The sequence below is a fragment of the Exiguobacterium sp. H66 genome (genome assembly GCF_018618705.1).
GTDB lineage: Bacteria > Bacillota > Bacilli > Exiguobacteriales > Exiguobacteriaceae > Exiguobacterium_A > Exiguobacterium_A oxidotolerans.
This window is the reverse complement of sequence record NZ_JACSMQ010000002.1, coordinates 1-461,373: the sequence shown is the minus strand read 5'-3', so window position 1 is coordinate 461,373 and position 461,373 is coordinate 1. Positions and strand designations below refer to the sequence as shown.

At 45.6% G+C, this 461,373-nt stretch carries 444 protein-coding genes, 1 tRNA gene, 1 other RNA gene, 8 pseudogenes, 5 riboswitches and 3 other annotated features (1 of these 462 only partly in view); of the genes and pseudogenes, 293 read left to right on the top strand and 161 right to left on the bottom strand.

All coding sequences use genetic code 11. The annotated features are described in order from the left end of the window. The 7 genes in view from KNP88_RS05605 to KNP88_RS05575 are tightly spaced (at most 28 nt apart) and all read left to right on the top strand, a layout consistent with a single transcriptional unit that may run on beyond the window. On the top strand, window positions 1-95 hold the 3' portion of the coding sequence (locus tag KNP88_RS05605) for a nucleotide sugar dehydrogenase (protein WP_251137133.1). It extends 1,249 nt beyond the left edge of the window; only the last 95 of its 1,344 coding nucleotides appear in the window; its start codon lies beyond the left edge, outside the window; its stop codon occupies window positions 93-95. Further along, a complete protein-coding gene (locus KNP88_RS05600) occupies window positions 83-1,192 on the top strand; it encodes a glycosyltransferase family 4 protein (protein WP_214892725.1) in 1,110 nt (369 codons plus the stop codon). The genes KNP88_RS05605 and KNP88_RS05600 overlap by 13 nt, the downstream gene beginning before the upstream one ends. 15 nt (window positions 1,193-1,207) lie before the next feature. Beyond that, window positions 1,208-1,828, top strand: coding sequence for a sugar transferase (locus KNP88_RS05595; RefSeq protein WP_214892723.1), 621 nt, complete (start codon window positions 1,208-1,210; stop codon window positions 1,826-1,828). Continuing rightward, complete coding sequence (locus tag KNP88_RS05590; RefSeq protein ID WP_214892721.1) at window positions 1,809-2,876, top strand: lipid II:glycine glycyltransferase FemX; 1,068 nt, start codon at window positions 1,809-1,811, stop codon at window positions 2,874-2,876. Before KNP88_RS05595 ends, KNP88_RS05590 begins: the two co-directional genes overlap by 20 nt. Further along, complete coding sequence (locus KNP88_RS05585; protein ID WP_251137132.1) at window positions 2,873-4,027, top strand: aminotransferase class I/II-fold pyridoxal phosphate-dependent enzyme; 1,155 nt, start codon at window positions 2,873-2,875, stop codon at window positions 4,025-4,027. Before KNP88_RS05590 ends, KNP88_RS05585 begins: the two co-directional genes overlap by 4 nt. A 23-nt stretch (window positions 4,028-4,050) precedes the next feature. Continuing rightward, entirely contained in the window at window positions 4,051-4,794 is a 744-nt protein-coding gene (locus KNP88_RS05580) for a hypothetical protein (RefSeq protein WP_214892847.1), read from the top strand. 28 nt (window positions 4,795-4,822) lie between these two features. Then, entirely contained in the window at window positions 4,823-5,713 is an 891-nt protein-coding gene (locus KNP88_RS05575) for an LCP family glycopolymer transferase (protein ID WP_214892719.1), read from the top strand. A 1,570-nt stretch (window positions 5,714-7,283) separates the two neighbouring features. On the opposite strand, the gene KNP88_RS05570 is transcribed toward KNP88_RS05575, so the two are convergent. Beyond that, window positions 7,284-7,895, bottom strand: a complete 612-nt coding sequence (locus KNP88_RS05570) for an AmiS/UreI family transporter (protein ID WP_251132058.1) — start codon at window positions 7,893-7,895, stop codon at window positions 7,284-7,286. Between the two features lie 143 nt (window positions 7,896-8,038). Then, on the bottom strand, window positions 8,039-9,289 hold the full coding sequence (locus KNP88_RS05565) for an SH3 domain-containing protein (protein WP_088837874.1): 1,251 nt from the start codon (window positions 9,287-9,289) through the stop codon (window positions 8,039-8,041). Between the two features lie 159 nt (window positions 9,290-9,448). On the opposite strand from KNP88_RS05565, the gene KNP88_RS05560 reads away from it, so the two are divergent. Beyond that, on the top strand, window positions 9,449-10,348 hold the full coding sequence (locus KNP88_RS05560; RefSeq protein ID WP_214892716.1) for a Gfo/Idh/MocA family protein: 900 nt from the start codon (window positions 9,449-9,451) through the stop codon (window positions 10,346-10,348). A 92-nt stretch (window positions 10,349-10,440) separates the two neighbouring features. On the opposite strand, the gene KNP88_RS05555 is transcribed toward KNP88_RS05560, so the two are convergent. Beyond that, entirely contained in the window at window positions 10,441-11,079 is a 639-nt protein-coding gene (locus tag KNP88_RS05555) for a hypothetical protein (protein WP_088837872.1), read from the bottom strand. Continuing rightward, on the bottom strand, window positions 11,076-11,777 hold the full coding sequence (locus KNP88_RS05550; RefSeq protein WP_088837871.1) for a zinc ribbon domain-containing protein: 702 nt from the start codon (window positions 11,775-11,777) through the stop codon (window positions 11,076-11,078). Before KNP88_RS05550 ends, KNP88_RS05555 begins: the two co-directional genes overlap by 4 nt. A 136-nt stretch (window positions 11,778-11,913) precedes the next feature. Between KNP88_RS05550 and KNP88_RS05545 the strand changes: the two genes are divergently transcribed. Then, on the top strand, window positions 11,914-12,978 hold the full coding sequence (locus tag KNP88_RS05545; RefSeq protein WP_214892714.1) for a glycerate kinase: 1,065 nt from the start codon (window positions 11,914-11,916) through the stop codon (window positions 12,976-12,978). A gap of 102 nt (window positions 12,979-13,080) precedes the next feature. Next, window positions 13,081-13,650 carry a hypothetical protein gene (locus KNP88_RS05540; RefSeq protein WP_214804271.1) on the top strand — a complete coding sequence of 190 codons (570 nt, stop codon included), beginning with the start codon at window positions 13,081-13,083 and terminating at the stop codon, window positions 13,648-13,650. A gap of 57 nt (window positions 13,651-13,707) precedes the next feature. On the opposite strand, the gene KNP88_RS05535 is transcribed toward KNP88_RS05540, so the two are convergent. Then, window positions 13,708-14,187 carry a glutathione peroxidase gene (locus KNP88_RS05535; protein WP_214892712.1) on the bottom strand — a complete coding sequence of 160 codons (480 nt, stop codon included), beginning with the start codon at window positions 14,185-14,187 and terminating at the stop codon, window positions 13,708-13,710. Between the two features lie 184 nt (window positions 14,188-14,371). Between KNP88_RS05535 and KNP88_RS05530 the strand changes: the two genes are divergently transcribed. Next, on the top strand, window positions 14,372-14,566 hold the full coding sequence (locus tag KNP88_RS05530) for a hypothetical protein (protein WP_088837867.1): 195 nt from the start codon (window positions 14,372-14,374) through the stop codon (window positions 14,564-14,566). Window positions 14,567-14,640: 74 nt separating this feature from the next. Here the strand turns inward: KNP88_RS05530 and KNP88_RS05525 are convergent, their stop codons facing one another. After that, a complete protein-coding gene (locus tag KNP88_RS05525) occupies window positions 14,641-18,222 on the bottom strand; it encodes an SH3 domain-containing protein (protein ID WP_214892710.1) in 3,582 nt (1,193 codons plus the stop codon). A 200-nt stretch (window positions 18,223-18,422) separates the two neighbouring features. Further along, the gene (locus tag KNP88_RS05520) at window positions 18,423-20,456 is read right to left on the bottom strand and encodes a thioredoxin domain-containing protein (protein ID WP_214892707.1); all 2,034 of its coding nucleotides are present in this window, start codon (window positions 20,454-20,456) and stop codon (window positions 18,423-18,425) included. Between the two features lie 764 nt (window positions 20,457-21,220). Here KNP88_RS05520 and KNP88_RS05515 point away from each other — a divergent pair. Then, entirely contained in the window at window positions 21,221-23,968 is a 2,748-nt protein-coding gene (locus KNP88_RS05515) for a chitobiase/beta-hexosaminidase C-terminal domain-containing protein (RefSeq protein WP_214892705.1), read from the top strand. Window positions 23,969-23,990: 22 nt separating this feature from the next. On the opposite strand, the gene KNP88_RS05510 is transcribed toward KNP88_RS05515, so the two are convergent. After that, complete coding sequence (locus KNP88_RS05510) at window positions 23,991-24,347, bottom strand: hypothetical protein (protein ID WP_159173107.1); 357 nt, start codon at window positions 24,345-24,347, stop codon at window positions 23,991-23,993. Between the two features lie 359 nt (window positions 24,348-24,706). Between KNP88_RS05510 and KNP88_RS05505 the strand changes: the two genes are divergently transcribed. Then, on the top strand, window positions 24,707-25,585 hold the full coding sequence (locus KNP88_RS05505) for a CAP domain-containing protein (protein WP_214892703.1): 879 nt from the start codon (window positions 24,707-24,709) through the stop codon (window positions 25,583-25,585). Between the two features lie 486 nt (window positions 25,586-26,071). On the opposite strand, the gene KNP88_RS05500 is transcribed toward KNP88_RS05505, so the two are convergent. The 4 genes from KNP88_RS05500 to KNP88_RS05485 form a co-directional block, all read right to left on the bottom strand. Next, a complete protein-coding gene (locus KNP88_RS05500; RefSeq protein ID WP_214892701.1) occupies window positions 26,072-26,887 on the bottom strand; it encodes a MetQ/NlpA family ABC transporter substrate-binding protein in 816 nt (271 codons plus the stop codon). Between the two features lie 33 nt (window positions 26,888-26,920). Continuing rightward, the gene (locus tag KNP88_RS05495) at window positions 26,921-27,586 is read right to left on the bottom strand and encodes a methionine ABC transporter permease (protein ID WP_214767083.1); all 666 of its coding nucleotides are present in this window, start codon (window positions 27,584-27,586) and stop codon (window positions 26,921-26,923) included. Then, the gene (locus KNP88_RS05490) at window positions 27,576-28,589 is read right to left on the bottom strand and encodes a methionine ABC transporter ATP-binding protein (RefSeq protein WP_214892698.1); all 1,014 of its coding nucleotides are present in this window, start codon (window positions 28,587-28,589) and stop codon (window positions 27,576-27,578) included. Before KNP88_RS05490 ends, KNP88_RS05495 begins: the two co-directional genes overlap by 11 nt. An 83-nt stretch (window positions 28,590-28,672) precedes the next feature. After that, a riboswitch (SAM riboswitch) is annotated at window positions 28,673-28,779 on the bottom strand. Between the two features lie 62 nt (window positions 28,780-28,841). Then, window positions 28,842-30,029 carry an aminotransferase class I/II-fold pyridoxal phosphate-dependent enzyme gene (locus KNP88_RS05485; protein WP_214892695.1) on the bottom strand — a complete coding sequence of 396 codons (1,188 nt, stop codon included), beginning with the start codon at window positions 30,027-30,029 and terminating at the stop codon, window positions 28,842-28,844. A 166-nt stretch (window positions 30,030-30,195) separates the two neighbouring features. On the opposite strand from KNP88_RS05485, the gene KNP88_RS05480 reads away from it, so the two are divergent. Continuing rightward, window positions 30,196-31,803: an alpha-glucosidase gene (locus tag KNP88_RS05480; RefSeq protein ID WP_214892692.1), complete on the top strand. Its 1,608-nt coding sequence runs from the start codon at window positions 30,196-30,198 to the stop codon at window positions 31,801-31,803. Window positions 31,804-32,553: 750 nt separating this feature from the next. On the opposite strand, the gene KNP88_RS05475 is transcribed toward KNP88_RS05480, so the two are convergent. From KNP88_RS05475 to KNP88_RS05465, 3 genes are all read right to left on the bottom strand, one after another. Next, on the bottom strand, window positions 32,554-33,261 hold the full coding sequence (locus tag KNP88_RS05475; RefSeq protein WP_214892689.1) for an MBL fold metallo-hydrolase: 708 nt from the start codon (window positions 33,259-33,261) through the stop codon (window positions 32,554-32,556). A gap of 107 nt (window positions 33,262-33,368) precedes the next feature. Continuing rightward, on the bottom strand, window positions 33,369-34,172 hold the full coding sequence (locus KNP88_RS05470) for an SMP-30/gluconolactonase/LRE family protein (RefSeq protein ID WP_214767090.1): 804 nt from the start codon (window positions 34,170-34,172) through the stop codon (window positions 33,369-33,371). Between the two features lie 239 nt (window positions 34,173-34,411). Then, window positions 34,412-34,675 (bottom strand): metal-sensitive transcriptional regulator, encoded by a 264-nt coding sequence (locus KNP88_RS05465; RefSeq protein WP_088837854.1) that lies wholly within the window; start codon window positions 34,673-34,675, stop codon window positions 34,412-34,414. A 229-nt stretch (window positions 34,676-34,904) separates the two neighbouring features. Here KNP88_RS05465 and KNP88_RS05460 point away from each other — a divergent pair, with 229 nt between their 5' ends. After that, the gene (locus tag KNP88_RS05460) at window positions 34,905-35,450 is read left to right on the top strand and encodes an RNA polymerase sigma factor (protein WP_088837853.1); all 546 of its coding nucleotides are present in this window, start codon (window positions 34,905-34,907) and stop codon (window positions 35,448-35,450) included. Continuing rightward, window positions 35,450-36,208 (top strand): anti-sigma factor, encoded by a 759-nt coding sequence (locus KNP88_RS05455; protein ID WP_214892686.1) that lies wholly within the window; start codon window positions 35,450-35,452, stop codon window positions 36,206-36,208. The genes KNP88_RS05460 and KNP88_RS05455 overlap by 1 nt, the downstream gene beginning before the upstream one ends. Window positions 36,209-36,367: 159 nt before the next feature. Here KNP88_RS05455 and KNP88_RS15620 read toward each other — a convergent pair. Together KNP88_RS15620 and KNP88_RS15615 are read right to left on the bottom strand one after the other, a co-directional pair. Continuing rightward, a pseudogene (locus tag KNP88_RS15620) lies at window positions 36,368-36,580 on the bottom strand (zinc ribbon domain-containing protein); the annotation flags it as partial. A 2-nt stretch (window positions 36,581-36,582) separates the two neighbouring features. Further along, window positions 36,583-36,759, bottom strand: a pseudogene (locus tag KNP88_RS15615) (helix-turn-helix domain-containing protein); the annotation flags it as partial. Between the two features lie 201 nt (window positions 36,760-36,960). Between KNP88_RS15615 and KNP88_RS05445 the strand changes: the two are divergent. Beyond that, on the top strand, window positions 36,961-39,003 hold the full coding sequence (locus tag KNP88_RS05445) for a putative bifunctional diguanylate cyclase/phosphodiesterase (protein WP_214892683.1): 2,043 nt from the start codon (window positions 36,961-36,963) through the stop codon (window positions 39,001-39,003). 263 nt (window positions 39,004-39,266) lie between these two features. Here KNP88_RS05445 and KNP88_RS05440 read toward each other — a convergent pair whose 3' ends face one another. The 3 genes from KNP88_RS05440 to KNP88_RS05430 are packed head-to-tail and all read right to left on the bottom strand — an operon-like array spanning window position 39,267 to window position 41,299. Continuing rightward, on the bottom strand, window positions 39,267-39,614 hold the full coding sequence (locus tag KNP88_RS05440; protein ID WP_214892680.1) for an iron-sulfur cluster biosynthesis family protein: 348 nt from the start codon (window positions 39,612-39,614) through the stop codon (window positions 39,267-39,269). Between the two features lie 51 nt (window positions 39,615-39,665). Next, window positions 39,666-40,394, bottom strand: coding sequence for a tryptophan-rich sensory protein (locus KNP88_RS05435; protein WP_214768903.1), 729 nt, complete (start codon window positions 40,392-40,394; stop codon window positions 39,666-39,668). A gap of 59 nt (window positions 40,395-40,453) precedes the next feature. Continuing rightward, the gene (locus tag KNP88_RS05430; protein WP_214807155.1) at window positions 40,454-41,299 is read right to left on the bottom strand and encodes a DegV family protein; all 846 of its coding nucleotides are present in this window, start codon (window positions 41,297-41,299) and stop codon (window positions 40,454-40,456) included. Window positions 41,300-41,491: 192 nt separating this feature from the next. Here KNP88_RS05430 and KNP88_RS05425 point away from each other — a divergent pair, with 192 nt between their 5' ends. From KNP88_RS05425 to KNP88_RS05400, 6 genes are all read left to right on the top strand, one after another. Continuing rightward, window positions 41,492-42,037 carry a helix-turn-helix domain-containing protein gene (locus tag KNP88_RS05425; RefSeq protein ID WP_214892678.1) on the top strand — a complete coding sequence of 182 codons (546 nt, stop codon included), beginning with the start codon at window positions 41,492-41,494 and terminating at the stop codon, window positions 42,035-42,037. A gap of 12 nt (window positions 42,038-42,049) precedes the next feature. Further along, window positions 42,050-43,144, top strand: coding sequence for an ABC transporter ATP-binding protein (locus tag KNP88_RS05420; protein ID WP_214892676.1), 1,095 nt, complete (start codon window positions 42,050-42,052; stop codon window positions 43,142-43,144). Further along, entirely contained in the window at window positions 43,141-43,950 is an 810-nt protein-coding gene (locus KNP88_RS05415; RefSeq protein ID WP_214892674.1) for an ABC transporter permease, read from the top strand. The genes KNP88_RS05420 and KNP88_RS05415 overlap by 4 nt, the downstream gene beginning before the upstream one ends. Beyond that, entirely contained in the window at window positions 43,947-44,750 is an 804-nt protein-coding gene (locus tag KNP88_RS05410; protein ID WP_088837844.1) for an ABC transporter permease, read from the top strand. Before KNP88_RS05415 ends, KNP88_RS05410 begins: the two co-directional genes overlap by 4 nt. 15 nt (window positions 44,751-44,765) lie before the next feature. Next, a complete protein-coding gene (locus KNP88_RS05405; protein ID WP_371816049.1) occupies window positions 44,766-45,827 on the top strand; it encodes an ABC transporter substrate-binding protein in 1,062 nt (353 codons plus the stop codon). Between the two features lie 129 nt (window positions 45,828-45,956). Continuing rightward, the gene (locus KNP88_RS05400) at window positions 45,957-46,466 is read left to right on the top strand and encodes a hypothetical protein (protein WP_029331533.1); all 510 of its coding nucleotides are present in this window, start codon (window positions 45,957-45,959) and stop codon (window positions 46,464-46,466) included. A 33-nt stretch (window positions 46,467-46,499) separates the two neighbouring features. Here KNP88_RS05400 and KNP88_RS05395 read toward each other — a convergent pair whose 3' ends face one another. Then, complete coding sequence (locus KNP88_RS05395) at window positions 46,500-47,108, bottom strand: YktB family protein (protein WP_214768895.1); 609 nt, start codon at window positions 47,106-47,108, stop codon at window positions 46,500-46,502. Between the two features lie 123 nt (window positions 47,109-47,231). Here KNP88_RS05395 and KNP88_RS15810 point away from each other — a divergent pair, with 123 nt between their 5' ends. Further along, entirely contained in the window at window positions 47,232-48,926 is a 1,695-nt protein-coding gene (locus tag KNP88_RS15810; RefSeq protein WP_214892672.1) for a GGDEF domain-containing protein, read from the top strand. A gap of 207 nt (window positions 48,927-49,133) precedes the next feature. Here the strand turns inward: KNP88_RS15810 and KNP88_RS05385 are convergent, their stop codons facing one another. From KNP88_RS05385 to KNP88_RS05370, 4 genes are all read right to left on the bottom strand, one after another. Further along, window positions 49,134-49,784: a homing endonuclease associated repeat-containing protein gene (locus KNP88_RS05385; protein WP_214892670.1), complete on the bottom strand. Its 651-nt coding sequence runs from the start codon at window positions 49,782-49,784 to the stop codon at window positions 49,134-49,136. A gap of 278 nt (window positions 49,785-50,062) precedes the next feature. After that, window positions 50,063-51,712, bottom strand: a complete 1,650-nt coding sequence (locus tag KNP88_RS05380; protein WP_214892668.1) for a peptide ABC transporter substrate-binding protein — start codon at window positions 51,710-51,712, stop codon at window positions 50,063-50,065. A gap of 652 nt (window positions 51,713-52,364) precedes the next feature. Further along, entirely contained in the window at window positions 52,365-52,814 is a 450-nt protein-coding gene (gene bcp / locus KNP88_RS05375; RefSeq protein ID WP_088837838.1) for a thioredoxin-dependent thiol peroxidase, read from the bottom strand. 14 nt (window positions 52,815-52,828) lie between these two features. Next, window positions 52,829-53,671 carry a hypothetical protein gene (locus KNP88_RS05370; protein WP_214892666.1) on the bottom strand — a complete coding sequence of 281 codons (843 nt, stop codon included), beginning with the start codon at window positions 53,669-53,671 and terminating at the stop codon, window positions 52,829-52,831. A gap of 126 nt (window positions 53,672-53,797) precedes the next feature. Here KNP88_RS05370 and KNP88_RS05365 point away from each other — a divergent pair, with 126 nt between their 5' ends. The 10 genes from KNP88_RS05365 (at window position 53,798) to KNP88_RS05320 (ending at window position 65,472) form a co-directional block, all read left to right on the top strand. Then, the gene (locus KNP88_RS05365; protein WP_088837836.1) at window positions 53,798-54,085 is read left to right on the top strand and encodes a HesB/YadR/YfhF family protein; all 288 of its coding nucleotides are present in this window, start codon (window positions 53,798-53,800) and stop codon (window positions 54,083-54,085) included. A 130-nt stretch (window positions 54,086-54,215) separates the two neighbouring features. Next, window positions 54,216-55,760 (top strand): L-glutamate gamma-semialdehyde dehydrogenase, encoded by a 1,545-nt coding sequence (gene pruA, locus KNP88_RS05360; RefSeq protein WP_214892663.1) that lies wholly within the window; start codon window positions 54,216-54,218, stop codon window positions 55,758-55,760. 79 nt (window positions 55,761-55,839) lie between these two features. Beyond that, complete coding sequence (gene putP, locus KNP88_RS05355; RefSeq protein ID WP_285801703.1) at window positions 55,840-57,351, top strand: sodium/proline symporter PutP; 1,512 nt, start codon at window positions 55,840-55,842, stop codon at window positions 57,349-57,351. Window positions 57,352-57,798: 447 nt separating this feature from the next. After that, the gene (locus KNP88_RS05350) at window positions 57,799-59,019 is read left to right on the top strand and encodes an Nramp family divalent metal transporter (protein ID WP_214892660.1); all 1,221 of its coding nucleotides are present in this window, start codon (window positions 57,799-57,801) and stop codon (window positions 59,017-59,019) included. Window positions 59,020-59,220: 201 nt separating this feature from the next. Next, window positions 59,221-59,511, top strand: a complete 291-nt coding sequence (gene gatC, locus KNP88_RS05345; RefSeq protein WP_088837833.1) for an Asp-tRNA(Asn)/Glu-tRNA(Gln) amidotransferase subunit GatC — start codon at window positions 59,221-59,223, stop codon at window positions 59,509-59,511. A 16-nt stretch (window positions 59,512-59,527) separates the two neighbouring features. Then, the gene (gatA, locus tag KNP88_RS05340) at window positions 59,528-60,970 is read left to right on the top strand and encodes an Asp-tRNA(Asn)/Glu-tRNA(Gln) amidotransferase subunit GatA (RefSeq protein ID WP_214892658.1); all 1,443 of its coding nucleotides are present in this window, start codon (window positions 59,528-59,530) and stop codon (window positions 60,968-60,970) included. A gap of 12 nt (window positions 60,971-60,982) precedes the next feature. After that, complete coding sequence (gene gatB, locus KNP88_RS05335) at window positions 60,983-62,416, top strand: Asp-tRNA(Asn)/Glu-tRNA(Gln) amidotransferase subunit GatB (RefSeq protein WP_088837831.1); 1,434 nt, start codon at window positions 60,983-60,985, stop codon at window positions 62,414-62,416. A 156-nt stretch (window positions 62,417-62,572) separates the two neighbouring features. Next, window positions 62,573-63,535, top strand: coding sequence for a diacylglycerol kinase (locus KNP88_RS05330; protein ID WP_029331519.1), 963 nt, complete (start codon window positions 62,573-62,575; stop codon window positions 63,533-63,535). 30 nt (window positions 63,536-63,565) lie between these two features. Further along, the gene (rlmD, locus tag KNP88_RS05325) at window positions 63,566-64,924 is read left to right on the top strand and encodes a 23S rRNA (uracil(1939)-C(5))-methyltransferase RlmD (RefSeq protein ID WP_029331518.1); all 1,359 of its coding nucleotides are present in this window, start codon (window positions 63,566-63,568) and stop codon (window positions 64,922-64,924) included. Window positions 64,925-64,962: 38 nt separating this feature from the next. Further along, window positions 64,963-65,472, top strand: coding sequence for a DUF6933 domain-containing protein (locus tag KNP88_RS05320; RefSeq protein WP_214892656.1), 510 nt, complete (start codon window positions 64,963-64,965; stop codon window positions 65,470-65,472). A gap of 89 nt (window positions 65,473-65,561) precedes the next feature. Here the strand turns inward: KNP88_RS05320 and KNP88_RS05315 are convergent, their stop codons facing one another. Together KNP88_RS05315 and KNP88_RS05310 are read right to left on the bottom strand one after the other, a co-directional pair. After that, the gene (locus KNP88_RS05315; RefSeq protein ID WP_088837829.1) at window positions 65,562-66,719 is read right to left on the bottom strand and encodes a helix-turn-helix domain-containing protein; all 1,158 of its coding nucleotides are present in this window, start codon (window positions 66,717-66,719) and stop codon (window positions 65,562-65,564) included. A 120-nt stretch (window positions 66,720-66,839) separates the two neighbouring features. Next, window positions 66,840-69,089: a methyl-accepting chemotaxis protein gene (locus KNP88_RS05310; RefSeq protein ID WP_214768880.1), complete on the bottom strand. Its 2,250-nt coding sequence runs from the start codon at window positions 69,087-69,089 to the stop codon at window positions 66,840-66,842. Window positions 69,090-69,263: 174 nt separating this feature from the next. On the opposite strand from KNP88_RS05310, the gene KNP88_RS05305 reads away from it, so the two are divergent. Beyond that, window positions 69,264-69,686, top strand: a complete 423-nt coding sequence (locus KNP88_RS05305; RefSeq protein WP_029331512.1) for a CBS domain-containing protein — start codon at window positions 69,264-69,266, stop codon at window positions 69,684-69,686. A gap of 128 nt (window positions 69,687-69,814) precedes the next feature. Next, window positions 69,815-72,613, top strand: coding sequence for a putative bifunctional diguanylate cyclase/phosphodiesterase (locus KNP88_RS05300; RefSeq protein WP_214892654.1), 2,799 nt, complete (start codon window positions 69,815-69,817; stop codon window positions 72,611-72,613). A 184-nt stretch (window positions 72,614-72,797) separates the two neighbouring features. Here the strand turns inward: KNP88_RS05300 and KNP88_RS05295 are convergent, their stop codons facing one another. After that, entirely contained in the window at window positions 72,798-74,504 is a 1,707-nt protein-coding gene (locus KNP88_RS05295) for a M3 family oligoendopeptidase (RefSeq protein WP_214892652.1), read from the bottom strand. A gap of 176 nt (window positions 74,505-74,680) precedes the next feature. On the opposite strand from KNP88_RS05295, the gene KNP88_RS05290 reads away from it, so the two are divergent. The 8 genes from KNP88_RS05290 (at window position 74,681) to KNP88_RS05255 (ending at window position 83,555) form a co-directional block, all read left to right on the top strand. Further along, window positions 74,681-75,184 carry a PTS sugar transporter subunit IIA gene (locus tag KNP88_RS05290; RefSeq protein WP_088837825.1) on the top strand — a complete coding sequence of 168 codons (504 nt, stop codon included), beginning with the start codon at window positions 74,681-74,683 and terminating at the stop codon, window positions 75,182-75,184. A gap of 640 nt (window positions 75,185-75,824) precedes the next feature. Beyond that, the gene (locus KNP88_RS05285; RefSeq protein WP_159173079.1) at window positions 75,825-76,586 is read left to right on the top strand and encodes an ABC transporter ATP-binding protein; all 762 of its coding nucleotides are present in this window, start codon (window positions 75,825-75,827) and stop codon (window positions 76,584-76,586) included. Beyond that, window positions 76,573-78,489, top strand: coding sequence for an ABC transporter permease (locus KNP88_RS05280; protein ID WP_214892650.1), 1,917 nt, complete (start codon window positions 76,573-76,575; stop codon window positions 78,487-78,489). The genes KNP88_RS05285 and KNP88_RS05280 overlap by 14 nt, the downstream gene beginning before the upstream one ends. Before the next feature lie 81 nt (window positions 78,490-78,570). After that, a complete protein-coding gene (locus KNP88_RS05275; RefSeq protein ID WP_088837822.1) occupies window positions 78,571-79,257 on the top strand; it encodes a response regulator transcription factor in 687 nt (228 codons plus the stop codon). Next, window positions 79,254-80,246, top strand: coding sequence for a sensor histidine kinase (locus tag KNP88_RS05270; RefSeq protein WP_214892647.1), 993 nt, complete (start codon window positions 79,254-79,256; stop codon window positions 80,244-80,246). Before KNP88_RS05275 ends, KNP88_RS05270 begins: the two co-directional genes overlap by 4 nt. Then, complete coding sequence (locus KNP88_RS05265; protein WP_088837820.1) at window positions 80,239-81,003, top strand: ABC transporter ATP-binding protein; 765 nt, start codon at window positions 80,239-80,241, stop codon at window positions 81,001-81,003. The genes KNP88_RS05270 and KNP88_RS05265 overlap by 8 nt, the downstream gene beginning before the upstream one ends. Window positions 81,004-81,022: 19 nt before the next feature. Then, complete coding sequence (locus KNP88_RS05260; protein ID WP_251137129.1) at window positions 81,023-82,900, top strand: ABC transporter permease; 1,878 nt, start codon at window positions 81,023-81,025, stop codon at window positions 82,898-82,900. A gap of 25 nt (window positions 82,901-82,925) precedes the next feature. Further along, window positions 82,926-83,555 carry a helix-turn-helix domain-containing protein gene (locus tag KNP88_RS05255; RefSeq protein WP_214892644.1) on the top strand — a complete coding sequence of 210 codons (630 nt, stop codon included), beginning with the start codon at window positions 82,926-82,928 and terminating at the stop codon, window positions 83,553-83,555. A 57-nt stretch (window positions 83,556-83,612) separates the two neighbouring features. Here KNP88_RS05255 and KNP88_RS05250 read toward each other — a convergent pair whose 3' ends face one another. The 3 genes from KNP88_RS05250 to KNP88_RS05240 all read right to left on the bottom strand — a co-directional run bounded on the left by KNP88_RS05250 (window position 83,613) and on the right by KNP88_RS05240 (window position 86,197). After that, window positions 83,613-84,047 (bottom strand): hypothetical protein, encoded by a 435-nt coding sequence (locus KNP88_RS05250; protein WP_088837818.1) that lies wholly within the window; start codon window positions 84,045-84,047, stop codon window positions 83,613-83,615. 64 nt (window positions 84,048-84,111) lie between these two features. Next, complete coding sequence (locus tag KNP88_RS05245; RefSeq protein WP_214892641.1) at window positions 84,112-85,314, bottom strand: ABC transporter permease; 1,203 nt, start codon at window positions 85,312-85,314, stop codon at window positions 84,112-84,114. Beyond that, window positions 85,304-86,197 (bottom strand): ABC transporter ATP-binding protein, encoded by an 894-nt coding sequence (locus tag KNP88_RS05240; protein ID WP_214892638.1) that lies wholly within the window; start codon window positions 86,195-86,197, stop codon window positions 85,304-85,306. Before KNP88_RS05240 ends, KNP88_RS05245 begins: the two co-directional genes overlap by 11 nt. A 259-nt stretch (window positions 86,198-86,456) precedes the next feature. On the opposite strand from KNP88_RS05240, the gene KNP88_RS05235 reads away from it, so the two are divergent. Beyond that, window positions 86,457-87,065, top strand: coding sequence for an alpha/beta hydrolase (locus KNP88_RS05235; RefSeq protein WP_214892635.1), 609 nt, complete (start codon window positions 86,457-86,459; stop codon window positions 87,063-87,065). 52 nt (window positions 87,066-87,117) lie between these two features. On the opposite strand, the gene KNP88_RS05230 is transcribed toward KNP88_RS05235, so the two are convergent. Both KNP88_RS05230 and KNP88_RS05225 read right to left on the bottom strand, forming a co-directional pair. After that, on the bottom strand, window positions 87,118-87,585 hold the full coding sequence (locus KNP88_RS05230; protein WP_088837814.1) for a hypothetical protein: 468 nt from the start codon (window positions 87,583-87,585) through the stop codon (window positions 87,118-87,120). A 425-nt stretch (window positions 87,586-88,010) separates the two neighbouring features. Next, window positions 88,011-88,751 carry an SGNH/GDSL hydrolase family protein gene (locus tag KNP88_RS05225; protein WP_029331492.1) on the bottom strand — a complete coding sequence of 247 codons (741 nt, stop codon included), beginning with the start codon at window positions 88,749-88,751 and terminating at the stop codon, window positions 88,011-88,013. 43 nt (window positions 88,752-88,794) lie between these two features. Here KNP88_RS05225 and KNP88_RS05220 point away from each other — a divergent pair, with 43 nt between their 5' ends. Together KNP88_RS05220 and KNP88_RS05215 are read left to right on the top strand one after the other, a co-directional pair. Further along, window positions 88,795-89,862: an acyltransferase family protein gene (locus tag KNP88_RS05220; protein WP_214892632.1), complete on the top strand. Its 1,068-nt coding sequence runs from the start codon at window positions 88,795-88,797 to the stop codon at window positions 89,860-89,862. Between the two features lie 51 nt (window positions 89,863-89,913). Then, on the top strand, window positions 89,914-90,246 hold the full coding sequence (locus KNP88_RS05215) for an Asp23/Gls24 family envelope stress response protein (protein WP_235195173.1): 333 nt from the start codon (window positions 89,914-89,916) through the stop codon (window positions 90,244-90,246). 47 nt (window positions 90,247-90,293) lie between these two features. On the opposite strand, the gene KNP88_RS05210 is transcribed toward KNP88_RS05215, so the two are convergent. Together KNP88_RS05210 and secA (KNP88_RS05205) are read right to left on the bottom strand one after the other, a co-directional pair. Beyond that, window positions 90,294-91,052: an SLAP domain-containing protein gene (locus KNP88_RS05210; protein WP_214892629.1), complete on the bottom strand. Its 759-nt coding sequence runs from the start codon at window positions 91,050-91,052 to the stop codon at window positions 90,294-90,296. Next, the gene (gene secA / locus KNP88_RS05205; RefSeq protein WP_214892626.1) at window positions 91,036-93,396 is read right to left on the bottom strand and encodes a preprotein translocase subunit SecA; all 2,361 of its coding nucleotides are present in this window, start codon (window positions 93,394-93,396) and stop codon (window positions 91,036-91,038) included. Before secA (KNP88_RS05205) ends, KNP88_RS05210 begins: the two co-directional genes overlap by 17 nt. A gap of 296 nt (window positions 93,397-93,692) precedes the next feature. On the opposite strand from secA (KNP88_RS05205), the gene pgmB reads away from it, so the two are divergent. Then, window positions 93,693-94,355 (top strand): beta-phosphoglucomutase, encoded by a 663-nt coding sequence (pgmB, locus tag KNP88_RS05200; RefSeq protein ID WP_214810550.1) that lies wholly within the window; start codon window positions 93,693-93,695, stop codon window positions 94,353-94,355. Window positions 94,356-95,005: 650 nt separating this feature from the next. Here the strand turns inward: pgmB and KNP88_RS05195 are convergent. Beyond that, a complete protein-coding gene (locus KNP88_RS05195; protein WP_214892623.1) occupies window positions 95,006-96,499 on the bottom strand; it encodes an N-acetylmuramoyl-L-alanine amidase in 1,494 nt (497 codons plus the stop codon). A gap of 291 nt (window positions 96,500-96,790) precedes the next feature. Between KNP88_RS05195 and KNP88_RS05190 the strand changes: the two genes are divergently transcribed. Genes KNP88_RS05190 through chrA form a run of 4 tightly spaced genes read left to right on the top strand, consistent with a single transcriptional unit; the run spans window position 96,791 to window position 100,695 of the window. Next, the gene (locus KNP88_RS05190) at window positions 96,791-97,192 is read left to right on the top strand and encodes a Rok-like winged helix domain-containing protein (protein WP_214892620.1); all 402 of its coding nucleotides are present in this window, start codon (window positions 96,791-96,793) and stop codon (window positions 97,190-97,192) included. Window positions 97,193-97,249: 57 nt separating this feature from the next. Beyond that, complete coding sequence (locus KNP88_RS05185; RefSeq protein ID WP_029331483.1) at window positions 97,250-98,293, top strand: glycosyltransferase family 4 protein; 1,044 nt, start codon at window positions 97,250-97,252, stop codon at window positions 98,291-98,293. A 59-nt stretch (window positions 98,294-98,352) separates the two neighbouring features. Continuing rightward, window positions 98,353-99,474 carry a DUF418 domain-containing protein gene (locus KNP88_RS05180; protein WP_214892617.1) on the top strand — a complete coding sequence of 374 codons (1,122 nt, stop codon included), beginning with the start codon at window positions 98,353-98,355 and terminating at the stop codon, window positions 99,472-99,474. A gap of 54 nt (window positions 99,475-99,528) precedes the next feature. Beyond that, the gene (chrA, locus tag KNP88_RS05175) at window positions 99,529-100,695 is read left to right on the top strand and encodes a chromate efflux transporter (RefSeq protein WP_214892615.1); all 1,167 of its coding nucleotides are present in this window, start codon (window positions 99,529-99,531) and stop codon (window positions 100,693-100,695) included. A 202-nt stretch (window positions 100,696-100,897) separates the two neighbouring features. Here the strand turns inward: chrA and KNP88_RS05170 are convergent, their stop codons facing one another. The 3 genes from KNP88_RS05170 to KNP88_RS05160 form a co-directional block, all read right to left on the bottom strand. Further along, complete coding sequence (locus tag KNP88_RS05170) at window positions 100,898-101,338, bottom strand: GNAT family N-acetyltransferase (RefSeq protein ID WP_214892612.1); 441 nt, start codon at window positions 101,336-101,338, stop codon at window positions 100,898-100,900. Next, the gene (locus KNP88_RS05165) at window positions 101,313-102,350 is read right to left on the bottom strand and encodes an LCP family protein (RefSeq protein ID WP_214892610.1); all 1,038 of its coding nucleotides are present in this window, start codon (window positions 102,348-102,350) and stop codon (window positions 101,313-101,315) included. The genes KNP88_RS05170 and KNP88_RS05165 overlap by 26 nt, the downstream gene beginning before the upstream one ends. Before the next feature lie 86 nt (window positions 102,351-102,436). Further along, window positions 102,437-103,075, bottom strand: a complete 639-nt coding sequence (locus tag KNP88_RS05160; RefSeq protein WP_214892608.1) for a YigZ family protein — start codon at window positions 103,073-103,075, stop codon at window positions 102,437-102,439. Window positions 103,076-103,163: 88 nt separating this feature from the next. Here KNP88_RS05160 and KNP88_RS05155 point away from each other — a divergent pair, with 88 nt between their 5' ends. The 14 genes from KNP88_RS05155 to KNP88_RS05090 all read left to right on the top strand — a co-directional run bounded on the left by KNP88_RS05155 (window position 103,164) and on the right by KNP88_RS05090 (window position 113,933). After that, the gene (locus KNP88_RS05155; RefSeq protein ID WP_088837799.1) at window positions 103,164-104,336 is read left to right on the top strand and encodes a sensor histidine kinase; all 1,173 of its coding nucleotides are present in this window, start codon (window positions 103,164-103,166) and stop codon (window positions 104,334-104,336) included. After that, the gene (locus tag KNP88_RS05150; RefSeq protein ID WP_088837798.1) at window positions 104,333-105,028 is read left to right on the top strand and encodes a response regulator; all 696 of its coding nucleotides are present in this window, start codon (window positions 104,333-104,335) and stop codon (window positions 105,026-105,028) included. Before KNP88_RS05155 ends, KNP88_RS05150 begins: the two co-directional genes overlap by 4 nt. Window positions 105,029-105,162: 134 nt before the next feature. Then, window positions 105,163-106,008, top strand: a complete 846-nt coding sequence (locus tag KNP88_RS05145) for a DegV family protein (protein ID WP_214892606.1) — start codon at window positions 105,163-105,165, stop codon at window positions 106,006-106,008. A gap of 140 nt (window positions 106,009-106,148) precedes the next feature. Further along, the gene (locus tag KNP88_RS05140) at window positions 106,149-107,363 is read left to right on the top strand and encodes a helicase-related protein (protein ID WP_214892603.1); all 1,215 of its coding nucleotides are present in this window, start codon (window positions 106,149-106,151) and stop codon (window positions 107,361-107,363) included. Window positions 107,364-107,635: 272 nt separating this feature from the next. Next, window positions 107,636-107,998: a ComF family protein gene (locus KNP88_RS15605; protein ID WP_235195245.1), complete on the top strand. Its 363-nt coding sequence runs from the start codon at window positions 107,636-107,638 to the stop codon at window positions 107,996-107,998. A 261-nt stretch (window positions 107,999-108,259) separates the two neighbouring features. Beyond that, window positions 108,260-108,421 carry a hypothetical protein gene (locus KNP88_RS05130; protein ID WP_159173375.1) on the top strand — a complete coding sequence of 54 codons (162 nt, stop codon included), beginning with the start codon at window positions 108,260-108,262 and terminating at the stop codon, window positions 108,419-108,421. Window positions 108,422-108,457: 36 nt separating this feature from the next. Further along, entirely contained in the window at window positions 108,458-108,706 is a 249-nt protein-coding gene (gene flgM, locus KNP88_RS05125) for a flagellar biosynthesis anti-sigma factor FlgM (RefSeq protein WP_088837793.1), read from the top strand. An 89-nt stretch (window positions 108,707-108,795) separates the two neighbouring features. Continuing rightward, the gene (locus KNP88_RS05120; protein WP_088837792.1) at window positions 108,796-109,203 is read left to right on the top strand and encodes a flagellar protein FlgN; all 408 of its coding nucleotides are present in this window, start codon (window positions 108,796-108,798) and stop codon (window positions 109,201-109,203) included. Window positions 109,204-109,215: 12 nt separating this feature from the next. Beyond that, window positions 109,216-110,742 carry a flagellar hook-associated protein FlgK gene (flgK, locus tag KNP88_RS05115; protein ID WP_214892599.1) on the top strand — a complete coding sequence of 509 codons (1,527 nt, stop codon included), beginning with the start codon at window positions 109,216-109,218 and terminating at the stop codon, window positions 110,740-110,742. A 7-nt stretch (window positions 110,743-110,749) separates the two neighbouring features. Next, window positions 110,750-111,709: a flagellar hook-associated protein FlgL gene (gene flgL, locus KNP88_RS05110; protein ID WP_029331458.1), complete on the top strand. Its 960-nt coding sequence runs from the start codon at window positions 110,750-110,752 to the stop codon at window positions 111,707-111,709. 14 nt (window positions 111,710-111,723) lie between these two features. Beyond that, window positions 111,724-112,302 carry a DUF6470 family protein gene (locus KNP88_RS05105; RefSeq protein WP_214892597.1) on the top strand — a complete coding sequence of 193 codons (579 nt, stop codon included), beginning with the start codon at window positions 111,724-111,726 and terminating at the stop codon, window positions 112,300-112,302. 4 nt (window positions 112,303-112,306) lie between these two features. After that, on the top strand, window positions 112,307-112,747 hold the full coding sequence (fliW, locus tag KNP88_RS05100; protein WP_239456754.1) for a flagellar assembly protein FliW: 441 nt from the start codon (window positions 112,307-112,309) through the stop codon (window positions 112,745-112,747). Beyond that, window positions 112,747-112,971 (top strand): carbon storage regulator CsrA, encoded by a 225-nt coding sequence (csrA, locus tag KNP88_RS05095; protein ID WP_029331452.1) that lies wholly within the window; start codon window positions 112,747-112,749, stop codon window positions 112,969-112,971. The genes fliW and csrA overlap by 1 nt, the downstream gene beginning before the upstream one ends. Window positions 112,972-113,108: 137 nt before the next feature. Then, complete coding sequence (locus tag KNP88_RS05090; RefSeq protein ID WP_214892595.1) at window positions 113,109-113,933, top strand: squalene/phytoene synthase family protein; 825 nt, start codon at window positions 113,109-113,111, stop codon at window positions 113,931-113,933. A 768-nt stretch (window positions 113,934-114,701) separates the two neighbouring features. Here the strand turns inward: KNP88_RS05090 and KNP88_RS05085 are convergent. The 4 genes from KNP88_RS05085 to KNP88_RS05070 form a co-directional block, all read right to left on the bottom strand. Beyond that, a complete protein-coding gene (locus KNP88_RS05085; RefSeq protein WP_214892592.1) occupies window positions 114,702-115,598 on the bottom strand; it encodes an alpha/beta hydrolase in 897 nt (298 codons plus the stop codon). A 32-nt stretch (window positions 115,599-115,630) separates the two neighbouring features. Next, complete coding sequence (locus tag KNP88_RS05080) at window positions 115,631-116,512, bottom strand: YitT family protein (RefSeq protein WP_214892589.1); 882 nt, start codon at window positions 116,510-116,512, stop codon at window positions 115,631-115,633. An 86-nt stretch (window positions 116,513-116,598) separates the two neighbouring features. After that, window positions 116,599-119,424 (bottom strand): sensor domain-containing protein, encoded by a 2,826-nt coding sequence (locus tag KNP88_RS05075; protein ID WP_214892586.1) that lies wholly within the window; start codon window positions 119,422-119,424, stop codon window positions 116,599-116,601. Between the two features lie 192 nt (window positions 119,425-119,616). Continuing rightward, window positions 119,617-120,756, bottom strand: a complete 1,140-nt coding sequence (locus KNP88_RS05070) for a hypothetical protein (protein ID WP_214892583.1) — start codon at window positions 120,754-120,756, stop codon at window positions 119,617-119,619. A 131-nt stretch (window positions 120,757-120,887) separates the two neighbouring features. Between KNP88_RS05070 and KNP88_RS05065 the strand changes: the two genes are divergently transcribed. Both KNP88_RS05065 and KNP88_RS05060 read left to right on the top strand, forming a co-directional pair. After that, window positions 120,888-121,550 carry a response regulator transcription factor gene (locus tag KNP88_RS05065; RefSeq protein ID WP_214892580.1) on the top strand — a complete coding sequence of 221 codons (663 nt, stop codon included), beginning with the start codon at window positions 120,888-120,890 and terminating at the stop codon, window positions 121,548-121,550. Continuing rightward, on the top strand, window positions 121,547-122,809 hold the full coding sequence (locus KNP88_RS05060) for a HAMP domain-containing sensor histidine kinase (protein WP_214892577.1): 1,263 nt from the start codon (window positions 121,547-121,549) through the stop codon (window positions 122,807-122,809). Before KNP88_RS05065 ends, KNP88_RS05060 begins: the two co-directional genes overlap by 4 nt. A 47-nt stretch (window positions 122,810-122,856) precedes the next feature. On the opposite strand, the gene KNP88_RS05055 is transcribed toward KNP88_RS05060, so the two are convergent. After that, the gene (locus KNP88_RS05055) at window positions 122,857-123,360 is read right to left on the bottom strand and encodes a hypothetical protein (RefSeq protein ID WP_029331436.1); all 504 of its coding nucleotides are present in this window, start codon (window positions 123,358-123,360) and stop codon (window positions 122,857-122,859) included. 138 nt (window positions 123,361-123,498) lie between these two features. Between KNP88_RS05055 and KNP88_RS05050 the strand changes: the two genes are divergently transcribed. The 7 genes from KNP88_RS05050 (at window position 123,499) to KNP88_RS05020 (ending at window position 131,896) form a co-directional block, all read left to right on the top strand. Continuing rightward, entirely contained in the window at window positions 123,499-123,981 is a 483-nt protein-coding gene (locus KNP88_RS05050; RefSeq protein WP_214892574.1) for a hypothetical protein, read from the top strand. A 63-nt stretch (window positions 123,982-124,044) separates the two neighbouring features. After that, window positions 124,045-124,875, top strand: coding sequence for a GNAT family N-acetyltransferase (locus tag KNP88_RS05045; RefSeq protein WP_214892571.1), 831 nt, complete (start codon window positions 124,045-124,047; stop codon window positions 124,873-124,875). A 618-nt stretch (window positions 124,876-125,493) separates the two neighbouring features. Further along, the gene (locus KNP88_RS05040; RefSeq protein ID WP_214892569.1) at window positions 125,494-125,886 is read left to right on the top strand and encodes a hypothetical protein; all 393 of its coding nucleotides are present in this window, start codon (window positions 125,494-125,496) and stop codon (window positions 125,884-125,886) included. A 62-nt stretch (window positions 125,887-125,948) separates the two neighbouring features. Continuing rightward, window positions 125,949-126,184, top strand: a binding site (T-box leader). Window positions 126,185-126,278: 94 nt separating this feature from the next. Beyond that, window positions 126,279-127,793, top strand: coding sequence for a peptide ABC transporter substrate-binding protein (locus KNP88_RS05035; protein ID WP_214892567.1), 1,515 nt, complete (start codon window positions 126,279-126,281; stop codon window positions 127,791-127,793). A gap of 207 nt (window positions 127,794-128,000) precedes the next feature. Further along, window positions 128,001-129,284 (top strand): methyl-accepting chemotaxis protein, encoded by a 1,284-nt coding sequence (locus KNP88_RS05030; protein WP_214892565.1) that lies wholly within the window; start codon window positions 128,001-128,003, stop codon window positions 129,282-129,284. A gap of 90 nt (window positions 129,285-129,374) precedes the next feature. Next, on the top strand, window positions 129,375-130,304 hold the full coding sequence (locus KNP88_RS05025) for a hypothetical protein (RefSeq protein WP_214892563.1): 930 nt from the start codon (window positions 129,375-129,377) through the stop codon (window positions 130,302-130,304). A gap of 227 nt (window positions 130,305-130,531) precedes the next feature. Further along, window positions 130,532-131,896 carry a flagellin N-terminal helical domain-containing protein gene (locus KNP88_RS05020; protein ID WP_214892561.1) on the top strand — a complete coding sequence of 455 codons (1,365 nt, stop codon included), beginning with the start codon at window positions 130,532-130,534 and terminating at the stop codon, window positions 131,894-131,896. A gap of 380 nt (window positions 131,897-132,276) precedes the next feature. Here the strand turns inward: KNP88_RS05020 and KNP88_RS05015 are convergent, their stop codons facing one another. Beyond that, window positions 132,277-133,125 carry an endonuclease gene (locus KNP88_RS05015; protein ID WP_214892559.1) on the bottom strand — a complete coding sequence of 283 codons (849 nt, stop codon included), beginning with the start codon at window positions 133,123-133,125 and terminating at the stop codon, window positions 132,277-132,279. Window positions 133,126-133,257: 132 nt separating this feature from the next. On the opposite strand from KNP88_RS05015, the gene KNP88_RS05010 reads away from it, so the two are divergent. The 5 genes from KNP88_RS05010 to KNP88_RS04990 are packed head-to-tail and all read left to right on the top strand — an operon-like array spanning window position 133,258 to window position 136,124. Next, entirely contained in the window at window positions 133,258-133,614 is a 357-nt protein-coding gene (locus tag KNP88_RS05010; RefSeq protein WP_214892556.1) for a flagellar protein FlaG, read from the top strand. Between the two features lie 18 nt (window positions 133,615-133,632). Beyond that, entirely contained in the window at window positions 133,633-135,186 is a 1,554-nt protein-coding gene (gene fliD, locus KNP88_RS05005) for a flagellar filament capping protein FliD (RefSeq protein WP_214892553.1), read from the top strand. 15 nt (window positions 135,187-135,201) lie between these two features. Further along, window positions 135,202-135,570 carry a flagellar export chaperone FliS gene (gene fliS / locus KNP88_RS05000; RefSeq protein ID WP_214845260.1) on the top strand — a complete coding sequence of 123 codons (369 nt, stop codon included), beginning with the start codon at window positions 135,202-135,204 and terminating at the stop codon, window positions 135,568-135,570. Next, a complete protein-coding gene (locus KNP88_RS04995) occupies window positions 135,567-135,920 on the top strand; it encodes a hypothetical protein (RefSeq protein ID WP_214845259.1) in 354 nt (117 codons plus the stop codon). Before fliS ends, KNP88_RS04995 begins: the two co-directional genes overlap by 4 nt. Window positions 135,921-135,947: 27 nt before the next feature. Then, complete coding sequence (locus KNP88_RS04990; protein ID WP_204251403.1) at window positions 135,948-136,124, top strand: hypothetical protein; 177 nt, start codon at window positions 135,948-135,950, stop codon at window positions 136,122-136,124. A gap of 42 nt (window positions 136,125-136,166) precedes the next feature. On the opposite strand, the gene KNP88_RS04985 is transcribed toward KNP88_RS04990, so the two are convergent. The 7 genes from KNP88_RS04985 to KNP88_RS04955 all read right to left on the bottom strand — a co-directional run bounded on the left by KNP88_RS04985 (window position 136,167) and on the right by KNP88_RS04955 (window position 141,348). Next, entirely contained in the window at window positions 136,167-136,835 is a 669-nt protein-coding gene (locus tag KNP88_RS04985) for a DUF2225 domain-containing protein (RefSeq protein WP_214892550.1), read from the bottom strand. Between the two features lie 27 nt (window positions 136,836-136,862). After that, window positions 136,863-137,303: a YaaR family protein gene (locus tag KNP88_RS04980; protein ID WP_214892547.1), complete on the bottom strand. Its 441-nt coding sequence runs from the start codon at window positions 137,301-137,303 to the stop codon at window positions 136,863-136,865. Window positions 137,304-137,321: 18 nt separating this feature from the next. Further along, window positions 137,322-138,215, bottom strand: a complete 894-nt coding sequence (locus tag KNP88_RS04975; protein ID WP_214892544.1) for a flagellin N-terminal helical domain-containing protein — start codon at window positions 138,213-138,215, stop codon at window positions 137,322-137,324. Further along, window positions 138,215-138,607, bottom strand: coding sequence for a flagellar export chaperone FliS (locus KNP88_RS04970; protein WP_214847077.1), 393 nt, complete (start codon window positions 138,605-138,607; stop codon window positions 138,215-138,217). Before KNP88_RS04970 ends, KNP88_RS04975 begins: the two co-directional genes overlap by 1 nt. Beyond that, a complete protein-coding gene (locus KNP88_RS04965; protein WP_214892540.1) occupies window positions 138,607-138,894 on the bottom strand; it encodes an EscU/YscU/HrcU family type III secretion system export apparatus switch protein in 288 nt (95 codons plus the stop codon). The genes KNP88_RS04970 and KNP88_RS04965 overlap by 1 nt, the downstream gene beginning before the upstream one ends. 9 nt (window positions 138,895-138,903) lie before the next feature. Beyond that, window positions 138,904-140,748 (bottom strand): hypothetical protein, encoded by a 1,845-nt coding sequence (locus tag KNP88_RS04960; RefSeq protein WP_214892537.1) that lies wholly within the window; start codon window positions 140,746-140,748, stop codon window positions 138,904-138,906. 93 nt (window positions 140,749-140,841) lie between these two features. Continuing rightward, on the bottom strand, window positions 140,842-141,348 hold the full coding sequence (locus KNP88_RS04955; RefSeq protein WP_214892534.1) for a competence protein ComK: 507 nt from the start codon (window positions 141,346-141,348) through the stop codon (window positions 140,842-140,844). A 250-nt stretch (window positions 141,349-141,598) separates the two neighbouring features. Between KNP88_RS04955 and KNP88_RS04950 the strand changes: the two genes are divergently transcribed. The 15 genes from KNP88_RS04950 (at window position 141,599) to KNP88_RS04880 (ending at window position 160,667) form a co-directional block, all read left to right on the top strand. Next, window positions 141,599-141,799 (top strand): cold shock domain-containing protein, encoded by a 201-nt coding sequence (locus tag KNP88_RS04950; protein ID WP_088837765.1) that lies wholly within the window; start codon window positions 141,599-141,601, stop codon window positions 141,797-141,799. A 281-nt stretch (window positions 141,800-142,080) separates the two neighbouring features. Then, the gene (hpf, locus tag KNP88_RS04945; RefSeq protein ID WP_026827559.1) at window positions 142,081-142,644 is read left to right on the top strand and encodes a ribosome hibernation-promoting factor, HPF/YfiA family; all 564 of its coding nucleotides are present in this window, start codon (window positions 142,081-142,083) and stop codon (window positions 142,642-142,644) included. A 218-nt stretch (window positions 142,645-142,862) separates the two neighbouring features. Then, window positions 142,863-145,382, top strand: coding sequence for a preprotein translocase subunit SecA (secA, locus tag KNP88_RS04940; protein WP_088837764.1), 2,520 nt, complete (start codon window positions 142,863-142,865; stop codon window positions 145,380-145,382). 67 nt (window positions 145,383-145,449) lie between these two features. Continuing rightward, on the top strand, window positions 145,450-146,550 hold the full coding sequence (prfB, locus tag KNP88_RS04935) for a peptide chain release factor 2 (RefSeq protein ID WP_034800913.1): 1,101 nt from the start codon (window positions 145,450-145,452) through the stop codon (window positions 146,548-146,550). Between the two features lie 57 nt (window positions 146,551-146,607). Then, the gene (locus tag KNP88_RS04930) at window positions 146,608-147,111 is read left to right on the top strand and encodes a GNAT family N-acetyltransferase (RefSeq protein WP_214892531.1); all 504 of its coding nucleotides are present in this window, start codon (window positions 146,608-146,610) and stop codon (window positions 147,109-147,111) included. Between the two features lie 103 nt (window positions 147,112-147,214). Then, entirely contained in the window at window positions 147,215-148,084 is an 870-nt protein-coding gene (locus KNP88_RS04925; protein WP_029331387.1) for a YitT family protein, read from the top strand. 110 nt (window positions 148,085-148,194) lie between these two features. Beyond that, window positions 148,195-148,575: a cytochrome c551 gene (gene cccB, locus KNP88_RS04920; RefSeq protein ID WP_214892528.1), complete on the top strand. Its 381-nt coding sequence runs from the start codon at window positions 148,195-148,197 to the stop codon at window positions 148,573-148,575. A 200-nt stretch (window positions 148,576-148,775) separates the two neighbouring features. Beyond that, window positions 148,776-149,462, top strand: a complete 687-nt coding sequence (gene ftsE, locus KNP88_RS04915; RefSeq protein ID WP_088837760.1) for a cell division ATP-binding protein FtsE — start codon at window positions 148,776-148,778, stop codon at window positions 149,460-149,462. After that, window positions 149,452-150,351: a permease-like cell division protein FtsX gene (gene ftsX / locus KNP88_RS04910; protein ID WP_029331384.1), complete on the top strand. Its 900-nt coding sequence runs from the start codon at window positions 149,452-149,454 to the stop codon at window positions 150,349-150,351. Before ftsE ends, ftsX begins: the two co-directional genes overlap by 11 nt. 38 nt (window positions 150,352-150,389) lie before the next feature. Further along, the gene (locus KNP88_RS04905) at window positions 150,390-151,724 is read left to right on the top strand and encodes a murein hydrolase activator EnvC family protein (RefSeq protein WP_214892526.1); all 1,335 of its coding nucleotides are present in this window, start codon (window positions 150,390-150,392) and stop codon (window positions 151,722-151,724) included. 97 nt (window positions 151,725-151,821) lie between these two features. Continuing rightward, window positions 151,822-153,240 (top strand): S41 family peptidase, encoded by a 1,419-nt coding sequence (locus tag KNP88_RS04900; RefSeq protein ID WP_214892524.1) that lies wholly within the window; start codon window positions 151,822-151,824, stop codon window positions 153,238-153,240. Between the two features lie 19 nt (window positions 153,241-153,259). After that, window positions 153,260-154,423: a PDZ domain-containing protein gene (locus KNP88_RS04895; RefSeq protein WP_214892522.1), complete on the top strand. Its 1,164-nt coding sequence runs from the start codon at window positions 153,260-153,262 to the stop codon at window positions 154,421-154,423. A gap of 204 nt (window positions 154,424-154,627) precedes the next feature. Beyond that, window positions 154,628-156,595 carry an excinuclease ABC subunit UvrB gene (gene uvrB, locus KNP88_RS04890; RefSeq protein ID WP_159173403.1) on the top strand — a complete coding sequence of 656 codons (1,968 nt, stop codon included), beginning with the start codon at window positions 154,628-154,630 and terminating at the stop codon, window positions 156,593-156,595. 1 nt (window position 156,596) lies between these two features. Next, window positions 156,597-159,452, top strand: a complete 2,856-nt coding sequence (gene uvrA, locus KNP88_RS04885; protein WP_214892520.1) for an excinuclease ABC subunit UvrA — start codon at window positions 156,597-156,599, stop codon at window positions 159,450-159,452. Between the two features lie 108 nt (window positions 159,453-159,560). After that, entirely contained in the window at window positions 159,561-160,667 is a 1,107-nt protein-coding gene (locus KNP88_RS04880) for a DUF4097 family beta strand repeat-containing protein (protein WP_029331375.1), read from the top strand. Between the two features lie 160 nt (window positions 160,668-160,827). Here KNP88_RS04880 and KNP88_RS04875 read toward each other — a convergent pair whose 3' ends face one another. Next, window positions 160,828-161,220: a hypothetical protein gene (locus tag KNP88_RS04875; RefSeq protein WP_214892518.1), complete on the bottom strand. Its 393-nt coding sequence runs from the start codon at window positions 161,218-161,220 to the stop codon at window positions 160,828-160,830. A 126-nt stretch (window positions 161,221-161,346) separates the two neighbouring features. On the opposite strand from KNP88_RS04875, the gene hprK reads away from it, so the two are divergent. From hprK to KNP88_RS04820, 11 genes are all read left to right on the top strand, one after another. Then, window positions 161,347-162,282: an HPr(Ser) kinase/phosphatase gene (hprK, locus tag KNP88_RS04870; protein WP_029331373.1), complete on the top strand. Its 936-nt coding sequence runs from the start codon at window positions 161,347-161,349 to the stop codon at window positions 162,280-162,282. Beyond that, on the top strand, window positions 162,282-163,115 hold the full coding sequence (lgt, locus tag KNP88_RS04865; RefSeq protein WP_088837753.1) for a prolipoprotein diacylglyceryl transferase: 834 nt from the start codon (window positions 162,282-162,284) through the stop codon (window positions 163,113-163,115). Before hprK ends, lgt begins: the two co-directional genes overlap by 1 nt. 4 nt (window positions 163,116-163,119) lie before the next feature. Beyond that, window positions 163,120-163,776 (top strand): pyrophosphatase PpaX, encoded by a 657-nt coding sequence (gene ppaX / locus KNP88_RS04860; protein ID WP_214892516.1) that lies wholly within the window; start codon window positions 163,120-163,122, stop codon window positions 163,774-163,776. Further along, window positions 163,760-164,242 carry an acyltransferase gene (locus tag KNP88_RS04855; RefSeq protein WP_088837751.1) on the top strand — a complete coding sequence of 161 codons (483 nt, stop codon included), beginning with the start codon at window positions 163,760-163,762 and terminating at the stop codon, window positions 164,240-164,242. Before ppaX ends, KNP88_RS04855 begins: the two co-directional genes overlap by 17 nt. 29 nt (window positions 164,243-164,271) lie before the next feature. Then, on the top strand, window positions 164,272-164,652 hold the full coding sequence (gene kapB / locus KNP88_RS04850; RefSeq protein ID WP_088837750.1) for a sporulation phosphorelay system protein KapB: 381 nt from the start codon (window positions 164,272-164,274) through the stop codon (window positions 164,650-164,652). 98 nt (window positions 164,653-164,750) lie between these two features. Continuing rightward, complete coding sequence (locus tag KNP88_RS04845) at window positions 164,751-166,232, top strand: tetratricopeptide repeat protein (RefSeq protein WP_159173409.1); 1,482 nt, start codon at window positions 164,751-164,753, stop codon at window positions 166,230-166,232. Between the two features lie 60 nt (window positions 166,233-166,292). Beyond that, window positions 166,293-167,255, top strand: coding sequence for a thioredoxin-disulfide reductase (gene trxB, locus KNP88_RS04840; protein ID WP_029331364.1), 963 nt, complete (start codon window positions 166,293-166,295; stop codon window positions 167,253-167,255). A gap of 112 nt (window positions 167,256-167,367) precedes the next feature. Further along, window positions 167,368-168,237, top strand: a complete 870-nt coding sequence (rapZ, locus tag KNP88_RS04835; protein ID WP_029331363.1) for an RNase adapter RapZ — start codon at window positions 167,368-167,370, stop codon at window positions 168,235-168,237. Further along, complete coding sequence (locus KNP88_RS04830) at window positions 168,237-169,235, top strand: gluconeogenesis factor YvcK family protein (RefSeq protein WP_029331362.1); 999 nt, start codon at window positions 168,237-168,239, stop codon at window positions 169,233-169,235. Before rapZ ends, KNP88_RS04830 begins: the two co-directional genes overlap by 1 nt. Beyond that, entirely contained in the window at window positions 169,232-170,188 is a 957-nt protein-coding gene (gene whiA, locus KNP88_RS04825) for a DNA-binding protein WhiA (RefSeq protein ID WP_088837747.1), read from the top strand. The genes KNP88_RS04830 and whiA overlap by 4 nt, the downstream gene beginning before the upstream one ends. A gap of 82 nt (window positions 170,189-170,270) precedes the next feature. Continuing rightward, the gene (locus tag KNP88_RS04820) at window positions 170,271-170,507 is read left to right on the top strand and encodes a hypothetical protein (RefSeq protein ID WP_029331360.1); all 237 of its coding nucleotides are present in this window, start codon (window positions 170,271-170,273) and stop codon (window positions 170,505-170,507) included. Between the two features lie 140 nt (window positions 170,508-170,647). On the opposite strand, the pseudogene clpP reads toward KNP88_RS04820, so the two are convergent. Next, window positions 170,648-171,232: pseudogene (gene clpP, locus KNP88_RS04815) on the bottom strand (ATP-dependent Clp endopeptidase proteolytic subunit ClpP); the annotation flags it as partial. A 179-nt stretch (window positions 171,233-171,411) separates the two neighbouring features. Next, a tRNA-Arg gene (locus tag KNP88_RS04810) sits at window positions 171,412-171,487 on the bottom strand. A 169-nt stretch (window positions 171,488-171,656) separates the two neighbouring features. Between KNP88_RS04810 and KNP88_RS04805 the strand changes: the two genes are divergently transcribed. From KNP88_RS04805 to eno, 8 genes are all read left to right on the top strand, one after another. Continuing rightward, window positions 171,657-172,823 (top strand): RNA polymerase factor sigma-54, encoded by a 1,167-nt coding sequence (locus KNP88_RS04805; protein WP_251137127.1) that lies wholly within the window; start codon window positions 171,657-171,659, stop codon window positions 172,821-172,823. Then, window positions 172,820-173,083 carry a glutaredoxin family protein gene (locus tag KNP88_RS04800; protein WP_214892514.1) on the top strand — a complete coding sequence of 88 codons (264 nt, stop codon included), beginning with the start codon at window positions 172,820-172,822 and terminating at the stop codon, window positions 173,081-173,083. The genes KNP88_RS04805 and KNP88_RS04800 overlap by 4 nt, the downstream gene beginning before the upstream one ends. A gap of 118 nt (window positions 173,084-173,201) precedes the next feature. Next, window positions 173,202-174,224, top strand: coding sequence for a sugar-binding transcriptional regulator (locus tag KNP88_RS04795; protein ID WP_029331355.1), 1,023 nt, complete (start codon window positions 173,202-173,204; stop codon window positions 174,222-174,224). Between the two features lie 53 nt (window positions 174,225-174,277). Further along, window positions 174,278-175,288, top strand: coding sequence for a type I glyceraldehyde-3-phosphate dehydrogenase (gap, locus tag KNP88_RS04790; RefSeq protein WP_088837744.1), 1,011 nt, complete (start codon window positions 174,278-174,280; stop codon window positions 175,286-175,288). A gap of 122 nt (window positions 175,289-175,410) precedes the next feature. Beyond that, window positions 175,411-176,595, top strand: a complete 1,185-nt coding sequence (locus KNP88_RS04785) for a phosphoglycerate kinase (RefSeq protein ID WP_088837743.1) — start codon at window positions 175,411-175,413, stop codon at window positions 176,593-176,595. Window positions 176,596-176,624: 29 nt separating this feature from the next. After that, window positions 176,625-177,377 carry a triose-phosphate isomerase gene (gene tpiA, locus KNP88_RS04780; protein ID WP_088837742.1) on the top strand — a complete coding sequence of 251 codons (753 nt, stop codon included), beginning with the start codon at window positions 176,625-176,627 and terminating at the stop codon, window positions 177,375-177,377. Next, window positions 177,378-178,925 (top strand): 2,3-bisphosphoglycerate-independent phosphoglycerate mutase, encoded by a 1,548-nt coding sequence (gpmI, locus tag KNP88_RS04775; RefSeq protein WP_214766849.1) that lies wholly within the window; start codon window positions 177,378-177,380, stop codon window positions 178,923-178,925. Between the two features lie 70 nt (window positions 178,926-178,995). Beyond that, on the top strand, window positions 178,996-180,288 hold the full coding sequence (gene eno / locus KNP88_RS04770; protein WP_023469213.1) for a phosphopyruvate hydratase: 1,293 nt from the start codon (window positions 178,996-178,998) through the stop codon (window positions 180,286-180,288). A 532-nt stretch (window positions 180,289-180,820) separates the two neighbouring features. On the opposite strand, the gene KNP88_RS04765 is transcribed toward eno, so the two are convergent. After that, window positions 180,821-181,141: a hypothetical protein gene (locus KNP88_RS04765; protein WP_088837740.1), complete on the bottom strand. Its 321-nt coding sequence runs from the start codon at window positions 181,139-181,141 to the stop codon at window positions 180,821-180,823. A gap of 152 nt (window positions 181,142-181,293) precedes the next feature. On the opposite strand from KNP88_RS04765, the gene KNP88_RS04760 reads away from it, so the two are divergent. From KNP88_RS04760 to KNP88_RS04695, 14 genes are all read left to right on the top strand, one after another. Beyond that, on the top strand, window positions 181,294-181,626 hold the full coding sequence (locus KNP88_RS04760) for a hypothetical protein (RefSeq protein ID WP_214892511.1): 333 nt from the start codon (window positions 181,294-181,296) through the stop codon (window positions 181,624-181,626). Between the two features lie 180 nt (window positions 181,627-181,806). Further along, on the top strand, window positions 181,807-182,787 hold the full coding sequence (locus tag KNP88_RS04755; protein WP_088837739.1) for a LacI family DNA-binding transcriptional regulator: 981 nt from the start codon (window positions 181,807-181,809) through the stop codon (window positions 182,785-182,787). Continuing rightward, window positions 182,784-183,662, top strand: coding sequence for a ribokinase (rbsK, locus tag KNP88_RS04750; protein WP_214892509.1), 879 nt, complete (start codon window positions 182,784-182,786; stop codon window positions 183,660-183,662). Before KNP88_RS04755 ends, rbsK begins: the two co-directional genes overlap by 4 nt. Next, window positions 183,659-184,048 carry a D-ribose pyranase gene (gene rbsD / locus KNP88_RS04745; RefSeq protein WP_214892507.1) on the top strand — a complete coding sequence of 130 codons (390 nt, stop codon included), beginning with the start codon at window positions 183,659-183,661 and terminating at the stop codon, window positions 184,046-184,048. The genes rbsK and rbsD overlap by 4 nt, the downstream gene beginning before the upstream one ends. Before the next feature lie 12 nt (window positions 184,049-184,060). Then, window positions 184,061-185,539 carry a sugar ABC transporter ATP-binding protein gene (locus KNP88_RS04740; RefSeq protein ID WP_214892504.1) on the top strand — a complete coding sequence of 493 codons (1,479 nt, stop codon included), beginning with the start codon at window positions 184,061-184,063 and terminating at the stop codon, window positions 185,537-185,539. Window positions 185,540-185,549: 10 nt separating this feature from the next. Then, window positions 185,550-186,509, top strand: coding sequence for a ribose ABC transporter permease (gene rbsC / locus KNP88_RS04735; protein ID WP_029331338.1), 960 nt, complete (start codon window positions 185,550-185,552; stop codon window positions 186,507-186,509). 30 nt (window positions 186,510-186,539) lie between these two features. Then, complete coding sequence (gene rbsB, locus KNP88_RS04730; RefSeq protein WP_214892500.1) at window positions 186,540-187,454, top strand: ribose ABC transporter substrate-binding protein RbsB; 915 nt, start codon at window positions 186,540-186,542, stop codon at window positions 187,452-187,454. A 146-nt stretch (window positions 187,455-187,600) separates the two neighbouring features. After that, window positions 187,601-187,834 (top strand): preprotein translocase subunit SecG, encoded by a 234-nt coding sequence (secG, locus tag KNP88_RS04725; RefSeq protein ID WP_029331335.1) that lies wholly within the window; start codon window positions 187,601-187,603, stop codon window positions 187,832-187,834. A gap of 101 nt (window positions 187,835-187,935) precedes the next feature. After that, window positions 187,936-188,676, top strand: a complete 741-nt coding sequence (locus KNP88_RS04720; RefSeq protein WP_214892497.1) for an alpha/beta hydrolase — start codon at window positions 187,936-187,938, stop codon at window positions 188,674-188,676. Between the two features lie 14 nt (window positions 188,677-188,690). After that, window positions 188,691-191,048, top strand: a complete 2,358-nt coding sequence (gene rnr, locus KNP88_RS04715) for a ribonuclease R (protein WP_214892494.1) — start codon at window positions 188,691-188,693, stop codon at window positions 191,046-191,048. A gap of 32 nt (window positions 191,049-191,080) precedes the next feature. Beyond that, window positions 191,081-191,551: an SsrA-binding protein SmpB gene (gene smpB, locus KNP88_RS04710; protein WP_088837732.1), complete on the top strand. Its 471-nt coding sequence runs from the start codon at window positions 191,081-191,083 to the stop codon at window positions 191,549-191,551. Between the two features lie 58 nt (window positions 191,552-191,609). Continuing rightward, window positions 191,610-191,968: a transfer-messenger RNA gene (gene ssrA, locus KNP88_RS04705) on the top strand. Window positions 191,969-192,442: 474 nt separating this feature from the next. Continuing rightward, entirely contained in the window at window positions 192,443-193,054 is a 612-nt protein-coding gene (locus tag KNP88_RS04700; protein ID WP_214892491.1) for a hypothetical protein, read from the top strand. 189 nt (window positions 193,055-193,243) lie between these two features. Next, window positions 193,244-193,753 (top strand): GNAT family N-acetyltransferase, encoded by a 510-nt coding sequence (locus KNP88_RS04695; RefSeq protein WP_214845243.1) that lies wholly within the window; start codon window positions 193,244-193,246, stop codon window positions 193,751-193,753. 56 nt (window positions 193,754-193,809) lie between these two features. On the opposite strand, the gene KNP88_RS04690 is transcribed toward KNP88_RS04695, so the two are convergent. Further along, on the bottom strand, window positions 193,810-194,175 hold the full coding sequence (locus KNP88_RS04690; RefSeq protein WP_012371239.1) for a winged helix-turn-helix transcriptional regulator: 366 nt from the start codon (window positions 194,173-194,175) through the stop codon (window positions 193,810-193,812). 204 nt (window positions 194,176-194,379) lie between these two features. On the opposite strand from KNP88_RS04690, the gene hxlA reads away from it, so the two are divergent. Next, a complete protein-coding gene (gene hxlA, locus KNP88_RS04685; protein ID WP_026827605.1) occupies window positions 194,380-195,015 on the top strand; it encodes a 3-hexulose-6-phosphate synthase in 636 nt (211 codons plus the stop codon). Next, window positions 195,016-195,564 carry a 6-phospho-3-hexuloisomerase gene (gene hxlB / locus KNP88_RS04680; protein WP_214892485.1) on the top strand — a complete coding sequence of 183 codons (549 nt, stop codon included), beginning with the start codon at window positions 195,016-195,018 and terminating at the stop codon, window positions 195,562-195,564. Between the two features lie 248 nt (window positions 195,565-195,812). Here hxlB and istB (KNP88_RS04675) read toward each other — a convergent pair whose 3' ends face one another. From istB (KNP88_RS04675) to KNP88_RS04665, 3 genes are all read right to left on the bottom strand, one after another. Next, window positions 195,813-196,514, bottom strand: a complete 702-nt coding sequence (gene istB, locus KNP88_RS04675; RefSeq protein WP_214892828.1) for an IS21-like element helper ATPase IstB — start codon at window positions 196,512-196,514, stop codon at window positions 195,813-195,815. Window positions 196,515-196,525: 11 nt separating this feature from the next. Continuing rightward, on the bottom strand, window positions 196,526-197,962 hold the full coding sequence (istA, locus tag KNP88_RS04670; RefSeq protein ID WP_214892370.1) for an IS21 family transposase: 1,437 nt from the start codon (window positions 197,960-197,962) through the stop codon (window positions 196,526-196,528). Window positions 197,963-198,153: 191 nt separating this feature from the next. Continuing rightward, the gene (locus tag KNP88_RS04665; RefSeq protein ID WP_055966269.1) at window positions 198,154-199,032 is read right to left on the bottom strand and encodes a S8 family peptidase; all 879 of its coding nucleotides are present in this window, start codon (window positions 199,030-199,032) and stop codon (window positions 198,154-198,156) included. Between the two features lie 1,769 nt (window positions 199,033-200,801). On the opposite strand from KNP88_RS04665, the gene KNP88_RS04660 reads away from it, so the two are divergent. Further along, window positions 200,802-201,041, top strand: coding sequence for a hypothetical protein (locus KNP88_RS04660; RefSeq protein ID WP_055966271.1), 240 nt, complete (start codon window positions 200,802-200,804; stop codon window positions 201,039-201,041). A gap of 99 nt (window positions 201,042-201,140) precedes the next feature. Here the strand turns inward: KNP88_RS04660 and KNP88_RS04655 are convergent, their stop codons facing one another. Further along, on the bottom strand, window positions 201,141-201,467 hold the full coding sequence (locus KNP88_RS04655; RefSeq protein WP_055966274.1) for a hypothetical protein: 327 nt from the start codon (window positions 201,465-201,467) through the stop codon (window positions 201,141-201,143). Window positions 201,468-201,494: 27 nt separating this feature from the next. Then, window positions 201,495-202,244, bottom strand: a complete 750-nt coding sequence (locus KNP88_RS04650) for a phospholipase A2 family protein (RefSeq protein ID WP_055966276.1) — start codon at window positions 202,242-202,244, stop codon at window positions 201,495-201,497. Between the two features lie 322 nt (window positions 202,245-202,566). Between KNP88_RS04650 and KNP88_RS04645 the strand changes: the two are divergent. Next, window positions 202,567-203,890 (top strand): annotated as a pseudogene (locus KNP88_RS04645) (IS3 family transposase). Between the two features lie 693 nt (window positions 203,891-204,583). Here the strand turns inward: KNP88_RS04645 and KNP88_RS04640 are convergent. The 5 genes from KNP88_RS04640 to KNP88_RS15875 all read right to left on the bottom strand — a co-directional run bounded on the left by KNP88_RS04640 (window position 204,584) and on the right by KNP88_RS15875 (window position 209,866). Continuing rightward, complete coding sequence (locus KNP88_RS04640) at window positions 204,584-205,486, bottom strand: ATP-binding cassette domain-containing protein (protein ID WP_055966285.1); 903 nt, start codon at window positions 205,484-205,486, stop codon at window positions 204,584-204,586. After that, window positions 205,483-207,375 (bottom strand): hypothetical protein, encoded by a 1,893-nt coding sequence (locus tag KNP88_RS04635; protein WP_156357168.1) that lies wholly within the window; start codon window positions 207,373-207,375, stop codon window positions 205,483-205,485. Before KNP88_RS04635 ends, KNP88_RS04640 begins: the two co-directional genes overlap by 4 nt. A gap of 252 nt (window positions 207,376-207,627) precedes the next feature. Further along, on the bottom strand, window positions 207,628-208,020 hold the full coding sequence (locus tag KNP88_RS04630; RefSeq protein WP_055966292.1) for a hypothetical protein: 393 nt from the start codon (window positions 208,018-208,020) through the stop codon (window positions 207,628-207,630). Between the two features lie 117 nt (window positions 208,021-208,137). After that, window positions 208,138-208,869, bottom strand: coding sequence for a hypothetical protein (locus KNP88_RS04625; protein ID WP_055966296.1), 732 nt, complete (start codon window positions 208,867-208,869; stop codon window positions 208,138-208,140). A 784-nt stretch (window positions 208,870-209,653) separates the two neighbouring features. Continuing rightward, window positions 209,654-209,866: a DUF6198 family protein gene (locus KNP88_RS15875; RefSeq protein WP_479723700.1), complete on the bottom strand. Its 213-nt coding sequence runs from the start codon at window positions 209,864-209,866 to the stop codon at window positions 209,654-209,656. A gap of 321 nt (window positions 209,867-210,187) precedes the next feature. Between KNP88_RS15875 and KNP88_RS04620 the strand changes: the two genes are divergently transcribed. Continuing rightward, entirely contained in the window at window positions 210,188-210,415 is a 228-nt protein-coding gene (locus KNP88_RS04620) for a hypothetical protein (protein WP_158024773.1), read from the top strand. 234 nt (window positions 210,416-210,649) lie between these two features. After that, entirely contained in the window at window positions 210,650-210,889 is a 240-nt protein-coding gene (locus KNP88_RS04615; RefSeq protein WP_055966300.1) for a DUF1883 domain-containing protein, read from the top strand. 65 nt (window positions 210,890-210,954) lie between these two features. On the opposite strand, the gene KNP88_RS04610 is transcribed toward KNP88_RS04615, so the two are convergent. The 4 genes from KNP88_RS04610 to KNP88_RS04595 all read right to left on the bottom strand — a co-directional run bounded on the left by KNP88_RS04610 (window position 210,955) and on the right by KNP88_RS04595 (window position 215,570). After that, entirely contained in the window at window positions 210,955-212,058 is a 1,104-nt protein-coding gene (locus KNP88_RS04610; protein WP_055966303.1) for an Abi family protein, read from the bottom strand. Between the two features lie 674 nt (window positions 212,059-212,732). Next, window positions 212,733-213,401 (bottom strand): DUF1643 domain-containing protein, encoded by a 669-nt coding sequence (locus KNP88_RS04605; RefSeq protein ID WP_055966306.1) that lies wholly within the window; start codon window positions 213,399-213,401, stop codon window positions 212,733-212,735. 87 nt (window positions 213,402-213,488) lie between these two features. Next, window positions 213,489-214,709, bottom strand: a complete 1,221-nt coding sequence (locus tag KNP88_RS04600; protein WP_055966311.1) for an HNH endonuclease — start codon at window positions 214,707-214,709, stop codon at window positions 213,489-213,491. Between the two features lie 87 nt (window positions 214,710-214,796). Then, window positions 214,797-215,570 carry a hypothetical protein gene (locus KNP88_RS04595; RefSeq protein ID WP_055966315.1) on the bottom strand — a complete coding sequence of 258 codons (774 nt, stop codon included), beginning with the start codon at window positions 215,568-215,570 and terminating at the stop codon, window positions 214,797-214,799. Between the two features lie 451 nt (window positions 215,571-216,021). On the opposite strand from KNP88_RS04595, the gene KNP88_RS04590 reads away from it, so the two are divergent. Beyond that, a complete protein-coding gene (locus tag KNP88_RS04590; RefSeq protein WP_055966318.1) occupies window positions 216,022-216,777 on the top strand; it encodes a coiled-coil domain-containing protein in 756 nt (251 codons plus the stop codon). Window positions 216,778-216,841: 64 nt separating this feature from the next. Here KNP88_RS04590 and KNP88_RS04585 read toward each other — a convergent pair whose 3' ends face one another. From KNP88_RS04585 to KNP88_RS04555, 7 genes are all read right to left on the bottom strand, one after another. Continuing rightward, window positions 216,842-217,645 (bottom strand): hypothetical protein, encoded by an 804-nt coding sequence (locus KNP88_RS04585; protein ID WP_055966320.1) that lies wholly within the window; start codon window positions 217,643-217,645, stop codon window positions 216,842-216,844. Next, complete coding sequence (locus tag KNP88_RS04580; protein ID WP_214892484.1) at window positions 217,642-218,421, bottom strand: ParA family protein; 780 nt, start codon at window positions 218,419-218,421, stop codon at window positions 217,642-217,644. Before KNP88_RS04580 ends, KNP88_RS04585 begins: the two co-directional genes overlap by 4 nt. Next, the gene (locus tag KNP88_RS04575; RefSeq protein WP_214892483.1) at window positions 218,418-219,104 is read right to left on the bottom strand and encodes a DUF3102 domain-containing protein; all 687 of its coding nucleotides are present in this window, start codon (window positions 219,102-219,104) and stop codon (window positions 218,418-218,420) included. The genes KNP88_RS04580 and KNP88_RS04575 overlap by 4 nt, the downstream gene beginning before the upstream one ends. Beyond that, the gene (locus KNP88_RS04570) at window positions 219,088-219,876 is read right to left on the bottom strand and encodes a ParA family protein (RefSeq protein WP_214892482.1); all 789 of its coding nucleotides are present in this window, start codon (window positions 219,874-219,876) and stop codon (window positions 219,088-219,090) included. The genes KNP88_RS04575 and KNP88_RS04570 overlap by 17 nt, the downstream gene beginning before the upstream one ends. Before the next feature lie 642 nt (window positions 219,877-220,518). Then, window positions 220,519-221,595, bottom strand: a complete 1,077-nt coding sequence (locus KNP88_RS04565; RefSeq protein ID WP_214892481.1) for a hypothetical protein — start codon at window positions 221,593-221,595, stop codon at window positions 220,519-220,521. A 1,125-nt stretch (window positions 221,596-222,720) separates the two neighbouring features. Next, complete coding sequence (locus KNP88_RS04560) at window positions 222,721-224,154, bottom strand: hypothetical protein (protein WP_214892480.1); 1,434 nt, start codon at window positions 224,152-224,154, stop codon at window positions 222,721-222,723. A 136-nt stretch (window positions 224,155-224,290) separates the two neighbouring features. Continuing rightward, the gene (locus tag KNP88_RS04555) at window positions 224,291-225,031 is read right to left on the bottom strand and encodes an SDR family NAD(P)-dependent oxidoreductase (RefSeq protein ID WP_214892477.1); all 741 of its coding nucleotides are present in this window, start codon (window positions 225,029-225,031) and stop codon (window positions 224,291-224,293) included. A gap of 138 nt (window positions 225,032-225,169) precedes the next feature. Here KNP88_RS04555 and KNP88_RS04550 point away from each other — a divergent pair, with 138 nt between their 5' ends. After that, complete coding sequence (locus KNP88_RS04550; protein WP_214892474.1) at window positions 225,170-226,006, top strand: LysR family transcriptional regulator; 837 nt, start codon at window positions 225,170-225,172, stop codon at window positions 226,004-226,006. 751 nt (window positions 226,007-226,757) lie between these two features. On the opposite strand, the gene KNP88_RS04545 is transcribed toward KNP88_RS04550, so the two are convergent. Next, window positions 226,758-227,522, bottom strand: a complete 765-nt coding sequence (locus tag KNP88_RS04545) for a hypothetical protein (RefSeq protein ID WP_214892472.1) — start codon at window positions 227,520-227,522, stop codon at window positions 226,758-226,760. An 811-nt stretch (window positions 227,523-228,333) separates the two neighbouring features. Continuing rightward, a riboswitch (TPP riboswitch) is annotated at window positions 228,334-228,434 on the top strand. 134 nt (window positions 228,435-228,568) lie between these two features. On the opposite strand from KNP88_RS04545, the gene KNP88_RS04540 reads away from it, so the two are divergent. From KNP88_RS04540 to KNP88_RS04530, 3 genes are all read left to right on the top strand, one after another. Next, window positions 228,569-229,321: a 3-oxoacyl-ACP reductase gene (locus KNP88_RS04540; protein ID WP_214892469.1), complete on the top strand. Its 753-nt coding sequence runs from the start codon at window positions 228,569-228,571 to the stop codon at window positions 229,319-229,321. A gap of 55 nt (window positions 229,322-229,376) precedes the next feature. Further along, complete coding sequence (locus KNP88_RS04535) at window positions 229,377-230,681, top strand: LLM class flavin-dependent oxidoreductase (RefSeq protein WP_214892466.1); 1,305 nt, start codon at window positions 229,377-229,379, stop codon at window positions 230,679-230,681. Between the two features lie 330 nt (window positions 230,682-231,011). Continuing rightward, the gene (locus KNP88_RS04530) at window positions 231,012-231,308 is read left to right on the top strand and encodes a hypothetical protein (protein WP_055966374.1); all 297 of its coding nucleotides are present in this window, start codon (window positions 231,012-231,014) and stop codon (window positions 231,306-231,308) included. 9 nt (window positions 231,309-231,317) lie between these two features. On the opposite strand, the pseudogene KNP88_RS15600 reads toward KNP88_RS04530, so the two are convergent. The 5 genes and pseudogenes from KNP88_RS15600 to KNP88_RS04500 all read right to left on the bottom strand — a co-directional run bounded on the left by KNP88_RS15600 (window position 231,318) and on the right by KNP88_RS04500 (window position 235,049). Then, window positions 231,318-231,836: pseudogene (locus KNP88_RS15600) on the bottom strand (transposase). Further along, window positions 231,808-232,146: pseudogene (locus KNP88_RS04515) on the bottom strand (IS30 family transposase); the annotation flags it as partial. The pseudogenes KNP88_RS15600 and KNP88_RS04515, both read right to left, overlap by 29 nt. A 390-nt stretch (window positions 232,147-232,536) precedes the next feature. Beyond that, window positions 232,537-233,556: a tyrosine-type recombinase/integrase gene (locus KNP88_RS04510; protein WP_214892461.1), complete on the bottom strand. Its 1,020-nt coding sequence runs from the start codon at window positions 233,554-233,556 to the stop codon at window positions 232,537-232,539. Window positions 233,557-234,085: 529 nt separating this feature from the next. Beyond that, the gene (locus KNP88_RS04505) at window positions 234,086-234,316 is read right to left on the bottom strand and encodes a hypothetical protein (RefSeq protein ID WP_214892458.1); all 231 of its coding nucleotides are present in this window, start codon (window positions 234,314-234,316) and stop codon (window positions 234,086-234,088) included. Between the two features lie 13 nt (window positions 234,317-234,329). Beyond that, on the bottom strand, window positions 234,330-235,049 hold the full coding sequence (locus tag KNP88_RS04500) for a hypothetical protein (RefSeq protein ID WP_214892455.1): 720 nt from the start codon (window positions 235,047-235,049) through the stop codon (window positions 234,330-234,332). Between the two features lie 365 nt (window positions 235,050-235,414). On the opposite strand from KNP88_RS04500, the pseudogene KNP88_RS15870 reads away from it, so the two are divergent. Beyond that, window positions 235,415-236,036: pseudogene (locus KNP88_RS15870) on the top strand (BglII/BstYI family type II restriction endonuclease). Window positions 236,037-236,112: 76 nt separating this feature from the next. Here the strand turns inward: KNP88_RS15870 and KNP88_RS04485 are convergent. Next, window positions 236,113-236,730, bottom strand: a complete 618-nt coding sequence (locus tag KNP88_RS04485; RefSeq protein WP_214892449.1) for a hypothetical protein — start codon at window positions 236,728-236,730, stop codon at window positions 236,113-236,115. Window positions 236,731-236,946: 216 nt separating this feature from the next. Beyond that, window positions 236,947-238,110: a hypothetical protein gene (locus KNP88_RS04480; protein ID WP_214892447.1), complete on the bottom strand. Its 1,164-nt coding sequence runs from the start codon at window positions 238,108-238,110 to the stop codon at window positions 236,947-236,949. A 428-nt stretch (window positions 238,111-238,538) separates the two neighbouring features. Between KNP88_RS04480 and KNP88_RS04475 the strand changes: the two genes are divergently transcribed. The 13 genes from KNP88_RS04475 to KNP88_RS04415 all read left to right on the top strand — a co-directional run bounded on the left by KNP88_RS04475 (window position 238,539) and on the right by KNP88_RS04415 (window position 251,457). Then, a complete protein-coding gene (locus KNP88_RS04475; protein ID WP_214892444.1) occupies window positions 238,539-239,027 on the top strand; it encodes a helix-turn-helix domain-containing protein in 489 nt (162 codons plus the stop codon). A gap of 372 nt (window positions 239,028-239,399) precedes the next feature. Then, the gene (locus tag KNP88_RS04470; RefSeq protein WP_214892442.1) at window positions 239,400-239,588 is read left to right on the top strand and encodes a hypothetical protein; all 189 of its coding nucleotides are present in this window, start codon (window positions 239,400-239,402) and stop codon (window positions 239,586-239,588) included. A gap of 14 nt (window positions 239,589-239,602) precedes the next feature. Then, entirely contained in the window at window positions 239,603-239,827 is a 225-nt protein-coding gene (locus tag KNP88_RS04465) for a hypothetical protein (protein WP_050678812.1), read from the top strand. Window positions 239,828-239,919: 92 nt separating this feature from the next. Beyond that, window positions 239,920-243,402, top strand: coding sequence for a VirD4-like conjugal transfer protein, CD1115 family (locus KNP88_RS04460; RefSeq protein ID WP_214892441.1), 3,483 nt, complete (start codon window positions 239,920-239,922; stop codon window positions 243,400-243,402). Between the two features lie 12 nt (window positions 243,403-243,414). Beyond that, window positions 243,415-243,669, top strand: a complete 255-nt coding sequence (locus KNP88_RS04455) for a hypothetical protein (protein WP_214892439.1) — start codon at window positions 243,415-243,417, stop codon at window positions 243,667-243,669. A gap of 16 nt (window positions 243,670-243,685) precedes the next feature. After that, window positions 243,686-244,102, top strand: a complete 417-nt coding sequence (locus tag KNP88_RS04450; RefSeq protein WP_050678815.1) for a hypothetical protein — start codon at window positions 243,686-243,688, stop codon at window positions 244,100-244,102. A gap of 26 nt (window positions 244,103-244,128) precedes the next feature. Next, on the top strand, window positions 244,129-246,033 hold the full coding sequence (locus KNP88_RS04445) for a pLS20_p028 family conjugation system transmembrane protein (protein WP_214892438.1): 1,905 nt from the start codon (window positions 244,129-244,131) through the stop codon (window positions 246,031-246,033). A gap of 4 nt (window positions 246,034-246,037) precedes the next feature. After that, window positions 246,038-246,349, top strand: a complete 312-nt coding sequence (locus tag KNP88_RS04440) for a DUF5592 family protein (RefSeq protein ID WP_214892436.1) — start codon at window positions 246,038-246,040, stop codon at window positions 246,347-246,349. A 4-nt stretch (window positions 246,350-246,353) separates the two neighbouring features. Further along, window positions 246,354-246,989 (top strand): hypothetical protein, encoded by a 636-nt coding sequence (locus KNP88_RS04435; RefSeq protein WP_214892435.1) that lies wholly within the window; start codon window positions 246,354-246,356, stop codon window positions 246,987-246,989. Between the two features lie 7 nt (window positions 246,990-246,996). Further along, window positions 246,997-248,940 carry a VirB4 family type IV secretion system protein gene (locus tag KNP88_RS04430; RefSeq protein ID WP_214892433.1) on the top strand — a complete coding sequence of 648 codons (1,944 nt, stop codon included), beginning with the start codon at window positions 246,997-246,999 and terminating at the stop codon, window positions 248,938-248,940. Beyond that, on the top strand, window positions 248,940-250,046 hold the full coding sequence (locus tag KNP88_RS04425; protein WP_251137124.1) for a lysozyme family protein: 1,107 nt from the start codon (window positions 248,940-248,942) through the stop codon (window positions 250,044-250,046). The genes KNP88_RS04430 and KNP88_RS04425 overlap by 1 nt, the downstream gene beginning before the upstream one ends. Before the next feature lie 13 nt (window positions 250,047-250,059). Continuing rightward, window positions 250,060-250,617, top strand: a complete 558-nt coding sequence (locus KNP88_RS04420) for a hypothetical protein (RefSeq protein WP_214892431.1) — start codon at window positions 250,060-250,062, stop codon at window positions 250,615-250,617. Beyond that, window positions 250,618-251,457: a hypothetical protein gene (locus KNP88_RS04415; RefSeq protein ID WP_214892430.1), complete on the top strand. Its 840-nt coding sequence runs from the start codon at window positions 250,618-250,620 to the stop codon at window positions 251,455-251,457. 220 nt (window positions 251,458-251,677) lie between these two features. Here the strand turns inward: KNP88_RS04415 and KNP88_RS04410 are convergent, their stop codons facing one another. After that, entirely contained in the window at window positions 251,678-251,824 is a 147-nt protein-coding gene (locus KNP88_RS04410; protein WP_214892429.1) for a hypothetical protein, read from the bottom strand. A gap of 138 nt (window positions 251,825-251,962) precedes the next feature. Here KNP88_RS04410 and KNP88_RS04405 point away from each other — a divergent pair, with 138 nt between their 5' ends. The 6 genes from KNP88_RS04405 to KNP88_RS04380 all read left to right on the top strand — a co-directional run bounded on the left by KNP88_RS04405 (window position 251,963) and on the right by KNP88_RS04380 (window position 255,824). Continuing rightward, a complete protein-coding gene (locus KNP88_RS04405) occupies window positions 251,963-252,214 on the top strand; it encodes a hypothetical protein (protein ID WP_214892428.1) in 252 nt (83 codons plus the stop codon). Next, the gene (gene mobP2, locus KNP88_RS04400) at window positions 252,207-253,367 is read left to right on the top strand and encodes a MobP2 family relaxase (protein ID WP_214892427.1); all 1,161 of its coding nucleotides are present in this window, start codon (window positions 252,207-252,209) and stop codon (window positions 253,365-253,367) included. Before KNP88_RS04405 ends, mobP2 begins: the two co-directional genes overlap by 8 nt. 11 nt (window positions 253,368-253,378) lie before the next feature. Continuing rightward, entirely contained in the window at window positions 253,379-253,834 is a 456-nt protein-coding gene (locus KNP88_RS04395) for a hypothetical protein (protein WP_214892426.1), read from the top strand. Then, window positions 253,831-254,109 carry a hypothetical protein gene (locus KNP88_RS04390; RefSeq protein ID WP_214892425.1) on the top strand — a complete coding sequence of 93 codons (279 nt, stop codon included), beginning with the start codon at window positions 253,831-253,833 and terminating at the stop codon, window positions 254,107-254,109. Before KNP88_RS04395 ends, KNP88_RS04390 begins: the two co-directional genes overlap by 4 nt. A 5-nt stretch (window positions 254,110-254,114) precedes the next feature. Then, complete coding sequence (locus tag KNP88_RS04385) at window positions 254,115-255,578, top strand: ArdC-like ssDNA-binding domain-containing protein (protein ID WP_214892424.1); 1,464 nt, start codon at window positions 254,115-254,117, stop codon at window positions 255,576-255,578. Between the two features lie 84 nt (window positions 255,579-255,662). Beyond that, a complete protein-coding gene (locus KNP88_RS04380) occupies window positions 255,663-255,824 on the top strand; it encodes a hypothetical protein (protein ID WP_160315907.1) in 162 nt (53 codons plus the stop codon). A gap of 89 nt (window positions 255,825-255,913) precedes the next feature. Here KNP88_RS04380 and KNP88_RS04375 read toward each other — a convergent pair whose 3' ends face one another. From KNP88_RS04375 to KNP88_RS04350, 6 genes are all read right to left on the bottom strand, one after another. Then, a complete protein-coding gene (locus KNP88_RS04375; protein WP_214892423.1) occupies window positions 255,914-256,132 on the bottom strand; it encodes a hypothetical protein in 219 nt (72 codons plus the stop codon). Between the two features lie 47 nt (window positions 256,133-256,179). Beyond that, the gene (locus KNP88_RS04370) at window positions 256,180-256,740 is read right to left on the bottom strand and encodes a DUF5067 domain-containing protein (RefSeq protein ID WP_214892422.1); all 561 of its coding nucleotides are present in this window, start codon (window positions 256,738-256,740) and stop codon (window positions 256,180-256,182) included. A gap of 21 nt (window positions 256,741-256,761) precedes the next feature. Beyond that, on the bottom strand, window positions 256,762-256,986 hold the full coding sequence (locus KNP88_RS04365) for a DUF3006 domain-containing protein (RefSeq protein WP_214892421.1): 225 nt from the start codon (window positions 256,984-256,986) through the stop codon (window positions 256,762-256,764). After that, window positions 256,983-257,828: a ComEC/Rec2 family competence protein gene (locus tag KNP88_RS04360; protein ID WP_214892835.1), complete on the bottom strand. Its 846-nt coding sequence runs from the start codon at window positions 257,826-257,828 to the stop codon at window positions 256,983-256,985. The genes KNP88_RS04365 and KNP88_RS04360 overlap by 4 nt, the downstream gene beginning before the upstream one ends. Before the next feature lie 137 nt (window positions 257,829-257,965). After that, window positions 257,966-258,166, bottom strand: coding sequence for a hypothetical protein (locus tag KNP88_RS04355; RefSeq protein ID WP_214892420.1), 201 nt, complete (start codon window positions 258,164-258,166; stop codon window positions 257,966-257,968). Between the two features lie 232 nt (window positions 258,167-258,398). Further along, window positions 258,399-259,325 carry a hypothetical protein gene (locus tag KNP88_RS04350; RefSeq protein WP_214892419.1) on the bottom strand — a complete coding sequence of 309 codons (927 nt, stop codon included), beginning with the start codon at window positions 259,323-259,325 and terminating at the stop codon, window positions 258,399-258,401. Window positions 259,326-259,650: 325 nt separating this feature from the next. On the opposite strand from KNP88_RS04350, the gene KNP88_RS04345 reads away from it, so the two are divergent. Together KNP88_RS04345 and KNP88_RS04340 are read left to right on the top strand one after the other, a co-directional pair. After that, window positions 259,651-260,646, top strand: coding sequence for an Abi family protein (locus KNP88_RS04345; RefSeq protein ID WP_214805957.1), 996 nt, complete (start codon window positions 259,651-259,653; stop codon window positions 260,644-260,646). A 64-nt stretch (window positions 260,647-260,710) separates the two neighbouring features. After that, complete coding sequence (locus KNP88_RS04340; protein ID WP_214805959.1) at window positions 260,711-261,088, top strand: hypothetical protein; 378 nt, start codon at window positions 260,711-260,713, stop codon at window positions 261,086-261,088. A gap of 518 nt (window positions 261,089-261,606) precedes the next feature. On the opposite strand, the gene KNP88_RS04335 is transcribed toward KNP88_RS04340, so the two are convergent. Continuing rightward, window positions 261,607-262,059 (bottom strand): JAB domain-containing protein, encoded by a 453-nt coding sequence (locus KNP88_RS04335; protein WP_353048694.1) that lies wholly within the window; start codon window positions 262,057-262,059, stop codon window positions 261,607-261,609. A 426-nt stretch (window positions 262,060-262,485) separates the two neighbouring features. Between KNP88_RS04335 and KNP88_RS04330 the strand changes: the two genes are divergently transcribed. The 4 genes from KNP88_RS04330 (at window position 262,486) to KNP88_RS04315 (ending at window position 265,082) form a co-directional block, all read left to right on the top strand. Next, window positions 262,486-263,448, top strand: a complete 963-nt coding sequence (locus tag KNP88_RS04330) for a DNA/RNA non-specific endonuclease (protein WP_214805961.1) — start codon at window positions 262,486-262,488, stop codon at window positions 263,446-263,448. A gap of 138 nt (window positions 263,449-263,586) precedes the next feature. Beyond that, window positions 263,587-264,072, top strand: a complete 486-nt coding sequence (locus KNP88_RS04325) for a hypothetical protein (RefSeq protein ID WP_214805964.1) — start codon at window positions 263,587-263,589, stop codon at window positions 264,070-264,072. 13 nt (window positions 264,073-264,085) lie between these two features. Further along, window positions 264,086-264,550 carry a tellurite resistance TerB family protein gene (locus KNP88_RS04320; RefSeq protein WP_214805967.1) on the top strand — a complete coding sequence of 155 codons (465 nt, stop codon included), beginning with the start codon at window positions 264,086-264,088 and terminating at the stop codon, window positions 264,548-264,550. Window positions 264,551-264,746: 196 nt separating this feature from the next. Then, on the top strand, window positions 264,747-265,082 hold the full coding sequence (locus KNP88_RS04315; RefSeq protein WP_214805969.1) for a YolD-like family protein: 336 nt from the start codon (window positions 264,747-264,749) through the stop codon (window positions 265,080-265,082). Between the two features lie 259 nt (window positions 265,083-265,341). On the opposite strand, the gene KNP88_RS04310 is transcribed toward KNP88_RS04315, so the two are convergent. The 3 genes from KNP88_RS04310 to KNP88_RS04300 form a co-directional block, all read right to left on the bottom strand. Beyond that, window positions 265,342-265,668, bottom strand: coding sequence for a YnfA family protein (locus tag KNP88_RS04310; RefSeq protein ID WP_214805972.1), 327 nt, complete (start codon window positions 265,666-265,668; stop codon window positions 265,342-265,344). Between the two features lie 911 nt (window positions 265,669-266,579). Continuing rightward, entirely contained in the window at window positions 266,580-268,973 is a 2,394-nt protein-coding gene (locus tag KNP88_RS04305) for a heavy metal translocating P-type ATPase (protein WP_285801702.1), read from the bottom strand. 230 nt (window positions 268,974-269,203) lie between these two features. Continuing rightward, the gene (locus KNP88_RS04300) at window positions 269,204-269,539 is read right to left on the bottom strand and encodes an ArsR/SmtB family transcription factor (RefSeq protein WP_251132535.1); all 336 of its coding nucleotides are present in this window, start codon (window positions 269,537-269,539) and stop codon (window positions 269,204-269,206) included. A 149-nt stretch (window positions 269,540-269,688) separates the two neighbouring features. On the opposite strand from KNP88_RS04300, the gene KNP88_RS04295 reads away from it, so the two are divergent. Together KNP88_RS04295 and KNP88_RS04290 are read left to right on the top strand one after the other, a co-directional pair. Next, on the top strand, window positions 269,689-270,234 hold the full coding sequence (locus KNP88_RS04295) for a copper resistance CopC family protein (RefSeq protein WP_214806029.1): 546 nt from the start codon (window positions 269,689-269,691) through the stop codon (window positions 270,232-270,234). After that, on the top strand, window positions 270,231-271,328 hold the full coding sequence (locus KNP88_RS04290; RefSeq protein ID WP_214806026.1) for a copper resistance D family protein: 1,098 nt from the start codon (window positions 270,231-270,233) through the stop codon (window positions 271,326-271,328). The genes KNP88_RS04295 and KNP88_RS04290 overlap by 4 nt, the downstream gene beginning before the upstream one ends. Before the next feature lie 273 nt (window positions 271,329-271,601). Here KNP88_RS04290 and KNP88_RS04285 read toward each other — a convergent pair whose 3' ends face one another. From KNP88_RS04285 to KNP88_RS04270, 4 genes are all read right to left on the bottom strand, one after another. Beyond that, entirely contained in the window at window positions 271,602-272,027 is a 426-nt protein-coding gene (locus KNP88_RS04285; RefSeq protein WP_214892415.1) for a disulfide oxidoreductase, read from the bottom strand. Then, window positions 272,020-272,700: a DsbA family protein gene (locus tag KNP88_RS04280; protein ID WP_214892413.1), complete on the bottom strand. Its 681-nt coding sequence runs from the start codon at window positions 272,698-272,700 to the stop codon at window positions 272,020-272,022. Before KNP88_RS04280 ends, KNP88_RS04285 begins: the two co-directional genes overlap by 8 nt. Window positions 272,701-272,797: 97 nt before the next feature. After that, window positions 272,798-273,715 carry a cation diffusion facilitator family transporter gene (locus tag KNP88_RS04275; protein ID WP_214892412.1) on the bottom strand — a complete coding sequence of 306 codons (918 nt, stop codon included), beginning with the start codon at window positions 273,713-273,715 and terminating at the stop codon, window positions 272,798-272,800. 567 nt (window positions 273,716-274,282) lie between these two features. Next, window positions 274,283-276,289, bottom strand: a complete 2,007-nt coding sequence (locus KNP88_RS04270) for a heavy metal translocating P-type ATPase (RefSeq protein WP_214892411.1) — start codon at window positions 276,287-276,289, stop codon at window positions 274,283-274,285. Window positions 276,290-276,591: 302 nt separating this feature from the next. Here KNP88_RS04270 and KNP88_RS04265 point away from each other — a divergent pair, with 302 nt between their 5' ends. Further along, window positions 276,592-277,095, top strand: coding sequence for a PCYCGC domain-containing protein (locus KNP88_RS04265; RefSeq protein WP_214892410.1), 504 nt, complete (start codon window positions 276,592-276,594; stop codon window positions 277,093-277,095). Between the two features lie 58 nt (window positions 277,096-277,153). Here KNP88_RS04265 and KNP88_RS04260 read toward each other — a convergent pair whose 3' ends face one another. The 3 genes from KNP88_RS04260 to KNP88_RS04250 all read right to left on the bottom strand — a co-directional run bounded on the left by KNP88_RS04260 (window position 277,154) and on the right by KNP88_RS04250 (window position 280,090). After that, window positions 277,154-277,834 (bottom strand): response regulator transcription factor, encoded by a 681-nt coding sequence (locus tag KNP88_RS04260; protein ID WP_214892409.1) that lies wholly within the window; start codon window positions 277,832-277,834, stop codon window positions 277,154-277,156. A gap of 319 nt (window positions 277,835-278,153) precedes the next feature. Beyond that, the gene (locus tag KNP88_RS04255; RefSeq protein ID WP_214892408.1) at window positions 278,154-278,480 is read right to left on the bottom strand and encodes a four-helix bundle copper-binding protein; all 327 of its coding nucleotides are present in this window, start codon (window positions 278,478-278,480) and stop codon (window positions 278,154-278,156) included. 95 nt (window positions 278,481-278,575) lie between these two features. Then, on the bottom strand, window positions 278,576-280,090 hold the full coding sequence (locus KNP88_RS04250; protein WP_214892406.1) for a multicopper oxidase family protein: 1,515 nt from the start codon (window positions 280,088-280,090) through the stop codon (window positions 278,576-278,578). Between the two features lie 189 nt (window positions 280,091-280,279). Between KNP88_RS04250 and KNP88_RS04245 the strand changes: the two genes are divergently transcribed. Next, a complete protein-coding gene (locus KNP88_RS04245; RefSeq protein ID WP_214892404.1) occupies window positions 280,280-280,852 on the top strand; it encodes a YdhK family protein in 573 nt (190 codons plus the stop codon). A 60-nt stretch (window positions 280,853-280,912) separates the two neighbouring features. Here KNP88_RS04245 and KNP88_RS04240 read toward each other — a convergent pair whose 3' ends face one another. Genes KNP88_RS04240 through KNP88_RS04225 form a run of 4 tightly spaced genes read right to left on the bottom strand, consistent with a single transcriptional unit; the run spans window position 280,913 to window position 284,492 of the window. Beyond that, window positions 280,913-281,584, bottom strand: coding sequence for a response regulator transcription factor (locus KNP88_RS04240; protein ID WP_214892402.1), 672 nt, complete (start codon window positions 281,582-281,584; stop codon window positions 280,913-280,915). Further along, complete coding sequence (locus tag KNP88_RS04235; protein WP_214892400.1) at window positions 281,581-282,897, bottom strand: sensor histidine kinase; 1,317 nt, start codon at window positions 282,895-282,897, stop codon at window positions 281,581-281,583. Before KNP88_RS04235 ends, KNP88_RS04240 begins: the two co-directional genes overlap by 4 nt. A 52-nt stretch (window positions 282,898-282,949) precedes the next feature. Continuing rightward, complete coding sequence (locus tag KNP88_RS04230; protein ID WP_214892398.1) at window positions 282,950-283,756, bottom strand: hypothetical protein; 807 nt, start codon at window positions 283,754-283,756, stop codon at window positions 282,950-282,952. 37 nt (window positions 283,757-283,793) lie between these two features. Continuing rightward, the gene (locus KNP88_RS04225) at window positions 283,794-284,492 is read right to left on the bottom strand and encodes a cytochrome c biogenesis CcdA family protein (protein ID WP_285801701.1); all 699 of its coding nucleotides are present in this window, start codon (window positions 284,490-284,492) and stop codon (window positions 283,794-283,796) included. A gap of 230 nt (window positions 284,493-284,722) precedes the next feature. Here KNP88_RS04225 and KNP88_RS04220 point away from each other — a divergent pair, with 230 nt between their 5' ends. Continuing rightward, on the top strand, window positions 284,723-285,442 hold the full coding sequence (locus tag KNP88_RS04220) for a peptidoglycan DD-metalloendopeptidase family protein (protein WP_214892394.1): 720 nt from the start codon (window positions 284,723-284,725) through the stop codon (window positions 285,440-285,442). Window positions 285,443-285,496: 54 nt separating this feature from the next. On the opposite strand, the gene KNP88_RS15730 is transcribed toward KNP88_RS04220, so the two are convergent. After that, the gene (locus tag KNP88_RS15730) at window positions 285,497-287,137 is read right to left on the bottom strand and encodes a cytochrome C assembly family protein (protein ID WP_285801700.1); all 1,641 of its coding nucleotides are present in this window, start codon (window positions 287,135-287,137) and stop codon (window positions 285,497-285,499) included. Further along, a complete protein-coding gene (locus KNP88_RS04210; protein ID WP_214892392.1) occupies window positions 287,134-288,774 on the bottom strand; it encodes a cytochrome c biogenesis ResB family protein in 1,641 nt (546 codons plus the stop codon). The genes KNP88_RS15730 and KNP88_RS04210 overlap by 4 nt, the downstream gene beginning before the upstream one ends. 540 nt (window positions 288,775-289,314) lie before the next feature. Here KNP88_RS04210 and KNP88_RS04205 point away from each other — a divergent pair. From KNP88_RS04205 to lspA, 6 genes are all read left to right on the top strand, one after another. Beyond that, window positions 289,315-289,680 (top strand): ArsR/SmtB family transcription factor, encoded by a 366-nt coding sequence (locus tag KNP88_RS04205; RefSeq protein WP_214892832.1) that lies wholly within the window; start codon window positions 289,315-289,317, stop codon window positions 289,678-289,680. Beyond that, window positions 289,673-292,093, top strand: a complete 2,421-nt coding sequence (locus KNP88_RS04200) for a heavy metal translocating P-type ATPase (RefSeq protein ID WP_214892389.1) — start codon at window positions 289,673-289,675, stop codon at window positions 292,091-292,093. Before KNP88_RS04205 ends, KNP88_RS04200 begins: the two co-directional genes overlap by 8 nt. A gap of 230 nt (window positions 292,094-292,323) precedes the next feature. Then, a complete protein-coding gene (gene lpdA / locus KNP88_RS04195; RefSeq protein ID WP_214892387.1) occupies window positions 292,324-293,742 on the top strand; it encodes a dihydrolipoyl dehydrogenase in 1,419 nt (472 codons plus the stop codon). 246 nt (window positions 293,743-293,988) lie between these two features. Then, a complete protein-coding gene (locus KNP88_RS04190; protein ID WP_214824045.1) occupies window positions 293,989-294,639 on the top strand; it encodes a CadD family cadmium resistance transporter in 651 nt (216 codons plus the stop codon). 333 nt (window positions 294,640-294,972) lie between these two features. After that, window positions 294,973-295,635: a class I SAM-dependent methyltransferase gene (locus KNP88_RS04185; protein WP_214892385.1), complete on the top strand. Its 663-nt coding sequence runs from the start codon at window positions 294,973-294,975 to the stop codon at window positions 295,633-295,635. Between the two features lie 134 nt (window positions 295,636-295,769). Beyond that, a complete protein-coding gene (gene lspA, locus KNP88_RS04180) occupies window positions 295,770-296,246 on the top strand; it encodes a signal peptidase II (RefSeq protein ID WP_214824029.1) in 477 nt (158 codons plus the stop codon). 414 nt (window positions 296,247-296,660) lie between these two features. Here lspA and KNP88_RS15590 read toward each other — a convergent pair whose 3' ends face one another. The 3 genes from KNP88_RS15590 to KNP88_RS04165 all read right to left on the bottom strand — a co-directional run bounded on the left by KNP88_RS15590 (window position 296,661) and on the right by KNP88_RS04165 (window position 298,648). Next, window positions 296,661-297,602, bottom strand: coding sequence for a DUF4871 domain-containing protein (locus tag KNP88_RS15590; protein WP_251132685.1), 942 nt, complete (start codon window positions 297,600-297,602; stop codon window positions 296,661-296,663). Then, on the bottom strand, window positions 297,583-298,086 hold the full coding sequence (locus KNP88_RS04170) for an RNA polymerase sigma factor (protein ID WP_214861720.1): 504 nt from the start codon (window positions 298,084-298,086) through the stop codon (window positions 297,583-297,585). Before KNP88_RS04170 ends, KNP88_RS15590 begins: the two co-directional genes overlap by 20 nt. Window positions 298,087-298,453: 367 nt before the next feature. Further along, a complete protein-coding gene (locus KNP88_RS04165; protein ID WP_101803054.1) occupies window positions 298,454-298,648 on the bottom strand; it encodes a hypothetical protein in 195 nt (64 codons plus the stop codon). A 117-nt stretch (window positions 298,649-298,765) separates the two neighbouring features. Here KNP88_RS04165 and KNP88_RS04160 point away from each other — a divergent pair, with 117 nt between their 5' ends. Then, a complete protein-coding gene (locus KNP88_RS04160; protein WP_225218477.1) occupies window positions 298,766-299,014 on the top strand; it encodes a hypothetical protein in 249 nt (82 codons plus the stop codon). Window positions 299,015-299,177: 163 nt separating this feature from the next. Here the strand turns inward: KNP88_RS04160 and KNP88_RS04155 are convergent, their stop codons facing one another. Next, window positions 299,178-300,608 carry an N-acetylmuramoyl-L-alanine amidase gene (locus tag KNP88_RS04155; protein ID WP_214861718.1) on the bottom strand — a complete coding sequence of 477 codons (1,431 nt, stop codon included), beginning with the start codon at window positions 300,606-300,608 and terminating at the stop codon, window positions 299,178-299,180. Between the two features lie 348 nt (window positions 300,609-300,956). Here KNP88_RS04155 and KNP88_RS04150 point away from each other — a divergent pair, with 348 nt between their 5' ends. Next, complete coding sequence (locus tag KNP88_RS04150) at window positions 300,957-301,283, top strand: ArsR/SmtB family transcription factor (protein WP_101803175.1); 327 nt, start codon at window positions 300,957-300,959, stop codon at window positions 301,281-301,283. A 675-nt stretch (window positions 301,284-301,958) separates the two neighbouring features. Beyond that, window positions 301,959-303,872, top strand: a complete 1,914-nt coding sequence (locus tag KNP88_RS04145) for a heavy metal translocating P-type ATPase (RefSeq protein ID WP_214861715.1) — start codon at window positions 301,959-301,961, stop codon at window positions 303,870-303,872. Between the two features lie 190 nt (window positions 303,873-304,062). Here the strand turns inward: KNP88_RS04145 and KNP88_RS04140 are convergent, their stop codons facing one another. After that, window positions 304,063-304,911 carry a cation diffusion facilitator family transporter gene (locus tag KNP88_RS04140; RefSeq protein ID WP_251132684.1) on the bottom strand — a complete coding sequence of 283 codons (849 nt, stop codon included), beginning with the start codon at window positions 304,909-304,911 and terminating at the stop codon, window positions 304,063-304,065. Between the two features lie 421 nt (window positions 304,912-305,332). Here KNP88_RS04140 and KNP88_RS04135 point away from each other — a divergent pair, with 421 nt between their 5' ends. After that, window positions 305,333-305,959, top strand: coding sequence for a recombinase family protein (locus tag KNP88_RS04135; RefSeq protein ID WP_058266027.1), 627 nt, complete (start codon window positions 305,333-305,335; stop codon window positions 305,957-305,959). A 301-nt stretch (window positions 305,960-306,260) separates the two neighbouring features. Here the strand turns inward: KNP88_RS04135 and KNP88_RS04130 are convergent, their stop codons facing one another. From KNP88_RS04130 to KNP88_RS04115, 4 genes are all read right to left on the bottom strand, one after another. After that, a complete protein-coding gene (locus KNP88_RS04130; protein ID WP_053451888.1) occupies window positions 306,261-306,554 on the bottom strand; it encodes a type II toxin-antitoxin system RelE family toxin in 294 nt (97 codons plus the stop codon). A 3-nt stretch (window positions 306,555-306,557) separates the two neighbouring features. Continuing rightward, window positions 306,558-306,878 (bottom strand): hypothetical protein, encoded by a 321-nt coding sequence (locus KNP88_RS04125; RefSeq protein WP_214892383.1) that lies wholly within the window; start codon window positions 306,876-306,878, stop codon window positions 306,558-306,560. 323 nt (window positions 306,879-307,201) lie between these two features. Then, window positions 307,202-307,750 carry a hypothetical protein gene (locus KNP88_RS04120; RefSeq protein WP_214892381.1) on the bottom strand — a complete coding sequence of 183 codons (549 nt, stop codon included), beginning with the start codon at window positions 307,748-307,750 and terminating at the stop codon, window positions 307,202-307,204. A gap of 678 nt (window positions 307,751-308,428) precedes the next feature. Next, window positions 308,429-308,881: a JAB domain-containing protein gene (locus tag KNP88_RS04115; RefSeq protein WP_353048770.1), complete on the bottom strand. Its 453-nt coding sequence runs from the start codon at window positions 308,879-308,881 to the stop codon at window positions 308,429-308,431. Window positions 308,882-309,309: 428 nt separating this feature from the next. Here KNP88_RS04115 and KNP88_RS04110 point away from each other — a divergent pair, with 428 nt between their 5' ends. The 7 genes from KNP88_RS04110 to KNP88_RS04080 all read left to right on the top strand — a co-directional run bounded on the left by KNP88_RS04110 (window position 309,310) and on the right by KNP88_RS04080 (window position 315,405). Beyond that, the gene (locus KNP88_RS04110; RefSeq protein WP_214892379.1) at window positions 309,310-310,302 is read left to right on the top strand and encodes a DNA/RNA non-specific endonuclease; all 993 of its coding nucleotides are present in this window, start codon (window positions 309,310-309,312) and stop codon (window positions 310,300-310,302) included. Window positions 310,303-310,480: 178 nt separating this feature from the next. Next, entirely contained in the window at window positions 310,481-310,816 is a 336-nt protein-coding gene (locus KNP88_RS04105) for a YolD-like family protein (protein ID WP_214892377.1), read from the top strand. Between the two features lie 219 nt (window positions 310,817-311,035). Further along, window positions 311,036-311,260, top strand: a complete 225-nt coding sequence (gene relB, locus KNP88_RS04100) for a type II toxin-antitoxin system RelB family antitoxin (RefSeq protein WP_069940640.1) — start codon at window positions 311,036-311,038, stop codon at window positions 311,258-311,260. Next, entirely contained in the window at window positions 311,257-311,526 is a 270-nt protein-coding gene (locus tag KNP88_RS04095) for a type II toxin-antitoxin system RelE family toxin (RefSeq protein ID WP_058266059.1), read from the top strand. Before relB ends, KNP88_RS04095 begins: the two co-directional genes overlap by 4 nt. A 96-nt stretch (window positions 311,527-311,622) precedes the next feature. Beyond that, window positions 311,623-312,246, top strand: a complete 624-nt coding sequence (locus tag KNP88_RS04090; RefSeq protein WP_251132675.1) for an HNH endonuclease family protein — start codon at window positions 311,623-311,625, stop codon at window positions 312,244-312,246. A 498-nt stretch (window positions 312,247-312,744) separates the two neighbouring features. Beyond that, complete coding sequence (locus KNP88_RS04085) at window positions 312,745-312,954, top strand: hypothetical protein (protein WP_055966256.1); 210 nt, start codon at window positions 312,745-312,747, stop codon at window positions 312,952-312,954. 708 nt (window positions 312,955-313,662) lie between these two features. After that, window positions 313,663-315,405 (top strand): methyl-accepting chemotaxis protein, encoded by a 1,743-nt coding sequence (locus KNP88_RS04080; RefSeq protein WP_055966258.1) that lies wholly within the window; start codon window positions 313,663-313,665, stop codon window positions 315,403-315,405. Window positions 315,406-316,404: 999 nt separating this feature from the next. Here KNP88_RS04080 and KNP88_RS04075 read toward each other — a convergent pair. The 6 genes from KNP88_RS04075 to istA (KNP88_RS04050) form a co-directional block, all read right to left on the bottom strand. Then, window positions 316,405-316,659, bottom strand: a complete 255-nt coding sequence (locus tag KNP88_RS04075) for a glutaredoxin family protein (protein ID WP_055966260.1) — start codon at window positions 316,657-316,659, stop codon at window positions 316,405-316,407. A 21-nt stretch (window positions 316,660-316,680) separates the two neighbouring features. Further along, window positions 316,681-316,917, bottom strand: coding sequence for a helix-turn-helix domain-containing protein (locus KNP88_RS04070; protein WP_214892375.1), 237 nt, complete (start codon window positions 316,915-316,917; stop codon window positions 316,681-316,683). 5 nt (window positions 316,918-316,922) lie between these two features. Further along, on the bottom strand, window positions 316,923-317,087 hold the full coding sequence (locus KNP88_RS04065) for a YvrJ family protein (protein WP_214892373.1): 165 nt from the start codon (window positions 317,085-317,087) through the stop codon (window positions 316,923-316,925). Then, window positions 317,084-317,704: a sigma-70 family RNA polymerase sigma factor gene (locus tag KNP88_RS04060; RefSeq protein WP_055966266.1), complete on the bottom strand. Its 621-nt coding sequence runs from the start codon at window positions 317,702-317,704 to the stop codon at window positions 317,084-317,086. The genes KNP88_RS04065 and KNP88_RS04060 overlap by 4 nt, the downstream gene beginning before the upstream one ends. A 277-nt stretch (window positions 317,705-317,981) precedes the next feature. Then, window positions 317,982-318,683 carry an IS21-like element helper ATPase IstB gene (gene istB / locus KNP88_RS04055; RefSeq protein WP_214892828.1) on the bottom strand — a complete coding sequence of 234 codons (702 nt, stop codon included), beginning with the start codon at window positions 318,681-318,683 and terminating at the stop codon, window positions 317,982-317,984. A gap of 11 nt (window positions 318,684-318,694) precedes the next feature. Further along, window positions 318,695-320,131: an IS21 family transposase gene (gene istA / locus KNP88_RS04050; protein WP_214892370.1), complete on the bottom strand. Its 1,437-nt coding sequence runs from the start codon at window positions 320,129-320,131 to the stop codon at window positions 318,695-318,697. A gap of 531 nt (window positions 320,132-320,662) precedes the next feature. Between istA (KNP88_RS04050) and KNP88_RS04045 the strand changes: the two genes are divergently transcribed. Continuing rightward, window positions 320,663-322,516 (top strand): hypothetical protein, encoded by a 1,854-nt coding sequence (locus tag KNP88_RS04045; protein WP_214892368.1) that lies wholly within the window; start codon window positions 320,663-320,665, stop codon window positions 322,514-322,516. Window positions 322,517-322,637: 121 nt separating this feature from the next. Here KNP88_RS04045 and hisJ read toward each other — a convergent pair whose 3' ends face one another. Continuing rightward, entirely contained in the window at window positions 322,638-323,432 is a 795-nt protein-coding gene (gene hisJ, locus KNP88_RS04040) for a histidinol-phosphatase HisJ (RefSeq protein WP_214892366.1), read from the bottom strand. A gap of 131 nt (window positions 323,433-323,563) precedes the next feature. Here hisJ and KNP88_RS04035 point away from each other — a divergent pair, with 131 nt between their 5' ends. The 12 genes and pseudogenes from KNP88_RS04035 (at window position 323,564) to KNP88_RS03980 (ending at window position 332,910) form a co-directional block, all read left to right on the top strand. Then, window positions 323,564-324,385 carry an ATP phosphoribosyltransferase regulatory subunit gene (locus KNP88_RS04035; RefSeq protein ID WP_214892364.1) on the top strand — a complete coding sequence of 274 codons (822 nt, stop codon included), beginning with the start codon at window positions 323,564-323,566 and terminating at the stop codon, window positions 324,383-324,385. Further along, entirely contained in the window at window positions 324,386-324,994 is a 609-nt protein-coding gene (hisG, locus tag KNP88_RS04030; RefSeq protein ID WP_029331313.1) for an ATP phosphoribosyltransferase, read from the top strand. Next, window positions 324,994-326,211: a histidinol dehydrogenase gene (gene hisD, locus KNP88_RS04025; RefSeq protein ID WP_214810578.1), complete on the top strand. Its 1,218-nt coding sequence runs from the start codon at window positions 324,994-324,996 to the stop codon at window positions 326,209-326,211. Before hisG ends, hisD begins: the two co-directional genes overlap by 1 nt. Beyond that, window positions 326,211-327,182: a pyridoxal phosphate-dependent aminotransferase gene (locus KNP88_RS04020; protein WP_214892362.1), complete on the top strand. Its 972-nt coding sequence runs from the start codon at window positions 326,211-326,213 to the stop codon at window positions 327,180-327,182. The genes hisD and KNP88_RS04020 overlap by 1 nt, the downstream gene beginning before the upstream one ends. After that, window positions 327,155-327,736: an imidazoleglycerol-phosphate dehydratase HisB gene (gene hisB, locus KNP88_RS04015; protein ID WP_088837717.1), complete on the top strand. Its 582-nt coding sequence runs from the start codon at window positions 327,155-327,157 to the stop codon at window positions 327,734-327,736. Before KNP88_RS04020 ends, hisB begins: the two co-directional genes overlap by 28 nt. After that, on the top strand, window positions 327,733-328,320 hold the full coding sequence (gene hisH / locus KNP88_RS04010; protein ID WP_029331309.1) for an imidazole glycerol phosphate synthase subunit HisH: 588 nt from the start codon (window positions 327,733-327,735) through the stop codon (window positions 328,318-328,320). Before hisB ends, hisH begins: the two co-directional genes overlap by 4 nt. Beyond that, a complete protein-coding gene (gene hisA, locus KNP88_RS04005; RefSeq protein ID WP_029331308.1) occupies window positions 328,293-328,997 on the top strand; it encodes a 1-(5-phosphoribosyl)-5-[(5-phosphoribosylamino)methylideneamino]imidazole-4-carboxamide isomerase in 705 nt (234 codons plus the stop codon). Before hisH ends, hisA begins: the two co-directional genes overlap by 28 nt. Next, complete coding sequence (hisF, locus tag KNP88_RS04000; RefSeq protein ID WP_029331307.1) at window positions 328,991-329,740, top strand: imidazole glycerol phosphate synthase subunit HisF; 750 nt, start codon at window positions 328,991-328,993, stop codon at window positions 329,738-329,740. The genes hisA and hisF overlap by 7 nt, the downstream gene beginning before the upstream one ends. Further along, window positions 329,737-330,352, top strand: a pseudogene (gene hisIE / locus KNP88_RS15865) (bifunctional phosphoribosyl-AMP cyclohydrolase/phosphoribosyl-ATP diphosphatase HisIE). Before hisF ends, hisIE begins: the two are co-directional and overlap by 4 nt. Before the next feature lie 201 nt (window positions 330,353-330,553). Continuing rightward, window positions 330,554-331,237: a PAQR family membrane homeostasis protein TrhA gene (gene trhA / locus KNP88_RS03990; RefSeq protein WP_214892826.1), complete on the top strand. Its 684-nt coding sequence runs from the start codon at window positions 330,554-330,556 to the stop codon at window positions 331,235-331,237. Continuing rightward, on the top strand, window positions 331,234-331,908 hold the full coding sequence (locus KNP88_RS03985) for a TVP38/TMEM64 family protein (protein ID WP_088837713.1): 675 nt from the start codon (window positions 331,234-331,236) through the stop codon (window positions 331,906-331,908). The genes trhA and KNP88_RS03985 overlap by 4 nt, the downstream gene beginning before the upstream one ends. Window positions 331,909-331,992: 84 nt before the next feature. Next, on the top strand, window positions 331,993-332,910 hold the full coding sequence (locus KNP88_RS03980; protein WP_029331301.1) for a proline dehydrogenase family protein: 918 nt from the start codon (window positions 331,993-331,995) through the stop codon (window positions 332,908-332,910). 453 nt (window positions 332,911-333,363) lie between these two features. On the opposite strand, the gene KNP88_RS03975 is transcribed toward KNP88_RS03980, so the two are convergent. After that, window positions 333,364-333,999, bottom strand: a complete 636-nt coding sequence (locus KNP88_RS03975) for a class I SAM-dependent methyltransferase (protein ID WP_214892360.1) — start codon at window positions 333,997-333,999, stop codon at window positions 333,364-333,366. Window positions 334,000-334,185: 186 nt separating this feature from the next. On the opposite strand from KNP88_RS03975, the gene KNP88_RS03970 reads away from it, so the two are divergent. From KNP88_RS03970 to KNP88_RS03845, 26 genes are all read left to right on the top strand, one after another. After that, complete coding sequence (locus KNP88_RS03970; RefSeq protein WP_214892358.1) at window positions 334,186-336,603, top strand: 3-hydroxyacyl-CoA dehydrogenase/enoyl-CoA hydratase family protein; 2,418 nt, start codon at window positions 334,186-334,188, stop codon at window positions 336,601-336,603. Between the two features lie 14 nt (window positions 336,604-336,617). Continuing rightward, a complete protein-coding gene (locus KNP88_RS03965) occupies window positions 336,618-337,808 on the top strand; it encodes an acetyl-CoA C-acetyltransferase (protein WP_088837710.1) in 1,191 nt (396 codons plus the stop codon). After that, complete coding sequence (locus KNP88_RS03960; protein WP_088837709.1) at window positions 337,805-339,589, top strand: acyl-CoA dehydrogenase family protein; 1,785 nt, start codon at window positions 337,805-337,807, stop codon at window positions 339,587-339,589. Before KNP88_RS03965 ends, KNP88_RS03960 begins: the two co-directional genes overlap by 4 nt. 71 nt (window positions 339,590-339,660) lie before the next feature. Continuing rightward, window positions 339,661-340,116, top strand: coding sequence for a DinB family protein (locus KNP88_RS03955; RefSeq protein ID WP_214804317.1), 456 nt, complete (start codon window positions 339,661-339,663; stop codon window positions 340,114-340,116). Window positions 340,117-340,151: 35 nt separating this feature from the next. After that, the gene (locus tag KNP88_RS03950) at window positions 340,152-340,505 is read left to right on the top strand and encodes an arsenate reductase family protein (protein WP_088837707.1); all 354 of its coding nucleotides are present in this window, start codon (window positions 340,152-340,154) and stop codon (window positions 340,503-340,505) included. A gap of 64 nt (window positions 340,506-340,569) precedes the next feature. Further along, window positions 340,570-340,953 carry a glycine cleavage system protein GcvH gene (gene gcvH / locus KNP88_RS03945; protein ID WP_214892356.1) on the top strand — a complete coding sequence of 128 codons (384 nt, stop codon included), beginning with the start codon at window positions 340,570-340,572 and terminating at the stop codon, window positions 340,951-340,953. Between the two features lie 101 nt (window positions 340,954-341,054). Continuing rightward, window positions 341,055-341,333 (top strand): thioredoxin family protein, encoded by a 279-nt coding sequence (locus tag KNP88_RS03940; protein ID WP_029331290.1) that lies wholly within the window; start codon window positions 341,055-341,057, stop codon window positions 341,331-341,333. Window positions 341,334-341,882: 549 nt separating this feature from the next. After that, window positions 341,883-342,521, top strand: a complete 639-nt coding sequence (locus tag KNP88_RS03935; RefSeq protein ID WP_214892354.1) for a class I SAM-dependent methyltransferase — start codon at window positions 341,883-341,885, stop codon at window positions 342,519-342,521. Between the two features lie 3 nt (window positions 342,522-342,524). Continuing rightward, window positions 342,525-342,989: an S-ribosylhomocysteine lyase gene (locus tag KNP88_RS03930; protein WP_029331287.1), complete on the top strand. Its 465-nt coding sequence runs from the start codon at window positions 342,525-342,527 to the stop codon at window positions 342,987-342,989. Beyond that, complete coding sequence (locus KNP88_RS03925) at window positions 342,986-343,909, top strand: PLP-dependent cysteine synthase family protein (protein ID WP_214810671.1); 924 nt, start codon at window positions 342,986-342,988, stop codon at window positions 343,907-343,909. Before KNP88_RS03930 ends, KNP88_RS03925 begins: the two co-directional genes overlap by 4 nt. After that, window positions 343,902-345,068, top strand: a complete 1,167-nt coding sequence (locus KNP88_RS03920) for a bifunctional cystathionine gamma-lyase/homocysteine desulfhydrase (RefSeq protein WP_214892352.1) — start codon at window positions 343,902-343,904, stop codon at window positions 345,066-345,068. Before KNP88_RS03925 ends, KNP88_RS03920 begins: the two co-directional genes overlap by 8 nt. 59 nt (window positions 345,069-345,127) lie before the next feature. Further along, window positions 345,128-345,234, top strand: a riboswitch (SAM riboswitch). Window positions 345,235-345,312: 78 nt separating this feature from the next. After that, complete coding sequence (locus tag KNP88_RS03915) at window positions 345,313-346,335, top strand: methionine ABC transporter ATP-binding protein (protein WP_214892350.1); 1,023 nt, start codon at window positions 345,313-345,315, stop codon at window positions 346,333-346,335. Then, window positions 346,332-346,997, top strand: a complete 666-nt coding sequence (locus KNP88_RS03910; protein ID WP_088837701.1) for a methionine ABC transporter permease — start codon at window positions 346,332-346,334, stop codon at window positions 346,995-346,997. The genes KNP88_RS03915 and KNP88_RS03910 overlap by 4 nt, the downstream gene beginning before the upstream one ends. A gap of 32 nt (window positions 346,998-347,029) precedes the next feature. Beyond that, window positions 347,030-347,857, top strand: coding sequence for a MetQ/NlpA family ABC transporter substrate-binding protein (locus KNP88_RS03905; protein ID WP_088837700.1), 828 nt, complete (start codon window positions 347,030-347,032; stop codon window positions 347,855-347,857). A 72-nt stretch (window positions 347,858-347,929) separates the two neighbouring features. Then, the gene (locus KNP88_RS03900; protein WP_088837699.1) at window positions 347,930-349,156 is read left to right on the top strand and encodes an MDR family MFS transporter; all 1,227 of its coding nucleotides are present in this window, start codon (window positions 347,930-347,932) and stop codon (window positions 349,154-349,156) included. A gap of 156 nt (window positions 349,157-349,312) precedes the next feature. Beyond that, a complete protein-coding gene (gene sufC / locus KNP88_RS03895) occupies window positions 349,313-350,098 on the top strand; it encodes a Fe-S cluster assembly ATPase SufC (RefSeq protein WP_012371204.1) in 786 nt (261 codons plus the stop codon). A gap of 18 nt (window positions 350,099-350,116) precedes the next feature. Continuing rightward, entirely contained in the window at window positions 350,117-351,394 is a 1,278-nt protein-coding gene (sufD, locus tag KNP88_RS03890) for a Fe-S cluster assembly protein SufD (RefSeq protein ID WP_088837698.1), read from the top strand. 1 nt (window position 351,395) lies between these two features. Beyond that, complete coding sequence (locus KNP88_RS03885; protein ID WP_029331277.1) at window positions 351,396-352,619, top strand: cysteine desulfurase; 1,224 nt, start codon at window positions 351,396-351,398, stop codon at window positions 352,617-352,619. After that, window positions 352,609-353,043 carry a Fe-S cluster assembly sulfur transfer protein SufU gene (gene sufU, locus KNP88_RS03880; protein ID WP_029331275.1) on the top strand — a complete coding sequence of 145 codons (435 nt, stop codon included), beginning with the start codon at window positions 352,609-352,611 and terminating at the stop codon, window positions 353,041-353,043. Before KNP88_RS03885 ends, sufU begins: the two co-directional genes overlap by 11 nt. Before the next feature lie 32 nt (window positions 353,044-353,075). Next, window positions 353,076-354,473: a Fe-S cluster assembly protein SufB gene (gene sufB, locus KNP88_RS03875; RefSeq protein WP_028105809.1), complete on the top strand. Its 1,398-nt coding sequence runs from the start codon at window positions 353,076-353,078 to the stop codon at window positions 354,471-354,473. A gap of 297 nt (window positions 354,474-354,770) precedes the next feature. Further along, window positions 354,771-355,331 carry a dihydrofolate reductase family protein gene (locus KNP88_RS03870; RefSeq protein ID WP_214892349.1) on the top strand — a complete coding sequence of 187 codons (561 nt, stop codon included), beginning with the start codon at window positions 354,771-354,773 and terminating at the stop codon, window positions 355,329-355,331. Between the two features lie 120 nt (window positions 355,332-355,451). Beyond that, on the top strand, window positions 355,452-356,294 hold the full coding sequence (locus KNP88_RS03865) for a DUF72 domain-containing protein (protein ID WP_214892347.1): 843 nt from the start codon (window positions 355,452-355,454) through the stop codon (window positions 356,292-356,294). 20 nt (window positions 356,295-356,314) lie between these two features. After that, entirely contained in the window at window positions 356,315-357,619 is a 1,305-nt protein-coding gene (locus tag KNP88_RS03860) for a bifunctional metallophosphatase/5'-nucleotidase (protein ID WP_214892345.1), read from the top strand. Window positions 357,620-357,683: 64 nt separating this feature from the next. Next, complete coding sequence (lipA, locus tag KNP88_RS03855; protein WP_088837694.1) at window positions 357,684-358,583, top strand: lipoyl synthase; 900 nt, start codon at window positions 357,684-357,686, stop codon at window positions 358,581-358,583. Between the two features lie 105 nt (window positions 358,584-358,688). Beyond that, window positions 358,689-359,054 (top strand): YutD family protein, encoded by a 366-nt coding sequence (locus KNP88_RS03850; protein ID WP_088837693.1) that lies wholly within the window; start codon window positions 358,689-358,691, stop codon window positions 359,052-359,054. An 88-nt stretch (window positions 359,055-359,142) separates the two neighbouring features. Then, window positions 359,143-359,595, top strand: coding sequence for a general stress protein (locus KNP88_RS03845; RefSeq protein WP_088837692.1), 453 nt, complete (start codon window positions 359,143-359,145; stop codon window positions 359,593-359,595). A 47-nt stretch (window positions 359,596-359,642) separates the two neighbouring features. Here the strand turns inward: KNP88_RS03845 and KNP88_RS03840 are convergent, their stop codons facing one another. Together KNP88_RS03840 and glpX are read right to left on the bottom strand one after the other, a co-directional pair. Beyond that, complete coding sequence (locus KNP88_RS03840; protein ID WP_088837691.1) at window positions 359,643-359,921, bottom strand: DUF3055 domain-containing protein; 279 nt, start codon at window positions 359,919-359,921, stop codon at window positions 359,643-359,645. A gap of 38 nt (window positions 359,922-359,959) precedes the next feature. Then, the gene (gene glpX, locus KNP88_RS03835) at window positions 359,960-360,940 is read right to left on the bottom strand and encodes a class II fructose-bisphosphatase (protein ID WP_088837690.1); all 981 of its coding nucleotides are present in this window, start codon (window positions 360,938-360,940) and stop codon (window positions 359,960-359,962) included. 155 nt (window positions 360,941-361,095) lie between these two features. Between glpX and KNP88_RS03830 the strand changes: the two genes are divergently transcribed. Both KNP88_RS03830 and KNP88_RS03825 read left to right on the top strand, forming a co-directional pair. Continuing rightward, on the top strand, window positions 361,096-361,539 hold the full coding sequence (locus KNP88_RS03830) for a DUF86 domain-containing protein (RefSeq protein ID WP_214892343.1): 444 nt from the start codon (window positions 361,096-361,098) through the stop codon (window positions 361,537-361,539). A gap of 6 nt (window positions 361,540-361,545) precedes the next feature. Then, on the top strand, window positions 361,546-362,310 hold the full coding sequence (locus tag KNP88_RS03825) for a TIGR01457 family HAD-type hydrolase (protein ID WP_088837688.1): 765 nt from the start codon (window positions 361,546-361,548) through the stop codon (window positions 362,308-362,310). Between the two features lie 46 nt (window positions 362,311-362,356). Here the strand turns inward: KNP88_RS03825 and KNP88_RS03820 are convergent, their stop codons facing one another. After that, a complete protein-coding gene (locus KNP88_RS03820) occupies window positions 362,357-362,584 on the bottom strand; it encodes a NifU family protein (protein WP_012371190.1) in 228 nt (75 codons plus the stop codon). A gap of 109 nt (window positions 362,585-362,693) precedes the next feature. On the opposite strand from KNP88_RS03820, the gene KNP88_RS03815 reads away from it, so the two are divergent. Continuing rightward, window positions 362,694-362,996 carry a DUF1462 family protein gene (locus KNP88_RS03815; RefSeq protein WP_214892341.1) on the top strand — a complete coding sequence of 101 codons (303 nt, stop codon included), beginning with the start codon at window positions 362,694-362,696 and terminating at the stop codon, window positions 362,994-362,996. Between the two features lie 356 nt (window positions 362,997-363,352). Here the strand turns inward: KNP88_RS03815 and KNP88_RS03810 are convergent, their stop codons facing one another. After that, window positions 363,353-364,405: an NAD(P)/FAD-dependent oxidoreductase gene (locus KNP88_RS03810; protein ID WP_214892339.1), complete on the bottom strand. Its 1,053-nt coding sequence runs from the start codon at window positions 364,403-364,405 to the stop codon at window positions 363,353-363,355. A gap of 92 nt (window positions 364,406-364,497) precedes the next feature. On the opposite strand from KNP88_RS03810, the gene KNP88_RS03805 reads away from it, so the two are divergent. Next, window positions 364,498-364,731 carry a YuzB family protein gene (locus KNP88_RS03805; RefSeq protein WP_088837684.1) on the top strand — a complete coding sequence of 78 codons (234 nt, stop codon included), beginning with the start codon at window positions 364,498-364,500 and terminating at the stop codon, window positions 364,729-364,731. A 60-nt stretch (window positions 364,732-364,791) separates the two neighbouring features. Here KNP88_RS03805 and KNP88_RS03800 read toward each other — a convergent pair whose 3' ends face one another. Continuing rightward, window positions 364,792-365,358: an ECF transporter S component gene (locus KNP88_RS03800; RefSeq protein ID WP_088837683.1), complete on the bottom strand. Its 567-nt coding sequence runs from the start codon at window positions 365,356-365,358 to the stop codon at window positions 364,792-364,794. Between the two features lie 157 nt (window positions 365,359-365,515). Next, window positions 365,516-365,655: riboswitch (FMN riboswitch) on the bottom strand. 116 nt (window positions 365,656-365,771) lie between these two features. Here KNP88_RS03800 and KNP88_RS03795 point away from each other — a divergent pair. The 4 genes from KNP88_RS03795 to KNP88_RS03780 all read left to right on the top strand — a co-directional run bounded on the left by KNP88_RS03795 (window position 365,772) and on the right by KNP88_RS03780 (window position 368,176). After that, entirely contained in the window at window positions 365,772-366,122 is a 351-nt protein-coding gene (locus KNP88_RS03795; protein WP_029331252.1) for a HesB/IscA family protein, read from the top strand. A gap of 124 nt (window positions 366,123-366,246) precedes the next feature. Next, window positions 366,247-367,113, top strand: a complete 867-nt coding sequence (locus KNP88_RS03790; protein ID WP_214892337.1) for an NAD-dependent epimerase/dehydratase family protein — start codon at window positions 366,247-366,249, stop codon at window positions 367,111-367,113. Continuing rightward, window positions 367,110-367,619, top strand: coding sequence for a GNAT family N-acetyltransferase (locus KNP88_RS03785; RefSeq protein WP_214892335.1), 510 nt, complete (start codon window positions 367,110-367,112; stop codon window positions 367,617-367,619). Before KNP88_RS03790 ends, KNP88_RS03785 begins: the two co-directional genes overlap by 4 nt. 215 nt (window positions 367,620-367,834) lie before the next feature. Then, window positions 367,835-368,176: a GNAT family N-acetyltransferase gene (locus KNP88_RS03780; protein ID WP_214892334.1), complete on the top strand. Its 342-nt coding sequence runs from the start codon at window positions 367,835-367,837 to the stop codon at window positions 368,174-368,176. Between the two features lie 81 nt (window positions 368,177-368,257). Here the strand turns inward: KNP88_RS03780 and KNP88_RS03775 are convergent, their stop codons facing one another. Continuing rightward, window positions 368,258-369,253 (bottom strand): NAD(P)/FAD-dependent oxidoreductase, encoded by a 996-nt coding sequence (locus tag KNP88_RS03775; RefSeq protein WP_088837679.1) that lies wholly within the window; start codon window positions 369,251-369,253, stop codon window positions 368,258-368,260. A gap of 243 nt (window positions 369,254-369,496) precedes the next feature. On the opposite strand from KNP88_RS03775, the gene KNP88_RS03770 reads away from it, so the two are divergent. The 6 genes from KNP88_RS03770 to KNP88_RS03745 all read left to right on the top strand — a co-directional run bounded on the left by KNP88_RS03770 (window position 369,497) and on the right by KNP88_RS03745 (window position 377,736). Next, window positions 369,497-370,708, top strand: a complete 1,212-nt coding sequence (locus KNP88_RS03770; protein ID WP_088837678.1) for an NAD(P)/FAD-dependent oxidoreductase — start codon at window positions 369,497-369,499, stop codon at window positions 370,706-370,708. An 84-nt stretch (window positions 370,709-370,792) separates the two neighbouring features. Beyond that, window positions 370,793-371,110, top strand: coding sequence for a YuiB family protein (locus KNP88_RS03765; protein WP_029331243.1), 318 nt, complete (start codon window positions 370,793-370,795; stop codon window positions 371,108-371,110). Window positions 371,111-371,210: 100 nt separating this feature from the next. Then, complete coding sequence (gene glcT, locus KNP88_RS03760; RefSeq protein WP_029331241.1) at window positions 371,211-372,068, top strand: glucose PTS transporter transcription antiterminator GlcT; 858 nt, start codon at window positions 371,211-371,213, stop codon at window positions 372,066-372,068. Between the two features lie 223 nt (window positions 372,069-372,291). Further along, entirely contained in the window at window positions 372,292-373,815 is a 1,524-nt protein-coding gene (gene ptsG, locus KNP88_RS03755) for a glucose-specific PTS transporter subunit IIBC (RefSeq protein ID WP_088837677.1), read from the top strand. A 139-nt stretch (window positions 373,816-373,954) separates the two neighbouring features. After that, window positions 373,955-376,048 carry a glucose-specific PTS transporter subunit IIBC gene (gene ptsG, locus KNP88_RS03750; RefSeq protein ID WP_029331239.1) on the top strand — a complete coding sequence of 698 codons (2,094 nt, stop codon included), beginning with the start codon at window positions 373,955-373,957 and terminating at the stop codon, window positions 376,046-376,048. A 164-nt stretch (window positions 376,049-376,212) separates the two neighbouring features. Beyond that, on the top strand, window positions 376,213-377,736 hold the full coding sequence (locus KNP88_RS03745; protein WP_214768786.1) for an MDR family MFS transporter: 1,524 nt from the start codon (window positions 376,213-376,215) through the stop codon (window positions 377,734-377,736). Between the two features lie 690 nt (window positions 377,737-378,426). Here the strand turns inward: KNP88_RS03745 and ptsP are convergent. Continuing rightward, window positions 378,427-380,151, bottom strand: coding sequence for a phosphoenolpyruvate--protein phosphotransferase (gene ptsP / locus KNP88_RS03740; protein ID WP_214892333.1), 1,725 nt, complete (start codon window positions 380,149-380,151; stop codon window positions 378,427-378,429). 355 nt (window positions 380,152-380,506) lie between these two features. On the opposite strand from ptsP, the gene KNP88_RS03735 reads away from it, so the two are divergent. From KNP88_RS03735 to KNP88_RS03725, 3 genes are read left to right on the top strand one after another with little or no spacing between them, the layout of a single operon-like run. Then, window positions 380,507-381,940, top strand: coding sequence for a leucyl aminopeptidase (locus tag KNP88_RS03735; protein WP_214892332.1), 1,434 nt, complete (start codon window positions 380,507-380,509; stop codon window positions 381,938-381,940). Beyond that, complete coding sequence (locus tag KNP88_RS03730) at window positions 381,937-382,107, top strand: hypothetical protein (protein ID WP_157898492.1); 171 nt, start codon at window positions 381,937-381,939, stop codon at window positions 382,105-382,107. Before KNP88_RS03735 ends, KNP88_RS03730 begins: the two co-directional genes overlap by 4 nt. After that, window positions 382,088-382,759, top strand: coding sequence for a DUF429 domain-containing protein (locus tag KNP88_RS03725; RefSeq protein ID WP_214892331.1), 672 nt, complete (start codon window positions 382,088-382,090; stop codon window positions 382,757-382,759). The genes KNP88_RS03730 and KNP88_RS03725 overlap by 20 nt, the downstream gene beginning before the upstream one ends. Here the strand turns inward: KNP88_RS03725 and ytvI are convergent. After that, window positions 382,739-383,863, bottom strand: a complete 1,125-nt coding sequence (ytvI, locus tag KNP88_RS03720; protein ID WP_159173454.1) for a sporulation integral membrane protein YtvI — start codon at window positions 383,861-383,863, stop codon at window positions 382,739-382,741. The two genes, KNP88_RS03725 and ytvI, sit on opposite strands and share 21 nt — an antisense overlap. 85 nt (window positions 383,864-383,948) lie before the next feature. Here ytvI and KNP88_RS03715 point away from each other — a divergent pair, with 85 nt between their 5' ends. Both KNP88_RS03715 and KNP88_RS03710 read left to right on the top strand, forming a co-directional pair. Further along, a complete protein-coding gene (locus tag KNP88_RS03715) occupies window positions 383,949-384,137 on the top strand; it encodes a hypothetical protein (RefSeq protein ID WP_159173455.1) in 189 nt (62 codons plus the stop codon). Continuing rightward, window positions 384,100-384,990 (top strand): MazG nucleotide pyrophosphohydrolase domain-containing protein, encoded by an 891-nt coding sequence (locus KNP88_RS03710; protein WP_251137122.1) that lies wholly within the window; start codon window positions 384,100-384,102, stop codon window positions 384,988-384,990. Before KNP88_RS03715 ends, KNP88_RS03710 begins: the two co-directional genes overlap by 38 nt. A 79-nt stretch (window positions 384,991-385,069) precedes the next feature. On the opposite strand, the gene KNP88_RS03705 is transcribed toward KNP88_RS03710, so the two are convergent. The 5 genes from KNP88_RS03705 to KNP88_RS03685 are packed head-to-tail and all read right to left on the bottom strand — an operon-like array spanning window position 385,070 to window position 388,101. Beyond that, entirely contained in the window at window positions 385,070-386,257 is a 1,188-nt protein-coding gene (locus tag KNP88_RS03705; protein WP_214892330.1) for an aminotransferase, read from the bottom strand. Next, on the bottom strand, window positions 386,254-386,751 hold the full coding sequence (locus KNP88_RS03700; protein WP_051667304.1) for an Lrp/AsnC family transcriptional regulator: 498 nt from the start codon (window positions 386,749-386,751) through the stop codon (window positions 386,254-386,256). The genes KNP88_RS03705 and KNP88_RS03700 overlap by 4 nt, the downstream gene beginning before the upstream one ends. A 5-nt stretch (window positions 386,752-386,756) precedes the next feature. Then, window positions 386,757-387,551, bottom strand: coding sequence for a glycosyltransferase family 2 protein (locus KNP88_RS03695; RefSeq protein WP_029331229.1), 795 nt, complete (start codon window positions 387,549-387,551; stop codon window positions 386,757-386,759). A gap of 57 nt (window positions 387,552-387,608) precedes the next feature. Beyond that, window positions 387,609-387,848, bottom strand: a complete 240-nt coding sequence (locus tag KNP88_RS03690) for a NifU N-terminal domain-containing protein (RefSeq protein ID WP_088837669.1) — start codon at window positions 387,846-387,848, stop codon at window positions 387,609-387,611. Between the two features lie 13 nt (window positions 387,849-387,861). Continuing rightward, window positions 387,862-388,101 carry a DUF1871 family protein gene (locus KNP88_RS03685; RefSeq protein WP_088837668.1) on the bottom strand — a complete coding sequence of 80 codons (240 nt, stop codon included), beginning with the start codon at window positions 388,099-388,101 and terminating at the stop codon, window positions 387,862-387,864. Window positions 388,102-388,596: 495 nt separating this feature from the next. On the opposite strand from KNP88_RS03685, the gene KNP88_RS03680 reads away from it, so the two are divergent. From KNP88_RS03680 to KNP88_RS03640, 9 genes are all read left to right on the top strand, one after another. Beyond that, the gene (locus tag KNP88_RS03680) at window positions 388,597-390,822 is read left to right on the top strand and encodes a ribonucleoside-diphosphate reductase subunit alpha (protein WP_251137141.1); all 2,226 of its coding nucleotides are present in this window, start codon (window positions 388,597-388,599) and stop codon (window positions 390,820-390,822) included. Window positions 390,823-390,838: 16 nt separating this feature from the next. Continuing rightward, on the top strand, window positions 390,839-391,327 hold the full coding sequence (locus KNP88_RS03675; RefSeq protein ID WP_029331225.1) for a flavodoxin domain-containing protein: 489 nt from the start codon (window positions 390,839-390,841) through the stop codon (window positions 391,325-391,327). Beyond that, entirely contained in the window at window positions 391,296-392,339 is a 1,044-nt protein-coding gene (locus tag KNP88_RS03670) for a ribonucleotide-diphosphate reductase subunit beta (RefSeq protein WP_029331224.1), read from the top strand. The genes KNP88_RS03675 and KNP88_RS03670 overlap by 32 nt, the downstream gene beginning before the upstream one ends. Window positions 392,340-392,717: 378 nt before the next feature. Next, complete coding sequence (yugI, locus tag KNP88_RS03665; RefSeq protein WP_012371159.1) at window positions 392,718-393,110, top strand: S1 domain-containing post-transcriptional regulator GSP13; 393 nt, start codon at window positions 392,718-392,720, stop codon at window positions 393,108-393,110. 135 nt (window positions 393,111-393,245) lie between these two features. Beyond that, window positions 393,246-394,412, top strand: a complete 1,167-nt coding sequence (locus tag KNP88_RS03660; protein ID WP_214892328.1) for an iron-containing alcohol dehydrogenase — start codon at window positions 393,246-393,248, stop codon at window positions 394,410-394,412. A 113-nt stretch (window positions 394,413-394,525) separates the two neighbouring features. Further along, complete coding sequence (locus KNP88_RS03655) at window positions 394,526-395,875, top strand: glucose-6-phosphate isomerase (protein ID WP_214892327.1); 1,350 nt, start codon at window positions 394,526-394,528, stop codon at window positions 395,873-395,875. A gap of 133 nt (window positions 395,876-396,008) precedes the next feature. Next, on the top strand, window positions 396,009-396,482 hold the full coding sequence (gene ytkD / locus KNP88_RS03650) for an RNA deprotection pyrophosphohydrolase (RefSeq protein WP_029331221.1): 474 nt from the start codon (window positions 396,009-396,011) through the stop codon (window positions 396,480-396,482). Beyond that, window positions 396,454-397,194 carry an alpha/beta hydrolase family protein gene (locus tag KNP88_RS03645; protein WP_353048769.1) on the top strand — a complete coding sequence of 247 codons (741 nt, stop codon included), beginning with the start codon at window positions 396,454-396,456 and terminating at the stop codon, window positions 397,192-397,194. Before ytkD ends, KNP88_RS03645 begins: the two co-directional genes overlap by 29 nt. Before the next feature lie 162 nt (window positions 397,195-397,356). Further along, window positions 397,357-398,613: an EAL and HDOD domain-containing protein gene (locus tag KNP88_RS03640; protein ID WP_088837664.1), complete on the top strand. Its 1,257-nt coding sequence runs from the start codon at window positions 397,357-397,359 to the stop codon at window positions 398,611-398,613. A 67-nt stretch (window positions 398,614-398,680) separates the two neighbouring features. Here KNP88_RS03640 and pckA read toward each other — a convergent pair whose 3' ends face one another. After that, window positions 398,681-400,249 carry a phosphoenolpyruvate carboxykinase (ATP) gene (gene pckA, locus KNP88_RS03635; RefSeq protein WP_159173460.1) on the bottom strand — a complete coding sequence of 523 codons (1,569 nt, stop codon included), beginning with the start codon at window positions 400,247-400,249 and terminating at the stop codon, window positions 398,681-398,683. A gap of 232 nt (window positions 400,250-400,481) precedes the next feature. Further along, window positions 400,482-400,608: riboswitch (SAM riboswitch) on the top strand. A gap of 128 nt (window positions 400,609-400,736) precedes the next feature. On the opposite strand from pckA, the gene metK reads away from it, so the two are divergent. The 3 genes from metK (at window position 400,737) to KNP88_RS03620 (ending at window position 403,358) form a co-directional block, all read left to right on the top strand. Continuing rightward, window positions 400,737-401,945 carry a methionine adenosyltransferase gene (gene metK, locus KNP88_RS03630; protein WP_159173461.1) on the top strand — a complete coding sequence of 403 codons (1,209 nt, stop codon included), beginning with the start codon at window positions 400,737-400,739 and terminating at the stop codon, window positions 401,943-401,945. Window positions 401,946-402,086: 141 nt separating this feature from the next. Then, window positions 402,087-402,575 carry a GNAT family N-acetyltransferase gene (locus tag KNP88_RS03625; RefSeq protein ID WP_214892325.1) on the top strand — a complete coding sequence of 163 codons (489 nt, stop codon included), beginning with the start codon at window positions 402,087-402,089 and terminating at the stop codon, window positions 402,573-402,575. 78 nt (window positions 402,576-402,653) lie between these two features. Then, window positions 402,654-403,358 (top strand): alpha/beta fold hydrolase, encoded by a 705-nt coding sequence (locus KNP88_RS03620; RefSeq protein ID WP_088837660.1) that lies wholly within the window; start codon window positions 402,654-402,656, stop codon window positions 403,356-403,358. A 38-nt stretch (window positions 403,359-403,396) separates the two neighbouring features. Here KNP88_RS03620 and mnmM read toward each other — a convergent pair whose 3' ends face one another. Continuing rightward, window positions 403,397-403,987 carry a tRNA 5-(aminomethyl)-2-thiouridylate-methyltransferase MnmM gene (gene mnmM, locus KNP88_RS03615; protein WP_088837659.1) on the bottom strand — a complete coding sequence of 197 codons (591 nt, stop codon included), beginning with the start codon at window positions 403,985-403,987 and terminating at the stop codon, window positions 403,397-403,399. A 171-nt stretch (window positions 403,988-404,158) separates the two neighbouring features. Here mnmM and KNP88_RS03610 point away from each other — a divergent pair, with 171 nt between their 5' ends. The 5 genes from KNP88_RS03610 (at window position 404,159) to KNP88_RS03590 (ending at window position 411,074) form a co-directional block, all read left to right on the top strand. Beyond that, the gene (locus KNP88_RS03610; RefSeq protein ID WP_214804331.1) at window positions 404,159-405,334 is read left to right on the top strand and encodes an MDR family MFS transporter; all 1,176 of its coding nucleotides are present in this window, start codon (window positions 404,159-404,161) and stop codon (window positions 405,332-405,334) included. A 175-nt stretch (window positions 405,335-405,509) separates the two neighbouring features. Further along, entirely contained in the window at window positions 405,510-406,541 is a 1,032-nt protein-coding gene (locus KNP88_RS03605) for a peptidoglycan bridge formation glycyltransferase FemA/FemB family protein (protein WP_214892323.1), read from the top strand. Window positions 406,542-406,601: 60 nt separating this feature from the next. Further along, window positions 406,602-407,246 carry an HAD family hydrolase gene (locus KNP88_RS03600; RefSeq protein WP_214892321.1) on the top strand — a complete coding sequence of 215 codons (645 nt, stop codon included), beginning with the start codon at window positions 406,602-406,604 and terminating at the stop codon, window positions 407,244-407,246. Window positions 407,247-407,285: 39 nt separating this feature from the next. Further along, window positions 407,286-407,508, top strand: a binding site (T-box leader). 47 nt (window positions 407,509-407,555) lie between these two features. Beyond that, on the top strand, window positions 407,556-409,961 hold the full coding sequence (leuS, locus tag KNP88_RS03595) for a leucine--tRNA ligase (protein ID WP_214892319.1): 2,406 nt from the start codon (window positions 407,556-407,558) through the stop codon (window positions 409,959-409,961). Between the two features lie 132 nt (window positions 409,962-410,093). Continuing rightward, complete coding sequence (locus KNP88_RS03590; protein WP_214892317.1) at window positions 410,094-411,074, top strand: hypothetical protein; 981 nt, start codon at window positions 410,094-410,096, stop codon at window positions 411,072-411,074. A 61-nt stretch (window positions 411,075-411,135) separates the two neighbouring features. Here the strand turns inward: KNP88_RS03590 and KNP88_RS03585 are convergent, their stop codons facing one another. Beyond that, entirely contained in the window at window positions 411,136-412,401 is a 1,266-nt protein-coding gene (locus KNP88_RS03585) for a BaiN/RdsA family NAD(P)/FAD-dependent oxidoreductase (protein WP_214892315.1), read from the bottom strand. 379 nt (window positions 412,402-412,780) lie between these two features. Here KNP88_RS03585 and KNP88_RS03580 point away from each other — a divergent pair, with 379 nt between their 5' ends. Both KNP88_RS03580 and KNP88_RS03575 read left to right on the top strand, forming a co-directional pair. After that, complete coding sequence (locus tag KNP88_RS03580; RefSeq protein ID WP_214892313.1) at window positions 412,781-414,445, top strand: putative polysaccharide biosynthesis protein; 1,665 nt, start codon at window positions 412,781-412,783, stop codon at window positions 414,443-414,445. Continuing rightward, complete coding sequence (locus KNP88_RS03575; protein ID WP_029331204.1) at window positions 414,432-415,151, top strand: pseudouridine synthase; 720 nt, start codon at window positions 414,432-414,434, stop codon at window positions 415,149-415,151. Before KNP88_RS03580 ends, KNP88_RS03575 begins: the two co-directional genes overlap by 14 nt. A gap of 74 nt (window positions 415,152-415,225) precedes the next feature. On the opposite strand, the gene KNP88_RS03570 is transcribed toward KNP88_RS03575, so the two are convergent. Together KNP88_RS03570 and KNP88_RS03565 are read right to left on the bottom strand one after the other, a co-directional pair. Further along, window positions 415,226-415,858 carry an SDR family oxidoreductase gene (locus KNP88_RS03570; RefSeq protein WP_088837650.1) on the bottom strand — a complete coding sequence of 211 codons (633 nt, stop codon included), beginning with the start codon at window positions 415,856-415,858 and terminating at the stop codon, window positions 415,226-415,228. Between the two features lie 110 nt (window positions 415,859-415,968). Next, window positions 415,969-416,187, bottom strand: coding sequence for a DeoR family transcriptional regulator (locus KNP88_RS03565; protein WP_029331202.1), 219 nt, complete (start codon window positions 416,185-416,187; stop codon window positions 415,969-415,971). 307 nt (window positions 416,188-416,494) lie between these two features. Between KNP88_RS03565 and pepV the strand changes: the two genes are divergently transcribed. The 6 genes from pepV (at window position 416,495) to KNP88_RS03535 (ending at window position 423,558) form a co-directional block, all read left to right on the top strand. Further along, entirely contained in the window at window positions 416,495-417,892 is a 1,398-nt protein-coding gene (gene pepV / locus KNP88_RS03560) for a dipeptidase PepV (protein WP_088837649.1), read from the top strand. Between the two features lie 64 nt (window positions 417,893-417,956). After that, window positions 417,957-419,102 (top strand): MFS transporter, encoded by a 1,146-nt coding sequence (locus KNP88_RS03555; RefSeq protein ID WP_214892311.1) that lies wholly within the window; start codon window positions 417,957-417,959, stop codon window positions 419,100-419,102. 5 nt (window positions 419,103-419,107) lie between these two features. Then, the gene (thpR, locus tag KNP88_RS03550; RefSeq protein ID WP_214892309.1) at window positions 419,108-419,623 is read left to right on the top strand and encodes an RNA 2',3'-cyclic phosphodiesterase; all 516 of its coding nucleotides are present in this window, start codon (window positions 419,108-419,110) and stop codon (window positions 419,621-419,623) included. A 9-nt stretch (window positions 419,624-419,632) separates the two neighbouring features. Continuing rightward, a complete protein-coding gene (locus KNP88_RS03545; protein WP_214802052.1) occupies window positions 419,633-420,499 on the top strand; it encodes a hypothetical protein in 867 nt (288 codons plus the stop codon). A gap of 38 nt (window positions 420,500-420,537) precedes the next feature. After that, window positions 420,538-422,706, top strand: a complete 2,169-nt coding sequence (gene pulA / locus KNP88_RS03540; RefSeq protein ID WP_251137121.1) for a type I pullulanase — start codon at window positions 420,538-420,540, stop codon at window positions 422,704-422,706. A 51-nt stretch (window positions 422,707-422,757) separates the two neighbouring features. Continuing rightward, entirely contained in the window at window positions 422,758-423,558 is an 801-nt protein-coding gene (locus tag KNP88_RS03535) for a phosphotransferase family protein (protein WP_214892818.1), read from the top strand. Window positions 423,559-423,762: 204 nt separating this feature from the next. Here the strand turns inward: KNP88_RS03535 and budA are convergent, their stop codons facing one another. The 3 genes from budA to cydS all read right to left on the bottom strand — a co-directional run bounded on the left by budA (window position 423,763) and on the right by cydS (window position 426,452). Then, window positions 423,763-424,476, bottom strand: coding sequence for an acetolactate decarboxylase (budA, locus tag KNP88_RS03530; protein ID WP_214892307.1), 714 nt, complete (start codon window positions 424,474-424,476; stop codon window positions 423,763-423,765). 15 nt (window positions 424,477-424,491) lie between these two features. Next, window positions 424,492-426,186, bottom strand: coding sequence for an acetolactate synthase AlsS (alsS, locus tag KNP88_RS03525; protein ID WP_214892305.1), 1,695 nt, complete (start codon window positions 426,184-426,186; stop codon window positions 424,492-424,494). A 164-nt stretch (window positions 426,187-426,350) separates the two neighbouring features. Continuing rightward, complete coding sequence (gene cydS, locus KNP88_RS15860) at window positions 426,351-426,452, bottom strand: cytochrome bd oxidase small subunit CydS family protein (protein ID WP_371816015.1); 102 nt, start codon at window positions 426,450-426,452, stop codon at window positions 426,351-426,353. A gap of 175 nt (window positions 426,453-426,627) precedes the next feature. On the opposite strand from cydS, the gene trmB reads away from it, so the two are divergent. Further along, a complete protein-coding gene (gene trmB / locus KNP88_RS03520) occupies window positions 426,628-427,269 on the top strand; it encodes a tRNA (guanosine(46)-N7)-methyltransferase TrmB (protein ID WP_214892303.1) in 642 nt (213 codons plus the stop codon). 116 nt (window positions 427,270-427,385) lie between these two features. Next, window positions 427,386-427,901, top strand: coding sequence for a hypothetical protein (locus tag KNP88_RS03515; RefSeq protein WP_029331192.1), 516 nt, complete (start codon window positions 427,386-427,388; stop codon window positions 427,899-427,901). 71 nt (window positions 427,902-427,972) lie between these two features. Here KNP88_RS03515 and KNP88_RS03510 read toward each other — a convergent pair whose 3' ends face one another. Together KNP88_RS03510 and KNP88_RS03505 are read right to left on the bottom strand one after the other, a co-directional pair. Then, on the bottom strand, window positions 427,973-428,329 hold the full coding sequence (locus KNP88_RS03510; RefSeq protein ID WP_029331191.1) for a DUF1304 domain-containing protein: 357 nt from the start codon (window positions 428,327-428,329) through the stop codon (window positions 427,973-427,975). Between the two features lie 57 nt (window positions 428,330-428,386). Next, window positions 428,387-428,689 (bottom strand): PepSY domain-containing protein, encoded by a 303-nt coding sequence (locus tag KNP88_RS03505; protein WP_029331190.1) that lies wholly within the window; start codon window positions 428,687-428,689, stop codon window positions 428,387-428,389. Window positions 428,690-428,812: 123 nt separating this feature from the next. Here KNP88_RS03505 and KNP88_RS03500 point away from each other — a divergent pair, with 123 nt between their 5' ends. Then, entirely contained in the window at window positions 428,813-429,883 is a 1,071-nt protein-coding gene (locus tag KNP88_RS03500) for a M42 family metallopeptidase (RefSeq protein WP_088837642.1), read from the top strand. A gap of 147 nt (window positions 429,884-430,030) precedes the next feature. Continuing rightward, on the top strand, window positions 430,031-431,044 hold the full coding sequence (locus tag KNP88_RS03495) for a PTS sugar transporter subunit IIC (protein ID WP_214804333.1): 1,014 nt from the start codon (window positions 430,031-430,033) through the stop codon (window positions 431,042-431,044). A 163-nt stretch (window positions 431,045-431,207) separates the two neighbouring features. Here KNP88_RS03495 and KNP88_RS03490 read toward each other — a convergent pair whose 3' ends face one another. After that, window positions 431,208-431,498 carry a hypothetical protein gene (locus KNP88_RS03490; RefSeq protein WP_029331187.1) on the bottom strand — a complete coding sequence of 97 codons (291 nt, stop codon included), beginning with the start codon at window positions 431,496-431,498 and terminating at the stop codon, window positions 431,208-431,210. A gap of 126 nt (window positions 431,499-431,624) precedes the next feature. Here KNP88_RS03490 and KNP88_RS03485 point away from each other — a divergent pair, with 126 nt between their 5' ends. The 7 genes from KNP88_RS03485 to KNP88_RS03455 all read left to right on the top strand — a co-directional run bounded on the left by KNP88_RS03485 (window position 431,625) and on the right by KNP88_RS03455 (window position 436,887). Continuing rightward, complete coding sequence (locus KNP88_RS03485) at window positions 431,625-431,933, top strand: thioredoxin family protein (protein WP_029331186.1); 309 nt, start codon at window positions 431,625-431,627, stop codon at window positions 431,931-431,933. Between the two features lie 55 nt (window positions 431,934-431,988). Then, window positions 431,989-432,786 carry a DUF1444 domain-containing protein gene (locus tag KNP88_RS03480; RefSeq protein WP_214892300.1) on the top strand — a complete coding sequence of 266 codons (798 nt, stop codon included), beginning with the start codon at window positions 431,989-431,991 and terminating at the stop codon, window positions 432,784-432,786. Window positions 432,787-432,839: 53 nt separating this feature from the next. Continuing rightward, complete coding sequence (ytpR, locus tag KNP88_RS03475; RefSeq protein ID WP_214892298.1) at window positions 432,840-433,448, top strand: YtpR family tRNA-binding protein; 609 nt, start codon at window positions 432,840-432,842, stop codon at window positions 433,446-433,448. 37 nt (window positions 433,449-433,485) lie between these two features. Then, the gene (locus KNP88_RS03470; protein ID WP_214892296.1) at window positions 433,486-434,277 is read left to right on the top strand and encodes a hypothetical protein; all 792 of its coding nucleotides are present in this window, start codon (window positions 433,486-433,488) and stop codon (window positions 434,275-434,277) included. A 78-nt stretch (window positions 434,278-434,355) separates the two neighbouring features. Continuing rightward, on the top strand, window positions 434,356-435,651 hold the full coding sequence (gene murC / locus KNP88_RS03465; protein WP_214892293.1) for a UDP-N-acetylmuramate--L-alanine ligase: 1,296 nt from the start codon (window positions 434,356-434,358) through the stop codon (window positions 435,649-435,651). A 165-nt stretch (window positions 435,652-435,816) separates the two neighbouring features. Then, window positions 435,817-436,332: a DUF5698 domain-containing protein gene (locus KNP88_RS03460; RefSeq protein ID WP_088837636.1), complete on the top strand. Its 516-nt coding sequence runs from the start codon at window positions 435,817-435,819 to the stop codon at window positions 436,330-436,332. Window positions 436,333-436,446: 114 nt separating this feature from the next. Continuing rightward, a complete protein-coding gene (locus KNP88_RS03455) occupies window positions 436,447-436,887 on the top strand; it encodes a Dps family protein (protein ID WP_214892290.1) in 441 nt (146 codons plus the stop codon). 54 nt (window positions 436,888-436,941) lie between these two features. Here the strand turns inward: KNP88_RS03455 and KNP88_RS03450 are convergent, their stop codons facing one another. Further along, on the bottom strand, window positions 436,942-438,054 hold the full coding sequence (locus KNP88_RS03450; protein ID WP_214892288.1) for an aminopeptidase: 1,113 nt from the start codon (window positions 438,052-438,054) through the stop codon (window positions 436,942-436,944). A 140-nt stretch (window positions 438,055-438,194) separates the two neighbouring features. Between KNP88_RS03450 and KNP88_RS03445 the strand changes: the two genes are divergently transcribed. The 4 genes from KNP88_RS03445 to ccpA all read left to right on the top strand — a co-directional run bounded on the left by KNP88_RS03445 (window position 438,195) and on the right by ccpA (window position 441,764). After that, window positions 438,195-438,767: a DUF948 domain-containing protein gene (locus KNP88_RS03445; RefSeq protein WP_029331178.1), complete on the top strand. Its 573-nt coding sequence runs from the start codon at window positions 438,195-438,197 to the stop codon at window positions 438,765-438,767. Next, a complete protein-coding gene (locus KNP88_RS03440; protein WP_214892286.1) occupies window positions 438,764-439,327 on the top strand; it encodes a YtxH domain-containing protein in 564 nt (187 codons plus the stop codon). Before KNP88_RS03445 ends, KNP88_RS03440 begins: the two co-directional genes overlap by 4 nt. Before the next feature lie 184 nt (window positions 439,328-439,511). Further along, window positions 439,512-440,597, top strand: a complete 1,086-nt coding sequence (locus tag KNP88_RS03435) for a bifunctional 3-deoxy-7-phosphoheptulonate synthase/chorismate mutase (RefSeq protein ID WP_088837633.1) — start codon at window positions 439,512-439,514, stop codon at window positions 440,595-440,597. Between the two features lie 156 nt (window positions 440,598-440,753). Next, window positions 440,754-441,764, top strand: a complete 1,011-nt coding sequence (gene ccpA, locus KNP88_RS03430) for a catabolite control protein A (RefSeq protein WP_088837632.1) — start codon at window positions 440,754-440,756, stop codon at window positions 441,762-441,764. Window positions 441,765-441,838: 74 nt separating this feature from the next. Here ccpA and KNP88_RS03425 read toward each other — a convergent pair whose 3' ends face one another. From KNP88_RS03425 to KNP88_RS03410, 4 genes are all read right to left on the bottom strand, one after another. Beyond that, window positions 441,839-442,594 (bottom strand): FixH family protein, encoded by a 756-nt coding sequence (locus KNP88_RS03425; protein ID WP_214892284.1) that lies wholly within the window; start codon window positions 442,592-442,594, stop codon window positions 441,839-441,841. 110 nt (window positions 442,595-442,704) lie between these two features. Further along, window positions 442,705-443,898 carry an acetoin utilization protein AcuC gene (locus tag KNP88_RS03420; RefSeq protein WP_214892282.1) on the bottom strand — a complete coding sequence of 398 codons (1,194 nt, stop codon included), beginning with the start codon at window positions 443,896-443,898 and terminating at the stop codon, window positions 442,705-442,707. After that, on the bottom strand, window positions 443,895-444,527 hold the full coding sequence (locus KNP88_RS03415; RefSeq protein ID WP_029331172.1) for an acetoin utilization AcuB family protein: 633 nt from the start codon (window positions 444,525-444,527) through the stop codon (window positions 443,895-443,897). The genes KNP88_RS03420 and KNP88_RS03415 overlap by 4 nt, the downstream gene beginning before the upstream one ends. 12 nt (window positions 444,528-444,539) lie before the next feature. Beyond that, window positions 444,540-445,172 carry a GNAT family N-acetyltransferase gene (locus KNP88_RS03410; RefSeq protein ID WP_214892280.1) on the bottom strand — a complete coding sequence of 211 codons (633 nt, stop codon included), beginning with the start codon at window positions 445,170-445,172 and terminating at the stop codon, window positions 444,540-444,542. Between the two features lie 145 nt (window positions 445,173-445,317). Here KNP88_RS03410 and acsA point away from each other — a divergent pair, with 145 nt between their 5' ends. Continuing rightward, window positions 445,318-447,021 (top strand): acetate--CoA ligase, encoded by a 1,704-nt coding sequence (gene acsA / locus KNP88_RS03405; RefSeq protein ID WP_214892277.1) that lies wholly within the window; start codon window positions 445,318-445,320, stop codon window positions 447,019-447,021. Window positions 447,022-447,153: 132 nt separating this feature from the next. On the opposite strand, the gene KNP88_RS03400 is transcribed toward acsA, so the two are convergent. After that, a complete protein-coding gene (locus KNP88_RS03400; RefSeq protein ID WP_214766582.1) occupies window positions 447,154-449,676 on the bottom strand; it encodes a transglycosylase domain-containing protein in 2,523 nt (840 codons plus the stop codon). Between the two features lie 151 nt (window positions 449,677-449,827). After that, window positions 449,828-450,029: a binding site (T-box leader), on the top strand. A gap of 50 nt (window positions 450,030-450,079) precedes the next feature. Here KNP88_RS03400 and tyrS point away from each other — a divergent pair. Further along, complete coding sequence (gene tyrS / locus KNP88_RS03395; protein WP_214766580.1) at window positions 450,080-451,327, top strand: tyrosine--tRNA ligase; 1,248 nt, start codon at window positions 450,080-450,082, stop codon at window positions 451,325-451,327. 51 nt (window positions 451,328-451,378) lie between these two features. Here the strand turns inward: tyrS and KNP88_RS03390 are convergent, their stop codons facing one another. The 3 genes from KNP88_RS03390 to KNP88_RS03380 form a co-directional block, all read right to left on the bottom strand. Next, the gene (locus KNP88_RS03390; RefSeq protein WP_088837624.1) at window positions 451,379-451,906 is read right to left on the bottom strand and encodes a biotin transporter BioY; all 528 of its coding nucleotides are present in this window, start codon (window positions 451,904-451,906) and stop codon (window positions 451,379-451,381) included. Between the two features lie 146 nt (window positions 451,907-452,052). After that, window positions 452,053-452,652, bottom strand: coding sequence for a 30S ribosomal protein S4 (gene rpsD, locus KNP88_RS03385; protein WP_012371102.1), 600 nt, complete (start codon window positions 452,650-452,652; stop codon window positions 452,053-452,055). Between the two features lie 225 nt (window positions 452,653-452,877). Next, window positions 452,878-453,363 (bottom strand): GAF domain-containing protein, encoded by a 486-nt coding sequence (locus tag KNP88_RS03380; RefSeq protein ID WP_088838511.1) that lies wholly within the window; start codon window positions 453,361-453,363, stop codon window positions 452,878-452,880. A gap of 224 nt (window positions 453,364-453,587) precedes the next feature. Here KNP88_RS03380 and ezrA point away from each other — a divergent pair, with 224 nt between their 5' ends. Together ezrA and KNP88_RS03370 are read left to right on the top strand one after the other, a co-directional pair. Then, complete coding sequence (ezrA, locus tag KNP88_RS03375; protein WP_088837623.1) at window positions 453,588-455,294, top strand: septation ring formation regulator EzrA; 1,707 nt, start codon at window positions 453,588-453,590, stop codon at window positions 455,292-455,294. Window positions 455,295-455,360: 66 nt separating this feature from the next. Next, complete coding sequence (locus KNP88_RS03370) at window positions 455,361-456,926, top strand: amidohydrolase (RefSeq protein WP_214804337.1); 1,566 nt, start codon at window positions 455,361-455,363, stop codon at window positions 456,924-456,926. A gap of 246 nt (window positions 456,927-457,172) precedes the next feature. Here KNP88_RS03370 and KNP88_RS03365 read toward each other — a convergent pair whose 3' ends face one another. Next, on the bottom strand, window positions 457,173-457,988 hold the full coding sequence (locus tag KNP88_RS03365; RefSeq protein ID WP_029331162.1) for an NAD kinase: 816 nt from the start codon (window positions 457,986-457,988) through the stop codon (window positions 457,173-457,175). 167 nt (window positions 457,989-458,155) lie between these two features. Between KNP88_RS03365 and tpx the strand changes: the two genes are divergently transcribed. The 4 genes from tpx to KNP88_RS15790 all read left to right on the top strand — a co-directional run. Further along, window positions 458,156-458,653, top strand: coding sequence for a thiol peroxidase (gene tpx, locus KNP88_RS03360; RefSeq protein WP_157898524.1), 498 nt, complete (start codon window positions 458,156-458,158; stop codon window positions 458,651-458,653). Window positions 458,654-458,756: 103 nt separating this feature from the next. Beyond that, window positions 458,757-459,665 (top strand): class I SAM-dependent methyltransferase, encoded by a 909-nt coding sequence (locus KNP88_RS03355; protein WP_088837620.1) that lies wholly within the window; start codon window positions 458,757-458,759, stop codon window positions 459,663-459,665. 122 nt (window positions 459,666-459,787) lie between these two features. Next, complete coding sequence (locus KNP88_RS03350) at window positions 459,788-460,999, top strand: acetate kinase (protein WP_088837619.1); 1,212 nt, start codon at window positions 459,788-459,790, stop codon at window positions 460,997-460,999. A 235-nt stretch (window positions 461,000-461,234) separates the two neighbouring features. Continuing rightward, window positions 461,235-461,373: helix-turn-helix domain-containing protein (locus KNP88_RS15790; RefSeq protein WP_214892816.1), on the top strand; the 139-nt coding region annotated here is incomplete at its 3' end.

Sequence of the window (461,373 nt, the reverse complement as noted above, 5' to 3'; positions counted from 1 at the left end):
ACTTACTCAAAGTGGGGCGTGGTGTCGTCGTCGACATCAAAGGGATGCTCGCACCAGCTGAAAAACCGGAAGGGGTGCACTTATGGCGTCTTTAAGAATTCTCCAAGTTTGCGCGCTTGATACGACAGCTGAAACGATGCTGCAACCGTTACTGCTCGCGCTGCGCGACGCAGGGCACGATGTCGGGATTGCTTGTGCCGACACGGGAGCCTCCGACAAGCTGGCAGCACAAGGTTTTACGATGCATGACATTCCGATTGAACGGAAAATTGACTGGACGAGTAATTGGAAAACAATCCGCTCGATCGTTCACATTTTGAAGGCGGGTCGCTATGACGCCGTCCATGTCCACACTCCTGTCGCGGCAGCGCTCGGACGGGTCGCGGCGAAACGAGCGGGGACGAAGCATATCGTCTATACGGCACACGGCTTTTACTTTCATGAAAAGATGGGACGGGTGACGTATCAATTGACCTATTCCGTCGAAAAATGGCTCGCCCGTTTCGCGACGGACTACCTCCTGCTCCAAAGCGGGGAAGACTATGAACTGGCAAACCGAAAACGTTTTAAGGCGACGAAACGATTGATGCATTTAGGGAACGGCATCGATTTGACCCGATTCTATCCACAGGCGCGGCAAGGAAACGAAGCTTTCACCTTCCTGTTCATCGGACGGATCGTCGAGGAAAAAGGTGTGCTCGAACTCCTGAATGCTTTTGAAAACGTCGTGTCGCAAGACCCGGCTGTCCGCTTGATCATCGCCGGTGAAATGATGGAGAGCGAACGGGATCAAACGACGAAACATCGTTTCCTCGAACGTCTACGCGAGATTCCGAATATCGAGTATCTAGGGTTCGTTGAAGATGTGCCACGACTTTTACAACAAGTCGATGCCTTCGTCCTGCCATCGCACCGAGAAGGGGTCCCGCGCTCAATCATCGAGGCGATGGCGACGGCGAAACCCGTCATCGCAACGAACATCCGAGGATGTCGGGAAGAAGTCATCGACGGGACGACCGGTTATTTGGTCGACGTCCATGATGAAACGCAGTTGGCAGCAAGAATGACCGATCTTGTCAAACACCCGCAACAGGCGTCAGAGATGGGCCGGGCCGGATTCGAACGGGCAATGAAACATTTTAACGAAGCTGATGTCATTAAACGACAACTCGATCTCTTTTCGACTATGTAAAAGGAGGAAGTCATCATGAAACGGACATTCGATTTCACAATCAGCCTAGTCGCGATTCTCATCTTACTCCCCGTTTACCTGTTCGTCGCCTTGTTCATTTACACGAAGCTCGGTCGACCGATTTTCTTCAATCAAGTTCGTCCTGGTTATCACGGACAGTTATTTAAAATTTATAAATTCCGGACGATGTCGAACGAGACGGATGCGGATGGCCTCTTACTCCCAGACGAACAACGGATCCCGCACGCGATGGAATGGATTCGGCGGCTCAGCCTGGATGAAATCCCACAATTCTTCAATATCGTCCGCGGTCAGATGAGTTTCGTCGGACCGCGTCCGCTCCTCGTCAGTTACTTGAACCACTATTCGAAAGAGCAGATGACGCGGCATGATGTGTTGCCTGGACTAACCGGTTGGGCACAAATTCATGGACGGAACGCGACGACGTGGCAAGAACGGCTCGAACAAGACCAATGGTATGCGGCGCATCAGACGTTTCGTCTCGATCTCTATATTCTTTTGAAGACAGTAAAAATCGTCGTCTCCTCAGAAGGGAACTCGACGGAACATCAGACGGGGATGGGCGAGTTCAAAGGACTTGACGGAGGTGTTCCCCATGATGTCGTTAAGCGATGAACGACTCATCCATGATCCGACCGAATGGGACGCACTCGTCAGTCAGTATCACCTCGATTGTTATTACGAACATGCCTACTTCGCACTTGAAGAAGTAGGCACCCCGGAGATGTTCTTCTATCCGACGGAATTCGGGACATTGATTTATCCTTACTTGAAACGACCAATCGATGGAACGTCATATCACGACATCACGACACCCTACGGATACGGGGGACCGATTTTCGTTGGGCTTTGGTCACTCGATCAAATCCGCGAAGTCCGTCAACATTTTCTCGACTATTGTCGTGCGGAACAGATCATCACCGAAACGATTCGGTTCCATCCGCTCTTGCAAAACGTCGAAATGGGAAAGCATTGGTGCCGTTCGACGCAGCGACTCCAATCGACCGTGACGGTGGAGCTGACGGATTCATATGAAGCGATTCTCGGTGGCTTTTCAAAAATGACACGGCGCAATGTACGAAAAGCAATCCGGGAAGGCGTCACGATCCGTGTCGCCGCACCGGCCGAGTACGAGAAATTCAAACACCTCTATCGCCTGACGATGGATAAGCACGAGGCAGCACCACGGTATTACTTTACGGATGAATACTTTAAACAGCTGTTATCAGGAACACTCGACGCTGAAGTATTGGTTGCAGAATTAAATGGTCACATCATCGCCGGGTGCATCGTCTTATATGGAAGTCGTTTCGCCCATTATCACCTCGGGGCGTCCGATCCGAGCCAGTTAAAGGTTCGACCGAATCAGTTGTTATTCGCAGAGATGATGCGACGTGCAAAGGAGAAAGGTATGGTTGCGATGCATCTTGGGGGCGGCACTTCACAAGATGCATCAGACAGCCTTTTATTATATAAACGTTCCTTTAGTGGAGGAGCGCATACGTTCTTTTCGATCGGGACGTCGATTCTTGACGAAGTGGCGTATGAACAATTGAACCGAGCGTTTTTAACGCAGTACCCGTCAGTGAATGATTGTAAGTGGTTTCCCGTCTATCGCACACCGATCCGTCACTTGTCATCAAGAGGGGAGGAAACATCATGAAGCAAATCCCACTATCGATCCCACATCTCAGTGGCCAAGAAGCACGCTATGTCACGGAAGCACTCGAAACGAACTGGGTTGCACCACTCGGACCGAACGTTGAAGCCTTTGAAGCGGGGATGCGCGCATATACCAAAACAGAGGCAGCCCTCGCGACAAGTAGTGGAACGGCAGCGATTCACCTCGCCTTGGCGACACTCGGTGTGACGACGGGCGACGATGTTTTCTGTCAGTCGTTGACGTTCGTTGCTTCCGTCAATCCGATTCGTTACGTCGGTGCCCGTCCTGTCCTGATTGATTCGGAAGAGGAGACGTGGAACATGTCACCCGCGGCACTCCGGCGAGCCATGATTCAAGCCGCGACACGCGGACGCCTGCCAAAAGCCGTCATCGTCGTCCATTTATACGGGGTCGTCGCAAAGATTGAAGAGTTGAGTGCGATTTGCGCCGAGTATGACGTTCCGTTGATTGAGGATGCAGCTGAATCACTCGGTTCGACGATCAACGGTCGAATGACTGGGACATTCGGGTCGTTCGGAATTTATTCATTCAACGGTAACAAAATCATCACGACATCAAGTGGCGGAATGCTTGTCGCAAACGATCCGCATTTGATTGAACGGGCGTTTTATCTCTCGACGCAAGCTAGGCAACCGGTCCTTCATTATGAACATACAGAAGTCGGGTTTAATTACCGGATGAGTAATGTCTCAGCCGGCATCGGACGCGGACAACTCGAAGTCATCGAAGACCGCGTCGCGGCACGCCGGAAAATCTTTCAGCGATATACGCGGGCTTTCGACATGCTCGACGCCACACAGTACCAAGCAGAGATTGAAGGGAGTCGCGCCAATCGCTGGTTGACGGCTCTGACATTACCGGGAGGAATGGAACAACGGGATCAATTGATCATCCGCTTACAACAGGATCACATCGAGTCACGACCAGTCTGGAAACCGATGCACTTGCAACCGGTCTACCGGGATGTCCCGTTCATTACAAGTGACGGGATTGATGTCAGCGGTCGCTTGTTTGCTGAAGGACTTTGTCTGCCGTCCGCCTCACAGATGACGTTTACGGAACAAGCACTCGTCATTCGCTCCGTTCGTCAAGGTATTGTTGAGGATGTTCGACGCAACGTTCGGCTATGAATGTGTGGGAGGGAGACATCGTGATGAGCGATATGGAGGAAGCGATCGAAGCACTCCGTCTCGCTGCGAACGGGAAGAATGAACTGACGGCAAATACCTATTTTCGTTGGCAACTGAATACCCAGTATCCGACCGTCGCGGAAATCCTGATGTTATTTGGGTCTTGGCAAATCGCGCTAGAACGCGCTGAAATCGGGCAAATCCGAGTGGTTTATACAAAATCCGACATCATCGAGGCATTACGAGCGGCGAAAGCGGAACTCGAACCATTCACGAGTGCGACATATCGTGAGTGGGCGCAACGGCATCAGGCGCCGAGCTTGACCGATATCGTCCATCAATTCAACTCGTGGCAGCAGGCATTATCAGAAGCAGACATTTTGAAGGAACGGGTCCAGGAGATGGAGCGTCGGATCATCGAATCCTTACTGGAAGCGCAGGAAGCATTACCTACATTAACGAGTCAAGCCTATACGAAATGGGCGGTTGGAAAAAATCGGCCGACGGTAGCGACAATCGCACGACGGTACGGTTCATGGACGAATGCGCTAGAAATCATCGGCATCGAACTTCCGCGAAAACGGTGGACGGAAGAGGAAGTATTGCTCGTGCTAGGGCGAGCCAGACATGAGACGGAGCATTTGACGATTGCGAGCTACCAACGTTTTAGCGAAGGACAGGACGTACCGAGTATTGGTGTCATCACATCCCTGTTCGGGAGTTGGAGCAATGCAATCATGGTGCTTATGAACCAACAAGATTCGTAAATCGACTTGATTCGAAGGGGATGGAGATATGAAAAAATGGAAGTGGATTGTCTTGACGGTCATTGGCATCGGACTGCTCGTTCTCTTCGGATCAGGTGGGTATGTCTACCATCAAGCGAGTCAGACGCTCGAAGACGTCCAGTTGCCGGTCGAGGCAAGTGTCGAAGCGATTGAAGCGGTCGAACAAGAACGAACGATTTCCTTTCTCTTGCTCGGGGTCGACCAGCATGGAGATGAGGCGGGACGGAGCGATACGATCATCGTCGCAACGATTGATCCTGCGAGTGGGGAAAGTAAGATGCTCAGCATACCTCGTGACTTGAAAACAGAAATCATCGGAAATGGCTCACACGATAAAATCAATCATGCCTATGCTTTCGGGGGGCCTGAAATGGCAATCGATACGGTCGAGAACCTACTCGATATCCGAATCGATTACTTTGCTGAAATCAATCTCGAGGGTTTTACGGATCTTGTTGACGCAGTTGACGGTGTCCGTGTTACGAATGACATCGATTTTTCGTATTACGAGATGCAGTTTCCGGTAGGGCAGCTCGACTTGAACGGAAAAGAAGCGTTGGCCTATGCACGGATGCGCTACGACGATCCTCGAGGAGACTTCGGTCGTCAAATCCGTCAACGTCAAGTCGTTCAGGCTGTCGCAGACAAATTGACGGCAGATTTTTCGCTCAGTCGCTTTAACGACGTACTCAGCGTGCTCGGTGAAAACGTCAAGACGAACGTCCCGTTTCCGGTCGTCCGGAAAATTGCGTTAGACTACCGTGATGCTTTGAAGAACGTCGAGACGTTATCACTCGAGGGAAGTGGTGGAATCGAGTCGGATCAGATTTATTACTGGCATCCGACGGCGGAGTCACTGAAAGAGGTGCAAACGAGTTTGCAACAATCGTTGAGATAGAGCGGGGTTTTAAAGTGAACGGTGTCTGGGTTTTTGCTTGGGATCAAGACATCTTCCGAATCGGAAAGTGGTGTTAAGTGGCGGGAAAGATCGTAGTAGATCGATGCAAGTGGTACAAAAGATTCTTGCTTCCCGTGCTTTCCTCGGGTGAGGCGCAAGCCGTTGCCCCTTTCCCTTACAGGTCAAGGTGCAGGGTCTCGCCTGCCTCTGACAGCACAAGTCACCTTGTGCTTTTTCCCGTAAGAGTCACGATGAAGCGAATCTTTTTAGCTTTTCTGATAGAAGGAAACCCAAGGATTGAGTGATGCGAAATGGGATGTCTTATACATCAAAAACGTAGTTGATCGATGTAAGTGGTGCGAAAGATTCTTGCTTCCCGTGCTTTCCTCGGGCGAGGCGCAAGCCGTTGCCCCTTTCCCTTACAGGTCAAGGGGCAGGGTCTCGCCTGCCTCTGACAGCACAAGTCACCTTGTGCTTTTTCCCGTAGGAGTCACGATGAAGCAAATCTTTTTAGCTTTTCTGATAGAAGGAAACACAAGGATTGAGTGATGCGAAACGGGATGTCTTATGCATCAAAAACGTAGCTGATCAATGTAAGTGGTACGAAAGATTCCTGTACTTCCCGTGCTTTCCTCGGGCGAGGCGCAAGCCGTTGCCCCTTTCCCTTACAGGTCAAGGTGCAGGGTCTCGCCTGCCTCTGACAGCACAAGTCACCTTGTGCTTTTTCCCGTAAGAGTCACGATGAAGCGAATCTTTTTAGCTTTTCTGATAGAAGGAAACCCAAGGATTGAGTGATGCGAAATGGGATGTCTTATACATCAAAAACGTAGTTGATCGATGTAAGTGGTGCGAAAGATTCTTGCTTCCCGTGCTTTCCTCGGGCGAGGCGCAAGCCGTTGCCCCTTTCCCTTACAGGTCAAGGGGCAGGGTCTCGCCTGCCTCTGACAGCACAAGTCACCTTGTGCTTTTTCCCGTAGGAGTCACGATGAAGCAAATCTTTTTAGCTTTTCTGATAGAAGGAAACACAAGGATTGAGTGATGCGAAACGGGATGTCTTATGCATCAAAAACGTAGCTGATCAATGTAAGTGGTACGAAAGATTCCTGTACTTCCCGTGCTTTCCTCGGGCGAGGCGCAAGCCGTTGCTCCTTTCCCTTACAGGTCAAGGTGCAGGGTCTCGCCTGCCTCTGACAGCACAAGTCACCTTGCGCTTTTTCCCGTAGGAGTCACGATGAAGCAAATCTTTTTAGCTTTTCTGATAGAAGGAAACACTAGAAAGCCTGTGATGCGTCGCGTTTCCTGACACGAATCGCTTTCGAGCGAAAGAGCAAGAAGGAGCGACCCTGCAGTGAAACGAAGCGGCGCGAAAGCTTGCCGCTCGGAGACGATTCGGGAAGAGAATGCGCGACGAAAAACGCGAATACCTTACGAACCAAAAAGCTTGCCGCTCGGAGATGATTCGGGAAGAGAACGCGCGACGAGAAACGCGGATATCTTACGAACCAAAAAACGCGCTATTCCCTGTAAGCGTCAAGGGAACAGTGCGTTTTGTAGTATCATGTGTCGGACATCATGATTGGACGGGTCGGCGAAGCGGCGACAATTTCAAGGCCGAGTAAACGAAGTAGAGAACGGTCACGATGGCAGCTGCGCTCCATAACAGTTGGTAGCTGCTTCCTGCCGTACCGAAACGAAGTCCGACGAGTGCAGGTACGATCAACGTCAACCAGCTGAGGACGAGTGCGACGCGCGCCGTCAATGCATCGACATTGCGGTTCAGTCCCATTCCGATGAAGAACATCGACCATAAGAGTGTCCAGAACAACCACGTCGTTCCGCTCATCCAGTCGCCTGCGCTAAAGCTGACGCCGGCATAGAAAAATGCGGCGATGGCGACGAACAGGGAAAACCAGCCGACGCCGCTCCCGTCGAGTCCGAAGATGAACGTGATGCCGACATACAGATACGTAAAGGCAAACAAATAAATGCTCGCATAGCCGAACGTCAAGATCGGATCACCTGCTGCACCGATGACGAGCAACGTCGCAACGAACGTTTGTAGTAATCCTGTCAACAAACTGAAGACACCGGCACTCTTTAAATCAACTTTTCCAAACAAGGACAAACTATTTAAAAAGAGCGCAACGCCCCCAAATAATAAACTTACATTTCCCACGGTCATACCTCCATTGAGACGTCAGACGTCTGATTGTGCTTTAACCATATGATGAATTCGCTTCCAATGCAAGTGAAATTTTAAAGGGAATCGGAACAAAAAAATCCCCTAGAAGCGTTTCCGAAGAAAGTCTCCTAGGGGACGGGCGATTAACGGTTTAAAACAGCGCGTAATGTCGTTTCAGTTTGTGGAAGTGTTCCTTTCAACGTAACGAGGCCGTAGCGCGTCGAACCTTTTTTAATGAAGAAGACACGCGTATAGGCAGATTCTGGTGTATACCCCGTCTTACTCGCATAGACACGCGATTCGTTTGGAAGCGACGTGTTCGTATGGTACCACGTCAACGTCCGGGCGTATGGTCCTTTGACGGTCGTTTTGTATGATTTTCGGCCACTGACGGTCATCAAGTAACTGTATTCAGCATACGTGTTAGCGAGTTTTTGCATGTCTGCTGCTGTCGTATAGTGACTCGCATGATAGAAGCCGTGCGGATTCATGAAGTGACTTGACGCCATACCGATTGTTTTGGCACGACTGTTCATCAACGAGACGAACTTCGATTCAGAACCTGCCGTACGGATGGCGATGGCTTTTGCAGCGTCGTTGCCGGAGCGAATCAACATCCCGTTCAAAAGTTGACGGAGTGTGACTTTGTCACCCGAACGGAATCCAGCCGTACTGCTTCCGGCAGGAACGGCGAGCATAGAGTAGGTCAAAGTGAACGTTTGATCGAGCGTTCCTTTTTTGGCAGCGGCGTCATAAGCGACGAGGGCCGTCAACAGTTTTGTCGTGCTTGCCGGATAACGGCGCGTCGTACTGGCTTTTGACAGTTCATAGCTTGAGGAGCCGAGTTTGAAATAACGCATCGAGGCGACGGGATAACTACTTGAAGTCGCAGGTGCACTTGTCGAGATTTTTTTCGCGACCTGACTCGAGACGTAATAATAGTTCACTTTCCCTTTTACTTTGTACCAACCATTCGAATAGGAAACGGCATTAAACTTCGAGTTGTATGTAGCGAGCCGTTTAATATTTTTAGAGGACGCGGTGCTTGGTGACGTACGGACGTTCGCACCATACTTCGAGTAGACGATGATTTTATACGTTTTCGTCGAACTTGCCGTGACTTTTTTCGCGACTTGATTCGAAAGGTAACGGTACGCACTACCATCTTTGATTTTGTACCAACCGTTTGAGTACGAGACTGCTGTGAACTTCGCTTTGTACGGAGCGCGACGCGTGATGGTCGCTGATGAACTCGTGCTCGGCTTCGTTCGGACGTTCGCCCCGATCGTCGAAGTGACGACGACCTGGTAACTGGCAGCTTGTGCGGGTAATGCCGGAAGACATAGGGCGACGAGCAGTAACAGTGTCAGTCCAATTCTGAGCGATACTTTCATAAAAATCTCATTCCCTCCTTGTTCAAATATGTCTCTAGCATAAAACAAAAAAAGGAAATTCTCTTTTTTTTCAAAAAACTAGAATTTTCTACACGCCAGGTATGAAACTACGTATCATAGGGAATGAGTAGAACAGAAAGAACTGAGGGGGATTTATTCATGAAAATTGCAGTCATTGGTCTTGGGGATATTGCACAAAAAGCGTACTTACCGGTCTACGCGGAGCGGTCCGACTTAGACATTTATCTTGTCTCGGAAAATCAAGACAAGGCGAAGCAACTGTGTGCTGCGTATCGTTTTGCCGGGACACTGACATCGATTGATCAGTTAACGGAAGCAGGCATTGGCGTGGCGATGATTCATTCGGCGACGAAAGTGCACGCGATGCAAGCGAAACAACTGCTCGAAGCAGGCATCCATGTCTACATCGATAAGCCCGTTTCGATGGAAATCGAGGAAATTCGTGAGCTGACACGATTAGCAGGGGAGAAAGGCTTACACTTCATCACAGGATTCAATCGACGTTTCGCGTCGGCACACCGGACGTTATTAGAAGTCGAACAACCGAATCTAATCGTCATGCAAAAAAATCGGATTTCGTTCATTGAAGATGCGAAACCATTCATTTTTGACGACTTTGTCCATGTCGTCGATACGTTACGTTTTTTGACAGGGTGCGGTAAAATCGAAAACTTGAGTGTCCGCGGGAAAAAGGTCGACGACTTACTGCATCACGTGACGATCCAGTTCGAAGCGAACGGGATCACGGCAATCGGAATCATGAACCGGAATAATGGTGTGACAGAAGAACGTGTCGAAGTCATGGGACCACATGAAAAACGGATTGCGACGGACGTGACGTCGGTCGATCAATTAACGAAAGCAGGCACGCTCCGTCGTCCGCTTGACAACTGGGAAGCGACACTCAAGCGGCGCGGATTCGTCGAGATGGTCGATGCATTTATTGCGAGCGTTAATGGTGAACCGTCATCGTCCGTTACAGCGGAAGACAGCTTGGCGACCCATGAATTGTGTGCGGAAATCGTCGCCAAGTTATAAAAAATCACACGACATTTCTTGTTCGCGTTATATTGGCAGACGAATGGGACTATTCCAGCTATCGGAATAGTCCCATTTTGTCATCTGTCTGTTTACGCATCATCTTTTAGTTGCTTCAAGTAATAAATCCGTTTTCCGCCGGGGCCTTCATATGTGATTTTTAAGGTCGTGCGGATGAAGCGGTAAGAGATGACACCTTCTGATAAAGGGACGCGGGCCGTCAAATCTGGTTCAAAACGGATTTCATCTGTTCCTTGCCGGGGTGCTTCTTTCATGCCGAAGTCATCATAGAGGAAGGTCGCAATCAGGGAGTGTTCGTCATCGAATCGAATTTCGATGTCGCCTTGTCCGTCAAATTTTTCTTCGGACACTCCTGTATCCAACAGACTGCGATCGACTCGGTAGGTCGCTTCGAGGCGCGACAGGTCCTGTAACAACGCATCGACACCGAGACGGATTGAGACGGCCCGTTCACGAACGGTATGGTCATCCGGAAGATTAAGCTGTTCAATTTTTTTTGAGATGGTTACGACATCCTGCAAACGATAGCTGGCTAATGCCTGTTCGAGCTGCACCATCAAACGGGCGGGCTCGTTCATCTCGTCTTGATCGGTTGATAAATCGACCGCTTTTGTATATTGATTGTTGTCCAGCTCATCTTGAATCTGTGTTGTTGGATCTGATGTACAGCCGATCAAAAAGAAGGGCACCAATAAGAGCAATCGTTTCATGTGTTGACCTCCTTTCGCGTGATGGTCGTGATTTGAAGGTGGTCGGTATGCAGACGAACCGTATAGTGAACGTCATACGTCACGAACTGATTTTCCGGAACGGTAGCGATCTTATACGTTTCTGTCGTCTCGACTTCGAATGTCGTCCCTTTTGAATGGAACTGATTGAAATCAATCGTATGCGGGAGTGGCGTGATTGGATGATCGCTTACGGCGACGATTGCGCGAAGGGCATCGAACTCTGACTGGAATGCCTCAAGCGTTGTGAACTGAATCGCAGCAAACGTTTCAAGCGAATCATTTGCTGCGGAGTACGTCACGAGCTCCGGAATTGTTTGCGTATATTGGCGAACGAATTTTAGGACTTCATATGAAGTCGGTGGATTCTCTTTTGAATACGTTTGATTATAAGCACTGTCCTCATCTGTCCATTCAGATAAGGCGATTGGTTGGACGTTCGACGGATTGTCGATCTTCGTTGCCGTCGTCGGACCGAACCAAGACCAGGCACCGAAAGAGATGACGAAAACCGTCATGACAGCAATCGTCCAAAGCAGAGGATGTCGTTTCTTTGATACGTGTGACGATGAAGTGGATGACATATGTAATCGTTTTTTTTCAGTCACAGGATGCTGGCAATGGGAGCAAGCTGTATCCTGTGATTTTAAAGGTGTTCCACAAAGCGAACAGCGTTCCATGCGACAGACCTCCTGTAAGAAAATAATTTCTTCAAACAAATAAATATTATGAAAATTAAGTCCATAATAACATTAACTGGAAGCGGAATCAAAAAACGATGTCCGATTGAATCAAAAACGTCAGGAGGGATAACGGATGCATCATTTCATCATCAGCGATAGTTTCAAAGGCAGTTTGACATCGGAGGAAGTAGCGTTGGCCGTCCAAAACGGGATTTTACAAGGGGATCGAGAGGCGACGATTGACTGGAGCCCGGGAGCAGATGGAGGAGAAGGAACACTTGAGATGCTGTTTGCAAACGGCTTTGTTCAAGCAGAAGCAGAAACAATCGATTTAGCAGGTCGTCCGATTCGGGCACAATATACCAGGAAAAATGAACAAGCCATCATCGAGGTGGCGAGAGTTTGTGGTCTTGGACAGGTCAGAGCAACCGATTTGCCGATCACTCTTCATACGAGAGGCGTCGGGCGACTCGTGCTCCGCGCGATGGATGCAGGGGCAACAGAAATTTTTTTGGCACTCGGTGGGACAGGGACGACGGATGGAGGGCTTGGGTTTTTGTATGAACTCGGTGCAGTGTTGCTTGACGGACGAAGTCAACCGATTACTTGGACGGACAACCCTTTACTCGAGACGGAACAAATCATCTTGCCAAAGCTTGCCGTTAAACTTCACGTGTTGGCAGATGTAACAGCTGCTTATGCCGGAAAGCATGGGGCAGCGAAAGTATTCGGACCACAAAAGGGATTGACGGCGCGAGAGATTGATGTGCTCGATGTTCATCTCGAACGAATCGGTAACATACTCGGTGTCAACGAAGTCGCAGGTGCTGGTGCTGCAGGCGGGTTAGGTGGAGCTGCTGCGGCATTAGGGGCGGATATCTTGTCCGGAGCACTCTTTTTGTTGAATCAGATTAAGTTTGATCAACGGCTCGAAGCGGCAGATTACGTCTGGACAGGGGAAGGGAAAGTGGATGCGCAAACGGCACTAGGGAAGTTACCCGCAATCGTCGCCGAGCGGGCGAACGAAGCTTTAGTACCATGCGTGATACTTGCTGGTCATGTCGAACGTCCATACGCGCCAGCTTTAATCTGTGAATCGATTCATGATGCTGACGAATGCGTCACGTTAGACAGCGAATTATCCCGTTTGCGTCTCGCTCGTCGTGCTGAGCAAATCACGCGTCGATTAAATACGTGAATTCGAAATCTTAGCACGATTTTCAAAGAATAGGAATGAAGCCTGTCTAAGCTGGGTAAAAGACTATATATTACCATATCATTTGGAAGGCAGGTCACATTCATGATCAATCAATCGATTCAACTGTCATTTCGTCAAGTGCGGGCACTCGTCGAACATACACTATTATTATTTAAAGAGCTGGACCAGCAGTTGGCGAATCGAGGGTACGAACCGATTCTTCCTGATCTTGTACAGACCGAGCATGGCTTAAGCATCCATCAGACAAAAGATAGTGCCGAGTCACTTGTCCCACATTTTTTGACGCGGTCGTACATCCGACAAAATGACAAGCACGTCCAACATGCGCTCGTCGTGTCCGTCCAATATACGCACCCGCTCCATGAGCGATTTGACCCCGTCGTACTGGTCGGCGACGTCGCGTTCAAACAACCGAAGCAGGTCGTGAAGTTGTTGACGGACAAACCGTGGTTATTAAAGTATGCCGCGTTTGAGTCGACGATCGCCAGTTCATTTGAACCGACGGGCGAACGCTTCAGCACGCAGCCGATTGAAGAAATTGAACGACTTGACGTCTGGGGACATTCGTTTACAGAAATGCGTGATATCGAGGACGTGACACGTCTCGCGGAAGAGATGATTAAAGGACACCTTGAACCGGGCACACCTTAAATAGAAAAGACCACTGGTCAGATTCACTGAAGAATCCAGCCGGTGGTCTTTTCGTGTTCAGACACGAACGAGTAAGCGTTCGATGGCTGCTGTCAAATCAGTTGGGTTCGTCTTCGGTGAGAAGCGTGTCACTTCACCATCTCGCGTGACGAGGAACTTCGTGAAGTTCCATTCGACGTCGTCCACACCGTCTGCGTTTGGTGCGGCTGCTTTTAGTTCGGCGAATAAGGGATGGGTCTGCGCGCCGTTGACTTCGACTTTTGAGAAGACCGGGAACGTGACACCGTAGTTGATTTGGCAAAATTCCTGGATTTCTTCATCCGTGCCCGGATCCTGCCCGGCAAATTGATTACACGGGAAACCGAGAACGACGAGACCCTGATCGCGATACGTTTGATGCAACTGTTCGAGTCCTTCGAATTGTGGCGTCAAGCCGCATTTACTGGCGGTATTGACGATCAGCCAAGCTTGTCCTTTGTAGTCGTCTAACGTTGCTGTCGTACCGTCGACGCGTGTGAATGAGTGTTCGTGTAACAAAAAAATTCCCCCTTAACTTGTCTTACCTAACAGTGTACCAAATGAATGTCTGAAGCGCCGAAAACGTAAACTTTCAGATGACAGTTCCGTCACAAAGCGTCGTCAATCCCGTGTCACTGCCCCACAAGCGGCCTGATCTTTGTTAGAATGGTAAGCGAGTATGGAAGGAAAGGAGAGATGCCACATGAGAAAAATGTTGAAACAATCGCGTCATGTCATGATCGCGACGCTCTGTCTCGTACTGGTCGCAAGTTGTATTACGTTGTTGACCCTTGGATTCGAACGCGATATTGTGATTCTTGTTTCTGGAGTGGTTGCCCTGTGGGTGACGATGCTAGCTCCTTTGACGGTCCAAGCTAAAATGAATGAGCAATCATAATCATCGGTCAAAGAAAAAACGCTGTTCCCGTCATTGCGGGAACAGCGTTTTTTTGTTGCGAAGCAAAGTCGTGCTTATCGTGCAAAAACTGGAATATCGAAGACGGCCGTATAACTGTCCATCTGTTGATAAAGGTTATAGAGTTGGTACGTCTGTTTTACAGCCCAGCCCATGTCTGTTGCATATTGATGGGAACCAGGGCGCGTCGGACTCCAGCGCATTTTGTAAAGCGTGTTTTGGTCGTAGGCATTATGGATGTACTTCGTGCTAATGAACTCCGCACCACCAATGATCGCTGCTTCCGGTGTGAACCAGCCTTGGCTGTATGCGTAAGCTGCGCCAGTGTTGATCGCATCATAGTCATATGCACCGATTCCGTACATGTTGTAGACTTTACGTCCGTTCCATGTCACACCCATCGCGAGTGTCGACGTGCCGTTGCCTGTCTCAAGCATCGCATGCGAGATGAGGTATGCTTCATTGACTGCATATTTTGCACCTGCGTCGATGAAAGCTTGTCCGCAACTTCCTGTCGTACATTTTGCAAAGATGCCTTTTGAACCGATGACTTTATCGAGCGTCGCGGCAGAAGCACCCGTCGACTTCGATAAATCAAGGAATTGATAGAATGATTGTGAGTTACGGTCGACCTTCAATGGATCAGCGATATCACGGACGTCTGACTCGAGTGCATTTAACCACTGGATTGTCGAGTAGTTCGAAGATGAACTGTAGACGCGTGGATACGTCGTATAGAAACCGCTGACGTTTTGGTAGACCTTAATTAAATTGTTTGGTTTGAACTGACCATAGATGTGACTCGCTGTCGTCGCGCCTGAGCGGATGTTGAGCGGTGTCGTCGCTGTGACGCTTGCAAGCGTTCCGTAAACGGGATCGAGTCCACCACCGAGTCGGACGTAACCAGCACTGACATACATGATCTTATTTTTGTACAGATCTGTTTGTGGTGATGGATACAATTTCATTTGTGCACTGATGAAACTGTCGAACGTGTACGGTGTCGCAACTGAATTGTAGACGTTCAATTTCGATGATGTCGTGACGAGTGTGCCATTATACGCATAGCCTGTTTTACCATCGTAGCTGACTTTATACCAGTTTCCGATTTGACCAGTGACGGTCAGGACGATGTTTGCAGGAATCGTCGTTAAGACGTTGTAAGAATCACCGACGTACGAGCGAAGTGACGTAGGCGCAGTTGCTCTTACATACAGCTTGTCTTTTGCCGTGTAGCTGATTGGTGACGTCGCTTGACCGAGTTTGACGTACCCTGTTTTCCCATCGACCGTGATTTTATGCCACTGGCTGTTCGTGAATGTCGTGACGAGTGTCGTCGTGTAGTAAACATTTCCGAAACCTAACGTCGTGACAGTTGTTGCCGTATCATCCGGAGATGATTTGACGGCAATGGCACTGTTCAGCAAGAAGCGTGAACCTGTGATTTTTTTGGTTTCGAGATGCTCTTTCAGTGTAGCGCTCGAAGCATAACCCGTTTTGCCATTGTAAGTTACTTTGACCCATTCACCAATCTGTCCGCTTAGCGTCACGACTGTGTCAGTCGGAATCGTCGTGAGTGTTGCGTATGATGATCCAGCGTACGAGCGAATTGGTGTTGCAGCTGTCGCTTCATACTGGTGTGAAGGTAAGCTGTTATATAAGATCGGTGTTCCTTGATTGATCTTGACATAACCTGTTTGTCCGTCGATTGACATACGGTGCCACTTCTCATCGCGTCCATTCGTGACGAGCTGCGTCGTATAGTAGACGTTTCCAGCCGATAGTGTCTTGATCGTATCAGCAGTCGAATGATGACTTGCTTTGATTTCGACGGATTTCGATAAGATGAAGCGTGAAGAAGACAAGGATTGCTTCGTAATTAATTCCGTCATTGTAGCAGAGTCGGCATAACCCGTTTTTCCATCGAACGAGAGTTTGTACCACTCGTTGATTTTGCCTTTGATCGTTAAGATCGTTCCTGCCGGGATTGCTTTAATGACGTCGTAAGATCCGGCGTAAGAGCGGAGTGACGTCGTTGCAGTCGTCTTGACGTTCAAGTCTTCTGACGCATAAGAGACGGGCGTCCCTTGGTTGACAGGGATGTAACCTGTCTTACCGTCTTTTGTGACACGGTGCCATTTAGCTGAGCCGTTTGTGACGACTTGAGTCGTATAATAAATGTCATCCTTGCTGAACGTCGCGACTGTCGTTGCTGACGATTTTGGTGAAGCTTTGATGGCGACGTCAGTTGAAAGTTTGAAACGGACACCTGATATTTTTTCAGTCGTGACATGATCGGCAAACGTTGAAGCTGCTGCATAACCTGATTTGCCATCATACGTGATTTTGTACCAGCTGCCGATTTGACCTTTAATTGCGATGACCATACCCGTCGGAATCGTTTTGACGGTCGCATATGAAGGACCGGCATAGGAACGAAGTGCCGTCGGAGCAGTCGTTTTTAAGGAGAGATCCGTCAGTGCTTTATAAGCGATCGACGTTCCTTGATTGATTTTGACATACCCAGTCTGACCATCTTTTGATACTTTGTGCCATTGTTCGCCAATCGCGTTCGTCACCAAGTATTTTGTATAGTAGACATCACCTGAGTGGAATGTCGCTTTTGTAGAGCTCGTACTGGATGGGGTCGCTTTAATTTCAAGCGACTTCGTCATCATGAAACGAGAAGAAGCGATTTTAGCAGTCGACGTATACTCAGTGAGTGCCGTCGTTAACACAAAGCCCGTTTTCCCGTTGTATGTAACACGGTGATAGAGACCTGATTTGGCGGTCGATTTGACGAGAGTACCGCTTGGGATCGTCAAAAGCGATTTTTTACTTAAGTCCGTCGCATCATAAAGCGACGTCGTGAGCTTTAATTTGAACGTTGTTTCTTGGATTGTCGTGACGTTTTGTTTAGAGGCGCCAAGGAATGCCTCTTTGTACATATAACCGGATTTTCCGGCATAGGATACTTTGAACCAATCCCCAATGCGACCTGTCGTCTTTAAGGACGTCCCGCTCGGAACGACGAGTTCACGCGGGAAGCCTGTTCCTGCGTATTGACGAAGGCTGTACGCATCGGTCGTCTCATACGTCGTATCCGTCAAACGTTGATAGCTGATCGGATTTGCGTTGAGCGCTTGAATGTAGCTTGTCTTTCCGTCGTACATGACGCGATACCACACTTCACCGTAAGGATTGATGACCTTTTGAGAAGTGTAGTAGACATCGTTTGCATCGAGTGTCGCGATTGTTTTCGCGGTCGTCATCGCAGATTGATGGAGCGTCATCGGTTTTGAAATGGCGAAGCGTTGCCCACTGATCGATTGTTTTTGATAGTAGGGTGTTAAATATTTTGACGCGACGTATCCCGTTTTTCCGCCGTACGTTACTCTTCTGAAATAGCCAGAAGTAGATTCATACGTGGATGAAACGATTGTTCCGGTCTTGATCGTCAACAAGCGTTTCCGGGAAGATGTCGTCCGGTCATACAGATAACTATCTGTAGACAGGCGATAAGTCGTCGCTTTCGTCGTGGCGGCCTCAGGTGCTTTAGTATACGTAAACATTACGCCGAGGACCATGATGAAGCTGACGAGCATCTTCAAGGTTTTCGTGAATAGTGTCGTGTTCAAAGAGCATTTCCTCCTAGTTAGAATTCGTCCGGGGACGTTTCAGGCTCTAGGGTGTCGATTCTAAGGTGTAAGATAAGTGTTCCTATCTCTACTATCGACAATAAAACATTTATCTAAAGTAAAATTAGAATTTTTTTGAAAATAGGGGTTTAGATTTTTGAAAAACCCTTCTGTTTGTAGAAAACAGAAGGGAATGATTGTTAGAGGTCCAATTGAGCGAGGAGTTCGTCGAGGTTTGTCGTCGGTTGATCGCACGTAAAGTCGTGGCACAGATAGGCTGTCGGTTGACCCGCGATCAACTGGTAGTCTTCGATAAATGGAGCGATTTCCAGTAGTTCTGCTTTTCGGCCGACGAGAAGGGATAACTCCGGGTGACGGCGTTTGAAGAGGCGCCGGAGATACGGTTCGACCTTCGTCATGTCGTCTGCTAACACAATCAATTCTTGAGGTTTCATCATGATACGGCAATAGACGCTCATTAATGAAGCATAACCGGTCGGTTGTTGCTTGATCTCTTCCGCGACCGATTGAAGGATACGGTGCGCTGTCTCGAGGTAACGCGAGTCTCCCGTCAGTTGGGAGAGGCGGAATAAGTTCAAGGTCGCCGTGCTATTACCAGCCGGTGTCACACCGTCATAGACTTCCTTCGGTCGAATCAACAAGTGTTCTGCTTCTGACGCCGTGAAGAAGAAGCTGCCGGACGGATCGCCGAACGCTGGAAGCATGACATCCGTCAGGTGACGAGCCTGTTTAAGGTACGATACTTCTTGCGTCGTAAGATGAAGCTCGAGATAAGCTTCCGTGAGGAAACTGTAGTCGTCGAGAAATCCTCTGCCTTGAGCGCGTCCTTCTCGATAGCTGACGCGTAATCCACTACCATCGAATAAGTGGTGCTCGATGAAGGTGAGCGCGCGTTTGGCAACGGTCGTATAATGCGGGTTTCCTAAAATCCGCCCTGCTTTTGCAAAAGCGGAAATCATTAACGCGTTCCATGACGTCAAAATCTTATCATCCCGAAACGGTCGAGTTCGATGCGCGCGGTGTGAAAAGAGTTGTTGCCGTTCGTGTTCAAGTTGGCGCACGACATCTGCGACGGGGCGTGCTACTTCAGCAGCGAATGCGTGGAGATCTTGATTTGAACGATGAAACACATTCCGTCCTTCGAAGTTCCCGTTTGGTGTTGCACCGTAATACCGCGGGAAGAAGGCTTCTTCACCTAGCAGTTGTGTCAGCTCATCATAGGAGAAACTATAAAAAAGTCCTTCGTGACCGTCACTATCCGCATCTTCTGCCGAGTAGAAAGCACCTTCGTTCGATAACAGGTCACGTTCGACATACGTGAAGATTTCTTCCGCGTACTGTTTGAAGCGGTCATTCCCGGAAGCTTGATACGTCTCGAGGCAAAGGGTCGCGAACAAGGCATTATCGTAGAGCATCTTTTCAAAATGGGGAATCATCCAAGCGGCATCCACGGTATAACGATAGAGGCCGAAGCCGACTTGATCGGTGATGCCGCCGTCACGCATCGCAGTCAGCGTCCGCATGACCATCTGGAGTGCCGTCTCGTCTTCCGCGTACTGGTAATAATCGAGCAGGAACGTCAACAGGGACGGAGACGGAAATTTCGGTGCACCGCCAAATCCGCCATGCGTGACATCGAATTGACGCATCGCTTGATCAAATGTTGTGTGTAACAGTTCCTCATCCAGCGTGCCGTGCTGCTTGACCGTGCTGACATCGAGCAACGCCTGTTCGATTTGTGTACCGACCCGATTAATTTTTTGTGGATCCGTTTGATAGTGTTCGCTCAGCTGAAGCAGGACTTGTCGGAAACTCGGACGGTTGAACTGGGGTGTCTTCGGAAAATACGTCCCAATATAAAACGGAACTTGTTCCGGCGACATGAAGACGCTGAGCGGCCACCCTCCTTGACCGGTCATGATTTGGGCTGCCGTCATGTAGATTTGGTCGATATCCGGCCGTTCCTCCCGGTCGACTTTAATCGAGATGAAACGATTGTTGAGCATCGTCGCCGTTTCGTCATCCTCGAAACTTTCGTGGGCAAGGACGTGGCACCAGTGACAGGTCGAATACCCAATCGATAAAAAAATCGGTTTATTTGCTGTCCGGGCGGCAGTGAAGGCTTCTTCTCCCCACGGATACCAATCAACCGGATTGGAAGCATGTTGTTGCAGGTAAGGGCTTGTTTCGTGAATCAACCGGTTTGTCGGCATAATGTGTACCTCGTTTCTTCTATATTATTTGTATCTTTACGATAGCGATTTCTAAGGTCTGTATCAACTTGATTTAGTCAAAGAGATCTAGAAATGAAAAAAAGATTGACTTTGTAAAATATTTTGTGTTATATTAAGAAATGTCATGAATCGGGGATGATCACTCATGTGAGAATCTTTAACCCACAATACACAATTTAATAATCAGGTCAGGATTTTTAGACCTTAACTGACAATAGAGTCAGACATAAGTCATCGCTTTTATTTTGTCCTTCTTCTTTAGGGAAGAAGTTGACCCAGCAAGATAAACCTTCCATTCGATACTTTTCAGCTCATCCGAGCGAAACTCTAAAAATCCCAGTAAATGCGTAACCTAATACGCAACTTGATTCTTGCTAAAACGCTTGATTCAGCTGGCGCGGCCAAGGAGCCGTAACAACGAAAGAGAGGTAGGGCTTTCGTCGTTTCAGGTGTTTTGATCACCTGTGTCCTCGATTCCACTGACAACTAATGTAAAAGAAACCAACACGCTGAGAAGGCGTTTTTTTTATGCCCTTTTTTAACCTGCTAACGGTGGGAAGACATCCATTGACGAGAATGACTCCAAAAGATAATTATAAAAAACGAACGATAAAAATTTGTAAGCGATACCATTATTATCATTTACGAAGGATAACATGTTTTTTTACGAAAAATATACACCTTTACAAATTATTTCTGATATTATAAAGAAGTGTCAGAAAATTAAATAGGGGGTCAACATCATGAAATACGGAAGTACGTTTGGTAAGTGGGCATTGGTCGGAGCATTAACAGCAGGTATTCTTCCGCAGGCAGGCATCATCGTAGGGGCAGAGGGCGAAGGCGTCATCCTGTCAGAGTACATAGAAGGATCGAGCAATAACAAAGCGATCGAGATTTACAATGGTTCGGGGCAAATCATCAATCTCGCTGACTACACACTCGTACAGTATACGAATGGTGGACCGTCTGAATCAAAAATCACGCTTTCCGGAACGATTGACCCGGGGAAAACATTCGTCATTGCAAACTCAAGTGCAAATGCTGACATTAAAGCAAAAGCACAACAAACGACAGGATCACTGAACTTCAACGGTAACGATCCCGTTGCCCTGAAAAAAGGAGATGTCGTCCTCGACATCATCGGACCAGTCGGTTCAAGTGCGGATTTCGCGAAAGATACGACGCTCGTCCGTAACGCAAACGTGACGACCGGTTCAAAAACATATGAACCGTCACAATGGACAAGCTTCCCGGTCGATACATTAACAGATTTAGGATCACATAAAGCAGAAGCAGGCGATATTCTCGTTGCACCAACGGCTGACCCGGTCGGTGAAGTCGAGCGTGGTGATAAAGTAACACTTACAGGAGAAGGGACGATTCACTATACAGTCGATGGATCAACACCGACAGTTGAAAGTCCGGTTTACTCAGAGCCGATCACAATTAATGAGGAAATGACGATTCAAGCAGTCGTCGTCAAGAATGGTAAAACGTCAGCCGTTTCGACGTTCAAATATTACATCGCACCACCCATCACGAAAATCAGCAGTATCCAAGGAATTGCACATTTGTCTCCATACGCCGATCAACTCGTCCGGACGACAGGTGTCGTCACGTATGTCGTGGATGCAAATAACTTCTACATGCAGGATCCGAATCCGGATAATAACAGTAAAACGTCTGAAGGTATCTTAGTGTATTCGAAAAACCACGGAGCAGCAGTCGGACAAAAGGTCGCGACGACGGGTTACGTCAAAGAATGGATTTTAGGCGGGTACAGCGATAAGTTCGATACCGATCTGCCCGTAACGGAAATCAGTGCCGTTAACCTCGTCAAAGGAGCGCTTAACGAAGGGCTACCTGCAAGCATCGTCCTCGGTGGGGACGGCGTCTTGATTCCGACGGATGTGGTCGATAACGATGCGTTCGCGAACTTTGATCCGGAAGAAGATGCAATCGACCTGTATGAAAGTGTCGAAGGGATGCGTGTCGCACTTCCGAATGCCATCGTCACAGGTCCGCAAGCAAACCGGACGATTCCGGTCCGGACGCAAACAGCAGACAAAGTCTACACGAAACGCGGTACACCAATCTTGACGGCAGACAACGTCAACCCGGAACGTCTCTTCGTCGAGATGGGCAGTTCGTCATACCGTGCGAAATCAGGTGACCGTTTTGAAGGAACGATTGAAGGGGTCATGAGCTACAACTATTCTGCTTATAAAGTCTTGTCAAAAGCAGCTGATCTTCCGAAACTCGTCACGAGTGAAATTGATCGTCAACCGACGAACATCGAAACAGGAGAGTCACGTTTGACGGTCGCATCGTATAACGTCGAAAACTTTGCTTCGACAGCAGACGCCGGGAAAGTTGATCGTGTCTCGGAAGGGATCGCGACGTTCCTTAAAACACCGGACATCGTTGGTTTGACAGAAATGCAAGATAACGATGGTGCAGTTGATAGTGGAACCGTCGATGCATCCAAATCATTTGAAACATTGATTGCCGCAATTGAAGCGAAAACAGGTGTTAAATATGCGTATACAGACATCGCACCAGAAGATAAAAAAGATGGCGGGCAGCCAGGCGGAAACATCCGTGTCGGCTTCTTGTACAACCCGGAGCGCGTTTCACTTGCCCCAGGTAAAAAAGGTACGGCGACGGAAGCGGTCTCGGTCGAAAACGGCAAGTTGACGAGTAACCCGGGACGGATTCAACCGCTAGACCCGAACTTCGCAAGTTCACGGAAGCCACTCGTCGGGGAATTCCTCTTTAAAGGAGAGTCGTACCATGTCATCGTCAACCACTTTAACTCTAAAGGTGGCGACGGAGCAGACTTCGGTAAAAATCAACCGGTCGTACGTAAGAGCGAAGTACAGCGTCATGCGATTGCGACAATCGTCCAAGATTTCGTCAATGAACTCGAAACAGAAGTCAAAGACTCGAATGTCGTTGTTCTTGGTGACTTGAATGACTTCCAGTTCTCGAAAACACTCGATATTCTCAAAGGGAAAAATCTTTGGAACACGGTCGATGATCTTCCGAAATCAGAACGTTACTCGTACGTCTATAATGGTAACGCACAAGTACTCGATCACATCTTAATCTCGAAAAACTTAAAATCGTATACGTCTTCTGACATCGTCAACATCAACTCAGATTACATGGAAGCAGACGGAAGCGCGAGCGACCACGATCCGGCAATCATTTCGATTCAGGGGATGGAAAGCGCAAAAGCAGTTAATGGTAAAGCAGAAATTGGGAAATGGCGTGCTGTTCAAAAAGGAAAACATATCTTCATCGAGCGTAAACTTGCAGGAAACTGGGATAAAGCAAGTGAGACACACGCTGATCAGCAAGGTGAACTTCTTGAGCTACGTGTTTCTAAAGACCGTCCTTACATCAAGGTGAAAACGAAAAAAGGAAATACGGTTTGGTTAGAATTATCGAATGGGTATAAATTGAAAGAAACAGATAAGTATTAAGTAAAGAGGCTTAAAAGCGGACTTAGCGGTCCGCTTTTTTTTGCGTTCGGATAAAAAGAGATAGGAAGGAAAGGGTACTGATTGAAAAGGTGAGGAGCAAGGCGGTTTCAAGAGGAAGGATCCGGAACATGTACATGAAGTGGATGATGATTAAGGTAATAATCGTGGCAAGACCGACGATAAAGTTCTTCCGTAATAAGTTTCCGACACCGGGGACGAGCAGTTCGAATCCGAAACGTTGGCTATAGTGAACTTCGTCATGTGCGTTCGCGAGACTAAAGGAGACCGTCAACACAACGAGAATCATCCAACCTGAAAACAAGTACTGCTGAATCGCGAGAAACGTAATCGATTCATAGATAAAGTAGAGAAGAATCATGGCATACTCCTTTTGATGGATATTATATGGGCAAACTCGTATTTTTTTTCCTTACGATTCCTAATATTAGCTAGGTGATGGAAGAACGGCAATAAGATTTGCAAAGAATGAAAATAAAAGAATGTTCACACATTTCAACAAGAGGGAAAAATAGTTCATTTTCTGTACGATAATGAAATGAGAATGGCTTCAGACTAAGTTGTCAGACCTTTAGAGGCGATGTTGCTAAAATGTGTCTGTATTGTGAACGAGTCGAATGAATCATGTGATTTTCTTAGAATGGATACTCTGACTGTTCGAACGGTTCAATTTCTTTTAAAATAAGGGTAATGCAAGAAAGAAGGGGGCGGACCAGCAGGATGAAAAAAGTATTAGTCCTCGGGGTAATAGCATTTGCTTTCTTTGGTTGCGAAAGCGTTCCAATCGAACAAGCGGAGGCGGAGTACCCGAAAAGTGGGGGAAAGCTGATTGACGCATATACAAGTGAGTACCCGGGATACAAGTGGGAAGTCAGACGGACAGCGACAGAAGAGTTTGTCGCACTGACGAAAGACGGGAAAGATTACGGGAAGTATCGTTTCCGGGATGGCGTGACGACGCAAGGCGCGACGTTAAATAAAGATACGGAAGCGACGCTTGCGAAAAAAGGTTGGAAGGTCGTCAAGTCCTATCGAAAGGGAAATACGAACTACATGTTGAACCTTGATCACGCAGCCGTCTATGAAAAGAATGATAACTACGTGACGTATTTCTTTGATCAATATGATAAAAATCGCGTCAAAGCAACACTGGCGATTCCGAAGGACGTCGAAGCGAAAAAAGAAGGGTTCTACGGTGCTGCTTCAAAAGCGTTGCGGACGACGGATGAGAAGTTGATGTTACGCTTGATGAACTGGGAACGTGCCGAGTACAAGAAACCAGCATTGTCACCGTATACAGCATTAAAACCGGTCACGCGCGGACACAGTGAAAACATGGCGGAGAATAACTTTTTCTCGCATACGGATCCTGAAGGCCGTGACCCGTTCGACCGGATGAAGGCAGAAGGCATTCGCTTCTCGATGGCGGGTGAAAACTTATCGATGGGGTATCCGAATGTCTTCGCTGCCCACTGGGGATTGATGAACTCAAAAGGGCATCGTGAGAATATCATGCAAAGTGGTTTCAAACAAGCGGATGTCGGAGTGGCGTTTAGAAAAGATGCACCGTACTTTACGATTAACTTTAGAACACCGTGAAAATAGCACAAACTAAAGTAAAGCCTAGGTTCTCGTCAATGGGAACCTAGGCTTTTTGGTTTGTCTTGAGTCCCGGGAAACGTGATATCTTACGAATCAAAAAACGTAGGTGGTTGATATAAGTGGTACGAAAGATTCTTACTTCCCGTGCTTTCCTCGGGCGAGGCGCAAGCCGTTGCCTCTTTCCCTTACAGGTCAAGATGCAGGGTCTCGCCTGCCTCTGACAGCGCAAGCGAGCCTTGCGCTTTTTCCCGTAGGAGTCACGTGGAAGCAAATCTTTTTAGGCTTTCTAATGGAAGAAGACCTGAGAAAGGCTGCGATTCGGGAAGGCGGAGCGACGAGTAACAGAGATACTATCGAAAAAACGGACGGCCCACCCCTGTTGTTAAAAGGAGATGGAGCCGTCCGGTTCTTTTTTATATCATTTATCTTCGGGGGGTAGGCAAGACAAAGGTCTTTCTGTAAAAGTGACACAGACACTGTCACTCAATTCGCCCAGTCCGGTTTGCTGAATCCTTTGAATGATTTTTCAATTACATCATTAAAAGCATCCGATTGGACGACGGCCGTCAAGTCTTTTGCAAGTTGTTTATCTTGATCACTTGTTTTGACGGCGACCAGATTACGGTACTGCTCGTCCATCGTCTCGAGTGCGAGTGCATCGAGTAAGTCAAATTTCGCAGCGAGGGCAAAATTTCCCGGGACGGCTGAAATATCCACACTTTCGACAGCGCGTGGGAGCTGCGCTGCTTCAAGCGGTTTGATGACGAGTTTTTTCGGGTTTTTGACGATATCTTTTTCGGAAACAGTCAGTGGATCGGCGTCTGCTTTTAGTTCGATCCACCCTTGGTCGGCGAGCAGGTTCAAAGCACGTGCCTGGTTCGTCGGGTCATTGGGTGTTGCGACTTCAGCACCTTCTTTGACATCGTCCAACGTCTTATAGGACTTGCTGTATAATCCCATCGGTGCGGTTGGGACAGTGATCAGCCCTGTGAGATCGAGATTTTTTTCTTTCGCAAACGTTTTTAAATAAATCGAGTGCTGGAACAGGTTGGCATCGATATCACCGCTCCCGAGGGCAAGGTTCGGTTGAATGTAATCACTGAATTCGACGATTTCGACGTTGTAGCCTTTCTTTTCGAGTCCCGGTTGAATCGCTTCTTTGACCATATCGCTATACGGACCACTCGTCGCCCCGATTTTGATGGACTTCGTTTCTTCATTTGCACTGCTGTCACCGCATCCAGCTAAGATGCTTGCTCCTAATAATCCTGTTGCTAAAAAGACATAGCGTTTTTTCATCGTAATCTCTCCCTTGCGTTCTCTATTTGTAAGTTATCGTTTATCGGCGACACGTGCGAACCGGTTTCCGAGTGCCTGAATGACTTGAATGATGACGACGAGCACGACGATCGTCATGATCATGACGACGTTATCGTACCGGTAATAACCGAACCGGATCGCGAGGTCACCAATTCCGCCGCCACCGACGATCCCTGCCATCGCTGAGAATCCGATCAGGCTGATCAAGGTCAACGTCAAGCCTTGAATGATTCCGGGCAATGCTTCCGGAAGGAGAACACTGATAATGATGCGAAGCGGTTTCGCCCCGCACGCTTCTGCTGCTTCAATCAAACCGGGCGGAATCTCACGGAGTGAGGTTTCGACGAGTCGGGCGAGAAACGGAATCGCGGCGACGCTCAAGCTGACCGAGGCGGCAGCAGGACCGATCGTCGTCTTCGTGATGAGTTGCGTCAATGGAATCAAAGCAACGAGTAGGATGATGAATGGTAACGAGCGGACGATGTTGATGGCGAAGTCCAACGTCGTTCGAATGAAGACGTTTTGGAAAAAGAGTCCGCGGTCGGTGATGAATAATAAAATCCCGAGTGGAATTCCGATGATAATGGCGAAGGCGAGTGAAATGCCAACCATGAAGGCCGTCTCTCCGAGTGCTTTCGTTAAGTCGGGAAGCATTGTCGTAAACCGGTCAAGCGACATCTTGAATCACCTCGATTGCGTGCAACTGTCCCTCGAGCCAGGTTAAGGCACGATTCACGTGCAGTGTCGGTCCCGTCAAACTGACGATTAAGACGCCAAACGCGACGTCCTGAATGTAGTCGACCTTCCCATGTAGGATGCTGACTGCGATATCGAATTGTTTGATGGCTTCAGATAAGGTACTCTCACCTGTTTTTTCACCCATGAACTGAAGTCGAATGACTTTGCCGGGTGTCGTCCGTAAAATCCGTTCCGGTAACTCGATTTGGAGTGCCGTATCGACGTAATGTTTTGTGACCGGATGTTCGGCTTGACTAAATATGGCGTAAGTCGAAGCGACTTCGACGACTTCACCGTGCGCCATGACGGCAACGCGGTGACAAATTTGTTTGACGACGTCGATTTCGTGGGTGATGAGGATGATCGTCAAACCGAGCCGGGCGTTCAAATCTTTCAGTAAATCGAGAATCTGGAGCGTCGTCACGGGATCGAGCGCTGATGTCGCTTCGTCACAGAGTAAGATGTTTGGATTGTTGGCGAGCGCTCGTGCGATGCCGACGCGTTGTTTTTGTCCACCACTGAGTTGGCTCGGATAGTTCGTCTCGAATCCTTCGAGTCCGACGAGTGCCGTTAATTCTTGAATCCGTTTCGGGAACTCACGCCGTTTGACACCGGCAGCCTTTAAGGCGAACGCGATATTGTCGGCAACGGTGCGGGACTGAATCAGTTGAAAGTGTTGAAAGATCATACCGACCCGGAGACGGAGTTTGCGGAGAGACGTTTTGGAGACACGTGATAGATTGGCTCCGTCTACTATGACCGTACCGCTCGTCGGTGTCTCGAGTCCGTTAATCAACCGTAAGAGTGTACTTTTTCCGGCGCCGGATTCACCGATGATGCCGAAGATTTCCCCTTGTTCAATCGTTAAGTTGACATCGTTTAATGCAAAAATCGGTGTGCGGTCACGGACAAATTGTTTTGTGATGTGTGCGAACTCAATCATGATGTTTCCCTCCCGATACAAAAAAATCGCTTTTTTCCAGTTAGAGAGCAACCAGAAAAAAGCGACGAAGTGTAGAATTTCGTAACTTATCTCTCAGAACAAAAGAAGTTCTGTAGGATGTGGCACCGTTCCATTACTGGTGGTTGCCGGACGTCGTTGGGCCTAATCCCTCGGTCGCTCTCGATAAGTAGCTATGCTGTTGGGATTTACTTTAACGGAAATGATTCCCATCTGTCAAACGTTTTTTCAGAATTATTCGGCAACGGCGGTTTGGAACAACTGAAGGGTCCCGATTCGTTTGACGGCCTCGACGAGCCGGTCGACATCGGCAATCAGACTGATTCGGACGTAGCCTTCACCATACGTACCGAAGAAGTGACCCGGTGTCACGGCGACGTGCGCTTCGTCGAGCAGATGATCGGTGAAGCTTTGGGACGTGAAGCCGGACGGAACAGGGAGCCAGACGAAGAACGAACCACCCGGAACCGGTCCTGCCCAGCCGATTTCGTTTAAGGCACCGAACAACGCATCACGTCGCGTCTCATACAAGGCACTCAGTTCACGAACACATGTCTGATCGCTTGAAAGTGCGACCGTCGCTGCATGCTGGATCGGTGTGAAGGCACTGACGTAAAGGTGTTCCTGGTATGTTTCGATGCTCGCGATGACGGACGGATTACCGATTGCAAAGGCAATCCGGAAGCCGGACATGTTGAACCGTTTAGAGAGTGAAAACAACTCAATCCCGACATTCTTAGCGCCTTCCGTCTGGAGGAAACTCCGCGTCGGACCATCGAAACTGATCCCGCCGTACGCTAAGTCATGGACGACGCAAATGTCATGTGCATCAGCGAACGCGACCGTCTGTTCAAAAGCCGCTGCCGTCGCTGTCGCACCGGTCGGATTACTCGGATAGTTGAGGAACAACATCCGGGCTCGTTCGACGTCAAGCGAATCGAGGAGATCATAGTCAGGCAAAAAGCTATTTTCAGCGAGAAGCGGAAGCGTGATCGGATACGCACCGGCAAGTGCTGCGCCCGATAAGTAATCCGGGTAACCAGGGTCCGGGACGATGACCCCTTCACCGGGATTGACGATCGTCTGCGGAAGGGCGACGATGCCGGCCTTACTTCCGAGTAAAATCGCGACTTCTGTCGCCGGATCAACCGACACGCCAAATTCTGATTCATAAAAATTAGCGACGGCCTGTTTTAAGAAATCATGTCCGCGAAACGGGGGGTACTGGAGATTACTTGCATCATCGATGGCTTGTTTTAAAGCATCGAGAATATGTACGGGTGTCGTTTGGTCCGGCGTTCCTTGACCAAGGGTGATGACGTCGTGTCCTGCGGCTTTGACGGAACCGATCCGTTGGGCAAGTTCTGCGAAGACGGGATCGGGCAAGCGATCGATGGCGATCGATGGGGCGAAATGTTTCATCTCTGTTCCTCCTTCAGGTATTGTCGTCAAGAATAGCGAATTTTCAGTCAAAATGAAAGAGGTTTTTTAAAATTCCTTAAAAATTAGAAGAACATTCCAATTTCAGACGATGTTCTTGATACACTAGACAAGTAATCGATCGACTACTAGACGGGAGATGGAAAAGATGAATCGGACCTGGTGGAAAGAAGCCGTCGTTTATCAAGTGTACTGGCGGAGTTTTAACGACTCGAATGGAGACGGGATGGGGGACTTGCGGGGCGTGATCGAAAAGCTCGACTACATCGCCTCACTCGGGGTGGATGTCATTTGGCTTAACCCCTGTTATACATCACCTGATATCGACAACGGTTACGACATCGCTGACTATTACGGCATCATGGAGAAAGCCGGCACGATGGCAGATTTGGACCAGCTGATTGAATCGGCGCATGCGCGCGGCTTAAAAATCATTCTCGATCTTGTCGTCAATCACACAAGTAATCAACATCACTGGTTTGAGGAGTCGCGCCGTGATCAAACGAATGATAAGTCAGATTGGTACATTTGGCATGACGGGGAAAAAGAAACACCACCAAACAATTGGCGGTCGTATTTTGCGCCGAGTCCATGGACATGGGATGAAGGACGGCAACAGTACTATTTTCATTCGTTTGCTTCAGAACAACCTGATTTGAACTGGGAACAGCCTGCCGTCCGTCAAGCTGTCTACGCGATGATGCGATGGTGGATCGACCGAGGCATCGATGGTTTCCGGATGGATGTCATTAACTTGATTAAAAAACGAGCGGCGTTTGACGATGTGGAGGATCCGTTTGACTTGTCCTACTTAGGCAATCAACCGGGAGTCCATGAATTTTTACAGGAGATGCATCAGGAAGTTCTTGCGGGGAAAGACTTGTTTACGGTCGGGGAGATTCCGTTTGTCGGTCCCGATGACGGGCTGTTATATGTCAGTGAAGAACGTCAGGAGTTACAGACGTTGTTTCATTTCGAAGTCGCCGATGACATGGAAGAAATGGACCTACTGCGGTACAAACAGATTCAAAAACGGTGGTATGATGCGCTGTACCCGAAAGGCGTCGCTTCACAATTTTTGAATAATCACGATCATACAAGACAAGTCACGCGCTTCGGTAGCGAGCGCTATCGTGTCGAGAGCGCCAAATTACTCGGCTTGATGTTACACACGTTACCGGGTATCCCATATGTCTATCAAGGAGAAGAAATCGGGATGACGGGTATTCGTTTCTCGGATGCTTCTCTGTACCAAGACGTCGCCTTCCGTAATCGTTACGAGGAGCGCGTCGCAGCGGGAGAGCCGAGTGGCACTGTCTTGTCATCGATGCAGCTACGGGCGCGGGATAATTCGCGGACACCGATGCAATGGGATGATAGCCGGACAGGCGGATTTACGACAGGGACACCATGGATGACGGTCAATCCGAACTATAAAACAATCAACGTGCAGGCAGCTGAACAGGATCCGCAATCGGTTCTCGCTTTTTACCGGGAGTTGATTCAATTACGAAAAGAACATCCTGTCATGGTGTATGGCGTGTATCGTGATTTGGCGATTCAGGATCCTTATCTTTACGTATATGAACGGGAATTCGCAGGCGTGACGTGGCGAATCGTCTTGAACGTCCATGATGAACAGGTCGAAACGACATTCGCCTTACCGAATGAACAGTTACTTCTCTCGAACTATGAAGAGAGTGCAAGTGAGATTTTACAGCCCTATGAGGCACGTCTGTACCAAACGAGTCGGTGAAATAGTGAAGGGTCTCATCTTAGGAAAATACAAGAAAGTGACACGCTAGAAAAAGTGCCGTGGTTTTGAGGAACATTCTGATTAATGGTCATGACAAGGGTTAGGTCCCGCTGATTTCGAACGGACTGATGAAAAAAGAAGGAGCTGACTCAAGAGTCGCTCCAATATCAATCAGAGTGACAGACGGTTTTGTTATCCTCACCGCGAATCGCGCTACCTTTTCCCACAGGGGTCGAGGATGAACATTCCCGTCCTCCATTAAGCAAATGGCCGATGACCCACTTTTGACGGGATCATCGGCCATATCTATACAAATGTTTATTGTTTCAGATAGTTGAGTGTTTGACTGAGATACGTATGGAAAAGTCCTGATTCCTTTTAATCGAGAGTGGTTCCCGCTTTTGAATCAGACCCTTTGAGCATGTAGAAAAACTTGTGTGAGAAGTGAATACGCTATGTCTAGATGCGATCAGTTCCTCGTCTCGTCTTCAAAGCGACAGGGGCGCGACCGATTGCTTTTTTCGGTTTAATGCGATTCAAGGCGGATTGCGCTCTAAATCGGCTGCATGACTTGTCTATACTTGCGCTACGGTCTAAAAAAGCGTCACGTTTCGTTGACTCCTACGGGGAAAGTGCGTTTTTAACGCACTTTCAGAGGTCGCCCGAGGAAAGCAACGAAAAAAGACGCTTTGATCTCCCGCACTTCCTGCTTTTTAAGCGAGACAAAGGGTTCGGTAGATTGTTGTGGGATCAGCGTTTTAACCATTGTTCAAACCGATCGACAGCTTCACGCATTTCATAGCTCGGTGCGAGAACGAGAGGACCATGTCCAGTCGCAAGGATGTCGGGCGTCAGTTCCGTCAATTGATGGGCGGACTTCAAGGCGACGTCTTTATCCCAAGTCGCGAGAGCAGGGAACGGGAACTGCCAGCGCGTATCGCCGGAAACAGCGATTCCACCTTGTGTTTGGAAGGCATCTCCGGCAATCAACGTCCGACTGCCTTCATGCCATAAGGAAATCGAGCCCGGGGTGTGCCCGGGAGACGTAATGACGCTCAGGCTTCCGACTTGTTGGCCGCTTTCAAGCAGACGGTCTGGTCGTGTCTTGATGTTTTTCGGGATGCCCCCTTTTAAGGGTGTCGTCTCTCCTTCACGAAGCGATTCGTCACCGCTAAGAAGCGCTGCGTCGCGGTAACTGATTGCCACTTCGGCGAGTGGAAAGGCATTCGCTAAGAAGTCGAGTGAACCGACATGATCAGCGTGGGCATGCGTCAAGATGATGGAACGTAACGGTTTGTGATGGGACTTGATGACGCGATGGATTGCTTTGGCATTCAGTGAAATCCCGGTATCAATCAAGGTCAAGCTATCGGCTTCTTCAAAAAGGTAACAGTTGACCGGAAAAAAAGATGGTGTCGTCTGTAATTGATGGAGTCGTTCAATCGTTGAGATTCGCATAGCGTTTCACTCCCTCGTTAAAATAATCGTCGATACTTTAGTATCACCTGTTTTAGTACAGACGTCTACAAAAAAACTCCTCGACTGGACCGAGGAGTAAACAAAAATTAATACGTGACTTCGAAGACGGCACCAGCATGCGCAGAATCGTCTCCATCTGCCGCTGTCGTGACGAGCAGACGATCTTCATAAGCGATTGGGCACGTCGGATTTGCAACCGGGAAATCGATGTGTGCGAGCTTCTCACCCGTTTCAAGATTCCAACGTGTGATGCAAGAACCGGCATAATGCGCGATGAAGACATGTCCATCCCGGTCTTTCGTCATGCCGTCCGGAAAACCATCTTCTTCTTCTAAATCGATTGCTACGCGACGATTCGTCAAGGGTTGATCGGGTGCATAGTCAAAGGCGTAGACTTTTTTAGTCGGTGTGTCGATATGGTACAGTGTCGTTCCATCCTCTGACCAGACGAGACCATTTGAATTCGTGAGTCCATCATGCAAAACATCGATTGAGCCATCGTGACGCAAACGGTAGAGACTGGCCGTTTCCCCGTCCTCTTCATTGATGCTACCGGCTACATACTGTCCAGATGGATCGAGTTTACCGTCGTTCATCCGATCCGAGTCGGGCATCGTCAACTTCGTTTCGAGTGAGAGATGACCTTCTTTCAGATCGAATGTTCCGAAACCATGTTCTGAAGTCACCCGGAGAAAATCAGGGGCATCGGTTAAAGCGATTGAAGTGATCGCGCTCGGGACTTGGAACGGCTTCAAGGCCTCGGTCGTCAAATCATATGAAAAGAACAGCTTGTTTGGAATGTCAACGAAATAAAAGCGTTTCGTTTTGGCGTCATAGACAGGCGATTCGCCTGTTTTGCATGCTACATCAATAAAAAGTGAGACTGTCATATATGTTCCTCCTACGTGTGGTCTTGCTTGAATCAATCAAGTGAAGATAAATTACCATTGCTATCTTAATGAAGAGAGCGATATGAGTCGTTTGTGTCGTGATCTAAAATGAATCATAGTATCCACAGTAAATGTACCTGTTTTACTTTAATCTAAAACGTCCGCTCGAAAATTCAATCGATTCTATTAAAAAAGGTCTTCAGCTCGGAAGTTTACCGAAATGAAGACCATCCTTTAAATTAACGGCTTTTGACAAGAAGACTGACAGCTTCCTTAACTAAGTCTTCTGTTTGTCCCTCACCACTGGCTTCAGCCTCTTTGACACATTCAATCAAGTTTGAGCTAACGACGACACCAATCGTCCGGTCCATTGCTGACCGTGCAGCGGATAACTGAGTGATGACGTCACGACAATCTTGACCTTCTTCCATCATCCGTAAGATACCGCGCAGTTGTCCTTCAATCCGACTGACCCGATTTTTCATCTTTTGATCGTAATCCATTCGTTTTCCTCCATTCTAAGGTGCAACACGTATTCTCGATACCTTCATGCTATGCCCATCATGGTATTTCTGTCAATTCAATCGATTTTTCAGCTATATTTTTTGATAGAACAGGGAATATGGATGTGGTGGAGAAAAATAATCAAAATAACGAAAGAAAACTAAAACGATTTTGCGTCAGCTTGCGTATACTATATGATAAGGCTGACTAATCACAAGGGGGAGAAGGATGCATACTCAATCCGATGAATCGCTTTATCATCAGATGCGTGGAGGAGATGAACAGGCTCTTGAAACGTTATATGATAAATACGAGAGGCTGTTGTTTTCATTCGCACATCGCTTTACGAACAACGATCGATTATCTGAAGAAGTTATTCAAGAAGTCTGGATGAAGATATGGAATGGACGTGTTGACTTCAATACGGAGAAAGGAAAGTTCTCTTCGTGGGTGTTGACGATTACCCGAAATGCTGCGCTTGATTGTTTGCGGCGTGAAAAGCGACAACCGACAATTGAAATTGAAGAACGAGACGGTGGGTTTGATGAACCGGTCGAACGAACGGTCGTCGAACGGGAAACGGCTTCTGAAGTACGTGAAGCGGTCCAAGCATTGAAACCGGAGCAACAAGAATTAATTGAGCTCGTCTATTTTAAAGGGTTAACGCAACAACAAATCTCAGATCAGCTCGAATTGCCCCTCGGAACGGTGAAGACGAGGATAAGGAGTGCGATTCAAGCGTTACGAAAATTATTGGAAGGGAGGGAACGTTGATGGAAGAACGTTGTCATGATTTAATTGATTACTTTAATGGAACGTTATCTGCAGCCGATCGAGACGCGTTCGAAGCACATCTTGCGACTTGTGACGACTGCAAGCAGGCGCTACAAGAAATGGAAGAATTGATGCTTCCCATCGCGGAATCACTTCCAGAACGACCGGTACCGGCTGGGATGAAATCAAGAATCTTAGGAGAAGTCCTTGCTTCGTCAAACGAGACGGATCTAGAACCTCCTAACATTGTGAAAACAACACAGCCGACACCGGAACATGCCTCGGAACTCGAGACAAAACGTGCGAAAAAGCAAACGAGACGAAAAGTCCCACTCGGTTGGTTAATGAGCATTGCAGCGGTTCTCTTATTATCGCTTGGAGCGAACGCCTATTTCTTAGCGCAAGATGAACCAGAACAAACAGAAGCGTTAGCGCTGGATGAAGTGAATGGCATGGGAAACTTCGAGAGTACGGCTTCGATTCAAGGATCGAGCATGATCTTTACGAAAGACGATAAAGAATACATGCTCGTTCAATTGAAAGACTTGCCACCGCTTAAAGAAGGCGAGTTGTATCAGATGTGGACGATTCAAGGCGATCAAGTGCAGGCGAACGGAGTCATCGAACAAGATGGTCAAGCAGCAGCAGTCTTTGCACTCAAAGGCAGTGGCAAGATTGATGCCGTCGCAATTACGGTCGAACCTGAACCAGATTTAGAACAACCAACCGGAGCAGTCATTGCATCCGCTACACTATAAGAGAAGAAATGTCGAGGGATCCACAAATGTGGGTCTCTTTTTTGTATATTTCGTCCAAAATAGTCGAAAAACACATCAAACTGTTTGAACTACCTCCACCTACTCTTCGCTTAGAGGTGGAGAATTCCTGAGTGATCCGACCTAACGGTCGAAAATTGATCAGGCTAACTCCGTCGTCCCGACGGTTGAAGAAGCTAAGAGGCGTTCAGCTTCTTGTTTGAGGTTCAGTCCTGCGTTCACATCGCGGTCGTGATGGATGCCGCAACTTGGGCATGTCCATTCACGTAAGCCAAGATGTTTCACGTCTTTGTGTTGATGTCCGCAACTGGAACACAGTTGACTAGAGGCGAAGGTCTTGCCGACTTTCACGACGGGAGTTCTTTCGAACAAGACCCGTAGGACAGTCCTTTACCTGTCGCTTTATATGTCTCATCCCACTTCGCTAAAAAGTGGTTGAAGACGAAGCGCGAACAACCGATCGTCTTCGCGATCAGGATTTCCTGCTCTTTTGTCGGGTAGATTCTGAATGTGTAGGCCTTGTGAGTCAACATGATGTTCACCTCCTTACAACGGATATACCCGAAAGAGAGGGGGCGATTCATCTCCCACTTTCACTCGGGCTTCACCCGAATTGTTTAGAATTGGGCGTATTCTCGCCTGATTTTGATAAAAATTCGAAACAGTACTGAAAGAAATGACGAATTAAGACGATACTAATAGGAATGTCAGTCAAAAAGAGAGGCACTTACACAATGAATGAATGGATCATACTACCGAAACACTATGAAGAGGCACTGGTCATCCTATCGGTTATCGTCGCCATTGTCGGATCCTACGCCTCGCTTGAACTCAATCGACGCTTGGCTAAAGCGACATCTTTAAGAAAACGAACACTGCTTCTTTCATCATTGACGATGGGGTTATCGATTTGGGGCATGCACTTTATTGGAATGGGTGCATTCGAATTATCGGTCGCGGTCAATTATGACTGGGTCCTGATGTTACTCTCGGTCGTACCCGCGATCACGGCTGCATGGATTGCCTTTTATTTATTATATTATTCTGCGATTACGCGTAAAAAAGCCGTGCTTGCAGGTTCACTCATCGGGATTGGAATTACAATGATGCATTACCTGGGGATGGCCGCGATGCAGTTTGGGGGAGATATCCGTTATGACACCGGCATCTTCACTCTTTCAGTGTTGATTGCCGTGACGGTTGCCTATGTGGCGCTATTATTGCTTTATATGACGCGCCATGTCGACAAAAAACGCATTTTAATCCCTGTCGCGACATTGATGGGCTTAGCCGTATCAGCGATGCATTACGTAGGCATGCTCGGAACGACATTTTGTATCCCGGCTGATTCCACTACCGTTTTATCAAATGACCCGATCACGTCGAACATCTTGAGTGAAGTGGCGATTCCAATCTTTATTTTAATCATCTTGATTACGGGACTCTACATCCACTTGGAACGACGCGCACTTCAAATGATGGCCTATACGGACCATTTGACGGGACTGCACAATCGGCGCTGGCTTGACCATCACATGATGAAGGTGGATGGACAATACAACCGCTCGAAACAAACGATGGCGATGGCGTTGATTGATTTAGACGGCTATAAGTGGATTAACGACACATTCGGTTTTGATCAAGGGGATACGATCATTCGTCAGTTTGCAGATCGGATTAAAGAAATCCTCGGCGAAGAGGAAGCCTGTATCCGCTACAACGGAACACAATTTTTCTTGATTAAACAAGTCGATACGGAACAACTTGAGGGTTCATTTAATCAGGTGCTCGAGCAAATCCGTCAACCGATGCTCCTTGAAAATCAAGAGATTCATTTAACTGCGACGATTGGTGTCATCTTGCCGAATCCGGAAGAAACGTTAGAGATGCGGATTGGTCAGATGGAGAGTGCCTTACGGGCTGGAAAAAATGAAGGGCGCGATCGGTTTGTTTTATATGATGAATTGATTCACTCGGATCGACGGGAACAGTTGATTGTCGGTTCACTCCGAAAGGCGATGACCGATTACAAAGAATTTAATCTCGTCTATCAGCCGAAGATTGCGTTAGCGACAGGGAAGGTCGAACAAGCAGAGGTCCTGATTCGGTGGAACCATCCGAAACTCGGCTTCATCTCACCGGCCGAGTTCATTCCGATTGCTGAAAAGTACAGTTTGATTCATCGACTGACGGAATGGGTCTTGAAGGAGACGGTTCACCAGATGGAGTTGTGGAAAAAGGAGGATCATTTCATTCGTCAAGTGTCGGTCAACTTATCAGCGATGCACTTCCGGTCGGAGTCTCATAATTCAATGATTAAAGAGATTGTCCATCATTCACTCGAACGCGGGGGAGAGCTTCATCTTCAACTCGAAATTACGGAGACCTCTGTCATGGAAAACTTGGAACGGGCCCTGATGATGCTTGGTGAACTGAAACAGTTGAGTCTGACGATTGCTTTGGATGACTTCGGAACAGGGTTATCTTCACTGACCCACTTGAAGCACTTACCAATCGATATCTTAAAGATTGATAAATCGTTCATCGATGAGGTTCCGCATGACGAGCGGGGCACGGCCATCACGGAAATGATCATTCAATTAGCGAAAAGTCTCGGAATTGAGGTCGTGGCGGAAGGTGTCGAAACACTCGAACAGCACGAATTTTTAAAACGCCTCGGCTGTGATTATGGACAAGGGTATTATTATAGCCGTCCGATGAACGTCAAGGACTTGGATCAGCAGACGATTGAGCGCACAGTACGTGATGTCGGCTAAAAAAATGTTGTTTTTTAAATCCAATCACGGATTGGTTACGTAAGCTAGATAAGCACGCCGGCATGATGCGTGCGAAGATATGGGGGACGAAAAACGTATTGGTAGTAGGTTGATCGGGAGGAAAAACCTACTCGACTCGTGTACGATGCAGACAGAACTCTAGTACATTTTATAGATGACCGTGACTCTGTAATCAACGCAGCCTCTGTCTGTCCAACTATTACAAAAGGCAGCTTCCACAAGGGAGGCTGCCTTTTTTGTACTTACCGATTCGGTGTCAACTGACAGCCGGTATGATCGGTCACAAGAACATTCGTATTGAAGTATTGTCCGTCGCTTTTTAAAATCAGTGATTTTGATTCTTCTTTATAATCGAGTGTCATGTCTTGATCGAGAAAGTGACTCGACCAACGTTTGACGAGGACGGGACCGACATTTGAATCAATCGTCATATCTTCGTCAGTCGCCGACTCGACGAAACGGATACTGAAGATACCGGAGTTTCCACAACCGCATCCTTCTGTGTCGTAATAAAGATGAAGCTGTCCTTTGATGTCACCGCGCAATTGTTCAATCCGGTCAAGTGCGGGACCTGTAAATGTGATGTTCATGACAATCACTCCTTTGTCTCCAGTATACGCGTGTTTCAAACAGAAATAACGTTACTTGCTCACATGGATTTGCCGACGCATCCGGACGAGTAAGAAGACGTATCCTGCAAGAAGGACGACGACGCTACCGAGGACGACCGTATCAACGAGACCGTCATCTGATTTAAAGTTGATTGCGATATAGGCCCAAACGAAGACGAGCGGATAAATCGGATCGCGGTTCGCAAACATAAAGATGAGTGCGACAATGACACCTACCGGAAGCATGATCATCGTCCAACCGGCGTCACCGATGCCGAGCAACTTCGTGATGCCTTGCGTCTGCATGACGATGAAGACGTTAACGATTGTCGCGACCGAGACCCAGCCGATGTAAAGGGAGAACGGGACTTTAAAACGAAGGGCTTTTGTTTCGCGATCGACCTTCGAGTAGATGACCATCAAAGAAGCGAGTAGACCAATCATGACGGCGAGCGTCAATGGGAAAAGTTTGTAAGCGAATGTGACGATCCAAGCGGCATTAAAGAGACAACTAATCAAAAACCAAGGACCGATTTTTTTTGCGATTTCATGTTCTTTGAACTTTGGGATGGTCTGTAAAATCAACCAAACAAGTAAAACACCATAAATGAGTCCCCAAATCGAGAACGCATACCCGGCAGGTTTGAACAACGTCGGAATCGTGTCGGAAATACGACCGGTTTTCCCACCGTCGAGTGCGTTAACTGTTACAGCAAAGATGAAACCAAGCCAGTTCAACCAAATCCATTTATTTTTCAATAGAAAAACCTCCTTTAATCTCTAAAGAAGGTTTACCCTGAATCTTTCAGTTTTAGACATTAGTGTCGGCTTGTCGGATTCAAGAATGACATGCCAATCGCCGGATTCCCGGTGTGTGAGCCGAGGACAGGCGTAAGGTCGTCAATACGAATCGAGACATCGAAGCGCGCCTCGAGTTTTACCTTCCATTCCCGTGCTAAGTCGTACGCTGTGGCATGAAACAGTGAAATATCCGTTACGTCACCACGTTCAAGGATTTCGACGAGATGATCATAAATTTTGGAGTGCGCTTTCTTGAAGGTCCGAACCGTCTGGTAAGGAACGATTTTGCCCTCCTCGAAGTGGAAGAGCGGGCGTAATTGAAGTAAATTACCGACGAAAGCTTTCGTCGATGAAATGCGACCGCCAGCTTGCAACTGTTTTAAGTTTTCGACGGTAAATTCGATGTGATGATCGAACCGTCGTTTTAAAATCATCTGTTCGATTTGTTCAATCGCAACTCCTTGTTCTGCTAACTGGATCGCTTCCGCAAGTAATTGTCCTGCTGGATAGATACCGCAACGGGAATCAATCGCAATCAGACGAAAACCAGCAATTTCTGCTCCTTGAATGGAAGCATTATACGTACCGCTCAGTTCGCTCGATAAATGAACGGCAAATCCGAAGTCATAGTCTGCTTTTAGTTTTTCATAGTGTTCCGTAAAAGTCCCAATCGAAGGTTGACTCGTCGTGACCTTATGACCGGCATCGATCCAGCTATAGACAGTCTCAGCATTGACATCGACACCGTCGATAAAACTTTCACCATCCTTCATGACAAGTAACGGGACGATCGTTAAGTCTTGATGGTCGACGATTGAGTTTGGCACAATCGTCGTACTGTCTGTAATCCAAGCAATGCGCATCGTGAATTCCTCCTCATTTTAGTACCTGATATTAATTGTAGGTGTAAGCGTTACCGGTGTCAAACCTTCCTGAAAAAAGTGAGTAATTTCCCTTGCTAAAAAAAGTCAGTACGCTATAATCGGTACGTGATTAGTAAACTTTCAGTCGTCTTATACTAAACTCAGGAACAGTATGGGAGAGGAGGGCGTAAAGTGCGTACGATTGGCAATAAAATTAAAAACTTGCGTCTTCAAAAAGGATTGACACAAGAAGAGCTCGGGGAAAGAACCGATTTAAGTAAGGGATATATTTCGCAAATCGAGCGAGAGATCAGTTCTCCCTCGATTGAGACATTATTTAGCCTCCTTGAAGTATTAGGCATCTCAGCAAGAGACTTTTTCGATGAGGAGGCGCTGAATCAGAAAGTCGTTTATACACGAGACGATGTCACGAGTTATGCCGATGAGGAACGAGGGTACCACGTCACCTGGTTGATTCCGGAGTCGAATGAAAAAGAAATGGAACCGGTCCTGTTGACGCTTGCTGCGAACAGTTCATTTAAAGCTTATGAACCGTCCGGATCGGAAACATTCGTTTATGTCCTCCAAGGTAACGTGACACTCGCACTCGGTCGACAAATATTCCGGGCGAAACAAGGTGAGACGTTCTACTATAAAGCGTCAGAAATCCATCAACTACGAAACGAGTCAGCGACGGAGGCGAAACTTCTCGTCACAGCAACCGACTCGTATCTTTAAGGAGGAACTAAAGTGACAACGAATACGATCATTCAATTCAAAGAAGTATCAAAACAGTTTGACGACCAAACCGTCCTCGACGGTGTCAGCTTCGAAATCGAGCGGGGGAAGTTCTACACATTGCTCGGCCCATCCGGTTGCGGTAAAACGACAGTCCTGCGCTTAATTGCCGGTTTTACGGAAGCGACAGCGGGTGAAATCATCTTCAACGGAAAACGGATTAACGATGTTCCGGCGAACAAACGTCAAGTCAATACGGTTTTCCAGGATTATGCCTTGTTCCCGCACTTAAACGTCTTCGAGAACATCGCCTTCGGCCTTCGAATCAAAAAGGTCAAAGAAGCAGACATTAAGCAACGTGTCCTTGATGCGTTGAAGTTCGTTAACTTATCAGGCTACGAAAAACGTGAAATCACAGAGATGTCGGGTGGACAACGTCAACGTGTCGCGATTGCCCGGGCAATCGTTAATGAACCGGAAGTGATTTTACTGGACGAACCCTTGTCAGCACTCGATTTGAAGTTGCGGACGGAGATGCAATACGAGCTGCGCGACTTACAGCGTCGTCTTGGGATTACGTTCATCTTCGTCACGCATGATCAAGAAGAAGCGCTGGCGATGTCGGATGAAATTTTTGTCTTAAATCATGGTTCGATCCAACAATCGGGGACACCGACCGACATTTATGATGAACCGATCAACCGCTTCGTCGCCGACTTCATCGGTGAGTCGAACATCATTCCGGGACGGATGTTAAACGATTACCTCGTCTCGTTCGCAGAAAAAGAATTCGAATGTGTCGACCGTGGACTTGAATTGAATGAACCGGTCGAAATCGTCATCCGTCCAGAAGACTTAGAAATCACGCATGTCGCCCAAGGGAAGCTGCGGGTGACGGTCGATTCGCAACTCTTCCGTGGCGTCCATTATGAAATCGCCTGTATCGATGAAGTCGGAAATGAGTGGCTCGTCCACAGTACGAAAAAAGCGACGGTCGGTGAGCATATCGGTCTGACATTTGATCCAGAAGCGATTCACGTCATGCGTCTGAATGAGACGGAAGAAGACTTTGATAAACGGCTTGAATCGTACGATGGGGTGTTATGATGCAAAAAACACGTAACTGGTACCTGATTCCCTATACATTTTGGATTGCCTTATTCGTCATCGCTCCAATCGTACTTGTCGTCTATTATTCGTTCCTTGATTTAGATGGAAACTTCTCGTTCGTCAACTATCAGAATTTCTTTACCTCGACGTATTTGACGATGACGCTCAGTTCATTTTGGTATGCCTTTTTAATCACGTTGTTTTCGCTTGCGATCGGTTATCCGACAGCCTATTTATTGACGAAAACGAAGCATAAACAACTTTGGTTGCTCTTGATCATCTTACCGACCTGGATCAACCTGCTGCTGAAAGCCTATGCCTTCATCGGACTGTTCAGCACGTACGGACTCGCGAACCAAACGCTTGAAGCGATTGGCATCGGACGGAAGCAAATCCTGTTCACGGACTTCAGCTTCGTCTTCGTGTCGGTCTACATCTTCATCCCGTTCATGATTTTGCCGATTTTTAATGCCATCGAAAAGTTAAGTCCGTCGCTCGTCTTTGCGGCACGTGACTTAGGGGCATCGAACTTTACGACATTTCGTCGTGTCGTCTTCCCATTGACGATTGATGGTGTGAAGTCAGGCTGTCAACTTGTCTTCATCCCGGCGTTATCACTCTTCATGATTACCCGCCTGATTGCCGGGAACCGTGTCATCACGCTCGGTACAGCAATTGAACAACAATTTCTTGTCACCCAAAACTGGGGGATGGGTGCGACGATCGCCGTCTTCTTGATCATCGCGATGGCCATCATTCTCGCCTTGACGAGTACAAAACGGAAGAAAGGAGCGACGACATGATGAAACGGTTTAAACTGGCAAACCTATATTTGATTGGTGTCTTCATCGTCTTGTATGCTCCAATCTTCTATCTCGCATTCTATTCGTTCAACAGTGCAGATAACATGACGAACTTTGATTCCTTCACGTGGGATTGGTATAAGGAAGTCTTTCAAGATTCACGCCTCTTGATCATCGTCTTGAATACACTCGTTATCGCCTTGCTCTCAGCAGCGATCTCGACGATTGTCGGCGTGTTCGGTGCAATTGGAATTCAAGCAGTTCGGAAAAAGCGGATTGAAACGTCGCTCCTGACACTTAATAGTATTTTGATTGTCAGTCCGGACGTCATCATCGGAGCATCGTTCTTAATCTTCTTTACGATGCTCGGGATTCAACTTGGCTTTACATCCGTCTTACTGTCGCACATCGCGTTTTCTGTCCCGATCGTCGTCATCCTTGTCTTGCCGAAACTGCAAGAGATGAGCCCGACGCTCGTCGATGCGGCACGTGATTTAGGGGCAAGTCGTTTGGACGTCCTGACGAAAGTCATCTTGCCGTACATCACACCGGGGATCTTTGCCGGATTCTTTACGGCACTGACGTACTCACTCGATGATTTTGCTGTGACATTTTTCGTGACGGGGAATGGGTTTACGACCTTATCCGTTGAAATCTATTCATTGGCACGCCAAGGGATTTCGATGAAAATCAATGCCTTGTCGACCGTCATCTTCTTATTTACGTTCTTACTTGTCATCGGCTACTATTTCTTGAACCAACGTTCTGTAGCGAAGTTGTCACGACCGGAGGTGAAATGACCGTTGAAAAAATTAATCCAATTGTTCGTAACGATTTTTCTAATCTCGGGCGTCATCCTGTTTGCTTTGAACCGCTTAAACGCGACACAAGGCTATTCCGGGGGAAATGTCTTGAATATTTACAACTGGGGGGATTACATCGACCCGGACTTAATCGATCAGTTTGAAGAAGAGTCAGGAATTAAAGTCGTCTATCAGACATTCGACTCGAACGAAGCGATGTTGACGAAGATTGAGCAAGGAGGGACGACGTATGATATCGCCGTTCCTTCAGATTATGCGATTGCGAAGATGATTGAAGAAGATCTCGTCATCCCGATTGATCAATCGAAAATTCCGAATCTCAAGCATATCGATGATCGTTTCCTTGATTTGCCGTTCGACCCGGGCAATCAGTATTCGATCCCGTATTTTTGGGGGACGGTCGGCATCGTCTACAATCAAAAACTGCTTGATGGAAAAGAACCAACGAGTTGGAAAGATTTATGGGACCCTGCCTTTAAAAATCAAATCTTATTAGCGGACGGAGCCCGTGAAGTGATGGGGATGAGTCTAAACAGTCTCGGTTATTCCTTGAACGAAACGGACGAAGACAAGCTCCAGGAAGCAAAAGCGAACTTGATGGACCTGACGCCGAACGTCAAAGCGATCGTTGGAGATGAAATCAAGCTACTGCTCGCAAACGAAGAAGCCGGGATCGGGGTCGTCTGGTCCGGTGATGCCAATGAAATCATGAGTGAAAATGAAGACTTGAACTACGTCATCCCGTCAGAAGGATCGAACGTTTGGTTTGATAATGTCGTCATTCCAAAAACGGCGGAAAACGTCGAAGGGGCACATGCGTTCATCAACTTCATGTTGCGCCCGGACATCGCTGCGAAGAATACGGATTATGTCGGCTACTCGACACCGAACAAAGATGCTTTAAAGCTCCTCGACGCAGAGGTACGGGAAGACGAACGGTTCTATCCGGATAAAGCTGTGACGGATACACTCGAAGTCTACAAAAACTTGGGGAAAAAGATGCTTGCCCATTACAATGAATTATTCTTAGAGTTTAAAATGCATAAAAAATAACAAAGGACTGGTATCCCACGGATACCAGCCTTTTTTAAAATATTTTTCTAAAAAATGTATGGAAGATGAGTATTTTTTGAGAAATGGGGGAATGAGTTATTTAACAAAGCATTTTTAGGAGGTAACACCATGAAACGAATCTTAGGACTTATCTTAACAGCAGCTCTTGCCGTCAGCGTCGTGTCAGGCACTTCATATAATCAATCAGCAGAAGCAACGAAACCAACGGATGTCAATTGGCTTCAACATATTAAGAAGAACGCCGGTTATGCTAAGTCACTCGACAAAAACGTTAAACTTAACCGAACGACACTCGCACAGGTACATAGTGCATATAAAGGTGAAAAAAATTCGAACTGGTGCCAAAGTGGTAACGGGCTTATGACACCCGATCGTTCCGTTCATTATTGTTCGACGTACGGAGTAAAAGACAGTAAAGCAAAAGTTTCAGCAATCGTATATGATCCGAAAATGGTCAAACGCACGATTTCTGTCAAGGAAGTAAAAAAAGCGTATCCAACTGCTAAACTTGATCCAATGTTCAACACGATGACCGTTTCAGCGAAAAAGGTCAACATTTATCTAAATTTAAATTCTGACCGTACACAAGTCATGTCAATTCTAGTAAAATATAACTAATGAGAAAAAGGATGACCTTATAGGCCATCCTTTTTATTTAACCTTTTTATAGACCGGCACGAGATGGTCGTAGGTATTTCGAATCAATTCAAGTAATGCATCATGGGACATTGTGCTGACTTTTTGGGCGGAAACATGCCGTCCGATTAAAAATTCAGCTTTTTTTACATCACGAAAACGAACTAATCCTTGTTCAAGGTTTGCATCAGTCACACGAACTGCTTCTTTTTTCATGTGATCGTAGGAAATGACGAAGTCCTCCGGTAAGTCCTGTAACAAATTTTGTTGCTCGAGAAGTTGTGTCGCGTATTGTTGTTTATTAGGAAGCTCGTAGATATAAGCGAGCCAAATGAACAAATGATCATCAAAGAGTCCGACTTGGAAATGCGGATGTTTTTTATAACCACGTTTGTTTGGAGAAAACGCCATCCACGTATCATTAGGCGGGTTTACCTTGCGTCTTGCATGTTGTGCGATGTGCACATACATATCCTCTGCGAGATTGACTGTCAAATCGGGTGAGACTTCAGCGCCAATCTGCCGGAAAACAGGTTGTATCCGTTCCCGGATCGCTTCCATCCGGTTTTCTAACCCTTCGATTTCAAACGTTTCGAAGGCTTCCTTTGTAAATTGAGTACTCATGTATTCATCACCTCTGTTTACATTGTAACAAATCCGTCTAGGAAAAAGAGCGTTTGAAGATTTTCTTAGGTGCAATGCAGTACACTTAAAAAAATAAAAATTTTTTAGGAAGGGGAACTCAACGTGCGTCGTTTTCAACAATACCTCCTTCGAAGCTGGGTCGTGTTCTTTATCGTCGTGATTGTCATTGATCTTATCGCGAGAGCAGACGGATACAGCCTCAGCATCGATTACTTTACATTCTTTTTGGTAGTAGCGTTATCGACGATTTTCGTCGTCGACCCGGTTCGTCGAAGACATATGAGTTTTACGTTCCACTTTGGTTTTGTCCTGTATACCTTTTTAACATACGGATTGTTATCAGCGATTTGTGTCGGACAATTGACGATGCTGATTTACCAATTGCGTTCATTTCATACGGCAATCGGACGACGGCGTATGCTGCACAATTATCCATTCAACGTCACGCTTGAACTCTTATTGATTTTGCCGGCAGGTTTAGCCTACAATGCGCTCGGTGGAACACACGGTCCGGATTTTTCACTCATCGGGAATATCGTACCGCTCGTGACGATGGTCGTCATCATGTGGGTCGTCCTTTTGTTCCAATATACATTGTCGAACTTCTTACTCGGAGAGAATATCCCGAGCAGCGTCATGATCCCGTTGCTACGTTTTGAAGCAGTCGTCATTACGGCAGAACTGTTATTTGGAGTTTTTAGTACCTTGATGGCCCAAAACAATGGAATCAGTGCATTGGTCATGACGGCATTTGCATTATTCATCATCAAACGTGCGCTCGGCAGCTCAGTTCATGCGAGTGACCGGATTGAACACTGGGAACAGATTGAGCGTCTAAAAGAAGCAGCGTGGCAGGACGGGGATTCCCAGTTCATCATCGAACGCTACTTAAAACAACTCAATCAATTCGTTAAACCTGACATCGCCTGGATAAAGTTTGATTTTGGAGAAGGAAAGACAGTCTATTATTCGCTGAAAGATGGACGGAAATTAAAAGCGGATCACGTCGAAGGAATCATCATCGAAGAATTGATTGAAAAAGAGGAAGTTCTCCTTTACGGCATGCAACAGGAGTGGGACATTCGCCTCTACGATTGTCTTCCTGAAGAAACACAATCGATTTTGTTCATCAAACCGGAAGCGACGGAAACCATCAATTGCTCGTTATTTTTAGCATCGGAAGCAAGTGGTGAATTCACGACAGATTTTGGTTATGAGCTGTATCGTGCATTACGTGTGTTGTCCTGGGCCGTTGAACGGGCCCAAGAACGACAACATCTTTTAATCGATAGCCGGACAGACGCCATGACAAAATTACCGAACTACCGTGCCTTGCAAGAGTGGGGCGATCGACGAATCAAGCAAAAGGATTTGTATCCGTTCTCGGCATTGATGATCGACTTGGATCACTTCAAGCAAATCAATGATACCCATGGTCACGAAATCGGAGATGTTGTATTGTTCGAGGTCGCTAAACTCTTGATGCAGGCGACACGCATCACAGACCTTGTCGCGCGGTACGGTGGGGAAGAGTTCGTCGTGTTATTACCGAATACGGACATCGAATCGGCACGAATCGTTGCAGAGCGCATCCGTGAGACGCTACACGCCAATCCAATCGAAGTATCCGGTCATTCGTTAGAAATCACCGCAAGCATCGGAATCGATACGCTGAAAGAGTTAGGCGATCTTGCGAGCCTGATTCGAAATGCAGACCGTGCGATGTACGTAGGGGCTAAATTCCAGGGGCGTGACCGCGTTGCGTCATACCAAGAGTGGAAAGAAAAAGTAATTTAATATAACGGTGCTGACTCATATGTGTAGCCAAAACAATCTTTTTGACAGACGTTTTCGTTCTACATCAAATCAAATGGCCGATGCTTCCATCTTTTCACGGAAGCATCGGCCACTACTATTAAACATGAAACAGACCAGTCGAGGCGTCGACTGGGCTGTTTAGCGTGTGAACTATAAAATAGGAAGAAAATGAATGCACTAGACTGATTATTGCGCTTGTTGGTTACTCATACGGATTTCACTCTCGATCGCATGAATAGCGGCTGACCATGAACCATAGCGGTGGAGCAATGCTTTTGTAGAGGGTTTGTTGTTTCGCTTCGCCCACTCACGGTAAGCTTCAAAAGACAATGAGAATCCGACTTCTTCAATTGCTTGTCGAAGTGATGCCGCAAGCTCTGCTTTCGAATACGTGACGCTTGCTTCGAGTCCTGCTGCTGTACAGGCATCATGCCAAGAACCAAACATCTTCACGATATGATAGTGGCTCGGTGCATGGTGGACCGATTTCCGCCAAATTTGGTACTTCTTCAAGGTAATCGTCGAACCGACATCTTTCGCGTACCGGTGGAAAGATTTCAGAATTTCATCTTTCGTATATTTCGGTGCCCGCTCCAGCTCTTCCGGTTGCTGATCGATATGCCATTCAAAACCTGCGGCAGATAAAGCTTCCGGCCACGAACCGAATTGGCGGATGATGTTTTCAGGCAATGGCCAACCATGGACAACGGCATAGCGGCGGTAGATCGTCCGGCGTGGCCGGTCTTGAATCAGTTCGCCGACTGCACGGATGGCTTCAATCATCTCGATTTGTTCTTCTGTGAATGTTTGTTGACTCGTCAGTACACGTTGCTTCAAAGATGAGTCCTCCTTCCTAAATAATCGTAGTGTTGAGGCAAAAGTCCTCTATATAGAATGTATCGGCACTTTTTCATTAAATCTGAAGAATTACCGCGAATTATTGTAAAAAAAAGTGAATTTAGTTTCTTCTGCATAAGTATAAATGGAAGTAATACAAATGAAAACAGAATGTTACCACTTTTTAATCAATATCTAAAAAACAGTACATTCGCCTCATATGGAAAAAAAGACCAGACCCGCGTAAAGCGAGGCTGGCCTTTAAAGATCTTGTATCCTTATTTTCCTTCGATGTAAGTCCATTTGAACGAAGTATCCGCTCCGACTTTATGGTTGACGATTCCTTTAACGTAAGGTTTACGTAAGAGGGAAGCTCCACGTTGGTACATGACAGAGATTGCTTGATCGTCTTCGAGTAAGACTTTTTCAGCATCCTTCAGTGACTGCCAGCGTGTTTCGGCATTCGCGTCTTTCATTGCAGATTTGATGAGTGAATCGTACTTGTCGCTTGAGTAACCACCACGGTTATACGGTCCACCAGTCATCCACATGTCGAGGAATGTCATTGGATCCTGATAGTCAGGTCCCCAACCAGCGAATGAAAGTTCGAATTCACCTTTCGATTCAAGTTCTAATTTGTTTTTGAATGGCTGCTGCTTGATTGTTACTTCAAGACCTGGAAGGTTTTTCTCCCATTCACCTTTGAGGTATTCAGAGATTTTTTTCGAGTTGTCATCATCATATGAGAGAAGCTCGAGTTTAACTTTGTCTTTGCCTTCTGCTTTTAGACCTTTCTCAAATGATGCTTTTGCAGATGAAGCATCAAATGAACCGAAGCCTTCGTTGCCGTCGCGGAAGTCTTTTCCGTCTGGACCATTTGCGAATTCTTGCGGGACATAGTAGTATGCCGGGATTGAGCCGTTGTTTAAGAGGACTTTCGCCATCTGTTCTTTGTCATATCCTGAGTCGATCGCTTTACGGATATCTTTATTTTTGAGCAATTCGTTTTTGAAGTTCATTTGGATATAGTACATCGATGCATCGAGACGTGTTTGGAAATCTTCATCATCTTTATATTGATCGACGAATTCGCTTGTCAAACCGACTGTATCGATGTCACCTTTTTCATACAAGTTGACAGCCGTTGAAACTTCTTTAACGACTTTGTAGTTAACTTCTTCAAGTTTAACTGCGTCAGCATCCCAATACTGGTCGTTCTTTTTGTACGACCAACCGACTTCTGTTTTCCAGTCCGTTAGTTGGAATGGACCGTTGTAAAGGAAGTTCTCAGGATCCTTCGCGAAGTCTTTTCCTTTTTCTTCAACGAATTCCTGTTTAAGCGGCATGAATGAACCGAATCCAGTCAAGGCTTTGAAGTAGTCTGCAGGTTGTGTCAACTTAACTTCGAGTGTCTTGTCATCCACTGCTTTGACACCGACATCTTCCGCTTTCCCTTTACCAGTGTTGTAGCCTTCCGCTCCATCGATGACATACATGATATAAGCATATTGCGAACCGCTATCAGGATCGAGGACACGTTTCCAAGCATATTCGAAGTCTTTTGCTGTGACATCGCTGCCGTCAGACCATTTTGAATCGCGTAATTTGAATGTGTATGTAAGTCCATCTTCCGAGACGTCAACACTTTCTGCAACACCTGGTGTTGGCTCTTGGTTTTCATCAAGACGGAAGAGACCTTCTTGAACGTTGTTTAAAACTGTGAAAGAAACAGAGTCTGTCGCGACTGTCGGGCTAAGTGCCGGGATGTCTGATCCGCTTGTTAAATTCAAGACTTGCTTGTCATCTGATTTTGCAGTGTCTTTCGAGCCGGATGTGTCTTTCGAGTCATCTGTTGATGAACAAGCTGCCAAGCTTGATCCTGCGATTGTTAGTGCACCAACGAGTGCGAGTGTTTTTTTCTTCTTCATAATGATAAGTTCCCTCCCAAGAATAAATATATATGATGATAAAATGAGTACCCGATAGTTAGAGCGATCCGGTGTCCTATGAAAAAAATAAGAGGGGTCATCGCCTTTTACTTTTGTTGAAGGAAAGCACCGGATCAACTTGTTTCTAATAATAAATACAATATTCAGAAAAATCAATAGAATATTTTCAGATTATTTCAAAAACATTAAAAATATGAGCAATACCAAGGTTTTTTATGTGAAAAAAATTTTTGAAAGGATAAAATTGGTAGCGATAAAATGATTGTAAAATTAAAAAACACGCTACATCCGTAACGTGGTCAGCGTGTAGACAAAGTGATATCGGAAGATGAAAGCGTCTTTTTTCGTTGCTTTCCTCGGGCGAGGCGCAAGCCGTTGCTCCTTGATCCTAACAGACAAGGAGCAGGGTCTTGCCTGCCTCTGAACGTGCGTTAAAAACGCACTTTTTCCCGTAGGAGGTGACGCTTTTCAGGTAACATCGTGACGGAAAGCCGAGCATGCGGACGGTTTAGAGCGCAATCCGTCTCGAATCGCTTAGAACCGCGAACTTTGACTCTCGTTATAGCATATTCACTCTTCATAAGAGTTTGTCTACATTGAAACAGGCTACATCAGTAGCGTGTTTTTCTTTTTAATCAAGTGATTTTACGTAGTTTAAGGCTTCAGAAACATGATCTTTAACTTTAACGCTCCGCCATTCTTGGATTAATTCACCCGCCTCATCAACTAAAAACGTTGAACGGACGATCCCATAATATTCCTTACCGTAGTTCTTTTTGAGTTGCCAGACCCCATACTGTTCGCAGACCGTATGATCGACATCAGAGAGAAGTTGAAACGGAAGTTCATATTTTGAGATAAAGTTTTGATGCCGTTTTTGACTGTCGGCGGAGATTCCGAGGATGACGGTATTTTCAGCCGCGAAGGCGTCCGTCGCGTCACGGAAGTCACAGGCTTCCGTCGTACAACCCGGTGTCGAGTCTTTCGGATAGAAGTAGAGAATGACTTTCTTACCACGATAATCGGCGAGTGAAATGTCTTCGCCTGTAGCGTTCGGTAACGTAAATGTCGGTGCGTTCATAAAAGAGTCCTCCTTTAACCTAGTTCCATGTTCAGTTGATCAGCGTATTTTCCGAGTTTCTTTTGTAAGCTTTCCTTTAATGGGTCAAGTGCGATTAAATATTTTTCATAGTCTGTTCCGGCCTTCGCAGTTTTGAGTAATAGATCTTGTTCATCGACATACCAGTCCGCGTAATCGGAATAGTAATCGACTAATACTTCGGGATTGCCTTCGTTGCCGAGTGCCATACCGTAAATCATTAAGATGTTACTGTTCATCTCGAGTGCCATATAGTCGGTCTGGGCATTGACGCGTGTGAACACTTTATCCTGTTCATCTTCCGGTGTGTTCCCGACGGCTTCTGCTGCTTTGGCATTGACGCCGTATTCGTCTGCATTAAATGAATCAAACATCTCAGCGAGCGTCGTGAAGACGGCTGGTTCAAAGGTCGTTGGTGCGATGACAGCTTTCCATTCCCCATCTTTTTTCAGGAATAACTTCGACGCACGGTTCGGGAGCGCTGATCCATCCGCATCATTGAACTCGTGGATGATATAGGCGACGTCGCCTTGTTGGAAGCTTTTAACGATCTTGCCAGGCGTGACGTTCAGGTTTTTAGCACCAATCGTTGCTGCGCGTAACGGTTCGGACTCACCCGTGTACTCAATCTTAGCGAGTGCTTTTGCATCAGCTGATCCCGTTTTCCCTAACGTATCTTGATAGGCTTGATAGACATCAAGAACGGCTTGGTCAGCTTGCGCGACTTGTTTCGTTTCCGTCGTCTTCGGGGATTCAGTATCTGTAGAGGAAGTGGAATCGTTCCCACATCCGACTAACAGAATGCTCGTTGATAGTAGAGCTGTGATTAATCGTTTCATATAGGACCTCCTAAATCAGAATCAACAGGAATGATGGAATGAAGTGTTTACTGTCTTCACCATACAGGATATTCGCTTTTTTGAGTAGGAAATAGGTACACTAGTCTAAAGGGGAGTGGATAAAACATGAAAATTCATGTAACGGATGAAGCATTACAATACTTTAAAGATGAGATGGAAGCGAAGGAAGGCGACACGATTCGCTTTTTCGCGAAATACGGCGGATCGACGGATTTGACACAAGGGTTTTCGGTCGGTGTCCATATGGAAGAAGTCGAACGGGCAGCTGTTGAAGAAGTCGTGGACGGGATTCATTTCGTCGTCTCTGATCAAGATGAGTGGTTGTTCCAGGAGCAGGACGTCAAGGTCTCAATCCAAAACGAAGAGATCGTCTTTTCCCAAGCAACTGAATAATTCGAGCGAAACGTGAGCGGGAGAACGCAGCCTGCTCATTTTTTTTGACTAGAATAATTGTAAGCGGCGTCATGCTTCTGTACAATGGAGAATGTAAGCGATTAAAAGTATGTATAAAGGGGGAATAGAGATGATTCCGTACAAACACGAACCATTCACGGACTTCTCACAAGAAGCGAACAAGAAAGCGTTCGAGGAGGCACTTGTACTCGTATCGCAAGAGCTAGGAAAAGATTATCCGCTCGTCATCGGGGGCAAACATGTGACGACGGAAGATAAAATCGTTTCGGTCAATCCGGCAAACAAAGAAGAGATCGTCGGACGTGTCTCAAAAGCGACACAAGCACACGCAGAGGATGCGATGCAGGCAGCTGTCACAGCATTCGAAACGTGGAAATTCGTCAATCCGAGTGTTCGTGCGGACGTCCTGTTCAAAGCAGCGAACATCATCCGGAAACGCAAACATGAATTCTCGGCGTACCTCGTCAAAGAAGCTGGGAAACCATGGAACGAAGCAGATGCGGATACAGCAGAAGCAATCGATTTCCTTGAATATTATGCACGTCAGATGCTCGTCTTAAAAGACGGCAAAAAAGTCGAGAGTCGTCCGGGTGAATACAACCGTTACGATTACATCCCGCTCGGTGTCGGCGTCATCATCTCACCATGGAACTTCCCACTCGCGATCATGGCAGGGACTGCGGTTGCGGCAATCGTCGCCGGAAACCCGATTCTCTTGAAACCGGCATCGACGACACCTGTCGTCGCTGCTAAATTCGTTGAAGTCATGGAGCAGGCAGGTCTTCCGGCTGGCGTCTTGAACTTCATCCCGGGACCAGGGGCAGAAGTCGGGGATTACCTCGTCGACCACCCGAAAACACGTTTCATCAGCTTCACAGGATCACGTGATGTCGGTCTCCGGATTAACGAACGTGCTTCGAAATTAAATGACGGTCAAATCTGGCTCAAACGTGTCATCGCAGAGATGGGCGGAAAAGACACGATGGTCATCGATGAGTCAGCCGATCTTGATTACGCGGCAGACATGATCACAAAAGCAGCATTCGGCTTCTCCGGTCAAAAATGTTCAGCGTGTTCACGTGTCGTCGCACTCGACTCCGTCTACGACGAGTTACTCGAAAAAGTTGTTGCGAATACAGCAAAACTGAGCATCGGGAACCCGGTCGACGTGACGAACAACGTCGGTCCTGTCATCGATGCAGCGGCATTCAAAAAAATCACGTCGTACTTCGATATCGCAAAACAAGAAGGACGGATTGCAGCAGGCGGAACGGCTGACGATTCAACAGGCTTCTTCGTCGCACCAACGGTCGTCGCGGACGTTCAACCGACGGATCGTTTGATGCAAGAAGAAATCTTCGGACCGGTCGTTGCATTCACGAAAGCAAAAGACTTCAAAGAAGCAATCGCGATCGCGAACAACACGGAGTACGGTTTGACAGGGGCAGTCATCACACAAGACCGGACAAACCAAGAGTACGCACGGGCGAACTTCCATGTCGGGAACCTCTATTTCAACCGTGGTTGTACAGGCGCAATCGTCGGGTACCAACCGTTTGGTGGCTTCAACATGTCAGGAACGGATTCAAAAGCCGGTGGACCGGATTATTTAACACTCCACTTGCAAGCAAAAACGACTTCAGAAATGTTCTGAATTAGTGTTTAATAGATGAAACGGGTATGCGACCTGCATATCCGTTTTTTTTATACACCATAGAAAAGGGGGAGCAAGGATGAACGGAATGTGGTTAGCGATTTTACTGTATCTCGGTCTGATGGTGACGCTTGGCGTGATGGCGTATTACCGGACGAAAAACATGAATGATTATATGCTTGGAGGACGTACGATCGGGCCCGTCGTCACTGCACTCTCAGCCGGAGCAAGCGATATGAGCGGGTGGTTGTTGATGGGATTGCCGGGTGCGATGTTTGCAACTGGTCTGTCCAGTGGATGGATCGTGATCGGCCTATTGCTCGGAGCTTATGCAAACTGGTTGCTTGTTGCGCCACGTCTGCGGGCGTATACTGCGCATGCGGGCGACGCAATCACGATTCCCGACTATTTTGAAAAACGATTCCATGACAAAAGTGGTGTGTTGCGTACAGTTTCAGCTGGAGTTATCTTAATATTCTTTATAATGTACGCATCGAGCGGGTTTGTCGCCGGCGGTCGGCTGTTTGAAGCCGTCTTCGGTTTAGAGTACACGACGGGTCTTTGGATTTTAGCAGGCGTCGTCATCGCCTACGTGTTCCTGGGTGGATTCCTCGCCGTCAGTTGGACGGATGTCGTCCAAGGGATGATCATGGTCATCGCGCTCTTGATCGTTCCGGGTGTCGCCCTTTCACTGAGCGGCGGGATCAATGAGACGCTCGAGACGATTCGGGCAACGGATGGTTCAAAACTTGAACTGTTTAAAGGAACGACGATCATCGGGATCATCTCCTTACTCGCCTGGGGACTCGGCTACTTTGGTCAGCCGCACATCATCGTCCGTTTCATGGCGATTCGTAACTTGAGTGAAATGAAGTCGGCCCGCCGGATCGGGATGGTCTGGATGACCTTCTCCATCATCGGCGCGATGGTGACAGGATTATTCGGTTACGCGTACTTTACGCAACAGGCGGTTGAGCTGAACAACCCGGAGAACGTCTTCATTCAGCTTTCGCGTGATCTATTCCCGGGCTTCATTACCGGTCTCTTACTCGCAGCGTTACTCGCTGCCATCATGTCGACGATTTCGACACAGCTACTCGTCTCTTCGAGTGCTGCGACCAATGACTTTTATCAACGCTTCATGAAGCGGACGCCTTCAGACAAAGAGTTGATGCTCGTCGGTCGTATCATGGTGCTGGCGGTTGCCTTACTTGCCATTGCGTTATCGTTCGGCGCACAAAAATCGATTTTGACACTCGTCGGGTACGCGTGGGCAGGATTCGGTTCTGCTTTTGGTCCGGTCGTCTTGTTCAGCTTACTGTGGCGCCGGATGAACAAAGCGGGAGCACTCGCTTCGATGCTGACGGGATCTGTCGTCGTCATCGCCTGGATTTTAGTCAAACTGTACGTGAAGGATTTACCGTTCTATATTTCGGAGATGTACGAAATGATTCCTGCATTCCTCGCGTCGACGATTGCACTCGTTGTCGTCAGTCTGGCGACGGCTGAACCAAGCGAAGCGGTCTACCGTGAGTTTGATGAAGTAAAGGCGCAGTTGAAAGGTGTCGAACCCGAGCGGAAAATCGTGTAAGTGAACAGCAGGTCATGTAAGGACTGAACTCAGACTGTAGACAACGTGCTATCGGGAAATCAAGCGTCTTTTCCCGTAGGAGTCAACGAAACGTGATGCTTTTTAGGTAATACCGTGACGGAAAGCCGGGTATGCAGGCAGTTTAGGGCGCAATTCGTCTTGAATTGCCGTGAAGACGAGTCAAGACGGGGAAGCGCAGTAAGACAGTATGCGAATAGATAAGCTTCAATCTTCATCAGCGTTTGTCTACAATCTGATCGAAGTTCACTTGAATGTGAACTTCGATTTTTTTTTGTGGTTAGAATGCGCGGTCAAAAAGAATGGTAGATGGCTTGATTTCAGGACTGGATGATTCAGTTTACTTTGTTAATAAGTATTTCCATGAAGCATGTATGTTGCCTGAAGGAAAGAAAAGCGTATACTTGCAACTAAAGAGAGGTGTTCAATATGGTCAGTCAACCGGTAGCACCGGTCGAACGATTGAAAAAAAGACAATTTATCGGTCCGGCCTTTGTTGCCGCCGTCGCGTACCTCGACCCGGGGAACTTTGCGACGAACATGACGGCCGGCGCCCAGTACGGATTTTTATTACTTTGGATCATCGTCGCAGCAAATTTGATGGCGGTCGTCATCCAAACGTTGTCAGCAAAACTTGGACTCGTCAGTAATATGAGCTTGGCGGAAGTCATCCGGGACGAGCTATCACCCGTCGCCCGACTGTTTTACTGGGCACAGGCAGAACTCGTCGCCATGGCGACGGATCTCGCGGAATTCGTTGGTGCTGCACTCGGATTTCACCTGTTGTTTAACATCGATATGAAAATCGCTGCGATTTTAACGGCGATTGCTTCGTTCGTCATTCTCGGCTTTGAACGGAAGGGCTTACGGCATTTCGAAGCCGTCATCGCTGGACTGGTCCTCGTGATTGCCGTTGCATTCGCGATCCAAGTCATTCAAGTCGAGCCGAACGTGCGGGACATGGCAGGCGGCTTGATTCCCGGATTCGAGGGAACACCGAGTATCGTCCTTGCTGCCGGGATGTTAGGAGCGACAGTCATGCCGCACGCGATTTATTTGCACTCGGATTTGACGAAACGCCGGATGGGGAAAATTGCGGATAAACGAGGATTGATGAAAATTCAGACACTTGATATTTGGGCAGCGATGTTGATCGCAGGGGCAGTCAATGGGGCGATGCTCGTCATCGCGGCGACAGTCTTCTTCGGAACCGATCAGAAAGCAGCGACACTTGAAAGTATTTTCTCAGGACTCGGGACATCGCTCGGTGGAACAGCACCGTACTTGTTCGGAGTCGCCTTACTTGTCTCCGGTCTCGCATCGTCAAGCGTCGGGACAATGTCTGGTGATGCGATCATGCGTGGGTTCTTAAAAATTGAGATTCCGATTTTCTTGCGTCGAAGCATCACGATGGCACCGGCCATTGTATTGTTGTTATCGGGCTTTGATCCGACACGGGCCTTGATTTTGAGTCAGGTCGCCTTATCGTTCGGGATTCCGTTCGCGTTGATTCCATTGATTCGAGCAACGTCGAGTGGACGAATCATGGGTGACTTCAAGAACGGGGTGAAGATGAAGCTCCTTGCCTGGAGTATCGTGACGATCGTCATTATCTTCAATGTTTATTTACTGGTTGATCTTTTAGTTTGAATATTCTGTTATTTTGTTTTGTAAAACAGTCGCATGGGTAATGAATTACTAGAAGCTTTCCGCCCGAAAGCTTTGCTACCCCTATAAGGACGATGGTGCGGACCTCCCCCCGATGCACCATCGTCTTTTTTGTCTGACTAAAAAGTGCTATGATTAGAAATAGTGTAAAATATACTGCAAAAGTTCCGGAGGTGGAATGACATGGCAAATATTAATGAAGAGCAAGTCCGCCACGTGGCGCATTTGGCACGCCTTGCCGTGACAGATGAAGAAGTACAACAATTTACGGTTCAGCTCGAAAAAATTCTCGGTTTTGCTGAGCAATTGAATGAACTTGATACGACAGGAGTCGAACCAACGACACATGTCCTTGATTTAAAGAACGTCTTACGAAAAGACGAAGTACGCCCATCGCTTCCGCGCACGGAAGTAGAACGACTCGCACCTGATTGGGAAGCCGGACAAGTCCGCGTCCCAGCAGTGTTCGAATAAGGAGGAGACCACAGAAATGTCACTTTTTGAGCATGGTGTCAAAAAACTGCATACACTCGTCAAGGATGGCGAAGTGAAAGTATCGGATCTCGTTCAAGCATCGTTTGATCAAATCGACCGTGTTGACGGGAAGGTCGGTGCCTTTTTATCCTTGAACGAAGACGCATTCGAACAAGCAAAACGGATGGATGAGCTCGCAAAACATGAAGCAAACCCACTGTTCGGCTTACCGATCGGTGTAAAAGATAATATCGTCACGAAGGGAATGACGACGACATGCGGCTCGAAATTCCTCGAGAACTTCGTCCCTGCGCACGACGCGACTGTCGTCGAACGCTTACATGAAGCAGGTGCCATCACAATCGGTAAACTGAACATGGATGAATTCGCGATGGGGTCTTCCAATGAGAACTCAGCATACAAACCGGTCCGTAACCCATGGAACACAAAACACGTTCCAGGTGGATCTTCAGGTGGCTCAGCAGCAGCTGTTGCGGCAGGAGAAGTCTTGTTCAGTCTCGGTTCTGATACAGGGGGTTCGATTCGTCAGCCGGCTGCCTATTGTGGTGTCGTCGGTTTAAAACCAACGTATGGTCTCGTTTCACGTTTCGGTCTCGTCGCATTCGCGTCATCACTCGACCAAATCGGACCATTGACACGGACGGTCGAAGACAACGCCTATTTGCTTAGCGCGATTGCTGGGCATTGTGACATGGATTCGACGTCAGCGAACGTCGACCGGATTGATTATACGAAAGCACTAACAGGTGATATCAAAGGCTTGAAAATCGCCGTTCCAAAAGAATACTTCGGCGAAGGTGTCAGTGAATCTGTGAAAGACAACATTCGTGCAGCCATCAAAAAACTCGAGTCCCTCGGAGCGACGGTCGACGAAGTCTCCCTTCCGAACTCGAAGTACGCGCTTGCGACGTATTACTTACTCGCTTCATCGGAAGCATCATCGAACTTAGCCCGCTTTGACGGGATTCGTTACGGTGTCCGTGCTGAAGCAGATGCGCTCGAAGATGTTTTTAAGTATTCACGTGCCCAAGGATTCGGCGACGAAGTAAAACGCCGCATCATGCTTGGAACGTATGCGTTAAGTTCAGGTTATTACGACGCGTATTATAAAAAAGCGCAACAAGCGCGGACATTGATTAAAAAAGATTTTGATGATGTCCTCGCGAACTATGATGTCATCATCGGACCGACGGCACCTACACCAGCATTCGAACTCGGTGCTCAAAACGATGATCCTGTGACGATGTATGCGAATGATATCTTGACGATTCCAATCAACTTAGCGGGTGTTCCGGCGATTTCGGTCCCGGCAGGTCTCGTCGACGGATTACCAGTCGGTCTACAAATCATCGGAAAACACTTTGACGAGGCGACGATCTATCGTGCGGCGCATGCTTTCGAGCTTGCGACGGGCGGATTCGCGCTTCCGAAGTTATAAGGAGAGTGCGTTATGAACTTTGAAACGGTTATCGGCATCGAGGTCCACGCTGAACTAAATACAAATACAAAAATGTTTTGTGGCTGTGCCCGTGAGTACGGTGCGGAAACAAATACGAAGACCTGTCCGATTTGTCTCGGACACCCGGGTGTCCTTCCGATGGTCAACGAAAAAGCAGTCGAACTCGCGGTCCGTGCGGCAATGGCGCTCAACTGCCACGTCGCCGATCAAACAAAATTCGACCGGAAGAACTACTTCTATCCGGATACGCCGAAAGCCTACCAAATCTCACAATTCGATCAGCCAATCGGGTTTGACGGATTCATCGACGCGGAAGTCGATGGCGAAACAAAACGCTTCCGGATTGAACGGGTCCACTTAGAAGAAGATGCCGGGAAGATGAACCATACCGGTGCCAATCATTCGGTCGTCGACTTTAACCGGACGGGCGCACCTTTGATTGAAATCGTCAGTGAAGCCGACATGCGTTCACCAAAAGAAGCGGTCGCCTACCTCGAACGTTTGAAAGAAGTCCTGCAATACGCAGGCGTCTCGGACGTGAAGATGGAAGAGGGTTCGTTACGGTGCGACTGTAACATCTCGGTCCGTCCATACGGGCAAGAGAAGTTCGGAACAAAAACCGAACTGAAGAACCTCAACTCGTTCGGTAACGTCTTAAAAGGACTCGAATTCGAAGAAGACCGTCACCGTAAACTTTTACTGGCGGGTGGCGTCATGCGTCAAGAAACACTTCGGTTTGACGAAGCGAAAAAACAGACCGTCTTGATGCGTGTGAAAGAAGGCGCGTCCGATTACCGGTACTTCCCAGAACCGGATCTCGTCAAGCTCGTCCTCGACGAAGACTGGAAAGAAGCGATTCGTGCCGCGATTCCGGAACTTCCGGATGCACGTCGTGTCCGCTATCAAGAAACGCTCGGTTTATCCGCGTATGACGCGAAACAATTAACCGTCACACGCGAGATGGCTGAGTACTTCGAAGCGACGATTGCTGCCGGTGCAGAACCGAAAGCGGCAGCGAACTGGACAGTCGGTGAAGTACAAGGACACTTGAACAAGTCGAGTGAAACGTTCGAAACAATCAAACTGACACCGGCACGTCTCGCCGAGATGATCGAATTGATTGCCGGCGGAACGATTTCTTCGAAAATCGCGAAACAAGTTTTCGCGGCGACGATCGAACAGGGTGTCGAACCGCGTCAGTATGTCGAAGAACAAGGACTCGCTCAAATTTCTGACGAGGGTCTCTTACGAGGACTGATTGTCGAGATGTTCGAAGCAAATCCGGCTGTCGTCGAAGAACTCGTGGGTGGACGAGACCGGAAAAAAGGTTTCGTCATCGGTCAAATCATGAAGAAAACGAAAGGGATGGCGAATCCAGCCCTCCTCGATCAACTCTTCCATGAAGAACTCGAAAAATTAAAATAATCTTTTAAATCGTAGTAGATGTCCCCATTTTTCGTCTAATAATCAGGCGGAAAACGGGAACATCTTTTTTTTCGGCTTTGTAATGTAGCAAAACTTCATGTAAAATAAAACAGTTATGTATCAAATGGACCGGTTGATTAAAAAGGAGAAAAACTTATGAGACCTAGAGCGCGAGTGATTTATAACCCGACTTCCGGGAAAGAGATGGTAAAGCGAAATCTGCCGTATATCTTAGACCGGCTTGAAGCAGCGGGTTATGAGACTTCCGTCTATTCGACGAAGGCGGTCGGTGACGCAACACATGAAGCAGCACGAGCCTGTGAAGCTGAATTTGACCTCGTCGTGGCTGCGGGTGGAGATGGAACGTTAAACGAAGTCATCAGTGGCATGGCTGCCTATAAGGTTCGCCCTAAACTGGGTGTCTTGCCTGTCGGGACGACGAATGATTTTGGACGAGCGATGCGGATTCCGTTGACGATTGAAGGCGCGATGGATGTCATCTGCACCGGCTATACGATGCCTGTCGACATTGGGAAGATTGAAGGAACGACGGGTGTTCATTACTTCATCAACATCGCAGGTGGCGGCATCATGACGGAGTTGTCTTACGAGGTTCCGTCAAAACTCAAAACGGCACTCGGACAACTCGCTTATTACGTCAAAGGGATGGAGAAGTTACCACAAATCCGTCCGACGTATGTCGAACTCGAACATGAAAAAGGGACGTTCAAAGGCGAAGTCATGTTGTTTTTGACTTCGAATACGAACTCCGTTGGTGGCTTTGAGAAGCTATCTCCGAATGCGTCACTCAATGATGGACGGTTTGATTTATTCATCTTAAAAAAATGTAATCTTGTCGAACTGATTCGCGTCATGCGTCTCGCCTTAAAAGGGGATCACTTCTCGGATCCTTGTGTCGAGCATGTCACGACTTCATTCGTCCGGATGAAAAATACTTCTGAGATGAGCTTGAACATCGACGGTGAGTTCGGTGGCACCTGTGAAGGGGAGATGACGAATTTACAGTCGCATTTCGATGTCATGACACCGAAGTTCCGGATCGATGAGATGGAACTGATTAATACACAACTACAAGAAACAGAAACAAACCTCGCGTAAGGCGCGGGGTTTTCTAGGAGGAACCCAATTATGATCCCAGTACAAAAAAATGACGAGCACGTCGTCGATATCGTCGATTTGACGCACGACGGTTCAGGTGTCGCACGAATCGATGGTTATACGGTCTTCATTCCAGGAGCTTTACCGACGGAACAAGTCAAAATCAGAATCACGAAAACAACGAAATCATATGGTTTCGGACGAATTATCCGTCAAAAGACGAAGAGTGTTGACCGTGTCGAGCCGCCATGTCCTGTCTACAACCAATGTGGGGGCTGCCAACTGCAACACTTATCATATGATGCAGAACTCGTCTTCAAGCACAACCGTGTCCGTGATGCCTTTGCCCGCCTCGCAGGACTCGAAATTCCGGTCCATGAAACAATCGGTATGGAAGATCCATGGGGCTACCGCAATAAAGCACAAGTCCCGGTCGCTTTCCAGTCGAACAAGTTGATGGCCGGTTTTTACCAAAAACGGAGCCACCGCATCATCGATATGGATTACTGCTTGATTCAAAACAAGGAAAATGATGAAGCGATCCAAGCGGTCCGTAAAGTCCTTGCTGACTTAAAGGTCCCAGCTTACGATGAAAAGAAACAAACGGGTGTCATCCGTCACATCATGGCACGTCACGGGTACCATACGAATGAATTGATGATCGTCCTCGTGACGAAGGTCAAACAATTGCGTGGCATCGATAAAATCGTCGCGGGCATCTTAAAAGCCGTCCCGAACGTGACATCGATTCAACACAACATCAACCCAGAGGATACGAACGTCATCTTAGGGAAAAAGAACATCGTCCTGCACGGACCAGCTGTCATCCGCGATCAAATCGCCGGATTGACGTATGAAATCTCGCCACATTCATTCTTCCAAGTCAATCCGTTGCAAACGGAGAAACTATACGGTAAAGCACTGGAGTATGCACAATTGACAGGTGAAGAAATCGTCGTCGACGCGTATTGCGGTATCGGCTCGATTTCATTATCACTTGCGCAACAAGCGAAACATGTCTACGGGATTGAAATGGTTCCTCAAGCAATCGACGACGCGCGTCGCAACGCAGCTGCGAACGGTATCGACAACGTATCATTCGAGTATGGAACGGCTGAATCCGTCATGCCGGCACTCGTCAAAGCTGGAATCAAACCGGACGTCATCGTCGTTGACCCGCCGCGTAAAGGCTGTGACGAAGAATTCCTGCGTGCTGCGGCTGAAGTGGCACCAAAACGTATCGTCTATGTCTCATGTAACGCTTCGACTCAAGCACGTGACGCGAAGTTGCTTGCTGAACTCGGTTACAAGCTGATGGAAGTCACGCCAGTCGATATGTTCCCACATACGACACACGTCGAGAGTGTAGCTCTTTTCGTAAAAATGTAAGAGCAACTTTCTGATTAAAGGAAAAGTGGGGTCGGAGCATGCTGATCGAATGTACAAAAAAGCTAGCAGATGCGATGAAAATCAATTTAACGCCGTATGAGGCAACTCACGCAGATTCTTTTTATGAATGGCATGCGAATGTGTTCACGTTTGATCGAAGAAAATGTGTTGTCTTGATGAATAACAAAACAAGATATAGTATCGTCTTCTACGGCATGAAAATGAAAGAATTCAAACAATTTGATGTCATTGCCTTGAAGGCAATCAAGGACACATTTTTAGCAGAAGGATTTTCTAATGCGGTCGTGGATCGTTATCTGGAACGGTGCGGTGACGTCCAGTACTCGAAGACACATGATCGAAGTATCATCGGGCAATTGAATGACGCCATCATTAGTATTTCGTGGAAGCTTGAGGACTTTTTACCGACAGAACAAGTGCATATGATGGATTTAAGTATGTGGGCCGGAGAAAATTTATTGTGTGGTCCAATCGGCTATGCAGCGCCGATTGATCTTCTAAAAAAAGAGTTCGACTCGTCCTTTTAACTAAATCAGGCGATTCAAAAAACAGGACCCCTTCGTGTAAACGGAGGGGTCCTGTTGTCGGTTAAAAAAACTAAATCGTCAGCTGCGTTTTACAGGTAGTGCCGTTGTCGATAATGGGTGGGTGTCTCACCAGTCGTCTGTTTAAACGCTTGACTGAAGTGACTTTGGCTCGAAAAATGCAGTTTGTTTGATATCGTCAGCAACGAATCATCAGATGAACGGAGCAAGCGTTTCGCCTCCCGGATTCGCTCCCGGATGACATACCGGGCAAGCGGTAGACCAGTTTCGTCCTTGAACAGGACAGATAGGTAATTGGAGGAGACATGAATCGCATGACTGATTGAAGAGACGGACAACGGATCGTAAAGATGCTGTTGAATGTAACGGATGGCAGCTAAGACGTGTGGCGAGTGTCGTAACTCTTGGATTTGCTTGACGGCTTCTGCGAAACTGACAGTAATCCGGACGTGGCGATTACGAAGTTCGGAGATGCTGTTTGCTGCTTCAATCGAATCAATCATCCGGTCGCTGAGTGAGAAGGCTTCGTCCGGTTCAAGTCCACCGATAATGGCAGCACGTGCGCTGAGCAGGACCGTTCCAAGTAGGAGATTCTTTTCTGCTCGAAGTGGTTGATGGCGTGCGAGCGAGCCGAATTCACCATAGGCAGGTAAAGAATAAGTCGTCGCCAAGCGTTCGCTTTGACCGGAGGAAATCCAGTCGATGATTTGCTGTTCGCGTTGCCAAGCTTTGCGGTAGGCTGTCGTTCCTGTATGGGCAGGTACGTCTGCGACGAGCGGGATTTCTTCTTCGACGATTTCAGACTCTGTCCGGATTGCGCGGGACGGGAGCTGTCGTCCGTTCAATAGCCGATAGACGAGGTGAGCGCAATCGATTAATCGATTTTCAGTCGTCCGAGGTAACGATTTATAAAATTGGTGATAGGACTCATCCTGAATATGCGCGCGAAACAAGGCGGATTGTAACAGGACGGGGCCAATTCGGTATTGCCCTTGATCTGCGACGGCAATGAATAAATACGCCGTTCCATCTTTTAGCGTGTAGAGGAGTGGGACCGCTTCAGCAGTCGGCCACTCGGTTTCAAGCGTCAATTGATCGGGATGGACAGGCGCGGTTGGTCGTACATGAAGTGAATCGTTTTTATGTGATTGGTACGATACAAAAAAACCGGTCGTCCCATAAATACTTTCAGCAATCTGGATTAAATCGTCTGTTTGTAGCGGCTTCATGGGTCTACTCCTCTCGGTAGAAATCATTAAGTCTAGTCTAAGGGGTGTACAAGAAATTGTATAGGGAGGAACGAAAAGAAGGAACCTGCGCGTGGCAGGTTCCTTCTTTAATAGGGCTTATCAACGATTGTCTGATTCCTGCTGATTAGTCGAATCATCGAGCACTTCTTCAGCATCGAGTTCAAACAAGTCGCTATCGCTTGTCTGTTCCAATTCGGTCACGGCTGCTTCGTCCGCAACTTCATCAGACGCATCGGCATGAGGCAGTTCGTCAGCTTCGGTTCTTTCTTCAGGTGGCAGTGTATCGTCTAATTGGAAGTCGAACGTCAATTGATGAAGTTCACTTGCGATATGAGCCAAGTGCGTCGCTGCCGTCGTGACGGCTTCGATTGTCGCATTCGTTTCCTGGATACTTGCGGCACTCGTTTCGATACCGGCTGCGTTCTCTTCTGTCAACGCGAGAATGGTTCCCATCGCGTCAGACACTTCTTCTGTCGCAGTCGTCAGAGCGCTGATATCACCGGTTAGCGATTCAGTCCGTTGTGAGACATGATGGACGGAACCGGCGATCTGTTCGAAGTCGACGCCTGTCGTTTTGACGGACTCAAGGGAAATTTTCAAATCATCCATAACATGGTTCATCGCACTCATCGCAGTGTGCGTCTCTTTTTGAATATTGTCGAGGAGCTGTTTAATTTGTTTTGCAGAATGATCGCTTTCCTCTGCAAGCTTCCGGACTTCACTTGCGACGACGGCAAAACCTCGACCTTGTTCACCGACACGCGCCGCTTCGATGGCGGCATTCAAAGCCAGGAGATTCGTCTGGCTTGAAATTGCTTGAAGCGTCCCGAGAATCTTTCCGATTTCGCCTGAACGTTTACCGAGGAATTCGGACGTGTTCTGAATTTCCTGTTCGAGTGAATCGGAGTGTTGTAGTAAGTCGGTAATCGTTTGTTTCGTCAGTGAGCTACCGCGCGTTGCGGCATCGGCGACGGATGCGACTTCAGACAACGTCGTAGCAGCCGCTTGTTGCATCGCGACGGAGCGTTCCTTGACACCATAAACGGCATGCGAAGATCGTTCCGCCTGTTTCGTTTGCGTTTCACCGGCGGCTGCAATTTCTTCCATCGTTTGACCGATTTGTTGTGACGCATTTTGGACGTGGGTCGCATTTGCTGATAAGTCCTGTGACGCATCACGAACGGTTCCGGCTGATTGTGTCATGGCCGTAATCGTTTGACGCAACTTTTGACGCATCGCATCGAAATTCTCATTGAGGTCAGAAAGTTCATCGCGAATAAAGCGTTTTGGACGTTTTGTCGTCCGTAAATCACCGCTTGCGATCGCGAGGGCTTCCGTCCGAAGTGTCGAGAGGGGACGGTTGATCGAGCGTCCGATTAACCAGGCAATCAATGTCGCTAGCGCAATCGCGACGACAAAGTTGATGAGCGACTGTTCGAGCATGGCATCTTTAGGAGCATACAGAGACGCATAATCCAGTACGACCGCTAGCTTGAAGCCTGTTTTAGAAGAGAGTTGCCAGATGACGACTGATTTTTTCCCCGCAACATCCATGATGGCGGAACCGGATTCTTGATCAATCATCTGTTTCGGTGCACTGAAATAAGACTTTCCTTCTTCACGGAGTTGGTCGAGACTTTTAAAGAAGTAATTTTTATTCGGGTGCGTGACGACTTTCCCGTCTTTTGTATAGCTGAATACGAAACCTTCCTGTCCGATCTCGATTCGCTTCATGTCTTCTGAGAGGCGGTTGATGCTTTTATAGACGGACAGGACACCCTTGATGTTTGCTTGATCATCAAGTGTCGCTTTTGAGAAACTGATGATGGATAGTTTCGTCGCTTCGTCATAATACGGTTCGCTCATGGCGACCGTACTTGAATTTTCAAGCGCTTGTTTATACCAAAGGTCGCTTCGTGGATCATAGCCGGCAGGGACGTCTTGCTTCGGCCAGTTCAAGTAGCCGCCTGACGTATCAGCGTATTGGAGAAAAGAATTTTCGATTTTCGATGAGCCGTATTTTTCGAGGACGCTGTAAATGTCTTTTGCTTTTTGAGACGGTTCGTCCGTCAGATCGGGAAGGTCTTTTGGATCAGTATAGTTCGGCAGTGAGCCACTCGCCCGCGTGAACGGGAGTCCGGCGAGTAAAGACGTATCTTTTTTTGTATCGTCGATGATCCGCGAGAAGGACTGCTCAAGTTGCTTTAATGCCGTTTGAGACGTTGAATCGACAAGATTTTCAACAGTTTGACTTGTCTGGTTGTATGAGAACCAGGTTGAGACACCTAACGTAAGCGCAGGTAATAGAATGAGACCGATGAAAAGACGGCGTGTGATGGGAAGGCGCATATGTAATTCTCCTATCTAAATAATCTATAAAATCTGTCTATTCTGATTATCGGACGGGTAATGTTAAATATGAAGGAATTATGATGAGATTTTCATGATTTGAGAAATGAATCGAACGGAAGTTCATGATAAAATAGGGGAGATGTCACAGAGTGACTAGGGAGGAACTTAGAAATGAATATTGCTTTTTTCTTATTGCCAAAAGATGAAGTGAAATACTTAGATCCTGAGTCGACGGTCAGGCAAGCACTTGAAAAGATGAAACATCATCGGTTCACGTCAGTCCCGCTCGTTGATGATAAAGGAAAATATGCAGGAACACTCACGGAAGGTGATGTGCTTTGGGCACTTGAAAAAAACCTGGAACATGCGGATTATGATCATGTACTTCAAACACGTCTGACAGACATTAAACAACGTGTTCGTTATAAACCCGTTTCGATCACAGCACAAATGGAAGAAATGATTGAGGTCATCACTGATCAAAACTTCGTGCCCGTCATTGATGACGGCAAACACTTCATTGGAATCATTCGTCGACGCGACATCATCGACTATTTCGCTAAAAAGGTAGAGCGAGAGAATGTCCAATATTGAAGAATGGATCAAAAACGCTTTTGTCCCGAAAATAAACGGGCGAAAGCGTTTTTATTGACCTCTTTTCGCTTCACGAATTGCTTCTTTTAGACGATATATAGACATAATGACAATTTAGGGAGGACGATGTGTTGCGACTTTTACCACCAGTCTTCATCGTAGAAGCATTTCGGAAACGCTCCTACTATAAAACGTTCTCATGGATGATTTCGATTATCGGGTTGTTAGCCGTGTTGATTGCGACGCAGCAACTCTTAAAAAATGTAGAAGAAGGTTACAGTTATAAACGTGCGAGCGGCGTGATGGATGTATTTGAACAAGTCAATCAGGCGGAACGCGATCTTACATACTATTATTATTTATCCTTGAGTTCACGGGTCGATGACTCGTTGACGCAACGAATCAAGTGGTCGGAAAAGGTCGATGACGAGCTCGTGGCGCTGAGCAAACGTTTAGAGACAATGCCAACATCAAGTTCTTTGAAAGAGGACGTACTAACCGAAATCGACGAGGTGCGAAAAAACGGTTATGTCGCGAGCAATCGATTTTTTACGGCCGTAGCAAATTATAAAAGTGAAATTTTATTTAATCAGCTATCGCTCAGTCAAGATACCGGGAAATATTATTCCTTGTTTTCTAACCTGTTCTTAATGGAACGGGATTTCGGAAAAGCGGGACAGAGCCTACTTAGTGCAGATCAAGACAAACAATTGGATGCATACGAGTTATCAAGAATACGGCAAATGCGTCAAGATTTGGCAGTGAGAAATGATACGGTGACGAAAACGCTTTCGGCAACGATTGATGCTGAAGACGGAGCGTCGAGACTTGATATTAATACGATGAAAAGTGAGATGGCGGCATATTTTGGTGTGATCGATACGACGTTGAGTGAACCCGCACTTCGCGAATACGAAACGTTAGAACGTATTTCAGATCGCTATCAAGGCAGCATGTACCGTTTGTTTAATCGAGCAATTTCAGACGTACAAATGGAAATGACGGACCGGGGAAATGATGTCATTCGAAATGCGTGGTTGATGTTCGTTGCGACGTGCTTCATCATTTTCGCTTTACTCTTACTGACGCTCTCGCTGTTACGTGCTTTCCGAAAAGATTTAGTCATGTTACAGGAAGAAGCAAACGTATTTGCTGAAGGACAGCAACAATCGTTTTATAAAGTGCCGGAACGCAATGATTTTCAACCTGTCGTCCATGCTTTTCGGACGATGACGGCAATCATCTCAGGACTACTGGATTACAATGACCAAAAAACGCTCGAAATCAAACAGAGAAAAGCAGAAATTGAATCCTTATTTTCACAAAATACAGATCCAATCATTGCCTTAGCAGCAGACTTCAAGTTATTGCATGGGAATGACCAGTTCCAGAAGCTCGTCGAGACGACAGAGTTCGTGACGATTGAAGAACTGATTCACCCAGCTGATTTGAACCGGGTGCGTCGTGCCTTAAATCGGGCAATCGAAGGGCATAGTCAAACGATTCGTTGTAAGATGATTTTCGAAGCGGACATCCGGAATATGTTCGTCAACATCATTTATGTGCCGACGAAAAGCGAGAACGGGATTGCACTTTATTTAACGTGTCACGATGAAACGGATCAATACAGACGAGAAGAGCGGATTACGCAACTGGCGCTGTATGACGTCTTGACAACGCTATTGAATCGAAATGGTTTCGAACAAAAGATGACGGAAGCATTGGCAGGGTTACAGCCCGGCGAACTCGTCACAGTCAGTGTACGCCAGTTTAGACGCATCAATGATGCGTATGGGCATAGCGCGGGTGATTTGATTCTAAAAGAAGTAGCGAACCGTTTACGCCGTCACTTCATCGGGACAGGTTCACCGGCACGAATCGGTGGAGATGAATTTGCTGTCTTGATTTCGCAGCAAGGCATCGTCGATTACCACGAATTAAAACGAGTCATGGAACTTCCGTATTATATCGAAGGTGAAGAAATCCATGTCAGCATCAGTATGAGTATGGTCCGTTATCCGAACGATGCAGTTGCCGTGACCTCGCTCTTGTCATCTGTTGATATCGCGATGCAACATGCGAAACGGGATCAAGCAGGGGAGCCGGTTTGGTTCGAATCATGGATGAGTGAAGAGTACCGTGAATCGGTCGTTCTCGAAGCAGAGTTGCGCGAAGCGATCTTCAAAAATGAGCTTCAGTTATTTTATCAGCCACAAATTAACTTAAAGACAGGACAGGTCGAAGGCTGTGAAGCGTTACTCCGTTGGTTCCATCCTGAACGAGGCATGATTAGCCCGGCCGTCTTCATTCCGATTGCCGAGCGCTCGATGCTGATTGAAGAAGTCGGCATGTGGGTCGTTCAGGAAACGGTCAACCAAATTAGACGCTGGGAACAGACGCCACTTGCGATGCTTGGTGTTTCAGCTAACTTATCAGTGAAAGAACTTGCTTCCGGTCGCATCGTCGACTATTTGGCGGATATCAGAAATGAACATCCGGGAATTGAACGGCGGATGGAGTTAGAAATCACGGAATCGTTTGGTGTCTTTTCCGATAAACGTGTCTTTGATGCCCTCGAGTCGCTACATGCAATGGGTTATCAATTGGCAATCGATGATTTTGGAACCGGCTATTCTTCTTTGTCTTATTTAAGTCGCCTTCCGATCCAACGTCTGAAAATCGACCGCTCCTTCATTAGCGGGGAAGATGCATGTTCGAATGCACCATTGATCGAGACAATCATCAAGCTTGCGCATACGTTGAAGTACGACGTAGTCGCAGAGGGAATTGAACAGTTGGAACAAAGCGAGAGTTTACGAAAGCTCGACTGTGAATATGGACAAGGGTTCTACTATTCCCGTCCGATTCCGGCAGATGAATTTGAAGTTTGGTTCATGCAGCATCAGGAAACATTGAAATCTTCATGAGACAACCGAAGCGGAGAGTGGGTACTTCGTTCGTTTCGGCTGGGATTAACGTAAACTACGCGTACACAAAAAAAGCTCCGTTTTCCTGTCCATTGAACTGACAGGAAAACGGGGCTTATGTTTTTTGCTTGAGGACAGCACGCTTGCGAACGAGTGATTCCTGTTGCTGTCAGGCATGTTTTAGTTAGACACGATCGAGTGCTAAGTCGTCTGCTTGTTCGAGATAGGCTTTGATTGGTGCGACCGCTTCGTCAACTGTTCCGTCAGCGAAAGGTGACTTCAAGCCGGCGCGTTCGACAAGTGCAAGGAAGCTTTCTGATCCACCTGCTTTACAGAGCGCGAGGTACGATTTCCAAGCGGCTTCGCGGTCCTTCTCCATCCACGCATAGAACTGGAAGGCGCAGACTTGAGCGAGTGTGTAATCAATGTAATAGAACGGGCTGCCGAAGACATGGCCTTGCTGATGCCACCAAGCACCTGAATCGAGGTAGTCATTCTCCTCGTAGTTGCGATGCGGGAGGTATTTCTTTTCAATCGTCCGCCACGCTTGACGACGTTCAGCCGGTGTGAGCTCCGGTTTGCTGTAGATGACGTGTTGGAACTCGTCGACTGCGACTCCATATGGTAAGAAGGTAACACCGCCAGCCAAGTGACTGAATTTATACTTCGATGTTTCTTCACCGAAGAATTCTTCCATCCATGGGTACGCGAAGTATTCCATCGACATCGAATGGATTTCGCATGCCTCATATGTCGGGAATCCGTACTCCGGTGTCGTGAAGTGACGGCTCTCATAAACTTGGAAAGCATGACCGACTTCATGCGTCAAGACGTCGATATCTTCCGACGTCCCGTTGAAGTTCGAGAAGATGAACGGCAGTTTTTCGTCAGCGATGTAGGTACAATACCCACCGCCTGCTTTACCTGGCTTCGCCGTCAAATCAAGGGCACCACGCTCGATCATGTAATCGAAGAATTCATTTGTCTCAGGCGACATCTCGCGGTACATTTTCTTTCCGCCTTCGATGATGAAAGCTTCCTCGCCTTGCGGTGTCGCGTTTCCTGATTTGAAAGCGAATCCTTCATCATAGTAGTAGAGTGAATCGACACCAATCCGGCGTTGTTGACGTTCTTTCAGTGACGTCGCGATTGGGACGATTGTGTCAAGGATTTGCTGGCGGTAATCTTCGACCATCGATTGGTTATAGTCGACGCGAAGCATCCGGGCATAACCGAGTTCGACAAATGATGGGAAGCCGAGTGTCGTTGCGATTTCAGTCCGGACATGGACGAGTTTGTCGTAAATCGTATCGATTGCTTCGCCGTGTTCTTTTAAATAACCGTAACGTGCTTCTGAAGCCGCTTTACGAACCGCGCGGTCAGGTGACTGCAAGTAAGGACCGAACTGAGACAAGTTCAACGTTTTGCCATCAAATTCGATTTCTGCTGAAGACATCAACTTCGTATATTCGCTTGAGAGACGATTTTCTTCTTGAAGCTTCGGAATGATTGCTTCTGAAAAAGTTTTTAAGCTGGCTTCTGCTAAGAGGAAGAGTTGTTTTCCCCAAGTCGTTTCGAGCTGTTCACGGAGCGCATGCGCCGTCAACACATGATAGTAACTCGAGACGTAGCCCTGATAGACGGGGCCTGCTTCATCAAAAAAACCTTGTTCCGTTTCGTAAAATGCGTCGCGCGTATCAATCGTATGACGAATCTCGACGATTTGGCTCGCTGTTTCGAATTGGTTTCTAAGGGTATTAATCTCAGTGATGGCTGCGTTTGCCTGTTCGACTTGTGTGGCTTCTTTTAAACGAGAAATTGCGTTTTGCATGGTGGTTTCTAAAACATTCAGATCAGGACGGACATATGTAAGTTCTGAAAATGGTAACATGTAAGCGCCTCCTTTTGATTTCTAACTATTATCACACAAAAATACTTGCAAAACTAGAGGGACAAACGTATGCTTTTTGTGAGAACGTGAGCGAGTCGTTCATAAACACGCTCCTATAAAAAAATCGAATCTTCTTCAATGAAGAAAAACGATCAAGAAAGTAGAGGGATAGTATCATGGGATTCTTTAAAAAATTGTTTGGTGGCAACGAAGCAGGAAACGCAAAAATCACTTCTGCACTTACAGGTAAAATCGTCAGCATCGAGAACGTACCCGATCAAGTCTTCTCACAAAAAATGATGGGAGACGGAGTCGCAATCGAACCGACTGAAGGTAAAGTGGTCGCACCGATTAACGCAACAGTCGAAACGATTTTCCCAACAAAACATGCAATCGGTCTTAAAGGTGAAGATGGTCTCGAACTATTAATTCACGTTGGTTTAGATACAGTTAATCTTAAAGGTGAAGGTTTCACAGCACATGTTCAATCTGGTGATAAAGTCAAAGCGGGCGATGTCCTCGTTGAGTTCGATTTAGATTACATCCGTGCGAACGCACCATCGACGGTTACACCAATCATCGTCACGAACCACGACCAATTCACACTTTCTGCTGTTCCTGCTGAAGGTACTTCAGTAGTGGCAGGCGAAACAGAATTGTTCAAGGCAACACATAAATAATCTGATTACGCGCGAAATTTTGCGCTTCTCCTGAAACTCCCTCATCTTACGAGATGAGGGAGTTTCAGCGTGTAGATAAACGCTTATGAAGCGTGAACATGCGATAACGAGAGGCAATCCGTTCGCGCTTCCCTGTCTCACCTCGTCTTCAAAGCGGCAATCGGTCGCGCCGCTACAGCAAAGTTGCAGGGTCGCGACCGACTGCTTTTCGCGGTTCTAAAGCGATTCGAGACGGATTGCGCTCTAAACCTTCTGTATGCCCGGATTTCCGTCACGGTATTACCTAAAAAGCGTCATGTTTCGTTGACTCCTACGGGAAAAAGTGCGTTTTTAACGCACTTTCAGAGGCAGGCAAGACCCTGCTCGTTGTCCGTAAGGACCAAGGAGCAACGGCTTGCGCCTCGCCCGAGGAAAGCAACGAAAAAAGACGCTTGATCTCCGATAGCACTTTGTCTACAGTCTGAAACTCTCTTATCTTACGAGATGAGGGAGTTTTTAATATGCCGAAAAAGCTTCTCCCTGTTTCATACTCCGACCAAACCTTACTGTTTTGTAAGTGAATTGAAAGTCAACTCCATCCCTTGAAGTACGACTGCTCGGTAGACTGAAGGTAACGAATCGACTTCAGGAGGAATAGAATATGAAAACAATCTTACATGCAGAGAACATCACGAAGGTATACCAAACCAAAATGGCGCGGCATGAAGCACTAAAACCGACATCATTGACGGTACATGAAGCGGAGTTCGTCAGCATCATGGGTCCTTCAGGAGCTGGTAAATCAACACTGTTGAATCTTTTATCGACGATTGATCAACCGAGTGAAGGTATGATTTCGATTAATGGTGAAGATGTCACGAGCATGACTGAAAAACAATTGGCACGGTTTCGTCGGGAACGACTGGGTTTCATCTTCCAAGACTTTAACTTACTCGACACGATGACGGTCGAAGAAAACATTGCCCTTCCGCTTGCGCTGGCACGTGTCGAGAAAGCGATGATTGTGTTGCGTGTTGAACAAGTGGCGCGGCAACTTGGAGTCGAAGATTTGTTGAAGAAACGTCCGGTCGAACTTTCAGGTGGTCAAAAACAACGCGTCGCAGCAGCACGTGCAATCATCCACCAACCATCACTCCTCTTAGCCGATGAGCCAACGGGAGCACTCGATTCAAAGTCAGCGACAGGGTTACTCGAAGCCCTCGAGACGCTGAATGAACAAGGGGCAACGATTTTGATGGTGACCCATGATCCTGTCACGGCGTCATACGCGGAACGCATTGTCTTTGTCAAAGATGGAGAGCTGTTCCGAGAAATCCATCGGTTTGGGACGCAAAAGGAGTTTTTCGAACAAATCATGGAAGTCCAACGCGAACTCGGGGGTGCAGCACGTGAGTTTGTCTAAATTAGCTTTTCGTAATTTAAAGAACATCCGGCACAATATGATGTATCTAGGTGCCGTCACATTCGCAATTTTGATTTATTACACGTTTTTAGCGATTCGTTCGAACGAAGCGATGCTGAACGCAAATGAGATGTACGGTAAGCTCGGGACGGTCTTTACGGGATCGAGTATCATCTTGGCCGTGTTCTCGACGATTTTCATTTGGTATTCGAGTGACTTTTTCTTACGACGTCGTAAACAAGAACTTGGTTTATATGCGTTACTTGGACTCGAGCGAAAACAAATCGCTCAACTGATCTTTATTGAAACGATGGGATATGGAATGGTCGGATTGATCATCGGGACCGCTCTAGGGACGGTTGCTTCAAAATACTTTGTTCAACTGCTTGCGCATGTCATGGCAATCGATATCGAAGCGACGTTTACGATCAGCCTCGCTGCAATGGGTCAGACGATTGCCGTGTTTTTGGTCATTTTTTTATTGATTGCTCTGCGATCGGCACGAACAATTTATCGCTTCACCTTGATTGAACTATTCAAAGCAAACCAACAAGTCGAAGTGATTCCGAAAGTCCATCCGATTCTCGCAGTCCTTTCTCTTCTATTGATTGGATTCGGTTATTACCTGACGGGGCAGCCGCTGCTCGATCACTTTACTGTAGTCGCGCCACTCTTGATAGTTTGTATCATCGTCGGAACATTCGGGACGATGAGTTACTTTACGATTTTCTTGTTGCGTGTTCTCAGTAAGCAGGCACGTCACTTCGAAGGAACGAATTTGATTTTACATGGTCAATTGCTGTCACGCGTCAAGTCGAATGCTGTCATGTTATCAACGATTACTGTCATCACGGCAGTCACACTGACGACGGTCGGAACAGCGACATCGATTTACTATTTCATCGATCGAACGGTCGAGCAACAAATGCCATACAGTTTATCGGTTGCGAGTAAACGACCGGAGGCAGAGCAATTGATTAAGGAATCGAATCAAACCATCGAACAGCGGACGATGGTCAACGTCAAAAATGTCGACCATCAGATGGAAGAGTTACCAAATCCGTTATATTTGACGAAGTACTACCGGACATATGCGATGGACGGTTCAAAAGGACAATTCAGCTACATCAATTATTCAGACTACCGCAGACTAGCGAAGGCGAACGGAAAACGTGTTTTACCTGAGCCGCAACAAGGTGAGGCGATTGTCCTCGAGACATTCAAAGGAAACGACTTGTTGCAGGAACGAGTCAAGTCACCCGTTGGAATCAAGATAAACGACATCCATTCGTCCTTTCGCATCACGGGTGAAACGGATTTACCAATCGCTCAACTCTATGAGAAACAACGATTGGCGTTCGTCGTTTCGGACGATGCCTTTGCGATGATGCCGGAGCGTGCATGGATGCTGACGAATTATCAATTTTCAGATGAACGGACGGATGACGGGTTGATGAAGAAACTCGAGGCACTTTACGGAAAGCAGGCGGAAACGGACATGGCGGCCTATTATCCGGTCTACGCGATAACGACGGCGACGACAGGGCTGCTCGCATTTGCTGCCGGGTTCCTCGGACTCGTCTTCCTGCTCGCGACAGGTTCAATCATCTACTTCAAGATGCTTGCGGAAGCAGAAGAATCAAAGCACCGTTTTGCGATCATTCAAAAGGTTGGGGTGGCGCAAGGCGAACAGGTGAGTATCATTCGTCGCCTCGTCGGATTTGTCTTCTCCCTACCGTACCTCCTTGGACTCATTCACAGCATCTTTGCGATGCAAGTCCTCCAAAAACTACTCAACTACAACATCGTCATGCCGACAGTCCTTGCGATTGGCTGTTATACGGTCGTCTACCTTGTGTATTACTTCATGACTGTCCGAGCGTACCGGCGGATTGTGATGTGACGACGGTGACTGGAAACGAATAATCGTTTCCAGTCCTTTTTTTGTTCGGTATGATAGATAACGAAGGAGATGAATCATTCGATGGAAACAATTTTATTAGTGGAAGATGATCAAAAAATCGCGGAGTTACTTCAAGAGTTGCTCGAACGGTATGATTTCCGTGTCATTCACGAAGATGGATTTGGTGATGTCGCGGCACGTTTTGAAGAGACGAAGCCGGATGTCATCCTGCTTGATGTGAACCTTCCGAAGTTCGACGGCTTTTATTGGTGCCGGCAGCTTCGCTTAAAAACCCGTGCCCCGATTTTGTTCATTTCGGCGCGAGTCGGAGAAATGGATCAAGTCATGGCACTTGAATATGGGGCGGATGACTACATCGTCAAACCGTTCCAAGGAGCCGTTGTTATCGCGAAAATCAAAAGTCAGATTCGGCGGGCGTACGGGACGTTATCAAGTGAGAATGATGAACGGACCGTCGCGAAGGCGGGCATCACGTTGTATTTAGATCGGTATATCGTCGAACATGGTGATCAATCGATCGAACTATCGAAAAAAGAGGGTTTGATTTTAGAAATGTTACTGACGGCTAGCCCGCGGATTGTCAGCCGGGGAGACCTGCTCGAACGAATTTGGGATGATGAAGCCTTCGTCGATGAAAATACATTGAACGTCAATATTACGCGTGTTCGTAAACGTTTGACAGAAATCGGCGTGTCAGGGCTTGAGACGGTCCGGGGAGTCGGGTATCGCCTGGTGCTTGAAAAATGAAACTGTTTTTTCGTTATACGATTCCAGGACTGCTGTTTTTCATCGTTCAACTGGTCGGCTTATTTCTCGTCTTATGGTTATACGATCTTTATCAACCCGCAGCGTTTTTCTATATCATCTTACTTGATACAATCGCGCTCATCATTTATTTAAGCTATCGCTTTTTTAGTATGTTGCCACTGCTTAAACGATTACAAAATCCGATTACCTCGGTTGCAGAACCGATTCGCCCCGGCAGTGAGGAACCGATCGCTGCAGCAGTCGAACAATTTTTAGAACGGCAACAAACGATTTTTCGAAACAGTTTGTTTGCCGAACGGCGGAAAGAAAAAGAACGGCACCGGTACGTCGATCAATGGATTCATCAAATGAAGACGCCGCTCTCGGTCATCGAACTGATTCTTGAACATCCGGGTGAAGATTACCGGACAGATCTGCGGCACGAAGTCGAACGACTACGGACAGGTCTTGATCAAATGTTGTATTCGTCACGCCTCGAAGCAATCGAGACGGATTTGAAGGCGGAGCAACTCAATCTCCGTGTCCTCGTCATGGACATCATCAATCAAGAAAAACGACTGTTTGTCAAAAATAAAGTCTATCCGAAGCTTGAAATCGAACCGTCCTTATACGTGTATACAGATGCTAAATGGTTCCGCTTTTTGTTACTTCAACTGTTGACGAACGCCGTCAAATACACGACGGGACATGGTAAAGAAGTCCTGATTCGGGCGATGGAACGCGACGGACAAGTCGTGCTGACATTGATTGATGATGGAGTCGGCATTCCGAAGCGTGACTTGCCGCGTGTCTTCAACGCCTTCTTCACGGGTGAAAATGGACGGCGTTACGGAGAGTCGACCGGAATGGGACTTTATTTCGTCTGGCAGGTCTGTACGAAACTCGGGCATGAAATTGAACTGGACAGTCTGGAAGGCCAAGGGACGACGTGTCGATTGAAGCTTGTAGGAGGACGAACGGATGATTGAAGTCAAACAGCTTGGGAAAGTATATGCAGGAAAAGTAACGGAACAACCGCTGACGGATTTGAATTTCCGTGTCGAGGAAGGCGAGATGGTCGCGGTGATGGGACCGTCCGGAAGTGGTAAGTCGACACTGATCAACTTACTGGCGACGCTCGATCAACCGAGCTGGGGTTCGATTTTGATGGAGGGCATTGATACATCGACCTTCAAACGAAAAGAAACGACGCGCTTTCGGCGTGAGACACTCGGAATCATTTTTCAAGAGTTCAATCTACTCGATTCGTTGACGCTTGGTGAAAACATGCTCGTTCCGTTGATGCTGTCTGGAAAAAAGACGAAGCTCGCGCGAGAGGAGATGCTCCACCTCGCAAAACGGCTCCAAATCGATGAGCTACTCGACAAACAGGTGGATGAAGTATCCGGTGGACAGCGCCAACGCGCTGCGATTGGGCGTGCTTTAATCCATGCCCCGCGTTTGATGTTGGCTGACGAGCCGACCGGTGCGCTCGATTTCCAAGCGACGAAACATGTAATGGAATTACTTGCTGAGTTAAATGCAGCCGGGATGACGATGGTCATCGTCACCCATGACCCGACGGTCGCCTCGTATTGTAACCACGTCCTGTTTTTAAAGGATGGTAACATTCAAACCGAGTTGTTTCGGGACGAACCCCGTCGTGTCTTCTTTCAACGCGTCATCGAGTCGCTGTCGTTATTAGGAGGGGACGAACATCAATTATCTACAATACGCCCTACGTAACATTAAGCGTTATCAACGCTTGTATTACGGATACGCATTGACGATTATCATTGCGATGACGATTTCGACGAGCTACTGGAACCTGGTGACGAGTGCATCGTTCCAAAATATCGCAAAAGTCTTAAGTCAATTGAATCAAGTCATCGAACTGACGATGATTTTTGTTTTTATCGCGGAACTGATTATTTTGTTTTTCAGTATCCTGTTCATCTATGCGACGACGTATACGATGCTTGAACACCGTAAAAATGATTTACGCGTCATGCGGACGCTCGGGAGCGGATTTTCGCACTTTTTAAAGTACTTCCTCATTGAGGTTCTCCTTGTCGGCGGATTAGCGATTTCGGCGGGGCTGTTGCTTGGAGTCGTCTTGACGAAACTGATGTTGCTGGCAATCGAAAAAGTGATGTTTTTACCACGACTCGATATTGAAATCTCTGCACTGTCGTTTTTAGTACTCATCGCCGGGGCACTCCTTGTTCTCTTAACGGCGACAGTACTCGCCATCTATCGATTCCGTCCGGATCGCCCTATTCGGACACGTTCAACATGGAGACGCCGCTTTCGTATGTCGCTGCGCGTCCTGGCGATTCTTCTGCTGTTCTACGGGTATGTATTAGCATTTGTCCAACAAACCGGATTTGTTTTGTTGTTTCCATTCGTCATTTTTATCGGTTCCTTTTTCATTTGCCGTTATGTGTTACCGACGTTGATGAAACTGTATCGTCCCCGGACGTTGTCGTTACGTAAACTCATCCTTTCTGAAATTGCGACACAGCTCCGGACGAATAGCACCCTCGTTGCCCTTGGGACGATTTTGACGTCATGTGGACTAACGGCAGTCGGGCTCGTCTTCATCTTTCAAGTAGTCGGGTTAGACTTATCTTCGCAAAATCATTTTGGACTCGTCTATTATGAAGAGTCGAAAGAGCAGTCCGAACGCTTGCAAAAGATTGAAGAGACGATGGAAGCGACATTCCCGGAAAAATATCAGCAGGAAGTTCGTCTGAAAAAAAAGGGGACACGTTACGTGTTGCCTTTATCCGACTACAATCAATTATTAAACGAGCTGGGACAGAAACGACGCGAGCTGAACGACCGTGAGGCGCTTCAAATTCCAGCCCGTCCCGTTCAGTTAAAAGAACAGACACCGACGATGGAAAAAGCGCGACAGGCGATGGAACAAGCTGGATACAGATTAGTAACCCCGGCTAAACACCGCCTCTTGTTCGGTTATAACTATCGCATCGAAACGCTGTTTGTCATCAGTGATCAGCGCTTCAACGAACTGGCACAGCCCCTCGCCCGGATTCGTGTCTTTGAAACGCCAGCCTATCGGGATTACGGGACAGGGGCTTGGGATGACTGGATGTCAATCGTCCGGGAAATTCAGTCGAAATCGAAGATGACTAACGAAGCGGCGGCGCCGTATCAATTAATCAATGAAACAGAAGATGAACTCGATGGGATTCGGATTGTCCGTCTCGTCTCATTCGTCGTCATTTTACTGACGGTCTGGCTCTTCGTCATCAACGCGAGTTTCCTCCACGTCTGGATGCAGATGACGGCCGAACAAGAACAAAAACGATTGAAGACGCTGTTTGCCCTCGGTTTCGATCGTCGGAGTGTCCGAACGTTTTTACTTGTGAAATATGGAGCGGTCTTAATGATTCCATACTTGATTTCCGTATTTCATGCCTGGTTGTTGTTCCAAGCCATCATTTCCGAGGCGGGTCTTAAAATGGGTCCCCTGTTCGGTGTTTCCTTGATATGGATTGGAATCGTCACGTTTTGTTATATCGGAAGCATCTTCCCGCTCTGGGTTCGGTACCCACGACACCTGCTTCAAAAATCATGCGAAAGTTCGATGTATCCGATACCGGATTCAAGGGTATGATAAGAGCATAGCGAGGAGGGAGAATATGCTGGATCATTCACCATATCGAGGGTACGGGGACCGGATTCGGATTTTGCGGGAACGCGCCGGAATCTCGATTGATCAGTTAGCAGATAACCTGGGTGTCGCACCTTATTTCATTCGACGAACAGAATTAAGTGAGGTCTACCCGACGAAAGCCTACATCGAGTCATTAGCAGAAGTTTTACAAATCGATTCGAGCTATTTGGCGCGGCATATTTGGACAGGGGAATCGTTGAAGTTCGTCATGCAGGACAGCACACCGCTCGAGGAAATGCGTTTAGCGTACGAGCAGACACTGGGTCAGGATGAGTCCGTCATCGAAGAACAACTCGAAGAACGGATGCGGATGTTTGACTTGATGTATGATGATGACGTGAAGCGAATTGAACAGACGATGAGTACGACGGAACAGCGTATCTTTCACGAGCTGGTCGAGTCGGTCATGGAGGCCGGAGAGCTTCGTCGGGAAGAAGCGCGGGGAACGTTTGAGATGTTCGAGGATAAACTCCCCTCGATGATTCAACTCGACGAGTATTTAGATCGTTTGACTGAGGGAGAAACGACCGAGCGAACGACGTGTTACACCCAGTATAGTAATCAGAATGAACGAATGCGCTATCATCGAAAGTGATGCGAAGTCTTTTCATTAAAAATGCCGCCCCTTCCTGAAGAAGAGGCGGCATTTGTTTTATGATCGTCGTGGAACTTGGTGATGAGAGACTCGGCTTTTTTGACGTGTCCGCCCGATGATGAAGCCGATGATTGCGTTCGCGATGACGAGAACCCATCCGACGTATCCAAAGTTGAGCGTCAAGCTACCAAGCATAGCTTGCCATTTGAAGACCATCATGAAATCTCCACGGATCACAAACCGAGCGATACAAACGAGTAACACCGTCGTGCCGGCGATGAAGATTCCCATCCAACTTCCGAAGAGGCGAGATGATTGAATGCGGATAGCGACGAACGACCAGAAAAATAGACTGACGACAAACGTCATGCCACCATAGGCAAGGACGAGCTTCCACGTCTCGCTCGCTTGTGGAAATTTCGTAAACATGACAAGGGACGAGACGATGGCGGCAGCGGTGAATAAAATAGCTGCCCAAAAACGAGACCGCATAACGTAGTTCCTCCTAAAGTTTTTCTCACTTAACGATAGCGGAAACGCCTCATCTTGTAAACCACTACTGACGACCACTTAAAATACGTCGCAGTTGCTTGAGCGGGTTCGATCCATAGAACAGAACACCGCCTCGATAAAATTTCGTTCCGACGAACAGGGCAAGGGCGATACTCGCACCCATCAAGCCGACCGACAAGACGACTTGCCACATCGGGACGTCTGTCAGCATGACCCGTAAGAACATCAACATCGGGGTGAAGAACGGAATGAATGATAAGACGACGACCGCTTGATTCGTCGGAGCATTCAGACTGAACATCGAAATCGTGAAGGCGATGACGATCAACATGATGACCGGCAACGTCACTTGCTGCGCATCTTCGACCCGACTGACGAGTGACCCTAATGCTGCAAGTAACGTCGCATAGAGGAAATACCCGAGTAAGAAGAACAAGAATAAGTAACTGATTGTTCGGATGCCAAGTGAATCAAGTGCTAAACGATCAAACAGACTACTCTGCTTCCCACTGTAGTAACCGACGAAGATGAGGAGTGAAAGTTGAATCATACTGACCGTTGCAATCGACAGAATTTTAGCAAGCATGTGTTGGATAGGACTGACGGCAGAAATCAAGAGTTCCATGACCCGTGATGATTTTTCATTCGCAATTTCTGAGACGATCATCCCTCCGTAAATCGCAATCGTAAAGTACATCAAAAAGAGTAAAATATAGACGAGGGAAGAAGCAGCGAACAGTTCCTCTTCGCTTTTTCCGCCGGTTGACGTCAGTTCCTGCTTCATCGCGACAGGCTCGGCGATCGAGGCGAGAAGTGTAGGATCGATTTCCGCTTCGGCAATGATACGCTGATCACGCACTTGTTTCAGAGCGGCTGACAGTTGCATCTGAAGTTGCTGTTCCGGGCTTTCACTAATCAATGTGACGGCGTAAGGATCATCGGTCATCAGTGCGACGGCATCATACGTCCCTTTTTTTACGACGTCACGTGCTTCTTTTAAGGTGAAGTCTTTTTTATCGACGTCGGTTTTAATGCCACTTTCCTTTAGAACAGGAATGATGTCTGCATCAAGTGAACTGACAACGGCGATTTTAGGGTCATCTCCTGAAAACCAATCAATGATCCGTTCGATGTTCGTCAGACCGACTAAAAAGACGACAAGTAACACAGTCGAGATGAGAAAACTTTTCGACCGCAATTTTTGTAATAGACTAAAGCGATACAGGGTCATAAATTTACGGTTCATAACGTTTTCCGACCTCCTCGATGAAGATGTCCTGTAGGGAGAGTTGATCCCAGACGAAACGTTCGACGTGGAAACCTTCTGTAATTAAATGGCGAAGTAATCCGTCGGCGGCTTCTTTCGATTCGACTTGGAGCGTGTAGCCGGTGCCTTCCGTCTCGACCTGTAAAATACCAGGCAGTGCATCCCATAACAATGGTGGGGCATCAGTTGCTAACAAAACACGCGTTTTTCCGTAACCTGCCTTGATGTCTGGTAAGTAACCGGCGACAACGGGTTTTCCGTGATCTAAAATCGCGACATGTTCGCATAATTCTTCGACATGATCCATCCGGTGACTTGAGAAGACAATCGTCGTCCCGTCCGTCGTCAGTTTCCGGACCGCTTTTTTAAGTTGTTCGACGTTGACAGGGTCAAGTCCGCTGAACGGTTCATCGAGAATCAACAGATCCGGCTTGTGCAGGACCGCAGAAATCAATTGGATTTTTTGCTGATTCCCTTTAGACAGCTGTTCGACACGCATCTTTTCATACTGAGGAATTTGAAAGTAATCCAACCATGCCAACAGAGACGCTTTAGCCTCTTTACGCCGCATCCCACGAAGCTCGGCTAAAAAGATTAATTGCTCGTCCACCCGAATCTTTGGATAAAGACCGCGTTCTTCTGGTAAATAGCCGATTTGCGAGAGGGGGATGGCTTTCCCTTTCCATGTGATTGATCCGGTCGTCGGTTTCAGGATACCGAGTAGCATCCGGAACGTCGTCGTCTTTCCGGCACCATTCGCGCCAAGTAATCCGAAAATCTGTCCTTCCGGAACTTGAAACGATAGATCATCGACGGCTGTAAACTCGCCGAACTGTTTTGTGATGTTCTGTAGTTCTAGCATGTGAACCTCCTTGGCAGACTAAGTAGTCACTTCTCTTTACATTGTACCCTTACGTTAAAACTGGTTAAAGGTTCCATTTTAAAAGGTATACAATTGAGCATTTTTGTTTACTTTTAGTAATTTAGTTACTATTATCGTGTTAAAGGGAATGAACAAAAAGTGAGGAACAGCTTTATTTCCATGATCGGGGCGAATTCTTCGTAAAATCGCAACGAACGCAACATGCCGCACCAATCACAGTCAAGAAGGGGAGACTCGTATGATACATCTTTTTGAACAACCTAAAAAACAAGGCGCACCGATTTTCTTGCTTCTCCATGGCACGGGTGGATCGGAGCAAGATTTAATCGGACTCGTCCAATTACTTCATCCAGATGCCGGCTATCTCTCCGTTCGTGGAGCAGTCACGGAAAATGGGATGCCGCGTTTCTTTAAACGCTTGGCAGAAGGCGTCTTTGACGAAGCCGACTTAGCCTTACGGACAAAAGAATTGATGGCATTCATCAAGGAAAAAAGTGAGACGTATCAATTTTCCGTTCAGGAATTAATTCCCGTCGGTTACTCGAATGGGGCAAATATCGCAGCGAACATGATGTTCGAAGAAGCCTTGTTTGCACAAGCAATCTTACTCCATCCGATGGTGCCGCGTCGTGGCGTCAAATTACCGGATAGTATGGGGGTCAACGTCTTTATCGGCGCAGGTATGAACGATCCGATTTGTGCCGCGAGTGAGACGGAAGAACTGAAAGAGCTGTTCGAAGGTGCGGGAGCACATGTCGACGTGACATGGTCGAATCATGGACATCAGCTCGTCATGCCGACGATTGAAAGCGCGGCATCCTGGTTAAACAATCAATTGACACAATGAAAAAGCATCGAGAACTCAAGGGGCAGAATCCTGAGTTCTCAATGCTTTTTTCTTAAGCAGGATGGTCACTTTTCGGACGAGAATAAACAATCAAGATTCCTCGCTCAACGAGTTGCATCGCAAGTGTCTCTTTTGCCTCTTCAGAAATTTTCGTCTGCGTGATGTGTTTGTACAGGTGCCGGAGTTCGCGACGCATCGGTTTGCGGACGAGCCACATGCTGTCGATGATCGAACACCACGTCAGGACGGTTTCTTGACCGATATAGAATTGCTTTTGCCGATTGAGATAACGAATCCACCATTCATCGCGAAGCATTTTTAAAGTAACGCCAGTAACAAAGACGATCAGAAATGTCAGTGGAATTGTTTCATACAAAGGAAGACTTGTCAGGACATCACGAAGTCCTGTGACTAAGCTGAGCATCATCCAACCAATGAGCCCGATGACGAGCCAATAACCAAAGTTGAGTGTACTTCGTCGTTGCATCATGAGTTTCGGTTTCAAGAGTGGAGTGGCCATCAGAATCACCTCCTTGTGAAATAATCGAATTTTCTGACAATTTATAGTTGTCCTTTTACTATAGTTACTTTTTCCCTAAACGTCCAGTCATTAGACATGGAAAATGTGTTTCTTTCTTGACGATTTTCGTGTACGCTAAAAAAAGAAAGTGAGCGGTTACATTAAAGGAGGAAAACAGATGGTGGATCAAGTCGTTTGGATCGCGGTTGGTATCGTCGCAATCGCTGTGTTCACAGCTTCAAGCGTTGCTGCGTACATGGGCGTTAAAAATCAAGAAGACTAAGGATTGGTCAGGCATCAGCCTCACCGAATCTTTACAAGCTCAAAGGACGATTCCGCTGTCGGAATCGTCCTTTTTAGATTTCGGAATACAATAAAGGCCGATTCGAATGACAAACGTATCATTCGGATCGACCGGATTTAACTTATTTATTTTCTGTGACGTCTATCTTTTCTGCATACGGTTTTAAGGCATCGCTCCACCGCAAGTAACCGCCACCGACGAGGTGCAACCCATCATACGTCAGCCGATTTTGGAGGTATCCTTGATCGTTCGTCAAGACCGGGCGTAAATCGACGAAGTCGGCATCGACCGATTCTGCGAGCTGCTTCAAATTACGGTTCAACGCTTCGACTTCACGGTTGACCCGGACGGAGTCGGAGTATTTCGGTGCGACGGGGACCGTTGACTGGATGACGACGTCGATGTTATTTTTTCGGAGTGTCGTCACGATCGTCGTCATATTCTCTGTAATCTTAGAGACGGGTGTGAAGTGCCGGATGTCATTGATACCACCCATCACGAAAACTTGTTTTGGTTCTAACTCAAGAATTAAGTCAAGTCGTGTCAAAAATCCTTCCGTCGTATCACCGGGAATCCCGAAATTAACGATCGATGAATCATTCATCAAAATCCGCCAGTCACCAAAATGTGTCATCGAATCACCTAACATGACAGCATTCGGAGATTTTGGGTATTGATAAGTATGGAAGAGACTATTCAATCGGACATAGTTGGAGTTTTTTGTGTATTGGAATGTCGTAACCGGTTTCGAACTCATTGCAGGGAAGACGTCTTCGATTAAATCAAGTGGTTTACGTCCGAACAGTAGTGCAAGGAGAACGATGTTTATGACAACCGAGAGAATCAATAGTGCTTTTTTCATAAAACAATCGTTCCTTTCAGAGGAGTATAAGGGGTAGTGTAACATGAATCGAAATCCATGGTTCGACAATATTAAAGGATTTCTTGTCATTTTCGTTGTCATCGGTCATATGCTGACTGATATTCGGTTCGATTATGATGGCAAGGTACTCGAGACGGTCTATTTAATTATTTATTCGTTCCACATGCCGTTGTTCATCATTTTGAGTGGCTACTTCTTTCGTGAAAACAAGTACTTACGGGTGATTCAATTGTTTGCCGTCTATTGTGTCTGGCAAATTTTAATCGGGTCGTGGGCAACCTTCGGGGAAGGGTTACCCTTATTTTCCGGTCAAAATATCGGGACGCACTTGTTGCGTCCGTACTGGGCGCTTTGGTATTTGTTCGTCATGGTCGTCTGGTACATCGTCACACCATATGTCGTGCACTTGAGAGGATATGTCTGGTTCGGTTTAGCGTTCGCTCTGTTATACGGTTTCGAACTTGAGAATACAGGATTCCTGGCATTACGGAAGTTAATCATGTTCTATCCGTATTTCTTATTAGGGAACTATCTCTCGGAACACGAGTTCATCCGGATTTTCGAAATGCCGAAAAATTTCAAACGTCGGATGAACGTCCGCTTACTGGGCGGACTCGCGTTCACTTCCGTCGTCGGTTTTTTATTGTTTCAAGCCTGGCGGGATACACCGCAAGAAGTCGTCGATCTTGCAAATGCCTTTAAACATCGTTTTCCTTACGTCGAACAATATGATAGCGATGCCTGGGTCGGGGTACTGAAGCATAGCGTCATCTATTTCTTATCAATCATGGCGTCACTCGGGTTCATGATGCTTGTGCCGATGCGCAGGCTTCCACTCGTGACCCGGGCAGGGGAGCTGAGTCTCTACGTTTATCTTTTACACGTCTTCTTCGTCATGGCTTGGCGACAATATGTAACGGGTGCATTTGTAACAGAACCTTGGGTCGCCTTGTTGATCATTTTTGGCGTTGCGATTTTAATCGTCGGAATCATCGTTCACCCGGCAGTTGTTCGGATGTTACGCCCATTGATTGAAATCGACATCCGTCCGATTGTCGAGAAGCGGGAAGACCTTTCAAAAAAAGGTTAAATGCTATACACTTTAAAGTAGATGGATTAATAGATGAAGGGCGTGGAAAGTATGTCATATAACTTAAACAACGCGGATGGTGTCGTAAACGTTTCTCAGCAGGTAATCGAGGTCATCGCCGGAGTTGCCGTCAAGGAAACAGAAGGTATCGCATTTACGCAAGATGATTCGAAACTTCAAGAAAAACAAATGGTTAAACTCGTTAAGGTCGAAGATGTCGGAGGCGAGATTACGGTCAGCCTGGCTGTTCATATCAAGTATGGTATGTCGATCATCAAGACAGCGGGTAAAGTGCAAGAACGGATTGTGCAAGACATGGAAAACATGTTGGCATTCCCACCGAAAGCAGTCGACGTACGCGTCATCGGATTGTTAAAAGGATAAAAAAGGAACGAGGCGCTTCGTCAGTGGACGAGGCGCCTCTTTGTTGATTAGGGGAGGTAGCGGAGGGCGAACGTTTCAGTTGCCTTTGCCGAATAGTCAAACTGGAGGCGAATGGCATATTCGCTCGTTGAAAAAACAGATACAGCGGGGTGCTCGGTCTGCGCAAGCGTCGTTTCTCCAGTCACGAGTTCAAATGCCAACTGATCGAGTGTCAAAAGCTGATTACTTGGATTACGCACTAAGACAATCGCTTCAACGGAAGTCTCTTTTTTTAGAATCGATACCGGAAGGAGCGACCAACCGTCTGTCGGAGGAATCGGGTGAGAAAAAGCGATTTGGCGGATCCGTTGGCGTTCAGTCTCCGAGAAGGACGAATCAATCAGCACATCGGTCAACAATTCGTTCGAAAAGACAAGTTGGACCGGATCAGTAAGTGAATCAAGATCGACAAACACATCTTCTTCCGCAAACTCAAGCCAAAGCGGAATTGTTACCATTGGTAAAAGGACCGGTATCTCCTCGATACTAAGCGTTTTCCGGGCAATCAACTGGTCGCCGGACAGTGCAAGAACGACTAAATCATTCAGCTGGAAAGCTTGGTCAAGTGTATTTTGGAACAAGGCAATCAAGCGCAACGGCTTGTTTTCTAACCGTTGGAAGAGGTGGATTGCCATTTGACCAGGAGCGAGTCCAGGTAGTTGTGCCGCGACGTAGCGGAAGACATACTCATCTTCTTTGACGATTGGCATATCGTCCGTGAAATAGAGCGCAGGTTGAATAACCGGTGAATCAGTCGACGGTTGCATGAAGCATTCCTCCTTCAGTCGTAACACTTTCGAAGCGACAAAGACTAGAGACAATCTGTTTTTCAAAAGTAGAAATCGCATAAGTGAAGTAGTCCATTCCTTCCTGTTCAAAGATACGAACAGGTTGTTCCTGCGCATAACCGCGAAGATGAATCCCTTCCTTCAATGAATTCATCGCCGTTAAGTGACCCGTCCACTGTTCATCGAGTGCGAGCAGCATGAAGCGACGTGCTGTTTCTTCATGTGACGCAAGATGGTCTGCCATCGTGGTCTCGGTCTCTGCAATGAATGGAGTCAATCGTTGTTTCATTTCTTCACGCGATTCGACGCGCTCGAGCAGGACCGGTTGTTGGACGAGCTGTTCAAGTTCCGATGTCAGTAATGCCAGTGGCCATTCCTCTGGAACGAGCGCGTCATGGAGATGCTCATCGACTAAGGCATGAATGACACGAGCAGCAAAGGGCTGGACGAACCCTTCAAGTGACTCGGACTCAACAATTTGATTGCGAAGACGATAGATCGCGAGGCGTTGCTCACTGATGACATCTTCTAGCTGGACGAGTTCATCACGGACGCTCCGGTTGACGGATTCACATGTCTCCTGCGCATAGCTCATCAACTGACGCGCCTCTTTTAACGTGACAGGACCTGCGACATCGGGAAGCTTTTTTTGAACACGGGTGAGGCGGTCTTTTGCGAAGCGGCGGGGAAGCTCGTCTTCGAGTGATAAATAGAAGCGCGTCAATCCTGGATCACCTTGGCGACCGGCCCGGCCGCGAAGTTGATTATCGATGCGGACCGACTCGTGGCGTTCTGTCCCGATGACCAACAATCCACCTTGCTGTTTGGCAGAGGCATCGAGGACGATATCCGTTCCACGACCGGCCATGTTCGTCGCAATCGTAATCCGGCCAGCTTGTCCGGCTGACTCGATGATTCGGATTTCTTGATCAACCGTCTTTGCATTCAAAATCTCATAAGGCAACTGTTCGCGCTCCAGGACGTGAGCGACTTTTAGGGATTGTTCGATCGAAGTCGTCCCGATCAATACGGGTTGTCCTGTTTGATGTGCGAGTCGTGTTGCCTGTGCGATGGCCTGATATTTTTCCTGACGCGTCGAAAAAAGGACATCTGGTTCATCGATTCGGATTTTCGGGCGATTCGGTGGAATAGATACGACATCCATCCGGTAAGTTTTCAGGAACTCATCGCGTGAGGTCGACGCGGTTCCCGTCATACCCGAAACATGATGGTAGAGGCGGAAATAATGTTGAATCGTGATTTGGGCTGTCGTCCGGTTTTCTTCAGTCACGGGAACATTCTCTTTTGCCTCGAGTGCTTGGTGTAGGCCGTCAGATAAACTGCGCCCTTCCATTAAGCGACCTGTGAATAAGTCGACGAGGGCGATTTTATCATCTTTGACGATGTAGTCGATATCGCGTGTCAAGACGACGTGCGCGCGAAGTGCCTGGATGACATAATGAAACAAGACAGCATGTTCTGCCGCAAAGAGTTGATCGACTCCGAACGTTCGCTCAATCGTCTCGATGCCTTGGTCGGTTAAGGCAACCGCTTTAATTTCATCGTCAAACGTATAATCTTCCTCTGGCTGGAACGCTTCGATGACACGACGGACGAGTTGTTGGAGCGCTTCGTGAACGGTGTCACGTTCCGCCATGATGAGGGGGGTTTTAGCTTCATCAATCAAGATGCTATCGACTTCATCGATCAGAGCAAAGCGGAGAGGGCGTTGCAACCGGTCTTCTTTGCGCATGACGAGATGGTCGCGAAGGTAATCAAAACCGAACTCCGTTCCGACTCCGTATGTAATATCGGCAGCGTAGGCGGCTCGCTTCTCGTCAAATGATAAGTCGGAATGATTGATGCCGACCGTCAGTCCTAAAAAGCGATGAATTTGTCCGATTTGTTCCGCGTCACGGCGGGCCAAATATTCATTGACGGTGATGACATGGACGCCTTGCCCGTACAGACTCTGTGTAAAACTGGCGAGCGAAGCGACGAGGGTTTTTCCTTCCCCGGTCGCCATCTCGGCGATATGTCCTTCAAGTAGCGATAGTCCACCAATCAGCTGGACATCGTAATGGCGGAATCCGAGCGTCCGCTTACTCGCTTCCCGCACAAGCGCAAATGCAGTCGCAGTAATCGCTTCGACCGACTCACCCGTCTGAAGACGTTCTTTTAAAGAAGCGGTTAAGCGGCAGAGTTCGTCATCGGTCTTCTGTTGCATTTCCGCTTCCAGACTATTGATCGACAGGACGATTTTTTCATAACGTCGCATCCGGCGGCTCTGTTCGTCGAGCAGTTGTTTGACACGTTGAAACATACTGAGTCACTCCTTCAATTCCGATTCTAAAACTAACCTGATTATACCAGTTAAAAAATGTAAAACGAATAGTAAAAGAGATAAATAGCGAAAACATTTATGTTTATTTGAAAGCGTTATCAATGCAAACTAATTTTTCCTGATAACTTCAAACGGTCTAAATGAAGAAATTTTTGATAACGCTTGCAAAGAGGTTTATGAAGAGGTAAAATATTTCTTGAGGCAAGTGCAATCGTTTGCGCAAATCATTCGATTTCTTGTCTTTCATGTACGATGGATGAAAGGATGGATGTCGGATGGCACCAACGATTGAAGCGGTTATTTTTGACTTAGACGGCGTGATTACCGATACAGCCGAGTATCATTACTTAGCGTGGAAGCAACTCGGAGAGGAGCTTGAGATTCCGTTCGACCGGGATTTCAACGAAACACTTAAAGGTGTAAGTCGGACCGATTCGTTAGAGCGGATCTTGGCGCTCGGTGGAAAGCAGCATGCTTTCACGGAAGCCGAGAAAAACGCGCTTGCGACGAAAAAGAACGAGCACTACGTCGAGTTGATTCAACATATCTCAGAACAAGATCTTCTTCCGGGAATTATTTCGTTCTTGGATGAAATTCGGGCTGCTGGGCTGAAAATCGGTATGGCGTCGGCTTCGAAAAATGCGCTGACGGTCGTTGAGGCACTAAAGGTCCGACACTATTTCGATGATATCGTCGATGCGGCAACAGTTGCTCAGTCTAAACCACACCCTGAAGTGTTTTTACGGGCAGCTGAAGCGCTTGACGTCGACCCGAGTCGCTGTATCGGTGTAGAAGATGCAGCAGCCGGTATTACGGCCATCCACGCGGCAGGCATGTATGCTGTCGGCGTCGGACCGGAAACGACGTTACATGAGGCAGACTATCGTGTCGATTCGACAGATTTGCTTTCCCTTGAGCAAATCTTAGCTAGTCGCTAACAACAACGTTCCATTCCCTGATGGTTCGTTGTTTCATCTGATTGATCTCTTTTCATGTGAGGAAAAGGACCGCTTCCCTGAGCGGTCCTTTTTGCGTATAGACAAATTAAGCGGTTTTTAATCTTAACGGATGGTGAGAAGTTGCTTTCCTGCTTCTTCTCAAAACAAATTTTTTTCGCAAAATTGGGAGATAAAGCGTCTTTTTTCGTTGCTTTCCTCGGGCGAGGCGCAAGCCGTTGCTCCTTGGTCCTCACGGACAACGAGCAGGGTCTTGCCTGCCTCTGAAAGTGCGTTAAAAACGCACTTTCAGAGGCAGGAGTCAACGAAAAGTGACGCTTTTCAAGTAATACCGTGAAGGAAATCCAGGCGTGGAGACGGTTTAGAGCGCGATCCGTCTCGAATCGCTTAGAACCGCGAAAAGCAATCGGTCGCGACCCTGCAGCTTTGCTGTAGCGGCGCGGAAGATTGCCGCTTTGAAGACGAGGCGAGACAGGGAAGCGCGAACGGATTGTATCTCGATACCATATGTTTACGCTTTTTAATAGTTTGTCTACACGCTGAACGCTAAAAGGATTGCGCATCGGTAGATGGCAATCCTTTTTTGTGATCGTATGTCATATTTTTTAGTCGGCTCGAAGTGTTGTGGAAAATTAAAGTGTCGCGAGAATTCCCTCTGCGATCGCTTGTGCGTAACGTGCCTGATAGGCAGCGTTCGTTAACTTCGAACGATCCGTGCTGTTTGAAAGGAATCCGAGTTCTGTCAAAACGGCGGGAGCATTCGTGCCTCGGATGACCGCTAAGTTACCGAAATCCACACCGCGATTTCGCATACCGGCATAACTGACCAGCCGTTGTTGAATCGCATTTGCTAATTGAATGGATGTTGATCCGTTATAGTAATAGTTTTCGGCACCGGAAGCGCTCGTAGCGTTTGAGGCATTGATATGGATGCTGACGAAGCGAGCAGTTGCATGTGAGTTCGCCATGACGCTCCGGTCGGTCAATGTCGGATAATAGTCATTCGTATACCGCGTTAATTGTAAATCGACTTTTCCTTCGAGAAGGCTTGCGACCTGACGCGCGACGGCGAGGACGATATCGCGTTCTGTTAGTCCGACCCGTGTAGCACCGGGATCATAACCGCCATGACCAGGATCAAGGACGATCAATGGTCGATTCGAAGGAGCGGGTTGAAAGAGGGTTAAATACATCGACTCGACATAACCGGAGCGTCCGTCCGCTGTCTTGACCGCGACATAACCACGTGTTTTATGTGTACTGTTTGAGACGACGACCGGCGTACCGCGTCCGAGACGAGCGAGTTGGCTGCTTGAAGAAGACGGACCGGAACGTAATGTGACCGTACTACCTGAGCTGATGAGGACATACATTTTTGAACCGCTGTAATCGACGCTCGCCGTAGAAGAAGAGGCGGGAGAAGAAGTCCCTTTTTTCAAGTAAGTACCGATGACATAACCCGTCGATCCGTTATAGGTCACTTTATGCCACGCGCCACTTGTAGATAGCGACTGAACGACGTGAGTTTTCGGAATCGTCAAGATCAGTTTCCCGGATGCACTCGGTGCGGTACGAAGATTTAACCGTTCGGTTGTTGTATAAGCAGTCGTTTTCGATGTTGTCGAAGCCGTGACTTTTTTTAAGTAAGAGCCGGAGACGTAGCCGGTTTTATTACTGTACGTGACTTTGTACCAGTTTCCGTCTTTATAGCTTGAGCTGATTTTTTTACCTGTTGGAATCGTCAACAGCCGTGTCGAAGAAGTCGTCGCTGCTTTGCGTAAAGAAAGTGCTGCGGTTGTTTGATAAGTTGTCTTCGCGAAAGTAGTCCCCGTGGCGACTTTCTTTAAGTATGTTCCTAGCACGTAACCCGTCTTTCCTTGATAAGACAGTTTGTACCAATTCCCTTTACGATAAGAGGAGCTGACCTGTGTATTTTTCGGAATCGTCGTCAACTTTTTCGACGTGGTCGTATTGGATGTCCGAAGATTTAAAGAATCTGTTGTTTTATAAGTCGTTTTCGTAAAAGAAGTACCGCTAGCTGCCGATACTAAAGAAGACGGAAACGCAACCGTGAGTAGAAGCAAAAGTACTAGTGCAAACGACAATATTTTAGTTAATTTGTCCATTAATTTTCCAGTCTCCTTTTGTGTAAAATCAATAGTTAGAACACCTTTACGAATAAAATAAGTGCTTTTGAGATAGTTTAATTTATAATTTATATGTTCCGTTCTAGCTCCTTTCTGTTAATATGAGGTGTAACCATTGTATCGGGTGTTTAGTGAAAATATTACAGGATAATTAAATATTTAAAAAAATTATATATTATAGAGACAATTTATAGTCTGTAATATTTCAATAAACATACAATTGAAACATATTTGAAATATTTATGTTTAATTTTGGAAGGTAGGGTAAACATGGGAACGAGTGAACACATTTATCGTGAGTTGATGGAGATTGAAGAGGAATACCGCCGTCTTCAACGGCGTGCAGAATACTTGATTGCAGAGTTGAGTCGTGGTGCTGGAGATTATTCAAAAGAAGTCGCCGTAGCACAAGAACGCCCTCTAAAACAACGGCGTGTCAATCAGCGTTATCCGCTTGAAGTGTACGTCCACCAAATCAGTGATTTGATGCGTGAACGTGAATCGATGTCGGCACGTGACATTCAAATGGAACTTGAATTACGTTACCGTCACCAAATCAGTAACATCTATCAATTGATGGCGAAAGTCGAGCAAGCGAACCCGGCAATCAAAAAGGTTGGCCGTGGGATTTATACATATGATCCGTCTGCTGAAGTCCCAATCTTCATGTGAGCCGCTCGTCGGCTCTTTTTTTTTATGATATAATTCGCGCAGGAGCGTGATGTTATTATGTTATGGACTGCGTCCATCGTCTGTTTTATCGCGGCCTTACTGATCACACCCGTCGTAAAACGCTTTGCGATTGCAGTCGGTGCCGTTGACAGTCCGGACGCGCGAAAAGTACATGTGCGAATCATGCCACGTCTAGGTGGGTTGGCGATTTATATCGCGTTCATGATTGGCTATTTTATTTTGCAACCTTCGAGTCCCTATGCGACTCATATTTTAGTCGGAGGATTCGTCATCATTTTGACGGGGGCCTTCGACGACCGATTCCAATTGAATGCCCGTTTGAAACTGATGGGGCAAATTGTTGCTGCCGTCATCGTCTTAAATGGAGGTATTCGAATCGAATTCATCAACTTGCCGTTTGACCAGCAACTGTTTCTCGGTTGGTGGAGTGTGCCGTTGACGTTTCTTTGGGTCATCGGGATTACGAATGCCGTCAACTTGATTGATGGACTGGATGGACTCGCAGCCGGTGTCTCGAGCATCGTGTTGTTGACGTTGATCAGCCTCGCTGTCATCCAAGGAAATGTTTATGTGACGATCGTCGCGATTTTACTCTTGATGAGCACGCTCGGCTTTTTGTTCCACAATTTTTATCCGGCGAAGATTTTCATGGGGGATACAGGGGCCTTGTTCCTTGGATACATGCTCGGTGTCTTATCGTTACTCGGTTTTAAAAACGTGACCTTGTTCTCGCTTGCCGTTCCGGTCATCTTGCTCGGGATTCCGATCTCCGACACGTTGTTTGCAATCGTCCGGCGTGTTCTTCAAGGGAAACCACCGTTCGCACCAGACAAAGCCCACCTTCATCATCGTCTGCTCGATCTTGGATTTACGATGCGCCAAGCTGTGCTCGTGATTTATGGGTTGTGTGCGATTTTCGGCATGACAGCGATTTTATTTTCACAAACGAATTCCATCGGGGCACTCGTTTCGTTAATCATGTTATTGATTGTGCTCGATATCTTAGTCGAATCGCTGGGACTACTTGGCGAACGCTATCGTCCGTTATTGAATTTACTCGAACGACTTACATCAAAATGACCAATCAGCCGCTCAAAATTTGATTTTTGGGCGGCTGATTGACGATTAAGGAGACTATTATGAATCCGATAGCGGAAAAAGAACGGATTATTTATTTGGATGTCCTCCGTGGTTTTGCACTGTGTGGGATTTTGCTCGTCAACATGCCGAGTTTTCTCGGGGAACGGTTCGTGTCCGATATGGGACAAGTCGACCGATTGCTCCGGCTTTTCTTTGATTTGTTCATTCAAACGAAGTTTTATACGTTGTTTAGCGCGTTGTTTGGTGCTGGCTTTATCCTCTTCATCGACCGGCTCCGTCAAAAAAAGCGTTCGCTGTGGATTTTTGTTCGCCGTTTGACGATTTTATTTGCGATTGGTCTCATTCATTTATTGTTTTGGGAAGGTGACATCCTCCAAACGTATGCGTTTTGCGGATTCCTTTTGTTGCTCTTCGTCAAAACACGACCGCTGACCAAACTCTTCATCGGTCTTGCCCTCCAACTGTATACGGTCTCTCTCTATCTTTCAATTTATCTCTTTGCTCAATCAGAAGGCGATCGTTCCATCATTGAACCGGACGGTCGATTGACCGATCTTGTTGCTGGACGTGATCTCGGAGGTTATTTCATTTATCATGCGACCGTCCAATTGCCGGATGCACTCGGAAATACGTTGATGCTTTGGCCGGAAATTTTATCTCTCTTTTTAATTGGCGCCTATTTGATGGAACGCTTTTCAGTGCGGCCACCGACAACACGATTACTCATCGTAGGGTTCCTCGTAAGCTTGATTTTGTCACTCCCTGCACTAACGCAAATTATTCGCGTTCACCAAGGACAGGTCGCAGATGGACTAATCAATTACTTTTTCGTCTGGTTGTCCGGACGGACGCTCGCCATTACTTATGCGACAGCCATCGCCTTGGCCGTTCGGGCCGGCCTGCGAATGGAAGGGTTCCGCTTGCTCGGACGGATGGCGTTGACGAATTATTTGACGCACACACTCGTTTTTACAGTCCTTGTTTTCTTATCCGGGACATACGGCACAATTCCACTGTGGCAAGGGACGTTAGGAGCTCTCATCTTATTAGCCTGCCAAACGTTTTTCTCGCGTTGGTATTTGCGACACCATCACCAAGGACCAATCGAAGCATTGTGGAGAAAAGGAACGTATGGGAAGCAAAGATCGATTAAATTGTAAGCTGTCACAAAAAATTTACAAACGTTCCGTATACTAAACGCTGGAGGTGGAGAAATGAGTAGATGGATAGAAATCTTCATCGTCTCTTTGAAGCTCGGCTTGACATCGTTCGGAGGTCCTGTCGCGCATCTCGGATACTTTTATGAAGAATACGTCAAACGAAGGAAGTGGATTGACGAGAAAGGCTACGCCGATCTTGTGGCACTTTGCCAGTTTCTTCCCGGTCCGGCATCGAGTCAAGTCGGGATGGGAATCGGGTTGATTCGTGGTGGCGTCGTCGGTGCAATCATTTCCTTTATCGGGTTTACATTACCGTCGAGTCTGTTATTGATCATGTTCGCACTGCTTGCGACAACTTACGATTTGACCGATGCGGGATTCATTCACGGTCTGAAACTCGTCGCGGTGGCGATTGTTGCCGATGCTGTACTCGGAATGGGGATGAAGCTTGCTGTTGGACGAAAGCGGTTAGCGCTGATGTTGCTTGCGCTTGCAGGTGTCTTAATCTTCGATCATCCGCTTGCGCAAGTCGGTGTCTTACTACTGGCGGCATTGTTCGGATTACTCTTGTTTAAAGTTGAACCACAATCTGGTCAACCGTTAGCCATTCACGTATCACGCGTGTGGAGCATCAGTGCGCTCATACTCTTTTTCGGTTTGTTAGTCGCGACGCCGATTTTAGCGACGGTGGCGACGGGAAACGTGCAGCTTGCGAGCATCATGTACAATGCCGGTGCACTCGTGTTTGGGGGCGGTCACGTCGTCTTACCGTTTCTCAACCAGGCACTCGTACCAGGATTTATGGACGGAACGAACTTTCTAGCGGGGTATGCCGCGGCCCAGGCCGTTCCCGGTCCACTCTTTACATTTGCGACCTACCTCGGGACGGTCATTTCAGGTGTGTCGGGTGGTCTGCTCGCGACATTGGCGATTTTTTTACCCGGTTTTCTGCTCGTGATTGGCGTCGTCCCGTTTTGGGATCGTGTCCGGATGAACAAACAAGTCGGACGGATGTTGATCGGCGTCAATGCAGCAGTCGTTGGTTTGTTGTTAGCCGCCTTATATGACCCCATCTTTACATCGAGCGTCGAGACGGGTCTCGATTTCTTCGTCGCCTTCGGGCTCTTTTGTTTACTTCGTTTTTATAACCAGTCGCCGTTACGCATTGTTTTACTTGGAGCAGTGATTGGAATGGTGTTAAGCGGAATCGGTCTTACTTAAAAAAGGCAATCTACAGCCGCTTTAGAGCGCGTGATCGCTTTGTACAAAAAGTGCGAGCTTTCACGAGACTTGGATAGGTTTCAAGACGGCATGAGCGAAAAGAACGGAAATAGAAATGGCCGATGATTCCATAAAAGAGAGAATCATCGGCCATTTGATTGTTGTCGGAAACGTACGACATAAGGATTGATTTTACTCTGACTTATGAGTCAGCTCCATTGTTTCCAGTCTTACGCTTGAGGTGGACGAGGACGATGTCTTGCCGGACGGTCGTCGCGTCTTCGATGAAACCGAATTGATGATAAAGCGCAATCGCCGGCGCGTTCATTTTTGCCGTTGAGACGAATCGCAAATCCTCTGCTGCAAGCGCATGGTGCAGTAAACGAGAGGCGACACCTTGCCGGAAAAAAGCGGGTGCGACGAGCAGACGTGTAATCGTCTGATCGGAATACGTCAGGCAACCGATGAGTCCGGATTCGGACGTCAAGACGTAACCGAGCGGAGCTTCTTGCGTCAATTCAGCCGGTGTTTGGCGCAAAGGTGGAAAATCGGTCGTACCGATTAACTCCGCCTCTATTTGATAAGCACGTTTTTGTAATGCGAACAACGCCTCGAAGTCAGTTTGCTTCAGTCGACGTATCATCTGTTGCCCCTGAATCATCAGCCGATACCTCACTTGCCTGGTTCGTCGGCAGAGCGAGTTGTTCTTTTAGCATGTTTTTTGCTTCTTGGAGCGACTCTTCATCCAGCTTGTAGTAATAGCCACCGTTGATTCGGGCATCCGATCCTTCTAAGTCGATCCGGTTGACGGTCGCGAGTGACTTGACGAACGGCTGCAACTGGAATGCTTCCGTTAACGACATGTTCGTTTGGAAGTTATCGCCGGTCGCTTGCATCAATTGATTCAACTTTGTGATTGAACCGAGCGAAGTCGATTCATCGATGATGGCTTGTAAAATTTGTTGTTGGCGTTTTGTACGGCCGATGTCACCTTCGGGATCTTCGTAGCGCATCCGGGCATAGGCGAGTGCTTCTTCACCGGTTAATGTCTGAACGCCGGGATCGAGCTTGACGCCGCTCTGTTGGTCAGATGAATCGAGTGTGTCGATCGGCAACTTGACGTCGACGTCGACTCCGCCAATTGCATCGACAATCGCGACGACACCATTAAAGTTGATTGAGCCATAATAGTCGATTGGGATATCGAGCAAGTTCTCGACCGTCTCAATCGTTGAATCGATTCCTCCGAACGCATACGAGTGATTAATTTTATCTTCGTAGCCGACAGACGGGATCATGACGAGGGAATCCCGGGGGATACTCAACATACTGACTTTCTTTTCCGCTTTGTTGAAGGTGGCGACAATCATCGTGTCTGATCGTGAAGTAGTGTCACCAGGGCGTTCGTCCGTCCCGACGAGCAGGACGGAGAAATGATCTTTCGTCAAATCGACGGCCGCTGGACGTTTTTCTGATTTTTCACCACGGGATAATTTCACTTCTGTTTTGTTGGCTGTTTGAAAGGTTTTATGTGCGACGTAGGCGAACGTAGCGCCACCTGTGACTAAGACGATGAGAAATACGGTGACGAAAATCTTAAACCAAGAGCGTTTTGACTTTCGTTTATTAGAACGAGATCGTGTAGAATCCTCCACTGTTCATTGCCCCTAACTTTACTGAATAATTAAAAAACTTTTAAATTCTTTACAAACAGTATAGCAGGTCGAGACAGAATGTCACGTCAGGTCACATCGTGCTCGATGTAGCGAGAACCATTTTCGTGTATCTTCGCTTGGCCATTCGTCAAGTTCGTCATCCACTCGATGAATGGGGCGACATCGTTTGAATTGACGAGGACGTCGAGTTGAACATGATCGAGGTAATGGATTTGATCGATGAGGTGACGCGTCGCCCGGAGTTCATTTTCTAATTTTCCGAGCCATGTGTAATCGACCGTCACTTCAAGGAGGTCGTGGGAAACGCGTTCAATGACGCCGATTGTATTCAATCCTTCGGAGACACTTGTGCCGTAAGCACGGATTAAACCACCGCCACCGAGCTTGATTCCTCCGAAGTAGCGGGTGACGACGACAACCGTATTCCGGAGATTACGTTTTTTCAACACTTCGAGCATCGGAACGCCGGCCGTTCCACTCGGTTCACCATCATCATTCGCTTTTTGAATGTCATTTCGTTCACCGATGACGTACGCTGAACAATTGTGGTTGGCGTCATGGTGTTGCTTTTTAATCGCCGCGATGAAGCCCTGTGCTTCTTGCTCAGAGGTAGCGCGTGCTAAATATGTAATAAATCGTGACTTTTGTATAATGATTTCATGGAAACCATTTTCTTTTACTGTATAATAATTAAATAATGACATAATCAAAAATGTCCTCCTCGTTAACTAGTTCTTTCTAGCATAACGACGAATCGGGAGAGAGACAACCACGGGGACTGGAGGGAGTAGCATGACGAATGAGATGAGGGAGCGGCTGTCCTTGAATGATATCGTACAGAACATCATTGGTGTCGTAGAAGAAAGTCGGGAAGAAATCGTTCGAATTACAGAAGATTCAAGAGAACAATACGCAGAAATCCAACAGGAGTTACGGGATTTGAAGACGCGTGTTCATGACTATATTAAAGAAGCCGAACGACTGGAACGACTGATCAAGGATTCAAAAGCACGACTCGTCGTCGTCAGCAAGAACTTCGATCATTACTCCGAACAAGACGTCAGAAGCGCCTACGAAACGGCGAATGCCCTTCAACTCGAGTCGTTCATCAACCAACGGGATGAAATGAACTGCCGAAAGCGGCGGGATGAACTCGAGCGTCGCTTAGTCCACCTCGATGAGACGATTGAGCGAGCCGATATGCTGATCAGTCGCGTCTCGGTTGTCCTGAATTTTTTGACGGACGATATGCAGGTCATGAATGAAAAGTATGAAAAGGCGATGCAAAAACAAGAGATGGGCTTAAAAGTATTTCAGTCGGCTGAAAATGAGCGACGGCGCTTATCTCGAGACATGCACGATGGACCAGCACAAACGCTTGCTCACGTTTTGATTCGTGCAGATTTGATTGAAAAGATTCACCAGCACAACGGAGCAGAAGCAGCCTTTGAAGAAATCCATCGGCTCCGGATCTTGATTCGTGACGGGCTCGCGGATATTCGCCGGATCATTTATGATTTACGTCCGATGACACTCGATGATCTTGGATTTGTTCCGACACTCGAGCGTTATCTTCGTCATATGCAGGAAATTTCGAACATTCCGATTCATTTTAATTATCTTGGCGGTGGGGAGCGGATTGAGTCGACGTATGAAGTCGCTGTCTTCCGAATTGTTCAAGAAGCCGTCCAAAATGCAGTTAAGCATTCCAAAGCGAGTGACATTCGTATTATCATAGAACAGTATCAACATTCTGTCCGTATTCATGTTAAGGACAATGGGATCGGGTTTGACTTTGATGAAATTTTCGCTTCGTGCGATGAGTCGTTCGGACTTGTTGGCATGCGTGAGCGAATTGAATTGATTGATGGTTCGTTTGAAATCGAAACAAAACCGGATAAAGGGACGGTCATCAAGGTAGGGATTCCGATCGAAGAATCCGAAGCGAGAGGGGAAACACAGTGAATAACGAGCAAGTAAAAGTAGTCATCATCGACGATCATCAGTTATTCCGGGAAGGCGTCAAACGGATTCTTGATTTTGAAGAAGAATTCATTGTTGTCGCGGAAGGGGCGAGCGGAGCGGAAGTGATTCCGCTCGTCGAAGCCCATCAACCGGATATCGTCTTAATGGATATTAATATGCCGCAAGTCAATGGTGTTGAAGCGACAAAACGTCTCATGGAGGTCCATCCGGATGTCCGCGTCATCATTTTGTCGATTCATGACGATGAGACGTACGTCATGCACGCGTTAGGCGCAGGAGCGGTTGGTTATCTTCTGAAAGAAATGGCGACGGATGAACTCGTGAATGCGATTCGTTCCGTCTATCGCGAAGGGGGATACGTCCACCCGAAAGTCACACCAAACCTTTTGCAAGAGTACCGTCGTTTGATGAAGATGAAACAAACGATGTCTTCCCAACCGATTGAAAAACGTGTCGCGGAAGCGCCGTTACACGTCTTGACGCGTCGTGAGTGCGAAGTACTGCAGTTGCTTGCTGACGGTTTCTCGAACCGGGCGATTAGTGATACGCTCTATATCAGTGAGAAAACAGTCAAAAATCATGTTTCCTCAATTTTGCGGAAAATGAATGTACCCGACCGGACAGGTGCTGTCGTCGAAGCAATTCGACGCGGCTGGGTCGTCGTCGTATAATAAAAAGACGGTTGCCAAAGCGGCGCCGTCTTTGTTTTTGTATCGAAACGAACTATGATACACTTAATAACGATTGTGACGTGTCAGAAAATTACAAGTCACGACGGAACTCTTAAAAGCGAGGAAATTCACGGATGAGCCAGATTGTGATTTTAACGGATAGTACAGCCTATCTGCCAACTACCTATTGTGAAGAAAATAATGTTCATGTCGCACCGCTCAGCGTCATTTTTGATGGTGACGCATACCGGGAAGGGTTCGATATCTCAGTCCCTGAGTTTTATGCGAAGATTCAAACGGGAAGTCTGCCAACGACTTCGCAGCCGAACATCGGTGACATCACGGATGCCTTTGAACGACTACCGGCGGGAACGGATATCATCGGAATTACGTTATCAAGCGGGATTAGTGGAACGTATCAAGCTTTACATACCATTAATATGATGGTGGATCACGTTCAAGTTCACCCGGTCGACTCACGAATTTCATGTATGCCGCAAGCATTCTTAGTGAAGGAGGCCGTCCGGATGCGTGATGCCGGGGCGACGGCAACAGAAATCGTCGCACGTCTTGAAGATCTTAAAGGGATGATTCGTGCGTATTTCGTCGTTGATGATTTAGAGCATTTACAACGGGGCGGACGTCTCAGTATGACGCAAGCCGTCGTTGGTTCTTTCTTAAAGATTAAACCGGTTCTTCATTTCGTCGATGGGAAAATCGTTCCGTTCGAAAAGATTCGGACGTTCAAACGGGCGGTTAAACGGATTGAAGAGATGATGGAAGATACGATTCATAATGAGGGTGCAGGATATGTCATCGGTGTCATCCATGCCGAAGACGATGTCAAAGCACGTGCTGAAATCGAAGTGCTCGAGCAACGGTTCCCGAAAGCGCAAATTGAAATGAGCGTGTTCGGTCCGGTTATCGGGACACACCTTGGTCCTGGTGCGATCGGGATCACGTGGTACAAAGCGGATTAATGAAATAAGTGTTGCACCGAGAAAGAACATCACTTCAATGGGATGTTCTTTCTTTTTTGACTCGTCTTTACACTGCCGGCAGGAAGCGCACGCAAGACTGACGAAAGGAAGGGGAGTCTCATCAAGAAAGGGAGTGAGTCATGGATATTCGAGGACGCCTGATTCCGAGCGATCAAGTAAAGGTTTCGCTTGGTTCGAATGAACGTCGGTACCCTGCTGTGACATGGCGGTGTCAACGATGCGGGGGACTGCCGACACGCGGACCATGTACATGCGGGAAACGCTGTTACTATTGTCGGCACTGCCTCATCTTCGGTAAATTAAGAACGTGTGATACGCTCGTCACGGATGCCCGTCCGCTTGACTCCGTCCTGCCGAGTCGGCACGAGCCGCTCGCATTAACACCCGACCAACAACGGATTGCGACGGCGATTGAACGAACGATTGAGCAACAAGGACGTTTGCTCGTCCACGCTGTCTGCGGTGCAGGAAAAACACCGATGCTGTTTCCCGGCATCGAGACGGCACTGCGTCTGAAGAAACGTGTCCTCATCACGACGCCACGGGCGGATGTCGTCCGAGAATTAACGTTACACGTCAAACGTGCTTTTTTGGACGCGCGAATCGTCTCGTTGTTCGGCGGCTCGGAGGAACGTCTTCAGCTTGGAGATATCACGATCAGTACGACCCATCAATTGATTCATTACCGTGCTTGCTTTGACGTCGTCTTCATCGATGAGGTCGATGCCTTTCCCTATAGTACAGACCGGACGCTACATCGCTACGTCAAACGGGTGATGTGCCGCTCGGCATCGCTCATCCTTCTCAGTGCAACCCCTTCCTTTAGGAACAAACGCCTGCCGACCGTCCGCCTGATGCGGCGGTATCACGGCTTCCCGTTACCCGTTCCGCAACTCCACTTTTCCTATACACCAGCCCATTTGATTGAATGGCTTCACAGTCACGCAGACAAACCACGACTCGTCTTTGTGCCGACCGTTGCCGTACTCGCGTTATGGCAGGAGCGACTCGAACAAGCGGGATTAACGGCTGAAACGGTCCACGCGGCAGATCCTGACCGGATCGTTAAGGTCGAACGCTTTCGGACGACGGCAACGATTTTATTGACGACGACGATTTTAGAACGTGGCGTCACCTTTTCGAACGTCCAAGTCGCGGTCGTAGATGCAGACGTGTCGTTTACGGCAGCGGCATTGATTCAAATCAGTGGACGTGTCGGGCGAGATGTCGATTTCCCGAGTGGGGAAGTCATCTTTTTCGCAAATGATCGATCGAATGCGCTATACGAAGCAATCGCTGATATTCAGCGTGCGAACCGGGAGGGTTTCCGATGAATTGTCTGCTTTGCCAACAATTTTTTTTACCGAGCTGGTCATTGTCGAACGTATGGACTAGGCAAACGGTATGTCGAACCTGTAAAATAAAGTTTGTAAAAAGAGGGGAATGCACGGACTGTGGAAAACCGGGTCTCACCCTTTGCAGCGATTGTCAGCAGTGGCGGCGACTCGGTCATGATTTGAAGACGGACCCATTGTTTTTATATGAGGCAACCGCAAAGGATTTTTTGAAGCGCTATAAGTTTTTAGGGGATACGGCGCTGTTGGACGTGTTTAAAGAAGAGCTGAAGAAGGTAAAAGTGAAACAGGATTTCATTGTGCCGATTCCGCTCAGTCGAGAGCGACTGAGCGAACGGCGTTTCAATCAGGCGGAAGGCATCGCCCGGATGATGCGTGGAAAGGTCGCATTGTGTTTGGCACGTTCAGATGGTCCGGCGCAAAGTCGCAAGGCAAGGCGAGAGCGCCTGTCTCGAGCCAATCCGTATGAAGTGATCACTTCCGTCGAGGGGAAAACGATTTTACTCGTCGATGATGTGTATACGACGGGAACGACCTTGCATCAAGCGGCTTTGCGACTACGTGAAGCAGGTGCAAAAGAAATTTCTGCCGTAACTTTATTTCGAAGTGTTTAAGAATTCTTCATTTCTGCCGATATTCATAATGAGGTGAAGGAAATGGATGTATTAAACTGCAAATCTTGCGGGAAATTATTTGTTCGTCAATCTTCTGACCTGTGCATCGATTGCATTAGGAAAGATCATACTGATTTTGAGAAGGTGCGTGAGTTCCTGCGAGAACGGCGGAAAATCCGAACCTCACCTATTGATGTTGAGCAAGCGGTCGGGGTCAAACGAGAAACAGTCCTCCGGTACATTAGGGATGGGCGTTTACTGATGTCAGAAATCACACAGATGGAAATCACGTGTGAGAGTTGCGGGAAACCTTCCCGTGACGGTACGATCTGTGCCGATTGTCGTGAGAAATTACGACGCGACCTCGCCCAAGCGATGCTAGATTCTTCTGCCCCTTCGAAACCGAGAACGTATCGAACATGAATTAAGAATCTTGTAATCTAGAAAGCAGGTGTTCACATGCGAATTGATTCTACGAAATGGGTGAATATGCCTAAAGCGTACGAAAGAAATCAAGCAGTAGAAGGAACAGAAGCAAAACGTACGAATCGACCGGATGAAGTGACGATCTCGAGTGAAGCGCGTGCGCGTTTCAATGAGACACCAACATCACGGACCGAAAAAATCGAATCCCTTCGTCAAGCCATTCAGGATGGAACCTATAAACCAGACGCGAAAAAAATCGCGGAGCGTTTTTTGAACTTGTAAGAGGGACAACTATGACAGTAGAGGCGACTCGGGGCACGGATGCGCGGGTCGCTTTTTATATGAAGAGCAAACTGTGAGGAGGCAATCGGATGGAAATCCTTGAACAACTCGTAAGTGAGCACGATGCTTTATTGGATCTTGCAAAAGAAAAAAAGACAATCTTGATTCAAAATGATATGAAGCGACTCTCACAAATCGTCAAAGAAGAACCGGTACATCTGAAACGGATTGAACAGCTCGAACAACAACGGCTTGAACGGATGGGACAGGTGACGATGACCGAGTGGTTACAAGATCACCCGGAGGATGTCGCTTCATTACGCCGCTTGTTGCAGACGATCGGTCAACTCAAACGACTGAACGACCTGAACGCTGAATTACTCGAACAATCGCTTCATTATCTCGATTGGCACTTACAATTGCTGATCCCGGAAGCCGATGATTTTACATATGGTCAGTCAGCACTCGACCGCACACACTTCAACCGGAATGCTTAAGGAGGTAGACGAATGGCATCAACTTTTATGGGGCTTGAGACTGGACGTCGGGCACTGACGACGAACCAATGGGCGCTCCAATCCACAGGAAACAACATTGCGAACGCCGGAACGGCTGGTTTTTCACGTCAGCGCTTAATCATGGCGACGACAGAACAACTCTCGATGTCGATCGGAACGGGCAAGATGGGGCAAATCGGCACAGGAGTCAAGGGGGAATTGCTTGAACGGGTGCGTGACGTGATGCTCGATAAACAGTATCGCGATGAAGCGACGAAGACATCGTACTATGGTACGAAAGAAGCGGCATTCGGCCGAATGGAAGACATCATCAATGAACCGTCGGATACCGGTCTATCAAAAGCTTTTGATGGATTTTGGGAGTCGCTTCAAACACTGTCGACGAATCCGCAAGATTCCGGGGCGCGCAGTGTCGTCCGTCAAAAAGCAGAAACCTTGACGCAAACGTTCAATTACATGGCGAAGGCGCTTAATCAAGTGCAAGGCGACCTGAAAAGCGAAATCGACGTCTCGACGAAAAAAGTCAACGATTTGTTCAAAAAAATTCATAATATCAATGCGGAAATCCATACGGTTGAGCCGCTCGGCGTCTTACCGAATGCGCTATATGATGAGCGTGACCGTTACTTTGATGAGCTCGCTGAATATGTCGACTTTGAAAAAGTCTCCGTCGACAGCGATGCGATCCAGCAAGGGCAACTCGGAAATACCGTCAAAACGGCAGAAGGACGAATCGATGTCCGGATTAAACTACCGAACGGCGATAAGTTGCTTGCGGTCGACTCGGATTTACCGAAGGCCGGGACACTCACGTTCACGACCGATGCGAACGGACTCTATACAGGGTTTAAAACAGATTCACAAACGATTTCATTTGACACAGCGGGCGGCTTCTCATCAGGGCGGTTAATCGGTCTGATCGAGATGTATGGTCATGTCGAGAATGGTCAAGCAACGGGCGAATACGTCAACATGCAAGGGCACCTCGATGAGATGGCAGCAACATTTGCCGAAGCCTTCAACACAGCCCACGCAGGTAATCTTAAAAAAGACGGGACGAACGGGACAAACGAATTTTTCGGTTCATCCAACGGTCCGATCACCGCGAAGACGATCGCACTAGGAAGCGAAATTAAGAAGAGTCTCGACAACATCGCGACGTCGACGGATGGAAACATCGGGGACAGCGCCGGTGCCTTGAAGCTCGCCAACATGAAGACGGCAAGCATTCGTTTCGACCAGTCGGATACGACAACGACAATCGGTTCCTTTTATCAAAACGTCATCGGTGACATGGCGGTCGCGACCGACCAAGTCGCGCGACTCGGGCAAAGCTCGGCCGTCTTGATGGAAAGCGCAGAACAGCGCCGTATGTCAGTCTCGGCTGTCTCAATCGATGAAGAGATGACGATGATGATTCAGTACCAACATGCTTACAACGCGGCAGCGCGTAATATCACGACGGTTGATGAGATGCTCGATAAGATCATCAACGGTATGGGAATCGTAGGACGGTGATGACTAAATGAGAGTAACGCAAACGATGCTGACGAAAACGAATATCGGACACTTATCGTCAAGCTACCAAAAATTAAGCACATTACAAGAGCAATTGATCAGCGGTAAAAAAATCCAACGTCCCTCGGAAGACCCGGTCGTCGCGATGCAAGGGATCCGTTACCGGACAGAAGTCCGTGAAGTCGAACAGTTCAAAAAGAACGTCAACGAAGCGACAGGTTGGATGGACTTAACGGATTCGGCACTGAACGAAGTGACGTCGGCGATGAGTCGCGTTCGTGAATTGACGACGCAAGCAGCAACGGATACGTATGACGCGACACAACGAAAAGCAATTCAAAGTGAGGTCGGGCAGCTGATTGAACACATCGGGACACTCGCCAACACGAAATACAATGAAAAAGTCATCTTCAACGGAACGAAGACGGATCAACCGTTCGTTTCGATGGAAGGTCTAAAAGAGTATTTAGCGACGCCTGGTAAGTCTGTCGATACGGTCTTTACGGACGGGAACCCGGCCGGTAAAGACAGCGAAGTAATCCGCTATGAAGTGTCGTCAGGAATCGAAGTCCAGGTCAATGTCTCACCGACGAGCGTGTTTAGCGCAGAGACGTTTACGACACTTAAAAAATTATATGATGCGCTCGGTGGTGTCTCAGACACAGGAGCCGTCGATAGCTCAAACAATGGAGCCGAGTTGTCAGGGATGCTAAAGGATTTAGACACGATGCTGAATCAAACGGTCGAGACACGAGCGGACCTCGGTGCACGCGTCAATCGTCTTGAACTGAATGCATCACGCCTTGAAGATCAAGAAATCATCGCGAAATCCGTCATGTCGGATAACGAGGACATCGAAGCGGAAAAAGTCATCATGGAACTCAAATCGTACGAGACGCTTCACCGGGCCGCACTCAGTGCCGGGGCGCGAATCATTCAACCGACACTACTCGATTTCCTACGTTAAGGAGGTGACGGGAGATGAACCTTCCGCATCTTGAAATGCGTCAAACGTCTGCTAAAATCGGTATCAATACGACACGGGCGACGCTTGAACAACACCAACAACAAGCGTCCTTGTCAATCGAGCAACCGAAAGGCGAGCTGTCGCTCGAAACGGTCGCGGCACGACTCGAAATTGATTCGTCACAGGCCTGGATTGAAATCGGACAAATCCCGGCATTTGAATCCGTTCAACGTTATGCTGATTACGGACGACAAATGGGACAACAAGCAGTCGGGCGGGCAGCAGCTGAAGGGGATCAGTTGATGCGGATCGAGCAACGGGGAGATGCCGTTGCTCGCATCGCGACGTCCCGGCAAGCGCCACCGGCAGAAGTGACGACGCTCGGCTTTACGCCACGCAGTCTCGACCGGGTCAAAATCAATTACACACCGGCAGAGGTGCGTGTCAACTATACGGCGCAAAAACCGCAAATCGATGTTGAGATACATCGACCGGAATTAAACGTCACGCCAGGCACGACAGAAATTTACCTACGGGAACAAAATCAACTGGATATGTGGCCAGTCGGCGGCATATTCGATGGGGAAGGATAATCACATGCATATCGAAACAGATTTTTTTGGAACGGTTCAAATCGAGGAAAGTGAAATCATCACGTTCGCTTCCGAAGTACCCGGTTTTCCAGAGGCACGTCGTTTTATCTTATTACCGTTCGGAGAAGGCATTCCGTTCTGGTCCTTCCAATCGATTGATCAAACGGAATGCGCATTCGTCGTGACGAATCCGTTTTGGATTGATCCGGAGTATGTCTTTGAATTACCAGAATCAGCGAAAGAACAACTCGGTATCCAAGATACGGCACAAGTCGCTGTCTATACGACGGTCACGTTACGTGAACGGTTCGAGGAGTCGACGACGAACTTACGCGCACCGTTCGTAATGGAGACGAAACGTCGGCAAGCGAAACAAGTCATCCTTGATGAAACGTATTCAAACCGGCATGTGATTGGTAGTCTAACGGAAGTAGGTGGTCGCTGATGCTCGTCTTAAAACGTAAAACGGGGGAAGCGATTCAAATCGGGGATGATATCGAGTTGACGGTTCTTGCAATCGAAGGGGACCAAATCAAACTCGGAATCGATGCGCCGCGTCACATCGACATCCATCGGAAAGAAATTTATCTTGCAATCCAAGATGAAAATGCGGAAGCATCTCGAAGTACCGGATTGATGAGTCAGTTGTTAAAACAGCGTTCTGAATAATGAGGTGAACTTCTTTTGTGCGCACGCGACCAAAAGAAGTTTTTTTCATTTCTACGAAAAAAATGCTCATTCCTTTCGAATCGTGTATAGTAATGTAGAGAAAAGAAACCTTTTTAGACAAAGAGGGAGTGTAAGCAATGAATGAGACGAAGCAGCTGAAAAAAGATGCGAATCGTGTACTAAAAGCGACGAGCCGAACCTTTTATATACCAATCAGTCGCCTATCGCAAGAACTGCAAGAGGCAGTCGGGTCTGCCTACCTGTGCATGCGTGCGATTGATGAGATTGAGGACCATGAAGACTTGCCGACAGACGTCAAGACGACGCTCCTTCGGGAGACGGCCCTCCAGATGCGTGGAACGTTTTCGGGAGCTGCTTATCAAGCATTGATTGCGCCGTATGCAAATCAGTTGCCGGAAGTGACCCTTCGTCTTTCAGAATGGATTGCCTACTGCCCGAGTGGTATCCGAGCGAAAGTTCTTGAATCGACGGCAGAGATGGCAGAAGGGATGGCCGTCTGGGCAGAACGTGATTGGACGGTCGAAACGGAAGCGGATCTTGATGAGTACACGTATTATGTTGCGGGACTCGTCGGTGTCATGTTGTCAGATATTTGGTACTGGAAAGCGGGTATCGTCACGGATAAACAACAGGCGATTGGTTTTGGTCGGGGACTCCAAGCAGTTAACATCTTACGGAATCAACAAGAAGATGCAGAACGCGGTGTCGGGTACTTCCCACCCGGTTGGACGACGGAGACGATGTTTACGTACGCGCAGGATAACTTGGCAGAAGCGGATCGGTATCTCGCGTCGATTCCGAAAGAGACGACGATCTATGAGTTTTGTAAGATTCCACTTGCCCTCGCACATGGAACGCTGGATGCGCTCGCTCGGGGAAAAGAGAAGCTCAGTCGACCAGAAGTCTTGAAAATCGTCGGAAGTGCGGTTTTAAAACGATGATGATCTGACTAAAAGAGAAACACTTACACATGACGCTTGGCAGGATGAGGCGTGTGGGTAAGTGTTTTTTGTCGTTAGCAGGAGTCCGGAACTTTAATGTTCTGCCGCGGTTTTTGAACAGTGTAGTAGCTGGGTTTAAACGTGCGGACAACGTGATGTTGGGAGATAAAAGCGTCTTCCTTGTTCGTTGTTCCTTAATTCCGACGGACAATAAACAGGGGCTTGTCTGACTTTGAAAGTGCGTTAAAAACGTACTCAGACTGTAGACAACGTGTAATCGGGAGAGAAAGCGTCTCTTTTTTCGTTGCTTTCCTCGGGCGAGGCGCAAGCCGTTGCTCCTTGGTCCTAACGGACAACGAGCAGGGTCTTGCCTGCCTCTGAAAGTGCGTTAAAAACGCACTTTTTCCCGTAGGAGTCAACGAAACGTGACGCTTTTTAGGTAATACCGTGACAGAAATCCAGACATGCAGGCGGTTTAGAGCGCAATCCGTCTCGAATCGCTTTGAAGACGAGGCGAGACAGGGAAGCGCGAACGGGTCGTATCTAGATATAGTATGTTCACGCTTCATAAGCATTTGTCTAAGGTCTGAGCGTAGTCGCCGTGTTTTTCTCTACTTCGAATCATTTTAGTGAAGTCGTCCCAAACAAAAAAGAGTCTAACCTACTGATACAAGATCAGCTTGGATTGACTCTTTTTTCTGGATTAAGAGATTGAAGGTACAGCGACTGTTCCTTAATTAAAGAGTTGCTGCGATTATTGATGTGAAATCATTTGATGTCTTCTAAATAAGATAGGACCTTGTCTTCATAGGCTTTGCGGTCATGGGCATAAGACTGGACATGTCCGCCGTTTTCCGTCACATAAAGCTCAGAATGTGGCGCCGCTTTTTGAAGGCGCATGCTTTCCGTGACCGGAATCGCATCATCGTCCTTGCCATGAATCATCAGGATGGGAAGATCAATCCGTCGAATCGCTTCAATCGGTTTGACACGTTCCGGGTTCAGCCCTGTCAGTGGAGGCGTCACTTGCAGGATGACGGGTGTGAACGGGAAGTTCGGCAACCCGCTCCAGACGGGGAGGTTCGTTTCTAAATAATTTTCTAAATCACTGAACGGACTATCCGCGATGACACCGGCGACATCTGCTTTTGGAGCCGTGACAAGGGCAGTCGAAGCGCCCATTGAGATACCATAAAGAACAACCGGCTCTGAAGCACGTGATTTGGCATAGCTGACAGCTGTCAGCAAGTCATCTTGTTCTTTTGCCCCGACCGTGACACGTTTTCCTTCCGAGATCCCGGACCCGCGGAAATCAAATGTTAAGACGTTATAGCCGGCATCATGAAATTTTTTGAAGAGCGGGAAGATGGGGACATCCGTCTGTTCCCGGTTTTTCCCATAGCCGTGAGCAAAGACGATTGTCAGTTTCGCGTCCTCACGCGGAATCCACCAGCCGGATAAACGCGTGCGATCTTTTAGCGAGCGGAAGGAGACGTCTTCATAAGCCAGTTTTTCCGCTTTTTTAGGGTTCGTCGTCAATGCTTCCCGTTCCGGTTTCGTTAAGGACGAACCGACATAAGCAGAAATTCCGACGAGAGCAATCAACAAAAGAACGATGACGAGGATCAATCCCCCGATGATTTTCTTGCGATGTTTCTTCAACAACGGCGCGACTCCCTTTCTCGAACAACTGTGAATTAATGAATATCTTTTTTCTTGAAGCGGCCACCGTGGACGTCATGAATGTTGCCGATGGCGATGAAGGCCTGTTCGTCGAAGTCGCGGACGATTTCTTTTAATTTCGTTTCTTCGAGCCGGCTGATGACACAAAAAATGACTTTCTTATCATCCCCGGAAAAAGATCCTTCTCCATTTAAGTACGTCATGCTCCGACCGAGCCGGTCCATGATGGCAAGGCCGATTTCTTCGTAGTTCTCAGAAATGATCCACACACTCTTTGATTGATCGAGTCCGTCAATGACGACATCAATTGTCTTGAAGGCGATGAAATACGTAATCAGCGAGTACATCGCGCGGTCCCAACCGAAGACGAATCCGGCTGCTCCGAGGATGAAGACGTTAAAGAACATCACAATTTCACCGACGGAAAAAGGGGTCGAGCGACTGAAGGAAACAGCAAGAATCTCTGTCCCGTCAAGCGATCCACTGGCCCGGATGACGATACCGACGCCAATTCCGAGAATTAAACCACCGAAGACGGTCGCAAGGAGATCGACGTTCGTCATCGGTCCGATGCCTTCGAGTAATTTCGTCGCGACCGCCATGATGAAAATTGCATAAAGCGTAGACAGGGCAAAGGTCTTACCAATCTGTTTATAACCAAAAAAGATGAACGGGATATTTAAGAAGAAGAGCCATAATGCGAGTGTCGTATCCGTCAATTTTGAACCGATGATGGAAATTCCGACAATCCCGCCATCGATGATATTATTCGGAACGAGGAATCCTTTCAGACCGATCGCGAAGACGATGGCCCCAATCGTCAATAACAAAAGGCGGCGTACAAGTTGCCATTTCGTCGTTCGTCGGTGAGCTTTCGTTTGGGTCGCACCACTCATCGAATTCCTCCTTTTTGAAAAGTGTTTCTGTGTTTACTATAACAAAAAAGCACTAAGGCATGCGAGAGCAACCTTAGTGCGAATGATTAGACGAGCGGGCGAATCGATTGGAAAAAACGTAAGACCAGTTCTGCTTCAGGACTCGAAGTATATTTTCCGATATACTGCCCTTGTTCGAAACCGATGACGGTCAGTGTAAAGCTGACAAGTTGTATCCCTTCGGATAAACGGACTTCGAAGGTCGCGGTATTAAGCGGAAGCGGGACCTCGGTCGAAAAATACAAGTGGCGCGTATCCGTCTGATGCGCATGAATATCCGAGTAGTTAAAATCGAGCTCCGTCTCATGGTGCGTCAGCATTTTAATTTTTCCTTCAACAGAAAAGCTTGGGGTACTGTCGCCGGCGAGCGAACAGGCTTCGATCGGATACAAAATTTCGCGTAACAGGAAGCTTTGCATGACGTCGGTCGGAACAGGACGACTGAACAAGTATCCTTGGATATTCGGACAATTCAATGCACGGAACGTTTCCAGCTGTCGTATCGTTTCAATACCTTCTGCAACAACGGAAAGATTAAAGACGGACGCCATGTAGAGAATACTTTTAACGATGGCTTGTGCTTTCGCATCGTCCGCGATATGCGTCGCGAATTGGCGGTCGATTTTGACGACATCAATCGGATAACGCTGTAAGTAGACCATCGACGAGTAGCCTTTACCGAAATCATCTAAAGCAATCCGGACGCCGAGGTGGCTTAAATGCTCCAGCATCCGGCTTGTGTTCGGATCATCCATGATTAAGGCAGCTTCCGTGATTTCAAGTTCGAGCAAATGTGGAGACAGGCTATACTTCAATAACGCCTGTTCGATTTGACGTTCGAACCCGGGGATTAAAAAACGCTTCGGTGATACATTGACCGAAATCGGAATCAGGTTCGCCCCGGCACGGGCCCACGTCTTCATCGCCTGACAAGCTGTATCGACGACCCAGTCGCCAATCGCCAAATGCAGTGAACTTTCCTCGGCAAGTGGAATGAAGTCGTTTGGCGGAATCCGTCCCCATTCGGGATGTTGCCAACGGATTAAGGCTTCAAGGCCGATGATTTTTCCTGTCCAACTGTCGACTTTCGGTTGATATTCAAGGAACAATTGATCGCGCTCAATCGCATAATGTAAATCTTGTTCGAGACGATAGCGACGATAATAATCGATGTCGAGGCTCGAAGCATAGTGATGCACGGCATTATGATCCTCGCGACGCGAACGTCGTAATGCTGTATACGAGTGTTTTAGCAACTCGACAGCATCGCGACTGTCTTCCGGAAACCGGCTGACACCGGCTGAAATACGGGCGAATAACGCATAGGGCTCGATGAGAATCGGACGAGCCGACAGGTCGAGTAACTTTTCCGCACAAGACGTCACATCGTCCGTATAGCTGGCGGGCACGAGCAGCGTATACTCGTCGCCACCGAGGTGTCCGAGAAAGACGTCGTCCGGTTTCTCGGTCTGCAGCAATTGACTGGTTGCCTGGAGCCACTGATCTCCAGAAGCATGTCCGAACGCATTGTTGATTTCCGTGATGCGATTAAACGAGGCTGACAAAATCGAAAAAGGGCGGTCTGCTTTTATCCAGGCGTTGATTGTATCGGTCAACGCGACACGGTTCGGCAAGCTGGTTACGGTGTCACGGAGTGCCAGTTGTTGCAGGCGTTCCTCGTAGTCTTTTTGAAGCGTGATATCGTGCATGATGCTGTTCGAATAAGCAATCGTCCCATCGAGATGGAAGACAGGCAGTTGCTGATCTTCAATCCATTTTAGCCGACCATCGGAAAAGCGGAGACGATACTGCAGCGTTCCGGCTTTACCGGAGGTCAGTTGCTCAATAAATTGTTGCATCGCAAGGTGATCGCGTTCATCGATACGCTCGAATAACCAATCTTGACTCAAACACAAATCCTCTGGTAGTTCCTCAAAAATTTGCAAGAATCCCCGCGAATGAAATAACAGCCGTCCAGTCGAGAGGTCAATTTGAGAAATCGCAGCATCGAGTGCTTCATAGATTTCACGTGTTTGATCGCGCTCGAACGTTAATTGATGGCGTGCCTCACTGACTTCTGATAAATCATATAGGACAACAGCAATCACTGTGTCGCTTTCCGATCGTCGAAATGCTTTTAATCGCAATAACTGATAGTCGTTCGCGGCGTTTAAAACAGATACCTCTTGTTCGAACATCTCGACCTCACGATCGATGAGTCGCTCCATTTGAAAACGAAGTGGATCGAAATCACGTGGGTGAATCCGGTTGTGTAACTGTTTGCGCGATAATTGCCCTAATGCGTCGGAAGACACACCTAAGTAATTCATTAAGGAGACAGACTGTTCAATCGTCTTTGAAGACGGATCGTAATGAAAGACGACGAGTTCCGGCACTTGTTCCGTTAATTCGAGTTGTGAACGGATTTGAACGACATCCTCTTCAAGCTGTTTCTCCCGTGTGATATCGCGTGCCATCCCGTACACGCCGATGACTTGATTGTCTTGAAAAATCGGCATGTTCGTAATCTTTAACGTCAGTCGATGTTGATCGTGGTGTAATCCTTGCGCCGTATAATGAACGGTTTCCCCAGCAAGGGCACGCTCGAAAAATGAAGTGACCGCATCCACTTGTTCTGGTGGATTAAACACGGCGAAGTGCTCATACAACGTTTCACTCGAATAACCGAGCATCGTAGGTAAGTGTTCATTGAAATAGATGATTTCACCGAGGTGATTAAAGAAGAATATCGCATCCGCATTTTGTTGGAAAAAAAATTCCGCGCTATCCGGATGTGAGAGTTCTAATCCACCAATGAACAGAGGGGATGTAGATGAACGACTTAGTCGTTGCATAGCGTCGAAAAAAGTCATGGTCAAATCTCCTCGCTAGAATGTAATTCATAATAGAACGCGTCTCCTTTCTAGTATCGGGTTAAAGTGAGAACAATTGCAATTAAAGTTCGAAGAATAGACCTATTTTTTCAAAAAAAAAGAAAGGGAATCTAAAAAAACGGATCAACACATGCAAGCACATGTCGATCCGTTGGCGCAGGGAAACTAAAGTTAGATTGCAAGATCGACAGATGTCTCGCTTGCATTCGGGTCCGTTGATTGATCCGTATTCTTTTCGTTCATTCCGTGGTGACGTCCACCTTGTCCACCATCGCGTGGTCCTTGCTTAAGGTCGTCATAACTTGAGACCTGATTCGCACGTTCTTGCATCCGTTCCTTCATCGACGTCGCTTGTTTTTCTGTGATGGAACCGTCTGCTAGTTTCGCATCAATTGCAGCCGTTTGAGCGGTGAGGACCGCTTGCTCGAAGTCGTCGAAGGCGATATCGTTCGCTTCCGCAAATTCAGGAAGTGCTTGATCGGCAGCTTCGAATTTCGCTTCATCGAGTTTGAGACTCGCCAAGACCGTTGCAGTCGTGTCACCGAAGACGTCGCGTGGTCCGCCGTCACGTTTGCCTTGTCCTTGTTTTTCCCGATCCGGCAATTCGTCATAACTCGTCATGTCTGAGAACTCTTCCGTCATCCGTTCTTTAATCGACATCGCTTGTTTTTCCGTCATTTTACCGTCTTTGACGAATTGGTCAAGTTGTTCTGATTGTGAGGCGATGACCGCTTTTTTGTAGTCGGCGAACTGGATTGATTGGGCTTTCGCGAACGCGGCGAGTGATTGGTTCGCAGCATCGAAGTCCTCTTGATTTAAGTTGAGTGCGGCAAGGACGTCTGCGACGAGTTCTTTATTAAAGAAACCGCCCTTGTTACCGTGACGTTGCCCTTTAGGTTGCTGTTCTTTCAATTCGTCATAGCTCGAGACTTTGCTGAAGCGTTCCGTTTGACGTTCTAACATATCAGCGGATTGTGTTTTTGTAAGATCCCCTGAGGCGACAAGACTCGCGAGTTGTTCTTTTGTTGCTGCAAGTTCAGCCGCTTTGTAGTCGGCGAACGAGATGCCTTTTTCTTCTGCAAGCTCAGCGATCGATGTCTTCGCTTCCCGTGCTGTTTGTGCCTCGTCTTCTGTGATGCCGAGTTTATCTAAGAGGATTGTAACGTCCATTTTTTTCATACCTTCGAAGTGATGACGCTCGGATTTCGTTTTCGATGCATCGCTATCATTTGTTGCAGCGAGAGCAGAAGCTCCTCCTACTGTTAATGCGCTGATTGTAAGTGCGGTGATCCATTGTTTTTTGAATTTCATGGTTGATCACTCCTTTCACCTTGTATGTTAGCGTGGATCGAAAACGAAGTTGTGAGGAAGTTGCAAAGAAATTGCCAAGAAAAGCAAATCGGCTGGAAAAGGCGGTACACTAAGCATGTGGAGGGATAACGATGAATATTTTATTGATTGAAGATGAAGTAAAGTTAGCACACGTGACAGAACGTTTTTTACGGCACCACGGATATGAAGTGACACTCGCGATGTCGATTGGACAGGCGAAGGACGCCTTAAGCAAAACGACGTTTGACGCGGTCCTCGTCGATGTTCGACTCCCGGATGGGGACGGCTGGTCGCTTGTTCCGTCGATTAAAGCGGTCGCTACGCCACCCGTCGTCTTCATGATGACGTCGCGTGGTGAAGCGGATGACCGTGTATTCGGACTTGAGCTCGGAGCAGACGATTACCTCGTCAAACCCGTCGTCTTGAAAGAACTGACGATTCGGCTCGAGCGGGCGCTGAACCAGCGTCCGAAAGACACTGCCTTCCGGTTGGGTGATTTAACACTGGATCCGAAAGCGCGTCTCGTCAAAAACGGCGAGCAGTCGCTCAGTCTGGCGAAGATGGAGTTTGAGCTGTTGACATACTTCGTCGAACATATCGGTGAAGCACTCAGTCGCGATCAAATCCTGGATGATGTCTGGGGATATACGTTCGGTGGCGATACCCGGACCGTCGATACGCACGTCAAACAATTGCGTGATAAGTTACCGACGATCAAACAACAGTTAAAGACGGTCCATCGGGTCGGATATCGACTGGAGGCGATGGAATGAGTAAATTGATGCGGAAGTTTTTACTGGCGGTCGTCGCACCGCTCCTCGTCATGGGTAGCTTGAGTTTTGTCTTGACGGCGGTGCTCGTCAATCGGTTTGCGGAAGACGAACGCTACAGTCAACTCGCACGTGAAGCAAATATCATTCAAGAAGCGATCGACGGCAATCAACCGCTTCCCCGTGACATTCAAGGTTTCATCACGATCGACGGACAAACGCAACGCCTCGGTGGACGAGGACCGCAACCGGTCAACTTACCGGCGCTCGAGAAGTTGCAGCAACAAGACGTGATTGATGTCCAAAATCAACGTTTGTTGACCTATCAGCTGAAAGAGGGGGACACGGTCATCACGACGATTCGAAATGCACCGCTCGCGAGTAGTGCGTTGAACGGTGTCTACTTGGCGATTGGTGTCGCGCTCCTCGTGACCTTGTTGCTTGCGACAGGGCTTGCTTATTATATGGGACGACAGTTCACGCGGCCGATCGTCAACTTACGATCCGTCGCCCAGCAAATCGGAGCGGGAAAAAAAAGCGTCCCGCTACCCGAACGACCGAATGATGAAGTCGGTGAGTTAATTGCTGCCGTCGATGAGATGCAGGAACAACTCCTCCAAAAAGAAACGCTGCAAAAGTCATTCATCGCCGGTATCACCCATGATTTGCGGACGCCGCTCGCAATCATCCGCAACGAAACGGAGGCGCTCGCAGCAGGGGTGATTCCGCTAGACGAACTACCGGATGTCACGGACAGCATCATCGAGGAGACGGATCGCCTCGGCCTATTGATTGATGAGACGCTCGTCTACTCGAAGCTTGCCGGAGGGATGATGCCGCTCGAGCGGGTTGAGACGCGACTAGACGACCTGGTGTTCGATACGGTCGGACGGTTGGAGGCGACGTTTGAGAAGGAGGGGGTGGCACTTGTCGCTGAAGCTGTGCCCGTCACGCGTCGTGTTGACAGGCATATGTTCGAACGGGTCCTCGTCAACTTCCTGATGAATGCCCACGCTGCTGCTCCGCCTGATAGCCGGGTCATCATTCGGCTGACGGAGACTGAATTGACGGTCGAGGACGCGGGGCGTGGCGTCCCGGAGTCCGACCGGGCGACGATTTGGGATTTGTACGTCAAACAAGACGGCAGTTCCGGGCACGGGCTCGGGCTTGCGATTAGCCGTTTGATTCTCGACAGCCATGAACTGGTCTATGGCGTCCGAACGAGTCCGCAAGGCGGAGCGTGTTTCTTTATTCGTCTATAATGTAAAAAAGCCCCGTTCCTCGTCGAGAGGAGCGGGGCTGTCGGTGCTTATTTTGATTCGTTTTCGTGGACGAGACTCGGTTTGACGAGTGTATAGAATTCATCACTCATGCCGACGCGGCTGCCCATTTGGCAAGCGAGTTCGAGTGTCTCTTGGTAAAATTTCGCGACGAGGCTGTGGTTTTTGATGTGCATGTCCTTCATCGCTTTTTCGACGCCGAGGACGACTTTCGCGATTTGGTCATCTGCATCATTACGGACAGGGACGACGTTTTCCGGGAGGTCGACTTCTTTATCGTGTCCGTTGAAGCGGAACGAAGCGCCGAATCCAAGATGCTCGAGGAAGAAGTGCGGTAACAATTTGCCGGCGAAAAATTGATGCCATTCCGATTCTTTCATCGCGTCCATATCCCGTTTGAAAGAAGTCGTTGCAAGTGCATAGCGGTCATGTGTATCTTTCATGAACTTCTCGAGGATTGGTACCTGCATCGCGAATGAGTTCTTGAGCAGATTATCGAGCTGTTCTTGTGTTAATTGTTCTTGTTCAGCCATCCTTTTAACCCCATTTCGTTTCGTTACTCTTATCGTAAGAAATTTAGACAATTCCGTCAAATCTTTTTCGAGAATAAGGTTTACCTATTGTACGAAAGGGAATTTTATTATTATCGCATACATAAAGGAGGAATCAGCATGAAACGAATCGTAATGACAGGACTATTAATAGGGGCATGTCTGATTCCGGTGACGGCCTTTGGTGCGACGAACGTCTCTTATCAAAAAGGGATGGTTCAAAACAAACAGCTTGGTTATACCGTCAAGGCGACAGAGACGCTGAAGAAAGCGATCGCGCAAGACAAAGTCGCGCTGATCAAAAACAAGACGGTCAAGACGAAGTACGGTACCGTCACGCGAAGTGGAACGTTTTCGCTCTATTATAAGGTCAAAGGAAAAGATCAGTTGCTCGTCAACTTGAACTACGAACCGAAGAAACTGTCGAAAAAACAGTTCGACCGTCAAGTCGGGTACGGCACGTATCTTGGGACGAAGGGCAATAAAACGTACTATTATGTCCAACCGACGGAAGCCGTTAAAGGTGCGGTCGGGAACAAAACAATCGAACGCTTGATTACATATCACGTTCCGCGGATGATGAAAACATTTAAACTGCAGTAAGCATTAGCTTTTGCTAGTGCTTCTTTTAGTGGTTCGCTATAGTAAAGGTTGAGGTGAAGAGAGATGGAATTTACAGTAACGAAAGTCTTACAAACGACAGATGTCTTGCAACTTGAGAAATGTGTCAACGATCATGATGGAATTGAATTGAAGGTGGCGGCAGATTATGTCGGCGAGAATGATTTTGCTGTCTACGACGGCTCAAAATTGATTGGCTACCTGCAAGCCTTCGCGTATCTACCGACAGAATGGGAAGTCAACGTCTTCGTTGATCCCGATTACCGGCAGCAAGGGATTTTTAAATTGCTCGTCGAAACGGCGGCTGGCGTAGCGCGCGAAACGGGCGCGGAAGCCTTTACGTTCGTCATTGATGATGCAAGTCAATCCGGTAAAGCAGTCTTGGGCAAGCTTGGGGCAGAGTACCGGATGACGGAATACAATATGGTGCTGAAAAAAGCGCAATTGTTCTTAAAAGCAGATCCTGATTTTGAATTATGCGAAGCGACGGCATCGGACCGTCCGTTCATCGTCGAGACGCTCGGACAGTCGTTCGGAAATACAGCGGACGAGGCGGAAGCGATTTATCAAGCGATTGAGACAGAGGATCGCGTCACGTATGTCGGTGTCGCGAACGGTCAGCCGGTCGGTGTCGTCCGTGCATATTTAGCATCCGAGACACAAGCGAGCATCCATGCGTTCGCCGTTCGTCCGGAAGCGCAGGGCAATGGCTACGGGAAGAAGATGTTGAAACTGATGGTCCAAGCGATGTTCCGGACAGGTCGGACGCAGCTTGAACTCGATGTCGAGACGGATAACGCACGGGCACTGGATCTCTATAAAGATGCCGGATTCGTCGTTGGTCGCGGTTATCAGTTCCATGTGCTTGAATTATAAGAAGTTTGAACGAAAGTCCACGAGAGTGGGCTTTTTTGTGAAATCGTATAGCAAGCATAGACCTTAGGTCTTACTACTCTCTAAGAAGATAGAATATCGTTTCCGATCGTCCGCTGGCGCGCTTTCCTCGGGCGGAACGCAAGCCGCGATCGGCTTTTAGCCGACCGGGTCTTGCCTGTTCCTGACGGAAGGGACAAGCCCTTCCTTTTCCCGCAGGAGTCGCGCTCGGATGACGGAAACATAAGCAGCTTAACGGAAAGTCTAATGACTGGGCTTTTTATGAACTCGTATAGTAAGCATAGACCTTAGGTCTTACTACTCTATAAGAAGATAGAATATCGTTTCCGATCGTCCGCTGGCGCGCTTTCCTCGGGCGGAACGCAAGCCGCGATCGACTTGCAGCCGACCGGGTCTTGCCTGTTCCTGACGGAAGGGACGAGCCCTTCCTTTTCCCGCAGGAGTCGCGCCCGGACGACGGAAACTTTTTTGTTAGGAATCCAGTGATAAGGAGAGAAGGAAACCACGTAAAAAAATAAGTTCATAATCTAAAGGAAGTCTGAAACCTCTCCCGTGTTTTGTCGTATACTAGACATATGGAAAAATAGAGGAGGCGACGACATGAATGATCGACAGGAATCATTACGGACGTTGAAGTGGGTGTCAGGTGGTTTAGAGGCCATCCTCGGGATTCCGTTTTTCGGTGGATTGCTTGTTATCGGGTCGGGTTATAACGCTTTATGGTTGATGCTTGCGTTCCACATCGTAGTTGTCGTGTTGACGGCGCGGGCTGGCAATGTCTCAAAAGGAAACATCGTCGGAATCGTCGCATCGACAGTCGGTGTCATTCCGGTCGTCGGGATGTTGTTGCACATCGCAGCAGCCATCACGATTTTACTGGATGCGGCATTTGGTAACCGGATCATCACGCGGACACACGTTGAGCGGGTCGAACCGATTCGTCCTCGTCCGGTCCGGAAAGAACAGGAGAAACAGGAAGATCATCCGTTTTGAGCACTTTTGATTGACAGTGAAATCCGAGCCGTGTAAAGTAAAGACCAAGTTAAGCCATATCAAACAAATCAACGACGCGGAGTAAGTACCGTCAACACTGCCGACAAAGCGAGTCAGGAAAGGTGAGAGCCTGACGCGGTAAGCTGATTAGGGAATGGACCGCTGAGAGCCTGTTGAACGATTGCAGTAGACAGGACGGTTGCTCCCGTTACAAGGCTAGCTGGTTGTTGGACCAGCGACAAGAGGAGACATTTGTCTCAACTAGAGGTGGCACCGCGCGGATACAGGCGTCCTCTATGCAGCAGCTTTTGCTATGCATAGAGGGCGTCTTTTGTTTTACGTCAAGGAACGCCGAATCATCCAACGCACATTATCTTTAGGAGGAATTTTTTATGAAGAAGACATTGATCGCGGCGGCAAGCACGGCGTTCCTACTCGCAGGATGCTCGACGACAGACACAGAACAAGCAGCACCGAACGAAAACGAAAAGAAAGTCCTGCACACGATGGAAAGTTATGATCTCCTGTCGGTCGACCCGGCAGATGCCATCACGTCGAACATCTTCAACCAGATTTATGAAGGATTGTACCGCTTCGATGAAAACAATGAACTCGTCCCGGCAGCTGCTGAGTCACACAGCGTATCGGAAGACGGAAAAGTCTATACGTTCAAGCTTGACCCGACGGCAAAATGGTCTGACGGGAAACCCGTCACGGCAGAAAACTTCCGTTATGCCTATGAGCGCGTCATCGAAACGAGCTCACCGTTCGCGTACTTGCTTGAGCCCGTCAAGGAAACAAAAGTCATCGACGATGAGACATTACAAATCGAACTGAAACGACCGACACCCTACTTCCTCAGCATGACGACGTTCGGGACGTACATGCCGGTCCGTGAAGACATCGTCAAAGCAGAAGGCGATAAGTTCGGGACGGACCCGGAGACGAATGTCTACAACGGACCGTTCACGTTTAAGAAATATCAGGCCGAGCAAGGTTACACGCTTGCGAAAAATGCTGACTATGCCGACCAAAAACAGGTCAAGATTGACGAAGTCGACGTCAAAATCATCAAGGACCCGATGCTTGCGATCAATCTGTTCGAAACAGGCGAACTCGATGTCGCACCGCTCAACTCGGAAAACGTCATCAACTATAAAGATAAAAAAGAGTACAACACGTTCAGCGATTCACGGATGTTCTTCATCCGGATGAATCAAAAAGCGGACGCATTAAAAGACAAGCAGACCCGCCAAGCGATTGACGCTGCATATAATAAAGAAGCGCTGACGAAAACATTACTCGGAAACGGTTCGTTACCGGCCGATTACATCGTCCCGCAAGAGCTTGATCCGCAGTACGATAAAACACGTCAAATCACGTCATCGTTCGATGAAGCACAGGCGAAGAAAGTCCTCGAACCGCAAAATCTGGAGTTGACGATGATCATCGAAGACGATGAAGTCTCGAAAAAAATCGGCGAGTATATCCAGGGCACGCTCAAACGCCAAAACGTCGACGTCAAACTCCTGTCGTTGCCGAAGAAGGAACGCCTTGCCCGTGAAGGACGAGGGGACTATGATTTGTCACTCGCGAGCTGGGCGCCGGACTATCAAGACGCGACGACGTACTTGAACTTGTTCATGACCGGTAACCCGTTCAACATGATGGATTACTCGAACAAAAAGTATGACCGTCTCTTGCAACAGGCAGAACAAGAACTCGATCAGGACAAACGTTTGGAATTGTTAAGCCAAGCTGAATCCCTGTTGCTCGACGATCAAGCGATCTCACCGGTCTACCAGCGCAAAAACGCCTTTTTGCAAAACACGGAAGTCACACACCTCGCCCGTCACAACGTCGGGACGGACATCTCGTATAAATACGTCGAAATTGACCGGAAGTAAAAAGATCAACCGTTCGCCTTGTCATGCTCAGATGACGAAGCGGACGGTTTTTTTCATCAAGCAAGGAGCAGAATGAAAAGAATTGTTATTTTGTGACAAGTAAATCCTATAACCGACTTTGAAATCAGGTCAATCCTATTAAAGCGTTCTCATATCTTGCCGATAAGGAGAATGTTGAGAAAAGAATCAGGAAGGGAAGTTACGGATATGAGTAAGTTACGTAGCAATTTAAAGATTCGGTTATTTGTATGGGTTCTCGTGATTTCAATCATTACAGGCGGAATTTCTGCCCAGCTGACATTATTCCTCTCGCGCGGAGTCGACGTCGCGGAAAATCAGGCAATTTTATTTGGAGCGGGTATCGGATTAGTTTTATCGCTGCTCGGTTCACTGTTGATTCAATTGATTCTCCGTCAGCCGATCAAAGCCATCGAAAAAGCGACACAAACGGCACGTGAAGTCGCGAACGGCAACTTTGATGTGGATTTTGAAGAAGCGAAGCGTGGTGACGAAGTCGATCAATTGATGCATGAACTCGAAGTGATGGTAGTACATATCCGCAAGCAAGCGACACAGATGGGCAGCTCAAGCGATAAGCTGACGGCATCTGCCCAAGAAATCGCGGCAGCCGTCCAAGAAGGCAACGCGTCAGGCGAAAGCATCCGGACTGCGATGGCGGAACTATCGGCGAAGATGAACGAAAATGTTGATCAAGCGTACCTCTCGATGGATGCACTCGGTGCCGTCAAACGGACGATGGATGAAGTCGCCCAGGAAATGAATCAAGCCTTGAAATCGGCGACGGTCATGCAGACAGAAGCCGAGAACGGCAAGACACTCGCGACGGATTCGGTTGAAGCGATGCATATGATTTCTAGTAAGATGGAACAATCCGCGACACTCAATGGGCGTTTGACGGATATGACGGGTGAAATTTCACGGATTACCGATGTCATCAGTGATATCTCAGCACAGACGAATTTACTCAGTTTGAATGCCTCGATTGAAGCAGCACGTGCCGGAGAAGCCGGTCGCGGTTTTGCCGTCGTTGCGGCGGAAGTTAAGAAACTCGCCGAACAAACAGCGACATCAGCAAAAGAAATCACTGATTTGATTTCCGGTGTCAAACGTCTTGTCAATGATACGGCGAATGCGATGACGGACGTCCAAAAAGAAGTCGCGACCGGTGTCGGACTTGTCGAACAGGCAGGATCATCCTTTGAAGAAATTCATCAGTCGACGGAAAATGTCTATTCGCGTGTTCAGTCCGTTGATCAACTTGTCGTGAAGTCGGATAAAGAGATTGACCAAGTCGGTTTGACGACGGCGAACATCCTCGCGATGGTTGAAGAAGCATCGAAACATGCGGAGCAAGTCCTGCAAGCATCGAGCCATCAGGCGGCATCACTCAGTGAAGTCAACGGTGCGATGGAAGAGCTCGTCGCAGTCGCAGAACAATTGCAGGAAGAGACAGGCGCGACGCGTCTTTAAATGAATTGAGTAGAAAAACAGATTCGATGACTAATGAATCTGTTTTTTTTATTTTTATTCTAAAAATTGATTCAACAGGGGGGTTTTTGATTGTTAATGATAGGTTTGTTTTTATTCATTTTGTCGTTTTTTCTTTGGTATATGGGTTCTAACGCAAGAAAATTAAATAAACAAGTATTAAAATATTGTAATTTGAAAAAATATTCTTTTACTAAACGATTTAATATTTTTATTCACTATAAAAAAGAACTTTTAAAATTTAATCGAACATACACTACAGAATTTAATTATATACAAAATAATATTAGTGATATTTTAAAATGCGAATACTTAATGCAGTCACAAATAAGACAAGAACTTATTTTGGATTATGAGAATCATGTAGGCGATTTCCATAATAAAAATATCAATAGAAAAGCGCGTAAACGAATTAAAGAGTCTTTATACACACTGTATGTAATTGAATCAGCTCTTTTATATTTTCAAGAACACCAAAATAAAGCTCATCGAACAATTAAAAGATTTGAACAGGATTCTTTGGATGGATCAGAATATCATAAACTTTATTTAGAATTATTTTCAGAAAGAAAAATAAAATTGACTAAGATTATCATTCAAATAAATAAAATACATGATATTTTATCTAAAGAAAAACATCAAATCGAATCCATAATTTCAGAACTAGAAAAGTGTAAGAATCCTACACTTTGGAACATTGTTGGAAAAGTCATTACAGCACCTGTTCGTCATCCAGCAAATTTTGTTACTGCTGTTTTTAATGGAGATGTTAAAGGCTCTTTTACAAATGGAACGCGAACTGCTCTGATGCTTTTTGGAGTAGGGATTATTGGAGATACATTTGATATATTTGAAGCGGTTTTTGATGGTATTGATATGGAGGGGTTTGATAAGGCACTTCATCATGTTGATAGTCATTGGGTTGAAGGATATACCAGGCAAGATGGAACAGTTGTTGATGGTTATTATAGAGGGGGAGAAGAAGGCTACTTTCGTTCGTAATATTAATTAAAAATAATGAATTCCAGTAAATGACTAAATTTTTATGAAAAAGTACAAAAAAAATAAGCAAATACATTAAACATATTTATAAGGTACCCGATATATAGAGTGGAAGCAGTCATCGACTACAACCACCGCGCTACTCTTGGGCCGGCCAGGGGGCGCATCTCGGAGAAGAAGGATCTTCAAAGAGACAAAAAAATTATTCCTATGGAGGGAAACTTAAAATGATTATCAATCACAACATTACAGCACTTAACACACACAACAAACTTTCTGCAGCTTCTGGTGCACAAAGTAAATCAATGGAGAAATTGGCTTCAGGTCTTCGTATCAACAAAGCGGGCGACGATGCTGCTGGACTTGCGATTTCTGAAAAAATGCGTGGTCAAGTTCGTGGACTTGATCAAGCTTCACGTAACGCACAAGATGGTATCTCATTGATTCAAACGGCTGAAGGTGCTTTAAACGAAACTCATGATATTCTTCAACGGATGCGTGAATTATCTGTTCAATCAGCAAACGATACGTCTACAGATGCAGATCGTACAGAAATTCAAAAAGAATTTTCACAATTAAAGTCAGAAGTAAATCGGATTTCTGACACAACAGAATTCAATACTAAGAAGTTGCTAGATGGAAGTGCTGCAAAAAATGCTAATTCTACTTCTAGTTTTGCAAACTCAAAACTAACAGGAGTTACTGTTACAAACGATTCACTAAAACAAGATACTTATAGTGTAACTGTTTCTGGTACTGCTGAAGTATTTACTGAAGTAGCAGATACTACTGACGTAAGTGGAATTGCAATTACAGCTGCAAGTACCGTGAACATGGGTTCATATACTCTTGAGTCTGTTGAAAACGCAGGAGATACTACTAAACTTGATTATACTTTAAAAGATGCAGATGGTAAGCAGTTAGCTACTTTAACTTCAGATAAATCAGCTACTACAGCTTCTTTAGGCGGATTTGATTTTACAGTGTCTGACTCATCTGCTGGAGTTACTGGGGTAGGTACTTTAAAATTTGATGTTGGTCAAACAGCTACTTTCTCAGTTTCAGATAGTTCTAGTAATGTAGTAGGGACGACTACTATTACAAATGACAAATCTGGAAAAGTTAATGTAGGAGGATTTGAACTTTCGTTAAATTCTTCTTTAGCAAATGGAACAGATGCAGATATTAAAATCAATGATAAATCCCTAGAATTCCAAATCGGTGCTAACGAAAATCAAACAGTGAAATTAGCGATTGGTGATATGGATACTAAAGGATTAAAGATTGATACATCTGATGTATCGACTAAAGAAGGTGCTCAAACTGCAATTACTAAGCTTGATTCTGCAATCCAAAGTGTATCTGCAGAACGCTCTAAACTTGGTGCGAGCCAAAACCGCCTCGAGCACACAATCAACAACCTTAAAACATCTTCTGAAAACCTAACAGCGGCTGAATCACGCGTTCGTGACGTTGACATGGCGAAAGAAATGATGAACCAAACGAAGAACTCGATTCTTGCGCAAGCTGCACAAGCAATGTTGGCTCAATCGAATCAAACACCCCAAGGTGTTTTACAACTCCTACGGTAATTTGATTCCACCGGGCGTCTGATTAGGTAACTGATCAGAGCATAACTGGGTGAATTGCTGGAACTCCTGAGAGCCTTGATGTACGACAACGTGGCTGGAAACGGCGAGCGTGACCGTTCTGAAAAACGTCAAGGATTGGACAATCAGCAGCCAAGCACCTGTAGGGAAACCTTGGTGAAGGTTCAACGACTAGGATAGACGACCTAATGGACATGTCCGATGGTTATGAAATCCGTACTCCGTAAACGGCGGGGGAAGCGCCCAGCTCCTAGTAAAACTAGGATGAAGATATAGTCTTATCATTAGCGAAAGCTAATGCGCGTAGCAAGCGAACCAACAGCCGCAAGGCGTTCTCCAATTACTCCGTTAATCGTAATTGGTCACACTTTTACTTCAAGGTCATGGACTCGTTCCATGGCCTTTTTTAGTTGTCCGAATTTATAAGTGACGGACCAGTATGTTCGATTTAGTTCATCGGCAATCGCTTGTGTCGTCCAGCCTTGTTCTTTTAAATGAAGGATGGTTGAACATTCATCGACTGTATAAGGTCGACTCGGACTTGATGCCACAACTTCATGATCGGGATAGTCTTGCTTAAGTTGTTCAAGACGAATCGGCCAATTCAATTTGTAAGAAAAATACGGTAAAGCTGTTGTATACGGAGCAAGCAGATGTAAGAAATCGAGAGCATCCGTTACACGAGTTGTTTTTAGAAAATAACCACTCCCATTCGGTGTTTTGGATAATTGAAAATTCAGCGAAAATGTCTCATTTAACCATCGACAGAAAAGCGTCAACTGATCTAAAGGGAAGGACTGTAAATAAAGGGCAATCGAAGGGGTGACGAAGAGTTGATTTTTTCGATTCAATCGTTTTGAAATCATTAATGAACCGTCATCTAAATAGAGCGTTAACAAAAATAACGGATGCTGACAACGTGGAAGTAAGGACGTCGGTATCACTTTCAAGTGCTGCGGATAAAATAATGGGTATAGCTCAGTCAAGAGTGGAAGAGATTTTGAAACTAAATAATTTTGACGAATGTAAAGTAAGTCAGGTAATTGTTGCATTTTCCACTCCCGATAGAAGCGTTGTGACTCGCCAAAATGCTCACGGTAACTATTGTTTTTCCGACGTGACTGTGGATAACATTTCGTGATTTCACCATCGGCTAAGATACTCCCCAGTAAGATAGCTTGTTGTGACTTGGTTAGTGCGTTAAGTAACATGAAAACTCCTCCTTTTAAATGAAAAAACATATGTTCCTTTATTCCCGATTTTAAGAACTTTAAAGAAAAACTAATAAAAAGAATCGTCTGGACCGATATACTAGATAGAGAATAAATAAGGAGTGTTTGTCTATGAATTCCATCAATACGGAAATTCGGCTTCACCTGCCTGCAAATGTCTTGCCTTACGAAGCAACGCGGAACGTCTTCGTTGAAGCGAATCAAGAAGAACTGGCGCAAGACGGGATCGTCATCTTACCGACGCCGCAACATTTAACGAAACTTGAGACGGCGATCGATAAAGCAAATTTACAATTAGAAACGCAACGTACTGGTCTAAAGTTCGTCAAACATGAAAAACTGAATGAATTTTACATTCAAGTTGTTGATACGAACAATAATGTCGTTCAAGAAATCCCAAGTAAAAAAGAACTGGATTTTTTTGCAGCATTCATGGAATTTAATCAACTGATCGATAAACGGATTTAACGAGAAAGGACTGATTGGATGGCAGGACTTCGGATAAGTGGTCTCGCAAGCGGGATTGATACAGAAACGATGATTAAACAATTGATGCAGGCGGAACGGGCACCCGTTGATCGCTTAGCGCAAAAGAAACAAACCTTAACGTGGCAACGCGATGCCTATCGCGAGATGAACCGGGGATTACTTGACTTACGGACAGCGGCGAGTGACATGTTGTTATCAAAAAACTATACGTCAAAGACTGTCACGAGTTCAGATTCGTCAAAGGTGTCAGTAACGGCAAGTCCAGCTGCGACTACCGGAAGTGTAACGATTGATCGTGTGAATCAGCTTGCGTCAGCGTCGTCGTTGACGATTTCGAGAAATGCTTCTGCTACCGGAAAAATTACGAGTCAGTCGAAGCTTTCTGACAGTGGGCTCGTCGCCAAAGATGCTTCCGGTAATGTCTCACTTGAGCTAAATACGTACCAAGCAGACGGAAGCATGCTTGCGACACCGGTGACGATGAATTTTGATGGAACGGCAACGATTGGCGATCTCGTCTCAAAAATCAATAGTGATAAATCACTAGGGTTGAATGCCGTCTTCAATGACATCACAGGAAAGTTAGTTGTAACACGGCAAAGCACGGGACAACTTGGAGCATCCAATGAAATTTCTTGGACTGATAAAAATACTCCTGCCTCTGGTGCCGAACCTGTGTTAAACGCTTTGGCGGGACAAAATGCGATTTATACAATCGGTGGAACACAACTCGAACAAACAACCAATACGTTCTCACAAAATGGATTGACCATCACATTAAACAATACATCGACAACGCCAATCACCTTGAATACAAAAGTCGACACGCAAGCGAACTTCGATTCGATTAAAAAGTTTGTCGATAAATATAACGATATGATTGATAAGATGAACAAAAAAGTCAACGAAGAGAAGTATCGTGACTTCCAACCGTTGACAGATGCTCAGCGGAAAGAATTGAGTGAAGACGAAGTCAAGAAGTGGGAAGAAAAAGCGATGAGTGGCGTCTTGAAAAATGATAGTTTCTTGCGTGACGGAATGAATTCATTCCGCAGTGCCATTTCCTCAAAAATTGATACGGGATACACGTATCAATCAGGAACGGACACGATTGCTCTAAACTACATGTCGCAAATCGGAATTACGACGACAAGTGATTTCCGTGATGGGGGAAAGCTCAAAATTGACGAAACGAAACTTAAGAAAATGCTGGAGGAACAACCGGAAGGTGTCTATAAGCTGTTTACAGCGGATGCACCTGATGGAACGTCTACAAGCGGAAGTGGATTAGATGGGTTTGCACGGCAAATTCAAGGATTTGCAACGACGATGCGTGATAAAATCTCGAAGGTTGCGGGACTCGACGGTGCTGTTGCAACGACGTACCGGCTCGGGAAATCACTCGTTGATGTCGATAAGAGTATCCTGTCGTGGGAAGACAAACTAACAAAAAAAGAAAATGCCTATTACCGTCGTTTTGCGGCGATGGAGCAGGCAATGAACCAAGCGAACAGCCAATCGGCGACACTCGCTTCATACTTAGGACAATAAGGAGGACTTCAGACGATGAACCCATATGCAACGTACCAATCGAATTCGGTGACGACAGCACTACCGCAAGACTTGACGTTGATGCTGTACGAAGGACTGATTAAGTTCGCGATGATGGCGAAACGCAACATCGAACAAGGAAACATTCAGGACAAAAATACGTACATTCAAAAAGCACAGGCCATCATCATGGAGCTCCAATTGACACTCAATAAATCAATCAGTTTATCAACCGATTTAAATAACTTATATGATTACATGCAGGGACGCTTGATTGACGCAAACATCAAAAATGATGTGGCAGCAATCGACGAAGTGATTGGTTTCGCGGAAGAATTTCGTGAGACGTGGAAAGAAGCGATGAAGCTCGCGCGTCAACGATGAGTCCGCTTGATCCGCTGCGTCTGAAGACGAAACACTTAATGGACTTGCTTGAGCAGACACCGGAAGAGGAAGTCTATGACGAGTGGCTCAGCAAGATTCAAAACTTGCTGAATGAACGCGAAGCGTTCATTGCCGCTCATTCGAACTTGCTTGCCGGGGCCAACCAGGCGGTCATTCAAGAACTCGTTGCCGAAAGTCGGAAACTGGACTTGAAATTATCTGAAGAAACCGCTAAATTAGGGGTACAAATCAATCAACTCCGACAGACGAAAGTCAGCCGGAAATCGTATATCGACCCGTACGAAGAAGTGGAAGGTAGTTTTTCACCATATTTTGATTCTCGTCAGTAACTTTCTTATGCCAGGGAGGGATCTTGCGTGACTAAACGTGAAGAGAAAAAACGTACCGTGCCAAAACCGTTTTACCGATCGGATGGTTCGTATGATCAATTCATCGAACCGGACGTCGAGTCCGAATCGTGGGAAGAGGCGGAACGCCCGATCTCGGACGGACCTGACGTCTACGAAGAAGAAAAATACCGACGTGAGTCGTAACAAAAAGGGCATCCGTGATGGATGTCCTTTTTGTTATCAAATTTAGATATGATGCCGTTCCCGGTACAGTTCCCAGTGTTCCCGGGCATCTTTTTTGATTCGGTCCGAGACTTTTTTACTTTGAAAAATCACGCTGTACCATTGCTTCGCGTCATCTGTTTTCTCGAGACTCGCATAGAGGTCGGCGATTCGTAACAATAAAACATCATGCGGAATCCCGGTCCGGACAGCGTCGGTATAATCGAGATAAAGCGCCTCGTACTTCTCGACCGCCCGCTCCATCCAAAGCACTTCCTGCTTTTTATTTTCAAGCAAGCGGTTTAACCAGGCGAGTCGGACGCCGAGCATCGCTTGGATGCTGTCTTTTTGTTTCGTCACTTGCGCCGTGTAGAGGCATAGCTTATATAGCTGCAAGGCTTGCTCTGCTGTCCGCTCGGTCGCCGCAAACGGTAGGACGGGCAGTGATGGCAAGATGTCCGTCGTGAGTGTCTCACGCGCGTCCGGACGCAATTTTTCGAATGCTTCATGAAAGATGAACCGGCAGTGTATACATTGGACCGGTTCATAATAATAGACGTTCGGACCCTCATAGTGAATGAAACCATCGAAGTCGGTCTTACCGACACGGATGTGTCGACTTAAGACACGTTTCGTCTCTGTTTCCTTGAGGCAGTACGGGCATTTACACTTTTTTGAATAGATTTCGGCCATGGTGCTGGCTCCTTTAACTGATTGAGTTTAGACGAAGACGTTGACGAGCATCCCTTTGATCTCCCCGACTTGATCGAGGATATCAAGGCGGCGTGATTCGCCGGAGATGACGGTGTTCGTCAGTTCGAGTAACTTCGCGTCGACCTGTTCGACGACTTTATAGATTTTCGTCCGTCCGCGCCGGTTGAACCCGCGTTTTTCCTCGAGTTGCTGCGATTGATCGAGGGCATCTTTTAAGAAGTCCTTGATTTTTTCTTTATAGCTCTCGAGGTTCTCGATTGTCTGGCTCTCGGCGAGCAATTGTCCATGCTCTTCGACGAGCATCAATTTTTGTTGGAGCCGTTCGTAGCCTTTATGTTCGCGTTTGTCTTGCATTAACGCAGAAAACGTCGTCGACGCCTCGACCTCGCGTGGTCCGGTCTTCGGTGTCTGCAGGCGGCTCGTTTCTTGGATGCGCTGGATATCCATGGCTGTCGTCCTCCCTGATTAGTTGAGTAGTTGTAAGACGCCTTGCGGTAAGGCGTTCGCTTGGGCAATCATTGCCATACCGGATTGATTCAAAATATTGTATTTTGCATATTCCATCATCTCACGCGCCATGTCGGTATCACGAATCCGTGACTCCGACGCCGTCAGGTTTTCTTTACTGACACTGAGGACGGATGTCATCGCTTCGAAGCGATTTTGGATGGCGCCGAGTTTTGACCGCTGCTGTGAAATCGTATCGATTGCTTGCGTATAACGGCTGATTGCATCATTCGCGTCCTGCTCGGTCATCACGCTGAGGGCATATTCGGGAGTATCGTCGACGCTCGGGACATCCAATTTGCGGACATCGGTGTTCGGTTGGGTAGTCGAGCTGATGCCGATATTTTGTGCCCGCATGTCGTCAATCGTCAAGGAAATGCCTTCGTTTGCTCCGGCATTCGTCTGGATGAAGATCGCGTTGTCTTCCGTGCTGAAGTTACCCGTCAATAAATCTTTGCCGTTGAACTGGGTCGTTGTAGCAATCCGTGAGACTTCATTCGTCAGCTGGTTGATTTCTTCCTGGATGGCTGTCCGGTCTTCGGCCGCGAGTGTCCCGTTTCCGGCCTGGACGGCAAGCTCGCGCATCCGTTGTAATAAGTTATGGGTTTCGCTCATGCCGCCTTCAAGCGTCTGGACCATCGAGATGCCGTCGAGGACGTTTTGTTCGGCTTTATCAAGTGCTTTGAGACGGTTTCGCATCTTTTCCGAGATGGCGAGACCGGCCGCGTCATCGGCACCGCGGTTGATTTTTTGACCGCTTGACAGCTTATCCATCGTCGTCTTGACGTTCGTCTGATTGGCGCTTAAGTTCCGGTACGCTTTGAGTGCCTGTACGTTATTGGTGATCCGCATTAATAATCCATCCCTTCATACCGTTCATGGTGTGCCGCCCGGACGAGCGGCCGTTCTTTTTTCAGACTGGCGGCTTGCCACGTGACGAGCAGTTCTTCTGCGAGTTGGAGCAGTTCGTCTAACACAAGTGGTGTCCGGTAGGCCTGTAACGTCTGGTCTGCTAAGTAGTGGTAAAGGGCGTCGAGTTGACCGGTGATGATGCCACCGTCGTCATGTAGACCTGCCTGAAGTTTCATTAAGAGTTGATAGGCTTTTTGCAAACGTTCGTTGACTTCGTCGAACCGATTGGCGTCACGGGCGAGTAACGACCGGTCGTATTGCAGGACGAGCCCTTTGAGCATCGTTTCCGTCAGTTGTTGCGGTGTCATTTGATACAGTTCCTGTTCTGTCATCAGTCCCGTCCTTTCGCGTGATCGAGTTCTTCAATCAACAATAATAATTCTGCCATCACATCGTAGAGTTGCGGCGGAATCGCTGTTCCGAGATCGAGGTCAAGTAAGTGTCCGAGCAGCGACGTATCGTGTTCGATTGCGACACCGCTCGCACGGGCTTCCTGTAAAATCCGGTCCGCTGCTTGTCCGGTCGCCCGGGCGATGACGATTGGCGCACTGCCTGCCTGTTCATCATACCGCAGGACGGCTGCAGATTTCCGATGTTTTAAATCGATTTTTTGATACATGGCTCCTCCTTAAATCCGGTAATCATAGCCGGCAGGTGTGTCGGCTGGTTTGACAGGTTCTTCCGTTACGTGTTCTTTCGTGAACGGACTGAAGCGAATCCGGACGTCTTGAAAGCCGGTCGCGGCTAAAGCATCGGTCGTCCGCTCGAGGAACGGCGTCGCCAGCCGTTCGAGAAGCGGCAAATCATTTTCGATCGTGATCTGCATCTTGCGGTTGACCGTTTCGACGCGGACGCCGATGTCGCCGAGCCGCGGTGTCTCGAGCTGGACATAAAGTGTATTGTTCTCCCAGTCGATCACTTCGTCCGGGCGTTTGTTTTGCAGGTGGACGTGTAAGCCGGCCGTCCCTTCGACGAGTTGGACGGGCAGGGCGAGTAACAATTGTTGGAGCTGCTGACTGGCATCCGGTTTATTGACCTGCTGTTGTGTCGTCAGGAACGTTTGCAGTTTTGCTGCTTCCGGGTTCGCGGCTGGCGTCGCGAGCTTCAACTCGGCCGTCTGCAGTTGGAGTGTTTTTTGGACCGTCTCCTGTAAGACGCGCGGGCTGTTTTGGCTTGGTTCATATGGCAGCGGGCGGCTCGATGTTTGTGAGGTCTGTGTTTGTCCGCTGACAGGACGAACCGGTTGATTGAGCTCCGGTAAGTACGCCGTCCGGACGTTCGCTGGTGTGAAGCGGAACGCTTCGAAACCGAGCCTTACTTCCTGGAGAAGTGCTTTTGCTTCTGTTCCGCGACCATTCGCGGCAAGATCCGCACCGCGCTCCAGTTTTGAGAGCCACTGAATCAATTGTTTTTCGTCCCGCATCGATGTATGTAACATCGCATCCGTCTGTTGGAACGTTTGGCGAAGCCGGTTCGCCGTACTCTCGATGACTTGTGCCATCTGTGCCGGACGCCCTTCAACGAGCGGTTCAATCTGTTTGAGTTGCGAGACGATCGTTCGCTGATTACTCCGGAAGTCGTTCGTCATCTCAGCCAGTCGTGGCGTGACTTCGCGGACGACCGTCAACGCCGACCGGGCGGGTTCCGTCGTCTGGCGCGCAGCGGTCAATGCTGTTAACTGCTCGAGCTTCGTCGGTTCCGGTGCTTCGAGCGTGACGGGGAAATGCGGGCGCAGTTGCTCCCGTGCCTGTGTCAACGCACCGCGTTCGATCGTTTCGACAATCGCGCCTTGCTCGTTCAGGGGCAGGTGGTTCACGATTTGCCGAAGTCTTGGCGCATTCGCTTGCTCGATGTCTGCTTGTGTCGGCAAGGTCGTTCGAGCAACGTCGAGCGCGATGGCAGTGCCGAGTGTCGGTTTATCGACGACGGCTTGACGTTCCGGTAACAGGTCGACGAGTGAATCCGTTTCAGTCAGCAGGCTGCTGATCAACGCATCGACGTCCGTCGGCAAGGCACTGTCGGAAGGGCGTGAGACGAGAGCGACGACGAGATCTTTGTACGTTCCCTGAAGAGCGGCGACGAGCCGGGCGACGGTTTCCTTCGTTTGCGGCAATTGTCCTGTCGCAAGCAGTCGGGCGACAGCCTGTTTTAATTCTTGTGGCAATTCGTCGAGCAAGGTCGGATCGATGCCAGTTGCATCGGTCTTGACGGAGCCTGCCGGCGCTGTGTCCGGGGTATCCGTCAACTGTTCAATCAAATAGCCTTCTGCTGTCGCTCCCTTTACCTTAAACTGGAAGTCTCCTGTTGGGACGTCACCTGTGAACGTCATCTCGATTTGGTCGCGTCCGACTTGGACGAGCGCTGTATGTGGACCCGTTTTTTCAAGGACGGTCCCACTATACGTCTTTTTGTCGGACAATGTCGTCGGTGGCGACGGAACGGCCGGACTATTTGGTTGCAACTGGATGTTCATCGAGGCACCTCCTGTTTCATAATTTCTTCATCTTATTATATATCGGCATAAACAAAAAAGGATTGAGCGAAATTATCGCCCAACCCGTTTTTTTTAATGTTTAATTGAATTAAAGCGTTCCTCTAGTCTCATCGCGTTCAATTGTTGATAACGAGCCATCAGCTCGCCAGTTGCTTTCATTTGGTTACGGACGATGTAAGGAGAGGCGTTTACAGGAAGGATCATGCCATTACGAGTTTGAAGTTTCGTTTGTCCGTCTTCCTCGATGACGTCGGACATGTGGCTCCAGGCGTACCACTCGCAATCATCACGTTTTGGTGATTTGGTAGGGAAAAAGACAAGACCGAGCGTCGGTTCGATGACGACTGGAACTTTTCCTTTGACGGAAGCGACACGTTTTGCCGTGACGATCCGTTCCTCGATGGAACTGTTGTACTGCCTGCAAGATAGTTGCAGGAGTTGATACGGACGAAGCGGGGTCATGATCGTTGAGCCATCTTCTAGGACAATGATAGATTGTTTCATCATGTCATAGCACGGCAGGATCGCGACGGTTCGTTTCGTGATTCGGTATTTTTCGTCATTATGGAATGGTCGCATTCGACTACATCCTCCTCAATTAGGACAATGGATAAAATAGGTAATTACTAACGATATAATACAATACTACACCTGTAATGACAATGTAATTTTTTGAAAAGAACAGCAATAGATCGCGCTATTTATTTAAAATCACCAATGAATTCGCATTAATCAGAATTTTCAATTGTCAATAATTCCTTCTTTTGATAGACTAAGCGGTAGAGAGCTTGCTCTCGAACTCTGGTTTGCGAAGGGAACGTGAATTCGAATGGAACAAGGTAAAGTAAAATGGTTTAATGCTGAAAAGGGTTACGGCTTCATTGAGACATCGGACGCAAAAGACATTTTCGTCCACTTCTCAGCAATTCAAGCAGACGGCTATAAGTCACTTGAAGAAGGCGAAGAAGTTGAGTTTGAAGTCGTTGACGGCGATCGTGGCCCACAAGCTGCGAACGTTACAAAACTTTAATCCGAATAGCAGCCGCCACCGTCTTTAGGCATTGTCTAAAGGCGGTTTTTTTGTTTCGATTTAGTTTCGTAAGGGTATATACGCTAATATCACCATACAAAACTATTATAGTACGCTAAAGATTGAGGAGGATGTTCAACAGAATGTCATCGTTTTCATTTCCTTGTATCATTTATCGTGGTATAATAAATACGAACTAAAAGAATTTTGAATCTTCAGAAGGAAACGACTGAAGTTTATCGAATTCATAGGTTCAACCGGTTACTTAAGGAGGAGTTTACATGATCTACAACATTCGCGGTGAAAACTTGGACGTCACAGATGCTCTCAAGGATTACGTCGAGAAAAAGCTTGAAAAGTTAACTCGTTATTTTACAACTCCTACGGAAGCGCAGACGGCTTATGTCAATCTCAAAGTCAACAATGAGAAACAGAAAGTCGAAGTGACGATTCCAATGCCAAATCTCTTGCTTCGTGCAGAGGATGTAAATGGCGACATGTACGCAGCAATCGACCTCGTCGTCGATAAGCTCGAACGTCAAATCCGGAAACATAAAACGAAAATCAACCGGAGAGGACGCGCCAAAGAAGGCGGCATTGGCGAATACTTCAAAACGCTTGAAGGACCGGAGGCAGAAGCACCTGTCTACGAAGAGGATGAAGCGGAACTCGAACTCGTTCGAACAAAACGTTTCACACTCAAGCCGATGGATACGGAAGAAGCGATTCTTCAAATGGACATGCTCGGTCACACGTTCTTCGTCTTCTCAGACGCTGAAACGGGTAACACGAACGTCGTTTACCGTCGAAAAGATGGTCGTTACGGCTTGATTGAACCAGAATAATGAATGTACAAGGGACTCGCTCTTAGGAGTGGGTCCCTTTTTGATATGTTAGAAAACTATATCTTAAATCGATGCGTATGCTACATAGATCGAACAGGACGAGACGTCACGTCGTCCGCTTGTTGAAATTTGACGCTGTATTCGGTACACTGAATAAAGGAAAAATCTCGGAATTCTGTTCATATAAAGAATCGTTCGAAGTAAGGGGACTGTATGGCATGGCTAATTTTCTAAAAGAGTTATTCGCACCGACGAAACGTGTCCTGAAAAAAGCAGAAAAAGTGGCAGACGCCGTCGAAGCATTCGAGGAACAAATGGGTGCTTTATCAGATCAAGAATTAGAAGGTAAAGTGGTGGAGTTCCGGACGCGTCTTGCGGGCGGAGAAGATTTAGATGATATCTTACCGGAAGCATTCGCCGTCTGTCGTGAAGTATCGACGCGTGTCTTAGGCATGCGCCATTATCGTGTCCAATTAATTGGGGGATATGTCCTTCACAACGGTGATATTGCTGAAATGAAGACTGGGGAAGGGAAAACGCTTGTCGCGACGCTTCCTGTCTATTTGAACGCACTCGCCGGCAATGGCGTCCACGTCATCACCGTCAACGAATACTTGGCGAAACGTGACCGTGACATCATGGAGCCGCTCTATGCGGCGCTCGGTCTATCGGTCGGTTTGAACCTGTCAAGCATGTCGCGTCAAGAAAAACAAGCAGCCTATAGCTGTGATATCACGTACGGAACGAACAATGAGTTCGGTTTCGACTACTTGCGTGACAACATGGTCCTGTATAAAGAAGACCGTGTTCAACGTCCGCTTTCTTATGCTGTCGTCGATGAAGTCGACTCGATCCTCGTTGATGAAGCACGGACACCGTTGATCATTTCAGGTTCTGCTGAGAAATCGACGGCCCTCTACTCACAAGCAGATACGTTCGCGAAAATGATGAAGGCAGATGAAGACTATACGGTCGACATCAAAACGAAAAGTGTGCTCTTGACGGAGCAAGGCATCGACCGCGCTGAAAAATACTTTGGCATCGACAACCTGTTTGGTCTCGAGCACGTCGCCCTCAACCATCACTTGAGTCTCGCGCTCCGTGCGAACTCCGTCATGCACCGCGACGTCGACTATATGATTCGGGAAGATGAGGTCATGATCATCGACCAATTCACGGGTCGTGTCATGGAAGGACGTCGTTACTCAGAAGGACTGCACCAAGCGATTGAAGCGAAGGAAGGCGTCGAGATTCAACGTGAATCGATGACACTTGCAACGATCACGTACCAAAACTTCTTCCGGATGTATACGAAGCTTGCCGGTATGACCGGTACGGCGAAGACGGAAGAAGAAGAGTTCCGGAACATCTACAACATGCATGTCGTTCCCGTTCCGACGAATAAGCCCGTCATCCGTAACGATCAGCCTGATTTGATTTTCAAGACGATGAACGGGAAATTCGCTGCTGTTGCAGACGAAATCGAACGTGCCAACCGCGAAGGACAACCGGTCCTCGTCGGTACGGTCGCCGTCGAAACGTCTGAGCTCCTCAGCGGGATTCTCAAGAAACGCGGCATCCGCCACGAAGTCTTGAACGCGAAAAACCATGCACGGGAAGCAGAAATCATCGAGAACGCGGGACAAGCGAACTCGGTCACGATCGCGACGAATATGGCCGGACGCGGTACCGACATCAAGCTCGGTGCAGGTGTCATCGAAAAAGGCGGTCTCTACATTCTCGGGACAGAGCGTCACGAATCACGCCGGATCGATAACCAGTTACGTGGTCGGGCCGGTCGTCAAGGTGACCCGGGGGCATCCCAGTTCTATCTTTCACTCGAAGATGAATTGATGCGCCGTTTCGGTTCCGATTCCCTGCAATCGATGATGGATCGTCTCGGAATGGACGACTCGCAACCGATTGAAAGCCGGATGGTCTCACGTGCCGTCGAGTCCGCTCAAAAACGGGTCGAAGGAAATAACTTCGACGCACGGAAACAAGTCCTCGGTTATGATAACGTCATGGCTGATCAACGGAAAGTCATGTACGCGGACCGGGCAGCGATTCTTGACGCCCAGTCTGTCTCAGACATCGTTCGTCCGATGATGGAACAAACGATTGAATCAGGTGTGCATCAGTACACGCCAATCGAGTTCGTACCGGAAGAGTGGAGCATCGGTGCACTCGCGGATTGGTCGAACCAGACGCTTGCCGTCGAAGAAAAAGTGACGGAACAAGAGTTGTTCGGCAAAGAACGCGAAGAAATCATCGAACTGCTCAAAGAGCGGACGTTCGCACACTACGAACACAAACGGTCGGAAGTACCGGCTGAAGCGTTTGACGAGTTTGAAAAAGTCATCGTCTTACGTGCCGTCGACCAACACTGGATGAACCACATCGATCAGATGGATCAGTTGCGTGAAGGGATTCACCTTCGTGCTTACGGTCAAAATGATCCGCTGCGGGAATACCAGTCGGAAGGTTCAATGATGTTCGATACGATGAACGCGGCGATCGCGGAAGAAGTGACACAATTCGTCCTTCGTGCTGATCTTGACCCGAACTTGAAACGCGAAAAAGTCGTCAAGGATGAAGTCGCCGTCTCAGGCAAAGAGGACAAGGTCGTCAAAAAAGCGCCTGTCCGCAAAAATCCGAACGACCAAATCGGACGCAACGACCCATGTTGGTGCGGATCCGGTAAAAAATATAAGAACTGTCACGGCCGTCAGGCATAAGTGATGAATCGACTGAAAGAGGCGGGAGATTCCTGCCTCTTTTGACGGAAAGAGAAGGTGGAACACAATGGAATTAGCAGAAATACGCAACACCGCCGAGTGGATGGAGAAGAAACTCGGAGAATATAAGGCATCGCTTGATTTAGAAACGAAGATTTCCCGGATCGAAGAGCTCGAAAACGAGATGACGTTCCCGGACTTCTGGAACAATCAAGAAGAAGCCCAAAAAGTCATCGACGAGTCGAACGGTTTGAAGGCGATGGTCGATAAGTACCAACACCTCGCCGATGGACACGAAAACATCGTCTTGACGTATGAATTGATTAAAGAAGAGCCGGACGTCGAGTTGCAAGAAGAACTCGAGTCGGAACTCGGAGACATCAAACAGAAGTTCGACGAGTTTGAATTACAAATCTTGTTGAACGGCGAATATGACGCGAACAACGCAATCCTTGAGCTGCACCCGGGTGCGGGTGGGACCGAGTCGCAAGACTGGGCTTCGATGTTACTCCGGATGTATCAACGTTTTTGCGACAAACAGGGCTGGAAAGTCGAGACGATGGACTACCAACCAGGTGACGAAGCCGGTGTTAAATCGGTCACGCTCCGTATTCAAGGGCACAATGCCTATGGATACTTGAAGGCGGAAAAAGGAATCCACCGCCTCGTCCGGATCTCGCCATTTGATTCGTCAGGCCGCCGTCATACATCGTTCGTTTCATGTGACGTCATGCCGGAGTTCAACGATGACATCGATATCGACATTAGGACGGAAGACCTCCGTGTCGATACGTACCGGGCGTCAGGTGCCGGTGGACAGCACATCAATACGACCGACTCAGCCGTCCGGATCACGCACGTGCCGACGGGCGTCGTCGTCTCGTGTCAACAAGAGCGTTCACAAATCAAGAACCGTGAAGCGGCGATGAAGATGTTGAAAGCGAAACTCTACCAACGTGAAATCGAGGAGAAACAAAAGAAACTCGATGAAATCCGTGGCGAAAAATCGGATATCGCGTGGGGTAGCCAAATTCGTTCATACGTCTTCCATCCATACAGCATGGTCAAGGATCACCGGACGAACTATGAAGTCGGGAATACGCAAGGGGCAATGGATGGAGACATCATGGGCTTCATCGATGCCTACCTTCGTTTACTCAATATGTAAGAAGCACCTACCGTCGACGGTCAAGTCGGCGGTTTTTTTCAAAAGGGAGGACATGAGATGATCATTCGTCAGGAAAAATTTAAGGATGCGTCAGCGATTCGCCGCGTGCATGAAGCGGCGTTCGAACAGGCGGCTGAAGCGGATTTAGTCGACGCTTTGCGGGAAGATGACGAGGCGGCACCACGTTTCAGCCGGGTCGCCGTCGCTGACCGGGGAGAAATCGTCGGGCACGTCTTGCTGAGCCGGATTTACATCGAGGACGTCCCGTCGCTCGCCCTGGCGCCGGTCGGCGTCATGCCGGTTTGGCAACGCAAAGGCATCGGGTCAGAGTTGATCCGCCAAGTCATCGAGGACGTCCGGGAAGCGGGGGAACACCACATCGTCGTGCTCGGTCACGACAGTTATTATCCACAGTTCGGATTCGAACGGGCGATCGATTACGGGATTGAAGCACCATTCCCGGTCCCGGCTGAAGTATTTCTCGTCATGCCGCTCGTCCGAAACGGCTTAACGGGCGTCAAAGGGACGGTCCGTTATCCGAAACCCTTTAGTGCGGTATAAGAGAACCACTGCGAGTTGGTCGGACGGGCTAGTCGTCACTTCCCTTTTTGCGCTAAAATAAAAAACGGGTTCTAGATTTTAAGGTAAGGGGAAATGCAACGCCATGACATCAACGCGTCAGGAAGTCGTTCGCGACTATGTTTATTTATTATTAGGTTCATTATTCGTCGCCAGTGCGTTCAGTCTGTTTCTCGCACCGAATCAACTCGCCTCAGGAGGCGTCAGTGGGCTATCGATTGTCTTGAATGATTTATTCGGGATTTCACCCGGACTGTTCCAGCTCGTTGCGAACGTCCTATTGCTCGCGATCGGCTGGATGATTCTCGGGATGGGGTTCGGCGTCAAGTCACTCGTCGGATCGATTTTTTTGCCCGTCGTCATCTTGATTTATGAACGGTTCGAGGTCCCGGCAGCGACGATGAATCCGATGCTCGCTGCGATTTTTGGCGGGGCCGGCGTCGGAATCGGACTGGGATTGATTTTTAAAGGTCGGGCGTCGACCGGCGGGATGGATTTAATCGCCCAGATTTTACACCGGTTTACGAAGTTACCGATTCATTTGTGCATTGCCTTGCTTGACGGGACAATCGTCATCAGTGCCGCGATTATCTTCTCGCTCGAAATTGGTCTGTATGCGCTCGTCGCTTTGTTCATCACGATTAAGATGATTGATATCGTCCAGCTCGGAATCACGAACGATAAGCTGGCCTACATCATTTCTGATCAACGGGAAGCCCTTGTTAAAGAGATTTTCCAGACACTCGATCGCGGGGCAACGGAAATCGAGGCAGCGGGTGCCTATACACGGAAACGGAAACCGATGCTGATGGTCGTCGTCCGTCAAGGTGAAATCACGACGTTGAAAGAAATCGTCAAACACATTGATCCGGAAGCGTTCCTTGTCGTCAGTGAGGCCCATGAAGTACTCGGACTTGGCTTCACGGATGACAAACGGTATCACAATGTTCCGTAAACACATCGAAAACGTGAAGTTTTTGTGAAATCACGCTTAGAAAACATCAAGAACGGTTATACTCTAATAGGTAAGAACGTTGATTGGTATTTTTTAAGGGGGGTATACGGATGAAGTTAAAAAATCTTTTACTCGCGGCAGGACTTGGCGCGACACTCGTACTCGGCGCTTGCGGCAGTGATGATTCCAGTTCATCGGATACAACGAAAGAAGACACGTCGATGAATGATGATTCGTCAATGAACGATGATTCTTCGAAAACAGAATCAGCGGTCGACGCGGAAAAAATCTTCGCGAATAACTGTGCCTCATGTCACGGGAACAATTTAGAAGGAAATGTTGGACCAAACTTAACAAAAGTCGGTTCAAAGTATTCGTCTGAAGAGATCCAGGACATCATCAAGAACGGTAAAGGGCAAATGCCTGCCGGAATCCTGAAAGAGGACGAAGAAATCGTTGCGGTTGCCGATTGGTTAGCAGAAAAGAAATAAGCATAACTATGTGATAGTATGGGATAAGAGATGACAGACACGACACGTGTTCGTCATTTCTTATCCCTTTTTTTATGAAAATCAGCCGGAATTGACATTTGATTGTAATGTGGTTTTTTTTCATGCCTGTTATAATGGGAATCGGTAGGTTTTAAGACCTAGCTGATCACCCCCAGTAATCAAATAAGGATGTGAAGTAAGTGATCAAGATGCAACAAGTTAGTAAAATATACCCGAACGGAGTCACTGCACTTCGTGAGGTCAATTTGACGATCAATCAAGGTGAGTTCGTCTATATCGTTGGTCCTTCTGGAGCCGGCAAATCAACATTCATGAAGATGATGTACCGCGAAGAGAAACCGACGAGCGGTTCATTTTTGTTTAAAGGAATCGAAGTCGGTAAATTAAAAAACCGTCAAATTCCAGAACTCCGTCGCCAAATCGGCGTCATCTTCCAAGACTTTAAACTCCTCCCGTCATTGACGGTTTATGAAAATGTCGCATTCGCACTCGAAGTTGTCGGAGACGACAAAGCGCAAATCCGTAAAAAAGTAAACGAGGTCCTCGATCTCGTCAAACTCAAACATAAAGCGCGGAACTATCCGGATGAGTTATCGGGTGGGGAACAACAACGGATTTCGATTGCCCGAGCCATCGTCAACCGTCCGTCACTCGTCATCGCTGATGAGCCGACAGGAAACCTTGACCCGGATACGGCATGGGAAATCATGGAGGTCTTCGAAGAGATTTATCGCCGTGGGACAACGGTCGTAATGGCGACACACAATCGAGACATCGTTAACAAAATGCGTCATCGCGTACTGGCGATCGACGGTGGAAAAATCGTCCGTGACGAAGAGAAAGGAATGTACGGCTATGAAGTTTAATGGATTCCGTCATTTACGGGAAGGGTCGAAAGGTCTTGTCCGAAACGGCTGGATGACATTCGCCTCTGTCAGTGCCGTAACCGTGACATTATTACTCGTCGGAATTTTCGCGATGGTCATGTTCAACGTCAACAAGATTTCAGACAACGTCGAAAAAGACGTCGAAATTCAAGTGTTCGTCGAACGCGAGGCCGATCAAGCAAAAATCGACGCCGTTGGTTCAAAATTAGAACAGATGCCGGGTGTCGCGTCTGTCCGGTACAGTTCAAAAGAAGATGAACTGAATCGTTTTAAAGAACAGTTAGGAGAAGGATCGCAGGCGTACCAGTCGGTCGAGAAGGATAACCCGCTTCACGATCGCTACATCGTCAAAGCAACTTCACCAAATGAGACAGAAACTATTGCAAATACAGTCAAAAAAATGGAAAATATAGATAGTGTCGAGTATGGCGAAGATTACGTCGAGAAGATGTTCAACTTCCTTGAAGGGGTACGCGTCGGTGGAATCATCTTAATTGTCGGTCTGACCTTCATGGCGATGTTCCTCATCTCGAATACGATCAAAGTAACGATTTTCTCGCGTCGTCGGGAAATCGAAATCATGCGTCTCGTTGGAGCGAAAAACGGCTTCATCCGTGCACCGTTCTTCGTCGAGGGACTCTTGATGGGTGTACTCGGAGCATTGATTCCAATCGCTGTCGTCTATTTTGGTTATGAAGTGACATACAATGCCCTTCAACCACAACTCGTATCTTTAAATGCATCAATCTTTAATTTGATTCCACCTGGTGAACTATCCGTTCAAGTCGCATTGATTTTACTTGCGCTCGGTGCCTTCATCGGAGTATGGGGATCAACAACGTCACTCGGACGTTTCTTAAAAGTATAAGTTACGCAAAAACAAAATATAGAGGAGAGATGCTTCTCATGAAGGTTCGATTCTGTTCAGCTGTGCTCAGCTTGGCCCTGGTTGGTTCAAGTGTATCCGTTCACGCCGTGTCTAAAGAAGAATTGTTGAAGGAACAACAGGAGGTCGAGTCCCGTCTGCAAGAGACGGAACGATCACAGAATCAGACATCTGAGAAGTTAATCTTGACGAAAAAAGAACGCCGCCTCGCAGAGGAGCGTTTGGATGAAGTCAACAGCCGTTTGGATGATTTAGCGAGTGAAATTGCAGATCAACAAGCGGCTGTTTCTGCATCAAAAGAAGAGTTGCAAGCGATCGAAGAAGCGATTAAACAAACATTGTCCGAGTTACGGGCGCAGGAAGATTTACTTGGGAACCGGCTTCGTGCCGTTCAGCGGGATGGCGACATCAAATACATCGAAGTGTTGCTCGACTCAAAAGATTTCGGCGATTTAATCTCGCGTTTTAGTACTGTCAGTGAAATCATTAAACAAGATGACGGTGTTTTGAATGCCTATAAAGCAAATGTCACGGAATTGACGGAGCAACGCGCAAGTCAAGAACTCATCCTCGGTCAGCTAAAAAAAGACCAACGGAAACTGTTGATTCTGCAGACGCGGATCATCGCGGAATCTGAGTTGAAACGAAAATTGGTCGTCCAATTGAACGATCAGGTCAAACAATTGAAGCAGGAGCAGTTCACGAAGGCGGAAGAAGCCCAAATCTTAGCGGATCAGCAACAATTGATTAGCACGCAACTGACGGAACTCGAAGAAGCAGCACGTGCCGCTGAACAAGCAAAGATAAAGGCGGAAGCAGAACGTCTCGCCCGTATCGAGGCAGCGAAACGTGAGCAAGCGGAAGCGGACGACACGCAGGCAGTGGACCGGACGGCATCGCCAACGACGAAAAAGCAGCCGGTACCATCTGCGACGGATCATGCAAAGCCATTTCAATTACCTGTCTCCGGTTACGTGTCCAGCCCGTTCGGTCCACGGAACAATCCGTTGACCGGCAAGTCAGAGATTCATACGGGCATCGATCTCGTCAATGCTAAAGGAACACCGATTCAGGCAGCGGCAGGTGGTATCGTCCTGCGCGCCGGAAGTGCGACAGGATACGGGAATGTCGTGATGATCACCCATCTGATCGACGGGAAAGTCTGGACGACGGTTTACGGACATCTTGATTCCGTCGCTGTGAAGGCAGGGCAAACGGTCATGCCGGGGACGGTCATCGGAAAGTTAGGTTCGACAGGCTGGTCGACTGGTCCTCATCTTCACTTTGAGATTCATCAAGGGGAGTGGGCGGTCGGACAACCGAACGCGGTCGATCCAGCCCCGTACATCTTTTGATTGATCTATAGCTCTTTAGCGAAAAGATAGGGTAACCTATCTTTTTTTGCTATACTGAAAAAAATAGCAGGTTTACACCGGAAACGAGGAATCAAGCGTGAAAAAATCTACAACGGCAGTCATAGCAGTCAGTACATTCGGACTTGGCCTAGGGGCAGGCGCAGTCGGTATGTTAGCAACAGGTGGTACCGACACGGTGACGACCAGTTCATCGGGCGAATCGGGGGACTGGAAAAAGGTTGATCAAGTCCGCCAGATGATTTCACAGTATTACCTAGAAGATGTCACGGATCAAGAATTGCTTGAAGGAGCACTCAGTGGGATGACGGAAGTGCTTGACGATCCCTACTCGGTCTACATGGATGAATCGGAAACGGCGTCGTTCAACACGAATCTGTCTTCATCGTTTGAAGGAATTGGCGCGACACTGGAGCAAAAGGGTGAGGCAATTGTCATCGTCGCTCCGATTAAAGGGGCACCCGCTGAAAAAGCAGGAATCAAGCCGGGTGACGTCATTGTAGAAATCGATGGCAAGTCGACGAAAGGTCAAAAGACGGATCAAGCTGTCAAAAAGATTCGTGGTGAAAAAGGGACGGAAGTCGTCTTGACGATTCAACGCGGGGGACAAGACCCGATGAAAATCACGATTGAACGCGATACGATTCCGATTGAGACCGTCTATTCGGAAACAGAACAAGTGAACGGGAAAACGATTGGTGTACTCCAAGTGACTCAGTTTTCTGACCCGACTGCAGAAGAGTTCGAAAAGCAACTCGCTGCTCTCGAAGCGAAGAATATTGATGGACTCGTCATTGACGTTCGGGGAAACCCAGGCGGACTGTTGACGGCAGTTTCGAAAATGATTGCGCCATTCATTCCGAAAGATACACCGATTTTCCAGGTCGAAGACAATAAAGGCGACCGGACGCAGGAATTCGGGAAGGCGGACGCGAAGAAACCTTATAACATCGTTGTGTTGGAAGATAACGGTTCCGCGTCAGCGTCAGAAATTTTAGCCGCCGGTCTGAAAGAAGGCGCCGGTGCAGAAGTCGTCGGTACAAAGTCATTCGGTAAAGGGATCGTCCAAAGTGCGTATGACTTAAAAGATGGTAGTGACCTGAAGCTGACAACGAACAAATGGCTGACGCCAGACGGGAACTGGATTCACAAAAAAGGAGTTAAACCGACCGTTGAAGTCAAACAACCTGCGTATTTCAATGTCACGAAAATATTGACGGATGACAAAGCGCTCAATGTCGGGGACTATGGAAAATCTGTCGAGAATGCACATCTCGTGCTCGAAGCGATCGGTTACGATCCGAAAGGGCAGGATGGGTATTATGGCGACACGATGAAACAAGCAGTCGAACAACTTCAAAAAGATGCCAAGCTCGAAGTCACGGGTAAGATTGACCCGGTGACGGCTTCCGAGATGGAGACACGTCTCTTGAAAAAGTTAGAAGACTCGAAAAATGATGTACAACGCATCAAGGCACTTGAAGTTGCCGCTGAATAAATCACGGAAAGAGGTCTGAATGGGCGTGGAATTATTCGATGGAATCGGTTGGACAGTGATTAGTCTTATCGCTAGTCCAATCCTGTGGTTAGCCATTCTAGTCAGTGTTGTAATCGGTATTCGTCGCGTCAGGCGAGAACGGAACTTGTTCCGCTCGAAATCACGCGATCAACGGACCGACATTTTTGAGACATTGCTGCCCGGTCTGCTCGTCGGGATTGTCTTATCTGCAATCAGTTTGAGTTTACAGGTGACCGTCAGCCCGGTCTTCATTGTCGCCTTTACGGCGCTCGCCGCCGTGACATTGGTGATTGGCGTCGTCCGGTTTAACTTGCCGCTTTGGCCGCTCAGCGTTTTGGCACTTATCGGGTGGTTCGTGACGGATGAACGGATGGACGGGATTAAAGAGGTCGACGCGACGACGTTGCTGTTGCTTGCGAGCTTGACGTTGCTGGCAGAATTGACGCTCGTCGCGTGGCGCGGTCAAAAGCAGTTGTCTCCATCACTCGTCTTATCGAAGCGGGGGCGTTTCATCGGTGGGTTGTCCGCGAACAAACTGTGGTTGATTCCGTTGCTCGTCATTGTTCCGGGCAGTAGTCTCGAGGAATGGTTTCCGCGGTTCGCTTTTCCGGAGTACGTCCCGCTCGTGCTCTTTTTCCCGCTCGGCTTCAGTTTTCTGTTCACAGGAAAATTACCGGCTGAGTTGATGCGTCCATTGATTCGGGGTCGCGTCATCACATTGTTACTCGCGGTCTTGTTGACACTGGGTGCGTACGTGACGAACCGGGAAGAGTGGTTATTCGGTCTACCGCTCCTGCTCGTCTTGCACATCATCTTGCACCAACGGGTCAAACGTTTGAATCGTTCAGAGACGCCGATTTTCCTCAATGGTAAACGGGGTGTCGTCATCCTGGGGACGTTCCCTGGATTACCGGCATCAGAAATGGGGCTCGTACCCGGAGAAGCCATCTATAAGGTCAACGGTGATTTTGTTGATTCCGAGACGAGCTTCTATGAAGCGATTCAAAAGCATAAACCGTACTTACGTCTCGAAGTGATGAATCATAATGGAGATGTTCGGTTTGCGCAACGGGCTTTTTATGAACAAGATCATCATGAACTCGGCATCATGTTCGTCAGTGAGCCGGGGAATCGCCGGACGAAAATTCGAACGCTTCAATAATGAGCATCCTCTATCACGTGAGTGGTAGGGGATGTTGTTGTTTCTTGAGTGAACTTTATCTTTTTCAGAGATAATCCGTACTGGGACTTTTTCTTTTTTGGAAAAACGGGTAACTTCCTAGAAGGAGCACTTCATAATCGAATGTTTGTTCGTAAAGTGATACAATAAAGATAGATTTTTTACGGAATGAGGGGGAAGTTAGCGATGGATTTTGAGTTAGTGTCACCATTTGAACCAGGCGGCGATCAGCCGGCTGCCATTAAACAATTGGTCACCGGCGTCAAGAACGGCGAGCGGCATCAAACGTTGCTCGGAGCGACCGGAACCGGTAAGACGTTCACCGTCTCGAACGTCATCAAAGAGATTAAAAAGCCGACGTTAGTCCTGGCGCATAATAAAACACTGGCCGGGCAACTGTACTCAGAGTTCAAAGAATTTTTCCCGAACAACGCGGTCGAGTACTTCGTCAGCTTTTATGATTACTATCAACCGGAAGCGTATGTCCCGTCGACGGACACGTTCATCGAAAAAGACTCGTCCATCAACGATGAGATTGATAAACTCCGTCACTCGGCGACGTCTGCTTTGTTTGAGCGTGATGACGTCTTGATCGTTGCGTCCGTCTCGTGTATCTACGGTCTCGGTAACCCGGAAGAATACAATAATCACGTGTTATCGCTTCGTGTCGGCAACGAGATGGGGCGTAACGAGATGCTCCGTCGTTTGATTGACATTCAATATGAACGAAATGACATCGACTTCCAGCGCGGGCGGTTTCGTGTCCGTGGAGACGTTGTCGAGATTTTCCCGGCGTCACGAGACGAACAATGTGTCCGTGTCGAATTTTTTGGTGACGAAATCGAACGGATTCGCGACATGGATCCGTTGACAGGTGAAATCATCGCCGACCGTGAACATATCTCAATCTTCCCGGCGTCCCACTTCGTGACGGGGGACACACGTCTTCAAAAAGCAATCGCGAACATCGAAGTCGAACTTGAGACGCAACTCGCGAAGATGCGTGAAGACGGGATGTTACTCGAAGCGCAACGTCTTGAGCAACGGACGAACTACGATCTCGAGATGATGCGTGAAATGGGTTACTGCTCAGGAATCGAAAACTATTCCCGTCATTTAAACCTGATGCCGGAAGGATCGACGCCGTATACGCTCATCGATTACTTCCCGAAAGACTTCTTGCTCGTCGCCGATGAGTCGCACGTCACGTTACCGCAAATCCGCGGGATGTATAACGGTGACCAGGCGCGGAAACAAGTCCTCGTCGACCACGGTTTCCGTTTGCCGTCAGCGAAAGATAACCGGCCGCTTCGTTTTGAAGAGTTTGAAGAAAAGGTCAGTCAAGCAATTTATATCTCAGCGACGCCGGGACCTTATGAGCTCGAGCACTCAAAAGAGATGGTCGAACAAATCATTCGTCCGACGGGACTCGTCGATCCGACAATCGAGATTCATCCGATCACGGGGCAAATCGATTACTTGATGGACAACATCCGGGACCGCGTCGCGAAAAATGAACGGGTTCTCGTGACGACATTGACGAAAAAAATGTCGGAAGACTTGACCGATTATTTAAAAGAGAACGGTGTTAAGGTCAACTACATGCACTCGGAAATCAAGACACTCGAACGGATTGAAATCATTCGCGATCTGCGGCTTGGTAAGTATGACGTCCTCGTCGGGATCAACCTGCTTCGTGAAGGACTCGATATTCCGGAAGTGTCGCTCGTGACGATTCTCGATGCAGATAAAGAAGGTTTCTTACGGTCCGAGCGATCATTGATTCAGACGATCGGACGGGCGGCCCGGAACTCGGAAGGGCACGTTGTCCTGTTTGCAGACAAGATTACGGATTCGATGCAACGGGCGATGGATGAGACGGAACGTCGGCGCAACATTCAGCTCGCGTTCAATAAAGAACACGGCATTACGCCGAAAACGATTCAAAAAGATGTTCGCGGTGTCATCAGTACGACGATTGAAAGTGATGATACGGTCGAAAAACTGGAGAAATTCAATAAACTGAAAAAACCGGAGCGCGAAACGCTACTCGAACAGTTGGATCAAGAGATGCGACAAGCAGCGAAAGACATGCAATTCGAGCGCGCAGCAGAGCTTCGAGATCTTATATTAGAATTGAAAGCAGGTGCCTAAGTTGGGAGACAAGAAAAATAAGATTATCATCAAAGGCGCTCGCGTCAATAACCTTCAAAATATCGATGTCGAAATCCCGCGCGATCAGCTCGTCGTCTTGACGGGCTTATCGGGATCCGGGAAGTCATCACTCGCGTTCGATACGATTTATGCGGAAGGGCAACGACGTTATGTCGAAAGCCTCTCCGCTTATGCACGCCAGTTTTTAGGGCAGATGGATAAACCGGATGTCGATGCGATTGAGGGACTTAGTCCGGCAATTTCAATCGATCAAAAGACGACGAGTAAAAACCCCCGCTCGACTGTCGGGACGGTGACGGAGATTTATGATTACCTCCGTCTGCTGTATGCGCGAATCGGCAAACCGATCTGTCCGAACCACGGGATTGAGATCTCGAGTCAAACGATCAGTCAGATGGTCGACCAAGTGATGGAGTTACCTGAGCGGTCACGGTTGCAGATTTTGGCACCGATCGTTTCCGGACGAAAAGGGGCGCATGTCAAAGTCTTTGAAGATTTGAAAAAAGAGGGCTTCGTCCGTGTCCGTGTCAATGGCGATACGATTGATTTAACGGATGACATCGCACTCGAAAAAAATAAGAAACACTCGATTGAAGTCGTCGTCGACCGTGTCGTCGTCCGACCGGACGTCGAATCACGGCTCGCCGACTCACTCGAAACAGCACTCCGCCTCGCGGATGGACGTGTCATCGTCGATACGATGGATGGCAATGAGCTACTTTTCAGTGAGCATCATGCGTGTCCCATTTGTGGTTTCTCAATCGGAGAACTCGAACCACGGATGTTCTCGTTCAATTCGCCATTCGGGGCCTGTGCCTCATGTGACGGACTCGGGACGAAACTTGAAGTCGATGTCGATCTTGTCGTACCGCATGCAGACAAGTCACTCAACGAAGGGGCGATCGTCGCGTGGGAACCAACGAGCTCACAATATTATCCGCAACTGCTCAAAGCAGTCTGTGAGCACTTTAAAATCGACATGGATACGCCGTTCGAACAGTTGTCAGACGAACAACGCGACATCATCTTAAACGGCAGCTCGAAAGAAGAAATTCACTTCCGTTATGAAAATGACTTTGGCATGGTCCGCAACACGGATCTGTTCTTTGAAGGTGTCTTGAATAACTTGCAGCGTCGTTACAAGGAGACGTCGTCGGATTTCATCCGCGAGCAGATGGAAGGATACATGGCGAAAAAAGCATGTCCGACCTGTAAAGGGCATCGTCTGAAACGCGAATCGCTTGCCGTCAAAGTATCCGGTATCCACATCGGAGAAGTGACGAAGATGTCAGTCAAGCAAGCTGTCATTTGGTTCGAAGAGTTGCCGACGAAACTATCGGAAAAAGATCAAACGATTTCACGGATGATTGTCCGCGAGATTCATGAACGGTCGTCGTTCTTAGAAAACGTCGGTCTCGATTATTTGACGATTTCCCGTGCTGCCGGCACATTGTCCGGTGGCGAAGCGCAACGGATTCGTCTCGCGACACAAATCGGCTCCCGTCTGACAGGTGTCCTCTATGTCCTTGATGAACCGTCAATCGGCTTACACCAACGTGATAACGACCGATTGATCAGTACGCTGAAAACGATGCGCGATCTCGGAAATACGTTGATCGTCGTCGAACATGATGAAGACACGATGATGGCAGCGGATTACCTGATTGATATCGGACCCGGTGCCGGTGATCACGGTGGCTTCGTCACAGCGGCCGGTCGACCGGAAGAATTGATGAACGACGCGAATTCACTGACCGGACAATATTTGTCGGGGAAGAAGTTCATTCCTGTGCCGACTGAACGGAAACAACCGGACGGACGGGCGTTACGGATTAAAAAAGCGTCAGAAAATAACTTGAAAAATGTCGACGTCGATATCCCGCTCGGCTTGTTCGTTGCCGTGACCGGAGTATCAGGTTCCGGGAAGTCGACATTGATTAATGAAATTCTCTACAAGACGATTGCACATGAGATGAACCGGGCAAAAGAAAAGCCGGGAGCGCATAAAGGCATCACAGGACTCGACCAAATCGATAAAGTCATCGACATCGACCAATCTCCGATCGGTCGGACACCACGTTCGAACCCGGCGACGTATACCGGTGTCTTTGACGACATTCGTGATGTTTTCGCTTCGACGAACGAAGCGAAGTTACGCGGCTATAAAAAAGGACGCTTCAGTTTCAACATCAAAGGTGGCCGGTGTGAAGCGTGTCGCGGAGACGGGATCATTAAAATCGAGATGCATTTCTTGCCGGACGTCTACGTTCCGTGTGAAGTCTGTCACGGGAAACGGTATAACCGCGAGACGCTCGAAGTAAAATATAAAGGTAAAACGATTTCGGACGTTCTTGAGATGACAGTTGAAGAGGGACTCGAGTTCTTCGAAAAAATTCCGAAAATCAGCCGGAAGCTGCAAACGATTGCTGACGTCGGATTGACGTACATGCGTCTCGGACAGCCGGCGACGGAACTGTCAGGCGGTGAAGCACAACGCGTGAAGCTTGCTTCGGAACTGCATAAGCGGTCGACCGGGAAAACGATTTACATTCTCGACGAACCGACGACGGGACTGCATGTCCATGACATCGCCCGCCTGTTGAAAGTCTTGCAACGCCTCGTCGACAACGGCGATACGGTCCTCGTCATCGAGCATAACCTCGACGTCATTAAGACGGCGGATTACTTGATTGATCTTGGTCCGGAAGGTGGCGATGGTGGAGGTATGATCGTTGCAACCGGAACACCGGAAGACATCGTGCAAGTCAAGGAATCGTATACAGGACATTACTTGGCACCTGTTTTGGAACGGGACGCAGCCCGAATCGAATCATGAAACTTTTTTGATGGAGGATTCGTAAAAGGGAAGTAAGGGAAGTAGAACGAAAGAGTGAATAAGTTTTCCTGCGTCATAGCGTGTTCAGAAAATAGGAGGGGAATGTTCATGAAACAAGATATGCGTCAGTTGATACTTGAACAGGTAAAAGAAGGAAAGTTGACGATCGATGAGGCACTCGATAAGCTCGAACGCCTTGAAGCACTCGATCAACAACAATCGACGACAGCAAGTAATCATAAGTATGTCGATGAACCGGAACAGTACGACCGCGTCGATCATTACACGGTTGATTCACTGACGTCGAAAGTGATGTCTGCTTTTGATGGTCTCGTCAACCGGATTAAAGAGAGTGATCTCTCATTAAATCAGACGTCCGGTCCGAACGTCACGTACGTCAAACAATTCCCATTCAGTGGAGAGACGATTCATTTGGATTTATTTAATGCCAATGCCGTTGTCGAACCAAGTGATTTAGAGGAGTGTGAGTTGACGGTGACGGGGCGTCCGCTTCGCCAAGTCAATGAGGAGCAAGCGCTCGAACAACTTCAAGCGTCGCTTCAACATTCCGTCTCCGCTAACACGCTATCGATTCGCTTGAAAGATAAACGCGTCCGGGCGACGATCCACTTAAAAGTTCCGCGTCGTCACTACGAGGCGTTCGTGTTACAGACGTTGAATGGTGAGATTACGTTGTCGTCGCTTGACGCGACGAGCGTTCAACTGATGACAGCGAACGGACGGATCCATGTCCGCGATCTTTACAGTGAGGATTTGAAAGCTTCGACGGCGAACGGTTCGATTGAAGTCGAAGAGTCAGAAGTCAAAATGTTAAAAGCGAAGACGGCGAATGGTCAAATCATCGCGAACGGGGTTTTTGAACGTTCTGAGCTGAAAACCGCGAACGGCAATGTCCGTTGTGAACTCAAGACAGCCCATGACGCGAAGATTCAAGCGTCGTCACTCGCGGGAAGCATCGCTTTGATGTTGCCGCATGGTGCTGAAGTATATGGTGAGCTGGAAACAAACTTTGGTGGGTTGAATTGTAACCTCGATGAGATGGAAGTGATTCGCGACCAAAAAGATGTCGTGAACCGTAAACTGCATTTCGTCTCCGGTCGTGACCGGACGCCGAAGATTGAAGTCGAAGCCGATACGAAAACGGGAACGATTTCCGTGACGCACGGTGTTCACTTAAGTCCGCAAGCGTTCTAATCAAAAATCCCGCCTGCTTCCTGAAACCGGAGCCGGCGGGATTTTTTAATCGCTTCCTGATGCAAATGTATGATTAAGCATCGTAATCAAAAAATAATGTGTGACTACAGTCAAAAAGGAGGGGATGCCATCTAAATGATGCGCATCCCCTTCTTTTTGATTAGTAGTTATAGTCTTCATCCATCATTGGTTCGTCCCAGTTCATATTGTCGAAGTTGTTCATGTCGTACCCGAATGAAATGAATGTGATGACACCGACGATAGCGAGGATGATTGCGGCAATAATTAAGCCGATTCCCATCCAACTTTTGGTGCGCGCCCGGTTCCAATAAAAGACGATTGCGAGAATGAGTGAAATAAATGGACCACTTAGCACGATTCCGACCAGTGAGATGATGAAAAATAAGAGCGATGTCTGATTTTGATCACGCGAATAGGACTTCCACATATCGATTAACGAGATGATGATGTAGACGAGTCCGAGGATTGCAAGGATCCCGCATAAAATCATAATGATAATCATTCCGATACCACTACCTGACATATTCATCATTATAAAACCCCTCCTTTGATTTGTTTCTAACTGTATTCAATTCCCAAGATGGTCAGCTTCTAATCGAATTCATTGATTTTAGCAAAAATATGGTACAATACTTCAAGTGAAAGGGGCTGATTGAGCGTGCAAGCAAAAGTGCGAACAGCTGAAATCGTAAAGCAATTCAATTTAAAAATTGTCACCGGAGAAGAAGGACTACATCGTCCGATTTTGACGGCTGATCTCTGTCGACCGGGCCTCGTCCTCGCTGGTTATTATGCGTATTATCCGGCAGAACGTTTGCAAGTCCTCGGGAAAACAGAATTGACGTTTTTCAACAACCTGACGTATGAGGAACAGCTCGAACGAGCAAACGTCCTCTGTACAGATGAAACACCAGGGATTTTAGTGACGCGCGGGTTTGAGGTGCCGGAAGCGATCATCAAAGCAGCTGACGAAACGAACGTACCGCTCTTGACGACGAAGGGACATACGACATCGGTCGAATCTCAAATCACGAACTTCCTCGAAGCGGAACTCGCCCCGACGACAGCGATGCACGGCGTCCTCGTCGATATTTACGGGGTCGGCGTCTTCATCAAAGGGGCAAGTGGTGTCGGTAAATCCGAAACGGCACTCGAACTCGTCAAACGGGGACACCGCCTTGTCGCGGACGACTCCGTTGAAATTCGTCAGACGGGTGACGGCATCTTAGTCGGGACAGCGCCGAAATTGATTCAGCATCTCCTTGAGATTCGCGGAATCGGCATCATCGACGTCATGACGTTGTTCGGTGCAGGTGCCGTACGGTCGCATAAAAAAATCAGCCTCGTCTGTAATCTGGAAATTTGGGATCAAACGAAAGTCTATGACCGCGTCGGTCTTGATCAAGAGACGTTACAAATCATCGATACGGAAATTCCGTTTTTGACGATTCCGGTTCGTCCCGGGCGTAACCTTGCCGTCATCATCGAAGTCGCGGCGATGAACTATCGTCTGAAAAATATGGGCATCAACACAGCAGAAGAATTCGCCGGACGTCTCGCGCAAGCGATCGAAGACGGGAATGGTGGTCTATGATGGGGACACTCGCAACGGTACAACCGACATTCGACCGCGTCGCGATTGAACTCGGTCCGATTCCAATCTATTGGTATGGTGTCGTCATCGCCTTGGGCGCAATCGTCGGCTTGATGATCGCGATCTTCGAATCGAAGCGAATCGGTTTCAACGAAGAATACGCGGTCGATGTCGTCATCTGGTCGATTCCGATCAGCATCATCTGTGCCCGGATTTACTATGTGGCTTTCGAGTGGCAGTATTACGGTCAACATCTCGATCAAATCATCAACATCCGCCAAGGCGGAATCGCGATTCACGGTGCCATCATCGGGGCGATTTTGACAGTCATCCTGTATACGCGAAAGAAAAACATTTCGTTTTGGCAAATCGCCGATATCCTGGCACCGTCACTCCTGTTTGGTCAAGCGGTCGGACGTTGGGGTAACTTCTTCAACCAAGAAGCGCACGGGGGAGAGACGACATGGTCGTTCCTGCAAGATACGTTGCACTTGCCGAACTGGATCGTCAATCAGATGTACATCGACGGCGTCTATTACGTGCCGACGTTCCTCTATGAGAGCATTTGGAACATCATCGGCGTCATCTTGTTGATCGTCTGGCGGATGAAGTTCAATCCGCGTCGCGGCTACGTCTTCCTCGGTTATCTCGTCTGGTACTCGATTGGACGTTACTATATTGAAGGGCTCCGGACGGATAGTCTGTTGATGGGGGACGGACTGCGGACGGCACAAATCGTCTCGATTTGTTTAATCGTCTTCGGACTCGTCATGATGGTCATCCGGAAAAATGCTGTCCGCTACTTGGATGGAACGACACGGGAGGCGAAGTGAAACGATGATTAATACGATTCTATTTGATTTAGACGGTACGTTGATTGATACGAACCCGTTGATTCTAAAAAGTTTTGAACATACGCTCAGTTACTACTATCCGGAACGGACGTTTACGGAGGCAGAATTGCTTCCGTTCATCGGTCCGACACTGGAAAAATCATTTTCGGAGCTCAACGCCAAGCAGTGGAAAGAAATGGTCGCCTTTTACCGCAGCTATAACATCGCGATGCATGACGCACTCGTCCTTGAATATCCGGGTGTCCTCGACGGTTTACGCCGCTTGAAGGAACAGGGCTACAAGATGGCGATCGTGACGTCAAAAAGTCGTCGCGTCGCCTTAAAAGGGATTGAGCTGTTCGGACTGACGTCACTGTTTGAGACGATCATCGCAGCAGACGATGTGACGGAAGAAAAACCAGCCGTCGAACCATTTGAAAAAGCGATGGCACTCCTCGGTTCGACAACAGACGAGACAATCATGGTCGGGGATAACGACACGGATATCAACGGCGGGAAAAATGCCGGGTTGAAAACCGTTGCGGTCGGCTGGGCAATTAAAGGTCGTTCGTATCTCGAAGCATTAGAGCCAAGCGTCATCATCGACTCGATGGAACACTTGAGTGACTGGATCGAGGCGCAAAATGGCACGGCGGACTGATCGCTATCACGTCGGGGCGACGAATCCGTTATGGCACATGTACCGGACGGTTTCGTTCTTCAAGGTCATGTGGTGTTTCCTCATCATTACAATCGGGCGCTTTTCGCCGTCGCTCCGCTTTAAGAATGGCTTGTACCGGACGTGTCTCCGGATGAAGATCGGCGACCGGACGGCGCTTGCCTTGATGGTGATGCCGGACACGATGTTCCCGGAACGAATCTCGATTGGCTCGAATACGATCATCGGCTTCAACACGACGATTCTCTGTCATGAGTATTTGACGACCGAGTATCGGGTCGGTAACGTGACGATCGGTAGTGACGTCTTAATCGGCGCGAACGTGACGATTTTACCAGGGGTGACGATCGGGGACGGTGCTGTCATCGGTGCCGGTTCCGTCGTTCACCGGGACATCTTACCGAACGAACGCGTCTCGAGTCAGCCGCTTCGCCGGCATGAAATGTGACGAAACTGTGAGAAGGAGGTCGATCCGCAATGAATTATATTCGCTTCACCTATAAGACAGGAAAGTATTTCGGAAGATTATTCGCAGAACGTCCACAAGGTCTCGTCGTTGAAGTCCTCGCCGTCGAGAAACATCCGACGCAAGGTGATCTGCATCAACCGAACCAAGTTGACGTACCGCTCTTCCATATCCGTACCGCCTTACATCAACACGAAAAAATCACGGTTTCTCCAAGCGTCGTCTATGCATATGACGGAGAGATTCCAGCGTATTCCGACAGCTTACGCCAAGCATTCGAAAAAGATGTTGAGCGTCTGCAAAACAAGAATCCGCAAGAAGATGCTTTTGTACGAAAATGCTTAGAGAACTACAAGGAACTCGAAACCATTTATGCGAAACGCTGGGCGTAAACCCCGGCGTTTTTTTCTGTTGCAACGCTATCCGAGATAGGTTATTCTTGTCTCTGCAACTACGAAACTAGATTTATATTATGGGGGCTTGAATCACTATGGAATTAACGGAATACAAAGCAGACCCCTTTGCGATTACAACGCGCCAAGCGGAACTTTTTTATTTTCGCGGACGGAAGGCGCATCGGGAAGGGAGACTCGAAGAGGCGGTCTATCATCTTGACGAAGCGACGACGCTTCAACCAGAAGATGTCCGTTACCTACTACGTTACGCACGTGTCCTGTTCGAAACGGGAGAAATCAATCATGCGAACGATGTATTGAAACGTGTCCGTGCACTCGATGAGTCAAATACCGAATCACTCTTTTATTTAGCGAACAACTATGCGCACGTTTCTTTATATGAAGAAGCAAAAGAATATGCGCTCGAATATTTAAAACATGCGCCGGCAGGCAAACACGCAGAGGCATCGGCCGCACTCGTGGAATTGATTGATCTTGAGCAAGAGCTTGAGGATGACGATGAAGATGAGTTGATTCGTCTCCATGCACAAGCCCAGCGCCAAATCGATAAAGGGATGTTGTTTGCAGCACAGGACACACTCGAGTCCTTGATCGCGACGTACCCGACATTTTGGCCAGCCTACAATAACTTGGCAATCGTCGAATTTTATCTCGGTGAAAATGACCGGGCTTTCCATTCGCTTGAACGCGTCTTAGAAGGAAATCCGGGAAATCTCCACGCGCTTTGTAATACGCTCGTTCTCTTACATGAGATGGGGCAGGATGAAGAAGCGCACCGTCTGTCACGGAAGCTCGAACACGTTCGTTCCGTCAATCTTGAAACACGTTATAAAGTCGCATCGACTCTTGCGATCATCGGTCGTCATGACTTAGCGTACGAAGAATTGAAATTGCTCGAACGCCGTGGCTACCGAGGCGACCCACTATTCGGTCACTGGTTATCGATTTCTGCATTCAAAACGGGACATATCGAAGAAGCCGCAGCCTTCTTACAATCAAAAGAAGCCGCGAGCTTACGGGAAGAACAAGAGGCATACGACATTCGTCATAACCTTCAGTTTCGTTCAGCCTTGATTCAAGCGTTGAAAACGGAAGATGATGTCTCACGCATTTTCACGGCTTTGTTACTCGGGAAACTAAATGACGAGGAAGCACGGTTGGCCCTTTCGATGATGCCGGAAGTAACGGATCACGAAGATGTCCTGCAGCTGACAGAACAAATTTTGCATGAGATGAATGGACGGAGCGATATCGTCGATGAACGGATTCATCGTGCCTTACAGACGATTCGTCTCGCAGAACATTACGTATCTGACGAAGAGCGGATGAGCCTCGAAGGCGATTTTTATGAACGGTTTGCCCGACTCGTCCTCAGTGGCGAAACGTTCGACTCGGTTGAAGGTTCAGCCGCTGCGTTAATCCATCTGTTTCATGAATTGCGTGAAGGAATGTTGATTGAAGAGTGTGCCGAACTGGTCGATGTCTCCTTTGACGAGGTGGCGATGACGATTCGTGCCTACAAACAACACCTGACACCTGCTCGGGCAAAATGTTAGACGTTTGCCATATTCTCACCTATACTCAAATTACAATGAAACTTAAGATGGGGTGGAAACATGACAGAAACTGCTGAAAAAATTTATGATGTCATCATCATCGGCGCAGGTCCTGCCGGAATGACGGCAGCACTTTACGCATCACGCGCAAACCTTTCAACATTGATGATCGAACGCGGTATTCCAGGCGGTCAAATGGCCAACACGGAAGATATCGAGAACTATCCGGGATACGACAGCATCCTCGGACCGGACCTTTCACAAAAAATGTTCGATCACTCGAAAGCATTCGGCGCAGAATACGCGTACGGTGACGTCCGTAGCATCGAGGATGGACGTGCTTTTAAAACGGTCCATGCACACAACAAAGATTATCATGCGCGTGCGATCATCATCGCATCGGGCGCACAATATAAGAAAATCGGTGTACCGGGCGAAGAAGAGCTCGGCGGTCGTGGTGTCTCGTATTGTGCCGTTTGTGACGGAGCTTTCTTTAAAGAAAAAGAATTGTTCGTCATCGGTGGTGGGGATTCAGCGGTCGAGGAAGGTGTCTACTTGACACGTTTCGCGAAAAAAGTCACAATCGTCCACCGTCGTGAAGAATTACGTGCACAAAAAATTCTTCAAAAACGTGCGTTCGATAACCCGAAAATCGATTTCATCTGGAACCATACCGTCAAACAAATCAACGAACAAGACGGTAAAGTCGGTTCAATCGATTTAATCAATACGAAAACGGCAGATGTGACGACACATCCAATTGATGGTGTCTTCATCTACATCGGAATGAACCCGATCACAGGTTACGTCCAAGATCTTGGTATCTTGAACGATCAAGGATATGTTGTGACGAACGAAGGCATGGAGTCAAACATCAAAGGAATCTTCGCAGCTGGAGACGTCCGTGAGAAAACGCTCCGTCAAGTCGTTACGGCAACGAATGATGGTTCGATTGCTGCTCAAAATGCACAGCATTATATCGAAGCGTTACTCGAGGAATTACAGGAATCATCACAGGTGTAAGACAGGAACCAGCTTTGTTGGAGGGGACTTCAATGAGGCTGGCTCTTTTTTTATGCTATACTGAATTTGGAATAAAAAATACACGCGGAACTGTTGTCTGGAGGGCGAAAAGATGGAAGAGAATCAACCGCAATTGGTCATCATCACGGGAATGAGTGGAGCTGGAAAGAGTGTCGCCATGAATAGCTTTGAGGACTTAGGCTACTTCTGTGTCGACAATCTCCCACCGACGTTACTGCCGCAATTGATTGAAGTGATTGGGCAAGTCCGTCCGAAAATTGCCGTCGCCATCGATACACGTGCTCGTGATTTTATTGATAGTTTCTTTGTCGTTTACGAAGATTTGAAAAAAACGAACCTGCAGATTCGGATGTTGTACTTAGACGCACGCAATGACGTCCTCGTGCGCCGCTATAAAGAGTCGCGGCGTTCGCATCCACTGGCGCCGACTGCGTCACCACTGATCGGTATCGAGCGAGAGCGGACGTTGCTCGAAGGATTCCGTGACAAGGCACAGATGCTGATTGATACGAGTGACATCAAACCGCTTGCACTGAAAGAACGCTTGCTCAAAGAATTTACGGAAGGGGAACGGATTCCCTTTACCGTCAATGTGATGTCATTTGGTTTCAAGCACGGACTGCCGCTCGATGCCGATCTCGTCTTTGACCTTCGTTTTCTGCCGAATCCGTTTTACATTCCGGAGTTACGTCCGAAAACGGGACTCGATCTCGAAGTATCGTCATACGTCATGAAATGGCCGGAAGCGAAATTGTTCTATAAAAAGCTCGTCGACTTGCTCGAGTTCCTGATTCCCCAGTACGAACGGGAAGGAAAATCGCAACTCGTCGTCGCCCTTGGCTGTACAGGTGGTAAACACCGCTCGATTACGTTTGCGGAAGCAATCAGTAAAGAATTTGAAAACCAGTATCACGTCGTCACGAATCACCGGGATTATGTTCACGCGAAGGAGGAAAAGTAATGAAATGGGAACGGAAAGTCGTCGCGATTGGCGGTGGAACGGGCTTGTCGACTCTTTTGCGTGGACTGAAGCATTATCCGCTCGACATCACGGCCATCGTCACGGTCGCAGATGACGGGGGGAGCTCGGGGCGCTTACGGACAGAGTTCAACATGTTGCCGCCGGGTGACATTCGAAACGTCATCGTCTCGCTATCGAAGTCCGAGACATTGATGGACCGGATCATGCAGTACCGTTTTGAAACGGGAGAAGGACTTCACGGTCACTCGCTCGGAAACTTGATGCTGACGGCTGCGACGCAGCTCTGCAACGGCTCGTTCGTCGAGGCGATTGGCGTCATGGGACAACTGTTGAATGCGGAAGGGAAAGTCTATCCGGCGACGGAGCGGACGATTACGTTATGTGCCGAGTTCGAAGACGGGACGATTGTCAAAGGCGAGTCGTTGATTCCGAAAGTCGGAAAGGTCATCGAGCGGATTTATTTGGAAGAAGAAGATGTCCGTCCGGTACCGGAGGCGATTCAAGCAATCCTTGAGGCCGATGTCATCGTCCTCGGACCAGGGAGTCTCTACACGAGTATCATCCCGAACGTCTTGATTGATGAAATCCGGGAAGCGATTAAACAATCGCTTGCACCTGTCGTCTATATTTGTAATGTCATGACGCAACCGGGTGAGACGACGGCCTTCACGGCAAATGATCACTTGACTGCGCTCGAACGTTTTCTTGGTCAAGGTGTCGTCGATACAATCATCGTCAATAACGAATCAATCGATGCAAGCTATTTGCGAAAATACCAAAAAGATCATGCCGATATCGTCACTTACGATGATGAACGTTTCGTCGAGGCGGGAATTGAAGTGCTCGCGGACGATATCGTCGACTATAACCATCATTTCATCCGTCATGACGCGGACGCGGTCGCGAGCCTCGTCATGCGGAAAGTATTATCGATTCGACGGGTGCGTCAACTCGAAGGGAAGGAGGAATTGACGTGAGTTTTGCTTCAGAAGTTAAAAAAGAATTAACACAGATTGCCATCACGGATCACGAGATGAAGGCGGAATTAGCGGCGCTCGCACGGATGAACGGTGCGATTTCGTTCGGACTCGGTCGCGGATTGACACTTGATATTTCGACTGAAAATGCGTCGATCGCGCGACGGATTTATTCATTATTAAAACGGGCATACGGGGTCCATCTGGATCTACTCGTCCGAAAGAAAATGCGCCTCAAAAAAAATAACGTCTACATCGTTCGCGTGAAGCAACAAGCCGATAAGATTCTGCAGGATTTAGGCATCCTCGGCGAAGGATTCACGATGATTCGTTCAATCAGCGATACGATTTTAAAAGATGAACGGCGGGCACGTGCCTATTTACGGGGGGCGTTCTTAGCCGGAGGGTCACTGAACAATCCGGCGACGTCGTCGTACCATTTAGAAATCTTCAGTCTCTATGAGGATCACAATGCGGCGCTTCGGAGTTTGACGAACCAATTCGATTTGAATGCAAAAGCAATCGAGCGTAAGAAAGGGCACATCCTCTACATCAAGGAGAGTGAAAAAATCTCTGATTTTCTCAAGGTAGTCGGAGCGACCCATTCGATGCTTCGTTTTGAAGATGTCCGGATTTTAAAAGATATGCGGAATTCGGTCAATCGTCTCGTCAACTGTGAGACAGCGAACCTCAACAAAACGGTCGGGGCAGCGCTCCGCCAAGTGGAGAACATCAAATTTCTCGAACGGACGGTCGGACTCGATGTCTTACCGGACAAGTTACGGGAAATCGCGATTTTACGCGTGACGCATCAAGACGTGACGCTGCAAGAGCTCGGCGAGATGGTCGAGAGCGGCTCCATCTCAAAATCAGGGATCAATCATCGATTGCGGAAAATTGATCAAATCGCGGATAAACTCCGGAATGGTGAGTCGTTGACAGGTGCGCTCTAAAGGGGAAACTTGCGAGATGAACCATAGTCTACTATAATATATAGTCGATGCAACTAAATGTTCGAATTAAGGAGTTTTTGAAATGGCTAACGAAAAAAAACGTATTTCGCTGACAGTCGATGCGAAATTTGATGAAGTCTTGACGAAAAAAGCAAAATCAATCGGTGTACCGAAAAGTACACTCGTGACATTCGCAACATCACTCTTCCTTAAGCAATTGCAAGCAGAAGAAGAGCTTTCACCACATGCGAACGGGATTTACACATTGATTCGTGAAAACCACGACATCGTGTCTGATATTACAGATCTCATCGACTAACACAAACGATCCTTTTCAGGTTCGGGACGAACTTTCATGATTCAATGAAGTTCATGCCCGGCGTGAAGAGGATTTTTTTTGAAGACAACAAAAAAACGACCGCTGATGTAAAAACATCAACGGTCGGTCGGGTTAACAGATTAAGCACGTTCCATGACGCGGTCGATGAGACCGTAGTCAGCTGCTGCTTGAGCAGACATGAAGTTATCGCGCTCTGTATCGCGTTCGATGACTTCAAGGGGTTGTCCTGTGTTTTCTGCCATGATTTTGTTTAAGTGTTCACGCATTTTGATGATACGTTCTGCATGAATTTTAATGTCTGACGCTTGTCCTTGTGTGCCGCCGAGCGGTTGGTGAATCATGATCTCAGCGTTTGGAAGGGCAAAACGTTTTCCTTTTGCGCCTGCTTGTAAGAGGAACGCACCCATTGAAGCGGCCATTCCGATACAAATTGTTGAAACTTGTGGTTTGATGAAGTTCATCGTATCGTAAATCGCCATACCCGCCGTAATTGATCCACCCGGGCTGTTGATGTAAAGCGAGATTTCTTTATCTGGATCCTCTGCTGCTAAGAAGAGCAACTGGGCAACGACTGAGTTGGCGACGTTATCGTCAATCGCGCTCCCGAGAAGAATGATACGATCCTTGAGCAAACGTGAATAGATATCGTAAGCACGTTCCCCGCGGTTGGTTTGTTCGATGACTGTTGGAATTAACATAGTCTTTGCCTCCTTATGATGGTATGTAGCTCATATTCGACTTATTCCTATCATAATCCTTTGGTCAATATTGGTCAAAAGATACGATGCGACTTTTATGTATTTTTCCTGAATGGCATTGAATTAAACATATCAATATAGAAAAAAGGCAATACCGCGAACGGCATTGCCTGTAGATTCAAAGATGGTACACCCGGAGAGATTTGAACTCCCGACACCTGGTACCGGAAACCAGTGCTCTATCCCCTGAGCTACGGGTGCATGTTTTTTACTGAACAATTAATAGTATACCGACATTTTTTCAGGAAAGCAATACTCGATTGATAAATTCAACATTTTTTTCGGGCGAAAGATGCTTAAGGAGGACTTTCTAGACGGTCGGAAGATTTTTTTCCTCTATACTATATAGAAGAGTTAAAGATGCAATGGAATGAAGGGAGAACCGACGATGGAACAGCGCCAGGAACAGACGCAACGAATGACGTTATCGACGTCCCAATTGTTTCAGTTGACGATTCTTGAAGAATCATTTGCTGAACTCGAAGAACATGTATACCGAATCATACGCCGGACAAGCGCTTATCGGAATAATCTCAGTAAAACAATCGACATTGATTTTGGCCGCGTCGCAGACCGTGTCGCTTCATTTGAAGCGACGCTTCTTCAGCAAATACGTTTAGAATCGGTCAGACAGGAAATAGGATATATGGCGGAACAACTCATGACGTACTTAGATACGGATGGATTATTGCGGACGACGGATGCGCAACTGGCAACATTGTTAGAGGCGGACGTCAGTCTCGTAAAACAAGCACGACACGTTTTACAACGGTGTGAACCGACGGGAATTGCGGCACGTTCCGCGCATGAATGCCGGTTGTTGCACGCGCTCGAACTAGATGACGCGTTATTGATTGATGTCGCGACGGATTTGAATGAAGGAATTGCTGTCAAACAAGTACTTCAAGACATCGATGATGCAACAGACCGGATACGGATCAAAGCGGCGCTCGATCGGTTACCAAAAGCACCGGTCCTTCCGGAGACGACCGTTCTGACGATTCCGGAAGCAGACATCGAATTCCGTGACGGCGAGTTGACGATCAACTGGTCTGATCTCGAAATCGACCGGAGCTGGGCGGACCTCGAGGAAGCAAGACCGTTCTTGAGTGCATATGAACGGAGACGGACGACGCTTCGGGCGATTCTAGACGTCATCATCGAGCGACAGGTCAATTGGTTTAAAGGAAAGCTCGAGCTCGCGCCACTGACGAAAAAAGAAGTGGCGGAAGTGACGGGGCATCATCCGTCGACGGTTGGACGGGCGATTGCGAACAAAACGGTCAAGACGATTCAGGGCACGATGTTACTCGAAGATTTTTTCGTCTCACGGACGACGACCGGGACGTCGAGTTTCTTAGTTAAGGTCCGGATCGCTCAACTGCTCGAAGCCGCACCTGTTCCGATGAGTGATCAACAATTGACGGACCGTCTCGCAGCGGAGGAGATTACGGTCGCGAGACGAACGGTCGCGAAATATCGGGCAGCCCTTGGTTTGACCCAAGCGGACTTCGAGAGACGAGAGGAAAATCCATGATGCAATCAAAAGAAAACATGCACTTAACACTCTATTCACGTCCGGGTTGTACACTATGTGAGGAAGCCGCCATCTTGCTCGATTTTGTATTAGATGAATTTCCCGAATGGACATTCGAAGAAATCAACATTGACAACGATGCGGCGCTCAGTCTGAAGTACCTCTACGAAATACCGGTTCTCGCACATCAAAACGAAATCTTAAGTCATGGAAAATTTGAGACAGAGGTGGTAAGAAATCGTTTACTTGAAAAAAGATGACGGTCGAGACTTGAAACAAAACCAAGGTACTGTTATGATAGCAATGTACCAAGTGGGACAAGATATGACACGCGGGACGTAAAGTGTCCAGCAATTTGAGAGGAGCGGGAGTTACATGATTCGGCAGTTAGTACAGATCCAAAAGCGAATCGTGCCTGATCTGATTGAAGAAATGCAGACACGTTACGACATTCTTCATTATGTACGCCTGATGCAACCGATCGGACGACGAACACTTGCGACGAGCCTTGGCTTGACGGAACGCGTTCTACGTCGGGAAGTCGACTTCTTAAAAGAACAAGACTTACTGGAAGTTGCGACGCAAGGCATGTCCTTGACGGATGAAGGGCGGACGGTATTACGAAGCATGCACAGTGTGATGGCGGAACTCGCCGGGATCTCCGATATGGCGAAAGCCTTAAAAGAGAAGCTTGGTGTAAAAGACGTCGTCATCGTACCGGGTGATTCGGATCAAACCTTCTGGGTGCAACGCGATATGGGACGGGCGACAGTTGCCCGCTTAAAACGTGAACTTTCAAAAGACCACAATACGATTGCAGTTACAGGTGGAACGACGATGGCTTCGGTCGCGGCGATGATGTCGCCCGATAAGGAAAATCGTCCGATGACGTTTGTACCCGCACGAGGCGGTCTTGGCGAAACGCTTGAACTTCAAGCGAATACGGTCTGCTCACGCATGGCTTCACGTGCCCAAAGCGACTATCATCTGCTTCACATTCCAGACATGGTCAGCACCGAGACATTCGTCAAGATGGTCGAGGAGCCGAGCATTAAAAATGTCTTACAGATGATTAAAGATGCTTCAATCGTGGTACATGGAATTGGTGAGGCAAAAACGATGGCAAAACGTCGTCGTGCTTCGACAGCTCTTTTGGAACAGCTCGAAGACGAGCAAGCCGTCGCAGAAGCATTCGGATATTATTTTGATCGGGACGGAAACATCGTCCACCGTGTCAAAACGGTCGGACTACAACTCGACGACTTGAAAAAAGTCGAACACGTCGTGGTTGTCGCCGGTGGTCATTCGAAAGCAGAAGCGATCAATGCCTACGTCAAACAGTCTCCAAACATCATCCTCATCACGGATGAAGGAGCCGCAACAACGATTTTGAAAGGGTAGCCCCCTTTTGAATAATAGATAACTCGCTTTACACTAAAAGGAGGAAAATTATCATGGCAGTAGTAAAAGTTGGTATTAACGGATTTGGACGTATCGGGCGTTTGGCACTTCGTCAAATTCTTCAATTTGAAGGAATCGAAGTAGTCGCAATCAACGACCTCACAGACACTAAAATGCTTGCACACCTTTTAAAATATGATACGACTCAAGGTCGTTTCGACGGAGAAGTTGAAGTACACGACGGATACTTCCTCGTAAACGGTAAAGAAATCAAAACACTTGCTAACCGCAACCCAGAAGAACTTCCATGGGGCGAGCTCGGTGTTGACATCGTTCTCGAATGTACTGGTTTCTTCACAGACAAAGAAAAAGCTGAACTTCACTTGAAAGCTGGAGCTAAAAAAGTTGTTATCTCAGCACCTGCTACTGGCGACATGAAAACTGTCGTTTACAACACGAACCACGAAATTCTTGACGGAACTGAAACAGTTATCTCTGGTGCTTCATGTACTACGAACTGTCTCGCTCCAATGGCGAAAGTTCTTCAAGATCAGTACGGAATCGTTGAAGGTCTTATGACAACTATCCACGCTTACACTGGCGACCAAAACACACTCGACGCTCCACACCCTAAAGGTGACTTCCGTCGTGCACGTGCAGCAGCTGCTAACATCGTTCCTAACTCAACTGGTGCTGCTAAAGCAATCGGCCTCGTTCTTCCAGAACTTCAAGGTAAACTTGACGGATCTGCACAACGTGTACCAGTCGCTACAGGTTCACTCACTGAGCTCACAACAGTTCTTGAGAAAAAAGTTACAGTTGAAGAAGTTAACGCAGCTATGAAAGCAGCAGCGAACGAGTCTTACGGTTACACTGAAGACGAAATCGTTTCTTCTGACATCGTTGGTATCTCTTACGGATCACTCTTCGATGCAACACAAACTAAAGTTGTTACTGTCGGTGACAAACAACTCGTTAAAACAGTTGCTTGGTATGACAACGAAATGTCTTACACTAGCCAACTCGTTCGTACACTCAAACACTTCGCAGAAATCGCTAAGTAATTCGAGCAATTAAATAGCAATTGAATAAGAGCGGAAACTACCAGTCTCCGCTCTTATTGCGAAAAAAAGTCTGGAGGGGCGTCACAGCCCCTCACTATACGTATGAGACGGAGGACGAATGTATGAATAAGAAATCAATTCGCGACATCGATGTACAAGGTCAACGCGTGTTTACACGTGTCGACTTCAACGTACCACTAGAAGACGGTAAAATTACGGACGACACACGGATTCGTGCGGCACTTCCAACAATCAAACATTTGATGGATGGCGGAGCGAAAGTCATTCTCGCAAGCCACATGGGACGTCCTAAAGGCGAAAAAAATCCTGAGTTCTCACTTGCACCAGTCGTAGCACGCCTCAGCGAATTGCTTGGTAAAGACATCAAGCTCGTTGAAGAAGCGTATGGCCCGGTCGCTGAAGAAGCGGTCAGCAAGCTTGAAGCAGGAGACGTTCTCGTTCTTGAAAACGTTCGTTTCTACCCTGGAGAAACAAAAAATGATGCTGAACTCGCTGAAGGATTTGCGAAACTCGCAGATATCTTCGTCAACGATGCATTCGGTGCAGCTCACCGTGCACATGCTTCTACAGAAGGAATCGCGCACCATGTCGATACTGCTGTAGCAGGATTGTTGATTGAAAAAGAACTTCAAGTTCTCGGGAAAGCGATCTCGAACCCGGATCGTCCGTTCACTGCAATCATCGGGGGATCGAAAGTAGCCGACAAAATCGGTGTCATTGATCACTTGCTTGATATCGTCGATACGTTGATCATTGGTGGGGGATTATCTTATACATTCCTCAAAGCTCAAGGTTATGAAGTCGGAACGTCGCTTCTCGAAGTAGACAAAATCGACCAAGCGAAAGAATTCATGAAAAAAGCAGAAGACAAAGGCGTCAAGTTCTTAATGCCGGTCGACTGTGTCATCACGAAGGAATTCGGCGAAGAAACATATGTAGGACCACGCGATATCGACAGTATCCCAGCGGATCACATGTCACTTGATATCGGACCAAAAACAGTCGAACTGTATGCGGAAGCAATCAAGAACTCGAAACTCGTCGTCTGGAATGGACCGATGGGCGTATTCGAACTTGATAAATACGCAAACGGAACGAAAGGTGTCGCTCAAGCACTTGCTGATAGCGACGCATACTCAATCATCGGTGGTGGGGATTCTGCTGCAGCAGCTGAGAAATTCGGTCTTGCAGACAAGATGAGCCATATCTCGACTGGTGGCGGAGCGAGCCTCGAGTTCATGGAAGGTAAAGCCCTTCCTGGTGTCGAAGCGCTTAACGACAAGTAATCCAATAGTTCACAAGGGAGTGTTTCTCAATGCGTAAACCAATCATCGCAGGTAACTGGAAGATGAATCTAACTCTGAAGGATGCAGTCGCATTCGCAGAAGAAGTAAAAGGCAAAGTACCAGCTGCATCGACTGTCGATGCTGCTGTCTGTGCACCAGCTGTATTCCTTGCTCATTTAACGGAAGCAGCAGCTGGAACTGATCTTAAAATCGGTGCTCAAAACATGTACGATCAAGAAAGTGGTGCATTCACAGGCGAAATCAGCCCTGTCATGCTAAAAGAGCTTGACGTGACATACGTCATCCTCGGTCACTCTGAACGTCGTGAGTACTTTGGTGAAACAGATGCATTCATCAACAGCAAAGCGAAAAAAGCGTTCGAGCACGGTCTCGTTCCAATCGTTTGTGTAGGTGAAACACTTGAAGAGCGCGAAGGCGGCAAGTTCGAAGACGTCATTCGTGAACAAACGACAAACAGCCTTAAAGGCTTGACTGTCGACCAAGTGAAAAATCTCGTCGTCGCATATGAGCCTGTCTGGGCAATCGGAACAGGTAAATCAGCGACAGAACAAGATGCACAAGATTCTTGTAAATTCGTTCGCGACGTCGTCGCTGCTGAATTCGGTACAGAAGCTGCAGAAGCAGTTCGTATCCAGTACGGTGGCAGCGTCAAGCCGGAAAACGTCAAAGAATATATGGCTCAACCTGACATCGACGGAGCACTCGTTGGTGGAGCAAGTCTTGAGACAGGATCGTTCCTCAAACTGTTGGAGGCGATTTAAATGAAAAAACGTCCAGTCGCACTTATCATCCTTGATGGTTTCGGTATGCGTGATGAAGAATTCGGGAATGCTGTGACAGCAGCAAACAAACCGAACTTCGATCGTTTTTGGAACAAATATCCGCATACGTTGTTGAATGCGAAAGGGGAATACGTCGGTTTGCCTGAAGGTCAGATGGGGAACTCAGAAGTGGGTCACCTCAACATCGGGGCAGGTCGCGTCGTCTACCAATCGCTATCCCGAATCAACAACGCCGTCAAAGATCGCTCGTTCTTCTCGCGTCAAGCGATGAACGATGCGGCAGGTCACGTGAAGAAACATGATTCAGCACTCCATATCTTTGGTTTAGTATCTGACGGTGGAATCCACAGTCACATCAATCACTTGTATGCTGTTCTTGAATTCGCGAAACTTCACGAAATCGAAAAAGTCTACTTGCATGCCTTCACGGACGGCCGCGATTGTGATCCACAATCGGGTGCTGGTTTCCTTCGTGACGCGCAAGCGAAGATGGATGAGTTACAAGTCGGTCAATTCGCAAGTGTCTCTGGACGCTATTATGCAATGGACCGCGACAACCGTTGGGAGCGCGTCAAGAAAGTCTATGACGTCATCACATACGGTGAAGGCCCGACAACAAAAGACCCAATCGGCATGGTAGAAGAATCATATACGAAGGACGTTACGGACGAGTTCATCGAACCAACCGTCGTCGTGCAGGAAGACGGTACGCCAGTCGCACCGATCCACGACAACGATGCAATCATGTTCTTTAACTACCGCCCTGACCGTGCGATTCAACTGGCGAAGGTCTACAAAGAAAAAGCTGGCTTCACAGGATTCGAACTTCCGGACAATGCACCGAAGAACCTGCTGCTCGTCTCCATGACGAAGTACTCGGATGCGATTGATACGGATATCGTCTTCCCGCCAGAAGATATCAAAAACACGCTTGGAGAAACGCTCTCGAAGCAAGGCTTAAAACAATTACGGATCGCGGAAACTGAAAAGTATCCACACGTCACATTCTTCTTCAACGGACAACGTGAAGAACCGTATGAAGGCGAAGATCGCATCTTAATCCCGTCGCCGAAAGTCGCAACATACGACTTACAACCAGAGATGAGCATTTATGAAGTAACGGATGCGCTTGTTGAAGCAATCGATTCCGACAAACATGATGCCATCATCCTGAACTTCGCGAACCCGGACATGGTCGGTCACTCGGGCATGCTCGAACCGACAATCAAGGCAATCGAAGCAGTTGATGAATGTCTCGGTAAAGTCGTTGACTTGATCATCAGCAAAGGTGGCGCAGCAATCGTGACTGCTGACCACGGAAATGCCGATAAAGTGCTCAATAAAGATGGCAGCAAGATGACGGCCCATACGACAGAACCGGTACCATGTATCGTGACAGTCGAAGACGTCGAGCTTCTCGAGCCACTTACAGGCGCATTAGCGGATTTAGCACCAACATTACTTGATCTACTTGGCGCAGATCAGCCGTCAGAAATGACGGGTAAATCCATCGTATTAAAGAAATAATCCCGTCGATGGAATAAACGTCTAACAAAGCAACACACACTATTTTTTCAACTAAAAGGAGCGAATTTAAATGTCAATGATTACAGAGATTTATGCACGCGAGATTCTTGACTCACGCGGTAACCCAACAGTAGAAGTAGAAGTATATACAGAAGACGGCGGCTTTGGTCGCGCACTCGTCCCATCAGGCGCATCAACTGGTGAGCACGAAGCAGTAGAACTTCGTGACGGCGACAAAGCTCGTTACCTCGGTAAAGGTGTCTTGAAAGCAGTTGACAACGTCAACGAAAAAATCGCACCTGAAATCATCGGTTACGATGTTTTCGACCAAGCTGGAATCGACAAAAAAATGATCGATCTCGACGGAACAAAAAACAAAGGTAACTTCGGCGCTAACGCAATCCTCGGTGTTTCGATGGCTGCTGCTCGTGCTGCTGCAGATGAGCTTGGACTTCCACTTTACACGTACCTCGGTGGATTCAATGCGAAAACACTTCCAACTCCAATGATGAACATCATCAACGGTGGATCACACGCTGACAACAACGTTGACTTCCAAGAGTTCATGATCATGCCTGTTGGAGCTCCAACATTCAAAGAAGCACTTCGTATGGGTGCTGAAATCTTCCACGCGTTGAAATCAGTTCTTAGCGGAATGGGTCTTAACACAGCAGTTGGTGACGAGGGTGGATTCGCTCCAAACTTGAAATCAAACGAAGAAGCAATCACAGTTATCCTTGAAGCAATCGAAAAAGCTGGCTACAAAGCAGGCGAAGATGTTTACCTTGCAATGGACGTCGCTTCTTCTGAGTTCTACGACAAAGCAGCTGGAACATACAACCTCGCTGGCGAAGGCAAAGTCCTTTCTACAGAAGAGCTTGTTGAATTCTACGCACAACTCGTCGACAAATACCCAATCATCTCAATCGAAGATGGCTGTGACGAAAACGACTGGGACGGCCACAAACTTCTCACAGACCGTATCGGACACAAAGTTCAACTCGTTGGGGATGACTTGTTCGTAACAAACACAGAAAAACTTGCTGAAGGTATCGAAAAAGGCATCGCTAACTCGATCCTCATCAAAGTTAACCAAATCGGTACGTTGACTGAAACATTCGACGCAATCGAAATGGCGAAAAAAGCTGGTTACACAGCAGTCGTTTCTCACCGTTCTGGTGAAACAGAAGATTCAACAATCGCTGACATCGCTGTTGCGACAAACGCTGGTCAAATCAAAACGGGTTCACTTTCACGTACAGACCGTATCGCGAAATACAACCAACTTCTCCGCATCGAAGACATGCTTTCAGATGTTGCTGTCTACGACGGAATCAAATCATTCTACAACCTCAAGAAGTAATTTACGGATTGAGTCGACAGTCTCTCGCTTAGCGAGGGGCTGTTTTTTTTGTTGATGATGAGAAGGAAGAATCAAGCTCAAGCATTACTCCGCTCGCTTTTCTAGGGCGGGACGCAAGCCGTGGATATCTTAATCAGATGTCCGGGTCTCACCTGTCCCTGACGGAAGCTAAGCTTCCTTTTCCCTTTAGAAGTCGAGCGGGGTATGCTTTTCGCTTTTGTAGGCATTGATTAACAGAGTTGTACTCTGGCTCACGTAGGACACAATTTGCTAAACTTCTAGCAGGTAGCAGAGGTCTAAGTGTCCTCTATCCTAAAAAGCCGGGCACGGGTCTATTTTGTTGGTATAGACCCTTCTAGAATAAGAAGGAAACTACGACAATTACTTGCTTCATGTGACTCCTACAGGAAAAAGCACATGAATGGCAAGTGAGTGAGACGTAAGTGCTTCCCTAACTTTTTTACGCAGAAAAAACGAGATCCGACTCAATGTCGAATCCCGTAATATTAAAATGAAATTTTATGCGTTGAAATCAATCCTCAATAAACGTAACGAGGTAATGATACGGTGAATACAGTGGTGCTTTCGTGACAAAAAATTCAGGTAAATCTGTGTCGATGTCAAGATTGCGCAAGGTCTCCGGATCCAGGCATTCTTGCACAAGCCGCTTGATATCACTCAGCAATTCATCATGAAGATTGGTTTCAACAGGAAATGATCGTTTTGCTCCATCTTTTAGCAACAAGACGACGGGTGGAAGTCCACGCAGTAAATCGACTTCGAGTGGTTCTTTGTTGTTTTTAAAAAAATCATTTAAACAGCTGACGACTTTCATTGAATATTCTTCTTTCACCGAAACCCCCAACTTTCTCTTATATCCTTGATTTAACCTCTATCCTCTAGTTTAGTTCCCTAAATTAAGCTAGGATATGCAGTCAAGTCGCAGTTGTTGCATTAATCGAATCAATAACCGGGTACAGAAGAAAGAACGGGGAGGGAAGAATCATGTTGTTTCGTTATTTATTTCTAGGAGTGGAGACATCGATTGACGATATTCCGTTACGTATCATCTATTTCACGGAATTGATTCTATTCATCGGACTTTATCAAATCACGAGTCGTTTCTCACGACAAAGTTTAATCATCGGAACCATCCTGGGTGTCGGGGGATTGATTGCCTTACTACCGGGTGCGATTTATATCTTACGGTACAATCCGCAAGATGCCATCATCGATGTTACATTTTTGCTGATCTACTTATTCGAACCGCTCGCGATCCTCGCGTTCGTCATTGCGATCCTTCGAAGAGCTTTCAAAAAACGACACCAACACTCTTGAAAAGTACGGAAAACGTTCGTATGAAACGTTTTTTCGTACTTTTTTGCTATGTATGGAGTTTTAGAAAGTAAGCGGAATAAAATAAATAAAATATATTTTACGGAAAACGGTTGATGTGTAACCGGTTACACAATATGATACATATTGTAAGCGTTATCAAAAGAAAGAGGTGGCGAAATCATGTCGACCATCCGGGAAGTAGCGAAAGTGGCAAATGTATCAGTCGCAACGGTATCACGCGTCATGAATGAAAAAGGATATGTCAGCGAAAAAGCGCGTGTGGCGGTGCTTCAAGCGGTTAAACAGCTTGATTATCGACCGAATCGTGTCGCCCGTTCCTTGTTTCAAAAACGATCAGGATTGATTGGATTGATCGTACCGGACATCACAAACCCTTATTTTCCCCAACTGGCACGTGCCGTCGAGGATATGGCACATAAGCATGGATATCAAGTGATTTTGTGTAACACGGATGAACAGTTTCAGAAAGAACATGAATATATCCAGTCTCTCGAAGCGATGCATGTCGATGGATTGATCATTACGACGAACTACTCGAACAACCCGAACTATGAAACCATCGAAGTGCCGATCGTCGCACTCGACCGGGTGTTACAAGGAGCAATCCCGACCGTCACATCAAACGGGTACGACGGCGGGAAGAAGGCAGCTCAATTTTTACTCGATCACGGAGCGGATGAACTCGTCGTCATCAGTGGGCCGTCAAAGTTACCGACGATCAAAAAACGCCGGGATGGTTTTGAAGAAGTCGCAGGAAAACATCTCGTCGCAAGCATCGAGTCCCCGTTTCATTTTCAAGGCGCACTCGATGCGGCGAACTATTTGTTCGACCACTATACCTGTAACGGAATTTTTGCAGCGAACGATGTCATCGCAGCGGCAACGATTCAAGTCGCGGCAGAACGCGGGATTGCGATTCCTGAGCAACTGCAAGTCATCGGGTATGACGGAATCGAGCTCGGACAAATGATTTCACCGCCACTGACGACGATCGCCCAACCGATTTATCAGATGGGGGAACTGGCGGCGAAGTTGCTGATTCAACGAATTGAAGGAAAAGAAATCGCGGCCGTCCATCATGAGTTGACGGTCGAAGTCATCGAACGGGAAACGACGAAGCGGAAGGATGAACAAATATGAAACAAATCAGTGTAGTAGGGAGTATCTCGATGGACCTGGTCGTCGAAAGCGATCGTCGTCCGTCAGCAGGGGAAACAGTCATCGGCTCAGCGTTTCATACCGTCCCGGGTGGTAAGGGGGCAAATCAAGCAGTTGCCGTCGCCCGGCTCGGCGGGAGCGTCGAGATGATCGGGTGCATCGGTGACGATGCGAGCGGGACAGCGATTCGCCAAAACTTCGAAGCGGAACACGTCGGGACGACACACCTCCGAACGATCGCGAACGAACGGACGGGAACAGCCCACATCACGCTCGCGGAAGGCGACAACTCGATCGTCGTCGTCCAGTCGGCGAACTTAGCCGTCGTCTATGGTGAGAGTCAGCTCGACAGCTTGCTCGGTCAGACGGACATGATTTTATTACAGCTCGAAATTCCACTGGAAACGGTCAAACAGGTGGCGCGTTACGGAAAAGAGCACGGTATTCCCGTTATCTTGAATCCGGCGCCAGCCATCGTCCTGGACGACGAGTTGCTCGAAGACGTGACGTACCTGACACCAAACGAACATGAATGTGGCTTGATTTTCGGACAACAGCAATCTCTTGAACATTGGTTAAGCCAGTATCCGAATAAATTGATTGTAACGGAAGGCAGTCGTGGTGCCCGCTTCTATGACGGCGACGCCATCGTGACGGTGCCGGCGATTAAGACGGACGTCGTCGATACGACGGGTGCCGGCGATACGTTCAACGGGGCACTCGCTGTCGCGTTGACGGAAGGAAAGTCACTGACGGAAGCGATTCGCTTTGCGAACAAGGCAGCCGGTATGTCCGTCCGGGCGCTTGGGGCGCAAGGTGGCATGCCATCACGGGAACAGATGGAGGTCGAAGTATGAAACGACACGGCATTTTGAACAGTCAAATCAGTAAAGTCTTAGCAGATCTCGGTCATACCGATATGATCGTCATCGCTGATTGCGGCTTACCGATTCCGACGGGCGTTGAGCGGATTGATTTAGCGCTCGAACTCGGGACACCGGCGTTTGCCGACGTCTTGCGCGTCGTCGCGGACGACATGGCGGTCGAACGGATGACGCTGGCGTCGGAAATCAAGGATGCGAACGAAGTGGCGCTCACTACGGTCAGTCAATTAAACGTGACGACGGAATACGTCTCGCACGAAGCGTTTAAAGAACTGACGAAGCAGGCGAAAGTCATCATCCGGACAGGTGAAGCGACACCTTACGCCAATGTAATTTTACACGCCGGCGTCATTTTTTAAGGGGGAAGCACGATGCACATTGAGATGACAGGAATCACAAAAGCGTTTGGTCCCGTGCCCGTCTTAAAGGGTGTCGACTTCGAACTCGCGACAGGTGAAATTCATGCCTTGATGGGGGAGAACGGAGCCGGTAAGTCAACGCTGATGAAAATCTTGACCGGTGTCCATAAAGCGGACGAGGGAACGATTCAAGTCGATGGTGTCGAACAACACTATAAAAATCCGAAACTGGCGGAAGAAGCGGGGATTGCCTTCATTCACCAGGAGTTAAACATTCTGCCTGATTTGACGGTGACGGAAAATCTGTTCCTCGGTCGTGAGTTGAAATCGCGCTTCGGTGTGTTGAAACAGGCGGAAATGAAACGGCTCGCGGAACGGGAACTGGCGGAACTGAACGTCTTCATGGATGTCAATCAACTGGCGCGGACGTTATCGGTCGGGCAACAACAGATGATTGAGATCGCAAAAGCACTGATGACGCACGCAAAGGTCATCATCATGGATGAACCGACAGCTGCCTTGACGGAACGTGAGATTCGCGCCCTGTTCAGTGTCGCGACGGCGTTACGCGAGCAAGGCGTCTCAATCGTCTACATTTCGCACCGGATGGAGGAAATCTTCGAACTGTGTGACCGGATCACCGTCTTGCGGGACGGGGTCTCCGTCTCGACCCACCGGATCGCTGAGACATCATTTGAACAGATCGTTCGGGAAATGGTCGGACGCGAGATGGGTGAACGCTACCCGGAACGCAAGGTCACACACGGTGACACGGTCTTAGAAGTGACGGGAGCGACCGGGAAACGGTTTGAAGACGTCTCGTTTTCCGTCCGTGCCGGTGAAATCGTCGGCTTTTCCGGCTTGATGGGGGCGGGACGGACGGAAGTCATGCGTGGTCTGTTCGGTGTCGATCGCTTGAAGGCAGGAACAATCAAGCTGAATGGCAACGTCATCAACATCAAATCACCGCACGATGCAATCAAACAAGGACTTGGTTTCTTGACGGAAGACCGAAAAGGCGAGGGTTTGTTCCTCGACTTCTCACTCCGGGAGAACATCTCCTTACCGACAATCCGGTCGTTAGCGAAGTCGGGTGTCATCTCCGATCAATCGGAGCGCGAGTTCGCGGAAGGATATCTCAAGTCGTTGTCGGTCCGTCACAGTTCGATGGATCAACCGGCAAAGTCACTTTCCGGCGGGAACCAGCAAAAGGTCGTCCTCGCGAAGTGGCTCGGGACGAAACCGGATGTCTTGATCCTCGACGAACCGACACGTGGTGTCGACGTCGGGGCGAAAAAAGAAATTTACCTGATTATGAATGAGCTCGCCGCGTCTGGTGTCGCGATCATCATGATCAGTTCCGACCTCCCGGAGATTCTCGGGATGAGTGACCGCGTCTACGTGATGCGGGAAGGGCAAGTGAGCGGAATGCTCGAACAACAAGAGGCGACGCAAGAAAGTATCATGACACTTGCGACAGGAGGACAATGAGATGGAATTGATGCAAGGGAAACTGACGGAAAAAAAACCGCGTCGGCTCGGAATCGGGCAGAAGCTCGGTCCGCTCGCCGGACTGTTCGCAATCGTGCTCGTCGTATCGATTATGGAACCGGACTTTTTAACACTCAATAACTTATTCAACATTTTACGCCAAGTGTCGATCAACGCCTTGATCGCCTTCGGCATGACGTTCGTCATCTTGACGGGCGGAATTGATTTATCGGTCGGTTCGATTCTCGCCTTATCGTCGGCGTTCGTCGCCGGACTGATGACGGACGGAACGTCAGCCATTATTGCCGTTCTCGCCGGACTAATCGTCGGTGCTATCATGGGTGCGTTAAACGGCATGGTCATCTCACTCGGGAAAGTCGCACCGTTCATCGCGACACTGGCGACGATGACGATCTTCCGTGGTTTAACACTCGTCTATACGGACGGACGACCCATCACGGGACTCGGTCAAGGTGGATGGTTTGAATTATTCGGTCGGGGTTACTTTTGGATCTTCCCTGTACCGGTCGTGACGATGTTAATCGCCTTCGCGGTCCTTTACTTCATCTTGAAGAAAACGACGTTCGGGCGTTACACATATGCCATTGGTGGAAATGAAGAAGCGGCGAAATTGATGGGGATTCAAGTCAACAAAGTCAAAATCATGATTTACTCGCTATCCGGCTTGATGGCAGCACTCGCCGGCATCATCCTGACGTCACGCCTCAACTCGGCGCAACCGACGGCAGGAACATCGTATGAACTCGATGCGATCGCAGCCGTCGTCCTCGGCGGGACAAGTCTATCCGGTGGTCGCGGTTGGATCGTCGGAACATTGATCGGAGCCTTGATTATCGGGACACTCAACAACGGCTTGAACTTACTCGGTGTGTCATCGTTCTTCCAACTTGTCGTCAAAGGACTCGTCATCCTGTTCGCCGTTCTCGCAGACCGGAAACAAACGACGTAATCACACACATTTTGAAGGAGGAAATTACAGATGAAAAAATTACTTGCACTCGTCATGATGGCCTTGATGGTGTTCGCAGCCGCCTGTTCGACAGAGCAGCCAGGCAGCGATACAGAAAAAGAGAAGAAGACAAAGGACTTTAAGATTGGTCTCTCGATTTCGACACTGAACAACCCGTTCTTCGTTTCACTTAAAGACGGTGCTGAAAAAGAAGCAAAAGCACAAGGGGCAACACTGCAAGTCGCAGATGCACAAGATGACGCGGCAAAACAAGCAAGCGACATCGAAGACATGATTCAAAAGAAAGTCGATCTCATCTTGATCAACCCAACGGATTCAGCAGCAGTCGGTGCGGCCGTCCAAACAGCAAACGATGCCGATATTCCAGTCATCACGGTCGACCGGAACGCTGAAGCCGGTGACGTCATCGCCCACATCGCGTCGGATAACGTCGCAGGTGGAAAACAAGCGGGTGAATACATGATCGAACTCGTCGGCGACAAAGCGAAAGTCGTTGAACTTGAAGGAATTCCGGGTGCTTCCGCAACGCGTGACCGCGGCGAAGGCTTCCACGCGGCCGTCGACGGGAAACTGGACGTCGTTGCAAAACAATCAGCCAACTTCGACCGGGCAAAAGGTCTGTCTGTCATGGAAAACATTCTTCAAAACAACAAAGACATCAAAGCAGTCTTCGCCCACAATGACGAAATGGCACTCGGTGCGGTCGAAGCATTGAAAGCAGCCGGCATGGAAGATGTCAAAGTCATCGGATTTGACGCGACAGACGATGCTGTCAAAGCTGTTAAAGATGGCAAGATGGCAGGAACAGTTGCGCAAAAACCGACAGAAATCGGGAAGATGGGCATCGATACAGCGATCAAACACTTGAAAGGCGAGACAGTCGACAAGAACATTCCAGTCGAACTCGATCTCATCAAACAATAAGTCTTCTATCATCAGTCGCACTGGAGCAATCCTTGAGCGACTGATGTTTTTTTGCAGGAACTGGAATCCGATAAATCTATTCCTTGTTCCCGTACCTGTTTTTCTCTATAATGAAAGAAGCGTATATTATTGAAGGAGGATCATCGATGATCATTCATAACGTGGCTCTTGTCGGCCTCATCGTCGTTTCCGTTCTTCTCATCATCGTCGTTCTCTTGATGTCAGGCCGTACGGCTGGACTCGGAGCATTAACTGGTGGGGCAGAACAATTATTTGGTCGCCAAAAAGCTCGTGGCTTGGATGCGGTCCTGAATCGTGTGGCATCTGTTTTAGGAGCTTTATTCTTTATTTTGGCGTTACTCGTCGCTTTTTATAAGTGAGTATTGAAACGACAGCCGTACGTTTGCGCTGTCGTTTTTTCTTGTTTTCTCGATTTCTAAATTTTCATTTTGGGGTATAGAGTTAGAGGGGGAATCATTTTATGAAAATTACATTACCAAAACCATTCTTTTTTGAAGCCGGCAAACGGGCTGTCTTACTGTTACATGGCTTCACGGGATCGAGTGCCGATGTCCGGATCCTCGGTCGTTACCTGCAAAAACAGGGCTATACATCACTCGCCCCACAATATAAAGGGCACGCTGCCCCACCCGAAGAGCTGACGAAGACCGGGCCAGCCGACTGGTGGCAGGACGTCCTCGACGGGTACGAAGATCTCGTCGCGAAAGGGTACGACGAAATCGCCGTCTGCGGGTTATCGCTCGGTGGCGTCATGTCACTGAAACTGTCGATGAACCGTCCCGTCAAAGCGGTCATTCCGATGTGCGCACCCGCTTATATTAAAAGTGAAGACGTCATGTATGCAGGCGTTACCGAGTACGCTATCGAATTTAAGAAACGAGAAGGAAAATCACCGGAACAAATCGAACAGGAAATGGCAGCGTTCGAACCGATGCCGACCTTAAAAGATTTACAAGCGTTGCTGAAAGACACACGCGATTCACTCGAAGATGTCTACGCACCGACACTCGTCGTCCAGGCCCGCAATGATCATATGATCAATACGGACTCGGCCAACATCATTCATGATGGTGTCAGTGCCTTCCAAAAAGAGCTGATCTGGTATGAGAACTCAGGTCATGTCATTACGCTCGACAAAGAAAAAGATAAGCTCCATGCGGACATTCATGACTTTTTAGAATCGTTGAACTGGAGCAATTAACTGGAGGTGTCACGTTGGAATTACGTGAACGAATACTCGAGGTCATCACGGCGGAAGAACGTCCGCTGTCGATCGATCAATTAACGAAAAAACTAGAACTATCGGATACAACAGAATTCAAAGAATTGATCCGGACGTTGAACGCACTCGAAGAAGAGGCACTCGTCGCCCGGACGCGTTCGAACAAATACGGCACGCTCGCGCAAATCGGGCAAGTCGCCGGGAAAATCTCCGTCCATCAACGTGGATTCGGATTCGTTTCACCGGAAGACGGTTCAGCAGGCGATATCTTCCTGCCGGCCCCGGAACTCGGCAACGTCTATAACGGCGACCGTGTCCTCGTCAAAGTGTTTGCCGAATCAAACGGCGGCGACCGCCGTGAAGGCAAGTTACTCAAGATTCTTTCACGCGGACCGGCTGATTTCGTCGGGACGTTCGTCAGTCCTAAAGGGCGGATTGAATCGATTGCCTACATCGAACCGGATGACTCGAAGCTGACGTTCCTGCCGGTCGTCGCGGACGAAGATACGCTCGGTGCCGTCGACGGACATAAAGTCCTCGCCCGGATCACGAAGTACCCGGACGGCCGTTACGCCGGGACCGCAAAAGTCTTACAAATCATCGGTCATAAAAATGACCCGGGTGTCGATATCCTATCGATCGTCCATAAGCACGGCATCAACGTCGACTTCTCGGACGCAGCGATTGCGGAAGCGAACAACATTCCCGATCAAATCGATGAGAAGGACCTCGTCGGTCGGGTTGACTTACGGAACGAAGTCACAGTGACGATTGACGGCGCGGACGCGAAGGACTTGGATGATGCCGTCCACGTCAAGAAACTTGCGAACGGCAACTATGAGCTCGGTGTCCATATCGCTGACGTCTCACACTACGTCAAGGAAGATTCACCGCTTGACGAAGAAGCACGCGAACGCGGGACGAGTGTCTATCTCGTCGACCGGGTCATTCCGATGATTCCGCACCGTCTGTCGAACGGGATTTGTTCACTCAACCCGCACGTCGATCGGTTGACGCTGAGCTGTATTATGGAAATCGACAAGAACGGGGCTGTCGTCAACCAAGAGATTTTACAGAGTGTCATCAAGACGACGGAACGGATGACGTATACCGATGTCCGGAAAATCATCGAACGCGAAGACGAAGAAGTGGTCGCGAAATATCACGATCTCGTCGACAACTTCGATCAGATGGCGGAACTAGCTGCGATCCTCCGCGAACGCCGCTCGCGTCGTGGGGCGATCAACTTCGACTTCCCGGAAGCGAAGGTTCTCGTCAATGAAGAAGGCAAGACAAGCGAAATCATCCTCCGCGAACGGTCCGTCGCTGAGAAGTTGATTGAAGAGTTCATGCTGGCAGCAAACGAAACGGTCGCCGAGCACGTCCAGCACCAAAAGCTGCCGTTCATGTACCGGATTCACGATGAGCCGAAAGCAGAACGTCTCGATACGTTCTTCAAGTTCATCGCCAACTTCGGCATCAACGTTGAACGCAAGGGCGAGTCGGTCGCACCGAAGACGTTGCAATCGATCCTGAACGCCGTCGAAGGCGAGCCGGAAGAAGCCGTCGTCAGTACGGTCATGTTACGGTCGCTCCAACAAGCGAAATATGACGTCGAACCGATCGGTCACTTTGGTCTGTCGACCGATTTCTACACGCACTTCACGTCACCGATCCGCCGGTACCCCGACTTGATGGTCCACCGTCTCCTGCGCGAGTACATCATCTTTAATGATAAATCGCAAAAGACACAAGACCGTTATGCCGAAATGCTGCCGGAAATCGCCGATCACGCCTCAAAACGTGAACGCCGTGCCGTTGACGCCGAACGCGAAACGAATGCCCTGAAGAAAGCCGAGTACATGGAGCAACACATCGGCGAGACGTTTGAAGGGGTTGTCAGTGGCGTGACAAACTTCGGTATGTTCGTTGAGTTACCGAACACGATTGAAGGACTCGTCCACATCCAAGCGATGACGGATGACTTCTACCGCTATGACGAAGCGAACTACCAGTTGATCGGTGAACGGACGAAACAACAGTTCCGGATCGGCGACGTCGTCGAGATTAAAGTCACCGGTGTCAACATCGATGAGAAGACGATTGACTTCGCAGTCGTCGGGATGCCGGAACGCCAACCGAAAAAACGGTTTGAGTCGAAGACGATCCGCTCAAGCGGCGGCCGTCCGGGACAAAAACGCGACGACAAGAAAGACGACCGTCGCGGGAAGTCGAAACGTCCAAGTAAGCCGAAGGACCAGGCGAAAGGCAAAGGCTTCGCCGGGAAAGACAAGAAGGATAAACCGCCGTTCCATAAAGCGGTCTCGAATAAAAAACGGAAGCGCAAATAAGCGCTTCTGTTTAGAAATGTGGTGGAAGAGAGATGCCAAAAGGGACAAGTTCAAAAGTATTAGCCAACAACAAACGGGCGTCGTTTGATTATGCGATTGAAGATACGATCGAAGCGGGTCTCGTCTTGACGGGAACCGAAATCAAATCGGTCCGTAAAGGAAAAATCAGTATCGGTGATGCGTTCGTCCGTTTCGACGGCGGGGAAGCGATTCTCTGGAACTCGAACATCGCCCACTTCGAACAGGGGAACCGGTACAACCACGAACAGCTCCGTCCGCGGAAACTGTTGCTGCACAAAAAACAGATCGCAACCTTGATGGGATCGGTCTCGCGCGACGGCTATACGATCGTGCCGTTGAAGGTCTACATCAAGAACGGCTACGCGAAATGTCTGATCGGACTCGGACGCGGGAAGAAGAAATTCGACAAACGCGACGACCTGAAGAAGAAGGATGCGAAGCGGGATATCGACCGTGCGTTACGCGACAAGCAAAAGTATTGAACCCGTAACACTTTTCTGCTATTATAATAGTATTCGGAAAGCCCCAATTTTATATCTTGGGGACGTTACGGATTCGACGGGGGTAGTTCGGTCTTCTGTGGCGTGTCGAGGGGTCGGCCTCGTTAAAACGCATCAGCCATAACTGGCAAAACTAACACACAACTCGCAGCAGCGTAACAGTTGCTACGGATCCTAGCAGCCGTCGCCTGGTCGGCTGATTTCTAGGGTCTCACTTTAAACAGGCTACGCTTGGACCCTTCCGTCTGGAGGGAAAGAGAAGAGATGGAATCAGACTGGTCGGACGGACGCCTGTCAATTGGCAGCCTGACGACGAGATCCCAATAAATTGACTACACACGTAGAAGCTTAAGTATACGATGCCTTCGGACGTGGGTTCGACTCCCACCGTCTCCATACGACGAAATCAGTGGATTTCAAAAAATGTCAAAACCTTTAAAAATAAGGTTTTGACATTTTTTTATTTTCTATCAAGCTCAATAATTATTTTAAAATGAACTCAAAATTATATGGGAAGGAAGTATTTGGGGAAAGTCTGTTTTTCTTTATATTTGGATAAAAATAGATTAGAATAGAATCTAAATAATATTGGAAAGTCTGAGAAATATGAAAATTCTATTTTCTCTTAATTACCGGAGATATTATAAATTAAAGTGAATTAATAAAAATATAGATAAATTTGAAAAATGATAGTTGCAAAACTTGATAAACTAGAAAACGAAAAAAATATATTATCGAACTACATTGTTCAATCAATTGTAGTTATTTACAAATAAATTATAAAATCAATTTTCTATTTAAAAAGTATCTTTATTTTATTAGTTAGTGAGTTATAAAAATGATAATGGAAATTTAGAAAGAAGGTTTTAAATTGTGTTTAACGGTAGAACGATTGAAGATTTAACTTATAAAGAAACTGTTGATAAAATTGTTGAACTCAATGAGCATATAAAAAGTTTCTGGTCTAGTGCTCACGGATGGGCACCAATCGAAGCAGCTGATTTATTAAGTAAATCTAGGTTAGATTGGTTGGTATCTCTAAGTCATTCATTATACAAATGGGAAACGAATTCTCAAAATGAATCGGAAAATGGGGATTTAATTTTAGCGTGGGCTAATCTTGGTACCTTAGTTGAAGGTAGCATGAAATTTTTTCTTTCAGTTTTCTATAATGATTACAAGAATGATATTAATGCGTTGAAAAGAAGTGGGAAACAAGTTGATCCTGATGGAGCAATGTTTAATGGCTTAAGAACCTTTTTTGAAAAGAGTGTTTGGCTTGGTACAGAGTGTAAAGATAAGAATGACTGGCTAATAAAAATACAAATGAATAGAAATGCAATTCATGCATACAAAGATAGAGATATAGAGGATTTCAAAATCTTTAAATTACAAGTTAATAAATATCTATCATTTTTAATTGACCTGTTGGAAAGAGTTCCCTATCCTGATAATTACTATGGACCAAACCTTTCTATAAGATGAGCAATTAGAAGAAGACTAAGTTATTTTTAGCTAGTCTTTTTCTTTTGAGAAAATGCAACGATTGATCTAAATTAAATTCATTAGGAATCTAAATGTTGTCTAATCGAAAAGAAGAAGATGTATAAATTAATAAAATTTACTGTGCTATAAAATTTAACTGTAATATTGTAAGAAAAGGAGCTGACATCTATGATACGACGTGCCACCTTGATGGACGGAAAGGCATTATCGGACTTGATGCGACGGATTGATCGGGAAACGAAATATATGTTGTATGAACCGGAAGAACGCAGCATGTCGACGGAACAGGCAGAAGCGTTCATCGAACGATTTGGTCAGGCGGCGAACTCGGATATTTTCGTCGTCGATGTCGATGAGCAACTTGTCGGTTATGTGTTGGTCGTCGGTGGCAAACCAAGCCGAATCCGTCACCGGGCGAACCTCGTCATCGGCTTGCTCGACGCCTATACCGGTCAAGGTCTTGGTGCCGGATTACTCGAAGCAGTCGATGCCTTTGCCGTTGAAGCGGGACTCGTCCGGCTGGAACTGACGGTTCGCAAAGATAACCTGCGGGCAATCGAGCTTTATCATAAGTTCGGTTTCAACATCGAAGGCACGCGGATTGCCTCGCTGCTGATTGACGGCGAGTACGTCGATGAACTGGCGATGTCGAAAATATTTACAGCAGAAGAAGTCTAAAAAAAGATGCTCGGATGTCTCCTCTCAGATTGAGACGGGACAGACGAGCATCTTTTTTATTGTGATAATTTTTGTTGTTCGAACTCGACTTCAAGGACATTTTTCGCATAATCCTTACCCCAGTCGTACATCGCATCTAAAATCGGCATCAGGCTGTAGCCGTGTGGCGTCAATGAATACTCGACCTTCGGTGGTACGACCGGATAGACTTCCCGGTGAATGATGTGGTGGTCTTCCAGCTCCCGTAACTGATTGACGAGCATCCGTTGCGTAATGCCGGGCATCAGACTTTTCAGTTCTCCGAAACGTTTTGTACCTTCTTTCCCGAGGTGCCAAAGAATCAGCATCTTCCATTTGCCCCCGATGATCGATAGGGTCAATTCCTTTTCACAGTTAAACTGCCGGTCTTCAAAATGTGGCATCGTCCCACCTCCTTTTTTAGTATAGCCCTCTTGTCATCGACAGTATACTTTTCCGCACTATGTATGAAAAACCGCACTATGTAAATTAAAAGTGCGTACTTCCCAAGTTCGTCTATGAGGATTATATTTAGTCCTGTTCCTTCATGAACGTCAGAAGGAAGTGCCAGGATCCATAAATAGAGAGAAGAATGGGAGAGATTAATTATGAAATTACAACTCGCGATTGATTTAGTCGATACAGCAGGTGCCATCGCTTTAGTCAAAGAAATTGGCGAAGAAAACTTGGATATCGTTGAGATTGGGACACCGGTCGTCATCAACGAAGGGCTTCGCGCCGTTAAAGAAATGAAAGCCGCATTCCCGAACTTAACGGTTCTCGCCGACTTAAAAATCATGGATGCTGCCGGCTATGAAGTCAGCCAAGCCGTCGCACACGGTGCCGACATCGTGACGATTCTTGGAGCAGCCGAAGATATGTCAATCCAAGGTGCCGTGGAAGAAGCGAAAAAATCAGGCAAGAAGATTTTGGTGGATATGATCGCTGTCAAAGATATCGCGACACGTGCGAAAGAACTTGATGAACTCGGTGTTGACTACATCTGTGTCCACACAGGTTACGATCTTCAAGCCGTCGGTCAAAACTCGTTCGAGGATCTCGCGACAATCAAATCCGTTGTTAAAAACGCCAAAACAGCAGTTGCTGGTGGTATCAAAATGGAAACATTACCGGAAGTCATCGCAGCACGCCCAGACCTCATCATCGTCGGTGGCGGAATTACCGGACAAGACGACAAACAAGGAACAGCGTCAACGATGCGTCGGATGCTACAAGAGGCGTAAATGACACATATTCAAACGATTTTACAAGAGCTGACGTCGACGGTCGAAGCGATTGATCAAGCCGAGACGACGCAACTCGCCGAAGCCGTTCTGAAGGCAGACCGGATCTTTCTCGCTGGAGCCGGTCGCTCCGGCTTGATGGGCAAAGCGTTTGTCATGCGTCTGATGCACATGAACTTCGATGCGTATGTCGTCGGTGAGACGGTCACCGCGAACTTGCGTGAAGGAGATTTGTTGATCATCGGATCAGGATCCGGTGAGACAAAAACACTCGTCCCGATCGTCGAGAAAGCGAAACAAATCGGTGGAACTGTCGCGGTCGTCACGATTGAGCCGGCGTCGACACTGGCGAAGTTAGCGGACTTAACCGTCAAGCTACCGGGCGTGCCGAAAGAGCGGACGGCCACGGCGGACGAAACGGTTCAGCCGATGGGATCATTGTTTGAGCAAACGATGTTGCTGTTCTACGACGCATTGATTCTCCACATCATGGCGGCGAAACAACTTGACTCAAAAACGATGTATGGCAAACATGCTAATTTAGAATAGAAAAAATCATAAGACCCGTAGACGTGTGTGACACGTCTACGGGTCTTTTTTTAGTCTGATTTTATAAATGTATTTCCTACTCATAAATCCTTTTTATAAATAGTGAAAAAAATACAATTCAATAAAACTGTAAAAAGATTACTCTCATTTAAAATTGTAATATAATTTTAAATGAGAGGGAGGTGTATTTTGCAATAGGTTTGTGCAGTGAATTGCAGAAAAAAGTACAGAACTTTGCCAGTACATATTTAATTTCTTGATAATGCATGTGTGACACGATAACTGTCGCCCGTGAAGGTCAGAATGTGCGCATGATGAATCACACGATCGACGAGTGCTGACGTCAATCTTGGATCTGCGAAAACACGATTCCATTGACTGAATTCTAGATTCGATGTGATGATGACACTTTTCTTTTCGTACCAGTCTGTAATGAGATGGAACAGGAGTTCTGCGGACTCTTTGGATAATGGAAGATAGCCCATTTCATCCAAGACGATAAGATCCGCAGAATCGAGGCGTGTATGGAAGCTACTCAGCTTCCCATCACGCCATGCTTTGGTGAGTTGCTCTACGAGCTCCGAAACACGAAAGAAACGTACTTCTTTTCCTTTACGACAAGCTTCCCGTCCTAAACCAATCGCAAGATGTGTCTTACCAGTGCCGGGGGCACCCGTGAGCACTACGTTTTGCTGATGATCGATGAAAGAGAGCGACATCAATTCTTCTTTCTTAAGATGACGAGGGAAGTAGATGTTGTCATGCCAGCGATAGTCCTCAAGTGATTTATTATTGATGAATTTTGCTTTTTTTATGAGCCTCTCTGCCTTCGCTTCTTCACGAAGTCTCATCTCCATTTCAAAAAGTGTCAGGAGAAACATCTCGGACGATTCCATCGGAATCGCTTCGTAAATTTCAGCGACGTAAGCGAGCCGAAGGGATTTGCACATCTCTTTTAGATTCACGACTGCACCTCACTCTGCCATGGTCGATTCAAACTGTCATACTTGCTCCAGTCGACATCGTAGGGATGCTCTTCGATGTCAGAATAGGCATCGCTTTGGCTCAGTAGCTCATACAATCGTTCATCGATTTCAGTGATTGAATGCAGGACTAATCTAGAACGTAGCCATCCCAGTCTTTCTCTACGTATCATCAGATTTTGGATGTTCAGATACTCCCGAATTCGTCCAGGGAGGTACTCCGCGTGACGTGAATGACCATAACTACGTGGCTTTTTGTACCATTCGTTGAGAATACTTTCCCAAGGTAACGCCCGTTTCGTCATCATATAAGGTCGTTTTTCTTCGTACAGGATTTCTCCATGACGAGAAATGATTTTCATATCGTCCCATTTTAGGATTGCTCTCACTTGTCCATGTCGGGAACCTGATGGAACGAGAATCTTCGTTTGATCGATGGTCACTTCTCCATATTTGTTCACCTTCAAGAGTTCCTCTCTAAACACCGGAAAGTCTTCTTCCGGCAGTCGAAGGAGATGCTTCTGCTCTTCCACAACGAGATCTTTGATCCGTACTTTTTTTTCGTAATGGATACGTTCCATGTCATCCCTGAGGGATGATGCGAGGCGCCGGTTCAATGACTCGAAGTCATTCATGATGGGCGAAGGAACTAGGAAGTTGTAACGGACATATCCGACCTTGTTTTCGACGCTTCCTTTCTCATTCCCACTGTACGGATTACAGCTTTGAACCTGGAAACCATAGTGCGCCACGAATTGTTGGAAGGCATCCGTATAAATGGCTTCTTCCTTTGTTGTCCGTACTTTAGCGACGGCTGCCGGGAGATTGTCGATCCGTAATTGTTGCGGCACGCCTCCGATTTCTTCGAACAGTCTCTTCAATCCGGTCAGGAAACATTCCTGGTTCTCTGCTGGTAATGCAACCGCAGCTGTTCGATTGCTATATGGCATGGATAGGATCAAGCAATGCACATCGACCGCATGACTGTCCTTTACGACTTCCATGACACCAAAATCTACTTGTGCTTCTCCGGGAGGGTGGGCCAATCGTTCGAATCGACTATCGTTTTCTACATCGCGACCTAGTCGCCATTCTTTTATGAATTGACAGACGGTCCGGTAGGACCCTTCAAATCCATATGTACATAAGGTCTCATATAGTTTTTTATTGGTTCGCCGTTGTTTCTTTTTCATCATCGCATCTTCCTGTAGCCAGTCCTCAATCATTTCGCCCCAACGGGTGCCATACATCATGCCTCGCTTGGAAGAAGGACTTTCTTTTGGTAGAAAAGACTCATCGGCATATTTTTTAGCAGTTCGCCAGTTCAGGTTAAGATCTTTCGCAATCTTATTGATGGAATAGGATTTATGGTTCCTTAAAAATTTGATACAATTGATTTCGGACATTGTTAGCATTCCTTTCATCTCCTTAACGTTCTTGTTTCGCAACTTAAACGTTAGGATGAATTTGTGGGTGCTGGCAAGTCCTTTTCTTTTTCGAAAAAGGAGTGCAGAACTGTGTACGTTTCCGTCGCACAAGTCTGCACTCCTATTCTGCATTACACAATCAATTCACTTGTCTCTTTCACAAAGCCACCTCCAACTTATTACTTTTCTAAATATAAAGATTTAATCATTGTCTTCTCAATAAACTCTATAGTTGTATGATTTATCAAAATTTCGAATACTTCTTTTGTAGAAATAGTTCTAGTAGCTTTTTTCTCATATTCCTCAATTAAAATTGCTAAGGATCCAGCTACAAAAGGAACTGCCATTGAAGTACCACTCATTTCGATAAACTCATTATTCAAGGAGTTTGAATAAATATTTACCCCTGGAGCATATACATCTACGAATTCATTTGAATTTGAAAAATCAGCTATATTTTTAATTGATTCATCAATTGCACCAACTGAAATCACTTCTTTAAAAGAAGCTGGATACCGATATTCCATCGTAGTCAAATCTCCATCACCATCGTTTCCAGCTGCTGCAACAACAGTTATTCCTTTTTTATCAACTTGTTTGATAAGATCATGTAGCTTTTTATCGTACTTTCGAACTCCTAATGATAGAGAAATAATCTTGACACGTTCATTATTATCACCTCGCCAATTCATTGCATATTTTAGTCCTTCAGAAAGAAGTTCAAGTGAACCTTTTCCACTACCATTTAACACCTTTACTATCAGTAAAGATACTTTGGGAGCAATACCTTGAATGCCATAATTATTGTTAGATCCTGCAATTATTCCAGCTACATGTGATCCATGACCATTTGTATCTCCATAATTATTTGTATCTCCATTGAACTCTTCGGTGAAATTATATCCATCAATCACTCTGTCTTTCAGATCTAAGTTCATCACGTCACAACCGGTATCTAAAACTGCAATGACTATTCCTTCTCCGTAGAATCCTTTTTGCCATTTTGTTTCGATTCCTACAGACAACACACTTGGTGACACATAATCTTTTTTAGCCAATTAATAACCTCCATAAATTGCCTTTAATAACCTATAAAGAGGTATTAAGAAGCCTTATAACAACTTTTTATTGGAATTAAATTAAATAATTATGTATTTTTATTTTATTTATGTTTTTTATGATATGAAAATTTTTGTTAATAAATTCTTCGCAGAAATAATCATCTTCTTCAATTTATTATTTAAGCTCTCAAAAAGTAAAAAGTGACACATCAGCTGTAAAGTTAAACTAATCAATGAGCAGTGGCCCCTTGATTAAAACGTTAGTTAAAGTTATCGATATATTGTAGTTACTCAGTTTAAATAGGAGAACTATCCATGAACAGATTTATCATTAATACAGATCAACGCAAACAACTTTCCACATCGCCTTCATATCAGATCGCAAATTTTCAAAGGAGAATTTAAAATTCGAGCGATACTTTCGAATCCAGTTGGTAAGCGCCGATACAATTTGTTCTTTACCCTGTAACATGATTGCTAAGTAAACAACAAACGAAGTAGTGAAAGTATGGTTCACTACAATTTATATATGGATAAAAGAGTTTTAATGATAAATGTGAAAGATTCAACTTTGACGTTAACCGAAAAAGGAAGCTTCCATCGGATGAAGCCTTGGGAAATCTGAAGTACGAACTAAGTACCTTACAGCAAAGAACAAATTTATGGTTTTAAAAGAGAAATGAAGAATTTAAAATAATGACGTGTGATCACTATATGACCATTATATTTTTTACGAAGGCAATCATTTAACCGATTGCCAAGGCTCTGTATATGCTCATTAAGGTCAATCGCAAGAATTATTTGGCACTAGCATATTTCTCCTTGCTTGAAGAATGCGATGAAGATCCGTAGGCAGAGCATTTTGCATAAAATGTCTATAGCGACATATAACACTGAGAGTGGATCAAACGACTCAAACCGTCAGCTCGATCAGAGAAATAGTAAGATATTTGCTATAGACAACACTTATCTTCGTATTGACTTTATCCAAGTAGTTTATCTCTCTTATTTGAAAGATTCCGCACCCTTGAAATGATGGCATATTATGAATCTACAAACTTTTATATGAAACCTGCATCATACAAGGAATATACTCGTAGAATGACTACACGAGAATATATGCTACTCGCAATTCATAATACATTCCAATGAAGTTCAAATACCTATCCTGCTTATTAATCACGCATTCATGAGTTGGAATGTTTATATACATGTCGCATACAGAAAACTGACTGAATAATGTCCTGATCCAAGTATTCTTTGGGTGCTTTAAAGATGTTTCGATTAGTAATTAGTAGCTAATCTCGATGAAGTATAACTATGATTGTTGCATCTATTGATTATTACAGTAACGAACGAAAATAATGGAAACGACAAAAGATGACTCCGGTACAATACCGAAGTCATCTTAATGGCAGCTTAAATCAATTCAAATACTTTTTCTAAACTCTAAAGTTCAGTTTAGTTACTACATTTTAAAAGTGTTTCGAAAAAATCTAAATTTGGGATTTATATAAAATTGTCGTGTTAGTAAATTAAAGGTTTTTTTACTCTACTCATTAATCAAAATTTTTAAAGAAGCACCATTTCACGAAATTCTTTTTTTATGGAATATCGATATTTTAGTCCTATTCATAAGAAATATTAATTAGTTAAAAATAATCATCTTCTTAAATAATTCAAATAGTATAACCTTTATTTTTACACTTATGTGTTACTATATACTAAATACTAAAATTAATTTAGTAATAAAAGGAGGTTTCATCATGACAAAAAATCTTGGGTGGATTTCTATTGGGATAATTATTTTTACTTTAATTACATTTAGCGTACTTCCAGTCAACGGATTTTGGGGAACAAATTATTTAATTGGTGGTATGCTGTTAGCTTTATTAACTGCTATGTTTAGTAAAAAAGGTATCGGAAAAAATCTTGCTTTTATAGCAATGGGTATTCTTTTACTTCTATTTGTATTATCAATTTTAGGATTTTTAGGAATCCTGTAATATTTTATTAAATATAAATCCTAGTACATTAGATGACCACTAATACTAGGATTTATATTTATATTCATTCGATTAATTAATTTGAGAAATTTTTATTTTTTACAGTTTAGTCAATGTAGCATGACCTGTCGCATTTTGACTGTAACTTGTCAATCGAAGATACAAATAATCCTTTTTAACTTTAATATTTGACTGATTTAACGATTGCCCTGGTTGCAAAAACCACTCTTTAACTGGTTCATCGAATCCTGCCACGTCTACAATATGAACACCCATTACTGCATTTGAACTTGTATTCTTAGCAGAGATTCGTGCCAGACCGTTTGTAAAATTCATTTTTGTTCCATTGACCACTCTATCTCCAATAGCGATAGAAATTCCGTTACTTGATACTAAAGCCTCTACATCATTTTTATTCTTTTCCATTTTTTTATCTCCTTCTCCTTTTTTTTATTAGCAAACAAAGCACATTACTGCTTCTACTACAGGTGTATTAAATGTTTTACCTGCTGCTTGAGCACAGTCACATAATCTTTGATCACAGTAACAGTTAGGGTAACTTACACCTCGTTTTGTATAACAGCAATCATGTGTTTTACAGCAATTATCTAGTCCATTAATTCCTTTTTTAGTTGAAGTACAAGCTGACGAACCACCACAAGCTTGACCACACCAAATATAACCTCCAGCTAAACAGCCATCAAAAACACCATTTGCCTCTACATCTCCATTTAACATTCCAGGTACATAATCTTGATAAAAAGGAAACTCACTTTCTTCTTTATCATTTTTTTCTTTATACAAGGCGATTAATTCTTGATCAAAAGTCGATTCTGAAAACTTAATATAATTTTCGCTTCGAGCAGTATAATTATTCAATGTAACTTCATCATTATCTTCGTTATAATATTCACCTACAAAAAAGTCATTTTGAGTCGATAAATCATTATTTCGATATCGAGTAATATAACGAATCTTTACATTGCTGGCCACTTCAAAATAAATCGATTTTGCAGTTACAACATCTTCTTCTTTTTTCGCATCAAACTCAATTGCTTGAATGACTTTTACTTCTTGAGGATTAAATTCAAATTTTTGTTTATGATTCATTTCTTCAATTAGATTTTTTAACTTCTTATTTTCTTTGATGTCATGTAGAATAAATTTAATTTCTTGTTCTTCTAACCGTTTACCGATAAGCATAAATTAACATCTTCCCTTCATTTTATTATCAGCTGATATTATAGAAAGAAGTTTATAGTAGAACATATACAACCTATTACATCTACTTTTTCTTATTTATTAATGTTTAAAGTCTTTCAACAAATGTCAGATCAAGTTTTTGTACTCATATTAAAAATATAGCCAAGCTATTCTCATTCAAAATAAATCAAAAAATGACTTAATCCGATTATGAACTGAACCCCGAATGATAAACACTTATAAAAAAGTGTATCATTCGGGGTTTTTCGTGTGCATACGAATCGCTATAATGAACCTATTCATTCAGACGGGAGAAACAACCATGAGTAAAATCACCTTCACTATGACTCAAATCAACCAGCTCGAAGAAAATCCGAACGTCGCTTCCGTATCAGAACGTTCAATCCAGTACACGGCCGAGTTCAAGGTCAAAGCTGTACGTGAGAATATGGAAGGAAAAGGACCTCAACAAATCTTCACGGAGGCTGGATTCGACCTGACGGTGATCGGGAAACGAAAAGCGCATTCCGCGTTGATTCGCTGGCGCCAAACGTTCCGAAAAGACGGAGAGGAGGGTCTCCGGAACGACAAACGTGGAAAGGCTCTGGGAGGCGGACGCCCGAAGACAGACGAGTCGATGGAGAGACGGTTGGCGAAGGCAGAGGCACGGATCAAATACCTGACGGCAGAGAACGAGCTCTTAAAAAAGCTAGAGCAGTTAGAGGGGCAGGCGAAACGTACGAACTGACACCAGCAGAGAAATATCAGGCCATCAACACCGTCATCCGCATCGCACAGATTAAGAATCTCGTCTGCCCACTATGTGAGATTGCCGGAGTGACCGCAGTGGCTATTACGCTTGGTTGAACCGTGCCGAGGCGGATTCCCTTCGGGAAGAGCATGATTATCTAGATGCGACACTCCTCAAGAAAATCCATGATAGCCACAAAGGCAAAGTCGGTTATCGGAGGCTGTACATGGAGGTGTTCGCTACCCTCGGTTTCCCGATCAACCATAAACGGATTCTTCGGCTGATGCGCAAATATAACACCGTGACCAAAATCCGGAGGATGAACTCTTATCACAAGCTCTCTCGGGCGACGCACGCCGCGTCGTGCCGAACCGATTGAACCGCGAGTTCCCGGCAGAGCGAGCCCGGGAAGGTATTCGTGACCGATATCACCTACCTCCCTATCGCCTCCGGCGAGAACGTCTATCTGTCTTGTGTGAAGGACGTCGCCACACGCGGGATCGTGGCACACCAATTGTCCACGAGTCTTCACATGGACCTCGTCTTTCAGACGATGAAAAAGCTCGAAGAGCATCTCCAAGAGAAGCGACATCCCGAGGCGATGATTCATTCAGACCAAGGCTTTCACTACACCCATCCGAGCTACCAGCGACTCATTGGCGACCTCGGACTGGTTCAGTCCATGTCCCGTCGGGGCAACTGTCTCGACAACGCACCGATCGAATCGTTCTTCGGTCATTTGAAGGACTATGTCACCAACCGTTCGTGCGAATCAATCGAGGAGGTCCGAGAGATAGTCGGGGACTACATCAGCTATTACAACTGCGAGCGCGGTCAATGGAACCTAAAAAAGATGACCCCGAAACAATATCGGAACCATCTGATCGCAGCGTAGAAAACTTGGTCTTTTTATTAAACTGTCCATTTTACGGGGCTCAGTTCATTAAAAAGGACAAGTCATTTTTGATTTATACTTATTTAAATAAATGGAATTCTTCTTTCAATCGTTCTCAAATATTTTATAGAAATCCATGTGCATATACTTAAATAGATCAAAGTAACAAATAAATTTATAATAATTATTTTGATGGTAAATTGAGTATCAAAATAAAAAATATGTGGCCATGGAATTAATTTCCCACCCGTCAACCCCTCTGATCCACAGTACATAATTACTATTAGTAAAGACACCTCAACACTTTTAAAAAGTATACTACTTAAAAATGAAGTAATTGATAGTATCAAGGACTGAGTAAATAATAATAAAAATAAGCTGATAAAAGAAAAACTTTCGCTCTTAATACAAAATATAGTAACTAAAATAATGATCAATAGTGAAAATAGGCTTATAAAATAAGCATTATATTTAGCAATTTTTTGACTTGGTAGTTGAATCATTATTTCTTCTGAATTTTCATGATAGAGACTGTACACTAAAAGTGACGACCATAATGAAATTGACGGAACAAAAATGATCTGAAGAACTAAAAAGAACTGTGCATCAAATTTAGAGTTATAGAAACCTAAAAGATAAATCATTAATGATAAAGCTATAATAATAGGAATATAAAAATTAAAGCCAATACTTTTAATTTGAAATTTCACTAAACTGTTCACCACCTAGCTCTTTAATAATAGATACATAACCATCTACAAAACGAGGATTTACTGCTACCGCGCCTCCTGGATTTTCTGTAGAAATAATTTTCACTTTTATTGTATCTATATTGATCTCATCAACTTCAATAACCATATATTTATTTAATATTTCATTTAAACTATCATGATTTATTTTCATTTCCCAAACTAACCCTTTCGCATAGCTAGCAAGCGCTTGGGGGGTTGATTCAACAAGTAATTTCCCCTCTTTAATGATCCCTACTTTTGTACATAAAAATTCAATATCTTCTACAATATGCGAAGAAATAATTACAGTTTTTTCTCTAGAAAGTTCCTTCAATAAGTTTCTAAAACGTATTCTTTCGTAAATATCTAATCCAGATGTCGGCTCGTCAACTATGATAATTTGAGGATCAGTTAAAAATAATTGTGCAATCCCAAGTCTTTTTCTCATTCCACCAGATAAATTTCCAACTTTTTTAGTTTTTGATTCAAGTAAATTTACTTTTTTTAGTACATAATCAATTCTCTTTGCTCTTTCATCACTATTTTTTAACCCTTTAAGTATTGCAATATGATTTAAACAATCTTGTACAGTTGCTTTCGGGTATAAATTAAAATCTTGTGGAAGATAGCCAATCAGATTCCGAATGTCTTTAATCTTCTTAGGTTTTATACTAAGATCATCTGAATGCTCTAAGTCAATCGTTCCATTATCAACACTAATAATGCCTGCAATAGCTCTCATCAATGTTGTTTTTCCAGCACCGTTTGGTCCAATTAACCCGTATATTCCTTCAATATTTAGTGAAACATCATCTAAAATACTTTTTTTATTTTTGATTTTTGAAATGTTTTTAATATAAATCATTTGTTACCTCCTGATTTAATCAATTGATTTTTTAATTGATACCATGTGAGTTCTTTGTTCATCATTAAATCGTTCCATCTTCTTAATAATCTTGCAGCTTTGTCATCATCACTTGTGCTAATAAAGTTGATTATTTCTTCAATATATTTTTTATTTTTTTTAGATTCATTGTCATATACTTCACTGATCCAAAAATCACCTTCCGAATACTCTTCTTTTGCTATTTTATGCATTTTATTAATGTAATTTGTTGTTAAGACATTAAATATGATTGGAATATTGTCATTTTCGGTATAGTTATTTTGTATTTTCCATGTCATAGCACCTACGAGTTGATATGAAATATCTTTGCTCATGATATCAAAAGTTAATTTATTGTGATGTTCATAAGGACTTACTAAAATAAATAGATTTTTGTTTTTTTGGTACCACATAGTTTCTGTAGGTAAAACATCATTTGCGCCTCTTCCAGGTACAATATAAATATTTTCAGGAAATTTATAAGCTTTTTTATGAAAAACTTGATTTATAAGATTAAATGTCTCTCTTAATTTGTCAATGTATTTAGCTATAGTCTCAATATTATTTTCCCAAGTAATCGGGTACACAACACGATAATTATTAATGGTTTTGTCTTTGAGCTCACCATAAATAATGTTTATCCCGCTATCACTTGTTATTTGATACGTATTATTGTTTTTTTCTCCAAGACTATCCATTAATTGAACGTTGCCATTCAATTTTAAATTGAACTTTATTTTTGATGTATCATACACTGATAATCGCGTATTTGAATTGTAAACACTTTTCATTGCAGGATTTACTGATTTTACAGGGTACCACGAGAAATAAAATGGTAAGTATGCATGTGATGCTTTAGCTTCCATAAACGGAGATGAACTACCTTTATAATTAATAACAATGGACTTTGTCGGTCTATCTAAGTAAATTTTTAAAAAGTCCTTATCTTGCTTAAATCTAACTACTTTTCTCTCCTCATCTTTTATAGAAGATACAGAAAATTGATGATATAAAGAAAAAACTTTTTCACCCTTTTCTTCGTCTTTAAAGTAAATCTTCACTTCGCTTTTTAACTGATTCTCAATGCTCAATTGAATATCGTATTGTTTAATGTCGTAATCAAAGTTCTTTAACGAGTTTACTTTTTCAGGAGTATAGTTGTAATAGTAATCCAACTCGTTGATATTTCTTTTGTTAAATTTTTCAGGTGTAATTTTTTCATTTTTTTGAAAATTTGAAAATCCTACTACTAACACCGGTATAATGAGCGTTAGTGCTAAACTTTTTTGGAATTTAAAAAACGAATACGAATTATTAAATAATTTGATTGCTATTAATAGAAACAGCATTAACGTCCAAACGTATTTATTTGTTAGATCTCCTTGCGGAAATAAAAACCCGCTTAATGCGTTGTAAGACATTTGAGGATTATCAATTCCAAGATGAATAAAGGCAGGGATCTCTTTCACGCCGAGTATATTAAAAAATGGTTCTAAAACATAAACGTTTGTAGGAGAAAGGACCAGCCATATTAAAATTAGTACGGAATAATTAATTTTACTATTTGAAATTTGTCCGATGTAAAATCCAATTAAAGAAATAATTAAATTTGGGAAGAACCAATACAGCATAATAAATTTGATTGAGTTAACGTAGATTTCTGATTCTCTGTATCCTGAAAAATAGAATATCATCAATATTATCAGTGTAGATCCTACTGAGAATAAGATGTTATTTACAAATACAAAGAAATAATTTGAAATACTTTTGACACTTATACTATTAGGTATCGAGCTAAAAAAGTTATTAATATCTTCTTTTGTTTCAGTAATTGCAGCATGATAACCTAAAAAAACAAATACTAGCATGCTCCCCTGTATTAAGAAAGACGACAATTGTAGAAAGTTCCCGGGGTTAGAGATCTCGGTCAACGTGTATGTATAGATCATTATTGATAGATAGATAAAGCCAAAAAGTGAAGATACGATAAATAATGGATTTTTGTAATTAATCTTTGAATAAAATACGAATGAATTTATGATTTTCTTCAAATTATTCACACCTTCTATATGAAATTAGTATAATAAGACCTTTCTAATTATTAGAAAGGTCTTATATCATTAATCTGTAATCTTTACAGTTCCGCGGATATCTTTAGAACTATATTCTGCCCATGCTTCTGCGTAATATGTGGATGGTGCTGGAGAAAATGATGATTTTACCTCTGTAACAGGGCGAGCATAGCTAGTATGAACAGTTGGATCAGGTAAAACTACAATACTTTTTTTAGCGTATCCGATTAATTGGAATGGTCCTCCACCGCTATTAGTTACTGTCATACGTGACGAGCCATCGTGAATATTAATTTTTCCGCCCTCAGCACTTGCTGTATAGTTTAGTGATGCTGTAGATGTTGCTGCTGAAACACTCGTTGTTGCTAGTAAAACTGCCAATGCACCTAGTGCTAACATTTTAGGTGCAGTTTTTTTGTTGCTAACTGCTAAATTAACCATTTGTCTATTTCCTCCTTTTAGTTTTTATAAGAACGTTGTCTTATGTCTTAAAAAGAGGTAATTTATACGATAATAACAACTTGCTGATTAAAATGTCGTTTTTAATTTTTTATTACATTAAACTAATGGATTTGTTTCTTTAGTATCTACTGGTGAAGTTTTAGTCATTGCAGATTCAATTTCAACTGAAAGTTTCTTCTCATTTTTTCTTTCCTCTTGATCTAAAATAGTGACAGTTTCTCTTGAACGATCATTTAGCCACTCGATTTGAATTTCCCTTAAAAAACTAATCAATGTAGCCACACGATCTGCATACAAATTAAAAAATGGCTCACAAATTTTTAAGATAGCATGTATCACTAAGGCGGCAAAAAAATAGATTACAAAATATAAAGCTAATGTTTCATTAGTGACTTGCCCCTTATTGGAAAGAGTCGAAATTAAGGTGACGCCTAGAACGACGAATGGAAAAGCGACACCTAACTGTTTCTGATTTCCATCTCGCTCTTCAGTTAATGTTTTTATAAGTACATCAAGTTGAGCACTGTTAACTATACTTTCTTCATTTAACTGTTTTTTTAATGCTATTTTGTATTCCTCATTCTTATTTACAAAAAAATCTGTTTCTCTTTCTAAATAATTAAAGTAACGATATGTTCCTATCGCAAAACCAGCTGGTAGTATCCATGAGACAAGAAGTACAAAATAATTAGATAATAGTGGGATAAGAAGAATGCTCACTAAAAAACCACATAATAAAAGAATACTAAATAAAAACTCTTTCGTTTTAAATCTCTCTTTAGTCTTTGGATTGTAATTATTTTGATGGAATATAATCAGTTTTCGCATTTAATCAGCTCTCCTTGCACATGTATTTTTAAGTTCACATTTAAGTAGATTGTTTGACGATTAATTAAACCATCTATCATTCTGACTACTTGCACTCCTAATTGATGAATCGGCTGATCGATAGTGGTAATATCGATTGCTTCAGTAATCAATTGATTATCAAATCTGTCACAGCACATTTTTTTGGAATCTTTATCTTTAACAGTCTCGCTTGGTGAATGATTCCTGCTGCCACATAATCGTTTCCGACTAAAATTACTCTAATGGATATACTTATAAAATACATTTTTACGACTTTTTCCAACACTGCTATCTGAATTTCTTAAACAAAGCGCTACGCTTTGATATCTACTCTCCTAAAGGTGATTCATGGCTAGTTCAATTCCATCGGAATGATCAATGTATATTTGAGAATGATCTCCTTCCGACCACTCACATGATACTATCGAACCGAATTTACTGATTTCCGGCAAGGCTGATGCTGAAGTCACTATTGAAGCAACCATTAGCCCATCAATTTGTTTGTATCGTAATTGGTCAAACGAATGGCCTCTAAAACAGCTTCTCTTTTTGCTCTGTTACACAAAGATGATTATTTAGTACGCGTGGTACAGTGGATCGTGATACGATAGTTAATCAATCAATTTTTGTTATTTTTTCCATTAGACCCCTTTCTCGTGTCAATTTTTTGGTATTTTAATCATATCAAAAATGCGAGACACTATATCAATTAAAATATCTAAAAAACAATGGACGAATAACGTTCCGATACCACTTGATCCATTTAAAACGCGATACAAAAGACTGTACACTCTCCGCATGTCTTTTTTATTGCCAGCTTCCAGCTTGTTCGCTTGCTAAGTTTAATCATAAATTCATCATTAAGAACAGCAAGTAAAGAAGAGCATATATACAAAGCAAGTCCACAACTTATTATCAATATCCCAATAAAAAAATAATAATCAGCTAGTAGATCGATTCTCTGAATCAATCTCATTCGTAATATGAATATTTAATCCATCTACTAACAAACAAATAATGAAAATATGTATAAAACTTAACAGATTAGATATACCTTGTTTAATTAGACCATTGGTAAAAATCAGTTCACTCCCTATTGTGAACACTCAAAAACCAATACTCATTCCTATATTTCGCTCTAATGCGATATTCAGTGTATCTCAAGGTGCTATGTATACGTGGAGAGTGGAGAACATCAGAAGGAAAGAAAGTCAGACTACATGAGTTATACGATTCAGAAATCCAAAAATGGTCGCTTGATAATATTTGCGAGAAAGTAAGACAAGTTCCGGGAACGTTGATTAAAGCTGCTGCTGCTGGAGATATCACTATCTGTATGAATTTTGATAGCGAACATGTAGATTTGGAAGTTGTAAGAAAAGTAGGAAAGTTGATTGGCGCTCGTAATATCATTGCGATGATTGATCGAATTGATACGGCTACTATGTGTGGTCAAAATCTGAAGAAAAATGAGGATAATAATTTATGGTATCAAAGCAAAGGTTATATGGCTGCAGGATCCTAATACAATTGATCGCCTCATGCATAACATTCGATCGATTGGTTTCAACGATTCAAAGATTTGGAAGTTGACTTCATTTGTTTCACTTCGTGAAGCGCACTACTTGAAACAATTAAAGTCTCGAGAAATCATACCTTTTAGTTTTGTAAATGAAACTAAAATCAGAACACACTTTAAAGCCTCTAATCCTGAATTAGTATTAACATAAGCTCATTACCATTCAAAGGAGGTGATAATATGGATCGAATTCCTTATGTGGATACAGACTCTACATTAACTGTTAGAGTGGAATTGCAACATGCAGCAGATGTGTTTTTAATAGATAGCATCAACTATCAACATTATAAAAGCGGCCGACGTTTTAAGTACTTTGGCGGTCACCAAACAAAATCTCCAGTAACCATATCTGTACAAGGCGCTGGAAGGTGGTATTTAATCGTCAACGGAAATACAAGGTATAATTATCAGTTCTTTTAACAAATAATCTATAACTACGGTTTTCTCATAGAAGTAGACAGTCGAACGAATAAAACTGCCTACTTCTATGATTTTTCTGGTATTTCATTAATAAGTAATTTCGCTTTCGTTCCATCAACAAATCCGATTTTGGAAAGTAAAACAGAATCACTCTCATTAGACTTTGAATACAATTCTTCGATTTTCTCATTCCATATGGTGTGATCTTCATCAGTCATCACCATAAAAAGTCTTCTCATAAATAATAAGTGAATTATTAATCTCTTATCGTAATGAAATCGTCTTAGTTCTTCTATGTACAGTTTGTCATTCTCATGTTCTTTTGGAATCAAGTTGAAATTAGTACCGTAAATTTTACCTGTATGCGATACTACGTTTCTTAAGTGTCTTAATGAATCAATCCAGCTTGCTAATAAATCGCCTAATAGCCTATTTTCTTTGGCATTCGAAGTCATTTTTCGAGCCACAAGAGTTTTATACTGAGGAATCAATAAGCTATAGAATGTTGAAAGACTACCTAAAGTCATTAAATCAAACAATAACCAGACTGGTGTAGCACCATAATTCTGTTCATGATGTTTAATCGCTTCATGCTTTTGTTTATTAGCTTGGATCGTTTTATAGAAATTTTCATATAATTTATTAACTCTAACTACTCTCTCCTTCTTAGTTCTAGAACGTTTCCCTTTCTCCTCGAAATAAATATCTTCATCTAAATAAAATTGAGCAGGTTGAAAATTATCTGATTGATAATTTTGAGCTAATATATCGATAATGGAAGACCGCAAGAATACTTCTAGTCTAGAAATCAAGTCGTGTAGCCAACTTCTTAAGTAATGATCGTAACTATAAGTTGCTTTCACCGCAGTAAAGCTTTTTTCAATGCCTTTACCAAATAAATCATTTGAATAATATTTGAACGTGTAATAATTTACTTTTCTTAAAAAATCCTTACATTCATTCTCTTCTTCCAATGTGAAAGACATATTATCTCTTTTCAATTTTTCAATCATTTCTTCTATTGAATAAGGAGATTTCATAAGAAGCTTTGTTTTTTGTGGTTGATCAAAATAAAAATTAATTTTGTCAATGTCTCTTACATCGTAAAGCTCATCTGTATAAAATAATTGTTCAACATCTACAAATTTAATTTTTTTGGAATTATCCATCTTTAAAAAACTCCGCCTTGAATTTTGACATAAAAAAAGGCCAACTGTGTTTCGCATTGTTAAGAGGCGTTAGTTGACTGCTGTTACTTTTATTATACTTTTATTCAATCAAAAATCAACTGTTTTATTTGTTAGATACTTTTTACGTTCAAAAAATTGTGTATTTAAAATCACACTATTTCTAAGTACATAAAATTTTAAGCTGTTCATGAGATCATAATAAAATCAGCTATTTTAAACTAACCTTTTATTAGCATACACTATTATTAAACTTCTAGAAAATAAAAAATAGCTTAATTTTTTGACATCGAAATGTATACTTTAATTTATCTTATCATTTTTTGATTAGATATTTGAATTATGCTATTTTATATGCCTTTGTATTCTTTATTAATTTCTGTTTGTATAAATAAATAAGATTCTTATGCACAAAAAATGTACAACCCTTTTCATGAATAGACTATGATACCTATTTATCAGATAAGGGGAATTTTATAATATATATTCACATATAGAAGATAAGTAATTTTGGTCTAGTATCAATAATACATCTACCGATCATTCAAGTAACATTAAAGAAACGGTGCTTGTTTCCTTTATCAAATATATGAAAGACTCACGGTACCCCATATTATCAAAGATAAAAAAATCATTTGAAAAACAGCTCATAATAATTAAAAGATCGCATTTAGATTTACTCTTATTGGTCTATGAATTAGTTGGTAAGGTGGTCGTTGATTTCGATGTTTTGGCTGACCCATTTGACTTTGTGCAAAGCAATATAACTTCTGATGATTTGAATTCAGTAAATTCCTGAATTTATTCCCCATTGCTTCAACGCCATATCTACCTAGATCGCCCCAAGCTAAAAACACAGTATCAGCCCACTCTATCGCTTCTTCGATTGCCTTCTCATTAATAGTATCATTGATAAAGTGATCTTCATTAAGAGCTTGAGAGTCGGGATTGATAATTGGGCTCATATTGACAATTGTAAGACTACCCGCCTTAAAATACTTTTGCGCATATTTTGTCATAAATGTTACTGTTGGATCGCTAAATCTTTCATTAGCATGACTAGGATTCATCATAACTACGCTAACTTTCTGACACTCCTCATTCGTCTTCCACTTAATATGTAAACTATATCTTTTTATCCCGTCTTTACTAAAAATAGCCTTATGTTGCGCATTTTGAATGCTTAACTCCTGATCCTTGCTTTGCAAGTCTATTTCAAATGTACTTCCTTGTTCATGAATCCATTTTTGTAACTCTTCGTAAAATTTAGCTTCTGTCATATTATTAGATAATCGAACAGAACCCTCTAATAGCAGCCGATTCATCATTTTTCTCCTTTGATTACGAACTATCATAATATATTAATATTTCAGTTGCCTTAAGAATTTTTTGATTAAATAATCCCTTTGAGATTACCTATAATACAAAAGAAGCTTTTTTAACGGTATGGAAATTCCGCATTGCTTCATTCTGCCAATTCTTTGATCATATAGTTTTTTTATTATTTCTTTGCTTTGAGTAATGCTTTCGTGATGAATTCGTTTATGACAAACTGGGCAAAGCATTACAATATTAGCAGTTACATCTAAGCTATACTCGAATTCGTCTTGAAACTCCATTGGTATTAGATGATGTGCTTCGACATAATTTTTATTTGTCACTTTAGAAATAAAGTTCTGGTGTAATGCATCGTATTCACAAGTATAGTCGGAAGCAGTTAAAGCCTTTTTGACAATAGATTTACTTCTGACCCACTTTTGATTTGATTTCATATTATTTATTCTGATCCGTTGAACTGGAATATCTTCATCTTCAGGATCACGATGTGGCAGTTCAATACGTTCCATTGCCTCTTGATCCTCTAATTTGCCTAGGGATGTAAATGTGATTTCTTTGGATAAAAGTAAGCACATCATATTGTAAAAATACAAAGTGTTAATTATTCTTTTAGCATTACTAAATTTGTTTAGATGAATGCCAGATTGTTGAACCTCCTGAAGGTTAATAGGAATAAATGTAGCTATTGAAGAAGGGAAAAATCTATAGCTACCCGTATAACCGTTTTGGGTTGGAGAAGAATATTTAATTACTTCTTCTAAAACGGCAGAAGCAATTAAGTGAGAGTTCCACTGAAATAATACAAGCGATCCCCGTTCTATATTCATTCCAGTTTTAAATTGATACAGTTCAGAAGGGAGTGTATGTTGAAACCATATTTGAACTTCTGCAGTAGTTTTATCTCTAAATGTTAAGTCTTTATTAGACATTGGTAATATTCGAATGCTATCGCCTTTTGAATACGGGAAAAGATTTATTAAATAGTATGGATTAATCCTTACTTTTTCTGTTCCATAAACGGTTTTCCAACTTGAGTTATTTCTATTAGCATCGTTAGCTAAACGTGTAAATTCGGAATGCAGGTTTTTATTCTTTAAAATAAAGTAATTCTGACTTTTTTGTCTACTAAATAAGCTAGTCATTGCATAGTTAAAAGAAGCGGTCTTATAACTCCCTCTAGTTAAATCAAAAAGTTTTTCTCCAATTTCTGAAACTAGGTATTCATTTTTCCATAATCGCTTGTCTTCTTTAATACTACTCAAAAACAATTGAAACAGTGTGTCTACATTCGACAATTCTTATTCACCTCAACTTACCGTGTATTTTAATACACTTATAATACCCATATAGATTAAAATAAATTGATAACTTAGACATCTACCTTAGCTTGAATAACCGATGACATGCTTAGACACATCTTCAATCGTTTCCAAGTCAATTAAATCAATATCTAAAATGTACATTGTATTTAGTCTTGGATTAAATATTCCTAATTTGGATAGTCCATCAAAGCGGTCTTTAAGTTTTGAACGACATCCCATTAAGTAATAGATCAATAATTGTAGTGTATGGTCAGTAGTAGGGCTACTTTTTAAAACTTTCATTTCCCATAGAGCATGCGGAGTTAAATAGTCTGCATCCCCATTAGTAATAATATCTGTATAACCACCCTCAAAACTAATTCTTTCTTGGTTCACCGGTCCATACTCTTCAAAAAAATGAAGGCTTCTCGCTACCATTGTTTTGATATTCTGAATCGTTGCATCGTCTGGATTAATCGTTTGGACAGGTACATACGTATGTTTTCCAGCACGTGCTACGCTCTCATACCCACATAATCTACACGCATTAAAAATCGATTCTTCATCTAACCCGTGTATCTCCGATCGTAGTTCTCCTGCGTATTCAAGCTCTTTTATCATCAACGCTCCAGATATAGGGGAAGCAAAGGCTTTATGATCACCTTGACAAAAGCGAGTCAAATAATCTACGACAATGCCAATCAGTGATGGATGGATGTTCTCATTTAAAGACAGCTCAATTCCATCATCAAAACATCTTCTATTAAATGTTTTTGGAGGAATATAACCACCTCTGGGTTGCTTAGCAGAGTTAATTTTTTTTATATCTTTAATGCGTTGTGTGACGGATACCATATATATCACCTCAATTTAAATATAGAGACAATTTATTATTATTTATCTAATTCATCTCTTAATCATTAGTATACCGATTACTATGCAATTTGTATGGATAATCCTTCCACCTCGCCTTTTTTGGCTATAGGCTGTGTTTTATTAATGCTCAGAACACGATGAAAATGTGCTAGAAGTAATTTCTACGATAAACAAAGAAATTACTTCTAAACTGTAGATGCTCCGCATTTAAAATAAATTGATTTGTATACGTTCGATTTCGAAACGCCATTGAACATAACACCTACTAATTACACGAACTTATGTAATCTGCCCTTAGTAATCAAAATGCAGCTACTTATTCTTATAGTCAGTTTTTAGCTCGTTCTTATGATAATTTCTTTTAGGTTAATATGTTGAATTAGCACATGATATACTGTCTATAAACATTTAAGTTGAAAGAGGTATACATATGTCATCCAATGAAATGAAAAATAAATCGTTCCGTCTTTCTGAAGACGTTACTGACAAAATTGGTGAATTAATAAAAGGACGCCAAATTACAACCAATCAGTTATTCGAAGAGTTTATTGTACTCGCTGAACAAAAGAAAATTGATCCAAAGCTCACTGAAGAGGATGCTGTATTAGAAGCATCGCTCAAACAGATTACGCTTCTCTTTCAAGAACGTGCAGCACGTCTTGAAGCGTTCCAACACGAAAATCAACGCATTCAATCTCGTCATCTAGAGACAGTCACTAAGTTAGAGTCAGAAGTACTCCAAGCAAAAGAAAACTTAGAAGCAGAATACGTAGAAAAAGTCTCTAATCATCATCAAGAACTTCAAGACATGAAAACAAAACTGGAACAGACAGAAAATGAATTAGTTCAGGCAAGAGATCAACAAGAAAAAATAGAAGTATCTAAAAAAGAAGAAATCACATCATTAAAACGAGAAGTATTTCACTTAGAAGGTAATCTTACTAAACTCGAAGAAGAACGCGATCAATTGTATCGTCAGAACAAAGCATTAACTGATCGAATTGATGAATTAAAAGCACGTACCGAGCGTTCCGAACAGTTAGAAGAAGAAAACCGAAAACTGTCGTTAGCGCTAACCATTGCGCAACGGGATCAAGAATCATTCGAACGACGCCTTCACGAACAAGTTGAGCTAGCTGTATTACGAGAGCGTACACAATCATCTCTCGATAGTGAAAATGAGTAATCGATTAAGCTGAAATTATCAAAAGACCGTTCTACTGAGATGTAGGACGGTCTTTTTCATCTAATTACGTGCGTAAGTATTGTTCTAAAGCTGCTCGTATGATTTGATCCGGTTTCATGCCTTGATCTTGCGCTCGCTTTTTTAGCGTTTGGTACAATGGATCATTTTTATCGGAGAAATCTACGTGTACGCGTGCTGGTTTTGGCTGTATAGGAGTTGCATCAATCACGCTTTGTTCTTTACGCTCATTCAGCATTTTTTTCACTTCACGTAATTGCTCACGTGTCATTTCATAGACCGTGAACTCCCCATCGTTCGTCGTATACTTTCGTTCTTCTAGTAAGGCGACTTTTGGATCCTCTGGCCATGTTAATAGTTCAGCTAATTTAGAAGCACTAAAGTCCTGTTGAATCGCCTTGTCTAAGATAGTTGGTCCAAATACATTCCAAAATGAAATAAAGCGATTGACTTGAGGATGAGACATTCCGATTCGATTTAAAAATTCTTTCCAACTTCCTTGTTCCTGCTGAAACGCTTCTTTAGTGTCAGCGTCACGGAATACTTCATTCGCATGTGCTAAAATACGACACTTTTCAACAAAACTTGTCGCTTGAATCGTATCAATATGATTGTAGTACTGAATAATACCTTCCATGTCTTCCGGAAGACGTTTTGATAGCACGCGTGATAAGCCGATAGCTGGAAGCGACTGATACGGATTTGACATCGCAGGCGCAGCAAATTTCTTCACCGCTTCGACTTGCTCTTCCCGTAACGCTTCTGTTCCCTGTTCTTGAACCGTTGTTTCAGCTACTGTGCTCTGAAAGCTTTTGAATGTTGCTTGTCCTTTTTTACGTCGACTGCTCATAGGGCAAGTACCTCCTCTGCTAACTGTAAGTAAGCATCTGTCGCTGGACTCTTATGGTCAAGGACAGGACGTGCTTCTCGTTGTAAGGATTGAATTTTTACGATGTATGGGATTGTCGTTAGTACAGGAATTCCAACTTCTTCCCCTAACTCCTTTAACTCGTCCACAGTCGTCATATCTCCTTTAGAGCGCGCATTCACCATTGTTGGAATAAACGCTGAGATATGAATATCTTCCTTGTATCCGTGTCTCATTTCTTCCAATTCTTCTGGAGCTGTGTACACAGCATCCATCGAAAACTTCTGCATCTGTACCGGCATGACGATCCGGTCCTGCGCAACAAGAGCACAACGAGCGTACGGGTTTAAAGCGGATGTTGATCCCGGGCAGTCAATTAAACAAATATCAAATAAGTCCTCCAGTCGCGTTAGTTCTTCAATCAAGCGGTATTCGTACCCCATCTGACTCGTCAGTCCTGTAGGAGAAGCAGAACGGCGCGTGGGTACGAGGTGAATGATACCTAGTTCATATTCACAAGTGACAATGACTTGTTCAATCGGTGCATATGAGGGATCGTGCTCTTCAATCAAACAATCGAGCAATACTTTCCCATCGTAATCATCGGTTAAGCCAAGTCCATTCGTTGTCGAAGCTTGGTCATCCGCATCAATGACCAGAACGCGTAATCCTTGTCGAGCATACGCATGGGCGAGGTTAATCGTGGTCGTTGATTTACCGACGCCACCTTTTCGATTATATAAGGCAATTTTCTTCACTGTTCCTTCTCTCCTTCCACGATTTCACTATGATCCTCTATAATATCCCGCTGAATGGTCTCTTCAATCATTTTTGAAATGTATTCACTAATGCTAAGTCCTTTAGCACGCGCTAGCACATGAATCTGTTCTGATGTTTCTGTCGGGACTCGTGTAGAAAGAACAGTCGAAGTCGCTTCAAGTGAGTGAAATGATTTTACTTTTACTTTCGCTGCCTTTGATCGAGTAGCACGAATTTCTCGTACTGTCGCACTCTCTAAAGACTTTCGACCTTCTTCTACAGGTAAACCATTTAAAACAACGTCTTCTGGATCATCGACATACATCAGTTCGAATACTTTGGAAGCCGGTAACGTTTGGAGTTGTTCTTCAAATGGTTCTAGGGTGTCAAACGCTTTAACATATCGGGAGGCAAGTGAATTTGACATGTTAACGACTTCTAAAAACGTGCGCCATTCTTGTTGATCGTGCATTTCAGATTTAGCAATCGACAAGCGCTTACCAATCTCGAAAACAGAGATCGTTTGAATCTTCGCTAATTCTTTAATCTCGACTGCGAGATTTTCTAAATCGCGGGAAACCGGTAACTTCTGAACGACAGAACTCAGATCAGTCAATCCACTCCGATAAGGATGTTGGTCTTGTGGTCTTACTTTATGAATTTGTTTATTCCGCGCTTTCATGTTTCGGACCTCCTGTCATCAAAAGTGCTAGCTCACGAAACGGCTGTGCCAGTTCCATGCCTTCTTTCGACTTGTACTGTAAAACACTCTTTCCGCTATCTGCTGCCTTCTCAATAAAAGCAGCACGTCGTACAGAAGGCAGCATATGTAATTGTTCTGTTGTTGCCAACTGCTCCATCGCCTCTGCGTATTCGCGATCCCCTTTTAAACCAAGATCGATTGCGACTGGCATAATGCCTGTTAGCTCTAGCGAAGCATTATAATATTTCTTCACTTGTCGAATGGTTCGAACCGTACTTCCTAACTGATCAAAAACGAGCTTTTTCGGCATAAATGGGATAACGACCTCGTCTGCGCATGATAAGACGACTTTAGATAATTCATTGATTGAAGGAACTGAATCAAGAATGATCCAATCAAACTCATGGGCAAGAGGAGATAGTAAATCTTTTAATAGAAAAATCTTATCTTGTTCAGAAATTAAATTGATTAAACGTGCATTTCGTTCATTGGAGGGAAGAAGACTAATGTTGTGTTTTTCATCATCAAATAAGATTTCTTCAATCGCTAATCCTTTTGCTTGGACGTCGTACAGCGTCATGTATTGAATCGTGTCCGACTCTTTCAGCATTAGCTTACTTAATGATCCCTGCGGATCTAAGTCAACGAGAAGCGTCCGATATCCTAGTTCACCAAGCGCATGACCCATATTGAGCGAACAGGTTGTCTTACCGGATCCTCCTTTTGATATGTAAAACGTCATAATATTCATCGTCTCTCCCCTTTCTTCATTAATCATGGCACATGAATATCATAATTTCAATGATTATCGATGATCAAAAGATAATATGAATGCAATCCTATGTATACATTATTAAATAAGCTGTAAACATTTCGACATCGAAATGTTTACAGCTTATTTAAGTTTTCCTACTTAGATGTTTTTATATATGTTTTTAAAATGCTTCTCCCTGTTTTATTCTTCATCATAATAATCCGTGATCTACCATATTATTATCATTCAACACATTGGAAGAGATTAAAAAGATTAATAAAGAATTAATAAGAATTAGAAAAAGACTTCACTACCTCAAGCCTTTAATACCAACAAAAACAAGACATTTTGCAATTTGGGAAACGAACAGCACAATTTGTAGAAATTCAAAGAGTATTGTTTTTTAAGCATTCATTTAATGATTTCGTTCAGAATCTATTGAATAAGCAACTCAACAACCTGTTTTTATAACAATAGAATTTGTTTTTTTTCCTAAATCGTATGGCATATTGATATTGTCCTTGGATGGATCAATACAATGAGTAGCATGACGATGAATTCGATCAAAAAGACTTAAAATGGCGCGGTTTTGTTGTCTTTTCACGACTATTTTCAAAAAAAAGCATGACAAATAGACCATCATGCAATGGCCAATTTTTCCGATACGACTCGGAGTCGTTCATTTAGATAGAGAATTGGTGATTCAAAGAAGAGGCGATAGAGTTCTGCATCTTCAAGACGGTCCCCGTATTGGTAGAAATCGTTTCGAATCGAACGAATGACTGCATCACAGGCAGCAAATCCGTACGTATCACTCAACGACTGCAGCGATGTTTGCGGAACTTCCAGTGCATCAAAATTTACGTAGTCACGAGCGACTTCTCGAAGATCGAACCAACTGATCAACGTACGCGCCCGTTCCGCTTCCCGGATACGCTTACTGTTGATCTGGTCTTCGAGTTTCACGTGAAACATTAAAGGACGTGTTACGGTATGTATGCGCTTTTTAAGCGAGACATTCTCTTTAACAGCAGATAAGAAATCTTTCGTGTTCTCAACCAAATGCACATTAAAGAACTGCGATAGTTGATCGAGCAGCCCTTTTACAGCCAAGCGATGTCCACAGTAACGCGGTAGGAATCCGCGTACTTCATCATAGGTTAAAGTTGCTTTCTCCTGAGACTGGACATTCACGTCCCGCTCTACTTGTACAAGAGCACGTAACGCGACGCGAAGGATATTCACATGCTCAATATCCATCAGTTGGCGCACCATTTCACACCAAAGAGACGTATAACCGGTCTTCGATGTATACGTACCACCTTCTTCAAAAAGATCACGGTAGTTTTCGAGATAATCTACGAGTTCAATGGTGACGACTCCAAAGAAATGAATCGAGTAGCGAATAAGTCCAACTGATTCAAAAAGGCGTAGGTTATTGTGTAACGATCGAACTGACGTACGCGCATAGTGAGCCAATGCTTCACTTTCCATTAATGAGAGAACACCTTGATCATCGCAATGAGATAAAAGCGTCAATAAATGACGAATACGAGATTTTGTCCACTTCAATGCTAAGAAAGGTCCTGGAATGTTATAGTGATGCTGTTCATATAAGAAACTGTCTTGACGTTTTGTCCAACGTGTTAAACCGCTCATCGCGATCAGTAATTTATTAGCGACCAATACATGACGATTTTCATGTTGAAATGACATACCTACACCTCCCCTACTCTGAACTATTATTACTAGTATCCTGTTCAGAAAAGGAACTGTCAAAACGCGGTTTCGGTACGGTCAAAAACGACCAATGTGCTAAAAACGTTGATATAAAGCCGTTTTCAAGTATAAAAAAGATGTCATTTCAGTACGGTCAAAAACGACCAGAATCTCTGAAATCCTTATATGATGCGCTTTCTAGAGGTTTTTCTTGGGTAAATTCATACATGAAGCGATGCAATATGTCATTCTGGTACGGTACATAACGACCAAATGATTAAAAGTGTCATTTCAGTACGGGATAAAGAGACTAAAATGTTCAAAAGTGTCGTTTGAGTACGGTATATGACGACCAAATGGATCAGATAACCGCTTTAAAATAATTTTTAAAAATTCTTCTAAAGTGCAGAAGTGTCATTCTGGTACGGGGAACAACGACCAAAATTACAAAACTGTTGTTTTGGTACGGTGATCGGCGACCTAAATACATAAAGTGTTGTTTCAGTACGGTCAAATCCGACAAAAATGCTAAAAATATAAGAAAAAGTGCTGTTTCAGTACGGTGAATAACCTCTGAATTTGAAAAATGGTCGTTTTACGACACGATTCGACATGTACGATCAATAGATATTCTGGAGAATAAGACATCCAATTAATAAGTGAGTTCTTACAACAAGGAAAAATGTAGAAAAATTAATAAGAACAAATGTTCTTATTTTGTGTTTGCTACTTCATATACTACCATCTATGTTGGTACTACATTACAGATCTTTTGAAATGATCGTTTGTATAAATATATGATTGTGATTGTCGAAGTTTACATGAGCATGGCTGAGTGCTTGATGCTACTTATTTTTGATTAGTGTATTGCTGTTAAAGCGATCATAAAGCGACCATATTTTTCAATGGCAACATGACACGATTGCTAATCTCGATTTAATAGGACAAAGACAATGTAGGCTAGGCATATGAGAAAAAACGCTTATTACTATCATATAGTTTCAAGGAAAATCATAACTAGTATTTAAAAGAGCGTACGAGATTCATGATCTCATACGCTCTTTTATTTGAATTTATGAAGAATGGAAGAAGACTACTTTCTATTGATCTGTTCGATATTCCTTATAGGAGAAGGGCATTGCGGCGATCATCATGTTCCCAGCGTTCCAAGGGATGGAAGTATAAGAAATAGTAGTCACCGGACCGATGCCAATCTTGAATGATAAAATCAAGTTCTTTGATACGATCCAAGTTAGTTTCAAGCTCTTTCAAGTTTTCTGCTTTTCGACTCTTATTAAATCGAATCGAGTGTGTAAACTGGCGCCAATGCCGTTTCGCGGGCATTGCTTCGTTTAACTGATACGAGTTAAGTCGTTCCTTTTGAAGTACAAAGGATAAATGATAAGCGAACGTTCCTTTTAATCGCTCAATCTGTTCTCCATAGATACTGATGATCTGTTGTTTTAACAAATCATCATAGACTTCCTCTGAGACAGTGACAGTAATTTGCGTGTCCCGTTTAACAGAAGAAGCATTACTAATTTTAACAGAGGAGAAGAGACCGAAGATCGAGAGATCCCCTTCCTCATTTCTAACAGCTACGCGATAATAACCGAGTTTTACAAGACGTTGGGTTGTGAGGGTATAGCTTTTTCCGCTATCGTTCCCATAAATCTTTTTAACAAGTTTTGAGATTGGGAAGACGATCTTTCGACTCGTTTGAAACGTCACATCGCGATATGACAGAATCTCGTTAAAGGCCTCAAAATCACGAGCATCAAGATCCGGGACTTTTCCGTCGAGTTCTGCAAGAAACTCGTTACTGACGAGAACCGATAAATTCGCCGGGATACCTTGTTTGTATTTAGGAACGACAGCAGAGAAGTCGTGGAGATCAAGAGATAAGTCCGTCAACATACCTTCTCCTTGATTAAACTTTTCTGTCGTATTTTTCATGCGATCAGCGATTCCAAAGAACGGTACCGTAATCGAGGTAGAAGTGGCAACATGTGCCTTTGGCTGCGCACGTTTCAATTCTTTCGCAACCTCTCCGATGACCATTAGAATATCAGTCCGCATCGTTGTCGTTTGCTGGTTCTTCGTTTTTTGTCTCCAATGTGGATACGTATGAATCAGCAAGTTATTATTTTCAGCCCATTCTTCAAGTTCCTGTATGTGTTCTTGCATCAACTTCTCAACACTATCAGCGGAGAACTTTCTTTGAAAGCCTTCTTTTCCCGCAATGTCCCAATACTCAAGGTACATTTTATGAAGGCCACGTAGTTCTTTCATCGGACCTTTGTTCTCAACATAGTTTTTTACGGCTGCCCGTACCCAGCGCCGTTTTAATTTCTTAAAGGAATAATAACGTAGCTTTTTGTAAACATCTTCTTCATTTTGAAATTCATAAAATTCTTCATAAAGTTGATTGACATAGGATTCGACATCAATGATATCGATGGAAATCAGTTGTTCGGTAACATCGTTCTCGAGCAGTGTCTTTGCTGCTTGAGAGACAACAAGTTGTCTATGTTGGACGGATGAGGTAGAGTCCATAATGCACGCCCCCTTAATTCGATATAGCTAGCATAGCATGTCTGAAGAGGAGTGGGGAAATTAGATAAAAGTGTGCGCCGGCGCACACTTTTTAAAAGTAGACATCGATTTAGATCTATCTTACAGTGTTTAAACTTTAGAGCGTTTGGTCGTTATCCATCACGAAGACTTTTTCCGTTATGAACGATTGTATTAACTGAAATAAGAAAGTATCTGTGATATCCTCCAGTGTAGAAATTCTTTTCAATGGAAGTTGACCCGCTAAACCATGCATCCGTTCCTCATTCCCAGCCCACCAACGCGTGGCGACAGCTCCCGGAGAGATACAATTAACGCGAATGTCAGGTGCAAGTGAGATAGCAAGTGAGCGTGTCATCGTATGAATGGCTGACTTAGTGGCTGCATAAGGAATGGAAGAACCGATACCGTTCACTCCCGCTACGCTCCCAAGGTTGACGATTACACCTGTGGATTGTCTTTTCATATGTGGTACGACTGCTTTCACACAGTGGAACATGCCCTTTACATTAACAGCAAAGAGAGAATCCCATACCTCTCCCGTCACTTCATCCAGTTCATTCATTGGAATCTGTGACGTGATGCTTGCATTGTTCACCAAAAAATCAATCTTTCCAAACACCATGAGGGTATGAGTGACCATATCCTGAACTTCGTGTTCTAATGAGACATCTGCTCGATAAGGAATTGCCACATCACCATCGTTCATAATTTTTTTTACGACCTCTAATGCCCCTTCTTCAGACTGACTGTAATTGACGATAACATTTACTCCTTCGGCGGCTAAACGGAGCGCTGTTGCACGCCCTATACCGGATCCAGCTCCTGTCACTATAGCTACTTTATCTTTCAAATTCATTGACAATCTTCCTCTCATCCTATGTGATTGATATCATTATGCTTCTATTCGAGACGAGAGTATAATTCTTGATAATGAACGGGATATCACTACGAGTGATATCAGAAAGGAATGATGCTATTGAATACCTAGGATTTATTGATTTTCAAGCATGTAGCAGATCTACATTCGATTTCGAAAGCAGCTGAGAAGTTGGGTTATGTTCAATCGAACGTCAGTCAGCGGATAAAGATTCTTGAAGACGAGCTAGGTGCTCGTTTACTGATTCGGAGTAATCGTGGAGTGAAATTAACAGAAGAAGGAACTACGCTGTACAAATATGCTGAGGATATCCTGAAGTTGATGCAGGATGCGAAATCCGCAATCGATAAAAATAAATGGAGAGAATACTTGGTCATAGGTGCAACACAGACTGTATCGGCGGCGTTGCTTCCAAAACTCTTTTTGCTCTTCATGAAAGAGAACAATGACATTGGTATGTCGATGAAGACACAAGATAAGCAACAATTGCAAGAAATGCTCTTCTATGGTGAAATTGACGGCATGTTTGTCAACGGATTATTCGACGAAGAGCGCTTTGAGTCCGTACATAGTTTAACTGAAGATATAGTAATCTTGTCACATCAGGACTTCAAGTTTGAAGAAGATGGATGCCCGACGCGCATCGTCAATAGTGATACTACGTGTACGTACCGGAACAAAACAATTGAAGTCGCGAAGGACAAGGGATATACAGATCCTAGAATAATAGAGTTCGATACACTCGAATCCATTTTAAATGCTGTAGAGTCAGGAATGGGCATGAGTGTCGTACCGAAGCGGATTTTAGATGATCGAAAAACGATACAGGGAATCATCCAATCTGATTTATCTACGCCTGTTCGAATAGAATCTATAGTTAGCCTGGAAAGGAAACGTAGCAAAAGTCTGCAGAAGTTCATTCGCTTTATAAAATCATTATCTCTGAACGTATGAGACTAAGGTATGATCATGTAACATAGAGAACAATTTAAAATTGAAATTCAAAACTAAGCATAAGAAAGGTAAGTCTTCCTCAAAAGTGAAAGTGAAATAACAAAAAGTATGCGCCGGCGCATACTTTTTGTTATTTCACGTACCATATTAAACATAAAAAATTGATTTACCACGAGGAATAGCTGATGTTTAATTTAACCTTCGAAAAGAAACGAATAGTCATTAATATATCATTTATTCTTTAATTGACTGGAGTGAAGAGGTTAAAGATCATCATCACGATGTTCATAAAATATGATGAGAAAAGTTCAAGGACGGTACATATGAATCAAAAACCTTGAATGGATAAAGAGGTTTCACGTGAAACAAGATAATATTAACTCTAATACACATTTTTTAATGAGATGATTTGATCGTTTGAAGAACGAAGTGGATTGATGGAAGGTGAATGAAAGGGTCCTCCGATTAGCTACTTGAGACATAATTCATGAGTCTTTCAGAATTACCATAAATTATGTAATAAAAAAGTGTGCGCCGGCGCACACTTTTTGGAATGAATAAGACAACAAATTGATAGAGATAAAGAGGTAGAGATTTGATCTGAAACCTCTTCAATAGAGAACGTATGATTGATATCTTTTGTGGTTTTATTCATCGTATATCAATTTTAAATTGTGTACATAAATAAAGTTAAATTAGAATAAAAAGGCATTTGTGAAGTTCAAATACGAAGGAGAGTTTGTTACTGACGTCAGTTCCAATCACATGCATTTCCATCGTTATCGCGGTCTAAATCATGGGGATCAACTGCCGGACCACCGGCAGCTAGATAAAAATCTTGAGCGGCTTGGGCGCTGGAAAAATCACCACAGTCGCGATCTGCTCCAGAAGGATCGTATTCAAGATCAGTTGCTACTTCTGTATCTGTTTCATCAACGTATTCCTCATCAGATATACTCTCATCTTCATTTATCATTTCGCTGCTTGCTAAAGAGGCTTCGAGTTCGTCGATTTTCTCTTTTGCAGCACTGTGTTTCGCCTCTTCTTCTTTGAGTTTACTCTCTAAAGCAGTACGTTTGTCTGCTTCTTCCTTGTAGCTTTCAACGGTTTGCAAACGTAATTCTTTTTCTCGTTCTAACTCCTCTTTCAATTTTTTCGTTTCTTGTTGCTGCTCTTTTAGTTTAAGTTGCGTGTCCTTTAAAGATGTTTCTAACTCTTTTGACTCTATTTTTATTGATTCCAACATCTTTGTTTCCTTGGTAGAAGACCCGGCTTCAATTTTTCGTGGTTCATTTATTCGGTCTACCATATAGATAGAAATTGAAAAAGCAATGAATACACCTAGCCAAACGATAAAGGTTGGGTACTTCACTGGATTTCGAAGCCTTGGTTTAAAGTAAAAGTATAGACCAATTGCTGAGATGAATAAGCCAATGAGACTCCAAAAGGTGATAGTGAAGAGTAAAAGATAGACAATAGCAATCACGACGAGCAATAATACTTTTCGGATATTCATAAGTTCAGCTCCTTTAAGAATATTTGTAGTTTTATTGTACATATTTACAAGGGAAAATAGATTAGGAATTTATAGTTCTTTTCTAAAATAAATGCTTGTAAAGCTCGAATACTAACTTGAATAAAGTATAAGCAATTACTGATCAAACATAGTTGATAGCTTTTAAGAGAATAAACTTACATCAATCTAAGTGACTTAAAAGTAATCAGAATAGGCTGTATTTCGCAGTCGATACACAAAGGACTGTCTATCAGGAAATTGTGAATGACTCGGTAGAGGAAAAAATGATTCATAACTTAGATAATGAGAAAGGCATCTAACTTATCAAAGAACTTAACTCTTACGTAATTGTGCAGAACTCCAATGCTTGTATGGGAAAGAAGATGAATCGTTGATTGAATTGGTACGTTTTTATTCAAAAAGTAGTAAAAACGTAAAATAGAGTGCGTATACTTTAAGACGAAAAAAATTAAATATAAACTGAAGAGAGAAGACGACATACTTACTACTTAATGGCCCTCATAAGATGATTACGCAAGATAAGCTTTATACATTGCAAACATAAATGATTCGGACTACTAGATCACGTAATTGATCAGAAATATCGAATCGCTCGTATATTAAGACATCATTAAAGAAAGAAAAAATGATAATTAATATTGCCTAGTATAAGATGTGACCGTAACAAAGTAATCCGAATTAGATAATAATCCTATTTTTACGCTCGATCTTTAAAGAAATACTATTAACGAATCGCTTTCATCATCATTGACAGGTGTTCACAAGACTACTAAAGTGAAGGTAACTTAAATAGAATCACTAGGGGTGTTATTAAACTGAGATGAGTAGCTACTCAAACCCTTTGAACCTGAACTAGGTCGTACTAGCGTAGGAAAGTGTAAACTCTGATGAACAAGCGGAGACGATGATGTCGCTCTTTGCTATGTGGTTATTTAGACGTGCGCAACTTTCCTTTTGGAGAGTTGCGTTTTTTGTTTACTACTTCGCTATTTAAGTTGCAAAAATGGATGAGGGAGTGGACAAGAATGAGCAGAACAGTATTAGTGACAGGAAGTAGCCGAGGACTTGGGGCGACGATTGCAAGGGTGTTAGTGAACAATGGATTTAAAGTGGTGATTAATTACTACAAAAGCAAAGAGGCGGCAGAAAAGCTTGTGAGCGAACTAGGAGCAGAGAATGCACTTGCCTTGTATGCCGATGTTACGAAGCGGGAAGATGTTGAGAGCATGATGCAATCCGCAACAGCACATTACGGTCAAATCGATGTTGTCGTCAATAATGCATTAGTAGATTTTAAATTTGATCCGGTTGCTCAAAAATCGTTCATCGATTTAGAGTGGGAAGATTATCAAAAGCAACTGGATGGAACGCTAAAAGCTGCTTTTCACACCATCCAAAGTGTCCTACCACAATTTATGGAACGAAAGAGCGGTAGTATCATCAGCATTGGAACAAACCTCTATCAAAACCCCGTCGTTCCTTATCATGAATACACAACAGCAAAAGCAGGTTTAATTGGTTTCACACGCAACCTGGCCGCAGAACTAGGTCAATACGGTATAAACGTGAATGTCGTCTCCGGTGGGTTATTGAAAGTCACAGATGCGAGTGCTGTGACATCCGCTGAAGTATTTAATCTTATTGCTCAATCGACACCATTGAAAAAAGTGACGAGCCCAGAAGAAGTGGCTCAACTGGTTGCCTTTTTGGCATCAGAAGCAGCATCTGGGATTACCGGTCAAAACGTAACAGTCGATGGTGGGTTAACGATGAATTAAAGCGAGCGTTTTAAAAAATTCTCAGCTTGTAAGAGAAGGGATTCGTGAATAGAAGATGACGAATAGAAATCAGTTAAATATCGGCGTTTTGTTATATGGTTGTGGTCATCATCAAGCCGCATGGTTAATGCCTGATTCTGCGATTAAAGAGATCGGAGAGAGCCGCTATTATCAGCGTTTGTCTCAAATAGCGGAAGCTGGATGTTTAGATGCAGTATTTTTTGCGGATAATCAATCTTTTCCGGCTAATAATGCAACTGATTTACCTGCCTTTTGGTTGGATCCTTTAATTAATCTAACGGCTATTTCTCAAGTGACGGATCATATCGGATTAGTTTCTACGGTATCGAGCACGTTCTCCAATCCGTATACAGCAGCAAGGCAACTTCTAAGCCTAGATCACGTGACGAAGGGGAGGATAGGCTGGAACTTAGTGACCTCGATGACGGATTGGGAAGCGTTAAACCACGGGATGGATGCACTTCCACCGAGGGAGGAACGGTATAACAAGGCGAACGAATTCGCAGCATTGATGGAGAAGCTATTTTTATCTTGGGATCAAGCGGCTTTTCTTGCGAATCGATCAGATAACCAATTGATTGATCCTGAACGTATACAAGTTATCGATCATTCTGAAGCCTATTTCAGCGTAAAAGGTCCTTTGTCTACGCCGCGTAGTCCCCAAGGAAAGCCAGTAGCGATGCAAGCGGGGGCTTCTGAAGAAGGGATTGCCCTTGCAGCCAAACATGCGGATGCCGTATATTCTGTGTCATGGAATTTTAGACAAGCCCATGCTTTTCGTGAAAAACTCCATAAGAAAATTACACAAACTGAATCACCAGATCGAAAGATTAAGATATACCCAGGCTTAGTAACGTATGTTGGTAAAACAAGAGAAGAGGCACTAGCCAAAAAAGCCGAACTAGATGAAAAATTACCGGTTGAAAATGCGTTGAAACAATTGAGTTTCTTTTTGCAGCAAGATTGCTCCACATGGGATCTCGAAGCAAAGATTCCGACCTTACCATCGATCGAGGAATTTTCCGGACCCATCGGACGCTACCGAACGATTCTAGAGATTATCGATGATACAGATCCGACGCTCAAAGAACTATTAGGCTATTTAGCAGCAGGAGGAGGACACCTGACATTGATTGGTACTCCGGAAGAAATTGTGGATCAGTTGGAATTTTGGTTTAACGAGGGAGTAGCAGATGGCTTCAACTTGATGCCGCCGTCACTACCGTCAAGTTTAGAAGATTTTGTAGACATGATCATTCCTGAATTACAAAAAAGAGGATTGTTTAAAGTGTCCTATCAAAGTACTACATTTAGAGAGCATCTAGGTTTAATCGATTAAATTAGATGAAAAGTTTAGTTAAATTCCGAAAAGATTTCGAAGAAAGCCTTGAAGATCAAATATGAATCGGCGTGACTTAAGATTTACGAACTTTAAGATTTAGATGAAAGGAACGATACAAATCTCAGTGTTGCAAAATCTCAAATGGGAAGCTCAGCATCCAGAGGATATTGAATTATATCGTGAAATCACAGAGGCGCGATTATCGCGCTGTAAAAATATAATCACACTGATTTAAATGTTAAAAAGCGACATTTGTAATATGATAATCACAATTTTTAAAATTAAAATGCTATATTTTTCTTATACTAATTAAAGGGGGAGTTTTGTTTGGCTGGTACTTTTGACTCTTTGAATTCAATTTTTTACTTGTTAGTTTTTCTGGTTTTATTAAATGTAATCTTCTTGGTTATTCCATCTAAAATTTCGTCTTTTGTATACATATCATTTAATACAGTAGTCCTCGCCGTCATTTCAATCATGTTGTTTTTCAAAGCGGGTTCTTTAACTGACGATCTAAATAAAGATGGATCAAGCGTGCCATTTTATTTAACTATTATCATTGGAATTCTTGTTATTATTGCAATTCCATTAGGTCTTAAAAACAAAAAAGTGAAGAACTCTTAAGTTCTTCGCTCAGATTGTAGACAAACCCTCATTTCGTGATCGGAATGAGGGTTTGTTGTATGTACTCCCTATTAAAACGTATTGAAGACATGGATTCCCAAGGGAATCCCAGGACCAATTCGCAAGCTTTTTGAGGTTCAAAGCAATGAAAGTAAGCATCGCTTGAAGCGTCGTTTTTTTCAGCCCTCGATAGCGGCTCCAACGCATGCCATGCTTCTCTTGGGTGTCTGTGAATACACGTTCAATTGTTTCCTAGCGTTTTCGATACAACTCACGATTCACAACTGTATGTCTGAGGTGCTCCACTTCATCCATCGCCTCTTGCCAGAGATGGCGATGGATGACTTTTCTGTGGTCGCGACACTGTGTACATTTGGAGAGAAGAGGACATGTCTCGTATACAAAAGGATTCGAGACATATTCACGGTACCCGTCTCGCGACGTCGTTCGGTAACGGAGAACTTGATTGTTTTCACATAAATAACAGTCATAATGTTCGTCATAGTAAAAGTCTTTTGTTTTTAACATTCCTTTCACCCCTCTGGGGCGCGTATAAATAACTTGTTTGAGAAGATGATGAGCAATCCAAACATTTTCTTAGTCGATTGTTAATTCTAGAAAGTGCGTGATTTAATTCTGTCTTGTTGATCATTCCGAAGTTGCTTCCCTTTGAGAAGGACTCACAGAGAAGACCATTGTCATTCTCGTTGCTGCCACGTTTCCATGAAGAATAGGGATCCGCGAAGTACATCGGGATTCCCAGAAAATCCCGTATCCTTTCATGACAGCTGAACTCCTTACCCCCGTCCGTCGTCATGGTTAAGAACGTCCCCGATGGGAGTTCGATGCAAGTTCCTGTGTTTGTTAAAATACCTAAAGAAATAAATCTAAGACCTAATAGTGATGATGTTGTTCTTACTGATTTATGGAGTTAATTTTGTGGTATGTGCAAATTCTTGATTGAATTACGTATTCGGTAGCAGACTTAGTTTGAACATATGCAAGCATCGAGCGAATTATGAACCTAAAGATAATTTTTTTATAATACATGTTATGAAGGTGTATTCGACTATCAGCTATTACATCTTTGTTCAATTGGTTCTATTAATATCTTTTTTCAATATTTGCTCATACCTATTTTTATCAACAGTGTTTCAAAGAATGCTGATAAAAGAGGACTGGGATTGATTGCATTACCTTAAAATAAATCTGTACAGTTTTCAAAACTTCAATCGTATGGTAATGCTTTAACGTCAGCTTTTTTTAACTGTTGAAGATACGCATTCGTAGTCGTGATAGATTCGTGACCGGAAAGGTTCATGACTTCATATAAAGGAATACCATTCGTTAACAGATTTGTGATAAAAGAACGTCGAAACCAGTGCGGTGAATTTTTTTGTGATGTCAATTGTGTTGAGGATAACTGGGCAATAAGTCTTAATGCTTCGTACGAGATAGAAGAATCTTTAGAACGAATATTAAAACAAATATAAGGATTCATTACTCCTTCAATTTGCATTAATTTCCTTAGCCGGTCGATGAGATGGATTGATTTTTGGGATAACGGGATGCGTCGCCACTTACCACGCTTCCCCTTAAATTCAATGTAGTTATTAGTGGAGTGTTCTTGAACCTGGCTGAATTGCAGTGCTAGTAATTCACTGGCACGCATCCCTGTCGTCAACAACAGATAGCCCATTGTCTCATTCCGCAGCTGCAAAAGCTCGCGATGCTTTTTCTGTTTTACCGTGTGACGGAAGGCGAGAGCGATCGCTTCCATCTCATCGAAATCGATCTCGCGACGGAGCGGCTCCGGCTTCATCTGGTCCTTCACCTGTACTGACAGATCACGCGCGTGATAATCATTAACGTGTAGAAAGCGCAGGAAACGCCGCAACATGGCGTTGCGTCGTTTGACGGTCCGCGGTGCATATTGGTCATGGACGTCTTTTAAGTACTCGTGCAGGTTGAGGATCGTCAGCTGCTTGACGCCCTGTGTCTTCGTCACAAAGAAGCGGAGAATATAATCGAGATCTTGTTTGTAGGCCCGCTTCGTATGCGGGCTTTTTTGACTATAAATCGGAAACAACTCCGTCGCCCAGAACAGTTCGAAGATCTCAAGATCGCTCAGTGCTTCCATATTTAAATGATCGTTCTCAAGCACTGCGAGTAGCTTTTCCCGGCTATCGGCAAATGCCAGTGCTGCTTCTTCTTTAATCACGATTTCGTTCATTTCTTCTTCGTTCATCAACTATCCTCCGATCTCTCTGCTCAACGCTTCCTCTTTTGACACCTTTTTTGTTCATTTGCTAAGTAAAACACCGATTATTTACGTATTACATTCAATTATGACTGATATACATGCGTATTTAAAATGTAATCGAGTAATTAGTAATTGTATTACATTATTTATCCATATTCAGTATAACAAATAACTACTTGTGATAACAGATAATTATCACAAGTAAATTGAAATCAGGAATTTAGTTGACATAACTCAATTATGAGTGTTTTTGCACTGTGGACAGAACGTGGTCGTCTCCCGGCATCCGCGCGCTACCTCGCGGGAGGACGGGTGATTCCCATGTTTTCTTCCTGTCTCACAGTAAGAAATATTCTTTTTTCAATGAGATGAATCGTCCACGCTGACAAGTTCACCGAAGGTGACGAAGGGTGGTAGGACGAGGTGCAGCAGTTCCGGGAGGGATGTAGCGGGTCGGTCCTGACGACGTCTTGCATAGGGAATGAAAAAGACGCCCGTGAAGGGCGTCCTCAAGTCATTCGGCATCCGCCGAGCGAATCGTGATTGTCTTCTCTTCTGCGTCGATGGAGATGACGCAGTCCCACGTCGGCTTCAGCTGGAGAAGGCCTCCCTCGTCAATCCAGAGTACGGCGCTCAGCTCGATGAAGCCGCACATGACGACCATCTTCTTGGCACCCTCGTCGATTACCGCGTTCAATTCCTCGGCTAGGTTAATCTCCCAATCAAAAAATGTTTTCGTCTTCATTCATATCTCCCTCTCACTTATCGATGATGTATCCGTTCTTGTTCAATGAGCCGACCCGCGTGGGATCCCCAATCTTCCAGGCCTTCTTGGTGCCGTCATACCCGAGATGTCCGGTGGTGTCCCTCGTGATGCGCCACTTCCCGTTCGAGAAGGTGCCGCTCGACTTGTTCGCTGGGGTCCTCCCATTCTTGTCCTTGAACTTGGACAGGTCGACCTGCATCCCGGACTTCTTCAGACGCTTCGGGATATCCGCGGCCGCTTTTTCCGCGTCCTTCTTGCTGAGGTAGGCGCTGACCTTGTTGTAGACCCATGAGCCCGCAGCAACGGTTGCGCCTGCGATGATGAGTCCGCCGGTAGCCGTTATGGCGACCTCACCAATTCCCGGGATCAGATATATGCCCGCTGCAGCCGCAGGGATTGCGAAGGCACGTACCTTCCCATCCCCCGATTCTGCCGTTCCTGCGGTATCGTACACCGTCCGGATGGCATCCGGGTGATGTGGGTCCAGGTAGTCGATGGGGATGCGGATTATCTCTTCGTCCGAGTAATATCCTGGGGCCAGGAGCTCTGGTGGAATCGTGTCCACATCCGTAAACTCTGGACCATGCAGGATGTCACGTTTATTCGCGACCGTTAAGTTCATCCCCTGTTCTTCGGCAGACGCGGGGATGACCGTCGTCAGACAGAGAGCCGTGATTGACAGGCTCAAAATGCTCCTCTTCGTTTTTTTCATGCAACCTCTCCTTTTTGCTGTTATCCGGCCCTGTCGAACAGAGCATCACGGACGAGTACCATGGTAGCAACATTCTTCTCACAAAAGAACAGTTTTCGGGTCTGTTTTTCACTATTAATTACCAACTGGATGAAATTCGATTATTAATCCAGATAAATCCTATTATTGCCAACCACAAGGAAGGTGATAGGTTCTCTGATTGTGACATGGATCGGAAGAAATGATGAGTGTCGTCACCTTCAAAAAAGAGTCATGAGTGTATTTTTAGATGTAGAGAGGATTCAGGTGATGGGATGAGAGGTCGTCTCCCACATGTTTTTCATCAGATGATATACTAAGATAAGGAAATTAGAGGAGGTAATCTCATGGAATACTGCATACACTCGCATCGGGATGCATTGACGATATTGGAGAACGACCCGACATTCACCGAATGCTGGCAAGAAATCAGGGGAGCAATCGAGAGCATCAGCGACGACATGATCATCGAGAACTATGAAGGACTCTTCCAAGTGAGGAATAAGAGCCTCTCGACCACGATAAACCATCTCTTGAAGCAGGAGTTCCTCTCGCGAGGCTGGGCGGGCCGAGAGTCCCATCTTCCAAGAAAAGCTCTCCGACATGCGTGAGGGGGATTACTGGCGTCTCGACTTCGCGAAGGGAGACATATCCATCGAGGTGGCGTTCAACCACTCAGGCACCACGGCATGGAACCTTCTCAAGCCGGTGCTCGCTAGCGAACTGAACCATGTCGAGAAGGCAATCCAGACGAGGATTGGCGTCATCATCTGTGCGACGAAGGCCATGAAGTCAGCCGGTAACTTCGACGGTGCCATCGGGACGTATGAGAAGTATGTCACGCACCTGAGACCGCTCATGAACCAACTGAGCGTCCCTTTGCTCATCATCGGACTTGAGGCTCCGGAGTCCTTCAGAGTGACTTCTGCCGCAGGACGTGGTGGGCTCATCGTCCGTAAGACGAATTGATATCTTCCGCCATCGCGAGACATCCCTCGTACCGCTAGGCGGATCGAGGGATGCTTTGAAATCGGGATATCCCCTCTCATGTCTCTTTATGGCCGTGCACCTCATATGCAACTCTCAGTGCGACCTCCATGTGGTCCTCGAGAGTGGGGATTAAATTCTTGATTGATGTTTTTTGGGAAGACCATGGCGGGCCAGTGTCGGCGACTGGATTGATGGAAGTGGTCTGGAGGCTAGCGATGCCTTTCCTGATGTTACGTTCCATGAAGAGGCATTCGAAGGCGGATTCTTCTATCTGAGTGACCAAGTCCGTCATCTTCTTCGACTCGCCGAACAATCTCTCCGACTCGATGTTCCTGTTATAGGACTTGTATTGGCGGTTGATGAAGTATAGGACGGGGTTAGTGTAGGAGATGATGTCGAAATAATCCTGCGTCACCATGCCCGTCTCTGGCTTCTGGAATAGAATCCAATCGAGATTATTCTTCTTGATCGTATAGATCGTCAAGTCGATGAACTTACTCAGAGAGAAGCCGGACTTCTTTAGCTCAAGCTCCGAGAGCGGCACAATCCTATCGCGATACTCTGAGTTCTCTCTCAAGGTCAGGAACTTTTTACGTTCGTACGCTGACATCGCCTCTCTAGTCCTCGATATCTTCTGATAATCGAGAATGAGTCGTCGGATTTCTTCCGTCATCGCACATCCCTGTTCGAGTGCGACCAACAAGTCCTCTCTCCGTAAGGACAGCTCGATGATTGCGCGACAGAGGTGTGCCGAGACGTTTCGATGAGTTTGTATGGACATATCCAGAAGGTCTGTATTTTTCGCAACTTGAACATCCCTTTTTCTATTTCTACAGATAGATTCTACGTAACCTCCTCTTAAGAAGAGCTCGCGATATCCATCTGCTGCTCAAACATTCCCCTCATTTTGTGTCAACCTTTCCTCTCGGATCCGATTTGCTTCTAGCATTTGTTCCTGTGCCCTCTCTTCTTCACGTGGCTGTCCCTGACTTAATGGTAAGTCGTACACCATCTTAACGTCATAAAAGCATGATATTATGAAATTTGTATGAGACTGATATGGAATAGCGGGCTTTTCGATGACTGTGACGGCCTCAGAACAAGTAATTTCAAAGACCTTGACGCGTTTCGATTCTTCATTATCGTTCATCTGTTCTAGGGCTTCTTCAACATAGTCAATGCGAATTCGAAGACGCGGATTTGGAGCTTTTCGATAATCAGATCTCAACTCCATTACTTGTTCCAGGAAGAAATGTTGTGCTAACAAACGATAGTTTTCAGGTATATAGAACTCATGTTCAACGTTACAAATGGTTCCTAGCTTTTTGGATTCTATCAGTTCTCTTGTCTTGTTGTAGTTAGGTAGCTTTCTGGATTGATGCCTTTCAGTTAGTTGTTCAAGATTTAGAGGTACGTAAGTGCCAGTATCATCCCCAGCTTGCACGTTAATTTGTGATATACCACCTGCATTGGATTGTACAATCTTCGAACGAATCCAATATGTAGGAAAGAAATGATCTACTAAATATTGTTGTGAAGGATTTGTAGAGCTCTCAATATCATCAGTACCATAATTATATCTATCAAATTCGTAAGCGTTCTCAAAATCTACTCGGAAATTGATATTTTTTGCAGTTCCTGTTCCTCGGTTGACAAGTGTCATTCGATCATAATTAAGTTCAGGATACGCTTTGTCATTTACATATACTTGATCAAGTGATCCGGGAGCGAATAACGGAATGTACATCTCATCTTTTTGAATAACTAAGAGGGACCCCTTATCGCTACGATATCGTTCCCTTGCTCGTTCTGCTTCTCTTAAAGCTAACTGATATGCTTCGTAAGCAGTATCTGATGATCGCTTTGAGTCACTTCTTGCATCATGCGCTGTCATCGCTGCGAGAACACTAATGATGGTTCCACCGGCTACAAATATTAACGTTGTTATATCCTTAATATCGTCGGAAGCATCGGATACTAAGGACCAAATGCTTCCAAAAAGAAGTACTGAAAACACAATTACAATACAAAAAACTGCAGTATGTTTGGTCATTTTACACCTCTATTTTTGTTTTATTATACCAAAATGTTACTACACAAGATTTGTTATTACCTATATTCATCTCAAGACATCAGAAAGTGTTAAAATAGAGACGTGTCTCATACTAGGTTTCCTTAACAAAGATAGTGCAAATGTTTTTTAGTACCAACCCTAAACTCATCAAACTCATCGTTTTTTAAGATATAGTTTTTGAACAGTAAGAATGTAATGATATTTTTACATTTTGGAGACAAACTAGAATTTATTATTTTAAAAAGGTCTAGAATTGCTTATAAATGAATAGACCGACATAATTCGACACTCGTAACATGTTTGACACATCGAAATATCGATTGAATTGACAGAATAATCTGCTATATTCTAACTATCACCAGGAAATCATTGTCATATAGCGGTTCTCGAAGGAAAGGAGCATGTATATGTACCGATTCGGAGAGTGGTTACGGCGAGAACGTCTCGAACATGGCTGGAGCCAGGTAGAGTTAGCTGAAAAGACATATGGAGAGATTTCACAGGCTGCCATCAGCGCTTATGAGCGGAATCGTTCGATCCCTTCTATCCTCGATGTTCAAATTCTTGCGACAGCCTGTGAGCAGACGCTAGGATCCATCCCTTGGGATGAATTCGACTTAAGGACGGAAAAGAAACGGAATTGGTCGAACCTGAAGCAAGAACGCTTCGATTTGGCTGAACTTCCGCTTGCGGATTCCGTCCGCACGTTTGACGGTAAGATCTATCAGCTGCACGGACGAATTGCGATCGAACAAGAGAGTAAAGAGACGCAAGAAATTTCGCAACTCTATTACCGGATTCGGACCGTCGTCGGAGAGAATCAAGTGATCGCAAAGCGAAAGCACCCAAATGACGAATTGATTCATGTTTCACGCCGTAAACTCGTCCATCAGTGAACCATCTATGAATATGTATCTGCTTATGGAGGAATATGTATCTGCTTATGGAGTAACACGAAACAATGACCGGAAGAAATGATGACTGTAGCAGCATATCGCTAAGGACAGTCCTTCCAAACATATATTGGCGTGTCCCTCACGAGTGACCGGGTGAGCGGGATATACGCAGAAATGGTTTGGCGAGAGTCGCCTAAAACTCGCCCACAGGTCACGCATTCGTTGAGGGTCATCGAAAAACCCTAGACAGACGTCCAGTACCGGATGTCAGAGTTCGTGGGGGAACGCGCTTTAAACCCACCGTCTTGCTCGACTCCGACTGTCCTTAAGGATGTGCTGCTGCGCATCGAACTCAAGGAAGGAGTGTACGCCATGCCGACACGTGAACAGAAGCAAAACAAGACTTTTGCCGAGAAGTTGCTCCGGATTCAAGGGAAAGACTATGAAGAGTGGCTCGACACCCAGCATCAACTCGTTATCCAGGAGAACCAGGAACTGATCTTAGAAGCACTCGACTCGAAACTGAATTTCACATCGCCTTCATCCGCGTCACGGGATTGAGAGGAGGGAAACAGATGGGATTGAATGAGACAGGACTCAGCTTACTCCAGTTCTTTCAAGGACTCGCTGTCATCGCGGCAGCCATCGCCTTCGCAGTTGGTGGCTTCTACTTCATCTTCGGGGGAGATCGTGGACGCTCGAAAGCAGTCGGTTGGCTCGTCGGTGGTGCCGTCGGTCTGATTATCGTCATGGGTGCCTTTACATTGGCGGAGATGGTCAACGACAACATTAAATTCTAATTGAACAAGTGATTGCACAGACCGTCATTCCAAATTGGATGGCTTTTTTTATTACCTTCGTTACGATGTCTTGCTTCAAAGGAGGAGAATATATGCTCTTTGTCCGTTTCACGGATATACCGAAAGAAGCCTTTCCGAACTATGAGCGTCTCCCTTATGAGGAGGCGCTTTTATTATCGACGCAAGTTCATCAAGAAGCCCAACAAGCGAACGAACGCTTCGCGAGCGAGTTCCGGATTTTTGATGATGCTGATCAACTTGTCTACAAAGGGACGTTCCAGTTCGGTGACCCGACCTATCCGAATCTTTATTTGCAGCTGAAGGACCGGATCCCACGCATCCGAATCCGAAAGGAGGATGCGACGAAAAAGATCCTGTTGCTCGAGAACTTGGAACGTTTAACTCCGGAATCCTACAAGACGATGACGACGTCAGCGATTCAGCAACATCCGGATGCGACACACGTCTCTCGCTTACGTCGCGGACAACGTCGTCTCGTCTACGGTGTCAGTGGTGTGAGTCTCTTACTCCTCGGTGCGTTGTCCGTTGTCCAACTCGTGCAGTCGGATCCACCGAGCGGCGTCCAAGCGGAAACGTCAGATTGGCAACCGTTGTATGAAGCAGCGTTGGCGGGAGAGACGGGTCCACTCGTCGAACGACTCGAAAAACAAAAGTCGTTGAACGATGAACAACAGCAATTCCTGATTACGCAGTATGTCGAAGAACAGGACTACGACCAAGCGGTCTCCGTGACGAAGGATCCAATCGATGTCGAGACGATCATCATGCAGTCGAAACGATTCGTGACCAATCGTCAGGATACGCTACAAGCCTTCCAAGCCGTTTATCCGACGGACGAAGGAACGTTCGATCTTGCTATCTTGCAGAAAGACTATAAACGCGCCGTCTCGCTTCCAGACGTCGAGATGACGACAGCACGTCAGGAAGCTAAAACACGCGCCTACATCGCATTGAAAGATGTAACGAAAGCACAAGAAAGTATCAAGACGGTCCATAACGAAGAATTGAAGGAGCAAGTGGCAACACTCGTCCAACTGGACGAAGAGATTCAAGCACTCGAGGATCAAAAGCGCCAGTTATCAGAGAAAACAGATAAGAAAGAACTCGAAAAGCTCAATGCGTCGCTCGAAGCGAAGCAAAGACAAGCATTGAGCTTCTTTAATGAAAGTGTGGTGACTGAAATAATGATGAATTTCTCACTTCGTTCTCTTGTTACCTCCGCTTGGCTGTGGCGATGTCTTGCCTTTTTGATTGCTTTACCCATTGTATTGTTCTTGGTACTCAATGTGGCATTTCAGTTCCTGCAACAGACAGTCCAAAATCTCTTTCAGGATGGGAAGTTAACGATCGGATCCCCGCCACAATACGATCCGAATTGGTGGACGACGCTTGCCTGGTCGACCTCTTTCGCTTTCGCTTTGTTCGGTGTCTGCTTCCTCTTAGGAGGATTTCTCTTATTGAAGTATTGGCTCAATTTCCGCGATCTTAAAGCAGCACAAAAAGGAAGTGCCCGCTTCACGACGTTCCAAGAGCTGAAACAGCAGTATCGCGATGTTCCGGATCGAAAGGAGACCTATAGCGGATCTGGTGGTGTCCCGGTCGGGCGCTATCGTGATCGCCTCTACATCGATGACAGTGCCGTCAACAACCTTGTCATCGGGACGACTCGTTCCGGGAAAGGCGAGACGTTCGTCTTCTCGACAATCGATCTCTACAGTCGTGCCGAACGCCAAGCGAGCTTGATTATCAATGATCCAAAAGGCGAACTGTTTGCCGCTTCCAAAGAGACACTCGAAGCACGCGGCTATCAAGTCGAAGTCCTGAATTTGATGAATCCGTCGCAATCGATGTCCTATAACCTACTGCAGCTGACGATTGACGCGTATTTGGACGAGAACTACTCCCTTGCCCAACAGTATGCCCGTTCGGTCGCCTACATGCTCTATCATGACCCGAAGGCAAAAGATCCGTTCTGGAGCAACTCCTCGACGGACCTTTGCACCGCTTTGATCCTCGGGTTATGTGAACAATCCAGACATGAACCGGAGAAGATCACGATGTATAACGTCGCTTTGATGTTATCCGATCTCGGATCACGCACAGTCATCGATGGAATGAGACAGGAACAATCGGCACTCGATGCCTTCTTCGCATCGTTTCCGGAGAATCATCCGGCACGTATGCAGTACGCGACACTGCACTTCTCCGGTGGGCAGACGCGCGCGAGCATCCTCGCCAATACCAACGCCAAGCTCGGGATCTTTACGCTTGATGCGACGGCACGTTTGACGGCACAGAACTCACTGGATATGAAACTGATTGGTTTCAATCGTTGGATTCGTGGACGTGCCCTTCCCTTGTCACGGTTGACGTTCTACTTTCCAAGCGGGAAACAACTCGCCTTGACGACGGATGACGACGGAAGTTTTGTACTCCATCACGAAGAAAACCTCGAAGTGGATACCGATATCACCTTAGAAAGTGAAGGACGGCAGTACACCGTTTCACTTTCAAGTTGGAAAGACGAGACGGACGGTCTCTTCGACTGGACGACAGATGCACCGATCTACATCCGGGAAATTCGACAGCATCCGCGCCCCGTCGCCGTGTTCCTGATCGTTCCAGACTATGATCCAACACTGAATGTCATCGCCTCACTGTACGTCAAACAAGTCTATACCTCGCTCGCTCGCGTCGCCTCGCAAGCGACGAGCGGACGTTGTGAACGCCAGGTCATCTTCCTGCTCGACGAATTTGGGAACATGCCAGCGATTGAAGGGATGGCGAACATCATCACCGTCTGTCTCGGTCGGAACATCCGCTTCAACCTCGTCATCCAGTCTTATGCCCAACTCGAGAACCTCTACGGGGAGGATTGGAAGACGATCGACGGGAACTGCGGAAACACGCACTACTTATTGACAGCAGATGAGTCGACGGCAGAATTGATTTCGAAGAAGCTCGGGGAGCAGACGATTGTCACGAAATCACGTTCCGGACAGACGTTCTCGCTCTCAAAGTCGAAGACAGAGAGTGTCGATGGTCGCCGCTTGTTGACGGCAACCGAGGTGATGGGACTAAGGGAAGGTGAGATGTTGATCATCCGCGTCATCAAACGGCAAGACAAACAACAGAAACGAATACAGTCCTATCCCCTCTTCCTGACCGGACGAACGGCGATGAAATACCGCTATGAATACTTGGCGAATGACTTTAACACGGATCGTTCCATCAATGATCTCGTCATTCACTGCGCGCATGCCCATCTAGATCTGAATGCACTTCGTGTCTCCTTTCATCTCGGTGCCTCAGTTGCATCGAAAACGATTGAGACGGAGGAGGAGACACCTGACGCAACAGAATGGCGCGTCTGCGATGTCCTGCAGCCGAAAATCCTGCGCTCGATCTTCGAGACGACAGAATACGATACGTTACCGATTGATCTGTTCGAACAAGGCATCCTAGATAAGACAATTCCTGTGACCGACAACCAGCGCCATTTCTTGAAGACGATCATCAGCAAACGACTCGAGAAACTTCGTCATGGCGTCTAAGGAGGGCATCAAATGACAGAACTGACACGCACGGAACGCGTCCAGCGTGAACTTCGCGTCATCGCAACCATCATCAAGGAGAATAAAAAGCGTCTCCGCCGCGGTGAAGTCTTGAATATCCAGACCCGGGACGGATTCCTCGTCGTATTTGAGGAAGAAGACCCAGACTCAGGCGACCGAAAAACTGTTACGCTTATAGACACATTCGATTTCCGGGTTCACGTCAGTAATAGCGATTTAACGGATCCGGAACAGGTGTCATCATAGGAAAAGGGGTGGAGGCATGCAAGCGAAACGAGTACTCTCCGGACTATTGATTTCCTCTGCGTTACTTTTGGTCGGTTGTAGTGAAAATAGTGAAGCAAAGTCTCTTAAACAAGTTTCTGTAAAAGAAATTGATCAACTAAAAGATAGTGATCAAAGCAATTTCTTACTTGTTGATAGCGACAGTAAAGCAGAATTTGAGCCTTATGTAGATAAAGTGAAGGACATCGCTGAGAAAGAAGATGTACAAGTAAACTTGTTTAATCCTTTTCAACCTAACGGAAAAGATTTAGAAAATCGTGCTACAGATGAACATGGAGAATTAAAGGGTGGTCGTCTGTACAAACTAGAGAATGGTAAATTAGTTCGTTCTCTCGACCTTACTACGTTAGATGATAAGGCAATCGAAGATGAAGTCACCTCTTTTATTAATTAAAAGCAGACAGAGAAGGGAGGACCATCATGGCTAATGGAGATCTAGCATCCAAACTGGAGGAATTTCAAGACTTATTGAGCATCAGTGACTTAGTGAGAGATGCGCTTCGTTCTATTGGTTGGCTTCTCGTTAGAGGTCTCTCCTTCATCATCGATGGTCTTGAACAGATTACAAACGACATCCTCCTCATAAAATCATTCTTTAATAATCCTCAAGTGGTTGAATTCGTTCAGACGATTCAACCTTTTTTATATGTCATTTTAGCCGGGAGCTTTTTATTCACCGGTTACTTGATGATTTTTCAGAAAAAATTTGATCGAGAAGGGTTTCTCATCAATTTGTTTATCACTTTGTTAGTTTTAGGGTTATTATCTCCGACAATGATAAAAACAAGTGAGTTCACAGACAAAGCCATTACAAGCATCAATCAAGATGGAGTATATGAAAATCGGGATCATACTCTATCACAATCAGTGCTCCAAAAAAATGTACATGATTTAGTCGAATACGATAAAACTGCTTTCAAAGATACAAAAATTAAAATTCCAAACTCTATTCCAGCAAGCCAAATCAAGAATATAGACATTAATGATGTATTTGATAGCGATGAGTATCGATTGAGTAAAGAAGGTGAAGATATTTCTCAGAACAAACTGGCTTGGAATGGGAAAGAAATGACCGAAACCGAGTTAGACCAGAGCGGTGTTGAATGGAACAACCAGTACTACTATCGCTATCACCCGAACTGGTTGACGATTCTTGTCACCCTTGGCGTGATGGGCTTCACCCTTTTCTCGATTGCCTACAAGCTGGCTCGACTTTCGTTCGAGTTGGCTTTTAATTATGTTCTAGCGATTTTAGTCGCTCCCGCTGACCTGCACAGTGGACAAAAGACGAAGAAAGTCATTCAAAGCATCCTGAACACGTTCCTCGTCATCATCTTGATTTTCGTCTCGATTAAGCTCTACACGATTGGGACGGCTTATCTTGCTGATACACTCGACGGTCTCGCCTATTTGATTGCATTAATTGCTTTCTCCGCCGCCTTGATTGATGGACCGAACATGGTCGAACGCCTCTTCGGGATCGATGCAGGTCTCAAACGTGGGTGGGGTGTCGCACTTGGTGCGTATGCTGTCGGGAAAGGTACGGCAAAAGTCGGGGCTCGCGTCGCTGGACAGACGATGAAGAGGACATCACGCCCTACTACTCCATCCGCCACAGAAGCTGCCAGTACAAAGTTACCACCAAACCCACCACCTAATGGTGGCACACCGACGGGTCGTCCAGATCGTTCGTCTGACAGTGTGCCAGTTCGTTCGCAAGCACAAGAGCGTACTTCACGATCAACCGGACAAGAGAACCAGCGCATTGAATCCACTGATTTATCGACGCACGACACGAATTCGGAGAGTCCGACTGCAACAACATCAAAAGAGTCCATGCCACGCCGTTCGGACTCCGTCTCACCACAATCACCTGCGACTACTCCGTCATCATCGCAAACACCTATTTCACAACCGAAGATGCCCGATGGATCGATGAAGGAACAGCCAACTATTTTACCTGATGCGTTCAATACCTCTGAAACAACTGTCGCATCGCAACCTATTTCAACATCGGAACAACCCAGCGGATCTCGAGCACCTCGTCCAACTTCTGTTCACTCAGGGTCAACATCTGACACGACACCTAAAGAAACATCACCTACTGCATCCTCTTTAGGTGCGAGCAATTCTTCACCTTCTATCACTGAGTCGCAAGAGACATCATCCGGAACACAGCGGCAACGAAAGTCGATCTATCAAACACTGGAGACGACGACACAAAAAGAACTCAAGCATGTCGAACAAACGCAGACACGTGTGACGTCAGAATCGTCCCGTATGTACTCAACGGATGCACCGCGTCTAAATCCGAAAAAGGAGTGAGACCATGCAACAGCGCCAATACCGGATTCCGAACGAAGTCACGACCGAACTGAAGATCAATAAGATGCTCTACCTCTATGATTTACTGTTTCTCGTCGCCTTGATCATCGTCCGGTTGATCGCCCTGCCGTTCATCCCGGACGTCTTGCATCTGCCGTTCACGTTCTTCCTCGTCGCGTTCGGACTCTTCCTCGTCATCCGACCGACGACGAATCCAGAGAAACGGATGATTCACGTACTCTATTACGCGCTGATGAAGAAGAAAGACACATATATCGCATTGACAGACGGTAAGGATGGATCGAAAGGAGCGTGATGGCATGAGTTTATCGGAAGAGAAACGATCTAAAACAGTTCCGACGACAGACATTACTTGGCTCGATGAGATGCAATTGACGAGACCTTCAACCCGGAAAGAAAAGCGTGTCCGGATCCCACCATCCGTCGCCTCGCTATTGCCGATCATCGATTCGACAGTATTCGACATATTCGAGATGCAGGACGGGACGTTCTGCGATATCATTCAGCTGACTTCAAAGGATATCTATGGGTTGTCCGACACCGAGAAGGACCATGACATCTTCTCCCTCGCCTATCTGTTGCAGGCGTACATTCATCCGTTGAAGGTGATTCCGCTCAACACACCGCTTAATTTGGAGAAACAGAAACAGCGCATCGAACGACAGCTACGGCAAAATCAAAATGCCGCCTATCGCCCGTTCCTGCAAAAGAAGAAACAAGAACTGATCTACCTCGAGGAGCATCGCACCAATCGCGATTATCTCCTCTTTTTTTATGCCCCGGATGAGGCAATGCTCCGGGAAAGGAAGCATCAATTGACGAAACTCCTTCGACGCAGCAACCCGATGGTCGAACTGACACTCGAACAGAAAATCCATGTGTTGTTCCAGCTACACAACCCGAATACGAAACCGACTCAGGACGGAAAGGAGTGATGGTGTCATGTGGCGTACGCGTTTCCTACAGAAGCAGGATCCAGAGACAATCAAACGACAGGATGGTTACAACCCGACTTTTATCCAAGCCATCCAGCCGCAAGGTGGACTCCGCTTCGAACCGAACTATATCCGAACCGGTGACGGGTATCTCGCCTGCCTCCATGTCTATAAGTATCAATCGACGGTCTACGACTTCTGGCTCGAACCAATCCTCAACCTGCCCGGTGTCTTGACGACGCTCGACATCGGGACGGCGGATAAGCGGGAAATGATTCGGACGATCAACAAGTCGATGGCGGAGCAGAATACGCGCTTCGAGAACGCGAAGGACAACGTCGACCGGATTGATGCACGCGAGACCTACAAGGAACTGAATGAACTCTACGAACAGATCACGCAGGGTGAGACGATGAAGTACCTGCATCTCCGTCTCTACGTTAAAGCGAAGACACTCGACGTACTCGAACGCCAAGTTCAGGACGTAATGGAGGAACTGGAGGCACGGAATTTCCGTGCAACCGTCTTCCTGAACGAACAGGAATGGGAATGGCAGAGTCTCTTCCTCAGCTACGAGCAACAACAAAAACTACCGAATCGGCGTCGCGGGAAAGAGATTCCGTCGCTCTCCATCGCAGGGGGTTATCCGTTCCATTTCACGTCGCTACAGGATCCGACTGGGACCTATTACGGGACAACGGACACGAACGGAAGCGTCATCTTTGACTTGTTCCATAAGGACAAGCAACGGAAGTTTTACAACGCCTTGATGATCGGCAAGATGGGCTCTGGGAAATCGACCTTGCTCAAGAAGACGGTCCTCGATCAAGCGATCAAAGGGAATCACGTTCGCATCTTAGACGTGACGGGCGAGTTCTCCGATCTCGTCCGACAGCTGGGTGGGAAGGAGATTGCACTTGACGGTTCCGCCGGACGCATCAATCCGCTCCATGTCTATAAGACGGTGACGCACGCTGATGGCTCGGCAGATGAGGCGCTCTCGTTCATGCAACATCTGTCGAAGATTGCGGTCTTCTATCACTACATCAATCCGGCAGCTACGCAAGAAGAAGCGAACGAGTTCGAGATTCTCTTACGGCAACTCTACCTTGAGAAAGGGCTCTGGAACGAAAACGGTGACGCGCCAATCACGACGCACCCAGCAATCACCTATCCTGTCTTCTCCGACTTCTTAGCGCTCGTCCGCTCTGAATTGTATGCGGATGCTGCAAGGACAGCGATTCGCGAGACGATCAGTACGAACCGTATCCGTCGTCTTGAGAACATCGAGCTCGCGATCACGAACCTCGTCCACAACTACGGCAATATCTTCGACGGGCACTCTTCAATCGAACGGTTCGATGAGGAAGCGATTGTCTCGTTCCCGCTACGCAACCTGACCAATCTGAAGGACGAGATCTTCCAAGCACAGGTTTTCAATCTGATGAACATGCTCTGGGACGGGATGATTCTCAACGGTGCCGGACAACTCCGTAGCTACAACCAGGGTGAGCTATTGATTGAGGATGCCTTCAAGTATCTGATTGTCATCGATGAGGCACATCATCTGATTAATACGCGAGATATCGCCCAACCCGCGATTCTATACCTACAACAGTTCATGCGCGAAGCACGGAAATACTTCGGTGGTATTTTCTTCGCTTCCCATTTGATCACAGACTTTGTTCCGACTGGCTCGAAGTCGGAGAACGCAGAGAACGTCAAGACGTTGTTCCAGCTGACGCAGTATAAGTTCATCGGCGAGCAGGATGCCGAGAGTATCCCAACAATCCAGACCGTCTTCGACGGACAGTTGACGGAGAGTGAGACGCGGTTGATTCCGTCGCTCGAGACGGGACGGATCGTCCTCAGTATCTCCGGCGTGAAGACGTTGATCTTCGATGTCGATGTCTCACCCGAGGAGCTGACGTTGTTCGGAGGTGGTGCCTGATGTGGAGTACGGTCCGGCAGTCGGCACGTGTCGCCGTCCGGATGAAATGGCGACTCCTGACCTTAAAGTATCGTCTAATCGCTCTCGGAATCGCACTTCTGCTTCTCCTACTGATCATCATCGTCGCAGGTATTCTCGATACGTTGACCGGGATCGAGAACGAACAAGCAACGGAAACACCGATCGCTTACTCGGACGCGAGTCTGCAAGTCAGTGATGATGTCCTGCAGTACCGTGAAGCGATTGCGCGTGAATTAAAGAAGGAACAACTCGAGGGACAGACGAACGTCGTCCTTGCGTTGATGATGCAGGAAAGCGGCGGACGCGGGAACGATCCGATGCAAGCGAGTGAATCGAAGTGCGGACGGATTGGTTGCATCACCTCACCTGATGAGAGCATTCAGTACGGCGTGAAACACTTCGCGTCCGTCTTCCGGGAAGCGAACGAGGATGTTAAGTTGACGCTCCAAAGTTACAACTTCGGAGGTGGCTTCATCGATTACGTCCAAGAAAATGGAGGACGCTATACGAAACAACTCGCGATCTCCTTTTCACAGATGATGTATCAACGCGTCAAAAAGAGTGGTATCTATCAATGCCATCGTCCGAGCGCAATCGAGCATCAAGCCTGTTACGGTGACATCGAATATGTCGATGCCGTTCTCCGATATCTGACACCGACCGTACTGGCGGAAGGCAAAACAGGACCGATTAAAGGTAACCTCCATGCCCCGCTCGACATCCCGTTGCAGATGACATCGGGATTCGGATCACGGATTGTTTTTGGAAAGACGGACGTTCATACGGGCATCGATTTCAGTTGTCACGATACGGATACCGTCCACGCTGTCCGTTCCGGTACCGTCACCTATAGCGGCTTACGCGGACCGTATGGGCAGTTGATTCAGATTAAACAGGGCGACTGGATTACCGCTTACGCCCACCTTTCTGCACGCCAGGTTAAGGCGGGGCAAAAGATCGAAGCCGGACAAGCGATCGGAATGTGTGGGTCGACCGGACGTTCGACGGGCAACCATCTGCACATCGAATTCAAGACGAGTGATTGGTCCGGACACATTGATCCAGCACCACTATTTTCATTATAAGGAGGGATGAACTATGGCATTGACGAGTCGTCATCTCCTGTGGCTCGTGTTGTTCTGTCTGCTGCTGTCGATCAGTGCCAATGTCTATCAATATCGCTCCATGGCAGTAGATGAACCGCATCGAATCGTCGAGAAAGACGAGAAGCATGTGTTACCAAAAACGACAGTGTCAAATCCGCCCATCTCGAGTGACGAACAAGAGCAAGAACAAAATTCAATCATTTCGAAGAATGCGGAACGCTTCATCACGTTCGCCTTCACATGGGAGGACGGGACCTATCCCACACGCAAACGACAAGCCAATCAGTATATGTCGGAGTCTCTCAAACGGACGTTGTTCGCGAGTAGCGGAAGTAATGTCAAGTTCACCGCCTCCGTCTCGGACATCGAAGTCTTTCCAAGTCGGGACGATCCGGAGCATTGTCTCGTCCGCTTCCAACGAACATTGACGATCGATGCCAATGGTTATGAAGAGACGTCTGAAGAATTAGTTGAACTGACCTTTACGCATCAAGATAAACGTTACGTTGTCGATCAGATGAAGAGCCTTCAAACGTCAGGAGGTGTCTAAATGCATCCAGGAAAACGAAAGACGCTGACCCGTGACTGGTCACGACTGTACCTCGGAACAGGTCTGTTCTTCTTGATTGGTTTTCTGTTTTTCGGTTTCTCTTCCCTCTTCTTTGCTGAGGAACAACCGATCAATGCGACACCTATCGGTGAAGAACAACGGTTGACGAATGGACAGACCGTTACGCTTCTCGACTGGTCTCACGATGAGGAACGGAAGCAAATGCGCATCCGTCTTCAGTTCGATCAACCTCAAGACTACGCGTCAAAGCTTGTGGCGCGCATCGCCTACAAGGAACGACCAACGGATGAGCAACACGTCCGCGTCGTCTATCAACAGGACGAGCACTACGTCTTCGAAATCGAAGATGTACCTCGCGACTTTGACCAACTAGCACTACGCTTGTATGTCATTAAGCCTGAACAGTCACTCGAGAAGCTGCGTGCTACGAAGCGAGAAGATTCTCTCATCAAATCACTCTATATGGATCAGCGACGTGTCTTAAAGACGTCACTTTCTATTCAACAAGCGGACGATTATGCACAACTTTTTCTCACTGACGAGCACCTCCAAAATCAAAAACGGATCAAGAACATGAAGCGTGAACAGACAGAACACGCTTCCCTCATCCAACAAATCGAACAGGACATCGAGGCAAAACAAGCCACTTTACCTGACCTGACACTCGATGAACAAGTCGAACGTAAGGATGAAATCTTCAATCTGAAGCAGGACAAAGAAGACGCACTGTTACGACAAACGGAATTGAAAAAACAACTCACGCAAGAAGAAAAAAGACAGGATCAGCTACTTGTTAAAGCACGTGAACTGAAATGGTAAGGTGGCAAACACCGTGCCAAAATGCCGTTTTTAGTGGCACGCGGTGTGACCTTTTGGCGATTTTGATGATATCAGGGAAACACTAGGCTCCGCCTAGGCTAGCACGCTCCGTGATAGCAGTTTCCCCTTATGCTCTTTTTCACGGTTTTGAACTATTTTTGGTTTTTCTCCTCTAAAAAATCGACGTACATTTAGTCCTTCTATCGACCTTCATCAACTCTTAGATCGATTCTGTTGCGTCACTTTTTTCGACTCTTTTCATCTCATTGCGCTGTATCTTCAACCAGATATTTTTTAGAAGTTCGACAATCAAAGAGACGCTCAAGGCTTCTCCAAGGGCGTAACTTTGTTCAATCATCGACTGCATGTTGACTCCTCCATTCCTTGTCTGAGTGGTATCAGCTTTCTCACTTCTAATGACAGGAGGAACGAATGAATTGTTCGGAAATCTTTTTATTTTTTTAGAACATTGAGACTCACTTTCGTGATGGAAGGAGGAAAACAGATGGATCTCTTGATTCGTGATATTGATCCAATCCTCGTCAAACAACTCGACGAACAAGCGGAGAAACAGTCGTGTTCCCGCCAAGAATTATTGAAAGGATTGTTGATCGGCTGGTGCGCGGACGGTGTCCAATCGACACAAATTGCGCGTCTTGAACGACAGCTCGAAGCGAACACATTACACCTGAAGAGGAGCGCAACCGAACTCGAAGTATTGACTAATCTCTTCCGTGAGGTGATGCAGGATGAGTAACGTTCCCGGCGTCATCATCAAGTCGAAGTTCAAATTGCCGCAAGCAACTCGACGTGCGCGTCGTTATACGACTTACCTCAGTTACATCGATCGTCCGGAGACGAAAGCACGGTCGGATCAATTTGAGAACTACCAAGACTATATGGAAGATGAACTCAAATCAAGCGGTCTCTTCACGGCGACACAAGACCGATTGAATGCGAGGGAACGAGAGCAATTACGCGATATCTTCCGACGGGCACAAGAGAACGGCAGTATCCTCTGGCAAGATGTCATCTCATTCGACGAAGCGTGGTTACAGGAAGTCGGCGTCAAAGAAAATCGTTATATCGATGAACAACGATTGATGCAGGCGACACGAAACGCAACCGCGCTGATGATCAAAAAGGAACAGATGCTACACGCGACATGGACCGCTGCGATTCATTACAACACGGATAACATCCACGTCCATATCGCGACAGTCGAGACGATGCATCCACGCGAACGTGGTAAACGGAAACCAAAAACGATCGAGAAGATGAAGGCACAAGTCGTCCAAACACTCGCCGATCGGACACGTGAACAGGAGAAGTTGAATGCCTTCATCCGTGATGAAGTCCTCGCGCACAAACGAAATCATGCAACACTATCCGTCTCGAATCGCGTGCTACATCCGGAACTCGTACGCCAGTATAAAGCGATTCAGATACGACTACCGGACGATAAACGGCAATGGTACTACAACATGAACGGCATGCAAAATCTGCGTCCTTCACTCAATCAATTGACTGACACGTATCTTGCGACGCACTTCGAGAAAGAACACACCGCGTTCAAGCAACGACTCGATACGGAGGTCGCATTCTACGAGCGGAGTTACGGATCAGCATCTAAAGCATCTGCTTATCGGAAGACGAAAGAACAAGATCTCTACACGCGGATGGGAAACGCCATCCTATCCGAAATGCGTGAATCGTCTAAGTCACCTCAGGAGCTTACGAAGGGGGATACATCCTCACTTAAACAAAAAATCCGATCAGCGTTTCGACGCGAACGGATCATGCAAGAGACACTCTATCGGATCGGACGACACATGAATGATGAATGGGACCATATCAAGAATCAGCGTGCGTTTGAACAACTTGAACAGGAAGTCCAACACGAAAGGTAAGGTGACGGGCAGTGGAGGAAACAAAACAAGTCCGGATCAAGATGAATGCCGTGACCGCTGAATTTTTAGAGGAATACCGGGAGCGAGAACGGTTGTCCGGGATCGGTCCGGCAATCGATCACATCATCCGCGACTATCAAGAGATGATCAAAAAGCAATGGGACTTGAACTATGTCAGTCGTTCCGTCTCGAAACAAATAGAGCAAGAGTTGACGTCGTTCTGGGAAGAACAAATTTCAAAAAGTCTTTCTCCATTACGAAAGAGCGTCCAACAAACAGACCTTCAAACACAGGTATTGATCGAACTCGTACAAGCCTTGATGCAGACGGAGAGCATCGAGGACATCATCCCGACGACCGAATACCGTCCCTCGTTTCTTGAGACGGCAGAGATGGCTGTCAAAAAACGAATCGACCAGCGCAAGCAACTTAAACACTCGGATGAAGAAAGGATGATCCACAAATGAGACGACTCGAAGCCTTCACACTCGCGACATTTCTCGAATTGCATTCGACCCACGTCACCGTCATGATTCATCAAGCGCGCTACGACATTCCCCTTTTACAGGAGGAACACGCGCTACTGCAACTCTTACAGGAAGAACCCTTGGTATTACTCCCGGTATCACGTGATCGCCGTCATCTACTACTGGATCGACTGGCTACCGACCCGATGGTATTAGAAGAGTTAAACGATTTTGAAGGTGCTGCTGATTCGTCCGTTTCGTCGGAAGGAGCGTGAGTGGTATGGCATATAAGAAGAAAACGCGTGAGGATTACCAGAAGGAAGTGCAAGCGTTGACCGATAAGATGGAGACGCAGCTCGCCTCCCACTTCGTCAGTCAGGAGAGCATCAAGGAACATCTCGACTTCATGAGCCGGTTCCATCGCTACTCGACGCGGAACATGCTGTTGATCGAGGAACAGTTCCAAGGTGCCCGCGCCGTCGGTTCCTATGCGTACTGGGAGAAGCAAGGTGTCCAGGTCCAAAAGGGTGAGAAAGGGATTAAAATCTTCGTTCCCTCCCCCGTTACGTTCATCAAACGAGAGACGGAGTGGGTGGCGTGGAAGGACGCCACGAAGACGGAGCAAAAACGTGCCAAGGAAGGTTCTCTTCCGACGCGGAAAGCGATGTACTACAAGATTGGTCATGTCTTCGAGTACACACAGACCGATGCACGGGAAAAGGGACTCGAAGTCTCTGAGTTATTCGCTTCCTATCACCGAAATGGATCCCTTCGTGAGGCAGAATCGTTTCGCCGCGCGTTGAATGGAATTGCTGAGACACAAGACGTGAAAGTACTCGATCAGCCACTAAACGAGCTTGGTACGGCGAAAGGATGCTTCTATCCGGAACTGAACGCGATCGCCCTCAATCCGCGGAACTCGGATATCGAGAACGTGACCATCCTGATTCATGAACTCGCGCATGCCAATCTACACAACGTGGAACGGAACGAACAGCGCGGAATCGAGTTGAATCCGCATGAGAAAGAATTCCAAGCCGAGATGGTCGCTTACACAGTCGCGGCACACTTTGGTTTTCCGACGGATGAGTTTTCCTTATCGTATCTCGCCAACTGGACGCAAGGGAAAGACTTGCGCGACAAGGAAGATCTGTTGCACGAAGTCCATCAGACATCCGGTCATTTCATCCGTGAAATCCATGCTTCACTCGAGCAGGAGCAAATCTTGGAACGCCAAGCATCACCTAACAAAATGATTGAGCACATCGAACAGAAATCACAAATCACAGTGCACGGATTACCGTTAACCGAACGGTTAGAGCAGATCATGCAACATTCACCGGAGGACGTCGGTGCTTACCTGACGAGCATCGCTAAGCAAGACACGCAGCAAGATCTGTCAACGTTCGAAGAGCCAATGATGCTCGTCCATGGGGCAACAGACTTCTTCGAACCGTTCGCGAAAGCCAACGATCGTGACTTTGAGAAACATGAGACTGTTGCCTACACGCTGGTTATTCCAGGCGAAGAACCGATCAGCCAACACTTCCGCATCCTCGATGATGCGATGGGACCATACCATCACATCCTGAACACAGAAGTCGTTAGTAAGGAGACTGAACAAGTACTTGAAAAAGCATGGTACGACGAGATGATTTCGACGGAAGACCGTGACTTAGAAAAGGTCCGACAAATCGTGACGCGTCAATTCAATGTACCAGAGCAAGATTTCCGTAGCCGTTAAAAACATGTCCTCTCCTCTTTTAAAATCAAGTACTATAAAAAAGTAGGATAAAACTGACAATACAAACAAGACGGAGGATTGACCATGACTAATAATCAAGCAATTGCTTATGCTGCCATCGCGATGGAGCAGCTCGGCTACACACGTGAACAGATCGAAAAGGTCCAAGCGAGTATGCTGTCTGAAATGGACTGGACAGATGAAAAAACAGCTGAAAAGAAAGCCAGTGCCATCTTAAATAGCTGAACGTAAAAACGATTATATTCTTGCGCTTGAACTTCAAAAAAAGAAGGCAATATGGCTTCCTGAAGCGAAGCCATATTGCCTTCTTTTAATTAAGAATATTTCATTTGCAAAATAAATTGTTCAAAGCTAAATTTTGAAATGATCCGATGTCCCGAACGATCGAATTTTCGTGTTTGAAGATACGTTTCAAATGTAGATATGATTTCTTCCATCTCTAAACGTTGTTTAAGACCTACGACAATATATGGTTTAAACTTTTCTCCCATTTCTAAAATGAGTGATTGCGCTTCTGTAAATGTTTGATTCATGGTCATCTCCCTTTCCTCACCAGCTATGATTCTATCAATTCATCTTCTTATTTCAGTTCAATCTTCTTCTCGCCCAACTCTTTTCCTGCTAATCCTTGGGTTGCTTTCAAGGTGACGACTGCCTTCGGGTCCTCGATGTCATAAGCCATGACACCCTTCGCAGTACCACCCGGCTTGATATCATCCAACTGATGCTCTAAATAAGAGACATACTTCTCTTCTTGTGGCGTCATCCCTACCTCTAACTTATTGATTGTATCCGTTCCTTCCTGTGTCGCTTCAAAGCAAGCAATCCAGACATTCATCCCATTCAGTGGCTTCTTACTGTCATTCGTCGTCTCATATGTGAAGACGAGTTGTGGTTTTTCGCGGAAGTACTCTTTACTCGGCTCAAGCACTTCTGTCGAAAGAATCTTGACGGTCGCCATGTCGATCTTTAACGTGTCATCTTTGAAATAGACATCTTCTTTTTTCGGTTCCGCCACCTCGACCTTTTCAGTCGGATTCGCTGCTTTTTTCGGTGGATCTTCTATCCTTTCTTGTGTGCCGCATCCAACTAGTGATAACCCTAGTCCGATAATGATGACCGCTTTTCCTAACTTATTCATCTGCTTCAGCTCATTTCTTTTTTAGTCTTCCCATAGTTCTTCCATCAACTCATCGATTTCGTCTGACAACCGCTGCCGTTCGCGTTCATCCTTCTCGATATGACCGTATTCATCCATCCAGATGACGTCGCCCGACTCCACCATCATCGGAAAGCGGGAAATCAGGATGTCGCGCATCCCGTCGTCGAACTCGACGACGACCCACTTCCCCTCAATTCGATCGATGATTCCTTTTCGTTTCGTCATTTCGCCTTCTTGATCGTGTAGGACGATCCGTTCCCTTCGAAGACAGTCGTACCGCTTTTATCGGTCCGCAACATCGTCGCCTTCGCACGCTTCAAGTTCGTTACGACTTCCTTCGTCGGGTGTCCATAGGCATTCTTCCCAACACTGATGACAGCGTACTTCGGTTTGACATACTTAAGAAACGTCGAGCTCGTCGACGTCTTCGCCCCATGATGCCCGACCTTAAGGACGTCCGCGCGCAACGTCTTCTTCTTCGCAATCATGTCCTGTTCCGATTTCAATTCTGCATCTCCCGTGAACAGGAACGTGTTCTTCTTGTAGGCGACGTGTAAGACCGCACTCCAGTTGTTCAAATCACTCTTCGCATAGTCTTTGACCGGTCCAACGAACTGCGCCTTCACGCCTTTGACCGGAAGCGAGACACCAGCCTTTGCCGTCTTGATTGTCAGCTTCTCGCGCTTAACGGCCAGTAGGAAATCCTTATAGGCTTGCGTCGTGTGTTTGACCTTTGGGGCATAGACACTCTTGACCTTGAATGAGTCAAGGACTTCATCGAGTCCACCGATATGGTCGGCATCCGGATGCGTCGAGATCAGCATCTCGATGTCTCCTACCTTCTGCTTCTTTAGATAAGCGACAAGCTCATCACCCTTCCCTTTGTTCCCGCCGTCCATAACAATATCCTCACCACTTGGCATCTTGATGTAGATGGCATCTCCCTGACCGACATCGATATAGTGGACATTGATTTTCGGTGTCGCCGCCTCTGCGCCTTGCAGTGGTCCGACGAGTAATCCGACACTTGCGAGCGCTAAGCTGGCACCCATCCATTTTCGTTTCATCATTCATCGCTCCACTCCTGATTTGTAAGTTATCTTTAGTATACAGTGAATACCAGGAGAAAGTTGGTTATATTTCCCACCCACCTATTTTTATTGTTAGGTTAGTTTATATGTAAGTCCATACAAAAAAACAGACCTTAACGGGTCTGCTTAGTAAAGTGCGTTTGCATGAAGTGTGTCAATCGATCGACATCGATGAACCATGTCACGTACTCGATCGAACCATCCACTTCTCGCACGAATCGAAGTTGAGCATCAATCAATGTCATCTTATCTGGCTTCTTCTCTTCTTGTTTCTTGTCTTGATCAATAACCTTTAGCATTTCTAGAATGCTCATTTGATCCACTCCTCGCTGTTTTCTTGAACACAGCATAGAATGACTTAAGGTGATTTACGAATCACCTTATTTAAGAGAAGAACGATGTTGTCTAGAATAACTGATCCGTTACGAAGCTCCACACTATCGATCTCCTCTTCATAAAAAAAGAAGCGGTCTTTCTAAAATCGCTTTCTATCAACATTTAATAATAAATATGATTCATTCGTATTATTTTTATCAACTTAATCGCTCAAAATAAATCAAACATATTTTTTCTGTCTTCAGAAGAGTGAAAAGGAAATTCTGCAATTGGATGATTTATAGGTGCTATGTGTTCGTTATAAGCTTCTAAACCAATACATCCGAAATCTAAATCTACCATGACGCTCCCAAAGTCTAAATCATAGTAGGTTTTATAGCTTGTGTGTTTTATATTAGGGAAAATCTGTTTAAATTTTTCGTTATAGTAAGGTCGAAAATATCTAATCCACGCCGCTTCTGTAATATTAACCACACTCTTATACGACTCTTCGCTCATAGTTTCATAGACTTCTTTTTCATGCAGCTCATTGTTTTTCCCTGTTACTTGTGAAGGAATCCATGGGTTTGTCATCGATACAATTTTGGCTTCTGGTTCAATTAAAATAACTGCTATATCTCCGAAATTTCGATTAAAGGAATGTTCTTGTACAATTTTCTGCAAAGTTTCATGTCCACTTAACCTAGATACAGCGCTTCGCTCTCCTTCGTTTCCGTAAGACTGTCCTACATACAATATCTCAGTTGGAAGTAGTATGTTCGAATCTTCCTTTGGATAAAAATAAGTCGGACGAATATGTAACGTGGTTTCGCCTTTTTTAATTACAATAGTTCTTAGCGATTCATCAAGTTCAAATGAATCATAATTACTTTCTGCTTCATTATCTCGTTTAATCTTATAGTCAATATAAGAAAAATCCCCTTCTTCTTTCTCTACTTTAATTGAAAATTTCATATATCCAGTTGTTACTTCTAGAGAATCTTTAACAAAAGAAATATAGGGAATTCGACAGATCATGTACAGGTGATATCGATTTTTCCCCTCTCTTTTTAAATAAGAAAGATCTTGAGGATAACAAAGCTGAAGCTGATGTCCCTTCACTAACAATCCAAATTCGGTTAAATACTTTCTGTCCATATTACTCACTCCTTTACTCTCACATTACGAGAAATATATCTAAAATATCGGTAAAATAAATCATTTTGATATTGACCAAGTAATATTCACATGTTATTTTTTATATACACGAACTTGCCACGCCTCTTAACAATGCGGACCACGGTGAGTCTTTTTTTGTTTAATTTTACTGAAAATCGGCTATATTATTACTACATGAACCTACCACGCCTCTTAACAATGCGGACCACGGTAGGTCTTTTTTTGTACTTAAATCTGTTCTACAATGAAATTACATACTATAATTACCAAATAAAGAAGTGAGATGGACAGGGGTTTACTAAACGTGCATGAATTATTGAAACTATTAACTTACCTATTTGAGAAACGTGAGACTCCCTTTATTTTAAAAGCGTCTCCTCAAAACTCGTTAAAACCATATAAAACAATTGATCAACTCATTGACGAACTTTGTTGTAAAACAGATCATGCGCTAACCTTTACAGATTTAGAGAAAGAAGAAGCAAAAGAATTTTTCACCTACAATAACTACTATAGTTTTTCAATTTTTAGAAAGATGCTACCTTGGGATTCTCAAGAATCATTTAGTTTTACGCAATGTCGCGACTTATACAACTTTGATCAATTTCTCCGTGAACAATTAAACCGCTTTACAGGTGCGGTAGAGTTAATGGTAAGAGCAACATTAGTGAAAAGCTTATGTGAATCCTACAAAGGATCTTATGATTCAAGCGTCTTTTATCTTGATAAAAATATTTATGTATCACGCAAACGGGCACGAGAAGTTTTGAATGCATTCAATAGAAGAATTTCTAAAAGTAAGTCTTTATCAGTCATGCATCATAAAAAAAAGAAACAAAATTGTTTCCCATTCTGGTTGTTGGTGGAGGAATTAACGTTTGGAGAGTTATTTCACTTTCTATCAACTCTAAAAAATGAATATCGCGCACATTGGATTGAAGAAAGTTTTGATAAATCTTATAAAACACAATTTTCGAGTTGGGTGCGTACTATTCAATTCTTAAGAAATAGTTGTGCACACTATTCTCGAATTTATGGAAACTTCTTCACGACTTCTCGACCTAAATTATTAAAAGAAGACACTCGGAAAGCCGGCATCAAAAAAAATGACAATGCTACTTTGTTCGCTAACATGCTCACATTAAAAAACGTATTACAATACGCTTCACAAAATACCGTAGATGCGTGGAACGAATTTTTGGATAATATTGAACTTCAATTAGAGCATCATCAAGACATCATTTTCTTGGGTAGAATGGGCTTCCCCTCTAATTGGAAAGAATGTCTACGCTTCGAATAAATAGAATCTAGAATAATTACTCTTATTTAATGAATCCATATTCGTCACAAAGGGGAGACGTACTATGCTATCGACTTCAAAGATTCAACACTTATACAACTCTTTAAAAGCGACAGGATCCCTAGAACTAAGCGATATTCGTGAAGTAAATAAATTAATTGAACTCGGTGAAGTAGAGGGTGTGTCGATTGAATTTGATAGTTATACAGATAAGTACGGAGAAAAGTATGAAGCGTATATTAAAGAAGAACTAAAGATAAAATCAATCGAAGTTACAGCTCCGAAAATGACACTTCGAGTAGGCATGGTAGTAGAGAACCTTAACGACCAGTCTCAATGGCTTGTTTCAGGAAAAAGAATAAACGGGAAGTCTTTTGAATATATATTATCTAATGGACAAGTACTTTCTCCTGAATGGTCACGTTCCTTTAAAATTATTTAATTTACTCATTTGATTAATCTCTTACATCCGCTCCGTGCCCTCCGTCGCAAGGAACAGGAACGTAGAGATGCTTCGCGCAAGCGATGTGCAACTCTCGTTATCGATCCGGCAGGAGGGCAGCGGTGCGATGAGGATGTTGCTGCGTGCAGCTTACAGCCTCACGCATGAGCCCGAAATTTCTTCTTATGCTGTACAGCAAATAGAAAGAAGATCACTACCTATCTACAGGAGGATCGATTCACTTCAATCAACTATCTCCCCTCGAATCTTCATGCACTCCATTACTTGTCTCATTCCTGTATCCTCCATCACACCCTTCTACCTAGAGTAGACCAGATGTACTTTCCCACCCGCAGTGGATCCGTCCACTGCGGGTCTCTCATTGCCTTTGGATTCGGGACGAATCCATTCCTTACTCGCTTGCGCTCTCTCAAAAGAAAAACGGCGTCGTTTTTCGTCCATGCCCTCGCGCGCAGACAGGACGGGGTTGTCCCGTCCGTCTACGCTCTATCATCTCTTTACAGCACACCTTGTGCTTTCAAGCTGACGTATTCGTCTCCGGCACCGACGACGATATGGTCAAGGAGCTGGATGCCGACGATGCGTCCGACCTCGACGAGCCGTTCGGTCACCTCGATGTCCTCACGTGACGGATGCGGGTCACCACTCGGATGCTGATGACTAACGATGAGCGACGTTGCATTGTTGAGAATGGCGGACTTGAAGATTTCTCGGGGATGGACGACGCTTGAGTTAATACTTCCGACGTGTGCCCGATGGACAGCAATGACCCGGTTCTTCGTATTGAGCAGGATGACGAGGAACACCTCACGGTCATCGTCCTGGATGAAACGTTTCGCGACACAGAACGCGTCCTCGGGTGACGTGATGTGCGTCGTCTCGAGCACGACGTCCGGCTCACGAACCTCTTGGCGGATACGAGTGATTTCAACGAGTGTAGTCAGTTTCATGGAAAAGCTCCTTTCGCAAGTGGGATGCAGTCCGACACGGTGCCGTCCTGTTGACGGGAACGCAGCGAGCGTCGCGAGACGGCGCAAGGGTGACCACAGGGAAAGATCAAAAAAAGCGGATAGCGCACCGGGACGAAGGCTTCCGGAGCCCGCGAGCGAAAAGCGTGCTTTGAGCCAAAACGCGGAGGAAGACGAGGAACGGCAGCGGCTTTTTTTGATGGCCCTTGCGCCGACGAGGAGCGAGCTAGAGTACGGAAACAGGACGGCTTGCGGTCCCTTTCCATCAGACAGAGCGGTACCGCTCTGTTCCATGCCTTTGAAAGGATCATTTATCGCCTTACAAATACCGAATAAGACAGCAAGAACTGGTAAGTAGCGTTATAATGAAGGACGCAATGACAGACTGAACAGTAAAGGAGTACACTCATGAAGATTTCTTACATAGCGATTCCCCTTTCCGTCCTATTGATGGCAGGATGTACAGATACGGAGACGACCTCACCTCCACCCGATCAAACAGAGCAAGTAGCGCAGCAGGACGACACCACTACACAAAAGACCGATGCGAAAAAGGACTCCGATCAACAATCAGAAAAAACAGATGATACGAATCCATCAACGGAATCAAAGACGCCCCCGAAGGATTCTTTCACAGGATATAAGAAGATTTTAGTCGATGGTGGAGATCTGTCCGGTAATCGCCAGGCGAATGTCGTCGTCGACATCGGATTCGGTGACCGGAAATACTGGGCGTTCACGAATGAGCATGGTCAGCTGGTCCGCGTCATCGCGAAGAAGATCGTCCTCCAGAATGATGCGACAGAAGACGTCTCGCGTGACGGACGCTACTACTCTGATGAGGCGAAGGTGCCTGGCGTCGAACGCGCAGACCTCGATGAAGGACATATCATCGCCGACTCGCTCGGTGGCGTCTCGAACGCTTACAACATCACTCCGCAGGACAGTACACTGAATCGTCATGGTGATCAGGCGTACATGGAGGACGTCATCCGCAAGGCGGGTGGCGCAACGAACTTTGAAGTGCAGATCACCTATCCGAATACGTCGACGATGATTCCATCTGCGTATCAGTATACGTATACGGTCCGCGGGAATACCGTCGTCGACCGGTTCAAGAACGGTAATCCAGACGAGACAAATGCTGCACTTGGTCTGACGAAGAAAAAGGAGACGAAAAAAGAACCAACATCGAAATCAGCTCCTAATACTGCAGCGACCGAAGACGTCTCGCGCGTCGATACCGACGGCAATGGTCAAGTGACGATCCAGGAAGCGAAGGACGCAGGCTTTGCGATGCCAATCACGGAGAAGCACTGGTTGTATCAATATATGCGGGACAACGACCATGACGGAATGGTCGGAGAATGAACAATTGATCCTTGGGACAAGTGCATCTTGCACTTGTCTTTTTGTATTACTTATTTATATAACAGTTCAGTTTTTATCTGTTTTATCTTCAAAATACATGATAAAATTTACAATATAATCATGTTAAGGAGTTTTTAAATGGGTAAATTAGATGCAATTAACAACCAGTTAGAAAATAGTACTTTTCCAATTAGTTTGAGTACGCTAGAAGACTTAAAAATGAAGTTACCAAAAATCGAACGATCTTACATCGAAATCACATTAAAGGCATTGAGAAAAGAATTTAAGTCCGATCAGCTTTTTTATGCGTTAGAAGGTGTTCAACCATCTTTAACTAAGTATGGCTTTCTTCTAATGACAGAAACAGATGTCGTTCTCTCTATTCATAAAGGTTCGATCATGCCAAGTGGGACAATTGAAAAGATTCCGTTTGCTAAAATTAAAGAAGTAGATTTTGATATCATTCCAATTCCAATTAATCCGTTTGGTGTAAACGAAGGAATAATTTATCTGACACATAAAAAAGGATTTGGGAGTAAAAAACTTACGATTCGTGACGTTACTGTAAGTCGACTCGATTCACTTGTAGAACAGTTGAGATACGCGGCGAATCAAAACAACTAAGGAGGCAATTGTAATGGGATTATTTGATATGTTTAAAGGTGACAGTACAAAAAGTAAACAAGGCATGCACCCTCATTTTGCATTCGCAACATCGCTTGTCTACATGATGGCTTCAGATGGAGAGTTCGATAACGAAGAGATTGGTCAACTACTAGCTGTGCTAGGTGGAAAGAGTAAGAAAGGCACAATTCGTATTGGTGATAACAATGATGATTTAATGGAAAAAGTATTTAAATACTTTGATCGTAATTCTATCGATACATTCTTGGCAGAGGCTGCACCAGTATTAAATCATGAGCAAAAACTCTGTATTCTTGCTAATCTAGTGGACTCTTCGCTATCTGATGGAGAAGCAGAGCGAGAAGAACAAGCCATGTTTAATAAATTCATGACAGCATTCGGAGTAACAGAACAAGAATTTGCTCCAATCTTCAAAGTTATTGCGATGAAAAACGACCGTTCTGTATTTAAAAATTAAGCTATACATCTTTTATCTCAACGTCTAACAATCGCTCATTCGATTGTTAGACGTTTTTTGCTTTGAAAACTTAAAGCTCCTATTTTTTCAACTAACAAACATCATTGATGTATTGTTCTAAGAAATTGATTGAAGAACATAGTTCCGCGGAACATAATAAGAACAAACGTTCTTATTATGAAAAGGGGTGCTTTAGATGAGTTATGAAGATCGGGGCAATAAGAAATGGATTCCGTTCCTGATGCCTGAACATAAAGGATTGCTGAAACGCTATTACCAGGAGGTCCATCATTTCAAGTTCGAGGATACGGAGGAACCAATCGATGGAACGATCGAGAACGCCTTGAACGACGCCATCTTCAGCGGAGACATCGTCACGGTGACGGCGATGAATGGTCCCTTGACGCATCGTTTCGATGCCTTCGTCGAGAAGCTCGATTACGTGCGAGAGGAGGTCCATCTCGTCAAACGCAACCTCGACGTCGAGATCGTCGCGTTCAAGCAAATAGTAAGCGTTCAAATGTTAGGATGAAATGTGATCATCAGTCGTGCGTGTCTTCATATAGTCAGCATGCACGAAGGATGATACGGCGTCTTTTTGCATCACGATAGCGTTTTGTTTTAAGTTCATCGTGCATGCGTCGCTTTTCTAATGAAGCTTGACGAATGCACGAGTGACTTCATCCAGTCATTTATTTTGAAGTGGATTGCTGTGATCTAGCGTCTTTTCCCTATTATTCACTCTTTTACTATTTCAACTGCGCCGTAAGATGAATCGCTACCTTGACATGCTATCCTCTAGGGAACCACAGCATGACCGCTACACCGATCAAGCAAATAAAGGCTCCTACCCAGTCATAAAAATCGGGTACTTTCTTGTCTATCCCCCATCCCCAGAGCACAGAGAGGACGATAAAAACACCACCGTAAGCAGCATACACCTTCCCAAAGCTCGGAAATGTTTGAAGTGTTGCGATGATGCCATACAGCGCCAACAAGATACCTCCCGTTACTCCCATATGTATCGATCTTCCTTCTCGTAACCAAAGCCATATCAAATAGCCTCCACCAATTTCAGCAAGTCCTGCGATAAAAAATAAGATTAGTGATACGCCCAATTTCAGTCTCCTTCCGTCAGTTCCTTTATTTTTTAAGTCAATCGTCTCGTTCACGCCTTAACGACTTGTAGGTCACTTTTAATTTTCGACTCACTTTCTTTATTGCGTATTCAACTTCATACCTTTTACAATGCAGATCATAAGTGAAGGCTCTGATGACGAAAAATCGTCAAAAGAGCCCTTCCTGTATTTCCATTGCCTTGATTTCACATAAAATTGAAGAGGATAGCTATCCTTTTTCGCGTCTCTTCCCGAGTGGATCATCCTTGAAAAGTACTCTCTTAGTTTTCGGAGGAGCCAGCTGTTCCATTTCAAATAAGCGCTTCTTCTAGACATTCTGGAGGTCTCTTAGCTAATTCAGACGCGATTATCTGACATCATCACATCTGTTTCAATAAATCAGCAAACGAAATCTGATTCAGTACAAGATAAGAAGAATACTGTGCCTCCTGTAAAGGGATTTGAAGAAGTGATTGAATGCGTCGCTGGATTGTCCTAATAGATACACTATTTTATTTAAATGATTTCTAGATATTCCGCACGCTCTACTAATCTCCTCGATCGTGACGTACCTTGTTTTCCCTGATCGGGAAGAGGTCGACTCTTGCCCTACATAAAGAATGGTAGCAATCCAGTACTCCATCGTGACGGTAATACGCATGAATGTCACACTCCTCATCGATTCGTTTCGCAATGCATGATTGACTTCTTTCGATATATCCCGCTCATCCTCCTACATTTTTACGTTTTTTTATGTAGGGATCCAACGTGTCAATCGAATCTCCCTAGATACTATGACCCGCACATACGCTTCATAATTTCTCGTCAAACGATTAACCACGACAAACGACCGGCTCTTTTTCCAAGAACCAGTCGTTCGAACGTACCTATAATGGTGGAATTGTGCGTCCTCACGATGTCCGCTTCTTCAGCAGGCGTAACGCATTCAGGGTCACGAGGACAGCCGCACCCGTGTCACTGAGAACCGCCATCCATAACGTCAACCACCCTGGGAAAACAAGCGCCATCGCGATGACTTTGATTACGATAGAAAACACGATATTTTGTTTAATAATCTGCATCGTCGCACGGCTGAGGTCGAGGGTATAGGGGAGCTTATGCAGGTTATCTGCCATCAAGACGATATCTGCCGTCTCAAGTGCCGTGTCCGTCCCAGCTCCTCCCATCGCGATGCTGACATCCGCCGTGACGAAAGCAGGGGCATCGTTGATTCCGTCACCGACCATCGCAGTTCGTAACGTTCGGTCCTGCATCTGTTCGATGATTTTCACCTTATCCTGGGGTAATAGATTAGCATGGACAGCATCTAAGTGTAATTGTCCCCCAATATGGTGCGCTGCTCCTGCGTTATCCCCCGTCAACATGACGAGTTGCTCGACACCTACGTCTTCCCTTAATTTACGTAAAGCCGCAGCGCTCTCTTCGCGTACATCGTCCGATAAGAGGAAAAGACCGAGTAAACGCGACGCGCTTCCTACGAGCACTGCCGTCTGACCACGTTCTTCAACTTTTCGAACGTCGGATTCGATCGGAGCGATATCATAATCCATCTCCCGAAACCATTTCATTCCGCCAATCTGATAGATCACTTGATCAACCGTTCCAGATACTCCACTCCCGACCTGATTCACGATGGTATCCGCTTCAAGTGGTCGGATACCTTCTTCACTCGCATATGTCGTGATGGCTTTAGCTAATGGATGACTGGAATGCCGTTCTAGTGAATGCGCGACTTGTAGAGCGAGTCGTCGATCAGGTGACAACGAGATGAACCGTTGAACGCTCGGTGTTCCTTTCGTCAGCGTTCCCGTCTTGTCGAAGGCGATGGCATTGATTTTCCCCGCCTCTTCTAGAAACACTCCGCCTTTGATCAAGACGCCGTTACGGGCAGCATTTCCGATCGCCGTCACGATCGCGACCGGTGTCGAGATGACGAGCGCACACGGACAGGCGATGACGATCAATTCCAATCCCTTATAGAACCACTCTCCCCAACTACCAAGTTGGAGTAAAGGTGGGACGATCATCAGCAACAATGCACCTAGGAAGACGAACGGTGTGTACACTTTCGCGAAGCGATCGATGAACGCTTCACTCGGTGCTTTATTATCCTGCGCTTCCTCGACCAGTTCAATGATGTGCGCAAGCGTCGTCTCTTGATACGTCTTCTCGACGATCATGTCGAACGAACGATCCATGTTGAGCGTTCCGGCAAATACGTGATCGCCTTCCTTCTTATCGACAGGAATCGATTCGCCCGTGATCGGCGCTTGATTGATGGTCGTCGTCCCTTTCAAGATCATTCCGTCCAGCGCAACCTGATCACCTGGTCGAATCCGAATCTTCTCTCCGATCCGCACCGCTTCCACTGATTTCCGGATAACGCCCTCTGCTGTCAGCACGAATGCTTCCTTCGGAGAAAGTTCGATGAGTTTCTGAATTGAATTCCGCGTCCGGGCAAGTGAATGATTCTGGAGTAGGTTCCCGATGGCAAAGAGGAAGACGACAGTCGCCCCTTCGAGCCATTCACCAATGAGTGCTGCACCGATGGCCGCCACACTCATCAACACGTTCATGTCGAGCGATCGGGCGCGAACCGCATAAAATGCGCTCCGGAAAGCTTTCCATCCACTTAGGATCAAAGCGATTCCGAACAGCGCGTTCGGTAGATACATAACCTCTATGGTTTGCAGGAGTAGCCCTAATCCAATCAGAATACCGGATAAGACCAATGATATCCCTTCAAATGAGCGTGTCGAAGGTTCGGAAGGCTCTTCTCCCTTGACGTGTCCATCAAAGCCAATCTTATTTAGCTCAATTTTCACCTGTTGTGCATCAAGATGATGTTCGATCTCCATTTCTCCACGTGCAAAAGATACCGTGACAGTCTGCACATCATTTATTTTTTGGAAATGCTGCTCAATCGTTTTAGCACAACTACTACAATCCATCCCCGAAACCGCATACGTCTGAACATGTTTTTCCTCTTTATTTGGAACAATAAGTTGAAATCCTAACTTCTTCACCTCGTTTTGAAGCCGACGATCATCCAGTGCTGATTCGCTCTCAATTTTCAAGCGGGCCGCACCGTAGTTGACGGACACTTTCTGGTACTCCGCTATCGTCACTAATCCCTTCTCAAGAGTCACTGCACAGGATGGACAATCCATCCCTTCTATTCGGTAGGTATGAGTTGTATGATCAGGCTGAATCAAATCCGAGGAAGCATTACCCGAAGAACAACAGGTATCTGTTTCTGATTTTTTTGCCTCTGTCTTTGACATCGTGCTACAGCAAGTATCCTCTTCCTTAGGAAGGGAAGATTCGGTTTGTATGCTCGTACCGGCTATCTCGGATGTCGATTTCGAACAGCAACTCGACTGTATATCCTTTGTTTGGAGTCGATCGTCTTCGTTCGAGGCGCAGCACGTTGTTGTGATTGATGCAGAAACAGCCTTTGGTTCACTTGCTTCTCTTTTTTTTGTAGAGCCGTTGTTACAACAGGAGCTGCCCATTATTCCGCCCCCTCGATGTGATGTTCACAACAAGCTGATTCCTGTCCGATTTCGAGCGTCAGTGTCCCGAATAGTCGTAACAGTTCCCTGACTGTCTCGTTGCGTAGGGAGTAGTAGCCATACTTTCCCTGCGTCCGTTTTTGAATCAATCCGCATCCTTTTAGACAAGCTAGATGCTGTGAAACGTTGGACTGATTCCCTTGGACCGCCTCGACGATTTCTGTCACGGTCTTTTCACCATCATAGATACACTCTAGGATTTGAAGTCGTGTTTTATTAGAAAAACCATGAACGACCCTCACCTTCAAGTCCAATGGTTCCAGTAATTGTTCCAAAATGTTCACTCCTTTTTCATATTCGTTTTCATTAATATGTTATCATCATATTAGCATTTCCTAATGTAAGCGTCAAAAAAATCTTGAGGTGTCTGTTTTTATCCCTTATGATTTTGACCGTACATAACAAACATAAAGGAGTTGAAAAGATGCTTCGAGTAAATTACCTATTGTTACTGCTATCAGGAATGCTCTTGTGGTGTCCCGTACAAGTCTCGGCTCACACTGGGCTCGAATCTTCCACACCCCGGGCAGATGAGACTGTTCTTCCTACAAAAACCATCACGTTGAACTTCGAGACGAACATCGAAGCTGGTGGAAGTATTCAAGTATTTGATTCCACGTCTTCGGATGCACTGAAGGGTACTTTCACACAAGAAAGGCGACGTATGACGTTCCAGCTCGATCGAGAACTGACATCTGGTCGGTATCGCGTCCAATGGAAGATCATCGGTACAGATGGACATCCTATCGAAGGAACCTATCTGTTCAATATCGAAACCCAAACGACCACGAGCGAAACGAGCGATCAGCCGAAGCCCATCCAACAGAAAGACGTCGATGCGGAAACCGTGAAGACGACAACGTCCACCGCTGAAGAGACTGATTTCTTTCCATTTCTAATCGCCGGTGGATTATTTATCATGCTACTGTTCTTCTTTTATCAGATTGTTTTGAAGGGGCGAACAAAATGACTTTGCTCTATATTTTAGGAGATACATTGCTGTACGCCTGTTTTGCACTGTTGATCGGTCATTTCTCGTTACAGCTCATTCCTCCCACTTATCGACCTGATGTAGCGTTCCCGATAAGATGGATACGACTTCTCATCCTATTAATTCCTGTTTTCTTTTCATTGTCGGTCATACGTATCGTGCTTTATTTGCAAGAAGACATCGGACTGTGGTTGACTCTGCGGTCCGTTCTGCTCACATTCGAAGCTGGAAATGCCTTAATCTTGATGACAATCTGTTGCATATTACTTTTTCTGGTCGTCAGGAATACGTCACTCCATTCGGGACGCTTAAAGTTTGCCCTTTTTTTGTTACTTGCCATGGTTGGTACACTCGCATGGTCCGGACACGCCTCCAGCATCACAGGTGCAGAAGGATTACTCGTACATACCGCTCATGCTTTGTCTGTCTTCATTTGGACTGGCGGTTTACTCGTATTAGGTTATTCCAACGCATCGAATCCCCGTTGGGACAACGTGTTGGAATGGTTCAGACCGCTCGTGACACTATGCTTTTTGATTATCCTCGGATCCGGCATCTATTTGATGTCCGTCGTCGTGAAAGTAGACGACTATCCGAATTCTTGGATTTTACCGTATGGTCAAGCCTTACTATGGAAACATGTCTTAATTCTCCCTGTGCTGATCATCGGTTTCATGAATGGGAAATGGAGTTATGCCTCTTCCAAACAAACGCTTAAAGTCAAACAGATGAGAATGCGCATGGAAGGTACACTGATTCTCTTCATCTTCGCAGCAACTGCGTTGCTCGGTCAGCAAGAGCCACCTCACTCCGTAGAGGATACACTCAAATCAAGTGGGGCCGGACAGCTGTCTGCTTTCGTCTTCCCTAATCTACGCTTTGAATATTCAAACATCGAGTTTGAACCAGGAATGACATCCGTCTTGTTCCTAGTGATCGGTCTTCTTTTCGGGGGATTGGTAGTATTCCTTATTAGAAAAACGAATGAATCGATCAAAACACTTTTTTTAGGATTAGGAATGTCTGTTTCCTTATTTTTAGCTTTCTTGTATAGTATTTCTTTGACGTTTTGATTAAAAAATTCACTTTAGTATCTTCTTGATCAAGAGTTTTAACGATATACAATCTTCCAGTCGTATAAAAAAAGACAATGTCTCATTTCGAAAGTGAAATGAGACATTGTCTTTTTTATATAATCGATTCTCTTTTCCTTATCCCGTCGATTCAATCAGGAATAAGCTATAAATTAAAAAAGAAACTTTTATGTTTTCCCTCCTTATGTTCTAGTCGTACTCATGATATGAAGAAAATCGCTAAATGAGATGAAGTGACTCTCTCTTATTAACTTAATTTTTTTTAAACGCTTGTCGAACTCCAATCATAATCAGCGTAATTAGCAAAAATGCTGTCAGGGCAAGGAAGGGAATCGTTATGAAACCTAACCAATTAATATATTGTACGTTGCAAGGGACACCTTGAAGACATGGCTTGACCTCAGCAAATCCTGGAATCTTTTGAACCATGTAGTGGTAGACAGAAATACCTCCCCCGATAAGGCTAAGTGGTAATACATATCGAACCACACCTGAATCATTATTGAATACGGCAATGCCCAGGATGATACTGAGCGGATACATGAAAATACGTTGTGACCAACAGAGCTCACAAGGTACGAATCCACGAATCTCACTAAAGTACAGGCTACCGAGTGTGGCAGCGAGTGCTATGATCCACGCTATATACATACCATAACGTCGCACCTGTTCATTCATCGGCCGTTACCTGTTCTTCAATCACACGGGAAATCGTATCGTAATCAAACGGGTCATCGAGTTTAATACCATTGATCACGATCGTAGGTGTCAACTCGACACCGTGTTCTTTCACGAGTGCATCGTCCTTCGACACTTCATCAAGGATGTCCGCATTATTTCTTAAATCAGATGTGAGTTGTTCTTGATTAATGTCTGGTACTGATTTTGCAGCGATTCTTAACAGGGATTCTTCAGTCACCCATGGGTCATCATGCTGTTCGACTCTCGGTTGTGCATCATAAATCGCCTTATGGAATGTCCAAAATGCCTTCTTGTCTTGGCGATAAACAGATTCTGATGCCTTAGCGGCCAAAATCGATTCTTCCCCATGGAATAAAACATTGATATAGCTGAACTGTACCTTACCAGTGTCAATGAACTCCTTTTTCAACTTCGGATAAACCGTTTTCCCCCATTGTTTACAAGACGGACATTTATAATCTCCGAACTCGACGATTGAAACAGGTGCAGCGTTTTCTCCTTGTGTCGGTTGACCTTCTATTTTTACCGTATCATTTAGGACTGTACTCTTTTTTTCTTGAACAGCATTGTTCTTGATCAAAAACATTGAAATAACTATTAAAAACACGATCAGCAACGTTACAACAACTAAAACCTTCTTTTGTTTCATAACATGATTCGACCCTCCCACTTTCTGAAGTTAATCAGAAAAGGGAAAGGTCAACACCTCCTTCTATTCGATTAAAGTATTTTACAACGTTCATTTATCAATGAGCGTGGCTCTCATGTGCCGCATGCGAGCATTCATCGATACCTGTACACTCGATTTGAATCGTAAGATCTTGTAAATCAAACTGGTCATGAATCAACGTACGGGCCTGTCTAAGTACACCCTTTCGTGCTTCATCCGATTTAACTACTAAATGGCAACTTAGTACATGATAATCAGATGTGATGGACCATAGACGAAAGTCATGTACTTCTTCCACTTCTTCAATGGCAAGTAGCGCACTTTTGATTTCACTGGCGTTTAAATTGAATGGGACACCTTCCATCAAAATATGCCATGAATCCTTTGTTACACGCAAACCACTGATAAATACAAGAATCGCGACTACTAAGCTCGCAATCGGATCGGCTATCGTCCAACCGAAGAATATTATCAGCACTGCCGCAATAATGGCACCGATTGAGCCAAGCAGATCTCCGATCACATGTAAAAAGGCACTTCTGACGTTCAAATTTTCGTCTTTGTCCGCCCGCATGAGGATGAATGCGACAACAATATTAACTAGTAAGCCGATAGTTGAAATGATCAGCATACCTGAGCTTAAAACTACAGGAGGTTCAAGCAGACGTCGATATGCTTCGTAGAAGATATAGAGTGCAATAGCAATCAGGGTGATTCCGTTCAAGAAGGCCGCTAAAATTTCAAAACGCTTGTATCCGAATGTCTTGTGATCCGTAGCCTTTCGTTGTCCAAACATTAATGCTGTTAAACTAAGCCCAAGTGCAGCAGCATCACTTAGCATATGCCCAGCATCTGAAAGTAACGCTAGACTATTGGTCCAAATCCCTCCAATAACTTCAATAATCATAAATAAAAAGATTAGCATGAAAGACCACTTCAGTGCCTTTATATTTATGTTGTTATGACTATGACTATGATTATGGTCGTGCGCCAACAGAATCTCCTCCTTTAAATTTTAATTTCTAAGATAAATATAGCACAATGGGCACTATATTCAAATGAACATTTGAATATAGTGCCCTCGAATTTTGTTGCTGTCTAAAATAATCTTTAGAGTGACAACATGGTCGGAGAACTAGCACGTACTACTTTATTGGCTTTAAAGAAGCATTCGTTATTATTTTTTATACGTTCATCCGATTCGATTTACGAAGATTTGAAAATACGAACTGAAACGTACAAAAAATTAGAAGGGTCACGGACGAACGGAGGCAGACCTCAAAAAAACGGACAGCGTATCAGGACGCTGGCTTACTGTGTTCGCAATCGAAAAGCTTTTTTGAGAGGAGAAAGACTAGGAGCAATCTAAAAGTCGGCTTACAGTCCCTTCCATCACACAGAACGTTACAGCTCTGTTTTATGTTCTCTATATGGACATAATCATATATTCTAATAAAATTAAAATCGCGTGTAAAAAGTCTTCGAATACTCATAGACTTTTTACACGCGATTAAATCCAGTGCTTGGTCACTAATAAGTTCTGAAATCACTTCAAATGATTTCATATTTTTAACATTCTAGCATTTACAGCAACAATGACGGTGCTAAGACTCATTAGTACTGCCCCAATGGCTGGGGATAAGATCACACCATAGGGAGCTAGAACGCCGGCTGCTAGTGGTATTGTTATAATATTATAACCAGCTGCCCACCATAGGTTTTGAATCATTTTGTTATAAGTGCTTCGGGAAAGTTCAAGGATAGCGAGAACATCCTTCGGATTACTTCTGACCAGTACGATATCAGCGGTTTCAACTGCCACGTCGGTTCCACTACCAATCGCAATCCCTACGTCAGCTTGTGCCAGTGCGGGTGCATCATTAATGCCATCACCGACCATGGCTACTTTCCTACCTTCCGATTGAATGTTCTTTACTTGTCTTGATTTATCATCAGGTAAAACTTCTGCATGAACTTCGTCAATACCTAACTGTTTGGCAACCCAATGTGCGACCTTTTTATTGTCACCGGTGAGCATGATTGAATTTATGCCTTTATTTTTAAGAGCAGTCACAGTCTCTTTTGCTTCTTCTCTTACTAAATCAGCAAGTGCAATCATTCCTAGTAATTGCTTGTTTTTCAATACAAATATGACAGTCTTTCCTTCTTCAGATAATTTTTCAAAAGCGAGCTCATCAACCGTTATTTTTTCTTGACGAATATATCGAGGACTCACTACACGAATTAACGTACCCTCTACTTTCCCTTCCAATCCGACTCCTGTAATAGACATAAAATCTTCAATCGATGGAAGTGATAGTTGTAGCTCTTCTGCTCTTTTCACTACACCTTTAGCAAGAGGATGTTGGGATGAACGTTCGACTCCAGCTGCTAGACGAAGTAGTTCGTTTGAGGAAATTTTATCAGCCGGCATCAAATCCGTCACACCAAAATTTCCTTGCGTCAAAGTACCTGTCTTATCAAAGATAATGGCGTCTAATTTCCGCGCCTCTTCAAACTGTGTCCGATTTCGAATCAATAACCCTTTCTTAGCAGACAGGGCCGTCGAGACAGAGACGACCAATGGCGCTGCAAGTCCTAGTGCATGAGGACACGAAATAACCATGACAGTCACCATACGTTCGACAGCAATACTGAGCGGATATCCTAATGCAAGCCAAATGATGAATGTCAACACACCAGCAAAAACAGCGACATAGAAGAGGATTTTTGCTGCACGATTCGCTAAATTTTGTGTTTTAGATTTAGATGCCTGCGCTTCGCTGACTAATTCGATCACTTTCGATAGATACGTGCCTTCACCTGTATTTTTCGTTTCAACGGTCAAGCTTCCTTCTTGATTAATAGAGCCAGCAATTACGTTGTCGTCCATTTTCTTTTCGATGGGAAGAGATTCACCTGTCAGCATCGATTCATCAACTGTTGTTGCTCCTTTTATTATCTTACCGTCAACTGGAATTTGCTCCCCAGGTTTGATCAGAATCACGTCACCAGTCTGTAATTCCGACACCGCAATATCTTCTATTTTCTCATCATCAATTCGATGCGCAATACTGGGTAACAATTTGACTAATTCTTGTAGCGCGTTAGACGCGCCCATGATTGACTTCATTTCAATCCAATGTCCTAAAAGCATAATATCTATGAGCGTTGCTAACTCCCAAAAAAAGTCATGCCCCTCCCCTAGACCTAAGATGATGCTCACACTATAAAAATATGCAACACTAATCGCTAAAGCAATCAACATCATCATCCCCGGATTTTTTTGTTTCATTTCGTCTAAGCTACCTTTTAAGAACGGCCATCCACCGTAGAAATAGACAATTGTGGATAAAGAAAGCAAAACAACGTCGTCATACGGAAAGTTAATGTTGATACCCGACCATTCTTGAATCATTTTGGAAAGTAGCAGAATTGGAATAGTCAACATTAGCGATACGAAAAATCTTTTCTTGAAGTCTCCAATCATTCCTTCATGTTCATGATGTGAGGCACTCATTTGGTGGTCTTCGTGCTGAGTGTGTTCGTGATGGATTTGATGATTCATAAGAACTCCCCCTTTTACGTACTGTATATCTATATGATGTACATAGATATCATGATTATATAGAGTGACATATCTTTTTCCCTTTAAATTAAGCTTATATATAAATATAAAATATATTTTGACACACTAAAAATAAAAATTATCATACAGGCACAGGGTGTATCTTTTAAAACAAGAACATTTGTTTGAAAAAAGACTATTTAGCGTGAACAGACAAATGAGCAAATAAAAAATACAAAAACCTCTGATTAAAAAGTTTTGTTTTATACAACTACATAATTATCACGAAGGAGAATCGAATGATGAAATTTAACATACTCTTAAAAAGCGTAAGTCTTGTTAGCCTATCCTTGATTGCGGTCGGCTGTGCTCAAGACCCGACGAAATCTTCTACTCCCAATCATTCAAAGGAAGCCAATCATGCGAAACATATGAGCGGTGACAAGATTGAAGAAACATCATCATCGGTGATACTTCCTACATTTTTAAAAACTCAACCTGAAGATGTACGAAATGTTTATCAAGCTGTAACAAAGAATCGGAAATTACTCGAAAAAATACCTTGTTATTGTGGCTGTGGTGAAACAGTCAATCACAAAAATAATTATGATTGTTTCATAGAAGAAAATACGACGGATGGGTCGGTGAAATGGACAAGTCACGGAACAACGTGCAGCATATGTCTCGAAATTGCTGTAAAGTCCATTTTGAAGCAACAAGATGGAGAGTCGGTTAAAGATATTCGTTCTGCAATCGATTCTTCATATAAAGATGGCTACTCGAAACCAACACCTACTCCTTTATGATTTTTATGAGGACACTTTTGCGCCTATAAGCAAGAGTGTCCTTTCCTTTCCTTTCCTTTCATTTCGTTTCATCTTCACTCCAACGATACCCTCTCCCCCAAATGGTTTTCAGATGCCTATCTATCGGATAATCTAACTCTCTTAACTTTTCTCTAATCATCTTAATATGAGAGTCCACTGTCCTCGGATCCGATTCCGACGTGTAGGACCAAACGAATTCATAAAGCTCCAATCTGTTGAAGAGCCTTCCAGGGTGTTGAAGAAAAAGTCGTAATAATGCATGTGCTTTGGGTGTAAAGTCAATCGACTTGCCATCCAATAAAATTAAATTGTTGCTCTCATCGAACGTAAGTCCATGGTATATAACGGGGTCTTTTGCTTTCCTTCTCATGACAGATCGAACTCTTGCTAAAAGTACGTCCCCGTTAAACGGCTTTGTGACATAATCTGTAGCTCCAGCATCTAGTCCTTTGACGATGGATTCAGCATCATTCAGAGCCGTTATCATGATGATCGGGACTTCCGGATGAGAATCCGTTATCTTCTTACATACTTCGAATCCATCGTACATTGGCATCATGACGTCCAATAAAATCAAATCAAAAGTTTCTTTTTTCACTCTCTCCAAAGCTTCGATCCCATCATTCGCCATACTACATTCATATCCTATTGGTTCTAGATAAAGTCTTAATAATTGCCTCATTCTTATTTCATCATCAACAATTAATATTTTATCCATCCTAGCCACCACCTCTTACATTAGAATTTTTTAATAATAAATGATTGTCAATCTATTTCCTCATTAATTTCACGAACTTTTTATATGATCAACTCAAACTATAGGATGGAGTTGATTTTCATGAAAGCGTTTATGAAGAGTTTAATCGTTACTCTCTATGTATCCTTCTTTTTTCTCACCATACTACTGGTCTATAAAGGTTATGAACTTTTTCATAACTAAGTATCGTATTTTTTATAGATAAAGGAGCATCAGATTTTCAGCTCACACTTTTTTGGCATGGCGGCTCTAGATGCTCCTTCATTTTTAACTCAGCTCTTTAAACAATTAACTTACGACAGACTTTTACACATTCATTACAAGCCTCAGCACACTTCTTACAATGATCATGATCATGTTTCGAACATTCGTCGGCACATCTTTCACAAATTTCAACACAACTTCTAGCAAGAACACTGATATTGCTACTGTTTCGAGAAATAGCTTGTACTAAAAGACTACAAATTTCAGAACAATCTCTATCTAAACGTATGCACTCTACCATCGAAGAAACATGATGTTCACTCAAACACGCATCAAAGCATTCATTACAAGTCACTATACAGTTCTGTAGGGCGTTTAAGACTTCTTTTTGTCCAGTATTCATTTTAAAATACCTCCGTTTTTTCATCTTTATTTGACTTACACAAAGCCTATTTCCTTAATTTGTGAAGAAAAGATGAAAACAGCTACTCATTTTTTTTAATCTACTCTCAACTGCCCCATCATTCCATTCTCTTCATGTTCAAGGATATGGCAATGGTACATAAATACCCCTTTTTCTTTGAAAGTCATCTGAATCTTAACTCGTTCGCCTGGTTTTATGGCGATAGTATCTTTTAGACCTGTTTCTTGATTATCCAGTTTCTGATTGTTTCGTTCTAATACCTTGAATTGGACTCCATGAATGTGGAAGGGGTGAGTCATTCCGCCCATCATGTCTTTTTTATTATAGATTTCCCAGATTTCTGTTTCGCCTTTTTTTGCTTTAATATCGATTCTCGTCTCATCAAACTTCTTTCCATTGATTTCAACATTTTTGCCCATTCCGAAGAGAGTTAACTTCTGATTCACTTTAGACGAGGTCTTGAGCAGCTTTTCATTTACACTTTTCGGTGCCGATGCACTTAGGCTCGTCCCTTGTTTGTCCTTCAGCTTGAAGTTAACGACTTTCACTCCATTTGTCTCAAATGCAACAGTTTCACCAATTTTTCTTTTTGAAAAGTCTACCAATACCTCTATACGTTCGCCTGGACTTAAATCAATTTTCTTTACGTTTTTCGCTTTTGAGATGTAACCACCATCATCAGCAATTTTTTTAAAGGATGAGCCATCAGATAACTTCACTGCATAGTTCCGTGCATTGGATCCATTTATCAACCTGACTCTAAGTTGCGAATATTTCACGTTAAAATACGGATTAATCGTTCCGTTTACCAGGAGGGTATCGCCTAAAGCCCCATCTGTTTTTTCTACATCAGCATATCCAAGGACATTCCTGTTTTTAACTTTTCGATCTTGAAGAATTAATGGAATATCATTTTCACCATACTTTTGAGGTAGCATCGTCTCTTTAGTTTTTTCATCTTTTACGTATAACAATCCTGCCAACCCCTTGTATACTTGTTCAGCAGTCTTACCCATTGGATGTGGATGAAACCACAATGTCGATTCATTTTGCTTCACTTTAAACTTTACTACCTTCGTCTCACCAGCTTTCACGACCTGATGTGGTCCGCCATCTACGGATGATGGTACAACAAGACCGTGCCAATGGAATGTAGTCGCTTCTGATAAGCGATTCACTGTACGGATTGTTACTGTTTTCCCTTTTTTTAACTCCACTACAGGACCTAAATAATTTCCGTTGTACCCTAGAGTTTTAGTTTTTTTAGCATCTCGAAAGAACTGTGTTTCCCCTTGTTTAGCCACAATCGTGTATTGAATGGAATTCTTGGTTTCACGATCGGCTTTTAGCATCTTAGGGATTTTTAATCGTCGCTCTTTTTCTTCAGTTGATTTTAAATCGACACTCGCACCATGTCCCATACCTTCCATCATAGTCTGATTTGTAGTAGTGTTTCCTCCATTCATCATAGATCCCATGTGCTGTTTGTTATTTGACATAGTACCTCGGGTAAGAAGTAAATACGAACCGCCCACTATAATCATGAGAGTAAAGATACCGATAGCTGCGATTAACCATGTTTTCTTCATATGGATCATTCCTTTCAATCAATTATTATCTTTAACTTAAAGAATGATTGTGAAAGAACTATGTCTTTCTACCAATGAATTTTATAGTTTTTTCCAATGTGCTACTTTTCTACTCTCTGCAAAGTTTCTGCAAATTTGTGTGATAAAGTCTATAGAAAGCATAAAAAAAACAATTGGAGGTAATTTTTTATGAAATTAAAGAAAAAGATTTTTATGACAACCATGGCTGCTTCACTTTCTTTAGGACTCGCTGCGTGCGGAAGCAATGGTGATGATTCTAAATCAACAGGAAGCATGGATAAAAATATGGATGGTATGGATCATTCGACGATGGACATGTCTGGATCGAAAGAGGTCCCGAAAGGGCTCCAAGAGGCTAAAAATCCTAAATTTAAAGTTGGCGACATGGCGATGATCAAAGAAGCACATATGGAAGGCATGAAAGGGGCCGAAGCAAAAGTTGTAGGAGCTTATGATACTACTGCTTATAGCATTTCTTATGACCCTACAAATGGTGGGAAACGTGTCATGGATCATAAATGGATTATTCAAGAAGAGATTGTAGATGCCAAGTCATCTCCTTATGAAGTAGGCGATGAAGTAAAAGTAGACGCGGATCATATGAAAGGAATGAAGGATGCTACGGCCACTATCGATTCAGCTAAGCAAACAACAGTGTATATGATTGATTTTGAATCGACTACAGGTGAAGAAGTGAAAAATCATAAATGGGTGACTGAAGACGAACTATCTGCAGAATAAACGATAAACAAGAGAGGAACGGTTTTTTAACCGTTCCTCTCTTGTCTTCTTTCTCCTTATTTAAGGAACCCACTTGTAACCAATTCCCCATATTGTGCGAAAGTGTTCTTCAATAGGAAACTCGAGTTTCCTAAGCTTTTCTCTTAAGTTTCTTACATGAGAATCGACCGTTCGTTCATCTGTCCACTCATTTGCTAACCATAAACTTGAGAGCAGTTCCTCTCTTGAATAGACACGTTCTGGATTTTTTAATAATTTAGCAAGTAATGAAAATTCTTTTGGCGTGACTTTGACTAAATGATTATCGTAATACAGCTCATGGGCGTCTTCATTTAAGATTAGACCCGACGATTCGATTTTTGATCCTGAGGAAACTGTCGTTCGTCTGAAAATCGATTGAATTCTTGCCTTCAATTCCGCCTCGTCGAACGGTTTCACAATGTAATCATCTGCTCCCAGTTGCAATCCTTTTACGATTTCTTCTTTTCCGTCAAGTGCTGTCAATAAAATGATTGGTACATTCGAAACTTCCCTTATCCTTTGACAGGTCTCAAAACCATCCATTAAAGGCATCATCACATCTAATATGATTAAGTCAGGCTCATCTACATCAATCAAGTTCAATATCTCTCTTCCGCTGTTCAGCTTAATACAGGTATAACTGTCTTGCAGATAAAGTTCGATCAGTTCTAACATTCGATTCTCATCATCTACCAAAGCAATGGTTCTCATCCTGGAATCCCCCTCAAGTCAATGACAACCTTCAGCCCGTTTTCTACATTAACAGCTACGATGGTCCCTTTGTGCGCTTCAACTATTTCTTTCGTGATAGCCAAACCGAGCCCAGTACCTCCTGTTTCACGATTTCGTGAAGAATCCACTCGATAAAAACGATCAAAAAGATACGGGAGTGATTGCTCATCCACACCACCACCTTCATCCATAACTTCAATAACGTTTTCATCAAGTTTTAAAAATACGCGTTTGTTCGCATGTGTATATTTTAGCGCGTTATCGAGTAAATTTAAGAGAACCTGATCGAATCTAGCTTGGTCTATCTCTTTGTAGATGGGGGTTTTATTAATTTGAAGAATTAATTTCACTTGTTTCTCCTCAAATTTAAAAATTATTCTTTCACTGATTTGTTTTAAGAAATCATTCATCACTGTGATCTGAGGATTTATTTGAAAATGTGGCTCTTCCAATCTAGCAAGTTCAAACAAGTCCTCAATCAGTTCTTGAAGTCTTTCGGACTCCTCATAGATAATATCTCCAAATCTCGATTCGTCTTTTTTGAGGAGTCCTGCATATCCCTTAATGTAGGTAATCGGCGTACGCAATTCATGTGTGATTGAAGTCAGAAATTGCTTTCTTGTATTTTGAATGTGACGTAAATCAACAGATAACTTAGTGATCGCTCGTGCTAAATCTCCTACTTCGTCGCTTCTCTCAGCTTCTCTGATTTTCAGCACCTCGCCTTTACTTAACTTTACCGTTGCCTCTTTCATTGATAAAAGTGGCTTTATAATGATATAACTCAAAAAATAAACACTTACTAATAGAAAAAGTACTAACAAGAATAGAGAGAACACTACTTGTTGTTTCAATTCCCCCATCAAATGCTGTATATACTTCGTCGGCTCTAACATGATTATTTGACCGCCATCTTCAATATTACTCACCGTCACTAAAAATTTGCCCTCTCTCCAATTACCTTCTACGATTCCATCCTTTTTTTGAATCCAATCCGGGTTCAAAAATTGTTCAGCGTCGTTAGATGAATCGACGACTTGATTATTTTTGTCTAAGATAATCACATCAGTCATCGCCTTTTCCTCCATTAAAACAACGTGTTCAACTGTTTGCTTGTCGAAGTTAGTGGAAAGAACATCTCGATGACTATTGCCTCTCTCTTGAAGGCTCTCCAGTTCACTTTCTACTTGTTGATGCTCAAGAATGTTGTATACAATAGCAGATGAGAGAATGAAAATCATGAGAATCCCGAAAAAATAAAATAACGTTATTTTAAATGAAAGTTTATTCATAAAGTACCTTTCTCATTTAAGATGATTACATATAAAAACAAACTGTTGAGATTTAGAAAAGAAAGTATTCTTCATTTAGGCGATACACAAAAGAGCTTTTATCATTTGATTCTTTTAAAAGGACAATTCCTTGAATATTGCTCCACAAATAATTAGCGAAATCATAATCACTAAAATTAGCCTCACGAGTAGAATGCGTCATGAAACATTCTATTTTTGTAATCGTATACATTCCCTCCGAATCACGTTGATAATCGAAAGAAAAAGAACCCTTTATATTAAGCCTTTGAGCAATTATTGCTACGCACTCCTCTAAAATCGAGTTGGCAAACACCTCGTATGAAAGAACAGTATCTTGGTACCGTTCATACTCTTCTCTCATAAAACAGCAAATCACTTCACTAGATCGATAATCGACATATGCATCAATTTTCCCCACCTTTACACCTTCAGGCGCATTCTTTATCTGTTCAAAAGAATAAGTGAAAGTATTACCTTGAACCGAAAATGAATCATGAAGTACTGTTTTATCCCAGTCAAAGGATGTTATAAACATTACGTTATTTTCTCTCATTTTTAACTTGTGTTTTGCTAGCGTAGATGCTTCTTGTTCGCTTAAAGGAATAATCCAGCCTATTTTTTGAAATGTACAATATTCAATGAGATCACTAATATACCCTTCTTCTGATTCTTTTTTTGAAAATGAATCAAAATATTTAAAATTAGGAAGTAGCTTTCGAACCCATCCTTCTTTTGAAGAAATATGAATCTCTATACCTGAAGGTTTAAGTTGTTTTATGTTCTCCATCACTTTCCAGTTTTCCTCTACTCCCATTATCAGGACATTTTCACGAAACATGTATGATTCATCTCCTCTTGAAATAGAAAATAGAGCGTCAGAACCCTCTAAACCCTGTAAAATCAATCAATATTGTAGTTAGTTTCGTTAGACCATCGAAATACAATATGATACCTAATAAAATCATAAGCCCTCCACCTATTTTTGTAACTTTTGAAGAATACTTCATTAAGTATCTTGATTTCCCGACCAAAAACGACATTAAGAAAAAGGGAATGGAGAAACCTAGAACATAAAAGAGCATATATAAAAATCCATTACCAGGATTTGTGGCAATCAAAGCAATAACTCCAGCGAGAATTGGTCCTGTACAAGGAGTCCATCCAGCAGCTGATCCGATTCCGACCAAAAACGTTCCGATATAGCCACGCTTTCTTTTTCCTAAATTCAATCTTCGTTCTTTAAGTAAAAATGTTGGAGTCCATAGACCAGTTAGAATAACACCAAATATGAATAAAATAAGTGCACCGCTCATCCGTAAAACATCTTTATACACTATAAAAAAATCAGCCAAGTATGACGTTGAAAAACCCATCACTAAAAATACGCTCGAAAATCCAAGTAAGAAAACGAATGTATGGGGAACACCATTCCAGTTCCACTTTTTATTTTCTTTTAACTCTGTAACTGAAATTCCTGTAATGTAAGATAGAAAAACAGGATACAAAGCTAGGCAACATGGCGAGATAAAAGATAAAAACCCTGCCCCAAAAGCTAACAAAAAAGATAACTCCATCAAATTCCTCCCGAACTCTAAAAAATAAATCTTTTTTTAAGATGTATAAAAAAGAAATGTGTTTAATTTTAATCATAAAATCTGTTTGTGAAAAACCTATGCATTTTTTGATTAAATCTCGTATCAATTTTTGAAATGAATTTGATACACTTTTTTGTAATATAGTGATGCTATACTCCTTTTAACAAATCGTTTGTCACCGTATCTTTATCTTTAAAGGAGTACAACTAATGAAAAACAAGGTAATACTTATCGCTTCTAGCGTCTTACTCACAACAACTTTTTCAATGCATAGCCCAAAAGTTGAAGCAAGTAGTGCATATAAAGTAAAAGTAAAGACAGACGATCTCCGTGTTCGGACTGGTCCTTCTCTCAATTACAATATAGTCGGCGTGACTAACACTGGTCAGACTTTTTCTTATTTAGGAAAAAAAGGAGCTTGGACAAAAGTACTTTACAAAGGGAACACACGGTATATCTATAGTTCTTACCTAAAAAAATATAAGAGCCACGTTGCAAAAAAAATGACGTATAATGAGTCTCTTTTTGCTTCTCCTACTAAAGGGAGGCTGACCCAAGGATACGGAAAATCTAATGGCGCTTACGGTTATACATTCCATAATGGCGTTGATCTAGCTGCAACAAAAGGCACACCTGTCTATGCTTCTGCGAGTGGAAAAGTCACTACCTCTAAAAACAGCGGTGCATATGGTAAACACGTTATGATTTCACATAGTCTAAAGAATCAAAAATACGTAACCGTTTATGCTCATATGAATAGTCTTTCGGTAAAAAGTGGTCAGACAGTCTCTAAAGGTATGAAGATTGGAACAGTTGGGAATACAGGAAACTCGTTCGGAAATCATTTACACTTTGAGATTCATAAAAACAGTTATAAATACAGCAGTTATTCTGCAGCGAATAGTGTCAACCCAATGAACTATTTGTAACCTAAAAAAAAAAGAAAAGATGATGTCCGAGGACATCATCTTTTCTTTTTACGTTCATTGCTGAGGACGACGACGAAGTGCGAAGAATCCGAGGATCGAAGCGGCTGCGATTCCGAGTAATGACCAGAGGATACCCGCTGAAGATTGTGATTCAGCTGCTCCACCAAGACCGGTGTTCGGCATTCCGGCCGGGCTGCCTTGGAATTTATCCGGGAACTGATCGACGATCGCTGTCGCTGTCCCTTCACCGACTCCGTACATGTGACCGTAGGCTTCACGGATCGCCGGGTACGTTTTGTCGTAATCTTTTTCATTGTAGCTGTTGAACGCCAGTAACAGTTGATCAATGTGAACCTTGAGTCCTTCTTCTAAGTCTTTCGACTTCAGGCGTCCTTCCGTTGCGGCATCGAGGAAGGCGGCTTGTTCGACGCGGTACTCATCCAGTTCCTGAACGGCCATGTCGCGTGCTTCCTCGTCTTTCGCGCCTGTTGCTTTGACATAATCGACGAAGTAGCCGATGTGGCTCGACCAGATCTTCTTGAACTCTTGTGCGGCTTCGCTACCGTACACCGACCCGATTGAAGCGGACAAATCGTCTGTATTTTCGTTCAAGGCACCTGCCGCTGCGTCAAAGTCCTTCGCACCGTCAATCCCTTTTTGCATCGTCAGAATCGCAAGCGCTGCGTGTTCTGAGAAGTTTCGGTTCAGTCCGGCACGGAGATCCGCTGCCGGTGTATCGACTTTCGTATTTTTGAATTTATCCGGATATTGATCGACGATGGCGCCGGACAACCCTTCACCCACCATATACATATGCTCGATGGCGATACGCAGGTTGCTGTACGTGGCATCATAGTCGCCCGCGACATAGCTGTCAAACGATGTCAGCAATTGCGTGATATGGACTTTCAATCCACCTTCTAAATCAGCCGCTTTCAGACGACCTTCTGTTGCCTTGTCGAGGAACGCCGCTTGTTCGACGCGGTATTCGTCGAGTTCTTTTAAGGCTTTTTGTTTCGCTTCTTCATCTTTGGCACCCGTCGCTTTGACATAATCGACGAAGTAGCCGATATGGCTCGACCAGATTTCCTTGAACGCTTCGCCCGCTTCATCCCCGTAAACGGATCCGACCGCGGCCGAAAGATTATCCGTATTTTGACTCAAGGCACCTGCTGCCTGATCGAAATCTTCTTTTCCGTCAATTCCTTTTTGCATCGTGACGACTGCTGCACTTATCGCCAGTATCCCTTCCGCAATGACCACCGTACTGACATGAATCGCCAGCCAGTTCGTTTGGAGCGCGGGGATCAATGGACTGATTTCATTCGGAAACATGCTGGCATACGCAATGATCAGCAAGGCAACCGGCAATACAACCATTCCTAAAACGGGTGTTTTATAGAGAAAATAAAGAATGATAAATCCTCCGACCAGCGTCATGCCAAACGCTGTCGTGAATTCAAACATGTTACTCAGCGGTGCATGGCCGGATACAGCCCAGCGGGTGAAAAAATAACCCAAATTCGCAAGAAAACCGAAAACAGTAACGGTAATTGCCACCTTCCCCCAACGCTGTTCCGAGTCGAACGACCCTTTTTTATTCCCTTTTACAGCTCCTCCAAATACGAATGTGGCAATCAGATACGCAAAGAAAGCGATATACAGTAAATTCGAGCTAATGGCGGTTAATGTCATGATCGCAGTTCCCCTTCCTTTTCCGTTTCTTCCTGCTGGTCGCTATAAGCAGGGAGTGATGCATATGCAGAAATTTGTTCGAGGTCTTTCTTCAAGCCGAACCAGTTTTTGTTCGTATGTCCAGCAAGCAGAATGTCGCCGCTATCGGTTCGCAGCAACCAGAACCGGCGGTGATTAAAGTACATCCCCTGTGCTACCCCTATCATAAAAATCAGACCTCCAAGACCCAGGATGGGCAAGGTTCGGTCTTTTCGGACGGTCAGGCCGGAGACATTTCGTGTTTCGGCACTTTGAAAAGCCAATTTGTATTGGTTGTCGCCAAATGGTTCGATGGTGTTTTGGATGGTAATGAAACTGGTTTCCCCTTTCGGCGTTGCCGGTGTGGTCATCTCCACAAGGAAACCTGGGTTGTCTGGCAGCGGATTCGCCGTTTGCGGTTCTCCATTTTCAAAACCGGAAAAATTCGGGTAATAACCGAGCAGTTCGACTGTCGATCCGTTCATCAATTCATACTTATCATCAGGATCGATCAAGTCAATGGTCAATTCCCCCATAGATTCTTGAGACTTTTTCTCCGTTAAAGCGAATGTCATCGTTTTTAATTCATTCAGCTTGTAATCCATCTGATACAGGGCATAGCCATCAAATTTTAACGGATGGTTCACACGGATGGGGTACTCTTTGACAATTTCCAAGTTATCAGTTGCCCCTGGCAAACTGCCTTCAGGCGCTTGATAAAGTACGATATCTGTCTGGTAGTTTTTCGCGACCGTTCCCACACGGTCGAGGGCTTCACCGAATCTGGCTTCTTCGCCTTCACCTGTATACGTTTCCAATGCAAACTTCACATTTTCCAAGGAATAGCCCGGCACTTCCGGAATAGCCCGTGTTTCCCCTTCCCGAATCCACAGTGTTTCATCGACATAAAAACCAGGGATCATCCGCAACATGACACCGGAAAGGAAAATAATTAGTCCGATATGATTGACATATGGGCCCCATCTGGAGAACCGACCTTTTTCAGCCAATAGCCCGTTTTTATCCGTTCTGACTTTATACTTCAATTCCTTCAATTTGGCTTCGGCTTTTTGCAGTGTATCGTCGGCGCCAGGACCCTGCCCATAGATGCGCTGTTTGTCCATAAAGCTGGAATGGCGCAGAACTCGTTGATTTTTCAACGATTTATAAAGAGGGACAAAACGGTCTAAGCTGGCAATCACCAACGAAATCGCCAACATCCCGACTAATGCGATAAACCAATAGGAACTGTATAAGTCGTGGAAGCCGAGAAAATGATAGACACGGCCAACGCTGCCATAAGTATCGGCGTAATAAGCTTTGATAGTCGCTTCTGTATTTGCTGGAACAAAAGCTTGCTGCGGGAGGATTGTGCCGATGGCCGCTGCAACCAGCAGGATGACAATAATACTGACGCCCACTTTCACGCTTGAAAAGAAGTTCCAGATTTTGTCGATAATGGATTTGTTATAGGTTTGTGAACGTCTAGCCGTTCCTTCGTAGCGCATATCCACCAATTTGCTGTTTTGTTCTTTACCAGTCAAAGACCGGCCACACGCTTCACATAAGTCTGTTCCGGGCGGGTTTACATGTCCGCATTTGCATTGCGTATTCTCCATCAACAAATCTCCTTACTCTATTTTAATCAGCTTCATCTGGATGTAACTATTCTCTATATAAAGGGATTTAGCTACAACGCAATCACACCATCTTGATTGACTAAAATTCTTTCTGCTTTGTTTCCCCTACTGGAGAAGGCGCTGTCTTGTCGTGGAACGTGTTGTCTTACTTTAGAATTTTAAATCGCAATATCGATGACTCAACATAATGGAGTGAGTATTGCATGGCCTACTGGTTCTTGCAGTAATATTTGACATGACCACATTGGATTTATCTAAAGGAAGGGATACCAAGCAACAGACATGAGAAGGAAAAGCAGGTAACATATGGACATATTATTTTTTGATTTTTTCTCCAACTAACATTCCCTCACGTTCTCCCTCTTATTTTCTAGCAATTAACACTAAACATTGAAACATTCATTTGAATATTAGAATTGACAAAACAGCGAACTCTTTCTATACTTACGTTAATCAAACGATCGTTTGAACTTCAAATATTTGAATGAGGTGGGAAATATGCAAAAAGAGACAGTCCGTATACAAAATGCAATCTGTGAGGTTAGTTGTGTAGACGAGGAAAAAGTTACGCGAGTGAAAAATGAATTGACGCAGCAAAACCCGTTGGAAGTAGCGAAAATCTTCAAGGCGTTGTCGGATGATACGCGAATCAAGATCGCCTATGCCTTGTCGTTGGAGGACAAACTCTGTGTTTGCGACGTTGCGAACATCATCGGCTCTTCTACGGCAACAGCCTCCTACCATCTGCGCCTGTTGAATAAGATGGGATTGGCGAAATACCGTAAGGAAGGGAAACTGGTCTATTACTCATTGGATGACGCACATGTGAAACATCTCGTGCAAGTGGCCTTCACCCATCAGAAGGAGGGTGTCAGCGTTGGTTGAAAAAACGAAGGAAACAGAAGATAAAACGGTCTACCGGGTCGAAGGGTTTTCATGCGCGAACTGCGCCGGGAAATTCGAGAAGAACGTCAAAAATCTTTCCGGTGTTGAGGATGCAAAAGTAAACTTTGGCGCTTCGAAAATTTCCGTTTACGGTGAAGCGACGGTCGAGGAACTGGAAAAAGCCGGTGCTTTCGAGAATTTGAAAGTGGCCCCGGAAAAACCGAAACGCCAGACAGCTCCGGAAGTGAAAGTCGCCATTGAAGACAAAAATGTTTTCCGTGTGGAAGGCTTTACGTGTGCCAACTGTGCCGGGAAGTTTGAGAACAACGTCAAGCAAATTCCCGGTGTCCAAGATGCAAAAGTGAATTTCGGGGCTTCGAAAATTTCCGTTTATGGTGCGGCCTCGGTTGAAGAATTAGAGAAAGCCGGTGCGTTCGAAAATCTGAAGGTCGCGCCTGAAATTACTGGTCGTCCAGCGGGTTCGAAAACGGAAGCCGAAAAAGCGACCGTTAAAAAAGAGGACAAAGTGCCGTTCTACCAAAAACACAGCACTTTGCTCTACTCCACCCTGTTGATCGTTTTCGGGTACATTTCCCAGTACGCAAATGGAGAAGAAAATTTGATAACATCCCTCCTATTCGTAGCGTCCATTGTCATTGGCGGCTACTCGCTCTTCAAAGTCGGTTTCCAGAATTTAATACGACTGGATTTCGACATGAAGACCCTCATGACCGTCGCGGTCATAGGGGCAGCCTTTATCGGCGAATGGGCGGAAGCGTCCATCGTCGTCATTCTCTTTGCCATCAGTGAAGCACTGGAACGCTATTCCATGGACCGGGCCCGTCAATCCATCCGTTCGTTAATGGACATTGCCCCGAAAGAGGCACTTGTCCGGCGCAATGGACAAGAACAGTTGATTTCGGTGGACGACATTGCCATCGGGGATACCATGATCGTCAAACCCGGACAAAAGATTGCGATGGACGGCATGGTGGTCAACGGCTATTCGGCGGTCAATCAGGCAGCGATTACGGGTGAATCCGTGCCCGTCGGCAAAACGGTGGATGATGAAGTCTTCGCCGGCACGCTGAATGAAGAAGGCTTGCTCGAAGTCAAAGTCACGAAGCTGGTCGAAGACACAACCATTGCAAAAATCATCCATTTGGTAGAAGAAGCACAAGGCGAACGGGCCCCTTCCCAGGCATTTGTCGATAAATTCGCCAAATATTATACACCGATCATCATGGCTGTTGCCGCACTCGTGGCCATTGTCCCTCCCCTCTTGTTTGACGCCAGCTGGGAAACCTGGGTCTACCAAGGATTGGCTGTGCTAGTCGTAGGCTGCCCGTGTGCTTTGGTCATTTCGACTCCGATTTCGATTGTATCTGCTATCGGGAACGCAGCGAAAAAAGGCGTTTTGGTAAAAGGCGGCGTGTATTTGGAAGAAATGGGTGCCATCAAAGCCATCGCGTTTGACAAGACCGGCACCTTGACCAAAGGGGTTCCGGTTGTCACGGACTTTGAAGTGCTGAACAAGGGAATCAGTGAAAAAGAGCTGCTTTCTATCGTCACAGCACTGGAGTACCGCTCACAGCATCCCCTTGCTTCGGCCATCATGAAAAAAGCGGATGCAGAAAATATTTCTTATTCTTCGGTCTTGGTCGAGGACTTCTCATCCATTACCGGCAAAGGGATTAAAGGAACCGTCGAAGGAACCACGTACTATATCGGCAGCCCGATCCTCTTCAACGAGCTGGGCGCCGCAAGTGCCGATGAGAACTTGGAACAAAATGTAACAGCCCTTCAAAATCAGGGCAAGACAGCCATGATCATCGGAACGGAACAAACTATCCTCGCGGTCATTGCCGTGGCGGATGAAGTCCGTGAATCCAGCAAGGAAGTCATCCAGAAGCTGCATCAAATGGGCATCAAGAAGACAATCATGCTGACGGGCGACAACAAAGGGACCGGTCAGGCCATCGGCCAGCAGGTCGGCGTCACCGAAATCCAGGCAGAACTGATGCCGGAGGACAAGTTGAATTTCATCAAACACTTAAGATCTGAATACGGCAACGTAGCGATGGTCGGAGACGGCGTGAACGATGCTCCGGCACTCGCTGCTTCTACTGTCGGAATTGCCATGGGCGGTGCCGGAACCGATACCGCTATGGAGACCGCTGATGTGGTCTTGATGGGTGACGACTTGAGCAAACTGCCCTTCACGGTGAAGTTAAGCCGGAAATCCTTGAACATCATCAAAGCGAACATCGCGTTTGCCCTCGGCATCAAATTGATTGCGCTGCTGTTGGTCATTCCGGGCTGGCTGACCCTTTGGATCGCCATCATGTCCGATATGGGCGCTACCCTTCTGGTTGCGCTAAACAGCTTACGGCTGATGCGCGTAAAAGAGTAACGAAAAGAGCTTTCCTATCCAATGGAAAGCTCTTTTCTGAAATACATAGTAATTGTTCATATGTATTAAACATTCTCTTTTAATCTTTTAGATAAAGGGTATGGAGCATTAAGAGAGGCGCTTTTGTCGTTAAGTAGCATATTGTTCCAGAAAGTCCTCTGCTTGTGAAGTAAAGGTCAGTAGAAATTATGATTTTCTTCAATTATTTAATACCGAAGGAGGAAACGGAAATGACAAACGAAGCAAAACAGGAACTTGATTTATTGGTGATCGGAGCCGGATCAGGCGGCTATGTGGCGGCCATACGCGCGGCACAGTTAGGGAGAAAAGTGGTATTGGTGGATAAGGCCGAATTAGGCGGAGTTTGCCTGAACCGCGGGTGCATCCCTTCCAAGGCGCTGATCAGTGCTTCTGAACGAGTGAAACATATCCAGCACGCCGGGTCCATGGGCATCAAGGTTTCTGGAGAAGTGGAAGTGGATATGCCGGAAGTTGTGAAATGGAAAGACGGCATTGTGAACAAACTCACGAGTGGGGTCCAGACCTTGCTGAAAGGCAATGGTGTGGAAGTCATTAGCGGGGAAGCTTACCTGACGGAATCCCATCAGGTAAAAGTCAAAACTGCAGACGGAGAACAGCTCTATACCTACAAAGATTTGATTCTGGCAATCGGTTCCCTGCCGACCGAACTGAAAAGCCTGCCGTTCGATCAAGAACGGATTCTCTCGTCAACAGAAGCTTTGACACTTCAGGAAGTGCCGAAACATCTCGTGGTGGTTGGCGGCGGGTATATCGGATTGGAACTCGGAACAGCCTATGCGAAATTCGGGGCCAAAGTGACCATCCTGGAAGGAACGGATACCATTCTTCCGGGAACGGACTCTGCACTGACGAATGTGGTTAAACGTCACTTAAAAGATTTGGGTATCACGGTCATCACCAAAGCCATGGTCCAAGGCGGTGAAAATACAGGTGAAGAAGTCAATGTCCGGTTCCAAGTGAATGGCAAAGAAGAAACCGTTACCGGCGATTACTGCTTGGTTTCGATCGGGAGAAAACCGAACACCGGAAACATCGGCTTAGAAAATATTGGTGTGGAACTGGATCAACGCGGGTTTATCAAGATAAATAACCAATGTCGAACCACGGTTGATCACGTGTACGCGATCGGCGATTGTGCAGGCGGTGACCTTCTGGCCCACAAAGCGAGTTATGAAGGTAAGATTGCAGCAGAGGTGTCAAGCGGACAAAAAAGCGTGATTGATTTTCAAGCGATGCCGTTTGTTATCTTCAGCGATCCGGAAGTTGCGTATACCGGATTAACCGAAAAAGCGGCAAAAGAACAGGGCTATGAGACGGTTTCCAGTCGCTTTCCGTTCCAAGCGAATGGCCGCGCCTTATCTATTTCCGATGCGGATGGCTTTGTACAGATTGTGGCCGAACAGGCGACGAAACGGGTATTGGGCGTCCAGATGGTCGGACCGGAAGTATCGTCCCTCATTGCCGAGGCCGTCTTTGCCATTGAGACCGGAGCGACTGCCGAAGACCTGAGCCTGACGATTCATGCTCACCCGACGTTGCCCGAGCCCTTGGCGGAAGCTGCAGAAGGTGTCATGGGACACCCAATTCATATGCTGAGCAAAAAATAATGGAAGAAACCGCAGACCAATTGCCTTGGCAAAAAGTAGCTGATGAAGCTCCGACTTTAATTCTGTCGGTTTCAAGTGTTGTTTGAAAGGTTTTTATAAAAGGATTCGAACGCGAATGGATTAATAGAAAGTACATGGTTAACCGTACACCTTTTCTTTTGAAGACAGGGATTCCAGGGAGGCTTTCAAAGATTCAAACCCGTCCCCCTTTCTTCAAAGGAAATGACTTTAACTTTTTTGGAGCTGATGGTTTTGTCTTTAGTGATCGTATCTGCAATTGGTGCCTTTATTGTCACCAATATTGATGACATTTTTATTTTGATGCTGCTGTTTTCCGAAGCGAAAACAGCGAAGGGAAGCACGGCCAATACGCCATCTTCCATCCGGCCACGTGATATCGTCATCGGTCAATACTTGGGCTTTTCCCTGCTGGTTTTACTCAGCGTGCTGGGGACATTCGGTGTTATTCTGATTCCGGATCAATGGGTCGGGTTGCTTGGATTAATCCCTATTTATTTGGGAATCAAATTGTTCCTGAATGGGGATGACGAAGATGAAGGGGCCATCCTCTCTACATTGAACTCCGGAAAGTTCAGCAAACTCTATTTGAGTGTTGCTTTTATCACATTCGCTAATGGCGGCGACAATATCGGGATTTATGTTCCCTATTTCTCCACCTTAAACATGAACGAATTGTTGGTTACCGTGCTCATTTTCTTAATCATGGTCAGCGTCTGGTGCTTCGCCGGATACCGGCTCGCATCCTTTAGATATGTCTCCGAAACCTTGGAGAAATTCGGGAAATGGATCATTCCGATTGTGTTTATTGGGCTGGGAATTTACATCATGATTGAAAATGAAACTTTTTCTGCCATCTTGGACTTTATTAGTTTGTGATGATGGGTTGAATGGAAAATTGTATAGCGCTTACCTAGAAACTAAACCCGATAGCCCTCCTTTTAATTAGATACAGTCTAGCAAAACAGCGGTCATCTTTTATGTGTCCGCTGTTTTTATAAAACTTCACTCCCAAGGTGGTAAACAGAAGAAAGGAGCCAGAGGCTCCCTGCTGAAAAGTAAAGGGCATAAATTTTCTGCTTTTCAGAGGGACAACCGCTACCGCATGAGAAAAATCAAAACAGCCACTCTATGAATTATTCACGCTTCGTAATAAGCATTACGTCTTCGCCCTTACTAAAAAAGCAGGCTCGAAGAAGGGATGAGGTATTCATGAGTAAAGAAAAGAAAAAAGCGTATATACCGGCCCTCAAATATCACTGGCTGACACGTTTTTACGATCCTTTGATGGAGTGGGGCATGCGAGAAAAAAAGATGAAAATGAAATTGATTCATCAAGCCTCCCTCCAACCTGGCGAACGGGTAATGGATTTGGCTTGCGGCACGGGGACACTCGCCCTTTTACTTCAGCAGTCGCAACCCGGTGTGCAAGTGATTGGCGTCGACGCCGATCCGGAAATCTTAGCAATCGCAAAAGAAAAAGTGAAAGAACGTCCAGTCGATTCTATCCTTTTTGAGGAAGGCTTTTCTGATCAACTCTCCTTTTCTAGCAACCTATTCCACCATGTCTTCACCAGTTTATTTATTCACCATTTGACGCTGGAGAAGAAGAAGGAAACCTTTGAGGAAGTTCGCCGGGTACTCAAATCGGGCGGCCAGTTCCATCTCCTTGATTTTGAGAAGCCGCAAAACGGATGGATGCGCGCTGTATTTCTCCCTGTCCAATTCCTAGACGGATTTGAAACCACTTCCCCGCATGTTAAAGGCATTATTCCGGTTTTGTTAAAGGAAACTGGATTTGCAGCAATTGAAGAAACGGGTCAATTCGTGACAATTGTCGGTACAATACGGATATATAAATCATTTAAGCCGTAAATTGATTATCCGGCATCTCAATTCGCCCTATATTTGTAATTTTGTATGTCCATTCTCCTTTCGATAGTAAAACATTCATTTGATTATTATATCGTGTTATAATCTGAAGGAATAATTATTGAGGAGGATATCCCTTGTACTATGTCATTGCGCTCATCGTTTTGGTCATTGATCAGTTATGGAAATCGGCGATTATTAAATGGTTAGAAATAGGACAAAGCATCCCTCTATGGGAGGGTGTGTTTCACATTACCTCTCTACGAAACAGTGGTGCAGCATTTGGAATTCTGCAAGGCCAACGCTGGTTTTTTATCATCGTAACGCTGCTTGTTGTAGTGGGTATCGTTTATTATTTACAAACGGAAGGAAAGAAAAATAAGGGAATTTCTTTTGCATTGTCCCTTTTATTCGGTGGCGCTTTAGGGAACTTCTATGATCGATTGCTGAGAGGGGAAGTTGTAGACAGTCTTGATTTTCGCTTCATTGATTTTCCGATTTTTAATTTAGCTGATGTTTTCATTTTTTCTGGTGTCGTCCTGTTGGCATGGCATACATGGCGCGATGCAAACCCTGATGAGCAAAAGGAAACAAAAATACTCGAAGCAGATTGATTCTTTCTCTCTTTTTGAAAGGAAGAGGCTGTCCGGAACGCCCATAAGAGGGGGCTTTCTGTGACAACCCTTTTAGTTTTTCTCATTTCTGGACAACAAGTAAGCGAGTCGCTTGCCTGGCTGTATTTTAAAATACAAGTTTTTCTTATATAGATTAACAAGGTAATTGTCCAAAAAACACGTTTCCCATCGACTTCCTAATGAGCGTGACACTTTTATATAATTCCCGGGAGTTTTTTCGTTCTTCCCTAATTGTGGATATTGCTTTGCATCAAAATTTATGACCGTTCGTAAAAGTACACTTTTACAAACAAAAAAGGAAGAAGCGTTTTCTACCTCCTTCCCTTCCAATAAGTGCTGATATGTGGTGTCTGTTTCTGTAATATGAACGAGCTGAAGCCATTGATTTTCCAGCTACTGCTCATGCACTTCCACATATACCGTGCCCATGACCTTGTCATTAATAACCGCCTCTAACTTCCACATGCCCGTTTCGGGCAGGGACATCAGGGTCGGGATATGATGATCGGCGCCATTATTCGGACTTGGTATCAATATATCCCCTTCAGGAACCACTTCAATTCCCTCACTGCTGTTCTCATGGGTTCCAACTACTTTGAACGAACCGGTAAGCTCTGTTTGGCTTCCCCAGAAATGCCACATGTACTTTTGGGGTTTATTTTCATAGAAGCGGACCACTTCACCGCCATCATAAATAAAGCCTGCTTTTTCTTCTTCACCGATCATTGTATAGCTACCTGATTCAAATAAAGGGCTTTCTTGCCATTTCGACTCATCGGTTTTTGTTAGGACCAAGCTTTCCTGTTGATCTCCCCATTCGATCGTTCCAGCGATTTCATCCTCTTCCGAATATAAAATACAGGTTGTGCAAGTCCCTAAATCTACATTTGGATAACCGCCATCTTCACTCAGTAGAAGCGCTCCCCCAAAGGATCCTTGATCATTTTTGTAAACAAACCGATAGGAGACTTTCTCGGGCTTCGTGCCCTCCCCGGTATACTCGATGGTCATAAACGCTTCCCGTCTATCCCCCTCTATCCCCTTTTGGGTATAGGTTACTTTCCAGCTGTTGCTCTCATCGGAAAAATTCATCACAGCCCTTTCCCCTTGTCCCAATGATCCAACCGAGGACTCCTGTCCTTCTTGGATAAGGGTCACAGCGAGGAATGACGCGACTGCAATCAACAGGAGTGCAAAAATGGCAGCAAACCGAAACGTATTCATTTGTCTTCGTGGAATGTTAAAAACGGCACGTCGCATTTTTTCCTTCGATTCCTTGGACAGTGAAACAGCATTCGACAGCCGCTGGAACTCCTCATCTTGTCGATTGTTCATAATTCACCCCTCCTTGCTTCTTCATGGAATCCTTCAATGACACCAAAGCTCGGGAAAGTTGCATCTTCACTTTGCTTTCGCTCCATCCGAGAACTTCCGCCGTTTCTTTGACCGACAGCATTTGAATTTTCCGGAGAATGATCACTTTTTGATGGCTCATCTTCAACGTGGAAATCGTTCGGTACAATTCCTTCAGATTGTCTTGCTCCAGAAAAGCGGATTCTGCGCTTTTCATGTTGATGGGTGAGTCGAACAGGGTGGAAACCGGGTGCTTCTTCCGGAAATGATTCATTGTCGTCGTATAGGCAATCCGGTAAAGCCATGTCCGGACTGCGGAATCTCCCTTGAATTCTCTTGAGTGGACAAAAGCTTTGATAAAGGTGTCCTGCGTCAGGTCTTCTGCCGTACCGCGGTCCTTCACCATAAACAAAATATATTTGTACATCTCCTCCGCGTAGTCTTCGAACCACGATTCTGTTTCCATAAGATCACCATCCTCTTATCTAATTAGACACATAAGTTCACTCTTCCGTCACAGCTTTTTAAAATAATTTTTATAAAAGCTTTGTATTCATCCATAAAGAAATATTCAAAGAAGTCCAGATATAACGGAAAAGGGAGAGAAGATGTGGTTGTTCCCTCTTCTCTCCCTTCGTATTCAAGTAACTTCCGATAAATTCATGATATGTAAACTAAAAATTCCAGCCAAAGATATTTAAGACTTCTAAATTAGCTGCATTTCTAATATCGATTTTTGGAAAAAAATTGGAAATTTACTTATCGATTAGTACTGCATATTCATTAATTTTTTCAAAGCTCACATCATTTGAAGTCCTGACTAATAAAAACAGTTATTTCAGTTCTACCCATCCATTCTTTATCGCCGTTACAACTGCTTGTGTCCGATCAAGCAGAGCGCGATAGAGTTTTGGAAGAAAAAGAACAGTTTTTCTGTGTCCACTTTCTTGACGGAAGACCAAGAAAGATGTTTGCTTCATGGTTGATTCCCCATCCATTTCAGTACCAATGCACATATCTTTTTTCATTGAATTGCCTTATTACTTAGTTGATTAATCGCCTAAATCCATTAGAGTTAGAATTACCTGACGGGATAAGTTCAGTTAGTAAAAATACCTAAACAGAAGAAGTGAGGGAGAAAAAAGATGACAGCAACGAAAAAAGAGAACAAAAGAAAACAAAAAAAAGAGAGATCCTCAACATACGGATTCCTCTTTTATAGTGTGGCTCTCTTTGTTTGGGCCCTTTATGATTTTGTTTTGAATGATAAAACGGGATGGCAAATGCCCATTTTGCTTATTGGACTGGCTATTTACCTTTGGTCAAAAGTGTTTTACCACCAACAACTAGTTAAACAACTTGCTGAAACTAAAAACAGTTTTAAAAAAACTTAATGACAGAATTTCTTTCGAATCCGAACAAGACAAATGGTAAATTCATATAAAACTCATCTTTCTCCATTAAAAAGAGTTGGCGAAAAATGCTGAAAATTATTCAAATACAAGATATTCAATCTTTTCCTTCATTACAGAAGCAGTACTTAAAAATAGTTGTAGCTCAATGCAGCTTTTTGCTGAGCGAAGCTCCAGCTTTTTTGTAGTATGGCAATACATCAGTTCGTTTTTCATAATGGTAAAAATAGTCCAGTGTACCGAGAAATAACGCTTTCCCCATTCTTTGACGCTCCAACTCCGATTTTATAAATTGAAGATCCTTCGAATTATCGATAAATCCTATTTCAGTTAGGGAGGCAGGAACTGTGTTTTCACGCAGCACGGCTAAATTCCCTACTTTAACTTGACGATTGGTCAACTTCCACGCTTCTTGCATGCGTGCCTGCAGATAAATGGAAAGCGCACGTGACTCTTGGACGTTCGGATTTGTCGCTGTTGTTTTCGCATAGTAAAAGGTTTCTTGTCCGTTTACTTCGCCATTAAATTTATTTGTATGAATGCTAACAAAAACATCTCCATCATTTTTTGCTGCTGCCTTAGCACGGTCACTTAACTCAATGAAAACGTCGGTACTGCGTGTCATTGTAGTAGCAATCGGTGTTTGATCAAAATAACTTTTCATGTGTTTTCCGACATTTAGAGTAATCATCTTTTCTTGAAAACCATTAGCGACGGATCCTGGATCTGTCCCCCCATGACCGGGATCTATAATAACTTTCAAATCACTCGTTCCTAGGGAAGTGGAAACTGGTGCGGGAACAGTGGGCTTTAAAGCTACAAGATAATTTGTACTGACGTAACCAGTAACACCATTCACCTGAACATGTGACCAGCCATTTTTTGATGACGCGACATTAACGGTTGTTCCATGTTTCAAACTGCTTATTACTTTATCCGAAGTGCTGGGACCAGAACGCATATTTAAAGTATCAGCACCTGTATTAACATACATTGTCTTGCTAAATGAAACACCCTCCGGTTTAACTCTGAAATTTTCATTTAAGCTTCTTGCCAAAAAAATTGCAAAGTCTGCTCGAATGATGGTCTCATCCGTTCGAAAACTGCCATCAGGAAAGCCTTGTGCAATTCCTTTTCGCATTAAGTTATCCACCGAAGTAGAGACACTGGTTCCACCCAAATTAAAACTCCTATTTATCAGAAGAGCCATCTCTCCACGAGATAGAACTTTATATGGTTGAAACGAGCCATCGGGATAACCTGATATTATTCCTTTCCGAACTAATTCATCCACATATCCTGAAGCGAAGTTGCCTACTTTTACGTCAGAGAATTTGGTATTTCTTTTAACCCCACTTAACCCTAGTGCTCCGCCGAGCATAGCGGCTGCTTCACCTCGAGTTACCTGTCGATTAGGCACAAAAGTTGTTGCCGTTACCCCGTGGACAAAACCACGAGTCACGAGATACGAGATTTCAGCTTGAGCTCGATGATTAGCTACATCTACGAAAGTGAGATTTGTATTTGCATAACTTTTTGGCGTGTAGATCGAGACTAGCAAAATCATTACAAGCATTATTATCTATTTTTTCAACTCATAATACCCCCTATTTTATACCTACAACATACTTTAAACTGTTTCTACTTGAATACACATCTGACATTATATTTAATTTTTATTTTATTTTGTCATTTTAATCGAAATGCCTGGGCATAAAGATACATTTAATGATAGAGATTTGTCTTTTCCAATGAAATTCAGCTGGTTATACGGGTGCAATTCGACAATTTTAAGCTAAAAAGAAGACTCTGGGAATATACTTGACAATTAATAAAAGAAAACCTTATAATCAATATATGAAAATATACTCATATATTGATTATAAGGTTAAAATATATCTTTGGAGGTCTTTAGAAGATGAGTATGGATTTTGAAAAAGAAGAAGTTTCCGCCACGAGTAAGCGGTTAGATGAAGAAACCCTCTTTGTCGTCTCCCAAACATTTAAAGCATTAAGTGACCCTACTCGAATTCGCATTTTGAATCTGCTGTGTTCCGGTGAATACTCCGTCAATGACCTGGCAGAAAAGTTGAATTTGGGCCAATCCACGGTGTCGCATCAACTGCGTTTTCTGAAACAGTTGCGATTAGTGAAATATCGTAGAGCTGGAACCACACTCTACTATTCGGAAGACGATGATCATGTCATGAATCTTTTAAAGCAGGCCATTGAACACGCGATCCATCATTGAAAAAAGTTTAATTACAAGATTCACTGCTGGACATCCTATATGTTGAAAAGAGTAAAAAAGAATGGCATATGATCATAACCGATTACAAAAAGACGCTTCCAATCTCCGGCATTCAATGGAATTAAGCTATACACGACCGACTTATACACTTCAAAAAGCGGATCTCAAAAAGCCAGACACGTTAGTTTGAGAGACCTTTCCAACATTAAAAAATTGATAGACGGTGAGATTGATCCCCTGGTATTTGAAGATGATCCATGATTACCAAGCCATTGGCCGTACCTGGTTCCTCAAAGGAAAACAGCGACTCATTCCCACCTATGGCCAGCATAAGGGCGTGAAGCTGATGGGTACGGTGGATTATGAGACCAGTGCAATTTTTTTAATAGAAGAATAGTATAATGCCCATGCCTGTTTATGGCATTCTAGAAATGTAGTCTTTGGCAACGTCCAGAAAATTATTCTGACTGTCAGTGCGTTTCTTCAGGACGTCATGCGCCGAAAAAAGAAACGATTGATCGGTTGTGCGTTAGATTATTAAACATTAATTCAACTTATATAGAAGATATTACACGCCACTCTTTTTAGTTTAGAGGGAATAAGTCCACAAAATCTATGGACACAAACAATAAGTGTACGAAAACCAAAGAGATTACATTTAAAGAGGTGATAGAAATGGAGACAGTTAAAGAACAACAACCTCATGAAACACATAACCACGACCATAATCACGGAAAGATGCCCATTATTTTGTACTTCATTGGGTTAGCCCTAGCGCTTATTGCTTTATTTTTAAATGGAGAGTATACAATTACTAAGAACATTTTATTTTCAATTGCAACAATTAGTGCGGGCTATCATGTCATTCTTCTTGAAGGAATTGGAGAAACAGTTGAAAATACAAAAGCCAAAAATAAATTTACACCTAATTCCCACATTTTAATGGGATTAGCTGCACTTGGTGCTTCACTGATAGGGAATTTTTGGGAAGGAACGTTGCTGATTCTCATATTTTCTGGTGCGCATTTTTTAGAAGATTATGCTGAAGGTAGAAGCAAACGAGAAATCACAAAATTACTTAAATTAAATCCAACGACTGCCAGATTGATCATTTCTGATGGCAATACAAAAATTGTTGATGTTAATGAATTAAAAGTGGGAGATCGGCTCCAAGTATTGAATGGAGATCAAGTACCCATTGACGGAGTCATTTTATCTGGAAATACCTCCATTGATGAATCTTCTATCAATGGAGAAAGTATCCCTAAAGAAAAATCCAAAGGAGACATGGTTTTTGGGAGTACGATTAATGGAACAGGTACTTTCACAATGGAAGTCTCAAAAGAAAATAAAGATACTGTTTTTTCAAAAATTTTACAACTAGTCAATCAAAATCAAAATAATCAAACAAAAGCCGCCAGTATTATCCAGAAATTTGAACCTAAATACGTTACAGTTGTTTTAATGGCAATACCGCTCTTCATTTTACTCACTCCCATGATTTTAGATTGGACTTGGTCACAAAGTACTTATAGAGGATTAGTTCTTTTAGTCGCAGCTTCACCGTGTGCTCTAGCTGCAGCCACTGTATCCGTAACTTTGTCAGCCACTTCAAATCTAGCTAAAAGAGGCGTACTTTCAAAAGGAAGTTCCTATTTGTCTCAATTAGCCGGGATTCAAGCAATTGCCTTTGATAAAACGGGAACCTTAACGAAAGGAAAACCTGAAGTAACCAATTATTATTTTACTAATTCTGTAAACGAAGAAAATATTATTGATATCGTAGTGGCTCTTGAAAAGGAATCCAACCACCCCTTAGCAGATGCTATTCTAAGAAAGTTTGAACAAAAAAATAAACTAGCTATTGAAGTAGAAAATCAGATTGGTAGAGGATTGACAGGAGATTACAAAGGTAAAAATTATCGAATAGGAAAGCCGACTTCTTTTGACGGTGTTTCAGATGAATATATTCATTTAAATAGTGAATGGGCATCAGAAGGTAAGACAGTCGTATATGTAGCAGAAGATGAAGAAGTCATTGGTCTGATTGGGCTAATGGATATTCCAAGTGAACATGCGAAAGAAACTATTGAGTATTTTAAAAAACTAGGTATACACACTACTTTAATTACTGGTGATTCTGAAATGACCGGAAAGGCGGTTGCTGAACAGTTAGGACTGGATGAAGTTATCGCTAATGTTATGCCGGAAGACAAATCTAATATTATAGATCAACAAAAAGAAAACTATGGCATAACCGCTATGGTGGGCGATGGTGTAAATGACGCACCTGCTCTTGTGAAAGCAGATGTCGGAATTGCTATGGGAGATGGTACAGATGTTGCAGTAGATGTATCTGATCTAGTTTTAATGAAAAGCGATTTATCCAAATTAGTAAAAGCTCATCAGATTTCTTTAAAAATGAATCGTGTTATTTGGCAAAATATTATTTTCTCAATGGCAGTTGTAGCATTTCTAATTGTCGTAAGCTTAATAGGATTAACGGATATAGCAATCAGCGTCATTATTCATGAAGGAAGTACATTGGTTGTAATTCTAAATGGGCTTCGTTTGTTAAAATCTAGATAATCTGGTCCAGACTTTTTTAAAATAGAATGTACTATAAAGTGTTTGTAAAAGTACTTTTTTACAAACTTATACAGACCAAAAGAGAGAAAAGAGGCTTTTAAATTTGCCCCTTTTCTCTCTTTTACTTAAGTAACTCCTAGAAAGCTATTGAAAGTTCCCTTAGGAATCACACGCACTAAAAGAAAGGTTATTAGCGGTCTTTCCATTCCAGTTCAATGACAGAATGAGCAATTTTCAGGTCAGAAGTGGCCATTCTTACTTTTTCTTTTATAGCGGCTGAATCCGCAAGATTATCTCCCTCAACAGAAAGATGTAGATTCAGTGCATTCTCTTCTCCGTCGATCGACCAAATGTTTAAATCCTGAACAGCTAACACCCCAGGAATTTTTTCGATTTTCGCCTGCATTTCTTCTATATTAATTCCCTCAGGTACGCCTTCCAACAAAATTTTCATGGTTTTAGTAAGGTTGCGCACAACGTTTACCAAAATAAACAATGCAATTGCAAGAGATAAAATCGGGTCGAGGATGTGGATATCCTTGAACAGCAGAACAATGCCGACAATCAGCACTGCCACCCACCCTAAGACATCTTCGAGCATATGCCAGGACAGGACTCCTTCATTTACTGATTTTCCTTTATGTAACTTGAAAGCTGCATAACCATTTAAAAGAACGCCTACAACGGCAAACCAAATCATCCCTTGGGCATTGGAATGTTCCGGATTAAACAGCAAAGGGATGGCTTGAGTAAAAATATAAATAGAGCCGGCAATCAAAACAGCTGCATTGATTAATGCGCCCAAAAGCGAGAAACGTTTATAGCCGAACGAAAACTTTTCATCCCCTTCTTTATTTGAAAAGTTTTGGAGAAACCAGGAAATTCCTAAAGCAATGGCATCCCCTAGATCATGAATGGCATCCGACATGATTGCAATGCTGTTAATTAAAAAGCCGCCAATGAGTTCTCCTATTGAAAATAGAAGGTTGATCACGAAAGCCAACTTAATGTTCTTGGTGGATTTATGAGCTTTTGCCATAATACATCCCTCTCCTGTTTCAGTTTTGATTTCAGAAAAATTACATAGATTCTAAATACACAACAGAAGCATCTGTATATTTTGCTAACGTTCCTTCTATCCTTTAGTCGTCTATTCCCTGGAAACGTCATTATATGCAAAGCAGTTGAAGGAACAACGCAAAAAGCATTTCGCAAAATGGCGATGAACTAATAGACGGGCAGTGAAAATATGTTAAATACAGTTTCTTATATTAAGTGAGCTCTTTAAAAAGCGTTCGTAAAAGTACACATTTACGAACATATATAAATCATCACCTTCCATATCAAAATAACGTCCGAAAAAGTATTAAATTACTTTACGGACGTTCGGGTTTTTACACACACTTTTACGAACTGATTTCAAGTATAATGAGTGAAGAAAATCATTTTTGAGGTGAATTATGGAAAATCGTAAATTTGGATACATACGGGTCAGCAGTAAAGATCAAAATGAAGGTCGACAACTAGAGGCCATGAAAAACGTCGGCATCAACGAGCGCGACATTTATCTCGATAAACAAAGTGGAAAGAATTTCGAGCGCGCAAATTATCAGTTACTCAAACGGATTATCCGAAAAGGTGATGTGTTGTGCATTCATTCACTCGATCGATTCGGTCGCAATAAAGAAGAGATCCTACAAGAGTGGAACGATCTAACCAAAAATATCGAAGCTGACATCATTGTATTAGATATGCCATTACTCGATACTACCCAATATAAAGACAGCATGGGGACATTCATTGCAGATCTAGTATTGCAGATCCTTTCTTGGATGGCTGAGGAAGAAAGGCAACGGATTCGGAAACGGCAACGGGAAGGCATCGACTTAGCCCTACAAAATGGTGTTCAATTCGGGAGACCAAAAGTTTTAATCTCAGACGAATTCAGGGAAGTCTATCAAAGATGGAAACGTAAAGAAATAACGGCAGTCAAAGCGATGCAAGAAGCCGGAGTCAAAAAAACAAGCTTCTATAAATTAGTAACCGCTCTTGAAAAAGAAGAAAAAGATGCTGTACACATTGAGTGATGATTTCTTGAAGATCCTCTTGGGCTGAGACCAGGAGGATTTTTTTAATTTCATACACTCATTGATCCTATATTAAACGACCGTTATGTATACAAAAATGATTATTCTTTCACAATAAATGAATCGAATGGATCGATTTCAATATCAAAGTCTATAAACGCATCTTTTTATCAATGTATTTTTAAATAGTCCTTTTATGAATAAAAAAGATAAATAACTTCGGTCATACTTTTCAAAAAGTGCGACAAAAAGGATCAACGTATAGATACCATCGAGTATCTGAACGTTGATCCTTTTTCAATTATCCATCTAATCGTTGTTCAGCCATTTTATAAATTTCATCTTTATCCCGTTTACCGATCGCTACAATTTGAATGATCTGGAGTTTACCCTCTACTTCTCTAAAAACAACGCGTAATCCCATTTTTCTATTTTTCAACTTATTGCAATGCGACAAATTTCCACTGAGTGGCTGTCCTGCCGCCATTCCTATAGAAATGATACGGTTCAATGCTTTGTCTACGAATATCTTTTGACTACCATCAAGGTTATCGTAATCTTCTTTCGAATACTGCGTCCACTCAAGTTGATACAATGATCACTCCCACCCATCCATTTCATCAATAGTCGTAGGGTGAGTTACCTGTTCTCCACGGACTTCTGAATCAGTATAAGTGCGGACATTTTTATTAGATAGTCGCATCTCAACAGTCAAATAATCTAATCGACTGTACAATTCTTCAATTTCTTTATTGAGTGATTCGTATTGCTGTTGCGTCAACATGACGCCTGCAACTTTTTCACGGTTAAAAACATATACGCCGGCCGCTTCACGATCTGCTTTTTGGAAAGCTTCCATAGGAGACCGTTTCACGTCAGATATAGAAGTGGTTGGAATATCAAGTATTCGCATTCCCATCATTATGCCCTCCTCTTATTTTTCTTTAGTATACACCTTTTAAAAGACTTTTAAAAGACTTTTAAAAGACTTTTAAAAGTCTTTTAAACATTCCTTTTGATTCTTGTACTATCTATGGTTAACCCCTATTTTTGCAATAAAACCCCAAAAAACAATAGGGTTCTCATTTACTGAGTTCCCTATTGCTTGTTAGACGCTATTTTATTTATATACAGCAATCTGAATTACGTTGAATATACGTTTACAATACAAACACCAGTTGACTATTTCTACAATAAATTCAATTGCTATTTTCGAGTATTCGTTAATTCGTAATCAAAAGATTATTCAATGATCTTTAATTTTACATCTGCTTGTGTCTCTAATATATCTCCATCCTCACCAAAGAATGTATAAGAGTTTACTCCATCCACACCAAGAATCGTGTTTACTTTCAAGTCTCCATCTATAGAATTGACAGTAAAATTCGATCCTTCCCCAATGCTTTCAACACGATATCGATTAACTGGTACATCATCACCGATAATGTATTGACCAGGACTCAATGTAATAGGTTCACTTTTTGCGTAGATTATTTTTGTAGTCAAGCTATCAAGTAAGTCTTCTTTCTCACTAATTTTTTCTTTAAGTGATTTATTTTTGTTTTTTGTTTTCTCGTAATCCGCTTTAATAGCATCGCGTTGTTTGACCAAATCTAATATGTCTTTATTCTCTTCTTTAAGTGCGCTATTTTTCTCACGCAACTCATCACTATAGAGAGCCCCGTCCTCGATTTCAGTCTGTGCACTATACGTTCCAAAGAGTGATCCGATAAAAAAAATAAAGACAACAATGATCGGAAGTATGACATATTTCTTAAATTTTTGTTCCACTTGCTAATCTCCCATCCTAACTAATTGGTGTAAAAAAGGGATTCTATTTAAAAATCCAAATTCTAGACTGAATAATTTAACAATACTTTTTTAGAATAGTCAATATCTATAATTTAAATACAATTTAAGTTATTAGATCCTTTTAAATATATATAAATTAGATGATTCATCTTAATGATGCTATCTAACGCTCCGTGCCCTCCGTCGTAAGGAACAGGAACGTAGAGATGCCTCGCGCAAGCGAATCGCAGCTCTCGTTATCGGTCCGGCAGGAGGGCAGCGGTGCGATGAGGATGTTGCAGCGTGCAGCCTACAGCCTCACGCATGAGCCCGAAAATTCTTCTTCTGTTGTACATCCAGTAGAAAGAGCATCACTACCTATCTACAGGAGGATCGATTCACTTCACTCAGCTATCTCTCCTCGAACCTTCATGCACTCCACTACTTGTCTCATTCCTGTATCCTCCATCACACCCTTTTACATAGAAAAGACCAAATGTACTTTCTCACCCGCAGTGGATCCGGCCACTGCGAGTCTTTCAATGCCCTTGGATTCGGGACGAATCCATTCCCTACTCGCTTGCGCTCTCTCAAAAGAAAAACGACGCCGTTTTTCGTCCATGCTCTGGCGCGCGGACAGGACGGAGGTATCCCGTCCGTCTACGCTCTATCGTCTCTTTACAGCACACCTTGTGCTTTCAAGCTGACGTATTCGTCTCCGGCACCGACGATGATGTGGTCAAGCAGCTGAATACCGACGATGCGTTTGACCTCGACGAGCCGTTCCGTCACCTCGATGTCTTCCCGTGATGGATGCGGGTCACCGCTCGGATGCTGGTAGCTGACGATGAGTGACGTCGCATTGTTGAGGATGGCGGACTTAAAAATTTCGCGAGGGTGGACGACGCTTGAGTTGATGCTACCAACGTGTGCCCGATGGACGGCAATGACGCGGTTCTTCGTATTGAGTAGGATGACGAGGAACACCTCACGGTCATCGTCCTGGATGAAGCGTCTCGCGACACAGAACGCGTCCTCTGGGGACGTGATGTGTGTCGTCTCGAGCGCGACGTCCGGTTCACGGACCTCTTGGCGGATACGGGTGATTTCAACGAGTGTAGTCAGTTTCATGGAAAAGCTCCTTTCGCGAGTGGGATGCAGTCCGACACGGTGCCGTCCTGTTGACGGGAACGTAGCGAGCGTCGCGAGACGGCGCAAGGGTGACCGCAGGGAAAGATCAAAAAAAGCGGACAGCGCACCGGGACGAAGGCTTCCGAAGCCCGCGAGCGAAAAGCTTTGCTTTGAGCCAAAACGCGGAGGAAGACAAGGAACGGCAGCGGCTTTTTTTGATGACCCTTGCGCCGACGAGGAGCGAGCTAGAGTACGGAAACAGGACGGCTTGCGGTCTCTTTCCATCAGACAGAGCGGGATCGCTCTGTTCCATGCCTTTGAAAGAATCATTTTATCGCCTTACTAATACCGAATAAGACAGCAAGAACGGTGAAGTAGCGTTATAATGAAGGACGCAATGACAGACTGAACAGTAAAGGAGTACACTCATGAAGATTTCTTACATAGCGATTCCCCTTGCCGTCTTATTGATGGCAGGATGTACAGATACGGAGACAACCTCAACTCCACCCGATCAAACAGAGCAAGTGACGCAACAGGACGACACGACTACACAAAAGACCGATGCGAAGAAGGACTCTAATCAACATCCAGAAAAAGAGGCTGATACGAGTACAACCAAGCAACCAAAGGAGACGAATCCATCGGCAGAATCAAATACGACGACTCCGCAGGATTCTTTCACAGGATATAAAAAGATTACGGTCGATGGCGGAGACCTGTCCGGTAGTCGGCAGGCGAACGTCGTCGTCGACATCGGATTCGGTGACCGGAAGTACTGGGCGTTCACGAATGAGCACGGTCAGCTGGTCCGCGTCATCGCGAAGAAGATCGTGCTTCAGAATGATGCGACGGAAGACGTCACGCATGACGGACGCTACTACTCTGATGAGGCGAAAGTGCCAGGCGTCGAACGCGCGGATCTCGATGAAGGACATATCATCGCCGACTCGCTCGGTGGCGTCTCAAACGCCTACAACATCACTCCGCAGGACAGCACCTTGAACCGTCATGGTGATCAGGCGTACATGGAGTACGTCATCCGCAAGGCAGGTGGCGCGACGGACTTCGAAGCTCAGATTACCTATCCGGATACGTCGACGATGATTCCATCCGCGTATCAGTATACCTATACGGTCCGTGGAAACACTGTCGTCGACCGGTTCAAGAACGACAATCCGGACGAGACGAATGCGGCACTCGGTTTAACTAAGAAAAAGGAGACAAAACAAGAAACGACAGCGAAGTCGACTCCCGATACTGCAGCGACCGAGGATGTCTCGAGCGTCGATACCGACGGCAATGGTCAAGTGACGATCCAGGAAGCGAAGGACGCAGGCTTTGCGATGCCAATCACGGAGAAGCACTGGTTGTACCAATATATGCGGGACAATGACCATGACGGCATGGTCGGAGAATGAATTCTCCACCCAATCGAATAGGCGAAACATATTAGGGCAGTGACGAGATACTCGTCGCGCCTTTTTTCGTTCCCAAAAACGGAGGCATTGATGAGACGTCGAAAAAGCGGATTGAAAACAGGAGAAACGAGGAACATAATAAGAACAAATGTTCTTATTATGAAAAGGAGTGGTTTTAATGAGTTATGAAGACCGAGGCAATAAGAAGTGGATCCCGTTCCTCATGCCCGAACACAAAGGATTGCTGAAACGCTATTACCAAGAGGTCCATCATCTCAAGTTCGAGGATACGGAGGGACCGATCGACGGGACGATCGAGAACGCGTTGAACGACGCCATCTTCAGCGGTGACATCGTCACGGTGACGGCGATGAACGGTCCGTTGACGCATCGTTTCGATGCCTTCGTCGAGAAGCTCGACTATGTGCAGGAGGAGGTCTACCTAGTCAAACGAAATCTCGACGTCGAGATTGTTCCTTTCAAGCAAATATTGAGCGTCACTCTATCGGGCTGAAAAAATCATGGTCATCGATTGCCTAAACATAGTCAAAATAAGATAGAATGACTATGTTTAGAACAATTTGAACATGATTCAATCTACTCAATCGTACTCATTCAAGATATTCAGTAGCCGGGTTTCATCTCGCAGAGAATGTTCATTCTGAATCATCATCAATTCTATGTACTAAAAGCTCAATTTGTATTACAATGTATTACAAAGGAGCTGATAATCATGAGTACCATTTCCGTACGTCTGGATGATCAGGATACACGACTCATCAAGGAATATGCGAAAGCAAAGAACATCACGATTTCTACACTCGTTCGCGATGCTGTCCTCGACCGCATCGAAGACGAAATCGATTTACAACTCTATCATGATTCGATGGCAGCACACCGTAAAAAATCAGAAGCGATCTCTTTCGGCGATATGATGAAGGAACTTGATTTAGAATGACAGCATATACGGTGGAGTTTGAGCGCGGAGCCCAAAAGTCTCTCAAGAAGATGGATCCCCAACAAGCGCGGATTATCATGTCCTGGATCAAGAAGAATCTGGTCGGGACGGATGATCCGCGTCGTCATGGTAGAGGGCTCGTCTCGAACAGATCGGGTGAATGGCGTTATCGCATTGGCGACTATCGTCTGATTGCTGACATTCAAGATGAAAAAGTCGTGATTTTGATTCTCGAGATCGGGCATCGTCGTGATATCTATAAATAAGACAGGTAAAACTCACATCTGAGGAAATATGTGAGTTTTCTTTTTTGTTTGACAAATCGTCAAGTACAAAAACATGGGAATACGAAGGGTATCGTCTTGACCGACGATATGTACAATATCTTACAATCTGTTCAAATGGAGAACTTCTCACTCGAAGTGGAGGCCAGATGGCGCCTAGTTGAGACAGCTTGGGGTCTGAACATCGCCCCTTCCCTACTAAACGTGAAACACGATGCCATCAAAGAACAATTCTTCATCCAAGAGACGGATCGAAATCGACGAATCGACATCACTTCTTCCAGAGACGCCCTGAATGGTTACCAAAAAGGCAAATGTTTTTACTGTTTCCGTGACATCAGCATTCAATCAGGCGACCTGAACTTAGCTGATGTCGATCATTTCATTCCTCATATCTTAGGCACCGAGTTCGAGCAGGATTTGAATGGCGTCTGGAACTTAGTATTGGCATGCCAAAGTTGTAATCGAGGATCGAATGGTAAGTTCGCACGTATTCCATCACTGGAATATTTGGAGCGCCTTCATCGAAGAAACGAATTTTTCATCGAGAGTCATCATCCCTTGCGCGAGACTCTGCTCAATCAGACTGGTGTCTCTACTGATGCACGTATCAAGTATCTACAACTAATGTATAACTTGAGTATTTCTTTGACGGGTGGATTTCGTTGGAAACCTACTATCGAATTCGCCGCTTCTTTTTGAGCAAGCCGATGATAATTCTCGGTCCAACTTTAGTACGTGCATTCTATATATATATAAATAAGATGTATCTCTGACTGACGGATATAATCTGATACGAGTTACACCAACGATAATTGCTTTTCCAGTAGATCAATATCAAAGACGCTTTCCATATATCACACGCGTTGGTTCATATCCAACGTGATGATATGTCGATTCGACATTTTCAGAAGATATCTCGTCCACGACCGATGCATCAAGATCCATGGAGTCGATCTCTTTCCGTACCTGATTCATCATTTGATTATATTTGATTTGATTCCGTTCTTGCTCTCCGAAGGCATGGACCTAGTCTCTTTGATCCCAAAGATAGAATTGGCCGAGCAGTAACGAAGTAGCACATAACATTTTTCCCGATAAATACTTCTTTGAATTTTATTATGTATACAAGATATAATAGCTTTAGTTTCATAAATATCAGTTTAGAAGACTATAAAATTTTTAAGGGGGAGATGAAACATGATGAAAAATCTCGTCGCGATTGCATTCGTAAGCATTTTAGCCGGGTGCGGAAGTCAACATAATACTCAGGAAATGATCAAGTGGGGCGAATATAACAAATCAAACGTCGAAAGACTGAAAGAAAATGATATTGAGGTACAAGTTAAAAACGATATCATGTACATACCGAAATCAGATCAAAAGAAAGCTGTTAAATGCTGTACATAATGTTCCATTGATCATCATGTCCATCGTCCTAATCGGATTGATGGACATTTTTTGTTCTTTCCTGTTCCAAATCTCTTTGTCCCTTGTACCTCTCTCACCGGTATTCTATTCAAGAATTTGCTCATCGACTACTACTTATAGTACAGAGAGTTAGGAAAACCATTTGCGATTGATCCATGTTTTCAGCGTCATGTCGTCTCTCATTCATCAAAATAATAGATCTTGTTCTTTAGATAATTCGAATTCGACAGACGCTTAGATACCTGAACTGAAAAATGATATTTTTTTCTTCGTAATTCAATCTTATTATTTTGCATTACGATCTCTTTTAATGATACTCAAACGGATTTCGACGTCGAAACGTATACAATCCTAATCTCTGGATATAAGCATGATGTATGCCGACTGGAAGTATGATATTGCATCCTTATATACTTTAATCCTGCTGCAGCTCCTCAAGTCCAAAGCATTCCGGTCCCCGCTTATGCCAGAAAGACATGGTCCTATCAAACGTCACATAGAGGACATAAAACGACTTACTGAGATGTCGAGTGTTGTCAGATGAACGTTTACCAATTACAGATTGTATATACAGAAGACTTTACATTTATTTACTTTCTGAAAATTTTTACTTCTGATCAAAACCTAAACAAATGGCAGCAGGTACCGATACTACTAGCTGTATGAAAAAAACTCAGGAGGATTCTTATGCACAGCAAACGTAAGCATTCATTAAGGAACAGACTCTCCCTCATCATCGGTATCATTCTACTTCTATTTTTCTTGTTCAGTAACATTGCACTCTACCTCAACACTACTCAAACTGCCCTCTCCACACTCAAAAAGACAGCCACCCTGGATGCACAACGCATCGCTGGCCAGATTGATCCTACAGCATATGAGCGTTTTCTCGCTCGACCTGAAAAAGGGAAGGACTACGACGTGCTTCGTTCTCAACTAGACAAACTCCGCCAGCAAAACGGTCTTCTCTACACATACACAGCACTCGTAGAGGACGGTCAGGTCAAGCTCATGGTCGACGGGAATTCTTCCGAGAGCGCGAGCAACATTGGTGAGGTGGCGACCGGTGCCTCCCTCAAAGATGTGAAGGATGTTTTATCCGGGAAGACACATGCGACCGACATCATCGAAGATAAGAAATATGGAAAATACATCAGCATCTTCGTCCCAATCAAGGCTACTAACGGTGACGTCATCGGTATTCTCGGCAGCGACATCTCGGCGGACGAAGTACATGCGTTAACGATGGCACTCGCCAAACAAAACTTCCCACTCTTCTTCCTAGGTCTTGTCATCTTCTTCGGGATCACGCTCATCTTCCTACGCTTCATCCTTATGCGTAAGCTCGACCCGATCCGTACGCTGCAGGAGGTCGCTCAATTCATCACGGAAGGTGACCTGGAAAGTGCCGCTCATCGCCTACGCGACCTGAAGGCGGGGGCGAACGACGAGATCCATGCCCTCGCCGTATCGATGAAAGACATGAATGACATGCTGAGTACGATGATCGGCGAGATCAAGGAGACCTCTACGTTGATCACCCGTACCAGCGAGACCATCGACTCGAGCTCCCAGGAGGTCCTCGATGGATCACGTCAGATCGCGCACACGATGACGGAAATCGCCGTCGGTACTGAGAGCCAGACCCACGTCACCCACTCCCTCAACGAGGAGATGAACGCGTTCGCCGACCTGATCCGGAGCACGGACGAGGTCAGTCATGACATCAACACGGCGACGGTTGAGATGGACGAGCTGACGCGAGAGGGCCGTTCCCACATGCATCGGTCCGTCGAGCGGATGAACGTCATCCATCAGCATGTCCAAGATTCGACGCATCAGGTACAGGAATTGAATCGACAATCCGAAGAGATCCAAGGTCTCATCTCCATCATCCGTGATATCTCCGAGCAGACGAACCTGCTCGCCCTGAACGCCGCGATCGAAGCAGCACGCGCGGGTGAACAAGGGAAAGGATTCGCCGTGGTCGCCTCGGAGGTAAAGAACCTCTCCATGCACGTCGCGGATAACGTCAGTCAAATCTCATCGATCGTTAACAACGTTCTCGTCAGTACGCGTTCAATGGAAAGAAGCTTCACTGAAACAGTCAATGAGACAGAAGCGGGTAAAAAATCCATCCTCGAAACAGATCAGTCCTTCAGTCGATTGACGGAACACGTCGAGGTCGTCTCTCAGTCCACGAAACACATGGCACTTCAAATGCAGAACGTGCTGCAATCCGAGAACCGCATCCGTCACGCGTTAGGTGAGATTGCATCGGTCGCTGAGGAACATACTGCCGGAAACGAAGAAGTCGCTGCTGCATCGGAACAGATGATTGGTACGATTACATCCTTACATGATTTAGTTATCACGCTGAACAAAACGACTGATATTTTGGAAAAAGGAACCAATCGATTTAAGATTTAATTTTTATTAACTTCTATATAAAAAGCATCCCTTTCGTAGAATTTGAAATGAATCCTGAATGGTGGACACTTAATAAAAGACCCCATTCGGGTTTTTTGTGTTTAAAGGTATCTATATACTGTGCCTATTCAATTTAGATGCGAGAACTATTCATGAGCAAACGCGACTTTAATCCAGATCAAACCAGACAACTTGAAATGGATCTTCACATAGCCTCTGTATTAGATCGTACAATTCAATATAAAGGAGAATTTAGCTGTTAAGCGACCGATACAAACCTTTGAGGAAAGCGGCTTTGGGCTGGACATGATTGGTAAGCAAACGAAGAACTAAGCGTTAAAACGGTGGTGGAAGATATATCGCATTTATGGAGTGAGCGACGTGGAATGATGGCACATCATGTATCTACAAGCTTCCATACGGAACCCGCCCTTCATACAACGAATAAATTCGCAGAACGACTCCAAGCGAATGTTCGCTAGAAGCCATGATACCCTCCAATCAAGGATTCCATTATACGCATTCTGCTTATCAAACACGTATAAGTTAAGATGGGAATGCTTCAATCCATATCCCGTAGAGAAAAACTGCCTGGATAATGCCCAGATGAAGTCGTTCTTTGGGCACTTGAAAGATTATGTCGATTATTAATTAGTATCTGACCTCGATGAGGTTTGTGCCATGGTCGATGCTTACATTGATTATTACAATACAATGGAAACTACAAAAGATGACTCCGGTACAATACCGAAGCCATCTCATATCAGCTTGAAACGTTAAGGGTGCTTTTATTGAACTTACATTTTTTTCTTGAGAACGACTTATTTGAAGCTCATTTTTATAGGAACTCTAAACATGAATTATAAAATTAAAATGATTTCTATACAAAATCAGAATCATTTTATAAAATCATAATCAACGAGCACACATCAATTTCATATAGTACCTAAAGTTCAATCTGAAACTCCTTCATGATTTTTCTTACACGAAGTATGAAAATTAATTATTATCGCTCAGCTGTAATTGCTTTTCGATTTCTAATAAATTAAATCCATGAATTTTTACTTTCTCACCATTGTCTTTTTCAACAATCGTTAATGGAGTACCTATTCCATCCTCTGATTTAAATGCATCAAACTTTTCTTTACTCTCATAAATGTTGACATTAGTGTAATTTAATCCTTTCTCTAACATAAATTCCTTTTGCAATTTACAAAACGTACAATTTTCAGATGTATATACTGTAATTTTCATTTTTATTTTTCTCCTTTTTAATTAAACTACTTTTTTTTTTGATTTATTATAAATCTCCCAAAATCCTGGAGTTGAATTTACATCGTACTGTTTAATCGAGGTTATTAATTTATACTTCAGTTCTTGTGAGAGATCATCTTTATTCTGATTTGTCGTGAGTGACAAAGATTTTTTTATTTTGGGTTCAAACATAGTAATGATTTTTTCAAGAGCAAGATCATCATTTTTTGATTTCGATACTAATTCGTATAGATCCATTTTAATCAATCCTTTTTATGCGTCTGTATTACGCTTGATAGTTGACTAATTACGACTTCAAGATTTTCAATTTTCTTTTCAAATCTCATGAATATATACATAGTAATCACTATAGGAAATCCAAAATTTCCAAGTATTGAAATCCATTGTGGTAACTCAATTACCGTCATTCAAGTGTTCTCCTTTCAACTAAATTTAAATGAGAATGTATGTTTTCTAGCGCTTTTTTTCTAGTTTTTGATACAGTCTGCTGAGACTTGTTGAGCTTTTTAGCGATTTCAGTATCTGATAGTCCATCAATGTAGGATAAACTAATGATTTTTTTTTGAGTTTCTGTTAGTAGAAGAATTGCCTGTAGTAATTTCTCGTCTCCGACATATTTTTCTAAATTCTCATCATTTATTATTTGTTCAATATTGATATGGGCCTTATCATCAACTATTAAATCTTTAATTGATAATTGATCATCTTCTTTTAAATTAGAATCAGCGATCAACGGAAATCTACTATTTACAAGTCTTATTTTCTTATCAAAATTAATTGCACTAAAGTATATAGTCTGAGATATAAATGAGATAAATCGAACGTTAAAATAAAATTTTTTGAACGATTCATCAATTTTATTTTTATTATTCTCATTTGGATTCTCAATAACATTTAGTAAAAGCTCTTGATTTTCGATGTTATTTAAAAAATTTTTAATAATTTTGTTATTTAAAAACTCTTGATTAGCATCAAAAAATTCAACTATTTTCTCATCTAAACTGTTTAATCTATCTTTATCCATAGTTTCCCCCAAAGAAATAAAAACGTATGTTCTTATATTAACGAAAAAAAATTATTCTTTACAGTAGTTGCTAATTTTTTCAGATAAGTTACTTGAATCTTTTATGAGCTCAATGATGAAACTTCTTTCGGTCTCGCTTAAATTTTCACTTAAGCATTTTGAGAAAAAAGCTTGTGTTTTTCGACTTTCACAAAAGCATTTTAAAATCAATTTGTATTTTGCAATAGGTTTGTGCAGTGAATTGCAGAAAAAAGTACAGAACTTTGCCAGTACATATTTAATTTCTTGATAATGCATGTGTGACACGATAACTGTCGCCCGTGAAGGTCAGAATGTGCGCATGATGAATCACACGATCGACGAGTGCTGACGTCAATCTTGGATCTGCGAAAACACGATTCCATTGACTGAATTCTAGATTCGATGTGATGATGACACTTTTCTTTTCGTACCAGTCTGTAATGAGATGGAACAGGAGTTCTGCGGACTCTTTGGATAATGGAAGATAGCCCATTTCATCCAAGACGATAAGATCCGCAGAATCGAGGCGTGTATGGAAGCTACTCAGCTTCCCATCACGCCATGCTTTGGTGAGTTGCTCTACGAGCTCCGAAACACGAAAGAAACGTACTTCTTTTCCTTTACGACAAGCTTCCCGTCCTAAACCAATCGCAAGATGTGTCTTACCAGTGCCGGGGGCACCCGTGAGCACTACGTTTTGCTGATGATCGATGAAAGAGAGCGACATCAATTCTTCTTTCTTAAGATGACGAGGGAAGTAGATGTTGTCATGCCAGCGATAGTCCTCAAGTGATTTATTATTGATGAATTTTGCTTTTTTTATGAGCCTCTCTGCCTTCGCTTCTTCACGAAGTCTCATCTCCATTTCAAAAAGTGTCAGGAGAAACATCTCGGACGATTCCATCGGAATCGCTTCGTAAATTTCAGCGACGTAAGCGAGCCGAAGGGATTTGCACATCTCTTTTAGATTCACGACTGCACCTCACTCTGCCATGGTCGATTCAAACTGTCATACTTGCTCCAGTCGACATCGTAGGGATGCTCTTCGATGTCAGAATAGGCATCGCTTTGGCTCAGTAGCTCATACAATCGTTCATCGATTTCAGTGATTGAATGCAGGACTAATCTAGAACGTAGCCATCCCAGTCTTTCTCTACGTATCATCAGATTTTGGATGTTCAGATACTCCCGAATTCGTCCAGGGAGGTACTCCGCGTGACGTGAATGACCATAACTACGTGGCTTTTTGTACCATTCGTTGAGAATACTTTCCCAAGGTAACGCCCGTTTCGTCATCATATAAGGTCGTTTTTCTTCGTACAGGATTTCTCCATGACGAGAAATGATTTTCATATCGTCCCATTTTAGGATTGCTCTCACTTGTCCATGTCGGGAACCTGATGGAACGAGAATCTTCGTTTGATCGATGGTCACTTCTCCATATTTGTTCACCTTCAAGAGTTCCTCTCTAAACACCGGAAAGTCTTCTTCCGGCAGTCGAAGGAGATGCTTCTGCTCTTCCACAACGAGATCTTTGATCCGTACTTTTTTTTCGTAATGGATACGTTCCATGTCATCCCTGAGGGATGATGCGAGGCGCCGGTTCAATGACTCGAAGTCATTCATGATGGGCGAAGGAACTAGGAAGTTGTAACGGACATATCCGACCTTGTTTTCGACGCTTCCTTTCTCATTCCCACTGTACGGATTACAGCTTTGAACCTGGAAACCATAGTGCGCCACGAATTGTTGGAAGGCATCCGTATAAATGGCTTCTTCCTTTGTTGTCCGTACTTTAGCGACGGCTGCCGGGAGATTGTCGATCCGTAATTGTTGCGGCACGCCTCCGATTTCTTCGAACAGTCTCTTCAATCCGGTCAGGAAACATTCCTGGTTCTCTGCTGGTAATGCAACCGCAGCTGTTCGATTGCTATATGGCATGGATAGGATCAAGCAATGCACATCGACCGCATGACTGTCCTTTACGACTTCCATGACACCAAAATCTACTTGTGCTTCTCCGGGAGGGTGGGCCAATCGTTCGAATCGACTATCGTTTTCTACATCGCGACCTAGTCGCCATTCTTTTATGAATTGACAGACGGTCCGGTAGGACCCTTCAAATCCATATGTACATAAGGTCTCATATAGTTTTTTATTGGTTCGCCGTTGTTTCTTTTTCATCATCGCATCTTCCTGTAGCCAGTCCTCAATCATTTCGCCCCAACGGGTGCCATACATCATGCCTCGCTTGGAAGAAGGACTTTCTTTTGGTAGAAAAGACTCATCGGCATATTTTTTAGCAGTTCGCCAGTTCAGGTTAAGATCTTTCGCAATCTTATTGATGGAATAGGATTTATGGTTCCTTAAAAATTTGATACAATTGATTTCGGACATTGTTAGCATTCCTTTCATCTCCTTAACGTTCTTGTTTCGCAACTTAAACGTTAGGATGAATTTGTGGGTGCTGGCAAGTCCTTTTCTTTTTCGAAAAAGGAGTGCAGAACTGTGTACGTTTCCGTCGCACAAGTCTGCACTCCTATTCTGCATTACACAGGAGGTTAACAATAGACTTTATAATTAAATTGAAATCTAAATAACATATTAGAACGGAAAAATAAAATACAGATGTACATATTTTTCTACAGAACAATAATGAATACAAATGTCAAAAATTCAGAGATTAAGAAGTTTAATACGACTTTTCATAAGGCCTTGTATAAAACTAGTAGTTCATTAAAATCTGACTGTTCAAGTACTACATCAAATTTTAAGGAGGCTATTATGATAACGGTCGACAAAATCAAAAGCACGTATAAGTTTTTGGGAGTACTCATTTCTAAAGTTAAATAAAAGATATTGATCTATTAATAAACTATTAATAATAAATTAATTAAAGTGTTTATTTATAATTTTAAAAGGAGACTTAATAAAATCATGAATCATAATGATAAATTGATAAAGGCTGTCGTATATGGAATAACTCCATATTTATCTTTTTTTATATTTTGGGTCATTTACTCTGCATTCGTGTTACATTCAGATTTTTATAATGTCCACTCCGATAATTTTGTAGAGAAATTTTTAACACCGTCTTTATTTATTTCTTTCATTATGTTAATAATCTTTTACTTTAAAATAAGCTTATTATTTTCACGTCTAGATAATATTCTTTATGTTCCAAACAGCACGCATTATACAGTTTCCGGAGAAAAATATATAAAATCTAATTTTTCTTTAATAGTATGGATTCTTATATTTAGCATAATTCTCTTCTTAATAATATTTAGTAACACTGCTTTGAATATCATCTTTCAAGTATCTATTATCATTACTTGTACGTTTTTATCTGTAGTTCTATTAAGATTAACTTTAAAAAAAATAAGCATTTGGCTAGCCTCAATAGTTTGTAGCATACCTTTAGCTTTTATTTTAGTTTTTAGTTATCTAAATAGTAGCTTTAAGGATCAGTTAGTCAACTGGACAGTGGTAGTGTTTTTAGCGGCTTTAATAATATCGATTATAATAAGTTTAGTGAAGTTACCTGAAATCGCAAAGAAGTTTATGGATTTTGTAATTTATACCTTATTTTCTGAATTTTATGTAGCAGACCAATCAAAAAAGTATAATCAAAATATTGAAATTCTCTCTTATCTTTTTGAAAATTTGACAAAAAAGAAAAAAGAATCTTTGAAAGAATTAAACGAATCTTTAAAAAAATTCAAAAAATTATTAAAATTGCTAAAAAGATATAAAACAGAATTATTTTTGAAATATTATGATGATAAAAGTCGAAAAGAATCTACATTTTTGGACTTGAGCTCCGCTCAAGAATTTAATATTTTTATTAATAGATTAAAAGAAAATATTAATAAAGATTTTGAATCACTGATTTTAGAATTAGAAAACGAATATTTATTAAATGAATCTAGTTATAAATATCGGATAATGAAATCAAGAACAAACAGTATAAAGCTAAGGAATAATTGCAATTTAGCATTAAGTTTGTTTTTTTTATTAATAACAATTTTATTTATGGTGCTAATTAATTATTATATCTTTAAATATAAAATGTTGATTTTTTTAATTCTCATAACTCCAATTTTTCTTCGTTTAGTATTAAGGGGCTTTGAAATTGGTAGATCATTTTACATGGACTTAACTACCTCCAAATATCCAGAGAGTTTTTTAACAGGAACTGATCGGATTACTCTAGCCATAAAAAGTATTTTGGAGATTGTATTCCTCTCTTCTAGTATTTATTTATTGTGTAGTTTATTCGAATGTGGCTGGAGTCTTAAATTTGATGAGATTGCAAAAATAATATTACATGCATTTTCTGTATCTATGTTTAATATTTCTTATTCAGATGAAGATGGGATCTTGCTTATTTATCAACTTACTCATGTGATACAAGTGGTTATAAGTTTGATATTAATAACGATTGGTATATCAGGGTACATGACTCGAATAAAGTATCCTGTTTATTTTGAAAATGTTTTAGAAAATGATATTTACAAAATTGTTCAACATACTTTATTTATTAATAACACAAAAAAAGCGAAACAATCTGAGGATAATCTTTACGATATTGTAAGCAAAACGATAATTGATAGAGATATTAGTAATGGTGAATACAAAGAAAAAAAAGATTTTATCATTGACGAGATAGAGAAAAGATATGAATCTGGAAATATTAACGACGAAGAGTATTATCATTTTATAAATTTGATTTTTAATAAATATGCAGTAGGGGAACGCATCCATATAGATAAAAATCGTGAAAATTAAGCTTAATAACCTATGAAAATTGAATTGTTTTTTTAGTGAAATCGTTGACTCTATTTTTTTCTATATATATTTAAAATTATGAAAAACCGGAAGCTTAAATGCATCCGGTTTTTTGCATTTGTTACCATTTAAAATCAAAATCAGCCCCGACATCTTTCGCGAGGTGGGCATCCGATCCATAAACGAGTGGAATCGATAAAGACTGCGTGACTTGCAGGAGTTCCGGGTAAGGATAGGAAAGACCACATAACGGCTTACGGAGTCCTGCTGTGTTGACGTCGAGCGTGAAGTCCGCCTGACGGATTTTTCGTAACGTATCGTCAAGGTTCGCCGGGTTTGACTCAAGCGGATAGGCTTGGATGAACTTCGTCGGCAACGTCAGGTGACCGAGACGCTTCGGTTGGTGTTTTCCTAAGTCCGTCATGACGAGTGCCTGGATGCCTTCGTAGTAGCGCTCGTGGGCGGCCGTGACGCTGCCGAGTGTCGTGACGATCTCACCAAAACTTTCTTTACTGAAGTCGACCATGTAATAACGGTCCTCGATCCAGAGGTAATGCAGCGACAGGATGCCGTCCGTCAGCTCGGGACCGTAGCGGGCGAGGATGTCACGCGTCCCGTCGACGTCGTTCTCCCAGTAATCAAACTCCATCCCGATCCGGATCTCGATATCGTTTTTATATGTCTCGCGTAACGTCTTCAGTTCTTCGATGTAGCGTTCTGCCGTCGCAAACGACATCCCGGAGTCGTTATCGGGTGCCGGATCGGTGAGTCCTTCCGGCAGCGGGGCGTGCTCGGTGAAGCTGATTCGTTCGAGACCTTGTAACAGGGCGCGTTCGATATACGCTTCGAGCGGATCCTTCGTTCCGTGCGGACAATATGGACTGTGGACGTGACCGTCCCATTTCATTAAATGCATGACAAAACCTCCGATATGTTTTTTTAGGTAGTAAAACAGGCAAAAGGATTGACAAGCGGACCGCAAAAAAGGTATCTTATCGTTAAATAATTTAGCGTGGTACAGTGATAATAAGATAAAGGAGTGGCGACATGCAATCATTTTCTACGATTCGACTCAAGGACGGGGCGACAGACTATGTCGGACCGTCAGCAGAACGTCTGCAACGGGTCATCCGTCAGCTTGAGGATGGACTCGAACAATCTAACTATACCCGATTAATCACACCTTTAATTGAAGAAATTGGTGGACGGGAACAAATTCGGATGGACTTTACGACAAGTGTCGCCCGCGCCCTCAGTGAGCGTGGCCGTGAACAATATAAACGTGTCTTTTACAGTGGTTCGGTCTTTCAGCCGGAAGAGAAGTTCCAAGTCGGGTTTGAGGAACGTGGCGAGATCGCAGCCGTCGAAGCGATTCAGCTGGCCGTCCGTCTGATTGAAAAGTTGACGGGCAAAGCAGTCACGTTATCGATCGGCGACGCCGGACTGATTGAACATTTGATTGAGACACGGGTCGGTGACCACCACTTGCGCGACCAGGTGACGCAGATGTTGCGGTTGCGGAACGTGATTGAACTGAAACAAATCGCCCGCGAACTCGATGATGAATTGCTGGCAAAACTCCCGCTGTTATTCGGACGTGAAGGCGCAGAAAAAATCTTACCGTTCGTCGATGAAACGCGGTTGAACGCCGTCCTTGATTTAGCGGACGCCGTCAATGCCGATCTCGACTTCGGACAGATGGGCTTACAGACGTATTATGACGGTGTGACGATCCACGGCTTCATCGATGGTGTGACGGAGCCGGTCTTAGTCGGCGGTCGTTACGACCGGTTATATGAACAGTTTGGTCAACAACAACAGGCGTTCGGCATCGGATTTTCGGTCGAACGGCTTGCGGAGGTGCTGTAAATGCGAATCGGAATCACGAAGGGGCGCCTGTCGAAAGCGACCGAGCGTTACTTAAAAGAAGCGGGCGTCGAGACATGGGGCGCGATTGAACGTGAATTGATCGTCAAACGGGGCGAGCATGAATTCGTCTTCATGAAAGGATCGGACTTAATCCCGTACGTCGCCCAGGGCGTCCTTGACGTCGCAATCACCGGCAGCGACATCTTACTCGAGTCGGATCAGGAGTTATCGGAACTGACGGAGTTACCGTTCGGCGTCTGCCGGATGTCGGTCTGTGCGAAAGAGCCGCTCCAGTTCGAAGGCGGCCGCCGGGTCCGGATTGCAACGAAGTATCCGGTCATCGCAAAACGCTACTTCAGTGAACTCGGCGTCGACGTCGATATCGTCCCGTTGAACGGATCGGTCGAACTGGCACCGCTCCTCGGACTCGCCGATGCAATCGTCGATATCGTCGAGACGGGCGAGACGTTACGGGCGAACGGACTGAACGAATACGAAAAAATCATCGACATCAGTGCCCGGTTCTTTACGAGTGAATGGACACTGAAACGCAAGCGGGTCGAAGTGATTCAACTACTGGAACAGCTGACAGAAGGAGTGACACGGTAATGGCAACGACAAAAAACTTCAGCGTCGACCGTGAGACGGAACAAGCCGTCCGGGCGATCCTTGAAACGGTCGCAACTGATGGCGACGCAGCAGTCCGCCGCTATACGGCACAGTTCGACAACATCGAGCTGACAGATTTGCGATTAGACGAAACACGGATTCAACAAGCATTCGAGCAGGCGGACACGAATTTAATCGACTCGCTCAAATTGATGGCGACACGCCTTGTCGAGTGGCACGAACAAGAGTTACCGTCCGACATCGAACTCGTCGAAGCGGATATCACGCGGCGCCAACGGTTCCTTCCCGTCGATTCGGTCGGGATTTACGTCCCGGGTGGCGCGGCAAGTTATCCGTCGACCGTCCTGATGAACGCGATTCCGGCAAAAGTTGCCGGTGTTGAACGGATCGTCATGGTGACACCCGTGACAGGACTGACGGATGAAGTCTTGGTCGCGGCTCAAATCGCCGGTGTGACGGAAATCTATACGATCGGTGGCGCCCAAGCCGTCGCCGCATTGACATTCGGAACGGAAACGATTGGTGCCGTCGACTTGATTGTCGGACCGGGGAACCGGTTTGTCGCGGAAGCGAAACGCCAAGTCTACGGGATCGTCGGGATTGATTCCGTTGCCGGACCGTCGGAAGTCGTCGTCATCGCGGATGAGACGGCGCACCCGGACCGGATTGCCGCTGATTTACTTGCCCAGGCGGAACACGACCGGGACGCGGTCGCGATCGCCTTCGTCCCGACAGAAGCGATGAAAGCAGATGTCGATGCCAACATCGAAACACGCCTGCAACAATTACCGCGTCAAGAAATTGCTCGCCGGGCGATGGAAAACGGCGGTGTCTTCGTCGCCTCGCTCGAGCAAGCGATCGAGGAAGCGAACCGGCTGGCAGCCGAACACTTGGAACTCGCCGTCGCCAATCCGCAGGACGTCGTCAAATCGATTCGTCACGCCGGGATGATTTTCCTCGGTCACGAAACGCCGGAGACGCTCGGGGATTATGTCGCCGGAACGAACCACGTCTTACCGACGTCAGGGACGGCACGCTTTGCGTCCGGCTTATCGGCCCGGACCTTCCTGCGTCACCAGACGATGCTCGAAGCGACACGAGAAGGTGTCCAGCGTCTTGCCAATGCCGCGAAGACCGTTGCCCGGGTCGAAGGACTCGAAGCACACGCACAAGCGATAGAAGTGAGGGAAAACTGATGCGACTCCACCAAAATGAACGCTTTACTGCCCATAGTACAGTCGGAATCGAGACGATTAAACAACTCGTCGAGACGTTTCCGTTAAATGAATATCCGGTCGAAATCATCGACCAAGTCAAAACGTCTTACAGCACCTATGCCGGTGTCCGTCCGACACAACTCGTGGCCGGAAACGGCTCCGATGAACTGATTGGCTACATCTGTGCCCGTTACGGTGGACCGGACGCACCGGTCATCGCCTCGCAACCGGACTTCGTCATGTATCAGTTTTATGCCGACCGCGCGCGGGCCGATTTCAGTAAAGTACCGCTCCTCGACGGGATGGCACTCGACGTCGACAGCTTGATTGCTGCACCGGGGAACATCATCTTCATCAGTCACCCGCACAATCCGTCGGGAATCTTACGAAAAGAAGCCGACGTGCGCCGGTTACTCGACAGCGGCAAATACGTTGTCATCGATGAAGCGTATATCGACTTCGCCCTCGAGCAGTCGATGGTCGGCTTACTCGAGGAGTATCCGAACGCCATCATTCTCCGGACATTATCGAAAGCGTTCGGACTTGCGTCCCTGCGCCTTGGCTTCCTGATCGCCAGTGAAGCGATTGTTGCGGAAGTCGAACAAATCAAGTCGCCGTACAATGTATCGGGTCTTTCGGCAGCGGTCGGAATCGCCATCATGGCCGAACCGGAACTTGATCTTGTCTTAGAGGAAACGTATGCGAGCCGGGACACGATTGCCCGTCTCGTCGAGCCGCTCGGAACAACCTATCCGAGTGCCGCGAATTTCGTTTATGTCGAATATGATGAAGCGGAACGTTTTACTGAACGGTGCGCCAAAGCCGGACTGCGGATCCGCTTGTTTGACGGAGCGTTCCGGATCAGTTGTGGTTCGGTTGAATCAATGAACGTACTAGAAAGATGTGTAGAGGAGGAAATGCAATGCGTCGTGGGACAAGCGAACGAGTAAGTTCAGAATCAGAAATCAAGGTCGCGGTCGACCTCGCGGGAGGCCCGGTCGAGATTAAAACAGGCGTCGGCTTCTTTGATCACATGTTGACGTTATTCGCCTTTCAAGCGCGGATTGGACTCGTCATCGAAGCGAAGGGCGATCTTTGGATTGATGCCCACCATACGGTCGAAGATACAGCGATCGTCCTCGGGGCTGCCTTGACGGAAGCACTCGGTGACAAGGCCGGGATTGAACGCTACGGTGAATCCCGTGTACCGATGGATGAGACACTCGCGTCCGTCGTTCTCGACTTCAGTGGACGTCCCTATACGGTCTTCCGCGCTGAATTCAAAAATCCGAAGCTCGGGGATTTCGATACGGAGCTCGCGGAAGAATTTTTCCAAGGCTTGTCGCGGAGTGCGCGGATGACGATTCATGCCGAGGTCCTCTACGGCTCGAACACGCACCACATGATTGAAGGTTTGTTCAAAGCACTCGGACGGGCAGTTCGCCAAGCGATCGCCGTGACGAGTGAAGGCGTGCCCTCGACGAAAGGACTGATTGATCAATGATCGCAATCGTAGATTATGGCGTCGGGAATATCGCGAACATCGAACGGGCGTTAAAAGAACTCGGTGAAGCGGTCATCGTCACGAGTGACATCGAACTGCTCGGACAGGCGGAAGCACTCGTCTTGCCCGGCGTCGGTGCCTATGCCCCGGCGATGGCCCGGTTAAAAGAGACCGGCTTGATTGACTTCTTGCAGGACCAAGCGACGAAAAAACCGTTCCTCGGGATTTGTCTCGGGATGCAGTTATTGTTTGAATCGAGTGACGAAAACGGTCAGACACAGGGACTGGGCATTTTACCGGGAACGATCGAGAAGTTACCGGAAACGGTCCGTTTACCACATATGGGCTGGCACGAACTGACGAATCACGGCGAAGCTGTCTATTTCGTCCACTCGTACGGTGCCGTCTGCGAACCGGACTGGATTATCGATTCCGTCGAATACGGTCGACTCGTCCCGGCAATCGTCCAAAAGGACTTAGTGACGGGGATGCAATTCCACCCGGAGAAGAGTGGCGAAGTCGGACTGAAATTACTTAAAGAATGGAGAGAGACGACATGCAACTCTACCCAGCAATCGATTTAATGAGCGGACAAGCCGTCCGGCTCAAGCAAGGTGATTTTCAACAACAAACTTTTTTCGGGGATGCGCTGACAATCGCGAAACGGTTTAAGGACGACGGTGCGACAGCGATTCACCTGATTGACTTAGATGGCGCGAAAGCGGGCGAACCCTTGCACTTGAGCCTGATCGCCGATATCAAAAAAGAGACAGGGCTGTTCGTTGAAGCAGGCGGCGGTGTCCGCAACATCGAGACGGTCGAAGCCTACGTCGGTGCCGGTATCGATCGAATTTTGATTGGGACGGTCGCCCTCGAGGACGAAGCCTTGCTCGAACAGATGATTGAGAAAGCCGGGGACAAGTTAGCAGTTGCCCTGGATGCGAAAAACGGTATCGTCCAGACACGCGGCTGGCTCGAAGCAAGTGATTGGACGCTCGAACGGGCAATCGAACACTTGATTCAAAAAGGCATCAAGACGTTTTTATATACCGACATCTCGCGCGACGGGATGATGCAGGGACCGGACGTCGACGGACTCGACCGCTTGAAACGGGACGGCGTTGAACTGATTGCTTCCGGTGGCGTGACGACGGTCGAAGATGTCGCCCGCTTAAAAGAAATCGGGATGGACGGTGCCGTCATCGGCCGTGCCTTACTCGACGGGTCACTCTCGTTGAAAGAGGTGCTGACCGTATGTTGATGAAGCGAATCATTCCCTGCCTCGACGTCAAGGAAGGGCGTGTCGTCAAAGGTGTCAAGTTCCAAAACTTACGTGACCTCGGCGATCCCGTCGCCGTCGCGAAGTACTACTATGAACAAGGGGCGGACGAACTCGTCTTGCTTGATATCTCGGCGACACAAGAAGGACGGGAGACGATGCTCGATATCGTCGAGCGGGTCGCTGAAGTCATCTACATGCCGTTTACGGTCGGCGGCGGGATCAAGACGCTTGAGGACGCGAAACGCCTGATCCGCGCCGGTGCCGATAAGGTCTCTCTCAATTCGTCCGCTCTGCAGAATCCGCAGCTTGTCCATGACGTCAGTCAGTTGTTTGGTGTCCAGGCGACGGTCGTCGCGATTGATGCCAAACGGACGGGCGACTCGTGGGGGGTCTTCTCACACGGCGGGACACAGGCTGTCGGTCGGGACGTCATCGAGTGGGCGCAGGAAGTCGTTGCGCTCGGCGCCGGCGAGTTACTCGTCACGTCGATGGACGCGGACGGGACGAAGGACGGCTATGACCTGGAACTGATTCAACGGTTACGCGACGTCGTTAACGTGCCGATTATTGCGTCCGGCGGTGTCGGGACACTTGAGCATTTAGCCGAAGGTCTCGAAGCAGGTGCCGACGCTGCACTTGCCGCTTCAATTTTCCACGAAGCGACGTATTCGATGCCTGAGACGAAGGACTACTTGAAGGCGAGAGGAGTCGACGTCCGATGATTGAACTGAATTTTTCAAAAGGACTCGTTGCGGCGGTGATTCTAGACGAAACGACGAACGATGTCCTGATGGTCGGGTTCATGGATCAGGCCGCTTACGACAAAACGCTTGCGACCGGACTCGTCACGTTTTTCTCACGGACGAAGAACCGGCTCTGGACGAAGGGGGAGACGAGCGGACATACGCTCGAGCTCCGTCGCATGTGGATTGACTGTGACCAGGACAGTCTGTTGATTACGGTCAAAGCGAATGGTCCGACGTGCCACACCGGCAACCGGACATGTTTCTATACTGAAGTGGAGGTGCCCCATGCTACATGAATTGGAACAGACAGTAAAAGAAAAGATCGCGGCGAATGAGGACTCTTCGTACACGAACTATCTCGTCCAAGCGGGACGCGAGAAAATCGCGAAGAAGTTCGGGGAAGAAGCATTCGAGGTCGTCCTCGCAGGCGACGACACATTAGCAGAAGAAACGGCAGACCTGTTGTACCACTTGACGGTCTTGCTTGCTGACCGAGGTGTCTCGTATAAAGAAGTCGAAGCGGTGCTGAACGAACGGCACGGTACGAAATCGACGTTCAAAGATCGTCCGGATATCGAACGGTGGTAAATCCGAAATCCACATTCCTTTGCGGGAAGTGGATTTTTTTGATGAAAAATCGGGAATAGGTTACAGTGCCCAGGACGTCATCAAATTGACAGAATGTTTTAATAGGCAGTCTTGCTGTTCGGGCGTATAATCAAGGGCATAGTCTGTCTTGTTTAGAAAGTAGGTGTTTGTTTGATCACAAAAAAAGAAATTACGAAAACGATTAAGGAACAGTCCAAAGAAACGCTCGAAGAGTTACTCGCAAAAGGGGATTCCTTGAAAGAAGAAATCGCCAGTGCGATTACGCACGGGCTCGGTGTCATCTTTAGTATCGTGGCACTTGTTTTGCTTGTGTTACAGGCAACGAAATCCGGTAGTGCATGGAACATCACGGCGGTCAGCATCTTTGGCGCGACGATGATTTTACTTTATCTGTTCTCGACATTGATGCATTCGCTGATGCATACGAAAGCGAACAAAGTCCTGCAAATTCTCGATCACGCAGGCATCTATCTCTTGATTGCAGGGAGTTACACACCGTTCGCGTTGATTACGTTACGCGGACCACTCGGTTGGACGTTGCTCGGCATCGTCTGGGGCGTCGGGACGCTCGGGATGATTTGGAAACTCTATTCGACGGGGAAACACGTCTGGATTTCGAACGTTTCTTATTTGGTGCTCGGCTGGTGTTGTCTCTTCGCCATTAAACCGATCTATGAAGCACTTGGTTTACAAGGGTTCTTGTTACTACTCGGCGGTGGACTCGCGTACTCACTCGGCGTCATCTTTTACGTTTGGGCTCGTTTGCCGTACAATCATGCGATTTGGCATCTGTTTGTTCTCGCAGGAAGTGTCTTGATTTTCCTCTCGATTTTCTATTACGTGGCACCGGCACCGATGTCATGAAGAAACTTCGCTTGCGGGACTGGCTTCCCTTTTCACTTTATTTATTGTTCGGACTCGGATTGCTCCTTTATTTCCGCTTGTCGGGGATGATGGAGCAATTTGATTTAGAGGCGTTGTCGAACTGGATTCTCGCGCAAGGCTTTCCCGGCATGCTGCTGTACGTTCTCGCCTATACGATCCGTCCACTCGTCTTTTTCCCGGCGAGCTTACTGACGATGTTCGGCGGTTATACATATGGTCCGTGGCTCGGCACGTTGCTTGACGTCATCGGGGCAGGGACAGGCAGTTTACTCAGTTTTTGGATTGCCCGCCTGCTCGGACGGCGCGCTGTCGAGAAAATCATTGGGACCGGTAAGCTGACGGTATTCGACGACCGGATTGCTTCGAATGGTTTTACAGTCGTGTTGCTCGTCCGCTTGATTCCATTGTTTCCATTTGATGCAATCAGTTATGCGTCCGGTCTATCGAAAATTAAATTTAAGCAGTTTGCACTTGCAAGTTATCTCGGTATCATTCCTGGGGCGTTCGTTTACAACAACATCGGTGCGAGTCTGCGCGATCCATTTTCGTGGCAATTTTTCTTAGCTGTCTTTTTATACGTATTGTTTTTTGCAGTTGGTTTTTTTGCACAACGATCTTTACGAAAAAAACAAAAGAGAGAGCATATGTAAGCGCTTTATGTCATAATATGAGTGCAGTGATGTGAACCGATACGGTAAAACAGCCTAGCATTTATTTAGGGGGAATAATGAGTGATGGAACGAGTACTACGGGATGGTTTTATCTTCTTATCGCAGAATAAGACATTGAATGGATTAGCGAAACGATATGGTCTGAAGTTTGGGGCTGGTCGCTTCGTGGCGGGGGATTCACTCGAAGCATCGAAACGGGCGATTCAAGATTTGAATGCAAAAGGATTATGTGTGACGATGGATCACCTCGGTGAGTTCATCTCGACTGGAGCCGAAGCGGAGATGATGACGCAAGAGTGTATCCGCGCCGTCGAAATGATTGCGGAAGAGAAATTAGACTCGCAACTTTCACTAAAGTTAACGTCACTTGGCCTTGATATTTCAGATCAATTAATTCGATCGAACATGGAACGGATTTTGACACGGGCGAAAGAGCTCGGCGTATTCGTGACCATCGACATGGAAGATGAACCACGTTGTGAAAAAACGATTCAATTGTTTGAAGAGTTGCGTCAGTCGTTTGATAACATTGGTACCGTCATTCAGTCTTATCTGTATCGTTCAGAAGACGACATCAAACGGGTCGGACGGTTTGAAACGAACCTCCGCATCGTCAAAGGGGCATACAAGGAGCCGGCGACGGTCGCCTTCCCGGAAAAAGAAGATGTCGACCACAACTACATCAAACTCGTAAAACTTCAATTGTCACTCGGAAATTATGCAGCGGTCGCGACGCATGACGACGCGATGATTGAACAAATCATTCGCTACGCGAAGGAAAATGGAATCGGAAATGATAAGTTCGAATTCCAGATGCTGTACGGCATCCGCGTCGAACGTCAGCTTGAGCTCGTGAAGCTCGGTTATAAAGTCCGTGTCTACGTCCCGTATGGCCGTGACTGGTACGGCTACTTCATGCGCCGTTTAGCAGAACGTCCGGCAAACGTCGCGTTCGTCCTTAAAGGAATGGTCAAAGGGTAATCGAAACAACAGGGATGGAGCTGTCATGGCTTCATCTTTTTGTTTTATTGTTTGAAATTTTTTTCTATCCCTGTGCTTTTCGTAGCTAATCTGGCTGGGAGACTCAAAAGAAATCACTCGTTATTCATGCACTTTCCTCAGGCGAGACACAAGCCAGACTTTGCTATTCGCAAGTCGGGTCTTGTTTGTCTCTGTCAGCGCAAAAAAATGCGCTTTTTCCTGTAGGAGTTGCATGAATCGAGTGATTTTTTCTACTTGATACGTGTCAGCAGATGAACGATTATGTTGAATGGGTTATCAGCAAACAGACGTGTCCACTCGACTTCTACGGGAAAAGGAAGCGTAGCTTCCGTCAGGGACAGGCAAGACCCGATCATCGTTAGATGGGCGCGGCTTGCGTCCCGCCCGAGAAAAGCGGGTGGACATACGTCTGTTATAGAGACCCGATTTTCTTTAATTTCGTGTCCGAAACGCAAACAAACATGAAAACGCATGCGCTTGATCGAGTAACCGGTGACCGGTCAACACAGCCCCTTCTTTTTGAATGACTGCTTCGTCGAGCAATGTCCAACCACGTTCTTCTGCCAGTTGGACGAGTTCCCACGGCATCATCGTATTGCCCATCGCGACTTCTTCGCCATATAAACGACGATAGGCTAAAGCCCGTGGTGCTGCCGTCGGTCCGAGCAGACTGATGACGACAATTGGTGCAACCCGTTCGATTTCCTGAAGGACTGTGAGCGGACGCATCGACCACTCGAGCGAATTGACGGCGAGGACTGCGTCAAACGCATCATCTGCAAATGGTAAGGCTTCACCGGTGCCGACGACAAAGTCGAGGGTCGGTGATTTGTCACGGGCAATCCGAATCATTTCCTCCGATAAATCAAGTCCCGTCATGTCAAAAGAATCCGCCAACAGTCGACAGGCTGCCCCGTCGCCACATCCTAAATCAAGCATCTTGCCAGCGGTGATGACCGACTTTAGGAAAGGAATGATCGTTTTACGACTCCCTTGTGTCCACATCATTTCCGAGCGTTCCGCCCAGTCCGTTGCCTTCTGATCCCACAGCTGTTCCGTCTGTTTCATGACATCTCCCCCTTGTTTCTTTTAGTCTAACAGGAAAATTTGACCAAAATGTGATTTTTTATTGCTACTGAATCATTATTCATTTATGATGGAGATGTAGAAGAAGCAGGGGAAAGATTGATGGGCTTCTTTTTTTGTCAGAATAATGAATGGTTGTTCATTCAATTACGAATCAGGGGGTATATCATGGCGAGTCAGATCGGTCAGCCGACCACACTTAAATTGACGAAACATATTCAATTCGCCGTCATCATCGGTTCAGGGGTCATGGGTGCAGGCATCGCGGCACACCTCGCGAATGCGGGAATTCGGACATTGATGCTTGATATCGTACCAAAAGAACTTACGGCACAGGAAGAAAAACAAGGACTTACGTTATCGGACAGAGCCGTCCGAAACCGGATCGCACGGGAAAACCGTCAAAAGTTGCTGAAACAAAATCCGGAACCACTCGCTTCGAAGTCGTTGATTGACTTAATCGAAGTCGGAAATCTTGAAGACGACCTCGAACGCTTGAAGGAAGCGGACTGGATCGTCGAAGTCATCGTTGAACGTTTGGATGTCAAACAACAACTGTTTGCGACGATTGAACCTTTCCTCCGTGAAGATGCGATCGTCAGCTCGAATACGTCAGGGATCTCGATCGAAGCGATGCGTGAAGGACGCTCGGCATCATTTAATTCACGTTTCCTTGGCACGCACTTCTTTAACCCACCACGTTACCTCAAGCTACTCGAATTGATTCCGACGACGGACACGAATCCGGAAGTCGTCCGCTTCATGAAACAATTCGCGGAAGAGCGTCTTGGAAAAGGTGTCGTCATCGCGAAGGACACACCGAACTTCATCGGCAACCGGATCGGGACATACGGTCTGCTCGTGACGATGGAAGAGATGAAAAAAGGCGGCTATACGATCGGGGAAGTCGACTCCGTGACGGGACCGTTACTCGGTCGTCCGAGCTCCGCGACATTCCGGACGCTTGACGTCGTCGGAATCGATACATTCGTCCATGTAGCGAACAACGTCTATGACCTGTTACCGGAAGGTCCTGAAAAAGATACGTTTGAAGTCCCGGCAGAAATGAAGCGACTCGTCGCAGAAGGTTCGCTCGGTGCTAAATCAGGACAAGGTTTCTATAAGAAAGTCGGGAAACAAATCCTTGAACTTGATGTGAACTCATTTGAATACGTCGAAAAGAAAGCGCTTACTGAACCGTCAATCGGTCAGGCAAAAGCTCTTCCCGGTGCCAAAAATAAGTTGAAAGCCGTTGTTTTTGCGAACGACCGTGTCGGTGCACTCCTCTGGCCGATCCATGCGAAGACACTGCTCTACTCGGCACAACTGACACATGAAATCGCGGATGACATCAAAGCAATCGATGAAGCGATGAAATGGGGCTTCGGTTGGAAGATGGGACCATTCGAGACATGGGACGCACTCGGTGTCGAAAAGACCGTCGCGAAAATGAAGCAAGATGGTTACGACGTCCCGGCATGGGTCGACGAGATGCTTGCGTCAGGCAACACAAGTTTCTACAACGAAAATGGTCAGCATTATGATGCGACGAGCGGAACGTATGTCGGCAGCGAACAGAATCCGAAAGAAATCCGCTTACGTGACGTCCGCAAGTCGAACGGCGTCTTGCTTGAGAACAACGGAGCCCGTTTACTCGATGTCGGAGATGACGTAGCAGTTCTTGAGTTTACGTCGAAGAGTAATGCGATCGGCGTCGACATCATGCAGATGATTGAACAATCGATTGACCTCGTCGAAAAAAATCACCGTGGACTTGTCATCGCAAACGACGGCAAAAACTTCTGTGTCGGTGCGAACCTCGCGATGATGCTGATGGAAGCAGAAGATGAAAACTGGTTCGAGCTGGACTGGATCATCAATAAATTCCAGCAATCGATTCAAAAAATTCGTTATTCGTCACGTCCAGTCGTCGCAGCACCACAAGGGATGACACTCGGTGGCGGAACGGAGATTTCACTTCCGGCAGCCCGCTTGCAAGCAGGACTCGAGACTTACATGGGGCTCGTCGAAGTCGGTGTCGGCCTGATTCCAGGTGGTGGCGGAAACGTCAACACGTACCGTCGTTTACTTGAAAATACGCCGGATGGTTTAGTGAATATCGAAAAAGCAGCGCAAAAGACATTTGAAAACGTCGCGATGGCAAAAGTCTCGAAATCAGCGTTCGAAGCACGCGAACTCGGCTATGTCCGCTCTGTCGATCAGATTTCGATGAACCGGGATCACTTGACGTATGATGCGAAACAACTTGTCCTCGAACTCGACCGGACAGGCTATACGCCACCTGCTAAATCCTTGATTCCAGTCGTCGGACGGACAGGGAAAGCGACGCTTGAGCTGGCAACACGGGAAATGTACTATGGCGGTTATGTCTCGGAGCATGACTTGAAGATCGCGAACAAGTTAGCGCATGTCATCGCGGGCGGAAACGTTGCGTTCGGCACACACGTCGATGAGCAATACATGCTCGACCTTGAACGGGAAGCGTTCTTGAGCTTGATCGGTGAGATGAAAACACAACAACGGATGCAGCATATGCTTGTCAAAGGCAAGCCGCTTCGTAACTGACTGGGGGGATTCGAATGAAAGAAGCAGTAATCGTCGCTGGTGCGCGGACACCAGTCGGTAAAGCAAAAAAAGGGTCATTTAAAGCGATGCGTTCTGATGAACTCGCAGGAATCGCGATTAAGGAAACGTTGAAGCGTTCAAAATATGAGGGAACAATCGATGATGTCATTCTCGGTTGTGCTCTTCCGGAAGCAGAGCAAGGGATGAACATCGCCCGCTACGCGTCCGTTCTTGGCGGCTTGTCACACGAAGTACCGGCCATCACTATCAACCGGTATTGCTCGTCCGGTCTGCAATCGATTGCTGATGCGTCGATGAAGATCATGACCGGTCAAGCGACGGCCGTCATCGCCGGCGGTCTCGAGTCGATGAGTCAAATCCCGATGCCGGGACACGTCGTTCGTCCGAACCCGTCAATCGTCGAATCGGAACCTGAATATTATATGAGCATGGGGCATACGGCAGAGCAAGTCGCAGCGACGTATCACGTCTCACGTGAAGATCAAGATGCCTTTGCCTTACGCAGTCATCAAAAAGCAGCAGCCGCGATCGCAGCCGGTAAGTTCACGGATGAAATCGTGCCCGTCACGGTGACGGAATACGTCGTCAACGATGACATGAAGGTCGAAGAAAAATCCTGGGTCGTTCAGCATGACGAAGGCGTCCGGGCAGACTCTTCAAAAGAAGGCTTGGCAAAACTCCGCCCGGTCTTCCGGCTTGGTGGCAGTGTCACGGCCGGGAACTCGTCACAAACATCAGACGGGGCAGCAGCCGTACTCGTGATGGAGCGTGAGGAAGCAGAGCGTCAAGGACTGCCGATTCTCGGGAAGTTCAAGTCGTTTGCCGTCGGCGGTGTCCGTCCGGAAGTCATGGGAATCGGACCGGTCGTCGCGATTCCGAAAGCCCTCGAACTCGCAGGAATCACACTCGAAGACGTCGGCTTGATTGAATTGAATGAAGCTTTCGCGTCACAGTCCCTTGGTGTCATCCGTGAGCTCGGTCTCAACGAAGACATCGTCAACGTCAACGGGGGAGCGATCGCACTCGGTCATCCACTTGGCTGTACGGGAACAAAACTGACATTATCACTCTTACATGAAATGAAACGCCGCAACGCGAAATATGGTGTCGTCTCGATGTGTATTGGCGGCGGCATGGGTGCTGCCGGTGTATTCGAATTAGTTGAAGGAGGAACAGGACAATGAGCCAAACGACAAACGAATTGATTAAAGGTGGAAGTTTTGTACTGGATGAATTAAAAGCGGAGCGTCTCTTTACACCGGAGGATTTTTCAGAAGAACATAAAATGGTCGGTGACATGACGGCGAAATTCGTCGAAGATCGTGTCGTTCCGGTGCTTGACCGGATCGAAAAACATGAGTTCGAACTTTCAGTCGGTCTCTTGCGTGAAGCAGGCGAGCTCGGTCTTCTCGGGGCAGACGTTCCGGAAGAATATGGCGGTTACCAAATGGATAAAATCTCGTCTTCAATCATCACAGAAAAATTCGCACGTGGTCGTTCATTCGCCCTCAGCTACGGCGCACACGTCGGAATCGGTTCACTGCCAATCGTCTTCTTCGGAAACGAAGAGCAAAAACAAAAGTACTTGCCGAAACTCTCGTCAGGTGAATGGATTGCGTCATACGCATTGACAGAACCGGGCTCGGGGTCAGATGCACTCGGTGCGAAGACGACAGCTGTCTTGAACGAAGCCGGGACACACTACATCTTGAACGGTGAAAAACAATGGATCACGAATGCCGGTTTCGCCAGTCTGTTCGTCGTCTATGCGAAAATCGATGGCGATAAATTCACGGCATTCCTCGTCGAGGGTGAGTACCCGGGCGTCTCGACAGGTCTGGAAGAGCAAAAAATGGGCATCAAAGGGTCATCGACACGGACATTGATTTTAGAAGATGCGGAAGTACCGGTCGAAAACGTCCTCGGTGAAATCGGGCGCGGGCACGTCATCGCCTTTAACATCTTGAACGTCGGGCGTTACAAACTCGCTGTCGGTGCCGTCGGTTCATCTAAACGCGCGATTGATCTCGCCGTTCAGTATGCGAACGAACGGAAACAATTCAAAACACCGATCAGCTCATTCCCATTGATTCAAGAGAAACTGGCGACGATGTCAGCCCAAACGTATGCGATGGAAAGCTCAGTTTACCGGACAGGCGGGCTCTTCCAAGATAGCCTCGATCAACTGTCGGAAGAAGAAAGCAAAGATGGCAAACGCGTCGCTGATTCGATTGCTGAGTACGCGATTGAATGTTCAATGAACAAAGTCTTTGCGTCTGAGACATTTGATTATGTCATCGATGAAGCGGTTCAAATCCACGGCGGATATGGTTTCATGGCGGAGTATGAAGTCGAGAACATGTACCGTGATTCACGGATCAACCGGATCTTCGAAGGAACAAACGAAATCAACCGTCTGCTTGTTCCTGGTACGCTCTTGAAGAAAGCGATGAAAGGCGAGTTACCACTCTTAGCGGAAGCGCAGCGTCTCCAACAAGAAGTCATGAGCTTCATGCCGACAGAAGTCGGAACAGAACCACTCGACCGGGAACGTCACTTGCTCGCGATGATGAAAAAGATCTTCTTATTGACGGCTGGAACGGCTGTTCAGAAATATCAAGATAAGTTACAAGGCGAACAGGAAATTCTCGCGAACACGGCCGATATCATGAGTGCAATCTATGCGCTCGAGTCAGCCATCGTCCGGACGGAAAAAGCGATCGCTTCGAAAGGCGCTGAGAAGAGTGAACTCAAAATCCGTTATACGGAAGTCTTCGCACAACAGGCATTCGAAGGTGTTGAACGTGACGCGAAAGAAACACTCTACGCAGCAGCAAGTGGAGACGAGTTACGGATGTTACTGTCGGCACTGAAGAAATTCAGCCGTTACCAACCAATCAACTCAATCGGCACGAAACGTGCGATTGCGAAACGTTTGATTGAAGCTAACAAATATCTCGTCTAAGTCAGGTTTACGAGTTCGCCTTTGCAGGGAAAATCTCTGTAAAGGCGAATTTTTTTGAGGAGGGAATAGCGATGCGTGAAGATGTAAAAGAACTTCAGTTTGCAGTCGACTACTACAAATCGCTCGAGCGTTTATCGGATGAAGAGTGGCAGTCGCCGCTCGCAATCGATAAATGGACGGTACAGGAGTGTGTCGGCCATTTGTTCCTGTGGGACCGGTATTACCTCGATCATGCCGTCGCGAAGCTCCCTGACGATCGACTGACGTTAGTCGAGACGGACTTTGATGAGTTCAACCGGTTAGCGGTCGAATATGCGCATCATGTCGACGCACTGACGTTACTGAAAAAAGCAATCGCGGTTCGAAGCGAACTCGTGACGCAACTCGGACGGTTGACGGACGCGCAGTATGAACAGACGTATGAAGGGCGCTTTTGTCCCCGTGAGTTCGTCGCGTCGTTCATCGCCCACGATCACCATCATCAAGATCAAATTGATGCGGCACTCGCGCGCTTGAAGGAACACTGATCTATCTGCTAGTCTTAAAGGTGAGGTGATGAAACATGGTAACGATGTATGGCTATCCAAAGTGCAGTACATGTGTCAAAGCGAAGAAGGCGCTTGAAAACAACGGCGTCGAAGTCGATTACAAACACATCGTCGACGAGACACCAAGTGCCGCGACGATTCGCGAACTCCATCAAAAAAGTGGCGAACCGCTGAAAAAATTCTTTAACACGAGTGGTCAATCCTATCGTGCGGCTGGTCTGAAAGATCGTTTACCCGACTTGTCGGAAGAAGAGCAGTATGCTTTGCTCGCAAGTGACGGCATGCTGTTGAAACGTCCAATCGTCACGGACGGGACAGATGTCACACTTGGATTTAAAGAAGAGATGTATCAAGGAAAATGGTATTAAGAAGCCGATTGAATTTGGTATACTAAAACCGTTAGTCCACTATAGAACACAGGGGGAATCGCAAATGAGTCAAGTCAAAGACAATCTACGGTATTCGGAAGAGCATGAATGGGTCGAAGTAACAGGCAACAAAGCACGAATCGGAATCACGGATTTCGCACAGCACGAACTCGGTGATATCGTGTTCGTTGAGCTTCCAGAAGTCGGAGATACGATCTCAATCAACGAGCCATTCGGTTCGGTTGAATCGGTCAAGACGGTTTCAGAGTTGTACGCACCGATTTCAGGGAAAGTCGTTGCAATCAATGAATCACTCTCCGATTCCCCAGAACTCGTTAACGAATCACCATTTGAAGGTGCATGGATGGTTGATATCGAGCTAGAAGATGAGTCGCAAGTTGAAGCATTGATGGATGCTACGGCATACAAATCAATGATTAACGAGTAATACTTAAGGTAAGGCGGACAGGGATGAAACGATTTCGTTTCATCGCTGTCCTTTTTTTTGTATACTGGCTTCAGAAGCACTGGATAACAGGAGGGGTCAAGATGAAGGAAGTAACAGAAGTACCGGCAAACGGGTTGTTGTATGTCTATGCACCGATGTGCGGTACATGTGCCATCGCCAGTCGGATGCTCGACATCGTCGAAGCGACGAAAGACGAGGAATGGATCCAAAAAGCGAATGGAAATTTCATTCCTGAATTTTTAGAGCAGGCGCAAGTCATGAGTGTGCCGGCATTACTCAAAGTAAAGGATCATCAAGTCGTAGAGCGGTTATATGCGTTCCAAAACGTCCAAAATGTATTTGCGTTTTGTGCAGAATAACAAGAAAAATCATAGGATGATTTTTCTTTATGTTAAATTGTCGGAATATTTACAATAATTCATTGACAATGACAATTTATGAATGGTATATTCATATCAACTTCTAGAAATGCTTTTATAGGAAGTCTGGCAGAGGTATAGAACCTGATGTTTCTCGTATTTAGAACCATTCAATGACATCCTAAATCTTTTTTTCAGTTTCCCCTTAAGTCGTCCCCCAAAGACGAAGCGGTTCAAAAAAGAGATGGTGGATTCGAATGGTCGATCTGACTACTGTGACATCTTGCTTTTATAGTTCGAAAGGGCGCCGTCCTCTGATGTGACGAACGAAGAAGTTCGCATCAGAGCTGGGTTTTCCTTCGTTGCATTTCTAACCACATTATTCGTGTTGTCGGTTCTCCGGCAACGCCTTTTTTTTGTTTCCGAAAGATTTTGAAGCTGTCGCCTTGCTAATCAGAATTGTCCCTGCTACAATGCGATTAAGGAAAAATACTTTAATTCATATCCGATTAGTCGGAATTAAAAGCGGGATGCGGAGGACGAAAAGGCATGACAGTACGTTTCATGGATGTATTTACAGAGTGGGCGTCATCTTACGACGACACAGTAACGGGGCAAGATCCGGAGTACAAAGAAGTCTTTCGCCGTTATGACGAAATATTAGAGACGGTCGCTGAAAAAGCGATGTCACCCGTTGCCGAATTTGGCGCAGGAACAGGCAACTTGACGCAACGTTTGCTTGCGCGTCATGAGCAGGTACTGGCGATTGAACCAAGTCCGGAAATGCGCGACATCTTAATCAATAAAATTCCGACGCTGGCTGTTCAAGATGGTCATTTCTTATCGTTTGAAGCAGCAGAGGCAAAAAGTTTTGTCTCGACTTATGCGTTTCATCATTTGACGGATGAAGAAAAAGGACAGGCCGTCGATTTGATGGCAGCGATTTTACCGGCAGACGGAAAAATCGTCTATGCCGATACGATGTTCGTTTCTGAGGCAGCACGTCTAGAAACGATTGAGGAAGCCAGAAATCAAGGGTTTGACAACCTTGCAGAAGATTTAGAACGCGAATTTTATCCACTGATTCCAGTCATGGAACAGATTTTTACGTCACGCGGATTTGACGTGACATTCACACAATACAATCACTTCGTCTGGCTCGTAGAAGCCGAGAAAATGGGGGAATAAATCATGACAATCAAAAAAATGAACGTAGAAAGCTTTAACTTGGACCATACGAAAGTCAAAGCACCATATATTCGTGTAGCAGGCTATAAAGACGGTAAAGTCGACCAAGTCGTCAAATATGATATTCGTTTCACACAACCGAACGTCGAGCAAATGCCGATGCGTGCGATGCACACACTCGAACATTTACTTGCTGAAAATATCCGCAACTATTCGGACGACGTCATCGATGTTTCGCCAATGGGCTGCCAAACTGGTTTCTACATGGCGATGATGAACTTTGACTCAGTCGAAAAAATGAGCGAACTGGTCGAGAAGACACTGAACGACGTCTTAGCGGCTGAAGTGATTCCGGCACAAAACGAAACGCAATGTGGGTTTGCGAGCGCACACGACCTTAAAGGAGCGAAGCACTATGCCGAGAAAATGCTTGCCGGTCGCGACGAATGGGACATCGTCTTCGGATGATCGCGAAGTCAGTCCGCGACCTCGTCGGAAATACGCCACTGTACGAGATTACTTCATTCGATTTGCCTGCTGGTACGCGGATTTTGGCGAAGCTCGAATGGATGAACCCTGGGGGCAGCGTCAAAGACCGCCTCGGTATCCAACTCGTTGATGCCGCAATCGAACAGGGGTACGTGACACCAGGCGGAACGATCATCGAACCGACTGCCGGCAACACCGGCATCGGTTTGGCGCTCGCCGCTAAAAAATATGACTTACAAGTCATTTGTGTCGTCCCGGAAAAGTTCAGTCAAGAGAAACAGACGTTGATGCGGGCACTCGGCGCGACTGTCGTCAACACGCCGACTGAACTCGATATGCAGGGCGCAATCGATAAGGCAAAGGAACTCGGACAAACGATTCCGAACAGTTATGTGCCACTCCAATTCGAAAACGAAGAAAATTCGGTCACCTATCAGCGGACACTTGGTCCGGAGCTTGTGGCGGAACTTAGTCACATCGACTGGTTCGTCGCCGGATGCGGATCAGGTGGGACGTTTGCCGGAACGACGGCTTTCTTAAAAGAACGCTTCGGGACAAAAGGGGCAATCGTCGAACCGGAAGGCTCCGTCCTCAACGGAGGGCCAGCCGGACCGCATAAAACAGAAGGAATCGGGACAGCCAAATGGCCGAGTCTCGTTTCTCGTGATTTAGTTGATGAAATTCATACGATTTCTGATTCGGATGCTTTTACGAAGGTCCATGAACTGGCGGCACGTGAAGGGTTACTCGTCGGCAGTTCAGCAGGAGCGGCACTCGCCGCGGCGCTCGATATCGCCCAGCGCCATCCGGGAAGTACGATTGTCACCGTCTTCGCAGACAGTGCAGAACGGTATTTGAGCCAACAAATCTTTGAAAAGGTGGACGAGACACATGCGTAAAAAAACAACGTTGATTCACGGAGGAACGGGTGTAGACAAGGCAACGGGTGCCGTTACACCGCCAATCTATCAAACGAGCACATATAAGCAAGAAAAAATCGGTCAATTAAAAGACGGGTATGAGTACTCGCGCACAGCAAACCCGACGCGGACGAGCATCGAACGATTGATTGCCGATCTTGAAGGAGGCGTCCGTGGATTCGCGTTCGGATCAGGAATGGCGGCGATCCATGCTGTCTTCAATCTGCTTCAGTCTGGCGACCACATCGTCATGACGGACGACGTCTACGGCGGAACGTTCCGCTTGATGCAACGTGTCCTACCGAAGTTCAACATCGAAGTGACATTCGTCGATACGACGGATCTCAGCGCGACGGAAGCGGCGATTCAGGACAACACGAAGATGCTCTACGTCGAGACACCGACGAACCCGTTATTAAAAGTGACGGACATCGAAGCGATCGCAGCCATCACGCGTCGTCACGACTTGAAGCTCGTCGTCGACAACACGTTCGCGACACCATACTTGCAACAACCAATCGCGCTTGGGGCAGATATCGTGCTGCATAGTGCAACGAAATACATCGGCGGCCATTCGGACGTCGTCGCAGGGCTTGTCGTCGTCAACGATGATACGCTCGGCGAAGAACTCCACTTCATCCAAAACTCGACGGGTGGAATTCTCGGACCGCAAGACAGCTTCTTGCTTGTCCGTGGATTACGGACGCTCGGTATCCGGATGGAAGCGATCGAAGAGACAGCACATGAACTTGTCAGCTTCCTGCAAGCGCAAGACGTCGTCTCGAACATCTTCTACCCGGGACTTGCATCGCATCCCGGTCATGCGATCCAGCAAAAACAAGCGACTGGTTTCGGCGGGATGATCAGCTTTGATGTCGGTTCAGCTGCAAATGCAGAGAAACTTGTGGAAGCATCACACTTCTTCACGCTTGCTGAAAGCTTAGGGGCGGTCGAAAGTTTGATTTCCGTTCCGGCACGGATGACACATGCATCGATTCCAGCAGAACGTCGGGCGGAACTCGGCATCACGGATGGTCTCGTCCGGATCTCGGTCGGACTTGAAGATGCAGAGGATTTGAAAGAAGATTTAACGCATGCTTTCAGTTTGCTCGAAAAAGTTTCTGAAAAAACTGTTTGACAAGCAAAATAACCCCTGCTAATATTCAAAATATATTAAAAACAACTAAATACCGATAACTCTTATCAAGAGTGGTGGAGGGACTGGCCCGATGAAACCCGGCAACCGCGGAATTTATTTCCGAAGTGGTGCTAATTCCAGCAGACGAACGTCTGCAAGATGAGAGCAAATGGTTTTGTGTACTGAAAGTGCGCGCGTTTGCTCTAAAACGTGCGCACTTTTTTTATGTTTAGGAGGGACAGTAGTGATTCGTTTACAGGATGTAGGAAAGATTTATCGCTCGAAGCGCGGCGAAGTCGAAGCTGTCGCAAACGTCGATCTCACGATTGAGCGCGGCGAAATTTTCGGAATAATTGGTTATTCCGGTGCAGGGAAGTCAACCTTGATTCGCCTGCTGAACATGTTAGAAGCACCGACAAGCGGTTCGATTCAAATTGACGGTGTCGAGATGACGACGTTACGACCGAAAGAATTACGCGGCGTCCGGAAAAATGTCTCGATGGTCTTTCAGCACTTTAACTTGCTCTGGTCACGGACAGTCGAAGAAAATATCATGTTCCCGCTCGAACTCGGCGGATATCCGAGAGCACGCCGGAAAGAACGCGTCGCCGAACTGATTCAACTCGTCGGACTCGACGGCCGCGAAGGCGCTTATCCGTCACAACTATCCGGTGGACAAAAACAACGCGTCGGGATTGCCCGCGCACTGGCATCAAACCCGGACGTCTTATTATGTGACGAGGCGACAAGCGCCCTTGATCCGAAAACGACGGACTCGATCTTAGAGTTACTCGTCGACATCAATAAAAAACTAAAACTGACGATCGTCTTGATCACACACGAGATGCACGTCATTCAAAAAATCTGTCACCGGGTCGCCGTCATGGAGGCCGGAAAAATCGTCGAACAGGGTCCTGTTTCAGAAGTCTTCCGGCATCCGAAACAAGCGATGACAAAAGAATTCGTCAAACAACTGACGTCGTCTACAGAAAACGAGTTGACGTTCGCGAAACTTCGTGAGCGCTATCCGACAGGGAAAATCGTCCAGCTGACATTCGTCGGTTCGACAGCAGAAAGTCCGATCCTGGCAGAAGTCATGAAAGATTCGACCTTATTATTTAATATCATCGGCGGGAACGTCGGACAGACGCAAGACGGTGCACTCGGAACGTTGTTCATCCAACTGATTGGTGCGGCACATGAAACACAAGCGGTCATCGCGAAACTTCAATCGAGTGACGTGGAAGTGGAGGTGGATCACCGATGACGACATTCTTTAACGACCTCGATTGGGAAATGGTCTGGACGGCGACCGGCAGTACCGTTTATATGACAGCCGTCGCGGGTCTAGCGACTTTCATACTCGGTTTAATCATTGGTCTGTTGTTGTATGCGACGAATGAAGACTTATTGTTTAAGAACCGGGCACTGTATTCCGTGCTCAGCTTTTTAGTCAACATCTTCCGTTCGATTCCGTTTATTATATTGTTGATTTTATTGATTCCAGTGACGCTCATCATCGTCGGATCGTTCTTAGGACCAACAGCGGCACTTCCGGCACTGATTCTTGGGGCGGCACCGTTTTACGGGCGGATGGTCGAACTGGCACTGCGTGAAGTCGACAAAGGTGTCATCGAAGCAGCGGAATCGATGGGGGCAACGAAGTTCCAAATCATTTATAAAGTGTTGATTCCGGAAGCACTACCAGCGATCGTCTCCGGTATCACCGTCACGCTCGTCGCGCTCGTCGGTTACACGGCAATGGCCGGAGTAGTCGGAGGAGGCGGACTCGGGGACATGGCATATATCGAAGGTTTCCAGCGTTCTCAAAACGATGTCATCGCCATCGCGACATTGTTGATTCTCGTCATCGTCTTCATCATTCAAATTATTGGTGACCTGCTCGTAAAAGCAATCGATAAACGATAATACTATTTTAGTTAACTTGGGAGGAATTATTCATGAAACTTTGGAAAAAATTCGTCGGTACAGCAGCAGTATCCGTCTTAGCAGTCAGTCTTGCAGCATGCGGGGAAGAGTCGTCAGGAGACGACGCGAAGACACTTGTCATCGGTGCTTCAAACGTTCCCCATGCTGAAATCCTAGAGCACGTTCAAAAAGAGTATGAAGCAAAAGGCTACAAACTCGAAATCAAAAAGTTCCAAGATTATGTGTTGCCGAACAAGGCACTCGCTGAAAAAGAAATCGATGCAAACTATTTCCAACACGTTCCGTACCTTGAGCAACAGGAAAAAGAGAACAAATCTTATAAATTTGAAAATGCAGGCGGCGTCCACGTTGAACCGCTCGGTGTCTACTCAAAAAAATATAAGTCGCTTGACGAGTTACCGAAAGGTGCAACGATCTTGACGAGCTCAAACGTCGCGGAGCGTGGACGTGTCTTGACGTTCCTCCAAAACGAAGGCTTAATTAAGTTGAAAGACGGTAAGACGACAGATGCTCAGCTTAGCGATATCGCGGAAAACCCGAAGAACATTGAGTTCAAAACGAATATCGAAGCGTCACTCTTGCCGCAAGCGTACAAAAACAATGAAGGCGATGCTGTCCTCATCAACACGAACTACGCGATTGATAACGGTTTGAACCCGTTAGAAGACACGATTGCCCTTGAAGATGAGTCTTCACCATACGTCAACATCATCGTCACGCGTGAAGGTGATGAAAAAGACGAGCGTGTGACGGCATTGCTCGATATCTTACACGAGAAAAAGACACAGGATTGGATTACGAAAGAATATAAAGGGGCCGTCGTTCCGGTCAGCAAATAATTCACTCGAATGATGCATTCTTCCTATATAATGGAAGAATGCATTATTTTTTTAGTTGAAGGGGGATTCTAGGTGCACCGTTTACGACAGTTACATCCGCTGACGATCGGCGTCCTGCTCGGAACATTTTTCTCACGGCTCGGGACGTTCATCACGATGCCATTCTTTGCGATTTATTTATCGACGGTGCTGAAGTTCAGCCCGGTCGATGTCGGCTGGGTCCTCAGTATTTCAGCCGTCTCGAGTCTTGTCATGAGTTTCATCGGCGGGACCTTGTCTGACCGTTACGGGCGTCGGACGATGATGCTGACCGGAACACTCGGCTTCGTTTTCGTCTTCATCGCCTTGGCACAGGTCGAGACGTTTTGGGCGTTCTTTACCTTGAGTGCCTTGAACGGCGTGTTTCGCTCCATTTTTGAACCATCCGCCCGTGCCCTGATCAGTGACACGACGGATGAAAAAAATCGACTGTTCGTCTTCAACATCCGTTATGCCATGATCAATGTCGCGGCTGCGATCGGGCCGGGGATTGCGTTATTGCTCAGTGCCGGCAATACAGCGATTACCTTCTATATAACAGCCTTTGTTTATCTCGCGTACGGGATTGCGATTTTTATCCTGTTTCAGCGGTATCCGATCACAGAGAGTCACGGCGGGAAAAAAGTTTCGTTCGGCGCAACCGTTCAACTGTTGAAAACGGACGTTGCTTTCACGTTTGCCCTCGCCGGTATCATCTTCGGGATTCTCGGCTACAGTCAGTTCAACTCGACGTTGCCGCAATTTTTGACGACGACGACGTTACTGTCCGGTGGGACTAGTTTGTTTGCTTTATTGATCACGATTAATGCCGTGACCGTATTAGTCGTCCAGTACCCGATCATGAAGTTCGGAATGAAGACGTCGCCGCTCGTCTCGATTACGGTCGGGATTGCGACCGTCGCGTTCGGTTTATTCGTCATGGGGAATGCCGGAACGGTCTGGTTGATGATCGGTGCGATGTTCATCTTCACGTGCGGGGAAGTGATGATGTTCACGATGACGGATATCTTGACCGATAGTTTTGCGAAACCGGAATTACGGGGCAGTTATTTTGGAGCGATGGGCTTAACATCGATTGGTCAGTCAATCGGACCGGTCATCGGCGGACAATTACTTTTTTATTTTGGCGCCGATCGTCCGTTGCCGATTTTTGGTTGCTTAGCCCTCTTGACATTACTCGGAATACCACTGCTCTTACTGTCACAGCGGGTTCACAGACGATCGAAGGTGGAAGAAGAGAAAGAAGTTGTATCACTTTAAAGTCATTCTCACTAAAAGGCTTCATTTTGAGAAAAAACCATGAGCGATGACGCTTGAATAATGTGGTATGATTCATTAAGATTAGAATGATACTAAATTAGTAACTCTCGTGAACTGAATCGTCAGACACGAAATGAATAGATGGAGGGATTCTACATGAAGGCTTCACACTTGAAGATTGAAGATCTACACGTCGCAATCGACGGCAAAGAAATCTTGAAAGGCGTTAACTTAGAAATCAAAGGCGGCGAAATCCACGCGGTCATGGGACCAAACGGGACAGGTAAATCAACACTCGCGTCTGCATTGATGGGTCACCCAACGTATGAAGTAACATCTGGATCAGTCACACTCGACGGAGAAGATGTTCTTGAGATGGAAGTTAACGAACGTGCGCAAGCAGGAATGTTCCTCGCCATGCAATACCCAAGCGAAATCAGCGGTGTTACGAACTCTGACTTCCTTCGTTCAGCAATCAACTCACGTCGCGAAGAAGGCGATGAAATTTCACTCATGAAGTTCATCCGTCAACTTGACGCACAAATGGGACTTCTTGAAATGCCAGGCGAAATGGCACACCGTTACCTCAACGAAGGTTTCTCAGGCGGAGAGAAAAAACGGAACGAAATTCTTCAAATGACGATGCTGAAACCAGCAATCGCAATCCTCGACGAAATCGATTCAGGTCTTGATATCGATGCACTTAAAGTCGTTGCAAAAGGTGTTAACGAAATGCGTTCACCTGAGTTCGGTTGCCTCATCATCACGCACTATCAGCGTCTCTTGAACTACATCGAGCCTGATTTCATCCACATCATGATGGGTGGAAAAATTGTCATGTCTGGCGGAAAAGAACTTGCACACCGTCTTGAAGCAGAAGGATATGACTGGGTTAAAAAAGAACTCGGCATCGAAGAAGTCGAAATCGAAACAAAAGCGTAAGACGAGGGAGGAAGCATGATGACTGTAGAACTGAATCTTGCCGTAAATCGCGAGGCAGTGGCAGAACGTGCGACTCGCTTAGGGGAGCCCGCTTGGATGATTTCTAAGCGCCAAGATGCACTTGATCTTGCCCCAACGCTCGCATTGCCAAAAGTAGAAAAAATTAAAATCGGTGGCTGGAACTTCACAGAAGGCACAGCAGATCTTGAGACGGCAACAGGTCTCACGCCGGATATCGAAACATTAATCGGTGAAAACCGTGACCATATGTTGATCACGCGTAACGGACAACTTGTCCATGCGCAAAACAGTGAAGCAACGAACGGTGTCATCTTCACGACGCTTGAGGATGCGATGAAGCATCATCCGGAACTCGTTGAGAAGTATTTCATGACAGAAGGCGTTAACGTCAATGAAGACCGTCTCGCAGCACTCAACGCAGCACTCATGAACGGCGGAACATTCTTGTACGTACCTAAAGGCGTTAAGCTGACGGTACCGATGCAAGCAATCTATACGCTCGAACAAGCAGGCGGCGCACTTTACCACCACGCAATCATCGTTGCCGATCAAGACAGCGAATTGACGTATATCGAAAGCTTCGTCTCTTACGGTGAAGAAGCACATAACGTCAACGTCGTGACGGAAGTGTTCGTCGAAGCGAATGCAAAAGTTCTTTTCGGAGGCGTTGATACGCTTGCGAAAGGTGCTGTCACGTATATGAACCGCCGTGGTGTCGTCAAACAAGGTGCGAAGCTCGAATGGGCACTCGGTCACATGAATGACGGACATACGATCACAGAAACGAAAACGCATCTCGTCGGGAACGATTCGTTCTCAGATACGAAAGCCGTTACTGTCGGTCGTGGCGATCAAAAACAAAACTTCAACGTCCGGACGGATCATTTCGGTAAAGGATCTGAAGGATTCATCTTGATTCACGGTGTCCAAAAAGATTCTGCGACGTCGATCTTCAACGGAACGTCAATGATTCACCATGGTGCGTCGAAATCAAACGGAGTCCAAACGGAACGTGTGCTCATGTTGTCTGAAAAGGCACGTGGTGACGCAAACCCGATCCTCTTGATCGATGAAGATGATGTCATGGCAGGACACGCGGCATCTGTCGGCCGTGTCGACGAACTTCAACTTTACTACTTGATGAGCCGTGGGTTGTCACGTAAAGAAGCAGAACGCCTTGTCGTTCACGGTTTCTTACAACCTGTCGTCTCTGAGCTTGCGATTGACTCCGTCAAGGAACGTCTCGTTCAAGTGATTGAAGGGAAAGTAAACTAATATGGGAATCGATGCATCCATCCGCAATCAGTTTCCGATTCTTGACCAACAGGTTAATGACCGGAAACTCGTCTATTTAGATAGTGCGGCTTCGTCACAAAAGCCGCTCGTCGTCATCGAAGCGATCGACAACTACTACAAGACGGTTCATTCGAATGTGCACCGTGGCGTCCATACGCTCGGAACACGAGCGACGGATGCGTACGAAGGTGCGCGTGAGAACGTACGTCGTTTCATCAAGGCGCAACACCATGAAGAAATTATCTTTACCCGTGGGACGACGACGGCGATTAATATCGTCGCGTCCAGTTACGGAATGGAGCATGTGCAAGAAGGCGACGAGATCGTCGTCACCTATCTTGAGCACCATGCGAATCTCATTCCGTGGCAACAAGTCGCGAAAAAGAAAAAAGCGAAATTGAAATATGTCGATTTGACAGCTGATGGTCGCGTGACGATTGAAGCTGTCAAAGCACAAATTTCCGATCGGACGAAAGTCGTTGCGATGGCACATGTCTCGAACGTCCTCGGTACGATCAATCCAATCAAAGAAGTGGCGCAACTCGCGCATGCCGTCGGTGCCGTCATGGTCGTCGATGCAGCGCAAAGTGCACCGCATCAAAAAATTGACGTCGTCGATCTCGACTGTGATTTCCTGGCGTTCTCTGCCCATAAAATGTGTGGACCAACAGGAATCGGCGTCTTATATGGTAAAAAAGCATTACTGAATGCGATGGAACCGGTCGAATTCGGAGGCGAGATGATTGATTACGTCGGACTTGAAGAATCGACGTTCAAACCATCACCGTACCGTTTTGAAGCTGGTACACCCATCATTGCGGGAGCAGTCGGTCTGTCGGCAGCGATTGATTTTCTAGAAGAAATCGGTCTAGAGAACATCGAAGCCCATGAACGTGAACTCGCGCGGTATGCGATGGCACAGATGCGTGAAATCGATGGATTAACGATTTATGGTCCAGAAGAACGTGTCGGTCTCGTCACATTCAATCTCGGCGATGTCCATGCACATGATGTCGCGACGGTACTCGACATGCAAGGCGTCGCAGTCCGCGCCGGTCATCACTGTGCACAACCACTGATGCGTTGGCTCGGTGCCAGTTCAACGGCACGAGCAAGCTTCTACTTGTATAACACGCAAGAAGAAGTCGATGCCTTAGTGACAGGACTTCGTCAAACGAAGGAGTATTTCAGTCATGGATTTTAACAATCTCGATCACTTGTACCGTCAAGTGATCATGGATCATTATAAAACTCCTCGTAATCGCGGTGCGATCGAGGGAGGCGTGACGATTGATATGAACAACCCGACGTGTGGAGACACGATTCGCTTACAGCTCGCGATCGAAGACGATATCGTCCAAGATGCGAAGTTTGACGGCGAAGGGTGTTCCATCAGTATGGCGTCCGCGTCGATGATGACACAGATCGTCAAAGGAAAAACGGTCGAAGAAGCATTACAACTCGCAGAAATCTTTTCTGAGATGGTTCAAGGGAAAGACTATGATGATGAGAAGTTTGATCTTGGGGACGCAGAAGCACTTTCCGGTGTGACAAAATTCCCAGCACGTATCAAGTGTGCGACACTTGCTTGGAAAGCGCTCGAACGTGGCGTGGAAGAAGGCAAGTAACTTCGGTCAGTAAGTAAGAGGAGGAAATGAACATGGCTAAGAACATGCCTGAAATTGGCGATTATAAATATGGTTTCCACGATCGCGATATCTCGATCTTCCGTTCTGGACGTGGCTTGACGACAGAAGTCGTCGAAACGATCTCGAAAATGAAAGAAGAACCACAATGGATGCTCGACTTCCGTTTGAAATCGCTTAAGATTTTTAACGAACAAGCGATGCCAGCTTGGGGTGGCGATTTATCAGATCTTCGTTTTGACGACATCACGTATTACGTGAAGCCATCGGAACGTGCTGAAAAATCATGGGATGAAGTACCGGAAGAAATCAAACGTACGTTTGATAAACTCGGTATTCCGGAAGCAGAACAAAAGTACTTGGCAGGTGTTTCGGCACAGTACGAATCAGAAGTCGTTTACCACAACATGAAGAGTGAACTTGAAGATCAAGGGATCGTCTTCAAAGATACAGATACAGCACTCAAAGAGAACGAAGACTTGTTCCGTGAGTACTTCGGTAAATTGATTCCGCCGACAGATAACAAATTCGCTGCCCTTAACACAGCGGTTTGGTCGGGTGGATCGTTCATTTATGTACCAAAAGGCGTCAAGATGGATACGCCGCTTCAAGCCTACTTCCGCATCAACTCGGAAAACATGGGTCAATTTGAGCGGACGCTCATCATCGTTGACGAAGAAGCATCTGTGCACTACGTCGAAGGATGTACGGCACCGGTCTACACAACGAACTCGCTTCACTCGGCGGTCGTTGAGATCTTCATCAACAAAAACGCGTATTGCCGTTACACGACAATCCAAAACTGGGCAAACAACGTCTACAACCTCGTGACGAAACGTGCGATCTGTGAAGCCGGCGCGACGATGGAATGGGTCGATGGTAACATCGGTTCGAAATTGACGATGAAATACCCAGCCGTCATCTTAAAAGGTGAAGGATCACGTGGGATGACATTATCAATTGCCATCGCGGGTAAAGGGCAACACCAGGACGCGGGTGCGAAAATGATCCACCTTGCGCCAAACACGTCGTCAACGATCGTCTCGAAATCGATTTCTAAACACGGCGGGAAAGTCACGTATCGCGGAATCGTCCACTTCGGCCGTAAAGCGACCGGAGCGCGTTCGAACATCGAATGTGACACACTCATCATGGATAACCAATCGACATCGGATACGATTCCGTACAACGAAATCCTCAACGATAACATCTCGCTTGAACACGAAGCGAAAGTATCGAAGGTCTCGGAAGAACAATTGTTCTACCTCATGAGCCGTGGGATTTCACAAGAAGAAGCAACAGAAATGATCGTCATGGGCTTCATCGAGCCATTCACAAAAGAATTGCCGATGGAATATGCGGTCGAAATGAACCGTCTCATCAAGTTCGAGATGGAAGGTTCGATCGGATAATCTAACTCCGAAAAAGAATTTTACACTCATCACGCGCTTTATCCGTTTTCCTTTAGGAATCGGGTGAGGCGCGTGATTTCGTTTAGATCAAAATCTGGTCTCGTACTTTTTTAGGCAAAGCAGGGGTGGACAAGAATAAGCTTCTTCCTTTTCCGTTGCGTTCCTCGGGCGAGGGGAAAGCCATTGCTCCTTATTCGAGCGGACAATCCGTCTGGCATACGGTCTTATATTGTTGATTGTTCTTTCCGACAACGGGTAGAGAGTAAGAAACAGTTCTCTCGAAAGGAAGGATGACCGATGCGACCGATCGTCTACTCATTTCAAGTATCGCTTGACGGCTATCTCGAAGATGGGCAAGGCTTACTCCCCTTTACACCTGACAAGGAACTCCATCGTTACTTCAATGACTACGAAAAACAGTTTGATACACATTTCTATGGACGGAAATTATATGAAATGATGCATCCGTTTTGGTCGAACGTAAGCGACACGGAAGAAGTTGCAGAAATTCGTGACTATGCACTGATTTGGACAGGAATCGAGAAGATTGTCTTCTCCCGGACATTGACGCACGTCGATGGGCATGCCCGGCTTGCAACAGGGACGATTGAAGAAGAAGTCGAACGTTTACGGGGGATGCCCGGCAAACGGATATCCGTCGGTGGCGCAAATCTTGCTGCACAATTCATGCAACGTGACTTGATTGATGAATACCATGTTGTCGTCTATCCTGTCCTGCTCGGAGGCGGAAAACGGATGTTTGGACGACTCGATCAATCACTTTCTTTACGCCTCGTCGAACAACGGCACTTTGCTTCTTCCGGCTGTGTTGTCCTTCGATACGAACGAACACGCTGACGACAATCTTCGAGAAGAAGTTTTCGATTTAGCTGTGATATGATAAGAAAATAGACAGTGCAAAAAAGCCTGCGTCAAAAAAAGCGATAGGTCTTTTTTGTCGTAAGGAGGGATAAGCGGATGATTTATGTCGGCGTGACCGGTTGGGGGGATCATGATAGCCTCTATCCGACACCGCAAGACCGAAAAGAAAAACTGGCTGCCTACGCGGGACATTTTCCGGCAGTCGAAGTCGATTCGACGTTTTATGCGATTCAACCGGAACGGAACTATCAAAAATGGGTCGCAGAAACACCAGACGCCTTTCGCTTCATCGTCAAAGTACACCGGGCGATGAGCGGGCACGATCGGGACAACAAAGATCCGCTCGGTCCGATTTTCGAACAATATATCGCGTCAATTGAGCCGATGCGAAAGAGCGGGAAGATTGCTGCGATTCTCGTCCAACTGCCACCTTGGTTCGACGTTAGTAAAGTTCACCTTGAATACTTGCAAACTGTTCGTAAATCGCTTGCGGGACTCCCGGTTGCGATCGAATTCAGAAATCCGTCCTGGTACTCGGAAGCCTACCAGGAACGGACACTTCGTTTTTTAGCAGAGCATCAGTTCATTCATACGATTTGTGATGAGCCGCAGACAGAAGACGGTTCCGTCCCGTTTGTTCCTGTCGTCACGCAAGAAACAGCGTTCGTCCGCTTGCATGGTCGGAACAAAAACGGCTGGCTGAAAAAGCCGGGGCAAAGCAGTGACGACTGGCGGAAGGTCCGTTGTTTATACCGGTACTCGGAAGAAGAATTACAAGAATTAGCAGAACATGTCCGGACGCTTGCAGGACAAGCGAAAGACGTGTATGTTTTCTTTAATAACAATTCAGCAGGCGATGCCGCGCCGAATGCGAAACGTCTGATTGAGATCCTTAATCTCGATTATGAACTCGCTCCCCGGCAAATCTCGTTGTTTTAATTTTAGAGGAGGCTTTGAGCGTGAAGTTACACGTCATCCATTACAATGATCTTCATTCACACTTTGATATGTGGCCTCGCTATATGTCGTTCATCAAGGAACACCGGACGTACGACTCCCTTGTCTTTGATTTAGGGGATCATGCAGACCGTGTCGCACCGGCGACGGAAGCGACGCAAGGAAAAATCAATACCCATCTCTTAAATGAGTTAGCACCGACTGCCGTGACGATCGGAAACAATGAAGGAATCACGTTTCCCCATGACTGGCTTGCGGCACTCTATACAGAAGCGACGTTCCCTGTACTCGTCTCGAATATGACAGCACCGTTCGCGAAGTCTGGCATGATTCAGGAACTTCCGACCGGTAACGTCGGAGTCTTTGGTCTGACGGCCCCTTACTATGAACTGTATGAGTTGCTCGGGTGGACAATCGAAGACCCGTTCGAAGCAGCAGCGCGTGAAATCGAGTCGCTTCGCGGACAGGTCGACGTCCTGATTTGTTTGAGTCACCTTGGATTTTATCAGGATGAGGAACTGGCAGAACGGTTCCCGGAGCTTGATTTAATCATCGGAGCCCATACGCATCATGTCTTAGACGATGGTGTCGTCAAGAATGGTGTCTTGATTGCTCAAGCCGGTAAGCACGGTCAATACGCAGGTGAGATTTATCTCAACACGGATACCGGTGAAAAAGAAGCCGTCTTGCACCCGCTCCACGACTATGCGGCGGATGAAGCGAGTTCCGGATTACTCGACCGTGAACAATATGCTGCTGAAAAAGTGATGAAACAACCGATTGGCAGGACATCAGGTCTAGCGAATGACTGGTTTAGTCCGTCACCGTTCTCCCAACTGTTAGCAGAGACGATGCAGGACTGGTGTAAAGCAGATATTGCTTGTGTCCCGGCTGGTATGTTGCTCGGTTCGCTATCTCCGGGTCCTGTCTCTTCCTTCGACCTGCACCGGTTATGTCCGCATCCCATCAATCCGTGTAATGTCACGATGACAGGACGGCAACTGATGACGTTCATGGAAGAAGTCGAAACGAATCAGTTTGAACAGTTAAAAGTCCGTGGACTCGGGTTTCGCGGGAAATTGATGGGGAAAATGCATTACGCAGGACGTGACTCCGTTTTAGCCACACTGGACGAGTCGGCGCACTACACGGTCGCGATGCCAGACATGTTTACGTTTGGACCTCTCTTCCCAGCAATCAAAGACATGCCGAAACAGTATTTCATGCCGGAGCTTTTACGAGATTTGCTATTTAACCGGCTATCGGAGAAGTCAGAATTCACTGAATTGCATGCCCCTAAACGATAATTGTTTGGTATACTGAAACAGAAAATAAATGACTTTTTTTGGGGATGAAGGGGGAAGTGTATTTATGGCTAGAGGAGAGATTCAACGGAAACCAGAATGGCTAAAAATCAAGTTGAACACGAACGAGACCTACACAGAGCTTAAGAGTATGATGCGAGAAAAAAAGCTACATACTGTCTGTGAGGAAGCGAAGTGTCCGAACATCCATGAGTGCTGGGCCGTTCGCCGGACGGCGACGTTTATGATTCTTGGAAGTATCTGTACACGGGCATGCCGTTTTTGTGCTGTGACGACAGGACGTCCGAATGAACTCGATTTAGAAGAGCCGACACGTGTCGCAGAATCGGTTCGTCTGATGAACTTGAAACATGCAGTCATCACGGCAGTAGCACGTGACGACCTGAATGACTTCGGGGCAGGAGTTTACGCCGAAACGGTCCGTGAAGTACGACGGATGAACCCGGAGACATCGATTGAAGTCTTGCCATCTGATATGGGTGGAAACTTTGATGCGCTCCAAACCTTGATTGAAGCGAAACCGGACATCATGAACCATAACATCGAGACGGTTCGACGCTTGACACCGACGGTCCGTGCAAAAGCAACGTATGACCGGACACTCGAATTCCTTCGCCGTTCAAAAGAGCTTGCTCCTGAAATCCCGACGAAATCAAGTTTGATGTTAGGACTTGGTGAAACGTGGGAAGAGATTTTACAGACGATGGATGATCTTCGTGCGAACGACGTCGATATCATGACAATCGGTCAGTATCTTCAACCGACGAAAAAACACCTGGATGTCATCAAATACTATACACCACAAGAATTTGCTGAATTAAAACAAATTGCGCTTGGCAAAGGCTTCTCACACTGTGAAGCCGGTCCACTCGTCCGCTCTTCTTATCATGCGGATGAACAAGTCAACGCAGCGAAAAAGAATAAAGCTGCTTTACCAATCGATTGAGTAAATGAAACTGTCTCAGTAGCCGACTGGGACGGTTTTTCGTCTGCGCGGAGATTCGTTTTCAGAAATGAATATGCTATGATAATAGGAGCAGGGGGTGGAAAAATGATACAAGTCAATCGCGAACGATATGAAATCGTCGAAGAAAAGCGTGAAGGTTTCAATGAGGAAGCTTTCATCGGACGATTCAGTGATGTCCTCGAAAAATATGATTACATCGTCGGAGATTGGGGGCACGGTCAACTTCGACTACGTGGCTTCTATAATGACGATCACATCAAGGCGACGTTTGATACGAAGATTTCGCATGTTGCGGATTATTTATATGAATACTGTAATTTCGGCTGTGCTTATTTCATCGTCAAGCGGATGGAGCCGGTAGAAGGAGAAGAAGCACCACCTCGCTTCGACGGATCTTCGGCCAATACGTTGAAGCTTAAACGTAAATTTTCTCCGACTGAAGAAGCATAGTAATCAAAAAGACATATTTAAAAGCGTTTCTGATGGGCTGATTTCGGCTATTACTATAAGTATCACGTACCTATAGGGGGAACCATCCATGAGAATCGTCGGGATTTATAAAACTGTGCCAGAAATCGTTAGTGCTGTTCATGATTTGCGTGTCGCCGGAGTCATTTCAACGGACTTAAAAGTCGTTGCCCATGACCGCTATGATTTAGATCAAATCGAAGACATGGCAGATTTGCATAATCACCAGACGTCAACGAAGCTGTCGCAAGAAGAGCATATGAACTTATGGCATGAGATCAAAGGGATCTTCAAAAAGAAAGAAGCTGCTTCGACGACGCATACAGATGTGTTGCAAGCGAGTGGCTTAAGTAAAGAAGATGTCGACCGTGCAAACAAAGCAGTCGAAGACCATCAATTCGTCTTGCTCGTCGGGGACGAGGCAGATCAGCATTCAGAGCGTAAAGCTCATGATGATTCAGACAATACGAATGTGTTCAGTGGACCGAATACACTGAATGAACGCAATGATCGCCTCCTCTAAAATGCTTAAAAAGCAGCTCCATCCTTTACGGATGGAGCTGCTTTTTTTCATGTGAGACCAATGTATTCACTTAAATACCGTTCGAGTTCATCAGCTGCGTCTTCTTCGAGGTCGAAGGCATGAGCGATATAACCCGGTTCGTCAAAATCATCGGCACCGATGATTGCGAAGCGGTTCGAGAGTAAATTCAGCACTAAAATCTTTCCGAAAAAATGTTCCGAGTGCGTGATTGCTAAATCGAACCGGCTCGTTTCACCAATCCAGCAAATAAACCGTGTTTTCGTTTGTTCGACATCATCATATAAAAAATCGCGTTCTTCCATCATGACGTGTAAAGTCCCTCATTTCCTAGTCTCTTTTCAGATTAAAGGGTTTGGGGAACATTTTGCAAGTACGGTTTGCGCGACAGACTGTGTTCCGCGATGACTTTACGGATGGTCCGTGTTTTTGAGCGCATGACGAGCGACGTCGTCTCTACGATATCGTCCGTGATGAACTTGACCCCGTCGAGCATTTCACCGGTCGTGACACCTGTCGCCGCGAAGATACAATCGTCGCTCTTGATTAAGTCGTCGAGCGTCAACAATTGTAACGGATCAGCAAGTCCCATCCGAATGACACGGGCTGTCTCTTCGTCATCCATCGGGTGTAAGCGTGCCTGCATGTCGCCACCCATTGCTTTTACAGCAGCAGCGGTGATGACGCCTTCCGGTGCACCGCCCGTTCCGATGAAGATGTCGATGCCTGTTGCCGGTGAAAGGGGGGCGATTCCGGCAGAAACATCGCCGTCCTCGAATAACCGGACGCGGGCGCCCATCCGCATAGCGGCTTCACGGAAGTGGTCGTGACGGGGGCGGTCTTGCATGATGACCGTCACGTCTTCAATCCGTTTATTGTTCAGTTCAGCTGCCTTTTCAATGATGACTTCGAGTGGATCGTCGAGCGAGACATGTCCTTTTAAGTTCGGACCGACCGTTAATTTATCCATGTACATATCAGGAGCATGCAAGAGTGCGCCTTGGTCTGCGACAGCGATGACGACCATGGCGTTACCGAGTCCTTTTGCGACGATGTTCGTGCCTTCGAGCGGATCGACTGCGATGTCGACGATCGGACCATTTGTCGTGCCGAGTTGTTCGCCGATGAACAGCATTGGTGCTTCATCGAGTTCACCTTCTCCGATGACGACTGTTCCTGTCATATTGACCGTATTCAAGACTTCACGCATCGCTGTCGTTGCGGCATCATCTGCCTCGTTCTTTTTCCCGCGACCAATCCATTTTGCAGATGCGAGGGCAGCAGCCTCTGTTGCGCGGACGATTTCTAATGCAAGTTCCCGTTCCATGTATAAATAACCTCCAAGTCACTTAATGTGACATACTATTTTGGGTAAAAATCTAAATTTAGGATAACACATTGAGGAATGTGATGCAAATGGCGTTTCTGCTTTTCATGGACCGCCGATAGGTCTAAAATGGAAGATGTGAGGGGGAATGCTAGATGTATTTCGTTAATCGGGAAAAGATTGAACAAACGGTGATTTGTTTCGAGACAGCGCTTCGTCAAAGCAAAGAGTTAACGGGGGATGCGGTGACGACAGCTTTAGCGTTGGAACGGATCGGGTTTTTAGTCATCGAAAGTATCATTGATATCGGAAATAGTATGATTGATGGTTTCATCATGCGTGATCCGGGAAGTTATGAAGATATCGTATTGATTTTAGAAGACGAGCGGGTGATTGACGCAGAACTCGCGACGAGCTTAAAACGAATCGTCGCACTGCGGACACCGATCGTCCGTGAGTTTACGAAGTCGAGTACAGCAGAAGTCCGGACGGTCTTGAGCGAAGAAGAAATAGAGCTTTGTCGATTTCCGTCCGCGGTCCGTCAATACTTAGAGACAGAACTCGGACCCGTCTCGGCATTTTTACCAAACGAGGAGTGAGTCAGGATGAAAGCGAAAGGTTATTTATTCGATTTAGATGGCACAATGTATAACGGAACAGAACCTGTTCAAGAAGCCGTTGATTTTGTCAATCGCTTGCAAGCAGAAGGCGTGCCGTACCTGTTCGTCACGAACAATGCATCGATGACAGCAGAGGCAGTCGCTGAAAAACTACGCGGCATGGGCGTTCATTCCGATGCAGGACATGTCTTAACGAGTGCGATGGCGACAGGTCGCTACATCGCAGAACTCGACCCAGGTGCAAACGTCTATGCGATCGGTGAACACGGGTTGCTCGATGCCTTAGAACAACAAGGACTTCAAGTCGTTGCCGATGAGCATGCGGATTACGTCGTCATCGGACTCGATCGTCAAATCACGTATGAGAAGTTAGCGATCGGTGCACTGGCGATTCGGGCAGGAGCACGATTCATCTCGACGAACGGCGATATCGCAATTCCGACAGAACGCGGCTTCTTACCAGGAAACGGTGCCTTGACTTCGGTTTTACGCGTGACGACAGAAAAAGAGCCGTTCTACATCGGAAAACCGGAACCGGTCATGGTCAACATCGCTGCTGAAATGATTGGTCTTGCGAAGGAAGATGTCATCATGGTTGGTGACAACTACCATACGGATATCTTATTCGGAATCAATGGTGGGATTCGGACGATGCATGTCAACTCGGGTGTCCATACGCCTGTCTTTATTCAAGGGCAGGATGTTCAGCCGACGTACATGGTCGATTCGCTTGCCGAGTGGATTTTATAACCATAAAAAACCCCCGACGACGGATGTCATCGGGGGTTTTTTCGAATTAGAAGACTTGTTCTACTTCAACGACGCCAGCTACTTCTTCAAGCAGGGCACGTTCGATACCAGCCTTTAATGTGATTGTCGAACTTGGGCAACTGCCGCAAGCTCCCATCAAACGAAGTTTAACGATACCATCTTCAACATCTACGAGCTCAACGTCTCCTCCATCACGAAGAAGGAACGGACGCAATTTTTCGAGGACTTCATTCACTTGATCAAACATTTCCATGCGTAAACACATCCTTTCTTATAAATTCATTGTAACAGGGTTGAAAAATGTTCTCAATCTGGAAAACTTGTATACTGAGAAAGAGTAAACGGAAGAAGGGGGATATCTGATGGAAATCAAGGTATATGGGGCAGCTGTGACGTGTCCGAGCTGTGTCGGGGCACCGAGTTCGGAAGAGACGTTCAGCTGGTTACAGGCTGTACTTGGACGGAAATATGAAACGGAGTTAACATTTGTTTACGTCGATTTTGAGAAGGCGACACCGAGTGACGTGTGGGTGGATGCTTTAAAAGACGACGAATATTTTTACCCACTCGTCTTACTCGATGGCGAAATGATTGACGAAGGGTATGTTCAACTGAAAAAAGTCACGCGTGCGATTGATCTGAAATTGAATCAGGCTGCGCAGTAAACTTCATTGACGTTTAAAAATCCCCAAAGTACCTAAGCGGACTTTGGGGGTTTCAGCGTGTAGACAAGGTGGTATGGGGTGATCAAAGCTTGTTTCTTCTTCGTTGCTTTCCTCGGGCGAGGCGCAAGCCGTTGCTCCTTGATCCTGGCGGACAACGAGCAGGGTCTTGCCTGCCTCTCGGCAGCGCGAAAAAACGCGCTTTTTCCCGCAGGAGTCAACGAAATGAAAAGCTTTTTAGGCCGGTGTAAGAAAAGGTGAGGAGAAAGCAGAGGCATGTAAGCCTCTTTACTCTAGATAAGTGGTGTATACAGCCTAAAATCCCCAAAGCGCCTAAATGGACTTTGGGGATTTTGCGTTTATTTAATCTTTTTATGTTTCCATAAAACACCTGATTTTAGAAGGCGTGGCACTTTTCCCGTCAGGGCCTGTTTACCCATGACGATTCCGAATCCGTCTGATTTCCCAAGTGACCCGAGCATGCCGCGTAATTTGATTTCCGGTAATTTCGGAAGTTTTTTTCCGGCCCATTTCGCTTCAAGGACATCAACGACTTGATCTGCTTGATGCTCTGCGAGCTGTCCGCTTGGTGCGTACGGGAGGCTCGCGCAATCACCGATGACGAATAAGTTATCGTATTCCGGAACGTGATGATGCTCCGCTAATTTAATCCGTCCGCCGCTATCTGCTTCAAATCCGAGGTCACGGACAACTTTGACGGGTTGCGTTCCGGCTGTCCAAATCGTTAAGTTCGTCGGATAGACGTCCTCACCGTTGCGGACATCATCTGCTGTGACGAGGGTGACGTTCGAATTGTTGATGACATCGACGTCATGCTCCTCGAACCATTCCTGAACGTAAGAGGATACTTTATCAGATAAAAACGATAGGACAGATGGACCACGATCGAATAAACGAATCTTCAAGTCCTTACGACTTTCGTGGAGTTCACTTGCCAGTTCAACACCCGAGAGACCGGCACCGACAATCGAGACCGTCGCGCCTGGCGACAGTCCACAAATCGCTTGATGCGTTTTGCGTGACTCTTCGAGTGTCTGAATGCTATAAGTAAACTCTTGAGCACCCGGTATGTTATGGTATTTATCTTCGCAACCTAATGCGATGATGAGATCGTCATAAAAAAGTTCTGTCCCGTCTTGCAAGAACACAAAATTCGTCTCTGGCGAAATGTTAACGACATGTCCATATTTATATGTGAGATGTTTCCCCTCCGGAAATTCAATCCGGACATCACGATCGGATAATGTACCTGCTGCAAGAGCGTAATACTCGGTCTTTAGTGCGTGATACGGCAATCGATCGACAAGCGTCACGGCGACCTCTTCATCCTTGAAGCGTTCACAAATTCGCATTCCGCCATATCCGCCACCTAAAACGACTAGTTGCTTCATAACTTAAAATCCCCCTTAGTTCCCCTAAATCAGTCTGACCTTGTATAATACGACAAGAGGAAGGTAAATTCCTGCTTAAAGGAGGAAAAAAAGTGAATCCCATTATTGAATTTTGTATCAGTAACTTAGCGGCAGGGACACAAGTCGTCATGTCACAACTCGAACGCGATCCGAATGTCGATGTCGTCGAGTATGGTTGTCTTGGCTACTGCGGCATCTGCTCGCTTGATCATTTTTGTCTTGTTGACGGCCAGACCGTCATCGGAGAGACACCGGAAGAACTGTTAGAAAACATCTACGCTAAAATCGAAGAAAATGAACTCTAAAAAAATCCCCCACCTCAAATGAAGTGGGGGATTTTGTCGGTCGGCGGGCGCGCCTAGGACTTATGCAGCTTGTTGACGACGGTTGATCCAAGGTTTTAATTTTAAGAACAGCGGAATGAAGAGTGCTGAGATGAAGAGGGCCTTGATGATGTTGAACGGCAAGATACCAGCGATGATCGTTGTCCATTTGACAGCCGGATCAAGCATGTAGTCCATCCCGAAGAACCAAGCATATGCCGGGAGGATCAAAACATAGTTGAGAATCGCAAGTCCAAGTGCCATGGTAATTGTTCCTGCGACTAAGCCGGTTGCAAGACCTTGCGTTGATTTCTTTTTATGGTAGAACCAGCTGACAGGAAGAATGAAAGCAACACCCGCTGCAAAGTTTGCAAGTTCGCCGACCGGAACACCGCTTCCGCGGAAAATATAATAGAGAACGTTCTTCAATGCTTCGACGATTACACCCGCTACCGGTGAGAACATGATAGCAGCAATCAACGCCGGGACATCACTGAAGTCGATTTTTAAATAGTTCGGTAAAAAGGGTAGTGGGAAGTTGAGTAACATAAGAACAAATGAAATTGAACCTAACATTGAGAGTGTGACCATTTTTTGAGTGCGTTTCATACGAGTAAAATCTCCTTTTTTTCGTTCCTCTCGATGAAGTATTGGCATGACTGCGTCCAAAATAAACCCCCGTTGAATAAGATTCAACAGGGGAGAAGTCCGCAATAAAATAAGCCTATCCGAAATGTGCAAAATCGGAATAAGTCTATATACATGCCGCCATCTTCTCCCATCCAGACTATACTGTCGGCTCCTGAGTCACACAGAATCAGCAAATAGCGCCCTATTCGCTCGCGGGCTTCAGACAAATGTCTGTTTACCGCCGGTCGGGAATTTCACCCTGCCCTGAAGATGGAACGATTTAATTTTTTTGATACAATTCATTTATACAACGAATTCAAGATAGTTTCAAGCAACTAGGTTTCGAATCTACGTAAAGTTGCGTATACTATAGAAAAAGGGAAGGTGATTACATGATCCAATTAACAGAAGCAGCTGCTCTTCAAGTCAAAGAGATGATGCAACAAGCGCCGGACGATGAAAGAAATCTCCGCATGCTCGTTCAAGGTGGCGGATGCAGTGGTCTCTCCTACGGAATGGGTTTCGATAGCCAAAAGGAGACGGACCTGACATTTGAGCAACATGGTGTCAATGTCATCGTCAATGAAAAAGACTATCCGGTCGTCAAAGGATTAGAAATTGACTATAAACAATCGATGCTCGGTGGCGGATTCACAATCACGAATCCGAATGCAATCGCGACATGCGGCTGCGGGACATCATTCAGAACAGCGACGAACGCCGGGACACCCGGTGGTTGCTAACTCACAACGTGGACCTCAGAGTCCGCGTTTTTTTGTTTTTTCGTGCGATACAGGATTTTAAGAATCGGGTAGAGAAGACAGTAAGGCAACGGAATGAGTACGTCATCATTAAGGAGGACTATCGATGCGAAAAGTGTTGATTTTTGGTGGGACACGTTATTTTGGAAGACGCCTGGCATTACGACTCGCTGACGCCGGCGATGATGTGACGCTCGTCACACGGGGGGAACATACGCCACCTGTCGCGAAGGGCTTGACATTCTTTAAAGGGGACCGGACGTCAAGCAGTACGATGAAAGATTTAGGCAGTCAAAACTGGGATATCATCTACGACAATATTTGTTTTAATCCATATCAAGCAAAACTTGCCGTCGATGCATTCGAAGGAAAGGTCGGACGCTACATCTTAACGTCGACGATGTCCGTCTATGACGGGGGAGGAGCAAATCTTTCAGAGCGGGATTTTAATCCGTTTCCCGGGAAATATGACTTGGAACAGGAGCATGATTACGGGGAAGGAAAGCGCCAAGCAGAAAGTTATTTCTTTCAACGGGCGACATTTCCTGTTATCGCCGTTCGCTTCCCGGTCGTCTTAGGACCGGATGATTACACGGAACGTCTCGTCTTCCATGTGAAACGTGCGCTCGCAGGGACTCCTGTGGTGGCTGAAAACCTCTATGCGAAGATGGGATATATCTCAAGCTATGAAGCGGCCTCGTTCCTTGAATGGTGTGGTCGTTCGACGATGACAGGACCGATCAATGCAGCGAGTGACGGGGTGTTATCGATTCAAGATTTGATGGATAAGATTGACCGTGTCGCAGGAAAGGAATCAACGTTCGCGACGAAGGGCGACGATGAATCACCACTGGCGCCGGAACGTGATTTCTACATGGATACGTCAGCAGCGAAAAAAGCCGGCTATTTATTCCAACACGTCGACGAGTGGCTCGATCGACTCATTGAAGAGGAGGTACGAAATCACAAATGATTACGTTAGTAAAACCGTCCGTCCATCTCGAAGCGGAATATATGGACTTTGTAGCAGAATGGGAACAATCCGGGGAACCGATTGTCCCGAGTGTCGTCAGCAAAACGTTTTTACCCCTCGCTGACTTTTTAGAGGAGCAGGAACAAGAGGCATTGACGGCTCCAGAGAACTGGGTGACGCACTCGACGTATTGGTTTTACGACGGGAAACAAATCGTCGGTGCTGTGAACTTCCGTCATGACTTAAACGATGGTTTAAAACAAATCGGGGGTCATATCGGATACGGGATTCGGCCGAGCGCCCGGAAGCGCGGTTACGCGACAGAAGGTCTGCGTCAAGCACTTGAAGTCGCAAAAGAACGTGGACTAGAATCGGTCTTGATTACGTGCAGTGCAGACAACATCGCGTCAGGACGTGTCATCGAAGCGAATGGCGGAGAAGAACTGGAGTCATTTATGAAAGAAGACGGGACACGTGTACGACGATTCAATGTCCAGCTGTCTTAACATCATTCTAATCATCCTACTTTGATTAGGATGATTTTTAATTTGAGGGAGGATAGTTATGCAGATAAGCCAAGCGACAGTAGACGACGCTGAAGCAATCGCGAACGTCCATGTTTCAGCGTGGCAAGAGACATACCGCGGCATCATTCCTGACGACTACCTCGATCAGTTGTCGACAGAAAAGCGTGCCGCTGCATGGCGGGAATTTTTAGTTGATGGACTTGTTTTTGTTGCTGTCGACGCAAAAAGGTTTGATTGGTTTTGCCCACGGCAAGCAAAATCAAACAGAATCGACGGAAGGCGAACTGTCAGCGATCTATTTGTTGCGTTCGTATCAAGGGCGCGGAATCGGTCGCTCCTTAGTCAACCGTGTCGTCGGTCAGTTGGAGGAACATGGTGTTACGTCACTCATCATTGCCGTGCTCGCGGATAATCCGGCCTGCCACTTTTATGAACGACTCGGAGGTATCCGTGTTTCCGAATGTGTGATTGAACGCGGTGGAAAAGAGCTAGAGGAATATGTATACCGAGTTGCTTTACCGATTGCTGCTTCATAAAGAAGAACACAGATTTTTTAGGAACCGCAAAAAAAGAAGCGTTGCTTCGATTTACACCGAGGAAACGCTTCTTCATGTCCATTAATGATTTTTTACTTTTTCGAACAGGCTGGTCGAGTGTTGTGGATGACGGGCGGACGGATCGACGAGTAGTTTCGCTTGATTGACAGCAATCGGTGCTTCACCGAAGCCGGTCGCAATCAATTTGACACGACCGTCGTACGTCGCGATGTCACCACAGGCAAAGATGCCGGGGATCGCCGTCTCCATTTTCGAATTGACGCGAATCGAATTGCGTTCAAACTCGACTTCCCATTCTTTTAACGGGCCGAGCGACGAAACGAAACCGAAGTTACAGACGACGTCATCTGCCCCGACGACGATGACTTCTTCCGTTTCCGCATGCTTGAACGTCAGAGTTTCGATACTCTCTTCACCGGTAACGGATTCGAGCGTATACGGTGTCATGACATTGACGGATGAGTTGTGGAGCAGTTCGACTGAATGTTCATGTGCACGGAACTTATCGCGACGGTGAACGAGCGTGACGGATTTCGCGATCGGCTCAAGCATCAATGACCAGTCGACAGCGGAATCGCCACCACCGAGTAAGACGACTTGACGATCTTTGAAGCGATCCATTTCATTGACGAAATAGTGCAAGTTACTCGTTTCGAAACGTTCGGCGTCGGCAACACCAAGTGGACGGGCGGCGAACGAGCCGTTACCTGCCGTCAAGATGACGGTCTTCGTGAAGTGTTCTCCCTTGTTCGTCACGAGGCGGATGATTCCGTCTTCGAGGCGCTCGTAGGCGACGACCGTTTCGCCGAGGACATACGTCGGGTCGAACTCATTTGCTTGTTCAAGCAAACGATCGACTAAATCCTGAGCTTTGACTTTCGGGAAGCCGGCAATATCATATATATATTTCTCGGGATAAAGCGTCGCCAGTTGCCCACCGAGTTGGGGGAGACTTTCGATGACTTTCGTCTTCATCTGACGCATCCCTGAATAAAACGCGGTGAACAATCCGACTGGACCGCCCCCGATAATCGTGACATCATATGGTTGGTACATCTGATTCCCTCCTATAGTTGGATACTCCTATTATATAGGTAGGAGGGGCGGGTGTTGCAAGTACGGGAAATCTTACATTTTTTTCAGCATTTCTAGAATTTTCTTTTGCAATCCGTCAGAAAAAGTGTTTCAATAGGCTTATAGACATGTGAACATTATTTGAACAAAGTTTTTGAGCATTTATTTGTAATTGAATGTGAAGAAAATCACAACAAAACTACCATTCGTAAGGAGTATCAGAACATGAACACACCTAACATTGTTATTCTTGGAGCCGGCTACGGTGGATTGATCACAGCAGTCAACCTTCAAAAGAAACTTGGCGTCGATCAAGCCAACATCACATTGATCAACAAACACGACTATCATTACCAAACTACTTGGTTACATGAACCTGCGGCAGGTACGATGTCAGCAGAACAAGCGCGCATCTATATCAATGATGTCATCAATCCTTCACGCGTCAAACTCGTTAAAGGGATTGTTGAAAAAGTCGATACGGCAAGCAACACAGTGAAACTTCAAGACGGTGGAGCTGTTCCTTACGATTACGTCGTCGTTGCACTCGGTGGCGTTCCAGAGACTTTCGGAATCAAAGGATTGAAAGAGAACGCTCTAACGATCAGCTCATTGAACAGTGTCCGGAAAATCAAAGAACACATCGACTATTCATTTGCAGAATACAAAACAACTGGTTCAACGGATCGTTCACTTCTTACGATCGTCGTCGGTGGAGCTGGATTTACAGGAATCGAGTTCATGGGTGAGCTCGTCAACCGGATTCCAGAGCTTTGTAAACAATACGATATCCCACGCGAACTCGTGCGTGTCGTCAACATCGAGGCAGCTCCGACTGTCCTTCCTGGATTTGATGCGGATCTCGTCAACTACGCACACAAATGGCTTGAGCGCCAAGGGATCGAGTTCAAACTCGGTAACGGCATCAAGGAATGTGGTCCTGGAACGGTTACGTTTGGTCCACTCCAAGGTGATACAACAGAAACGATTGAAGCGAACACAATCATTTGGACAGGTGGCGTCAGTGGGAACCCGGTCGTTGCGGCATCAGGTTTCGAAGCAATGCGTAACCGTGTTGTCGTTGAGGAAGATCTTCGTGTCCCTGGACATGACAATGTCTTCATGATTGGTGACTGTTCAGCAGTCATGGACCCAAGTTCAAACCGTCCATACCCGCCAACAGCACAAATCGCGACACAACAAGCGCATAAAGTCGCTGAAAACATCTCAGCACTCATCGGTGGACGTGAAACATCTACGTTCACATATGAAAATAAAGGAACAGTCGCATCACTTGGTCATAAAGATGGGATCGGTATGGTCTTCGGTAAGAAGATTTATGGTCGTAACGCATCATTCATGAAAAAAGTCATCGACAACAAACATTTCCTTGAACTGAAGAAAATTGGTCTTGCGATCAAAAAAGGTAAATTCTAAGTTCACCTTTTAGGCAAATGTACACTCGTGCATTTGCCTTTTTTGTCGGTTATACTAGACGAAGAGATTTAAAGGGGGAACATTATGCATATTATCCAAGCCGTGATCGGGAGTGTACTTTATCTCGTCATGTTCTTTAGTATTGGTTTTATCTTAAACATGTTGTTACGTAGCACATGGATTATGCTCGTCTTATATCCGGTCATCATCATCATGATGATTGATAATCAGTCGACGCTTGAATATTTTACGAATGCGAAAAAAGCAATTCCAGCGTTAGGTGATCGAATCATGGGTTTGCAGACAGCGGACGTTACGATGTTTGCGGCAGGACTTGCCGGTATCATCATTGCCGGAATGTCGATTCGTTTCCTGCGTAAAAGTGGTTACCAAATGTTTTAAAGCCTACTTGAGTAAGTAGGCTTTTTTAGTGCGTAGAAACACGTTATAATAAAAACAGTGTCTTTAAAAAATGTGTAAGAGCAGATAGGGTTGAGAGCGAATGGATAAACAAATGTACCACGTTATCAAAGTCTTGAATAATAATGTCGTCATTTGTTCGACTGGTGCAAATCAGGAAGTCATTATCCTCGCAAAAGGGATTGGCTTCGGACGGAAGCCAGGCGATCAACTGACGGATCTTGAAAAATTAGAAAAAGTCTATACCTTGAAGGATAAAGAAGAGCAAGACCAATATAAAGCACTCGTCGGGCATTTAGATGAAAATTTCGTCGCCTTGATGAATGATATCGTCTCGATGATTGAAACGCGGTTCGGTAAGCGCGTTGATGAACATATCCATATCGGACTGACGGATCATTTGACGTTTACGTTCAAGCGGCTCGAACAAGGGATGGAGGTCACGAATCCCTTTTTAGCGGAAACGGAAGCTTTGTATCCGGAAGAATATGCGCTTGCTGAGGAAATCGTTGAATTTATCAGTGCCGAGATGAATTTTTATCTTCCGCCGGCAGAAACAGGATTCATCGCACTCCATATTCATTCGGCGACGAACTTTAAAGATGTGCTCGAAGTCAATCGTCATCATCAACTCGTCGGATTAATTGCGAGTCATATCGAGCAACGGCTAGAAATTAAAATCGATCGAAAATCGTTGGATTATAAGCGTTTAATTCGCCATCTCCGCTCGGCGATTGAAAGGGTTTCCAATGGGGAGTACCTAGAGGCGCCAGAAAAAGTAGAAAAGCTATTGCGTGAAGAATATCCCCTGTGCTATGATACTGCTTGGGAGCTGATGTCCATCATGGAACGTCAGTTGAAGAAAGCGGTACCGCGCGGTGAGGCGACGTATCTTACGATGCATCTGCAACGCTTAGTGCAGTACGATTTAGGTAAATGACCGCACGGACTACGTGTTACTGATACGATCAGGCATGAGTGGGAAGTCGGACAAAATGGTTTATTTCCGTTAGATTCATTTCGCGGGATAAGTGTATTTTGTTCTACAATCCGCTCGTGCCTGATTTTTTTCTGTAAAAATCGGTCGGATGTCTGACTTTTTTCAACCTGTCATTGGTATTATTCATTATTCCTAGATTTTAGATTAAGAGGAGGAAACACACATGTTCAAACAGATTTTCGCTGTTCTTCAACGTGTCGGTAAAGCGTTAATGCTTCCTGTTGCGATTTTGCCAGCTGCCGGGATCTTACTTGGATTCGGTAACGCGATGCAAAATCCGAACTTGACGTCAAAACTCGAGTTCTTAAAAAATGATGCGATCATCAAGGTTGCAAAATTGATGGAAGCAGCCGGGGATATCATCTTCGGTAACTTAGCACTCTTATTCGCGGTCGGTGTCGCGATTGGTTTAGCAGGGGACGGCGCAGCCGGACTTGCAGCAATCGTCGGATTCTTGATCATGAACAAAACGATGAGTGTTTGGCTCGGCGTTACACCAGAAATGGTCGCAAACGGTCAAGGGTACGCAAACGTACTTGGTATTCCGACACTTCAAACAGGTGTCTTCGGCGGTATCATCATCGGTTTACTCGCAGCCTGGGCTTACGGTAAGTATCACAATCTTGAATTACCGCAGTTCCTCGGGTTCTTCGCAGGTAAACGTTTCGTTCCAATCGTTACAGCAGTCGTTTCATTGTTCGCAGGTCTTGTACTTGTCTTCGTATGGCCATTCGCTCAAGACGGGTTGAACTCATTCTCTCACTTCATGATGGAGAAAAACCCGACGCTTGCAGCTTTCGTCTTCGGTCTCATTGAGCGTTCATTGATTCCGTTTGGTCTTCACCATATCTTCTACGCACCGTTCTGGTTCGAATTCGGTTCGTACACGAACGCAGCAGGAGATGTTGTCCGTGGTGACCAAGCAATCTTCTTCGCACAGTTAAAAGACAACGTTGAATTAACAGCTGGTACGTTCATGACTGGTAAATTCCCGTTCATGATGTTCGGTCTTCCGGCAGCAGCACTTGCGATGTACCATGAAGCACGCCCAGAGCGTCGCGCAGTCGTTGGTGGTCTTCTTGGATCAGCAGCACTTACAGCTTTCTTAACAGGTATCACAGAGCCAATCGAATTCGCATTCTTATTCGTTGCTCCAATCTTGTTCGCAGTACACGCAGTTTTCGCAGGTCTTTCATTCATGACAATGCAACTCTTGAACGTTAAAATCGGGATGACATTCTCTGGTGGATTGATTGACTTCCTTCTCTTCGGTGTCCTTCCAGGACGTACGCAGTGGTGGCTCGTCATCGTCGTCGGTCTTGTTCTTGCAGTCGTTTACTACGTTGGATTCCGTTTCGCAATCCGCAAGTTCAACTTGAAAACACCAGGTCGTGAAGATGAAGTACAAGAAACTTCATTGGCTCAAGGTTCTGAGCTCGCAGCGGGTATCCTTGACGCACTCGGTTCTGAATCAAACATCAAACACCTTGACGCATGTATCACACGTCTTCGTGTTGAAGTTCTCGATAAATCAAAAGTCGACAAAAACGAATTGAAAAAACTTGGAGCCGCTGGTGTCCTTGAAGTGGGTAACAACGTTCAAGCGATCTACGGACCAAAATCAGATAACATCAAATCTGAGATCCAAGCCGTCATCAATTCACGTAAACAAGAAAAATCAGTTTAAGTCTTAAAGTAAAGTGAGTCTTCCGAAATCGGGAGGCTCATTTTTTTGTGTTTCAAAGAATTGTTGTGATTAGTTTTGCGGGAGAAAGATTCAGGGTATGAACTAAATAGTCTGGTCAAAAAAAGGAGGGAAATCACTGATGTGGAAAAATGTATTCGGAGTGTTGCAACGGATTGGTAAAGCATTGATGTTACCAGTTGCCATCTTGCCGGCAGCGGGGCTTCTACTGGCGTTTGGTACGGCGTTTCAAAACCCGAACCTGACGCAGTATCTGCCTTTTCTCGAAAATGATTCGCTCGTCGTCATCTGGCGTGTCATGCAAGACGCAGGGGATATCATCTTTGCGAACTTAGGATTACTGTTTGCCGTCGGGGTTGCGATTGGTCTTGCGAATGGGGAAGGGGTCGCAGGGCTTGCTGCAATCGTCGGATTCTTGATTATGAACAAGGTTATCAGTTCATTCCTACAAATCACACCGGAAAAAGTTTCAGAAGCGCAACAATCAAGTGACTTATCGTACGCAACTGTATTAGGGATACCGACCTTACAAATGGGGGTATTCGGAGGGATCATAGCGGGGTTAATTGCCGCATATAGCTATAATAAATTCTTTAAAATCAAACTACCGGACTTTCTTGGATTCTTCGCCGGTAAACGGTTCGTACCGATTGCAACAGCGCTATTCAGTTTAGTCGCTGGTTTTGCACTGTCCTTCATCTGGCCACCGATCGGGAGTGGGATTAACACGTTTTCGAAAACAATCATCGAGTCAAATGAAACGTTATCAGCCTTCATCTTTGGATTAGTCGAACGGTCACTCATTCCATTCGGTCTTCACCATATTTGGTATTCAAGTTTTTGGTTCCAATTTGGTGAGTATACGGATAAAGCAGGAACAATCGTCAACGGGGACCAGCGAATTTTCTTCGCTCAGTTAAAAGATGGTGTTCCGTTCACGGCCGGGACGTATATGACCGGGAAATATCCGTTCATGATGTTCGGACTTCCGGCAGCTTGTCTCGCGATGTATCATACGGTTGCGAAAGATCGTCGTAAAGCAGTTGAAGGACTCTACTTCTCTGCTGCTTTAACATCGTTCCTGACAGGGATCACGGAACCAGTCGAGTTTTCATTCGTGTTCGTGGCACCGCTATTGTTTGCAGTCCATGCTGTTTTTGCAGGATTGTCATTTATGATCATGGACATCTTGAACGTTAAAATCGGGATGACCTTCTCAGGTGGATTGATTGACTACACCTTATTCGGAATCTTACCGAACAGGACCGCCTGGTGGCTCGTTATACCGGTTGGTTTAGTCTTCGCCGTCATTTATTACTTCGGATTCCGTTTTGTGATCACGAAGTTTGATTTAAAAATTCCAGGACGTGAAGCAATTAAGGAAGGGGCGGCAACAGCTGGTGCGACGGCTGGTGAGCTCCCATATGAGATTCTGCAAGCGTTTGGTGGACCATCGAACATCAAACACCTCGATGCGTGTATCACACGTCTGCGGATTACCGTTAATGATAAATCGGGTGTCAACAAGGATCGTCTGAAAGAACTTGGCGCAGCTGGTGTATTAGAAGTTGGCGATAATGTCCAAGCCATCTTCGGTCCGAAATCAGATGGCATCAAGACGGAAATGGCAGAAATCATGAACGATCCAAATTATCAACCACCTGAAAAACCAGAAGCTGACCCGATTCCGCAAGTTCCGACTGGAGCTGAGTCACGTGGGGAAGAACGGGAAGACTTAGCAGGATCAGGTGGAGAGTATGTACCAAGTGACGGATACGTCTCACCGCTGAGCGGAACGATTCGTTCGCTTGATGATGTACCAGATCAAGTCTTCTCTGGCCGGATGATGGGGGACGGGTATGCAATCGAACCAACTGAAGGTTATGTTGTTTCTCCAGTGTCCGGTGAAATCACGACCTTCTTCCCAACGAAACACGCGATTGGAATCCTGGCCGATAATGGTGATGAGATTTTAATTCACATCGGAATTGATACGGTTTCACTCGAAGGAAAAGGTTTTGAAGCACTCGCGAAAGCGGGAGATCGTGTTGAGCCAGGAACACCACTGCTGAACGTCGATCTCGAACAAATTCGCCCGCTTGTGCCGTCACTCTTAACGCCGATCATTGTCACGAACAGTGGTGACCGGAAAGTAACGGTTGATATTGGCCGGACGGTTGAAGCAGGAGAGAAAGTCACGTATGAGATTAAATGACGTCATTTAAAAAATAATGAGATCTCGAAATCGTATTCGACGAAATTGTCGGATACGATTTTTTTTGTAGTCCAAAACATTCAGTAATGAGAATTTGCACATATGATGATACAATGAGTAAGCTATTATGAAGATTAGCTATATTTTAAGGAAGAGGTGAGTCGATGGCTTCGACTACAACAGAAACAAAGACAAAGACGAATTATGTCGTTCTTGGATTATTGATCGGGATTTTAGTAGCGGCGATGGACAATACAATCGTTGCAACAGCAATGCCGACGATTGTCAGTGAACTGAATGGTTTTGATCAATATGCCTGGGTCACGTCCGCTTACATGATCGCGACGGTCGCGGGGATGCCAATTTTCGGTAAGTTAAGTGACATGTATGGGCGGAAACGATTTTTCTTATTCGGTATGTTGCTCTTCATCGCAGGGAGTATCCTGTGTGGTGTCGCAGATTCGATTACAGAGTTATCGATTTATCGTGCCGTTCAAGGATTAGGTGGCGGTGCCTTGATGCCGATTGCTTTTACGATCATTTTTGATATTTTCCCACCAGAGAAACGAGGGAAAGTCAGTGGTTTGTTCGGAGCAGTCTTCGGAATTTCAAGTATTTTCGGACCATTGCTTGGAGCCGTTTTGACGGACGCAATTAACTGGCGCTGGGTGTTTTATATCAACATTCCACTTGGTTTAATTGCCTTGGCGCTCGTTTCATTTTTCTATAAAGAATCACCGATTCACCGGACTCAAAAAATTGATTATGCGGGTGCCGCGACATTGGTCGCTGGATTAGTCACGTTCCTGCTCGGGCTTGAACTCGGTGGGAAAGAGTACGCGTGGAGTTCACCACAAATTCTTGGATTATTTGGCGCATCACTCGCATTGTTCATTCTCTTCGGTCTGATTGAACGCCGGGCGGCTGATCCGGTCATTACGTTCAGTCTGTTCAGTCGTCGCCTGTTCGCAGCGACGCAAGGGGTCGCATTCTTTTATGGATTCGTCTTCATCTCCGCAAGTGTCTTCATTCCGATTTTCGTCCAAGGAGTCTTTGGCGGCAGTGCGACGAACTCCGGTCTGATCTTGATGCCGATGTTGATTGCTTCAGTAGTTTCGGCGCAACTCGGAGGACGTCTCCCGAATAAATACGGGTTCCGAAATGTCATGATGCTCTCGGCCGTCTTCTTTGTTCTTGGTGTTTATTTATTAAGTACGATGTCACTTGAGACGACACGGACTGCAGTTACGATTTATATGATCATCTTAGGTTTTGGTGTCGGCTTCAGTTTCTCTTTATTGAATCTTGCAAGCATCAATGGCATCGAGATGAAACGTCGTGGTGCGGCGACATCGATGGGCTCGACGTTCCGGACAATCGGGATGACACTTGGTGTAACGATTCTCGGAATCGTTCAATCACGGACGTTTACGTCATCTGTTAGTGAACAATTACCTGGCGGCAGCGCACCGGACGGTGGACAGTTCCCGACAGCAGCAGCATTTGCGAAGATGCCACCGGAAGTGGCGACAGCGATTAAAACAGCACTTGCGGATTCGATTTCCTCTGTTTATATGTGGGCGTTGATTCCAGCGATACTGGGTGTCATCTTCGTGTTCTTCATGGGTAATGAACGACCAATCTTAAAAGAAGAACAAGGCGATCGACCACAAACGAAACAAGCATAATTCAAGTCATTTTTGATAGGAAAGAGACTGACGTAAAAGGAATCACTCTTTCACACGCGTGTTTTTCTCCAACAGGAAACAGGATACGCTCTCCTGTGGGGGTCGAATAAAACGAGTGCATACTTTTTCCTTTTCGATGTGCGGCTTAGATACACATCAGTCAGGACCGAGAAGAATAGATATCGAAAACGCCAATGACTCCGTATGCGAAAGACGGAATCATCGGCGTTTTTTTGCGTACAGGGCGGAACGTTCATCCTCGACTCCTATGGGAAAAGGAAGCGCGATCAGCGCTTCCGTCAGGAATAGGGAAGACCCGGCATGACCGCATGAAACGCGGGTTGCCGCGGCTTACATTCCGCCCGTGGAAAGTGAGGATGTCGGAACCGTCCGTCACTAAGACTGATGTTAGAGTAACTTTGGAGTCAGCCCTTTTTTTGTATTCAAGAAATCGAGGCTCCTACAGGAAGCGCACAGATGAATATTACCTTTTGAACTAGGGTGTAGGAAAAGCGACATTGGGCAACATGTGTTATGTAGACGAGTCGAGATGGGGAAGCGCGGTCAGGACAGGCCATACCTATAAAAACTTTTTAATCTTCATAAGGGTTAGTCTACAGTCTGTATAGATAACGGTTCTTTTTGACGCGACAAAAAAACACGCCCCGAGATGGGGCGTGTCCGAAAAACTTATTTTTTGATATCGAATGTCGTGCTGAGGAAGTTGACGACGTCTTCGGCTGTATCCATGTCGAGGACTTGCTCAACGATTGCTTCACACTCTGTTTTGTTCAGGCGCGTCATCAAGCTGCGTGCGCGAAGGACAGAAGAAGCAGACATTGAGAATTCGTCGAGTCCGAGTCCGAGGAGGATTGGGAGTGCGAGTTCTTCTCCCGCCATCTCACCACACATGCCGACCCATTTACCGGCTTTGTGTGCTTCTGTGATGACGTTGTTCAAGAGGTTCAAGATGGCAGGGTTGAACGGTTGGTAGAGATACGAAACTTTTTCGTTCATCCGGTCTGCCGCCATTGTGTATTGAATCAAGTCGTTTGTTCCGACAGAGAAGAAGTCGACTTCTTTCGCGAATTGTTTCGCCATGACTGCTGTCGCCGGAATTTCGACCATCATTCCGACTTCGATGTCGTCAGAAACCGTTACACCTTCACCTTGAAGGTTCGCTTTTTCTTCAAGAAGTAACGCTTTTGCTGCACGGAATTCTTCGAGTGTTGCAATCATCGGGAACATGACAGCAAGTTTGCCGTATGCACTTGCACGAAGCAACGCACGAAGTTGTGTCCGGAACAAGTCAGTTTGGTCCAGGCAAAGACGAATTGCACGGTAACCAAGGAACGGGTTCATTTCGTGTGGAAGGTCAAGGTATGAAAGTTCTTTATCCCCACCGATATCAAGTGTCCGGATGACAACTTTTTTATCGCCCATCGACTCGAGAACTGTTTTGTATGCTGTGAATTGCTCATCTTCCGTCGGGAACGTTTCCGCATCCATGTAGAGGAACTCCGTCCGGTAGAGACCGACTGCTTCCGCACCGTTTTCAAGCACACCTTTGACATCGTTTGGTGTTCCGATGTTTGCTGCAAGCTCGACGTGATGACCGTCTGCTGTAACTGTTTTTTCGTTTTTGAGTTTTTTCCATTCTTCTTTTTGAGCGATATATGCTGAGCGTTTTTCTTCGTACTCTGCGATTTGTTCGCTTGAAGGATTGACGATGACATCGCCTTCCGCTCCGTCAAGAATCAAGAAATCACCGTGTTTGACTTCAGTCAAGACGACTTTTGTCCCGACGACTGCTGGAATTTCAAGAGAACGTGACATGATCGCCGAGTGCGAAGTCCGTCCACCGATGTTCGTCGCAAAACCTTTTGCGTACTTCCGGTTGAGTTGGGCAGTGTCTGATGGTGTTAAGTCTTCTGCAATGATAATGACTTCTTCGTTGATTTGTGCAGGTGTGACGAATGTAATACCGAGAAGATGTGCCATTGTCCGTTTTGTTACGTCACGGACATCAGCTGCACGTTCGCGCATGTACTCGTTGTCCATCGATTCAAAGATTGTCACCATCATTTGTGCAACTTCGTCGAGTGCTTGCGCTGCGTTCGTTTTGTCCTCGTCGATTTTTGCGTTGACTTGGCTGACGATTTCAGGATCTTCGAGGATCAACAAGTGAGCTGAGAAGATTTCTGCTTTGTCTGCACCGAGTTCTTTTAATGTGTTCTCACGGATGATTTCGAGTTCACCTTTTGATTGAGCGATCGCTTCCTGGAACCGTTCTTTTTCAGCCGCTGAATCCTCGATTTTATTGTTTGGAATGTCAAAGACAGGTGTTTCCATCACGAATGCCTTTGCAATCGCGATCCCTGCAGAAGCGCCAATTCCCTTGATATGTTGTGCCATGTGCATTACCCTCTTTTCAGTAAGTTTTTTTCGCCGCAACGACGTCGTTTCTCTGCTATCTATAGATACCCATAAACGCATCTCTCTTAACGGGTCGACTGCGAACTCTCCCTTTGAATGAAAACGTAGACATTTCTGTCGTTACCAAAATGAACGTTTCTATGAAGTGCCTGTACTTTTCACCTGTTAATCCTATCACATTGTGAAACGGGCAACAATTGTTTGGAGCCGTGCATTTCGACAAATTACCGAACGTCAAAAATGAGAGCGTTTTCAAGATGCGTGATGGCTATCAGTTGGAAAATGGCGCAAAACACTTCATACTTATCAGTAACACTAAAGGGGGATTTTTAAGATGCGATTAAAACAAGTAGATCAGCAAGCAGACATCGAAGTACTCGTCGTCGGTATCTCAGGAAATGCACAAATGGAAGAACGGATTCAGGCACTTTATCCGGAGCGGTTTGATGAGTGGGTCCGCGGTGGAGATATTTCGACGAAACAAGGCGAACTCCGGTTATTGCCGACGCTGACGGGGACGATTGCCCGTGTGTTATTTGTCGGTCTTGGTAAAGCGGACCGTCTATCTCAAGATGAGTTACGTCGACTGTTAGGAAAAGCCGCCCAATTTTTAAAAGTCCGGAAGCTATCGAACGTCACGGTTGATGCTGCGACATTCCCGGGGAAACCTGCCGAGTTGATCGCTGAGACGTTTGCACTTGCTACATATGACGTCAAACACTACAAAACAGGTCCAAGCGTTTCGTACGAACTCGATTTGACGATTTGGTCCGATAAAGGGGAACAAGAAGCAGTACGCGGGCATGCCCTCGCTGAAGCAACGAACTTAGCCCGTCGTCTCGTCACGATGCCTGGGAACATCTTGACGGCGCCGGCACTCGCTGACGAAGCTCGTTTCATTGCGGAACGTCATGGACATGCGTTAAAAGTCATTGAAAAAGAAGAAATGGAAGCACTCGGCATGGGGGCGATGCTTGCCGTCAATCAAGGCTCGACAATCCCGCCGAAAATGATTGTCCTCGAATATAAAGGGGCGGGTGATGCAGCACCAATCGCCGTCGTCGGAAAAGGTGTCACGTTCGATACAGGTGGTTACTCGATTAAACCGAAAGACGGTATCGTCGGCATGAAGGGGGACATGGGTGGTGCAGCAGCCGTCCTCGGCTTATTCGAAGCCCTCGGTCGACTCAAGCCGAACGTCAACATCCTTGGAGTGATTCCGGCAACGGATAATATGATTTCAGGTGATGCCTTCAAGCCGGATGATGTCATTACATCGATGGCTGGAAAAACGATTGAAGTCTTGAATACGGATGCGGAAGGGCGTCTCGTCTTAGCGGACGCTGTCACCTATGCAAAAGAATACAATCCGAAAATGATCATTGATCTCGCGACATTGACGGGTGGAGTGCTCGTTGCGCTCGGGACAGAAATCACGGGTGCCTTAACGAACGACCAAGCTTTGTACAGTCGCTTCGAAGCCATCACAAAAGAGACGAACGAGATGATTTGGCAGATGCCGTACGTCGATCAATTCATTAAACAAGTGCGCCGGTCGGAAGTCGCTGATTTAAATAACTCACCGGGACGGATGGGACACATGATCTTTGGCGGAGCGTTCGTTGGTGAATTCGTCGGGAAAACGCCATGGCTCCATCTTGATATCGCCGGAACATCAGAGCAAAAATCAGCATCGGAGCTTGGTCCAAAAGGGGCGACAGGTGTCATGGTGCGAAGTCTTTACCGGTTCGCTGAACAAGAAGGATGAGATGGCTGAACGTCCTCTTACTCATCATGACGGTGCTCAGCATCGTCTGGTATGTAGAGTCGGGTTCACGCGTTTCGCTGGCATGGGCTACGTTTTTAGGAGTCTTCACGGTCTTGTCATTACTGAAGGTGCTACGGGAGAAAACGAATGCGCGTCACCGGGATTGACGCGGCAAAAGCCGGCTGGGTCGCTGTCTCGATTGAAGAGGGGCAGTTTTCCTATCAAATCGTCGAACACCTCGATCAACTCGAAAATAGCGACGTACTCTACATCGACATGCCGATCGGGCTTGAAACAGACACAAGACGAACCGTCGATCAGCTGTTACGAAATGAGCTGAAGCCGGGGCGGACGAGCAGCGTCTTCAATGCACCATTAGTGTCGGCGCTTGATGCATGTGACTATGCCACCGCGAACGCGCAGTCAAAACAAGCGGCAGGACTTGGCTTATCAAAACAAGCCTGGTACTTGTTACCGAAGATTCAGGAAGCGCGTAGTAATTACCGGGACGGGATGTACGAGTCACATCCGGAAGTTTGTTTTGCTCGCTTGACCGGTCACCCGGCCCGCCATAACAAAAAGACGGTCCAGGGGATAAAGGAGCGGACAGAATTGTTACGGCAGTTCGCATGTCCTACTTTTTGGGAACAATCCGTCAAAGGAGTTGCGACTGACGACTGGATTGATGCCTGTCTGCTTGCCGTCGCGGCGACTTGTCCGGTGGAATATCTCCCGAACCATCGACCGGTTGATGCGACGGGTCATCCCTTATATGCGGCAGCACCTAAAAAATCACCCTCACCGGAATGGTGTGGGTGATCCTTTAATAAAGTCCCATAAATAATGAAAGATTTGTGCATTATATAACGCTTTGATGATGACGGCGACGAGCGGTCCGAGGATCAGACCGAAGACCCCGAAAAATTTAATCCCGACGAACAAGGCAATCAGTGCCGTAATCGGCTGGATGCCGATATTGTCACCGACGATTTTCGGTTCCATGATATTACGCTGCAAAATGACGACTGCATACAGAATACCAAGTCCAATCGCAAGTCCCGTATCTCCTGTGATGATCGAGTAAGCAATCCACGGTAAAAAGACAGACCCTGTACCTAGATACGGCAAGATGTCAAAGAAAGCGGCAATGAAAGCAATCGCAAACGGATGATCGACACCGAGAACCAAAAGACCGATTAAGACGATGAAAAATGTAATCGTAATCAATGTCAATTGGGCTTTGATGTAGCCGAACAGGGCGGACCGAAGACTCGAAACGACCGTTTCTGCACGTGCGAACCAGGGGAACATCTCATACTGTTTCATCCTGATTTCATATTTGTGCCAGTCTTTCGCGAGGAAAAACCAGGCGAGCAGAACGATGACGAGAATCAAGGCGATTGAAGGTAAGGTCGCTAACACACTTTGTAACATCGTGGCGATACTTTTAGATCCCTCGCCGATGAAGCTTGCAAGTGAGCTTCCGAGTGATTCGATACTGTTTTGAACCGTATTCTGTTGTGACGGACCGAGTGACCGGAGCGCTTCCGAAGCGTCGTTCCACATCGGGGCCAATTTGTCATTGTAGAGCTTTTGGAAGTAGAGACTGAGTTCCTGGATTTGGTCCGGGAGTTGATTGGCGACGAAGACGAGTCCTCGAATCAGTTGCATGACAATCAAGACGAGTGACCCAATCAAAAGACCGCTCATTAAGATGATGGACAATAACGCACCCCAACCACGGTTGAGTCGAAGACGTTTTTGGAAAAAGTCGACAAGCGGACGACTGAGTAGGGCTAATAAAAATGCGAAGACGAACGGATACATCAACGAAGACAGGCGGATGATGATAAAACCTGTGAGAAACAAGGCGAGTATGACACCGATGAAACGAGCCAATTGCCAAAGACGTTCAGTCGACACGAGCAACACCTCTTATATATATGTAATACCATCATCATAGCATGTTAAGGAACGAGAACGTAGTTCAAACAGAGGAGGAATTTCGATGAAACGAAAAGAAGTGGGACTAATGGTTTCCTTGGCGATCGCAAGTGGTGTAGCCGTCCGTGAATGGCGTAAAAACCGAAAATTTACTGAGCAGTATCAACGACAAACGCAGCAGCAGTTGATTAAAGAAATGACGGAGGTCGAGACGGATGCAGGAGATGATTCTACTTCAACAAAAAGTCGATGAGACGATTCGAGCGTTAGGTGGTTATTTTCGTCCGCTCTCTGGCCTCGCGCGCTTGATTGAAGAAGTCGGGGAAGTTGGAGAAGCGTTAGAAAAAGAGGACACGACGTTACTGTGTGCCGAGCTCGTCGACGTGTTAATGATTTCAACATGCCTGTCAAACCAATACGTGACCGATTTAGCCTCGGAGCATCAGCAGTTGAAAACAGAACAGGACGAAGCGGACGCCTCGTTTTACCGACTCGTTCATGAAGCGGGTCAGGTCGCCCGGGTCATGAACGGCTACGAAGGAGACAAGCCACCGAAAAAGACAGATGCAACGCTTACGGTCGGTACGTCACTCGCCCGTCTGCAGCGCGAGTTGTTCCGATTTGCCCGTCCATTAGGTCTTGATTTGTTAAAAGAAATCGATCGGACGAATGAAAAGAACCTCGTGCGTGACAGTAAGCGTTTCGCGCTGACACGAGACCCTATTACGGAGGCGACGATTGATCATTACCGGAGTGCGACCGGCAGTGAGGAGCGACTCTGGGGGGCGCCCGTGTATGAAGCGGAACGTTCCTTAGAAGAGAACGTCCAACAGGCACTACCGTCGTTACGACGCTTTTTACGGTGTGCTCGTAATGAGGGAATCGAGGCATTTGTTTTGGAAGCACCGATTGAGCGAAGTGATCAATTGGTCGCCGTCAAAGAACAGGCAGAAGAAATCGGACGGATCATCAAGGAACAAACCCCTTTGTCCTTTAAAGAAGCCCCGTACCGAATCGATGTATATGCTTCACAGTTAGGGCCGGTGTCACCGTTTCACTCAGAGGACGAACACCGGATGTTTTTGTTGCTTTATATTGATGCGTAATTAGAAAATGACGCTAAAAAGCGAACCGCCTCGCGAGGTGGTTCGCTTTTTGTGTGTTGAAAGAAAACGGTTGGGAAAATCATGTCAGACGATCAGCAACTGCCGTTCGTTGTTCAAGTTGTTGCATGAAGCGAGAAATACGATGGATGGCTTCTTGCAGTTGTTCGATTGAACTGGCATAGCTTGCGCGAACATAACCTTCACCACTCGCCCCGAAGACGGAACCGGGAACGACGGCAACACGTTCTGCTAGTAACAGTTGTTCTGCAAAGGCTTCACTCGTCAAACCCGTATCTCCGATGTATGGAAAGGCATAGAAGGCGCCCCCGGGTGAATGAGTCGGGAGACCGGCTTCATTCAAAGCTTTGACGAAGTAGTTACGGCGTTGGCGATAACTACGGACCATGTCAGGAACCGTCTTGTGGCGTGAACGGAGTGCTTCAATCCCAGCGAATTGGACGAGCGTCGGTGCACACATCATGCCGTACTGATGGACTTTCAGCATACACTCCGTGATTTCTTTTGGCGCACAGGTAAAACCGAGACGCCAACCTGTCATCGCAAAGGCTTTTGAGAAACCATTGATGACAATCGTGCGCTCCCGCATTCCAGGTAACGTCGCGAAGCACGTCGCCTCTTCCTCATACGACAACTCTGCATAGATTTCGTCACTGATGACATATAAATCATGTTTGTTTGCGAGGAGGGCGAGATCTGCGAGTTGATCGCGCGTCATGACAGAACCGGTCGGGTTGGACGGAAAACAAAAAATGATGGCCTTCGTCCGTGCCGTGATCTTGGCTTCAATCGTCTCAGGAAGAATGGCAAAGCCGTCTTCCGGGCGACAGGCAGCAGCAACAGGAATTCCGCCTGCGAGCTCAATTAAAGGCGCATACGAGACAAATGCCGGTTCGACGACGATGACCTCGTCACCAGGATTAATCAGCGTCCGAAAAGCTAAGTCAAGTCCTTCGGATGCACCGGTCGTGACGATGATTTCGTCTTCGACTTGATACTCGATTGCAAATTTTTCGTGCATATAGTTTCGGATTTCTTGCCGTAACTCGACTAAACCGGCATTGGCGCTATATGCCGTATACCCTTGCTCGAGTGCTGCGAAGCTTGCTTCCCGGACGTTCCACGGGGTGACGAAGTCGGGTTCGCCGACGCCGAGCGAGATGACATCTTCCATTGAACCGGCTAAGTCGAAGAAGCGACGGATGCCGGACGGTGCTAATTGTTCGACGCGTTCAGAAAGTGACTTCATGGAGACACCTTCAATCGTTTATCGCCGTCATCCTGACTGAAGAGGACACCATCGTGTTTGTATGTCTTCAAACGGAAATGGGTCGTCGTCGAAATGACGGAATCGAGTGTCGATAGTTTTTCCGAGACGAATTGCGAGACTTCCTGAAGCGACTTTCCGTCAAGGACGACTTGTAAGTCGTAAGCACCTGACATCAAGTAGAGCGACGTGACTTCCGGGAAACGATGAATCCGTTCTGCGACTTCATCAAAGCCGCGGCCGCGTTTCGGTGTAACTTTGACATCGATGAATGCCGTGACGCCATGGTGGGAATTGATTTTTTGCCAATCGATGACTGCCGTATAACCTAACAAGACACCATCTTGTTTAAAGCGGGCAATCGAGTCGATGACTTCGTCGACTGGCAGGTCGAGCATTTGAGCAGCGAGTGTCGAATCGACAGGACCACTTTGTGATAGTAACTCTAAGAGTTCTAATTGTTTTTCTGTATACACGGGATTCACTCGCTTTCTGTCAATTGTCCGTCAAACGTCCGGCGTGTCTCACGTAACCGGGCACGGCGTTCAGACTGAACAATATGAAAATTTTTCATTTCGGTCGTTGGCAACTCGTGTTTAGCGACGAGACGGTCGAAGTAGACTTTTCGTGCCGCATCTTGCTGAGCGGATTGATGATTACCGGACGGATTAAAGGCATAGAGGACCGTCGCGCGTGCTGGGTGAAGCACGAGGTGGTCCTTTCCGACACGGAGAATCCAGTCCCAGTCCCAGTAGTTGAAGACGTCTTCATCAAACGCACCAAGTGTTTGGTGAAGTGATTTGCGATACATTGATCCGGATGGGATGAACGTCGAGTCTTGCTTCATCGCGTCACGGTCATATGGATAGGCGAATGGCTCCGTATCGATGACGGTCCGGCGTCCATTCTCCCAGCGATACGTAAAGAGTTCGGCATCTGCATACGTCAAGTCTGCCCCGGCTTCTAAATCGCCGAGCGATTCCTCGATATGAGAAGGCAACAATAAATCATCATCATCATGGAGCAAGATGAATTGACCGTTCGCGATTGTCACGCCGTGGTTGCGAGCCCGGACGTGATGATTTTCAGGTAAGTCGACATGGATAAGTGTTAAGCGGTCTTCAAAAGCACGTACGACGGGAATAATCGAGTCGCCGTTGTTGTTCAAAAGAATCACTTCGAAATCTTGATAGTATTGACGGGTCAATGCTTCGAGCGCCTCAGATAACTCACGTGGGCGATTGTACGTCGGGATGATGACAGATACCATTGGCATGAGAATCGGCTCCTTCAACAAAGACACCTGCAACATCCAGGTGTCTTCATGTATTCCTTACATCTGTTCTTCGATAACTGGAAGTAATTCATTCCATTCAGCGGCTGGTTCTTTCGTTACTGTGACAAAATCACCGTAAGCGAAGAGGTTATCGATGCCATCGATCGTAATCAATGCTGCGAGTAATGCGTCCTCTGGTGTATCGTCTTTTTTGACGCTCGTACTTTTTGAGCCGAAACGGTCTCCGTCGAGCGTGATTTTTACTGAGTTCGGGTTTGGTGTGTAGTCTACTTGCATAATAAGCCTCCTTTCAAAGTTCACACGAATCTTCGCACAAAAGTAAATTCGTTGCGAGTGTTGTTAGTTCCTGCTGATCAGGTTGTTCCCCAAACGATTCTTCAAATATTTCACCAATTGCTTGTGCAAGTGGGCTTACTTGATCGTGAATCGTTAATAGCACTAGTATAGCAGACATTTCCGTTGGATAATTTCCTTCCCCTAAATCAAATGGATCGTATTTATACAAGAGTTGTTCTAAAGATTTTTTCATGCCATCCTCCTTTAATTCAATTAAATATTAATACAAAATAAAGAACATAAAAAAAACAAAAATAAGAAAGGATCAAATGAACTTGAAAAAAGCTTGATGCTTTATCTCATAATAGTTTTTAAATGTCTCAAATGCCTTTAAATTGCGAGTCGATAAATTTGATTATTCATCCTATTAGTGTTCTATTAAAGTCAAGGATTGTATTAAATAAAATGTGCGGTTAATCTACATATTGTATTGTTAGAGTTATATGGGTCCCTAAATGGTCAATATATAGTTTGGGATTCGTCTCAATCGGTTATAGTGTTTATAACACTATAACCGATTGAGACGAATTCTATTTTTTATGATAGAAGTGGTAATTATGTTATACATAATGTTGTTTTATCAACTATTTCATTTTTGGATTCTAATAAAATTTATATAAATAATGCACAAAAGGAGTGGTTCATAGTGGCATCTCCACTGAATACAGCACGCATCTATAAGGGTGCAATGACGATAGAGGACGTAGAATTCGTGATTCGACAAGTGACGGCGTCTTATCCAGAACTCGACATCGAACGTTATACAGAACGCGCGATTCGGGCGCTCGAAGGGAAAACCCTCCAGGCCGATCAAGTGTATGAATTGTTGACGATGCATGCGCTCGACATGTTAAAAGCAGAGGAACCGAACTGGACGTTCGTCGCGACGGCAACGTACTTAAATCGTCTTTATCTCGAGGCAAGTGAAAATCGTGGATATGTAGCAGATGAACGTTATGGATCGCTTTACACGTTGATTGAAAAGCTCACTGAAATCGGTATTTTCACACCACATTTACTTTCAGCCTACACGAAGGATGAAATCGAAGAACTCGCTGCGACAATCGATCCTTCACGCGACCAACTCTTCACATACATTGGTCTCCGGACGTTAGCGGATCGTTATCTTGCCCGGGATCACGTGAAAAAATTATATGAACTACCACAAGAACGCTTCATGATTATCGCGATGACGTTGATGCAGACAGAACCGAAAGAACGCCGGGTCGAGCTCGTCAAAGAATCGTACTGGGCTTTGTCGAACCTCTACATGACGGTTGCGACGCCAACGCTTTCGAATGCCGGGAAATCATACGGACAGTTATCGTCTTGTTTCATCGATACGGTAGATGATTCACTCCGGGGGATTTACGACTCGAATACGGACGTTGCGACACTCTCAAAAGGCGGCGGCGGAATCGGCGTCTACATGGGTAAAATTCGTTCGCGCGGATCAGACATTAAAGGATTCAAAGGTGTTTCGAGTGGTGTCATTCCCTGGATGAAACAGTTGAACAACACGGCAGTCAGTGTCGATCAGCTCGGTATGCGTCAAGGTTCAATTGCGGTTTATCTCGACATTTGGCATAAAGATATCCTCGAGTTCCTCGATGCGAAACTCAACAACGGGGACGAGCGATTGCGGACACATGATCTCTTTACGGGCGTGAGTTTACCGGACCACTTCATGCGTACGGTTGAAGCGCGTGGCGATTGGTATTTATTCGATCCACACGAAATCCGGACCGTGATGGGCTTTAGTCTTGAAGATCATTTCGATGAGACGGAACAAGGGGGCAGCTTCACTGAAAAGTATGAAGCCTGTGTCAACGAACCGCGTCTCAGCCGGACGAAAGTTTCGGCAATTGATCTCGTCAAACGTTACATGCGTTCGCAACTCGAGACCGGAACACCGTACATGTTCTTCCGTGACGCGGTAAACCGTGCCAATCCGAACAAGCATGCCGGCATGATCTATTCGTCAAATCTTTGCTCGGAAATCATGCAAAACATGAGCCCGACGACCGTGACGGAAGAATACACGGAAGATGGAAAAATCATCATTACGAAAACACCGGGCGATTTCGTCGTCTGTAATTTATCTTCGATCGCCCTCGCGCGCGCCGTTCGTTCGGATGTCCTCGAACGGTTGATTCCGATTCAGATGCGGATGCTCGACAACGTCATCGATTTGAATACGATTGACGTCCCGCAAGCACAAATTACGAACCAAAAATACCGTGCCGTCGGTCTCGGGACGTTCGGTTGGCACCATCTGCTTGCACTCGAAGGGATTCGCTGGGAATCGGTTGAAGCCGTCCAGTATGCGGATCGTCTTTACGAAAAAATCGCTTATTTGACGATTGATGCATCGATGCAACTTGCGAAAGAAAAAGGGGTATACCGTTTATTCGAAGGATCAGAATGGCAAACAGGTGAATACATCAAACGTCGTCACTATAAATCAACTGCCGAGCTGAACTGGGATCGTCTCCAAGCAGATATCACAGAGCATGGTATGCGAAATGCCTACCTGATGGCAGTCGCACCGAACTCGTCGACAGCGATCATCGCCGGTAGTACGGCATCGATTGATCCAATCTATAAAAAAGTCTACGCAGAAGAAAAGAAAAACTACAAGATTCCTGTGACGGTTCCGGATTTGACGCCGGATACGAACTGGTTCTATAAATCAGCGTTTGAGATTGATCAACTGTGGAGCATTCGTCAAAATGCATCACGCCAACGTCATATCGACCAAGCGATCAGTTTTAATCTCTATGTCAAAAACAATGTCAAAGCAACTGAATTACTTGAGATGCACATGGAAGCATGGCAACTCGGGATGAAGACGATTTATTACACACGTTCGACAACCGTCGAAATCGATGAATGTGAGTCGTGTTCGTCATAAGAAAGGAGACGATATCATGAAGGCAGCAATCGTATATGCGTCAATGAGCGGTAACACAGAGGAGGTTGCGGAACTGATTGCGAAAGCCTGTTCCGACATGCACGTCGAACCCACGATGATGTTCGCTGATGATGTGACGACATATCAATTAGCGCCTTATGATATCGTCTATTTTGGTTCTTACACATGGGGCGACGGTCAATTACCGGATGAAATGCGTGACTGCCTGAAGCTTGTCTTAAAGGAAAGTCCGCACAAAATTCCGCAAGCTGCCGTCTTCGGTACGGGCGATAAGATGTTCGTCAAGTACTGCCGCGCCGTTGATGAAATGGCCTACCATCTCGCGAAATTTGGTGTGCCGCTCGCCGGTGAACTGTTAAAAATCGAACAGTCACCACGGAATCGTCCGCATACCGTCAAAGAATGGACGAAACGAACGATCCTGCAATTACAGCAAGAAGGAGTCGAACAACATGGAACAGTTACAAAAGATCAAACTGCTTGATGCCCGCCATCCGAATCGTGCGACAGCGATTATCGGTGGGGAGACGAGTTCAATCGTCAACTGGAACGATATCGCCTATCCGCAGTTTTATTCAATCTATAAACAGCTTTTGTCGAACTTTTGGATTCCGGATGAGATTTCGATGTCAAAAGACATGCAACAGTGGAACCAGTTGAGTGAGCGAGAACAAGATGCGTTTGAACGGATCATCGGTCTGCTATCAATCTTAGACTCGGTCCAAACGCGTTACATCCTAGAGTCGGCGATGTTCACATCAGACGCATCGATTCATGCAATTCTTGCGATCATCGCGCAACAGGAAGTCGTCCATAACCAGTCGTACAGCTATGTCTTATCGAGTCTCGTTCCACTTTCGGAACAAAACCGGATTTTCGATATCGCAAAAGATGACGATATGGTCATGAAGCGGAATGCCTTTATTCTTGATTTATATGAAGATTTCCAAAACGACCGGACACCGGAAAACTTTGCGAAGTCGCTCGTCGCATCAATCGTTCTTGAAGGAATCAACTTCTATTCTGGTTTTGCCTTCTTCTATAACTTAGCGCGTCATCAAAAAATGGTCGGAACGTCGACGATGATCAGTTACATCCAGCGGGACGAACTGCAACACTCGTACTTCATCAGTCAATTGTTGCGTGCCGTCTTGACGGAACACCCGGAAATCGATGCCGATGGTTCATTCACGAAGTTCGTGTATGCGACATTCGAGCGTGCCGTCGATCTCGAAATCGAGTGGAGTGAGTATGTCCTGCGTGACTTAGATGGACTCGATGTCAGTGAAATGCGTGATTACGTCAAATATCTCGCGAACAAGCGCCTTCGTGTCATTGGTCTCTCCGATCTCTATGAAGGACATGACGAGGACGTCATGCCGTGGATTCGTGCGTATTCGGATGACTCGATGAATGCGACGAAATCCGATTTCTTCGAACAAAAATCACGTTCGTATGCAAAAGTGACGGATGCGAACGGATTTGACGATTTGTAAGCAGTGAATGAATCTTTAAATTTTGATTGCTTCACGATTCGTTTTCCTTTACGCTAGGACAGGTGAGGTCATGTTCGGCTCCTGCGGGAAAACAAGACAATCATGACCCTGGAAGATGCAACGCATCTGAAGCGGCATGATGTCTTGTCCGCGGAAAGCGAGCAGACCGAACCGGTTCTTTTTGCGTTGAGGAGTAAGAAGAAACAAAAAAAGGGCCGGACTCGAAAAGTCCGGCAGAATCAGGGGGAATACTTGAAGTCTTGCTACTAAAATGTTCCCTCGGAAAATAAAAAATAAACAATTTAAAAAATATTTTTTACCATCCGTAAAAAGTATGTTATTATAAGTTGATGAATTTAGTTAGGGAGTGTATAAACTATGGCAAACTTTGAAAAAGACCAAGTCGTTACTGGTAAAGTAACTGGTATTCAAAACTTCGGTGCTTTCGTAGCACTTGACGAGCAAACACAAGGTCTCGTCCACATCTCAGAAATCTCACACGATTACGTAAAAGACATCAACGATTACGTAAAAGTTGGCGATGAAGTAACTGTTAAAGTTCTCGACATCGACGAAGCTAACAAAAAAATGAAGCTTTCGATCAAAGCAACTCAGGAAGCTCCAAAACGCGAAGCACGCGCTAAAGGCCCACGCAAAAACGCTGGACGCCGCGATGCAGGTCCTGCTTTCAAACAAGAAGAAGCTCCTGGCTTCAACGTGTTAAAAGGCAAATTGGAAGAATGGATTGAAAAATCAAACTTCCAAAAATAAGAATGTTTAAGAGAATCGACATCGGTCGGTTCTCTTTTTTTTCGTTTTTTTGCGTTATAAGCATTAAAATAGATGCGAAAGGGGAATGTGTGGATAATGTAAGGTGTTCATTACTTATCAAGGGGGCAACACACAATGGAAAACTTTCAATATCGCAATCCAACGAAATTAATTTTTGGTGACGGTCAAGTCAGCCAAATCAAAGAAGAACTCAAAACGTTAAATGCTAAGAAAGTCATGCTCGTCTTCGGTGGCGGAAGTATTAAACGCAACGGCGTATATGACGACGTTACACGCGAACTGAACGAAGCAGGAATCGAATATGTCGAATGTGACGGCGTTGAGCCAAACCCGCGTATCGAAACAGCAGAGCGCGGCATTAAGATTGCGCGTGAAGCAGGCGTTGATGCATTACTCGCACTTGGCGGCGGTTCTGTCATCGACTGTACAAAATTGATCGCAGCAGGTATTCCGTACGAAGGTCCGGCATGGGATCTCGTCATCGGTAAAGCGACGCCAGAAACAGTCATTCCATTCGGAACAGTCTTGACACTTGCTGCAACCGGTTCAGAAATGAACTCAGGTTCTGTCATCACGAACTGGAAAACGCAAGAGAAATACGGTTGGGGCAGCCCGCTTACATTCCCGACGTTCTCCGTCCTTGATCCGAAATACACGGTCAGTGTTCCAAAAGACCAAACGATTTACGGAATCGTCGACATGATGAGTCACTGTCTTGAGCAGTACTTCCATACAGCCCATGCACCTGTCCAAGAACGAATGACAGAAGGCGTGATGCAGGCTGTCGTCGAAGCAGCACCAAAACTCGTCAACGACCTCGAGAACGTTGAGCTTCGTGGAACGATCCTCTTCGCAGGGACAATGGCACTAAACGGCGTTCTCCAAATGGGAGCACGCGGTGACTGGGCATCACACAATATCGAGCATGCCGTCTCTGCTGTTCATGACATCCCACACGCAGGTGGTCTTGCAATCCTCTTCCCGAACTGGATGCGCCACGTGTTAGACGAGTCAAACGCACACCGTTTCGTGACACTCGGTGAAAATGTCTTTAACGTTGATACAACAGGTAAATCAGAAATCGAAGCAGCCCATGCAACGATCGATGCCATCAGTGCATTCTGGACATCACTCGGTGCACCAAACCGTCTCGCGGATTACGACATCGAAGAAGATACAATCGACTCGATCGTGAAATCAGCCATGACACGCGGTGACTTCGGTAACTTCAAATCACTTGGCAGTGAAGATGTTCGTGAAATCGTAACAGCAGCGTTATAAGTTGCTCTAACATTTGCTAATCTTTTCACAAAAGACTTGAACGACCTTCCTTCTTGCGTTTTAATGAGAGGGAAGGTCGCATTTGTTTGCGAATGAATAAGGAGGACGATGGAATGACAACGGTACGTTTTGATTATTCGAAAGCATTACAATTCGTAGGACAACATGAAGTAGATTACATGGCAGACACGGTCAAGACATTACATGGAGCGATTCACAACGGCACAGGTGCCGGCAGTGACTTCCTCGGATGGGTCGACTTACCGACCAACTATGACAAAGCTGAATTTGCCCGTATTCAAGAATCAGCTGAAAAAATCAAATCAGATTCAGATGTATTGCTCGTCGTCGGAATCGGTGGATCTTACCTCGGAGCGCGTGCCGCAATCGAGATGTTAGGTCATTCTTTCCATAACCTGCTATCAAAAGAGGAGCGGAAGGCACCACAAATCATTTACGCGGGTCATAACATTTCATCGACGTATCTGCATGATTTGTTTGAAGTACTCGAAGGAAAAGATGTTTCTGTCAACATCATCTCTAAATCAGGGACGACGACAGAGCCGGCGATTTCATTCCGTTTGCTGAAATCGTTCATGGAAGAGAAATATGGACAAGCAGAAGCAAAAAACCGGATTTACGCAACGACGGATAAAGCACGTGGCGCGTTAAAAACGCTGGCTGACTCTGAAGGATACCAGACGTTCGTCATTCCGGATGATGTCGGGGGACGTTTCTCGGTCTTGACACCGGTCGGTCTTTTGCCAATCGCTGCTGCCGGTATTTCCATCGAGGAATTGATGGCTGGCGCGCGTGATGCACAAGAGAAATTCGCGAACGAAAATCTTGCCGAGAACGAAGCATATCAATATGCGGTCGTCCGAAATGCATTATATGCCAAAGGAAAAACGATTGAGCTTCTCGTCAACTACGAACCGGCGTTACATTATGTATCAGAATGGTGGAAACAGTTGTACGGAGAATCAGAAGGAAAAGACTTCAAAGGAATCTTCCCGGCAGCGGTCGATTTCTCGACGGATTTACACTCGATGGGTCAATACGTGCAAGAGGGGCGTCGTGATTTGTTTGAGACGGTCATCAAAGTCGGGCAAGCGCGTCATGAATTGACGATTGAAAAAGATGCACAAGATCTTGACGGCTTGAACTTCCTCGAAGGGAAATCAATCCAATTCGTCAACGATAAAGCGGCAGAAGGGACGTTACTTGCTCATACAGATGGTCAAGTTCCGAACTTAACCGTCGAATTACCAGAGATGACGCCGTACCATCTCGGATTCTTGTTCTATTTCTTCGAAAAAGCTTGCGCGATGAGCGGTTATCTTCTTGGAGTTAACCCATTCGACCAACCGGGTGTTGAGGCATATAAGAAAAATATGTTCGCACTTCTCGGAAAACCTGGTTTTGAAGCAGAAAAAGCAGAGCTCGAAGCACGCTTGAAATAAGTTAAAAAGGCATCTCCTGGATGACAGGGGATGCCTTTTTTTGTCATTCTCCTCGATTCCTACGCACTTTCACTTTTAGAATGCTTTCGAAACAGGTAAAGTGAAGGTAGAAGAAGAAATGAGGTGCACGTACGTGATTAGATTTTTAGATTACTATCAAAATCAAGTTGAGTTGAGTTTCGATGATCATCCATTCTCGACAAAACCTCTCCATGTCTGGGTCATTGCCGTGTACGAGGGGAAATGGCTATTGACGCATCATAAGCAGCGCGGGTACGAGTTTCCTGGGGGAAAAGTCGAACCGGGTGAAACAGCGGAAGAAGCGGCACGTCGTGAAGTGATGGAGGAGACAGGCGGTAGCATCGCAAGCCTCGCCTACATTGGTCAATATCGTGTCGAAGGACGAGGCGATACAATCATTAAGAATATCTACTTCGCCGAAATCGAATCACTCGTTCCGCATCTCGCTGTCGATGAGACAGACGGAGCCTTTTTGTTGGACGACCTCCCGCAGCGTCTTGACGCGAATCGAAAATACAGCTTTATGATGAAGGACCGTGTCCTTCCGGAGACACTTCGTGTACTCGCCGAACGCCGATTGGTTTGAATTACCGAAGCAAGGCCCCTTCCGGACGTTTCGTATTTACTATGAAACATCTGATCACGAACGGGTCGGTGCCTATGTCGTTTTACCGACACGTCCGAATGGGCAAGGGATGCTGTATTTACGTGGCGGGACACGTAATATCGGAATGGTTCGACCGACGCGACTGATGCAGTTTGCTCAAGCCGGATTTTTAGTCATGGCCCCTTTTTACCGAGGGAACTTAGGGGGCACAGGGAAGGAAGATTTTGGTCATCATGATATTCGTGATGCAACAGGGGCATATGATTGGTTAACCCGTCACGTGGAACGCGTCTCGGTGTTTGGCTTCTCTCGTGGTGGACAGATGGCCTTGTTGTTGGCACATCATCGCCCGGTCGCGCGCACGGTCTCATGGGCAGGGGTGACGAATCTCGTCTGGACATATGAAGAACAGAGAACGATGCAAAAGATGTTACGCCGTTTCACGGGTGGATTGCCAGAGACGCAACAACATGCGTATCAAGTACGTTCGCCACTCTACGCGGCCCCACAAGGGCAAGTCTTGCTGATTCACGGGCGATATGATCAAAAGGTTCGCTTACGTCATGCAACGAATTATGCTGCACGCTACCCGAGTCAGACGCGGCTTCGTATTTACGAGCAGGCCCATCAGTTTCCGTTGCATGAAAAATTTGCTGTGACGAAGGAAATCATCGATTGGATGATGCACTGATAACATAGGATGTAGTCACCTCGAACAGCCGGGGTGACTTTTTTTAAAAAATCAGTAACATTGATATGTTTTAAAAAAGCATTTTTTAAACAGAAAACAATATTTGGTATACTAAAAAATATGAAGTGAACTATAGGGTGGAAGACAAAAGGGGAGAACGGGATGGAAATCTTGTTGGCACGACAACCAATCGTGAATCGATCCGGTGCCATCGATGCGTTTGAATTATTATATCGTTCAGTTGAAGCTCCTGCTATTTTTGATGGTGAGTTAGCGACGATGGACGTGTTGACGAATACGCTCGTCCATTTAGGTGTCGATCGAGTGGCAGAAGGAAAACGTTTATTCATCAATTTCACCGGTGATTTATTGCAAGGTGAGCTGATTGATCACTTAGATCCGGAACGATTTGTCATCGAAGTGCTTGAGACCGTCGTCATCGATTCGCATATGCTGTCGGTTTTGAAAAAATGGAAAGAGGCTGGATTTCAATTGGCCTTGGATGATTTCGTGACGGATTTATTACGAAATCATGGTCCAGAGTTGTTTGATTTAATTGATTTAATAAAAATTGATATCGAAGCAATCAACCCACGTGAACAAAGTGCGATTTTACATATCGTTAAACGAAACTATCCGCATATCCGTTTGTTGGCAGAGCGTGTCGAAACGCATGAAGATCATCTGCGTAGCTTGAGCATGGGGTATGACTGGTTCCAAGGCTACTTTTATGCAAAACCGATGCTGATGAAAGGGAAGGCTGTTCCGCCACAATTGCCTGTATTGTTAAAGATGTTGAAGTGGCTCGAATCAGATGAGTATTATGATCAAGTCGTTGATGAAATCGAAGGAAATCCATACATTAGTGTGCAAGTCCTTCAGCTTATCAATTCTCCCGGGATTGGTCTTCGAAATACCGTCGAATCCGTTCGTCAAGCGATTTCACTGCTCGGGTTTTCACAACTTAAAAGTTGGATTTCGTTAATCGTTTTACGAGAGATGCGACTTGCGAGTCCGTACAAGTGGTCAGACGAGTTGTTACGTTCTTCACTGCATTGTGCCAAGCTATGCGAGTTATTTGCACTTGAAACAAAGACGTTACGTCCGGAAAGTGCCTACATGATTGGCTTACTCTCGCATATCGATGCATTACTGTCAGTCGATATTGATGAAATCATTGATCAATTACCAATCGAGTCGACGTTGAAAATCGTGTTACAAGGAAAAGATCACCCGTTTCGTGATTGTTTATTGCTCGCGATTAGTGCCGACCGTGGTGAATTTGAACAGTTTGAAAAACTAACCCATCGTTTTGGTATTTCAAAACAGCGTGCCTATGCACTATTAAAAGAGAGTCAAGATTGGTTGACTAAAAAAGAACTTCATCTGCAACCGGATGAAGAAGATTCAATCGTCTGATGGACGTTAAAAGGCACCAGCTCACTGAACATACAGTGTCTGGTGCCTTTTAATTATCTTAATTTAATTAAACACGTGGCCCTGCTGATTTGATTTCAGTAGTTGCACTGTCGAACCGTGTGAAATTTTGTTTGAATTTAGTTGCCAAAGCCCGTGCTTGTTGTTCATACGCATCAGCATCCGACCAAACTTTGACAGGATTGAGCAAGTCGCTTGGGACACCAGGGACTTCGAGCGGCATGTGTAGCCCGAAAATCGGATGCTCTTCCGTCGGGATATCAGCGAGCGTGCCGTTGACAGCTGCATTGACCATCGTCCGTGTATAGGAAAGCTTCATCCGACTTCCCGTCCCATATGCGCCACCCGTCCAGCCTGTATTGACGAGGTAGACCGTGACACCGTGCCGGTCGATGAGCTCACCGAGCATCGTTGCATATTTTTCAGGAATGAGCGGTAAGAAAGGCGAACCGAAGCATGTCGAGAATGTCGCTTCCGGTTCTGTTACGCCACGCTCTGTCCCGGCTAACTTCGATGTATACCCGGATAAGAAGTGATACATCGCTTGCTCCTTCGTCAACTTACTGATTGGCGGCAGGACGCCGTAAGCATCAGCTGTTAAAAAGACAATCGTTTTCGGATGTCCGGCGCGTGATGGTACTGCAATATTATCAATCGCTGTAATCGGATAAGCGGCCCGTGTGTTTTCCGTTTTCGACGTATCATCATAGTCAGGAATTCGTGCATCATCGAGGACGACGTTTTCGAGGACAGTGCCAAAACGAATCGCATCAAAGATTTGTGGTTCTTTTTCGCGCGATAGGTTGACCGTTTTTGCGTAACAGCCACCTTCGATATTGAAGACGCCGTCGTTGGACCACCCGTGCTCATCGTCACCAATCAATTGACGACTGTCGTCAGCAGACAGTGTGGTCTTACCAGTACCGGATAATCCGAAGAATAAAGCGACGTCACCCTCATGACCGACGTTAGCCGAGCAATGCATCGATAAGACGTCTCGTTGAGGTAAAAGGTAGTTCATGACAGAGAAAATCGATTTTTTGATTTCGCCCGCATATTCCGTTCCACCGATTAAGACAATCCGATGTTCGAATGACATGGCGATGAACGTTTCGGAATTCGTTCCATCGACTTTCGGATCTGCTTTGAAGTGAGGCGCATAAATAACCGTGAAAGGCTCAAAAGCAGCTTCTGTCGGATATTCACGCAAAAATAGTTGTTTTGCAAACAAATTATGCCAAGCATATTGTGTCACGATCCGAACCGGAAGGGTAAAATGAGTGTCTGCACCAGCAGCAGCTTCTGTGTAGTAGAGCTGATCTGCTTCATTCATGTAGCGAAGAACTTTTTGTAAAAGTTGCTCGAAGTTGTCTGCTTCCATCGGTTGATTGACATGGCCCCAATCGATATGTGACTCGCATGACTGATCGCGAACAATGAACTTGTCTTTAGGTGAACGACCTGTAAATTTCCCCGTTTCTACAGACAGAGCGCCATTTTCAGCAAGAACCCCTTCTTCGTTACGAATTGCATGTTCGACTAGCTCAGCAACAGATAGTTGTTTGAACACATGCTCCTTCTTGAGTAGCTCTTCGATATTCAGGACCGTCATCGGCATCCTGACCCCACCTTTCCCCTACGTTGGTTTAGCTCTGGCATTTAGTATGACACATTTATTATATATGACATACTAAAGGATGAGCAATCCTTTTTTAGCGCTGATTTCTATTTTTCTGGAAACGCTTTCAGCATTAACAGTTTAACATCTCTTCGGGAAAGTTTCGACTAGAAATTAAAACGTAGCTTGACAGAGTGGTCACAACTTTATATCATGTAATTCGTAACGGATACTCTTATTCTGAGCAGGTGGAGGGAACAAGGCCCGAAGAAACCCGGCAACCGTCCTACATTAAGAATTCTATTAATGAAGGAAAAGGTGCTCTCCTGAAGCGAAGTAAACACTTCGAACGATAAGAGGGTAAAGGAAGAACGCACAACCTTTCCCTGACCATTTTTTGGACATGGAGAGGTTTTTTTCATTTTACCGTCCCACTCAACTAGGGGAAATGAGTACACCGTCAAATTCTTTTTTGGGAGGGTCAAACATGACAAACCTTAATCGCCGGCTATTTACGTCGGAGTCAGTTACTGAAGGTCACCCGGATAAAATCTGTGACCAAATCTCGGATTCTATCTTAGATGCAATCCTCGCAGCCGATCCGAATGCTCGTGTCGCTGCTGAAACATCTGTCACGACAGGACTTGTCCTCGTCGCAGGTGAAATCACGACATCGACTTATGTCGATATCCCGAAAGTCGTTCGCGAAACAATTCGTGAGATTGGCTATACACGCGCTAAATATGGTTTCGATGCAGACACTTGTGCTGTATTGACTTCAATCGATGAGCAATCAGCAGATATCGCTCTCGGTGTTGACCAAGCGCTTGAAGCACGCGAAGGTAGCATGTCAGATGAAGAAATCGATGCAATCGGTGCAGGGGACCAAGGTCTCATGTTCGGTTATGCAACGAAAGAAACGCCTGAATTGATGCCACTTCCGATTTCACTTTCACACAAACTTGCTCGTCGTCTCGCAGAAGTCCGTAAAACTGGACAACTTGACTACCTCCGTCCGGATGGTAAGACGCAAGTAACTGTAGAATACAATGAGAATAACGAACCGGTTCGTGTCGATACAATCGTCATCTCAACACAACATGCAGAAGAAGTGACGCTTGAGCAAATCCAAGCAGACCTGAAAGAGCATGTCATCGCACCTGTGATTCCATCAGAATACATCGATGCGGAAACAAAGTTCTTCATTAACCCGACAGGCCGCTTCGTAATCGGTGGACCACAAGGTGATGCAGGATTAACTGGACGTAAAATCATCGTTGATACGTATGGTGGATATGCACGTCATGGCGGCGGCGCATTCTCTGGTAAAGATCCAACAAAAGTTGACCGTTCTGCAGCATATGCAGCACGTTACGTCGCGAAAAACCTCGTAGCTGCTGGTCTTGCAGATAAAGCAGAAGTTCAACTTGCGTACGCGATTGGTGTCGCGCACCCAGTATCGATTGCAGTTGATACGTTTGGAACAGGTAAACTTCCAGAAGCACAACTCGTCGAACTCGTTGCTGAAAACTTCGATCTTCGCCCAGCAGGGATCATCAACATGCTTGATCTCCGCCGTCCGATTTATCGTCAGACAGCAGCTTATGGTCATTTCGGTCGTACAGATATCGAATTACCATGGGAGCAAACAGATAAAGCAGCAATTCTTGAAGAACAAGCGAAACGATTCGCTTAATTTTCAGTTCAGAAGCAGACTCGCATGAGTTTGTTTCTGAACTTTTTTTGTTTGTCTCGAACTTTGCAGGGAAACGAATGATTTTTCTAGAAAAGGGTAAAAGAACATGTACCGGTAAACGGAAAAAAGGGGGAGTCCGATATGGAGATACGCGAAGCAATTCCTACTGATGCGGCACGCATTCATGATATTGCCATTACCTCTTGGATGGATACGTACGAAGAGATTTATTCGGAAAGCTCGAAAGCCCATTTCGTACAAGAGGCGTATCCGCAAGAAAAAGTCGTTCGAGCAATTCGGACGGCGGAGGAAGCGCGGGGAGAATATTTCAATGTCGCCATTATCGAGGAAGAAATCGTCGGTTTCATCCATGCGATCGATGTTGACGGCACGTGGGAAATCGTTCGCTTGTATGTACTACCGAAATATCAACAAAATGGGATTGGACGAAAGTTGATTCGTGAACTTGAACACCAAGGTGCTTCCCCGATTGAAGTCTACGTTGAATCACGAAACTATAAAGCGCGCCAGTTTCTAGTCTCTTTCGGTTTTAGAGAAGAAAGTGAAACGACTGAAGAAATTTTCGGTCAAGTGGAACCTGTGACACGCTTAAAACGTATATATGAATGAAAATCCGACTTAAGATGGTTTTTGACATCAAGATGTAAACGTTATAATACAGAGATACTTGTATGAAGAGGTGAGTTTGTGGAAGATCAAGCAACAGGGATTATCGTACTCGTCTATCCCCTTCAACTGCGAGCGACGCCGAGCGATGCATTAATTCGAGTCCTTGAAAAGGATTATGAAGTGTTACGTGTAGACGCACCGCGCCGGATATCGCTTGAGGAACATCAACAACTGCTGAAGGATGCTTTACGAGAAGCCGGAAAACGAAAGTTACCGATTCATATCATCGCCTGCAGCATGGGCGCACTCGTCGTCAACCGGCTACTGCAGGAATATGAATTGCCGATTGCGAGTTTGTCGTATATTTCGCCGTTATTTGATTGGCATAATTCAAAACAACTCGGTGGCGTCAAACAAGTATTTGCAAGTGCATTCGATCGTTTTCGACCGGATGCGCCACTCGGGATGTTGCCGTTTGGTCAAAATAGTGAGGATACGGCACGTCTCGGTGAGTTGACATATGCACAGTACCGGGAGATTGAAGAAGAAATCGTCTTACATGATGAAGAGCGGAAGAAACTACCGCGAGTCAACCTCGCTTGTTTTTATGCACCGGACGATCAATTCGCGGACGTAAAATATACGTTAGAGATTTGCCGGAAAATGGGTGGCGATCAAATCTATCTTCAACGGCTCCATGGATTTCCGCATTTCAGCTTTGAACGTCTCAATACGCGGTTCGCTGAAAAATTATTGCTTTTTTTGAAGATGGTTGAGGAATGACAAAAAAGACGCTGTCGTGCTGACAGCGTCTTTTGCTATTAATCGAGTGTTTGCTTTTTTAATTTTTTTTCGATGGCGATGATGAAAGGTGGATTGTTTTGTTGATTGAGAAAACGATACTGTAAGACGGCGTAGTCTTGCTGCGAAAGACTTTCGACATAATCGAGAACAGCATCCCGTTCACGTCTTCCTTCTACATGTCCATGATAGATGACGAGGACGATTAAACCGCCGGGTACGAGGACAGGTAACAAAGCACCTAGCGCTTCTAACGTATCTTCACCGGTCGTCGTGACGGACTTGTCACTTCCTGGTAAATAACCAAGGTTGAAAACGCCCGCTCGAATCGGACGGGCTTCATTAACGAGGCGTGCGCCAACATGAATATGACTTTCGTGGTAGAGATCGACCCACTCTTTGACGTGAGCGGTTTCTAGACGACGTTTCGTTTCTTCAATCGCTTGTTCTTGTACATCGAAGGCGATGACACGACCGTCTGGTCCGACTTGCTCCGCAAGAAACAAGGTATCGTGACCATTTCCGGCAGTCATATCGACGACACAGTCTCCTTCGTGGATGACAGATTCTAAGAGTTCTTTGGCATAAGGTAAGACGCGGGCTAGTGACATGGGTTTAGGCTCCTGTTCAAATAAGATTGTTCTTTGTTCGTTCATCACGTATTCTTTTGTTCCTGATTATACCATTATTCCGATAATTCATTCAAAATGAAGTTTCTTGACAGAGCACAGAACAATTTCGTAAAGTGGCAAAGGTGAGAACTATATTGGAGGACACCTATTATGCCGAAATTACCTCGTGCGGTCTGGATTCTCGTGTTGGCGATGGCGATTAACACGACAGGAGCCTCTTTTTTATGGCCGTTTAATACATTATACATTCATGAATACTTAGGCGAATCCATGACCAAGGCAGGAATGGCCTTGTTCGTCAACTCGGCGCTCGCAATCGTCGGAAATTACATGGGTGGAAAAGCGTTTGATCGTTTAGGTGGGAAGCGGACGCTCATCATCAGTGTCATCGGACTCGTGATTGCTTCGATTGGTCTGCTGTTGTTCCATCAGACATTCATTGGTTATGTGACGATGCTTGGATTGATCGGTTTCGTCGGGGGGATGGTGTTCCCGACGATTTACGCATTAACCGGTCTGATTTGGCCAAAAGGCGGACGACGTGCCTTCAATGCAATCTATGTAGCACAAAACGTTGGAGTTGCGCTTGGTACGGCAGTCAGTGGTCAAATTGCTGCGATTGATATTCAATTTATTTTCATCGCGAACTTATTGCTCTATGTAGTGTTTGCGATTGTTCTGTTCATAGGATTGAACTGGATTCAGGCGCCGCAGGTTAAACGACAAAAAGAGTTTACGACGGAAGAAGTCCGTGAGCCGTTATCGAAGGAATCGGTTCGGACGATGCTCTACGTTTCAGTCGGATATGCGTTGCTTTGGTTCGTTTACGTACAATGGCAAGGAACGTTTGCCGTCCACACGAAATCACTTGGTGTGACGATTTCCGAGTACTCAATTTTATGGACAATCAATGGAGCATTAATCGTCTTCGCACAACCGCTCTTGACGCCGATTTTAAGATGGTTCGGAGATGATCTAAAACGTCAATTATTGACGGGAACGGGCATTTTCTTATTATCCTATCTCATCGTACCGTTTGCTGAAGGGTTTGAAATGTTTCTTGTTGCGATGGTCATTTTAACGATTGGAGAGATGTTCATTTGGCCAGCTGTCCCTGCGATGGCGGCACGACTTGCACCGATCGGTAAAGAAGGTGAATTCCAAGGCTACGTCAACATTGCGGCTTCCGCCGGACGGATGATTAGTCCGACGGTCGGTGGATTGATTTACGATTTATCTGGGATGAATGCGGTCTTCTTGACGCTAATCGGATTGATTTTACTTGCAGGTATCGTATTTGTTCGAGCAATTCCTAAAATCAATTAAGATATCTTAGACCAACTGTTTCGAAAAAGAAATAGTTGGTCTTTTTTTTGCTGGACGGAATAAAAAGAAACCAAACAGGGTAATGACTTAAAGAGGTAAAATTTAATTAATTAACCAAATTAAAGAAATTTAATTTTATTTTTATGGTCTGTTTTTTAACAGGAGGTGTACCAGAATGGCAAAGTGCGTTTTCATCGACGATCAGGCGACTTGGACAGCACTTATTCGCAATCAGCCGCTAGACATCTTTTACAGTTATGAATACGTTATGTTAAATGCACGAGAAGGGGAACATCCCGGGTTGATTTATTTTCAAGGAGAGGCCGGGAAACTGTTTTATCCTTTCTTAAAACGAGCTATTTTTGAAACGGAGTATTGGGATTTGATTACTCCATACGGATATGGCGGCCCTGAAGTGGTGGGTGATTTGACTGAAAAAGAGTGGGCAGAGGCTCGAACTTCCTTTTATGACTGGGCGTTGCAGAAAAAGATTGTCACAGAGTTGATCCGATACAATCCGTTGACTGAAAATCAGCGGTATGCACACCACTGGACACAAAAAGAATTTATTCGACATACCACGAGTATCGACCTACGACCATCCGTAGAAGAAATTACACAGACATTTCATAAGAAGACGCGGAGTATGATTCGGAAATCACTGGCTTCTGATTTAGTTGTCCGGCGAGGGACACACGAAGATTTACAATCGTTCATTCAATTGTATTATCAGACGATGGACCGAAAGGACGCTTCGAGCCATTACTACTTTTCTCGAGATTACTTCGAACAGTTATTTGAGCCGACGAACCTCTGTACGCCGCTCCTCTTGATTGCAGAACTTAACGAGGAAATCATCGGAGGTTACTTCGTTTTACTTGGTCGAGAATTTGCACATGGTCATTTGATTGGCTGTAAGCGGGATGAACATAAGGTCTATCCAAATCAACGGTTAGAATTCGAGGCTATTTTATGTGCGAAAGATGCCGGGTTGGTCGAACAGCATTTAGGTGGTGGGTATAAAGAGCGTGATAGCCTGTTCGAGAGTAAGTGTCGCTATACGGGCTATCGTTTATTTGAATATCATTTAGGAAAAAATGTTCTACTGCCTGCTCAATATGAACAACTGTGCCAGCTCTATGGAGACGGAGAGTTGGAACATTATTTTCCGGGATATCGTTCGCAACCAACACTGATTTCGAAATGATAAAAACGACAGTCCATCACTGTCGTTTTTTTGTTAAAATCAAAAAAAGGAGTGAATGGGATGCAAACGAGGGGTTTAATCTTCGATATGGATGGCGTCATTTTAGATAGTGAAATTCGCTACTTTGGGGTACATAAAAAAATGTTTCATCAACTCGGGATTCCACTTGATTTAGTTCAATATGCGACCTTCATGGGTAAGACGGGCGACGAGATGTGGCAGGAATTAATTGAACAACATCGCTTACCGCATCAAACGGATGCGTTACTTGCACAGGAACATGACTTATTTCAACAACACGCCAAGCCAGAAGACTGTGGATTAAAGGAAGGGGTTCATGAGTTGATGAGTATCGCTCGAAACGAAGGCTACGGGATTGCAATTGCATCATCGAGTTCGCTTGAAAAAATTGAACGCGTCATCGCATTTTATGGGTTGACAGTCGACGCCTACACGAGCGGTTTTGAAGTCCCGCGCTCTAAACCGGACCCTGCTATCTTCGAGCTGACAGCAAAACGGATGGGTCTCGCCCCAGAGTCATGTATCGTCATTGAGGATGCGGCGAACGGCATGATGGGGGCGAAAAAAGCTGGGATGGAAGTCATCGCGTTACTCGACGACCGGATGCCGGGGCAGATGTTACATCACGCGGATCATCAGGCTTCGACACATGCTGCGATTGGAGAAATTTTACGGAAACGTTGACGGTTGATTAAGATTCAGATTAAACTAACTAATAGATAGTCAGATGCAACGAACTGAAGTAGTAGTGGAGACATTCCGTTTAGAGAACTGGTGGGTGGTGCAAACCAGTCGGAACTGTCCATGAACTCGTCAGGGAGCATGATTCGTGAACAACGAGTAGCGAATCCGGTCCTTCACACCGTTATCTGTGAGTCAAGCGGTCTGTCATTGACAGACAACGTGGGTGGTACCGCGGAAGCCAAACCGGTCTTTCGTCCCTATTCTTAGGGGCGGAGGACCGGTTTTTTTTAATCAGAGGAGGAAGAATAGATGTCGTATAATCATCGTGAGATTGAACCAAAATGGCAAGCGCGCTGGGAACAGGATAACGCGTTCGTAACGACGGAAGACCCAAGTAAGGAAGGCTTTTATGCCCTCGACATGTTTCCTTATCCATCGGGAGCAGGACTGCATGTCGGACACCCGGAAGGATACACGGCAACGGATATCCTCGCCCGCATGAAACGGATGCAAGGGTATAACGTCCTCCACCCAATGGGATGGGATGCGTTCGGACTCCCGGCAGAACAGTATGCACTCGATACGGGGAATGACCCGCGTGAGTTCACGGCACAAAATATTGAAACGTTCAAACGTCAGTTGAAAGACCTCGGTTTTTCGTATGATTGGGACCGTGAAATCAATACAACGGATCCGAAATACTACAAATGGACACAGTGGATCTTTACACAACTTTACGAAAAAGGACTTGCGTTCGTCGACGAAGTGGCAGTCAACTGGTGCCCGGCACTTGGAACGGTCCTTGCGAATGAAGAAGTCATCGATGGATTGTCTGAACGTGGAAATCATCCCGTCGTCCGTGTCCCGATGCGCCAGTGGGTCCTTAAGATTACGGAATACGCGGACCGTCTACTCGACGATTTAGATGAACTCGATTGGCCGGAGTCGGTGAAAGAAATGCAACGGAACTGGATTGGTAAATCGGAAGGTGCGGAAATCGACTTTACGATTGACGGCCACAAAAAACAAGTCACGGTCTTCACGACACGTCCGGATACAGTCTTCGGCGCAACGTACCTCGTCTTAGCACCGGAGCATCCATTCGTCGCAGATATCATGACAGCAGAACATCAGGCAGCGGTCGAACGTTATATCGCGTCTGTTCAAACGAAATCGGATCTCGAACGAACGGATCTTGCAAAAGAGAAGACGGGTGTCTTCACGGGTGCGTTCGCCGTCAACCCGATTTCTGGCGAACGTCTTCCGATCTGGATTGCCGACTATGTTCTTGCGACGTATGGAACAGGTGCCATCATGGCCGTTCCGGCACATGACGAACGCGATCATGAGTTTGCAAAACAATTTGATCTTCCAATCATCGAAGTCGTAACGGGTGGAGATGTTCAAGAAGCGGCGTATACGGGAGAAGGGGAACACGTCAATTCTCAGATGCTCGACGGTCTCTCGAAGGCGGATGCAATCGAAACCATCATCGCGGAACTCGAAACGAACCAAGTCGGACGGAAGAAAATTACGTATCGTCTGCGTGACTGGCTCTTTAGCCGTCAACGCTATTGGGGCGAGCCGATTCCAGTCGTCCATATGGAAGACGGAACGATGAAGACGCTGGATAAAGAAGAGTTGCCACTTGAACTTCCGATGATTCCTGAAATCAAACCGTCGGGAACAGGAGAGTCGCCGCTTGCTCTTGCAGAAGAGTGGCTCGACTATACGGATCCTGTGACAGGGATGAAAGGACGCCGCGAAACGAACACGATGCCACAATGGGGCGGTAGCTGCTGGTACTACCTTCGTTTCATCGATCCGCATAATGAAGAGGCGCTCGCGGATCCGGAGAAATTAAAATACTGGCTTCCGGTCGATATTTATATCGGTGGGGCAGAACATGCGGTCCTTCACTTACTGTACGCACGTTTCTGGCACAAAGTGTTATACGATATCGGCGTTGTTCCGACAAAAGAGCCATTCCAAAAGCTGTATAACCAAGGGATGATTCTTGGCGAAAACAACGAAAAGATGTCGAAATCACGGGGGAACGTCATCAATCCGGATGAAATTGTCAAATCACACGGAGCAGATACGCTTCGTCTGTACGAAATGTTCATGGGACCACTCGATGCTTCTGTGTCCTGGTCGGAAAATGGGCTCGACGGTGCACGTCGCTTCCTTGACCGCGTCTGGCGTTTGTTCGAACGGACTGCAGACATTCAAGATGTCGAGACGGTTGACGCCGACTTTGAACGTGTCTATCACCAGACCGTCAAGAAAGTGACGGAAGACTTCTCGAACATTCAATTCAACACAGGGATTTCGCAGTTGATGGTCTTCGTCAACGAAGCGAACAAACAGCAAGTGTTGCCACGTCACTTCCTTCGTGGATTCATTCAGTTGTTGACACCCGTCGCACCTCACCTCGGGGAAGAGTTATGGGAACAACTCGGGTTTGAAGAGACATTAACGTATGCGGTGTGGCCGACATATGATGAAACGAAACTCGTCAGTGATACGATGGAGTTCGTCATTCAAGTCAACGGAAAAGTCCGTTCAAAATTGACAATCAGTATCGACGCAACAAAAGAAGAAATCGAAGCACTCGCGTTTGCAGATGAAAAAACAAAAGAGTGGATTGGCGACAAGACGGTTCGTAAAGTCATCGTCGTACCGAAAAAACTCATCAATATCGTAGCAAACTAATACGAATCCCCTTGCCCATGTAGTCATGGAGGAAGGGGATTGTTTTTGAATTCAGTCTCGCGTCCGCTTTTTTTTTAGTGCGCCTTCTGCTACACTGAATCAGAAACCGAGAGAGAAAGGCGATTTGTGTAAATGAAACGATCCTATATAGTCTATACAACGATTTTTGCCGTCGTCTCCGGTCTGATCCTTTGTATTCTACTCGTCTTCTCAAAACCAGAGACGTTAGCGCAAATTCAAGAGACCTTCACAAAAATCGAGACGCAATCAAAACACCAAGCAGCTGTCAAACAAGTGCCGCCAAGCCTTCCTTCTTCGATTCCGAATCCGGAAGAACCATTAATCAAGGATGTTCAACAGATGTTATATGATGATTCGATTGGTTCCTATCTTGTTGTGACGGAAGATTATCATTTCTTTGAAGTCAGTGGGACGGGCGAGCGAATCAATGCTTCCTTCCAATTGAAGAATGATGGCAAACTGTTACTCGCAGGGCTTGACGGAATGGCACTCGTTGATGGTGAAACGGTCGCATTACTGACATCAAATCAAATTCTTGTGACGATTACGCGAAAAGACGGTGCATGGTCGGAAGAAACGCGTGAAAAAATCAAAGGCACGACCATTCGAGATAATTTTCATGGGCTTGGGTACGATGCTGAAGAAAAAGAATTTTACACGATCAATAACATCCGGTCGTTAGGGCGCATCGAATTGACGTATTTTAAAACGAAGCAAGATGAAATTAAAATTGATCCTGATGCGACAGCAAAAGAGAAAAAGAAACTCAAGAAAAAGCAGAAACCTCCGTATTTGACGGTTGTTACGCGAGATCGAATCGATGCTGCAGATGGTATGCGGGCAGATGCAAAAAAAGCATTTGAAGAAAATTTCCGTCCGATTGGACTCGCAGAACGACAAGGGCGCATCTATACGTTGGACTCCGATTCCTTGTATCTTTATTCGATTGATGCGAAGGATAAGACGATCACGGGAGAATCTGCAAGTCCGAAAGTATACGGGGCAGAAGGAATCTTTGTTCAAGACAATGAACTGTTTGCTTTGGTCGAAACAGATAAATTTTCGAGCCGTTCGTTTACCCCGATCGATTGATCAAAAAAATTAAAAAGGTGTTCGTTCGTGAAAAAAATCACGAACGAACACCTTTTTTTAATTACGTCGTTTGATTGAGTAGAGCAGCATTCGTTCCGGCACAGTGTCCTGTTACAAAAGCAGCTGTAATGTTGTAGCCGCCGGTATAACCATGAATGTCTAAAATTTCTCCGGCAAAGAATAGACCGTCTGCTTTTTTCGACATCATCGTTTTTGGATGGATTTCTTTGATTGAGACCCCTCCGCCCGTGACGAAGGCTTTATCAAAATCAAGTGTCCCGGTCGCATGAAGTGGGAAACGTTTTAATGTTGTCAGCAGTTGCGTGAAATCTTGTTTCTTCACTTGCGTACAAACTTCGTCACCAAAACCGATTTGTGTGAAGAGTAATTCAAGCAAACGTTCCGGTACGAATCCCTTTAAGGCGTTTCGGACGGTTTTTTTCGGATTGGCTGCAAGCGCAGCCTGAAAACGTTCCGTCAATGCTCCGATTGATTCTTCTGGGAATAAGTCGATCGATAAATGAACGATTCGTTCGCCGGAGCGTTTGCGTTCCTTGATTGTATATTGGCTGCAACGTAGTGCGATCGGACCACTCAGCCCGAAATGCGTAAAGAGCAAATCACCCGTGTGTGTTTTAATGGCTTTATCTTTTTTTCCGTGAACCGTCAAAGCGACGTCGCGGAGCGAGAGCCCTTGAAGCGATTTCGCTTGAATAAAGGCATCGTTCAGTAAAATCGGGACTTCGGTCGGGAAAAGTTCGGTAATCGTATGACCGGCTTTTTCAGCCCATGGGTACCCGTCACCGGTCGAACCCGTATGGGGCACGGATTGTCCACCGACTGCAACGACACAACTGTTCGCCTCAAGGCGTGTGCCGTCTTGCATGAGAACGGCTGCAAATGAACCGTCTGTGTGAAACTCGAGCGACGCGACTTCTGCATTCGTTTGAATCTCGGCACCGTGCGCTCGGATTTGATCAATCAAGACACGGACGACGTCGGCTGCCTTATCCGAGACAGGGAACATCCGCCCGTTATCTTCTTCTTTTAACGCCACACCAAACCCTTCGAACAGGTCGATGATCGACTCGTTACTGAATTGTGAAAAGGCGCTGTATAAAAAACGCCCGTTTCCTGGGATTGACTGGACGAGTTCGTCGAGCGGTTTACGATTCGTGACGTTACAACGCCCACCACCGGAAATCGCAAGCTTTCTTCCTAATTTATTTCCTTTATCGAGCAGGAGTGTTTTCGCGCCTGCTTGTAAAGAGGCGAGCGTTGCCATCAAGCCGCTCGGTCCGCCTCCGATTACGATTACATCGTACATGCTGTCACCTCATTGAATAGTTTTCTGCTTGTTCCACTTTAGCAGAAGTTCGGTCTGTAAACAAACCGTCTCTTTCTTTTATGAGAGGGGAGCGGTATAATGATTTGCAATTGTGCATCATAGAACTTGTTAATTGAGACAATATATTATAGGTTGTCAAGCGTTGAACTACCTCCACCTACGCTTCGCTTAGAGGTAGAGGATTCCTGATCTTGGTTGTTTTCAAACTAAGAGTGTCGGACAATTGACGTGTCGGAAGACACGTCTTGCCCGAAGACGATCCATCTCCCACTCACACTAGGACTACGCGCTGAACGTTTAAAAGTGGGAGTATTCTCGTCTAATTTTAATAAAAAAAGAAAGCGTGAGGGAAGTTATCATGGCCACTGTTAACAAAAAGCAATCGACTTCATCCAGCAACTCGGGATTCGTTCGTGGAACGATGCTCTTGTCTGGAGCATCACTTATTTCACGAGCCCTTGGTCTGATTTACCTGTTTCCTTTTCAGTTTATGGTCGGTGCGACCGGCATCATGTTTTATACGTATGCGTATAACTACTATGCAATCATGATTGGGCTGGCGACAGCGGGTATTCCAGTCGCCGTCTCTAAATTCGTCGCTAAATATAATGCACTTGGCGAATACGATACGAGTGAACGTCTGTATCGTTCTGGATTAAAGATTATGTCTTTGACCGGTATCGTTTCGTTCATCGCCTTATTCTTACTTGCCCCCTATCTTGCACATCGGGCAATTCCTGGCGGTGACGTCAATTCGGCTTCTTACATCGATGCCGTGACGATGACGATTCGCGGGGTCAGCTTCGCGTTATTACTCATCCCACCGATGAGCATGACGCGCGGATATTTTCAAGGTCACCAATCGATGGGACCCACAGCAATTTCGCAAATTCTTGAACAAATCGTTCGAATTGTTTTTTTACTGGCAGGTGTTAGCATTGCGATTTATATCTTCGATGCGGATGCAGCATGGGCCGCAACGATTGCGACCTTCAGTGCATTCATTGGAGCAATCGGCAGTGTGGCAATCCTCGTTTACTATTTCCGGAAGCGTGCTCCCGGATTACAAGAATTACGTGACAGTCAAACGGTTCAATCACCGGAACGGCCGTTAACAGATCTCTACAAAGAACTTTTGACATATGCGATTCCGATCGTCATGGTCGGGTTATCGACGCCACTTTATCAAGTCATCGATCAAAATACGATGAACGCAGCCTTACAAAGTATCGGGTATACACTTGAGGCAGCGGGTAACGCGACAGCGTATTTAATTGCCGACAGTCATAAAATCGTCTTGATTCCTGTTTCGGTCGCAACCGGATTGTCGTTGTCGGCAACGCCGTTGTTGACAGCATCATTCACGCAAGGCAACATGAAAAAAGTTAAAAAACAAATTTCACAAATTTATCAATTGGCATTTTTCGTCACGATTCCAGCCGTCGTCGGGATGATTTTATTGAGTCAAGAGACATTCCATGTCCTCTTCCCGAAAGACCAGGAGGCATGGGTGTATCTTTTAAGTTATGCTCCAAGTGCGCTGTTCCTAGCGCTTTACTCTGTAACAGCGGCCGTCTTACAAGGAATCAATCGCCAATACTTTACAATCATTGCGACACTTGCCGGACTACTGACAAAGTATCTGTTGAACGCACCGTTGATTCATTTGACGGGAGACGGAACGGGTGCCGGGTATGCAACGATTCTCGGGTACCTCGTCGCGACTGGGTTAATGTTCTTCCGCATCACTCAAACGGTCGATTTTCCGTTTAGTAGTGTCTTGCGCCGGACATCGTTAATCATGATCATCAGTGCCATCATGGGCATCGGTGTTGCACTCGTGAAATGGGGAATGGTTGCATTCTTGCCAGAAACGACACTTGCGTCGCTCGCGATTTTAATCGTCGGTGCGGGACTTGGCATCGTGATTTTTGCCGGATTAGCCATTTGGACGGGACTGGCAGAAGCAGTATTAGGAAGAAAATTTTCAATGAAACGAGGACGTGGCAATGCGGCTAGATAAATTGTTATCCAATATGGGGGCAGGCTCCCGTAAAGAAGTCAAACAACTCTTAAAATCCGGTGCGATTCAAGTAGATGGTGAGATTGTACTCGACCCGAAACAGCATGTCGATGTCGAGACACAAGATATTCTCATGTATGGTGAACCTGTCGTTTACCAAAAGTATATCTACTTGATGATGAACAAACCGCCTGGTGTAATCAGTGCGACGGAAGACAAGCGGGACCAAACAGTGATTGAGTTATTGTTCGAGGACGTGACGTACTTCAAACCGTTCCCGGTCGGGCGACTGGATAAAGACACGGAAGGTTTATTACTGTTGACGAACGACGGTTCATTTAATCATGCGTTGATGTCACCGAAAAAACATGTTGCGAAAACGTACTATGCAGAAGTCATCGGTACGTTGACGGAAGAAGACGTGATTGAAGTACAAGAAGGTGTCACGTTGGAGGATGGATATAAAACGAAACCGGGGAAACTCGTGATCTTAGAGGCAACGGATGAGACATCGACTCTGGAACTGACGATTACAGAAGGCAAGTTCCATCAAGTCAAACGAATGATGCTGGCGTTAGGAAAAGAAGTGACGTATTTAAAACGTCTATCGATTGGTGAATTGCCGCTTGATTCGACACTCGAACCAGGTGAGTACCGTGAACTGACGCGTGGTGAGTTAGCGCTGTTCGACTGGACACCGGAATAAGTGTCATGTCAAAAAAACGCTCCTGCACTTGGCAGAAGCGTTTTTTATTTGGATTCCATCAATTGAAGAGCAGATTAAACGTTCCGGAGTGCTTCCGCGATTGGGAAAGGACCGCTTAATACTTCGAATTGACGTGATTGTGTTTTGTGGTCGACTAATGTCACGAGGAGTGTCGCGACATCGGCACGTGGGACTTTACGATCTTCGTACGATTCAAAGTGTTCTTTGATTTCGACTGTACCACTTGCATCTTCATCACTCAATGGACCAGGGCGGACGATTGTGTAATCAAGTCCACTCGCTCTTAAGTGTTCGTCGGCAGCGGCTTTTGATTCGAGGTAAACTTTTAGTTCGCCACGCGGATTATCCGTACCGACAGAGCTGAGCATGATGAAGCGCTCAATTCCATTCGCTTTTGATGCATCGATGACTTTGATGGCTCCATCTTTATCGACAGCGCGAGTCAATTCGTCCGATGCTCCACCGGCACCTGCTGCGAAAATCGTAACGTCAGCATCTTTAACGACATTCGACATGTCTTCTGTTAAATCACCGATTCGTACTTCAGATGCACCAAGAGCGATTAAATCGTTTATTTGATTTTCTTCTCGGACCACAGCAATCGCTTGATGTTGTCCTTGTTTTGCAATCAATTCAACCATTTTTCGACCTGTTGTTCCGTTTGCTCCAATAATAATGATATTCATTCAAATCATCTCCTTCTCTAGACTAGGTATACCCGTCTGCTAAAAATAAAAACAAAAAAAGACGCGAAGGATTCGCGTCGTAAAAGAAAAATAGTGTTGAAACTGCTTGATTAACCGGCTTGGCGTTGCTTTTTACTTGATGTCCAAGTACCGCGTCTTGGGCTCACAATGAGATTGTTGTATTCGAGCACATTCAAATCCCGTTGAACGGTCCTTGATGTGATGCCAAACTCTTCAACCAACTCTGCTGTCGTAGTAGCTCCGTTCTCGTTGATAAAGAGATAGATCGACTTAATTCGGGTCAACATACGGTCTGTAGAATCTTTCATTGGTATAACCACTCCCCCAATGGATAGAATAGTGTTCTAAAACTTCGGGTGACAATAGACGGTGATATATCAAGTTGTTTCGTCTTTAGTATAACTCTTTCAGTATAGAATGCAAGTAATTTAACCGAACGTTATTGAAAAAAACATACAAATTGAACATTGAATAACGAATGTAATCGTTTTATTATTTTTTAATGTTCGTCTTAATAAGAGAAATGGAAGAATTAAGATTTTGGATGTTCGTAATTGCCGAACATTCGCTATACTAAAAAGGTGAACGTATTAACGGATAAGGGAGAGGTGTCATATGGTAAATTGGAAAGAAGAAGTTTTAACGCGACGCGAAGCACTTTTGACAGACTTAAAAGAGTTGTTACGCATACCGAGTATACTTGATGAAACAACGATTCAAGAAGGGGCGCCGTTTGGTCTAGAAGTCAAACGTGCACTTGATTGGATGTTAGCGACTGGGGAGCGCGATGGGTTCAAAACAAAAAATGTCGACGGTTATGCAGGGCACCTTGAATATGGTGAAGGTGAAGAGCTGCTCGGGATTCTTTGCCACCTCGACGTTGTTCCTGCTGGAGGGGACAGCTGGACGTATGGACCGTTTAATCCGACGCTAGCGGACGGAAAACTATATGCACGTGGTGCGATTGATGATAAAGGACCGACGATTGCGGCATACTATGCGTTAAAAATCGTCAAAGAGTTAGGGTTACCGTTATCGAAACGGATTCGTTTAATTGCTGGTGGAGATGAAGAGAGCGAATGGCGTTGTGTCAATCACTACTTCAAGCATGAAGAGATGCCGACGATTGGATTTGCACCAGACGCTGATTTTCCAATCATCAATGCTGAAAAAGGATTATATGATGGCCTTTTGATCCAAGGGAAACCAGCACAAACTGCAGACACAGGTTATCATCTCGTAACGTTCGTAGGTGGAGAACGTCCGAACATGGTACCGGGTCATGCGACAGCGACGGTCCATGTAGCTGAACACGGATCGATTGAATCTTCATTCCATGCCTACCTGGAAGAGCAAGGGTTGACAGGGACAGTGAAGCAAACGGCAGAAGGTCTTGTCTTTGACGTCTTCGGAGTAGCAGCGCATGCGATGGAGCCGGATAATGGTAAAAACGCGGCATTACACCTTGCTCGTTTCTTAAGTACGCTTCACCTCGACTACAATGGACGGCGTTACATCGAACTCGTCATGCATATGTTCCGTGATTCACGAGGTGTTGCATTGGGTGTCGCGGCATCAGATGAAACGGGGGATTTAACGATCAATGGTGGTGTCTTCCGCTATGAAGAGGGACAAGGAACGGCGTCACTCAATATTCGTTATCCGCACAGCGCTGATTTCACGGAGCGTCTACAGTTGATCAAGGAAGCGGCTTCGGCCTATGGTTTCGACCTTCAGACGCGGACGCACATGCCACCGCACCATGTTGATCCAGAACATGAATTGATTCAGACGCTCAGTGCTGTCTATGAACGTCACACGAATCAAAAAGCGGACTTGATTGCAATTGGTGGAGGCACGTACGCGCGTTCGTTAACAGCAGGTGTTGCATTCGGTCCAGTTTTCCCGGGTGGTCCGGAAGTTGCGCACCAAGTCGATGAATACGTTGATTTTGAAGAGTTATTGTTAGCTGTCGCGATTTATGCAGAAGCGATTTATGAACTAGCCAAATAATATGGACATGAATCCCCCGGCACATCGATGACGGGGGATTGATTCTTGAAAGGAAGTACACCGCGTGATCAATCGTCAAAAATATCACTTTCAGGCACTCTACTTTTTTATCTTCTTCGGGCAAGGTGCACTCATTCCGTACTTAACGCTTTATTTTTCGAATGATGCGTTTCAATTATCTGGTTCAGAAATCGGGACGATTGTTGCGATCGGTCCGATTTTATCGATTTTGTTGCAACCACTATGGGGACTTGCGGCTGATCGTTTTGGTCGACCGAAACGTCTGTTGCTCGTTGCGCTCCTCGCAGCAGCAGGATTTACTGTCAGTTATTTACTGACATCGGTCTACATCCTGCTCTTATTGATTGCATGTTTATGGGCCTTATTCCAATGTGCACATATTCCGTTAGTCGATACACTCGCCATTGAATTTTCGAAGCGGAAATCAGTCGATTATGGCGCACTTCGTTTATTCGGTTCAGCTGGTTTTGCGCTTGCTGTCTTCGTACTTGGGCAGGTGACAGAAGGGGGGACACTCGGAGCGATTTTTTATGCAAGTGGAGCAGCGCTGATTTTAGCGTTCTTAGTATTGATTGGTATCGAAGCAGCTCCAGTCCAGTTGACGGTCAGTGAACGGATGCCCGTTTCACGACTATTTTCAAATAAACGCTTCCTGTTATTTTTAGCAGGTGGAAGTCTCGTCTTTGGTCCGATTTTTGCGAACAACTATTATTTCGGAAGTTATGTTACGATTCGAGGCGAATCGACGGCACTCGTCGGGACCTTATTTTTTGTAGCTGTCCTCTGCGAAATTCCGTTCATGCGAATTGCGACACGTGTCTTAATGCGATTTGGCGCGATTCCTGTCCTCGCGTGTGTCTCAATTTTATCTGCTGTTCGGACGGGATTGCTTGCTTTAGAACCACCGGTCTTCTCGTTATGGATCCTTGCGGCACTACAAGGGATGATTGTTGGATTACTGATTCCCGTTGCGCTGGACTATGTGCGTTCGCTTGTCCCATCATCAATGGTAGCTACGGCTGTCAGTACATATATGGCTACTACGACGGGACTTGCGACCGCGATTTTCAATTTAATGAGTGGCGTTGTCCTCGAACAATGGACAATTTATAGTGTCTTTTGGGTATATACAAGTAGTAGCTTGCTTGGGGCAGTGCTCTATCTGATAAGTGGAAGAATCAAGGAGTGATTAAATTGGACCGACATTATTTTATCGCGATTCCTGTACCGCTCCTCGAGTTGAAGCAATTATCTGAAACGGTTAATCTTGGTCATTACTATCAACAGGTCTACGGCCAGGAAGACTTTCATCTGACATTACATTTCTTAGGTGGATTGACGGAGCGCGAATTGAATGAGTGGCAATGTCGTCTTAAAGAAATTGCAGCTACTGTTCAGCCGTTCACTTTGACTATCAATCATCTCGTTACGTTCGGTAATGAGGACCGTCCACGTGTTTTCGCTGCGGGGGTGGAAGAGACGACTTCTTTATTACAACTCGCGAATCAACTGGCTCCGGAACGACATAAACCGTTCGTTCCTCATATCACACTTGCGAAACGCTGGAATGCAGACTGTGAAGAACTATTGCCAGACATGACGCTACAAGCGAAAATTAATGTCACGGAACTTATTTTATATGAAATCCATCCAGCTGATCGTCCGAGATATCGAATCAATACCTTAGCTAGATGCGGGAAAGAACAGTGAGGTGATCTCATGGCGTTATTGATGAAGTTATATGATTTAGAGAGTAAGTATGAGAAGAACCCGCTCGAAGTCTCAAAACGCTACAAAGAGCAACGGCAGTTAGACTACGAGAATCTATTCCATAAGTGGGAAGCTGGAGACTTGTTTCCGGGCGAGACGATCGTCCGTCCTAAGAAATGGTGGCAGTTTTTCAAATCTCCTGTCGTCGTCCAGTTACCAGGGAAACAGATCTCAAAGCCAGCGTTTGATAAATGGTATAAAAAACGAGTCGAGATTCAAAAGTTGCTCTATGTAGCGGGCGGGGCAACTGAAGATGAGATATGGAAATTGCCGCTTCGGCGACACCTCGACTTTTATCAGATGGTCCATCTGTTAAATGATCAATACGGTTTGTTTTATCGTGCTGTCATTCATTATCAACAAGGAGAAGTCGAGTTAAGTTCCTTTGTCGTCGGCCCATCCGCGATTTATTTACTCGATTGGTTGGATGGAGAAGAGAGCATCTATCATATTAAACGAGAGAAATTATGGCGTGAGCAGCCATTTAAGGCACCGACGAAAAACATTCTGAATCCGTTGATCAGTTTGAAACGGACAGAAGATATTTTACGGCTTGTTTTAGGAAGTGAACTTGAACTACCAATCGAACGAGTCGTCATTGCGTCGAAAGGTTATTTTGATCAACTGCCGAAAGAGTCGAAAACTACTTATGTAAGTAAAGTCGATTTTGCACACTGGTTACACAAAATGAATACATCCGCCCCCTATACAAAAGCTTTTCAAATGCGAGTTTGTGAAAAGATACTAAAAGAAACGTCATCGATCACATTTCAAATGGCGGTCAATGATCAAGAGAATGAACGGATTCAGACGTGAGGAGGGAGCGGCAAAAATTTTGATGTTGTCGCGCACATATGACGAAAATGAAAAGTAGCGAACTAGCGCTGATGCACCCACAATTAATTTCAGCGGAATTTTTGACGTTTCAAACGATTTTGGTCGAATCGAAACAGTCATTCACTAAAGAAGACGTGCAGTTAGTTTCAAATCAGGCAATCATCGATTATGCTGTCATTTCGCAACAACAAGACGGAGGAGTCGCACGTCTCATTTTGGAAGTAGAGGGAGCGATTGAGTTAGAGAGTGTGTATGAATTAGTGAGTGCGACACAAGGACGGATTCGAATCTTTCCGGGGCGTGTTGTTCAAACATCGTTGTTTGATCGTAAATATAGTTACGAAGGACCGCTTGGCGTCATGATGGATGATGGGGTGTTATCGCTTTTTGTCTGGTCACCGATTGCGGAACGTATCGAGTGTGTCATCTACGATACAACAGAAACAGTTCTGAAAACGAGCGAGATGAAACGGGGTGATCGTGGTGTTTACCAAATTACGTTAGCTCGCGAATATGAACACGCCCGATACCGTTATCGCGTGACGACGCACTTAGGGACGACCGAAGTCGTCGATCCATATGCAAAAGCAGTGACGGCGAACGGACGGTTCGGTGTCCTGTCAGATGTCGATCAAGAAATCAGGCAGCGATTTCCGAAGCGGAAAAAACGTCCGATTCTTGTGAAACCGACGGATACAGTAATTTATGAAGCGCATATCCGGGACTTCACGATTGATGCGACATCAGGATCGACGCACCCGGGACAATACCTGGGTGTGTCCGAGCGGGGGACGCGTTCTCCGGCTGAGAAGACGACAGGACTCGATTATTTGCTTGACTTGGGCGTAACACACGTTCAACTTCTACCGGTACATTTGTTCGGTTCGACGGATGAAATTACACGCTCACCATACAATTGGGGATACGACCCCGTAAACTGGTTCGCACTGGCGGGTAGCTATGCGAGTGATGCGACAAATCCGCGGACGCGGATTTTCGAGTACGTCGAGATGATTGATCAGCTGCATGCTGCCGGTATCCGGGTCACGTTTGATGTCGTCATGAATCATGTCTATATTCGTGAGCAGGCTGCACTCGAACATCTTGTCCCTGGTTACTACTTCCGTTATGAACTCGACGGGACGCTGGCGAATGGAACGGGCGTCGGAAATGATACAGCATCAGAACGTTTTATGATGAAACGATTGATTGTTGACTGCGTGACCTATTTCGCGGAGGTACTCCAAATTGATGCCTTCCGATTTGATTTGATGGGAATTCACGACGTGGAGACGATGAACAGCCTTCGGACGGCGCTTGATGCGATTGATCCGACAATCCTCATCTACGGGGAAGGATGGGATCTTGCGACACCGTTAGCCGCACGGCGGAAAGCGATTAGCTCCTCTGCTGCACGGATGCCTGGGATTGGTCATTTTAATGATGTCTTTCGGGATGCACTGAAGGGATCAACGTTTAATGAACATGACCGTGGATTTGTGTCGGGCGATCTTTGGAAAGAAGGAGAGGTTCGAAACGGAATAGCCGGAAGTGTGACGCTTGAGAATCAAACGTACGGTCGTTTCCCAGAGCCGACCTACTCGATTAACTACGTCGAAGCACATGACAATCATACGCTGTTTGATAAATTGAGCCTTGCTAGACCGGATCTCGATGAAAACCAACTTCTACGAATGAGTCGTCTTGCACAAACGATTGTGATTTTAGCAGAGGGAATTCCATTTCTTCATGCCGGGCAAGAATTTGGTCGGACGAAACAAGGTGTCGAAAACAGTTATAATGCACCCGATGCCATTAATCGATTGGATTGGACATTGCGGGATCGTCATTTTGAGATGGTCGACTATATTAAAAATATCTTACAGATTAGACGGATGCACGGTGGTTTCCGCTTGCACCGGGCGAATCAGATTCAAGAATCGCTTCATTTTTTACCGATGCGACCGGGTGTCATCGCTTACGAAGTGGATGCGATTCACTCTTATGATGCCTGGCAGCGAACACTCGTCGTGCATAATGTGACGGATGAAACAATCGAGATTGCGCTCGATCACCCGATGTGGAATCTTCATGTTCAAGGTGATGAAGCATCCGTCACCCCAATCGAAAAAGGCGTCGCCAAGATTAAAGTGCTTCCGTTGTCAACGACGATTGCGACATGTTAAGATATTCATTGTGCCTTATGGCAAATCTATTAAAAAGTTGAGCGGATTATGATGGAATTAGATATTTTAGATGCGCTTGGCGAAGGCTGGACGCTTACGCCAGCAGGCGGCATTACAGGTGAAGCGTACGTCGCTTCGACTGGACAGTCAAAATTATTTTTGAAGCGGAACTCTTCTCCGTTCTTAGCCATTTTATCGGCGGATGGAATCGTTCCGAAGTTGCTTTGGACTAAACGAATTTACAGTGGGGATGTCATCAGTGCGCAACAATTCATTGAAGGAAACGAACTCGAACCGGAAATGATGGAGCGTCCAGAGGTGGCCCGATTACTAGGGAAAATACATGATTCAAAAGAGTTGTTGTTCATGTTACAACAACTTGATCAACGACCAATTGAACCAGATGAGCTATTGCGTCAATGCCGGCTCTATTTTCAACCGGCAGAACTACGTGAACCAAACTTGATTGAACAGGCAATTGGTTATTTAGAGACGCATTTAGCGCTTGTCCGAACGGATGAGCAAGTCGTTTGTCATTCAGATTTAAATCACAACAATTGGTTGACGGGGGCGGATGGTCATCTCTATTTAAATGATTGGGATGATGCGATCATCGCCGATCGTGCCTATGATTTAGGGATGATGCTCTATAGTTATGTTGACGAGGAATACTGGCCGGAATGGTTTGCGAGTTACGGTCATCCGTTGACCCTTGAATTAAAACAGCGCATGCATTGGTACGTGGTGGCGCAAGCGATTTTGTCGATTTACTGGTATGAAGATGCACAACATCCGGATGCGCCAGAAAGTTATGTTTTTCTCGCGCAGTTGCTCGAAAATGAAAATAACTAAAAAACCGCCAAAGTGCAATAAGCGCTTTGGCGGTTTTAGTTGAAGCGAAAAAATTAACCACAGATTGTAGACAAACTCTTATAAAGAGTGGACATGCTATATCGAGATGCAAACAATTCGCGTTGCCCTGTCTTGCCTCGCCCGAGGAAAGCAACGAAACGTGACACTTTATCTCCTGATAGAACTTTGTCTACAGCTTGAACATTAACCTTCTGCTATTTTTATTTCTTGTTCGATGTCATGACTTTCAAGATCTGCTTCTCGGTAAGCAGCTGTCGTCGGTAGACGTAAATCAAGGCGTGGTTTTTCTTCGAATGAGACGGTGACGTTCTTGACCGTGTAATCAAAGACGTGCCCGCCACCTTCGCGGGCTTGATCGATGAAGTGTAGATGGTATCCGGCGACGGCAATCCCGTGACCGAAGCGTGGTGTATAGTAGCCGGCAAGTGTCCCTTCCGTCTGTTTGAACGTCCGTGCACTTTGTGTCGCAACGGCTTCCGTGATTGGGACGAATGGTTGTTCTTGGCGCGCGACCGTCCGTGTCTTGACTTCCGTGAACTCTCCATCGATTCGCACGGCATAAAAGCTGTTGATTGTCGCGAGTTGCGTGCTTAGCCAATGCTCGAAGTCTTGTTTCGTCATTTCTTGATCGATTTGAATCGACTGTGTCGGAGTAAATCGAGTCAACGTACAAAACGGTGTCGTCGTTTCGGGGTCGAGCGGGCGGGCGCTCCCGTCAGAACGCAATTGATAAAAGGTATTATCAAAACCAATCATTTCTCCGTCGAGATGGTCGAAGGTTCCGATGCCGAAGTCGCGCCCGTCAAGAACGGACGCATAACTGACCTCGCTTTCGAAGACGCCGTCGAGTAACGCCATCATCGTCGAGATTTGAAGTAACGTATCATCGTTCGTCATCTGCTCATCTCCTTATCAGTTTAATTGATCCAAGTGTACTTCTTTTCCGAGCGCAGCATTATCGCTGTAATCGATCGGAACATCAATGATGACAGGTCCTTCTGTTTTCCAAGCTTCTTCCATGACAGCGACGAGTTCAGACGGATGATTGACGCGTAAGCCTTTTGCACCAAAACTTTCCGCATACTTCACAAGATCGACATCGCCGAATGATGTGCCTGATTTCCGTTTATATTTCATTTCTTGTTGGAACGCGACCATATCAAAGCCGCTGTCACGCCAAACGAAATGGACGATTGGAGCATTCAAGCGGACGGCTGTCTCAAGTTCCATTGCAGAGAAAAGGAACCCGCCGTCACCTGAAATCGAGACGGCTTTTTTACCAGGACGAACGAGTGTCGCTGCGATGGCCCAAGGTAATGCAACACCAAGTGTCTGCATCCCGTTACTGAACAAGAGGTGACGCGGTTCGTATGAACGGAAGTGACGCGCCATCCAGATATAATGTGAACCGACATCAACCGTTACGGTAACGTCATCTGCAATCTGTTCGCGTAATGTCTTCATGAAATAAAGTGGATGCGTCAATAGCGAGTCTTCGACGACCGGAGGGACGTCCCGCTCGACGAGCCGTTGTTGAAGACCATTCAAGAATGTATCCGTGCTTGTTGACAAGGCGAGTGGCTTCAGACGATCGGATAACGCATCAATCGTTTTCGCGACGTCACCGACAAGCTCGCGATCAGGACGATAGAAGTGATCAATTTCAGCCCGCATTTGGTCGATGTGAATTAATGTCCGTTCATTCGTTGGTTTGTTCCAAAACTTCGGATCGTAGCCGATCGGGTCATAACCAATGGATAAGACGAGGTCCGCTTCAGCGAGCAACGCGTCACCTGGTTGGTTGCGGAATAGACCGACACGACCATAAAAATTAGATTCTAAGTCACGTGACAAAGTCCCCGCAGCTTGGAACGTTTGGACGACGGGAATCGAAACACGGTTCAATAAAGTGCGAATCGCTTTGACGACGTCCGGTTGACTGGAACGCATACCGAGCAGGAGAACAGGGAGTTTCGCTTGTTCGATCAGTGTGGCCGTCTCTTCGACCCATTCTTCTGGAGCAATCCCGAGTTTTGGTGTCGGTACGGCTTTAAAGGACGTGACGTTTGATTCGTTCAAACCGACATCTTGCGGAATACTGACGAAAGCAGCACCGGACGTCGTTTCGGCAGTCCGGAAAGCATTCGAGAGGACTTCTGGGATATTATCCGCATCTTGAACTTCTGCGCTGAAGTTCGTGATTGGCGTAAAGAGTGCTTGGTTGTCCATCGATTGGTGCGTCCGTTTGAGTCGATCGGCACGTGGGACGGCACCGGCAATCGCGACGACCGGATCGCCTTCCGAGTTAGCTGTCACGAGACCTGTTGCGAGATTTGATGCGCCAGGACCAGACGTAACGAGGACGACCCCTGGTTTATCTGTCAAACGTCCGATTGCTTGGGCCATGAAAGCGGCATTTTGTTCGTGACGTGCGACGATTAATTCAGGACCACGATCTTGTAAGACGTTGAAAACAGAATCGATTTTTGCTCCGGGAATTCCGAAGATGTATTCGACCCCTTGCTCGATTAACGTATCAACGACCAAATCAGCTCCTGTTTTTTTCTGTACTAAATTTTCATTTTCGCTGTTTTCGTTTTTGTTCATTACAATTCTCCTTCGTTATCAACGTATTTTGTCGATTGATAGCTGTAATATAAAAACTGTTTCATCGAAATTATACATCTGTTTTAGTCAGAAACCAACCATAATCCTTTAGAAAGTAAAAAAGGCATCTTGTGACAGAACACAAGATGCCTACTGAATCGCGATTATTTAGCGTCAACTTTACCGAATGTCGCCCAAACGAAAAGAGCAGTCACGCCCATGACGAGAACGATCGGTGATGCCCACATGATTAAGAAATTTTCCAATGTCAAAACCTCCTTTAGGGATAGTCCGTATAGTAAGTGTAGTAGATTGCTCAGTAATTCTCAAGTGACGATCTGCTGAACATTCGACTCTGCTAAACGAATAACATCTTATATAATTACCCGAATCATGATAAACTTATCTGCGGATAATTTAAGAATTGAAAGGATGAACAATATGCGTTTACGCCACAAGCCTTGGGCGCTGGATTATATGAAAGAACAGGCATCGATCTATATCGCGGACCCGGCGACCTTAAAAGGAAACTGGTCAGAAGAATTTAAAAATGAACATCCACTATACATTGAGGTAGGTTCCGGAAAAGGAGCATTCATCACGGGTATGGCAAAGCAACACCCAAATATCAACTTCATCGCGATTGAATTATTTGAAAGTGTTGCGGTTGCAATCGTTCAAAAATTGGTCGAAGAGCCACTACCTAACGTCCGTGTCTTGACGGTCGATGCAAAAGACTTACGTGACTTCTTTGAAAAGGGAGAAGTCACTCGTGTCTACTTGAACTTCTCTGATCCGTGGCCGAAGTCGCGTCATGCGAAACGACGTCTCACATATAAGACGTTCCTCGCGACGTACGAAGACATTTTGCCGGAGCAAGGTCAGATTCACTTTAAGACGGATAACCGTAAACTATTTGAATCGAGCCTGATGACGATGTCAGCTTACGGTATGACATTCGACTGGATGTCGCTTGATCTACACGTCAATGAGCCGGAAGATAACGTCAGAACGGAGTACGAAGAACGTTTTTCAGCACTTGGTCAACCGATTTATCGGATGGAAGCAACGTACGGGAAATGATTTAGACAAAAAGTTTTCTTATTTTCCTGGTATTTCTTTCACACTTTTTTCTTATTAATTGGTACAATGTTGTTGACTGAAGAACTTGTACTTACAGGTAAAGGGGGAATTTGGGGATGTGGCAAAAAAGCTTAGCCTTCGTAACAGCACTCTTTCTCGCGCTGAGTATCGGTCAATCGGTATTCGCTGCGATTGATACGTCAGCAATGGAAAAGGCTCTCGACGAGGAATTAAAGAGTTCGCATTACGATTATAAAAAAGGTTCTGTAGAAATCGAGGACCCGAAAACATTCACTGGTGAAAAAGGTGAAGAAATCATCGGCGGAATCGCTGTCATCGAGACAGTCCGTGATGGCATCTTTATCACAATCAAACGTGAAATCCACTTCTATAACACGGAGAGTAAAGAGATGTTGACGAACGCAGATGCTGCGAAAGTAGATGGCGTCAAAGAATACATCGACAAAAACTCGAACAACTTACAGCAGAAAGTAGTCTACTGGTTACCGATGTTATTGATGATCTTGTTGATTGCCGTACCAGCAATTGTACTTTATGTCGTCGTACCACGTCTTTATTCGACAAGTGAATACATGAACCCGATCTACGAACGTAACGATAACCCACGTTAATCGTTGTCGGACAAAACGAAACACCCGCCTAAGAGGAAGTAAGATTCCGAAGAGGTGGGTGTTTTTTTAAACTAAAAAAATAATACGACGAGAAATGCCAAAATGGCAGGCAGTCCTTGTTTGTAGAGAATCGAGACATTTGCTGTCGCTGCACCGTACAGGGCGGCGATGATGACACAACTTAAGAAAAACAGTTGAATGACAGACGAATCAAGGACAAGACCGAAAATCAATCCGGCAGCAAGAAAACCATTGTATAATCCTTGATTGGCAAACAATGTTTTGATGCGTGGATCTGCTGCGATTTCCTTCGTCAGTCCAAACGTACGAAGCGCCGGTTTTGAAGATAAGAAAAACATTTCAAGAGCTAAAATATAGAAATGTTCAAGGGCAACAAGTAAAACAAGAATCGTTCCGAGTAGGTTCATGAAAGTTCGCTCCTTAAAAAAAGACCATACTTCGACTGACGAAGTATGGTCCCGATATTATGCGTATTCGAGTAAAGCGCCTGTTTCTGCATCAACTGTGAATTGATACGTTTTTTCATCGTCACCTTCAAGGACCGAGATGCCACCTTTGTAGCTTTGGTAGTCACGTGACTCATATGCGTACGCCTCTGGTGTTGCAGAGATCCATGCACCTTGGACACGTCCTTTTGCTGAAAATGTGCGTTTCGTGATTTCGAGAGCTTCCTCGGCAGATAGTTGTTTGTTGTCGACAGCCTTCTTAACTGCGAAAGTTGCAACGACAGCTGCTGCCAAACCGATAATCCAATAGCGTTTTTTCATTAAAATTTCCCCTCCTTACAGGTTTCTATACCTACTGTACCAAATAATTCGTCAAGATAGAAACAAAAGCTTAAGTGATTGAAGCATTTTTTTGTATAATAGAAAAATAGGAGGCGATACATAGTGAATGAAAAGACAAAAGATCTATTTAAAACATTGACGGAATTGAACGGGGCTCCGGGGTTTGAGCATGAAGTCAGACAGTTCGTCCGAGAGCGGATTACACCGGTGACGGATGAAATCGTTACAGATGGTATCGGATCGATTTTCGGTAAACGGACGGGTCAGGCCGATGGTCCGAAAGTGATGGTCGCAGGTCACATGGACGAAGTTGCCTTCATGGTCACACAAATCACGAAGAACGGGATGCTTCGGATTCAGCCGCTCGGTGGTTGGTGGAGTCAAGTTCTACTTGCACAACGCTTTTCGATTTGCGGCGATCATGGAATCATTCCGGGAATCATCGCATCGACACCGCCACATCTCTTAACAGAGGAAGTGCGGAATAAACCAATGGCGATCAAAGACATGTTTATCGATATCGGGGCGGATTCAAAAGAAGAAGCGGAATCGTTTGGCGTCCGACCAGGAATTCCGGCTGTTCCATTCTTCCCGTTCACACCGATGGCGAATCCGAAAAAAATCATGGCGAAAGCCTGGGACAATCGGTATGGGGTCGGTATGGCGATTGAGTTGCTTGAAGAGACGAAGGCAGCCGATCATCCGAATGTCTTATTCTCTGGTGCAACTGTCCAAGAAGAAGTAGGATTACGCGGAGCACAGACGGCGACGAACATGATTGATCCGGATGTCGCATTTGTTGTCGACGCTTCACCAGCGAACGATGCTTCGGGCGATAAAACGGAGTTTGGTCAACTTGGTCAAGGTCCTTTGTTACGCATCAAGGATAGCGTCATGATTCTATCGAAGGAAATGACGGATTATGTACTTGATACGGCAGAATCGAATCAGATTCCGTATCAGTATTATGTTGGAGCGGGCGGGACGGATGGCGGTGTCATTCATCGTTCGAACAATGGGATTCCGACGACGGTCGTTGGCTTACCGGCTCGCTATATCCATACGCATGCTTCAATCATGCATACGGATGACTACGATGCGGCGAAAGAGTTGTTGAAAAAACTCGTCACGCAATTGGATGCGACAACGCTCGCGACACTACAAGTGAAGTAAGCAATCCGGAAGGTGGATTTGTCTCTATGGACAAATTCACCTTCTTTTTCGCGAAACACATGTCTTGTCAGATGAAATAACATTTGTGTTTTCTTTTATGGGGAATTTGTTATAATAACGTTGATTTGACGAAAAGGACGTGGCGACTTGTTAAAAGATAAAGGAATATCATTAAGCCCTCGGATTTATTTCATTACAGTGCTCAGTTATATGGCGCTCGGTTTATTTAGCTCGTTGATTATGGGATTGATTCTGAAAACGATTGGCGACGGTTTGATGACACGTGGAGTCGATGCATCGATTCTCGTCACGATTGGGGATCAAGCGATTGCGTTGACCGGACCAGCGATTGGTGTTGCTGTCGCGTTCGCTTTAGAGGCACCGCCGTTGATTTTATTTTCAGCAGTCGTTGTCGGAGCGTTCGGTTATGAAGCAGGCGGACCTGCCGGGAGCTATATCGCGGCGTTGATTGCGACGGAGTCCGGAAAACTGTTTTCAAAAACGACGCGTCTCGATATTATCGTGACCCCTTTACTTACGTTAGTGATCGGCTTTTTCAGTGGGAAGTATATCGGTTCTTGGATTGGAACGTTGATGACGGATCTCGGGGAAGTCATTCGCTGGGGAACGGAACGCGAACCGCTGCTGATGGGGATTTTTGTTGCGACGGTCATGGGACTCGCATTGACAGCGCCCATTTCAAGTGCTGCTTTAGGCATCATGTTAGGACTGGATGGATTAGCCGCAGGGGCAGCGACGATCGGTTGTGCAGCCCAAATGATTGGATTTGGTGTCATCAGTTATCGTGATAACGGGATTGGTGGATTGATTGCACAAGGGGTCGGGACATCGATGCTTCAAGTCGGAAACATCATCCGTAATCCGTGGACGATCATTCCCCCGACGCTTGCCGGTGCGTTGTTGGCACCATTCGCGACAGTCTTGTTCAGTCTCGAAAGTAATCCGGCGGGTTCTGGAATGGGGACGAGCGGATTAGTTGGTCCATTGATGGTACTGAAGACAATGGGCTTCACGACAGAATATTATCTTGCTGTCGGCATCCTATGTTTCGTCGCTCCGGCAATCATCAGTTATCTAATTTACCGGGTACTGTACCGGTATGGACGTATTAAGGACGGCGATTTAAAAATCGACTATTGAATCTAAAAAAAGGGCTGACTCATAAGTCAAAAAAATAATCCTTGTGGCGGACGTTTCCGTCCTCCATCAATCAAATGGCCGATGATCCCACTTTTCACGGGATCGTCGGCCATTTCTAATTAATTGAGAGTCGTTCACGCTTTTAAGTCAGTCCCTTTTGTCATTATAAAGAAAAACCGAACGAACTCGAGTAGAAACTCGTCAGAAATACGTAGAGATAAATTAAATAGAGGGGGGTCAAGTAACGCATCCGGACGACTGGTAACTTTCGGGCGACACGTTTCCCGAGTGCTTCAAGGACAAGGATAATCGCAAACCCGATAACTAAGAATGCTAAAATCTCAGGTAATCCTCGTTCAGAATCGATAAAAGAGTAACCGTAGCGAAGGCAACTCGTCATTCCGACGAAGCCGACGAAACGTTCGAATGGATGTTTAATAGGTTGGTCCGTCATAGTGATTTCCTTTCAAGGCGTTTTCTAGTTGAAGTATAGCAAACAGAGCATGAAAACGCACAGAAACATTCGAATATGCTATGATGTACCCAATGAAATTAAGAAGTAATCGAAGGAGGAACTACGATGAAAAAACTTGACTCTCAACAACTATTTGAAACAGCGAAGCAAGGAAATGCTGTTTTTCTCTTTTCAGCAAATTGGTGCCCGGACTGCCGCTTTCTTGATCCGTTCATGCCAGAGATTGAAAGTAAGTTCAGTGAGTTTGAATTTTATTACGTCGACCGTGATGAACATATGGAAATTGCCCAGGAAATGGACATCTTCGGCATTCCGAGTTTCGTTGCCTATCGTGGAAACGAAGAAACAGGACGTTACGTCGGAAAAGAACGTAAAACACCTGAACAAGTGACCGAATTTTTAGAAACAGTCTGACACGAAAGCGAGCGCTGTCTCGCTTTTTTTCATTAAGAAAGGATGGAAATGACCCATGGAACTGCAACAAATTCGCCGCATGGTGACGGAAGCATTTGAAGAAGAACGTTATACGACGTACTTTGATCGTGAAAAATCGGTCCTTCGGATTGAACGAAAACAAGACCGGACGGGCGTTGACCTTGGATTAAACCCGCTCGTCGCAAAGGCAAAGCGGCGAGGTGTCATTGCTGTTGAAGAGACGATTGAGTACATCAAAGCGGTTCTGGAACAAACGGAGCCTGTCTCATTAGTCGGAAATGAACAAAAAGTATTACCAGTCATCCGAGCGAAGTCGTTCGCTGACGAAACGAAAGATGGCAAACGAATCATCAGTACGCCACATACGGGTGAAACAAAAATCATGTATGCTCTTGACTTAGGAGCGACCTACCGCCTAATTGATGAAGATTTAGTTGAACAGGCGGGGTGGACGACTGAACACTTGTCTGAAGCAGCACGCTTCAACTTGAAGTCGCTCGAAGCACCATTCAAGGTCGATGAAGTCGCAGGAAATGTCTTTTATTTCTTGAGTACAGGAGATGGCTATGAGGCTAGCCGCGTCCTCAACAAACAATTGTTAGCAGATTATGCAGACAAAGTGACAGGCGAATTTTCGATTGGGATTCCTCATCAGGACGTCTTAATTTTTGCGGATATCCGAAATGACGCGGGCTATGATGTCTTCCAACAGCTAATGTTTGACTTCTTCACAAATGGACGTGTACCGGTTACGGCACTCCCGTTCCTATATGAAGACGGAAATCTTGAACCGGTCTTCGTCCTTGCGAAAAACAAGCATCCGAAACCTTGAATAATCTGATACAATAAGCATTGTGAGAAAGTCTGAAGGGAGTCATGGATTGAATGAATGTGTTTTATAATAAAGAAGGTGTCGGTGACGTCTTGATGGTCATCTTATCAGATGCACCACGAGCGGAAGTTACGGCTGAACGTGCAGGTGCTGTCGCGACGATTTTCCATCATGAGCGCGTGATTGGATACAATATCTTTGAAGCGTCACAGCAATTTGAATTGAATGCAGTCGGACCAGTTGAACTGACACCCGAACTCGTCAAAAAAATTCAAACCGTTTTAGCGGACAACGGCGTAACGTTTGTAATCGATGACATCGATTACTCACCAAAATTCGTTGTTGGATACGTTAGCTCTTGTGAAAAACATCCGGATGCGGATAAACTATCGATTTGCCAAGTCGAGGTGGACGGAGACACACTTCAAATTGTATGTGGCGCGCCGAACGTCGCAGAAGGACAAAAAGTTGTCGTTGCTAAACCAGGGGCGGTCATGCCATCCGGTTTAATCATTCGACCTTCTGCACTTCGAGGTATACCGTCAAGCGGGATGCTGTGTTCTGCCCGTGAACTCGCATTACCAGACGCACCACAAGAAAAAGGAATTCTTGTATTAGAGGATTCAGCGCATACTGGAGAGGCATTCTTAATCGGCCGTTGATTCGGCCGATTTTTTAACAAGATGGAGGGGTGAAGGAATGAGCAATCGTTACGAACAGTCATTGAAGGAACAAGCGGCACGGATTCGACGGGAATTAGCGGGCGAAAAAGAGACGACTCCAGTCGAACGACCGAAAAAAGAAGAGCGAGAAGATCGCTTCGTGTTGACGGATGTTCCATCGCCTATTTACGGATTCCAACGGCCTAAAAAGCAACGGTCGATCCAAGAAGATGTAACTTCGATTGAATCGGAAATGGACGTTTCAAGTGAATCAGAAGAGGGAAAAACCGATGAGGCGCTTGAGAACATGACAGATGAAACAATTGAAGCGTCAGGGATCGAGACGATGGAACAGACGGACTTAACCGAAGTAGACGCAGGTCTTGTTCCAGTGACGGATTCTGAACTACTCAACCCTGACCCATCAATCGAGTCATCAACTGAAGCATTTGCTGTAGAATCTTTTGATTCAGCTCTAACGGAACAAGAGCCAGTTGAAGAAGAACTAGTCACTGAATTAAAACAACAAGATGAATCATTAGAAGTGACATCTTTTAGTGAAGACACGGTACCACTTCCCGTCGAAAACGGAGATGAGATTTCTTCGGAAAACATCGTCGAACATGTCCTTGAGACGGAAACCGTTCAAGAACAACATGTCTTCACGGAAAAGCATGCTGAAGAAGCGACTGAAGAAAAAACACAAGTACAGTCAAGTGCAGTCAAGAAACCTGTTGGACCGCCTGTCAACGTTGTGATGACAACTAAAGACTTAATGGCGATGTATCGTGCACGACGTGAACAAAATAATTTACATGGTAAAAAATAAGTCGGTTTGCTATAATGGTACAGGTTTTGTACCCAAGCCCGATGGTACGAACCGGAACGTGAATTGGAGGGCTTTTATATGACAAAATATCATTTTGTTGGGATTAAAGGGACTGGAATGAGTGCACTTGCCCAAGTATTACATGAGATGAACCATCAAGTACAAGGTTCTGATATCGAAAAACACATCTTTACTGAGGACGCTTTACGGGCGAAAGGTATTCCGTTTTTCCCGTTCAACGCCGACAACATCAAAGAAGATCAAATCATCATTCAAGGAAATGCGTTTGGTGATGAACATCCAGAAATCGCGCGGGCAAATGAACTTGGTTTAACAATTTATCATTACTACGATTTTTTAGGTCACCTAGCAGACGAATATCGTTCAGTCGCAATCACAGGGTCACATGGTAAAACATCGACGACAGGTCTGTTGTCACATGTCTTAAGCGGAATCACGCCAACCGCATTTTTGATTGGTGATGGTACAGGTGCAGGTGTCGAAGAGGCAAAAGCATTTGTGTTTGAAGCATGTGAATACAAACGTCACTTTTTATACTACAAGCCAGATTATGCAATCATGACGAACATCGATTTTGATCACTCGGATTATTTTACAGGCATTGATGACGTTGTTTCAGCATTCCAGGAGATGGCGATGCAAGTCAAGCAAGCCATCATTGCGTGTGGAGACGATGAACATCTTCAAAACATTCAAGCGAATGTGCCTGTATTGTATTATGGTTTTGGACAAAACAATGATTTCCGGGCAGAGAATGTCAAGTCGACGCCAGACGGAACATCATTCGATGTTTATTTACGGGACGACTTTTACGGTACGTTCCTGATTCCAGGGTTCGGTCAACACCATGTCTTGAATGCCTTATCGGTCATCGCGATCTGTCAATATGAAGGATTGAATAAAGAGGACGTCGCAGCACGTCTGTCTTCATTCGGAGGAGTTAAGCGTCGCTTTAGTGAAACGAATTTCGGATCACAAGTTTTAGTCGATGATTATGCACACCATCCGAAAGAAATCAGTGCAACGATCGAATCGGCACGTAAAAAATATCCGGACCGGGAAGTCATCGCGATTTTCCAACCGCATACGTACACGCGCCTAAAGTCCTTCATGGATGATTTTGCGACATCACTTCGGGAAGCGGACGCTACGTATCTCTGTGAGATTTTCGGATCGGCGCGAGAGCAAGAAGGGCAAGTTCGGATTGAGGATCTCCAAGAGAAGATTCCGAACGCTGACATCTTGACGCGAGATAATGTTTCGATTTTGAGTAAACATGACAATGCTGTTCTATTGTTCATGGGTGCGGGGGATATCCAAACGTACCAACAGCAGTATGAAGGAACAAAATAAAATGTTTCATCAGTAAAAGGCATGGGTGCATTCAGGCATCCATGCCTTTTTTGTCGGTTTCGTGAAGTTAAGAAAAGATGACGTACGCCGAACCATTTTTTTATTGCATCTTGAATTGAATTTTGGAATAGTGGGGGTATGTTAATTTAGGAAGGAATCAATCACATGGGACAAATTTTCTTGATTTTATTATTGCAGCTCATTTACGTGCCTGTCCTGACACTCCGGACAATCATGCTCGTCAAAGGGCGGACTGTCATCGCCGGTGTCTTCGGGACGGTCGAAACGTTAATCTATATCTTTGCTTTAGGCGTCGTGTTCCGTGACTTGACGACGCTCGGAATGGTCGTCTACGCACTCGGATTCGGGCTCGGTATTTTAATTGGTGGCTTCGTCGAAAGAAAACTTGCGATTGGCTACAACATGATTCAAGTCCATACACAAGAATTTCCGGCTGAACTGATTCAAGTCATCCGCGATAACGGATTTGGTGTCACCCATTACCAAGGACAAGGACGAGACGGTGTCCGGTACCGGCTCGATGTACTTGCTGCACGGACGCGGATGAAAGTATTGCGTGGTTTAGTCGAAGAATATGAGCCAAAAGCATTCCTCGTTGCTTTCGATTCGGTCGACTTCAAAGGGGGATACATGCTGAAGGGGTTAAAACGTCAAAAGTAATGAAAACTTTTGAAGAACATCACGGGATTCTCCACAAAAAGATGTTTACTCTATGTTATTTAAGGATAAAGATGATATAGAACAAATTACAATTCGTGAGAGGGGTAATCGAAGATGATTAGTAATCACGCAAAAACAGCACTAAACCAACAAGTTGCAAACTATGGTGTTTTATTCGTAAAACTCCATAATTATCATTGGTACATTAAAGGACCAGAATTTTTGACGTTACACGTTAAACTAGAGGAATTGTACACGTGGGTATCTGAGCAATATGATGTTGTCGCAGAACGACTGTTGATGAACAATGGAAATCCTTCAGCGACAATGAAAGAATATTTGGAGAAGACGACGCTTGAAGAAGCAAAATCTGGCTTATCTGCCGATCAGATGGTTGAATCCGTCATCAGCGACTTCCAACAAGTACGTAAAGAAATGCTTGAAGCGATTGAACATTTAGAGGCGCAAGACGTGACGGTCGAAGATGATTTACTGGCTCAAGCAAAAGAAATCGAAAAACAAATTTGGATGTTGCGTGCGACACTAAAAAAATAAGTGAACAAAAACGGATGACTGCATCCTTAGAGGATTCGGCCATCCGTTTTCTACTTATTTTAGATTTTCCGGGTTCAAGACGTCGAGTTCAGGAAGGACGAATCGTCCATCTTTACGAATCAAGACATCGTCAAACCAAATTTCACCGCCGCCATAATCCGGGCGTTGAATGTTGACCAAGTCCCAATGGACCGAAGAATCGTTTCCGTTATAGGCTTCAGCGTAAGCTTGACCCGGCGTAAAGTGGAAACTGCCATCAATTTTTTCGTCAAATAAAATATCTTTCATCGGATGTTGGATGAATGGATTGACACCAATCGCAAACTCACCGACGAAACGGGCGCCGGCATCTGTATCAAACACTTGATTGATGCGCTCCGTATCGTTCGCCGTTGCTTCAACAATTTTTCCGTTTTCGAACGTCAATTTTACGTTTTCGAACGTAAATCCTTGATAAGGTGACGGTGTATTATAGGAAATGACGCCGTTGACGGAATCTTTGACAGGGGCCGTAAAGACTTCACCGTCCGGAATGTTGGCATTACCGGCACACTTGATTGCGGCGATGTCTTTAATCGAGAACGTTAAATCTGTCCCGTCCCCGACGAGGCGGACACGATCGGTCTTGTTCATCAGCTCGACGAGTGGTTCCATCGCCTTGCCCATTTTCTCGTAATCCAGCGTACAGACATCAAAGTAGAAGTCTTCAAACGCTTCTGTCGATTGGTTGGCAAGTTGAGCCATCGAAGCTGTCGGGAAACGGAGGACGACCCATTTCGTTCCTTTAACACGATCTTGGGTATGCATTTTCCCTAATGTTTGTCCGTATAACTTCATTTTGTCCGATGGCACGTCAGATAATTCATTGATGTTATCCCCGGCACGTAAGCCGATATAAGCGTCCATCGCTTGCATCTGCTTTTGCTCGATGTCAGCCATCAATTGAAGTTGCTCTTCTGATGCATTTCGGTATAATTTTCGTAGGATACGATTATCTTTCAACAGGACGAATGGAAGTCCGCCTGCTTCATAGGCAGCATCAACGAGTGCTTCGACTAATTCGCGCTCAATTCCGAAATTTTCAATTAAAACTTTTTCACCAGGAGCGAGTGCAACAGAATAATTAATTAAGTTCGTTGCAAGTTGTGTAAGACGTGAATCGCGCATGAATAGTTCCCCCTCTAATTTGCGTATGTAGGTTTCATCTATCATTGTAACGGAAATAAACCAATTGGAGTAGCAGGAACGACTCGAGATACGTCGAACTACCAACAAGACACTAGCAAAAGAAATTGGAGGCATGAATCATGGAAATCACATTAGGCGGTATCGCCGGACTAGTCGCTGCGATCGCATTCGTAGTGCTCGTTATCTTCCTTGCGCGCGTACTTGGTGCAGCAAGCAAGACACTAAATAATGTCGCAGACACGACAGCAGGGCTTGAACGCCAGTTAGACGGAATTATGATGGAGACGACGGCGTTGCTACATAAAACGAATCGTCTTGTCGATACAATCGAAGAAAAAACAGAGCTCCTTGCGCCGGTTGCGAATTCGATTGAAGAGTTAGGCACATCGCTAAACAAAGTGACGGATTCTGTTCGAACTGTTTCTGATACAGTAGCAGGGGCAGCAGATACGAACAAAGAACAGATTGCTCAAGCGGTTCGTTGGGGTTCAGTCGCTGTTGAACTCTTTAAAAAGAATAAACCGGAATCAGGTCAACCTGTTTCATCTTCTAGTACGGCTACGACAACGGTGGAGAAAAAACAACGCCGCCGTTTCCGTAAACAGGCAGATACACCGGTGACACCGGAAGTCGTGTCAGTGCCGGATGTTGAAAGTATTCCAGATGAATTGAAGGGAGATCGTAAATCATGACAAAACAACACCCATACCAAGCCCAGGACCAAAATACTTCAAAAGGTGGCGGCTTCTTAGCAGGTATCATCGTTGGAGGATTGATTGGTGCAGCCGCTGCGTTACTTTCAAGTCCGAAGTCAGGAAGCGAGATGCGTGGCATGCTCGATGAGCGTACAGCTCCTGCACGTCAACGCTTGAATGAACAGACGCAAGTGGTCCGTGAAAAAGCGGAGCCGCTCGTCGGCGAATGGATTCAACTGGCAAAAGATAAAGCAGCACCGGTCATCGAAAAAGCGAAAAAAAATTCAACTGTTCAAGAAGCGGCACAATACGCTGGTTTTGAAAAAGATCAGGCAAGCATTGACACAGCACTCGCAGAAGCAGAACAACTCGTACGAGACATCGAACGTGAAATCGGTGAGGAAGTGAACGGTGCAGCTGTTGCGGAACAACTCGATACAGAGACTGTCGCTGATCTTTCAGAACTGCGTGAAGGTTTAGAAGAAGATCAAGAAGATGAGGCTGAGGAAAACGATCCGCAAGCAGACATGGCAAACGAGAAAAAGCCGAAGAAGTAATTTACTGAACGTATTAGCTGCTTTTAATAGCTAATACGTTTTATTTTTTTGTATAATTTGATTTGATAAGAGCACATCAAAAAAAAGAATGGGTTCGAGTAGTTCTATCATGTACAATCGGCATGAAGTCGGCTATAATTAGTTGCTATTACGAGCTATATGCTGATTAGGGAGTGGTAGACAGATGGATCAACAAGCAGAATTAAAACGTTTACGCGATGAACTCGATTTAGTGAACGCTGATTTACTAGAATTAATCAACAAGCGGGGCGAAATCGCCGTCGAAATCGGTAAAGTAAAACGTGCGCAAGGGCTCGACCGTTACGACCCGGTTCGTGAACGTCAGATGCTTGAGTCGATTGCCGAAAATAACCATGGTCCTTTTGAAAATGGGCGCCTTCAGCATATGTTCAAAGAGATTTTTAAAGCGTCACTTGAACTACAGGGGGAAGACCGGACACGTAAATTGCTCGTGTCACGTAAACAAAAACCAACGAATACGATTATCCGTGTTGGAGATGATGTCATCGGTGACGGATCCCAACAACTGATTGCTGGGCCTTGTGCCGTTGAAAGTGAGGAACAAGTCTTTGAAGTAGCCGCACAGCTTGCAAAGCATGGTGTTCGTTTCATGCGTGGTGGGGCATACAAACCACGGACATCGCCTTACGATTTCCAAGGGCTCGGTTTAGAAGGATTGAAGATGTTAAAAAAAGCAGCAGATGCGCATAACTTACATGTCATTACCGAAATTATGACGCCGAGTGCCGTTGAATCTGCTTTACCATATGTTGATATCATTCAAGTCGGTGCACGTAACATGCAAAACTTCGATTTGTTAAAAGAAGTCGGGCGTACGAACAAACCCGTTCTTCTAAAACGTGGTCTTTCAGCAACACTCGAAGAGTTCATGTACGCAGCTGAATACATTATGGCGAGCGGGAACGATCAAGTCATCCTATGCGAGCGCGGTATTCGTACTTACGAACGCGCGACACGGAATACACTTGATATTTCTGCCGTTCCTATCCTGAAGCAAGAAACGCATCTTCCTGTCATGGTCGATGTCACACACTCGACAGGACGAAAAGATATTCTTTTACCGACGGCGAAAGCTGCATATGCTGTTGGGGCAGATGCCGTCATGGTCGAAGTGCATCCATTCCCTGCATTGGCACTGTCTGATGCGAACCAACAACTTGATTTTAAAGAATTCGATGCGTTCGTCGAAAACTTAACGTCAACTTTTCCGGCACTAAACGTTCAATGATTTTGTAAAAAGGGTAACCTATAGCGAATGAAAACGTTTTACAATGAAGGAAGAATGGGAAAAGAAAGATATCTTTTCCTGTCTTCCTTTCGTGTTGTCTAAAAATGAAAATGAGAATGAAAACGAAATGATTGTTTAAATAAGGAGGAATTTGCTTTGAACAGTAATATTACAATTTATGATGTAGCACGCGAAGCCGCTGTTTCGATGGCGACTGTCTCCCGGGTAGTTAACGGAAATCCGAACGTCAAGCCATCCACGCGCAAGAAAGTCCAGGATGCAATCGATCAACTCGGGTATCGCCCAAATGCCGTCGCACGTGGACTCGCAAGTAAAAAAACGACAACGGTCGGAGTCATCGTACCGGATATCTCAAATATTTTCTTTGCCGATTTAGCGCGTGGGATTGAAGATGTCGCGACGATGTACAAATACAACATCATTTTATGTAATTCCGATCAAAATCGTGAAAAAGAAATCCATCTCTTGAATACGTTGCTCGGAAAACAAGTCGATGGCATCATTTTCATGGGTGGACGCCTTCATGAAGATTTAGTCCGCGAATTCAAAACATCCCCTGTGCCGATCGTATTAGCAGCGACGCTCAATCAAGACTATGATCTTCCTGCTGTCAACATCGATTACGAGAGTGCGGCATATGACGCCGTCAAATCATTGATCGATCATGGACATAAACGGATCGGGTTCATCACGGGTCCACTCGAGCAACAGATTAACGGTGAGAAGAAATTTGCCGGGTACCGTAATGCCCTGGAAGAAGCCAATCTTCCGTTTGACGAACAAAATGTCGTTTTAGGAAACTACACGTATGATTCAGGAATGAAGGCAATGAACCAACTGCTTGAACTCGGTGAGGAGTGCCCACGTGCAATCTTCGCTGGGACGGATGAAATGGCTCTCGGTGTCATTCATGCCTTACAGGACGCAGGTCACCGTGTTCCTGAAGACTTCGAAGTCATCGGACACGATAATACACGTCTCGCGACGATGATTCGTCCGAAGCTGACGACTGTCGTGCAACCGATGTATGATATCGGAGCAGTTTCGATGCGTCTGTTGACTAAAATCTTGAATCAAGAAGAAATTGAAACAAATGATGTAACGTTACCGCACCGGATTGAGCACCGGGACTCTACACGTTCATGATGTTCAAACAAAAATCGTCCTCTTTCCTAGTCGAGTCTAGGAAAAAAGACGATTTTTGTTTTGTTCTAAATTATTTAAGGTGTCACGGTAATAAGTTGATCTTGATGGTGATGCAACTGATCATTCTCGACGTGGAGTCGGACCGTCGTTTGACCAGCTTGTGCTAATTTGACTTGACCGACGTACATATCGTCTTTCAACGTTAGTGGAATGTACGTATGTTTTTCGACACCTTCTTCGATGACTTCGGCTTGGACATCTGCTTTTAAGACTTCACCCTTTTCAAAAATATGAAACGAAACGGGGAGCGTCGCACCTGCCGTGACTTTCGTTGCCCCCATATAGTGAACGGCAAGATTTTCGCTCGAAGCATGATCATGATCAGCATCAGTATGTGAAGCTTCTTCATGCGAATGATCCATCACAGTAAAAGAAATTTTATCCATATGATGTAGACCTTTTTTATCATTAATATGATAGAGACCTTCATATTCGCCCTCAGCGAGTGTTGCTTCTGCTTGGTACGAGCCGGTTTTTTCCAAAGTAGCTTTAATTTTTTTATGAGCAGTATCTTTTTCGTCTGCTTTCCAAATCTCGAACGTCACATCTTCTACATTGACTGCTTTTTTATCTTCGACAGCAGTTGCTTTAAATATGACCTTTTCATCAGCCATCGTTTTTGCTGGAACCACTACTTTGACGTCGACTGCCGGTTTCCCACTACCTTGCATCGCGTCGTGGTCCATCGCCTTTTCGTCGCTATTGTTGCATCCTGCAAGAAATAGACCAGTTGCAAGTACGGCAACACTCATCCCCATCATTTTCTTCATGTTCAGTCCCCCAATTATTCATTTACTATGTAAAGTATTGAAACCTTATTTAGTATACCAATAACTTGTGAAATCCGAACGAAGTATATGTGAAAAGTACAGGACAATTTTTAATCACTCGAGTAGGGTGAAGCTTCTGCTAAACGGTCTTTTTTCGCGTCATCGATAAATGGCCATAGGAGTCGTTTAACGGTTTCCCAGTTTTTTTCCTCGATTTCAGGTCGACGGGGAATCGAAGGGTACACTGGCAATTGATCTGCCCACGTGGTCGGAACCGTCGTGCTCTGTTTTGTCCATCGCTCAATCCAGTCTTTCGGGAGGTCCCCACTAAATGGTGCACGATTTGTCAAAGCTGCGAAGACTTGACTCCAGGCGCGGGGAACGACACGGTACCAATCGTATCCTCCTCCGCCTAAAGCGACAATCCGGCCTTTCGTATAACGGTTTGCTGCTTCGACAGCGATTTGCGGAATTTGTTCATAACTTTTCATCGTGAGCGACAAGTGAGTCAATGGATCAAGCGCGTGGGCATCGGCACCATTTTGCGTAATGATCAAGTCAGGTTGGAACAACTCACAGGCTTCGAACAAGGCAGTCCGATAGGCGAGTAAAAACGAAGCGTCTTCCGTAAAAGCATCAAATGGAATGTTCCAACTGAAGCCATAACCCTCTTCAGATCCGCGCTCTGTCACCATACCTGTCCCCGGGAAGAGATAACGTCCTGTTTCATGCAGTGACAGCGTCATGGCATCAGAACGATTATAAAAAGCCCACTGGACACCATCGCCATGGTGCGCATCGGTATCGACATAAAGAATACGACACGCATATTTTTCAATCATCGCCGCCATGGCGACTGCTGTATCGTTGTAGATACAAAAGCCTGAAGCACGACCACGAAAACCATGGTGCAGACCACCCGCGATATGAAATGTCCGTTTATATCGTCCGGACAAGACGAGTTCGCAAGCCTCAATTGTTCCACCGACGAGTAGTGCGGCACCTTCATGCATGTCAGGGAAGACGGGTGTATCTTCTGTTGCGAGCCCATACATCTGTGCCTTCATTGGTGTCAGTTCACCTTGACCCGCCAGCTTGACGGCTTGAATATAATCGGCATCATGTACGAGTCGTAACTCCTCATCCGTTGCGCGACGTGGTGCGATACAGTCGACGTCCTTGAGTGCCCCCATCGTCTCTAAGAGAGAGACGGTCAAGTCCAGTCGAATTGGGTTGAAAGGATGTGTATCGGAAAAACGATAATTCGTTTCTTCCTCACTGTAAATATAAGCAAACTCTTTCATCGGCTGACGTCGGGACCGAGTACATCGAATCCTTCCTTCCGTAACTTTTCGATGATTCGAATCGGATTCATCGTCTGGACACGAAAAGCGACGATGCGGACATACGGATCAGGCGTAGGATACACGAGGACATTTAAGATATTGATATTCGTTTTGGCGAGTAGATTCGCAATCTTTGCTAATGTACCCGCTGTATTTTCAACACGCACTTCGATTTGTGAGCTCGGCTCGAGCGCTCCTGTTAATTGAACGAATGTCCGAAGCAAATCGGTTTCTGTCATTAAGCCGACGAGACGCCGTCCCCGAACAATCGGTAAGCAAGATAAGCGATGTTCATAAAATAAAATCGCGGCGTCTTCAATGAAATCAAGCGGGTGTGCCGTGATAGGAGTTTGTTGCATGATACTTGAAACGGAATTTTGTTGATCAACGTGAAGGGTATCTGGATGAAAGACACTGCTTGCACTTTGGAGCTCTTTTAAACCGATGAGACCGACAAGTTCATGACGGGCGTTTGTCACGGGAATATGGCGAATCTCATGACGTTGCATCAATTCTGCGGCATGCGCAATAGAATTTGTTGGTTGAATCGTAATACACTTCGTCTTCATGATTTGTTCGATTAACATGCTATTCCTCCTTTAATCGTACATGAAGCGACGGCGGAGCCGTAAAGCATCGAAATGAGCGACGACTTCTGGTGCGACATGTTTCCCGATACGTGCCATTAAACAATTAGCCGGATGCGATGCAATCTCTGGATCATCGGTCGGGAAAAAGACGAGACCCCCGTGGTTCATCATCTTTTCCATGATTTTTCGATAATCCCAAACAGATAGTCCACTGCCTTTTAAATCCCAATGCCAGTAATACTCGGTCGTCAAGATTAAGTAGTTTTCCATGGCCGGATCGAGCATCGATACCTCGAGAAGCTTTTTACCAATCTGTTGACTGCGAAAACGAGCAGACACTTCAATCGCACCTAGCTCTAAAATATATGGATTATTTCCTTCGCTCCATGTCTCATAGGGATCAGGGTAAAGGAATGTGACATAGCCGATGATTTCTTGATTTTGCCTAGCGATAATGATCCGTCCTTCATCTAAATCCGCGATTTCAAGGAGCGCTTGATGCTGCTCTTTCGGTTGCCTGAAGGCAGTTAAACCGTCATCGAGGAGGTAAGTGGCGAGTTGTTTACTCGCGACAGGTCCTTCGATTTCAACTGGACCGAGCGATGTTTCATGAGTACGATGATTGAATTGTTTTTCAAACATGTAAGCGTCACCACCTTTCTCTTTATTATAGCCGAAGCGAGTTGCGGAAAGAGAGGGATTTTTTAACAAATTAACGGCAATCGATTGAACTACACCATAACTAGCTTATAATGGAGAGGAGTATAGAGAAGGGGAGGAACGAGAGATGAAAGTTTTGAAAGCGCTTCCGGGTAAGCATTGGTTATCCGACTATAATGAATCGGCGTCATACGATTGGCAAGAAGCGGAACAATATTTTTCATGGGCAACGACGGGGAAAGTCAATATGGCCCATGAAGCAATTGACCGTCATGCTGAAGGTGAACGAGCGAATAAAAAAGCTCTGATTTACTTTGATGGAACGACGGAGCAAACTTTTACGTATGCTGACATGAAACGTTTGACGAACAAAGCGGCAAACGTTTTGACGGATGCTGGAATCAAAGCAGGAGACCGAATTTTTATCTTCATGCCACGTTCGCCAGAACTTTATTTTGCGTTGCTCGGTGCCTTGAAAGTCGGAGCAATCGTCGGTCCGTTGTTTGAAGCCTTCATGGAACAAGCTGTACGCGACCGCTTGCTTGATTCTGAAGCAAAGATGTTGATTACGACGAAAGCATTATTACCACGTGTTCCGCTTGAAGAGTTATCGACACTCGAATCCGTCTTTTTAGTCGATGAAGACATCGAGACGACAGATCGGCTACTGGACTTCCGGTCAGTGTTCGAGTCCGCGTCAGATGTGTTCGAACCGGTTTGGCTCGACCGGGAAGACGGTCTCATCTTACATTATACGTCCGGGTCGACGGGAAAACCAAAAGGGGTCTTACACGCTCAAAATGCTATGATTCAACACATGATGACCGGACGTTGGGTTCTTGACCTTCAGGAAGATGATATCTATTGGTGTACAGCAGATCCGGGCTGGGTGACGGGGACGAGTTATGGGATTTTTGCCCCTTTCTTAAATGGTGCGACGAATGTCATCGTCGGTGGTCGGTTCAATCCAGAGTTTTGGTACAGTGTCATTGAAAAATACAAGGTAACGGTTTGGTATAGTGCACCGACCGCATTCCGGATGCTGATGGGGGCCGGCGCAGACGTCGCACAAACACATGACTTGTCGAGCTTACGGCACGTGTTATCCGTCGGAGAACCGCTCAACCCAGAAGTCGTTCGTTGGGGAAAAGAAGCATTCGACCAACGCATCCATGATACGTGGTGGATGACGGAAACAGGGGCAATGATGATTTGCAACTACAAATCGATGGACATCAAACCAGGGTCGATGGGGAAACCGATTCCTGGGACAGAAGCTGCAATCATCGATGATCAAGGGAATGAGTTACCTCCGTTTAGAATGGGCAATTTAGCTTTGAAAACACCGTGGCCATCCATGATGCGGCAAATCTGGAATAATCCACAAAAGTATGAATCATACTTCTTCAAAGGATGGTACGTTTCAGGAGATTCTGCATATATGGATGATGAAGGATACTTCTGGTTCCAAGGACGCGTCGATGATGTCATCATGACGGCAGGAGAACGGGTGGGACCGTTCGAAGTTGAAAGTCGTCTTGTCGAGCACCCGGCAGTTGCAGAAGCCGGTGTCATCGGGAAACCGGATCCAGTACGTGGTGAAATCATCAAAGCCTTCATTTCGTTACGAGACGGCTATGAACCGACTGAAGAATTGAAACAAGAAATTCAGGCGTTCGTCAAAGAAGGACTGGCAGCACATGCGGCGCCACGTGAGATTGACTTCCGAGACAAGCTACCGAAAACCCGGAGTGGTAAAATCATGCGCCGTGTCTTGAAGGCGTGGGAACTAAATCTTGAAGCGGGTGACCTCTCGACGATGGAAGAATGATGTCAGAGTAAGTGACGTATAGGATTGATTGTTCTTGAACTACCAACGATGCTTCGTTGGTAGTTTTTTAATTATGAACAAAAAAACGAAGTTCACTGTTACGTGAACTTCGTTTTTTTTTTTTGAATGGCTTCATTCAGTTTTTTTGTCGTCTTCTTTTGCTTTCTTTTCAGCATCAGCCTTCGCCTCTGCTTCTTTCTTCTTAGCCTCCGCATCGGCTTTCGCCTTGTCGTCAGCCGCTTTTTTCTTAGCCTCTGCATCAGCTTTCGCTTTGGCATCGGCCGCTTTTTTCGCGTCCGCATCGGCTGCTTTATCTTCAGCAGCTTTCTTTTCAGCGTCAGCTTTTGCTTGCGCTTCAGCGTCGTCTTTCTTCTTCGCGTCTGCTTCTTTTTCTTTTGCCTCGGCCTCTTTTTTCTTTTCTTCAGCGGCTTTTTTCTTCGCTTCCGCTTCTTTTTTCTTTTTATCTTCTTCTTTGAATGAACCTGAGTTCTTGAAGTCATCTGCGTCTACTGAAGCCGGTTGATTGAAGCGTGCACCTGACTTGAAGTAACTGTTGTTCGCAGCATACGTTGCATTTGCCATCTGTGCCCACAGGTTCTGGGTGCGTTGGTAATATGTCGTTGCACCCATCAATGAGTTGTTTTGATCATGCCCCGTCCAAACCGCGAGTGTAACCCCTGGTGTTGAAGCAACGAGGTAAGAGTCCTTAATTTCGTTCGTCGTTCCGGTCTTACCGGCCCAATCGCCAGGTACTTTTAATAACGAGTTCGCATAACGAGCTGTCCCGTTATCAAAGACACCACGCATCATATCAAGCGTTAAATAAGCCGTACGCTCTTCGTAGATTTTTTCTTTTTTCGATTTAGCTTTATAGATGCTTTTCCCGTCTTTCGTAATCTTCGAGATGATATACGGTTCGACGTATTCACCGTAGTTCGCGAGCATCGCATAAGCACCAGCAAGCTCAACCGGTGTGATTTCCATCGTTCCAAGAGCAGCAGATGGTGCGTACCGGATGCTGTCAGGAACTTTAATACCCATGTCGACTAGTTTTTGAATCGAGTTCGACATATTCATTTTTTCGTAAATCTTCACGGCTGGAACGTTGAGTGAAAGTTCCAATGCCTCACGGACCGTCACATTACCTCGGTAACGCCCGCCTTCATTGTTGATTGGGTTGTCACCTGGTTGACGTGGAACCGTTTGATAATAATACTTTTCATCATTAACGGTCGAAGCCGGTGTAATCAAGCCGTTTTCGATACCGTTCGAATAAACAAGAATTGGTTTGGCTGTCGAACCGATTTGACGTTTTGCCTGGAACGCGCGGTTGAAATCATCCGCCGTTCCATCTGTGTAACGTCCACCGACGAAGCCTAAGATACGACCTGTCTCATTTTGAATCATGACAGCAGCCGTTTCTTCTGGATCTTTTTTCGAGACCGTCTTTTTCGTTTTTGGATCAACGACTTGCGTGTATTGTGGAGAAGCAGGGAAGTTGGCAGCATTTTTAGCTGGTGCCTGCATCGCCTCGTGAATTTTCTTATCAAGTGTCAAGTGAATCTTGTATCCGCCTTGACGCATGGCAACTAAAGCCTGTTCCTGATAGTTCGCTTTGACTTCTGCGAGTTCGGATGGTTTTACTTCATCTTCTTTGACGCCATCCTTTTTCATGAAATAGCTCGTCATGATTTTCAAGGCTTCTTTTTCAGCAAGATCGTAAACGTACGGGTACGTATCACGCGAACGTGTTGACGTTTTGGCGAAGTCTTTTGTGATATCGTATTTGACGGCTTTTTCATATTGCTTTTTCGTAATGTTTTTTGCGACATACATCCGTTTTAGAACAGTTTTCATCCGGTTCGTACTTGCTGTCAAATCTTCTTTGACGACACCACCTTGAAGGTAGGGTGTGTAATAATACGGGTTTTTCGGAATGCCTGCTAAGAAGGCTGCTTGTGGTAATGTCAGTTTTTTCGCGGATTTATTGAAGACACCACGAGAGGCGGCTTCGATTCCGGCAATATTTCGTCCGAGAGAGTTTCGACCGAATGAGACAACGTTTAAATAGGCTTGTAGAATTTCATCCTTCGTCATCGCATTTTCGAGACGAAGTGCTAAGATGATTTCTTTTGCTTTCCGTTCGAATGAAACTTCATTCGTTAAAATTTGGTTTTTAATCAATTGTTGTGTCAACGTACTGCCACCCGTCCGAGAAGACGAGTTCGTTAACTCCTGTAAGACTGCCCGGAGTGTTGCTTTCGGTACGACGCCATCATGTTCATAAAAATCGACATCTTCCGTCGAAAGAACAGCGTCTAGCAGGTAAGGTGAAATTTCTTTGATGTTGACCGGTTGACGTTCTTCATCTGTTGAAATGTTCGTCAACTTTTCGCCACTGCCCCAGTAAATTTCACTCGTAATGGCATAACTATTAACTTGTTGCTTCATTTCCGTTAATTCTGGTGCTTTTGTATCTTTGACGAGCGAAGCGAAATAGCCGCCTGCTGCACCGACAGAAAAACTCCCAATCAGTAGGACAGCAATGATGAGGAATAAAATGATATTCCAAGATACGTCATATGTGATATTCGACCAGTGCCGAACGGCTTTCGTTCGGGGATGATTCCAAAACTTGGACCAGTTCTCGCGCATAAATGATCTCCTTTACATCTTAAACTTGGGTGTAAATTAACATTAAATCACAGATAGACGTATTATACCACAACTGAAACGTGACAATGTCTCTTGACAGTCGATTCTACTTCGACGTATCATGAAAACATCTTATGAAAAATATACGAAAAAATCAGCTGTGATTGGAATTAGTAATGGAACGCTCCCTGTATCAGAGACCTAGTGGTGCTGCGAACTAGGACATAGCGTGTTCATGAATTACGTCTCCAGGAGCTTCTTGAGAAATCAGGCGGACCGTCCCGTTATCGACGATCTAAGTGGCATGTGTTGCATGCAATTAGGGTGGTACCACGGAATATTCCGTCCCTTCGTTCAGTCGGAGGGGCGGTTTTTTTATACAATTTTTTTAGGGGGAAAACAGATGACTTTACTTGAGGATTTAGAGTTTCGCGGCCTAATCAGCCAAATGACAGATGAAGAAGGTATTAAAGAACTCCTGGCAAGTCCGACAACACTGTACACGGGATTCGACCCGACAGCAGATTCATTGCATATCGGACACCTGTTACCAATTCTCGTTCTACGCCGTTTCCAAGAAGCGGGGCACCACGTGGTCGGTCTCGTCGGTGGCGCAACCGGGATGATTGGAGATCCAAGTGGGCGGTCGACAGAACGATCACTGAACACGTCGGATATCGTCGAAGAATTTGCGAACCGCATCAAAGGGCAATTATCACGCTTTTTACCGCTGGATGGCGAAAACCCTGTGACGATTGCGAACAACCTGGATTGGACAAAAGATTTAACGATCATCGATTTCTTGCGCGATATCGGAAAACACTTCCCGATCAGCTACATGCTAGCGAAAGACTCTGTTGATTCACGCCTTCAGAACGGGATTTCTTTCACAGAGTTTTCGTACATGTTATTACAATCATTTGATTTCTTAAAGCTCTATGAAAATGAAGGGTGCCGCCTTCAAGTCGGTGGAAGTGATCAGTGGGGAAACATTACAGCAGGGATGGAACTCATCCGACGCGTTGGTCACGAAGAGAAAGCATTCGGAATTACCGTGCCACTCGTCACGAAATCAGACGGGCAAAAATTCGGGAAAACAGCAGGCGGGGCAGTGTGGCTCGATGCCGAAAAAACGACACCATACGAGTTTTACCAGTTTTGGTTCAACGTCGATGACCTTGATGTCGTCAAATTCCTGAAATACTTTACGTTCTTGACACACGAAGAACTGGAAGGATTGCAAACGGAAGTGGAAACGGCACCTGAAAAACGGATTGCCCAGCGCCGTCTGGCAGAAGAGATGACGAAACTTGTCCATGGCAGCGAAGCGCTTGAACAAGCGGAGCGAATTACGAAAGCACTCTTCAGTGGTGACATCAAAACATTGCAGGCGGCTGATATCGCAGATGCCTTTAAAGGGATGCCACGCTTTACGCTTGGTGAAGCAACGAATCTTGTCGACGTACTCGTCGAAGCGAAAATCAGTCCTTCGAAGCGTCAAGCGCGAGAAGACGTGACGAATGGCGCAATCTACATCAATGGAGACCGTGAACAAGAGTTGACGAAAGAGATCACGAAGCAAGATGCGATTGGTGACTTCACGATCATCCGTCGTGGGAAAAAGAAATACTTCGTACTTGAACATGCGTAAGTGATATAACAAAAAAGAACGCTGACGAATGCTCGTCAGCGTTCTTTTTGTTTAGGCTGTTCTAAAAATACGGAGTGGTAATAAACGAACGGCAATCGTCGTGGCAAGCAGCGCTTTTAGCGTATCACCGATGATGAACGGGACATTAATGACGAGGGCATCCATGAATGATAAATGTAGGACGAGCATTAAACCGAATGTTCCGAGTAAGTAAACGAGACCAAGTCCGAAAACGACCATTCCAAAAAACAATGGGATAAAGCGAGTCGTTCGTTCGGCGACATAGCCGATGAAGAAGCCGGCAATCGGGAAGGCGACTAAATACCCTACAGTCGGTCCGACGAACGGGGCAAGACCACCTTTGCCTCCGAGAAGTGGTAATCCGGCAGCAGCGAGCAGCAAAAAAATCAAGACGGCAAGCCCGCCACGCTTCGCACCGAGAATGGCACTGACCGTCATGATGGCAAGCATCTGGAGTGTGATCGGTACAGGTCCGACGAGTTGAAGTTGTGGTAGTAAACTAATGGCTGAGATGATTGCAGCACCGAGTGCAGTAAATGTAAGATCTTTTGTTTTCATGATGGATGAGGGCCTCTTTTCTTTTTGTGTTAACCAATATAAATAAAAGGTTAACACAAAAAGAAAATGATGCAACTACTATTTTTAAAAAATGTTAAAAGGACACAAAAAAAGCACCCACCGAAGTGAGTGCTAAAAACAACAGATTAACGTGAGTAGTACTCAACGACGAGTTGTTCTTGGATTTGATCGTTCAATTCAGAACGCTCTGGAAGACGGACGAACGTTCCTTCGAGCTTCTCAGCATCGAAAGTAACGAAGTCTTTAGTTGCTGGAGCAACTTCGAGTGCTTCTTTGATAACGACAAAGTTCTTCGATTTTTCGCGAACTGAGATCGTTTGACCTGGTTTCACGCGGAACGACGGGATGTCGACGCGAGCGCCATCAACTTGGATGTGACCGTGGTTGACGAGCTGACGAGCAGCACGACGTGTACGAGCCATACCCATACGGTAAACGACGTTGTCAAGACGTGCTTCAAGTAAGAACATGAAGTTCTCACCGTGGATACCAGGCATTTTGCCAGCATCGTTGAAGATACGGTTGAATTGGCGTTCGTTTACTCCGTACATGTGACGAAGCGTTTGCTTCGCTTGAAGTTGAAGACCGTACTCAGACATTTTGCGACGGCTGTTACCGTGTTGTCCTGGAGCGTACGGACGTTTTGCGATTTCTTTTCCTGTTTCAGTAAGAGAGATACCGAGACGACGTGAAAGTTTCCAAGCTGGACCTGTATAGCGAGCCATAATAAGACTCCTCCTTAGTGTTCGTTATTATTTGCATAAAAATAATAACGCCATCAAACCCACGTTACGCCCATTTCATGGTGTGGCACCCTCGCTTGATAGCAAAGTTACACGATGCCCCTCCGGCAAAGCCGAGTCATGAAATGTGATACGCAAGCGATTTGACCGCTATCGTTATCATTTCTGCACTTTTACAAGTATACGTCTGCTTATTCCTGCTGTCAATCAAATATGACGAAGAAGAATTTCGCTAAAGGCTTCAAGGCCGGCTTGATCGGTTTCGTCAAAACGATTCAGTTCAGGACTGTCGATATCGAGGACACCAATCGTTTTTCCATCTTTAATTAATGGAATGACGATTTCTGAATTCGTTGCCGCATCACACGCGATATGGCCTGGGAAAGCATGGACATCCATGACCAGTTGTGTCGTTTGATCTTCTGCCGCTGTACCGCAGACACCACGACCGAATGGAATCCGGACACAAGCAGGTAAGCCTTGGAATGGCCCGAGAACGAGTTGATTTTGTTCTGCGTCCGTTAAATAGAAGCCGACCCAGTTCGTTCGATCGAGAAATTGACCAAGTAACGCACTCGCATTTGAAAGATTGGCAATTTGATTCGTTTCTCCAGTCAGTAAAGCATCAAGTTGCTTATTCAGCATGTCATATTGTTTTGTTCGGTCACCATCATACGTCGTTGTCTCAAACATCATTAAGATTCCTCCTGAAAAATCATATTTAATCTATCTTACCCGAGTTTTAAAGATGCTGACAAACAATTGATTTCTCGGCGAGACGCTGTAATCTGTGGAAGAAATCAGGAAAAGCCTTAGTAAATCTATGCAAATCGGTTGCGCTATACTATTATAAGGATAAGATTAAAAGCGAAATTGTTGAAAAATGGAATCGCTTGATAGGGTGGAGGTCGTGACAAATGTGGGCATGGGTGATTGGTGTCATCGTCATCGTATTACTCGTCATGTTATTTAGCATGATTAGTCGAAAAAAATATTATACAAAAATTGACGAGCTAGATATGCGCAAACAGGGGATTATTAGCGCATCAATTCCGAAGGAGTTACAAGAATTAAAGCAGCTTCCGATGGCGGGCGAGACGGAGACGAAATTCACTTCCTGGCATCAGGCTTGGGAGGAACTGTTGACAGTCCACGTCGCGCAAATCGATGAAACATTGTATCGAGCGGAAGAAGGGCTCGATAAATATCATTTCCTTGCCGTCAAGAATGATTTAGAAGTAACGGAACAATTAATCGGTGAGCTTGAAGGGTTAATCGATGAGATGCTGCGTGAGATGGAGACGTTTAAAAATAATCAATCTGCATTGACTTCATTGAAAGCGCAAGGTGAGACAGATTCAGGTCAAGTCCGTAAATCGTTGCTCCTACAAGCGACGTCGTTTGGTCCGGCATTAGCGAAACTTGAAGAACGCAGTGAAGAAATCGATCAGTTGCGTACAGAAATGTCTGCTTTTGAGGAAGCAGGTGAAGTGACGAAAGCGTATGAAACAAGCCTTCAGCTTGAAGAACGAGTCGCACAGACGCGTCAATTAGTCGAAGTGATTCCGAATCATTGGAAAGTCCTGGCACATGAGTTACGTCAACGAATCGACCAATTGAGCGCCGGATATAATGAAATGACGCTGGATGGCTATCCGCTTGAGCCGCTTGGAATGCAGTCGGATATTAAACGATTTGAGGAAACACGCCTCAACCTAGTTAAAAAACTTGAATTTCTAGAAATGGACGATTTAGAAGAACGCGTCCAGCAACTTTCGGCTGATGTCGACCAAATGTACGATACGTTCCGTCGTGAAGTCGACGCGCGTCATCATGTGAAAAAAGAAAATCAAGTCTTGAAACAAAAAGCACTGCGGATGCGTGAAAAAGTCCATCAATTGGCACAAGAATTTAGTTCGCTCCGTGAACAGTATGAGATTTCAGCTGACTTAGGAGAGCATTACGAGTCGATTCAGCGCGATGAAGAGATGTTGTTTGGGGCAGCAAAGGATTTAGACGAATCCATCGCTAGCCGAATCATTCCGTTCAGCATGTTAGAAGATCAGATGCGTGATGCCATTCGGCTGGAAGAACAATTAACGATTCAATACGAACGGTTCAGTATCGAACTCCAAGCACTACGCAAAGAAGAGCTGGAAGTACGCGAACGCATCAATGAATGGCGTCATGCATTCTCTAGTGCCCGGTTACGATTGAAACGGCTCGGGTTACCGAAGATGCCGCAAGATGTCGAAGAAGCGCTTCAAACAGCGAGTCGTTCGTTACAGACGCTCGAGGCACGTTTTGAGGAGATTCCGTTTAATGTCGGTTACATCGTTTCGCAAAGCGAAGATGTCAAGTTGACGTTTAAACAATTGCAAGAACGGATAGATACATTAGTGTTCGAAGTCACTTATGCAGAACGACTTGTCCAGTACGCGAATCGTTTCCGTCGCAATGATAATGAGATACATATGTCGTTGACGATTGCTGAGACGAAGTTCCTCGCTGGCGATTACGAACGTGCGATTTTACTAGGGGAACGTGTCCTCGAACAATTTGATCCACAATCAATTGAACGAATCAAACAAGCATGTGCCAAGCAAGAAACGATTCATATGTAATCATCACTGACAACTCAGGGTGGCCGCCGCGGTCACCCTGTTTTCGTAAAAAAAGGAGCGATTAAGATGGGAATACTTTATGTAAACGGAATCATTCGAACGATGGCGCATGAACATGATGTTCATCCGGCGATGTTTATCGAAGCAGGTCGGATTGTAGCCATGGGGGATGAGGGGAAGTTACGGCGACGTTTCGGTAAACGAGTCGAGTCGATTGAGAATCTGAATGGCAAAGCCGTCTATCCTGCCTTTACCGATGCGCACATCCACCTCATTGGATATGGCGAAGCGATAGGTCGTGTCGATGCTTCGCGTTACATGACGCTAGAAGAACTCGGACAGGCCTTTTTAAAAGCGGAAGCGATCAATGGAATTCATGTGGCGGAAGGCTACGACGAGACCAAGCTAGATCAAGCGCCAACAAAAGCTTGGTTGAATCAACTGTTCCCGACAGAACCAGCTTTACTAAAGCGGACGGATCGGCATACGGTACTCGTCAATGACGTATTGTTTGAACAATTGGGATATAAAGCATCAACGGTCATCGAGGGTGGGAAAATCGGTTTGCTCGATTCAGGGGAAGCAGATGGTTTTCTTTATGATGCAGCAATGGAACCGCTCTATGCGTTGCAAGCAGGATCGACGGAACGAAACAAATCATCGTTGCGCGCGGCAATCAAAGACTTATATCGTCATGGGATCGTAGCGGCACATACAGAGGATTTATCTTATCACGGTGCATTAAACGAAGTCTTATCAGCTTATAAAGAAGTGACGGAAGAAACGGGTTTTCATGCCCATCTTCTCGTGCATCATCTCGTCCTTGATGAATTCATTCAAGCAAACCCTGTTCTCCCTGACACGCTCTCAATTGGAGCGATGAAATTATTTGTCGATGGTGCCCTCGGTGGAAGAACGGCATTATTGCATCGTGGCTATTCGGATGACCCGACGACGCGTGGCATTGAAGTTCACTCGCAGGACCAACTTGAACAACTCGTGAAGCGAGCACGAAGTTACGGTTTCACTGTCGCGGCGCACGTCATCGGAGATCTTGCAATCGAACGTTTCGTGGATGTGCTTGAAAAGTATCCGGCTCCGAAAGGGACGCGCGATCGTATTATTCACGCAACGGTCGTACGACCTGAATTATTGGCACGGATTCGGAAGTTGCCCGTCTTAATTGATGTGCAACCGGTCTTCTTGTTAGATGATGCTGATTTTGCTGAAGCACGTCTCGGTTTGAAGCGTCTCGACTCAGCCTATCGCTTGAAGTCGCTAGCGGGCACAGGAGCCTTAATGTGTGGAGGCTCTGACGCGCCGATTTCAAGTCCCGATGTTCGCCGAGCGCTCTATGCAGCGACCGTGGGGAAAGCAGGGCGGATTAATAAATCGAACGAAGTTCTTTCAATGTACGAAGCATTGTTATTATTCACAAAAAATCCACATGTCGCAACAGAGACACATGGACGAAAAGGAATGTTATTGCCTGGATATGATGCAGACTTCGTCATCTTCGAAGAAGATTTTTATCGTCTTGCAGATGAACAGATTCTTACGAATCGACTAGTCGAAACGGTACAACAAGGAAAAACGGTCTATCGCCAGGAAGCATCTTTGACAACGACTTAAGAGGTTGCGTTCGTTCCGTAAATCCTCAAAAGGGGATGACTCATAGTCAGATTAACACCACCCCTTGTGACGGACGCGCTTCCTTTCCCCTCGGAGTCGAGGATGAACGTTTCCGTCCTCTATCAATCAAATGACCGATGATCCGCTTTTCGCGGTTTAAAGCGATTCAAGACGTTCTTTTCTGTACGTTCCTTAGGTGATAAAAAACTTCCTTGTCCTTGGTGGACAGGGAAGTTTTTGTTTGTTTTATAAGAATGACCGTTGGATTTTGTGCCAAAATGTATTGTTCGTTAATTTGACGGTTTTTAATTCTTTATCGGACAATTGGATGTCGACGGAGTCCGTTCGTTTTAAGCTTAACGCTTCATTGTCCATCCCGATGATCGGATAGTCGTTTCCGTCTTCGATGATGCGAAGCGATAATTTACGACCACGGTTCAAGAGGAAAGCCGATCCGAGCGTCCGGTAGCGGTTATTGTTGACGGATGCGATTTCGCTGACTTGGAGGCAGTGAATCAATGGATCGACGATTGCACCAGACAAGGACTTGTTATAAGCGGTCGATCCGGTCGGCGTCGAAATGACCATACCATCGCCACGGAACGTTTCAAATAAGAATCCATCAATGTAGACTTCAATTGCGAGTGATTTAATGATGCTCGATTTAACGGAACATTCATTGAGGCAAAGCATACCTGGCCCGCCATTGATCGATGCTTCAAGCAATGGATAACGTCGGACTTCAATTTCGCCATTCGAGACGCGATCGCCTGTTTCTTTGAAAATGGCTTCGACGGAGGACAGGTCATTAATGTCGAAGTCACAGTAAAAGGAATTTGGACCTTCTGCGAAACCGACATAGATGGCATCGTCACGGAAGCCTGTAAAGCGAGCTGCTTGAAGAAACGCGCCGTCACCACCGATTGAAACGATGATATTTGCTTGTTTATGATCCTGGACGACATTCAATCCGTATCGCTTGCCGACTTCAACTAATTTACGTACCTGCGTCTCGTGTCTTTGTTTATTTCGGTAATACAGGTAGACATTGTTTCGAGCCATGGTCAATTCCCCCTTGAAAGCGTTTCATGTACTCTTTCATTATAACTGTTTTTTCAGAAATCGGGAACCGATAGCTAGGAAGTTCGTCAGAAAGCTTGCGTTATAAGGCGAACATTCCTATAGTAAGATTGGAAATGCATTTGAAAGACAACATGGGGAAATGGGGAATACACATGGCAACGTTTAAAGGAAATGATATTACATTACTTGGTACACAAGTTGAAGTCGGACAACAAGCACCAGACTTCGAGGTACTCGCTAACGATCTTTCGCCGGTTTCGCGCGATACATACAAAGGAATTCGTATGATTAGCGTCGTTCCATCGATCGATACGGGCGTCTGTGACGCTCAAACACGTAAGTTCAATGAAGAAGCAGCACAAATCGATGGCGTGACAGTGTTGACAATCTCAAACGACCTTCCGTTCGCACAACGTCGCTGGTGTGCCGCAAGCGGGCTTGATAATGTCGTAACATTATCGGATCACCGTGATTTATCGTTTGGGCATAGCTATGGCGTCGCGATTGAAGAACTTCGTTTGCTAGCTCGTTCGGTATTCGTTATTGATTCAGCAAATCAAGTCGTCTATGTCGAATATATGCCAGAATCGACAGACGAAGTGAATTTTGATGCGGCGATCGCCGCAGCAAAAGCTGCGAAGTAAGAATAGTTTACAAACGACGTAAAACAGATACAATGGATGTAATGAGAAGAACGGCTCCCAGGAAATATGGGGGGCCGTTTCGTTTTGAAAGGATGAACTGACGATGGAAGCATTAGAAAAATTATATAAGGAACTAACGCAACAAACGAGAAAATTAGAACGCGACCTTGATATGCCCTATTTAGAGGCGCTGACGGAGGTCATTGATCGCTTAAATGACCGCCATACTGAAAAAGTCGATCCGGAAGTCATTCGGAAAGCTGTTTCGCTTGCTGTTCTCGAAGGAATGAAACAGGCACAACCGAATCATTTGCCGACACCGGACAGCGTTGCATTGTTTGCAGGTTATTTAATCGGGAAACTAATCAAGAAGGACGACGCTCGGTTACTTGATCTTGGTAGTGGAACAGGTGGGATGCTTCATGCCGTCATGAGTCAACTTCCGACGGGGACGGCAGCAGAAGCAGTCGAAGTCGATGAAACGTTAGTCCGGTTATCGGCTTCAATCACGGAATTACTCAATTATCCCGTCACTTACACGCATCAAGATGCACTCCGTCCTCTACTGTTAGATCCGGTCGATCTCGCGATGGCAGACTTGCCGATTGGTTACTATCCGGACGAAGAAGTATCAAAAGAGTATGTGTTAAAACGAGAAGAAGGAATGAGTTACAGCCACTTTCTTTTGATTGAACAGGCGATGAATTATGTTAAACCAGGCGGATTCGGTGTCTTTGTCATCCCGAATGGATTATTTGAGCACGATACGGAAGGGAAATTGAAGCAGTATTTTGAGACGAAGGCACATGTCGTCGGCATCTTGCAACTGCCATTAACCATGTTCAAGCAAGAACAGGCAGCAAAAAGTTATTTAATCGTCCGAAATCACCTAGCGGGAATGACGATGCCAAAACAAGCATTACTTGCTGAACTCCCGTCATTCACCGATGCACGTGCATTTGGTGGAATGGTGAAACAGATTGATGAATGGATTAATACAGAATTAAAATGAAAAGTGAAAAGTAATTGAATTCTATTGTTAATTTGACTATCCTAATGTAAGACAGAAAAAATAGAACACCCACACAGATGTGAATGTCTACTGATTTTGAATGGAAAAGGGGAAAATAGATCATGGCAAAAATTATGGCGGTAAATGCTGGTAGTTCGTCGCTTAAGTTCCAACTACTTGAGATGCCGAGTGAAACGTTAGTAGCAATCGGTTTAGTAGAGCGTGTCGGGAAAGACGATGCAATCTTTACAATTAAATATGGTGAAGGGCAAAAGTATACAGACGTCCTTCCGCTTGCAACACATAAAGAAGCAGTAGAACTCTCACTTGAAAAGTTGATGGAGTTTGGCATCATTTCTTCTTACGATGAAATCAAAGGTGTTGGACACCGTGTCCTTCATGGTAAAGAAAAGTATGCGGATTCTGTCGTGATTACGGAAGATGTCATTAAAGATATCGATTCCTATACAGAGCTCGGTCCACTCCACATCCCACCAAACTTGATTGGGATTCGTGCGTTCCAAGCAATCTTGCCGGAAGTCGAGCAAGTGGCTGTCTTCGATACGGCCTTCCACCAAACGATGCCAGAAGAAAACTTCCTTTACAGCCTTCCGTACGAATACTATACGGAATACGGCATTCGGAAATATGGCTTCCACGGTACGAGCCACAAATATGTTACGGAACGTGCATCTGAGTTGCTCGGACGTCCGCTTAAAGACCTTCGTTTGATTTCTTGTCACCTCGGTAGTGGGGCATCGATTGCAGCAGTTGCTGGCGGTGAGTCACTCGATACGACGATGGGCTTCACGCCACTTGAAGGAATTACGATGGGAACACGTTCTGGTTCGCTTGACCCGGCCTTGATTCCGTTCCTGATGGAGAAAACAGGGAAGTCGGCAGAAGACGTCTTGAACGTCATGAACAAAGAATCAGGAATCTACGGATTATCTGGTCTTTCAAGTGACTTACGTGATGTTGAATCAGCAGCAACGGAAGGAAACCACCGTTCTGAAATGGCACTTCGTATTTTCGCGAACCGGATTCATGGATACATCGGACAATATGCTGCAGAGATGAACGGCGTCGATGCCATCATCTTCACGGCAGGTGTCGGTGAAAACTCTGATTCGATTCGTGAGCGTGTTCTCCGTGGACTCGAGTTCATGGGCGTCTACTGGGATCCATCGCTTAACAACGGAGCGCGTGGAGAAGAACTCTTCATCAACTACCCGCACTCACCAGTCAAAGTCATCATCATTCCAACGAATGAAGAATTGATGATCGCACGTGATACAGTTCGTGTCGGTGGATTGATTGAACAAAATGCATAAGTACTAACATGCAGAAGGCCGGACATGACGTCCGGCCTTCTGACTGTAGACAATGTGCTATCGGGAGATCAAGCGTCTTTTTTCGTTGCTTTCCTCGGGCGAGGCGCAAGCCGTTGCTCCTTGGATCCTAGCGGACAACGAGCAGGGTCTTGCCTGCCTCTAAATGATATGCTCCCCAAAAAAGTAGACAGTTGAAATAAGAAAAACTGTTTACTTTTGAAAGGAGCTTTTTTCTATGTCCAAATTTAAGCGTTCCGCTAGTGAAAAACTATATGCCATCCAAACTTATGAAGAAGGAGTGTCCACGTTGTGGGAAGTCGCAAGACTCTTCGGGGTCACACAATCGACCCTACTCAGATGGAGACAGATGTATC

Bases quoted from the DNA above. Each gene is read 5' to 3' on its own strand.
- KNP88_RS05295 (WP_214892652.1), bottom strand. From the start codon at position 74,504: ATGTTACCATTTTCAGAACTTACATATGTCCGTCCTGATCTGAATGTT.
- rlmD (WP_029331518.1), top strand. From the start codon at position 63,566: ATGATCCCAGTACAAAAAAATGACGAGCACGTCGTCGATATCGTCGAT.
- KNP88_RS03910 (WP_088837701.1), top strand. From the start codon at position 346,332: ATGACGACATTCTTTAACGACCTCGATTGGGAAATGGTCTGGACGGCG.
- KNP88_RS05580 (WP_214892847.1), top strand. From the start codon at position 4,051: ATGAGCGATATGGAGGAAGCGATCGAAGCACTCCGTCTCGCTGCGAAC.
- KNP88_RS04150 (WP_101803175.1), top strand. From the start codon at position 300,957: ATGGATTTTGAAAAAGAAGAAGTTTCCGCCACGAGTAAGCGGTTAGAT.
- flgL (WP_029331458.1), top strand. From the start codon at position 110,750: ATGAGAGTAACGCAAACGATGCTGACGAAAACGAATATCGGACACTTA.
- KNP88_RS04625 (WP_055966296.1), bottom strand. From the start codon at position 208,869: ATGCGAAAACTGATTATATTCCATCAAAATAATTACAATCCAAAGACT.
- KNP88_RS05250 (WP_088837818.1), bottom strand. From the start codon at position 84,047: ATGCGGTCTCGTTTTTGGGCAGCTATTTTATTCACCGCTGCCGCCATC.
- kapB (WP_088837750.1), top strand. From the start codon at position 164,272: ATGAATTATATTCGCTTCACCTATAAGACAGGAAAGTATTTCGGAAGA.
- KNP88_RS05380 (WP_214892668.1), bottom strand. From the start codon at position 51,712: ATGAAGAAGAAAAAAACACTCGCACTCGTTGGTGCACTAACAATCGCA.
- KNP88_RS03705 (WP_214892330.1), bottom strand. From the start codon at position 386,257: ATGAAGTCACTTTCTGAACGCGTCGAACAATTAGCACCGTCCGGCATC.
- KNP88_RS05310 (WP_214768880.1), bottom strand. From the start codon at position 69,089: ATGCGCCTTCCCATCACACGCCGTCTTTTCATCGGTCTCATTCTATTA.
- KNP88_RS05160 (WP_214892608.1), bottom strand. From the start codon at position 103,075: ATGTCATTATTTAATTATTATACAGTAAAAGAAAATGGTTTCCATGAA.
- KNP88_RS04060 (WP_055966266.1), bottom strand. From the start codon at position 317,704: ATGGATAAAGATAGATTAAACAGTTTAGATGAGAAAATAGTTGAATTT.
- KNP88_RS04105 (WP_214892377.1), top strand. From the start codon at position 310,481: ATGAGTTATGAAGACCGAGGCAATAAGAAGTGGATCCCGTTCCTCATG.
- KNP88_RS04405 (WP_214892428.1), top strand. From the start codon at position 251,963: ATGGATCTCTTGATTCGTGATATTGATCCAATCCTCGTCAAACAACTC.
- KNP88_RS04340 (WP_214805959.1), top strand. From the start codon at position 260,711: ATGCTATCGACTTCAAAGATTCAACACTTATACAACTCTTTAAAAGCG.
- KNP88_RS04140 (WP_251132684.1), bottom strand. From the start codon at position 304,911: ATGGCAAAAGCTCATAAATCCACCAAGAACATTAAGTTGGCTTTCGTG.
- KNP88_RS03390 (WP_088837624.1), bottom strand. From the start codon at position 451,906: ATGAAAACAAAAGATCTTACATTTACTGCACTCGGTGCTGCAATCATC.
- KNP88_RS04575 (WP_214892483.1), bottom strand. From the start codon at position 219,104: ATGAAAGCGCGGAATAAACAAATTCATAAAGTAAGACCACAAGACCAA.
- KNP88_RS05530 (WP_088837867.1), top strand. From the start codon at position 14,372: ATGAGAAAAATGTTGAAACAATCGCGTCATGTCATGATCGCGACGCTC.
- KNP88_RS04265 (WP_214892410.1), top strand. From the start codon at position 276,592: ATGAAATTTAACATACTCTTAAAAAGCGTAAGTCTTGTTAGCCTATCC.
- KNP88_RS05570 (WP_251132058.1), bottom strand. From the start codon at position 7,895: ATGACCGTGGGAAATGTAAGTTTATTATTTGGGGGCGTTGCGCTCTTT.
- KNP88_RS04805 (WP_251137127.1), top strand. From the start codon at position 171,657: ATGAAGGGAGAACCGACGATGGAACAGCGCCAGGAACAGACGCAACGA.
- KNP88_RS05485 (WP_214892695.1), bottom strand. From the start codon at position 30,029: ATGAAACATTTCGCCCCATCGATCGCCATCGATCGCTTGCCCGATCCC.
- KNP88_RS03605 (WP_214892323.1), top strand. From the start codon at position 405,510: ATGGCAAAGTGCGTTTTCATCGACGATCAGGCGACTTGGACAGCACTT.
- KNP88_RS04965 (WP_214892540.1), bottom strand. From the start codon at position 138,894: ATGTATCAAAAAATCGATTTAAAACATCGGAAATCTGCAGCCGTCCTG.
- pgmB (WP_214810550.1), top strand. From the start codon at position 93,693: ATGGCACCAACGATTGAAGCGGTTATTTTTGACTTAGACGGCGTGATT.
- KNP88_RS05595 (WP_214892723.1), top strand. From the start codon at position 1,208: ATGAAACGGACATTCGATTTCACAATCAGCCTAGTCGCGATTCTCATC.
- istB (WP_214892828.1), bottom strand. From the start codon at position 196,514: ATGTGCAAATCCCTTCGGCTCGCTTACGTCGCTGAAATTTACGAAGCG.
- KNP88_RS15875 (WP_479723700.1), bottom strand. From the start codon at position 209,866: ATGAGATTGATTCAGAGAATCGATCTACTAGCTGATTATTATTTTTTT.
- KNP88_RS04650 (WP_055966276.1), bottom strand. From the start codon at position 202,244: ATGCTTATCGGTAAACGGTTAGAAGAACAAGAAATTAAATTTATTCTA.
- trxB (WP_029331364.1), top strand. From the start codon at position 166,293: ATGACAGAAACTGCTGAAAAAATTTATGATGTCATCATCATCGGCGCA.
- lipA (WP_088837694.1), top strand. From the start codon at position 357,684: ATGGCTAGAGGAGAGATTCAACGGAAACCAGAATGGCTAAAAATCAAG.
- KNP88_RS05490 (WP_214892698.1), bottom strand. From the start codon at position 28,589: ATGATTGAGTTCGCACACATCACAAAACAATTTGTCCGTGACCGCACA.
- rbsK (WP_214892509.1), top strand. From the start codon at position 182,784: ATGAAACAAATCAGTGTAGTAGGGAGTATCTCGATGGACCTGGTCGTC.
- KNP88_RS05500 (WP_214892701.1), bottom strand. From the start codon at position 26,887: ATGAAAAAACGCTATGTCTTTTTAGCAACAGGATTATTAGGAGCAAGC.
- KNP88_RS15590 (WP_251132685.1), bottom strand. From the start codon at position 297,602: ATGAACAATCGACAAGATGAGGAGTTCCAGCGGCTGTCGAATGCTGTT.
- KNP88_RS05445 (WP_214892683.1), top strand. From the start codon at position 36,961: ATGAATGAATGGATCATACTACCGAAACACTATGAAGAGGCACTGGTC.
- KNP88_RS04020 (WP_214892362.1), top strand. From the start codon at position 326,211: ATGCGACTCCACCAAAATGAACGCTTTACTGCCCATAGTACAGTCGGA.
- KNP88_RS04480 (WP_214892447.1), bottom strand. From the start codon at position 238,110: ATGACCAAACATACTGCAGTTTTTTGTATTGTAATTGTGTTTTCAGTA.
- KNP88_RS04145 (WP_214861715.1), top strand. From the start codon at position 301,959: ATGGAGACAGTTAAAGAACAACAACCTCATGAAACACATAACCACGAC.
- KNP88_RS04135 (WP_058266027.1), top strand. From the start codon at position 305,333: ATGGAAAATCGTAAATTTGGATACATACGGGTCAGCAGTAAAGATCAA.
- KNP88_RS05255 (WP_214892644.1), top strand. From the start codon at position 82,926: ATGCTGGATCATTCACCATATCGAGGGTACGGGGACCGGATTCGGATT.
- KNP88_RS04045 (WP_214892368.1), top strand. From the start codon at position 320,663: ATGAATCATAATGATAAATTGATAAAGGCTGTCGTATATGGAATAACT.
- uvrB (WP_159173403.1), top strand. From the start codon at position 154,628: ATGGATTTTGAGTTAGTGTCACCATTTGAACCAGGCGGCGATCAGCCG.
- hisG (WP_029331313.1), top strand. From the start codon at position 324,386: ATGCGAATCGGAATCACGAAGGGGCGCCTGTCGAAAGCGACCGAGCGT.
- KNP88_RS03455 (WP_214892290.1), top strand. From the start codon at position 436,447: ATGATTAGTAATCACGCAAAAACAGCACTAAACCAACAAGTTGCAAAC.
- ptsG (WP_088837677.1), top strand. From the start codon at position 372,292: ATGTTCAAACAGATTTTCGCTGTTCTTCAACGTGTCGGTAAAGCGTTA.
- KNP88_RS04760 (WP_214892511.1), top strand. From the start codon at position 181,294: ATGTTGTTTCGTTATTTATTTCTAGGAGTGGAGACATCGATTGACGAT.
- KNP88_RS03535 (WP_214892818.1), top strand. From the start codon at position 422,758: ATGGAATTAGATATTTTAGATGCGCTTGGCGAAGGCTGGACGCTTACG.
- KNP88_RS03545 (WP_214802052.1), top strand. From the start codon at position 419,633: ATGGCGTTATTGATGAAGTTATATGATTTAGAGAGTAAGTATGAGAAG.
- KNP88_RS04465 (WP_050678812.1), top strand. From the start codon at position 239,603: ATGGGATTGAATGAGACAGGACTCAGCTTACTCCAGTTCTTTCAAGGA.
- KNP88_RS04320 (WP_214805967.1), top strand. From the start codon at position 264,086: ATGGGATTATTTGATATGTTTAAAGGTGACAGTACAAAAAGTAAACAA.
- acsA (WP_214892277.1), top strand. From the start codon at position 445,318: ATGAAAGTTTTGAAAGCGCTTCCGGGTAAGCATTGGTTATCCGACTAT.
- KNP88_RS04270 (WP_214892411.1), bottom strand. From the start codon at position 276,289: ATGAATCATCAAATCCATCACGAACACACTCAGCACGAAGACCACCAA.
- pruA (WP_214892663.1), top strand. From the start codon at position 54,216: ATGATTCCGTACAAACACGAACCATTCACGGACTTCTCACAAGAAGCG.
- KNP88_RS04250 (WP_214892406.1), bottom strand. From the start codon at position 280,090: ATGAAGAAAACATGGTTAATCGCAGCTATCGGTATCTTTACTCTCATG.
- flgM (WP_088837793.1), top strand. From the start codon at position 108,458: ATGCGAATTGATTCTACGAAATGGGTGAATATGCCTAAAGCGTACGAA.
- KNP88_RS03820 (WP_012371190.1), bottom strand. From the start codon at position 362,584: ATGGAAATGTTTGATCAAGTGAATGAAGTCCTCGAAAAATTGCGTCCG.
- KNP88_RS05305 (WP_029331512.1), top strand. From the start codon at position 69,264: ATGAATATTGCTTTTTTCTTATTGCCAAAAGATGAAGTGAAATACTTA.
- KNP88_RS03410 (WP_214892280.1), bottom strand. From the start codon at position 445,172: ATGTTTGAAAAACAATTCAATCATCGTACTCATGAAACATCGCTCGGT.
- KNP88_RS04895 (WP_214892522.1), top strand. From the start codon at position 153,260: ATGGGCGTGGAATTATTCGATGGAATCGGTTGGACAGTGATTAGTCTT.
- KNP88_RS03575 (WP_029331204.1), top strand. From the start codon at position 414,432: ATGCGGCTAGATAAATTGTTATCCAATATGGGGGCAGGCTCCCGTAAA.
- KNP88_RS04440 (WP_214892436.1), top strand. From the start codon at position 246,038: ATGCAACAGCGCCAATACCGGATTCCGAACGAAGTCACGACCGAACTG.
- KNP88_RS03790 (WP_214892337.1), top strand. From the start codon at position 366,247: ATGCGAAAAGTGTTGATTTTTGGTGGGACACGTTATTTTGGAAGACGC.
- rbsC (WP_029331338.1), top strand. From the start codon at position 185,550: ATGCAAGGGAAACTGACGGAAAAAAAACCGCGTCGGCTCGGAATCGGG.
- cccB (WP_214892528.1), top strand. From the start codon at position 148,195: ATGAAGTTAAAAAATCTTTTACTCGCGGCAGGACTTGGCGCGACACTC.
- KNP88_RS03695 (WP_029331229.1), bottom strand. From the start codon at position 387,551: ATGCCAATGGTATCTGTCATCATCCCGACGTACAATCGCCCACGTGAG.
- secA (WP_214892626.1), bottom strand. From the start codon at position 93,396: ATGTTTCAACGTGTCAAACAACTGCTCGACGAACAGAGCCGCCGGATG.
- putP (WP_285801703.1), top strand. From the start codon at position 55,840: ATGAACGGAATGTGGTTAGCGATTTTACTGTATCTCGGTCTGATGGTG.
- relB (WP_069940640.1), top strand. From the start codon at position 311,036: ATGAGTACCATTTCCGTACGTCTGGATGATCAGGATACACGACTCATC.
- KNP88_RS05270 (WP_214892647.1), top strand. From the start codon at position 79,254: ATGAAACTGTTTTTTCGTTATACGATTCCAGGACTGCTGTTTTTCATC.
- KNP88_RS03640 (WP_088837664.1), top strand. From the start codon at position 397,357: ATGGAAATCTTGTTGGCACGACAACCAATCGTGAATCGATCCGGTGCC.
- KNP88_RS05475 (WP_214892689.1), bottom strand. From the start codon at position 33,261: ATGCGAATCTCAACGATTGAACGACTCCATCAATTACAGACGACACCA.
- KNP88_RS03420 (WP_214892282.1), bottom strand. From the start codon at position 443,898: ATGAAAGAGTTTGCTTATATTTACAGTGAGGAAGAAACGAATTATCGT.
- KNP88_RS04085 (WP_055966256.1), top strand. From the start codon at position 312,745: ATGATGAAAAATCTCGTCGCGATTGCATTCGTAAGCATTTTAGCCGGG.
- KNP88_RS03600 (WP_214892321.1), top strand. From the start codon at position 406,602: ATGCAAACGAGGGGTTTAATCTTCGATATGGATGGCGTCATTTTAGAT.
- KNP88_RS04450 (WP_050678815.1), top strand. From the start codon at position 243,686: ATGCAAGCGAAACGAGTACTCTCCGGACTATTGATTTCCTCTGCGTTA.
- mobP2 (WP_214892427.1), top strand. From the start codon at position 252,207: ATGAGTAACGTTCCCGGCGTCATCATCAAGTCGAAGTTCAAATTGCCG.
- KNP88_RS03565 (WP_029331202.1), bottom strand. From the start codon at position 416,187: ATGAAAGATTCTACAGACCGTATGTTGACCCGAATTAAGTCGATCTAT.
- KNP88_RS04385 (WP_214892424.1), top strand. From the start codon at position 254,115: ATGGCATATAAGAAGAAAACGCGTGAGGATTACCAGAAGGAAGTGCAA.
- KNP88_RS03590 (WP_214892317.1), top strand. From the start codon at position 410,094: ATGAAACGATCCTATATAGTCTATACAACGATTTTTGCCGTCGTCTCC.
- KNP88_RS04610 (WP_055966303.1), bottom strand. From the start codon at position 212,058: ATGGATAATTCCAAAAAAATTAAATTTGTAGATGTTGAACAATTATTT.
- KNP88_RS04170 (WP_214861720.1), bottom strand. From the start codon at position 298,086: ATGGAAACAGAATCGTGGTTCGAAGACTACGCGGAGGAGATGTACAAA.
- KNP88_RS04605 (WP_055966306.1), bottom strand. From the start codon at position 213,401: ATGAATCGGCTGCTATTAGAGGGTTCTGTTCGATTATCTAATAATATG.
- KNP88_RS05290 (WP_088837825.1), top strand. From the start codon at position 74,681: ATGGGATTCTTTAAAAAATTGTTTGGTGGCAACGAAGCAGGAAACGCA.
- KNP88_RS05220 (WP_214892632.1), top strand. From the start codon at position 88,795: ATGAATCGAAATCCATGGTTCGACAATATTAAAGGATTTCTTGTCATT.
- KNP88_RS04590 (WP_055966318.1), top strand. From the start codon at position 216,022: ATGTCATCCAATGAAATGAAAAATAAATCGTTCCGTCTTTCTGAAGAC.
- KNP88_RS04595 (WP_055966315.1), bottom strand. From the start codon at position 215,570: ATGGTATCCGTCACACAACGCATTAAAGATATAAAAAAAATTAACTCT.
- smpB (WP_088837732.1), top strand. From the start codon at position 191,081: ATGCCAAAAGGGACAAGTTCAAAAGTATTAGCCAACAACAAACGGGCG.
- KNP88_RS04245 (WP_214892404.1), top strand. From the start codon at position 280,280: ATGAAATTAAAGAAAAAGATTTTTATGACAACCATGGCTGCTTCACTT.
- KNP88_RS04540 (WP_214892469.1), top strand. From the start codon at position 228,569: ATGAGCAGAACAGTATTAGTGACAGGAAGTAGCCGAGGACTTGGGGCG.
- KNP88_RS04975 (WP_214892544.1), bottom strand. From the start codon at position 138,215: ATGCGGATCACCAATAACGTACAGGCACTCAAAGCGTACCGGAACTTA.
- fliS (WP_214845260.1), top strand. From the start codon at position 135,202: ATGAACCCATATGCAACGTACCAATCGAATTCGGTGACGACAGCACTA.
- hisH (WP_029331309.1), top strand. From the start codon at position 327,733: ATGATCGCAATCGTAGATTATGGCGTCGGGAATATCGCGAACATCGAA.
- KNP88_RS05035 (WP_214892567.1), top strand. From the start codon at position 126,279: ATGAAGAAGACATTGATCGCGGCGGCAAGCACGGCGTTCCTACTCGCA.
- hisD (WP_214810578.1), top strand. From the start codon at position 324,994: ATGGCAACGACAAAAAACTTCAGCGTCGACCGTGAGACGGAACAAGCC.
- KNP88_RS04475 (WP_214892444.1), top strand. From the start codon at position 238,539: ATGTACCGATTCGGAGAGTGGTTACGGCGAGAACGTCTCGAACATGGC.
- KNP88_RS05170 (WP_214892612.1), bottom strand. From the start codon at position 101,338: ATGATACGTCGACTGAAGCAAACTGACTTCGAGGCGTTGTTCGCATTA.
- KNP88_RS05555 (WP_088837872.1), bottom strand. From the start codon at position 11,079: ATGAAACGATTGCTCTTATTGGTGCCCTTCTTTTTGATCGGCTGTACA.
- KNP88_RS03350 (WP_088837619.1), top strand. From the start codon at position 459,788: ATGGCAAAAATTATGGCGGTAAATGCTGGTAGTTCGTCGCTTAAGTTC.
- lgt (WP_088837753.1), top strand. From the start codon at position 162,282: ATGGGGACACTCGCAACGGTACAACCGACATTCGACCGCGTCGCGATT.
- KNP88_RS04070 (WP_214892375.1), bottom strand. From the start codon at position 316,917: ATGGATCTATACGAATTAGTATCGAAATCAAAAAATGATGATCTTGCT.
- hxlB (WP_214892485.1), top strand. From the start codon at position 195,016: ATGACACATATTCAAACGATTTTACAAGAGCTGACGTCGACGGTCGAA.
- KNP88_RS04485 (WP_214892449.1), bottom strand. From the start codon at position 236,730: ATGACGGAAGAAATCCGACGACTCATTCTCGATTATCAGAAGATATCG.
- KNP88_RS04800 (WP_214892514.1), top strand. From the start codon at position 172,820: ATGATGCAATCAAAAGAAAACATGCACTTAACACTCTATTCACGTCCG.
- KNP88_RS03885 (WP_029331277.1), top strand. From the start codon at position 351,396: ATGGGAATCGATGCATCCATCCGCAATCAGTTTCCGATTCTTGACCAA.
- KNP88_RS03985 (WP_088837713.1), top strand. From the start codon at position 331,234: ATGAAGAAACTTCGCTTGCGGGACTGGCTTCCCTTTTCACTTTATTTA.
- glcT (WP_029331241.1), top strand. From the start codon at position 371,211: ATGGATAAACAAATGTACCACGTTATCAAAGTCTTGAATAATAATGTC.
- KNP88_RS03355 (WP_088837620.1), top strand. From the start codon at position 458,757: ATGGAAGCATTAGAAAAATTATATAAGGAACTAACGCAACAAACGAGA.
- KNP88_RS03460 (WP_088837636.1), top strand. From the start codon at position 435,817: ATGGGACAAATTTTCTTGATTTTATTATTGCAGCTCATTTACGTGCCT.
- KNP88_RS03800 (WP_088837683.1), bottom strand. From the start codon at position 365,358: ATGAAACGCACTCAAAAAATGGTCACACTCTCAATGTTAGGTTCAATT.
- KNP88_RS03770 (WP_088837678.1), top strand. From the start codon at position 369,497: ATGAACACACCTAACATTGTTATTCTTGGAGCCGGCTACGGTGGATTG.
- KNP88_RS04295 (WP_214806029.1), top strand. From the start codon at position 269,689: ATGCTTCGAGTAAATTACCTATTGTTACTGCTATCAGGAATGCTCTTG.
- eno (WP_023469213.1), top strand. From the start codon at position 178,996: ATGTCAATGATTACAGAGATTTATGCACGCGAGATTCTTGACTCACGC.
- KNP88_RS05010 (WP_214892556.1), top strand. From the start codon at position 133,258: ATGAATTCCATCAATACGGAAATTCGGCTTCACCTGCCTGCAAATGTC.
- chrA (WP_214892615.1), top strand. From the start codon at position 99,529: ATGAGTAGATGGATAGAAATCTTCATCGTCTCTTTGAAGCTCGGCTTG.
- KNP88_RS04555 (WP_214892477.1), bottom strand. From the start codon at position 225,031: ATGAATTTGAAAGATAAAGTAGCTATAGTGACAGGAGCTGGATCCGGT.
- tyrS (WP_214766580.1), top strand. From the start codon at position 450,080: ATGACTTTACTTGAGGATTTAGAGTTTCGCGGCCTAATCAGCCAAATG.
- KNP88_RS05180 (WP_214892617.1), top strand. From the start codon at position 98,353: ATGAATCCGATAGCGGAAAAAGAACGGATTATTTATTTGGATGTCCTC.
- gatA (WP_214892658.1), top strand. From the start codon at position 59,528: ATGTCACTTTTTGAGCATGGTGTCAAAAAACTGCATACACTCGTCAAG.
- KNP88_RS04190 (WP_214824045.1), top strand. From the start codon at position 293,989: ATGGTTTTGTCTTTAGTGATCGTATCTGCAATTGGTGCCTTTATTGTC.
- KNP88_RS04075 (WP_055966260.1), bottom strand. From the start codon at position 316,659: ATGAAAATTACAGTATATACATCTGAAAATTGTACGTTTTGTAAATTG.
- hisF (WP_029331307.1), top strand. From the start codon at position 328,991: ATGTTGATGAAGCGAATCATTCCCTGCCTCGACGTCAAGGAAGGGCGT.
- KNP88_RS04095 (WP_058266059.1), top strand. From the start codon at position 311,257: ATGACAGCATATACGGTGGAGTTTGAGCGCGGAGCCCAAAAGTCTCTC.
- KNP88_RS04420 (WP_214892431.1), top strand. From the start codon at position 250,060: ATGGCATTGACGAGTCGTCATCTCCTGTGGCTCGTGTTGTTCTGTCTG.
- KNP88_RS05145 (WP_214892606.1), top strand. From the start codon at position 105,163: ATGAGCCAGATTGTGATTTTAACGGATAGTACAGCCTATCTGCCAACT.
- KNP88_RS03870 (WP_214892349.1), top strand. From the start codon at position 354,771: ATGCGACCGATCGTCTACTCATTTCAAGTATCGCTTGACGGCTATCTC.
- hpf (WP_026827559.1), top strand. From the start codon at position 142,081: ATGATCTACAACATTCGCGGTGAAAACTTGGACGTCACAGATGCTCTC.
- lpdA (WP_214892387.1), top strand. From the start codon at position 292,324: ATGACAAACGAAGCAAAACAGGAACTTGATTTATTGGTGATCGGAGCC.
- KNP88_RS04720 (WP_214892497.1), top strand. From the start codon at position 187,936: ATGAAAATTACATTACCAAAACCATTCTTTTTTGAAGCCGGCAAACGG.
- KNP88_RS03435 (WP_088837633.1), top strand. From the start codon at position 439,512: ATGGATCAACAAGCAGAATTAAAACGTTTACGCGATGAACTCGATTTA.
- KNP88_RS04065 (WP_214892373.1), bottom strand. From the start codon at position 317,087: ATGACGGTAATTGAGTTACCACAATGGATTTCAATACTTGGAAATTTT.
- KNP88_RS04425 (WP_251137124.1), top strand. From the start codon at position 248,940: ATGTGGAGTACGGTCCGGCAGTCGGCACGTGTCGCCGTCCGGATGAAA.
- gap (WP_088837744.1), top strand. From the start codon at position 174,278: ATGGCAGTAGTAAAAGTTGGTATTAACGGATTTGGACGTATCGGGCGT.
- KNP88_RS04315 (WP_214805969.1), top strand. From the start codon at position 264,747: ATGAGTTATGAAGATCGGGGCAATAAGAAATGGATTCCGTTCCTGATG.
- KNP88_RS04430 (WP_214892433.1), top strand. From the start codon at position 246,997: ATGTGGCGTACGCGTTTCCTACAGAAGCAGGATCCAGAGACAATCAAA.
- KNP88_RS05565 (WP_088837874.1), bottom strand. From the start codon at position 9,289: ATGAAAGTATCGCTCAGAATTGGACTGACACTGTTACTGCTCGTCGCC.
- KNP88_RS04325 (WP_214805964.1), top strand. From the start codon at position 263,587: ATGGGTAAATTAGATGCAATTAACAACCAGTTAGAAAATAGTACTTTT.
- KNP88_RS05540 (WP_214804271.1), top strand. From the start codon at position 13,081: ATGATCAATCAATCGATTCAACTGTCATTTCGTCAAGTGCGGGCACTC.
- KNP88_RS05230 (WP_088837814.1), bottom strand. From the start codon at position 87,585: ATGGCCACTCCACTCTTGAAACCGAAACTCATGATGCAACGACGAAGT.
- KNP88_RS05510 (WP_159173107.1), bottom strand. From the start codon at position 24,347: ATGATTCTTCTCTACTTTATCTATGAATCGATTACGTTTCTCGCGATT.
- KNP88_RS04640 (WP_055966285.1), bottom strand. From the start codon at position 205,486: ATGATTTATATTAAAAACATTTCAAAAATCAAAAATAAAAAAAGTATT.
- sufC (WP_012371204.1), top strand. From the start codon at position 349,313: ATGAAGGCTTCACACTTGAAGATTGAAGATCTACACGTCGCAATCGAC.
- KNP88_RS04210 (WP_214892392.1), bottom strand. From the start codon at position 288,774: ATGGAGAATACGCAATGCAAATGCGGACATGTAAACCCGCCCGGAACA.
- KNP88_RS05070 (WP_214892583.1), bottom strand. From the start codon at position 120,756: ATGAAATTCAAAAAACAATGGATCACCGCACTTACAATCAGCGCATTA.
- KNP88_RS05320 (WP_214892656.1), top strand. From the start codon at position 64,963: ATGCTGATCGAATGTACAAAAAAGCTAGCAGATGCGATGAAAATCAAT.
- KNP88_RS03710 (WP_251137122.1), top strand. From the start codon at position 384,100: ATGCAGGAGATGATTCTACTTCAACAAAAAGTCGATGAGACGATTCGA.
- KNP88_RS04125 (WP_214892383.1), bottom strand. From the start codon at position 306,878: ATGGGAATGCGAATACTTGATATTCCAACCACTTCTATATCTGACGTG.
- KNP88_RS04305 (WP_285801702.1), bottom strand. From the start codon at position 268,973: ATGTCAAAGACAGAGGCAAAAAAATCAGAAACAGATACCTGTTGTTCT.
- KNP88_RS05050 (WP_214892574.1), top strand. From the start codon at position 123,499: ATGAAACGAATCGTAATGACAGGACTATTAATAGGGGCATGTCTGATT.
- KNP88_RS05520 (WP_214892707.1), bottom strand. From the start codon at position 20,456: ATGCCGACAAACCGGTTGATTCACGAAACAAGCCCTTACCTGCAACAA.
- ptsP (WP_214892333.1), bottom strand. From the start codon at position 380,151: ATGGCACAACATATCAAGGGAATTGGCGCTTCTGCAGGGATCGCGATT.
- KNP88_RS03865 (WP_214892347.1), top strand. From the start codon at position 355,452: ATGATTTATGTCGGCGTGACCGGTTGGGGGGATCATGATAGCCTCTAT.
- KNP88_RS05440 (WP_214892680.1), bottom strand. From the start codon at position 39,614: ATGAACATCACATTTACAGGTCCCGCACTTGACCGGATTGAACAATTG.
- istB (WP_214892828.1), bottom strand. From the start codon at position 318,683: ATGTGCAAATCCCTTCGGCTCGCTTACGTCGCTGAAATTTACGAAGCG.
- secA (WP_088837764.1), top strand. From the start codon at position 142,863: ATGGCTAATTTTCTAAAAGAGTTATTCGCACCGACGAAACGTGTCCTG.
- KNP88_RS03950 (WP_088837707.1), top strand. From the start codon at position 340,152: ATGGTAACGATGTATGGCTATCCAAAGTGCAGTACATGTGTCAAAGCG.
- KNP88_RS04115 (WP_353048770.1), bottom strand. From the start codon at position 308,881: ATGAAACTGACTACACTCGTTGAAATCACCCGTATCCGCCAAGAGGTC.
- KNP88_RS03660 (WP_214892328.1), top strand. From the start codon at position 393,246: ATGGAAAACTTTCAATATCGCAATCCAACGAAATTAATTTTTGGTGAC.
- KNP88_RS03515 (WP_029331192.1), top strand. From the start codon at position 427,386: ATGTGGCAAAAAAGCTTAGCCTTCGTAACAGCACTCTTTCTCGCGCTG.
- KNP88_RS05415 (WP_214892674.1), top strand. From the start codon at position 43,141: ATGATGCAAAAAACACGTAACTGGTACCTGATTCCCTATACATTTTGG.
- KNP88_RS03840 (WP_088837691.1), bottom strand. From the start codon at position 359,921: ATGATGGAAGAACGCGATTTTTTATATGATGATGTCGAACAAACGAAA.
- KNP88_RS04240 (WP_214892402.1), bottom strand. From the start codon at position 281,584: ATGAGAACCATTGCTTTGGTAGATGATGAGAATCGAATGTTAGAACTG.
- KNP88_RS04080 (WP_055966258.1), top strand. From the start codon at position 313,663: ATGCACAGCAAACGTAAGCATTCATTAAGGAACAGACTCTCCCTCATC.
- KNP88_RS03830 (WP_214892343.1), top strand. From the start codon at position 361,096: ATGTATTTCGTTAATCGGGAAAAGATTGAACAAACGGTGATTTGTTTC.
- KNP88_RS05350 (WP_214892660.1), top strand. From the start codon at position 57,799: ATGGTCAGTCAACCGGTAGCACCGGTCGAACGATTGAAAAAAAGACAA.
- KNP88_RS04330 (WP_214805961.1), top strand. From the start codon at position 262,486: ATGAAGATTTCTTACATAGCGATTCCCCTTTCCGTCCTATTGATGGCA.
- KNP88_RS04415 (WP_214892430.1), top strand. From the start codon at position 250,618: ATGCATCCAGGAAAACGAAAGACGCTGACCCGTGACTGGTCACGACTG.
- KNP88_RS04375 (WP_214892423.1), bottom strand. From the start codon at position 256,132: ATGAATCAAACATTTACAGAAGCGCAATCACTCATTTTAGAAATGGGA.
- KNP88_RS05400 (WP_029331533.1), top strand. From the start codon at position 45,957: ATGAAACGAATCTTAGGACTTATCTTAACAGCAGCTCTTGCCGTCAGC.
- KNP88_RS04880 (WP_029331375.1), top strand. From the start codon at position 159,561: ATGAAACAAGATATGCGTCAGTTGATACTTGAACAGGTAAAAGAAGGA.
- KNP88_RS04035 (WP_214892364.1), top strand. From the start codon at position 323,564: ATGCAATCATTTTCTACGATTCGACTCAAGGACGGGGCGACAGACTAT.
- KNP88_RS03450 (WP_214892288.1), bottom strand. From the start codon at position 438,054: ATGCGCGATTCACGTCTTACACAACTTGCAACGAACTTAATTAATTAT.
- KNP88_RS05185 (WP_029331483.1), top strand. From the start codon at position 97,250: ATGTTATGGACTGCGTCCATCGTCTGTTTTATCGCGGCCTTACTGATC.
- sufD (WP_088837698.1), top strand. From the start codon at position 350,117: ATGACTGTAGAACTGAATCTTGCCGTAAATCGCGAGGCAGTGGCAGAA.
- KNP88_RS05130 (WP_159173375.1), top strand. From the start codon at position 108,260: ATGTCAGAAATCACACAGATGGAAATCACGTGTGAGAGTTGCGGGAAA.
- KNP88_RS03680 (WP_251137141.1), top strand. From the start codon at position 388,597: ATGACGATAGAGGACGTAGAATTCGTGATTCGACAAGTGACGGCGTCT.
- KNP88_RS04740 (WP_214892504.1), top strand. From the start codon at position 184,061: ATGCACATTGAGATGACAGGAATCACAAAAGCGTTTGGTCCCGTGCCC.
- KNP88_RS05585 (WP_251137132.1), top strand. From the start codon at position 2,873: ATGAAGCAAATCCCACTATCGATCCCACATCTCAGTGGCCAAGAAGCA.
- KNP88_RS05545 (WP_214892714.1), top strand. From the start codon at position 11,914: ATGCATCATTTCATCATCAGCGATAGTTTCAAAGGCAGTTTGACATCG.
- KNP88_RS04615 (WP_055966300.1), top strand. From the start codon at position 210,650: ATGGATCGAATTCCTTATGTGGATACAGACTCTACATTAACTGTTAGA.
- KNP88_RS05105 (WP_214892597.1), top strand. From the start codon at position 111,724: ATGAACCTTCCGCATCTTGAAATGCGTCAAACGTCTGCTAAAATCGGT.
- KNP88_RS03400 (WP_214766582.1), bottom strand. From the start codon at position 449,676: ATGCGCGAGAACTGGTCCAAGTTTTGGAATCATCCCCGAACGAAAGCC.
- KNP88_RS04570 (WP_214892482.1), bottom strand. From the start codon at position 219,876: ATGAATATTATGACGTTTTACATATCAAAAGGAGGATCCGGTAAGACA.
- KNP88_RS03925 (WP_214810671.1), top strand. From the start codon at position 342,986: ATGATCGCGAAGTCAGTCCGCGACCTCGTCGGAAATACGCCACTGTAC.
- KNP88_RS05495 (WP_214767083.1), bottom strand. From the start codon at position 27,586: ATGTCGCTTGACCGGTTTACGACAATGCTTCCCGACTTAACGAAAGCA.
- KNP88_RS04220 (WP_214892394.1), top strand. From the start codon at position 284,723: ATGAAAAACAAGGTAATACTTATCGCTTCTAGCGTCTTACTCACAACA.
- KNP88_RS05395 (WP_214768895.1), bottom strand. From the start codon at position 47,108: ATGAGTACTCAATTTACAAAGGAAGCCTTCGAAACGTTTGAAATCGAA.
- KNP88_RS05225 (WP_029331492.1), bottom strand. From the start codon at position 88,751: ATGAAAAAAGCACTATTGATTCTCTCGGTTGTCATAAACATCGTTCTC.
- bcp (WP_088837838.1), bottom strand. From the start codon at position 52,814: ATGAACGCACCGACATTTACGTTACCGAACGCTACAGGCGAAGACATT.
- KNP88_RS03625 (WP_214892325.1), top strand. From the start codon at position 402,087: ATGGAGATACGCGAAGCAATTCCTACTGATGCGGCACGCATTCATGAT.
- KNP88_RS03930 (WP_029331287.1), top strand. From the start codon at position 342,525: ATGACAATCAAAAAAATGAACGTAGAAAGCTTTAACTTGGACCATACG.
- hisA (WP_029331308.1), top strand. From the start codon at position 328,293: ATGCAACTCTACCCAGCAATCGATTTAATGAGCGGACAAGCCGTCCGG.
- sufU (WP_029331275.1), top strand. From the start codon at position 352,609: ATGGATTTTAACAATCTCGATCACTTGTACCGTCAAGTGATCATGGAT.
- alsS (WP_214892305.1), bottom strand. From the start codon at position 426,186: ATGAACAAAAACGAAAACAGCGAAAATGAAAATTTAGTACAGAAAAAA.
- KNP88_RS03815 (WP_214892341.1), top strand. From the start codon at position 362,694: ATGGAAATCAAGGTATATGGGGCAGCTGTGACGTGTCCGAGCTGTGTC.
- KNP88_RS03845 (WP_088837692.1), top strand. From the start codon at position 359,143: ATGAGAATCGTCGGGATTTATAAAACTGTGCCAGAAATCGTTAGTGCT.
- KNP88_RS05040 (WP_214892569.1), top strand. From the start codon at position 125,494: ATGAATGATCGACAGGAATCATTACGGACGTTGAAGTGGGTGTCAGGT.
- KNP88_RS04370 (WP_214892422.1), bottom strand. From the start codon at position 256,740: ATGAATAAGTTAGGAAAAGCGGTCATCATTATCGGACTAGGGTTATCA.
- KNP88_RS03415 (WP_029331172.1), bottom strand. From the start codon at position 444,527: ATGTTAATCGAACAAATCATGAAGACGAAGTGTATTACGATTCAACCA.
- KNP88_RS04235 (WP_214892400.1), bottom strand. From the start codon at position 282,897: ATGAATAAACTTTCATTTAAAATAACGTTATTTTATTTTTTCGGGATT.
- KNP88_RS04165 (WP_101803054.1), bottom strand. From the start codon at position 298,648: ATGAAAAAAGATATGTGCATTGGTACTGAAATGGATGGGGAATCAACC.
- KNP88_RS04110 (WP_214892379.1), top strand. From the start codon at position 309,310: ATGAAGATTTCTTACATAGCGATTCCCCTTGCCGTCTTATTGATGGCA.
- KNP88_RS05560 (WP_214892716.1), top strand. From the start codon at position 9,449: ATGAAAATTGCAGTCATTGGTCTTGGGGATATTGCACAAAAAGCGTAC.
- KNP88_RS03970 (WP_214892358.1), top strand. From the start codon at position 334,186: ATGGCGAGTCAGATCGGTCAGCCGACCACACTTAAATTGACGAAACAT.
- KNP88_RS04635 (WP_156357168.1), bottom strand. From the start codon at position 207,375: ATGCTAGTATTTGTTTTTTTAGGTTATCATGCTGCAATTACTGAAACA.
- KNP88_RS05575 (WP_214892719.1), top strand. From the start codon at position 4,823: ATGAAAAAATGGAAGTGGATTGTCTTGACGGTCATTGGCATCGGACTG.
- KNP88_RS04535 (WP_214892466.1), top strand. From the start codon at position 229,377: ATGACGAATAGAAATCAGTTAAATATCGGCGTTTTGTTATATGGTTGT.
- KNP88_RS04995 (WP_214845259.1), top strand. From the start codon at position 135,567: ATGAGTCCGCTTGATCCGCTGCGTCTGAAGACGAAACACTTAATGGAC.
- KNP88_RS05515 (WP_214892705.1), top strand. From the start codon at position 21,221: ATGAAATACGGAAGTACGTTTGGTAAGTGGGCATTGGTCGGAGCATTA.
- KNP88_RS05480 (WP_214892692.1), top strand. From the start codon at position 30,196: ATGAATCGGACCTGGTGGAAAGAAGCCGTCGTTTATCAAGTGTACTGG.
- rbsD (WP_214892507.1), top strand. From the start codon at position 183,659: ATGAAACGACACGGCATTTTGAACAGTCAAATCAGTAAAGTCTTAGCA.
- KNP88_RS03935 (WP_214892354.1), top strand. From the start codon at position 341,883: ATGACAGTACGTTTCATGGATGTATTTACAGAGTGGGCGTCATCTTAC.
- gatB (WP_088837831.1), top strand. From the start codon at position 60,983: ATGAACTTTGAAACGGTTATCGGCATCGAGGTCCACGCTGAACTAAAT.
- KNP88_RS05030 (WP_214892565.1), top strand. From the start codon at position 128,001: ATGAGTAAGTTACGTAGCAATTTAAAGATTCGGTTATTTGTATGGGTT.
- gcvH (WP_214892356.1), top strand. From the start codon at position 340,570: ATGAGTCAAGTCAAAGACAATCTACGGTATTCGGAAGAGCATGAATGG.
- KNP88_RS04380 (WP_160315907.1), top strand. From the start codon at position 255,663: ATGACTAATAATCAAGCAATTGCTTATGCTGCCATCGCGATGGAGCAG.
- KNP88_RS04500 (WP_214892455.1), bottom strand. From the start codon at position 235,049: ATGAAAAAAACGAAGAGGAGCATTTTGAGCCTGTCAATCACGGCTCTC.
- KNP88_RS03980 (WP_029331301.1), top strand. From the start codon at position 331,993: ATGGAACGAGTACTACGGGATGGTTTTATCTTCTTATCGCAGAATAAG.
- hisB (WP_088837717.1), top strand. From the start codon at position 327,155: ATGCGTCGTGGGACAAGCGAACGAGTAAGTTCAGAATCAGAAATCAAG.
- KNP88_RS03670 (WP_029331224.1), top strand. From the start codon at position 391,296: ATGGAACAGTTACAAAAGATCAAACTGCTTGATGCCCGCCATCCGAAT.
- tpiA (WP_088837742.1), top strand. From the start codon at position 176,625: ATGCGTAAACCAATCATCGCAGGTAACTGGAAGATGAATCTAACTCTG.
- KNP88_RS03780 (WP_214892334.1), top strand. From the start codon at position 367,835: ATGGACTTGTTTTTGTTGCTGTCGACGCAAAAAGGTTTGATTGGTTTT.
- KNP88_RS05315 (WP_088837829.1), bottom strand. From the start codon at position 66,719: ATGAAGCCGCTACAAACAGACGATTTAATCCAGATTGCTGAAAGTATT.
- KNP88_RS04280 (WP_214892413.1), bottom strand. From the start codon at position 272,700: ATGAAACAAAAGAAGGTTTTAGTTGTTGTAACGTTGCTGATCGTGTTT.
- KNP88_RS04980 (WP_214892547.1), bottom strand. From the start codon at position 137,303: ATGGATATCCAGCGCATCCAAGAAACGAGCCGCCTGCAGACACCGAAG.
- pulA (WP_251137121.1), top strand. From the start codon at position 420,538: ATGACGAAAATGAAAAGTAGCGAACTAGCGCTGATGCACCCACAATTA.
- KNP88_RS04350 (WP_214892419.1), bottom strand. From the start codon at position 259,325: ATGGACAGAAAGTATTTAACCGAATTTGGATTGTTAGTGAAGGGACAT.
- KNP88_RS05455 (WP_214892686.1), top strand. From the start codon at position 35,450: ATGGAAGAACGTTGTCATGATTTAATTGATTACTTTAATGGAACGTTA.
- KNP88_RS04565 (WP_214892481.1), bottom strand. From the start codon at position 221,595: ATGTCATTTCAACATGAAAATCGTCATGTATTGGTCGCTAATAAATTA.
- KNP88_RS05195 (WP_214892623.1), bottom strand. From the start codon at position 96,499: ATGGACAAATTAACTAAAATATTGTCGTTTGCACTAGTACTTTTGCTT.
- KNP88_RS03775 (WP_088837679.1), bottom strand. From the start codon at position 369,253: ATGTACCAACCATATGATGTCACGATTATCGGGGGCGGTCCAGTCGGA.
- ezrA (WP_088837623.1), top strand. From the start codon at position 453,588: ATGTGGGCATGGGTGATTGGTGTCATCGTCATCGTATTACTCGTCATG.
- KNP88_RS05060 (WP_214892577.1), top strand. From the start codon at position 121,547: ATGAGTAAATTGATGCGGAAGTTTTTACTGGCGGTCGTCGCACCGCTC.
- csrA (WP_029331452.1), top strand. From the start codon at position 112,747: ATGCTCGTCTTAAAACGTAAAACGGGGGAAGCGATTCAAATCGGGGAT.
- rbsB (WP_214892500.1), top strand. From the start codon at position 186,540: ATGAAAAAATTACTTGCACTCGTCATGATGGCCTTGATGGTGTTCGCA.
- KNP88_RS03440 (WP_214892286.1), top strand. From the start codon at position 438,764: ATGACAAAACAACACCCATACCAAGCCCAGGACCAAAATACTTCAAAA.
- KNP88_RS04950 (WP_088837765.1), top strand. From the start codon at position 141,599: ATGGAACAAGGTAAAGTAAAATGGTTTAATGCTGAAAAGGGTTACGGC.
- KNP88_RS05460 (WP_088837853.1), top strand. From the start codon at position 34,905: ATGCATACTCAATCCGATGAATCGCTTTATCATCAGATGCGTGGAGGA.
- KNP88_RS04455 (WP_214892439.1), top strand. From the start codon at position 243,415: ATGACAGAACTGACACGCACGGAACGCGTCCAGCGTGAACTTCGCGTC.
- KNP88_RS03735 (WP_214892332.1), top strand. From the start codon at position 380,507: ATGCGATTAAAACAAGTAGATCAGCAAGCAGACATCGAAGTACTCGTC.
- KNP88_RS05410 (WP_088837844.1), top strand. From the start codon at position 43,947: ATGATGAAACGGTTTAAACTGGCAAACCTATATTTGATTGGTGTCTTC.
- KNP88_RS04505 (WP_214892458.1), bottom strand. From the start codon at position 234,316: ATGAAGACGAAAACATTTTTTGATTGGGAGATTAACCTAGCCGAGGAA.
- KNP88_RS04690 (WP_012371239.1), bottom strand. From the start codon at position 194,175: ATGCCACATTTTGAAGACCGGCAGTTTAACTGTGAAAAGGAATTGACC.
- trmB (WP_214892303.1), top strand. From the start codon at position 426,628: ATGCGTTTACGCCACAAGCCTTGGGCGCTGGATTATATGAAAGAACAG.
- metK (WP_159173461.1), top strand. From the start codon at position 400,737: ATGACAAACCTTAATCGCCGGCTATTTACGTCGGAGTCAGTTACTGAA.
- KNP88_RS04695 (WP_214845243.1), top strand. From the start codon at position 193,244: ATGATACGACGTGCCACCTTGATGGACGGAAAGGCATTATCGGACTTG.
- KNP88_RS04365 (WP_214892421.1), bottom strand. From the start codon at position 256,986: ATGACGAAACGAAAAGGAATCATCGATCGAATTGAGGGGAAGTGGGTC.
- KNP88_RS03785 (WP_214892335.1), top strand. From the start codon at position 367,110: ATGATTACGTTAGTAAAACCGTCCGTCCATCTCGAAGCGGAATATATG.
- KNP88_RS05090 (WP_214892595.1), top strand. From the start codon at position 113,109: ATGAATGAGACGAAGCAGCTGAAAAAAGATGCGAATCGTGTACTAAAA.
- KNP88_RS05075 (WP_214892586.1), bottom strand. From the start codon at position 119,424: ATGACTTTTTTCGACGCTATGCAACGACTAAGTCGTTCATCTACATCC.
- glpX (WP_088837690.1), bottom strand. From the start codon at position 360,940: ATGGAACGGGAACTTGCATTAGAAATCGTCCGCGCAACAGAGGCTGCT.
- yugI (WP_012371159.1), top strand. From the start codon at position 392,718: ATGGCAAACTTTGAAAAAGACCAAGTCGTTACTGGTAAAGTAACTGGT.
- prfB (WP_034800913.1), top strand. From the start codon at position 145,450: ATGGAATTAGCAGAAATACGCAACACCGCCGAGTGGATGGAGAAGAAA.
- KNP88_RS04230 (WP_214892398.1), bottom strand. From the start codon at position 283,756: ATGTTTCGTGAAAATGTCCTGATAATGGGAGTAGAGGAAAACTGGAAA.
- pepV (WP_088837649.1), top strand. From the start codon at position 416,495: ATGGTAAATTGGAAAGAAGAAGTTTTAACGCGACGCGAAGCACTTTTG.
- KNP88_RS05020 (WP_214892561.1), top strand. From the start codon at position 130,532: ATGATTATCAATCACAACATTACAGCACTTAACACACACAACAAACTT.
- KNP88_RS04785 (WP_088837743.1), top strand. From the start codon at position 175,411: ATGAATAAGAAATCAATTCGCGACATCGATGTACAAGGTCAACGCGTG.
- KNP88_RS03470 (WP_214892296.1), top strand. From the start codon at position 433,486: ATGAGCAATCGTTACGAACAGTCATTGAAGGAACAAGCGGCACGGATT.
- KNP88_RS04335 (WP_353048694.1), bottom strand. From the start codon at position 262,059: ATGAAACTGACTACACTCGTTGAAATCACTCGTATCCGCCAAGAGGTT.
- KNP88_RS04435 (WP_214892435.1), top strand. From the start codon at position 246,354: ATGAGTTTATCGGAAGAGAAACGATCTAAAACAGTTCCGACGACAGAC.
- KNP88_RS03510 (WP_029331191.1), bottom strand. From the start codon at position 428,329: ATGAACCTACTCGGAACGATTCTTGTTTTACTTGTTGCCCTTGAACAT.
- fliW (WP_239456754.1), top strand. From the start codon at position 112,307: ATGCATATCGAAACAGATTTTTTTGGAACGGTTCAAATCGAGGAAAGT.
- KNP88_RS05215 (WP_235195173.1), top strand. From the start codon at position 89,914: ATGTCATATAACTTAAACAACGCGGATGGTGTCGTAAACGTTTCTCAG.
- KNP88_RS04285 (WP_214892415.1), bottom strand. From the start codon at position 272,027: ATGAATGAACAGGTGCGACGTTATGGTATGTATATAGCGTGGATCATA.
- secG (WP_029331335.1), top strand. From the start codon at position 187,601: ATGATCATTCATAACGTGGCTCTTGTCGGCCTCATCGTCGTTTCCGTT.
- KNP88_RS04360 (WP_214892835.1), bottom strand. From the start codon at position 257,828: ATGAAACGAAAATGGATGGGTGCCAGCTTAGCGCTCGCAAGTGTCGGA.
- KNP88_RS05365 (WP_088837836.1), top strand. From the start codon at position 53,798: ATGAAAATTCATGTAACGGATGAAGCATTACAATACTTTAAAGATGAG.
- KNP88_RS05140 (WP_214892603.1), top strand. From the start codon at position 106,149: ATGGATATTCGAGGACGCCTGATTCCGAGCGATCAAGTAAAGGTTTCG.
- gpmI (WP_214766849.1), top strand. From the start codon at position 177,378: ATGAAAAAACGTCCAGTCGCACTTATCATCCTTGATGGTTTCGGTATG.
- KNP88_RS04925 (WP_029331387.1), top strand. From the start codon at position 147,215: ATGACATCAACGCGTCAGGAAGTCGTTCGCGACTATGTTTATTTATTA.
- mnmM (WP_088837659.1), bottom strand. From the start codon at position 403,987: ATGTCACTAGCCCGCGTCTTACCTTATGCCAAAGAACTCTTAGAATCT.
- KNP88_RS05190 (WP_214892620.1), top strand. From the start codon at position 96,791: ATGGGAACGAGTGAACACATTTATCGTGAGTTGATGGAGATTGAAGAG.
- KNP88_RS04985 (WP_214892550.1), bottom strand. From the start codon at position 136,835: ATGGCCGAAATCTATTCAAAAAAGTGTAAATGCCCGTACTGCCTCAAG.
- KNP88_RS03715 (WP_159173455.1), top strand. From the start codon at position 383,949: ATGAAACGAAAAGAAGTGGGACTAATGGTTTCCTTGGCGATCGCAAGT.
- KNP88_RS03490 (WP_029331187.1), bottom strand. From the start codon at position 431,498: ATGACGGACCAACCTATTAAACATCCATTCGAACGTTTCGTCGGCTTC.
- KNP88_RS03690 (WP_088837669.1), bottom strand. From the start codon at position 387,848: ATGCAAGTAGACTACACACCAAACCCGAACTCAGTAAAAATCACGCTC.
- KNP88_RS05240 (WP_214892638.1), bottom strand. From the start codon at position 86,197: ATGCTAGAACTACAGAACATCACAAAACAGTTCGGCGAGTTTACAGCC.
- KNP88_RS05065 (WP_214892580.1), top strand. From the start codon at position 120,888: ATGAATATTTTATTGATTGAAGATGAAGTAAAGTTAGCACACGTGACA.
- KNP88_RS04960 (WP_214892537.1), bottom strand. From the start codon at position 140,748: ATGAACATCCAGTTGCAACCAAATAGTCCGGCCGTTCCGTCGCCACCG.
- leuS (WP_214892319.1), top strand. From the start codon at position 407,556: ATGTCGTATAATCATCGTGAGATTGAACCAAAATGGCAAGCGCGCTGG.
- fliD (WP_214892553.1), top strand. From the start codon at position 133,633: ATGGCAGGACTTCGGATAAGTGGTCTCGCAAGCGGGATTGATACAGAA.
- istA (WP_214892370.1), bottom strand. From the start codon at position 320,131: ATGCTAACAATGTCCGAAATCAATTGTATCAAATTTTTAAGGAACCAT.
- KNP88_RS05285 (WP_159173079.1), top strand. From the start codon at position 75,825: ATGAAAACAATCTTACATGCAGAGAACATCACGAAGGTATACCAAACC.
- KNP88_RS05505 (WP_214892703.1), top strand. From the start codon at position 24,707: ATGAAAAAAGTATTAGTCCTCGGGGTAATAGCATTTGCTTTCTTTGGT.
- KNP88_RS03825 (WP_088837688.1), top strand. From the start codon at position 361,546: ATGAAAGCGAAAGGTTATTTATTCGATTTAGATGGCACAATGTATAAC.
- KNP88_RS04905 (WP_214892526.1), top strand. From the start codon at position 150,390: ATGAAGGTTCGATTCTGTTCAGCTGTGCTCAGCTTGGCCCTGGTTGGT.
- KNP88_RS04410 (WP_214892429.1), bottom strand. From the start codon at position 251,824: ATGCAGTCGATGATTGAACAAAGTTACGCCCTTGGAGAAGCCTTGAGC.
- KNP88_RS05015 (WP_214892559.1), bottom strand. From the start codon at position 133,125: ATGTTACTTAACGCACTAACCAAGTCACAACAAGCTATCTTACTGGGG.
- KNP88_RS05600 (WP_214892725.1), top strand. From the start codon at position 83: ATGGCGTCTTTAAGAATTCTCCAAGTTTGCGCGCTTGATACGACAGCT.
- KNP88_RS04155 (WP_214861718.1), bottom strand. From the start codon at position 300,608: ATGCTTGTAATGATTTTGCTAGTCTCGATCTACACGCCAAAAAGTTAT.
- KNP88_RS04255 (WP_214892408.1), bottom strand. From the start codon at position 278,480: ATGAATACTGGACAAAAAGAAGTCTTAAACGCCCTACAGAACTGTATA.
- KNP88_RS04225 (WP_285801701.1), bottom strand. From the start codon at position 284,492: ATGGAGTTATCTTTTTTGTTAGCTTTTGGGGCAGGGTTTTTATCTTTT.
- KNP88_RS03570 (WP_088837650.1), bottom strand. From the start codon at position 415,858: ATGAATATCATTATTATTGGAGCAAACGGAACAACAGGTCGAAAAATG.
- KNP88_RS03730 (WP_157898492.1), top strand. From the start codon at position 381,937: ATGAGATGGCTGAACGTCCTCTTACTCATCATGACGGTGCTCAGCATC.
- KNP88_RS04875 (WP_214892518.1), bottom strand. From the start codon at position 161,220: ATGATGAATATGTCAGGTAGTGGTATCGGAATGATTATCATTATGATT.
- KNP88_RS04510 (WP_214892461.1), bottom strand. From the start codon at position 233,556: ATGAACGAAGAAGAAATGAACGAAATCGTGATTAAAGAAGAAGCAGCA.
- flgK (WP_214892599.1), top strand. From the start codon at position 109,216: ATGGCATCAACTTTTATGGGGCTTGAGACTGGACGTCGGGCACTGACG.
- KNP88_RS03940 (WP_029331290.1), top strand. From the start codon at position 341,055: ATGAAGGAAGTAACAGAAGTACCGGCAAACGGGTTGTTGTATGTCTAT.
- ytpR (WP_214892298.1), top strand. From the start codon at position 432,840: ATGAATGTGTTTTATAATAAAGAAGGTGTCGGTGACGTCTTGATGGTC.
- gatC (WP_088837833.1), top strand. From the start codon at position 59,221: ATGGCAAATATTAATGAAGAGCAAGTCCGCCACGTGGCGCATTTGGCA.
- KNP88_RS03380 (WP_088838511.1), bottom strand. From the start codon at position 453,363: ATGTTTGAGACAACGACGTATGATGGTGACCGAACAAAACAATATGAC.
- KNP88_RS03905 (WP_088837700.1), top strand. From the start codon at position 347,030: ATGAAACTTTGGAAAAAATTCGTCGGTACAGCAGCAGTATCCGTCTTA.
- KNP88_RS04830 (WP_029331362.1), top strand. From the start codon at position 168,237: ATGAAATGGGAACGGAAAGTCGTCGCGATTGGCGGTGGAACGGGCTTG.
- KNP88_RS03810 (WP_214892339.1), bottom strand. From the start codon at position 364,405: ATGAAGCAACTAGTCGTTTTAGGTGGCGGATATGGCGGAATGCGAATT.
- KNP88_RS05275 (WP_088837822.1), top strand. From the start codon at position 78,571: ATGGAAACAATTTTATTAGTGGAAGATGATCAAAAAATCGCGGAGTTA.
- KNP88_RS03850 (WP_088837693.1), top strand. From the start codon at position 358,689: ATGATACAAGTCAATCGCGAACGATATGAAATCGTCGAAGAAAAGCGT.
- KNP88_RS04930 (WP_214892531.1), top strand. From the start codon at position 146,608: ATGATCATTCGTCAGGAAAAATTTAAGGATGCGTCAGCGATTCGCCGC.
- KNP88_RS04630 (WP_055966292.1), bottom strand. From the start codon at position 208,020: ATGGTTAATTTAGCAGTTAGCAACAAAAAAACTGCACCTAAAATGTTA.
- KNP88_RS04655 (WP_055966274.1), bottom strand. From the start codon at position 201,467: ATGGAAAAGAATAAAAATGATGTAGAGGCTTTAGTATCAAGTAACGGA.
- KNP88_RS03675 (WP_029331225.1), top strand. From the start codon at position 390,839: ATGAAGGCAGCAATCGTATATGCGTCAATGAGCGGTAACACAGAGGAG.
- KNP88_RS05465 (WP_088837854.1), bottom strand. From the start codon at position 34,675: ATGGATTACGATCAAAAGATGAAAAATCGGGTCAGTCGGATTGAAGGA.
- KNP88_RS04585 (WP_055966320.1), bottom strand. From the start codon at position 217,645: ATGAGCAGTCGACGTAAAAAAGGACAAGCAACATTCAAAAGCTTTCAG.
- KNP88_RS03725 (WP_214892331.1), top strand. From the start codon at position 382,088: ATGCGCGTCACCGGGATTGACGCGGCAAAAGCCGGCTGGGTCGCTGTC.
- KNP88_RS03655 (WP_214892327.1), top strand. From the start codon at position 394,526: ATGACAACGGTACGTTTTGATTATTCGAAAGCATTACAATTCGTAGGA.
- KNP88_RS04560 (WP_214892480.1), bottom strand. From the start codon at position 224,154: ATGGACTCTACCTCATCCGTCCAACATAGACAACTTGTTGTCTCTCAA.
- KNP88_RS05155 (WP_088837799.1), top strand. From the start codon at position 103,164: ATGACGAATGAGATGAGGGAGCGGCTGTCCTTGAATGATATCGTACAG.
- KNP88_RS04260 (WP_214892409.1), bottom strand. From the start codon at position 277,834: ATGGATAAAATATTAATTGTTGATGATGAAATAAGAATGAGGCAATTA.
- KNP88_RS05470 (WP_214767090.1), bottom strand. From the start codon at position 34,172: ATGACAGTCTCACTTTTTATTGATGTAGCATGCAAAACAGGCGAATCG.
- KNP88_RS03955 (WP_214804317.1), top strand. From the start codon at position 339,661: ATGCGTGAAGATGTAAAAGAACTTCAGTTTGCAGTCGACTACTACAAA.
- KNP88_RS04445 (WP_214892438.1), top strand. From the start codon at position 244,129: ATGGCTAATGGAGATCTAGCATCCAAACTGGAGGAATTTCAAGACTTA.
- KNP88_RS05045 (WP_214892571.1), top strand. From the start codon at position 124,045: ATGGAATTTACAGTAACGAAAGTCTTACAAACGACAGATGTCTTGCAA.
- KNP88_RS05370 (WP_214892666.1), bottom strand. From the start codon at position 53,671: ATGAAACGATTAATCACAGCTCTACTATCAACGAGCATTCTGTTAGTC.
- KNP88_RS03505 (WP_029331190.1), bottom strand. From the start codon at position 428,689: ATGAAAAAACGCTATTGGATTATCGGTTTGGCAGCAGCTGTCGTTGCA.
- KNP88_RS05245 (WP_214892641.1), bottom strand. From the start codon at position 85,314: ATGAACCGTAAATTTATGACCCTGTATCGCTTTAGTCTATTACAAAAA.
- KNP88_RS03960 (WP_088837709.1), top strand. From the start codon at position 337,805: ATGAGCCAAACGACAAACGAATTGATTAAAGGTGGAAGTTTTGTACTG.
- KNP88_RS05235 (WP_214892635.1), top strand. From the start codon at position 86,457: ATGATACATCTTTTTGAACAACCTAAAAAACAAGGCGCACCGATTTTC.
- KNP88_RS03585 (WP_214892315.1), bottom strand. From the start codon at position 412,401: ATGTACGATGTAATCGTAATCGGAGGCGGACCGAGCGGCTTGATGGCA.
- KNP88_RS04660 (WP_055966271.1), top strand. From the start codon at position 200,802: ATGACAAAAAATCTTGGGTGGATTTCTATTGGGATAATTATTTTTACT.
- KNP88_RS03365 (WP_029331162.1), bottom strand. From the start codon at position 457,988: ATGGCTCGAAACAATGTCTACCTGTATTACCGAAATAAACAAAGACAC.
- KNP88_RS05590 (WP_214892721.1), top strand. From the start codon at position 1,809: ATGATGTCGTTAAGCGATGAACGACTCATCCATGATCCGACCGAATGG.
- hisJ (WP_214892366.1), bottom strand. From the start codon at position 323,432: ATGCATTTAATGAAATGGGACGGTCACGTCCACAGTCCATATTGTCCG.
- KNP88_RS03765 (WP_029331243.1), top strand. From the start codon at position 370,793: ATGCATATTATCCAAGCCGTGATCGGGAGTGTACTTTATCTCGTCATG.
- KNP88_RS04470 (WP_214892442.1), top strand. From the start codon at position 239,400: ATGCCGACACGTGAACAGAAGCAAAACAAGACTTTTGCCGAGAAGTTG.
- KNP88_RS03965 (WP_088837710.1), top strand. From the start codon at position 336,618: ATGAAAGAAGCAGTAATCGTCGCTGGTGCGCGGACACCAGTCGGTAAA.
- ftsX (WP_029331384.1), top strand. From the start codon at position 149,452: ATGAAGTTTAATGGATTCCGTCATTTACGGGAAGGGTCGAAAGGTCTT.
- KNP88_RS15730 (WP_285801700.1), bottom strand. From the start codon at position 287,137: ATGACATTAACCGCCATTAGCTCGAATTTACTGTATATCGCTTTCTTT.
- KNP88_RS04855 (WP_088837751.1), top strand. From the start codon at position 163,760: ATGGCACGGCGGACTGATCGCTATCACGTCGGGGCGACGAATCCGTTA.
- KNP88_RS05550 (WP_088837871.1), bottom strand. From the start codon at position 11,777: ATGGAACGCTGTTCGCTTTGTGGAACACCTTTAAAATCACAGGATACA.
- pckA (WP_159173460.1), bottom strand. From the start codon at position 400,249: ATGCCGATGACGGTCCTGAATATCGAAGAGCTACTCAAGAAGGAGCAT.
- KNP88_RS03480 (WP_214892300.1), top strand. From the start codon at position 431,989: ATGGAACTGCAACAAATTCGCCGCATGGTGACGGAAGCATTTGAAGAA.
- KNP88_RS05120 (WP_088837792.1), top strand. From the start codon at position 108,796: ATGGAAATCCTTGAACAACTCGTAAGTGAGCACGATGCTTTATTGGAT.
- KNP88_RS03445 (WP_029331178.1), top strand. From the start codon at position 438,195: ATGGAAATCACATTAGGCGGTATCGCCGGACTAGTCGCTGCGATCGCA.
- sufB (WP_028105809.1), top strand. From the start codon at position 353,076: ATGGCTAAGAACATGCCTGAAATTGGCGATTATAAATATGGTTTCCAC.
- KNP88_RS04355 (WP_214892420.1), bottom strand. From the start codon at position 258,166: ATGAGCATTCTAGAAATGCTAAAGGTTATTGATCAAGACAAGAAACAA.
- KNP88_RS03920 (WP_214892352.1), top strand. From the start codon at position 343,902: ATGCGTAAAAAAACAACGTTGATTCACGGAGGAACGGGTGTAGACAAG.
- murC (WP_214892293.1), top strand. From the start codon at position 434,356: ATGACAAAATATCATTTTGTTGGGATTAAAGGGACTGGAATGAGTGCA.
- KNP88_RS04970 (WP_214847077.1), bottom strand. From the start codon at position 138,607: ATGACAGAACAGGAACTGTATCAAATGACACCGCAACAACTGACGGAA.
- KNP88_RS03370 (WP_214804337.1), top strand. From the start codon at position 455,361: ATGGGAATACTTTATGTAAACGGAATCATTCGAACGATGGCGCATGAA.
- KNP88_RS03425 (WP_214892284.1), bottom strand. From the start codon at position 442,594: ATGAAGAAAATGATGGGGATGAGTGTTGCCGTACTTGCAACTGGTCTA.
- istA (WP_214892370.1), bottom strand. From the start codon at position 197,962: ATGCTAACAATGTCCGAAATCAATTGTATCAAATTTTTAAGGAACCAT.
- KNP88_RS05210 (WP_214892629.1), bottom strand. From the start codon at position 91,052: ATGCAACCGTCGACTGATTCACCGGTTATTCAACCTGCGCTCTATTTC.
- KNP88_RS05055 (WP_029331436.1), bottom strand. From the start codon at position 123,360: ATGGCTGAACAAGAACAATTAACACAAGAACAGCTCGATAATCTGCTC.
- KNP88_RS04820 (WP_029331360.1), top strand. From the start codon at position 170,271: ATGGCTAACGAAAAAAAACGTATTTCGCTGACAGTCGATGCGAAATTT.
- KNP88_RS03580 (WP_214892313.1), top strand. From the start codon at position 412,781: ATGGCCACTGTTAACAAAAAGCAATCGACTTCATCCAGCAACTCGGGA.
- KNP88_RS05330 (WP_029331519.1), top strand. From the start codon at position 62,573: ATGAGACCTAGAGCGCGAGTGATTTATAACCCGACTTCCGGGAAAGAG.
- KNP88_RS04160 (WP_225218477.1), top strand. From the start codon at position 298,766: ATGACAGCAACGAAAAAAGAGAACAAAAGAAAACAAAAAAAAGAGAGA.
- KNP88_RS04845 (WP_159173409.1), top strand. From the start codon at position 164,751: ATGGAATTAACGGAATACAAAGCAGACCCCTTTGCGATTACAACGCGC.
- KNP88_RS04390 (WP_214892425.1), top strand. From the start codon at position 253,831: ATGAGACGACTCGAAGCCTTCACACTCGCGACATTTCTCGAATTGCAT.
- ptsG (WP_029331239.1), top strand. From the start codon at position 373,955: ATGTGGAAAAATGTATTCGGAGTGTTGCAACGGATTGGTAAAGCATTG.
- KNP88_RS04290 (WP_214806026.1), top strand. From the start codon at position 270,231: ATGACTTTGCTCTATATTTTAGGAGATACATTGCTGTACGCCTGTTTT.
- KNP88_RS04185 (WP_214892385.1), top strand. From the start codon at position 294,973: ATGAGTAAAGAAAAGAAAAAAGCGTATATACCGGCCCTCAAATATCAC.
- rapZ (WP_029331363.1), top strand. From the start codon at position 167,368: ATGGAAGAGAATCAACCGCAATTGGTCATCATCACGGGAATGAGTGGA.
- KNP88_RS03975 (WP_214892360.1), bottom strand. From the start codon at position 333,999: ATGAAACAGACGGAACAGCTGTGGGATCAGAAGGCAACGGACTGGGCG.
- KNP88_RS03610 (WP_214804331.1), top strand. From the start codon at position 404,159: ATGCCGAAATTACCTCGTGCGGTCTGGATTCTCGTGTTGGCGATGGCG.
- KNP88_RS04545 (WP_214892472.1), bottom strand. From the start codon at position 227,522: ATGAATATCCGAAAAGTATTATTGCTCGTCGTGATTGCTATTGTCTAT.
- budA (WP_214892307.1), bottom strand. From the start codon at position 424,476: ATGACGAACGATGATACGTTACTTCAAATCTCGACGATGATGGCGTTA.
- KNP88_RS03685 (WP_088837668.1), bottom strand. From the start codon at position 388,101: ATGAAAAAATCTTTAGAACAACTCTTGTATAAATACGATCCATTTGAT.
- KNP88_RS03745 (WP_214768786.1), top strand. From the start codon at position 376,213: ATGGCTTCGACTACAACAGAAACAAAGACAAAGACGAATTATGTCGTT.
- KNP88_RS03485 (WP_029331186.1), top strand. From the start codon at position 431,625: ATGAAAAAACTTGACTCTCAACAACTATTTGAAACAGCGAAGCAAGGA.
- KNP88_RS05080 (WP_214892589.1), bottom strand. From the start codon at position 116,512: ATGAGTGGTGCGACCCAAACGAAAGCTCACCGACGAACGACGAAATGG.
- KNP88_RS05265 (WP_088837820.1), top strand. From the start codon at position 80,239: ATGATTGAAGTCAAACAGCTTGGGAAAGTATATGCAGGAAAAGTAACG.
- KNP88_RS04460 (WP_214892441.1), top strand. From the start codon at position 239,920: ATGCTCTTTGTCCGTTTCACGGATATACCGAAAGAAGCCTTTCCGAAC.
- KNP88_RS03795 (WP_029331252.1), top strand. From the start codon at position 365,772: ATGATCCAATTAACAGAAGCAGCTGCTCTTCAAGTCAAAGAGATGATG.
- KNP88_RS04755 (WP_088837739.1), top strand. From the start codon at position 181,807: ATGTCGACCATCCGGGAAGTAGCGAAAGTGGCAAATGTATCAGTCGCA.
- KNP88_RS04955 (WP_214892534.1), bottom strand. From the start codon at position 141,348: ATGCGACCATTCCATAATGACGAAAAATACCGAATCACGAAACGAACC.
- KNP88_RS05430 (WP_214807155.1), bottom strand. From the start codon at position 41,299: ATGCGCATTGCTTGGATTACAGACAGTACGACGATTGTGCCAAACTCA.
- hxlA (WP_026827605.1), top strand. From the start codon at position 194,380: ATGAAATTACAACTCGCGATTGATTTAGTCGATACAGCAGGTGCCATC.
- rpsD (WP_012371102.1), bottom strand. From the start codon at position 452,652: ATGGCTCGCTATACAGGTCCAGCTTGGAAACTTTCACGTCGTCTCGGT.
- ppaX (WP_214892516.1), top strand. From the start codon at position 163,120: ATGATTAATACGATTCTATTTGATTTAGACGGTACGTTGATTGATACG.